The 461,373-nt window shown below is 53.1% G+C and carries 359 protein-coding genes, 4 tRNA genes, 1 other RNA gene and 3 riboswitches (2 of these 367 running past the window's edge); of the genes, 205 read left to right on the top strand and 159 right to left on the bottom strand.

Annotation, left to right across the window (positions count from 1 at the left end; all coding sequences use genetic code 11):
- On the bottom strand, positions 1–726 hold the 5' portion of the coding sequence (locus B5F38_RS02335; RefSeq protein ID WP_087407698.1) for a FecR domain-containing protein. It extends 306 nt beyond the left edge of the window; only the first 726 of its 1,032 coding nucleotides appear in the window; its start codon is at positions 724–726; the stop codon falls past the left edge of the window.
- Between the two features lie 146 nt (positions 727–872).
- On the bottom strand, positions 873–1,451 hold the full coding sequence (locus tag B5F38_RS02330) for an RNA polymerase sigma-70 factor (protein ID WP_087407697.1): 579 nt from the start codon (positions 1,449–1,451) through the stop codon (positions 873–875).
- Between the two features lie 418 nt (positions 1,452–1,869).
- Here B5F38_RS02330 and B5F38_RS02325 point away from each other — a divergent pair, with 418 nt between their 5' ends.
- Genes B5F38_RS02325 through B5F38_RS02310 form a run of 4 tightly spaced genes read left to right on the top strand, consistent with a single transcriptional unit; the run spans position 1,870 to position 9,937 of the window.
- Positions 1,870–5,295 (top strand): TonB-dependent receptor, encoded by a 3,426-nt coding sequence (locus B5F38_RS02325; RefSeq protein WP_241147788.1) that lies wholly within the window; start codon positions 1,870–1,872, stop codon positions 5,293–5,295.
- Between the two features lie 40 nt (positions 5,296–5,335).
- A complete protein-coding gene (locus tag B5F38_RS02320) occupies positions 5,336–7,090 on the top strand; it encodes a RagB/SusD family nutrient uptake outer membrane protein (RefSeq protein WP_087407695.1) in 1,755 nt (584 codons plus the stop codon).
- Positions 7,091–7,102: 12 nt separating this feature from the next.
- A complete protein-coding gene (locus B5F38_RS02315; RefSeq protein ID WP_087407694.1) occupies positions 7,103–8,062 on the top strand; it encodes a phosphodiester glycosidase family protein in 960 nt (319 codons plus the stop codon).
- Between the two features lie 6 nt (positions 8,063–8,068).
- Positions 8,069–9,937 (top strand): choice-of-anchor Q domain-containing protein, encoded by a 1,869-nt coding sequence (locus B5F38_RS02310; protein WP_087407693.1) that lies wholly within the window; start codon positions 8,069–8,071, stop codon positions 9,935–9,937.
- Between the two features lie 181 nt (positions 9,938–10,118).
- Here the strand turns inward: B5F38_RS02310 and B5F38_RS02305 are convergent, their stop codons facing one another.
- The 4 genes from B5F38_RS02305 to B5F38_RS02290 all read right to left on the bottom strand — a co-directional run bounded on the left by B5F38_RS02305 (position 10,119) and on the right by B5F38_RS02290 (position 14,378).
- On the bottom strand, positions 10,119–11,393 hold the full coding sequence (locus B5F38_RS02305; RefSeq protein WP_087407692.1) for an AbiH family protein: 1,275 nt from the start codon (positions 11,391–11,393) through the stop codon (positions 10,119–10,121).
- A 42-nt stretch (positions 11,394–11,435) separates the two neighbouring features.
- Entirely contained in the window at positions 11,436–12,104 is a 669-nt protein-coding gene (locus tag B5F38_RS02300; protein WP_087407772.1) for a hypothetical protein, read from the bottom strand.
- Between the two features lie 186 nt (positions 12,105–12,290).
- Positions 12,291–13,169, bottom strand: a complete 879-nt coding sequence (locus tag B5F38_RS02295) for a carbohydrate kinase (protein WP_087407691.1) — start codon at positions 13,167–13,169, stop codon at positions 12,291–12,293.
- Positions 13,170–13,199: 30 nt separating this feature from the next.
- Positions 13,200–14,378, bottom strand: coding sequence for an MFS transporter (locus B5F38_RS02290; protein ID WP_241147791.1), 1,179 nt, complete (start codon positions 14,376–14,378; stop codon positions 13,200–13,202).
- Between the two features lie 269 nt (positions 14,379–14,647).
- Between B5F38_RS02290 and B5F38_RS02285 the strand changes: the two genes are divergently transcribed.
- From B5F38_RS02285 to B5F38_RS02255, 7 genes are all read left to right on the top strand, one after another.
- Positions 14,648–17,389 carry a substrate-binding domain-containing protein gene (locus B5F38_RS02285; RefSeq protein ID WP_087407690.1) on the top strand — a complete coding sequence of 914 codons (2,742 nt, stop codon included), beginning with the start codon at positions 14,648–14,650 and terminating at the stop codon, positions 17,387–17,389.
- A 224-nt stretch (positions 17,390–17,613) separates the two neighbouring features.
- A complete protein-coding gene (locus tag B5F38_RS02280) occupies positions 17,614–20,652 on the top strand; it encodes a TonB-dependent receptor (protein WP_241147787.1) in 3,039 nt (1,012 codons plus the stop codon).
- An 81-nt stretch (positions 20,653–20,733) separates the two neighbouring features.
- Positions 20,734–22,347 carry a RagB/SusD family nutrient uptake outer membrane protein gene (locus B5F38_RS02275; RefSeq protein ID WP_241147786.1) on the top strand — a complete coding sequence of 538 codons (1,614 nt, stop codon included), beginning with the start codon at positions 20,734–20,736 and terminating at the stop codon, positions 22,345–22,347.
- 21 nt (positions 22,348–22,368) lie between these two features.
- Positions 22,369–23,835, top strand: coding sequence for a DUF4960 domain-containing protein (locus B5F38_RS02270; protein ID WP_087407687.1), 1,467 nt, complete (start codon positions 22,369–22,371; stop codon positions 23,833–23,835).
- A gap of 89 nt (positions 23,836–23,924) precedes the next feature.
- On the top strand, positions 23,925–26,300 hold the full coding sequence (locus tag B5F38_RS02265) for a LamG-like jellyroll fold domain-containing protein (RefSeq protein WP_087407686.1): 2,376 nt from the start codon (positions 23,925–23,927) through the stop codon (positions 26,298–26,300).
- Positions 26,301–26,526: 226 nt separating this feature from the next.
- Positions 26,527–26,723: riboswitch (cobalamin riboswitch) on the top strand.
- Positions 26,724–26,980: 257 nt separating this feature from the next.
- On the top strand, positions 26,981–28,438 hold the full coding sequence (locus B5F38_RS02260; RefSeq protein WP_087407685.1) for a DUF5074 domain-containing protein: 1,458 nt from the start codon (positions 26,981–26,983) through the stop codon (positions 28,436–28,438).
- 24 nt (positions 28,439–28,462) lie between these two features.
- On the top strand, positions 28,463–29,737 hold the full coding sequence (locus tag B5F38_RS02255; RefSeq protein ID WP_087407684.1) for a DUF5074 domain-containing protein: 1,275 nt from the start codon (positions 28,463–28,465) through the stop codon (positions 29,735–29,737).
- A gap of 355 nt (positions 29,738–30,092) precedes the next feature.
- Here the strand turns inward: B5F38_RS02255 and B5F38_RS02250 are convergent.
- The 4 genes from B5F38_RS02250 to B5F38_RS02235 all read right to left on the bottom strand — a co-directional run bounded on the left by B5F38_RS02250 (position 30,093) and on the right by B5F38_RS02235 (position 34,157).
- A tRNA-His gene (locus B5F38_RS02250) sits at positions 30,093–30,169 on the bottom strand.
- A gap of 38 nt (positions 30,170–30,207) precedes the next feature.
- A tRNA-Asp gene (locus B5F38_RS02245) sits at positions 30,208–30,284 on the bottom strand.
- Positions 30,285–30,602: 318 nt separating this feature from the next.
- On the bottom strand, positions 30,603–32,885 hold the full coding sequence (locus tag B5F38_RS02240) for a T9SS type A sorting domain-containing protein (protein ID WP_087407683.1): 2,283 nt from the start codon (positions 32,883–32,885) through the stop codon (positions 30,603–30,605).
- A 381-nt stretch (positions 32,886–33,266) separates the two neighbouring features.
- Positions 33,267–34,157, bottom strand: a complete 891-nt coding sequence (locus B5F38_RS02235) for an AraC family transcriptional regulator (RefSeq protein WP_087407682.1) — start codon at positions 34,155–34,157, stop codon at positions 33,267–33,269.
- 153 nt (positions 34,158–34,310) lie between these two features.
- Here B5F38_RS02235 and B5F38_RS02230 point away from each other — a divergent pair, with 153 nt between their 5' ends.
- Both B5F38_RS02230 and B5F38_RS02225 read left to right on the top strand, forming a co-directional pair.
- Positions 34,311–36,218, top strand: coding sequence for a CocE/NonD family hydrolase (locus tag B5F38_RS02230; protein WP_087407681.1), 1,908 nt, complete (start codon positions 34,311–34,313; stop codon positions 36,216–36,218).
- Positions 36,219–36,466: 248 nt separating this feature from the next.
- Positions 36,467–38,395, top strand: coding sequence for an NAD(+) synthase (locus tag B5F38_RS02225; protein WP_087407680.1), 1,929 nt, complete (start codon positions 36,467–36,469; stop codon positions 38,393–38,395).
- A 53-nt stretch (positions 38,396–38,448) separates the two neighbouring features.
- Here the strand turns inward: B5F38_RS02225 and B5F38_RS02220 are convergent, their stop codons facing one another.
- Positions 38,449–43,131, bottom strand: coding sequence for a translocation/assembly module TamB domain-containing protein (locus B5F38_RS02220; RefSeq protein ID WP_087407679.1), 4,683 nt, complete (start codon positions 43,129–43,131; stop codon positions 38,449–38,451).
- A gap of 170 nt (positions 43,132–43,301) precedes the next feature.
- Here B5F38_RS02220 and tsaD point away from each other — a divergent pair, with 170 nt between their 5' ends.
- The 14 genes from tsaD (at position 43,302) to B5F38_RS02150 (ending at position 59,206) form a co-directional block, all read left to right on the top strand.
- Positions 43,302–44,321 (top strand): tRNA (adenosine(37)-N6)-threonylcarbamoyltransferase complex transferase subunit TsaD, encoded by a 1,020-nt coding sequence (gene tsaD / locus B5F38_RS02215; protein ID WP_087407678.1) that lies wholly within the window; start codon positions 43,302–43,304, stop codon positions 44,319–44,321.
- 11 nt (positions 44,322–44,332) lie between these two features.
- On the top strand, positions 44,333–45,574 hold the full coding sequence (locus B5F38_RS02210) for a competence/damage-inducible protein A (RefSeq protein WP_087407677.1): 1,242 nt from the start codon (positions 44,333–44,335) through the stop codon (positions 45,572–45,574).
- 121 nt (positions 45,575–45,695) lie between these two features.
- Positions 45,696–45,950 carry a 50S ribosomal protein L28 gene (gene rpmB / locus B5F38_RS02205; RefSeq protein WP_087407676.1) on the top strand — a complete coding sequence of 85 codons (255 nt, stop codon included), beginning with the start codon at positions 45,696–45,698 and terminating at the stop codon, positions 45,948–45,950.
- Positions 45,951–45,953: 3 nt separating this feature from the next.
- Positions 45,954–46,142: a 50S ribosomal protein L33 gene (rpmG, locus tag B5F38_RS02200; RefSeq protein ID WP_008861764.1), complete on the top strand. Its 189-nt coding sequence runs from the start codon at positions 45,954–45,956 to the stop codon at positions 46,140–46,142.
- Between the two features lie 14 nt (positions 46,143–46,156).
- Positions 46,157–46,309, top strand: a complete 153-nt coding sequence (locus B5F38_RS02195) for a DUF4295 domain-containing protein (RefSeq protein WP_087407675.1) — start codon at positions 46,157–46,159, stop codon at positions 46,307–46,309.
- 131 nt (positions 46,310–46,440) lie between these two features.
- Complete coding sequence (ftsY, locus tag B5F38_RS02190) at positions 46,441–47,394, top strand: signal recognition particle-docking protein FtsY (protein WP_087407674.1); 954 nt, start codon at positions 46,441–46,443, stop codon at positions 47,392–47,394.
- A gap of 77 nt (positions 47,395–47,471) precedes the next feature.
- Positions 47,472–48,782 (top strand): 30S ribosomal protein S12 methylthiotransferase RimO, encoded by a 1,311-nt coding sequence (rimO, locus tag B5F38_RS02185; RefSeq protein WP_087407673.1) that lies wholly within the window; start codon positions 47,472–47,474, stop codon positions 48,780–48,782.
- Between the two features lie 12 nt (positions 48,783–48,794).
- The gene (locus tag B5F38_RS02180) at positions 48,795–49,895 is read left to right on the top strand and encodes a chorismate-binding protein (protein WP_087407672.1); all 1,101 of its coding nucleotides are present in this window, start codon (positions 48,795–48,797) and stop codon (positions 49,893–49,895) included.
- Between the two features lie 15 nt (positions 49,896–49,910).
- Positions 49,911–51,596, top strand: coding sequence for a 2-succinyl-5-enolpyruvyl-6-hydroxy-3-cyclohexene-1-carboxylic-acid synthase (gene menD, locus B5F38_RS02175; protein ID WP_087407671.1), 1,686 nt, complete (start codon positions 49,911–49,913; stop codon positions 51,594–51,596).
- Between the two features lie 33 nt (positions 51,597–51,629).
- On the top strand, positions 51,630–52,454 hold the full coding sequence (gene menB, locus B5F38_RS02170) for a 1,4-dihydroxy-2-naphthoyl-CoA synthase (protein ID WP_087407670.1): 825 nt from the start codon (positions 51,630–51,632) through the stop codon (positions 52,452–52,454).
- Between the two features lies 1 nt (position 52,455).
- On the top strand, positions 52,456–53,505 hold the full coding sequence (locus B5F38_RS02165) for an o-succinylbenzoate synthase (protein WP_087407669.1): 1,050 nt from the start codon (positions 52,456–52,458) through the stop codon (positions 53,503–53,505).
- Complete coding sequence (locus B5F38_RS02160; RefSeq protein WP_087407668.1) at positions 53,496–54,515, top strand: AMP-binding protein; 1,020 nt, start codon at positions 53,496–53,498, stop codon at positions 54,513–54,515. The genes B5F38_RS02165 and B5F38_RS02160 overlap by 10 nt, the downstream gene beginning before the upstream one ends.
- Positions 54,516–54,703: 188 nt before the next feature.
- Positions 54,704–56,923 carry a glycoside hydrolase family 3 C-terminal domain-containing protein gene (locus tag B5F38_RS02155; protein WP_206422464.1) on the top strand — a complete coding sequence of 740 codons (2,220 nt, stop codon included), beginning with the start codon at positions 54,704–54,706 and terminating at the stop codon, positions 56,921–56,923.
- A gap of 111 nt (positions 56,924–57,034) precedes the next feature.
- Entirely contained in the window at positions 57,035–59,206 is a 2,172-nt protein-coding gene (locus tag B5F38_RS02150) for a glycoside hydrolase family 3 C-terminal domain-containing protein (protein ID WP_241147790.1), read from the top strand.
- Between the two features lie 109 nt (positions 59,207–59,315).
- On the opposite strand, the gene B5F38_RS02145 is transcribed toward B5F38_RS02150, so the two are convergent.
- The 12 genes from B5F38_RS02145 to B5F38_RS02090 form a co-directional block, all read right to left on the bottom strand.
- Positions 59,316–60,017, bottom strand: a complete 702-nt coding sequence (locus tag B5F38_RS02145) for a Crp/Fnr family transcriptional regulator (protein WP_087407665.1) — start codon at positions 60,015–60,017, stop codon at positions 59,316–59,318.
- A 166-nt stretch (positions 60,018–60,183) separates the two neighbouring features.
- The gene (gene trxB / locus B5F38_RS02140) at positions 60,184–61,131 is read right to left on the bottom strand and encodes a thioredoxin-disulfide reductase (protein WP_087407664.1); all 948 of its coding nucleotides are present in this window, start codon (positions 61,129–61,131) and stop codon (positions 60,184–60,186) included.
- 23 nt (positions 61,132–61,154) lie between these two features.
- A complete protein-coding gene (locus B5F38_RS02135; RefSeq protein WP_087407663.1) occupies positions 61,155–61,793 on the bottom strand; it encodes a LolA-like putative outer membrane lipoprotein chaperone in 639 nt (212 codons plus the stop codon).
- The gene (locus B5F38_RS02130; RefSeq protein WP_087407662.1) at positions 61,790–64,357 is read right to left on the bottom strand and encodes a DNA translocase FtsK; all 2,568 of its coding nucleotides are present in this window, start codon (positions 64,355–64,357) and stop codon (positions 61,790–61,792) included. Before B5F38_RS02130 ends, B5F38_RS02135 begins: the two co-directional genes overlap by 4 nt.
- Positions 64,358–64,825: 468 nt before the next feature.
- Positions 64,826–66,289, bottom strand: coding sequence for a TrkH family potassium uptake protein (locus B5F38_RS02125; RefSeq protein WP_087407661.1), 1,464 nt, complete (start codon positions 66,287–66,289; stop codon positions 64,826–64,828).
- Positions 66,290–66,300: 11 nt separating this feature from the next.
- Positions 66,301–67,635 (bottom strand): Trk system potassium transporter TrkA, encoded by a 1,335-nt coding sequence (gene trkA, locus B5F38_RS02120; RefSeq protein WP_087407770.1) that lies wholly within the window; start codon positions 67,633–67,635, stop codon positions 66,301–66,303.
- Between the two features lie 26 nt (positions 67,636–67,661).
- Positions 67,662–69,557, bottom strand: a complete 1,896-nt coding sequence (gene dxs / locus B5F38_RS02115; protein ID WP_087407660.1) for a 1-deoxy-D-xylulose-5-phosphate synthase — start codon at positions 69,555–69,557, stop codon at positions 67,662–67,664.
- A 27-nt stretch (positions 69,558–69,584) separates the two neighbouring features.
- Complete coding sequence (locus B5F38_RS02110; RefSeq protein WP_087407659.1) at positions 69,585–69,764, bottom strand: hypothetical protein; 180 nt, start codon at positions 69,762–69,764, stop codon at positions 69,585–69,587.
- 270 nt (positions 69,765–70,034) lie between these two features.
- A complete protein-coding gene (locus tag B5F38_RS02105) occupies positions 70,035–70,808 on the bottom strand; it encodes a prephenate dehydrogenase/arogenate dehydrogenase family protein (protein ID WP_087407658.1) in 774 nt (257 codons plus the stop codon).
- Positions 70,809–70,855: 47 nt separating this feature from the next.
- The gene (locus B5F38_RS02100; RefSeq protein WP_087407657.1) at positions 70,856–71,920 is read right to left on the bottom strand and encodes a bifunctional 3-deoxy-7-phosphoheptulonate synthase/chorismate mutase type II; all 1,065 of its coding nucleotides are present in this window, start codon (positions 71,918–71,920) and stop codon (positions 70,856–70,858) included.
- Between the two features lie 13 nt (positions 71,921–71,933).
- Positions 71,934–73,118, bottom strand: a complete 1,185-nt coding sequence (locus B5F38_RS02095) for an aminotransferase class I/II-fold pyridoxal phosphate-dependent enzyme (protein WP_087407656.1) — start codon at positions 73,116–73,118, stop codon at positions 71,934–71,936.
- Entirely contained in the window at positions 73,093–73,938 is an 846-nt protein-coding gene (locus B5F38_RS02090) for a prephenate dehydratase (RefSeq protein ID WP_087407769.1), read from the bottom strand. The genes B5F38_RS02095 and B5F38_RS02090 overlap by 26 nt, the downstream gene beginning before the upstream one ends.
- 472 nt (positions 73,939–74,410) lie before the next feature.
- Here B5F38_RS02090 and B5F38_RS02085 point away from each other — a divergent pair, with 472 nt between their 5' ends.
- The 12 genes from B5F38_RS02085 (at position 74,411) to B5F38_RS02030 (ending at position 91,399) form a co-directional block, all read left to right on the top strand.
- Positions 74,411–74,872 carry a hypothetical protein gene (locus tag B5F38_RS02085; RefSeq protein WP_087407655.1) on the top strand — a complete coding sequence of 154 codons (462 nt, stop codon included), beginning with the start codon at positions 74,411–74,413 and terminating at the stop codon, positions 74,870–74,872.
- 203 nt (positions 74,873–75,075) lie between these two features.
- Positions 75,076–76,437, top strand: a complete 1,362-nt coding sequence (tig, locus tag B5F38_RS02080; protein ID WP_087407654.1) for a trigger factor — start codon at positions 75,076–75,078, stop codon at positions 76,435–76,437.
- A gap of 331 nt (positions 76,438–76,768) precedes the next feature.
- Positions 76,769–77,464 (top strand): ATP-dependent Clp endopeptidase proteolytic subunit ClpP, encoded by a 696-nt coding sequence (clpP, locus tag B5F38_RS02075; RefSeq protein WP_087407653.1) that lies wholly within the window; start codon positions 76,769–76,771, stop codon positions 77,462–77,464.
- Positions 77,451–78,683 (top strand): ATP-dependent Clp protease ATP-binding subunit ClpX, encoded by a 1,233-nt coding sequence (gene clpX, locus B5F38_RS02070; protein WP_087407652.1) that lies wholly within the window; start codon positions 77,451–77,453, stop codon positions 78,681–78,683. Before clpP ends, clpX begins: the two co-directional genes overlap by 14 nt.
- A 100-nt stretch (positions 78,684–78,783) precedes the next feature.
- Positions 78,784–80,964, top strand: a complete 2,181-nt coding sequence (recQ, locus tag B5F38_RS02065; RefSeq protein WP_087407651.1) for a DNA helicase RecQ — start codon at positions 78,784–78,786, stop codon at positions 80,962–80,964.
- Positions 80,965–81,185: 221 nt separating this feature from the next.
- Positions 81,186–82,658, top strand: a complete 1,473-nt coding sequence (gene guaB, locus B5F38_RS02060; protein ID WP_087407768.1) for an IMP dehydrogenase — start codon at positions 81,186–81,188, stop codon at positions 82,656–82,658.
- A gap of 149 nt (positions 82,659–82,807) precedes the next feature.
- Positions 82,808–84,748 (top strand): peptidylprolyl isomerase, encoded by a 1,941-nt coding sequence (locus tag B5F38_RS02055; RefSeq protein ID WP_087407650.1) that lies wholly within the window; start codon positions 82,808–82,810, stop codon positions 84,746–84,748.
- Positions 84,749–84,802: 54 nt separating this feature from the next.
- On the top strand, positions 84,803–85,693 hold the full coding sequence (locus tag B5F38_RS02050; RefSeq protein ID WP_087407649.1) for a peptidylprolyl isomerase: 891 nt from the start codon (positions 84,803–84,805) through the stop codon (positions 85,691–85,693).
- Positions 85,694–85,705: 12 nt separating this feature from the next.
- On the top strand, positions 85,706–87,076 hold the full coding sequence (locus B5F38_RS02045; protein ID WP_087407648.1) for a peptidylprolyl isomerase: 1,371 nt from the start codon (positions 85,706–85,708) through the stop codon (positions 87,074–87,076).
- A 30-nt stretch (positions 87,077–87,106) separates the two neighbouring features.
- On the top strand, positions 87,107–88,711 hold the full coding sequence (locus tag B5F38_RS02040; RefSeq protein WP_241147785.1) for an OstA-like protein: 1,605 nt from the start codon (positions 87,107–87,109) through the stop codon (positions 88,709–88,711).
- A gap of 14 nt (positions 88,712–88,725) precedes the next feature.
- On the top strand, positions 88,726–90,624 hold the full coding sequence (mutL, locus tag B5F38_RS02035; RefSeq protein WP_087407646.1) for a DNA mismatch repair endonuclease MutL: 1,899 nt from the start codon (positions 88,726–88,728) through the stop codon (positions 90,622–90,624).
- 16 nt (positions 90,625–90,640) lie between these two features.
- Complete coding sequence (locus B5F38_RS02030; protein ID WP_087407645.1) at positions 90,641–91,399, top strand: YaaA family protein; 759 nt, start codon at positions 90,641–90,643, stop codon at positions 91,397–91,399.
- A gap of 45 nt (positions 91,400–91,444) precedes the next feature.
- Here the strand turns inward: B5F38_RS02030 and B5F38_RS02025 are convergent, their stop codons facing one another.
- The 3 genes from B5F38_RS02025 to B5F38_RS02015 all read right to left on the bottom strand — a co-directional run bounded on the left by B5F38_RS02025 (position 91,445) and on the right by B5F38_RS02015 (position 96,439).
- On the bottom strand, positions 91,445–92,209 hold the full coding sequence (locus B5F38_RS02025; protein ID WP_087407644.1) for an EFR1 family ferrodoxin: 765 nt from the start codon (positions 92,207–92,209) through the stop codon (positions 91,445–91,447).
- A gap of 15 nt (positions 92,210–92,224) precedes the next feature.
- Positions 92,225–94,516: an NADP-dependent malic enzyme gene (locus tag B5F38_RS02020; protein ID WP_087407643.1), complete on the bottom strand. Its 2,292-nt coding sequence runs from the start codon at positions 94,514–94,516 to the stop codon at positions 92,225–92,227.
- A 285-nt stretch (positions 94,517–94,801) separates the two neighbouring features.
- Positions 94,802–96,439: a DUF6377 domain-containing protein gene (locus tag B5F38_RS02015; protein WP_087407642.1), complete on the bottom strand. Its 1,638-nt coding sequence runs from the start codon at positions 96,437–96,439 to the stop codon at positions 94,802–94,804.
- Positions 96,440–96,759: 320 nt separating this feature from the next.
- On the opposite strand from B5F38_RS02015, the gene B5F38_RS02010 reads away from it, so the two are divergent.
- The 18 genes from B5F38_RS02010 to B5F38_RS01925 all read left to right on the top strand — a co-directional run bounded on the left by B5F38_RS02010 (position 96,760) and on the right by B5F38_RS01925 (position 128,234).
- Positions 96,760–98,118, top strand: a complete 1,359-nt coding sequence (locus tag B5F38_RS02010; RefSeq protein ID WP_087407641.1) for a SusF/SusE family outer membrane protein — start codon at positions 96,760–96,762, stop codon at positions 98,116–98,118.
- Positions 98,119–98,193: 75 nt separating this feature from the next.
- Entirely contained in the window at positions 98,194–101,187 is a 2,994-nt protein-coding gene (locus B5F38_RS02005; protein ID WP_087407640.1) for a TonB-dependent receptor, read from the top strand.
- Positions 101,188–101,200: 13 nt separating this feature from the next.
- Complete coding sequence (locus B5F38_RS02000; protein WP_087407639.1) at positions 101,201–102,697, top strand: RagB/SusD family nutrient uptake outer membrane protein; 1,497 nt, start codon at positions 101,201–101,203, stop codon at positions 102,695–102,697.
- Positions 102,698–102,716: 19 nt separating this feature from the next.
- The gene (locus B5F38_RS01995; protein ID WP_087407638.1) at positions 102,717–104,153 is read left to right on the top strand and encodes a SusF/SusE family outer membrane protein; all 1,437 of its coding nucleotides are present in this window, start codon (positions 102,717–102,719) and stop codon (positions 104,151–104,153) included.
- Between the two features lie 12 nt (positions 104,154–104,165).
- Positions 104,166–105,941 (top strand): glycoside hydrolase family 66 protein, encoded by a 1,776-nt coding sequence (locus B5F38_RS01990; RefSeq protein WP_087407637.1) that lies wholly within the window; start codon positions 104,166–104,168, stop codon positions 105,939–105,941.
- Positions 105,942–106,058: 117 nt separating this feature from the next.
- Entirely contained in the window at positions 106,059–109,124 is a 3,066-nt protein-coding gene (locus tag B5F38_RS01985; RefSeq protein ID WP_087407636.1) for a TIM-barrel domain-containing protein, read from the top strand.
- A 29-nt stretch (positions 109,125–109,153) separates the two neighbouring features.
- Positions 109,154–111,313: a glycoside hydrolase family 97 protein gene (locus B5F38_RS01980; RefSeq protein WP_087407635.1), complete on the top strand. Its 2,160-nt coding sequence runs from the start codon at positions 109,154–109,156 to the stop codon at positions 111,311–111,313.
- A 772-nt stretch (positions 111,314–112,085) separates the two neighbouring features.
- Positions 112,086–113,147, top strand: coding sequence for an efflux RND transporter periplasmic adaptor subunit (locus B5F38_RS01975; protein WP_241147784.1), 1,062 nt, complete (start codon positions 112,086–112,088; stop codon positions 113,145–113,147).
- 30 nt (positions 113,148–113,177) lie between these two features.
- Positions 113,178–116,357, top strand: coding sequence for an efflux RND transporter permease subunit (locus B5F38_RS01970; RefSeq protein ID WP_087407634.1), 3,180 nt, complete (start codon positions 113,178–113,180; stop codon positions 116,355–116,357).
- A gap of 29 nt (positions 116,358–116,386) precedes the next feature.
- Positions 116,387–117,796 (top strand): efflux transporter outer membrane subunit, encoded by a 1,410-nt coding sequence (locus B5F38_RS01965; protein ID WP_087407633.1) that lies wholly within the window; start codon positions 116,387–116,389, stop codon positions 117,794–117,796.
- Positions 117,797–117,816: 20 nt separating this feature from the next.
- Entirely contained in the window at positions 117,817–118,602 is a 786-nt protein-coding gene (lpxA, locus tag B5F38_RS01960) for an acyl-ACP--UDP-N-acetylglucosamine O-acyltransferase (RefSeq protein ID WP_087407632.1), read from the top strand.
- 277 nt (positions 118,603–118,879) lie between these two features.
- A complete protein-coding gene (locus B5F38_RS01955) occupies positions 118,880–119,497 on the top strand; it encodes a TetR/AcrR family transcriptional regulator (protein WP_158096822.1) in 618 nt (205 codons plus the stop codon).
- A gap of 66 nt (positions 119,498–119,563) precedes the next feature.
- Positions 119,564–121,042 (top strand): TolC family protein, encoded by a 1,479-nt coding sequence (locus B5F38_RS01950; RefSeq protein ID WP_087407630.1) that lies wholly within the window; start codon positions 119,564–119,566, stop codon positions 121,040–121,042.
- A 36-nt stretch (positions 121,043–121,078) separates the two neighbouring features.
- Entirely contained in the window at positions 121,079–122,095 is a 1,017-nt protein-coding gene (locus tag B5F38_RS01945; protein WP_087407629.1) for an efflux RND transporter periplasmic adaptor subunit, read from the top strand.
- A 53-nt stretch (positions 122,096–122,148) separates the two neighbouring features.
- Positions 122,149–125,277 (top strand): efflux RND transporter permease subunit, encoded by a 3,129-nt coding sequence (locus tag B5F38_RS01940; protein WP_087407628.1) that lies wholly within the window; start codon positions 122,149–122,151, stop codon positions 125,275–125,277.
- A gap of 80 nt (positions 125,278–125,357) precedes the next feature.
- Positions 125,358–125,651 (top strand): PG0541 family transporter-associated protein, encoded by a 294-nt coding sequence (locus B5F38_RS01935; protein ID WP_087407627.1) that lies wholly within the window; start codon positions 125,358–125,360, stop codon positions 125,649–125,651.
- Between the two features lie 175 nt (positions 125,652–125,826).
- Positions 125,827–127,344 (top strand): WG repeat-containing protein, encoded by a 1,518-nt coding sequence (locus B5F38_RS01930; RefSeq protein ID WP_087407626.1) that lies wholly within the window; start codon positions 125,827–125,829, stop codon positions 127,342–127,344.
- A gap of 158 nt (positions 127,345–127,502) precedes the next feature.
- The gene (locus tag B5F38_RS01925) at positions 127,503–128,234 is read left to right on the top strand and encodes a phosphatase (RefSeq protein ID WP_087407625.1); all 732 of its coding nucleotides are present in this window, start codon (positions 127,503–127,505) and stop codon (positions 128,232–128,234) included.
- Here the strand turns inward: B5F38_RS01925 and B5F38_RS01920 are convergent.
- From B5F38_RS01920 to B5F38_RS01895, 6 genes are read right to left on the bottom strand one after another with little or no spacing between them, the layout of a single operon-like run.
- Positions 128,231–129,004: an ABC transporter permease gene (locus tag B5F38_RS01920; protein WP_087407624.1), complete on the bottom strand. Its 774-nt coding sequence runs from the start codon at positions 129,002–129,004 to the stop codon at positions 128,231–128,233. The two genes, B5F38_RS01925 and B5F38_RS01920, sit on opposite strands and share 4 nt — an antisense overlap.
- A 3-nt stretch (positions 129,005–129,007) precedes the next feature.
- Positions 129,008–129,628: an ATP-binding cassette domain-containing protein gene (locus B5F38_RS01915; RefSeq protein ID WP_087407623.1), complete on the bottom strand. Its 621-nt coding sequence runs from the start codon at positions 129,626–129,628 to the stop codon at positions 129,008–129,010.
- Positions 129,625–131,739 carry a S9 family peptidase gene (locus B5F38_RS01910; RefSeq protein ID WP_087407622.1) on the bottom strand — a complete coding sequence of 705 codons (2,115 nt, stop codon included), beginning with the start codon at positions 131,737–131,739 and terminating at the stop codon, positions 129,625–129,627. The genes B5F38_RS01915 and B5F38_RS01910 overlap by 4 nt, the downstream gene beginning before the upstream one ends.
- A gap of 10 nt (positions 131,740–131,749) precedes the next feature.
- Positions 131,750–133,663: a YgiQ family radical SAM protein gene (locus B5F38_RS01905; RefSeq protein ID WP_087407621.1), complete on the bottom strand. Its 1,914-nt coding sequence runs from the start codon at positions 133,661–133,663 to the stop codon at positions 131,750–131,752.
- Positions 133,664–133,687: 24 nt separating this feature from the next.
- Positions 133,688–135,778, bottom strand: a complete 2,091-nt coding sequence (uvrB, locus tag B5F38_RS01900; protein WP_087407620.1) for an excinuclease ABC subunit UvrB — start codon at positions 135,776–135,778, stop codon at positions 133,688–133,690.
- A gap of 13 nt (positions 135,779–135,791) precedes the next feature.
- Positions 135,792–135,977: a PspC domain-containing protein gene (locus B5F38_RS01895; RefSeq protein ID WP_087407619.1), complete on the bottom strand. Its 186-nt coding sequence runs from the start codon at positions 135,975–135,977 to the stop codon at positions 135,792–135,794.
- Between the two features lie 370 nt (positions 135,978–136,347).
- Here B5F38_RS01895 and bamD point away from each other — a divergent pair, with 370 nt between their 5' ends.
- The 7 genes from bamD (at position 136,348) to B5F38_RS01860 (ending at position 141,289) form a co-directional block, all read left to right on the top strand.
- A complete protein-coding gene (gene bamD / locus B5F38_RS01890; protein WP_206422467.1) occupies positions 136,348–137,151 on the top strand; it encodes an outer membrane protein assembly factor BamD in 804 nt (267 codons plus the stop codon).
- An 11-nt stretch (positions 137,152–137,162) separates the two neighbouring features.
- A complete protein-coding gene (locus tag B5F38_RS01885) occupies positions 137,163–137,498 on the top strand; it encodes a DNA-directed RNA polymerase subunit omega (protein WP_025279566.1) in 336 nt (111 codons plus the stop codon).
- A gap of 153 nt (positions 137,499–137,651) precedes the next feature.
- Positions 137,652–138,578 carry a transcription antitermination factor NusB gene (gene nusB / locus B5F38_RS01880; RefSeq protein WP_087407617.1) on the top strand — a complete coding sequence of 309 codons (927 nt, stop codon included), beginning with the start codon at positions 137,652–137,654 and terminating at the stop codon, positions 138,576–138,578.
- Between the two features lie 71 nt (positions 138,579–138,649).
- Positions 138,650–138,976, top strand: coding sequence for a preprotein translocase subunit YajC (gene yajC / locus B5F38_RS01875; RefSeq protein ID WP_087407616.1), 327 nt, complete (start codon positions 138,650–138,652; stop codon positions 138,974–138,976).
- A 122-nt stretch (positions 138,977–139,098) separates the two neighbouring features.
- A complete protein-coding gene (locus tag B5F38_RS01870; RefSeq protein WP_087407615.1) occupies positions 139,099–140,163 on the top strand; it encodes a hypothetical protein in 1,065 nt (354 codons plus the stop codon).
- 1 nt (position 140,164) lies between these two features.
- Positions 140,165–140,740, top strand: coding sequence for a dephospho-CoA kinase (gene coaE, locus B5F38_RS01865; protein WP_087407614.1), 576 nt, complete (start codon positions 140,165–140,167; stop codon positions 140,738–140,740).
- Positions 140,741–140,836: 96 nt separating this feature from the next.
- Complete coding sequence (locus tag B5F38_RS01860; RefSeq protein WP_087407613.1) at positions 140,837–141,289, top strand: DUF5606 domain-containing protein; 453 nt, start codon at positions 140,837–140,839, stop codon at positions 141,287–141,289.
- Positions 141,290–141,473: 184 nt separating this feature from the next.
- Here B5F38_RS01860 and B5F38_RS01855 read toward each other — a convergent pair whose 3' ends face one another.
- The 4 genes from B5F38_RS01855 to B5F38_RS01840 all read right to left on the bottom strand — a co-directional run bounded on the left by B5F38_RS01855 (position 141,474) and on the right by B5F38_RS01840 (position 146,328).
- Positions 141,474–143,582, bottom strand: coding sequence for a ComEC/Rec2 family competence protein (locus B5F38_RS01855; protein WP_087407612.1), 2,109 nt, complete (start codon positions 143,580–143,582; stop codon positions 141,474–141,476).
- 63 nt (positions 143,583–143,645) lie between these two features.
- On the bottom strand, positions 143,646–144,533 hold the full coding sequence (locus B5F38_RS01850) for a LysR family transcriptional regulator (protein ID WP_087407611.1): 888 nt from the start codon (positions 144,531–144,533) through the stop codon (positions 143,646–143,648).
- A 19-nt stretch (positions 144,534–144,552) separates the two neighbouring features.
- Positions 144,553–145,299 carry a shikimate dehydrogenase gene (locus B5F38_RS01845; RefSeq protein ID WP_087407610.1) on the bottom strand — a complete coding sequence of 249 codons (747 nt, stop codon included), beginning with the start codon at positions 145,297–145,299 and terminating at the stop codon, positions 144,553–144,555.
- 15 nt (positions 145,300–145,314) lie between these two features.
- Positions 145,315–146,328 (bottom strand): DUF2268 domain-containing putative Zn-dependent protease, encoded by a 1,014-nt coding sequence (locus B5F38_RS01840; protein ID WP_087407609.1) that lies wholly within the window; start codon positions 146,326–146,328, stop codon positions 145,315–145,317.
- A 248-nt stretch (positions 146,329–146,576) separates the two neighbouring features.
- On the opposite strand from B5F38_RS01840, the gene B5F38_RS01835 reads away from it, so the two are divergent.
- The 3 genes from B5F38_RS01835 to dnaA all read left to right on the top strand — a co-directional run bounded on the left by B5F38_RS01835 (position 146,577) and on the right by dnaA (position 150,405).
- Complete coding sequence (locus tag B5F38_RS01835; RefSeq protein ID WP_087407608.1) at positions 146,577–147,737, top strand: N-acetylmuramoyl-L-alanine amidase; 1,161 nt, start codon at positions 146,577–146,579, stop codon at positions 147,735–147,737.
- A 34-nt stretch (positions 147,738–147,771) separates the two neighbouring features.
- Positions 147,772–148,656, top strand: a complete 885-nt coding sequence (locus B5F38_RS01830; RefSeq protein ID WP_087407607.1) for an MlaD family protein — start codon at positions 147,772–147,774, stop codon at positions 148,654–148,656.
- A 348-nt stretch (positions 148,657–149,004) separates the two neighbouring features.
- Positions 149,005–150,405, top strand: a complete 1,401-nt coding sequence (dnaA, locus tag B5F38_RS01825) for a chromosomal replication initiator protein DnaA (RefSeq protein WP_087407606.1) — start codon at positions 149,005–149,007, stop codon at positions 150,403–150,405.
- 100 nt (positions 150,406–150,505) lie between these two features.
- Here the strand turns inward: dnaA and B5F38_RS01820 are convergent, their stop codons facing one another.
- Positions 150,506–151,255 (bottom strand): nitroreductase family protein, encoded by a 750-nt coding sequence (locus B5F38_RS01820; protein WP_087407605.1) that lies wholly within the window; start codon positions 151,253–151,255, stop codon positions 150,506–150,508.
- A 406-nt stretch (positions 151,256–151,661) separates the two neighbouring features.
- Here B5F38_RS01820 and B5F38_RS01815 point away from each other — a divergent pair, with 406 nt between their 5' ends.
- From B5F38_RS01815 to B5F38_RS01795, 5 genes are all read left to right on the top strand, one after another.
- Positions 151,662–154,193: an adenosylcobalamin-dependent ribonucleoside-diphosphate reductase gene (locus B5F38_RS01815; protein ID WP_087407604.1), complete on the top strand. Its 2,532-nt coding sequence runs from the start codon at positions 151,662–151,664 to the stop codon at positions 154,191–154,193.
- A gap of 283 nt (positions 154,194–154,476) precedes the next feature.
- Positions 154,477–155,040 (top strand): flavin reductase family protein, encoded by a 564-nt coding sequence (locus B5F38_RS01810; protein ID WP_087407603.1) that lies wholly within the window; start codon positions 154,477–154,479, stop codon positions 155,038–155,040.
- A 4-nt stretch (positions 155,041–155,044) separates the two neighbouring features.
- Positions 155,045–156,457: an amidohydrolase family protein gene (locus B5F38_RS01805; RefSeq protein WP_087407602.1), complete on the top strand. Its 1,413-nt coding sequence runs from the start codon at positions 155,045–155,047 to the stop codon at positions 156,455–156,457.
- A 20-nt stretch (positions 156,458–156,477) separates the two neighbouring features.
- Entirely contained in the window at positions 156,478–157,326 is an 849-nt protein-coding gene (locus B5F38_RS01800) for a helix-turn-helix domain-containing protein (RefSeq protein WP_087407601.1), read from the top strand.
- Positions 157,327–157,423: 97 nt separating this feature from the next.
- Entirely contained in the window at positions 157,424–160,105 is a 2,682-nt protein-coding gene (locus tag B5F38_RS01795) for a 4-alpha-glucanotransferase (protein ID WP_087407600.1), read from the top strand.
- Between the two features lie 141 nt (positions 160,106–160,246).
- Here B5F38_RS01795 and cysK read toward each other — a convergent pair whose 3' ends face one another.
- From cysK to B5F38_RS01775, 4 genes are all read right to left on the bottom strand, one after another.
- On the bottom strand, positions 160,247–161,194 hold the full coding sequence (cysK, locus tag B5F38_RS01790) for a cysteine synthase A (RefSeq protein ID WP_087407599.1): 948 nt from the start codon (positions 161,192–161,194) through the stop codon (positions 160,247–160,249).
- 47 nt (positions 161,195–161,241) lie between these two features.
- Entirely contained in the window at positions 161,242–162,090 is an 849-nt protein-coding gene (gene nfo, locus B5F38_RS01785) for a deoxyribonuclease IV (RefSeq protein WP_087407598.1), read from the bottom strand.
- A gap of 312 nt (positions 162,091–162,402) precedes the next feature.
- Positions 162,403–163,980, bottom strand: a complete 1,578-nt coding sequence (locus B5F38_RS01780) for an arylsulfatase (RefSeq protein WP_087407597.1) — start codon at positions 163,978–163,980, stop codon at positions 162,403–162,405.
- Positions 163,981–164,165: 185 nt separating this feature from the next.
- Positions 164,166–164,741 (bottom strand): HdeD family acid-resistance protein, encoded by a 576-nt coding sequence (locus B5F38_RS01775; protein ID WP_158096821.1) that lies wholly within the window; start codon positions 164,739–164,741, stop codon positions 164,166–164,168.
- A gap of 132 nt (positions 164,742–164,873) precedes the next feature.
- On the opposite strand from B5F38_RS01775, the gene B5F38_RS01770 reads away from it, so the two are divergent.
- Positions 164,874–165,710 carry an AraC family transcriptional regulator gene (locus tag B5F38_RS01770; RefSeq protein ID WP_087407595.1) on the top strand — a complete coding sequence of 279 codons (837 nt, stop codon included), beginning with the start codon at positions 164,874–164,876 and terminating at the stop codon, positions 165,708–165,710.
- Between the two features lie 81 nt (positions 165,711–165,791).
- On the opposite strand, the gene ftsH is transcribed toward B5F38_RS01770, so the two are convergent.
- From ftsH to B5F38_RS01685, 16 genes are all read right to left on the bottom strand, one after another.
- A complete protein-coding gene (gene ftsH / locus B5F38_RS01765) occupies positions 165,792–167,648 on the bottom strand; it encodes an ATP-dependent zinc metalloprotease FtsH (RefSeq protein ID WP_087407594.1) in 1,857 nt (618 codons plus the stop codon).
- 373 nt (positions 167,649–168,021) lie between these two features.
- Positions 168,022–170,298, bottom strand: a complete 2,277-nt coding sequence (locus tag B5F38_RS01755) for an outer membrane beta-barrel family protein (RefSeq protein ID WP_087407592.1) — start codon at positions 170,296–170,298, stop codon at positions 168,022–168,024.
- Positions 170,299–170,341: 43 nt separating this feature from the next.
- On the bottom strand, positions 170,342–171,907 hold the full coding sequence (locus B5F38_RS01750; protein WP_087407591.1) for a sulfatase: 1,566 nt from the start codon (positions 171,905–171,907) through the stop codon (positions 170,342–170,344).
- A gap of 169 nt (positions 171,908–172,076) precedes the next feature.
- Complete coding sequence (locus tag B5F38_RS01745) at positions 172,077–172,598, bottom strand: threonine/serine exporter family protein (protein WP_087407590.1); 522 nt, start codon at positions 172,596–172,598, stop codon at positions 172,077–172,079.
- Entirely contained in the window at positions 172,595–173,362 is a 768-nt protein-coding gene (locus tag B5F38_RS01740; protein ID WP_087407589.1) for a threonine/serine exporter family protein, read from the bottom strand. Before B5F38_RS01740 ends, B5F38_RS01745 begins: the two co-directional genes overlap by 4 nt.
- A gap of 215 nt (positions 173,363–173,577) precedes the next feature.
- The gene (locus B5F38_RS01735; RefSeq protein ID WP_087407588.1) at positions 173,578–174,669 is read right to left on the bottom strand and encodes a hypothetical protein; all 1,092 of its coding nucleotides are present in this window, start codon (positions 174,667–174,669) and stop codon (positions 173,578–173,580) included.
- Between the two features lie 140 nt (positions 174,670–174,809).
- Positions 174,810–175,015, bottom strand: a riboswitch (cobalamin riboswitch).
- 91 nt (positions 175,016–175,106) lie between these two features.
- On the bottom strand, positions 175,107–176,483 hold the full coding sequence (locus tag B5F38_RS01730; protein ID WP_087407587.1) for an alkaline phosphatase: 1,377 nt from the start codon (positions 176,481–176,483) through the stop codon (positions 175,107–175,109).
- Between the two features lie 399 nt (positions 176,484–176,882).
- Positions 176,883–179,597 carry a pyruvate, phosphate dikinase gene (ppdK, locus tag B5F38_RS01725; RefSeq protein WP_087407586.1) on the bottom strand — a complete coding sequence of 905 codons (2,715 nt, stop codon included), beginning with the start codon at positions 179,595–179,597 and terminating at the stop codon, positions 176,883–176,885.
- Positions 179,598–179,846: 249 nt separating this feature from the next.
- Positions 179,847–181,091, bottom strand: coding sequence for a DUF418 domain-containing protein (locus B5F38_RS01720; protein WP_087407585.1), 1,245 nt, complete (start codon positions 181,089–181,091; stop codon positions 179,847–179,849).
- A complete protein-coding gene (locus B5F38_RS01715; RefSeq protein ID WP_087407584.1) occupies positions 181,078–182,025 on the bottom strand; it encodes an EamA family transporter in 948 nt (315 codons plus the stop codon). The genes B5F38_RS01720 and B5F38_RS01715 overlap by 14 nt, the downstream gene beginning before the upstream one ends.
- A gap of 4 nt (positions 182,026–182,029) precedes the next feature.
- Positions 182,030–183,205, bottom strand: a complete 1,176-nt coding sequence (locus B5F38_RS01710; protein WP_087407583.1) for a MalY/PatB family protein — start codon at positions 183,203–183,205, stop codon at positions 182,030–182,032.
- Between the two features lie 4 nt (positions 183,206–183,209).
- The gene (locus tag B5F38_RS01705) at positions 183,210–184,076 is read right to left on the bottom strand and encodes a DUF3737 family protein (protein WP_087407582.1); all 867 of its coding nucleotides are present in this window, start codon (positions 184,074–184,076) and stop codon (positions 183,210–183,212) included.
- Between the two features lie 114 nt (positions 184,077–184,190).
- A complete protein-coding gene (locus B5F38_RS01700; protein ID WP_087407581.1) occupies positions 184,191–185,111 on the bottom strand; it encodes a helix-turn-helix transcriptional regulator in 921 nt (306 codons plus the stop codon).
- A 170-nt stretch (positions 185,112–185,281) separates the two neighbouring features.
- A complete protein-coding gene (locus tag B5F38_RS01695; protein WP_087407580.1) occupies positions 185,282–186,193 on the bottom strand; it encodes a helix-turn-helix transcriptional regulator in 912 nt (303 codons plus the stop codon).
- A 182-nt stretch (positions 186,194–186,375) separates the two neighbouring features.
- On the bottom strand, positions 186,376–187,557 hold the full coding sequence (locus tag B5F38_RS01690) for an iron-containing alcohol dehydrogenase (RefSeq protein ID WP_087407579.1): 1,182 nt from the start codon (positions 187,555–187,557) through the stop codon (positions 186,376–186,378).
- A 13-nt stretch (positions 187,558–187,570) separates the two neighbouring features.
- Positions 187,571–188,401 carry a carboxymuconolactone decarboxylase family protein gene (locus tag B5F38_RS01685; protein ID WP_087407578.1) on the bottom strand — a complete coding sequence of 277 codons (831 nt, stop codon included), beginning with the start codon at positions 188,399–188,401 and terminating at the stop codon, positions 187,571–187,573.
- 291 nt (positions 188,402–188,692) lie between these two features.
- Between B5F38_RS01685 and B5F38_RS01680 the strand changes: the two genes are divergently transcribed.
- Together B5F38_RS01680 and rlmD are read left to right on the top strand one after the other, a co-directional pair.
- Positions 188,693–189,589 (top strand): AraC family transcriptional regulator, encoded by an 897-nt coding sequence (locus tag B5F38_RS01680; RefSeq protein ID WP_087407577.1) that lies wholly within the window; start codon positions 188,693–188,695, stop codon positions 189,587–189,589.
- Positions 189,590–190,088: 499 nt separating this feature from the next.
- Positions 190,089–191,504 (top strand): 23S rRNA (uracil(1939)-C(5))-methyltransferase RlmD, encoded by a 1,416-nt coding sequence (rlmD, locus tag B5F38_RS01675; protein ID WP_087407576.1) that lies wholly within the window; start codon positions 190,089–190,091, stop codon positions 191,502–191,504.
- Positions 191,505–191,593: 89 nt separating this feature from the next.
- Here rlmD and B5F38_RS01670 read toward each other — a convergent pair whose 3' ends face one another.
- Complete coding sequence (locus B5F38_RS01670) at positions 191,594–192,841, bottom strand: anaerobic sulfatase-maturation protein (protein ID WP_087407575.1); 1,248 nt, start codon at positions 192,839–192,841, stop codon at positions 191,594–191,596.
- A 106-nt stretch (positions 192,842–192,947) separates the two neighbouring features.
- Positions 192,948–193,382, bottom strand: coding sequence for a DUF1232 domain-containing protein (locus B5F38_RS01665; RefSeq protein WP_087407574.1), 435 nt, complete (start codon positions 193,380–193,382; stop codon positions 192,948–192,950).
- 351 nt (positions 193,383–193,733) lie between these two features.
- Between B5F38_RS01665 and B5F38_RS01660 the strand changes: the two genes are divergently transcribed.
- Positions 193,734–195,248 carry an arylsulfatase gene (locus tag B5F38_RS01660; RefSeq protein WP_087407573.1) on the top strand — a complete coding sequence of 505 codons (1,515 nt, stop codon included), beginning with the start codon at positions 193,734–193,736 and terminating at the stop codon, positions 195,246–195,248.
- A gap of 100 nt (positions 195,249–195,348) precedes the next feature.
- Here B5F38_RS01660 and B5F38_RS01655 read toward each other — a convergent pair whose 3' ends face one another.
- The 10 genes from B5F38_RS01655 to B5F38_RS01610 all read right to left on the bottom strand — a co-directional run bounded on the left by B5F38_RS01655 (position 195,349) and on the right by B5F38_RS01610 (position 203,482).
- On the bottom strand, positions 195,349–197,289 hold the full coding sequence (locus B5F38_RS01655) for a M56 family metallopeptidase (protein ID WP_087407572.1): 1,941 nt from the start codon (positions 197,287–197,289) through the stop codon (positions 195,349–195,351).
- A gap of 12 nt (positions 197,290–197,301) precedes the next feature.
- Positions 197,302–197,667 (bottom strand): BlaI/MecI/CopY family transcriptional regulator, encoded by a 366-nt coding sequence (locus tag B5F38_RS01650; protein ID WP_087407571.1) that lies wholly within the window; start codon positions 197,665–197,667, stop codon positions 197,302–197,304.
- A gap of 200 nt (positions 197,668–197,867) precedes the next feature.
- Positions 197,868–199,304, bottom strand: a complete 1,437-nt coding sequence (locus B5F38_RS01645; RefSeq protein WP_087407570.1) for an MFS transporter — start codon at positions 199,302–199,304, stop codon at positions 197,868–197,870.
- 33 nt (positions 199,305–199,337) lie between these two features.
- Positions 199,338–199,862: a hypothetical protein gene (locus B5F38_RS01640; protein ID WP_087407569.1), complete on the bottom strand. Its 525-nt coding sequence runs from the start codon at positions 199,860–199,862 to the stop codon at positions 199,338–199,340.
- Between the two features lie 23 nt (positions 199,863–199,885).
- Positions 199,886–200,128: a hypothetical protein gene (locus B5F38_RS01635; protein WP_087407568.1), complete on the bottom strand. Its 243-nt coding sequence runs from the start codon at positions 200,126–200,128 to the stop codon at positions 199,886–199,888.
- A 14-nt stretch (positions 200,129–200,142) separates the two neighbouring features.
- Entirely contained in the window at positions 200,143–200,781 is a 639-nt protein-coding gene (locus tag B5F38_RS01630; RefSeq protein WP_087407567.1) for a 3'-5' exonuclease, read from the bottom strand.
- Positions 200,782–200,786: 5 nt separating this feature from the next.
- Positions 200,787–201,440 carry a DUF5063 domain-containing protein gene (locus B5F38_RS01625; protein WP_087407566.1) on the bottom strand — a complete coding sequence of 218 codons (654 nt, stop codon included), beginning with the start codon at positions 201,438–201,440 and terminating at the stop codon, positions 200,787–200,789.
- Complete coding sequence (gene nadD / locus B5F38_RS01620) at positions 201,440–202,030, bottom strand: nicotinate (nicotinamide) nucleotide adenylyltransferase (protein ID WP_087407565.1); 591 nt, start codon at positions 202,028–202,030, stop codon at positions 201,440–201,442. Before nadD ends, B5F38_RS01625 begins: the two co-directional genes overlap by 1 nt.
- Before the next feature lie 4 nt (positions 202,031–202,034).
- Positions 202,035–202,610: a guanylate kinase gene (gmk, locus tag B5F38_RS01615; protein ID WP_087407564.1), complete on the bottom strand. Its 576-nt coding sequence runs from the start codon at positions 202,608–202,610 to the stop codon at positions 202,035–202,037.
- Positions 202,610–203,482, bottom strand: coding sequence for a YicC/YloC family endoribonuclease (locus B5F38_RS01610; protein ID WP_087407563.1), 873 nt, complete (start codon positions 203,480–203,482; stop codon positions 202,610–202,612). Before B5F38_RS01610 ends, gmk begins: the two co-directional genes overlap by 1 nt.
- Before the next feature lie 163 nt (positions 203,483–203,645).
- Here B5F38_RS01610 and tsaB point away from each other — a divergent pair, with 163 nt between their 5' ends.
- Genes tsaB through B5F38_RS01585 form a run of 5 tightly spaced genes read left to right on the top strand, consistent with a single transcriptional unit; the run spans position 203,646 to position 207,526 of the window.
- The gene (gene tsaB, locus B5F38_RS01605) at positions 203,646–204,338 is read left to right on the top strand and encodes a tRNA (adenosine(37)-N6)-threonylcarbamoyltransferase complex dimerization subunit type 1 TsaB (RefSeq protein ID WP_087407766.1); all 693 of its coding nucleotides are present in this window, start codon (positions 203,646–203,648) and stop codon (positions 204,336–204,338) included.
- A 25-nt stretch (positions 204,339–204,363) separates the two neighbouring features.
- Entirely contained in the window at positions 204,364–204,972 is a 609-nt protein-coding gene (locus tag B5F38_RS01600; RefSeq protein ID WP_087407562.1) for a DUF4290 domain-containing protein, read from the top strand.
- Positions 204,973–205,020: 48 nt separating this feature from the next.
- A complete protein-coding gene (gene murA / locus B5F38_RS01595; protein WP_087407561.1) occupies positions 205,021–206,325 on the top strand; it encodes a UDP-N-acetylglucosamine 1-carboxyvinyltransferase in 1,305 nt (434 codons plus the stop codon).
- A gap of 16 nt (positions 206,326–206,341) precedes the next feature.
- Positions 206,342–206,860 carry a ribosome maturation factor RimM gene (rimM, locus tag B5F38_RS01590; protein WP_087407560.1) on the top strand — a complete coding sequence of 173 codons (519 nt, stop codon included), beginning with the start codon at positions 206,342–206,344 and terminating at the stop codon, positions 206,858–206,860.
- A gap of 21 nt (positions 206,861–206,881) precedes the next feature.
- Complete coding sequence (locus B5F38_RS01585; protein ID WP_241147783.1) at positions 206,882–207,526, top strand: nitroreductase family protein; 645 nt, start codon at positions 206,882–206,884, stop codon at positions 207,524–207,526.
- 275 nt (positions 207,527–207,801) lie between these two features.
- On the opposite strand, the gene B5F38_RS01580 is transcribed toward B5F38_RS01585, so the two are convergent.
- From B5F38_RS01580 to thiD, 8 genes are all read right to left on the bottom strand, one after another.
- A complete protein-coding gene (locus tag B5F38_RS01580) occupies positions 207,802–208,491 on the bottom strand; it encodes a HesA/MoeB/ThiF family protein (protein ID WP_087407559.1) in 690 nt (229 codons plus the stop codon).
- Positions 208,491–209,600, bottom strand: a complete 1,110-nt coding sequence (gene thiH, locus B5F38_RS01575; protein WP_087407558.1) for a 2-iminoacetate synthase ThiH — start codon at positions 209,598–209,600, stop codon at positions 208,491–208,493. The genes B5F38_RS01580 and thiH overlap by 1 nt, the downstream gene beginning before the upstream one ends.
- 114 nt (positions 209,601–209,714) lie before the next feature.
- Positions 209,715–211,418, bottom strand: coding sequence for a phosphomethylpyrimidine synthase ThiC (gene thiC / locus B5F38_RS01570; protein ID WP_087407557.1), 1,704 nt, complete (start codon positions 211,416–211,418; stop codon positions 209,715–209,717).
- A gap of 23 nt (positions 211,419–211,441) precedes the next feature.
- The gene (locus tag B5F38_RS01565) at positions 211,442–212,212 is read right to left on the bottom strand and encodes a thiazole synthase (protein WP_087407556.1); all 771 of its coding nucleotides are present in this window, start codon (positions 212,210–212,212) and stop codon (positions 211,442–211,444) included.
- On the bottom strand, positions 212,209–212,844 hold the full coding sequence (locus B5F38_RS01560) for a thiamine phosphate synthase (RefSeq protein WP_087407555.1): 636 nt from the start codon (positions 212,842–212,844) through the stop codon (positions 212,209–212,211). The genes B5F38_RS01565 and B5F38_RS01560 overlap by 4 nt, the downstream gene beginning before the upstream one ends.
- Before the next feature lie 4 nt (positions 212,845–212,848).
- Positions 212,849–213,439: a thiamine phosphate synthase gene (locus B5F38_RS01555; RefSeq protein WP_087407554.1), complete on the bottom strand. Its 591-nt coding sequence runs from the start codon at positions 213,437–213,439 to the stop codon at positions 212,849–212,851.
- A 23-nt stretch (positions 213,440–213,462) separates the two neighbouring features.
- Positions 213,463–213,663 carry a sulfur carrier protein ThiS gene (thiS, locus tag B5F38_RS01550; protein WP_087407553.1) on the bottom strand — a complete coding sequence of 67 codons (201 nt, stop codon included), beginning with the start codon at positions 213,661–213,663 and terminating at the stop codon, positions 213,463–213,465.
- 7 nt (positions 213,664–213,670) lie between these two features.
- Positions 213,671–214,528, bottom strand: a complete 858-nt coding sequence (gene thiD, locus B5F38_RS01545) for a bifunctional hydroxymethylpyrimidine kinase/phosphomethylpyrimidine kinase (protein WP_087407552.1) — start codon at positions 214,526–214,528, stop codon at positions 213,671–213,673.
- A gap of 46 nt (positions 214,529–214,574) precedes the next feature.
- Positions 214,575–214,667: riboswitch (TPP riboswitch) on the bottom strand.
- Positions 214,668–214,902: 235 nt separating this feature from the next.
- On the opposite strand from thiD, the gene gltB reads away from it, so the two are divergent.
- The 5 genes from gltB to B5F38_RS01520 all read left to right on the top strand — a co-directional run bounded on the left by gltB (position 214,903) and on the right by B5F38_RS01520 (position 226,179).
- The gene (gene gltB / locus B5F38_RS01540; RefSeq protein WP_087407764.1) at positions 214,903–219,420 is read left to right on the top strand and encodes a glutamate synthase large subunit; all 4,518 of its coding nucleotides are present in this window, start codon (positions 214,903–214,905) and stop codon (positions 219,418–219,420) included.
- 47 nt (positions 219,421–219,467) lie between these two features.
- Positions 219,468–220,817 carry a glutamate synthase subunit beta gene (locus B5F38_RS01535; protein ID WP_087407551.1) on the top strand — a complete coding sequence of 450 codons (1,350 nt, stop codon included), beginning with the start codon at positions 219,468–219,470 and terminating at the stop codon, positions 220,815–220,817.
- A 37-nt stretch (positions 220,818–220,854) separates the two neighbouring features.
- A complete protein-coding gene (gene asnB, locus B5F38_RS01530; protein ID WP_087407550.1) occupies positions 220,855–222,528 on the top strand; it encodes an asparagine synthase B in 1,674 nt (557 codons plus the stop codon).
- 60 nt (positions 222,529–222,588) lie between these two features.
- Positions 222,589–224,778, top strand: coding sequence for a glutamine synthetase III (locus B5F38_RS01525; protein ID WP_087407549.1), 2,190 nt, complete (start codon positions 222,589–222,591; stop codon positions 224,776–224,778).
- A gap of 447 nt (positions 224,779–225,225) precedes the next feature.
- On the top strand, positions 225,226–226,179 hold the full coding sequence (locus B5F38_RS01520) for a calcium/sodium antiporter (protein WP_087407763.1): 954 nt from the start codon (positions 225,226–225,228) through the stop codon (positions 226,177–226,179).
- A gap of 111 nt (positions 226,180–226,290) precedes the next feature.
- On the opposite strand, the gene B5F38_RS01515 is transcribed toward B5F38_RS01520, so the two are convergent.
- The gene (locus tag B5F38_RS01515; RefSeq protein WP_087407548.1) at positions 226,291–226,776 is read right to left on the bottom strand and encodes a PaaI family thioesterase; all 486 of its coding nucleotides are present in this window, start codon (positions 226,774–226,776) and stop codon (positions 226,291–226,293) included.
- A 796-nt stretch (positions 226,777–227,572) separates the two neighbouring features.
- Between B5F38_RS01515 and B5F38_RS01510 the strand changes: the two genes are divergently transcribed.
- The 20 genes from B5F38_RS01510 (at position 227,573) to B5F38_RS01415 (ending at position 249,678) form a co-directional block, all read left to right on the top strand.
- Positions 227,573–228,694 (top strand): MraY family glycosyltransferase, encoded by a 1,122-nt coding sequence (locus B5F38_RS01510; protein ID WP_087407547.1) that lies wholly within the window; start codon positions 227,573–227,575, stop codon positions 228,692–228,694.
- Positions 228,695–228,749: 55 nt separating this feature from the next.
- Complete coding sequence (locus B5F38_RS01505; protein WP_241147782.1) at positions 228,750–229,523, top strand: polysaccharide biosynthesis/export family protein; 774 nt, start codon at positions 228,750–228,752, stop codon at positions 229,521–229,523.
- An 11-nt stretch (positions 229,524–229,534) separates the two neighbouring features.
- The gene (locus B5F38_RS01500) at positions 229,535–231,952 is read left to right on the top strand and encodes a tyrosine-protein kinase (RefSeq protein ID WP_087407546.1); all 2,418 of its coding nucleotides are present in this window, start codon (positions 229,535–229,537) and stop codon (positions 231,950–231,952) included.
- Between the two features lie 103 nt (positions 231,953–232,055).
- On the top strand, positions 232,056–233,552 hold the full coding sequence (locus tag B5F38_RS01495; protein WP_087407545.1) for a hypothetical protein: 1,497 nt from the start codon (positions 232,056–232,058) through the stop codon (positions 233,550–233,552).
- Positions 233,552–234,505, top strand: coding sequence for a polysaccharide pyruvyl transferase family protein (locus B5F38_RS01490; protein WP_087407544.1), 954 nt, complete (start codon positions 233,552–233,554; stop codon positions 234,503–234,505). The genes B5F38_RS01495 and B5F38_RS01490 overlap by 1 nt, the downstream gene beginning before the upstream one ends.
- Complete coding sequence (locus B5F38_RS01485; RefSeq protein ID WP_087407543.1) at positions 234,502–235,698, top strand: glycosyltransferase; 1,197 nt, start codon at positions 234,502–234,504, stop codon at positions 235,696–235,698. Before B5F38_RS01490 ends, B5F38_RS01485 begins: the two co-directional genes overlap by 4 nt.
- A complete protein-coding gene (locus B5F38_RS01480; RefSeq protein WP_087407542.1) occupies positions 235,699–236,265 on the top strand; it encodes a serine acetyltransferase in 567 nt (188 codons plus the stop codon).
- A gap of 5 nt (positions 236,266–236,270) precedes the next feature.
- Positions 236,271–237,116 (top strand): glycosyltransferase family 2 protein, encoded by an 846-nt coding sequence (locus B5F38_RS01475; RefSeq protein WP_087407541.1) that lies wholly within the window; start codon positions 236,271–236,273, stop codon positions 237,114–237,116.
- On the top strand, positions 237,113–238,240 hold the full coding sequence (locus tag B5F38_RS01470; protein WP_087407540.1) for a glycosyltransferase family 4 protein: 1,128 nt from the start codon (positions 237,113–237,115) through the stop codon (positions 238,238–238,240). Before B5F38_RS01475 ends, B5F38_RS01470 begins: the two co-directional genes overlap by 4 nt.
- A 2-nt stretch (positions 238,241–238,242) precedes the next feature.
- Positions 238,243–239,541, top strand: a complete 1,299-nt coding sequence (locus B5F38_RS01465; protein WP_087407539.1) for an O-antigen ligase family protein — start codon at positions 238,243–238,245, stop codon at positions 239,539–239,541.
- Between the two features lie 4 nt (positions 239,542–239,545).
- The gene (locus B5F38_RS01460) at positions 239,546–240,871 is read left to right on the top strand and encodes an MBOAT family O-acyltransferase (RefSeq protein ID WP_087407761.1); all 1,326 of its coding nucleotides are present in this window, start codon (positions 239,546–239,548) and stop codon (positions 240,869–240,871) included.
- Positions 240,872–240,877: 6 nt separating this feature from the next.
- Positions 240,878–241,777 carry an SGNH/GDSL hydrolase family protein gene (locus tag B5F38_RS01455; protein WP_087407538.1) on the top strand — a complete coding sequence of 300 codons (900 nt, stop codon included), beginning with the start codon at positions 240,878–240,880 and terminating at the stop codon, positions 241,775–241,777.
- Positions 241,774–242,694 (top strand): glycosyltransferase family 2 protein, encoded by a 921-nt coding sequence (locus tag B5F38_RS01450; RefSeq protein WP_087407537.1) that lies wholly within the window; start codon positions 241,774–241,776, stop codon positions 242,692–242,694. The genes B5F38_RS01455 and B5F38_RS01450 overlap by 4 nt, the downstream gene beginning before the upstream one ends.
- A 1-nt stretch (position 242,695) precedes the next feature.
- On the top strand, positions 242,696–243,211 hold the full coding sequence (locus B5F38_RS01445; RefSeq protein WP_087407536.1) for an acyltransferase: 516 nt from the start codon (positions 242,696–242,698) through the stop codon (positions 243,209–243,211).
- Complete coding sequence (locus tag B5F38_RS01440; RefSeq protein WP_087407535.1) at positions 243,208–244,359, top strand: glycosyltransferase family 4 protein; 1,152 nt, start codon at positions 243,208–243,210, stop codon at positions 244,357–244,359. The genes B5F38_RS01445 and B5F38_RS01440 overlap by 4 nt, the downstream gene beginning before the upstream one ends.
- Positions 244,360–244,364: 5 nt before the next feature.
- Complete coding sequence (locus tag B5F38_RS01435) at positions 244,365–245,375, top strand: acyltransferase (protein WP_087407534.1); 1,011 nt, start codon at positions 244,365–244,367, stop codon at positions 245,373–245,375.
- Between the two features lie 46 nt (positions 245,376–245,421).
- On the top strand, positions 245,422–246,420 hold the full coding sequence (locus B5F38_RS01430; RefSeq protein WP_343210768.1) for an acyltransferase family protein: 999 nt from the start codon (positions 245,422–245,424) through the stop codon (positions 246,418–246,420).
- A 200-nt stretch (positions 246,421–246,620) separates the two neighbouring features.
- Positions 246,621–247,382: a WecB/TagA/CpsF family glycosyltransferase gene (locus B5F38_RS01425; protein WP_087407532.1), complete on the top strand. Its 762-nt coding sequence runs from the start codon at positions 246,621–246,623 to the stop codon at positions 247,380–247,382.
- A gap of 106 nt (positions 247,383–247,488) precedes the next feature.
- Complete coding sequence (gene gmd / locus B5F38_RS01420) at positions 247,489–248,577, top strand: GDP-mannose 4,6-dehydratase (protein ID WP_087407531.1); 1,089 nt, start codon at positions 247,489–247,491, stop codon at positions 248,575–248,577.
- Between the two features lie 12 nt (positions 248,578–248,589).
- On the top strand, positions 248,590–249,678 hold the full coding sequence (locus B5F38_RS01415) for a GDP-L-fucose synthase (RefSeq protein WP_087407530.1): 1,089 nt from the start codon (positions 248,590–248,592) through the stop codon (positions 249,676–249,678).
- A gap of 96 nt (positions 249,679–249,774) precedes the next feature.
- Here the strand turns inward: B5F38_RS01415 and B5F38_RS01410 are convergent, their stop codons facing one another.
- From B5F38_RS01410 to B5F38_RS01350, 13 genes are all read right to left on the bottom strand, one after another.
- On the bottom strand, positions 249,775–250,911 hold the full coding sequence (locus B5F38_RS01410) for a hypothetical protein (RefSeq protein WP_143240882.1): 1,137 nt from the start codon (positions 250,909–250,911) through the stop codon (positions 249,775–249,777).
- Positions 250,912–251,327: 416 nt separating this feature from the next.
- The gene (locus B5F38_RS01405) at positions 251,328–252,056 is read right to left on the bottom strand and encodes a hypothetical protein (protein ID WP_087407528.1); all 729 of its coding nucleotides are present in this window, start codon (positions 252,054–252,056) and stop codon (positions 251,328–251,330) included.
- 49 nt (positions 252,057–252,105) lie between these two features.
- Complete coding sequence (locus B5F38_RS01400) at positions 252,106–253,335, bottom strand: porin family protein (RefSeq protein ID WP_087407527.1); 1,230 nt, start codon at positions 253,333–253,335, stop codon at positions 252,106–252,108.
- 12 nt (positions 253,336–253,347) lie between these two features.
- Positions 253,348–253,878, bottom strand: a complete 531-nt coding sequence (locus B5F38_RS01395) for a sigma-70 family RNA polymerase sigma factor (RefSeq protein WP_087407526.1) — start codon at positions 253,876–253,878, stop codon at positions 253,348–253,350.
- Between the two features lie 159 nt (positions 253,879–254,037).
- Positions 254,038–255,282: a DUF1015 domain-containing protein gene (locus B5F38_RS01390; protein ID WP_087407525.1), complete on the bottom strand. Its 1,245-nt coding sequence runs from the start codon at positions 255,280–255,282 to the stop codon at positions 254,038–254,040.
- 17 nt (positions 255,283–255,299) lie between these two features.
- Complete coding sequence (locus B5F38_RS01385) at positions 255,300–256,568, bottom strand: adenylosuccinate synthase (protein ID WP_087407524.1); 1,269 nt, start codon at positions 256,566–256,568, stop codon at positions 255,300–255,302.
- Between the two features lie 34 nt (positions 256,569–256,602).
- On the bottom strand, positions 256,603–257,079 hold the full coding sequence (locus B5F38_RS01380) for a Fur family transcriptional regulator (protein ID WP_087407760.1): 477 nt from the start codon (positions 257,077–257,079) through the stop codon (positions 256,603–256,605).
- A gap of 55 nt (positions 257,080–257,134) precedes the next feature.
- Entirely contained in the window at positions 257,135–257,821 is a 687-nt protein-coding gene (locus B5F38_RS01375; RefSeq protein WP_087407523.1) for a DNA alkylation repair protein, read from the bottom strand.
- Between the two features lie 125 nt (positions 257,822–257,946).
- Positions 257,947–259,995, bottom strand: a complete 2,049-nt coding sequence (locus B5F38_RS01370; RefSeq protein ID WP_087407522.1) for a dihydrofolate reductase — start codon at positions 259,993–259,995, stop codon at positions 257,947–257,949.
- A gap of 22 nt (positions 259,996–260,017) precedes the next feature.
- Complete coding sequence (locus tag B5F38_RS01365) at positions 260,018–261,199, bottom strand: class I SAM-dependent rRNA methyltransferase (RefSeq protein ID WP_087407521.1); 1,182 nt, start codon at positions 261,197–261,199, stop codon at positions 260,018–260,020.
- Positions 261,200–261,205: 6 nt separating this feature from the next.
- The gene (rseP, locus tag B5F38_RS01360; protein ID WP_087407520.1) at positions 261,206–262,528 is read right to left on the bottom strand and encodes an RIP metalloprotease RseP; all 1,323 of its coding nucleotides are present in this window, start codon (positions 262,526–262,528) and stop codon (positions 261,206–261,208) included.
- A 26-nt stretch (positions 262,529–262,554) separates the two neighbouring features.
- Positions 262,555–263,706: a 1-deoxy-D-xylulose-5-phosphate reductoisomerase gene (locus B5F38_RS01355; RefSeq protein ID WP_087407519.1), complete on the bottom strand. Its 1,152-nt coding sequence runs from the start codon at positions 263,704–263,706 to the stop codon at positions 262,555–262,557.
- Between the two features lie 76 nt (positions 263,707–263,782).
- Positions 263,783–264,652 carry a peptidoglycan DD-metalloendopeptidase family protein gene (locus B5F38_RS01350; RefSeq protein WP_087407518.1) on the bottom strand — a complete coding sequence of 290 codons (870 nt, stop codon included), beginning with the start codon at positions 264,650–264,652 and terminating at the stop codon, positions 263,783–263,785.
- Positions 264,653–264,928: 276 nt separating this feature from the next.
- Between B5F38_RS01350 and B5F38_RS01345 the strand changes: the two genes are divergently transcribed.
- A complete protein-coding gene (locus tag B5F38_RS01345; RefSeq protein ID WP_087407759.1) occupies positions 264,929–266,116 on the top strand; it encodes an OmpA family protein in 1,188 nt (395 codons plus the stop codon).
- Between the two features lie 89 nt (positions 266,117–266,205).
- Here B5F38_RS01345 and leuB read toward each other — a convergent pair whose 3' ends face one another.
- The 8 genes from leuB to B5F38_RS01305 all read right to left on the bottom strand — a co-directional run bounded on the left by leuB (position 266,206) and on the right by B5F38_RS01305 (position 276,013).
- Positions 266,206–267,282 (bottom strand): 3-isopropylmalate dehydrogenase, encoded by a 1,077-nt coding sequence (gene leuB, locus B5F38_RS01340; protein ID WP_087407517.1) that lies wholly within the window; start codon positions 267,280–267,282, stop codon positions 266,206–266,208.
- An 11-nt stretch (positions 267,283–267,293) separates the two neighbouring features.
- Positions 267,294–268,841 carry an alpha-isopropylmalate synthase regulatory domain-containing protein gene (locus tag B5F38_RS01335; RefSeq protein ID WP_162611664.1) on the bottom strand — a complete coding sequence of 516 codons (1,548 nt, stop codon included), beginning with the start codon at positions 268,839–268,841 and terminating at the stop codon, positions 267,294–267,296.
- A 10-nt stretch (positions 268,842–268,851) separates the two neighbouring features.
- Positions 268,852–269,442 carry a 3-isopropylmalate dehydratase small subunit gene (leuD, locus tag B5F38_RS01330; RefSeq protein WP_087407516.1) on the bottom strand — a complete coding sequence of 197 codons (591 nt, stop codon included), beginning with the start codon at positions 269,440–269,442 and terminating at the stop codon, positions 268,852–268,854.
- Positions 269,443–269,454: 12 nt separating this feature from the next.
- Positions 269,455–270,849, bottom strand: coding sequence for a 3-isopropylmalate dehydratase large subunit (gene leuC / locus B5F38_RS01325; protein ID WP_087407515.1), 1,395 nt, complete (start codon positions 270,847–270,849; stop codon positions 269,455–269,457).
- Between the two features lie 10 nt (positions 270,850–270,859).
- A complete protein-coding gene (locus B5F38_RS01320) occupies positions 270,860–272,356 on the bottom strand; it encodes a 2-isopropylmalate synthase (RefSeq protein WP_087407514.1) in 1,497 nt (498 codons plus the stop codon).
- Between the two features lie 315 nt (positions 272,357–272,671).
- Positions 272,672–273,286: a hypothetical protein gene (locus B5F38_RS01315; RefSeq protein ID WP_087407513.1), complete on the bottom strand. Its 615-nt coding sequence runs from the start codon at positions 273,284–273,286 to the stop codon at positions 272,672–272,674.
- Positions 273,287–273,419: 133 nt separating this feature from the next.
- Positions 273,420–274,280, bottom strand: a complete 861-nt coding sequence (locus tag B5F38_RS01310; protein ID WP_008862117.1) for an RNA polymerase sigma factor RpoD/SigA — start codon at positions 274,278–274,280, stop codon at positions 273,420–273,422.
- A 233-nt stretch (positions 274,281–274,513) separates the two neighbouring features.
- Positions 274,514–276,013, bottom strand: a complete 1,500-nt coding sequence (locus B5F38_RS01305; protein ID WP_087407512.1) for a Do family serine endopeptidase — start codon at positions 276,011–276,013, stop codon at positions 274,514–274,516.
- 276 nt (positions 276,014–276,289) lie between these two features.
- Between B5F38_RS01305 and rnpB the strand changes: the two genes are divergently transcribed.
- The 3 genes from rnpB to B5F38_RS01290 all read left to right on the top strand — a co-directional run bounded on the left by rnpB (position 276,290) and on the right by B5F38_RS01290 (position 278,435).
- An RNA gene (rnpB, locus tag B5F38_RS01300) (RNase P RNA component class A) lies at positions 276,290–276,638 on the top strand.
- A gap of 34 nt (positions 276,639–276,672) precedes the next feature.
- Positions 276,673–278,046, top strand: a complete 1,374-nt coding sequence (locus B5F38_RS01295) for a YhjD/YihY/BrkB family envelope integrity protein (RefSeq protein ID WP_087407511.1) — start codon at positions 276,673–276,675, stop codon at positions 278,044–278,046.
- Between the two features lie 11 nt (positions 278,047–278,057).
- Positions 278,058–278,435 (top strand): RidA family protein, encoded by a 378-nt coding sequence (locus B5F38_RS01290; RefSeq protein WP_087407510.1) that lies wholly within the window; start codon positions 278,058–278,060, stop codon positions 278,433–278,435.
- Here the strand turns inward: B5F38_RS01290 and B5F38_RS01285 are convergent.
- The 5 genes from B5F38_RS01285 to B5F38_RS01265 all read right to left on the bottom strand — a co-directional run bounded on the left by B5F38_RS01285 (position 278,416) and on the right by B5F38_RS01265 (position 281,823).
- Positions 278,416–279,708, bottom strand: coding sequence for a folylpolyglutamate synthase/dihydrofolate synthase family protein (locus B5F38_RS01285; protein WP_087407509.1), 1,293 nt, complete (start codon positions 279,706–279,708; stop codon positions 278,416–278,418). The genes B5F38_RS01290 and B5F38_RS01285 overlap by 20 nt on opposite strands.
- A gap of 10 nt (positions 279,709–279,718) precedes the next feature.
- Positions 279,719–280,267, bottom strand: a complete 549-nt coding sequence (locus B5F38_RS01280; protein WP_206422465.1) for a chromate transporter — start codon at positions 280,265–280,267, stop codon at positions 279,719–279,721.
- A gap of 9 nt (positions 280,268–280,276) precedes the next feature.
- A complete protein-coding gene (locus B5F38_RS01275; RefSeq protein ID WP_087407507.1) occupies positions 280,277–280,852 on the bottom strand; it encodes a chromate transporter in 576 nt (191 codons plus the stop codon).
- Positions 280,853–281,026: 174 nt separating this feature from the next.
- Complete coding sequence (trxA, locus tag B5F38_RS01270) at positions 281,027–281,323, bottom strand: thioredoxin (protein ID WP_087407506.1); 297 nt, start codon at positions 281,321–281,323, stop codon at positions 281,027–281,029.
- A 71-nt stretch (positions 281,324–281,394) separates the two neighbouring features.
- Positions 281,395–281,823, bottom strand: a complete 429-nt coding sequence (locus tag B5F38_RS01265; protein WP_143240881.1) for a hypothetical protein — start codon at positions 281,821–281,823, stop codon at positions 281,395–281,397.
- Positions 281,824–282,228: 405 nt separating this feature from the next.
- On the opposite strand from B5F38_RS01265, the gene queC reads away from it, so the two are divergent.
- The 5 genes from queC (at position 282,229) to galK (ending at position 286,392) form a co-directional block, all read left to right on the top strand.
- Positions 282,229–282,882: a 7-cyano-7-deazaguanine synthase QueC gene (gene queC, locus B5F38_RS01260; protein WP_087407504.1), complete on the top strand. Its 654-nt coding sequence runs from the start codon at positions 282,229–282,231 to the stop codon at positions 282,880–282,882.
- Positions 282,883–282,902: 20 nt separating this feature from the next.
- Complete coding sequence (locus tag B5F38_RS01255) at positions 282,903–283,262, top strand: 6-carboxytetrahydropterin synthase (RefSeq protein ID WP_087407503.1); 360 nt, start codon at positions 282,903–282,905, stop codon at positions 283,260–283,262.
- Positions 283,259–283,840, top strand: a complete 582-nt coding sequence (locus B5F38_RS01250) for a radical SAM protein (RefSeq protein WP_087407502.1) — start codon at positions 283,259–283,261, stop codon at positions 283,838–283,840. The genes B5F38_RS01255 and B5F38_RS01250 overlap by 4 nt, the downstream gene beginning before the upstream one ends.
- A 286-nt stretch (positions 283,841–284,126) precedes the next feature.
- Complete coding sequence (locus B5F38_RS01245) at positions 284,127–285,203, top strand: aldose epimerase family protein (RefSeq protein WP_087407501.1); 1,077 nt, start codon at positions 284,127–284,129, stop codon at positions 285,201–285,203.
- Between the two features lie 37 nt (positions 285,204–285,240).
- Positions 285,241–286,392 carry a galactokinase gene (gene galK / locus B5F38_RS01240; RefSeq protein WP_087407500.1) on the top strand — a complete coding sequence of 384 codons (1,152 nt, stop codon included), beginning with the start codon at positions 285,241–285,243 and terminating at the stop codon, positions 286,390–286,392.
- 90 nt (positions 286,393–286,482) lie between these two features.
- Here the strand turns inward: galK and B5F38_RS01235 are convergent, their stop codons facing one another.
- The 3 genes from B5F38_RS01235 to B5F38_RS01225 are packed head-to-tail and all read right to left on the bottom strand — an operon-like array spanning position 286,483 to position 292,220.
- Positions 286,483–287,868: a TolC family protein gene (locus B5F38_RS01235; protein WP_087407499.1), complete on the bottom strand. Its 1,386-nt coding sequence runs from the start codon at positions 287,866–287,868 to the stop codon at positions 286,483–286,485.
- The gene (locus B5F38_RS01230) at positions 287,865–290,963 is read right to left on the bottom strand and encodes a multidrug efflux RND transporter permease subunit (protein ID WP_087407498.1); all 3,099 of its coding nucleotides are present in this window, start codon (positions 290,961–290,963) and stop codon (positions 287,865–287,867) included. Before B5F38_RS01230 ends, B5F38_RS01235 begins: the two co-directional genes overlap by 4 nt.
- Before the next feature lie 6 nt (positions 290,964–290,969).
- On the bottom strand, positions 290,970–292,220 hold the full coding sequence (locus tag B5F38_RS01225; RefSeq protein WP_087407497.1) for an efflux RND transporter periplasmic adaptor subunit: 1,251 nt from the start codon (positions 292,218–292,220) through the stop codon (positions 290,970–290,972).
- A 697-nt stretch (positions 292,221–292,917) separates the two neighbouring features.
- Between B5F38_RS01225 and B5F38_RS01220 the strand changes: the two genes are divergently transcribed.
- The 3 genes from B5F38_RS01220 to B5F38_RS01210 all read left to right on the top strand — a co-directional run bounded on the left by B5F38_RS01220 (position 292,918) and on the right by B5F38_RS01210 (position 301,203).
- Complete coding sequence (locus B5F38_RS01220) at positions 292,918–296,235, top strand: SusC/RagA family TonB-linked outer membrane protein (protein ID WP_087407496.1); 3,318 nt, start codon at positions 292,918–292,920, stop codon at positions 296,233–296,235.
- A gap of 28 nt (positions 296,236–296,263) precedes the next feature.
- Positions 296,264–298,048: a SusD/RagB family nutrient-binding outer membrane lipoprotein gene (locus tag B5F38_RS01215; RefSeq protein WP_087407495.1), complete on the top strand. Its 1,785-nt coding sequence runs from the start codon at positions 296,264–296,266 to the stop codon at positions 298,046–298,048.
- 107 nt (positions 298,049–298,155) lie between these two features.
- Positions 298,156–301,203, top strand: a complete 3,048-nt coding sequence (locus B5F38_RS01210) for a T9SS type A sorting domain-containing protein (protein ID WP_087407494.1) — start codon at positions 298,156–298,158, stop codon at positions 301,201–301,203.
- Positions 301,204–301,403: 200 nt separating this feature from the next.
- On the opposite strand, the gene B5F38_RS01205 is transcribed toward B5F38_RS01210, so the two are convergent.
- Positions 301,404–301,478, bottom strand: a tRNA-Pro gene (locus B5F38_RS01205).
- 210 nt (positions 301,479–301,688) lie between these two features.
- On the opposite strand from B5F38_RS01205, the gene aspS reads away from it, so the two are divergent.
- From aspS to B5F38_RS01190, 3 genes are read left to right on the top strand one after another with little or no spacing between them, the layout of a single operon-like run.
- Positions 301,689–303,443: an aspartate--tRNA ligase gene (aspS, locus tag B5F38_RS01200; protein ID WP_087407493.1), complete on the top strand. Its 1,755-nt coding sequence runs from the start codon at positions 301,689–301,691 to the stop codon at positions 303,441–303,443.
- A 6-nt stretch (positions 303,444–303,449) separates the two neighbouring features.
- Positions 303,450–304,547 (top strand): Nif3-like dinuclear metal center hexameric protein, encoded by a 1,098-nt coding sequence (locus B5F38_RS01195; RefSeq protein ID WP_087407492.1) that lies wholly within the window; start codon positions 303,450–303,452, stop codon positions 304,545–304,547.
- A gap of 3 nt (positions 304,548–304,550) precedes the next feature.
- Entirely contained in the window at positions 304,551–305,321 is a 771-nt protein-coding gene (locus tag B5F38_RS01190; RefSeq protein WP_087407491.1) for a C4-type zinc ribbon domain-containing protein, read from the top strand.
- A gap of 81 nt (positions 305,322–305,402) precedes the next feature.
- Here the strand turns inward: B5F38_RS01190 and B5F38_RS01185 are convergent, their stop codons facing one another.
- The 3 genes from B5F38_RS01185 to ppk1 form a co-directional block, all read right to left on the bottom strand.
- Positions 305,403–306,479, bottom strand: a complete 1,077-nt coding sequence (locus tag B5F38_RS01185) for a choloylglycine hydrolase family protein (protein WP_087407490.1) — start codon at positions 306,477–306,479, stop codon at positions 305,403–305,405.
- A 239-nt stretch (positions 306,480–306,718) separates the two neighbouring features.
- Positions 306,719–307,666 carry a hypothetical protein gene (locus tag B5F38_RS01180; protein WP_143240880.1) on the bottom strand — a complete coding sequence of 316 codons (948 nt, stop codon included), beginning with the start codon at positions 307,664–307,666 and terminating at the stop codon, positions 306,719–306,721.
- Between the two features lie 131 nt (positions 307,667–307,797).
- A complete protein-coding gene (ppk1, locus tag B5F38_RS01175) occupies positions 307,798–309,897 on the bottom strand; it encodes a polyphosphate kinase 1 (RefSeq protein WP_087407488.1) in 2,100 nt (699 codons plus the stop codon).
- 200 nt (positions 309,898–310,097) lie between these two features.
- Here ppk1 and B5F38_RS01170 point away from each other — a divergent pair, with 200 nt between their 5' ends.
- The 16 genes from B5F38_RS01170 to B5F38_RS01095 all read left to right on the top strand — a co-directional run bounded on the left by B5F38_RS01170 (position 310,098) and on the right by B5F38_RS01095 (position 325,348).
- Complete coding sequence (locus B5F38_RS01170) at positions 310,098–310,385, top strand: HU family DNA-binding protein (RefSeq protein ID WP_087407487.1); 288 nt, start codon at positions 310,098–310,100, stop codon at positions 310,383–310,385.
- Positions 310,382–311,782 (top strand): HU family DNA-binding protein, encoded by a 1,401-nt coding sequence (locus B5F38_RS01165; RefSeq protein WP_087407486.1) that lies wholly within the window; start codon positions 310,382–310,384, stop codon positions 311,780–311,782. Before B5F38_RS01170 ends, B5F38_RS01165 begins: the two co-directional genes overlap by 4 nt.
- A gap of 166 nt (positions 311,783–311,948) precedes the next feature.
- Entirely contained in the window at positions 311,949–312,944 is a 996-nt protein-coding gene (locus tag B5F38_RS01160) for a MoxR family ATPase (RefSeq protein WP_087407485.1), read from the top strand.
- A gap of 27 nt (positions 312,945–312,971) precedes the next feature.
- Positions 312,972–313,841, top strand: coding sequence for a DUF58 domain-containing protein (locus B5F38_RS01155; RefSeq protein ID WP_087407484.1), 870 nt, complete (start codon positions 312,972–312,974; stop codon positions 313,839–313,841).
- Positions 313,842–313,858: 17 nt separating this feature from the next.
- Positions 313,859–314,845: a DUF4381 family protein gene (locus tag B5F38_RS01150; protein WP_087407483.1), complete on the top strand. Its 987-nt coding sequence runs from the start codon at positions 313,859–313,861 to the stop codon at positions 314,843–314,845.
- A 52-nt stretch (positions 314,846–314,897) separates the two neighbouring features.
- Positions 314,898–315,881, top strand: coding sequence for a VWA domain-containing protein (locus tag B5F38_RS01145; RefSeq protein ID WP_087407482.1), 984 nt, complete (start codon positions 314,898–314,900; stop codon positions 315,879–315,881).
- 13 nt (positions 315,882–315,894) lie between these two features.
- Positions 315,895–316,932: a VWA domain-containing protein gene (locus tag B5F38_RS01140; RefSeq protein ID WP_087407481.1), complete on the top strand. Its 1,038-nt coding sequence runs from the start codon at positions 315,895–315,897 to the stop codon at positions 316,930–316,932.
- Positions 316,933–316,940: 8 nt separating this feature from the next.
- On the top strand, positions 316,941–317,765 hold the full coding sequence (locus B5F38_RS01135) for a tetratricopeptide repeat protein (protein WP_087407480.1): 825 nt from the start codon (positions 316,941–316,943) through the stop codon (positions 317,763–317,765).
- A gap of 31 nt (positions 317,766–317,796) precedes the next feature.
- A complete protein-coding gene (locus tag B5F38_RS01130; protein ID WP_087407479.1) occupies positions 317,797–319,584 on the top strand; it encodes a BatD family protein in 1,788 nt (595 codons plus the stop codon).
- A gap of 12 nt (positions 319,585–319,596) precedes the next feature.
- Positions 319,597–320,346 carry a tetratricopeptide repeat protein gene (locus tag B5F38_RS01125; RefSeq protein ID WP_087407478.1) on the top strand — a complete coding sequence of 250 codons (750 nt, stop codon included), beginning with the start codon at positions 319,597–319,599 and terminating at the stop codon, positions 320,344–320,346.
- A gap of 13 nt (positions 320,347–320,359) precedes the next feature.
- Positions 320,360–321,046, top strand: a complete 687-nt coding sequence (locus B5F38_RS01120) for a phosphatase PAP2 family protein (protein ID WP_087407477.1) — start codon at positions 320,360–320,362, stop codon at positions 321,044–321,046.
- 117 nt (positions 321,047–321,163) lie between these two features.
- Positions 321,164–321,424: a DNA-binding protein gene (locus tag B5F38_RS01115; protein WP_087407476.1), complete on the top strand. Its 261-nt coding sequence runs from the start codon at positions 321,164–321,166 to the stop codon at positions 321,422–321,424.
- Between the two features lie 23 nt (positions 321,425–321,447).
- Entirely contained in the window at positions 321,448–322,557 is a 1,110-nt protein-coding gene (locus B5F38_RS01110) for a universal stress protein (protein ID WP_087407475.1), read from the top strand.
- Between the two features lie 201 nt (positions 322,558–322,758).
- A complete protein-coding gene (locus tag B5F38_RS01105) occupies positions 322,759–323,028 on the top strand; it encodes a co-chaperone GroES (RefSeq protein ID WP_087407474.1) in 270 nt (89 codons plus the stop codon).
- 37 nt (positions 323,029–323,065) lie between these two features.
- Positions 323,066–324,703, top strand: a complete 1,638-nt coding sequence (gene groL / locus B5F38_RS01100) for a chaperonin GroEL (RefSeq protein WP_087407473.1) — start codon at positions 323,066–323,068, stop codon at positions 324,701–324,703.
- A 285-nt stretch (positions 324,704–324,988) separates the two neighbouring features.
- Positions 324,989–325,348 (top strand): YbaN family protein, encoded by a 360-nt coding sequence (locus B5F38_RS01095; RefSeq protein WP_087407757.1) that lies wholly within the window; start codon positions 324,989–324,991, stop codon positions 325,346–325,348.
- A 6-nt stretch (positions 325,349–325,354) separates the two neighbouring features.
- Here the strand turns inward: B5F38_RS01095 and B5F38_RS01090 are convergent, their stop codons facing one another.
- The 3 genes from B5F38_RS01090 to carA all read right to left on the bottom strand — a co-directional run bounded on the left by B5F38_RS01090 (position 325,355) and on the right by carA (position 330,388).
- A complete protein-coding gene (locus B5F38_RS01090) occupies positions 325,355–325,867 on the bottom strand; it encodes a hypothetical protein (RefSeq protein ID WP_087407472.1) in 513 nt (170 codons plus the stop codon).
- Between the two features lie 182 nt (positions 325,868–326,049).
- Positions 326,050–329,298 (bottom strand): carbamoyl-phosphate synthase (glutamine-hydrolyzing) large subunit, encoded by a 3,249-nt coding sequence (carB, locus tag B5F38_RS01085; protein ID WP_087407471.1) that lies wholly within the window; start codon positions 329,296–329,298, stop codon positions 326,050–326,052.
- Positions 329,299–329,317: 19 nt separating this feature from the next.
- Positions 329,318–330,388, bottom strand: coding sequence for a glutamine-hydrolyzing carbamoyl-phosphate synthase small subunit (gene carA, locus B5F38_RS01080; RefSeq protein ID WP_087407470.1), 1,071 nt, complete (start codon positions 330,386–330,388; stop codon positions 329,318–329,320).
- A 319-nt stretch (positions 330,389–330,707) separates the two neighbouring features.
- On the opposite strand from carA, the gene dapF reads away from it, so the two are divergent.
- The 7 genes from dapF to B5F38_RS01040 all read left to right on the top strand — a co-directional run bounded on the left by dapF (position 330,708) and on the right by B5F38_RS01040 (position 340,591).
- The gene (dapF, locus tag B5F38_RS01075; protein ID WP_087407469.1) at positions 330,708–331,565 is read left to right on the top strand and encodes a diaminopimelate epimerase; all 858 of its coding nucleotides are present in this window, start codon (positions 330,708–330,710) and stop codon (positions 331,563–331,565) included.
- Positions 331,556–332,791 carry an LL-diaminopimelate aminotransferase gene (locus tag B5F38_RS01070; RefSeq protein WP_087407468.1) on the top strand — a complete coding sequence of 412 codons (1,236 nt, stop codon included), beginning with the start codon at positions 331,556–331,558 and terminating at the stop codon, positions 332,789–332,791. Before dapF ends, B5F38_RS01070 begins: the two co-directional genes overlap by 10 nt.
- Before the next feature lie 38 nt (positions 332,792–332,829).
- A complete protein-coding gene (locus tag B5F38_RS01065) occupies positions 332,830–335,019 on the top strand; it encodes a glutamine synthetase III (protein ID WP_087407467.1) in 2,190 nt (729 codons plus the stop codon).
- Between the two features lie 135 nt (positions 335,020–335,154).
- On the top strand, positions 335,155–337,047 hold the full coding sequence (locus tag B5F38_RS01060) for an amidophosphoribosyltransferase (protein WP_087407466.1): 1,893 nt from the start codon (positions 335,155–335,157) through the stop codon (positions 337,045–337,047).
- Positions 337,048–337,232: 185 nt separating this feature from the next.
- Positions 337,233–339,638, top strand: coding sequence for a ferrous iron transport protein B (gene feoB, locus B5F38_RS01055; protein ID WP_087407465.1), 2,406 nt, complete (start codon positions 337,233–337,235; stop codon positions 339,636–339,638).
- Positions 339,639–339,644: 6 nt separating this feature from the next.
- Positions 339,645–340,277, top strand: a complete 633-nt coding sequence (locus B5F38_RS01050; RefSeq protein WP_087407464.1) for a DUF3267 domain-containing protein — start codon at positions 339,645–339,647, stop codon at positions 340,275–340,277.
- A 243-nt stretch (positions 340,278–340,520) separates the two neighbouring features.
- Positions 340,521–340,591 (top strand) — tRNA-Cys (locus tag B5F38_RS01040).
- 84 nt (positions 340,592–340,675) lie between these two features.
- Here B5F38_RS01040 and B5F38_RS01035 read toward each other — a convergent pair.
- Entirely contained in the window at positions 340,676–341,125 is a 450-nt protein-coding gene (locus B5F38_RS01035) for a type I restriction enzyme HsdR N-terminal domain-containing protein (protein WP_087407462.1), read from the bottom strand.
- Between the two features lie 63 nt (positions 341,126–341,188).
- Between B5F38_RS01035 and B5F38_RS01030 the strand changes: the two genes are divergently transcribed.
- Together B5F38_RS01030 and holA are read left to right on the top strand one after the other, a co-directional pair.
- Positions 341,189–341,968, top strand: coding sequence for an AMP nucleosidase (locus B5F38_RS01030; RefSeq protein ID WP_087407461.1), 780 nt, complete (start codon positions 341,189–341,191; stop codon positions 341,966–341,968).
- Between the two features lie 5 nt (positions 341,969–341,973).
- Positions 341,974–343,014: a DNA polymerase III subunit delta gene (gene holA / locus B5F38_RS01025; RefSeq protein ID WP_087407460.1), complete on the top strand. Its 1,041-nt coding sequence runs from the start codon at positions 341,974–341,976 to the stop codon at positions 343,012–343,014.
- Here holA and B5F38_RS01020 read toward each other — a convergent pair.
- Positions 343,005–343,682, bottom strand: coding sequence for a porin family protein (locus B5F38_RS01020; RefSeq protein WP_087407459.1), 678 nt, complete (start codon positions 343,680–343,682; stop codon positions 343,005–343,007). The two genes, holA and B5F38_RS01020, sit on opposite strands and share 10 nt — an antisense overlap.
- 3 nt (positions 343,683–343,685) lie before the next feature.
- On the bottom strand, positions 343,686–345,701 hold the full coding sequence (locus tag B5F38_RS01015) for a LysM peptidoglycan-binding domain-containing protein (RefSeq protein WP_158096820.1): 2,016 nt from the start codon (positions 345,699–345,701) through the stop codon (positions 343,686–343,688).
- 255 nt (positions 345,702–345,956) lie between these two features.
- On the opposite strand from B5F38_RS01015, the gene B5F38_RS01005 reads away from it, so the two are divergent.
- The 4 genes from B5F38_RS01005 (at position 345,957) to B5F38_RS00990 (ending at position 352,412) form a co-directional block, all read left to right on the top strand.
- Positions 345,957–347,288 (top strand): gliding motility-associated C-terminal domain-containing protein, encoded by a 1,332-nt coding sequence (locus B5F38_RS01005; protein ID WP_087407456.1) that lies wholly within the window; start codon positions 345,957–345,959, stop codon positions 347,286–347,288.
- Positions 347,289–347,304: 16 nt separating this feature from the next.
- Positions 347,305–348,258 carry a lytic transglycosylase domain-containing protein gene (locus B5F38_RS01000; RefSeq protein ID WP_087407455.1) on the top strand — a complete coding sequence of 318 codons (954 nt, stop codon included), beginning with the start codon at positions 347,305–347,307 and terminating at the stop codon, positions 348,256–348,258.
- Positions 348,255–351,074 (top strand): excinuclease ABC subunit UvrA, encoded by a 2,820-nt coding sequence (gene uvrA, locus B5F38_RS00995; protein ID WP_087407454.1) that lies wholly within the window; start codon positions 348,255–348,257, stop codon positions 351,072–351,074. Before B5F38_RS01000 ends, uvrA begins: the two co-directional genes overlap by 4 nt.
- Positions 351,075–351,830: 756 nt before the next feature.
- Entirely contained in the window at positions 351,831–352,412 is a 582-nt protein-coding gene (locus tag B5F38_RS00990) for a helix-turn-helix transcriptional regulator (protein ID WP_087407453.1), read from the top strand.
- A 1,331-nt stretch (positions 352,413–353,743) separates the two neighbouring features.
- Here B5F38_RS00990 and B5F38_RS00985 read toward each other — a convergent pair.
- Both B5F38_RS00985 and gyrA read right to left on the bottom strand, forming a co-directional pair.
- Positions 353,744–354,964 (bottom strand): tetratricopeptide repeat protein, encoded by a 1,221-nt coding sequence (locus B5F38_RS00985; protein ID WP_158096819.1) that lies wholly within the window; start codon positions 354,962–354,964, stop codon positions 353,744–353,746.
- Positions 354,965–355,058: 94 nt separating this feature from the next.
- Complete coding sequence (gene gyrA, locus B5F38_RS00980; RefSeq protein WP_087407451.1) at positions 355,059–357,557, bottom strand: DNA gyrase subunit A; 2,499 nt, start codon at positions 357,555–357,557, stop codon at positions 355,059–355,061.
- Positions 357,558–357,769: 212 nt separating this feature from the next.
- Here gyrA and B5F38_RS00975 point away from each other — a divergent pair, with 212 nt between their 5' ends.
- Both B5F38_RS00975 and htpG read left to right on the top strand, forming a co-directional pair.
- Positions 357,770–360,334: an ATP-dependent Clp protease ATP-binding subunit gene (locus B5F38_RS00975; RefSeq protein ID WP_087407450.1), complete on the top strand. Its 2,565-nt coding sequence runs from the start codon at positions 357,770–357,772 to the stop codon at positions 360,332–360,334.
- A 102-nt stretch (positions 360,335–360,436) separates the two neighbouring features.
- Positions 360,437–362,491, top strand: a complete 2,055-nt coding sequence (gene htpG / locus B5F38_RS00970) for a molecular chaperone HtpG (protein ID WP_087407449.1) — start codon at positions 360,437–360,439, stop codon at positions 362,489–362,491.
- Between the two features lie 156 nt (positions 362,492–362,647).
- Here htpG and B5F38_RS00965 read toward each other — a convergent pair whose 3' ends face one another.
- On the bottom strand, positions 362,648–363,559 hold the full coding sequence (locus B5F38_RS00965) for a dihydroorotate dehydrogenase (protein WP_087407448.1): 912 nt from the start codon (positions 363,557–363,559) through the stop codon (positions 362,648–362,650).
- A complete protein-coding gene (locus B5F38_RS00960; protein WP_087407447.1) occupies positions 363,547–364,326 on the bottom strand; it encodes a dihydroorotate dehydrogenase electron transfer subunit in 780 nt (259 codons plus the stop codon). The genes B5F38_RS00965 and B5F38_RS00960 overlap by 13 nt, the downstream gene beginning before the upstream one ends.
- A 312-nt stretch (positions 364,327–364,638) precedes the next feature.
- On the opposite strand from B5F38_RS00960, the gene B5F38_RS00950 reads away from it, so the two are divergent.
- Positions 364,639–365,841 (top strand): class I SAM-dependent methyltransferase, encoded by a 1,203-nt coding sequence (locus B5F38_RS00950; RefSeq protein WP_087407445.1) that lies wholly within the window; start codon positions 364,639–364,641, stop codon positions 365,839–365,841.
- Here B5F38_RS00950 and smpB read toward each other — a convergent pair.
- Positions 365,831–366,283, bottom strand: coding sequence for an SsrA-binding protein SmpB (gene smpB, locus B5F38_RS00945; RefSeq protein WP_087407444.1), 453 nt, complete (start codon positions 366,281–366,283; stop codon positions 365,831–365,833). The genes B5F38_RS00950 and smpB overlap by 11 nt on opposite strands.
- A 24-nt stretch (positions 366,284–366,307) precedes the next feature.
- A complete protein-coding gene (locus tag B5F38_RS00940) occupies positions 366,308–366,868 on the bottom strand; it encodes a hypothetical protein (protein ID WP_087407443.1) in 561 nt (186 codons plus the stop codon).
- A 420-nt stretch (positions 366,869–367,288) separates the two neighbouring features.
- Between B5F38_RS00940 and B5F38_RS00935 the strand changes: the two genes are divergently transcribed.
- Positions 367,289–368,497, top strand: coding sequence for a pyridoxal phosphate-dependent aminotransferase (locus tag B5F38_RS00935; RefSeq protein ID WP_087407442.1), 1,209 nt, complete (start codon positions 367,289–367,291; stop codon positions 368,495–368,497).
- Positions 368,490–369,737: an ABC transporter permease gene (locus B5F38_RS00930; protein WP_087407441.1), complete on the top strand. Its 1,248-nt coding sequence runs from the start codon at positions 368,490–368,492 to the stop codon at positions 369,735–369,737. The genes B5F38_RS00935 and B5F38_RS00930 overlap by 8 nt, the downstream gene beginning before the upstream one ends.
- 19 nt (positions 369,738–369,756) lie before the next feature.
- Here B5F38_RS00930 and nhaA read toward each other — a convergent pair whose 3' ends face one another.
- From nhaA to hisH, 11 genes are all read right to left on the bottom strand, one after another.
- Positions 369,757–371,106, bottom strand: coding sequence for a Na+/H+ antiporter NhaA (gene nhaA, locus B5F38_RS00925; RefSeq protein WP_087407440.1), 1,350 nt, complete (start codon positions 371,104–371,106; stop codon positions 369,757–369,759).
- A gap of 80 nt (positions 371,107–371,186) precedes the next feature.
- On the bottom strand, positions 371,187–372,974 hold the full coding sequence (gene lepA / locus B5F38_RS00920) for a translation elongation factor 4 (protein ID WP_087407439.1): 1,788 nt from the start codon (positions 372,972–372,974) through the stop codon (positions 371,187–371,189).
- Positions 372,975–373,153: 179 nt separating this feature from the next.
- The gene (locus B5F38_RS00915; protein ID WP_087407438.1) at positions 373,154–373,702 is read right to left on the bottom strand and encodes an NADH peroxidase; all 549 of its coding nucleotides are present in this window, start codon (positions 373,700–373,702) and stop codon (positions 373,154–373,156) included.
- Positions 373,703–373,739: 37 nt separating this feature from the next.
- The gene (locus tag B5F38_RS00910; RefSeq protein ID WP_087407437.1) at positions 373,740–374,156 is read right to left on the bottom strand and encodes a Fur family transcriptional regulator; all 417 of its coding nucleotides are present in this window, start codon (positions 374,154–374,156) and stop codon (positions 373,740–373,742) included.
- A gap of 89 nt (positions 374,157–374,245) precedes the next feature.
- Positions 374,246–375,382, bottom strand: coding sequence for a diaminopimelate decarboxylase (gene lysA / locus B5F38_RS00905; protein ID WP_087407436.1), 1,137 nt, complete (start codon positions 375,380–375,382; stop codon positions 374,246–374,248).
- 62 nt (positions 375,383–375,444) lie between these two features.
- A complete protein-coding gene (locus tag B5F38_RS00900) occupies positions 375,445–376,770 on the bottom strand; it encodes an aspartate kinase (RefSeq protein ID WP_087407435.1) in 1,326 nt (441 codons plus the stop codon).
- Positions 376,771–376,861: 91 nt separating this feature from the next.
- Positions 376,862–377,533 carry an ATP-binding cassette domain-containing protein gene (locus B5F38_RS00895; protein WP_087407434.1) on the bottom strand — a complete coding sequence of 224 codons (672 nt, stop codon included), beginning with the start codon at positions 377,531–377,533 and terminating at the stop codon, positions 376,862–376,864.
- A 6-nt stretch (positions 377,534–377,539) separates the two neighbouring features.
- The gene (hisIE, locus tag B5F38_RS00890) at positions 377,540–378,133 is read right to left on the bottom strand and encodes a bifunctional phosphoribosyl-AMP cyclohydrolase/phosphoribosyl-ATP diphosphatase HisIE (RefSeq protein ID WP_087407756.1); all 594 of its coding nucleotides are present in this window, start codon (positions 378,131–378,133) and stop codon (positions 377,540–377,542) included.
- Positions 378,134–378,152: 19 nt separating this feature from the next.
- Positions 378,153–378,908, bottom strand: coding sequence for an imidazole glycerol phosphate synthase subunit HisF (gene hisF, locus B5F38_RS00885; RefSeq protein ID WP_087407433.1), 756 nt, complete (start codon positions 378,906–378,908; stop codon positions 378,153–378,155).
- A 6-nt stretch (positions 378,909–378,914) separates the two neighbouring features.
- Entirely contained in the window at positions 378,915–379,646 is a 732-nt protein-coding gene (gene hisA / locus B5F38_RS00880; RefSeq protein ID WP_087407432.1) for a 1-(5-phosphoribosyl)-5-[(5-phosphoribosylamino)methylideneamino]imidazole-4-carboxamide isomerase, read from the bottom strand.
- Complete coding sequence (gene hisH / locus B5F38_RS00875; protein ID WP_087407431.1) at positions 379,643–380,233, bottom strand: imidazole glycerol phosphate synthase subunit HisH; 591 nt, start codon at positions 380,231–380,233, stop codon at positions 379,643–379,645. The genes hisA and hisH overlap by 4 nt, the downstream gene beginning before the upstream one ends.
- 325 nt (positions 380,234–380,558) lie before the next feature.
- On the opposite strand from hisH, the gene B5F38_RS00870 reads away from it, so the two are divergent.
- A complete protein-coding gene (locus tag B5F38_RS00870) occupies positions 380,559–381,449 on the top strand; it encodes a type II CAAX endopeptidase family protein (protein WP_158096818.1) in 891 nt (296 codons plus the stop codon).
- Here the strand turns inward: B5F38_RS00870 and lptB are convergent.
- A complete protein-coding gene (gene lptB, locus B5F38_RS00865; protein WP_087407755.1) occupies positions 381,421–382,158 on the bottom strand; it encodes an LPS export ABC transporter ATP-binding protein in 738 nt (245 codons plus the stop codon). The genes B5F38_RS00870 and lptB overlap by 29 nt on opposite strands.
- Before the next feature lie 325 nt (positions 382,159–382,483).
- On the opposite strand from lptB, the gene B5F38_RS00860 reads away from it, so the two are divergent.
- Positions 382,484–383,224 (top strand): ABC transporter permease, encoded by a 741-nt coding sequence (locus tag B5F38_RS00860; protein WP_162611666.1) that lies wholly within the window; start codon positions 382,484–382,486, stop codon positions 383,222–383,224.
- Positions 383,224–384,051 (top strand): ATP-binding cassette domain-containing protein, encoded by an 828-nt coding sequence (locus B5F38_RS00855; protein ID WP_087407428.1) that lies wholly within the window; start codon positions 383,224–383,226, stop codon positions 384,049–384,051. Before B5F38_RS00860 ends, B5F38_RS00855 begins: the two co-directional genes overlap by 1 nt.
- 94 nt (positions 384,052–384,145) lie before the next feature.
- Here B5F38_RS00855 and B5F38_RS00850 read toward each other — a convergent pair whose 3' ends face one another.
- Positions 384,146–385,207 (bottom strand): hypothetical protein, encoded by a 1,062-nt coding sequence (locus tag B5F38_RS00850; protein ID WP_087407427.1) that lies wholly within the window; start codon positions 385,205–385,207, stop codon positions 384,146–384,148.
- A 130-nt stretch (positions 385,208–385,337) separates the two neighbouring features.
- Positions 385,338–386,177, bottom strand: a complete 840-nt coding sequence (locus B5F38_RS00845; RefSeq protein WP_087407426.1) for a S1-like domain-containing RNA-binding protein — start codon at positions 386,175–386,177, stop codon at positions 385,338–385,340.
- A 222-nt stretch (positions 386,178–386,399) separates the two neighbouring features.
- Here B5F38_RS00845 and B5F38_RS00840 point away from each other — a divergent pair, with 222 nt between their 5' ends.
- From B5F38_RS00840 to B5F38_RS00830, 3 genes are read left to right on the top strand one after another with little or no spacing between them, the layout of a single operon-like run.
- The gene (locus B5F38_RS00840; RefSeq protein ID WP_087407425.1) at positions 386,400–387,245 is read left to right on the top strand and encodes a DUF3298 and DUF4163 domain-containing protein; all 846 of its coding nucleotides are present in this window, start codon (positions 386,400–386,402) and stop codon (positions 387,243–387,245) included.
- Between the two features lie 6 nt (positions 387,246–387,251).
- The gene (rsmG, locus tag B5F38_RS00835; RefSeq protein ID WP_087407424.1) at positions 387,252–387,881 is read left to right on the top strand and encodes a 16S rRNA (guanine(527)-N(7))-methyltransferase RsmG; all 630 of its coding nucleotides are present in this window, start codon (positions 387,252–387,254) and stop codon (positions 387,879–387,881) included.
- 5 nt (positions 387,882–387,886) lie between these two features.
- Positions 387,887–388,525 (top strand): MBL fold metallo-hydrolase, encoded by a 639-nt coding sequence (locus B5F38_RS00830; protein ID WP_087407423.1) that lies wholly within the window; start codon positions 387,887–387,889, stop codon positions 388,523–388,525.
- Here the strand turns inward: B5F38_RS00830 and B5F38_RS00825 are convergent.
- The 3 genes from B5F38_RS00825 to B5F38_RS00815 all read right to left on the bottom strand — a co-directional run bounded on the left by B5F38_RS00825 (position 388,520) and on the right by B5F38_RS00815 (position 392,203).
- Positions 388,520–389,938 carry a tetratricopeptide repeat protein gene (locus B5F38_RS00825; RefSeq protein WP_087407422.1) on the bottom strand — a complete coding sequence of 473 codons (1,419 nt, stop codon included), beginning with the start codon at positions 389,936–389,938 and terminating at the stop codon, positions 388,520–388,522. The two genes, B5F38_RS00830 and B5F38_RS00825, sit on opposite strands and share 6 nt — an antisense overlap.
- A 79-nt stretch (positions 389,939–390,017) precedes the next feature.
- Positions 390,018–391,724 carry a glutamine--tRNA ligase/YqeY domain fusion protein gene (locus B5F38_RS00820; RefSeq protein ID WP_087407421.1) on the bottom strand — a complete coding sequence of 569 codons (1,707 nt, stop codon included), beginning with the start codon at positions 391,722–391,724 and terminating at the stop codon, positions 390,018–390,020.
- 110 nt (positions 391,725–391,834) lie between these two features.
- On the bottom strand, positions 391,835–392,203 hold the full coding sequence (locus tag B5F38_RS00815) for a hypothetical protein (RefSeq protein ID WP_087407420.1): 369 nt from the start codon (positions 392,201–392,203) through the stop codon (positions 391,835–391,837).
- 126 nt (positions 392,204–392,329) lie between these two features.
- On the opposite strand from B5F38_RS00815, the gene B5F38_RS00810 reads away from it, so the two are divergent.
- Complete coding sequence (locus B5F38_RS00810; RefSeq protein ID WP_087407419.1) at positions 392,330–394,810, top strand: endonuclease MutS2; 2,481 nt, start codon at positions 392,330–392,332, stop codon at positions 394,808–394,810.
- Positions 394,811–394,823: 13 nt separating this feature from the next.
- Here B5F38_RS00810 and B5F38_RS00805 read toward each other — a convergent pair whose 3' ends face one another.
- Positions 394,824–395,489 carry a DUF2461 domain-containing protein gene (locus B5F38_RS00805; RefSeq protein WP_087407418.1) on the bottom strand — a complete coding sequence of 222 codons (666 nt, stop codon included), beginning with the start codon at positions 395,487–395,489 and terminating at the stop codon, positions 394,824–394,826.
- Positions 395,490–395,702: 213 nt separating this feature from the next.
- Between B5F38_RS00805 and B5F38_RS00800 the strand changes: the two genes are divergently transcribed.
- Positions 395,703–397,661, top strand: coding sequence for an oligopeptide transporter, OPT family (locus B5F38_RS00800; RefSeq protein ID WP_087407417.1), 1,959 nt, complete (start codon positions 395,703–395,705; stop codon positions 397,659–397,661).
- Between the two features lie 93 nt (positions 397,662–397,754).
- Here the strand turns inward: B5F38_RS00800 and B5F38_RS00795 are convergent, their stop codons facing one another.
- Genes B5F38_RS00795 through B5F38_RS00785 form a run of 3 tightly spaced genes read right to left on the bottom strand, consistent with a single transcriptional unit; the run spans position 397,755 to position 400,473 of the window.
- On the bottom strand, positions 397,755–398,513 hold the full coding sequence (locus B5F38_RS00795; RefSeq protein ID WP_087407754.1) for an MBL fold metallo-hydrolase: 759 nt from the start codon (positions 398,511–398,513) through the stop codon (positions 397,755–397,757).
- A gap of 9 nt (positions 398,514–398,522) precedes the next feature.
- The gene (gene murB, locus B5F38_RS00790; RefSeq protein ID WP_087407753.1) at positions 398,523–399,536 is read right to left on the bottom strand and encodes a UDP-N-acetylmuramate dehydrogenase; all 1,014 of its coding nucleotides are present in this window, start codon (positions 399,534–399,536) and stop codon (positions 398,523–398,525) included.
- 4 nt (positions 399,537–399,540) lie between these two features.
- Positions 399,541–400,473 (bottom strand): hypothetical protein, encoded by a 933-nt coding sequence (locus B5F38_RS00785; protein ID WP_143240879.1) that lies wholly within the window; start codon positions 400,471–400,473, stop codon positions 399,541–399,543.
- 171 nt (positions 400,474–400,644) lie between these two features.
- Between B5F38_RS00785 and B5F38_RS00780 the strand changes: the two genes are divergently transcribed.
- The 8 genes from B5F38_RS00780 to B5F38_RS00745 all read left to right on the top strand — a co-directional run bounded on the left by B5F38_RS00780 (position 400,645) and on the right by B5F38_RS00745 (position 408,902).
- Positions 400,645–401,073: a hypothetical protein gene (locus B5F38_RS00780; protein ID WP_143240878.1), complete on the top strand. Its 429-nt coding sequence runs from the start codon at positions 400,645–400,647 to the stop codon at positions 401,071–401,073.
- Positions 401,060–402,331, top strand: coding sequence for an adenosylmethionine--8-amino-7-oxononanoate transaminase (gene bioA / locus B5F38_RS00775; RefSeq protein ID WP_087407414.1), 1,272 nt, complete (start codon positions 401,060–401,062; stop codon positions 402,329–402,331). Before B5F38_RS00780 ends, bioA begins: the two co-directional genes overlap by 14 nt.
- Positions 402,331–403,494, top strand: a complete 1,164-nt coding sequence (locus tag B5F38_RS00770; RefSeq protein ID WP_087407413.1) for an 8-amino-7-oxononanoate synthase — start codon at positions 402,331–402,333, stop codon at positions 403,492–403,494. Before bioA ends, B5F38_RS00770 begins: the two co-directional genes overlap by 1 nt.
- Positions 403,491–404,876 carry a malonyl-ACP O-methyltransferase BioC gene (gene bioC, locus B5F38_RS00765; RefSeq protein ID WP_087407412.1) on the top strand — a complete coding sequence of 462 codons (1,386 nt, stop codon included), beginning with the start codon at positions 403,491–403,493 and terminating at the stop codon, positions 404,874–404,876. The genes B5F38_RS00770 and bioC overlap by 4 nt, the downstream gene beginning before the upstream one ends.
- 2 nt (positions 404,877–404,878) lie before the next feature.
- Positions 404,879–405,526, top strand: coding sequence for a dethiobiotin synthase (gene bioD, locus B5F38_RS00760; protein ID WP_087407411.1), 648 nt, complete (start codon positions 404,879–404,881; stop codon positions 405,524–405,526).
- A gap of 191 nt (positions 405,527–405,717) precedes the next feature.
- A complete protein-coding gene (locus B5F38_RS00755) occupies positions 405,718–406,887 on the top strand; it encodes an NlpC/P60 family protein (protein WP_241147780.1) in 1,170 nt (389 codons plus the stop codon).
- A gap of 8 nt (positions 406,888–406,895) precedes the next feature.
- A complete protein-coding gene (locus tag B5F38_RS00750) occupies positions 406,896–408,026 on the top strand; it encodes a dipeptide epimerase (protein WP_087407409.1) in 1,131 nt (376 codons plus the stop codon).
- Between the two features lie 90 nt (positions 408,027–408,116).
- Complete coding sequence (locus tag B5F38_RS00745) at positions 408,117–408,902, top strand: formate/nitrite transporter family protein (RefSeq protein ID WP_087407408.1); 786 nt, start codon at positions 408,117–408,119, stop codon at positions 408,900–408,902.
- A gap of 95 nt (positions 408,903–408,997) precedes the next feature.
- On the opposite strand, the gene glmM is transcribed toward B5F38_RS00745, so the two are convergent.
- The 3 genes from glmM to B5F38_RS00730 are packed head-to-tail and all read right to left on the bottom strand — an operon-like array spanning position 408,998 to position 412,035.
- Positions 408,998–410,389: a phosphoglucosamine mutase gene (gene glmM, locus B5F38_RS00740; protein WP_087407407.1), complete on the bottom strand. Its 1,392-nt coding sequence runs from the start codon at positions 410,387–410,389 to the stop codon at positions 408,998–409,000.
- A 9-nt stretch (positions 410,390–410,398) separates the two neighbouring features.
- Positions 410,399–410,983: a DUF4827 family protein gene (locus B5F38_RS00735; RefSeq protein ID WP_087407406.1), complete on the bottom strand. Its 585-nt coding sequence runs from the start codon at positions 410,981–410,983 to the stop codon at positions 410,399–410,401.
- Between the two features lie 14 nt (positions 410,984–410,997).
- Positions 410,998–412,035, bottom strand: coding sequence for a bifunctional oligoribonuclease/PAP phosphatase NrnA (locus B5F38_RS00730; protein ID WP_087407405.1), 1,038 nt, complete (start codon positions 412,033–412,035; stop codon positions 410,998–411,000).
- Between the two features lie 264 nt (positions 412,036–412,299).
- On the opposite strand from B5F38_RS00730, the gene B5F38_RS00725 reads away from it, so the two are divergent.
- From B5F38_RS00725 to B5F38_RS00705, 5 genes are all read left to right on the top strand, one after another.
- A complete protein-coding gene (locus tag B5F38_RS00725) occupies positions 412,300–414,255 on the top strand; it encodes a cytochrome c biogenesis protein CcdA (RefSeq protein ID WP_087407404.1) in 1,956 nt (651 codons plus the stop codon).
- A gap of 9 nt (positions 414,256–414,264) precedes the next feature.
- Positions 414,265–415,053 (top strand): nucleoside triphosphate pyrophosphohydrolase, encoded by a 789-nt coding sequence (gene mazG, locus B5F38_RS00720; RefSeq protein ID WP_087407403.1) that lies wholly within the window; start codon positions 414,265–414,267, stop codon positions 415,051–415,053.
- Positions 415,054–415,121: 68 nt separating this feature from the next.
- The gene (locus tag B5F38_RS00715) at positions 415,122–416,744 is read left to right on the top strand and encodes a hypothetical protein (protein ID WP_087407402.1); all 1,623 of its coding nucleotides are present in this window, start codon (positions 415,122–415,124) and stop codon (positions 416,742–416,744) included.
- An 85-nt stretch (positions 416,745–416,829) separates the two neighbouring features.
- Complete coding sequence (locus B5F38_RS00710) at positions 416,830–418,920, top strand: DNA topoisomerase 3 (RefSeq protein ID WP_087407401.1); 2,091 nt, start codon at positions 416,830–416,832, stop codon at positions 418,918–418,920.
- Complete coding sequence (locus tag B5F38_RS00705) at positions 418,913–419,443, top strand: NUDIX domain-containing protein (RefSeq protein WP_087407400.1); 531 nt, start codon at positions 418,913–418,915, stop codon at positions 419,441–419,443. Before B5F38_RS00710 ends, B5F38_RS00705 begins: the two co-directional genes overlap by 8 nt.
- 8 nt (positions 419,444–419,451) lie before the next feature.
- Here the strand turns inward: B5F38_RS00705 and ybaK are convergent, their stop codons facing one another.
- The 3 genes from ybaK to tilS form a co-directional block, all read right to left on the bottom strand.
- Positions 419,452–419,928: a Cys-tRNA(Pro) deacylase gene (ybaK, locus tag B5F38_RS00700; protein ID WP_087407399.1), complete on the bottom strand. Its 477-nt coding sequence runs from the start codon at positions 419,926–419,928 to the stop codon at positions 419,452–419,454.
- Positions 419,929–420,088: 160 nt separating this feature from the next.
- Positions 420,089–422,188, bottom strand: coding sequence for a transcription termination factor Rho (gene rho, locus B5F38_RS00695; RefSeq protein ID WP_087407398.1), 2,100 nt, complete (start codon positions 422,186–422,188; stop codon positions 420,089–420,091).
- A 192-nt stretch (positions 422,189–422,380) separates the two neighbouring features.
- Complete coding sequence (gene tilS, locus B5F38_RS00690; protein WP_087407397.1) at positions 422,381–423,730, bottom strand: tRNA lysidine(34) synthetase TilS; 1,350 nt, start codon at positions 423,728–423,730, stop codon at positions 422,381–422,383.
- A 165-nt stretch (positions 423,731–423,895) separates the two neighbouring features.
- Between tilS and pheS the strand changes: the two genes are divergently transcribed.
- From pheS to B5F38_RS00675, 3 genes are all read left to right on the top strand, one after another.
- Positions 423,896–424,915 carry a phenylalanine--tRNA ligase subunit alpha gene (pheS, locus tag B5F38_RS00685; protein ID WP_087407396.1) on the top strand — a complete coding sequence of 340 codons (1,020 nt, stop codon included), beginning with the start codon at positions 423,896–423,898 and terminating at the stop codon, positions 424,913–424,915.
- 21 nt (positions 424,916–424,936) lie between these two features.
- Positions 424,937–425,593 (top strand): endonuclease III, encoded by a 657-nt coding sequence (gene nth / locus B5F38_RS00680; protein WP_087407395.1) that lies wholly within the window; start codon positions 424,937–424,939, stop codon positions 425,591–425,593.
- 134 nt (positions 425,594–425,727) lie between these two features.
- On the top strand, positions 425,728–426,579 hold the full coding sequence (locus B5F38_RS00675; protein ID WP_143240877.1) for a toll/interleukin-1 receptor domain-containing protein: 852 nt from the start codon (positions 425,728–425,730) through the stop codon (positions 426,577–426,579).
- Positions 426,580–426,671: 92 nt separating this feature from the next.
- Here the strand turns inward: B5F38_RS00675 and B5F38_RS00670 are convergent, their stop codons facing one another.
- Positions 426,672–427,652 (bottom strand): type I phosphomannose isomerase catalytic subunit, encoded by a 981-nt coding sequence (locus tag B5F38_RS00670; RefSeq protein ID WP_087407393.1) that lies wholly within the window; start codon positions 427,650–427,652, stop codon positions 426,672–426,674.
- A gap of 7 nt (positions 427,653–427,659) precedes the next feature.
- Positions 427,660–429,129: a family 10 glycosylhydrolase gene (locus B5F38_RS00665; RefSeq protein WP_087407392.1), complete on the bottom strand. Its 1,470-nt coding sequence runs from the start codon at positions 429,127–429,129 to the stop codon at positions 427,660–427,662.
- A gap of 148 nt (positions 429,130–429,277) precedes the next feature.
- Here B5F38_RS00665 and B5F38_RS00660 point away from each other — a divergent pair, with 148 nt between their 5' ends.
- The 25 genes from B5F38_RS00660 (at position 429,278) to B5F38_RS00540 (ending at position 451,321) form a co-directional block, all read left to right on the top strand.
- Positions 429,278–429,913 carry a trimeric intracellular cation channel family protein gene (locus tag B5F38_RS00660; protein ID WP_087407391.1) on the top strand — a complete coding sequence of 212 codons (636 nt, stop codon included), beginning with the start codon at positions 429,278–429,280 and terminating at the stop codon, positions 429,911–429,913.
- A 10-nt stretch (positions 429,914–429,923) separates the two neighbouring features.
- Positions 429,924–430,331, top strand: coding sequence for a GtrA family protein (locus B5F38_RS00655; protein WP_087407390.1), 408 nt, complete (start codon positions 429,924–429,926; stop codon positions 430,329–430,331).
- A gap of 12 nt (positions 430,332–430,343) precedes the next feature.
- On the top strand, positions 430,344–431,297 hold the full coding sequence (locus B5F38_RS00650) for a glycosyltransferase family 2 protein (protein ID WP_087407389.1): 954 nt from the start codon (positions 430,344–430,346) through the stop codon (positions 431,295–431,297).
- Positions 431,298–431,309: 12 nt separating this feature from the next.
- On the top strand, positions 431,310–433,034 hold the full coding sequence (locus tag B5F38_RS00645; RefSeq protein ID WP_087407388.1) for a glycosyltransferase family 39 protein: 1,725 nt from the start codon (positions 431,310–431,312) through the stop codon (positions 433,032–433,034).
- Between the two features lie 73 nt (positions 433,035–433,107).
- Positions 433,108–433,788 (top strand): response regulator transcription factor, encoded by a 681-nt coding sequence (locus B5F38_RS00640; RefSeq protein WP_087407387.1) that lies wholly within the window; start codon positions 433,108–433,110, stop codon positions 433,786–433,788.
- Between the two features lie 9 nt (positions 433,789–433,797).
- Entirely contained in the window at positions 433,798–435,573 is a 1,776-nt protein-coding gene (locus B5F38_RS00635) for an ATP-binding protein (protein WP_087407386.1), read from the top strand.
- A 98-nt stretch (positions 435,574–435,671) separates the two neighbouring features.
- Positions 435,672–437,330: an AMP-binding protein gene (locus B5F38_RS00630; protein WP_087407385.1), complete on the top strand. Its 1,659-nt coding sequence runs from the start codon at positions 435,672–435,674 to the stop codon at positions 437,328–437,330.
- Positions 437,331–437,574: 244 nt separating this feature from the next.
- Entirely contained in the window at positions 437,575–439,533 is a 1,959-nt protein-coding gene (locus B5F38_RS00625) for a putative porin (RefSeq protein ID WP_087407384.1), read from the top strand.
- 3 nt (positions 439,534–439,536) lie between these two features.
- The gene (locus tag B5F38_RS00620; RefSeq protein WP_087407383.1) at positions 439,537–440,346 is read left to right on the top strand and encodes a transporter substrate-binding domain-containing protein; all 810 of its coding nucleotides are present in this window, start codon (positions 439,537–439,539) and stop codon (positions 440,344–440,346) included.
- 101 nt (positions 440,347–440,447) lie between these two features.
- Positions 440,448–440,873, top strand: coding sequence for a SoxR reducing system RseC family protein (locus tag B5F38_RS00615; RefSeq protein ID WP_087407382.1), 426 nt, complete (start codon positions 440,448–440,450; stop codon positions 440,871–440,873).
- 3 nt (positions 440,874–440,876) lie between these two features.
- Positions 440,877–441,722: an RnfABCDGE type electron transport complex subunit B gene (locus B5F38_RS00610; protein ID WP_087407381.1), complete on the top strand. Its 846-nt coding sequence runs from the start codon at positions 440,877–440,879 to the stop codon at positions 441,720–441,722.
- Positions 441,716–443,050 carry an electron transport complex subunit RsxC gene (gene rsxC / locus B5F38_RS00605; RefSeq protein ID WP_087407380.1) on the top strand — a complete coding sequence of 445 codons (1,335 nt, stop codon included), beginning with the start codon at positions 441,716–441,718 and terminating at the stop codon, positions 443,048–443,050. Before B5F38_RS00610 ends, rsxC begins: the two co-directional genes overlap by 7 nt.
- Positions 443,051–443,065: 15 nt before the next feature.
- The gene (locus tag B5F38_RS00600; protein WP_087407379.1) at positions 443,066–444,058 is read left to right on the top strand and encodes an RnfABCDGE type electron transport complex subunit D; all 993 of its coding nucleotides are present in this window, start codon (positions 443,066–443,068) and stop codon (positions 444,056–444,058) included.
- Between the two features lie 2 nt (positions 444,059–444,060).
- The gene (locus tag B5F38_RS00595; protein WP_087407378.1) at positions 444,061–444,669 is read left to right on the top strand and encodes an RnfABCDGE type electron transport complex subunit G; all 609 of its coding nucleotides are present in this window, start codon (positions 444,061–444,063) and stop codon (positions 444,667–444,669) included.
- On the top strand, positions 444,662–445,246 hold the full coding sequence (locus tag B5F38_RS00590; protein ID WP_087407377.1) for an electron transport complex subunit E: 585 nt from the start codon (positions 444,662–444,664) through the stop codon (positions 445,244–445,246). The genes B5F38_RS00595 and B5F38_RS00590 overlap by 8 nt, the downstream gene beginning before the upstream one ends.
- 2 nt (positions 445,247–445,248) lie before the next feature.
- Positions 445,249–445,830, top strand: a complete 582-nt coding sequence (gene rsxA, locus B5F38_RS00585; RefSeq protein ID WP_087407376.1) for an electron transport complex subunit RsxA — start codon at positions 445,249–445,251, stop codon at positions 445,828–445,830.
- Between the two features lie 218 nt (positions 445,831–446,048).
- The gene (locus B5F38_RS00580; protein WP_084546950.1) at positions 446,049–446,276 is read left to right on the top strand and encodes a 4Fe-4S binding protein; all 228 of its coding nucleotides are present in this window, start codon (positions 446,049–446,051) and stop codon (positions 446,274–446,276) included.
- A gap of 28 nt (positions 446,277–446,304) precedes the next feature.
- Positions 446,305–447,384, top strand: coding sequence for a 3-methyl-2-oxobutanoate dehydrogenase subunit VorB (locus B5F38_RS00575; RefSeq protein ID WP_087407375.1), 1,080 nt, complete (start codon positions 446,305–446,307; stop codon positions 447,382–447,384).
- 39 nt (positions 447,385–447,423) lie between these two features.
- Positions 447,424–448,185: a thiamine pyrophosphate-dependent enzyme gene (locus B5F38_RS00570; RefSeq protein WP_087407374.1), complete on the top strand. Its 762-nt coding sequence runs from the start codon at positions 447,424–447,426 to the stop codon at positions 448,183–448,185.
- A gap of 18 nt (positions 448,186–448,203) precedes the next feature.
- On the top strand, positions 448,204–448,746 hold the full coding sequence (locus B5F38_RS00565; RefSeq protein WP_087407373.1) for a 2-oxoacid:acceptor oxidoreductase family protein: 543 nt from the start codon (positions 448,204–448,206) through the stop codon (positions 448,744–448,746).
- A 180-nt stretch (positions 448,747–448,926) separates the two neighbouring features.
- Complete coding sequence (locus tag B5F38_RS00560; protein WP_158096817.1) at positions 448,927–449,403, top strand: DUF4252 domain-containing protein; 477 nt, start codon at positions 448,927–448,929, stop codon at positions 449,401–449,403.
- Between the two features lie 11 nt (positions 449,404–449,414).
- Positions 449,415–449,843 (top strand): DUF4252 domain-containing protein, encoded by a 429-nt coding sequence (locus B5F38_RS00555; RefSeq protein ID WP_087407371.1) that lies wholly within the window; start codon positions 449,415–449,417, stop codon positions 449,841–449,843.
- A 9-nt stretch (positions 449,844–449,852) separates the two neighbouring features.
- Positions 449,853–450,350, top strand: a complete 498-nt coding sequence (locus B5F38_RS00550; protein ID WP_087407370.1) for a sigma-70 family RNA polymerase sigma factor — start codon at positions 449,853–449,855, stop codon at positions 450,348–450,350.
- Complete coding sequence (locus B5F38_RS00545; protein ID WP_087407369.1) at positions 450,347–450,838, top strand: hypothetical protein; 492 nt, start codon at positions 450,347–450,349, stop codon at positions 450,836–450,838. The genes B5F38_RS00550 and B5F38_RS00545 overlap by 4 nt, the downstream gene beginning before the upstream one ends.
- Positions 450,839–450,841: 3 nt before the next feature.
- Positions 450,842–451,321 carry a DUF4252 domain-containing protein gene (locus B5F38_RS00540; RefSeq protein ID WP_087407368.1) on the top strand — a complete coding sequence of 160 codons (480 nt, stop codon included), beginning with the start codon at positions 450,842–450,844 and terminating at the stop codon, positions 451,319–451,321.
- A 94-nt stretch (positions 451,322–451,415) separates the two neighbouring features.
- Here the strand turns inward: B5F38_RS00540 and B5F38_RS00535 are convergent, their stop codons facing one another.
- From B5F38_RS00535 to B5F38_RS00525, 3 genes are read right to left on the bottom strand one after another with little or no spacing between them, the layout of a single operon-like run.
- The gene (locus B5F38_RS00535; protein WP_087407367.1) at positions 451,416–452,006 is read right to left on the bottom strand and encodes a hypothetical protein; all 591 of its coding nucleotides are present in this window, start codon (positions 452,004–452,006) and stop codon (positions 451,416–451,418) included.
- Entirely contained in the window at positions 452,003–452,290 is a 288-nt protein-coding gene (locus tag B5F38_RS00530) for a DUF2089 family protein (protein ID WP_087407366.1), read from the bottom strand. The genes B5F38_RS00535 and B5F38_RS00530 overlap by 4 nt, the downstream gene beginning before the upstream one ends.
- Positions 452,287–453,216: an alpha/beta fold hydrolase gene (locus B5F38_RS00525; RefSeq protein ID WP_241147789.1), complete on the bottom strand. Its 930-nt coding sequence runs from the start codon at positions 453,214–453,216 to the stop codon at positions 452,287–452,289. Before B5F38_RS00525 ends, B5F38_RS00530 begins: the two co-directional genes overlap by 4 nt.
- 260 nt (positions 453,217–453,476) lie before the next feature.
- Here B5F38_RS00525 and B5F38_RS00520 point away from each other — a divergent pair, with 260 nt between their 5' ends.
- The gene (locus tag B5F38_RS00520) at positions 453,477–454,595 is read left to right on the top strand and encodes a DUF362 domain-containing protein (protein WP_087407364.1); all 1,119 of its coding nucleotides are present in this window, start codon (positions 453,477–453,479) and stop codon (positions 454,593–454,595) included.
- Positions 454,596–454,652: 57 nt separating this feature from the next.
- Here the strand turns inward: B5F38_RS00520 and B5F38_RS00515 are convergent, their stop codons facing one another.
- The 4 genes from B5F38_RS00515 to B5F38_RS00500 all read right to left on the bottom strand — a co-directional run.
- Positions 454,653–456,281: a DUF3943 domain-containing protein gene (locus B5F38_RS00515; protein ID WP_087407363.1), complete on the bottom strand. Its 1,629-nt coding sequence runs from the start codon at positions 456,279–456,281 to the stop codon at positions 454,653–454,655.
- A gap of 228 nt (positions 456,282–456,509) precedes the next feature.
- Complete coding sequence (locus B5F38_RS00510) at positions 456,510–458,168, bottom strand: hypothetical protein (RefSeq protein WP_087407362.1); 1,659 nt, start codon at positions 458,166–458,168, stop codon at positions 456,510–456,512.
- 29 nt (positions 458,169–458,197) lie between these two features.
- Positions 458,198–459,532 (bottom strand): alpha-L-fucosidase, encoded by a 1,335-nt coding sequence (locus tag B5F38_RS00505; RefSeq protein ID WP_158096816.1) that lies wholly within the window; start codon positions 459,530–459,532, stop codon positions 458,198–458,200.
- A gap of 388 nt (positions 459,533–459,920) precedes the next feature.
- Positions 459,921–461,373, bottom strand: the 3' portion of a protein-coding gene (locus tag B5F38_RS00500) for an AsmA-like C-terminal region-containing protein (RefSeq protein WP_241147779.1). 1,196 nt of this gene lie beyond the right edge of the window; the window shows 1,453 of its 2,649 coding nt (coding positions 1,197–2,649); its start codon lies off the right edge, out of view; the stop codon is at positions 459,921–459,923.

The following is a 461,373-nucleotide window of genomic DNA, read 5'->3' as shown; positions in this document are numbered from 1 at the left end:
GTTGTCGGCCTTGTTGTAGTTCAGTATTTCGCCGGGGCTCATGGCAATGAGCTTTTGGGTGATGTGGTCGGTTATGTTTACCCGGCCTTTGTCGAGCGAGACATAGAGGCTGCTCTCGTTGGGATAGGCGTTGACGTTGAATCGAGTGCCGGTGGCCGTGACACTGATGTGGTTGGTGTTGACGATGAAGGGGTGTTGCGGGTCGGCATTGACCTCGAAGAAGGCTTCGCCCTGAATGAGCTCGACCTGCCGGACGTTGCTGTCGAACTGAACGGGATATTTGAAGGAGGTCCCTGAGTTGAGCCAGACGGTAGAGCCGTCGGGCAGCTCGACCGAAGAGGTAATTCCGTAGGGGACCGAGATGGTCTGCATGGCTGTCGGGCGGCCGGCAGAGGACCGATGTGCGTTCTGGTTGTATAGATAGAGGGTGGCGATGAGCAGGGGAATGAAGAGTATGGCGGCCGCCCGGTACATGAAGTTTGTAAAGGCAGCGATTCGGCTCGAGCATTGCTCTTTGCCGATTTTTTCGAAGAATCGGCTTTCGGCTTTGCGCGTGTCGATTTGAGCCGGATTGAAAGCCGGATGGGTTGCATCCCAAATGTTCTTTAACCGGCGGAACTCGGTCTTGTTTTCTTCACACTCGTTCAGCCATGCCGTAAAGGCCTTTACATCGGCCGGGTCGGCGTTTCCCGAGAGGATTCTGGTTATTATATCTTCGTTTTTCATTTTACCTTCTGCTTTTAGTTGACACTGAAATACCTAAACCTATCGTGAAAATCGTATGTGCGATTTTGAAAAGTCGTCGTTTGAGATTCATCGATTATGTACCATTTGTTTAAGTATGACGATTGAGTAGGGTTCATCCACAATTATCAAATGAGAATAAATAATAAGAAAGGAAAAAAATCATTTAACAACACTTTGAGGTGTTTTATGGATTTGGCGATTCGGACTTCGACGGTCCGTACCGAAACCTGTAACTCCTCGGCTATCTGTTGATATTTCATTTCGTGTATTCTACTCATCTTGAATGTGGTTTTTTCTTCTTCGGGCAGCATCTCTATCGCCTCTTGCAGTTTGGCATTAAGTTCGGAAAACAGGATGTATTCTTCGGTATCGTTGATTTCCAGGGTATTTTGTCTGGTGACAAAATCGGTATGCTCGTTTACTATCTTGTAGTGCTTTATTTCGTCGAAGCAACTGTTCCGGACCGCTCGCAGGAGGTAGGATTTGAGCGATTTGATTTGGATACTCTCCCGGTTGTCCCAGATGTAAAGGAATATATTCTGAACGATGTCTTCGCAGACTTCCTGGTTTTGTATGATTGTTCCACCGTATAGAACAAGGTCGTTGTAATACTTTGAAAATAAATAAGAGTATGCGTCGTGTTCCCCTTTTTTGAGCGCGACGATCAACTCGAATTCGTTATCGTATTGTATTATCCTCTTCATATATCGTTTGTGGATACCGCCTTTTTTTGATTGTTGCAAATATAAAGCGGAGAGATTTATTTATCAATATTTATATTTTAATTGTTTGATAAAAATTATATTCTTTTGAATAATAGCTGTTTAAATGTGGTTCCGAAAAAAACGCATTGGCTCGGAACAAAAAACGATGTTATTTTTGAAGCCTCGTTGTTGTGGTTGCCGGGCCGTTAATCGTCCTATTTATACATTGCAATGGAAAAACCTTTTATGTCTAATAAAAATATAGTTATGTGTATGAAGAAAATAGTTTGAATTTTGAATCTAATACTTGGAACCAAGTCTGTTTGAGTTTTTGAGGAAAGAGTAAAATGTTTTTAGTGTAAATAGTGTTTAACTCTATGTCTTAATCTATATGAATAAAAAATATTTAATATCATGTTTGCTTAGTGCTTTTTTGACGATACCCCTATTCGGCCAGAATGCAAAGCTGACTCTGAATCTGAAGAATGTGAAGGTAGAGAATGTTTTGCAGCGGATGGAGAGCCAAACCGATTATCGATTTTCCTACAATGAAAATCTGGTCGATATCAATAGAAAGGTATCCATATCGGTCAACAATGAGAACATAAACGAGGTACTGAAAAAGATATTTGAAGGTACGAATGTTCAATACTCGATTACGGGAAACCAGATTGTTTTGAAGGTTGTTCCCAAAACGGAAAATAAAAAGGTAGAGGTAAAAGGTCGGGTGCTGGACGAGAATGGCGAGTCTATGCCAGGTGCGACTGTCGCTGTCGAGGGCTCTTCGATAGGGACCTCGACCGATGTCGATGGTAATTTTTCGATTTCGGTGCCGGCAGGTTCTTCTTTGAAGGTTGCTTCGATAGGTTTCAAGACACAATATTTTGCGATAAACAAGCCGACCAACCTGAAGGTCGTGATGCAGGAAGACCGGCAGTTGCTCGATGAGGTGGTGGTCGTGGGCTATGGCACCCAGAAGAAGGTGAACTTGACCGGCGCCGTCTCTACCGCATCGAAGGACCTGCTGGAGAACAGACCTATCGGTAATATCGCCCAGGGATTGCAGGGCCTTGTCCCCAACCTGAACATTACGTTTAACAGCGGTCAGCCGAATGAGGAGGCGAAGATTAACATCCGCGGTAATACGTCGTTGAACGGAGGTGAAGCCTTGATACTGGTCGATGGGGTCGAAATCTCCGACCTGTCGTTGATCAATCCTCAAGATGTGGAAAGCATTTCGATATTGAAGGATGCTTCGTCGGCGGCAATATATGGAGCTCGAGCCGCTTTTGGTGTGATGTTGATAACGACCAAGAAGGGGAGTGCCAAGCAGAAAGCCAGAATATCGTATTCGAACAACTTCTCCTGGAGCACGCCGGCTCGGCTGCCCGAGATGCCTCGAGCCGATGTCTGGGCCGAAATGTGGAACAAGGCCTACGACTATGACAACCCCGGTACGTACTATTTCAACGAGAAGTTTATGGATGCCCTTAGAGCCCATATAGCCGACCCGGCCAACAATCCGCCGATATTGGTCGATACCGAGGGTATTCAGAATGCCATCTACACCCCCGACAATCCCGGTTGGGCCTATGTAGGGAATACCGATTGGCTCGATGCCTTCTATAAAAAGGCGGCTTTTATGCAACAGCACAATGTAAGCATCTCGGGCGGGACCGAGAGAAATAGGTATTATGCCTCGGTCGGCTACAAGGACCAGTCGGGTATATTCCGTTTCGGCAACGACAAGTACAAGCGGTTCAATCTGTCGTTCAATTTCGATACCAAGGTCTTCAAGTGGTTAGACCTGGGAGTCTCTACCCGCATGAACTATATCGAAAGCGACGAGCCCTACATGGACAATCAGGGGTCGGACCAGGTGACCTGGTTTTACGAGGTGTACCGCATGTTCCCCACGTTGTCGATCTATCTGCCGAACGGCGATTTTGCCGGTTTGTATCTGAATAGCGGTAACTACAACGTGGCCGGGCGCATGGCTTTGGCCGGCAGGAATGTCGAGGATACCTGGGACCAGTGGTATACGGGGCGCTTCGACATACACCCGTTGAAGGGACTCTCTATCAAGGGAGACTATTCGTGGAACCGATATTCGATTGGAAATAAGATACATCGCAAAGAGATGACGCAGACTTTCCCCGAAGGCCGGACTCCCTATTTGGTAGAGACCCCCAACTATGTGACAAACAGCAATTCGAACAATATATACAGTGCGTTCAACGTGTGGGCCGAGTACAAGAAGGTCTTTGACGATGCACACGATTTTAACATTATGGTGGGTTATAACCAGGAGGAGAAGACCTATTCGTCCACGTCGTATACAATGACCAACCTCTATCTGAACGATCTGCCGGTGTCCGATCTGGCCATCAACTACAAGACCAATAGCGAGGTAATCGATATATGGAGAATACAAGGTATGTTTTTCAGACTGAACTACAATTACAAGTCGAGATACTTGCTGGAGTTGAACGGCCGTTACGACGGTTCGTCGAAGTATGCCAAGGATGACCGATGGGCCTTCTTCCCCTCGGCATCGGTGGGATGGAGACTTTCGGAGGAACCCTTCTTCAAGCCGTTGACGAAGGTCGTAGATAACTTGAAATTCAGATTTTCAATCGGTTCGCTGGGCAACCAGGTGACCGACAGCAACCACTCCTACATGTCTATACTGACGGGGGTGTCGATGGACAATTACATGATGAACGGTTCGATAATCAATGCCTTGAATATTCCCTCGCTGCCGAGCCTCGTCTCCTGGGAAAAGGTGGAGTCGAAGAACCTGGGTTTGGATTTCACGCTGTTTAAGAATCGGTTGTCGGGCTCGTTCGACTATTACATACGAGATACGAAAGGTATGGTCAGGGAGATTACATTGCCGGCCGTATTGGGAACAAGCGGTGGTAAAAAGAATCTGGCCGACATGAGAACCACCGGTTGGGAACTGGAACTGACCTGGCATGATAAGACGGGTGCTGTCCTGAACAGTCCTATCAGTTATCACGTGACTTTGGGATTATCGGACTATCAGGCCGAGATAACCAAATACGACAACCCCAGCGGCTCTCTGGCCGACGGCATGTACTACAAGGGTCAGAAGTTGGGCGAAATCTGGGGGTATGTGACCGATGGGTATATTATCGACGACTTCGAGGCCGACAAGATGAACTATGTACAGAAATTTATCTCGACGAAGTGGTATCCTGGCGATATCAAGTACAAGGACCTGAACGGCGATGGTGTAATCGATAACGGCAATGTGACCTTGAGCAACCCGGGCGACAAGACAATTATCGGTAATTCCACTCCCCGTTACCGCTACAATATTCAAGGTGGTATCGAGTGGCATGGATTCAGTGTCAGAGTCTTGTTCGAAGGAATAGGAAAAAGAGACATGTGGACGGGCAGCGACCAGTTCTGGGGATTCTCCAGAGGAATATACAACTCGAACGTGACTCAGTATCACATAGACAATACCTGGACGTACGAGAATCCTACCGCCTATTATCCGCGGTTGAATGCCAATGGCAATAAACGCAGCAAGCAGGTTCAGACCAAGTATCTGCAAGATGCTTCGTACATCAGGTTGAAAGATTTGACGATTGCCTATAATTTGCCCAAGAAGTGGGTGAGCCGTATAAAAGCCGAAAATATAAATATCTATTTAAGTGGCTTGAACTTGTGGGAGAAGACACATCTGCCTCCCTTCATGACTCCCGATATTGTCGATCAGATAACAGTCGACAAGAGTCTGCAGAGTGAGAATGCTGGAAAAGAGTATGCCTTTATGAGAAGCTATTCGTTTGGCATAAATATTACGTTTTAGAGTATAGTGAGTAGAATCGATAAAGATAAGAATCATACATATGAAAAAGAATTGTTCATTATTGATTTTGATTATAGCAGCAGCGATGAATAGTTGCGACTATTTGGATACTATTCCAGGCGATGCGATTGACAATAATACCTTTTGGAGTACTGCCAATGCTGCCGCTTTGGAGCAGTATTGCAATTTATATTATCCCAAACTGATCAAAGGTCATGGCGATCCGCAGAGTTGGACAATAGGCGATATGATTAACTCGGAATACCAGTCGGACAATCTGCTGGGCTCGGCTCCGAGCATAATCACATTTGGTCAGAACACGGCGTTGACCAGCAATAGCGACTGGAGCTGGTCGGTGGTTCGTGGCTGTAACGAGTTCTTGACCAATTATGAAAAGTCGCCGGCATCGATAAGCGATAAACGAAGATATGCAGGAGAGATGCTCTTTTTCAAGGCATTCGACTATTTCAATAAAGTGAAGCTGTTTGGCGATGTGCCTTGGTACGATGGGGTGCTGACGGCCGAGTCGCCCGAGTTGTATAAAGGACGCGATTCCAGAATACTCGTGATGGATTCCATACTGAGTACCATCAACCGGGCTATCGAGTTTTTGCCGCGAAAGACGGCTGTCTATCGGGTGAGTCGCGACGCCGCGTTGTTGCTTAAGGCCCGAATCTGTCTGTACGAAGGTACCTATCGTCGATACAGAAATATCGACGACGATGTTCGATTCCTGGAAGAGGCCTATGCAGCCGCCGGTGAGTTGATGGAGTATGGCTATTCGTTGTACGATGCCGCCGGCCCCGAGAACAGCTACTTCGAGTTGTTCATACAGGACGATTACAATGCCAACAGCGAAATCATACTCTCGAGAGAGTACGACCCTTCGATAAACATGGGACACCAGGTTACCAACTCGATACCCTATGGCGAGTTGGGCATGAGCCGGGATTGCTTCGAGGAGTATCTGTGTGCCAACACCGGTCTGCCTATTTCTATCTGTGGGTGTCACAACCCCGATATGGGATATATCGCAGAGATGAAAAATCGCGACGGCCGCCTGTTGCAGACCCTCTGTATCCCCGAAGAGGGAAATCCCAATGCCCGGTATTTGTTTAAGGATGGTTTGGGCGGAGCTCCCAATATATTCTCGATATTACCCTCGTCGGAGACTCGCACGTTTTACGGGGCATCGAGCACCGGTTATGCCATGGCAAAATTCTATAAGAAGGAAGAGCATTTGATTGGAAACTTCAAGGGCGGGACCGATGCCCCGGTGATGAGGTATGCCGAGGTATTGCTTATCAGAGCCGAGGCCGGTGCCGAGTTGGGTAAGGATCCTGAACTCGACAAGACAATCAACAAGTTGAGAGCCCGGGTCGGTTTCCCGTTCCCGCTGACCGAGAATCCGGTCGAAGACCCCAATCTGGTTAAGGAGTATCCCGATATTAAAGGGCCCAACAAGAATCTGATTCGGGAGATTAGACGCGAGCGCCGCATCGAACTCTTTGCCGAAGGGTATCGTTGGGACGATGTGTGCCGCTGGAATGTGGGTACCATCGTTTACAACAAAGTGAGACGAGGTGCCAAAATGGACCCGACGCTGTACACGCAGGATGAGATAAATACCATTAGCGATTTGGTAGGTTTCGATCAGGACGGTTTTATCACACCGTATGCCAAGCGGGCTACTTACAGCATGAATTTCACGGAGAAAAACTATTTGTACAATGTTCCGCTCGATGAAATCTCGTTGAATCCAAATTTATTACCTAATAACCCGGGCTGGGAATAAAACAGAACAGATATGAATACCCATTATTTGAAGACAAGCACTATATTCTTTGTATTGAATTTTATCGGCCTGTTTGCTCTTTGCAGTTGTGCCGAGAACGAGGTAGAGAATCCTCACAAGGGAGCTAAGCTACCTGTTATGCAAAGTATCGCCGACAATGTTCCCTACATACAGTCGGTCGATAAGGAAGAGTCCTACCAGTTGGTCGATGGCATCCATATCGTAGATGTCACCTTTACATACTGCCGCAAACCGACCAGAATGCTTATAGCCGAAATCGACCTTACCAAAGATGTGACAATCAGTGTATCTACACCGGATAATTTGGATGAGGTAGGCTCGAAGTTGCAGACCGTAGCCGAGCAAGCCATGTGTGCCGAGAAGGCTGGGAAGCATGTCTATCTGGCGACAAACGGCGACTATTTTTCGGAGTCTACGACTGCGGCCGGCACCTGGATTCCGGGCGGATTGGTCTATAAGGACGGGAAGGCCCTGTGGACGACTCCGGGATATGAAGCCGACCATGCCTTCTATATCTTGAAAGACGGGACCGCTCATATTTCGACCATCGAAGAGTTTAAGGAGAACGAGGCCAACGTGATGAGTGCCCTGTCGGGTTGGCAACGGATGATGATTGATGGAGAACCGGTCAAGAAATTCAGTGTGAATGACAATGCCATGGATTTTCACCCGAGAACATTCGTGGGTGTATCGAAAGATAATCTGAAGGTTCAGCTGTTTGTGCTGGATGGCCGTCAGCCCAATTATTCCAATGGAATGAGATTGGAGGATATGATTCTCTTGTGCCAGGGTGCCGGCTGTTATCAAGCCTTGAATCTCGATGGAGGAGGCTCGACCACAATGGTCAAGAGAACCGAGATGGGAGGGCAAGTCTCGTTTGAGTTGATGAATACCCCTTCGGATAATCCGGTGAGAGAAGTATTGAATGGATTAGTTGTAATAAAAAAATAAGGGACTATGAAACTGATTTTTAGATTAAGCGCATTTATTCTTTTAGCAACCATGTTGCTGTCGTGCGATGATGATAACATTGAGCAAAAATTGGATCCGGGCATAGAGATAACCGACGAGTTGGTCGTTGGTCCTACGGCGTCGCGAAATGTAATCATGCTGAAGTCTACCTATCCGTGGTATGCCGAGTCTTCGGTGTCGTGGATAAAGATGGTTCGTTACAGAGGGCAGTATCTGAAACCCGATTCCATTGTCATGGAGGTTCAGGAAAATCCGAATATGGATTTGCGTGAAGGCTGGATCGAAGTACGGTTGATGGACCAGATGTCGACCAAGGTGCATGTTATCCAAAACGGTCGGGGCAGTTTGATAACCCTCTCGAAAGAGAAAATCATATTCAATAAAAACGGAGGTGAGGCTGTTATTGATGTGGCCACGAAAGTAGAGTGGGAGCCGGTTACCGAGGGCCTGGAGGGTGTCACTGCAACCAAACTCAGCGAGAGCCAGTTGAAGGTGGCGGTTTCGCCCAATAATACCGGTAATGAAATCACGAGAGAGTTGATTGTTCGCAGTGCCGACGGTACCACCGAGTCGCGATTGACCATCGTTCAGGCCAATGTAGAGAACATTTTGTCGATACCGTTGAATGCCGAGGATAAAGATGTGCTGCTCGAAAAGGCTGGCGAAGAGCTGGTAATTCCCGTTTCGCTCAATGTCAACTATCAATGTACGGCATCTAACGACTGGATTAGCATTCTTGAGGCTCCGACTTTTGAGGGTGATATTGTTCAGGACATCAATATCAAGGTTTCGGTATCTCAGAATGCAGGGATAGAAGAGCGATGGGGTTACGTGTGCGTCAAGAGCTCCGACGAAACGGCTACCGATACTTTGTTTATTTCGCAAAAAGCTCGTAGTCAACGTGTCTATGTGAAAGCTGGAGTCTCTGGTGGCGACGGTACCAGTTGGGAACGAGCCTTTGGAACCGTAGAAGATGGTGTAGCCGCATGTAGTAATTATGGCGACATGGATTTGTGGATTGCCGAAGGTGAATATGTGCTGAAAGACTATCTGACCTTGAAGAGAGGCATCAATGTTTATGGCGGTTTTGCCGGCAATGAAACCAAGTTGAAAGACCGCGATATGAGTAAAAAGTCGGTGTTGAAAGCAGCTCCGGCAAATACGTGGTCGTCGATTTATGCCTATGACCAAACCGACGAGTGCTATGTAGATGGCTTTGTATTTACCGGTTCGGTGAGCTCACAAGGTTTGGGTACTATCGAAGCCTATGACAACTGGGTATTCCGCAACTGCATTATCACCGGTAACAATACTACGCGAGATGCCGGTGGATACTTTAGCAAATGTAAGTTGTACAACTGCTTGATTTATGGAAACAGTACTATCAATAACTCGTCGACCGTAAACTCGCAGGGTTCGAAGATATACAACACGACCATTGTCAACAATACGAGCGGCGGTAGCAGTAGCGGTTTGAGAGCCGGAGCCGGAACCGAAGTATATAATACGGTGATATGGAACAACAAGCACACCAATGGCGAGAATAACAATGGTTATCTCGATGCTCAGGGCTCTTGCTCCTTCAAGAACTGTGCGATAGAAGGATCACTCTCCTTCAATAATGCTCCGTCGAGCACCGATGGCTCCATTATCCTCGGTTCGGAGAATATGGCAGCCGACGGCCCCAACTTTGTATCGCCCGAGAATGGCGATTATTCACTCCATGTTACCTCGCCTTTGATTGACAAGGGTGCCGAATGGACCGACTTTAATCTCTATTTCGACATCCTGGGTCACGATAGAAGTTGGAACGGTCATATAGATATAGGCGCTTATGAATACATAGGTAAATAATGATTATATCCTTCTGAGAGCGAGGGGCTGTATCGGGGCGAAAGCATCGGTACAGCCTCTTGCATGTTATGGGCATTTTAGAAATTGTCGAAAGGTAAAATCGGGATGAGAGGGTGTGTATGGGGTTGAAAGCCATACACTATCGTTTCTACTGTGGGTGAGGTGCGATGGTCGTACGGTTCTAAAGGGTTTCGCAGAGGGTTTTGTTTACCACTCTGTCTCGCATCAGTTTCATATCGGTAAAGTTCCGGCTTATATTCTGAACAATCTCCAGATAGTTGTCACTGCCATCTTCCTGCCGGTGATAAAAAGGCTTTATCGAGATACAGTTCTTGTGCTCGAACAGGGTGTTCAAGAGAGTCCTGTCGGAGTTTCCGCACGAATGCCCCATGATGTAGACCTGGTAGGGTGCCGACTCGATAAAGGCCAGCATGTTGCGATAGTTCTGGGTCTCGAGGTATCGTATCGATTTGATATTCCGCAAATGCTCGTTGTTGTTGAGTTTGACGATATTTCGGTAGTTGTCGTCGAGCTCGTCGCCATAGCCGAAGATGATGCTTTGCGGGTCGTTTAGCTGACCGTGAATGTGGTCGATGGGAAACCAATATGCGAGCTTCTTGTCTTGGGGCAGATAGAGGTCGGCCGTGCGGGTGTAGTTGAAGTTCAGCAACATCAGCCGAATGGGCGATAACAGGGTTTCGGGAATGTCCTGGCTGTCGATTGCAGATTCGATACCGAACTCCTCGATTTTGTCGCCCCACTTCCGAGAGAATCGATTCATGGCCTCGATGTTTTCTGCTCTTTTGTCCCAACCGAGCTGTTCGCCAATGGAAATATATGACCCGTCGGCCTCTCCGAAATACCGCGAACGAATGAAGTCGACCAGTTGCGAGCGGGCACCGATGGCAATCTCGTCGATGCGGATAGGGGCCAATATTTTTTCTTTCAACGCTGGCTTTACAATCGACTCGTCGATATTCGACGATTGAACGAGGGTGAGGTATTTGACCAATTTCGACTTCACGATTTCAAACTCTTTGTTGAGCTTTTCCGGGCATTCGAAGTATTCGTGATTCAAAGCCTGGTAATATTCGTTTTCAATATCGACCCAGCCTTTCGATTCGATAGATTGGCAGATACGATTCATGAACGGCGTTTGTTCTATGGAAACCGTTTCCTTCTGCTCTTTCAGTATTTCATAAATTTCTCGTCCCGACTTGTTTTCGAATGATTTATTATTGTATGGTGATAAGAATTGGTACCATCGGTCCCCATACATAGCTTCCTTTAATGTGAAAGAGCACAATGTGTCAGAATATGTATTTATGAGACAGTCCTTTAATTTAGAGATGTATTGCTCCCAATACCAGTCGATGAAATTTTCGTATCGGGTCGCAAGGCCGTGTGCCAGATCAAAGCCATTACCTACGAGGATAATTCTATGGATTGCACTCATTTCACTGGTATTTATATAGGTCGTTTTCTCTGTCTCTACCCCTTATTTGAGTAGAGCGTCATACACTTTTTCGGGGACGGATGGTAGTATCTGGCGCAGCTGGGCGAGTATCCGCTCGCGCGACTCTTGCGGCGTGCGCTCGGGGTGACACGACACTTTGCCCCAAAGCGTCTCGGGAGTGGTGAGCAGCGACCAGCCCCACCCATATTCGCGCCCGTGACGGTCGCGGGGGTAGACAAAATCTTCGGTGACGATGTAGCCCCCCATCTCGAGGCGGGTGATGTAGGCATCGAACCGGCTGCGCATTTTGGGCCCGTTGAATCCGCATGCCGCGCGTAGTTCGCGGGTGATGAGGCTGCCTTCGCGCCGCAAGGTATCGAGTATCCCCTCTTCGATGGTTCCCTCTGCCGGGTAGGGGAATCGGCTGCGCCGGTAGTTGCAGAAGTCGGGCCACCACGTCCGGCTAACGAATGCCGCCTTACGGTCGAAGAATTTGCCGTAGGCGCAACCGCTCTCCTGCAAGATAGTCCCTTTCCACTGCCAGAGGGGCCACTCCCATCCGCCATCGGGCAGGGGGGCATATTGGCACTCTTCGTCGGTCACCTCCTCGGCCGACCAACCCGCGATACCCATGGGCAGCAAGGGCAAGAAGCCCACTCGATTGATGTAGTCAATCAGTTCGGCACAACTGTGTAACCGCTCGTCCTTCATACGCAAAACCTCCAACTCCCTTATCGTTTCCCGCGCCGTGTTCGGGATTGTGCCACCGGGTGCACAGCCGCAAGCACCATAAACGCTTTGCCGATAAGTAATAACAAAGTTACGATTTTAATCGTATCGAAGGTCATGCTTTGTGAGAAAATGTGTAGTCATTAGCCGCGGGAAGGGATGAAGTAGTTACGCCGTCAGTTGGGCGGGTAGGAGAGGCATGGCGCCATTCTGGGTGCAGACGTAGGCCGAGGTTTGTACGGCGAGGTGGTGTGCCTCGGTTACACTCTTGCCTTTCAGGAGGGAGGCGATGAAGGCGGCAGTGAAGCTGTCGCCGGCCCCTACGGTATCGGCAACCTCGACCTGGGGGGTGGGTTGGAACGACACGTGGCCGGGGGTGAATACGTAACTGCCGTTGATGCCGCAAGTGAGTATGAGCATCTTCAGGTTGTACTTCCCGAGGAGTATCCAACATTTGTCTTGCAGGTCTATGCCGGGGTAGCCGAACATGCGGCTGACCAGAATGAGCTCTTCGTCGTTTATCTTCAGTATGTTGCACCGCTTCATGGAGTTGCACAGAATCTCCTTGTTGTAGAAGCCCTGGCGCAGATTGATGTCGAAGACGATGAGGGTATCGTCGGTTTGCGGCATGGCGTCGAGAAAGCGGTTGATGGTGCTGCGCGATACCACACTGCGTTGGGCCAGGGAGCCGAAGCATACGGCTTTTGTGTTTTCGGCCAAGGCTTCGAGGTGGGCGGTGTAGGGTATGTTGTCCCACGCTACGTTTTCCTTGATTTCGTATTGCGGGATGCCGGCTTGGTCGATATCGACCTGCACGGTGCCGGTGGGATAGGGTACTTGGGCAATGTGGTGGTTGAGCCCTTTGGAGGCGAAGTTTTCTATGATTTCTTTGCCTAACGAGTCGTCGCCTATGGCACTTACTACGCAGCTCGACAGTCCGAACTGGGATACGTGGTAGGCAAAATTGGCCGGGGCTCCGCCTATTTTCTTGCCTTCGGGCAGCATGTCCCACAGGGCTTCGCCCATTCCTACAACTATGTCTTTCATGGGGTTAGATGCGATTGGGGTTAACGGTGATTATATGTTTTTAATTTTCAGCGTATAGTAGAGCAGATAGACGACTCCGACCGTCATCACGGCCACGGCTCCGATTTGGCCGATGGCATCGGCTGCATAACCCATGGCCAGGGGGAAAACCGTACCGCCGAAGAGGCCCATGATCATGAGGCCCGACACTTCGTTTTTCTCTTGTGGTGCATAGACGAGTGCTTGTGAGAATACAATGGAGAATATGTTGGAGTTGCCGAACCCGATGAGGCCGATGCCGATGTATAGCGGTGTGAGGGTGTTGCAGATAAACAGGATGCACATGCCGGCCAGCATCATCAGTACGCTTATGGCAAAAAAGAGTTTCGGCGAGATGGTGCGCAGGATGAATGCGCCGAGGAAACAGCCTATCGTACGGAATATGAAGTAGATGCTGGTGGCGAATCCGGCCTCTTCGAGGGGGAGTCCCAGTCGTTCGATAATGATTTTGGGGGCTGTTGTGTTGGTTCCTACGTCTATTCCCACGTGGCACATGATGCCGATGAAGCAGAGCAGAATGAAGGGGCGGCCGAGCAGTTTCAGGCAATTCCCTATGCTGGATGCCTTGTCGGGCTTGTCTTCGTCGATAGGGGTTGCTGCCAGCAGCGAGATGGCCAGGAAACAGATGACGGCATAGATTACGAACAGAGCTCTCCAGCCCAGGCCGAAGGTGGGGAATATCGTGGTGGCTCCCCAGGCGGCCAGTATGGGGGCCAGGAACGAGGCGATGGCTTTTACAAACTGGCCGAAGGTGAGGGTAGAAGCCAGCTTGTCACTGCTTATTAGGTTGGTTACCAACGGGTTCAGCGAGGTTTGCATGATGGCGTTCCCGATACCGAGCAGTGAGAAGGAGACCAGCATGACTATGTAGCTGTCGCCGAACGGCGGGATGAGCAATGAGGCAGCTGTCACGACGAGGCTGATGAGAACTGTATTTTTCCGACCGATTTTGTTCATCAACATGCCGGTAGGAACCGAGAAGATGAGGAACCAGAAGAATACGAGCGAGGGGAAGAGGTTGGCCTGCGAGTCGGTTAAGCCGAGATCTTTTTGTACATAGTTCGATGCTGTGCCTACGAGGTCGACAAATCCCATGGCAAAGAAGCAGAGCATCACCGGGAGGATCTGCAGCAGGAACGATTTGCGATTGGTGACAAGCGATTGAGTCATAGCCATAATTATTATAGTTTTATTTTTTATGATTAACTCCTTTTGTGGGGCCTATTTTCAATTTTTTTATTTTCTATCGAGATTTATGATAAATCGAGTTATACTTGCTGTTGTTTTGTAATGCAAAGTTAAAGACTAACCTTTGAGGAGGCTATAAAAAATCGTGCACAGTTTATCAAATTTGTTGTTATGCCCGATTTTTAATACCTTATACACGCTTTTTTTTATGAGAATATAGTTTAATTTGCGGATACAAAGCACACATAACGATGTACAGAATCTTATCATACGGTTTTTGGCTGGCAGTATTGATGGCCTTGTTCGGTTGTAACCAGAGCAAAGTATACAGGATAGGTGTTTCGCAGTGCAGCCAGGACGACTGGCGCATGAAGATGAACGACGAGATAAACCGCGAGATTATGTTTCACAAGGAAGCTGTCGTGGAGATTCGGTCGGCCGATGACAGTAGTGAAAAACAGATAAGCGATATAAACTATTTTGTCAAGAACGGGTTCGACATCATCATCGTCTCGCCCAACGAAGCCGAGACTCTTACGCCTATTATAGAAGATGTATACAAGCGGGGGATTCCTGTGGTTATTTTTGACCGGAATATAAACAGCGACTCTTATACGGCCCGCATCGGTGTAGACGACAAGGGGCTTGGGCAGTCGGCGGCCCACTATGCGCAGCACTTGCTCGGGAACCGGGCAAAAGCCATCGAGATATTCGGCTTGAGGGGGTCTACTCCGGCCGAAGACCGGCACGAAGGCTTTGTCAAGGAGTTTGTGGCGTCGGGTGGAACCTTGTTGGCCAGCGTCTCCGGCAACTGGAACAAGGAAGATGCGATACCCGTTGCCGACTCTTTATTGAGGATTTATCCCGATGTAGACCTCATCTATGCCCATAACGACCGTATGGCCATCGGAGCGTCGGAGGTGGCGAGTCGTCTCGGTCTACGCGACCATATCAAGATAATCGGCATCGATGCCGCTCCCAATATAGGCATACAGGCCGTTGCCGATAGTATTATCGACGCAACCTTTTTGTATCCTACCGAGGGGCACCGACTCATTCAAACGGCTCTTGCCATCTTGAAGGACGAACCTTACAAAAAGGAGACTATTTTGCCTGTTTCGTCGGCCGTAGATTTGAGCAATGCCGATATTCTGCTGTTGCAGAACGAGACGTTGAAGGAGGAGACTCATAAGATAGAGTTGTTGAAAGTCCAAATCGATGATTATTGGGCTCAGCACTCCTCGCAGACCTCGCTCTTCTATGCCAGTGTAGCCATTATCGTTCTGTTGTGTGGTGTCGGGTTCCTTCTGCTGCGGGCCTACTGGCAGCGCAGTCGGCACCAGAAAGAGCTCTTGTCGCAGAATAAACTTCTTGAGGAGGAGCGTGATAAGCAAAAGTTGCTGAATGAGCAGCTCGAAAAAGCCACTCAGGCCAAACTGGTGTTCTTCACCAGTGTGTCGCACGATTTGCGTACGCCGCTGACGCTTATTTCGGAACCGGTTGCCCAACTGGCCGCTGCCGAGAACCTCACGCCGCAGCAACATACGCTCATGAAAATAGCCGATAAGAACGTCAGGATACTCCAGCGGCTGATCAACCAGATACTCGACTTCCGTAAATATGAGAACGGGAAACTGGATATTCACTTGTCCGAGGTCGATTTCAATCAATGTATCCGGGACTGGCTGGAGTCGTTCTATGCCATAGCCCGCAAGCGCGATATAAAGTTGTCGTTGGTCGGCCCGTCGGCCGACGAGCGGCTGGCACTGGCTATCGACTTGGAAAAGATAGAGCGGGTGTTTTTCAATCTCCTCTCCAATGCGTTCAAATACACGCCCGACAATGGTTCGATTACTGTCTCGTACGAATGCGATGGTACGGACCTCACGTTCAAGGTCTCCGATACCGGCGAAGGGATAAGCGAGCGAGACCTCGGCAACATATTCGATCGGTTCTATCAGGTCGATCGTGTCCATCCCAAGGGTTCCGGTATAGGATTGTCGCTCGCCAAGGCATTTGTAGAGTTGCATGGGGGGAGCATCACCGTAGACAGTACGTTGAACAAAGGCTCGGTTTTCACGGTGACCTTGCCGGTAAGGCATGTGGCCGAAACTACAATCGATGTCGGTAAGGAAATCGATGAGCAAGATGTCGAGGCCGAATTTGAAGTAATCGATACGCACATTACTTTCGATGAGGACAAGCCCATTATCCTCATTGTCGACGATAACCGGGATATTCAGCTCCTTATCGGTGAGTTGATGGGGGCCGACTACAACATAATTACAGCCTCGAACGGTAAAGAGGGGGTGCGGTTGGCTGTCAAGTATGTGCCCGATCTCGTTATCTGCGATGTGATGATGCCCGTAATGGACGGATTGGAATGTTGCCGGCGCATCAAAAACGAGATTTCGACATCGCATATACCGGTCTTGATGCTGACTGCCTGCTCCATGGACGAGCAGCGGGCTCAGGGATATGACAGCGGAGCCGACGGCTATCTTTCAAAGCCGTTCAACAGTACCGTATTGAAAGCCCGATGTGCCAGTCTCATAGCCAATCGTAAGCGGATAAAGGAGCTGTGGCTCTCGTCGTCTGTCCTGAAAGGCAATCGAAAGGAGGAGGGGAAACCCTTGCCGGCCAAAAGCACACCTGCGGGCGATATCGACAATGAATTTTACAACCGTTTCCTGGATATATTCCAGGAAGAGATGGGCAATGCCAGCTTGAATGTCGATACGATAGCTTCCAGGATGGGGCTTGAACGCTCTCAGTTCTATCGCAAAATCAAGTCGCTCACCAACTACGCTCCGGTTGAGCTGATACGTCGGTTGCGTTTGCAACGGGGCCGCGAGCTCTTGACCACGACCGACAAAACGGTAAGCGAGATTGCCTACGAAATAGGTTTTTCTACCCCGGCCTATTTTACAAAATGCTATCGCGATACCTATGGCGAGACCCCTACCGAGGTTCGAAACAAGCTGACGAAATAATCGAGCACAACAATAGGCATTGCGACTAATCCTGTTGTGGCGCACCTCTATACAACCGTAGAGGTGCGTTTTTTTGTCGTTTGGTCGACTATTAAAATTGGGGCATTTTCTATCAAAAAACGTGCATCGCTTAAATTTTGATAACTTGTACAACATTTTTTATAACGGCAGGGGGCTTTTGTAACCTATTTTTGCGGTAGAAATTCTTATAAAAATAAATAAATATGAAAAGAACAATTCTCAGTGCAACATTGCTGTTTATTATGGCAATCATGGCGCAGGCACAGAATATCACTGTGCATGGGAAGGTCCTTTCAAAGTCCGGCGGAGAGCCTCTCATTGGAGCCTCCGTGCTTTGTGAGTCGACCCAAACCGGAGCCTCTACCGACATTGACGGGAACTTTACCATCTCCGTCCCTGAAGGTGCAACCTTGAAGTTTTCGTACATTGGATTCAATCCGACCGAGGCCAAAGCCACGCCGGAGATGACCATCCATCTGGGCGAAAATTCCGAAGTGCTCGACGACGTGGTGGTCGTGGGCTATCAAATCGTTCGTAAAGCCGACCTTACCGGGGCGGTCTCGGTCATGGACATGAAGGAGCCGTTGAGCGAGAACTCCGGTAACATCATGAGCTCCATGGCCGGCCGGTTGCCGGGTGTGAACGTAGTGCCCGATGCCGCTCCCGGCGGTACCGGTACGATTCGTGTCCGGGGTATGTCTACGGCCAACTCGAGCAACGACCCCCTCTACATCATCGACGGTGTGCCTACCGACAACATCAACTGCATCAACCCGAGCGACATCGAGTCCATGCAGGTGCTGAAGGATGCTGCATCGGCCTCGATCTACGGTTCGCGTGCCGCCAACGGCGTGGTAGTCATCACCACCAAGCAGGGCAAGGGCGACCGCATGACGGTCAACGTAAACTACTCGACCAACATCCAGACGATTGCCAACCGCTACGAAATGCTCGATGCCAACCAATGGGGCATAGCCTACTGGGCTGCTTCGAAAAACTCGAACATCGCCCCCTCGCATGTGCTCTATGGCAACGGCGAGACTCCGGTGCTGCAACCCTACGTGGCCGGCAATACCAACTATCCTACCACCAATACCGACTGGCAGGACCAGGTATACCGCACGGCCTGGACCAACAACCTCACCGCCTCTATCTCGAACAATACCGACAAGAGTTCGGTGATGCTTTCGCTCAACTACATCAACCAGGACGGTAACATCCGGGAGACCTTCTACGAGCGCTACTCGGCCCGTATCAACTCGCGATACGACTTCAACAAGTATATCTCGGTGGGCGAGAACCTCATGCTGGCCCACTGGAAAAACCGGGGTGTCGATGTTGCCGGCGACCGGGGTGTGCCGTTCACGGCCATGAGCCAGCACCCGGCACTGCCCGTGCGCGGTCTTGACGGTTCGTGGGCCCGTCCTCTGGAGCTGATTGCTTCGGACCTGACCAACCCCGTGCAGCTCATCGAGAATGCCAAGGACAACGACTACTCGTCGTGGCGTATCCTGGGTAATGCCTACCTCGAGTTGAAACCCATCGAGGGCCTCTCGCTCAAGACCAATATCGGTATCGAGCACAGCCAATACTTCAACCACACGCTCGGCCGTACGGTGAACCCCGGCGATGTAAACAGCGTGTCGAGTGTATACGGTCAGGGCGATACCTGGACCTGGACCAATACCGCCAACTACAACAAGACCTTTGCCGACAAGCACCACCTGACCGTGCTGCTCGGAACCGAGGCCATCAGCTATACGTTCCGCGACCTGTCGGCTTCGCGCGAAGGGTATGCCTTTGAAGACCCCGACTACATGCAGATAGGCGCCGGTACGGGTACCCGCAGCAACGGCGGCGGCAAGACGCAATGGTCGGTATTTTCGCTCTTCGGTAAAGTCGACTACAACTATGCCGACCGCTATCTGGCATCGTTCACCATCCGTCGTGACGAAAACTCGCGCTTTGCCAAAGGCTATCGCGCCGGCATCTTCCCGGCTTTCTCACTGGCCTGGCGACCCACGCAGGAGGAGTTCTTCTCCCAGAACAACGTGCTCAGCGACCTGAAGGTCCGCTACTCCTGGGGACAGAACGGTAACGCCAATATCCCCTCGCTCTACCCGGCTTACTCGACCTACATCTTCAATACGGGCAACGGTGCCTACGACATCAGCGGAACCAATTCGTCTACCACGTCGGGCATCACCCTCTCGAGCACCGGTAATCCCGAGCTGAAGTGGGAGACTACCTATCAGCACAACATCGGTGCCGACTTCCAGTTCTTCAGCGGAGCCCTGGGTCTGAGTGCCGACTACTACATCAAGAAGACCAAAGACATGCTGACGATACCGCCCGCCCTCGACGTGGCCGGCGAGAATGCGGCCATGTGGCTGAACACCGGTTCGATGGAGAACAAAGGTTGGGAAATCGCCCTCAGCTACAACAGTCCCTCGTATGGCGACTTCTCGTGGAACGGTTCAATCAACGTAGCCCAATACAAGAACAAACTGCTCGAGCTCAACTCGCGGCAAAACTTCATCGGCGGTGACCAACGGCTCATCCCGGGTCAGCCCATGGGTGTCTACTACGGCTATGTGTGCGACGGTATCTTCCAGAACGAGGTCGAGGTGGCCAACCACGCTACCCAGACCGGTGCCGCTCCCGGCCGACTCATCTATCGTGACCTCGACGGCAACGGGGTAATCGACGACAACGACCGTTGCATCATCGGCGACCCGAACCCCGACTTGTCGATGGGCTTGAACCTGACCTTCCGCTACAAGGACTTCTCGCTCGACATGTTCTTTGCCGGCGATTTCGGATTCGACATCCAGAACCACATGAAGCGTCAGTTGCTCTCGATGAACTACGGCAACCTCTCGACCAACCGCGGGGTAGAGATCTTGAATGCCTGGACCCCGACCAATACCGATACCGATATTCCGGCCCTGTCGCTGACCGACGACAACAACGAGAGCCGCTTCTCGTCGTACTACGTGGAGAACGGTTCCTACATGAAGATGAAATACCTGAAACTCTCTTACGCACTGCCCAAGAATCTCATCAAGAAGATAGGTGCTTCGAACCTCGAGGTATACGGGCAGGTAGAGAATGTCTTTACCCTCACCTCCTATACGGGTCTCGACCCCGAAATCCTTCCCGGTGAGTATGGTGCACGCATCGACAATGGTGCATATCCCCGTCCCCGCACCTTTACGGTGGGCGTGAATTTCCAGTTCTAACATTCAAAACGACGAACCATGAACATGATACAAAACATAGCAAAAAAAGCAATATGGGTTGCAGCTATCCTTTCAATGGGCATGACCATGAATTCATGCGAGGATATGCTCGACACCAAACCGCAAGGTACGTTTACCGACGAACAGATTGGCGACGAGGAGGCTCTCGACCTGATGACCTCGGCCTATGCGTCGCTGCTCAACCACTATTTCGGCAATAACGAGTCGTTTGCCGGCCCTATCAACAACTGGGTATTCGACGTGCGGTCCGACGACGCCCTCAAGGGGGGCGACGGTGTGACCATGGAGGGTTACATCCACCAGCTCGAGATTGGCAATGTGCAGAGCGACAACGATGTGGTTACCTTCAAATGGCGCAACAACTACTATTCGATCAGCCGGTGCAACACCGCCATCCGCGGCATCCAGGCTTCTACCTCGATTTCCGACCAGGAGAAAAACTCGTATGTGGCCGAGATGAAGACGTTGCGGGCATACTTCTACTTCGATATGCTGCGCATCTTTGAAAAGTTCCCTTACTTCGACGAAACCGTCGTGAACCCCAGCGAATGCCGGGCCGACCAGTATTCGCGCGAGCAGATTGCCGAGTTTATCAAACAGGATTTGCGCGACAGCTACGAGATACTGCCCCCAACGCAGGCCGAGGTGGGCCGCTTCAACCGCTATGTGGCTGCTGCCCTGCTGGCTCGTGTCGACCTCTTCACCTCCGATTGGGCCGAAGCCGAGACCTATGCCGGCTACGTAATCGACAGCCATCAGTACGAGCTCTATCCCAACTTCCTCGACATGTCGAAACCCGAGTACAACAACCAGTACGAGTCGATACTGGCCATCCAGTTCTCGTCGGCCAACTCGCCCGACCAGTATAACTACAACAACTGTCTGAACTGTACCTGGTCCGAAGGCAACCTCTATGGCAACGGCGACGACTTCTATCTGGCTTCGCAAGATCTGGTCAACGCCTTCCGTACCGACGAAAACGGTCTGCCTTATCTCGATGGTGCTCCCGACGACCAGAATGTAGACCGTGCCGATTTCGAAGGCAACATCGACCCCCGTCTCGACTTTACGGTAGGCCGTATCGGGATGCCGTGGCGTTCGCACCAGTATAACGAGAAGTGGTGCCGCAACCTCGAGCTCTACGGGCAGTATTCGGGCAAAAAGCCCTATCCGGCACCCGAGTCGCCCTATGTCAAACCCGGTATCGTGCCCTGGGGGGCCTCGTCGCTCAACGGTCTGCTCATCCGCTACGCCGACGTGCTGCTGATGAAGGCCGAGGCCCTGATCGAGCAGAACAAGGATCTCGAGGAGGCTCGCACCCTCATCAACGACGTGCGCCGCAAGGCCGCCCGCTCAGTCGACGCTTCGTACGAACCCATCGACTGCAACCCCATGGTGGCCAGTTACAAGGTGAGCGAATATCCGGCTACGGGCTGGAATCAGGACTATGCCCGCAAGGCTGTGCGCATGGAGCGCCGCCTCGAGTTGGCCATGGAGGGTCTGCGCTGGTTCGACCTCGTGCGCTGGGGTACGGTAGTCGAAACGGTAAACAACTACTACGAAACCGAAGGGAAAATCCGGACCTACTACCAGGGAGCCAACCTCTCGAGCGACGAAATCTATTTCCCGATTCCTGTCAACCAGGTAGACAATGCAGGAGACTTGTATAAATAACACATTAAATCAGAAAGTACGATGAAAAAAATATCTTATGGCATTTTCATACTGCTTGCCACGCTGTGCGGTATGTTTGGTGCATGCTCGGAATTTGAACCGACCGGTTATACCGAAATTCCGGATTTGCAAAAGGTGAGTAACCTGAGAGCCGACATCGACGGCTATGTGGTCAATCTTTCGTGGAGTCTGCCCGCAGCCGATGGGGTAGAGGGGGTATTGCTGATTACCAACGGCAACTCGTCGAACCCCACACGCCTCGAGGGGAGCGTAACCTCCTATTCGGTGGAGGGGCAGCCTATGGAAGAGGAGTATCTCTACACGGTGAAAGTCCTCTATAACGGAGGCTATGTATCCGAGGGTGTCTCGGTGACGGCTACGATTCCCTATATCGAGCTGGCCAATGTGACCGACCTCGAGGCTTCGGTGAGCGGCCGTACCGTTACACTCAACTGGACCCTGCCCGACGAAGAGGGCATTACGGCCGTCAAGGTCTTCAGAGCCGACGAGGCCGATGCCGCCGTCGTGCTGGAGGCGTCGGCTACCTCGTGCGAAATGAAGGGCCAGCCGATGGACCAGGAGTTGACCTACACCGTGGCCCTGGTATATGACGAGTATTATACGTCGAAGGGTACTTCGGTACAGGTGACGGTTCCCTATATCACCCCCAAGATGGGTTACCTGATGACTGCCGCCACCATCCAGCAGCTCCCCGATGACGACGAGCGGGCTGCGGCCGCCTGGTTCATGGAGCAGGAGAATGCCGAGCTCATCCAACCCTCGCAGCTTGCCGACCTGGATGCCGACATCTATCCCGTGCTCTGGATCGAGATAGACCGCGTGGGGTTGCCTCTCGGGTGGGAGAACCTGCCGGCCGAGATAACCTCCGACGAGACCATCGCCGCTCTGCGCCAATACTCGGCCAACGGCGGCAGCCTCTACCTCTCGAACATGGCTACGCAGCTCACCGTACCCCTCGGCTTCGTGCCGTCGACCATGCCTCCCACGACCTACGGTAACGGCGAAGGCGGGACAGGTACCGACGTATGGACCATCAATCCCTACCTGGGCTGGGACTTCCGCAACGGCAGCGACCAGGGATTCTACGACCGCACCTCGCACCCCGTATACGAGGGCCTCACGATGGAAGACCCCAACAACTACGGCTACAACAGCCTGCCGCTCATCGGTCCCGGTCAACGCGAAGACCACAACTGCTTGTGGGATTGCAACATCTACGGGAAAGGCAACTATCCCGACGTGATTCGCAACTTCGAGGTGACTACCAACGCCCTCGTGCTGGCCACCTGGGGCCATGTGCGCGACCACTGCGTGGCCGGTCTGGTCGAGTTCTATGCCAATGCCGAGCACGGACGTTGCATCGCCAACGGCTTTGCCGCCTATGAGTGGAACCAGAACTCGGGTACCAATCCCTATCAGCACAACATCGAGCAGTTGACTATGAACATTCTCGATTATCTGAAATAAAACTTATTGAAACACAGATGGCGTAACCCTCTCTGTCGAGGTGCGTCATCTGTGTCGTATCCAGCCAAACCTCAAAAGAATTTGTATCAATGAATCGGATTAAATCATTTTCAGTTATTGCCGCCATGGCGTCGGCGTTGTCGTTAAATGCCGAACTGGTTGCCCATTTTCCTATGAATGTCGATTCCGGGCAGATCGAGGAGCGTATCAGTGGCGACCGCTTTACGGTCGAGGGAAATTTCGCCCCCGAGAATGTCGACGGAGCCGTAGGTGCCGCCTTAAGGTTCGACGGCTATACCTCGCGGGTAGATGCCCGTCTGGACAATATCCTGGCTGCCGATGCCACGCAAATGACCGTCTCGGTATGGGTGGCCCTCCCGTGCTATCCCATTATCCAAATCGATACCGATACGTCGGAGAAGACCCCCATCGTCACCTGTCTCGACCGGGACAGCAAGACGGGCTTCGGTTTCTACCTCGGCTTTAACGGCAAGTACAGTTTCGAGACCTACATCGGCGGTTGGCCGGTAAGTATCGAGGCGAGCACGCCGCTCCCCACGTATAGCTGGAACAACCTGGTGGCCGTAATCGACTGCGACAACCGGTCGATCAAGCTCTACAACAACGGGGTGGAGGTAGGCTCGAGCCGGGCCAACGGTTCTGTCTCGTTTGCCGCCGGTTCGTTTTACATGGGGCAGGGCTCCGAGTCCCGCCTGTCGGGCCCCTTCGAGCTGATGTCGTTCAACGGACTGATTGACGATATTTCGATTTGGAACGAGGCCAAGTCGCTGGACGAGATACAGACCTGGCAACCCGAGCATGAGCCCGACCTCGATATACCGGCCTCGCGCTTTGCCGACGATTTGCTGCGTCCGCGTTTCCACGGTATGCCTGCCGCCGGGTGGACCAACGAATGCCACGGCATGTATTATGCCGACGGCCGCTACCACCTCTTCTTCCAGAAGAATGCCGACGGCCCCTACATGGCCCGCTTGCATTGGGGACATATCTCGAGCGAAAACCTCTACGACTGGCGGGAGGAGAAGATTGCCCTGGCTCCCGGCGACGCCTACGACATCAAGGGCTGCTGGAGCGGCTGTCTCTTTGCCGACGATGAGGTGACGGGCGGAGAGCCCAACATCCTCTATACGGCCGTAGACTATGCCAAGGCCACGATTGCGCAGGCCACGCCTGTCGCCGACAACCTGAACGAGTGGAGCAAGTTGCCCGGCAACCCCATTATCGGTGGTCGCCCCAGCGGACTCTCCGACGATTTCCGCGACCCCTATTTCTTCCGCAACGGCGACAACGCCTACATCATTGTGGGCTCTTCGAAGAATGGGGTAGGCACAACCACTCTGCATCGCTACAACCCGCTCACCGGCATGTGGAGCAACGACGGCGACCTCTTCTTCACGGGCTCGTCGGCTGCCGAAGCCGGTACCTTCTGGGAGATGCCCAACATCACCCCGATGCCCGACGGCCGATGGCTGTTCACCGTCACGCCGCTCAACACATCGCAAGGTGTTCACACCCTGTACTGGACGGGCTCGATTGCCGCCGATGGAAAGTTTGTGCCCGATGCCGATTCTTCGCAACCGCGTCTGGTCGAGCTGAACTCCCGCGACGGCTTCGGTCTCTTGTCGCCCACCATCTATCGGCACAACGACAAGGTGATTGCCCTGGGCATTGTCCCCGACAAGTTGTCGTCGGTCTCCAACTGGAACCTGGGTTGGGCTCACTGCTATTCGTTGCCTCGCGAGTGGTCTATTGCTGAGGACGGCTCGCTGTCGCAGAAACCTTATGAGGGGTTGACCGGGTTACGCACCACGACCACCTTTACCCGCACGGGGTTCGACCTGAACGGTACTCTCGACCTCTCGCCTGTGAGCGGACGCTCGGTCGAGATATGCGGCACATTCGAGGTGGGTGCCTCCGACTTCGGTTTCCACATCTTCAAGAGCGGCAGTGCCGAGGCCGTTGTTTCGTACACTCCGGCAACGGGTGAACTCGTGGCCGACTTCAGCGCCCTGCCTCGGTTGACCAACGACGCCGGCGTATACGACGGTGTCTATCGTTGCATCTTGCCCGAGCGTCCGGCCGTGGGGAGTGAGCTGAAGATAAATATCTTTATCGACCACTCCATCCTCGACATCTTCGTGAACGACAAGTGGGCTACCTCCATCCGTGTCTTCCCCACCGGAGCCGATGCCAACGGCATCGAAGCCTTTGCCTCGGCCACGACCCGGGTAAAGGAGCTGAATGCCTGGATACTCGAGGGGCAATCGGCGAGTTCGGGCATCGAGTCTGTGGTCTCCGACCGTGTGGATTCGGGAAGTGCCCGTGTCGATGTCTTCAATTTGCAAGGCATGAAGGTGCGGGCCAACGTACCTCGGGAGGTTGCTGCCGAGAATCTGCCGAACGGTTTCTACATTATCGGCGGCCAGAAGGTTCTGGTAAGATAAGTTTGGCAGTATAGAAAAAAATGGAGCCGGTGTAGGAGAGAACCGGCAAAACTTCTTCAGAGAAACTCATGAGCGCATACAGCCGCATCTCGGCTATATGCGCTCATGCTTTTTTTGTGGGGGGGAGTGTGTTGTCAAGACCGCTGAGGATAAAGACTATAAGCTGCACCATATACAATCTGTTTGAAGTAGGAAGCAAAAAGTTATCTTTCTCCAGAAAAAAATACTAATTTTGCAGCCGATTGGTTCCAAAAGGTCCGCCGGGCCTCGAGGATTAAAAGGGAATCGGGTGAAAATCCCGGACAGTCCCGCTGCTGTGAAGCTCCGCCAACCGCTCGAATTCTATACGCCACTGATTGCAATATCGGGAAGGCCTCGAGTGGGGAGTCAGTCAGAAGACCTGCCGTCAGTTTTTGTTTTTAATCGAGCCCGTGGACAGGACGGTTAAATGTACGACGTAAATGCTATATACTTTTTTCAGGCTTTTCGAGCCATTCATAACCCGTGTCGGGGTGCTGTGTAAACCTGTTGGGGCATCTGCCCGGGAACAGGCAGGCACGACGCGTTGCCGTCTTGACAATATGGCAACGGCCGGGCTTGCCGTCTCTTCTCCGGCCCGGGACCTTGTTTTGCAAATTTTCAATAACCTGTTAAATAATAGATTTTTATCCAAAAGTAGAATGATGAAAGTAAGAAAGATGTGGGGCGTGCTGCTGGTAGCGGTAGCTCTGATTATGGGCAGTTGCTCGAAAGAGAGTGAAGAACCGATGCCCGACCCGAAGTTTGAGTGGACAACGGCTGTTGCAACCGATGTGCCGGTGTTTGTGGTTCCCGATACCCAAGTAGAGATTGCCTATGCGGCAGAGCATGTGCAGTCGGTCAAGACCGAATCGCTGCCCGCCGGGTGGAGTGCAACGGTCGACCAGGATGCCCGGAAAATCGAAATCTCGGCCACGGCCGATGCCGAAACAAAAGCTACGCTCACCGTCACGGTAGCGGGCGCAGGCGGGAAGAACCTTTCGCAAAAGGTGGAGCTGTATTGTCTGAATGCCTTTGACGACCCGGCCGGGGTCTTTGTGCTCAACGAGGGGAACATGACTACCGAGAACGGCTCGCTCACCTGGATTTCGCCCGAGGGGTATGTGGTGGCCGATGCCTACAAGACAGTCAACGGTACCGAGCTGGGCAACGTGGCACAAGACATGGCATTCTGTAACGGCAAGGTCTATATCATCTCGCAGAACGGCAACAAGAACCCCAACGGCACGGTGTTCGAAAACGACGGCATGCTGGTGGTGGCCGATGCTCACACCTTGAAGCGTACGGCCGCCTACACGACCGACGACCTGCAGGGACTCGACTGGCCCACGCATATCGCCGTGCTCGACGAGCAGCATCTCTATATCCGCGACAACGCCGGTATCTACCGTTTCGACCCCACGGCCAAGTCGCTGACCTTCGTGACCGGTTCGGACGGTGCGCCGAAGAGCCGCTTCGTGACGATGGGAGGCAAGGCCTACACCTTCAAGTCGGGCTATTTGAGCAAGATTCTCGAGCTCTCGACCGAGAGCGATGCCGTGACGTCGATTTCGTTCCCGTACAGCATCCCCTGCATGATCAACCGTGTGCTGGGCATTCAGGGCGCCGACGACGGCCGGATGTGGGTGATGACCTCTACCTCGACGACCGTAGGCTCGGGACAGATTGCCATCGGCAAGTTCAACCTGTCGGACCGCTCGATGATTCAGCGCCGCATAGGCGTTGAACCGGCCGTGGGTTCGTCGGGCGAGGCCTTCGCCGCCTATGGCAACAACCTCTACTATGCCGATGGGGTGACGGTCTACTGTCTGCCTTTCGACGAGAGCGAAGATCTCAAGGCCGACTCGGGTCTCGAGGCCGAGCAATGGATGGTCGACCTCTCTGCTCTGGACAAGAACGCCGGCATCCGTTACAACGGACTGGGCGTGCACCCCAAGTCGGGACGTGTCTACATCAATACCCTCAAGTCGTATGCCCTCTTTGGGCAGAACCAGATCTGGGGATTCGACTTTGCCACCAGCACCGAGGCTCCGGCCGTCAAATACGAAAACTATACCCACTTCCCCGCCGGCTTCTATTTCCCGGCCGGTCGTCAGTAATCTGTAAGAAATATGTTTTGCGCAATGAATAACAGATGGATTGCAGCCCTCGTGCTGACGGGGGCCATGGTTGCGGCGGGCGGTTGCTCGTCCGACCCCGAACTTGTAGGTAACGGTGGTAATACGGGCGGTGGCGGCACTAATCCGCCCACGGCTCTCGGCGGATATGCTTCGCCCGACGGAGTGTTGATTCTCAACCAGGGAGCCCCGCGTCTGGAGAACGGCTCGGTCACCTGGATTTCGCCCGAGGGGCAGGTCGAGCAGAATGTCTACCGTACCGTCAACGGTTCGGCCTGCGGCAATACGTCGCAAGATCTCTACCTCTATGGAAACAAGATTTACATCATGAGCAACAATACCGAGGTGCCCGATTTGGGAAACAGCGAGCCGGGCGACGGGACTATCGTCATTGTCGATGCCGAGACCTTCCGCCGCGATAAGGTATTCCATTTCAAGGACCTGAAGTTTCATAAACCCGAGGGCTCGCTCGAGGTGGTCGACTCGTTGCCGCTGGTCACGCCGCTCGAGAATCTGGCCGTTATCGACGAGCATAACCTCTTTCTGGCCGACGGACAGGGCATGTTCCGCCTCGATACCGAGACCGGCGAGTTGACTCTCGTGGAGGGTGGATACCACTTCGGCAACCAGGGGAATACAATCGAGACCGTTGTGGGCACACGCGGCATGACCGTCATCGGCGATCACCTCTATTGTTCCGGCGGGGGATTCTGGACCAATACCCAGCTCTTCGAGTTCACGAAAGACAGCAACAAGTTGACCCGTTCGCTCGACCTTTCGGGCGAATTTATCAGCGGTATCTGTCGCACGGGCGACCACGAAATCGTGGTGGCTACCTGCGGTCGCTCGGGCAGCCTGAAAAGTTATCTCACCTTTGTCGACACCGAGACCATGAGCGTCATACTCGAGAAACCCATCAGTGCCGACATCTCGGCCGAGTTTATGAACTCGTCGGGCGTGACGCTGGCCGGCGACTACCTCTACTTTGCCGCCGGCACCTTGACGGTGAGCCGCATCTCGCTCAAGACGTGGAAAATCGAGGAGTATATCCAGGTGAAAAACGATGCTCCGCAAGCCGAGTATCTGACCTGCAACGTTGTAGCCGACCCGAACAAGAATCTGCTCTATGTATCGGTATCGAACGACCTGAACGAGGCCCGGATTTCCGACGGGAATATCCTCGTCTACGATTGCAGCGGCGATGAGCCGAAGCTGGTGATGAATCTCGAAAACAAGGGCAGTTATCCGGTGAACATCTATCCGATGTCGAAGTTCTATTGAGCCATCTGTCCGAGATAAAGAGATAAGGTTTATCTAATTGTAGAGTCTGTAAACAGGCCGTTCTCAGAATTTTTGAGGGCGGCCTGTTTTGGTGTTAATCCCTGCTGCGTTCTGACTTTGCGAATCCCACGTTTTTTTACGCCTATTCTCCAAAAGTCCTTTTTTTCAGAATCGTTAAACTGTGTGGTTATCCCCACCGATTTTCTACTGCTCCTAAAATTTATGCTTAATCTTATGAATCCCTCAGGTTTTTACGTTGATCCACGTTGATCCCCCTTATCCCTCTACTGCCCCGGTTTTACAAAGGAGTGGGTAAAACAAAAGGAGCGAGAACAAAAAGTTCTCGCTCCTTTTGTGGGGTGCTAGATGGGACTCGAACCCACGACCCTCGGAACCACAATCCGATGCTCTAACCAACTGAGCTACAGGCACCATGTTCTGTTTTCGTAAAGGAGTCATCCTCGCTTTACTGGCGGTGCGGACGGGACTCGAACCCGCGACCCCATGCGTGACAGGCATGTATTCTAACCAGCTGAACTACCGCACCATTTTGGTTTTGCGACGGCAAAGATAGGGCATTTTTTCTTTCTACACAACATATCGGGCAAGAATTTTTTCAAAAAAAATCGAGTGCCGTTTTATCTTTCAAGGAAACAAATAGTTACCTGTTTGTTGGCCTGGCTGTTTTTTTTGAAAAACTTTTTGCGGGGGTACCTGCGGGGAGGGTAGGGATGGTTGTGATGCTCGTCGAGCCCTTTTAAAAGAGCGGCCCCGGCGTGGAACTGGTCGCGCGCCGGGGCCGGATAGGGTTATCGGGAGCGATACCGGGCTCCTTGGGGGGAGCCGCAGTATCTCCTTTTACACTTTAGCGGAGTACAATCTTGTGGGTCGTTTTACCGGCTGTTGTCGTTACCTGGAGGATATAGACACCCCGGGGCAATTCGGGGGTCTGTATCGTTTCGCCTTCGGCCGCAAATTGGCCTGTCAGTACACCCGCAATCGAATAGAGAGCCGCGTGTTGCAGCCCTTCGGCCTGGATGTGGAGGCGTTGTCCCGTCTGGGCGATGGTGACGGGCTGGCTGTGGGTATCGTCGATACCCGAGGCCGACTTGACGAGAACCGACAGGGGGATATACTTGTCGGCTGCACCACGCGAGGCGAGCTTCACATAGGCTTCGTGCACGCCCAGATTGTTGCTGTTGAACGATACGGTGAACGAGCCGCCCGTAGTGGGGAGCGATTGGGTCGAGAGCTTGAATTTGCTCGGGTTGGCTCCGCCGAGCGACAGCTTGATGGGCTCGGTCAGATTCTTGGTGGAGACGGTGATTTTCCCGCTCACCTGGTCTTTGCCCTGAGCCGCTATCATCGACACGTGGGTCGAGTCGCTGGTCATCTCGGGCAGGTCGGTACGGCCCCAGCCAATATCGTCGATGTAGTAGGTCACGGCGTTTTCATTGCCCCAGCGGCCGGTATATTTGAAGGCCATGAAGAAGACGTCGCTGATGTTCTGTCCCTCCAGATTGACATGGAGCTCGTTCCATTCGCCGTTTTGGTCGGGCGATGCGGGTATGCCTACCTCCAGCGGTTGGAAGAATACGGGCGTGTTGGGTATCGTGTCGATGTAGTAGAGCTCGAGTTTGGTGGGGCAGTTCTCAAAGATGTTTTCGCCCATGACGCGGAAGGTAAAGGTCTTCCCGGCCGTCTTGTAGCTCAGCGGCGGGGTTACAATCCACATCTCTACCTGGTCGTCGCTTTGTTCCTGATATACGTAGCCCGAGGCCTTGGCCATCTTCTCGCCGTCGAGTTCGTATCCCCACCAGGGGCGGTTCCCTTTGCGGGTTACATTCTGCCACCCTTCGAGTTTCAGGTTTTCGTTCTTGACGGCGTTGTCGAAGGTTTCGAACAGTTGTTCGCGCGGGTTGCTCATGTTCCAGTTGAAATTCTTTACGAGAGGCTCTTCGACCGGTGTGTCGCCTGCGGTAGCCGTACCGTTGAGGTCGACAACAAGCTCTTTACCTTCGAGGGTGGTAAAGTGAATCTTCGAGTGGAACTTACCGGCCTGTTTGGGGGCGAAGGTAAAGACTACGGTGTTGGGAATGTTCTTGACAAAGAGGGTGCTCGATATGCTGAAGGCAGCCCCTTCGATGTGTTCGATCGAGGCACGCACATAGTCGATGCAGTTCTGGCTCTTGAGGGTAGCCGTTACGGTGCTCTTCTCGTCGACCTTGGCGGTGAAGGCCGGGATGGTGGCGGGGTCGAGCGAAATCGAGGGCGGATTGTTGGGGTCGATGCAATAGCCCTTCAGTTGGAAGGTCTGCGTGAGCTCGTAGTGACCGGCGCTCTCGATGGTGACCGTGGCCGTGTGGCGGCCGATAACGGTGGGGTTGTAGGTAAAGACTACGGCTTTTGAGGGCTCGGTAATCGATTGTACCGAGGCGCTGAAGTATTTGGCATCCTTACCCGTGAAGGAGATGGTCACCGGCTTGTCGAGGTTGGCCTGGGTAATGGTGACGGTGGGATAGTCGATCGACTTGTTGAGTTGGGTCGACAGCTCGGTAAAGGTGGTGGGCGATACCGTCAGGGTAGGTTCGGTGGGGACGGGGGTGCTGCCTTCGGTCTTCTGGAAGCTGAAGTCGTCGAACAGTACCGAGGCATTCTTGGCCACCATTACGTTGAAGTAAAAGCGGGTAGCCCCTTCGGGGAAGGTTGTTTCGACCGTCTTTTCGGTCCAGGTATCGGCGGTGAAGAAGTCGGTTTTCAGCTTGTCGCTGTCGTGATCGAGCTCACCGTCGCGCGGGGACTCCCAATAGCAGTTCAGCTTAACGTCGCTGCCGCTTTGCGAGGTCAGCACTTTGTATTTGATACGCAGGCGGTAGGTTGCTCCAGCCTCGAAGTTGCCGGCAATCTCTTGGCTCAAATAGCTTTCGTCTCGCGTGGCTTTGGTGACTTTCAGTGCCTGTTCACCCTCGACCTTGTCGGTGGTTTCGACATCCAGGGTAATTCCTGTGGCACTCCATTCGTCGAAGGTGGTTCCAAAGAGGAAGTCGGAAGAGGAGTCTTCGAATCCCGGGTTGGATAACATCTCGTCGGCTGCAAAAGCGCTGGTAGCCAGCAGCCACAGGGAAAGGAGTAATAGTAATTTTTTCATATAAAAAAGTGAGTTAAAGGTAGGGAAGAGCCCGACGTCAAGGCCCCTCCATACGGTTAGAAATTAGAATATGGATGATTTTTATCGGATGGTATGTGTTGAGGTGAAACCGTTGTTTTTTACGGAATACATATCCCCTTGTGTCGAGTAGATTTTTTGCATAAAAAGCGGGTTATACGATTAACTATTCTATATATCTTTTCTCTTGGGGGGATAAATATAGAATACACTTTTACGAAAAACATAAAAGCATATATTCTTTTTATTGTTTTTTAACGGTCTGGTTTAACCTATTTTTAGCAATGTGAAAAAGATTTTCAGAAGGGGCTTCCGCTGTGACATGCTTTGTTAAGTTTCTGTAAAATAGATTGTTGTTTGTGCCTATGATTTTACGCTTCGGTTTCGGTATCGCAGAGGCGACAGTCCGGCATTGGTCTTAAAGAACTTGCCGAAGGCCGATTGGTCCGAAAAATTCAGTTCATCGGCAATGGCTTGTATGGTGCGGTCGGTGTGTCGCAGCAGGCGGCACGCCTCAGCATAGAGCAGCCCGTTGATAAAGTAGCCGGCCGTCTTGTGGGTGGTCTGGCGAATGATGCGCGAGAGGTAAGAGGGCGATATGGAGAGGCTGCGGGCGTAAAAGTCGATGGTGTGCTCGCGCTTGTAGTGGCGGGTGAGCAGCGTGATGAATTGCTGGAACAGCCGCTCGGGGTGGGAGAGTGGAGTAGCCGCATCGGTCCGATGGGCAATCCGCTCGAGCACTTGCAGCATCACGACGTGCAGCAGGTGTTGCAGCCTGTTACCCTGGTAGGGCCCCGGTGTAACGATGTGGCGGGCGAGCTGCCGCAGGTCGTCGGCCAGATTTTGAGCCAGATGGTCGGGCAGGTGAAGGATGGGCGACTGAGCTTGGAAAAAGAAGAGCGAGTATTGCTGGTAGGCCGGGTCGGTAGTCAGTTGCCGTTCGAAGAGGGTGCGCTCGCACAGCAGATGCAGGGCCACGAAGTCGGGGCTCTGCCGGGTGAGCGATACCAGCAGGCTGGGCCAGAAGAGCAGCATGTCGTCCTTGCCCACGGTGTAGTCGCGATAGTTCAGCGAGAAGGTGGCCGACCCCTGCCGAATCAACACTACCGAAAAGATGTCGGCAAATACCGGCGGTATGGTGTCGATGTTTACCAAATGGCTGTTCATCTCGAAGCAGGCCAGGCTGTTTTCGTATACCTCTTTTACCTGGTGGTATTCTGTAAGTTCGCTCAGTCGTATGATTTTTTCGGTCATGGCTCAGGGTGGTAAGATTGATGCGGCTAAAGATAGGAAATGTTCAGTATTTAACCAATTTCGGCTCTTGATTTAACAATGGCAACCGAGAAAGATTGACGAAATTTGCCTCACAAAAGAGCGAAATGTTTAACCGATAAAAAGGATTACGATATGACCAGGCAATGGATGTATACAGGCGCTTTGGCGCTGATGGCCCTTTGCACGCAGTGCGGTGTGCCGGCCCGTCAGGAGGTTACGCTGCACGATGCCCAGGGGCGAGAGATGAAAGTTCCTCTTCGCAAGGCTTTACCGGTAGATGCACCGCGGGTGCGCTATCCGGGGTTCAATCCCGATACTCTGATTTTGAAGGCCGGCAGTGTGCGCCGCGAAGGTGCCATGCCGCTGCCGTGCGATATTTTGCTCGAGCGCGATGTGCCCATCCGGCTGCGCGACGGCGTGACCATCTATGCCGATGTGTTCCGCCCCGTGGGCGACGAGGCTTGCCCCGCCCTGTTGGCGTGGAGTCCCTATGGCAAGGAGATAGGTGGGCAGATGCTCGACGATGTGCCCATGCGTTCGGGGGTGCCCTTGTCGGCCACCTCGGGGTTGGAGAAGTTCGAAGGTCCCGACCCGGCCTATTGGGTGGCTCATGGCTATGCCATTGTCAACCCCGACAAACGGGGTGCCTACATGTCGGAGGGCAATCTGCTCTACTGGGGGCACGAGGATGCTCTTGACGGGTGCGATGTGATTGACTGGATAGCTTCGCAAAAGTGGAGCAACGGCAAGGTGGGCATGACGGGTAACTCGTGGCTCACCGTATCGCAATGGTTCATTGCAGCCGAGCGTCCCGAGCATCTGGCTGCCATCGCTCCCTGGGAGGGATTCTGCGACCACTACCGCGAGTCGGGTACGCGGGGTGGCATACCGGCTCCCGAGTTTCCCGAGATGATTGCCGAGACCTTTGCCTCGGCCCACGGCATGCTCGAGGACCAGCCCCGCATGATTGTCGAGCGCCCCTTCATGTGCGACTATTGGGAAGACAAGGCGGCCCGGGTCGAGAATATCGAGATTCCGGCCTATGTCGTGGCCAGCTATACCAACTCGGTGCACACACACGGCTCCTTTGCCGGGTTCCGCCGCATGGCTTCGAAAGAGAAGTGGCTGCGGGTGCACAACACCAGCGAGTGGTTCGACTATTACACGCCCGAGAATGTGGAGGATCTGCGCCGCTTCTTCGACCACTACCTGAAGGGTATCGACAACGGTTGGGAGCAGACACCGCGGGTACGCCTGTCGGTGTTGAATCCCGGGGGTACCGACATCGTGGGCCGTGCCGAGGAGGATTTCCCGCTGGCCCGTACCCAGTACCACAAACTCTATCTGTCGGCTGCCGACAGTGCCCTGCTCACCTCGTTGCCTGCCGACCAGGCCGTGAGTGAATATCAGTCGGACAGTGCCCGCCACGAGGTGACCTACCGCTATCGCATGGAGCGGCCTACCGAGATTACCGGCTACATGAAGCTGCACCTGTGGGTATCGGCCCCCGACCACGACGACATGGACCTGGCCGTGCGGGTAGAGAAACTCTCGCGCGACGGCCAGCCGCTCCCCGACCGCACGGGCAACCTCATTGCCGCCACGGGCTTGATGCGGGTGTCGATGCGCCAGTTGGACGAGGCTCGCTCGACCGAGGCCGAACCTTATTACACCTTTACCACCGAACAGAAACTGAAACCGGGCGAGATTGTTCCCGTCGAGATTGAGATATGGCCCATGGGGCTCTACTTCGACGAGGGCGAAATACTGCAACTCACCGTGGGGGCCTATCAGCCGGCCAATGCGGCTATTCCCTTCGGCTCGGCTTCGATTTCGGTTCCGCGCGACGGGTTCACCTATATGCCGGGGCAGCCGGTCGAGATGATGACCGTCGGGGGCAACGCCACCCAGTGTGCCGACCCGGCCGAGGTGGTTGTTTCGCCGGCCACGCACAATGCCGGGCGTCATCGCATTTACACCGGTGGCGAGTACGATAGCTACCTCTATGTACCCGTGATACCGGATAATACCATGAAGTAACCAAGCGTGACGGCGGTGCTTTGCCATCGGGATGGCAGCCTGTTTCGCGGGCTGCATCCGCACCGCCGGCGCTTTTTCGAAAAACTTTCTCATATCATCGAAAAGGGGGAATGTCTCAGTTGCATGGGATGTTTCCCTTTTTTTTGTCGACCGGGGCGAGTTGTAAAAAAAGGATGGCGGAATATGCGGGCCGGGAGTTTTGAATCCCGGTTAATTTGTTTACATTTGTCGATATTAACCGTGAAGATATGGGACAAAATTTCGGATTCGTAAAAGTGGCGGCGGCTGTGCCCGGAGTGGAGGTGGCCGATTGCCCGCATAATGTCAAGGAGATAGAAAAACAGATAGCCGAGGCCGAGGGGCTGGGGGTGCAGATTGTCGTTTTTCCCGAGCTGTCGGTGACGGCCTATACCTGTGCCGACCTCTTCGGCCACACCCTGCTGCTCGAGCAGGCACAGCGAGCCCTGGCCGGGTTGCTCGAGGCGACCGCCCGTACCTCGTTGCTGTGTGTGGTAGGCATGCCGGTGGCGTGGGGCAACAGCCTGTACAACTGCGCCGTGGCCTTTCAGCAGGGGCGCATCCTGGGAGTGGTTCCCAAAAGCTATCTGCCCAACTATAAGGAGTTTTACGAGGAGCGTTGGTTCGCTTCGGGCCTGACGGTCACGGGCGAGACTGTGGAGCTGTGTGGCAGCCGGGTACCCTTCGGGGTCGACCTGCTCTTCGAGAGTGCGGGTGCCGTGGTGGGTATCGAGTTGTGCGAAGACCTGTGGGTGCCTATTCCGCCCAGCTCGCATCTGGCCCGGCAGGGGGCCGATATTATTCTCAATCTGTCGGCTACCAACGAACTCATCGGGAAGCACCACTATCTGCTCTCGCTGTTGCAGCAGCAGTCGGCCCGCTGTCTGGCGGGATATGTTTATGCCTCGGCCGGGTTTGGCGAGTCGTCTACCGATCTGGTCTTTGCCGGCAACGGCATCGTGCTGGAGAACGGCTCGATATTGGCGCAGACCGAGCGTTTTGTACAGTCGCCCCGTCTGGCGGTGAGCGAAATCGACGTGGAGCGGCTGCGCACCGAGCGTAGGGTCAAGACCTCGTTTGCCCAGGGCACGGAGTCGATGGAGCGTCCCGTGCGTCGCATCCCCTTCGCATTGGCCGATGTGCCGTTGCGGTTGACCCGACGGGTGTCGCCGCGTCCCTTTGTCCCCTCCGACTCGGCCACGCTGCACGACCGTTGCGAGGAGATTCTCTCCATTCAAGCTGCAGGTCTGGCCAAGCGGCTCATTCACACGCGGGCACAGAGTGCGGTGATAGGTATCTCGGGCGGACTCGATTCGACGTTGGCCTTGCTGGTGGCCGTGAAAGCGCTCGACCGGCTGGGCGAGCCCCGGCAAAAAATCATCGGGGTGACCATGCCGGGCTTCGGCACGACGGGCCGCACCTATCGCAATGCCGTAGCGCTGATGCAGGCCCTGGGGATTACGATTCGCGAAATCTCGATTCGCGAGGCGTGCGAGCTGCACTTCCGCGACATCGGGCACGATGCGACGGTGCAGGATGTCACTTACGAAAACTCTCAGGCGCGCGAGCGCACCCAGATATTGATGGATATTGCCAACCAGACGGGAGGTCTCGTGATAGGTACCGGCGACCTGTCGGAGCTGGCTCTCGGTTGGGCCACCTACAACGGCGACCACATGTCGATGTATGGCGTGTCGACCAGCATTCCCAAGACACTGGTCAAGTATCTGGTGCACTGGGTGGCCGAGAACGAATTGACGGGCGAGGCCCGCGATACGCTGCTCGATATTGTGAACACGCCTATCAGTCCCGAGTTGATTCCGGCCGACGAAAACGGCGAAATCAAGCAGAAGACCGAGGACTTGGTGGGTCCCTACGACCTGCACGACTTCTTCCTCTTCAACATGCTGCGCTATGGATTCTCGCCGGCCAAGCTCTACTGTCTGGCCCGGTATGCCTTCGATGGCGAGTTCGACGACGCGACAATCAAGAAGTGGCTGAAGGTCTTTTGTCGTCGCTTCTTCAACCAGCAGTTCAAACGCTCCTGCCTGCCCGACGGGCCCAAGGTGGGGTCGGTGAGCCTGTCGCCGCGGGGCGACTGGCGCATGCCCAGCGACGCGTCGAGCGCGATGTGGCTGCGCGAGTGCGACGAGCTGTAATTCCTGTACAATATATATAATAAGATAACGGGCGAGCCGGGAGAGGAGTAGAGCTATTTCTCTTTCGGCTCGTCGGGTTTGAGGGCCGGTTGTCGTGAGACAACCCGGGTAGAGTCGGCCGGCAGGGTCGGTGTCTCGGGTCGGACGGTACGAGTCGAATCGGCCGGAGTTTCGGGCTGAGTGCTCGGCGGGGTGGTGCGGACAGAGTCGACAGCCGCCTCGGGCCGGGGGCTCCGCTTGAAGAGGTCGCTCCAGAGGCTGAAGTCGTGACGCAGCATGATGCCCACGCCCTGGGTGGTGAGGGCCGACTTGATGTAGTAGTTCTGGTCGTTGTAGTGGTTGTAGGCCTTGAGCCGTATGGTGCCGCTCTTGTTGAGCAGATACTCCAGGTCGAAGTCGCCGATGAAGGTATTGTTGTTCATCGTGTTGTCGCGGTAACCGAAGTTTCCGTTGAAAATCAACCGGTTGTTGAGCAGTTGGCTCGAGAGGGCCAGGTCTACCTCCATGTCGGAGAAGTCGCCCTTTTCGCTGCGGAAGTTTGGCGAGATGTTCCAGTTGTCGCTCAACTGTCCCAGGATGTTGCCCAGTTGCGACGAGAGGGTCGACGAGGCTACCGACACCAGCTCGTTGTTCCGGCTCTGCCCCATGTTCATGAAGTCGGGGGTATAGAACCGGTTCAGGGCCAGCAGGTAGATAATCTGGCGGTTCATCATGTCGTTGGTGCTGATGATGCTGCGCACCCGGCGGTCCATATCCTGCGTGAGGGTGGGGAAGGCGATGTCGAAGCTGAGGTCGGGACGCCGCACGTCGCCCGATACATTCAGTATCGTCTGCACCGGTACGGTGGTTCGGGTCAGCTCCTTGTCGTTGGCGAAGTTCTCGTCGAGGTCGAGCAGGTTGGCCGTGAGCGAATAGATGGCCGATATGTCGAGGTTGGTCGCCATGGGGTCGCCGTGGAAGGATACGCGGCTCCCCTCCTTGATGGAGAAGTCGCGGGTGATGATGTCCTGCAGGCTGAAGTTGTAGCTACCCTTCTCGAGTACATAAGAGCCGTAGAGCTTGAAGTCGTCGTTTACCGAATTGTATTCCAGTAAGATACTGCCCCGGCCGGTCGCCTTGATCATGTCGCCGGTCGATTTGTCCATCACCAGATTCATTTTGGCCTGGTTGGTCGCTTCGATTTGCAGGTTGAGGGCCAGGATGCTGTTCTCTTGTGCCTGGTTGCTCTCCATCATGCGGGCATTGTTGAGGATAGCCGTGCTGTCGACCTGGCTCTCATCGGCCTCGGCCATCGAGCGAGCCGAGTTGGTGAAGGTGATGAAGTCGTATTCGCCGGCCGCTTCGGAGCCCGACAAGACGAAGGTGAAGTTCGACTGGTCGCCGGTAGCCATGTTCACGTCGATGCGGTTGTAGCCCGGTTCGCCCTTGATGAGGGCCGATCCCGTGCCGTAGATGGTACCGTAGTAGGTGGGGCTTTGTCGTTCGGTCATGTCGTAGGACAGGAAGTCGCGGGCATCGGTGATGGCGATGTCGTAGGCGAGGTCTTTGAAATTGTGGTGCGAGAGCCAGCCCGACCCCTTGGCCGTGTGTCGCAGCTTGTCATAGACGGTGACATTGTCGAACCAGATGCGGGTGGGCGAGAAGTGAATGCTGTCGGTGAGTGTGTAGCGGGTGTTGAGGTAGCCGATGCCGAAGTTGAAGTTTTCGACATAGGCGTCGCCCGTCACGTTCAGCGCCTTGAAGTGGCCGTAGAAGTCGATGTGCCCGCTGGCTACACCCGAAACGTCGGTCATCACCGTTTCGACGAAAGGTTGCAGAAAGGCGATGTTGAGCCGGTCGGGGTCGAACGAGAGGGCGAGCGAGTCGCGCGTGGGGAAGATGTAGCCGTCGATATAGGTCTGTTTCTCCTCCGGGTTCTCGACAAACCCTTTCATCAGGATGCCCTGGTTGTCGTTGTCCCACATGCTGAAGAGGTGCAGGTCGCCGAACACGGCTCCGTTGTAGGCAAAATTCCTGACGTCAAACTGCTCGGTGCTGAGCCGGGGCGCCGGTGTGAAGAGGTGCGAGGCTACCAGATTGCCGGTGGCGTTGCCTCCGAACGACACGTGCTTGATGTTGAGCGTGCCGAATATGTAGTCGAGGTCTACGTCGTTGAGCTGTATGTTCAACAGGTCGTTCTCCTGGTCCGAGGCCACCCCGTCGATGAGAATGTATTGGGGGGCATGCGAAATTTCGAAATTGTGCACCTCGACCCGCTTGTCGGCTACGGTGAGGTCGGCCGGTTTCATCTGCCAGATGGTATCGTTGAAGATGAGCGTCGAGGGGTTGATGTGGGTGTGCATCAGCAGCGCCCCCTCGTCGGCGGTGCGCGAGAAGGCGGTCGAGGTGTTCAGTTCGCCGTAGAAGGTCGACTGGGTGTCGTTGTTCCAGTTGAGCACCACGTCGAGGTTGTCGTGGTGAGCCTTGCTGCGCAGGCTCCAGATGGTGCGCACCTGCTTCTTGTTGTAGGTGCTGGTCTCGACGGAGAGATACATGTCGGCGGTATCTTTACGGGCCGAGATGTAGGCATCTTCGATGTGCTGCTTCTTGTACCACAGGTGTGGAATCTGTCCTGTGACAGTAGCCGTATTCCGAGAGCTGTTCAGCTCGCCCTCGAGGGTGGCCCGGTCGGTGAAGGTGACGGGCAGTGCGAATATCTGCGACATGTGCAGGGTGGGCTCGATGGTGAATCGGAACTTGAAGTTGTTGAGCGGAGCCGGCTCTTCGGCTTTCTTCTTTTTCGTGTTTTTGCGACGGGAGTGCGGTTTCGGCTCTTCGGGTTGGGGCGTCAGCGAGGGGAGTGTCTGGGCGACGAGTCTCTGCAACGACTCCTTCAGGGTAGAGAAGCGGTATTGCCCCTCGATCCAGCCGTTCAGGTAGTCCGAGGTAATGGCGATGCTCTGTGGTGTGTGGCGGTTGTGTGCCTCGAGGCTGAAGCGGTTGAGGGTGAAGCGGTCGTTGGGTGTAGTGAAGGTGAGGCTGTCGATTGTGACTGCTCCCTCGGCGTTGTCGAGGCTGTTGCCGGTAAATTGGGCGGTGACGTTGAATCCCAGTTTGGACCCTTCGAAGCTGGGCATCAACCGCAATTCGGCTACGTGTATGTCGCGGGCCTGGAGGGTGAGGTCGAACTCCGACTCCTGCTGTTTCAGCACGGCCAGACCTTTGACCTCGACGTGGCCGTTAGTGTCGTCGATGCGGGCAACTCCGTTGTAGCGGTTGTCGCCGAACTCACCGTTGAGGGCGATGTTTTCGTAGGGGTAGCCCTTATATTCGAAGTAGTTGACCGTTCCCACTACTTTGCCGGTGGGGGCCTGGTGGCGAGTCTTTCGGCTGTCGAGCTCGACCTTGAAGACAATCTCGCCATAGGGGTTCCCCTCGGCAAACAGTCCGTTGAGGTTGAACTTCTGCGACTCGACGAGGCCGGCATAGTGCATCGTTCCGGCCTGGCCGTTTTGCTTGGCCGAGAGGTCGGAGTGGATGGTGCCCAGGTCGGTCGTGAGGGTACCGCAGGCCGTCAGGTCACGGCCCCGGTTGGCGATGTCGCCGCTGAAGTGCACGTTACCCAGGCGGGCTATGGTGTGGCGTTGCTGGTCGGTAAGTGAGGGGATTTTCTGGAGAATATCGGCCAGCCCCTCGGCCGAGGCATGTAGCGTGATGGGGTCGCACACGATGCTGCGCTGCCGGGCATCGGCTATCTGCTTGACGGCAATCTGGCTGTGGGCGGTGATGCTGCCGTGGCCAAAGTCGAAATCGAAGGCGTGCACGTAGAAGTCGTTGGGGGTACCCGACAGGTGGAGCGACAGGTCGACCGAGGTCTCTATCTCGTCGAGCAGGGGTGCGAACGGGGCCAGGTCGCCGAGGGCGATGCGGGCCTGGGGTATCTGCAGCGAGAGTCGGGTCTCGTCGAGAATCTTCCGGGTCGACAGCGTGTCGGGCAGGGTGGCCACTATGGGTTTTATCTCGATGTGGCTGCTGGGAAGCTGCACCTTGAAATCGCTCAGCGTAGCTTGCCGGCGGTTACCCTCGAGCTTGAATTGCAGGCGGTTGAGCGAAAAGCCCGACCGCTCGTCGAACGAGAGCCGCTTGATCGAGACATTCACCGAGTCGTTGGTGAGCGACTTGATCGAGAGTTTCGACAAGAGGTTTTTCACCCCGATGTGGTTCGGGTCGAACCGTCCCGGCTCGGCCGGTGGGGCCGACAGCAGGTCGTAGCGTATCTTGCCCCGGCGGATGATGGCGTTGTTTATTTTGAACTTGATTTTCTCCTTGGGCTTGTCCGATTTGCTTTTGAAGGCGTCGATGACAAACTGCAGGTTGGTGACCGTATCGGGGCGGGCCTGCGAGATGCGGGCATCGAGTCCGAACAGCTGGATGTTGGTGAAAATAAGTTCTTTGTTGAATACGAGGTCGCCGAGGGCGATGCCTGCCGAGAGCTTGTTGGCATAAACGAGCGTATCGCCCTGCTGGTCGGGCAGGTATACCCCGAAGAGTTCGAGCTTGTTGAAGGGCGAGAACTGTATGCGGTCAATCTCTACCCGGGTGCCCAGCAGGGCCGACAACTCTTCGATACCTATACGACGCGCCCGGTCCTGGATGCCGGGGACCGACAGCAGGATATAGGAGAGCGTGTATATCGCTATGACAGAAATGATAACGATATGGACAAATAGCCGAAATGCCGAATAGAATTTCCTCATATTTAAAACGATACAAAAATAGTGTATCCTTTTGAAAGTTTCGATAGAATCGGCTCTTTTCTTTCGGCGGTGGTTATGAAAAAAAATGTAAAGGCGAACGCTTTTTGGCTATAAATATGTACTTTTGCAAACCTCGAAAGAGGAACGATAACACAGTTAAACGATACGATATGAGTGTAACAATCTTAGGCATAGAGTCGTCGTGCGACGATACCTCGGCTGCGGTCATCCGCGACGAAGTGATGCTGTCGAATGTAATCGCCAGCCAGGCGGTACACGAAGCCTACGGCGGGGTGGTGCCCGAGCTGGCTTCGCGAGCTCATCAGCAAAATATCATCCCCGTGGTTTCCGAGGCCCTGAAGCGGGCCGGGGTCAAACCCGAAGAGTTGAATGCGGTAGCCTTTACGCGCGGGCCCGGTCTGATGGGTTCGTTGCTGGTGGGTACCTCGTTTGCCAAGGGATTCACCACGGCGCTCAACATTCCGCTGGTCGATGTCAATCACCTGCAGGCCCACGTGATGGCTCACTTCATCAAACGCTCGCCCGACGACGATACGCGGCCTCCGTTCCCCTTTCTGTGTCTGCTCGTCTCGGGTGGAAATTCGCAGATTATAAAGGTAGAGGCCTATAACAAGATGTCGGTTATCGGGCAGACTATCGACGATGCGGCCGGCGAAGCCTTCGACAAATGCGCCAAGGTGATGGGGTTGCCCTATCCCGGCGGACCGGTTGTCGACCGCTTGGCCAAGGAGGGAAATCCCAAGGCATTTGCCTTGAACAAGCCGCATATCCCCGGGCTCGACTACAGTTTCAGCGGGTTGAAGACCTCGTTCCTCTATCTGCTGAGAGACCGCGTGAAGGAGGACCCCGATTTCATTGCCAAGAACCAGTGCGACTTGTGTGCCTCGTTGCAGGCGACCATTGTCGACATACTCATGGACAAGCTCTACAAGGCCGTGAAACAGACGGGCATCAAGCATGTGGCCGTGGCCGGCGGCGTGTCGGCCAACTCGGCGGTGCGCGGTGCCTTTGAGGAGTATGCCCGCCGCTATGGATGGACGGTCTATCTGCCTCCCTTCTCCTTCACGACCGACAATGCCGCCATGGTGGCTATTACAGGATATTACAAGTATCTGGACAAAGAGTTTTGCAGCGTCGAGAAGGCACCCTTTGCCCGGGTCGAGTTATAAATGCAAAACGGATGAATGTCGAGATTATTGTCATCGGCGACGAGCTGCTCATCGGGCAGGTCACCGATACCAACTCGGGGTGGATAGCCCGTGAGTTGAACCATATAGGCTGGGAGGTCACCGAAATCACGACCGTGAGGGACCGGGAGCGCGAGATTACCGACGCGCTCGACAGCTCGTTCGGCCGGGTCGACGTGGTGCTGATGACCGGTGGTCTGGGCCCCACGAAAGACGATATTACCAAGCAGACCCTCTGCCGCTACTTCGGAGGCAAGATGATTTTCGACGAGACCGTTTGTGCCCACGTCGAGGAGATTTTCCGCCGCCGTCACCTGCAGATGAACACCTCGACGCACGACCAGGCCTATGTACCCGACGTCTGCACCGTCATCGAGAACCCCGTGGGCACGGCGCCCGTCATGTGGTTCGAGCGGGAGGGCAAGGTGCTGGTTTCGATGCCGGGTGTCCCCATCGAGATGAAGACGGTGATGCAGGCCTCGGTCATCGACCGGCTGCGTCGCCACTTCGGCGACCATTCGGCCATCCTGCACCGCACCTGTCTGGTGAAGGATTTCACCGAGTCGCGCCTCTCCGAGTCGCTCACCGGGTTTGAGGCACAACTGCCCGCCTGCATCAAGCTGGCCTATTTGCCTACACCGGGTGTCATACGCCTGCGGCTGACGGCTCGCGGCGACGACGAGGCGCAGTTGCAACCCCTGATCGACGGGCAGTTCGACAAGTTGAAGGACCTGCTGGGACCGCACCTCTTTTGTGACAGCGATGCCACGCTGGCCGGAGCGCTGGGGCTGCTGTTGGCCCGCCGGGGCGAAACCCTGGCCACGGCCGAGAGTTGCACGGGCGGCAACATAGCCCACGAGATTACGCGGGTGGCCGGCAGCTCGGTCTATTTCAAGGGCAGTGTGGTGGCCTACGCCAACGAGGTGAAGGAGCATGTGCTGCACGTCTCGCCCCAGACACTCGAACAGTGCGGGGCGGTGAGCCGCGAAACCGTGTTGCAGATGACCGCCGGTGTGCAACGCTTGTTCGCGACCGACTGTGCGGTAGCCACCTCGGGCATAGCCGGCCCCGGTGGAGGTACCCCCGAGAAACCGGTGGGCACCGTGTGGATAGCCGCACGCTATGGCAACCGCGACAAAGTAGACTGTTTCCGCTTCGAGGGAGACCGCGAACAGGTGATTGCACGGGCCACTCAGGCGGCTCTGCTCATGCTGGTGCAGCTGATGACCGAGTAGGTCGGAGAGAAAAAGTTTCCATTTTAATCGGCTAAAAATTTGGAAGCTATTCTTAAAATGCTTTACTTTGCACTCTGTTTGCGAAAGCAGTAAGAAAAAACAAATAAAATTATAGATAGCGATGTCAAAGATTTGTCAAATTACAGGGAAAAAAGCAATGGTTGGCAACAACGTTTCGCACTCGAAAAGAAGAACGAAAAGAAGATTCAGTGTCAACCTCTTTACGAAGAAATTTTATTGGGTAGAACAGGATTGCTGGATTACGCTTACACTGTCGGCTGCCGGTCTTCGTACAATCAATAAAATGGGATTAGACGCAGCTCTCAAACAAGCTGCCGGAAATGGGTATTTAACTGAAGTAAAAATGTTGTATTAAGATATGGCAAAGAAAGCAAAAGGTAATCGCGTTCAAGTAATCCTTGAGTGCACGGAGCACAAGGCTAGTGGTATGCCTGGAACATCGCGTTATATTACCACCAAAAACAGAAAAAATACCACAGAGCGTTTGGAGTTGAAAAAATACAACCCCATCCTGAAGAGAGTTACTGTACACAAAGAAATAAAATAAGGAAGGATTGAACCATGGCAAAGAAAACAGTTGCATCGTTGCAAAAAGGCGAAGGCCGTACTTATTCGAAAGTGATTAAAATGGTGAAATCGCCGAAGACGGGAGCTTACACTTTCCAAGAGGAAATGGTTCCCAACGACTCGGTGAAGGACGTACTGAGTAAGTAAGTCATAATTAGCGCAATATAAAGAAAACTTTCTTATACAAAATGTGTAAGGAAGTTTTTTTTTACCATGATAATTTTATAGCTTTGCATAACGTGCGGCGGGACCCGCACGGATACATTAAATATTCACATATGGGATTTTTTGATTTCTTTTCGAGAGAGAAAAAAGAGACGCTCGACAAAGGTCTCTCCAAAACCAAAGAGGGCGTATTCTCCAAATTGGCCCGTATCGTTGCCGGCAAGTCTCAGGTCGACGATGCCATTCTGGACGACTTGGAAGAGGTGCTCATTACCTCGGACGTGGGCGTAGAGACTACGCTGCGTATCATCGAGCGGATAGAGAAGCGGGTGGCTCGCGACAAATATATCAATACCAACGAGTTGAACCGTATTCTTCGCGAAGAGATCACGGCCCTGCTGACCGAAAACAGCGTGGAAGAGTCGGGCGAGTTTACCGTGCCGGCCGACAAGAAACCCTATGTGATTATGGTCGTAGGCGTGAACGGTGTGGGCAAGACGACCACCATCGGGAAACTGGCCTACCAGTACAAGAAGCGCGGCAACAGTGTCTATCTGGGTGCCGCCGATACCTTCCGGGCCGCTGCCGTAGAGCAGCTGATGATTTGGGGCGAGCGGGTAGGTGTGCCTGTCGTGAAGCAGAAGATGGGGGCCGACCCGGCATCGGTGGCTTTCGATACCCTCAGCTCGGCCAAGGCCAACAACGCCGACGTGGTGATAATCGACACCGCCGGCCGTCTGCACAACAAGCTGAATCTGATGAACGAGCTCACCAAAATCAAGAAGGTGATGGAGAAGATCGTGCCCGGGGCTCCGCACGAGGTGCTGCTGGTGCTCGACGGTTCTACGGGACAGAATGCCTTTGAGCAGGCCAAGCAGTTTACGGCGGCTACCGAGGTGAACGAGCTGGCCATTACCAAACTCGACGGTACGGCCAAGGGCGGCGTGGTCATCGGTATCTCCGACCACTTCAAAATCCCCGTCAAGTACATCGGTCTGGGCGAGGGTATGGAAGACTTGCAGGTATTCCGCCGCAAAGAGTTTGTCGACTCTCTGTTTGGCGATTGATTTTTCAGGAATGTATTTACGGCTGGGGAGTCGGGTGCCGACTCTCGTAGCCGTCTTTTTTTTCATGTAGTGTCAAGATGATAAAGAATAGCGTCGATATTATTACGTTGGGCTGTTCCAAGAATCTGGTCGATTCGGAACGGCTGTTGCATCGTTTCTCCGAAGCCGGTTACAAAGTGCGTCACGACCCCGAGAAGGTTTCGAGCGAGTATGTGGTCGTCAATACCTGCGGGTTTATCGGTGACGCCAAGGAAGAGTCTATCGAGATGATTCTGCAGATGGTCGAGGCCAAGAAGGCCCGCAAGATACGCCACCTCTACGTGATGGGTTGCCTCTCGCAACGCTATCGCGAGGAGCTCGAGACCGAGATTCCCGAGGTAGACAAGTTCTACGGGAAGTTCGACTGGGGTAATCTGCTTACCGACCTGGGGGCCCGCAACGACGACGATGATAAGGATTTCGGACGCATCCTTACCACACCCCCGCACTATGCCTATGTGAAGATTGCCGAGGGGTGCAACCGCTTCTGTTCCTACTGCGCGATACCGCTCATCACGGGGCGCTTCGTCTCGTATCCCATGGACGAGCTGCTCGACGAGGTGCGCTCGCTGGTAGCCCGCGGCGTGAAGGAGTTCCAGATTATTGCACAGGACCTCTCGTCCTACGGGCTCGACCTCTATGGCGAGCAGAAGTTGGCCGAGCTCATCGACCGCATGGCTCAGATTCCGGGTGTGAAGTGGATACGCCTGCACTACGCCTATCCCTCGCAATTCCCCTACGACATCCTGCCGGTGATGCGTCGCCATGCCAACGTGTGCAACTACCTCGACATCGCCTTGCAGCACATCAGCGACCACATCCTCACCGATATGCGCCGCCACGTGACCAAGCAGGAGACCTACGATTTGTTGAAACGCATACGGGCCGAGGTGCCCGGTATCCATATACGCACCACCCTCATGGTGGGCTATCCCGGCGAGACCGACGAGGATTTCGAGGAGCTGAAGCAGTTTGTGCGCGATGCCCGTTTCGAGCGCATGGGGGCCTTTGCCTACTCCGAGGAGGAGGGCACCTATGCCGCCAAACACTTCCCCGACTCGATTCCCGAGGAGGTGAAGCAGGCCCGACTCGACGAGCTGATGGCTCTGCAAGAGGAGATTGCCCTCGAGAGCAACCGCTCGAAGGTGGGGCAGGAGCTTGAGGTGATGGTCGACCGCGAGGAGGAAGACTACTACGTGGGGCGTACCGAATACGACTCGCCCGAGGTAGACCCCGAGGTGCTCATTGCCAAAACCCGCACTTTGCCCGTCGGCGAATTTTGTCGCGTGAAGATTGTCGATGCCATGCCCTATGAACTCATGGCCGAGCCACTGCCGTCGGATCGATAATCGTCGCGTGCCATGGGTGAGAATACGACAGCCATATCTTGTCTCAGGCAGGCTTTCGAGCGGAGTCTCGAGAGCCGTTTCCCCGCCTATGCCTTCAGGTTGCCGGGCGACAGTGCCTTTTATTGGGGCGCCTGTCCGGCCCATGAGCTGGAGACCTTGGCGGGTTGTACCCTCCCCGGCGAGGGGCGGGAGGGGTTTCTCTTTGCCCCTTTCGACAGCGGGGCATTCCCTTCACTCTTTTTCCCGGTAAAACCCGTGCGGGCCGAGGCTATCGACCTGGAGGCGTTGAACCGTTGTGCCGACTCTTCTGTTAGAGCCGACGAGGGGCCCATGCCGGTGACCGATTGCGATTACCCGGCCTATGAGCAGCAGGCCCTTACCCTCATCGGGGCCATGCGCCGCGGCGAGTTGCGGAAAGCGGTGCTTTCGCGCACCGTGACGTTGCGGCGGCCGATGCTCTCCGATGTCGAACTTTTCCTGCGGTTGGCCGCGAAATATCCGGCCGCCTTTGTCAGTTGGGTACATCTGCCCGGCCGGGGGCGTTGGATAGGAGCCACCCCCGAAACGCTGCTCGACTACGACGTCCGTAGGCTGTCGACCATGGCATTGGCCGGGACCCGCAAGGCCGGGACTCCGGGCGAGTGGGGCACGAAGGAGCAGGAGGAGCAGCAGATTGTGGCCGATACGATTGTGGCTGCTCTCGAGCGTTGTGGCCTCGACCCGGTGGTGGGGGCCCGTTTTACCAAGGTGGCGGCCCAGGTCGAACATTTGTGTACGCCGGTTACGGTCGAAGGTCGTTTGACCGATAGCCAGCTGAACGATATTTTAGGTGCTTTGCACCCGACACCAGCCGTCGGGGGGTATCCCAAAGAGGCTGCGAAAGTTTGGATTGATCGCGTGGAACCACACCGGCGTCGCTACTATGGCGGCTATCTGGGCCCGGTGCAGGCAGACGGGATGCGCCTGTTTGTCAATCTGCGCTGCATGGAGGTGGACGATGGGTATGTGAGATTGTATGTCGGTGGCGGCCTGACGGCCCAGTCGCAGCCCGCCAGCGAATGGTGCGAGACCGAGGCCAAAGCGCAGACGCTGCTCTCGGTCATAAACGGTTAATCAAACAAGAAACGTATGAAGACAACAGACAAACAGGGGTGTAATGCCCTCGTCGAGATTTTGGTAAAGCAGGGTGTGAAACGGGCGGTTCTCTCGCCCGGGTCGAGAAATGCGCCTGTATTGATGGCATTCTCGCGGTGCGAGGCTATCGAGTCGTATGTGGTGGTCGACGAACGTACCGCCGCCTTCATGGCTCTGGGCATGTCGCAGCGCAGCGGCGAGCCGGTGGCCCTGGTGTGTACCTCGGGAACGGCTCTGCTCAACTACGCTCCGGCCGTGGCCGAGGCCTACTACCAGCACATCCCGCTCGTGGTCATTTCGGGCGACCGGCCCATCGAGTGGATCGACCAGGACGACGGGCAGACCCTGCGTCAATACGGGGCTTTGGCTCCTTTTGTGAAACGGTCGTACGACCTGCGGGCCGAGTGGACCCTGCCGACCGACGGCTGGTATTTCAACCGCAGTGTGAACGATGCCCTGCTCACGGCCCTCTCGGGAGAGAAGGGTCCGGTGCATATCAACCTCTCCATTACCGAGCCGCTCACCGGCGAGACCGAGGTCGCGCCGCGTCCCGAGCGGGTGGTTATGCGGATGGCTCCGGCAAGTCTGCCCGACGAAGAGTCACTCGCGCTCCTGAGCCGCGAGTTCATGTCGGCCCGCAAGGTGCTTGTCGTGGCCGCCTTCATGCAGCCCGACGAGGCGTTGGGCCGGGCTCTGGCCCGACTGGCCGAGTTGCCGCAGGTGGTGGTGCTTACCGAGTCCATCGCCAATGTGCAGGGCGAGCGGTTCATCTCTACCATCGACCGGGTCTATTCGGTTATCGACAAGAGCGAGTGGCCCGACTATGCCCCCGACCTGCTCATCACCCTGGGCGGTTCGCTGGTGTCGCGCATGATCAAGGCCTTCCTGCGGCAGCATAAACCGCAGGCCCACTGGCGCATCTCGCAGGGCGACCGCGTGGTCGACACCATGCAGGCGCTCACCCGCCACATCGACGCCTCGCCGGCCCGTCTGCTCGAGGCTTTGGCCCGTCGGGTAGCCCCCGTCGAGAGCTCCTATGCCGCCCTGTGGCACGACAAGGAGCAGCTGGCTACCCGCCTGCACGACGACTATATAGCCCGCATCGGTTGGTGCGACCTCAAGGCCTTCTCGCTGATTCTGCCGGTTATCCCGGCCGGCACCGCCCTGCAACTCTCCAACGGCACCACGGTGCGCTATGCCCAGCTCTTCAATACTCCGCAGGTGAGCCGGAGCGACTGCAACCGCGGGGTGTGCGGTATCGACGGTTCTACCTCGACGGCGGCCGGCGCCTCGTGTGTGGGCGATGCGACCACGCTCTTCATTACCGGCGACATGAGCTTTTCGTACGATGCCAACGGCCTCTCGTCGGCCTATCTCTCGCCCCGGTTCAAGGTGATTGTCATGTGCAACGGCGGGGGCGGCATCTTCCGCTTCATCAAGCCTACGGCCGGGTTGCCCGAGCTGGAGCGCTACTTCGAGGTGCACCGCGATATTCCCGTCGAGAAGTATGCCGACCTCTTCGGGCTGCGCTACTTCGAAATCGACAGCGAGGCATCGGCTGCCGAGGTATTGCCCCGCTTCTTTGCCGAGAGCGAGCGACCGGCCATTTTGGCGGTGCACACGCCCCACCTCTACAATGCCGAGGTGTTACGGGGATACTTCCGCCGGGCCCGGCAGTAATGTTGAAATTCAGAATCTTAAAAACGACACGATATGAAAAAGTTTGACTGGAAACCCATTAAGGAGTATGAGGACATACTCTTCGATTACTACGACGGTATCGCCAAGATAACGATTAACCGCCCGCAGGTCTACAACGCGTTCCGCCCCCAGACCAATAACGAGATGCTCGACGCCATGGCCATCTGCCGCGAGCGTCCCGACATCGGCGTGGTGGTGCTCACCGGAGCCGGCGACAAAGCCTTCTGCTCGGGTGGCGACCAGAAGGTGAAGGGCATCGGCGGCTATATCGACCAGAACGGTGTACCCCGCCTCAACGTGCTCGACCTGCACAAGGCCATTCGCTCCATACCCAAGCCGGTTATCGCCATGGTCAACGGCTACGCCATCGGCGGTGGCCATGTGCTGCATGTGGTGTGTGACCTGACGATTGCTTCGGAGAATGCCCGTTTCGGGCAGACGGGTCCCAAGGTGGGCAGCTTCGACGGCGGCTTCGGCTCCTCCTATCTGGCCCGCATCGTGGGGCAGAAGAAGGCGCGCGAAATCTGGTTCCTCTGTCGCCAGTATACGGCCCAAGAGGCCGAGGCGATGGGGCTGGTGAACAAGGTGGTGCCTTTCGACCGGCTCGAGGAGGAGACCGTCGAGTGGTGCCAGACCATTTTGAAACGCAGTCCCATGGCCATCCGCATGATCAAGCGGGCCCTGAATGCCGAACTTGACGGCCAGCGCGGTCTCATGGAGTTTGCCGGCGACGCTACGCTGCTCTACTACCTGATGGAGGAGGCACAGGAGGGCAAGAATGCTTTCCTCGAGAAGCGTGACCCCGATTTCCAGAAGTTCCCCAAATTCCCCGGATAAGATGCTGAAGGCCACTTATACCCCGTATACGCTCCATTTCAAGGTGCCGAGCGGAACCTCGCGTGGCATCCTCACCGAGAAGGAGACCTACTTCGTGAAGGTGTGGGACGATGCCGCCCCCGACCGCTACGGGTTGGGCGAGTGTGCCCTCTTCCGGGGGCTCGGTGTCGACGACCGCCCCGAATACGAGAGCGTGTTGCAGCAGGTGTGCCGCGAGATTGACCGCTACGAAAGCCTCGACCTCTCGGCCTGGAGCTCGATACGGTTCGGGGTGGAGACTGCTCTGCTCGACTGGCAGAACGGCGGCCGGCGGGTCGTATACCCCTCCGACTTCGTGACGGGTGGGAGAGGCATCACCATCAACGGGCTGATATGGATGGGCGACAAGCGTACCATGGCGGCCCGCATCGAGGAGAAGCTGGCGGCGGGCTTCTCGTGCATCAAACTGAAAATCGGCGCCATCGACTTCGACGACGAGTGCGACCTGCTCGCCTTTATCCGTAGCCGATACGGCCGCGACACCATCGAGTTGCGGGTCGATGCCAACGGAGCCTTTGCTCCCGACCGGGCGCTGGAGTGCCTGAAACGTCTCTCGGACTACGACCTGCACTCCATCGAGCAGCCCATACGGGCCGGACAGTGGGAGGCGATGGCCCGTCTGTGCGAAGCCTCGCCTCTGCCGGTGGCCCTCGACGAGGAGCTCATCGGGGTGAGCGGTGTGGCCGCAAAGGTCGACTTGCTGGAAGCCATAGCACCGCAGTATGTGGTGCTGAAGCCCTCGCTTATCGGCGGCTTCTCGGGTACGCAAGAGTGGATCGATGCCGCCCGGGCCCGGGGTATCGGGTGGTGGATTACCTCGGCTCTGGAGTCGAACGTGGGGCTGAATGCCATCGCTCAGTTTACGGCTACCCTGCCTGTGAATATGCCGCAGGGGCTGGGTACCGGTGCCCTCTATACCAATAATATACCCTCGCCGCTCGAGCAGGTGGGCGAGGTGTTGCGATACAACCCGGCCGGGGGGTGGAATTTTTCGGAACTGTCATGGAGATAACCCTCAATCATCGCCTGTGCCGCACCCGCGACGAGGTGCTGGCCGCAGCCACCCCGCAGGTGGCCGACTTTCTTGACGAATGGTTTTCGCCGGCCGATTTCGTGTGGGGCCACACCTCGGGCTCGACGGGAGCCCCCAAACCGCTGAAGCTCTCGAAACGGGATATGGAGGAGTCGGCCCGGCTGACGGTCGACTTCTTCGGCATCACCGCGGACACGACCATGCTGCTTTGTCTCTCGCCCGACTACATTGCCGGGAAGATGATGATTGTGCGCACCCTGCTCTCGGGGGCCGACCTGCTGGTGGTACCGCCGTCGAGCCGACCCTTGGCGACGGTCGACGAGCCGGTCGACTTTGCGGCGATGGTTCCGGCGCAGGTGGTTGAGTCGTTAAGTGACGATGCCCAGCGTGCCCGCCTGGCTCGGGTAGGAGCCTTGATTATCGGCGGAGCACCTCTGTCGCCAGAATGCGAAGCCCGGTTGACCCGGTTGCCGGTTCGGGCTTACGCCACCTATGGCATGACCGAAACGGTGTCGCACGTGGCCCTGCGTCGCATTGGCGATGCCACCATGCTCTACCGGGCTTTGGGTAGCATCACCTTTGCGGTCGATTCCCGCGACTGCCTGGTTATCCATACTCCCCATTTTACACACAAGCAGTTTGTGACCAACGATGTGGTGGAGCTTGTCGATGAGCGCACCTTCCGCTGGACAGGTCGTTACGACCATGTGATTAACAGCGGGGGGGTAAAGATATTTCCCGAGCGGGTCGAGCAGAAGATAGCCGGGCTCTTGACCCGCCGCTTCTTCATAGCCGCCGCTCCCGACGAGAAGTGGGGGCAGTGCGTGGCCCTGGCCATCGAGGGCGACCCGTTGTCGCCTGCCGACGAAGCCGCCTTGCTGGCCCGTATCCGCGAGGCGGTCGACCGGTACGAGATGCCGCGCCGGGTGGTCTATCTGCCCGCTTTTGCCGAGACCTCGTCGGGTAAGGTAATCCGACGTTTGCCGTGATTCCCTGTCGGTTGGCAAAGCCGTTTCCGTCGTGAGGCGGATTGTTATCCTTCTATATATGGAGATGGAGGGAATGTTTTAAAGTGTTATTTGAGCATGTTCTGTTGCCGGGAATAGATTTTATATCTACCTTTATTCCCGATTATATTTGTTATTCAGTCACATTTGCTATTTTAAACATGAAGAACATGCGACATGTATTAGGAGTTACGCTCCTATGGGTCGCGGCTGTAACCGTAGCCCAACCCCCTGTTTACCTTGATGATACAAAGCCTGTTGAAGATCGCGTAGAAGATGCCCTTTCGCGTATGACTCTCGAAGAGAAGGTGGCCTTGTGTCATGCTCAATCGAAATTTAGTTCACCGGGAGTTCCCCGTTTGGGCCTGCCCGAAAACTGGATGACCGACGGTCCGCACGGTATTCGTTCCGAACTTTTGTGGGATGAATGGAGTCCGGCCGGTTGGACCAACGACTCGTGCATGGCCTTCCCGGCCTTGACCTGTCTGGCCGCTACGTGGAACCCCGATATGGCTCTGCGCTATGGCCGGGCTTTGGGCGAGGAGGCGCGTTACCGGAACAAGAACGTGCTGTTGGGCCCCGGCGTAAATATCTACCGCACGCCGTTGAACGGGCGCAACTTCGAATATATGGGCGAAGACCCTTACCTGGCCTCCGAGCTGGCAGTCCCCTATATCCAGGGGGTGCAGTCGTGCGGTGTGGCCGCCTGCGTGAAACACTTTGCGCTCAACAATCAGGAGAAAGACCGGCACTATGTCGATGTGGAGGTGAGCGACCGGGCTCTCTACGAAATCTATCTGCCGGCGTTTCAGGCCGCCGTGCAGCGGGGGAAGGTGTGGTCGCTCATGGGGTCGTTCAATCGCTACCAGGGTCAGCACTGCTGCCACAACCAACGTCTGCTCAACGATATTTTGCGGGGCGAATGGGGCTTCGACGGGGTGGTCATCTCCGATTGGGGTGCCGTGCACAATACCCTCGAGGCGGCCTATAACGGACTCGATTTGGAATTTGGTTCTCTCACCGACGGTATGGAGTTCAGTGTCGACAATGCCTACGACGACTACTACCTGTCTCGTCGGTTCCTTGAGTTGTTGAAGTCGGGGAGCATCCCCGAGTCGGTGGTTGACGGGAAGGTTCGTAATATCCTGCGGTTGATGTTCCGTACGACGATGAACCGAAACCGTCCCTACGGCTCGTTCAAGAATCGGGCTCATGGCGAGGTTGCCCGGCAGATAGCCGAGGAGGGAATCGTGTTGTTGCAGAATCGCGACAACGTGTTGCCTATCCAGCTGGAGAAGATCCGCAAGATATTGGTGGTGGGCGAGAATGCCATCAAGATGATGACCGTGGGCGGCGGCAGCTCGTCGCTGAAAGCCTGGTACGAAGTGTCGCCGTTGGAGGGGTTGCGAGCCCGGATAGGCGATGCGGCCGAGGTGACGTATGCCCGGGGCTATGCCAGTCCCGACCCGCCGAAGAGTGTCATGTATACCATCCCTTCGTTGCAGACCGACCGCTCAGCCGACGAACTGCTGGCCGAGGCGGTGGCTTTGGCCCGTGAGTCCGACTACGTGATTTTTGTGGGTGGCCTCAATAAGAACGGGTATCAGGATTGCGAGGGAGGCGACCGAAAGAGCTACAGCCTGCCCTACGACCAGGACCGGGTAATCGAGGCTTTGGCCGAGGTCAATCCCCGCACCGTGGTGGTGCTCGTCTCGGGCAACAGTGTGGCCATGCCCTGGGCCGACCGGGTAGGTGCTATTGTCGAGGGTTGGTATTGCGGCAGCGAGGCCGGCCATGCTCTGGCCGCCGTGTTGGTGGGCGATGTGAATCCGTCGGGCAAACTGCCCTTCACGATGTGTGCCCGTCTCGAAGATTATCACGCCCATGCCTTGCACGACTCGCTGGTCTATCCGGGTGTCAATCATCGCGAGGTGTACAAGGACGATATTTTCGTGGGCTATCGCTGGAGCGACAAGCAGAAGAAAGAGCGCCGTCCGCTCTTCTGTTTTGGCCACGGATTGAGCTATACCACATTCGAGTATGGCAAGGCGGTGCTCGACCGCAAGCAGATGACGGCGGCCGACAGCCTGCGGGTGCGTGTATCGGTGAAGAACACGGGCAGCCGTGCCGGAGCCGAGGTGGTTCAGCTCTACGTGTCGGACCTGAAGTCGTCGCTTCCCCGTCCGATCAAGGAGCTGAAGGGATTCAGTAAAGTGATGCTGCAACCGGGCGAGAGTCGCGAGGTAGAGTTCGTGCTCGACCGTACGAGTCTCTCGTATTTCGACGATGCGAAACATGCGTGGGTAGCCGAGCCGGGACACTTCGAGGTGCTTATCGGCGCCTCGGCCGAGGATATTCGTTCGCGTGCCGGATTTGAATTGAAACCATAGTCTCTGCGACAAGAATATGACTTTTTGTTATTAACCTTCAAAATAATTATCATGAGATCTTTTCTAAAACCCCTGTGGGCTGCCGCGCTGTTATTCCCTTTGCAGGCGGCCATGGCCCAAACACCTGTTTATCTCGATGATTCGAAACCCATCGAAGATCGAGTAGAAGATGCCCTTTCGCGAATGACCCTCGAAGAGAAAGTGGCCTTGTGTCACGCTCAATCGAAGTTCAGTTCGGCGGGAGTCCCCCGTTTGGGTCTGCCCGAGAACTGGATGACCGACGGTCCTCATGGCATACGTCCCGAAGTGGCTTGGGATGAATGGGACCAGGCCGGCTGGACCAACGACTCGTGCATGGCCTTCCCGGCCTTGACCTGTCTGGCCGCTACGTGGAACCCCGACATGTCTCTGCGTTATGGTCGGGCCATAGGCGAGGAGGCCCGGTACCGGAACAAGAATGTACTGTTGGGTCCCGGCGTGAATATCTACCGCACGCCGTTGAACGGGCGCAACTTCGAGTATATGGGCGAAGACCCTTACCTGGCTTCCGAGATGGTGGTTCCCTACATCCAGGGAGTACAGTCGTGCGGAGTAGCCGCCTGTGTGAAACACTTTGCCCTGAACAACCAGGAGGAAGACCGCTATACTGTCGATGTCGAGGTGAGCGACCGGGCCCTCTACGAAATCTATCTGCCGGCTTTCAAGGCGGCGGTACAGCGAGGCAAGGCATGGGCCATCATGGGTTCTTATAATTGCTACAAGGGGCAGCATTGCTGTCACAACCAATATCTGCTTAATGATATTTTGCGGGGCGAATGGGGCTTCGACGGCGTCGTTGTCTCCGACTGGGGTGGCGTTCACAATACCCGGGAGGCTGCCTATAACGGTCTCGACATGGAGTTCGGTACCGGTACCGACGGCTTGTCGGTGAGTGCGAGCGATGCTTATAACCACTACTTCCTGGCACGGCCTTTCCTCGAGCAGATAAAGGCCGGGGTGATACCCGAGTCGGTGGTCGACGGTAAGGTGCGTAATATTCTGCGAATGATGTTCCGCACGACGATGAATCCCAACCGTCCCTATGGTTCGTTCGAGGATCCAGCTCATGGCGAGGCTGCCCGGCAGATAGCCGAGGAGGGAATCGTGCTGTTGCAGAACCGCGACAATACGTTGCCTATCCAGTTGGAGAAGACCCGCAAGATATTGGTCGTAGGCGAGAACGCCATCAAGATGATGACCGTGGGCGGCGGCAGCTCGTCGTTGAAGGCACAGTACGAGGTTTCGCCTCTGGACGGCCTGCGGGCAAGAGTGGGCAGTGCCGCCGAGGTGGTATATGCCCGTGGTTATGTAGGCAATACCGACGGTTCCTATAATGGTGTGGTTTCGAAGGTAGACCTGTCGGAATCGCGCTCGGCCGACGAACTGCTGGCCGAGGCTGTGGCTTTGGCCCGTGAGTCCGACTACGTGATTTTTGTGGGTGGCCTCAATAAGAACAGTCACCAGGATTGCGAGGGAGGCGACCGTTATGACTATGGTTTGCCCTACAATCAGGACCGGGTAATCGAGGCTTTGGCCGAGGTCAATCCCCGCACCGTCGTGGTGCTCGTCTCGGGCAACAGTGTGGCCATGCCCTGGGCCGACCGGGTAGGTGCCATTGTCGAGGGTTGGTATTGCGGCAGCGAGGCCGGCCATGCTCTGGCCGCCGTGTTGGTGGGCGATGTGAATCCGTCGGGCAAACTGCCCTTCACGATGTGTGCCCGCCTCGAAGATTATCACGCGCATGCCCTGAACGACTCGTTGGTTTACCCCGGAGTCGACCATCGTGAGATATACAAGGACGATATTTTCGTGGGCTATCGCTGGAGCGACAAGCAGAAGAAAAGCCATCGTCCGCTCTTCTGTTTCGGCCACGGGTTGAGCTATACCACCTTCGAGTATGGCAAGGCGGAGCTCGACCGCAAGCAGATGACGGCGGCCGACAGCCTGCGGGTGCGTGTATCGGTGAAGAACACGGGTAGCCGTGCCGGAGCCGAGGTGGTACAACTCTACGTGTCGGATCTGAAGTCGTCGCTGCCCCGTCCGATCAAGGAGCTGAAGGGATTCCGCAAGGTGATGCTTCAACCGGGCGAGAGCCGCGAGGTAGAGTTCGTGCTCGACCGTACGAGTCTCTCGTATTTCGACGATGCGAAACATGCGTGGGTAGCCGAGCCGGGACGCTTCGAGGTGCTCATCGGGGCTTCGGCCGAGGATATTCGTTCGCGTGCCGGATTTGAATTGAAATAGTCTCCCGTACCGTATCGCAATACGGAGTGGATATAACGAAAGAAGCTGTCGTCCCGTCCAGGGGTGACAGCTTCTTCTGTATGATAAGGGTAAGATATTGTCGTGGTGTTTATCCGAATTTGCTGATTTTGCGTAACCGCTCTTCGTCGATAATCTGGATGCGGCGGCCGTCGACCGTGATGATTTTTTCGTTGGTGAAACTCGACAAGGTGCGGATGGCATTCGAGGTGGTCATGTTCGAGAGGTTGGCCAGGTCTTCACGGGCCATGTAGATGTTGAGGGTGAGCCCGTCTTCCTCGACACCGTAGTTCTCTTTGAGTACTAGCAGCGATTCGGCCAGCCGGCCCCGAATATGCTTCTGGGTGAGATTCACCGTGCGGGCGTCCGATATGCCCAGATCGTTGGAGAGTTCCTTGATGAAGAACCAGGCCAGCCCGTTGTTCTGGCGGATATATTTCTCGACCAGGGGCATGGGCAGAGAACCGATGGTAGAACTTTCGATGGCGGCAGCGGCGGTCACGTAGGCTTCGCGGGAGAAGTAGGCCCGGTAGCCGAAGTACTGAACCGGACGAATCAACCGGATAATCTGGCTGCGGCCTCCCACGCCGTCCTTATAGATTTTTACTTTTCCCTTCAATAAGCACATGAGTTGCGAGGGAGTTTCGCCTTCGCTGTATATGATTTCGTTTTTTTTGAAATTCTGAATCTTGAAATTTTCGGCAATAATGCGTTTTTCCTCACTTTCGAGCAACGCCCAAAAGTCGGACATCTCTTCTTGTAGTATAGACTCCAGTGTGCTTTTCTTGACCATTTGCCTTATAACTATGTTTTACAGCACAAAAGTAACTAAAAAATTGATATATCGTTTCTTAAAAGAGGAAAAATATCTAATTTTATAAGAAATAGAGCTTTAGAATAAAAAAAATAAGGAAGGAGAATAAATTCTCCCTCCTTTTGAGCCGCTCAGGCAAATCTTGTTACAATTTGTTATTGATGAGGTATCGCTCGGCATCGATGGCGGCTTTGCAACCCGAGGCGGCGGCAGTGATAGCCTGACGATAACGGGGGTCGGCTACGTCGCCAGCGGCAAATACACCGGGCAGATTGGTCTCGGTCGTGAAGGGCTTGGTAACGATATAGCCGTTTTCGTCGAGTTCGATGGCACCTTTGAATATATCGGTGTTGGGTTTGTGCCCGATGGCCAGGAAGAACCCGTCGATAGCCAGGTCGTATCGCTCTTCGTGGTCGGTATCTTTCCCTTTGACCAGATGCACGCCCTCTACACCGTTCTCGCCGAACAATCCTTCGGCCTGGGTCTCGAACAGGATTTCGATGTTGGGGTTTTCGATTACCCGCTGTTGCATGATATTGGAGGCACGCAGGTAGTTCTTGCGCACAATCAGATAGACCTTCGAGGCGAGGTGCGACAGGTATTCGGCCTCTTCGCAGGCGGTATCGCCGCCGCCTACGACGGCCACGATTTTCTTACGGTAGAAAAATCCGTCGCAGGTAGCACAGGCCGATACGCCCATGCCGGCATATTTGGCCTCGTCGGGGAGGCCCAGGTACTTGGCCGAGGCGCCGGTCGAGATGATTACGGCATCGGCCTCGACCACCTTCTCGCCCTCGATGGTGATGCGGTAGGGGCGGGTCGAAAAGTCGGCGGCGGTAGCGATACCGCGGCGAATGTCGGTACCGAATCGGGCAGCCTGTTTTTTCAGGTCTTCCATCATGTCGAATCCCGATATACCTTCGGGGTAACCGGGAAAGTTCTCTATTTCGCTGGTGGTCGTGAGTTGTCCACCGGGTTGCATGCCCTCGTAGAGGACGGGTGCCAGATTGGCCCGCGAGGCATATATGGCGGCGGTATAACCGGCCGGTCCCGACCCGATGATGAGGCAACGGATTCGTTCGTTCTGTTCCATAGTTTTATTTCGTTTTTAAGTGATTAGCGTAAATCGATGACTTCGGCCTTGGGGTATTGTTTCTTGTCGAAAACAAAGGTGGCATCGGAAAAGTTCTGCCCGGTGACCAGTCGCGACAGGGCGATGGTGCTGTGCGTGCGGTCGCTGTAATAGATCTGGAACGACTGGGGCATCCAGTTCGATGCGTTTACGGTGAGTACCACCCGGTCTATCTGGGTTCCCTTCTTCTTGGGGGTAAGCTCGGCCACCCGTTGCTGGCTGTTCTTGGCCTTCAAGGCCTTGACGTTGAAATTCTGCTTGTAGGTGGTGATGAGCGTGTAGGGGTTGATCGAGGCAATTTCGGCCGGGGTGGGTTCGGTAAGGTTCACCTCTTCGGAGGCTTTTACATAGGCCCATTGCAGTTGGCCGTTGTACCAGACGGTCATGGCGGGGGTTGTCCAGTAGAACTTGTCGCCCGACAGTTTTATGGTGCCCGACTGTTTGTCGACCGGTTCGTTCAGGGCGTTGTATACGGTGAGGGTAAACGCAGCCGACAGGTCGCCCGAGCGGCGTATTTTTTCGACCACCCGGTCGAGTGCGGCGGTGCCGTTTTGAGCCTGTGCCACCTGGGCATTGGCCAGGAGCAGAGTAGCGCAGAAAAGAAGGATGCGACTTAGTTTCATTTCATTAGGTCTAATTTGTTTTCAAGAGCCATGATGTCCGAGATTAACACCTGACGGGGTTTGCCGCCTTCGCTCGGGCCCACGATACCGGCGGCTTCGAGTTGGTCCATCAGTCGGCCGGCCCGGTTGTAGCCGATGGAGTATCGCCGTTGCAGCGACGAGGTAGAGGCTTGTCCCGATACGACAATCATCTTGGCGGCCTCTTCGAAGAGGGGGTCGCGGTTGCTCATGTCGGCCCCGCTGCCCGAGTCGCTGTTTTCGTTTTTGTATTCGGGCAGTTCGTAGGCTTCGGGGTATCCCTGTTGATGGCTGATGTATTCGCAGATACGTTTCACCTCGGGGGTGTCGATGAAGGCGCATTGGATACGCTTCAGTTCGCCGCCTTCGGTGAAGAGCATGTCGCCCCGGCCGATAAGCTGATTGGCACCCGGAGCGTCGAGGATGGTGCGCGAGTCGACCATCTGCATCACGCGGAAGGCGATACGGGCCGGGAAGTTGGCCTTGATATTACCCGTGATGACGGTTGTCGAGGGCCGCTGGGTGGCGATGACCATGTGTATACCCACGGCCCGGGCCTTCTGGGCGATACGGGCGATAGGCATCTCGACGTCGCGTCCGGCCATCATGATGAGGTCGGCAAACTCGTCGATGACCACCACGATATAGGGCATGAACTTGTGTCCGTTGTTGGGGTTGAGCCGGCGGTGGATAAACTCGTCGTTATACTCCTTGATGGTTCGCACGTTGGCCTTGGCCAACAGGGCATACCGGTTGTCCATTTCGATGCAGAGCGAGTTGAGGGTGGCGATGACCTTGTCGCTGTCGGTGATGACCGCCTTCTCGGCATCGGGCAGTTTGGCCATGAAGTGTTTCTCGATGACCGAATAGATGCTGAACTCGACCATCTTGGGGTCGACCAGTACGAATTTGAGTTGGGCCGGGTGTTTCTTGTAGAGCAGCGAGGTGATGATGGCGTTGAGGCCTACCGATTTACCTTGTCCTGTCGCACCGGCTACCAGGATGTGGGGCATCTTGCAGAGGTCGGCAATGAACACCTCGTTGGTGATGCTTTTCCCCAGAGCCAGCGGCAGGTCGTATTTGCACTCCTGGAACTTGCGCGAGGCAAGTACCGAGTACATCGATACCATCTTGGGCTCCTTGTTGGGCACCTCGATACCCACGGTACCCTTGCCGGGAATGGGGGCGATGATGCGGATACCCAGTGCCGAGAGGCTGAGGGCAATATCGTTTTCGAGATTCTTGATGCGGGCAATGCGCACGCCGGCCTCGGGCTTGATTTCGTAGAGGGTGACGGTGGGGCCCACGGTGGCGGTGATGGAACTGATGCCGATGTTGTAGTTTTTCAGCGTCTCGGTGATGAGCTTCTTGTTGGCCGCCTGCTCCTCCATGTTTATCTCAACCTCGCTGCTCTCGCGCTTGTCGAGCAGGTCGAAGGTGGGGCGCTTGTAATGCGAGAGGTCTTTGGTGGGGTCGTAGTCCTCGAGGGGCGGAGCCTGGGTGGTCATCTCGTCGGTCTCGGCCGTTTCGATGACAAACGAGGGGTCGCCGGTGTCGATGGTGAGGCGCTTGGTCTCCTCGTGGTCGTGGGGTGCAGGCTCTTCCAGTTCGTCGGGCGAGGGGAGTGGCTCTACCAGATCGTCGGGGTATCCGGCCGTGATGTCGTCCATTTCGGAGGCCGCAAGAGTATCCTCTGGTTTGATGTCCGTTTGGGACATTTCATCGGGCGTTGGTTCCGTTTGAGCAGTTTCGGGTACGGTATCCTCCGGGGTTACGGTTATCTCTTTTTCGTCATCCTCTTTTTCGGGTTTGTCGTGGTCTCCGCTGTTGGCCCACTGGTCGGCTTTCTTCCGAATCGACTGGATGGCCCGGCCGGTAAGGTTGACCGATGAGGCGCGACGTATGTAGTCGATGGTCTTGTAGCTGAGGTGTACCAGCAAGATGATGGCGAGCGCCGCAATAAAGAGCGCGGTACCCCAGGGACCTATCCAGGCGTTGAGCCATTGGGTGGCGTAGTAGCCGTGGTATCCGCCCAGGTAGAGGAAGGTGCCCTGGTAGCTGTGCAGAAAGATAAAGCCGAAGAAGAGCGACAGGACGATGATGGAGAGGGCGCACGTGATGGTGAACCGTATCATGCGGGTGTGCGATACCCGAATGAAGCGGCGCCCTACCACATAGAGCCACAGCGCTACGATGAAGGCCGAGATGCCCATCCAGCGGTTAATCATGAGGTTGGAGAGGTAGGCTCCGAATGCTCCGGTCCAGTTTTGTATGTCGTTGCTTACCGACGAGAGTTCTCCAATCGAGAGATTTTCGATTTTGCTCTGGTCTACACTACCGGTGAACAGAAACGAAATAAACGATATGGTCAGGTAAATCGAGAAGATGATGAGAATCACCCCGATGATGAAGTTGACACGCTCGTTCTTGAACAATCCCTTGTGAGGTTTCTTCTCTTCTTGTGGTGCTTCCTGAGGAGTCTCTTGAGGTGCACTCTCTTCGGGTTGTGTCGGTTTTATTGGGTTTTCTTCTTGGTTCTTGGGCATATTGGGAATAGCTGATATATGATTGAAACAAATTGTTACAAAGGTAGTGAAAGGTGAAAGCAGAGACAAACGAAAATGAAATTTTCAAGTTTGGCTATGCTGAACCGCCTCCTATCTTCTACAAAGGTAGTGAAAGGTGAAAGCAGAGACAAACGAAAATGAAATTTTCAAGTTTGGCTATGCTGAACCGCCTCCTATCTTCTACAAAGGTAGTGAAAGGCGAAGGCAGAGACAAACGAAAATGAAGTTTTCAAGTTTGGCTGTGCTGAACCGCCTCCTATCTTCTACAAAGGTAGTGAAAGGCGAAGGCAGAGACAAACGAAAATGAAGTTTTCAAGTTTGGCTGTGCTGAACCGCCTCCTGTATTCGTGTAGCAAAGATAGGCAAAGTCGTATGTAAAAACAGAGCATGAGCCGATATTTTTACACGGAATCCCCTCTTGGTGGAGCTGACGAGAGTGTGCCGGTCCTACGAGTTTTTCCAGAAATAGGAGGTAAAGAGGATGAGCACGGTGAACAGCTCGAGACGCCCGATGAGCATGATGAAAGAGAGGGTCCATTTGCCTATGTCGGGGATAAAGGCATAGTTCCCGACCGGTCCCGTGGCTCCGGCTCCCGGCCCGATGTTGCTCAGACACGAGAGGGTAGACCCGAAGGCCTCTTCGATCGAGAGCCCCAGTGCCGTCAGCACGATAGAGCCGGCAATGAGTACCATCACATAGACCAGGATGAAGGCCAGAATCTTGGAGACCACCTCGTGCGAAATGGCTTTGCCGTTGACCCGCACGGGCAGAATGGCGTTGGGGTGGATAACCCGGTAGAACTCGTTGCGGGTATTCTTGGCCAGCACTACCAGACGGTCTATCTTGGCACCGCCGCAGGTCGAGCCTGCACAAGCACCGAAGAACATGAGCAGCAGGAATATGGTAGTGAAGAAGGGTCCCCAGGCTACGTAATCGCCCACGGTGTATCCCGTGCTGGTGATGACGGTGACTACCTGGGCCAGCGATACCCGCACGGTCTCTTCGAACGAACTGTTTTGTCCCGTCACATAGAGTCCGGCTACCACTACGACCGTAGCTCCCACGACGATAACGGTATACCATTTGGTCTCTTCGTTGGAGAAGAGTCGCTTCACGTCGCCGGTGACGGCCCGGTATACCAGGGCGAAGTTGATACCGGCCACAAAGGTAAATATCGTGATGACATAGTCGATATAGGCCGAGTGCCAGTGGTTGAGGCTGGCCTGCTTGGTCGAGAATCCACCCGTGGCCATGGTGCTGAAGGCGTGGCAGATGGCGTCGAACGGCTTCATGGGACCTACGCACAGCAACAGGCACAGGATGGCGGTGAGCGATATGTATACGTACCACAGCTTCTTGGAGGTCTCGCCAATCTTCGGTTTCAGTTTCTCGTGTGAAATGCCGGTCACCTCCGAGTTGAACAGAATCAGACCGCCCTGGTGGTTGAGCATGGGCAGTATGGCGACGGTCAAGAGGATGATACCCATACCGCCGATAAGATGGGTGAAGCTGCGCCAGAACAGAATGCCGTGGGGCAGGGCTTCGACGTTGGGAATAATCGAGGCTCCGGTTGTCGTCAGCCCCGAAACGGTTTCGAAAAAGGCATCGGCTACACTCAGAGAGTTGGGCATAAAGCAGAAGGGCAACATGCCGAAGAGGGTGAAGAAGAGCCAGATGGAGGTGACAATCAGGTAACTTTCGCGTTTGCCCACCTCGTTGCGGGCATTCCGGAAGAAGTAGAACAGCGCACCTCCCGTGATGGCCGTTATCCCTATCGACAACAGGAAGGCCATGGCGTCGCCTTCGCCATAGATGAGGGCAACGATATAGGGCGCGAGCATGAGGATGGCCTCCAGACAGAGCAGCATCCCGATAAATTTCAGTATGACACGAACATTGATTTTGGCCATAGTCTCTCTCGTTAATTAAACAGCTTGTCTATTTTGTGCAGGGCCGTGTCGAGACAGAAGATGACGACGTGGTCGTTGGGCTGTATCCAGGTGTTACCGGTCACCACCATACCGTGACCGTTGCGCACCAGACCACCGATGGTCAGGTCCGACGGTAGTTTCAGGTCTTTGACCGGCGCTTTGGTAATCTTGGAGTTCTCTTTGGCGACGAGCTCCATCACTTCGGCATCCGACAGGGCCAGACATTTGGCGTTCGACGAGTCTTCGTCGAGCAGCAACTGGAAGATGCGGCTGGCCGCCAGCAGCTTCTTGTTGATGATGTTGCCGATGTTCAGCCGCTCGGCCGTCGAGATGAATTGCAGGTTCTCGACCTCGGCGATTGTCTTCTGCACTCCCAGCTCTTTGGCGGTGAGGCAGGCCAGAATGTTGGTCTCGGAGCTGTCGGTGAGGGCAATGAAGGCATCCATATCGCGTATGCCCTCCTCTTTGAGCAGGTCCACGTTGCGGCCGTCGCCCTGGATGATGATGACATCGTGCATGCGCTCGGCCAGTTTGTAGCTCTTCTGGCGGTCGCATTCGATGAGCTTGATGTCCATGTCGTCGGGGGCATAGCTCGAGATGCGTATGGCAATGCGACTGCCGCCCATAATCATGATTTTGTGGATTTCGGCTTCGCTTTCGCCTGCGAGCTGTCGTATCTCCCCGATGTGGTTGGGCGTGGTGGTGAAGTAGGCGATGTCGCCCACCTTTATCTCGTCGTTACCACGTGGGATAATGGTTTCGTGTATGCGCTTGATGGCCGCAATGTGAAACTGGCTGTCGGCTGTGGTGACTTCGTAGAGTTTCTTGTTCAGAATCTTGGCGTTGTCGTGCAACTTCACGCTCAAGACGATGAGCTCGCCGTTGCACAGCTCGAACCAGTTGCGGGTCCAGGTGTGTCGCAGGGCGGTGATTACCTCCTCGGCCGCCAGCTTTTCGGGATAGATGAGTTCGTTTACCCCCAGGCTGTCGAAGAAGGCTTTGTTCTCGGGCAGCAGATATTCGTAGTTGTCGACCCGGGCCAGCGTCTTCTTGGCTCCCAGTTTCGAGGCCATGGTGCAAGCCATGATGTTGCGGGTCTCGAACGGCATGACGGCGATAAACAGGTCGGCCTGGTGCACCTTGGCCTGTTTCAGGGTCATAAAGGCGGTGGGGTTTCCCACAATCGTCATCAGGTTGTAGTTGGCGTCGAGTTCTCTTAGCTTTTCTTCGTCGTTGTCGATCAGGATAATGTCCTGTTCTTCCCGGGAGAGCAGTTTGGCCAGGTGGGTTCCCACCTCTCCTGCTCCGGCGATGATGATTTTCATAATGTATACCCTTTGTATCTTTATATTCAATTACCCATGAGGGTCGCGTAAATACTCTCTTCGTCGATGCCGCACAGCTGGTGCAACTCTTTGACGGAGCCCTGAGCGATAAACCGGTCGGGAATGCCCATCCGTTTGATGCGGGGCGTGTAACCGTGGTCGGCCATGAATTCCAGCACGGCACTCCCGAATCCGCCGGTGATGCTCCCGTCTTCCAGGGTGATGACTCTCTTGTATTTCTGGCCTACCTCGTGGAGTATCTCCTCGTCGAGGGGCTTGACAAAAATCATGTCGTAGAGGGCTGCCTTCACGTCCGCTTCGCGTGCCCGTTGCACGGCGTGCAGGGCATCGACCCCGATGGGGCCCACGCAGAGCACGGCTATGTCGTCGCCTTCGCATAGCTGGCGACCTTTGCCGATGGGCAGCTCGTGCATGGGGCAGCGCCAGTCGACCTGGCTGCCGCTGCCGCGCGGATAGCGTATGGCAAAGGGCCCGTTGTTGCGCAGTTGCGCCGTGTACATGAGGTGGCGCAGGTAGTGCTCGTCCATGGGGGCGGCGATGGTCATGTTGGGGATGCAGCGCAGGTAGCACAGGTCGAATACCCCGTGGTGCGTCACCCCGTCTTCACCCACCAGTCCGGCCCGGTCGATGCAGAAGGTGACGGGCAGTTTCTGTATAGCCACGTCGTGTATCACCTCGTCGAAAGCGCGTTGCAGGAAGGTGGAGTAAATGCTGCAGAAGGGTTGCAGCCCCTCTTTGGCCAGTCCGGCGGCGAAGGTGGCGGCATGCTCTTCGGAGATGCCCACATCGAACGACCGCTGGGGAAAGCGCTCCATCATGAAACACGACGAGCTGCCTGTGGGCATGGCCGGTGTGATGACGGTAATCTTGTCGTTCTGCTCGGCCAGCTCGACCAGCGTGTGGCCGAATACGTCCTGAAACTTGGGGGGCTTGTTGCCCTCGGGCTCGCTTTTGCGTTGGCCCGTAGCGGGGTCGAAACAGCCGGGAGCGTGCCAGATGGTAGGCTCTTTTTCGGCCGGAGCATACCCCTTGCCCTTGATGGTGCGCAGGTGCAGTATCTTAGGCCCCGTCATATCCTTGATGTCGTTCAGTTTGTTGACGATATTGATAACGTTGTGGCCGTCGATGGGTCCGAAATAGCGTATGTCGAGCCCCTCGAATATGTTCTGTTGCTTGGTAAGCAGTGCCTTCAGGCTGTTGTTGAAGCGCAGTATCGCGCCGCGGTGCTCCTCGTCGATGAGGTTGAACCGCCGCAGGGTGCGGTAGGCGTCGTAACGCAGCCGGTTGTACCCCCGCGAGGTGGTGATGTTTACCAGATATTCGTTCAATCCGCCCACGTTATGGTCGATGGCCATATCGTTGTCGTTGAGGATGATGAGCAGGTTGTTGGGGTTAATCGAGGCGTTGTTCAGTCCCTCGAAGGCCAGCCCGCCGGCAATGGAGGCATCGCCGATGACGGCAATCACCTTGCGCTCCTTCTCCTCGTGTTTCAGCCGGGTGGCGATGGCCATACCCAGCGCGGCCGATATGGAGTTGGAGGCATGGCCGGCGATGAAGGCGTCGTATTCGCTCTCGGCCGGATTGGGGAAACCGCTCAGCCCGTTCAGTTTGCGGCAGGTGTCGAACCGCTCGCGGCGGCCGGTCAGTATCTTGTGCCCGTAGGCCTGATGCCCCACGTCCCATACGATGCGGTCGTAAGGGGTGTCGAATACGTAGTGCAGGGCTACGGTCAGCTCGACGGCCCCCATGCTCGACCCGAAGTGTCCCGGGTTGTGGGCCAGCGAGCCGATGAGGAAACGGCGTATCTCGGCACACACCTCGGGCAGTTTCTCGACCGGCAGTTTGCGCAGGTCGGCAGGGAAGTTTATCTGTTTGAGTAGTTCTATGTTATCGGGTTCCATTTTCAACTATTTTATCGACTTGGCGGCTCATTGGTTGTTGCTCTCTCGTTTCCATTGTTTGTAGAGAGGCACGAATACGATGATTCCCGAGGCTATGATGGCAAACAGCACTTGCCCATCAATACCTTTCGCCCAAATCAATGTCACGGCACAAAAAAGCCATAGCAGTGCGATACACGAAATGCGGAACACATTATATTTTCTCATATCAAAAAATCCTGTTTTTTCAGTGTATGGGTATCGACCTCCTGAGTCAACCTACAAATATAGATATTCTTTTGCAAGAAAAGAAAATATTATACCAAAATCGCGGAGTAAATAAAAGATGATATTTTATAAATATAAGATAATCAATCGATTGATGACTTTTCTCAAGCGGGCGTCGAAAGGGTGAAAAACAAAAGATAGCGTACCGCCGGGGAGGGTGGCACGCTATCTCGATGGGGGTGTTGCCGGGTGTGGCGGCGACGGGAGTCTTCACTCGATGTTTTTCCGTACCCGGGTGAGGTACTCTTTCATGCGGTCGGTATCTTTCTGTTCGACGATGTCGAGCAGGACCGAGAGTTGCTCCTGTATCTGCCGCACCTGCTGCGGGGTGTTGGGGTTGAAGAGTATCTCGGTGAGCAGGTAGTCGTCTTCCGAGAGCAGGCCGCGGGCAATGTCCATGTGCTTCTTGAAGGTGGTACCCGGGGCATCCTGGTGCTTCATGATCGAGGCGAATACCAGGGTCGAGGTGAAGGGTATCGACAGGGAGTAGGCGATGGTCTCGTCGTGCTCGCGGAACGAATATTCGAAGATGTTGAGCCGCAACCGCTGGTAGATGTCCTTGAAAAAGACTTTGCCCAGGTGGTCGCCCTCGGTGATGATGATGACGTGCTGCGTGCTCAGGTCGCTCAGGTTGGCAAAGGTGGGGCCGAACATGGGGTGGGTCGATACGAACGGGTGTCCCGCCCGGGCGTAGAACTCGGGCAGACCGGTCTTGACCGAGGCGATGTCGGACAGGATGGTGCGGGCCGGCAGGTAGGGGAGCACCGACTCGAACGCCTCGATGGTGTACTTGACCGTGGCGGCGTTGATGACCAGGTCGGGGGCAAACTCGCCTATCTCTTCGGGGCGGGTCATGCGCAGGGTGTTGAAGGCGAATCGAAGCCGTTGCGGGTCGACGTCGTAGAGGGCGACTTCGTGGTCGAAGCTGAGTACGTCGGCAAAGAACGACCCCATTTTGCCGGCTCCGAGAATAACGATTTTCATAGACAATGCGACAACTTGTAATCTTATTGCTAAGTGGTAATCTCCTTTTATTTATTGATAATCTCCATTTGCTGGTGTACCGACTCCTCGTGAATGGCCTGCATGATCTCTTTCATGAAGTCGGCTCCCATGCCCAGCTCCACGGCCTCGGCCATGCGCTTTTGCAGAATCTCGTCATAGCGGCTGGTCTGCAAAACGGGCATGCTGTGCTCCTTTTTGTATTGGCCGATTTCGCGCGAAACCCGCATGCGCTTGGCCAGCAGTTCGAGCAGTTGGTTGTCGAGCTGGTCTATCTGGCTGCGCAGCTCCGAGAGGTTCTCGGTGGTTTGGGTGGTCTCGCGAATCACCAGCATGTTCAGTATATAGTGGAGGGCGTCGGGGGTCACCTGCTGGTTCTTGTCGCTCCAGGCGCAGTCGGGGTCGCAGTGCGACTCGACGATGAGTCCGTCGAAACCCAGGTCCATGGCCTGCTGGCACAACGGGGCCACCAGTTCGCGCTTGCCCCCGATGTGGCTGGGGTCGCAGAAGATGGGCAGGTTGGGCAGGCGGCGGCGCAACTCGATGGGAATGTGCCACTGGGGCAGATTGCGGTAGAGGTGCTTGTCGTAGCTGCTGAAGCCGCGGTGTATAACAGCCAGCCGATGCAGGCCGGCGTTGTAGATGCGCTCGACGGCGCCAATCCACAGCTCGAGGTCGGGGTTCACGGGGTTCTTGATGAGTACGGGAATATCGACCCCCTTCAGGGCGTCGGCAATCTCCTGTACGGCAAAGGGGTTGGCCGTGGTGCGGGCTCCTATCCACAGGATGTCTATGCCGTGCTTGAGGGCTTCGAACACGTGTCGCTCGGTGGCCACCTCGGTGGCGGTGTACATGCCGGTCTCCTCTTTCACCCGTTTGAGCCAGTTCAGGCCCTCTACGCCCACGCCTTCGAATCCTCCCGGTTTGGTGCGGGGTTTCCATATCCCGGCGCGGAATATCTTGATGCCTTGCCCGGCCAGTTGGCGGGCGGTGTTCATTACCTGTTCTTCGGTCTCGGCACTGCAGGGACCGGCTATGATGACGGGACGCTTGAGGTCGACCCCGGGAAGTGTAATCGGTTGTAAGTCGTTCATAACAAATAGTATTTTAGGATTTCATTTTTTCGATACGTTGTAAAGCTTCTTTCATTCGCTCTTCGGGGGCGCAGAGCGAGATGCGCAGGTAGCGGTTGCCCCCGCTGCCGAAGATGAACCCCGGGGTGATGAATACGCGGGCGTCGTAGAGCACGCGGTCGGCCAGCGATTCGGCGTCGCGGGCCTCGTCGGGGATGCGCCCCCACAGGAACAGCCCCACTTGCGAGGGGTCGTAGCTGCAGTCGAGCGCCTGCATGATTTGCTCGGCAACGGTCCGTCGCGAGCGGTAGACCCGGTTTACCTCGGCATACCATTCGGGACCGCACGAGAGTGCCTTGATGGCCGCGCTCTGCAAGGGGCGGAACATGCCCGAGTCGATGTTGCTCTTCACCCGCAATATCCACTCGACAAACTGCGGGTTCGAGGCCAGCATGCCGATGCGCCAGCCGGCCATGTTGTGCGACTTGCTCAGCGAGTTCATCTCGATGCAGCACTCGCGGGCGCCGGGTATCGACAGCAGGCTGAGGGGCCGGTCGTTGAGGATGAAGCTGTAGGGGTTGTCGTTGACGATGACGATGCCGTGACGCCGGCCAAACTCGACCAGACGGGTAAACAGCTCGACCGAGGCGTTGGCGCCGGTAGGCATGTTGGGGTAGTTGACCCACATGAGTTTGATGCGGTCGAGCGGCAGCGACTCGAGCTGATTGAAGTCGGGTTGCCACCCGTTCTGCTCGTCGAGGTCGTAGGTGAAGATTTCGGCCTCGGCCAGCCGGCTCACCGAGCTGTAGGTGGGGTAGCCGGGATTGGGTACCAACACCCCGTCGCCGGGGTTGAGGAAGGCAAGGCTGATGTGCAGGATGCCCTCTTTCGAACCGATGAGCGGCTGTATTTCGCGCTGGGGGTCGAGCTCTACGCCATACCAGCGGGCATACCAGTCGGCAAAGGCCTGCCGCAGTGCGGGAATGCCCACGTAGGGCTGGTAGCTGTGGGTGTCGGGGCGCCGGCTCTCGGAGCAGAGCGCCTCGATGGTATCGGCGTGGGGAGGCCGGTCGGGACCCCCGATGCCCAGGCTGATGATGTCGAGTCCTTGGGCATTGAGCCCGGCAATCTCTTTGAGCTTGCGCGAGAAGTAGTATTCGCTCACCTGGTTTACCCGGTGGGCGGGCCGTATGTCAAAGGGGTTTGTCAAATTCTGCATATTCTCCGAGTATTTTGAAGTTCTTGGTCAACGGCCGTATGGCGTCGAGCGATTGTTTGTAGCGGGTGAAGTTGTCGAACGTGAGGTCGATGTAAAACCGGTATTCCCACTCTCGCCCGATGATGGGCATGGATTGTATTTTCGACAGGTTGATGTCGTAGAAGGAGAGGATGGTGAGCACCTTCGACAGGCTGCCTTGCGTGTGGGGCAGGCTGAAGACGAGCGACGCCTTGTTGATGCGCTTGCCGGCGGTGAGCCAGTCGCTGTAAAGCGGGTCGGCCACGACCAGGAAGCGGGTGAAGTTTCGCTTGTTGGTCTCGATGCCCTCGGCCAGGATGTTCAGACCGTAGATTTGGGCCGCCAGCCGGCCGCAGATGGCGGCATGCCCCGTGAGGTGGTGCTGGGCTATCTCCTGGGCGCTGCCCGCCGTGTCGTCCTTTTCGACGAGTTTCATGCGCGGGTGGGTCTTGAGAAACTCGCCGCACTGCATCAGGGCCATGGGGTGCGAGTTTACCTCGCGTATGTCGTCGAGGGTCTCGCCCGGCAGAGCGGCCAGTACGTGCGAGATGCGCAACTTGTATTCCCCCACGATGTTCAGATTGCTCTTGCGCAGCAACTCGTGGTTTTGCAGCAGGCTGCCGGCGATGGTATTCTCGATGGCGATGATGCCCAGCAGGGAGTGGTCGAGTGCCATGCGGTCGAACATCTCGGCAAAGGTGGCACAAGCGACGGTCTCGATTTCCTCCTCGCCGAAGTAGGCGCGGGCGGCGGCTTCGTGGTAACAGCCGGCTATGCCTTGTATGGTGACTCTCTTCTTCATAGGTCGAAAATAAAAAAATCCCGTTCGGTGGTTGAACGGGATTTTACTATACGTGTCGTTGTTCTGTTTTACATTCTCTTAATTGCATAAAACCCCGTTTTTATTTTGGCGAAAATAAAAATAAAAGTAAAAGTAATATGCAAAATCAAAGTTCTTCATCGTTTCTCTGTTGCGAGTTTGATGTTGCAAATGTAATGAAATCATTTTTGATTCCAAACAAATCGTTATAAATTTTTGAATAAAACGATATTTTTTTTATTCTTTTCGAATCGTAGCCGTCACGATGATTGTGCGGGCATATATAAGAAATAAGAAAAATTTGATATGGAGTCGATGCCGATACTTGCTTTTTTCACTACCTTTGTGTGAAAGATAGAAGGCATTAGGGCCAAATCGGGTGGGGGAGAGTCTCTCTTTCTCTTCGATTCGGAGGGCTGTTGCCGACTGTCGCAACTTAACGAATAGAATGATTATGGACGCTTCGGAAGAAAAACTTTTCTCGACCCTGTGCGATACCCTTTGTGCAGCGGTAGAGAAGGCCCGTGCAGAGGCCCTGTCGCTCACCGACATGTATGTGCAGGTGAAGTATGACGAACAACTCTTTACCGTCTTCGACGACGGTGACGGCGTGCTGGCCCAGTCGACCATCGATGAGCTCGACGAGTGGCGCACGGCTCACGATGGCGACCAGCTGGATGCAGCCTTGATAGCCTTTTTGAGAAAGGTACTGGCCGATGAGCGGGTGAGCCAGGCTATTCACTCGCTGGATGTTATTTCTCCCTTCTCGGTGGTGCTGGTCAATGCCGACATGGAGCCGGTGGCCGACCTCATTACCATCGACGACGAGAATATCTATCTGCACGACGATTTCTGGGAAAAGATGGACAAGGAACTCGACGATTTCTTCGACCAGCTGATGGCCGATACCAAGTAGAACCTCTGTCCCCGACCGACCGGAAGGGGGGAAGGGGCACCCTCGGAGCCCCTCGTTTGTCGGTTCCGAAAAAAGAAAAAATTTAATAATAATTTGATTATCGAAAGATAAGCACTAATTTTGCGCTCTCAAAATTTGCACGCTTTTTGTAGGCAATAGAGAGTAAAAACAGTAAAGAGTCTAATTTAATAAAATTCATAAGAATGAACGTTTCACATCAAAACACCGACAACCTGAACGCTGTGATTTCGATTGAAATATCGAAAGCCGATTATCAGGACAAAGTTGATAAATCTCTTCGCGCCTACGGGCAGAAAGCCAATATCCCCGGTTTCAGAAAGGGGAAAGTACCCTTCAGCATCCTCACGAAGATGTTTGGCAAATCGGTACGGGTAGAGGAGATCAACCGTTTGGTTTCAGAGGCTTTGTACAATTATATCCGCGATAACAAACTCAACATTCTGGGCGAGCCCATGACGGCCGAAGACATGACGGTCGACCTGGATGCTCAGGACGATTTCACCTTCCGTTTTGATGTGGCTCTGGCCCCCGAACTGAATGTGAAGGTAGACAAGTCGATTTCGGTTCCCTACTACACGATTACGGTCGACGACGATATGGTAAAACGTCAGGACGAATCGTTCCGTGCCCGCTTCGGCAAACAGGTTTCGGTAGACGAGTCGACCGACGAGAAAGACCTCATCAAGGGTTCGATGGTCGAGCTCTCGAGCGACGGCACTCCCCTCGAAGGCGGCATCACGGTAGAGAGCACAATCGTTTCGCCCAACTACTTCAAGAGCGACGACGAGAAGGCCAAGTTTGCCGGCGTGAAGAAGGGCGACAAAGTGGTATTCAACCCCTCGAAGAGCTGCAACGCTTCGGTAGCCGAACTGGCTTCGATGCTCAATACCGACAAGGAGAAGGCTGCCAATGTGACATCCGACTTCGAAATGACAGTGACAGATATTACCCACCTGCAACCCGCCGAGTTGAATCAGGAGTTCTTCGACAGCATCTTCGGTAAGGATACCGTGAAGACCGAGGAAGAGTACCTGGCCAAAATCCGCGAGATGATTGCCCACCAGCTGGTTCCCGAGAGCGACTACCGCTTCTCGCTCGATTCGCGTGCTGCCATCGAAAAAGCCGTAGGCGACTTCGAATTGCCCGACGCATTCCTCAAACGCTGGTTGCTCGCTACCGACAAGGAGCGCAAGGCCGAGACCATCGACGACGACTATTCGCGCATGGTACCCGACTTGAAGTGGCAACTGATTAAGGAGCAAATCGTAAAACAATTCGATATTCATGTCGACGACAACGACCTGAAGGCTATGGCCAAACGTGTAGCCGCCAGCCAGTTTGCCCAATACGGCATGACCGGTGTGCCCGACGATGTACTCGAGCGCTACGGCAACGAGATGCTCTCGAACAAGGATACCCGTTCGCGTCTCATCAACCAGGCTACCGAGATGAAGATTCAAACGGCTATCAAGGAATCGGTAACCCTCAACCACAAAGAGGTATCGATGGAGAATTTCCAGAAGCTGTTCGAAACTGCAGAATAAGACCAGTCGATAGTAATTCGATATAAATTCACACGAAGCCCCGGAACCCTCTGTTTTCGGGGCTTTTTGTCACCTCGGCCCGGTAGTTTTGCTGGTTCGAGGGGCAGGCGGGTTGTGATGTATATATTATTTTTTGTGAAAGCAGGTCCTAAAAAACAGGAGGCTCGCCCAAATTTATTTGGGGCATAACTGTTTTTGTTTATATCTTTGTATGAGATAGAATGTGTCTTGACAAAGTCAAACAGTATCTTTGTTTCCCGGTTTGACTTTGGCTATGGCTTTCGCAACCATGGATTGAAAATAGGGATAGAAACAATTAAATACGTATAACATGACCAACGATTTTAGAAATTATGCGGTGAAGCATTTAGGCATGAACGGTCTGGCTCTGGACCAGTATGCACAGTTTACCAGCAGTTACCTCTCTCCGACCATTATGGAGGAGCGTCAGTTGAATGTCACTCAGATGGACGTGTTCTCGCGTTTGATGATGGATCGTGTGATCTTTCTGGGAACACCTATCGACGATTATACCTCGAATGTCATAGAGGCGCAGTTGCTCTACCTCGATGCCGCCGACCCCGGTAAAGACATCTCGATTTATTTCAATACGCCGGGCGGGTCGGTTTATGCCGGGTTGGGTATCTACGACACCATGCAGTTCATCAGCTGCGACGTGTCGACCATCTGCACCGGTATGGCCGCTTCGATGGGTGCCGTGCTGCTGGTAGCCGGTACCAAGGGGAAACGCTTTGCCCTGAAACACTCGCGGGTGATGATTCACCAGCCGATGGGTGGCGCCCAGGGTCAGGCCTCGGATATTGAGATTACCGCTCGCGAAATACAGAAACTTAAGAAAGAACTTTATACTATTATCGCCGACCACTCGGGCAACACCTACGAGCGGGTAGAGAAAGACTCGGACCGCGACTACTGGATGACTGCCATCGAGGCCAAAGAGTATGGCATGATCGATGAGGTATTGGTTAAATCCAAGAAAAACGATTTGAGCAATGGCGAAAGGTGAGAAGTGTAGTTTTTGCGGACGAGGTGAAAACGAGGTGCGGTTGCTGATGCCCGGCCGTGACGGCTGCATCTGTGACGAGTGTGCCGAACAGGCCTACCTCCTTTCCGAAGAGTATCTGCACAAGAAGCGGAAGAAAAATTCGAAATGGTCGATTTCGCGCGAGGAGTTGCCCAAGCCCGAAGAGATAAAGAGCTTTCTCGACCAGTACGTCATCGGGCAGGACGATGCCAAGCGCTACCTGGCCGTGTCGGTCTACAACCACTACAAGCGCATCATGCAGAATGCGACCGACGATGCCGACGATGTGGAGATAGAGAAGTCGAACATCATCATGGTAGGCCCCACGGGTACCGGCAAGACCTTACTGGCCAAGACCATTGCCCGGCTGCTCAAGGTGCCCTTTACCATTGTCGATGCCACGGTGCTCACCGAGGCCGGTTACGTGGGCGAAGATATAGAGAGCATTCTCACCCGCCTGCTTCAAGTGGCCGACTACGACGTGGAGGCTGCCGAGCGGGGTATCGTCTTTATCGACGAGATCGACAAGATAGCCCGCAAGAGCGACAACCCCTCGATTACCCGCGACGTGAGCGGCGAGGGCGTGCAGCAAGGGTTGCTCAAGCTGCTCGAAGGCTCTATCGTGAACGTGCCGCCCCAAGGCGGGCGCAAGCACCCCGAGCAGAAGATGATTCCGGTCAACACCAAGAACATCCTCTACATCTGCGGCGGGGCCTTCGACGGTATCGAGCGCAAGATAGCCATGCGGCTCAATGCCCACGTGGTAGGGTTCAACGGCGGTGGCAGCAACAACCGTATCAACCGCGACAACCTGTTGCAGTACATTGCCCCGCAAGACCTCAAGTCGTATGGCCTCATCCCCGAGATTATCGGGCGTCTGCCCATCCTCATCTACCTGAATCCTCTCGATCGCGACGCTCTGCGCCGTATCCTGGTCGAGCCCAAAAACTCGATTATCAAGCAGTATGTCAAACTGTTCGAGATGGATGGCGTGAAGCTCACCTTCGACGACGACATGCTCGACTATGTGGTCGACAAGGCCATCGAGTTCAAACTGGGAGCCCGCGGCTTGCGCTCGATTGTCGAGACGGTGATGATGGATGCCATGTACGAGACCCCCTCGTCGGCGAAGAAGAAGCTGAACATCACCCGCAGCTATGCCGAGAAAAAATTAGAGAAAGCAAAACTATTGGCCGTATAAAAAAAGCAGCATTAAAATTTGGTAATTACGCAGAGTTGTTTATAAATTTGTTAGACCGATAAGAGATCGGCTAACCAATAACGAGAAAGAGAATAACCGTATGGCAAAAGAAGTAAATTTGACCGAGGAACTGAAAAAGCATTTCGGATTCGATACCTTCAAAGGAAATCAGGAAGCGATTATCAAAAATTTACTCGCCGGGAAAGACACCTTTGTATTGATGCCTACCGGAGGAGGTAAGTCGCTTTGTTATCAACTACCGTCCCTGATTCTCGACGGGACGGCCGTCGTCATTTCGCCTTTGATTGCATTGATGAAAAACCAGGTCGATGCCATGCGCAACTTCAGCGCCGAAGACGGTGTGGCTCACTTTATAAACTCCTCGCTCAACAAAGCGGCAATCGATCAGGTCAAGAGTGATATATTGTCGGGAAAAACCAAATTGCTGTATGTCGCACCCGAGTCGCTTACCAAGGAAGAGAATATCGACTTTTTGCGTCAGGTAAACATCTCGTTCTATGCTGTCGACGAGGCGCACTGTATCTCGGAGTGGGGGCACGACTTCCGTCCCGAGTATCGCCGCATACGACCCATCATCAACGAGATAGGGGTAAAACCAGTTATCGCCCTCACGGCCACTGCCACCCCCAAGGTGCAGCACGATATCCAGAAGAACCTGGGCATGCTCGATGCCACGGTCTTCAAGTCGTCGTTCAACCGGCCCAACCTCTACTACGAGGTGCGCCCCAAGACGGCGAATATCGACAAGGATATAATCAAATATATCAAGTCGCAGGAGGGGAAGTCGGGCATCATCTATTGCCTGAGCCGCAAGAAGGTGGAAGAGCTGGCCGAACTACTGCAGGTGAACGGGATACGGGCGTTGCCCTACCACGCCGGTATGGACTCGGCTACCCGTACGCAAAACCAGGACGCATTCCTGTTGGAAAAGATCGACGTTATCGTCGCCACGATAGCCTTTGGCATGGGCATCGACAAACCCGATGTGCGCTATGTCATACACTACGATATACCCAAGAGCCTCGAGGGCTACTATCAGGAGACGGGACGTGCCGGTCGTGACGGAGGTGAAGGCCAATGTATAACATTTTATATCAACAAAGACTTGCAGAAACTCGAGAAGTTCATGCAGGGTAAACCCCTGGCCGAGCAAGAGATAGGCAAACAGTTGCTGCTGGAAACTGCAGCCTATGCCGAGTCGTCGCTCTGCCGCCGCAAGATTCTGCTGCACTACTTCGGTGAGGAGTATGAAGAAGACAATTGCGGAAATTGTGATAATTGCCTAAATCCTAAAAAACAAGTGGAAGCAAAAGATCAACTTTGTGCGGTTCTTGAAACTATCATTGCACTGAAAGAGAAATTTAAAACCGAATATGTTATCGATGTCCTGCTGGGCAAAGAGACCAGCCAGGTGCTCTCGTATCAGCACGAAGACCTGGAGGTCTTCGGTAGCGGACAGGGCGAAGACGAGCGTACGTGGAATGCCGTAATCCGTCAGGCATTGATAGCCGGTTATATCAGTAAGGATATTGAAAACTATGGATTGTTGAAGGTGACCAAAGCCGGACACGCATTCCTGAAGAATCCGGTATCGTTCAAGATTGTGAAGGATGTCGATTTCGAAGAGATGGAGGAAGAGGTACCCATGAAGGGCGGAGCCGCCTGTGCGGTAGACCCCGAGCTGTACGCCATCCTCAAAGACCTGCGCAAGAAGATTGCCAAGCGGCTCGAGTTGCCGCCCTACGTCATCTTCCAGGACCCGTCGCTCGAAGCCATGGCCACGACCTATCCCATCACCCTCGAGGAGTTGCAGAACATTCCGGGTGTGGGTGCCGGCAAAGCCAAACGATACGGCGAGGAGTTCATCAAGGTCATCAAGGCTCACGTCGAGGAGAACGAAATCGAGCGTCCCGAAGACCTGCGCGTGCGCACCGTTGCCAACAAGTCGAAACTGAAGGTCTCGATTATCCAAGCCATCGACCGCAAGATTGCCCTCGACGAACTGGCCGAGTCGAAGGGGCTCGACTTCAGCGAGCTGCTCGACGAAATCGAGGCCATCGTCTACTCGGGCACGAAGATTAACATCGATTACTTCCTGCGCGAGATTATGGACGACGAGCACATCGACGACATTTTCAACTACTTCAAGGAGAGCGAGAGCGACAGCCTCGAGGATGCCATCGAAGAGTTTGGCATGGAATACAGCGAGGAGGAGATACGGTTGATTCGTATCAAGTTCCTCTCCGAGATGGGAAATTGATATAACCAGCGTTACGATACAAAGGGGCGACTCGACACACGGGCCGCCCCTTTCTGTATCGGTACCGGCTCTGCTCGCGCCGGTCGGTGGGAGCGGTCGGGGCACCCTGTCCGACTCTCTTTGGAGCGAACAATAAATAATAAAAAAATCTGTCGAAGCTCTATAATAGCTTGCAAAAAATTTTTATCTTTGCATGCAATAAAATTCTAATGAACTTCATTATGTCATTTGTTGCAGAAAAAGTGGTGATGGACGGATTAACCTTTGACGATGTATTGTTAATCCCCGCTTACTCCGAAGTCCTCCCTCGTGAAGTCGAGCTCTCGACACAGTTTTCACGAAATATCCGATTAAATATTCCTTTAGTTTCGGCGGCCATGGATACCGTTACCGAAGCACAGTTGGCAATCGCTATCGCTCGCGAAGGCGGCATTGGCGTGATTCATAAAAACATGAGCATCGAGGCCCAGGCCCGGCAGGTACACGCCGTGAAACGTGCCGAGAACGGTATGATTTACGACCCCGTGACCATACGTTGCGGCTCTACGGTGCGCGAAGCATTGGCGATGATGAGCGAATACCACATCGGTGGTATCCCCGTAGTCAACGAAAACAAGATACTGGTGGGTATCGTTACCAACCGCGACTTGCGGTTTGAGCGCGATCTCGACCGTTTGGTCGACGAGGTGATGACCAAGGAAAATCTGGTTACAACCTCGCAGTCGACCGACCTGCAGCAGGCTGCCGACATCCTCCAGAAATACAAGATCGAGAAGCTGCCCGTAGTCGACAAGGAAGGGCATCTCGTAGGACTGGTAACCTACAAGGATATTACCAAAGCCAAGGACAAACCGTTTGCCTGCAAAGACAAGCTGGGCCGTCTGCGCGTAGCTGCCGGAGTGGGCGTTACCGTCGACTCGATGACCCGTGTCGACGCCCTGGTCGAGGCCGGTGCCGATGCTATCGTCATCGATACGGCACACGGTCACTCCAAAGGTGTGATTGGCGTATTGAAAGATATTAAGGCCAAATATCCCGACATCGATGTCGTTGTGGGCAATATTGCCACTGGCGAGGCCGCCCGTTACCTGGTCGATGCCGGAGCCGACGGTGTGAAAGTCGGTATCGGTCCGGGTTCCATCTGTACGACCCGCGTTATTGCCGGTGTGGGTGTGCCTCAGCTGTCGGCCGTATATGATGTGGCCAAGGCTCTGAAAGGTACGGGTGTACCCTTGATTGCCGACGGTGGTATCCGTTACTCGGGTGATATTGTCAAGGCGCTGGCCGCCGGAGCCTACTCGGTGATGCTGGGTGGCATGCTGGCCGGTGTGGAAGAGTCGCCGGGCGAGACTATCATCTTCAACGGCCGTAAGTACAAGTCGTACCGCGGCATGGGTTCGCTCGAAGCCATGGAGAAGGGTTCGAAAGACCGTTATTTCCAGTCCAACGAAACCGATACCAAGAAGCTGGTACCCGAGGGTATCGCCGCCCGTGTCCCCTTCAAAGGCTCGCTCTACGAAGTGGTTTACCAGATGGTAGGCGGTCTGCGTGCCGGTATGGGCTATTGCGGTGCCAAGGACATCGAAGCCCTGCACAACGCTAAATTTACCCGTATCACCAACGCCGGTGTAGCCGAGAGTCACCCCCACGACGTGACCATCACCAGCGAGGCTCCCAATTACAGCCGGGGATAACGGAGTGAAATAGATTTTTGCGAAAAAATGATACACTATTTTAGCGGTTGCCATATAATTTTTCTATCGTTGCAGCGTTAAAATAGTGTATTATTTTTTTGATAACTTGAGCCCGCAAGGGTCTCGATAAAAACATAACGCATAACACAATGAAAAACAAATGGCTTGTAGCGGCTTTGCTTGCCGGTAATTCCTGGGCCTGGGTCTTGGCTGCCGATGTAGACCCGGTCATTATGAGAGTAAACAACAAGGATATTCACAAATCGGAGTTCGAGTATATCTACAACAAGAACAGCCAGCAGCAAATCGACCAGAAGTCGCTCGACGAATACGTTACGCTATTTAAGAACTATAAACTCAAGGTGGCCGAGGCCGAGGCTCTGGGCATCGACACGACCGCCGCTTTCAAAAAAGAGTTGGCCGGGTATCGCGACGAGTTGGCCAAGCCCTATCTCATCGATTCGTCGGTCGACGAGAAGTTGGCCCGCGAGGCTTACGACCGCATGAAAGAGGATGTAGAGGTTAGCCACATCCTTATCGGCCTCAATGCCCGCACTCCCGAGGAGCGTGCAGCCGCACGGCAGAAAGCCGACTCGATATTGAACTGCATCAGAGACGGTCAGGACTTCGGTGCTCTGGCCGAGAAATACAGCGAAGACGGTTCGCGCCAGAACAAAGGCTATTTGGGATTCATCAGTGGCGGCCGCACCGTCTATCCGTTCGAGAAAGCCGCATTTGCCCTGCAGCCGGGCGAGGTGTCGGACGTGGTGGAGACCCAGTTTGGCTACCACATCATCAAGGTACACAGCCGCCGGCCCAACCCCGGTGAGTTTCTCTTTGCACACATCATGGTGCTGGTTCCCCGCAACGCTTCCGACGAGGTGAAGAAACAGAAAGAGGCCGAGATTCGTGCCATCTATGCCGAGTTGAAGGCCGGGGCCGACTTTGCCACGCTGGCCAAGGAGCGCTCGGAGGACAAAGGCACGGCCGTACGCGGCGGTGAGTTGCCCTGGGTAAGCAGCGGTCAGTTTGTCAAAGAGTTTGAAGATGCCGGTTTTGCCCTCAAGAACAAAGGCGACATCTCCGAGCCCGTGCTCTCGCCCTATGGCTGGCACATCATCAAGTTGCTCGACAAGCGGGGTATCAAGCCCTTTGAGCAGATGCGTTCGGAGATTGCCCGCATGATGACTCGCGACGAGCGGGGCGGCATGGCTCGCAATGCCATGGTGGCCAAGTTGAAGACCGAATACAATTTCGCACTGGTCGAGGCTCAGCAGGAGAAACTGATGAAGCTGGCCCAGGAGATGGGTAAGGTCGATTCGTCTTACATCGCAGCCATTCACAACGACCAGAGCCAACTCTTCTCGTTCCAGGGTCACACCTATACCGTAGCCGACTTTGCCAAGTTCTTGCCCAAGGGTCGCGACGTGACTCGCAACGTGTCGGACTACATCTCGGCCATGGTCGGTTTCATGGTCGACCGCGAGATTCTCGATTACGAGAAGAGCCGTCTCGAGGAGAAATATCCCGACTTCCGCAACCTGATGAACGAATACCGCGACGGCATGCTGCTCTTCGAAGTGAGCAACCGTGAGGTATGGGAGAAGGCTTCGCAAGATACCGAAGGCCTGCAGAAGTTCTTCAAGAAAAACAAGAAAAAATACAAATGGGACAAACCGCACTACAAAGGGTTCCTTATCCAATGTAGCGACGATACCACCGCCACGGCCATCAAGAAACAGTTGAAGAAACTCGATGCCGACTCGGTAATCGTGGTACTCACCCGCGAGTTCAACACCGACTCGCTCACCCGGGTGAAGGTAGAGCGCGGCCTCTTTGTCGAGGGCGAGAATGGTTGGGTAGACCAACTGGTATTCAAGGGCGCTCCGGCCAAGGCCGACGAGAAACTGCCGGTAGCCTTCGTGTCGGGCAAGCTGTTGAAGAAATATCCCGAGGCTTATACCGACGTACGCGGTCAGGTGACGGCCGATTATCAGAACTATCTCGAGAAGGTATGGGTCGAAAACCTCAACAAGAAGTACCCGGTAGAAATAAATGAAGATGTTCTAAAAACCGTTAACAAGCAATAGCAAGTGGTTATTTAGTCGTATTTTAGCAGACGATTAACCACGGCGCTCGGCAACATGTATAAAGTATCGACAACACTATTCGCTGCAATCCTTTCGGCATGCCTTTTCACGGCGTGCCGAAGTGGGTTACGGACCGATGAAGATTCGCTGGTGCAGGTGGGCGATGCCATCCTGTCGCGCCACGAGGTTGTCGAGGCCATGCCCGAGGGACTTTCGCCTGCCGATAGTGCCGAGTTTGCCGAGCGTTACATACACCGCTGGATCGACGACGAGCTGCTCTACGAGGTAGCTCGCAAGAATGTGCCCGACCTGGAGCGCATCGACGCACTGGTCGAGCGATACCGTCGCGATCTGGTCATCTTCGAGTACCGCAAGCGGTTGTTGAGCGAGCGGGCCGACAAGGAGATCGACGAGCAGGAGATGCTCGACTATTACGAGAAAAACTCCGATATGTTCCGCTTGCGCGAGGCTATTCTCAAAGGTCTCTTTCTGAAGGTCCCCGAGAATGCTCCCAACATCGGGCAGTTGAAAAAGTGGTATTGTTCGCCCAAGTCCGACGGGGTGGAGAAGATTGAGAAGTATGCCTTGAAAAATGTCGTTATCTACGACTACTTCTACGATCGTTGGGTACCCTTTGAAGAGATTGTGAGCAATATCCCCTACGAGTTCGGCGACCCCGAAACCTTCTTGAAGAGTCACCGCAAGCTCGAGTTCAACAAGAACGGCTACTGGTATCTGCTCAACATTACCGAGTACAAGGCTCCGGGCGAGGTGATGCCCTACGATTTTGCCAAGACTCAGATACAGGAGATTCTGGCCAACAGCAACCGGCTCGACTTCAACCGGGAACTGGAGGAGAATCTCTACAACGACGCCGAGAAATCGGGCGAAATAAAATGGTTATATCCGCGAGAGCAATCTCTGCGAGACGATAGTATAAAATAAGATTTTTGAATTATGCGTAAACTTACTGATTGGCTTTTGTTTTTCGTATTGGCAGTAGCGGTGTCTCTGCCGGTTTTTGCCGATGACGACGACAACGTCATCGACGAGGTCGTATGGGTCGTAGGCGACGAGGCCATCTACAAGTCGGAGGTCGAGGAGCAGTACCGCCAGATGCAATATGACGGGCAGCGTATCGACGGCGATCCCTATTGTGTGATACCCGAGCAGCTCGCCGTGCAGAAACTCTTCCTGCACCAGGCCAAGCTCGACACCATTACGGTGCCCGACGCCACTGTTTTCCAGCAGGTCGAGGCCCGTATCAACTACCTCATTGCCAACATCGGTTCCAAGGAGAAGATGGAGGAGTATTTCAAGAAACCCGTTACCGAGATTCGCGAAGAGCTGGCCAATATCATTCGCGACCAGGGCACGGTGCAGGAGGTACAGCGCACGCTGGTCAAGGATGTGAAGATTACCCCCGCCGAGGTGCGTCGCTTCTACAACCAGTTGCCCTCCGACAGTATCCCCTATATCCCCTTGCAGGTCGAGGTGCAGATTATTACCCTCAACCCCAAGGTTCCCCAGCAGGAGATTGACAACGTGAAGGCCCGGTTGCGCGACTTCAGCGACCAGGTGAACCGCGGCGAACGCGACTTCTCGACCCTGGCCGTGCTCTACTCCGAAGACCGGGGTACAGCCATGATGGGCGGCGAGATGGGCTTTGTGAGCAAGAGTAACCTGGTGCCCGAGTTTGCCGATGTGGCCTTCAACCTGAACGACCCGAAAAAGGTGTCGAAGATTGTCGAGACCGAGTACGGCTACCACATCATCCAGCTCATCGAGAAGCGGGGCGACCGCATCAATGTGCGTCACATTCTGCTGCGTCCGCATGTATCCGAAAAGGATATAACCGATGCGTTGGAACGTCTCGACTCCCTCCGTACCGACTTGGTCGACAACAAGAAGTTTTCGTTCGACGAGATTACCCAATTTGTTTCACAAGACAAGGATACCCGCAACAACAAGGGGTTGATGGTGAATCCCCAGACCGGTAACCCCAAGTTCGAGATGGGGCAGCTCCCCCAGGATGTCGCCAAGGTGGTGGCCGACATGCAGGTGGGCGACATCTCGAAGCCCTTTGTGATGACCGACGAGCGTAAGAACAAAGAGGTGGTGGCTATCGTGAAACTGAAGAGCCGCATCGAGGGACACAAGGCCAACATGTCGGACGACTATCAGACCCTCAAGGCCATCGTGGAGGAGAAGAAGAAAACCGAAATCCTGAACGAGTGGCTGGCCAAGAAGCAGAACGAAACCTACATCCGCATAAAGGACGGGTGGCGAAACTGCGAATTTAAATACGACGGTTGGATTAAGAATTAAGCGCCTATGGGGCACGATAAGAACAGAAATATGGATAACCAAGGTAAGAGGCATAAAACGCTGGCAGGTGTTTTATGCCTGCTTGCTGTTGGTATGTGGGCTGCTACGACTACGCCGCAACGGCCTTTGCCGCCGCGCGACGACCCTAACAAGGTCTATCTGCTCAACAGCGACGAACTCACCTTCGACAAGGAGCAGAGTGCCGACTACCGGGTGTTGCGGGGCAATGTGGTATTCCGCAAGGACAGCATGTACATGTATTGCGACAGTGCCTATTTTTATGAAAAGGACAACTCGCTCGATGCCTTCGGCAACGTGCACATGGAGCAGGGCGACACCCTCTTTATCTACGGCGATGTGCTCTACTACAACGGCAACGAGCAGATAGCCCGCCTGCGCGAGAATGTGCGCATGGAGAACCGCGACGTGACCCTCTTTACCGATAGTCTCAACTACGAGATGATACCCAACATCGGCTACTATTTCGACGGGGGCAAGCTGGTCGACTCGCAAAACGAACTCTCGTCGGTCTACGGCCAATACTCGCCCGACACGAAGCAGTCGGTCTTCAACTTCGACGTGCAGCTGATTAACGAGAAGTACACTCTCTACTCCGATACCCTCGAGTACAATACCCAAACCAAGATAGCCGACATCGTGGGCCCTTCGACCATCGTCTCGGACAGCAACATCATCTATTCGACCGCCGGCTGGTACAACACCGAGACCGACAAGTCCATGTTGCTGAAGCGCTCGCTGGTCACCTCGAAGGGGCAGAGCCTCACGGGTGATACCATCTACTACGACCGCCGGTCGGGCTTCGGCGAGGTCTTCGGCAATATGGTGCTCAACGACTCGGTACGCTCCATCATCATGGAGGGGCAGTATGGCTTCTACAACGAGCGCACCGAATATTCGTTTGCCACCGACTCGGCCCGGGTGCTCGAGTTTTCGCGAGGCGACACCCTCTACCTGCACGCCGATACCCTCAAGTCGCACCTCATTTTGCCCGATTCTACCCGTCTGCTGCAGGCCTATCACGGCGTGCGTTTCTTCCGGGTCGATGCCCAGGGGGTGTGTGACTCGATGGAGTTCACCTCGGCCGACTCGTTGCTGCACATGTACAAACTGCCCATCATCTGGAACGAGAACTACCAGATAACGGGCGACACCATACGCATACACATGAACGACAGTTCGGTCGACTGGGCCTATATCCCGGCTGCCGCCTTCGCTACCCAGCACAAGGATTCGGTCTTCTTCGACCAGGTGTCGGGTAAGACGCTGAAGGCCTGGTTCGACCAGGGGCAGTTGCGTCAGGTCGATGTGAGCGGTAACGCCCAGACCATTTTCTACCCGCAGGAGCGCGACTCTACCCTCACGGGGCTCAACAAGGCCGAGAGCGGATTCCTCACCATGTATCTGAAGAATCAGCAGATGGAGAAGATTATCATCTGGCCACAGCCGCAGGGCAGCATGACGCCCATGGAACAGGTGAAGCCCGACCAGCTCTATCTGCCCGCCTACAAGTGGTACGACGAGCTGAGGCCGACGAGCCCCGACGACATCTTCCGCAAGCCCGAGGTGAAGCCCGAGGTGGTCGAGGAGGAGAAGAAGCATCGGTTCAGTCATTAGCGAGAGGAGGTTTTATGAGTGATATTATACATTTGTTGCCCGATTCCGTGGCCAATCAGATAGCCGCGGGCGAGGTGATACAACGGCCGGCCTCGGTCATCAAGGAGCTGGTCGAGAATGCGGTCGATGCCGGTGCCACTGCGATTCAGATTGTACTGAAGGATGCCGGCCGCACCCTTATTCAGGTAATCGACAACGGCAAGGGCATGTCGCCCACCGACGCCCGGCTCGCTTTCGAGCGCCACTCGACCTCCAAGATACGCAAGGCCGAAGACCTTTTCACCTTGCACACCATGGGTTTCCGCGGCGAGGCGTTGGCCTCGATTGCCGCCATTGCTCAGGTTGAGTTGCGTACCCGCCGCAGCGAGGACGAGGTGGGCACCTGCGTCCGCATGGCTGCCTCGCAATGCGAGGGGCAGGAGTCCGTCTCCACGCCCGTAGGCAGCAACTTTTCCGTGAAGAATATCTTTTTCAACGTGCCGGCCCGTCGCAAGTTCCTCAAGTCGAATCAGGTGGAGCTGAGCAACATCCTGAGCGAGTTTGAGCGTATGGCCCTCATCAATACCCAGGTGGCCTTTACCCTCACGCACAACGATACCGAACTCTTCGACCTGCCGGCCTCCAACCTGCGCCAGCGCATCGTGGCCCTCTTCGGGAAGAGCCTCAACCAACAGTTGCTCTCGCTCGATACCTCGACTTCGCTGGTCAAGATCTCGGGCTATGTAGGCCGGCCCGAGTCGGCCCGCAAGCGGGGAGCCCTGCAATACTTTTTCGTCAACGGGCGTTACATGCGTCACCCCTATTTCCATAAGGCGGTGACCATCTGCTACGAAAATCTGGTACCGGTAGGCGAGATGCCCAACTACTTCATCAACCTCACGGTCGAGCCCGAAACCATCGACGTGAACATTCATCCCACGAAGTCGGAAATCAAGTTCGAGAACGAGCAGCCTATCTGGCAGATTCTTTCGGCTTCGGTCAAGGAGGCGTTGGGCAAATACAGTGCGACACCCACCATCGACTTCGACATGGAGGATGCCCCCGAGATTCCCACCTCGAAACCGGGTGCCCATGTGGTACCTCCCACGGTGCAGGTCGACAAGTCGTACAACCCCTTCCGATCGGGTGGGGGAGGCACGTCGGCCAAGCGGCCCCAATACGACTGGCAGCAGCTGTACAGCAGTTTCAACAGCGCCGGCGGAGGGGAGAGTCTGACTCCCGATACTGATGAGGTGGTGCCTTCGAAGGTCGACTTCTCGGGCGGTTACGTGTCGCGTCTCTCCGACGAAGAGCCTAAAGCCCCTCAGGAGAGCGGTATCTTCCCCGAATTTGAGTCGAAACTGAACCAAAGCGGGCGGCCCGTGTTGCAGTTGAAGGGTCGCTACATTGCCGTGCCTACGGTCGACGGTCTGATGATTGTCGACCAGCATCGGGCTCACGGCGTGATTCTCTTCGAGCGTTTCATGGCGGGCATTTCGTCGCGCGAGATGGCCTCGCAACGTATCCTCTTCCCCGAGATGATGCAGCTCACCGTTTCGCAGGCCGCCGTCCTGCGGGAGATTTGGGACGACTTGACGGCCTTGGGATTCGACCTGGCCGATATGGGGCAGAACAGCTATTCGGTCAATGCCGTACCCGCCGGGATAGAGGGGGGCGATGCCTGCGACCTGATAGGGCAGATGATTGCGACCGCCTCGGAGAAGGAGCATGACGCCAAAACCTCCCTGCAGCAGCGCATCGCCTGGACGCTGGCCGAGGCTGCCGCCGTGCCGGTGGGGCAGACGCTCTCGAAAGAGGAGATGTCGACGATGGTCGACGACCTGCTTTCGCTCAAGACGCCGGCCTATACCCCTGCGGGGAAGACGGTCTTTGTCGTCATTTCGCATGACGAGTTGCAAAAACGATTCAACTGACTAAATAGCCGAACCTATGCTGGTATTGTTGTCACCGGCCAAGACCATGACCGGAAAGTGTAAGATCGAGGTGCCCGCCGTGACGGAGCCCCTCTTTGTGGACGAAGCTACCCGGATAGCCCGGGAGATGGTGGGTTACTCGGTCGACGAACTGGCTGCGATGCTGGGTGTGAGCCGCTCGCTGGCCCTGCAGACCTGGGAACGGTACAACGCCTTCCTCTCGCCCGAGACGTCTGCGGTGCCTTCGCTGCTGGCCTATACGGGCATTGTCTTCCGTTACCTCTCGCCGGCCGATTTCACGGCGGCCGACTTCACCTATGCCCAGGACCACTTGCGCATCGCCTCGGCCTGCTACGGGCTCACCCGTGCTCTCGACGGCATCAAGCCCTACCGCATGGAGTATACCGTGGAGCTCCCCTCGACGGGTTGCCCGCTGGATGCCTACTGGCGCCCCCGCATAACCGACCGGCTCATTGCCGATGTGCAGGCTGCCGGCGGCATTCTGGTCAATCTGGCCAGTCGCGAAATACAACAGTCGCTCGACTGGGCGCGCCTCAACCGCGAGGTGCGGGTGGTTACTCCCGAGTTCAAGGTGAGCAAAGGCGACATCCTCAAGACCATTGTGGTCTATGCCAAAATGATGAGGGGAGCCATGACCCGTTTTATCTTGAAAAACAGACTCACGACTCCCCAGGAGTTGGAGGCCTTTTCGGCCGAAGGTTTTCATTTTTCGCCCCGTCATTCGACGCCCGACAATCCCCTATTTATCGTGTGAGGGGGCCCTTGCGCGTCGCTTCCCGGAGGCGAGGCTATATTCTTTTTAGATAAACAGCTCGGGCTCTTTGCGCACCTCGCATGCCTTTTTCAGCATTCGGGTCGAGAGGGCCACTTTCAGTTTGCTCACTTTGCGGGCCTGGTGCGGACACACCGCGATGCACCTCATGCACGAGATGCACTTCTTGGTGTCGGTCTTCTGCGGATTGTCGAGAGGAATGGCACCCACCGGGCACAAGGCAGCACAGGTGCCGCACCGATTGCAGTCGCGGGTGGCGTGCGGCTTGAGGGGCACGCCGTTGTAGGGCTTGTAGTCGGGGTTGCCCTTTACCTCGATGGGGGCGGGGATTCCACCCTTTATCTGTTTGAGTTTGGCGGCTATCTGCGAAGCAAACCGTTTCAGCACCTCTTCGTCGGAGGCATCGGGGCGGCCGGTGGCGTAGACGTGCATGATGGAGTGCTCGGCAATGCAGGCGATACCGGCAACCGGGCGGAAGCCGTTCGACTCCAGCGCCGACTTCAGTTCGAGCAGGGCATCGTCGTAGTCGCGGTTGCCATACACGACCACGGGAATCGCCGGGGTGTCGTGCCCCGTGATTCCTTTCAGTCGTTCGATGGCAATGGCGGGAACCCGTCCGCCGAATACGGGCACTGCAGCCAGCAGCACCTCGTCATGCCCTAACTCGAGGGGCAGCCCTTCGGCTTGGGTTTTCGAGAGGTCTATCTCGACGGCCTGCGGGTCTATGGCCCTCCCTATGATTTCGGCAGCCTTGCGGGTACCGCCCGTAGGGCTGAATAGTGCGATATACATAATCTGTCTTCTCGCTTACTGTTTGTTTTTGTTCTGACGCTCCTGTACAATGGCATCGAGTACCGCTACCGTGGTGAGGTTGACGATGTCGCGCGTAGAGCTGGCGATGTCGGTAAAGTGGATAGGCTTGTTCAATCCCATCTGAATCGGGCCAATCGACTCGGCTACCCCCATCTCGAGCATCAGTTTGTAGGCCGAGTTGGCCGAGCTCAGGTTGGGGAATACGATGGTGTTTACCTCGCGCCCCTTGAGTTTGTTGAAGGGGTAGGTCTTGTCGCGCAATGCATTGTTGAGGGCGAAGTTCATCTGCATTTCGCCGTCGATAAGCATCTCGGGGTACTGCTCGTGCAGAATCTCGATAGCCTCGTGTATCCGTTGCGGGCTGCCCAGGTTGTCCGACCCGAAGTTGGAGTAGGAGACCATGGCAATGACGGGGTCTTGCGCAAAGAAGCGCACCGAGTCGTAGGCGAGTCGGGCAATGTCGACCAGCGTATCGGTGGTGGGCTTGCGGTTGATGAGGGTATCGGCAATGAAGTAGGTGCCCCGCTTGGTGTTCAGGATGTGCATGGCGCCGAAGTGTTTGTAACCCGGACGGATGCCGATCACATCCTTGGCTATCTGTATGGTCTCGGCATACTTCGAGTAGGTACCGGTGATGAAGGCATCGGCCTCGCCGGCTTCGACCATCATCATACCGAAGTAGTTGCGGTCGAACATCTTTTCGTGAGCCTCGGGGTAGGTCATGCCCTCGCGTTGACGCTTCTCGGTGAGCATGTGGGCATAGCGGCAGCGGCGATCCTCCTCGTCGGGGTGGCGCAGGTTGATAATCTGCATGCCCGTGAGGTCAACGCCTATCGAGGCGGCCAGTTTGCCGATGAGCTCGTCGTTGCCCAGCAGGATGGGGTGGCAGATGCCGTCGCGCATGGCCGTCTCGGCAGCCTTCAGCATGTTGGCGTGGTTGGCCTCGGCGAATACCACCCGTTTGGGCTCCTTGCGGGCCATCTCGGTAAACTCGCGCAACATCTTGTTGTCATAGCCCATGAGCTTCTTCAGCCGGTCGTTGTAGGCATCCCAGTCGGTAATGGGGTGCTGGGCCACGCCCGACTCCATGGCAGCCCGGGCCACGGCCGGAGCTACGGCGGTGAGCAACCGCGGGTCGAGAGCTTTGGGAATGATGTATTGCGGACCGAAGGTGAGGCGCTTGATGCCGTAGGCCGAGTTGACCACGTCGGGCACCGGCTCTTTGGTGAGCTGGGCAATGGCGTAGGTGGCGGCCCGTTTCATCTCTTCGTTGATGGTCGTGGCGCGTACGTCGAGCGCCCCGCGGAAGATATAGGGGAATCCCAGCACGTTGTTGATTTGGTTGGGATAGTCCGACCGGCCGGTGGCGAAAATCAGGTCGTCGCGCGAAGCCATGGCCTTGTCGTAGGCAATCTCGGGATTGGGATTGGCCAGGGCAAAGACGATAGGACGCTCGTTCATCGACTGTACCATCTCGGGGGTAAGTACGTCGGCCACCGAGAGGCCCAGGAAAATATCGGCACCCCGCATGGCCTCTTCCAGCGTGTGGATGTCGGTGCGGTCGGTAGCGAACTGTTGTTTCGAGGGGGGCAGGTTGGGACGGTCGGAGCGGATAACACCTTTGCTGTCGACCATGACAATGTTTTCGCGTCTGATGCCCAGACCCATGTAGAGCTTGGTACACGAGATGGCGGCGGCACCGGCACCGTTGACCACGAGCTTGGCCTCTTCGATTTTCTTGCCCTGTATCTCGAGGGCGTTCAGCAGACCGGCACCCGAGATGATGGCCGTGCCGTGCTGGTCGTCGTGCATGACGGGGATATTCAACTCCTCTTTCAGGCGGGTTTCGATTTCGAAACACTCGGGCGCCTTTATATCCTCGAGGTTGATACCGCCGAAGGTAGGCGATATGGCCTTGACGGCCTCGATAAACTTGTCGGGGTCTTTTTCGTTGACTTCAATATCGAACACGTCGATGCCGGCAAATATCTTGAACAGCAGTCCCTTGCCCTCCATCACCGGCTTGCCGGCCAGGGCACCGATGTCGCCCAGACCCAGCACGGCCGTACCGTTGGAGATGACGGCTACCAGATTTCCCTTGGCCGTATATTCATACGCCGTATCGGGGTTCTTCTCTATCTCGAGACAGGGTTCGGCTACGCCCGGCGTATAGGCCAGGGAGAGGTCGCGCTGTGTACTGTATGGCTTGGTGGGAATGACTTCGATTTTCCCGGCTTTGCCTTCGCTGTGATATTTTAAGGCATCTTCTTTTAATTCGTTTGACATAAATATAGTATTAAGTAGTTTCTTCGTTTAATTTGTATGCTTAAAAGTTAAATAGCTTTTAGACTGTAAGCAAGCCGTATGCAAATGTAGCAAATATATCTCATCTCATGTGTTAAGAAAAATGTTTCTTTAACAATAAAGATTACATAAATAGTCGCTTTCTTTTCCTCTCGATTCGGCAACAGAGCCGATTGGGGGGCAGTTGTCGAGGGTATGAAGTGCCGCCCCTGAGGCGGTGGCAGATACCCCTCCCCCGGGTCGGCTATCGCTTCGGTGTGGTGGATGTTACAGGTGCATGACTCGCTCTTCGAAGTCGTCGCGAGAGCCGATGGCCGAGTTGCGAATCTTTACCCGATAGTTGTATATGGTCGAAACCGAGTAGCACAGGAAGCGGGCTATTTGGTTGCTGTCGGTCGTGCCCAGGCGAACCAGCGCATAAATGCGTAGCTCGGGGGTGAGCGAATTGGGCTTGGGGGTGATGCGAGCCTCGGGCACCAGCAACTCGTTGAATTTCTCGACAAAGTCGGGGTATAGTTTCAGAAACGACTGGTCAAACTCGGCATAGAACATTTTGCGTTCGTTGTTGATACTGTTCTGTGATTTCAAATTTTTAGAGAGTTCTTCCATCTTGCCCATCGAGGCCAGTTTGTTGAGCGAACGTCGATACTCGTCCATCTTGTCGATATATACGGCACACTGGTCCATGTATCGGCTCAGGTACTCCTCCTTGACGTGATTGCTCTCGGTGAGCGAGTTGTTCACGGTCTGCAAGTGTTTGTTGGTCTGGTTGAGTTTCTCTTTGACACTGTTGAGCTTGTGGTTTTGGAAAAACAGAATCACGAAGGTGATTAGCAGAATCACGCAGAAGGCGCAGGTGATGTAGGTAAACGTAATCGAGAGTTCGCGTTGTTTCTGTATCTGAGCCTGATATACCTCTTCGATAATGGTGAATACGGGCATGAATTCGAGGCTGCGCACCCGAGCGTTGCAGGCCCGGGCATCCTCGACCGAGCATTTGATGTAGTTGTAGGCGCGCTCGATGTCGCCCTCGTTGAACAGGAGTTCGGCCAGCCGGTGCAGCGAAACATATTCCCGCACGGCTGCTTTCAGGTCGCATTGAGCCGAGAGGGCGTAGTAGATTTTTGTGCTGTCGTTCTGTTGGGTCTGGGCAAAGACTTCGGCCATGCCGTAATAGATGATGCCCCGGTCGTGCGAGTTGAGTTGGCCTCGATAGAGAGCTTCGCGCAATATTTGCAATGCACTGGCGTAGTTGTGTTGTGCGGTGAGTTCGTCGGCCTTGACTACATAGTAGGTAAACGAGTTGGAGGGGTTGGACTGCAAGATAGAGTCGCGATAGAGGTTCAGGTGCTTGTTGTAGTCGTTGCGAATCTCCGGCTCCAGTGCATAGTCGGCCAGTAGTCCGTAGAGAGTCCGTTTCAAATGGTAGTAATAGGGAATGATGTAATGGGGCAGGGAGCTGCGTTTTATCTGGTTCAGCAGTTCGTCGGCTTCTTTGTACATGCCTGCGTTGTAAAGGCACTCGACCATATTGAGTCGGGCTTGTACCTGCATGTCTCGATTTTTCACCTGGTCGGCCAGATGAATCTGACGTTTTACATATACCGTTTGAGAGTCGATGCTGAATGCCCGATAGGCGTCGACCAGGTAGCCGAGAGCCCGGAATCGTTCGGCCGGTGAGAGTTGTTTCCTCAGGTTTTGTTTGAGAGTCTGTATCTCTCGCTCTTTTTTTTGACTGAAGCGGTAGCGGTAGCCGATGAGTCGGTCGAGCGAGTCGAGTGTTGCTTCGACGGTGAGTTGGGGCGGTTCGCAGCTTGGGGTTGCAGCTTGCGTATGAAAACAGGCAGGGAGCAGGGTGAGCAGGATGCCTATCGACAGGAGGGCAGGTCGATGTGATATGTTCATGGATGAGAAAATAAAGTTTATCGTTTTTTTTCTTGTCTTGTCTTCGATATGGGCAGATATGGGAATCGACGAAACAAAGATAAAAAGAATATTGTAAACAGAGCTGTTTAGGGGTGAAAAATGCTATCATAATGGCTACTTTTATGAATGTTGTATTTTTGTATAAAATATTGATAATAAAATATTTATTTTCATTAAATATCTACTTTTTTACTACACCGAATTGACAAGGCCAAATAACCCTTCTATTTTTGTGTGGAAAATTGAAAACAGGGCGTGTACTCTGTGTAAACAAATTTATTAACCCAATATTAAATAGCATGAAAAGCAGATTCTTACTTTTCTCGGCTTTAGCCTTATGTTCGGCTACGATAGCAGCCGGCAATTATCCCGCCTCGTTATATGTAATAGGTGATGCCACCCCGGCACAATGGGATAGTAATAATGTGATTCGTATGGTAACGGTCGAAGATGGTGTGTATGAATACACCGGCGATTTGACCGAAGGCCGCATGCGTTTTGTAACGACGTATGATTTTGCTCCCGGCTATGGCCCGGCCATGGCCTCTACGGTTGTGGGCGATAATCCCAATGAAACCTATCTGGATTTGACAACCGGTTCTCACGAGTTGGAATATCGTAGCGACTACACGGCTCCCGACAAGTCGTTCAAGGTATCAGCTGCCGGGCGCTATAAATTCAGAGTCGACCTTACCGGCGAAAAACCGCTGGTCGAGGTAATCGACGGTACCGAGTTGCCCGACCAGGCTGCCGCACACTTTGAGGCCGTGTATGCGATAGGCGATGCTACGGATGTGCACTGGGCTATCGAGAGTGCCATCGAGCTGCCCGAGACCTCTTTCGATTCGGGCATCTATAAAGGCACGTTGCAACTGAGCAAGTGCGAGGCTTTCGAAGGCTTGAAGTTTATGATGACCCGGAAGTGGAACGACCGCATGTACGTGTCGGCTCAGCCTGAGCAGACGATTGCCGCTCCCGGTGAGTATGATTTGAAATATACCACAACCAGCAGTGAGGACTGGAAGTTCGGTGTTCTGGTCGAGGGTTTGTACGAGGTGACGGTCGATGTAAACACCATGAAACTGACCATCGCCGAAACCTATCCCGAAAAGTTGTGGGTCATCGGTGATGCCGTTGGCGGCTGGACATTCGAAGACAACCATATTCTGGAAGTCAAGGACCAGGAAGGGGTATACTCCTGGACGGGCGATTTGACCGAGGGCGAATTGAAATTCTACGACGGCAACAGCTTTGACTATACGGCCTATGGCGCCGAGGCTGCCAACACTCCGTTCCAAGAGGGTGAGTCGACAATCACCAAGTTGAGCGATGGCAACGACTTCAAGTTCTACGTCGAGGCTGCTCAAGCCGGCAACTATACGTTGACTGTCGATCTGAAATCGATGAAACTCAATGTCGAGAAAAACGAAGGTCCCTCGACGGCAATCGAAGAGATTGAATCGATCGATTGGGTACAAGAGTCTTATGGAATCGTTTGCGACCGGGCTCAATCCATGGCACTGTATGACATCAGCGGCCGGAAAGTCGTTTCGGTCGACGCCACGCTGTTGTCCTTCGATGGCCTCAATTCAGGTATTTACGTGCTGGTTATCGAGACCTCCAAAGGCCGTATGACTCATAAGATAGCAGTTCGATAAATTATTTCATGGAGGGGCTGCTCTGCGAGTGTGGCAGCCTCTCTTTTTTACTTTCCCCCTAAAGATAAATTATAGATGAAAAACAACCATTTGGGCAGGATCACATGCTGTGTAATCCTCTTATGCCTGTTACCATTCGCCGTATGGGCTCAGAGCAAGGTCGAGGGCACTGTTCTCGACGTCAACCAGGAGCCGCTTATCGGTGTCAATGTATCGGAGAAAGGGACTTCGAACCGAACCGTGACCGATATAGATGGACATTTCAGTCTCAATCTCAGTTCGGCCAATCCCGTATTGCATCTCAGTTATGTAGGCTATGTGGCTCAAGACGCCGATGTGAACGGACAGAGCACGATGCAGATTGTCATGTACGAAAACAACGAGATGCTCGACGAGATTGTAGTCATTGGATATGGTATCCAGAAGAAAAGCGACTTGACGGGAGCTATCTCGCAGGTCTCCTCCAAAGATTTGGCCCGTCAGCCGTCGCCGAGCCTCGGAGCCGCCTTGCAAGGTAGGGCCCCCGGTTTGCAGGTAGTTTCGAGCGGGGCCCCGGGCAGCAACGTGAGTATGAAAATCAGAGGCATCGGTTCCATTAACAACAGCGACCCCCTCTTGGTTATCGACGGTGTACCTACCGATGTACCTTTGAATATGATCAACATGGACGACGTGGAGAGCGTCGACATCCTTAAGGATGCCTCGGCTACGGCCATCTACGGTTCGCGCGGTGCCTATGGCGTGATTATCATCACCACCAAGCGAGGCTCGCAGGAGCGCAACAACCTGAATTTGAAAGTGACCTACGGGTTCGATCAGTTGCAACGCACCCTGCCGTTGCTCAACGCCACGCAGTTTGCCTCGTTACACAACGAGATGATGAGTGCCGGCGGACAACCCCAGTATGCTCTCTTCAACGACCCCACCAAACTGGGCAAGGGTACCGACTGGATGGGCGAGCTTTTCCAGTATGCTCCTACGCAGACCTATTCGGCCAACTATTCGGGGGGTACGCAAAAGAGCCGTTATTACGTATCGGGTACCTACTACGATCAGCAGGGTATCATCAAGACAACCGACTACAAGCGGTTTACACTTCAGTTCAACTCCGATGTCGAACTCTACAAATGGTTGAAGTTGGGGCACAACCTTTCGCTCAACCACGACATTAAGTCGCAGGGCGAGTACAACATCCAGAACACCATGAAGGCGCTGCCTACCCAGGCCATCAAAAACGAAGACGGCTCTTGGGCCGGCCCTGTGGGATTGGCTATGTATGTGGGCGATATTGCCAACCCCATCGGTAAAATGATGGAGAATACCTCGACCACCAAGGGCTACAACCTGCTGGGTAATATCTATGCCGAGATAAAACCGTGGGAGTGGCTCACGTTTAAGAGCACCTTTGGTATCCAGGCCCTCTTCTGGGACAGCAAGAGCTGGACTCCCAAGTACGACTGGGAGCCTATCGAGCAACCCGAGTCGCAGGCTTCGCGCCAGTACAACAAGAGCTTTACCTGGTTGTGGGACAACCTGCTCACCTTCAACAAGACCTTCAACGACAAGCATGCCGTAACCGCCATGATAGGTTCGTCGGCCCAGACCAACACCTACGAGTTTATGAGCGGTAGCATACAAGGCTTCATCAGCGATTCGGCCCAAGAGTTGGCCAACGGTATTCTGGAGCCGACCCTCACCGGTAACGGCAGCGACTGGGCGCTCCTGTCGTTCATGGGCCGTATCAACTACACCTATGACAATCGCTATCTGTTTACCGCCACCATGCGTGCCGACGGTAGCTCGCGTTTCAGCCGGGCCAACCGCTGGGGTGTATTCCCCTCGGTGTCGCTTGCCTGGCGAATGAGCGAAGAGGAGTGGTTCCAGAAGAGTTTTGCGTTGAGCGACCTGAAAATACGTGCCGGATACGGTGTTACCGGTAACCAGGCCAGCGTGGGCAACTACGCCTATGCCTCGGTACTGCAAACCGTGCAATACAATTTCAACGGCAACCAGGTGTCGGGTCTGGCCCCGTGGGTGATGCCCAATCCCAATGTGCGCTGGGAAGAGGTCGAGCAATACAACGTAGGTATCGATGCTTCGATGCTCGACAGCCGGTTGCTGGTAACCCTCGACGGATATATCAAGAATACCAACGATATGCTGGTGCCCATGTCGGTACCCATCTCTTCGGGTTACTCCGACGAGAACGTGTCGCAAATCAATGCCGGCCTGATGCGCAACGTCGGGGTCGAGTTGGCCCTGACCTCGTTCAACTTCCGTGGAGGCGACTTCACCTGGTCGACTACGGCCAACGTGTCGTACAACCACAACGAACTGATTAGCCTGAACAGCGACGTGCCCATGTATTTCGACAACAACGTGCACATGGTAGGCTATCCCATCAGCTCTTTCTATGGTTATGTGACCGACGGTATCTTCCAGACGCAGGAAGAGGTTGACAACCATGCCATACAGACGGTGGGCAGCGATCCTACGTCGAGCACACAGCCGGGCGATATTCGTTTCAAGGACTTGAACAACGACGGTGTCATCAACGACGACGACCGTACCGTATTGGGCAGCCCTACGCCTTCGTGGACTTTTGCCATGAACAACCAGTTTTCCTACAAGGGATTCGACCTGGAAATCTTCTTCCAGGGCGTAGCCGGCAACAAGATTTACAATGGCAACCGCGCGTCGCTCGAGGCCATGAGCGTAGCTCAGAACCAGATGACGACCGTGCTCGACCGCTGGCGTGGACCCGGCACGAGCAATACGATGCCGCGTGCCGTCTTTGGCGACCCCAATAAGAACAACCGGGTATCCGACCGATTCCTCGAGGATGGCAGCTACCTGCGCTTGAAGAACATTTCGCTGGGTTACACCCTGCCCAGTCGCCTGACCAAGAAGGCCGCCATGCAGCAGGTACGCCTCTCGGTATCGGCACAGAACCTCTTTACCCTTACCCGCTATACGGGTCTCGATCCCGAGGTGAGCGGTTCGGGCAACGACAATAATGTGTATCCCGTGACCCGTAATTTTACGTTCGGATTGAACATAACCTTTTAATCCATAACCACCGATGAAACGAACAACTTATATCATATCGATTTTCGGCGCTCTTGCCATGCTGTTGAGCGCTTGCAGTGATTTCTTGGATCGTGAGCCCTGGGACTCGGTCGATACGTCGGAGGGTTTCCAAACCGCCGAGGATGCCGTGGCGGCTGTCAATGCGGCCTACCAGCCTCTGCAATGGGCCAAACTCTACAACATGCGCATCTGGACGCTCGACATCATGGCCGGCAACAGTGTCGTGGGTGCCGGTGGCGGTACCGACGGTATCGAGACGGTCGACCTGGCCAACTTTATCGCTACGGCCGACAACTTTGCCGCCCTCGACTTGTGGCGCGGTCCTTCGCCCGGTATCTTGCGGTGCAACTTCGTGTTGCAGAATGTACCCGGTATGGATATGGACCAGACGCTCAAGAACCGTTGCCTGGGCGAAGCCTATTTCCTGAGAGCTCACTACTACTTTATTCTGGTACGGCTTTTCGGCGGTGTACCCTACATTATCACCCCGCAAACCTCCGAGACCAATCTGTTGGTAGAGCGTGCCCCGGTAAGCAAGATTTACGAACTCATCACATCGGACCTCAAGAATGCCATCTCACTGCTTCCCAAGAAATCGGAGTACTCCACTACCGATCTGGGCCGTGCTACCCGCGAAGCCGCCATGGCCGAACTCATCCGGGTATACATGACCTACGAGCCCAGTAACGACAAGTACGAAGAGGTAGTGCGCATGTGCGACGAGATAGGCTCGATGGGTTACGAGCTGGCCAGCGACTACTCCGACATTTTTGACCCCGCTAAAAAGAACGGCGTGGAGTCTATCTTCGAGGTGCAGTATTATGGCAAGACCAACTACGATTTCTGGAGCAACGAGAACCAATGTTCGTGGACCAGCACCTTCATGGGGCCCCGCAACTCCGACATGGCTGCCGGCTGCTACGGCTGGAACCAGCCTACGGCCGAGTTTGTAAGCCAATACGAAGAGGGCGACTTGCGTAAGGACAAGACCATCTTCTACATGGGGTGCCCCACATTCGACGGCAAACAATACAGCTCGTCCTACTCGACTACGGGGTACAACGTGCGCAAATTCCTGCTTACCAAAGCTCAATCGCCCGACTACAACACGAGCAATGCCGACTGGGTCGTTACCCGTTATGCCGACATCTTGCTGCTCAAGGCCGAGGCGCTGAACGAACTGGGTCGCACCGTACAGGCCGAAGATCCGCTCTACGAGGTACGCAAACGTGCCGGCCTCACCGACCGAAGCACCATTGAGGGGCTTACTCAAGCCCAGATGCGTGAGAAGATTATCCACGAGCGTCGCATCGAACTCGCCTTCGAAGGTCACCGTTGGTTCGACATGATTCGCTACAAGGACAACTATGCCCTCAACTTCCTCCACTCGATAGGGAAGACATCGGCCAGCTCCAAGCATCTGTTGCTCCCGATTCCCCAGCAGGAGATCGAGGCCAATCCGATGTTAACGCAAAATCCGGGTTACTAATCAAAGAGACTGAAAAACAATGAAAGCAAAGACTATAATAGGTATGACATTACTCGCCTCGGTCGGTCTGGTCGGGTGTGAGGAGGAGATTGTGCTCGACAAGGGCGAGTCGCCCCTGATGATAAATCTCTCGGCCGATTCGGTACGTTGCGACCAGCGCAGCGATGCCCAGGAGGCTCTGCAAATTACCTGGACCAGCGGGACCAACCAAGGTACGGGTGCAGCTATCTCGTATTTTTTCGAGATGGATGTGAAGGGCGATAATTTCGAAAACGGTATCAAATACAACATCGGCAAGACCGATTCGCGGGTAATCTCCTTTACCAACAAGGAGCTTACCGATACCTTGCTCCACTATTTCCCCACCATTCCCCTCGAGCAATACACCGATTTTGAAATGCGGGTAACGGCTACCGTCGCAGACCCCACCGTCCCCATGCAGGTATCGCCTGTGAAGGAGGTAAGAATCGCTCCCTATAAATGGCGGGTGCTCAACCTCTATATCATCGGCGATGCTACCCCCAATGGTTGGGACAATCAGTTGGCCACCATCATGTCGAGCGACTACGACAACATTGCGCACTTCACCTGGCAGGGTATGCTCAAGAAGGGCGAAATCAAGTTCAATGCCCAGCTGGGCGACTGGTATCCGTGCTACGTGCGCGACAACGACGACCCCACCAGGATGCACTACCGGGAGAAAGAGGAAGACTATCCCGACAACAAGTGGGTAATCGAAGAGGCCGGCAACTACCTGATCGATGTGAATCTCGACCTGCTTACCGTCAGCTTCACCAACCTCGACGGCGAGGTACCCTTCTCGACCCTTTATCTGGTAGGCGAGGCTGCACCCTCGGCCATCAAACTCGAGCAGTCGAGCGACGACTCCTTTATCTTTATCTACAACGGAGCCTTGTCGGCCGGCAATATGCTCATCTCGAGCACGACCGCGACCTCGGGTTGCGCCGGTTATCAGCCTCTCGACAACAACGGGCTGGGTACCACGACCATCCAACTCGTCGACGATATAGGCACGGCCAGCAAGCAGTGGAACATACCGGCTGCCAACAAGTACAGCGTGACACTCGACTTGCGGGGCAATACTCTGGAGATTGGCAACTACGTAGGATACGAGCATGTATGGATCATGGGCTCGGCTGCTCCCGGCGGTTGGTCGTGGGACAACATCACCGAGATGCAACGCAATTCGTCCAACCCCAACGTGTTCACCTACGAGGGCTATTTGTCGGAAGGCGAACTGAAGTTCCCGCTCGAAATCGACCACAGCTTTGGCGGCGATTTCATACTGGCTCCGCAGGCCAACTGTCCCATCTCGGAAAACGGATCCTACGTCATCGGCAACCAGCCCGACAACAAATGGATTATAAGCGAAGCCGGGAATTACCGCATCACTATCGACGTGGAAAATGAAACCATCTCATTCGTAAAATTATAAAGTTCAAAAGATATGATTAAGAAGCTGTTTTTAGCCTACCTTTCCGTTTCGGCTCTCCTGTCGATTTCGGCCTGCAACCGCTTTGACATAGAGAACGATCCCATCACCTATGGCGATGGTTACATGGAGGTACAACTCAATACCGATAAAGCCTGCTATGCTCCGGGCGAGGCTGTGAATTTCACGCTCAACAAGCTCATTCAAGGGGCTTCCAACGTGATGGTACGTTACCGTCATTTGGGTACCACCCTCGAGGAGGCTCCGCTGAGTAGCTGCAGCTGGAGCTGGCAGCCGCCTGCCACCGACTATCAGGGCTATATGGTCGACCTGTACAGCAAGGATGCCGACGGGGTAGAGACCGTCTATGGCAGCATTGCCGTCGATGTATCGTCGACCCCCGACCGGTTCCCGCGCAACGGTTTCCTCTCGGCCTATGGCAACATGACCGACCAGGATATATCCGACGTCATGTCCGACCTCAATCGCCATCACATCAACTACGTGCAATTCCAGGACTGGCACTACAAGCACCACAAACCCCTGGCCGGTACGCCGTCGGCACCGATGGAGGTGTGGACCGACATCATCAACCGCGACTGCTACAAGAAGACGGTAGAGGGATATATCGAAAAATCGCATCAGTATGGCATGAAGTCGTTGTTCTACAACCTGGCTTACGGTGCCCTTGCCGATGCCGCCGAAGATGGCGTGCAGGAGGAGTGGTATCTCTTCAAGGATGCCAGCCATGTGCGTAAGGATTGCCACGAGCTGGGATCGCCTTTCAAGAGCAGCATCTATATTGTCAATTCGGGCAATGAAGCCTGGATCGACTACATCACCAAGCAGAACAGCGACGTATATGCCGTGTTCGATTTCGACGGCTACCAGATAGACCAGTTGGGCGACCGGGGCGAAACCTATGACTATTATGGCAACCGGGTCTATCTCGACCAGACTTTCAAGCACTTTATCGAGAGCATGAAAGAGGCCAATCCCGACAAGTCGCTCGTGATGAATGCCGTGGGCCAGTATGGCCAGGAGAACCAGATTTCGAAAGCTCCTGTCGACTTCCTCTACACCGAGGTGTGGGACCACAGCGACGACCGCGGATATACCATCTTCTCCGACATCATTACCAACAACGACAAGTGGTCCAATGGCAAGAAGACGGTTCTGGCCGCTTATATGAATTACGAGCACGGACGCAAGGGACGCAGCTATTTCAATACGCCCGGTATCCTCATGGGTAGTGCGGCCGCTTTTGCCTGGGGCGGTTCTATTCTGCAACTGGGCGAGCATCTGCTTTGCAACGAGTATTTCCCCAACAACAACCTCTCGATGCGGGGTGAGTTGAAGATTGCGCTCATTCACTACTACGATTTCCTCACCGCCTACCAGAACCTGTTGCGCGACGGTGGCGAATGGTACGGTATCGATGTCACCTCGACGACCGGCGATGTTGTATTCAACCAGTGGGGACCCGTGAGAGGCCAGATTGCCACCGTGGGCAAACGCTTCGACGACCGCGATGTGATACACCTGTTGAGCTATCGCAATGCCACACACCTCGATTGGTGTGATACCAATGCCAACCAGGGTGAGCCCGATTTGCTGGAAGCCGTGAATGTGAGCTTTGCCGTCAAACAGAATCCCAAAGCCGTATGGGTGGCTTCGCCCGATGTGAAAGACGGTGTGGCCATACCGCTCGAGTATGAATATGCCGGCGGCAAGATAACCACAACCCTCCCGGCCTTGAAATACTGGGACATGATTGTCGTGGAATATTGAGATCTCGGAAGCGGGCTGGGGGAGGAGTCCTGCAGGGGATTGCCTCGGCCCGGCCGGCTCTGCCGCGACGAATAGAAAAGAAGTTACAAGATTGCTTATTTTGAAATATAGTTTTTTATGAAGTACAAATTGCTGTCTGTTTTGATGCTGTGTGCCTCTATCGGCGTGCATGCTCAAGAAGAATTTTTGTGTGGCGATCGAATGGCGGTATTCTATCCGGCCGATTTCGATTCGACACAAACTTTGGCCTCGTTTGCCATACAGAAAGAGTTGACCCGGCAGGGCGATGTGCCGTCCGACTGGGAGATACGTCCGGTTTTCAAAACCGACGATAACGGGAAAACCCTGGTAGAGATTGCTTACAGCGACAATGTCGACCTGTACGGAACGGGGCTTGTAAACGGCAATTTGCGCCGTAACGGTTATGATATTCCTCTGTGGAACAACGACAACTATGGCTATTACAAAGAGGGGCTCTATCAGTCGCACCCCTGGATTATGGGGGTACGTCCCGATGGCAAAACCTTCGGTATCATTGCCGATAACAGTTGGCGCTCGGAGATTAACCTGACGAACCCGATGAAAATCACCAGCGAAGGTCCCTCTTTCCGGGTGGTCGTTATCGAGCGTAACTCTCCGGCCGAGATGATGCAGGCCTTGGGCGAACTGACGGGTACCATCAACCTGCCGCCGCTGTGGGCTATCGGGTACCACCAGTCGCGCTATAACCCTTCGTACAAACCGGCCGATGTCCTGTGGATTACCAGCGAGATGCGTCGTCGCCATCACCCGTGCGACGTCATCTGGTTCGACATCGACTATATGGATGGGAAACGTCTTTTCACCTACGACGATTCCGACTACTTCTCGGCAGCCGGAGTTCCCAATCCGCTGGCCATGAACGACTCGCTTCACAGCCGTAACTTCAAGGCCGGTTACATTACCGACCCGGGTGTGAAAATCGATGATAGCTACATTGTCTATCAGCAAGGACAAGAGGGCGATCACTGGGTGAAAACCGAAGACAAGGTGACCGACTACGAGGGCGAAGTGTGGCCGGGCATGTGCAAGTTCCCCGACTTCACGCGGCCCGAGACTCGCGAATGGTGGGCCGGCCTCTATGGCGAGTTCTACAAGGAAAACAATATGGACGGTGCCTGGAACGACATGAACGAACCGGGCGTGTTCAATACCCCCGAGTGGACCATGCTCACGACCAACTGGCATCGCGGTGGCGGCGATTTGGCTGCCGGGCCTCACATGCGCTATCACAATCTGTACGGGTCGTTGATGACGAAAGCCTCTTTCGAAGGCCTCATGCAGAGCCGCCCCGACAAGCGTCCCTTCCTCCTCTCCCGTGCCAATCACCTGGGTGCACAACGCTATTGCGCTACGTGGACCGGCGACAATCTCGACACGTGGAAACACTTGAAGCTGACGATTCCCGTACTGCTCAACCTCGGCCTCTCGGGACAACCTTTCGGCGGCCCCGACGTTGGCGGATACGGCCGCATCGGCAATGCCGACCTGATGGGCCACTGGTTTGCGTTGGCTCCCTATTACCCCTTCTCGCGTAATCACACGTCGGAACACGCTCAAGAGCCCTGGGCTTTTGGCAGCAAGATAGAGAAGGTGGCCCGCAACGCCGTGAACCGCCGTTACCATCTGTTGCCCTATTTCTATACGCTGTTCCGCGAATCGTCTCAAACGGGCATGCCCGTCATGCGCCCGGTATTCTTTGCCGATTTGACCGACGAAAGTTTGCGCGAAGAGCAACAAGCCTTCCTGTTGGGCGGTGACCTGCTCGTGATTCCGCGCTGGGCTGTCAACCCCACCTTGCCCGGTGGCGACTGGGACGAGCTAACACTGGAAGCCGAGGACGACGGTTATCAAGCCATCGTAGCACTTCGCTCGGGTGCCATTCTGCCTTATCTGGGTCACGACATTCAGAGCACGGCCGAGTACACGTGCGACTCCATTACGCTGTATGTAAATCCGCTTGACAACGGTCAGGCCGAAGGTGCCTTGTACGACGACGAGGGCGAAGGCTTTGAATACCGGAACGGCGACTATGCCCTGTTGCAATTCTCCTGTACGGAGTATAATGCCGATTCGCTGTTGGTAAGCATCACCCAAACCGAAGGCAGTTTTGAACGTCCGGCCCGCTATTTCAGGGTAGCTGTTGTCGGTGGCGAGCAAACTCAATACTCCGACTGGACGAGCAGCAATACGATTCGGGTACCGAAAGTAGCCGATGTTTCCGAGTCGCTCGATTTGAGCAAGATCGGCACCTACTTTATTGCCGGTTCCTTTACCAACTGGTTCAATGGCGACGAAGACAAACGCCTCATGCTCAAAGACCCCTCGAAAGACGGAACACTCACGAGCGACCGCCTCTATTTCGAAGCCGGCACCTATGAAATGAAGTTTGCCAATACCGACAACTGGAGCGATACCGATTGGGGTGCTCCCGACGGGAACAACAGCCTGACGGGTACTGCCGTGAAGGGCCCCGACGAGAGTTGCAAGAACATCAAGTTTACCATCGAGACGAGCGGAAACTATTACATTACCTTTAATCCTCACACCCTGCAGTATGCTGTCGTTCGCACATACGACTCGGTACAAAAGGAGATTTATGTAGGCGGTACCTACAACAACTGGACTCTGGGTGCCGGTTACATGGAACTGGTGGCCGACAACCAATGGGAGGTAACCGACGTGAATATCCCGGCCGGAGAGTGGGAGTTGAAATTTGCCAACACTAACAATTGGAGCGACAAGGACTGGGGTGGTGTAGAAGGCTTGGCCGGAACGGCCGTCGAGACCACAGGCGGCAAGCCCAACCTCAAATTTACCATTGAGACTACCGGCGATTATACGATACGGTTCAACGACCAGACTCTGGTTTACAGCATAAGCAAGGAGAGCACGGGTGTGCAGACTCCGGTTGCAGATCAGAGTTATGTCTATCCCAATCCGACCAAAGATTTGATCAATGTGCATCTGGCCTCAAACGAAGGGGAAATAGAGATTTTTTCGATAAACGGCCAGTGCGTGATGCAACAAAGATTGAACGGTAGTGTATCGACTCTGGATATTGCCCAACTGAACAAGGGTACTTATCTGGTGAGAATCTCGGAAGAAGGGCAAATGACAGTGTGCAAACTGTTGAAAGACTAATGAATAAAATATACAGATAAATATAAATCATGAATCGAAAAGCTTTGAAAATAGGGGTGGCGGCTGTACTTTGCAGCATGGCCGTTTCGGCACAGACCTTGCTGTCGCCCAACAAACAGTTGCAGATGGATTTCTCGATAGAGAAAGGTCGTCCTACGTATACATTGCAATATAAGGGAAAAACGGTAATTGCACCCAGCCATCTGGGTATCGAACTCAAGGGCGAGTCGCAGCGGCGCGACTTCAACGACCTGGACGAGAAGAACGAGGGTACACCCTATTCGCTGATGACCGGGTTTTGCATAGCCGATACGGCCTGTTCCACATTCGACGAAACTTGGACTCCCGTATGGGGTGAAGAGGCTTCGATACGCAACCACTACAACGAGTTGGCGGTGACTCTGCGTCAGAAAAATACCGACCGCGAAATGGTGCTGCGTTTCCGTCTGTTCGACGACGGGTTGGGCTTCCGTTATGAATTTCCGCAACAGAAGAACCTGAACTATTTTGTCATCAAGGAAGAGTGCACCCAGTTTGCCATGACCGGCGACCACACGGCCTACTGGATTCCGGGCGACTACGATACGCAGGAGTATGACTACACCGTATCGCGCCTCTCCGAGATCCGCGGCCTGCAGGCCGGTGCCATCACCGAGAACCTCTCGCAAACCAGCTTCTCGCCCACAGGCGTGCAGACGGCCCTCATGCTCAAGACCGACGATGGCCTCTACATCAACCTGCACGAGGCTGCGCTTATCAATTATGCCTGCATGCACCTCAATCTCGACGACGAGCACATGATTTTCACCTCGTGGCTTACCCCCGATTCGCAAGGCGACAAGGGCTACATGCAGACACCCTGTCACTCGCCCTGGCGCACGGTTATCGTCAGCGACGATGCCCGCGACATCCTCGCCTCGCGCATCACGCTCAACCTGAACGACCCCTGCAAAATCGAGGATACCTCGTGGATTAAACCCTGCAAGTATGTAGGCGTGTGGTGGGAGATGATTACCGGCATGGGCGACTGGTCCTATACGTGGGATTTCCCCTCGGTACAACTGGGGGTAACCGACTATGCCAAGGCCAAGCCCCACGGTCGTCACTCGGCCAACACCCAAAATGTGAAGCGATACATCGACTTTGCGGCTGAAAACGGCTTCGACGCCGTGCTGGTCGAGGGGTGGAACATCGGCTGGGAAGACTGGTTCGGAAACTCCAAAGATTATGTGTTCGATTTCGTAACACCCTATCCCGACTTTAACCTCGAGGAGATACGCGACTATGCCAAGAGCAAAGGGGTGAAGATGATCATGCACCACGAGACCTCGGCCTCGATTCGCAACTACGAGCGCCATCTCGACCAGGCTTACCAGTTTATGGTCGACAACGGTTATCCGGCCGTGAAGAGCGGCTATGTGGGCAATATCATTCCGCGCGGTGAAAATCACTACAGCCAGTGGATTGTCAACCACTACCAGTATGCCGTCGAAAAAGCGGCCCAGTACAAAATCATGGTCAATGCTCACGAGGCCGTGCGTCCCACGGGTATATGCCGTACCTATCCCAACCTTATCGGCAACGAGTCGGCCCGGGGTACCGAGTATCAGGCCTTCGGCGGCAGCAAGCCCTACCACGTGGCCATTTTGCCCTTTACCCGGCTCATCGGTGGCCCCATGGACTACACGCCCGGTATCTTCGAAATGGACATCAGCAAGTACAACCCCAACAACCACTCGCATGCCAACACGACTATCGCCAATCAGCTGGCTCTGTATGTGACCATGTACAGCCCCTTGCAGATGGCGGCCGATCTGCCCGAGACCTACGAGCGGTTTGCCGATGCCTTTCAGTTCATCAAGGATGTAGCCATGGAGTGGGAGAAGAGCGTCTATCTCGAAGCCGAGCCGGCCGAATATATAACCATAGCCCGCAAGGCTAAAAAGACGGGCGAGTGGTTTGTCGGTAGTGTAGGCGGTTACAACGCCCGTGTCTCCGAAATCAGTTTCGATTTCCTGGATAAGGGAAAGAAATACGAGGCAACGGTCTACAGCGATACGAAAGAGACTCACTACCTGACGAATCCTCAGAAGTATGAAATCAGAAAAATCAAGGTTACTTCGAAATCGAAATTGAAACAGTATGTCGCTCCCGGTGGAGGATATGCCATTTCGATAAAGGAGATTTAAGGCGATACCTCGCTCTTTTGGCGGGCGGCCGTTCTCTTCTTCCAAGTTCTCTCTTCTTGCGAACGGGTTGTGTGCGAAAGTGTGCACGACCGGTCAGGAGGACAGGACCGAGGCGAGGAGAGCGGTCGCCTCTGTTTTTGGAGGCTGGCAGGCAATAGGCTCTCTTCCGATTTTGTATTGGTGCATGAGCCGTTGTCGCCCGATTCATTTCCCTTTGTGCCGTTGCATATCGGTTGGTATCCAGTAAAGTATGGTACAAAAATCCGATATATTCGTCGAAAATTCCTCGACCGGTTGACAAAGCGTGTTGATATGGACAGATTTTTGGCCGGAAAGTATTCGAATCGGAAAAATAGAACTAAATATCGGTGATAAAGAACCAGTTCGTACAGGGAGAAGAATTTATCTTTGCAGTCGAATAGGTATAAGAAAGATTGTATGGTGAAATATATAAATTTTATTTTATTTTATTTTTTCATTATTTCCAGCTATTATACAGACTTTATTCCTAAATTTGTGGCATTTGAAAAAGCTGGCAAAAGTCCCTGTTTATTGGGGTAGTAAGTCATTTTATAGGAGCAGAGAGAGTCTATGAATAGGATATTTATTAACATTTGTTAATATAAAGTTTAAACAGAGTACCAACGTCGACAATAATATTTTGTTACTTATGAATATGAAACTGACCAAAAATTTTATTCAACCCATCGCAGGTGCGATGCTTTGTATTTTTTTGTTTTCCTGTGGAGGGAAAAATGCTCAGACAGGTGGAATGGCTCGTGAGTATGCCGTGATGACATTGGAGCCCGACTCAATGGAGTGGTATAGTAACTATCCTGCCGCAATCAAAGGTAAACGGGATATTGAGATACGGCCGAATGTAAGCGGCTTTATTACCGAACTGCGGGTAGACGAGGGTTCGGTCGTGCGTAAAGGCCAGGTGCTCTTCGTAATCGATACGGTGCCTTACAAGGCTGCTCTGAAGGTAGCCGAGACCAATGTCGAGGTGGCTCGCGCCAATGCCGAGACGGCTCGCCTCACGGCCGAGAACAAGCGCGAACTGCAACGCCGCGACATCATCAGCGAGTACGATTTGCAGATGGCCGAGAACTCCTACGCGTCGGCCAAGGCTCAACTGGCTCAGGCCGAGGCTCAGTTGGTGAATGCCCGCAACAACGACTCGTATACCCGCGTGACCAGCCCGCTCGACGGTGTGGTAGGCGAGATTCCCTTCCGGGTAGGTAGCCTGGTATCGCCTTCGTCGGCTACGCCGCTCACCACCGTGTCGGACAACGCCGAGATGTATGTCTACTTCTCGATGACCGAGCGTCAGATTCTGGAACTGGCCGCCCAATACGGTGCCGACAATTTCTTGTCGAAACTTCCGGCCGTATCGCTCAAGCTCTCCGACGGCAGTATCTATCCCCTGAAGGGCGAAATCGAGACCATCAGCGGTATCATCGACACGCAGACCGGTTCGTCGAACATGCGTGCCACCTTTGCCAACCCGCACAAGTTGCTGCGTAGCGGCGGCGCGGGTGTGATTATGATTCCGATGAAGAGCGACAGCGCCCTGCTGGTGCCCCAGAAAGCTACCTATGAGATTCAGGACAAGAAGTTTGTTTACGTAGTCAACGACGACTCTACGGTAAAATCGACCGAAATCACCATCTCGTCGATTGACAACGGTAAAGACTACATGGTGCTCTCGGGCCTCAAGGCTGGCGACCGCATCGTGGTAGAAGGTGTCAATACCCTCAAGGACGGTATGACCATTCAGGTAGCCGGAGCTCAGGCTCAAGGTCAGGCTCAGGCTCAAGCACAAAACAAATAATAACCCTCAACTTCAAAATAGGAAGAAATTATGAAGTTAGACAGATTTATCAATCGCCCGGTATTGTCGACCGTGATATCCATCTTCATGGTTATACTGGGCCTTATCGGACTTGTATTTTTGCCCATCACGCAATACCCCGATATTGCACCGCCTACGATACAGGTCTCTACAACCTATACGGGTGCCAATGCCCAGACTATCTTGAATAGTGTAATCGCTCCCTTGGAGGAGTCGATCAACGGTGTGGAAGACATGATGTACATGACGTCGACCGCCACCAACACAGGTTCGGCCACCATCACCGTATATTTCAAACAGGGTACCGACCCCGATATGGCTGCCGTGAATGTGCAGAACCGGGTGTCGAAAGCCTTGAACCTGCTGCCGGCCGAGGTAACGCAGGTGGGTGTGATTACCCAGAAGCGACAGACCAGTATGCTGATGGTATTCTCGCTTTACAGCCCCGACGACCGGTATAGCCTCGAGTTCCTCGAGAACTACGCCAAAATCAACGTAATCCCTCTGGTACAACGTATCCCGGGTGTGGGCGATGCCAACGTAATGGCTACCGACTACTCGATGCGTATCTGGCTCAAACCCGACGTGATGGCACAATACGGATTGATGCCTACCGATATTGCCGCCGTGCTGGCCGAGCAGAATATCGAGGCCGCCCCCGGTCAGTTTGGCGACCAGGGTAAACAGTCGTTCCAGTATGTGCTCACCTACAAGGGCCGTCTGCAAACCCCCGAGGAGTTTGGCGACATGGTCATTCGGGCCGATGCCGACGGTCAGATTCTCTATCTGAAAGATGTGGCCGACATCGAGCTGGGCCGTTTGACCTACGGGTTTAAGAACTTCCAGAACGGCCACAACGCCGTGAGCTCCATGATTTACCAGACGGCAGGTTCGAATGCTACCGAGATTATCGGCGATATTACCGACCTGCTCGACGATATTCGCAAAGACCTCCCGGCCGGTATGGAAATAGAGACTACGCTGAATGCCAACGACTTCCTGTTCGCTTCGATTCACGAGGTAATCAAGACCCTTATCGAGGCCTTCATTCTGGTGTTCTTCGTGGTATACATCTTCCTGCAAGACTTCCGTTCGACGTTGATTCCCGCCATCGCCATCCCGGTATCGCTTATCGGTACCTTCTTCGCCCTGTATCTGATGGGCTTCAGCCTCAACCTGCTTACCCTTTGCGCCTTGGTATTGGCTATTGCGATTGTGGTCGACGATGCGATCGTGGTCGTCGAGGGTGTCCATGCCAAGTTGGACCAGGGATACAAGTCGCCGCGTAAGGCTTCGATCGATGCCATGCGCGAGCTCTCGGGAGCCATCGTCTCGATTACGCTGGTGATGATGTCGGTGTTTATCCCCGTTAGTTTCATGACCGGTACATCGGGTACCTTCTACCGTCAGTTCGGTCTTACCATGGCCTTCGCCATCGGTTTCTCGGCTATCAACGCCTTGACGTTGAGCCCGGCCCTGTGTGCCATCTTGCTGAAACCGCACGACAAGAGCGGTGAGGGTCATAAGAAGTCGACCTTTATCGACCGTTTCCACACGGCCTTCAATGCCGCTTACGATACCTTGCTGGGTAAATATAAAAACGGTGTAAAACATTTTGTACATCATAAGAAATTCTCCTTTGCCGGTGTTATCGTGGCTATCATTATTCTGGTAGTGCTGATGAACGTGACACCTACGGGTCTGGTGCCCAACGAAGATACGGGTACCATCATGATTACGGCCGACTTGCAGCCGGGTACCTCGCAAGAGCGTACCGAGCAAGTGCTCATGCAGGTCGACAGTATCATCGGGTTGCACCCCGCCGTGAAGAGCCGTACGCAGATTGTGGGCTTCAGCTTCATCGGTGGTCAGGGTAATACTTACGGATCGTTCATCGTCAAACTGAAAGACTGGAGCGAGCGTACCGACAAGGGTATGGATGCCAACTCGGTAATCGGTGCCCTCTACTCGAAGTTCGCTACCGAGATAAAAGATGCCCGTGTGCTCTGCTTCGCACCGCCTATGATTCCGGGTTATAGTATCAGTAACGGTTTCGAGTTGAACTTGCAGGATAAGACCGGTGGTTCGCTCGACCGCTTCTACGAGGTGACCCAGGACTTCCTGGCCGAGTTGATGAAACGACCCGAGATTGCCATGGCCTCGACTACGTTCAACCCCTCGTTCCCGCAATACATGGTCGATGTCGACGTGGCCAAGTGTAAACAGGCCGGCATCAGCCCGAGCGATGTGCTCACGGCCATGCAGGGTTACATCGGAGGTATGTATTCGTCGAACTTCAACCGGTTCGGTAAACTCTACCGGGTGATGATTCAAGCCGAGCCCAGTGCCCGTGTAAGCCCCGAGAGCCTCAACAACATCAAGATTCGCAACGGTTCCGAGATGGCGCCCATTACCAACTTCATTACCCTGCGCAAGGTCTATGGTCCCGATAACATCAACCGTTTCAACATGTTTACCTCGATCAAGATCAACGGTAACCCCGCCGACGGTTACAGCTCGGGTGAGGCCATCAAGGCCCTCGAGGAGGTAGCCGCCGAGACCCTGCCCGTAGGTTACGGCTACGAGTTCTCGGGTATGACCCGTGAGGAACAAAGCTCGAGCAGCGGTACCACGGCCATCATCTTCGTGCTCTGTCTGGTATTCGTTTACCTGTTGTTGAGTGCCCAGTACGAGAGCTACGTGCTGCCTCTGTCGGTAATCCTTTCGATACCGTTCGGTCTGGCCGGTAGCTTCATCTTCGCCCTCATCATGGGAGTCGAGAACAACATCTACCTGCAGATTGCCTTGATCATGCTTATCGGTCTGTTGGCCAAGAATGCGATTCTTATCGTCGAGTTCGCCCTCGACCGCCGTCGTACCGGTATGCCTATCATCAATGCCGCCATCGACGGAGCCGCCGCCCGTTTGCGGCCTATCCTGATGACGTCGTTGGCCATGGTCATCGGTCTGTTGCCTATGATGTTTGCCACGGGTGTAGGTGCCAACGGTAACGGTACCCTGGGTGCCGGTGCTGTGGGCGGTATGCTCATCGGTATGATTTGCCAGATATTCATCGTGCCCGCTTTGTTTGTGGTATTCGAGATTATTCAAGAGAAGATCAAACCGCTCAAATGGGATGATTTGGACAACTCGGAGGTACGCTCGGAGATTGAGCAGTATTCCAAATAAAATAGAACGCGATATAAAACAGAGAATATATGAAACGAATCCTTTTATATACGGTATGTGGTTTGACTATGGCTACCACCTTAAACAGTTGCCACATATACAATAAATACCATCGGCCCGACGATGTAATGGTCGAGGGTTTGTTCCGGGATACGGTCTCCGATACCGACACCCTTGCAGCCGATACGGCCAGCTTCGGCGACCTGCCGTGGGAAGAGGTCTTCACCGACCCCATCCTGCAAGACCTCATTCGCACGGGGTTGGAGAAGAACAGCGACTTGCAGTCGGCCATGCTTCAGGTCGAGGCTGCTCAGGCCAGCTTCACCGCCGCTCAACTGGCATTCCTGCCGTCGCTTAGCCTCACTCCGCAAGGCGGCGTGAGCAGCTTCGACAGCAGCAAGGGTACCTGGACCTACAATGCCCCCGTTTCGGCCAGTTGGGAGATTGACATTTTCGGCCGCCTGCTCAACTCCAAGCGCAATGCCAAGGCCATGCTGATGCAGACCGAGGCTTACAAGCAGGCCGTGCGCACGCAACTCATCGCCACCATTGCCAACGGATACTATACGTTGTTGATGCTCGACGAGCAGCTTGCCATCACCGAGGAGACCGCCAAGACCTGGCAGAAGAGCGTCGAGACCATCCGGGCCATGAAGGTAGGCGGTATGACCAACGAGGCTGCCGTAGCCCAGAGCGAGGCCAACAACTACATGATTGCTGCCTCCATCCCTACGTTGCGCCAGCAAATCCGCGAGACCGAAAACAGCCTTTCGACCCTGTTGTATCAGGCTCCGCAATCGATTAAGCGCGGCAAATTCCAGGACCAGAAGCTCCCCGAGATGTATCAGGTGGGCGTACCCGTACAGTTGCTCGCCAACCGTCCCGACGTGCGTTCGGCCGAACTTTCGCTGGCTGCAGCCTACTATTCGACCAACATTGCCCGCTCGGCCTTCTATCCCAACATCGTGATTTCGGGTTCGGCCGGTTGGACCAACTCGGCCGGTAGCGCCATTGTCAATCCGGGCAAACTGTTGCTCTCGGCTGCCGCTTCGCTGGTTCAGCCCATTTTCAACCGAGGCAGCAACATAGCCAACCTCAAAGCCGCCAAGGCTCAACAGCAGATTGCCGCCATCAACTTCCAGCAGGCCATCCTCAATGCCGGCGAAGAGGTGAGCAACGCCCTCTATCAGATACAGACGACCAAAGAGACGCTGGTCAACCGCGACTTGCAGGTAGCCTCGCTCGAGAAGGCAGTCGAGTCTACCATGTCGTTGATGACCTTGGGCACCTCGACCTACCTCGAGGTATTGACGGCCCAACAGTCGTTGCTCAACGCCCAGTTGTCGCAAGTATCCGATTCGTATCAGTGCATGGTAGCCGTCATCAATCTCTATCATGCTCTGGGCGGTGGCCGTGAGATCGAGGAAAATACAAAGTAAAAACGTAAAACTTAGATACTATGATTAGTCCGTTAGCATACGTCGATCCCAAAGCGGTGATTGGAAACAACGTAACCATACATCCCTTTGCCTATATCGACAAAGATGTTGTCATCGGTGACAACTGTGTGATATATCCATACGCCAGTATATTGGCGGGAACGGTCATGGGAAAAAACAACCGGGTCTTTCAAGGGGCTATCCTCGGTGCCGAGCCGCAAGACTTCCACTACAAGGGTGAACCCACTCGACTGACTGTCGGCAACGACAATACCATTCGCGAGTATGTCATCATCAACCGCGCTACTCATCCCGCGGGCGAGACCGTCATCGGCAACCACATCTGTATGATGAAGGGTACCCGCATCGGTCACGATTGCCGGGTCGACGACGACTGTATCCTGGGCATCGATTGCGACCTCTCGGGCGAATGCCACATCCACAGCAAAGCCATTCTGGCCGGCCGTGTGATTGTAAAGGAGAAGTGTCGTGTGGGTAGCTGGACCCTCGTCAAGAGCGGTTGCCGCACGAGCAAGGATATACCTCCCTATATCCTGGCGGCACACAACCCCATCATGTACAAGGGTATCAATGCCTTTATCCTGCGGCGTCAAGGCTTCAGCGAAGAGACCATCGAGAATATCGCGCTGGCCTACCGTCAGGTATACTCGTCGGGCACCAGCCTCGAGAATGCGATTCTGCGTATCAAGGAGGTTGTGGCTCCCAGTCCCGAAATCGATTATATCCTCAAATTCTTTGCCGAGTCCAAGATGGGCATCATTGCCACCATCGGCGAGGGCAAGTAAGGGAATAGCCGTAATGAACAAGTGTCGGTCCGGTTCGTAAGAATCGGGCCGTGCTTGTTTTAAAGCCGGCCGCTCTTCCCGATTTCGTGACCGGTCGCAGCTTCCTCGTCGCCCGAATCGAGGCGTGCCCTGGGGCAAGGTTGGGTTTGAGCGAGGGCGGGGGAATGTCGCATGCTGTTTATGATTATTAACAGAGAACGGGGATAATATGCCGCAGAAAACTTTCGGAGTTTTCAAAGTTTTCTATACATTTGCTCCGATTTTCAGTAGAGAACTTATGATGAACGAGTTGCAACTGCGCATAATCGAGCAAGCCACTCCCATGTTTTTGCACTATGGAATCAAAGCCGTCACGATGGATATGATTGCCGCAAGGCTGGGCATGTCGAAGCGCACGCTGTACGAGAATTTCAAGGAGAAGAACGAGCTGTTGCTGGCCTGTCTCGAGAAGGCCGAGGACGACCGCAACGTGCGGCTGAAAACCTACTATGCCCAACGGCAGAATGTCATCGAACTGTTGCTGAAGGTGCACGAAGATATACTCTGTTTCATGCGCAATGCCAGCCCGGCCTACTTCATCGACATGGAGCGCTATTATCCCAAGGTTTACGATCGCTATGTCCGGGAGAAGGAGACTCACAAGCATGCCATTCTCGACCTGCTGCGCGAGGGAATAGGCGAGGGGGTGATACGCGACGACATCAATCTCGAGATTGTGGGCACGCTGCTCTCTCTGCAATTTGAACTATTGAAAAACTCAGACCAGATATTCAAGTCGAAATACACCTTTACCGAAATTTTCGAGACCATATTCAAAAGTTTTATCCGGGGTATCGCTACGCCCGAAGGGGTGCGCTATGCCGACGAATTTTTTGCCGGTCGCGAAAACAAATGATACAGTAGAGCAGTATAGATATAGATAGTAGCATACAAATAGAAACCTTTAATAACCGAAGAAACTATGGACAGAAACAAGCTCGTGTCCCGAGTCGCAGCCCTGTTGGCTCTGTCGCTTTGGCCGGCTATCCTGCCGGCTCAAACCCAGCCGACCCAAACGCTGGTCCTCGATTTGAAGACCGCCATCGGCATCGCCCTTAACGAGAATCCTACGATTAAAGTGGCCGATATGGAGATTGAGAAGAAAGACTACTCCAAGAAAGAGACCATCGCCGGACTCTTCCCCCGCATAGACGGGTCGGCCTCATATAGTCGCACCATCGAGAAACAGACCATGTACATGGATACCGAGGCCTTCGACATGAGCGCCATGTTTGCACCTATTTACAATACCATCGGGCAACTGCACCCCGAGTTCCAGGTGCCCCAGTTGGGCGGCGGCTCCTCTTCGTCGGGCGAGACCGGTATGAAGGTGGGCACCGACAACACCTATTCGGTGGGCCTCAGCGCTTCGCTGCCTATCATTGCCCCGCAGTTGTGGAAGAGCGTGCAACTCTCGAGTGCCGATATCGAGCAAGCCGTCGAGTCGGCCCGTTCGTCGCGGCTCAGCATGGTCAATCAGGTAGAGAAGGCCTATTTCAACCTGCTGTTGGCCCAGAACTCCTACGAGGTTATCAAGATGAGCTACGACAATGCCGTGCTCAATGCTCAGGACTACAAGCACAAGTTCGAGCAGGGAACGGCTTCGGAGTACGACGTGTTGCGGGCCGATGTGCAGGTGCGCAACCTCGAGCCCACCCTGCTGCAAACCGAGAACAGCGTGAAGCTGAGCAAGCTGCAGCTGAAGGTGCTGATGGGTGTCGACATGGCTCTGGAGATTACCCCCACCGACCGGCTCGAAGATTATGAAGCCTCGATGTATGAGGAGACGATGAACATCGACACCTCGCTCGAGCAGAATACCGACCTGCGCCAGTTGGACCTCCAGACCGCCTACCTCAAGAAAGCGGTCGACGTGCAGCGCATGGCGTGGTTCCCCACGCTCTCGGCCACGGCCAACTACAACTGGATTTCGATGAGCGACGGCGGCATGTTCAGCGACTTCCGCTGGAGCCCCTATTCGTCGATAGGGCTTTCGCTTTCGCTGCCCATCTTCCAGGGTGGGGCACGCCACTTCCGCATCAAGCAGGCCAAGTCGAACGTCCTGCAACTGGGCTTGCAGCGCGACAACCTGTTGAACACCCTCTCGATGCAGGTGCAGATGTCGATGGATAATATCCAGAAGTCGGTCAAGCAGATAGCCTCGAACAAGGAGGGGGTCCGTCAGGCCGAGAAGGCATACGCCATCATGCAGAAGAGTTTCGAAATCGGGTCGGCTACCTTCATCGAACTCAACGACGCCGACCTGGCCCTCACCAATTCACGCCTCTCGTACAACCAGGCCATCTACGATTTTCTGGCTGCCAAGTCCGACCTGCAGCTGCTCCTGGGCAATGCCGACCTGGAGCAATACCGGCAACCCGACCAGAAGAGCACCAAGTAAATACACGACATCGAATAATATAAGAAACGACACGATATGAAAAAAGAGCATTTGATTGGCATGTTGGCCGCTTGTTCGGCCCTGCTGTTTGTGGCCTGTTCGGGAGAGAAGGAGAATACCGAACAAGCCGAAGAGGAAACGGTTCAACTCGTCAAGGTGGCCCGGGTCACCGAGCAGGCCGTTCCTCAGGTCGTCTCCTACACGGCCACAATCGAACCCTATAAGCGCAACCTCATCAGTTCGTCCCTGCCCAACCGCATCAAGAAAATCTATGTCGAGGTGGGCGACCACGTCAAGGCCGGGCAGAAGCTGGTCGACCTCGACCGTGCCAACCTGGCCCAGCAGAAGCTGCAGCTCGACAACCTCGAGCTCGAGTACAACCGGGTGAAAGAGCTCTTTGCCGTGGGTGGTGCCTCGCAACAACAGGTCGACCAGATGCGCACCCAGTACGAAACGGCCAAGACCTCGTATGAGAACCTCGACGAGAACACCGTGCTGGTGAGTCCCACCAACGGCGTAGTGACGGCCCGCAACTACGACAACGGCGACCTGGCCACCGGTGCCATCCTCACCGTCATGCAGATACAGCCGGTGAAGGTCGAGGTGAACATCTCGGAGAGCGACTTCACCAAGGTGAAGCTGGGTATGCCGGTCGATGTCAACGTCGAGGTCTATGGCGACGAGGTGTTCAAGGGCAAGGTATCGCTCATTCACCCCACCATCGACCCGGCCACCCGCACCTTTGTGACCGAAATCAATATCCCCAATGGCGACAACCGCATCCGTCCGGGCATGTTTGCCCGCGTCAATATCGACTTTGGCAACGTAAACCGCGTGGTGGTGCCCGACCAGGCAGTCGTGAAGCGTTCGGGTTCGGGCGACCGCTTTGTCTATGTCTATAAAGACGGCAAGGTTTCCTTCAACCAGGTGCAGCTGGGCCGCCACATGGATACGAGCTACGAGCTCATCTCGGGCGTCGAGAACGGTTCCGAGGTGGTGATTGCCGGCCAGTCGCGCCTGAAGGACGGCGTCCCCGTGAAAGTGGTCGAATAACCGTGCAGCCTTTTGTCCAATTCCAAAACATTCACCCTTAAAGAAAAATTTCTATGAGTCTATACGAAGGTTCGGTAAAGAAACCCATCATGACCTCGCTCTGTTTCGTAGCGGTGGTTATCCTGGGTATCTTTTCCTACACCAAACTGCCTATCGACCTCTATCCCGACATCGAGACCAATATGATTATGGTGATGACGGCCTATCCCGGTGCCAGTGCAGCCGATGTCGAGAACAACGTGACCCGACCCCTCGAGAATGCCCTCAACGCCGTGAGCGACCTGAAGCACATCACCTCGGAGTCGAAAGAGAACATGTCGCTCATCACCCTCGAGTTTGAGTATGGCGAAGACATCGACGTGCTCACCAACGATGTGCGCGACAAGCTCGATATGGTCAAGTCGGAGCTCCCGGATGATTCGGAGAACCCCATCATCTTCAAGTTCAGCTCCGACATGATTCCTATCGTTATCCTCTCGGTGCAGGCCAACGAGAGCATGCCGGCCCTCTACAAGATACTCGACGACAACGTGGCCAGCCCGCTGGCCCGTATCAGCGGGGTAGGTTCGGTGTCGATCAGCGGTGCGCCCGAGCGCGAGATTCAGGTCTATGTCGACCCCGTGAAGCTCGAGGCCTACAACCTCAGCATCGAGACCATCGCCTCGGTCATCGGGGCCGAGAACCGCAACGTGCCTGGCGGTACGTTTGACGTGGGTTCCGACACCTATTCGCTGCGGGTACAGGGCGAGTTCAACGACGCCTCGCAGATGAACGACATTGTCGTGGGCAACTACGGCGGCAAGTCCATCTATCTGCGCGATGTAGCCGTGGTGCACGACTCGGTCGAGGAGCGTGCCCAGGAGACCTATAACAACGGTGTGCAAGGGGCCATGATTGTGATTCAGAAACAGTCGGGTGCCAACTCGGTCGAAATCTCCAACGAGGTGATGAAGGCCTTGCCCCGCTTGCAGAAGAATCTGCCCAGCGACGTGAAACTGGGGGTAATCATCGATACCTCCGACAACATACGCAACACCATCGATACCCTGTTCGAGACCGTGTTGCTGGCTCTGCTTTTCGTCTCGATAGTCGTCTTCTTCTTCCTGGGACGCTGGCGGGCCACCATCATCATCGTGATTACGATACCTATCTCGCTGGTTGCCTCGTTCATCTACCTGGCGGCCACGGGCAACTCGCTCAACATCATCTCGCTCTCGTCGCTCTCCATCGCCATCGGTATGGTGGTCGACGATGCCATCGTGGTGCTCGAGAACGTGACCAACCACATCGAGCGGGGCAGCTACCCCCGGCAGGCGGCCGTGCACGGTACCAACGAGGTGGGCCTTTCGGTGGTAGCCTCTACGCTCACCCTTATCGCCGTGTTCTTCCCCCTCACGCTGGTTTCGGGCATGTCGGGCGTACTCTTCAAGCAGTTGGGTTGGATGGTTACCATCATCATGGTCATCTCTATCGTGTGTGCCCTCTCGCTTACCCCCATGCTTTGCTCGCGCCTGCTGAAGCTGCAACCCAAGCAATCGCGCGTATTCAAGCTGCTCTACGGACCTATCGAGAAGGGGCTCGATGCCTTCGACAACGGTTACGCCCGTCTGTTGCACTGGGCCGTAGGCCACCGCACCATTGTCATCGTGGGCTGTATGTCGTTCTTCGTACTCAGCCTCGTGCTGGTACGCTTCGTAGGTAACGAGTTCATGCCTACCCAGGACAATGCCCGTATCGGGGTCACCGTCGAGATGCCCATCGGTACCCGCACCGAAATCTCGAAAGATGTGGCCATGCGCCTCTACAAACAGTGGATGGAGCAATACCCCGAAATCGTGATGTGCAACTTTACGGTAGGGCAGGCCAGCACCGACAACGTCTACGCCTCGATGTCCGACAACGGCTCGCACATCATTACCTATAACATCAGTCTCACCGACCCCGACAAGCGCAAACGCACCCTGTCGGAGATTTGCGACCTCATGCGTAAGGACCTGGCCGGATACCCCGAAATCAAGAAGTCGCAGGTGAACCTGGGTGGCGGTATGTCGGTGATGGGTGGTGAGACGACCATCGACTACGAAATCTATGGCTACTCCTTTGCCGAGACCGACAGCGTAGCGGCCCAACTCTCGGCCCTGCTGCGCGAAATCAAGGGCGTGAGCGAGGTGCGTATCAGTCGTGGCGACTACCAGCCCGAATATCAGGTCGACTTCGACCGCGAGAAGCTGGCCCTCAACGGACTCAACCTCACCACGGCGGCTACCTACCTGCGCAACCGCATCAACGGTGCCACCGCCTCGCAGTTCCGCGAGGAGGGCGAGGAGTACGACATCAAGGTGATGTATGCTCCCGAATACCGCACCTCGATCGAGGATATTGAAAACATCATGGTCTACAACGCCCAGGGCAAAGGGGTGCGCATCAAGGAGCTGGGCACCGTGGTCGAGCGGTTCTCGCCGCCTACCATCGAGCGTAAGGACCGCGAGCGTATCAACACCGTATCGGCTATCCTCTCGGGGGCAGCCATGAGCGACGTGGTGGCCGAGGCCCAGAAGAAGATCGACCAGATGTCGATACCCTCGGGCATCTCGATTCAGCTTTCGGGTTCGTATGAAGACCAGCAGGATTCGTTCGGCGACCTGTTCACGCTCATGTACCTCATCGTCATACTCGTGTTTATCGTGATGGCGGCCCAGTTCGAGTCGTTGACCTACCCGTTCATCATCATGTTCTCGTTGCCCTTCGCCTTCTCGGGTGTATTCCTGGCGCTGTGGCTCTCGGGCAATACCCTCAATGTGATGTCGCTCATCGGTGCCATCATGCTTATCGGTATCGTGGTGAAGAACGGTATCGTGCTCATCGACTACATCTCGCTGAACCGCGAGCGGGGCATGGGCATCCGCGAGGCCGTGGTCAAGGGCGGTCACTCCCGTCTGCGCCCGGTAATCATGACGACCCTTACCACCATCTTGGGTATGGTGCCCATGGCCATCGGTACCGGTCAGGGTTCCGAGATGTGGCGACCCATGGGTACGGCGGTAATCGGCGGCCTCACGGTCTCGACCATCCTCACCCTTATCCTCATTCCCGTGCTCTACTGTGTATTTGCTTCGGTGGGTGTGAAACGCCGTCGCCGGAAACACCACGAGCGCTTGGCGGCCAGTAACTCCAATTCATAAATATTACGTTCGGTTCCCTATCTCTCAACGATTAAAAAAGGGGAAATAGGGACCGGACTCTAAAACCAACACCATCGGATATGAAATCGGTATTTATCACTTTCGACCAGGCACACTATGCCCAGATTCTCGAGACCCTCGACAAGCTGTCGTGCCGGGGATATTCCTACTTCGAGCAGATGCGGGGCCGCGGCTCCAAGACCGGCGAGCCTCACTATGGCAGCCACGCGTGGCCCTCGATGTGTTCGGCCATCATCACCATGGTCGACGATGCCAAGGTAGAGCCGCTGCTGAAGCGGCTGCGGCAGATGGACGAGGCGGCCCCCCAGTTGGGTTTGCGGGCCTTCGTCTGGACCATCGAGCAGTCTGTCTGACGGCTCTCTGCCTTGTCCCGTTATAAACATCAGGGGCTGTGTCGATTCGTTCGATGCAGCCCCTGATGGTATCGAGCCGCACAGAAAAACGGGCCGGCCGTTAATTTGTCGGGCGATACCCTTCTCTCATTCGGGCAATTTGTCTATTTTTGTAGAACATAAAAAATTGAGGACTATGAAACATGCGACTGTTTGGACCCGCCTCCTGCTTGGTTCGGTGACCCTCCTGCTGCTTCTGCCGGCCTGTGGCGGAGGTGAAAAGAAACAGGAAAAGATAGAGATTACCCCCTATATTCTCAACCTGCATTTGAAGTATTCGTTCATCGACAATTTTGAGGATGGTCTGGCCCGGGTGATGATGAAGACCAAGACCGAGTCGGGGCGCGAGACGGGAGTCTTCGGCTGTATCGACGAGAAGGGGCACGAGGTGATACCCTGTATCTACGAGTCGGTATATATGGAGCCCGGTGGTGTGTTGGTTTCCCCGAAAGAGGGAGACAACAAGCTCTTTGTCTATCGCGACGGTACGCTGCAGGAGTTCCCGATGCCCGACGGTCTCGAGCCGCAGGGGGGCTTTTACAATGGCCGGGCGAGAGTGCATGACGAGGATTTCAACTATGGCTATATCGATACCGAGGGGAATCTGGTGGTGCCCTGCCGCTACAATTCTGCCGATGATTTCAGCGAAGGATTGGCCGTGGTCGAGCAGAACTGGAGAAAAGGCTATATCGATGTCGACGGCAACGAGGTGACCCCTCTGATTTACTGTAATGCGATGGAGTTCTACAACGGCCTGGGCTGTGTGCAGAACGAAGAGGGTCTCTATGGCTATGTCGATGCGACGGGGCGCGAGGTGATACCCTGCCAGTTCGAATCGGCCGACTTCTTTTACGGCGATGTGGCTCCCGTATGTCTCGATGGGAGCTATGGACTCATCGACAAGACGGGCAGGTTTGTCTCGGCCACGCGATACAAGTCGATGGGCGTTTGTACCTCCAATCTGTTCTATTATGGCGAAGACGGCCTTTATGGTTTTGTCGATGCCCGGCAGAACGTGCTGACTCCGGCCCGATACAACAAAATAGATATTTGTCGGGAGGGGATGGTAGCTGTGGCCCAGCAGGGTAAATATGGTTTCGTAAACGAGAAGGGCGAGGAGGTAATCCCCTGCATATACAGCCGGGTGAACTGGTTCGACCAGGGCTTTGCCCGGGTAGCCCGCAACGGTCGGGTAGGGTATATCGACAAGACGGGGCGCGAAATCTTCCTGCTCCCCTCGAACCGCTTCTCGAGTGCCTCTCGCTCGGGCTTCGGGGTATTCTGTTTCGAGAGCGGCGGCGAACTCTTCATCTTCGACGAAGAGGGCAACCGGCTCGACAGCAACGGACTCGAGACTCCGGATGCGGCTTCGGCTTCGGCCGGGAGCGACGCCTCGGCCGGCAGCAGTGCTGCGGGCGGTTCGGGTGTAGTGGTGGTGCCCTCTGTCTCGGCACCGGCCTCGACCGGCAGCAGCCAGAGCGACCCTGTCCGCCGGGTCGAGTGGGAGATTCGCCGCAACCGGGCTATCGAGGAGCTGGCCCGCCTGCAGGTGAAACTTATCGAAGACCCCAATTCGGCATATATCAAACACAACATACAGACACAGCAAAACATCATCAACACCTGCAACGAGATGATTGCCATCTACCAGTAACGGCCAGGGCTTTTCTATTCTGTGTCGGGATGAAAGGATTTCGGCGGCCTCCTTGCCTTTGACCGGCAAGAGAGGCTGAGTCACAAATTTTCGGGCAAGTGGGGCTGAGGGTTGATGGCTTTCTCGTATCTTTGCAGAACGATTAAAGAGGATTTGTTATGAATATTCTTCTCGATGTACATACGCACACGATAGCCAGCGGGCATGCCTTCAGCACCTTGCAGGAGATGGTACAGGCCGCGGTCGACAAGGGTTTGCAGATATTGGGTATTACCGAACATACGGGGGGAATCCCCGGCACCTGCTCCGACATCTATTTCCGCAACCTGCCGGTAGTGCCTCGCCGGATGTATGGTGTGGAGTTGCTGTTGGGTGCCGAAATCAATATTGTCGATTATGCAGGGCGGCTCGATTTGGAAGAGAAGTATTTCCGGTTTCTCGACCTGCGCATAGCCGGGTTGCATTCGCTCTGTTTCCGGCCGGGCGACATCGACCAGAATACGGCTGCCGTGCTGGGGGCTATCTGTAACCCGCACATCGACATCATCAGCCATCCGGGCGACGGCACGGCCGAGTTGTATTTCGAGCCGCTGGTGCTGGCTGCCAAGGAGAACGGCGTGTTGCTCGAGATTAACAACAGTTCGCTCAATCCCTATCGCCACAAAGAGAAGGCGATGGCCAACAACCTCGAGATTCTGCGCCTGTGCAAGCGCTACGGGCAGCCGGTCATTCTGGGGAGCGACGCCCACATCTCCTTCTCGATAGCCGATTATCACTGGCTCTATCCGCTTCTGGCCGCCACCGAGTTCCCCGAGGAGCTCATCCTCAACGACAAGCCCGACGCCTTCAAGGCCAGGCTGAAACGGAACCGCGAGGATACGGCGCTTTAGAATCGCTTCATGCCGTAACGGTCGAAGGTCTTGCGCCGCGAAATCCACAGCGTGAGCAGTACCGATATGAGTGACGAGGCGAAGATGGTAATCATCAGCATAATCTGATATTTGATGGCCACGCTGGGGCTGCTGCCGCCCAGTATCTGACCCGTCATGGTGCCGGGCAGGGCGATGAGTCCCATGACCGCCATCGAGGCGATGGTGGGGTTGAACGACTTGATGAGGGCCTCGCGCATGAAGGGGGCGAGTGCCTCACCGGGCGTGGCACCGTTGCCCAGCAGGTAGAGGTAGAGTTGCCGCTCGCGGTTGAGCGAGCCGTAGAACGAGTTGAGAGCTATGACGTTGGCCGATAGCATGTTGCCCAGTATCATGCCGCTGATGGGTATGAAGTAGCGGGCCGTGAAAATCTTTTCGGGCCGAACCACCAGCCCCAGAAAGTAGAGGTCGATGATGAGCAGCGACACGAGGAAGGCCACCGCCACGGCCATGAAGAGCATCTTTTGCGGCAGCTTGGTGCGCTTCAGTACCGTCGACGAGGCGATGACAATCATCAATACCACCCACAGCAGGTTTATCCACAGGTTGTCCCACAGGAACAGGTACTCGAGGTAAAACCCGATGAAGAAGAGTTGCACCGTCATGCGCAGGGCGGCCCAAAGGGTATCTTTCACCAGGCCGGTGCGGTAGCGGTAGAGAAAGTAGGTGGGGATAATCAGCAGCAGAAATCCCAGCACCATGTGGCCGTAGCCAATGTTTATCGTTTCCATGAATCAATCTCCGATATAGATTTTACGGTCGAACGAGTCGATGAATCGGGCGTCGTGCGAAACCATCAGTACGGTGGCCTCGTGCAGCGAGTGGATGTAGTTGATGACCCGGGCGATGGAGTCGGGGTCGAGGGCCGAGGTAGGCTCGTCGAGCAGCACAATATCCTTTTGCAGCAGGGCGGCAATCATGAGCATGATGCGTTGCCGCTGGCCGCCCGAAATCTCGATCGACCGTTTGTCGTACAGTTCGTGTTCCAGCCCCAGCCGGTCGAAGTGTTCCAGAACCGTTTCGCGCGAAGGCTTCAGAGCCTGGTTTATCCGCAGCCTGAAGGGGGCCTCGATCAGTTCCTGTATCGTGTCGTAGGGGAGGGTAAACTCCTGAGGCAGCCAGGCGGTGCGCCGCCGTACCTGTTGCACGGTGGTGGCGTCGAGTGTGCGGCCGTCGATGCGGATGCTCCCCTCGTCGGGCAAGACAAAGCCGGGTACCGAAGCAAGAAGGGTGCTTTTACCGTGCCCCGAAGGGCCGTAAAGCACCGCTTTCTCGCCCCGGGCGATGCAACACGTGAAGTGTTGCATCAAGGGCTTGTTGTCATAAATAAAGGTGAGATTGTCAAACTCGATCATTTTGCCGGTTCCGGATTCTCGGTTTGTGCTTGAGGTTTCAGCCAGCGGTCGAGCCAGCGGAAGAAGATCCGTTGCCACAGCACGCCGTTCTGCGGTTTCAGAATCCAGTGGTTCTCGTCGGGGAAGATGAGCATCTCGGCCGGTACGCCGCGCAGTTTGGCGGCATTGAAGGCCGACATGCCTTGCGAGGCGAGGATGCGGAAGTCATATTCGCCGTGAGTGATGAGGATAGGCGTATCCCATTGGTCTACGAATTTGTGGGGCGAAGTGGCAAACGTGCGTTGAGCCGTAGCGTTTGTCTTGTCCCAGGGTGCGCCGCCCATATCCCAGTTGGCAAACCACATCTCTTCGGTCTCGACATACTGTTGCTCGAGGTTGTAGATACCGGCGTGGGCGATGAAGGCCTTGAACCGTTTCTGGTGCTGGCCGGCCAGCCAGTATACCGAGAAGCCGCCGTAGCTGGCACCCACGGCACCCATGTGGTCGCCGTCGACATAGGGCTCTTTCTTCATCTCGTCGGTAGCGCTGAAGTAGTCCTTCATGTTCTGACCGCCGTAATCGCCGCTAATCTGTTCGAGCCACTCCTGTCCGAAGCCGTAGAGACCGCGGCGGTTGGGGGCGATGACGATGTAGCCGTTGGCCGCCATCAGTTGCAGGTTCCAGCGATACGACCAGAACTGGCTGACGGGTTGCTGCGGACCACCCTGGCAGTAGAGAATGGCGGGGTATTTCTTCGAGGGGTCGAAGTGGGGCGGATAGACAATCCAGGTGAGCATCTTCTTGTTGTCGGTGGTCGTGATCCAACGCTCCTCGACCTTGCCCATGGTGAGCTGGTCGAGTATCTCCTTGTTTTCGAACGAGAGCTCTTTCACCTCTTTGCTCTGGGGGTTGACGCTGTAAATCTCGTCGGGTTGCGACAGCGAGTGACGCATGGCGATGAGGCAGCTCTCGCTCACGGGAGCCAGCGAGGCGTAGTCGTAGTAGCCGGTCGTAATCTGCTCGATTTTCTTGTCGAGGCCCACGCGGAAGATGTGAATCTCGCCCTGGTAGGCCGAGCGGATAAAGAGCGACTGTCCGTCGGGAGCCCAGGCCAGTTCGTCGGTGCTGTAGTCGAAGTCGGCTGTGAGGTCTTGTTTCTCGCCGGTAGCCATGTTCATGATGAAGAGGCGGTTCTTGTCCGACTCGTAGCCGTCACGCTCCATGCTGCCCCAAGCCAGGTATTTGCCGTCGGGCGAGAAGGTCGGCGTGGTGTCGTAGCCCATCATGCCCTCGGTGAGGTTGCGGGTCTGCTTGGTAGCCAGGTCGTAGAGGTAGATGTCGGAGTTGGTCGAGATGGAGTATTCCAGACCGGTCTTCTTGCGGCTGGTGTAGGCCACGGCCTTGCTGTCGGGAGTCCAGGCAAACGACTCGATGCCGCCGAAGGGTTTCATGGGCGACTCGTAGGGCTCGCCCTCCATGATGTCGACGATGCCCGAAAGCTCCTTACCGTCGAACGAGGCGATGTAGGGGTGCGGAATCTCCTCGACCCACTCGTCCCAGTGTTTGTACATGAGGTCGTCGATCACGCGGCCGGTAGCCTTGTCGAGGTCGGGGTAGATGTCCGAGGCCTTCTGGCTGTACTTCACGTTGCCGATGAAGAGGATCTGTTTCTCGTCGGGCGAGAAGAGGAAGCCGTTGATGCCCTTCTCGTGGTGGCTTATCTGCCGGGCGTTGCTGCCGTCGGCCTCCATGATCCACAGTTGCGAGTCGCCGCTTTTGCCCGAGAGGTAGGCAATCTGTTTGCCGCCGTTAATCCACACGGCGTTGCCCTCCGACTCGGGGGTGCAGGTAATCTGTTTCTTGTTCTGTCCGTCGATGTCCATCACGAAGAGCTCGCGGTTGCTCTTGTTCTGCTTCACATCTTCGTAGGTAACCCCGAAGAGGATTTTGCTCTTGTCGGGCGAAACCACAGGGTCGCTCACCCGGCCAAAGGCCATGAGCACCTCGGTAGTCAGGATGCCGTTTTCGACTTTCACGGGCTGCTTGCCGATAATGTCGCCGGTCTTTCCAGCTGGCTGACAGGCTGTTACTAATAATGCTCCTGCCATCATCATACAATTTAGTTTGTTCATAAATAAAGGTTTATAGATTGTTTTTGTTCGGTTTCCCTTTCTGTCGCCGGGGCGGCTTGTTCTCGCCCACGAGGTGGGCCGGTTTGCGCCACGGCGTGTTGCCGTAGAGTTTCTCGAGCAGGTCGTTGCGGTGCATGCGCCTGAGCGAGTTCTGTATGTCGTTGCGCTTCTCGGGCAGATACCAGAAGAAGTATTTCCGCTGGTTCAGTTTCTCCTCGGGCTTGCGGGCGGTGTAGACCTTCTCGCCCGTGTAGGGGTGTATGCCGGTGTAGTAAATCTCGGTCGAGAGGGTCATGGGGGTAGGGGTGAAGTCCTGTACCTGTTCCAGCTTGAAGTTCATGTGCTTGGTCAGGGCTGCCAGTTCGGCCATCTCCTCCTCGGTGCATCCGGGGTGGCTCGAGATGAAGTAGGGGATAATCTGCTGGTTGAGCCCCTGCTCGCGGTCTATGCGGTCGAAGGTGCGCTTGAACTGCTCGAAGAGCGAGAACGAGGGCTTGCGCATGATGGCCAGCACGCGGTCCGAGGTGTGCTCGGGGGCCACCTTCAGCCGTCCCGAGACGTGGCGGGCAATCAGCTCCTCGGTGTAGCGGCGGGTGCTGCGGTTCAGCGCGTCGTCTTTGTGGCGGTGCAACAGCAGGTCGTAGCGCACGCCGCTGCCGATGAACGACTTCTTGATACCCGGCAGGGCATCGACGGCGTGGTAGATGTCGAGCAGGTCGCTGTGGTCGGCGTTGAGGTTGGGGCATATCTGGGGGGCCAGGCACGAGGGGCGTTTGCACTTGTGGCACAGCTCCAGGTTCTGGCCGTGCATGTGGTACATGTTGGCCGAGGGGCCGCCCAGGTCGCTCAGGTAGCCCTTGAAGTCGGGCATCGCGATAATCTGCTTCACCTCCTTGAGAATCGACTCCTTGGAACGCGAGGCGATGAATTTGCCCTGATGGGCCGAGATGGTGCAGAAGGCACACCCGCCGAAACAGCCCCGGTGCAGATTGACCGAAAACTTGATCATCTCGTAGGCCGGTATCGTCTTCCCCTTGTAGCGGGGGTGAGGCATGCGGGTGTAGGGCAGGTCGAACGAGGCGTCGATTTCGGCCTCGGTCATGGGCGGGTAGGGCGGATTGACCACGATTACCCGCTCGCCCACGCGCTGCCACAGCCGCTTGGCGTGGTATTTGTTCGACTCCTCCTCGATGTGGCGGAAGTTCTCGGCCTGCTTGCGCTTGTGTTGCAGACACTCCTCGTGCGAAGCCAGCACGATGTTGTGCTCATCCTCGACTGTCGAGGGGGTATTGGCACCCGGTTGTATGGTGGCCGTCTGCGGTATGTCGGTGAGGCGGTCGATGGTCTCGCCCTGTTGCAGCCGGCGGGCAATCTCGACGATGGGCCGCTCGCCCATGCCGTAGATGAGCAGGTCGGCGGGACACTCGGCCAGAATACCCGGCAGCAGTTTGTCTTGCCAGTAGTCGTAGTGGGTGAGGCGTCGCATCGAAGCCTCGATGCCGCCGATGATGACCGGCGTGTCGGGGAATAGCTCCTTGAGTATGCGGCTGTAGACCACGGTGGGGTAGTCGGGGCGCATGCCGTGCCGCCCGTTGGGGGTGTAGGCATCGTCGCTGCGCAGACGCTTGTTGGCCGTGTAGTGGTTCACCATCGAGTCCATGGCTCCGGCCGAGATGCCGAAGAAGAGCCGGGGCGTGCCCAGCTTCTTGAAATCGCGCAGGTCGTCCTGCCAGTTGGGTTGGGGTACGATGGCCACCCGCAGCCCCTCGGCCTCGAGTATGCGCCCGATGACGGCAGCCCCGAACGAGGGGTGGTCGACATAGGCATCGCCCGAGAAGAGAATCACGTCGACATAATCCCAGCCCCGCATCTCCAGCTCTTTGCGGGTCGTGGGCAACCAGTCTTGCAATCGGTATTCTTTCATCACTTTCGTAGCGGTATAGGTTGGTCAGGCAGTAGGCTTGTCGGCCGCTGCCTGTTGTAACAAATCTTCCAGTTTTATCAGTTCGTCGCGATACTGAGCCGCCTCGATGAACTCCATCTTCTTGGCCGCCTCGACCATCTGTCGGCGAGTGCGCTCGATGGCCTTTTGCAGTTGGTCGCGATTCATGTATTTCACAATCGGGTCGGCCGCCACATCTACATGCTCCAGATACTCGTCGCTGTAAGCCCGGGCCGGTTGGCTCGGCTTGGCAGCTTTTGCCGGCTTGGCCGGTTGCGGCTGTTGCGGTTTGGCCTCGGTGTTGGCTCCCAGCAGCGAAGAGTTCTTGGCCTTCTGGATAGCTTTGGGGGTGATGTGGTGAGCCTCGTTGTAGGCCAACTGCTTCTCGCGGCGGCGGTTGGTCTCGTCGATGGTCTTCTGCATGCTCTCGGTAATGCGGTCGGCATACATGATGACCCGTCCGTTAAGGTTTCGCGCGGCCCGGCCCACCGTCTGGGTGAGCGACCGGTGCGAGCGCAGGAATCCCTCCTTATCGGCATCGAGTATGGCCACGAGCGATACCTCGGGCAGGTCGAGCCCCTCGCGCAGCAGGTTCACGCCGATGAGCACATCGTAGACGCCGGCCCGCAGGTCGTCGAGAATGCGGATGCGGTCGAGGGTGTCGACGTCGGAGTGTATGTAGTTGCAGTTGATGTCGAGTTTGGTCAGGTAGCTGTTCAGCTCCTCGGCCATGCGTTTGGTCAGGGTGGTGACCAGCACCCGCTCGTCGCGCTCGATGCGCTGCTGTATCTCCTCGAGCAGGTCGTCTATCTGGTTGAGGCTGGGCCGCACCTCGATGACCGGGTCGAGCAGACCGGTGGGCCGGATGACCTGCTCTACCACCACGCCCTCGCTCTTCTCGAGCTCGTAGTCGGCCGGGGTGGCGCTTACGTAGATAATCTGCCGGGCCAGACTCTCGAACTCGTCGAACTTCAGCGGCCGGTTATCCACGGCAGCTGGCAGGCGGAACCCGTACTCCACTAGGTTCATCTTGCGCGAACGGTCGCCCCCGTACATGGCCCTGATCTGCGGTACGGTCACGTGGCTCTCGTCGATGATGGTAAGGAAATCGTTGGGGAAATAGTCGAGCAGGCAGAAGGGGCGGGTACCCGCTTCGCGGCCATCGAAGTAGCGCGAGTAGTTCTCGATGCCCGAGCAGTGGCCTATCTCGCGAATCATCTCCACGTCGTAGGTCACCCGCTCGTAAAGCCGCTTGGCCTCGAGCTCCTTCCCGATCGATTTGAAAAACTCCACCTGTTTGCCCAGGTCTATCTCTATCTCGCCGATGGCTTTGTCGATGCGCTCTTTGGTCGTCACGAACAGGTTGGCCGGGAATATCTTGTAGGCATCGAAGGTGCCTGTGCTGCTGCCCGTAGCGGGGTCGACGGTGCGTATCGACTCAATCTCCTCGCCCCAGAACTCGATGCGCACGATGGTGTCGTCGTAGGCCAGGTAGATGTCGACCGTGTCGCCCTTCACCCTGAAGTTGCCCCGGTTGAGCTCCACCTCGTTGCGCGAGTAGAGCGAGTCGACCAGATGCCGCAACAGCCGGTTGCGCCCGATGTTGTCGCCCACCTTCACCTCGACCACGTTGCTGTGGAAGTCCTCGGGGTTGCCGATACCGTAGAGGCACGACACCGACGAGACCACAATCACATCCTTGCGCCCCGACAGCAGGGCCGAGGTGGTGGAGAGTCGCAAGCGGTCTATCTCTTCGTTGATGGCAAGGTCTTTCTCGATATAGGTGTCGGTCGAGGGGATATAGGCCTCGGGCTGGTAGTAGTCGTAGTAGGAGACAAAATACTCGACGGCATTCTCGGGGAAGAACCCCTTGAACTCGTTGTAGAGCTGGGCCGCCAGCGTTTTGTTATGGCTCAGGATAAGGGTAGGTTTCTGCACCCGCTCGATTACGTTGGCCATGGTGAACGTCTTTCCCGAGCCCGTCACACCCAGCAACGTCTGGTAGGGAGTGCCGTCGAGCACGCCCCGGCTCAGTTCGTCGATGGCTTCCGGCTGGTCACCGGTAGGCCTATAAGGAGAAACAAGTTTGAAATCCATGACATTCGTTTCGTTAAGATTCGGGAATAATCAAACAGAGAATGATGTATATCACCACCGGGGTGCCTATGGCTCCCAGCGACAGCAGCACATAGATGATGCGAACCACCGTAGGGTCCAGCCCCAGGTATTGGCCGATACCTGCACACACGCCGCCAATCATGCGCCCCTCACGAGGCCGGGTAAGTCGTTTGATCATATTCGTCGCAATTTAGTCGGGGACAGGCTCTCCCGGGCATGCAAGCCCGATTCCGCATCGGCTGTGCCGAAACTTCACCTACCTCCGCAATTTATTGCAAAGATAGAACAAAGCAAGGGTAAAAACAAAATTGCACCCCCTTCGTTTTATAAGAAGAGGGGCTCTCTTTTGTTGCCGGCGAATCGAGAGGTGTTGCCTGTTTCGGCAGGAGAAGGGTCCGCGTCGGGTGCGGTCGGGAGTATGCTGGTCGATACAAACCGGGCGATAGCCGATAAATAGCCCCTAATTGTCGCCGTCACCGTTAAATTTCTATTATTTCTTTTCCATATTCGGCCGAAATCTCTAACTTTGCAACCTGATAAAGAAACGAATAATGCGAAAACTGATCTGTTCTATCGTTTGTGCCTTGCTCCTTGTCTCGTGCGGTGAGTATAACAAGATACTGAAAAGTACTGATTATGAGCTGAAATATGACTATGCCAAGAAGGCATTCGAGCGCAAGAAGTACATGCAGGCCGCTACCTTGCTCGAGGAACTGGTGGCTATCTTCAAGGGCACCGACAGGGCAGAAGAGTCGCTCTATCTGCTGGCTCGCAGTTATTATCTGAATAAGGACTATGTCACCTCGGGCGAGTATTTCCAGGCCTATTACAAAAATTATCCCAAGGGCGAGTATACCGAGTTGGCCCGCTTTTACTGCGGCTATGGCTACTACCTCGACTCTCCCGAGGCCAAACTCGACCAGACCGGTACCTACAAGGCTATCGACGAGATGCAGCGCTTCCTCGACTATTTCCCCAACAGCGAGCGGGCCAAGCAGGCACAGGATATTATCTTTGAACTGCAAGACAAGCTGGTTTACAAAGAGTTGCTTAATGCCCAGCTCTATTACAACTTGGGCAACTACATGGGCAACAACTACCAGTCGGCCATCATCACGGCACAGAATGCCCTGAAAGAGTATCCCTATACCCGCTATAAGGAGACCCTCTCGATGCTTATCCTGAAGTCGAAATATCAGGAGGCCGTGCAGAGTATCGAAGAGAAGAAACCCGAGCGTTTCCGCGATGTCATCGACGAGTATTACTCGTTCATCAACGACTACCCCTCGGGCGAATATACCAAAGAGGCCGAGAATATTTTTAAGGTGGCTAACAAATACGTAAAAGATTAATCTTTAAAATAATGGATTACAAGAAAACAAATGCACCGACAAACACCGTAACACGCGATATGGTGGCTTTGTCTTCCGACACGGGAAACATTTACGAGACTGTATGTATTATTGCCAAAAGAGCCAATCAGATTGCCGTTGAAATGAAGGCCGACCTGGAAAAGAAACTCCAGGAGTTCGCTTCGTGCAACGATAATCTCGAGGAGGTATTCGAGAACCGTGAGCAGATTGAGATCTCGCGTTACTACGAGAAGCTGCCCAAGCCCGTTCTTATTGCTACGCAAGAATACATAGAGGGTAAAATCTATTACAAAAACCCCGAAAAGGAAAAATCGGCTATCGAATAATAGCCTGCCAGGCATACTTGCAAGCCGCACTATCGAAATGGAATAGTGCGGCTTGCAGATTTTTCTCGCACACTCCCCTTGTCGCAGGCGTGGGGTGGGCGACAGGTAGAGAGTGACCGAAAAAAATAAAACGCACAACTAGTTCATTAAAATATGATCAATAGAATACTAATCCGTTCCAAAGTCATACAGATTGCCTACTCCTATTTCTTGACGAAAGACAAGACGGTGATGGATGCCGAGAAGGAACTCTTCTTCAGTTTCGAAAAATCCTACGAGCTGTATCATCTGTTGCTGACCTTGATGGTTGAGTTGACCGATACGCAGGCTGCCCGGGTCGAAGCCGCCCGCATGAAGTTCCTGGCAACTCCCGAGGAGAAGAATCCCAACATGCGCTTTGTCCACAACCGCTTTATCGAGCAGTTGCGGAATTGCAACGATTACAAGGATTATCACGAGAAGAAACCCATCACCTGGACCAACGACCCCGAATTTTTGAGAGACTTCTCGGAGCGGATTGTCAAGAGCGACCTCTACAAAGAGTATATGGAGGCTCCCGAGGATTCGTATGAGAACGATTGCGAGTTCTGGAAAAAGGTGGTCAAGACCATGTTCTGCACCGACGAGGAGCTGCTCGAGCTGCTCGAACAGAAATCGCTCTACTGGAACGACGACCTGGAAATCATCACCACCTTCGTGCTGAAGACCATCAAGCAGTTCAGCGAGGCAAACGGCGAGTCGCAGGCCCTGCTGCCCATGTTCAAGGACGACGACGATGCCGAGTTTGCCAAGGAGCTCTTCCGCAACACCCTGCTGCATGGCGACGAGTATCGCAACTACATCGAGAACTTCATCCGCAATTGGGAAATCGAGCGGGTTGCCTTCATGGATATAGTCATCATGATGGTGGCCATGAGCGAGTTCTACAAATTCCCCTCGATACCTACGCGGGTTACCCTCAACGAGTATATCGAACTGGCCAAGTCGTACAGCACGGCCAAGAGCGGCCAGTTTGTCAACGGGGTGCTCAATGCTATCGCCGATAATCTCAAAAAAGAGGGCGTTCTGACAAAAGAGTAAAAAAATTGTTATATATTTGTGGACTCTCATTTTCGAGGGGACCACATGTAAAAACTATTAAAAGCTAAATTATGACAACACTATCTATTCTTTTACAAAGTGCAGCCAGCAGCGGAATGTCGAGCATCCTGATGATGGTCGCCTTGATTGCCATCTTCTATTTCTTCATGATTCGTCCGCAGACGAAACGTCAGAAAGAGATTCGCAAATTCCGCGAGGGTCTCTCTGCCGGCGATAAAATCGTAACGGCCGGGGGCTTGTTCGGAAAAATAAAAGAGGTTAAATCCGACTCCTTCATCATCGAGATTGCCGAGAATACCCGTGTGCGCATTGCCAAGGATTCGGTATATCCGTCGGTAGCCGATGCCAAAGACAGCGGTGCTCAACAGGCCAAATAATAGAGCCTCGTGCAATAGGCTCCTCTAACGGAGAAATAAAAAGATAAAGTTTTTTATCGGCAGAGACCTACGGTCCCGATAAAAAACTTTATCTTTGTTGTATATAGCCATTGCGTGATAGTATGAAAAAGAAGATTTCGGCCCGCATAGCCACACGATTCAGAGCGATTGCCCGTAAGATAGGCGCAACCTTTCGTCAGGAGCGCACGCGCGAGTTGTTCACTTTTCTGGGTTTCGTGTTGCTGTCGCTGGTATTCTGGTTCATGCAGGGGTTGAATGAGGAGGTCGAGAACTCGTTCCAGATTCCGGTCGAGTTGCAAAACTTGCCCGAGAAGACCACCCTTATCAATGACTTGCCCTCGCATATCGAGGTGCGCATACGCGACAAGGGCCCCGTGATGCTGGGCTATGCCATCGAAGGATTGAGTCCGTTACGCATCAATTTCCAGGAGTACGACAAGGGGGGCAGCTCGTTCCTGTTGTCGCCCTCGCAACTCGAGACCGTCATGCGCAAATCGCTGCGTCCCACCACTACGATTCTGTCGCTTATCCCCGACACGCTGAAGGTGCAGTATACCCACAGTGCCGGCAAACGGGTGAAGCTGGTGGTGAAAGGGCACGCCTCGACTACCCCGCAATGTGTGTTGAGCGGGCCCATGACTGCCAATATCGACTCGGTCATGGTCTATGGCGAGAACTCGTTGTTGAAGCACCTCAAAGAGGTCTACACCACCGAGTTCGAGGCCAAGCGGCTGAGCGATACTTTGCGCACGACCGTGCGCATGGCCCGCATACCCAACCTGCGTATTGTCCCCGAGCAGGTCGAGGTGACGATTCCCGTCGAAGAGATGACCTCGAAACTGCTCGATATACCTGTCGTGACCCAGAGTGTACCCGCCGGATGGTCACTCATCACCTTCCCCTCGTCGGTACAGCTCTCGTGCATGATGCCCTTTAGCCGGTTTGCCTCGGTCAGCGAAGAGAGCTTCCTGCTGGGGGTCGATTACGCCGACCTGTCTGGTCGTTCCGCTCCCGGCAAGTTGGGCATTAAGGTGCTGAAGGCTCCCGATTTTGTGCGCAATATCGTGCTGTCGCAAGACAGTGTCGACTATATTCTGGAACAGAAGAGACCGGTCTTTACCGTATCGTCCGATACGGTTATCGTCTCCATCCCCGATACGATATGATATGAAACGAATAGGAATTACAGGTGGCATAGGCAGCGGCAAGTCGGTTGTCTCGAACTTGCTGCGGGTGATGGGTTACCGAGTGTACGATACCGATTCGGAGGCCCGGCGCCTGATGAACACCTCGCCCGAATTGAAACGGCAGATAGCCGAAGCTTTTGGCGACGATGTCTACACCGACGGTTCCCTGAACCGTCCGTTGCTCGCCTCGCGGGCCTTCGGTCACCCCGACCGGGTAGCCCGGCTCAACGCCATCGTGCACCCTGCCGTGCGGGCCGATTTCGACCGCTGGAGCCACAGTCGTCCCGACGAGCTCTGTTTCGTCGAGTCGGCCATCCTCTACGAGTCGCAGCTCGACCGTCTGGTCGACGAGGTGTGGTTGGTAACCGCTCCCGAAGCGTTGCGCATCGAGCGAGTGCAGCAGCGTAGCGGACTCACGGCCGACGAGGTGCGCCGCCGCATGGCCTCGCAGATGGACGAGGAGGAGCGCCGCCGTCGGGCCACCCACATTCTCTATAACGATGGGCGGCAGTCGCTCATTGCCGCCGTGCTCTCGCTCTTGGAAGAGCCGCGGTGAGAAAAAATTTCGCCCGATAAATCGGTTAAACCCGACAAGTATATTATTTTTGCACGACAAATTGATTAAGTCATTAAATATAAAACACCAATTTTTATGTTGAAAACGATTTTATCTATCTCTGGGAAACCGGGTTTGTATAAGTTGGTATCTCAAGCCAAGAATATGCTGATTGTCGAATCTTTGCAAACCGGTAAACGTCTGCCTGCCTATGCCCATGAAAAAATCATCTCGCTGGGCGACATCGCCATCTTTACCGACGAAGACGATGTGCCTCTGGGCGAAGTATTGGAATCGATCAAGAAGAAAGAAAACGGTGGCAAAGTGTCGCTCGATACGAAGAAAGCCGATGCCGAGGCGCTGCGTGCCTATCTGGCCGACGTGCTCCCCAACTTCGATCGCGAGAGAGTGTATGTAACCGACATCAAGAAACTCATCAGCTGGTACAACCTGCTGGTCGAGACGGGCAACACCGATTTCGTAGAGGAGAAGAAGGCCGATGCCGAACCTGAAAAGGAGGCTGCTGCCGACAAGGCCGAAAGCAAATAAACCAAGGTATCGATCAGGTGCGATTCCATCGCACGGCGAACAGATAAACCAAGGGGCTGTGACTCGTTCGAGTCGCGGCCCCTCTCTTTTTGCCGGGTCGGGAGGCCAGGCTGAATAGGGTTGGGGCGGTTGGATGGCCGGTCGTTTATCTCTCTTTGAGAGAGGTGCTACCCGGGGACTTCGGTCAGCGTGCGGGTCTGTATGTCCAGGCTCCCTCCGTGCGCACGTCGTGGCAGGCGATGCCCTGCTTGTAGCAGTCGTTCAGCCACAGGCGGGCCCGCGACGGATGCACGTTGGCCCCGATGATAACCTGTCCGATGTCGAAGAGCCGGACCACGTCGGCCAGTCGTCCGTCGAATTGCCGGTCGACCACGGCATAGTCGATCGACAGCCGTTCGCCTGGTAGTTGGGTGTCGGAGCCCTTCCGGCCGGGGGTGTCGAGCAGGAGCAGCCGTTTGCCGTGAAAGAGGGCAAAGGGATAGTCGACAAGGAGCTGCGGCCCTTCGACCGGAGTGGTCCCCGGTTGTATCAGGGTGTAGCTTGCGTAGCCGTTTTGTTGGCGATAGGGCTCGCCGGGCAGTGGCCCCTCGACCGGCAAGGTATCGGGTAGTAACAGGTAGCAGTGTCCCCGGTCGCTCAGTTGCACCACGGTCGATTGGGGGTCTTCATAGACTACTATTTCAGGGCATGGAGCCCGATGGGTAGCCAGGTCGGCAGCCAGAAAGAGAATGGCGGCCCCCAGCGTAAGCCCGAGCAGTCGCTTCGAACGCCGCTTCACCGTCAGGTAGATGAGGATTCCCCCGATAAAGTAGCCCCACAGGTAGCGGGGTTCCAGCCACACCCCCTCGAGGTGGCTGCCCGGCAGGTGGTCGATGGCGAGACTCAGCCCTTCGATAAATCGCAGCAGCAGGTCGGTGGCGGTTGCCAGCCAGAGGTAGGGCAGATGCAGGGCGGTGAGCAGCAGCATGAGCAGGGCCAGCCCGAAGATGACGGGCAGGAGCGGCAGTACCACCAGATTGCCAACCAGAAAGAGCAGGGGCAGGGTGTGGAAGTAGTAGATGGCGATGGGCAGGGCGCCCGCTTGTGCGGCTATCGACACGGCCGTACACGAACTCGCCCAGCGCACGAGGCGGTAGGGCGACTTTCCCCCGACGTTTAGTCGGCGGTAGAAGAGCAGGATGGCGGCGACGGCGGCGAAACTCATCTGGAATCCGGCATCGAACACGAGGCGGGTGTCGTAGAGCAGCATGAAGAAGGCGGCGGCAAACAGGGCATTGAGCGAACTGTTACGTCGTTCCAGAAACTCGGCTGTCAACAGGAACGACGCCATGATGCTGGCCCGCACGGCCGAGGGGGACAACCCCGTGATGCAGGCATAAATCCACAACACGAGCAGCGTGAGCAGGGGGCGTAACTTGCGGCCCGTCTCGCTCCAGGCCAGGGGGAAGAGCAGCAGGTAGACCAGCGAGGCAATGACTCCCATGTGCAGCCCGCTTACGGCCAGTATGTGCGAGAGTCCCGAGGCCGAGAACGACTGTCGCAGGTCGGGCGGAAAATCGGCTCGGTCGCCCAGCAGAAGGGTTTTCAGCAGCAGGGCGCTGTGGGGCGCGAGGTGGCAGGTGTCGATGCGGTGGGCGAGTGCGGTTTGCTGCATGGCTGCCCAGGCCCGAAATTCCGAGCGGGGTTCGTGGCCGATGTACCGCCATCGCTCGTCGGCAAGGTATTGGTTGCGGGCGATGCCCTGGTAGCGCATGAAGGTGGCCCGGTCGAAGTCGCCCGGGTTCCCAATCCCGGCAATGGGGCGCAGTCGAAATTCAAAAACTACCCGGTCGCCGTAGTCGAGCCGGCCGGCCGACAGACTCTTTTCGAAGTAGAGAGCCACCTTTTCGCGATAGGGTACCGTGTGGCCCAGGGTATCGACCAACCCGGTAATCGAGGCGGGGCAGTAGTAGGCCCCCTCTTTCTCGACCGCTTTGTGGTCGATGTGGGCGACGGCTATGGGATAGAAGCCCTCGGGCAGCCGGTAGGGGCGTTGTTGCAGGTAGTGCAGGGTGGCTCCTGCCGATAGGAGAATCAGGAAGAGTCCCCACCCGAAGAATTCGCGCTTGCGGTATTGCTCCTCGATGGTGCCCCGCTTGGTCTGCAACCCCCACAGCACGAGTCCGCCCAGCCCCGGCAACAGACAGCCCCACAAGGGGAGATGCAGCAGGGCCTGCCCCACGATTCCCGCCAGCAGCGGGAGCAGCAGTCGAATGAATGGAGTACGGGCAGCCGACAGGGGATTTCGGGTCATGGCAGTATGTTTTTCGGTGTGTCAGACAAGGTAGGCGAGCGGTGTAAAAGCACCCGTGTTCGCTTAGAATCGGCGGGTCATGTAGCGCATGAAGTCCGAGGCGAGGCCGCCGTTCTGTCCGGCATTCTGGACGAAGCAGAACTCCCGCTCGCAGGTGAAATCGGCAATCTCGATTACCTTCAGCCGACCGTCGGCAATCTCGGTCGAAACCGCCTGTATCGACATCATGCCCACACTGTCGGTGTTGTAGAGGAACCGTTTGATGCCCTCGGTCGTGCCCAACTGCATGGCAATGTTGAATTGCGACAGCTTCAGCTGCTTTTGCGCCAGCGCCTTTTCAAAGACCTCGAGGCTGCCCGAGCCGCTCTCGCGAATGACCAGCGGCAGTTGCCGCAGCTGGTCGAGCGAAACCTCGTCGTACCGCGCCAGCTTGCTGCGGGTGCTGGCTATGCACACCAGCTCGTCGCGCATGAACGGGGTGTAGTGCAGGTGGGGCTGGCGGCTCACCCCTTCGATGAGCCCCAGGTCTATGCGGTTCTCTTCGACGGCCCGCTCGATGGCACGGGTGTTCCCGTTGACGAGCGACAGCTTTATCTGCTTGAACTTCTGGCTGAACGTAGCCAGATAGGAGGGTAGCACATACTGGGCGATGGTGGTGCTGGCACCCAGTCGCAGTTCGCCCATGTGGCGCTGGGTGAGCAGGTTCATCTCGAAGTCGAGCTGCTTGTAGTGGGCGAGTATCTTCTCGGCATGCGAGAGCAGCAGTTCACCCTCGGGGGTGAGGGTAATGTGGGTACCCATCCGCTCGAACAGTCGCGTGCTGTACTCGGCCTCGAGCTCCTGGATGTGCTTGCTGATGGCCGGTTGGCTCACATACAGCTCTTTCGAGGCTTTGGTAAAACTGAGGTTGTGGGCTACGCTGCAAAAAACTTTTAGTCTGAAGTCTATCATGGTGGAGGGGCTTATGGCGTTATCGATTCCAAATATCCCAGGCGGCCAGGGCCTGCAGGTGCAGCATCTCGGTACCGTTTTTGATCTTGCACCCCTGGCGGGCCGCCAACTCGAGAAAGCGGGTCACCTCGGGGTTGTAGATGAGGTCGTAGCAGAGGTGCTCGGGGGTAAGGCATTCGTAGGGGATGCGGGGAGCCTCGTCGGTGTGGGGATACATGCCCACCGGCGTGGTGTTGACGATGATGCGGTGGGAAGCCATCCGCTCGGGGGTGAGGTCGTCGTAGGCGATGATGTCGCCGCGCCGTTGCCGCGAGACGAAGGCAGGCTCGATGTGCAGCGACTTCAGTCCGGCATAGACCGCTTTCGAGGCGCCGCCCGTTCCCAGGATGAGTGCCCGTTGCATGCCCTCGTCGATGAGCGGGGCAATCGATTGGGTGAACCCGATGATGTCGCTGTTGTAGCCTTTGAGCCATACGCGGCCGTCGGGTTGCCGGGTTATCTGTATGACGTTGACGGCCCCAATCGCGCGGGCCTGCGGGTCCAGCTCGTCGAGCAGCGCGATAACCTCCGTCTTATAGGGTATCGTTACATTCAGCCCGCAGAGCTCCCGGCGGTCGGCAATGAGTTGCCGCAGAGTCGAGAGGTCGGGCATCTCGAAGTTTTCGTAGGTGGCCGCTATCCCCTCACGTTCGAATTTCGCGTGGAAAAACGAGCGGGAAAACGAGTGTCCCAAGGGATACCCCACCAGTCCGTATACGTGGTTCATAGCTATCGTTTCAGTTTATCCGTTGTATTTCGATTCGGCCAATATCTCGCCGGCATCGTCGGGCGAGGTCAGCAGTTCGGCCGCACTTCTCTTCTTCTCCTGGGCATATCGCTTGACTATCTGGTAGCCGATCCAGCGGCCCAGCCGGCCCGGTGAGTCCTGATGCAGCACGGCCACGAAGGGGGCCGGTTCCACATATTTGTGGATGAGCATCGACTCGGTGTTGAACAAGTGCTTCTTGCTCACCACCTGGTGCCAGATTTCGGCCTCGTTGGTCTGGCACCACTGCGCCTGCTCGTCGGTGTAGCCCAGCAGGCGGTATTCGTCGGCCTCGGGGAATATCGAGGCGAGGGCATAGAGAATCTTCCCCTCGTAGACCATGCGGTCGAGCAGAGCATTGCGTTTCGATTCGTAGGGGTAGCGGGTGCGCAGCCACACCTCCAGAGCGTCGTAGGCTATGCGGCCGCTCTCGTGCAGCCCCCGTTCATATATATAATAGCGTTGTTCGTAGAGCGGGTAGTCGGCCCCCAGGTAGCAGTCGAGCGAGATGGAGAGCAGCGAGTCGACCGTAACAATCGACTGGTTCAGCCCCGACACATGGGTGAGCAGGCGGGGACGCGGTGCCTGCGGAAAGAGCTCGCTGTACCGGTCGAAGCCCTGTTGCAGGGCGGCAATCCAGGCGGTGTCGCTGGCGAAGTGCGACTCGGTATCGGCATAGAGTTGGGCAATGGCTTCGTGGGTGAGAAACAGGTTCAGCCCCTCGCGGAAGTCGGGAGCATCGCCCAGCCCCAGAATCTGCCGGCAGTAGACGGAGAAGAAGGGGGCGTATTTCTCCCTGAAGCCGGCCGCCGCGGCGGTGTCGGTCTGTTGCACGTAGGCCGGGAGTTCGCGGTCGAACCGTTCGATGGTCACGGGGTGTCGGGTTACGGAGCTCCGGGCCTCCGAAGCTTTTCCGTTGCAGGCGATGAAGGCCGCCGTCAGCAGGCATATCGCCATGGCATAGCTGTTTTGTTTCAGGTGTCGTATCATATACACGCTTTTTGTCTCGCTTTTGCAAAAATACTTTTTTCTTTCGAGAAAGCCATCGGTGCGAATCCAGTTTTACGATTTGAGTATAAGGCAATAAATCTCCTTGAAATTGACATCTTTTTCGAGCTTTATTTATACCTTTGCATTTGAAACTGCGAAATAGGCCCGGATGGTACGCCGCCTGTTTGGCAATTTGTCAGGATTCCGGCGGGGCCGGGTCTTGTGTTAATGATAGCAGATACTGGTTTATGAAACATTCATATTGCTTTACGCGGGTGCTCTCCCTCCTTTTTGCATTTGTGCTCGGGCTCTCGGTCGTTTCGGCCAAAGACTTCGTGCTGGTCATCGATGCCGGTCACGGAGGGCGCGACGCGGGTGCCCTTGGCAACAAGGCCAAGGAGAAGGACATCAACCTGGGGGTAGCCCTGAAGCTGGGGCGCATGGTGGCCAACAATGTGCCGGGGGTGAAGGTGGTCTATACCCGCGACAAGGATGTCTACCTCACCTTGCAGGAGCGGGCCGATAAGGCCAACCGGGTGGAGGGCGACCTCTTCATCTCGATACACACCAACTCGATCGACAAGAAATCGCCCAACCGCAAGACCGTGGCCGGTGCCTCTACCTGGACGCTGGGTCTGCACCGCAGCAAAGAGAACCTCGAGGTGGCCAAGCGTGAGAACTCGGTTATCTATCTCGAGAACGATTTCTCTACCCGTTACGAAGGGTTCGACCCCAACTCGACCGAGTCGTACATTATCTTTGAATTCATGCAGTACAAGCATATGGAGCAGAGCATCAACTTTGCCTCGGACATACAGCACGAGTTTGTATCGGTAGCCAACCGCGTGGACCGCGGGGTGCGGCAGGCCGGATTCTGGGTGCTGGCCAAGACCGGCATGCCGGCGGTTCTGGTCGAGCTCGACTTCATCTGCAACCCCACGCAAGAGCGGTTCCTCACCTCGGAGAGCGGGCAGACCAAGATGGCCCAGGCCATTTACAATGCCTTTGTCAAATACAAATCGGATTACGATCGCAAGCAAAACTCGCGCAAGGGTTCGGCCCCTGCGGTCACCTCGTCGACTCCGGCTCCTGCTCCGGCTCCTGCACCTGCCGAAGTAGAGAAACCGGCCCCCGCCAAAACTCAAACCGGCAAGGCCGAACAAGACGACGCCTCGGGTGTTACCTATTACAAGGTGCAGTTTATGGCGCTCCCCCGCAAGTTGCCGGCCAACTCCAAGGAGTTCAAAGGCCTCTCGCCTGTCGAATGCTACAAAGAGGGGAGCATGTATAAATACACCTATGGGAAATCGACCGATCGAAATGGTATACAGCAACAATATAAAAAGGTGAAATCGTTGTTTCGCGATGCCTTTATCATCCAGTTCCGTGACGGAAAGCGTGTAAAGTGAGAAACAAGACGATCGCCCAACTAAAAAGAATAATATGAAAAAGTGGTTTGGAAAAGAAGCAAAGATTGCCCTCTCGGTGCTGATTAGCATCCTCATTCTGTATGTAGGCATCAACTATTTGAAGGGCATCAACGTGATGAAACCCTCTAATTACTATTATGTGCAGTTCCCCAGCGTGGGCGGGTTGGCCCAGTCGGCCCCGGTGATGATCGACGGCTACAAGGTGGGGCTCGTGCAGGAGATTGTGTACGACTACGACACGAATCAGACCATCAAGGTACTGTTGAATCTCGATAAGAAACTGAAGATTCCGGTCGACAGCCGGGTCTACCTCGAGACCGATATGTTGGGAACCTCGTCGGTGGTAATCGACCTGAATCCCCACGTGAGCGAATACTACGAGCACGGAGCCTTGCTGCAGGGCGAAGTGAAGTCGGGGCTGATGCAGAGCCTCCAGAGCGAGCTGCTGCCCCAGGTTGTCGTGTTGTTGCCCAAACTCGACAGCATCTTGTCGGGGTTGCAAACCCTGGTCAACGATCCGGCTCTGGTCTCGTCGGTAAAACGGCTCGATCGCATTACGGCCAATCTGGAACGCTCGTCGGTACAACTCTCGGGCATGATGCAAAACGATGTCCCCGTGATACTCGACAACGTGCAGGGCATTACGGCGCAGATCAACCAATTCTCCGATACCCTCAATGCGCTGCCGTTGCAGTCGACCATGGCATCGGTGCAGAAGACCAGTTACAATCTGCAGCAAATCACCTCGCGGCTTACCTCGCCCGACAACAGTCTGGGGCTGTTGTTGAACGACCGGGGGCTTTACGATCGGGCCAATGGTGTGCTGGGCAGTGTCGATTCGCTCATGATCGACTTGCGGCTTAATCCCAAGCGATATGTACACTTCTCGCTGTTCTGAGAAGAGTAACAGATTTTCCTTATTTAGAATCGATATAAATAAGGAGGAATCTGCAATTTTTTTGTAATATTCCCAAAGCTACCCTTATAGGGGTGTGTTTACCCAATGGGAGAGAGGTGCTGGAAATGTGCCGAAAAACATATAAAGGTTTGTAATCGCTTGAAAGATAAAGTGATGATAGATTGTGAAAACGGAAAAAATATCTCGAGAGACGATATTTTATAAGAACTTTGAAATCAACCGTTTGTAACTGAAATGTAAAAAGCAAATATTTTGCGATTTGTTTTTGCGGAAAAATAATTTGAATTTTGTACACGCAAAAGTTTTTTGATAGAAGATTTACATAAAATGGGTTCAGAACAACATGTTCAGTTGTGGGACCAATGTCTAACAATTATCAAAGACAACATAGCCCCCGAGGCGTTTGAGAGTCTGTTCAAGCCGATTACTTCGTTGGGTGTTGATGGCGATAATGTGTTGACTTTGCTTGTCCCTTCACATTTCGTGATAGAGCAGATCGAGGAGCACTACCTCAACCTGCTGAAAAAGGTTTTGCCTCGCATCTATGGGGCAAACGTCAAGTTGGTGTATCGTGTGCAGATTGTCCGTCAGCCCGAGGCTACGGTCGACCTCTCTGCTACGACCAAGTCGACCGCTGTCAAGAAAATGCAGCAGGCGATGCCCGACCTTTTGGACCCGTTCAAACAACGCGTATACGATGAGCTCGACCCCCGTCTGAACCCGATTTACACTTTTGAAAGTTATTATCAGGGGGCAAGCAACATGTTGGCGCGTGCGGCTGCCGAATCGATTGCCGAGAATCCCGGTCGCAATACCTTCAACCCCTTGTTTCTCTTCGGTGAGTCGGGGGTGGGAAAGACCCACTTGATTCAGGCCATAGGTTTGCGCATCAAAGAGAACATGCCGGCCAAACGGGTGCTTTACCTGTCGGCTCACGACTTTCTGGTGCAGTATACCGATGCCGTGCGCAACAATCGCGTGAACGACTTTATCGGCTTCTATCAAAGCATCGACGTACTGTTGATGGACGATATTCAGGAGTTTGCCGGGAAGACCCAGACCCAGAATACCTTCTTCCACATCTTTAACCATTTGCATCAGAGCAACAAGCAACTGGTACTCACCTGCGACCGTCCGCCGGTCGAGCTGGTGGGCATGGTTTCGCGTCTGTTGACCCGCTTCAAATGGGGTTTGACAGCCGAGGTGGAGCGTCCCGACTACAAGTTGCGCTACGATATTCTCATGAGCAAGGTACACCGCGACGGCTTGACCATCGACGAGTCGGTAATCGACTACATCGCCCGCAACGTGACCGACAACGTGCGCGACCTCGAGGGGGTTATCGTTTCGCTCATGGTACGTTCGAGCGTCTTGAAGAAGGAGATTTCCATCGAAATGGCCGATCAGGTGCTGGCTGCCAGCGTGAAGATGGTGCAGAAGCAGATTACCATCGATACCATCAAAGAGGCGGTTTGCGGCTATTACGGCCTGGATACCTCGCGCCTGCTCGAGCGCACGCGCAAGAGAGAGGTGGTTGTGGCCCGTCAGATGTCCATGTACCTGGCCAAGAAATACACCAGCCTTTCGCTGGCCGGTATCGGCGACGTGCTGGGCAAGAAAGACCACGCTACCGTGCTGCACGCCTGCAAGACCATCACCGAACAGATAGGGGTAGACAAGAAGTTGCGGAGCGATCTCGAGGAGATTGAGCAACGGATACAAGGATAACCTCCATAGGGATACAGAATAACGAAAGAGGCCCGGAACGCTGTTGTTCCGGGCCTCTTTCGTATCGTTGCAGGGGAGGGTGTTGAACTCTCTCCGTCTCTTATTCGGGCATTTTGAAGCCCTGTTTCACAATGAAGTCGAGGAAGATTTTGGAGAACAGTTCGTTGTTCTCGCGCGTGTAGCGCACGTCGGTGAATACCTGAGCCAGAGTCTCCTTGTGGTTCTCGGCTACGAATTGCCGGTTCTCGGGCAGACTCTCTTTTTCGGCATAGAGGCGCTGTATATCCTCGGGCGTGTAGTCGCGGTAGCTCTCGTGGTGAACAATCGCCTCGAGGGGCAGGCGGTCTACCTGGGCGGGCATGTCGGCCGGATAACCTACGGTGAGGGTGGTAATGGGGATCACCAGACGGGGCAGTTGCAGGGCTTCGGCAATCTGGGGAGCGTTGTAGGTGGTAGTGCCCAGATAGCAGCAGCCCAGACCCGAAAGCTCGGCTGCGGTGCAGAACTGCTGAGCCACGAGCAGGGCGTCGATGGCTGCCGTAACGAACGACTGGAAGTTGTCGTAGCCCGGTTGGGCGTGGTTCAGCTCGCACCATTTTACAAACCGGTTAAAGTCGGCGCAGAAGGTCAGTACCACCGGCGCGTGGGTGACGGTAGGTTGGTTGAAGTGGGCCGGAGCCAGTCGCTCTTTGTTCTCCCGAGTGCGGGTAACGACGACGCTGTACACCTGCATGTTGCCCGTTGTGGGGGCACGAAATGCCGTTTCGAGAAGTTCGTTGAGCAGACGGTCATCTATCTCCTTGTCGAGATATTGCCGTATCGTTCTTCTCTCTTTCAAACTCTTTATCATAGGTAATGGGGATTTGAAGTGATAAGTTCGTAGTAGCAAAGATAATGAAAATATTTGACAACGGCGGTATGGTAGTTGAGCTGATTGCCCACGAATTTGTCCTGCAAGTGCTTGAAAGCGGCAATAATTGAGGACTGTCGACGATGTCGATTTTACCTTGTGCTTCTCTCGGTGGATTGCTCGATTTTCAAAAACGGAAAACTTTTTGTTATAGGTGAAAATGTAAATATCTGATAATCAAATATTGTTCGTTTTAAATTGGGAAACTTTGAAAATTGTTGATATTTAAAAATGATATTATTTGTGTATGTAGAATGTTTTTTATAAACTTGCACCGTAAATCTTTCTGCTGAAAAATCTTTGTCTAAAATTAACTAATTAACATAATAGAAAAAATATTTGTCTCGTGGAACCAACTATTTATACTTATGACGAGGCTTATCAGGCGTCGTTGGAGTATTTCAAGGGAGATGAGCTGGCTGCCCGTGTGTGGGTAAACAAATATGCTCTGAAAGATTCGTATGGGAATATCTATGAAAAGACTCCCGACGATATGCACTGGCGTATCGCCAATGAGATTGCTCGTATCGAGCAACGGTATCCTAACCCGCTTTCGTCGCAAGAGCTGTTCGATTTGATGAGATCGTTCCGCTACATCGTGCCGCAGGGAAGCCCCATGAGTGGCATTGGTAACAACTATCAGGTGGGGTCGCTCTCCAACTGTTTTGTGATTGGGCTCGATGGTGCCCCCGACTCGTACGGCGGCATTATCAAAATCGACGAAGAGCAGGTGCAACTGATGAAACGTCGCGGTGGTGTAGGTCACGACCTGTCGCACATCCGCCCCAAAGGTTCGCCCGTCAAGAACTCGGCCCTCACCTCTACGGGGCTGGTACCCTTTATGGAGCGTTACTCCAACTCGACCCGCGAGGTGGCTCAGGATGGCCGTCGCGGTGCGCTGATGCTTTCGGTATCGATCAAACACCCCGACTCCGAGTCGTTCATCGACGCCAAGATGGTCGAGGGACGTGTGACGGGTGCCAACGTGTCGGTGAAGATTCACGACGACTTTATGGAGGCTGCTATCGAAGGCAAGCCCTACATCCAACAGTTCCCCATCGACTCGCCCGATCCCAAGGTGACGAAGGAGATCGACGCGCAAGCCCTTTGGAAAAAGATTGTGCACAATGCCTGGAAATCGGCCGAACCCGGCGTACTCTTTTGGGATACCATCATCAGAGAGTCGGTACCCGACTGCTATGCCGACCTGGGCTTCAAGACCGTATCGACCAACCCTTGCGGCGAGATTCCCCTCTGTCCCTACGACAGCTGCCGTCTGTTGGCCATCAACCTCTACTCCTATGTAGTCAATCCGTTTACCCCGGAGGCCTATTTCGACTTCGACCTCTTCCGTAAACATGTGATGCTGGCACAGCGCATCATGGACGATATTATCGACCTTGAGATGGAGAAGATCGACAAGATTATCGAGAAAATCAAGGCCGACCCCGAGACCGACGAGGTGAAGAGCACCGAGCTCAACCTGTGGTACAAGATACAGAAACGTACCCTGCAAGGCCGTCGTACCGGTGTGGGCACCACGGCCGAGGGCGATATGATTGCCGCCATGGGTTTCCGCTACGGAACCGAAGAGGCTACCGACTTCTCCGAAAAGGTACATCGGGCTTTGGCACTGGCCGCTTACCGTTCGTCGGTGACGATGGCCAAGGAGCGTGGCGCCTTCTCGATTTTCGATGCCGACCGCGAGACCAACAACCCCTTCATCAAACGGTTGAAACACGAAGATGAAGAGCTCTATGCCGACATGTGCAAGTACGGGCGTCGCAACATTGCCTGCCTCACCATTGCACCCACGGGTACTACGAGTCTGATGACCCAGACCACCTCGGGCATCGAGCCGGTATTCATGCCGGTTTATCGCCGTCGCCGCAAGGTGAACCCCAACGATCCCGCCGTACATATCGACTATGTCGACGAGACGGGCGATGCCTTTGAAGAGTATGTGGTTTATCACCATAAATTCATCACCTGGATGCAGGTAAACGGTATCGAGGTGAAAAAGAATTATAGCCAGGAAGAGGTCGATGCCCTGGTGGCTCGCTCTCCTTACTATAAGGCTACGGCCAACGACATCGACTGGTTGCAGAAGGTGCGCATGCAGGGCCGCATCCAGAAGTGGGTCGACCACTCGATTAGCGTTACCATCAACCTTCCCTCCGACGTGAGCGAAGAGATGGTGGGTCAGCTCTATGTCGAGGCTTGGCGCTCGGGTTGCAAAGGCTGTACGGTCTATCGCGACGGCTCTCGCTCGGGTGTGCTCATCTCGGCCAAGAAGGAAGAGAAGAAACCCGTGGTTCCCGCACAAGCCGAAACGCTGGTACGCCCCATCGAGCTCGAGGCCGATGTGGTTCGCTTCCAGAACAACAAGGAGAAGTGGATTGCCTTCGTGGGTCTGAAAGATGGCAAGCCTTACGAAATCTTCACCGGTCTTGCCGACGACGACGACGGTATCTTCTGCCCCAAGAATGTAGTGAAGGGTAAGATTGTGAAGGCCGTAAACCCCGACGGTACGAAGCGTTACGACTTCCAGTTCTCCAACAAGCGCGGTTACAAGACCACCATCGAGGGACTCTCCGACAAGTTCAACCCCGAGTATTGGAACTATGCCAAACTCATCTCGGGAGTACTTCGCTACGGCATGCCCATCCCGCAAGTGCTCAAGCTGGTATCGAGCCTCGAACTCGACAGCCAGTCGATCAACAGCTGGAAGAACGGTGTAGAGCGCGCTCTGAAGAAATACCTGCCCAACGGCACCAAAGCCAGTGGGCAGACCTGTCCGAATTGTGGTAACGAGACCCTCATCTATCAGGAGGGATGCCTCATCTGCACTTCGTGCGGTACTTCGCGTTGCGGATAATTTTGGTTACCTACGATAAGAAATGAAAGCTCCGGGGCGGATTCTGCAAAGGGTCCGCCCCGGTTGTTTTTTCCCGAGGAAGCTCTTTCTCCGGGTGTGGGGGATGGAGATGTCGGTCGGGAGTAGGGCAGGATACCGACCGTGTTCGGGGAGTTACGGTTGTCGTATAGCTCGGTAACGGTAGTATTGAGCTTTTCGATAACGATAAATGAGCCGTAAACTAACGCGCTTTTAATTTCGCTGCTGTAGTTTTGCAACAGAAAACCAACATATATTTATCGTTATGAAAAAGAATATCGGAAATTCAATGGCACTTTATCCCACCCCTGCGGTTGTGGTGGGTGCCCAGGTAGAGGGAAAAGCCACGTGGACTCTGGTAGCCCATGTAGGCATTGTGGCTCACGACAGGCTGCTTGTCAGTCTGCATGCCTCGCACTACATCAACCGGGGCATTAAGGAGAGTGGCCGGCTGTCGGTCAATATCGTTACCGAAGAGTGGCTGCCGAAAGCCGATTACTGCGGTATCGTGTCGGGGCACAAGCAGGACAAAAGCACCCTGTTCGAGTCGACGGCAGGCGAGGAGGGGACACCTATGGTGAACGAATCGCCCTTGACCATGGAGTGTCGGGTCGAGGATGTGTATGTGTGCAACGGTTTCGAAAACTTTATTTGCAGCATTGCCCACACCTATGCCGATGAGAGCATACTCAACGACCGGGATAAAATCGACTACAACCGGCTCAAACCGGTGCTGTTCGAGTTTCCTACCTATCAGTATCTGCGCACGGGCAGTGTCATAGGGCTCTGTACCGAAGCCGGAAAACAGTATGAAGCGAGTCAAGCATAGGCCTATGAAACGGTGGTTGTATCTTGTGATTCTCCTTATGATTGGCAATTTCACCGGCCATGCCCGACAGGTAGTCGATGTGCATAGCCACAACATTCTGCCCGATTATCGGCAGGTGCTTGCCCGGCATCATGCCGAGCTGGAAGAGGGGTTCCCGCTCCCTGCCTGGGATGTCGATTCGCACTTGTCGTTTATGGACAGTGCCGGCATTGCCTGCACGGTGTTGTCGATGCCGGCTCCGCAACCCAGTTTCGGCGACAGCGAGGAGTGCCGGCAGGTGATACGGGCCTGTAACGAATATGGTGCCCGACTGAAAGCGGCCTATCCCGATCGCTTCCGCTTTTGTGCTGCCCTCCCTCTGCCCGATGTGGAGTCGGCCGTGGCCGAGGCCATCTATGCCCTCGATACACTGGGGGCCGATGGGGTGAAACTGGCGACCAACAGCCGGGGGCAATACCTGGGCGACGAGGCTCTCGACCCCCTGATGGAGGTGTTGGATAGCCGGCGGGCCGTCATCCTCATTCATCCGCACAAGCCGGTCCCGGTCAACGAGCCGTTGACCGGGCGGGTTCCTCTGGCCGCCTGTGAGTATTTGGCCGAAACGACCCGGGCTCTGATGAACATGCTGGCACGCAACCTGCTGGTGCGTTATCCTCATGTAAAGGTGGTTGTGCCGCATTGCGGCTCGTTCCTGCCGTTGGCTGTTCCTCGCATGAAGGCGATAATGCCGGCCTTGCAGGCTCGCGGCTCGATGGGCGAGGTCGATATGGAGGCCAACCTCTCCCGGCTCTATTACGATTTGGCCGGTGCCGCTTCTCCGGCCGTTATCCGCACTCTGCTCACCATTACCACGCCCGACCATATCCTGTACGGTTCGGACTATCCCTACCAGCCGGCCGAGGTGCTCACTCGCAACCTGCGGCAGTTGGAGGAGGCTCTGGAAGCCGATGGGGAGCTGTCGGCCTATGCCGATCTCTTCTTGCACGAGAATGCCGCCCGGCTTTTCGATTTGCCGTCGGAGGGCGAGGCGGGTACTGCATTGGCCGAGCGTTCGTCGGTTGTCGAGGCCGAGGTCGATACCGCCATGCTGGTGCGCATCTCCGAGATAGAGATCTATCCCCAATACCGGGATGCCTATCTCGAGGCGGCGTTGGAGGTGGGGGCTACCTCGGTTCGCGAAGAGCCGGGAGTAATAGCCATATTCCCCATGATTCAGCAACGCGACTCCTGCCAGGTGCGCATCCTCGAGATATATGCCAGCCCCGAGGCCTATCGCCATCACATCGGTACCGCCCATTTCCAGACCTACAAGCAGGGTACGCTGCACATGGTCAAGACACTCGACCTGGTCGACATGATACCGATGAACCCGGCTGCCATGCCCGAAATATTTCGCAAGATGCAGCGTGTAAAGTAACTCTGTATTATCTTTGCTACATGAACGAAACGATAGACCATCTGATTAACTACGGCAATATCCTGCTGAGTTGCAGCATCCCCCACGACATGCACCTGGAGCATCGCATGCCTGCACACTCCATTATTTTCGTGCGCTCCGGCAAGCTGGTTATCGAGGGGCGGGAGACGACCGACGAGGTCATGGCCGACAACTTCGTGTTTGTCCGCCGCGACTGCTCGGTCAACGTCACCAAGGAGCCGCTCGACGGGCATCCCTACCGGGGTATCAATTTCTCTCTGCCCCGCAAGGAGCTGAAGGAGTATTACAACCGGGTGGCTGCCACCTGCAAGCGGCTGCATGGCCTCGGCCCGATAGGCAAAACGGTGAATGTGCTGCCCCGGACGGTTGCCTTGAAGAGCCTCTTCGACTCGTTTCTGCCCTATACCGATAGCGGCGAGACACCTTCCGACGAGTGGTTGCGGCTGAAGGTGCACGAGGCCGTGATGTGTCTGCTTGCCATAGACGACCGTTTCTATCCGACTTTGTTCGACTTCAACGAGGCGTGGAAAATCGACCTTCTGGATTTCATGGAGAGCAACTATACCGAAGACCTTACGCTGGACGAGTTTGCCTCCTACACCGGGCGGAGCCTGGCCACCTTCAAGCGCGATTTTGCCAAAATCAGCACCCTGTCGCCGCAACGCTGGATTACGGAGCGGCGGCTCGAGGAGGCCCGGCGGCTGCTTCTCGAAGGGGGCGTATCGGCACAGGATGTCTGTTATCGGGTCGGGTTCAAGAACCGGTCGCACTTCTCACAAGCCTTCAAGAAGCAGTATGGCTATTCGCCCCTGCATTGCCTGAAACAGAATCGGGAAGATTCATTTTAAATCAAAAACTTTTCGCGAAAAAGGGGGACGACGGGTATCGGTTTCTGTATAAAGTTTTCTATCTTTATGACTCCAATTTTTAACAAAGAGGATTGTCATGAAAATAACATTTGAGATATACTACCACACCCGTTGGGGCGAGTCGCTCATGCTTTCGGGCGAGACCGAGCAACTGGGCTCGGGCGACGAGAGCCGGGCCGTGGTGATGGATTGCCGCGGCGGTGACCTGTGGAGCTACACCATCGAGGTGCCCGCGACGATAGCCGCCTTTGAGTATCGCTATCTGGTCAAGTCGGGCGACTCGGTGCGCCGGGAGTGGAACCGTCCGCACCGCTTCGTGCCGGGGCAGAAGGCCACCGAATATCGGTTGCTCGACCGCTGGCGCGACACTCCCGCCGACCTGCCGTTCTACTCTTCGGCATTTACCCAGGGCATCTTTTTCCGTCAGCATCCCCAGCCGCAACCCGGGGTACCGGCGGCCGGTACGGTGACGTTCAAAATCTTCGCTCCGCAGCTGCGCCCCGACGAGCAGTTGCTCCTGGTGGGCAGTGTGCCGGCTCTGGGCAACTGGGAGCCGAGCCAGGCTCCGGCGCTCGACGATACCGACTTTCCCGAATGGCATCTTACCCTCGATGCGGCTCAACTGGGCCCCTCCTTTGAATACAAGTTTGTGGTGGTGCGCACGCAGCAGCGCGAAGTCGTGGCGTGGGAGACGGGTGCGAACAGGGTATATACCGATTCGGAGCTCTCGCCTTCGACGGCAGTCGTCGTGTCGGGGTTGCTCTTCAACGGGCCCGAACGTCCCTGGAAAGGGGCTGGTACGGCCATCCCGGTATTCTCATTGCGTACCGATTACGGTTTCGGTACGGGCGAGTTCCTCGACCTGAAATATCTGGTCGACTGGGCGCTGCGCACGGGGCAATCGTTTATCCAGCTGCTCCCGGTCAACGATACCACCCTGACGGGTAGTTGGTGCGACTCCTATCCCTATAACGCCAACTCGACCTTTGCCCTGCACCCGCAGTATCTGCGCCTCTCGGAGGTGGGCCGGTTGAGCGATGAGGCCCGGCAGGCCCAGTTCGACGCCTTGCAGCGGGAGCTGAACATGCAGCCCGATGTCGACTACGAGCGGGTGAACCGCGCCAAGATGGAGTACCTGAACCTGCTCTTCGACGAGCAGGGCGACGACACCCTGTCGAGCGAGGGGTTCAAGCAGTTTTTCAAGGAGAACAAGTTCTGGTTGCAGCCCTATGCCGCCTTCAGCAGCTTGCGCGACCGTTTCAAGACGGCCGACTTCACCCGTTGGGGCGAGTTTGCCAGCTACGACGAGTCGATGATTGCCGACTACTGTGCCGTGTGGAGCCCGTGGTACCGTTCGGTTGCCCTCTACTACTACATACAGTATCACCTGCACCTGCAGCTCTCCGAGGTGCGCGACTATGCTCACCGGGCCGGAGTGGTGCTGAAGGGCGACATCCCCATCGGCATCAGCCGCACCAGTGTCGACGCGTGGGTCAACCCCGATCTCTTCCGCATGAATTGTCAGGCGGGTGCTCCCCCCGACGACTTCTCGATCGAGGGGCAGAACTGGGGATTCCCCACCTACGACTGGGAGGTGATGGCGCGCGACGGCTATGCCTGGTGGAAAGCCCGCTTGCGTCACATGTCGCGCTATTTCGATGCCTACCGCATCGACCACATCCTGGGTTTCTTCCGCATCTGGGAGATTCCGCTCGATGCCGTTCACGGTCTGCTGGGCCACTTCCACTCGGCCATGCCGCTCTCGCCCGACGAGCTGGCGCAGAAGGGATTCCGGTTCGATGCTTCGTGGCAGACGGTCCCCTATGTGCGGGAAGAGTCGTTGCACGACATCTTCGGGGCCTATACCGACGAGGTGAAGACGCGCTTCCTGGTCGACAAGGGGAACGGCCGCTGGGACCTGAATGTGATGATGGATACCCAGCGCAAGGTGGTCGACTATTTTTCGGGGGCCGACGACGAGATGAACGTACTGATTCGCGATGGCCTGTTGAAGCTGCTCGACGAGGTGCTCTTCCTCGAAGACCCCGACCAGCCGGGATACTATCACCCCCGCATTATGGGCAACCGCACCCAGGCCTACCAGGCTCTCGACGATGAGCAGAAGGCCTGCTTCGACCGCCTTTACGAAGATTTCTTTTACTGGCGTCACAACGATTTCTGGAAAGCCGAAGCCCTGCGCAAACTGCCCGTGCTCGTAGCCTCGACCGATATGCTGGTTTGCGGCGAAGACCTGGGTATGATACCCGGCTGTGTGCCCGAGGTGATGAAGCAGTTGCAGATTCTCTCGCTCGAGATACAGCGCATGCCCAAGGAGTGGAACTGCGAGTTTGGCGACGTGAGCCGCTATCCCGTGCGGTCGGTATGTACCACCTCGACCCACGACATGTCGGGCATCAGAGGGTGGTGGCAGGAGGATCCCGCGCGCACGCAGCGCTACTTCAACGAGGTGCTGGGCGAGTCGGGCCAGGCACCCGCTACCTGCGAGCCTTGGATTTGCGAGCGCATGGTCGAGCTGACGCTCTCGGCTCCCTCGATGCTGGCTATTCTGCCCTTGCAGGACTGGCTCTCGATCGATGGCCGCCTGCGCCGCAAGAACCCCGACGAGGAGCGCATCAACATACCCGCATGCCCGCACTACTATTGGCGTTACCGCATGCATCTCTCGCTCGAGCAACTTTTGGCCGAGGGGGTATTCAACACCCGTTTGCAGGAGATGATTGCCCGTAGCGGGAGATAGCCCGGGGCAGAGCGCTTGCGCAACGATACAGGAAAGAGATAAGAAAAGGCCATGGCAATGCTCGGTAATCGAGTGCGCCATGGCCTCTCTGTTTCTTATGTTCTTATGGGTAGCCCGGGTTGCCCCGGACAACCGCCGGGATTAGAGCTTGTACCCCTCGAAGTCGTAGAGTACGGTCGAGAGGTAGCGTTCGCCCGTGTCGGGCAGCAGCACCACAATCTTCTTGCCTCGGTTCTCGGGGCGTTGGGCCAGTTGGGTAGCGGCCCATGCGGCAGCCCCCGACGAGATACCCACCAGCATCCCCTCGGTCGAGGTGAGCTCGCGGCTGGTGCGGATGGCGTCGTCGTCGGTCACGGCGATAACCTCGTCGACTACCGAAGCGTCGTAGGTCTTGGGCACGAATCCGGCACCGATGCCTTGCAGCTTGTGCGGCCCGGGTTTACCGCCCGACAGAACAGGCGAGCCGGCCGGCTCTACCCCCACGATGCGGATGGCCGGGTTGTGGCTCTTCAGCCCCCGGCCCACGCCGCTCACCGTGCCGCCGGTGCCTACGCCAGCCACGAATATGTCCACCTCGCCGTCGGTATCGCGCCATATCTCTTCGGCCGTCGTCTTTACGTGGGCAGCCGGGTTGGCGGGGTTTTCGAACTGTTGCAGAATCACGCTGCCCTCGATGCGCTCGTTCAGCTCCTGTGCCTTCTTGATGGCACCCGTCATCCCTTCGGCTCCCGGGGTGAGTACCAGTTCGGCCCCCAGGGCTTTGAGCAGATTGCGACGCTCGAGGCTCATGGTCTCGGGCATGGTGAGGATGAGGTGGTACCCCCGGGCCGCAGCCACGAAGGCCAGCCCCACGCCGGTGTTGCCGCTCGTGGGTTCGATGAGGGTGGCATGCGGTTTCAGTATGCCCCGCTGTTCAGCATCGTTGATCATCGAGAGGGCTACCCGGTCTTTCACGCTGCCGGCCGGGTTGAAATACTCCAGTTTGGCAATGACCGTAGCCTCCAACCCGTGTGTGCGGTTGTAGTTCGAGAGCTCCAGCAGCGGAGTGTTCCCAATCAGGTCGGTCAGACTTTTAGCTATCTTTTTCATTGTTCAAGTCGTTTTTGTAGTTCTACAATCAGATAGGGGGCTGCACGTTATCGGGCGGCAGCCAGTTCGTAGAGGCGGGCAATCTCCTGCGGCCAGAGGCTCTCGTCGGGCGTCTCGAGAATGAGGGGGATGTTGTCGAAACGCGGGTCCTGCATCAGCCGCTCGAAGAAGCCGATGCCCAGCACGCCGGCCCCCAGACTGTCGTGGCGGTCGACGCGCGAGTTCAATCCCTTCTTGGCATCGTTCAGGTGCATGCCCCGCAGATAGTTGAATCCGATTATCCGGTCAAACTCTTTCCACGTCTGCTCATACCCCTCGGGCGTAGCCAGGTCGTAGCCGCCGGCAAAGGCGTGGCACGAGTCGATGCACACCCCCACGCGGCTCTTGTCCTCCACCTGGTCGATGATGGCAGCCAGATGTTCGAAGCGGAACCCCACGTTGCTGCCCTGTCCGGCCGTATTCTCGATGACGGCCGTTACCCCCTGCGTCTTTTCGAGCGTCAGGTTTATCGACTCGGCGATGCGCGAGAGGCACTCGTCGATCGAAATCTCCTTCAGGTGGCTGCCCGGGTGGAAGTTCAGCAGCTTCAGCCCCAACTGTTCGCAGCGCTGCATCTCGTCGAGAAAAGCCTTCCGGCTCTTCTCCAGCCCCTCGGCCTGCGGGTGTCCCAGGTTGATGAGGTAGCTGTCGTGAGGCAGGATGTGTTCGGGGGCAAAACCATATTGTGCGCAGTTCTCGCGGAACTGTTGTATACTCTTCTCCGACAAGGGTGCCGACTGCCATTGCCGTTGATTCTTGGTAAAGAGAGCGAAAGCCTTCGCTCCGATGGTGTGTGCGTTTACCGGGGCGTTCTCCACGCCACCCGAAGCACTTACATGAGCTCCAATGTATTTCATATCGTTGTCTGTTTCGTTTTTTTATCTGTACAAATATAGTGAAAGGCGAGAGCAGAGACAAAGGAAAACACAGTTTTCAACTTTGACAGTGCCGAGCCGCCTCCTGTATTCTGGAAATATAGTGAAAGGCGAGAGCAGAGGCAAAGGAAAACACAGTTTTCAACTTTGACAGTGCCGAGCCGCCTCCTGTATTCTGGAAATATAGTGAAAGGCGAGGGCAGAGGCAAAGGAAAATACAGTTTTCAACTTTGACAGTGCCGAGCCGCCTCTCCCCGAAAAAGAAGGAGACCATTCGGAGCAGCCAACTGGAGTCTACTCTTCGCGACCGCTTTGGTCGTCATTTAGATTTTTGTAGAAGTCGATGCGTTCGTGCCACGGTTTATCCTCCAGGGGGAGGACCAGGTGTGCTTCGGCCCAACGATTCCATTCGTTTTCCAGCGACTTTACCTTTTCGGGGAAACGGGTGGAGAGGTCGTGTTGTTCGAACGGATCGGCATCGAGATCAATCAACTCCCAAGGTTCGTTCCGGTTGTTTCGTACCAGTTTCCAATGTCCCGATATGACGGCACACGAACTTTGATGTTCGAAAAACAGGGTGCGCGGTTGTATCTCTTTTCCCTCGATAGCCGGCAGCAGGCTGATACCCGGCAGTTGGGCATGGTCGAATTGTCGGCTGGGATAGATGGCCGAGGCCAAATCCATACAGGTAGGCAGAAGGTCGATGATGTGAGCCGGTTGTCGACAGATGCCACCCTTTACGGGGTTCTTGTCGGTATCGCCAAACGTGAAAATAAAGGGGGTACTTGTCCCTCCCTGATAGCACCATTGCTTGTAACTGCGGTAAGGCGTGTTGGAGAGATCGGCCATCAGCTGTCCCAGATAGCCGCCCTCCAGGGTCGCACCGTTGTCGCTAAGGAACAGGAATATGGTATTTTCCAGGGTCCCTTTTTCACGGAACGCTTCGACAATTTGGCCTATACCGTCGTCCATGATTTCAATCATGGCTGCATAGGTGGCCATATCCTGTACCCATTGTCGGCGTTGATCCTCGCTCAGCTCCTCCCAGGAGGGGCGTTTACCGCCGAACTCTCGGTCGTATTCCGGCAACTCCATATCCGAGGGAACGAGCCCCATGGCCTTTTGTTTCTCGAATCGCTGCCGGCGCAAAACATCGTAGCCTGCCCGGTAGCGCTCCATACACTTCTCTACCCGGTCGGCCGGAGCTTGCAAGGGGAGGTGCGGTGCATAGTAGGCAACATACAGAAACATGGGAATCTGGGCTGGATGCTGGCGGATAAAGCTGGTAGCCGAGTCTGATATGGCTGTGGTATAGTAATAGTCGTCGGGGAAGTCGGTAACTGGAGTCAAGTCGTTATATACCGGCGTGGGAGAGTAGTAACTGCCTCCTCCCGAGAGGCAACCGTAATAGCGGTCGAATCCGCGTTGCACGGGATAGCTGCCGTTGGGGGCATCGAAGGCTCCGTCGACCGTCACATGCCATTTGCCGCTCATGTATGTGCCGTAGCCGTTGGCTTTCATCACCTCGGCTATGGTAGGATACTCTTTCGAGATCTGACCTCTGTATCCGGGACGATGTTCGTCGACGGCTGTCATCCATCCCATGCCGGCCTGATGTTGATAGCGGCCCGTCAGAAGCGAGGCCCGAGAGGGGCAGCTTCGCCCCGTGTTCTTAAATTGGCTGAAATGCATGCCTTGGCTGGCGAGGCTGTCTATGTGCGGTGTTTGTATTTCGCTCCCGTAACAACCTAAATCGGAAAATCCCATATCGTCGCACATGATCAATACGATATTGGGGGCGGTTGTCTCCTGGGCAGTGACAGAAAAGCTGGCCGGGCCCAGCACAAGAGGAACGAAAAGCAGACGTTTCATATACAATTTTATGAGGCGTGAGTAAAACAGGTACTAAAGATAGTACAATTTTCTCATTGCATCGACGAATGTCGGCTATCTTTTTTGTACAAAAAGAGGCTATGACGATGATTTTCGTATCGTCATAACCTCTTTCGTAGAGAGCCGTTGTTGCATAACGGCATATTCAAAGGATGATAGAGAGCCTATTCTTCTTGCAGGGCGCGGTTGAAGCTGTGCATCTTAAATGCCAATACGATACGGAATATTCCATACAGAATGAACGATACCCCGATGTAGACGAGAATAAACAGTCCGCCAAAGATAGGTGTGGTGAGGAAGAGGAACGAGCAGATCAGGCTCAGTATGTTGCAGGCCAGCAGCCACCCCCAACCTTTTATAGGCAGGCGGGCAAGTTCGCACGACTCGCAGATGCCGATAATCGAGTGGAACAGCATCCAGAATCCGAATACGTAGACGATAGTGGTTGTCACAAGTACCAGAGGCAGCATGTAGAGCCATACTCCCAGTAAGAGTTCTATGATACCGCGGGCCAGGTCCCAACCCCAATAGTCGTTCCACTTACGGTTTGTAAAGGCCGATGCAATATTGAAGATACCCCCGACAATAAGGATGGCAACGAAAAAGAGGGTGAGTACGGCCAGCGAATCGATAGGGGTGGAAAAACAAAGGATACCACCGACAATACTCAGTATACCTGCCAGCAGGGATATCCACCAGTATTTGAAGGGCTTTTGATGTAAACGCATTTCATTTAACATAGGACTTTGTTTTTTAGAATTAACGGCGATAAAGATAGACGGGATAGGTTGCATTCTTATTATCATTGTAGTTCTAAAAATGTGCATTATTTCTTATTTTTGTCGTAGAAATTTAGAAACTGGGCGGTCGGTATGGACGAAAGAATATTGAATCACGAGGGCGAATTTGCATTTAAGGAGTTGACCGAGGTGCTTGGACGCGATTTTCAGGGACAGTCGTTTATCTCCGAGGGTTTCATATTTAACCTTTGCACCAGCGGGTCGATGAAGATACGGCTCAATTACAGTGAGTATGAGGTTTCGACCAAAGATCTGTTGGTCGTTACGCCGAAGCAGATATTCTCGGTGTTGCATTATTCGCCCGATTTCGAGGCGAAGGTCCTGTTTATTTCGCTCGATTTTGTCCGTCATATCCCTGTGACCCCCGATTTCGATTGGCTGAAGAATATAAATTCGTGGCCCTACGTATCGCTGAGCGACGAGAAGGTAAAAGACCTGGTCGAGCTCTATGCAATGATCGAGCGGTATAACGATGGAGCAGGGATGTCGGAAAAGATTAGAACTTCGTTGGTCCTGTCGTTGCTGTTGATTGTGGCATCGACATTTGAAAATTCGGCGAGGGTCGACAATCTGTCATGCTCGCGGGCCGAGTCTATCACGAGGCGTTTTTTCGATTTGCTGCTGCAACACTTCGAGCGTGAACGTACCGTTGCGTTCTATGCCGGTGAATTGTGCGTAACCCCCAAATACCTGTCGGGGGCTGTAAAGTCGATTACCCACTATTCGGTACAGACGTGGATTAACGAGGCTGTGCTTTTCGAAGCCAAGCGGGCGTTACGGGCTACCGATTTGACGGTACAGCAGATTTCTGAAAAGTTGCATTTCCCTAATGCTTCTTCCTTTGTCCGGTTTTTCAGGACTCATATCGGCGTCTCTCCGTTGCGCTACCGTCGTATGAAGGAGGAATAAAGAAAAGGCGAAACCGATTCGGAGAAAAATCTCCATACGGTTTCGCCCGGTCGAATATGAAACGCAATAACAGTCTGTCTTTTAATCTTTGGCGGTGCACTCTTCGACAATCTTCATGAACTCGTCGCCGGTGATGGTCTCCCGTTCGGTCAGGTAGGCTGCGGCCCGGTGCATGATTTCGGTGTGGCTCTTGATCATCTCCTTGGCTTTCTCGTGAGCTGAGGTGATGAGGTGCAATACCTCTTTGTCTAGGTCGGCGGCCGTGCTGGGCGAACAGATGAGCGAGTTGTCTCCGCCCAGATAAGCGTTGCTGGTCGTTTCGAGTTCCATCATGTCGTAGCGGTCGCTCATGCCGTAGCGGGTCACCATGGCACGGGCCAGTTTGGTGGCCTGTTCGATGTCGTTCGAGGCTCCGGTAGTGACGATACCGAACATCACCTCCTCGGCCGAGCGTCCGCCCGTGAGGGTGACGATGCGGTTGAAGAGGTCTTCGCGGCTCAAGAGCGACTGCTCCCCGCGGTCGACCTGCATGGTGTAGCCCAAAGCACCCGAGGTACGGGGGATAATGGTGATTTTGTGTATCGGGGCCGAGTGGGTCTGCAAGGCGGCCACCAGAGCGTGCCCTATTTCGTGATAGGCGACAATCTTCTTCTCGTCGTCCGACAGGATTTTGTTTTTCTTTTGAGCACCGGCAATGACGGTTTCGACACTCTCTTCCAGGTCGGCCGTGGTAATTTGCTTGCGTCCCATGCGTACGGCCCGCAGGGCGGCCTCGTTTACGATGTTGGCCAGTTCGGCACCCGACGAGCCGGCGGTGGCACGGGCCACCAGGTCGACGTCGATATTGCCGTGGCGTACTTTTTTCAAATGAACCTCGAGAATGGCTTTCCGTCCCTCCAGATCGGGGAGTTCCATCTGTACCCGGCGGTCGAACCGGCCCGGTCGCAGCAACGCTTTGTCCAAGCTGTCGGGGCGGTTGGTGGCGGCCAGTATCACCACACCTTTGCGGCCGTCGAAGCCATCCATCTCGGTGAGCAGCTGGTTCAGGGTCTGTTCCCGTTCGTCGTTGCCGCCCAGTCCGGTGTCGCGGCGTTTGCCTATGGCATCGATTTCGTCGATGAAGATGATGCAGGGGGCTTTCTCACCGGCCTGTTTGAAGAGGTCGCGCACCTTGGCTGCACCCATACCGACGAACATCTGTACAAACTCCGAACCCGATATGGCGAAGAAGGGCACCTTGGCCTCGCCGGCTACGGCTCGGGCGATAAGGGTTTTGCCGGTTCCCGGAGGGCCTACCAGCAGGGCTCCCTTGGGCAGGGTGGCTCCAATCTCGGCATATTTCCCGGGGTTGTGCAGAAAGTCTACGATTTCGGCCAACATCTCTTTGGCCTCCTCCTGTCCGGCCACATCGGCAAAGGTGGTCTTGATGTCCGACTCGGCATAGATTTTGGCACCGCTATTACCGAATGACATGAAGTTACCGCCCGATTTCATCCGGTTCTGGAGACTCTTTCCGATTTGTCTCCAGAGAATATAGAAGAGCAGACCCGGCAGAATCCACATCAACAGGAAATCGAGCAGGGGTGAGTTTTCGCGAGGAACGATTTGGGTAAATTCTATTTTGCCGTTGTCGTTGGGACTGCTGGCATGCAGCAGTCGGTCTACCAGTTGGGGGTCGTTGGCTTCGCCGGTTTGGTAGGTTATCTCTTTGTCTTTTTCTTGAGTTATGAAGTAGATTTGATTGCTCTTGATAGCGACCTCTTTTACCAGACCGCTGTCTACTTTTTCGACAAAAGTGCCGTAGTCGGTTGTGACAATTCGGTTTCCCGACAGACTGGGCATAATCAATCCGTTCAGCAGTAAGAGGATTAAAATACTCCCTAAAAAACCGGTGTAGGGATTGACCCGTTTGGGGGGTTGATTTTGTTCTTTTTTCATACGATGCTTTTCTTGGGTGCGAAAGTCGTTATTTTTGTTCCATTATTCGTTATCGAATAGTCTGAAAAAGTGTGCAATATTTCCTCAATGCAGATGGTTGCCCCACTTGCATGATTGGGAACTGTATGGAAAAAGAACCGCGAGGAGTCGTTGCCTTGTTTCGAGACGTCGGGGTAGGGGCAGGCCTCGCCCGTATTAGCAGCGAGTCGTTTGTCGATTGTGTTCTTACCCGCATCGAAAAGGTAACCCCGTTTTCGCGATTGACGGGTAGTGGGGTCAATGTCGAACCCGACGGTGTGATGGAATTGCGGGCTCCACAAATTCATGGAATTACACAGATACCGGATATTGGGCCAGACTGTCATAGATACCGCTAATGTCCGAAACGAGAAGAGTCCACCTCTCTCTTTTCCTTGGTGATACTTCCGCCAAAGCGGTACACCAGTTTTACGGAAACCGTGCGGCTGTATTGTCCCATATTCAAGTCGATGTGTTGCCCGGCATAGCGGTTTTTCACCTTCATGCGCATGGTATCGAACAGGTCGGAGCAGTTCAGGCTCAGACTGGCTTTATCCTTCAGGAAGTTCCATTGGGCACCCACATTGACCATAAAGACCGGTTTCGTATCGCTGATACCGGAAATCATGCTTGAGCGGTACATCGCGTCCAAGTCGAAACCCAGTTGGGACCCTACCGAGAAATGGTTCTGCATGGACAGCATGCAGGCCCATTTGTTCCGGTCGAAGGGAATATCCCAGAAGTGGTCACAGCGGTTGCGGTCATTGACCACGGTGGCATTTACCTGCGAGGAGAGCCAGTTCCCGATGCTGAACGGAATGTTGGCACTCATGCCGAAGGACTGGTAGTAGTTCCAGTTTTGCGTGCGGTACACAAGAGCCAGACGGTCTTTCGCCTGATACATCTCCATCGTGAAATAATCGTCGATGCGCTCATAAAACAGCGACAGCATATACTTCTGCAGGAAGAGGTAGTTGGCATTCACGCTATACACATTGGCAGGCCGTAGCCCTTCGATAGTCTGAATCTCTTCGTAGGCATTCATGTAGGTGGTGCTGGTCTGCATGTCCCAATAAGTGGGGTACTCCTTTTCCGACGAAACGCCCAGCATGAAGGTGTGCTTTTCCGACGGCGAATAGCTGAGACTGGCCTGCGGATAGAGCGACCACTTGTGATAGTTCCCGATGGAGTAATATTCGCCGGTTGCCGAGAGCGAAAGGTACAAACCGTTTGCAAACTCCTTGTCGAAGCCGGCATACAAGTTGGCTATCTGCTCGTAAAGGCGCGAGGAGGAGTTGTCCACATTGTCCTTTCCTTCCGTCTGATTGAAGAGCTGACTGTTTCGGTTGTCGGTATAGTCATATCGGACACCGTACTTCAAGGTCCAGTCGTTGGCCAGGCTGTGGCTCTGGTCGGCATATACCGAGACCTTGCGTATCTTCTGGTCCGAAGTATAGTCAAGCAGTTGGCGCGTATGGCCTGTCAGTTCGCTCTCCAGGTGGTTGTAGTCGTTCATCGAATAGTCCGTATAGTCCACGCCGAGGTCCAGCCCGAAGCCCGAGGAGTAGCGGGCAAAGACATTGTGCAGCCAGCTGTCCTGCACCTTGTCGTTGTGGCTGTTCTGAAAATTCCCGTTTACATCGATGGTCCCCTTGCCGTTGCCCGACAGGGCACCGTTGTATCCCACACTCAGCGCATTATCCTCGTTTATCTGATAGCCATACTCGGCATAGATGTTATGCTTCCACCCCTTCGTGTTGATTTTCTGCCGCTGCGTGATGTCATATACTTGCCCGTCATACTGGTGCATGGAGGCCAGATCCATCACGGTCATGATGTGCGAATAGCCGGGGTTGTATGAGACATTCAGCGACGACTTGCCTTTTGTCAACAGAAAGTTTACATTGCCGCTGTAACTGCCGAAATACTGGTTGCTGTAAGTCGCCGAGAGTTCGCTTTGGAGCGTATTGTCGGCAGCCTTGGCCGTCACGATATTGATGGCGGCACCGCGCACATGATATTCGGGCGGCGTGTTATACATCACTTCGGCCGTCTGAACCTGCGAGGCAGAGGTATTCTTCAACATTTCAATCAGCTGTTCCTGGGTCAGGGTACTGGCCTTGCCGTTGAGGATTACCGTCACATCTTTTGCCCCGATCAGTGAGAGCTTGCCGCTCCGGTCCTGTACTCCCGGCAGCTTGCAGATAGCCTCGTAAGCATTGTTGACGATATGCTTTTTTGAGATGGCCGAAATATCATAACTCAGTTTACCCTGTTCCACGGTTACCAAAGGGCGTTCTCCCTCGACAACCACTTCGGCCAGGCTATGCTCTTTCGGCTCCAGTACGATGATGCCGGCGTCACGCGTCTGACCCTTTACCACCTGGGACTGATAAAACAGATGCTGGACGATGAGCAGATAGCGGTCTGCCATGGGTTCAAGGCTGAATGTACCGTCGGCTGCAGAGATGGCTGCGCCCAGGTAGGTCGAATCGGGCAGCTGCATGACGACGGTTGCACCCTCCACCGGCTGCCGGTCGGTATCTACTATTTTTCCTGTTGTTTGACTCCAGACAGGGATTGAACTGCAAATGAGAATAATCAGGCAGAATGCTGTCTTTATGAGATTCATAATGTCCTATTGTATCGTATGTAATCACATGTCACCAAGTGATTTATTTCGAGCCGTCGGGGTAGGGGCAGGCTTCGCCCGTAGCGATGTAGGTCGGGCGTTGGGCGTCGGTCGATTTCAGGTAGTCGGTCAGTTCCCGGGCCAGAGCTTCGGCAATCGCGGGTTGCTCGAGAGCCAGGTCGTGCTGCTCGCCTATATCTGCACGCACGTTGTAGAGGCGGCGTTGCTGCGTTTCCCAATGGTAGATGAGGTGATAGTCGCCTTTCAGAATCGACGAGTAGGCTCCGTAGCCCTCCTCGGTATTCTGGGTTTCGCCCCACAGGTTGGGGAAGTGCCACACGATGCTGCGCTCGTGACGGGTCGAAGGGTTGCGCAACACGTCGGCAAAGCTCACGCCGTCGGTCGTCTGTACGGTCGAGTACTCCTTCACACCGGCCATCTCGAGAATCGTGGGGAAGAAGTCCTCGATCATTACCCGTTGGTCGCACACGCTGCCGGCCTTGGTCACGCCGGGCCAGTAGACCATCATCGGCTCGCGCACGCCACCCATGAAGGCCGACCCCTTGCCGGCACGTGCCGGGTAGTTCTGGTCGCGGTTTTCACGGCCCTGGCGTACGTTGTTCAGCCCCTGTCCACCGTTGTCCGACATGAAGAGGACGATGGTATTGGCAGCCACCTCGGGCTGGCTTTCGAGAAAGTCGAGCAGGTCGCCCAGGCTCTTGTCCATGCCCTCGACCAGTGCGGCATACCGGGCTTCGTTTTCGTTGAGCGGCGCATCGAGTTGGATATCGTAGCGGTTGCGGTAGTAGTCGCTGAATCGGGCATCGTCGTCGTAGGGCGAGTGCACGGCATAGTGCGACATGTAGAGGTAGAAAGGTTGCTGCCGGCTTATCGGCTGTTTCAGGGCCTCGATGGCTTCGCGTGTGAGTGCTTCGGTGAGGAATATATTCTGCCCGTGGTATTTCTCCAGGCCCAACACTTCGAAGGGCGAGCCTTGGCCGAAGTTACGCGTGCCCAGATAGCTGCCCGGTGCCCCGTTGGCCCCGCCGCCGATGTTCACGTCGAAACCCATGGTCGAGGGGTCGGCCCCCGATGTACCCTTGGCGCCGAAGTGCGCCTTGCCGCAGTGTATCGTGTAGTAGCCGTTCTGGTGCAGAATCTGGGGGAACGAGGTGATACGGGTCGAGTTTTTCAGGTCGGCGGTCAGGGTCGTGTGTGCCGGTTGTATGCCGTTGTAGTTCCACTCGGGCAGTTGAATCACGTCGCTCGAGGCGTCGGTCTTCTGGTCGTAGTTCAGGGTCCAGTTGGTCACCCGGTGACGGGCCGCATTCATGCCCGACATCAGGCTGCACCGCGTGGGCGACGAGATGGCACAGGCGTAAGCCTCGGTAAACTTCACCCCCATGTGGGCCAACCGCTCCATGTTGGGGGTACGGTAGCGGTTGTTCAGGGGAGTTGACTCGGAGTAAAACGGAACCGATGTATCTTGCCAGCCCATATCGTCGACCAGAAACAGAACGATGTTGGGCTGTTGTTGTGCTTGTATGAGACCGGTGCCGGCAAGCGAAGCCAGCAGCAGGGTGCTTTTCAGGGAAAAATTCTTTTTCATGTTGTGCTTGGTATTATATGAGTTTTCTCGGGAAGACCGAAAATGATTACAATGATAACGAAAATCTCGATTATTCAGGACTCTCGCTCCATAAAACATGTTAATGCCCACTCCTCGAGCGGTGGACCGAAGGGGGAGCGGGCATTTGTATCGTGTCGTATCGGGCGGGTCAGGCTTGCCGCTTCGGGCGGTTGGCTGCGCGGGTCATGCTGAAGGCCCGTTTGTAAAATATGAATATGGGTATGGTGGCACCAACACCCAGCGAGAAGAGTACCGAGGCTGTGGTGATACCGTTCTTGAAAATCTCGAGCAGGTAGTGTATGGCCTCGTTGTCGTTCCCGCTGCTTTGCAGGAATCGAATGAGCGAGAATACCGTGCGGTAGGCATACATACCGGGAATCATCGGGAGCAGGGCCGGTATGTACAGTACCGTGGCCGGGCAGAAGATGCGGTATCCGGCAGCCAGGCTGAGCATACCTATCGAGAAGGCGGCGACAAACGAAGCCGAGGCCAGGTCGAGGCCTGCATATTTCAGCAGTACGAACCGGATGCTGTGACCTACGGCAGCCAGTAATGCGGCATACAGAATGGCCCGGCGGGGCGGGTTGGAGATAACGGCGAAGCCTATGGCTGCAATGGCAGCTCCGATGGCGTCGGCAATGACCGAGCCTAATATTTGCCAGTCGATCATAACAGTTTCCCTCCCATCATTAAAAGTGTAATACCCATACCGAAGGCAATGCAGACAATCAGCAGCAGGGCGTTGATGAGGCGGGCGGTACCGGCCAGCACATGACCTTCGATAATGTCGATAATCCCGTTAATCAAGGGCACGCCCGGTATGAGGTAGAGCACGCTGGCACCGATAGCGATGTCGGGGGTGGTACCCCAGTGCTGCCACATGGTAATCGAGGCGATGAGCGATGCGACAAATGCCGATATGGTGAATACGAAATAGTGGTTGAAGTGCAATATTTGTTTGATGCGGAATCCCACGAGCGTAGCCACAAATACGGCGGCTACCGCTATCCAGTCGCCGTTGAAGAGCCGGCAGAACGAGGCATTGGCAAAGCCCACCAGAATCCACACCGCCCACGGGTTCATGCGAGGTTTGCTTGTGATGGCGTGGAACTTCTCCCACAGCGTGTCGAGCGGGAGATGGTTGTCGTAGGCTTCCCAACTGAGAGCACTCAACTCGGAGTTGAACTCAAAATTGATAGCCCCCGATTTTGCGGTACTCACCGTGCTGTATACGTGGGCGTTGTCCTTGCTTCGCAAGGTCATGCTGATGGTTTTGTGAAAGAGGGTCATGTGGGCTTCGAACCCAAACGACTCGGCTATACGGGCCGTGTTGCGCACGATACGCGAGGTATGTACGCCCGATGCCATCAAACAAGTCGCATATTCCGTAAGAAATTGCGATACCGATTTCAGTTCTTCGTGTACGTTGTTCACCTTATTGTAGTATTGACCAATGTTTCAGCGTGCAAAGATAACAAAAGGCGAGAGCAGTGGCAAATGGAAAACGAAGTTTTCGACATTTGGCAGAGCCGGGCCGCCCATTCTCTTCTTTCAAGATAGAGATTGGAAAGAGAGAACCGATAGCCGGTGCATGTTGACCGCATCGACTATCGGCTCACAGGTCGGGAGTAGTCGTTCAGGCGAACGATTTATTCGCCCCAAACGCTCTTCGCAATATTTTTCATCGTTACGATTTTGCTCCACATCATCTGTTCCGAGACGATGCTGTTGCCCTCGTTGTCGCGGAAGTCGCCCTGGCTGCTCAGGTGGAGCGACTCGAGCGGGAGCAGACGAGCTGCATTCTCGATGTGCAGCGTGATGCTGCTGGTCGATATGGGTTGCAGGCTCGAGGTCGAAATCAATCCCAGAATCACCTCTTTGCCCTGGCAGTAGTTGAGCATGGAGAGGTCGATGTTCTCGTTTTCGCGGTCGCCAAAGTCGAGTGCAATGGCATCGGCCCGGGTCGAGAGCAGCAGCTCGGCCGTCTTCTCCTTGTCGCCCACGCGCCACCACTTCTCGTGGAACTGCAGCGAGATGCACATGTCGTCGGGTTTCTGAGCCAGACAAGCCTCGGTGAGTTTGGCCGAGGTAGCCACCAGCGAAAGCAGGTCGATGTGTGCGGCCTGGGCCACCTGCTCGAGGTCGCTGTTGCCGGCCAGGTTCCAGGCGTAGTCGCTCAGTTGCAGGAATCGGCACCCCATGTCGTAAAACTCGCTGATGACCGTCTGGTAAGTTTGGGCGATGTCGTGCACGAGCAAATCCATATCGGGGTAGTAGCGCCCGGTATTGTAGCGGTTCTCGGGGCGGAGCAGCTCGGCCAGCAGTGTAGCAGGCGAGGGGAGCAGCACCTTGGCATACATGTCGCCCCCGATGATACCCGTCAGGTAGGTGAAGCGCTGGGTCACCTTCGGCGTGGAGGGGTAGGCGTTGTCAAATCCGATTTTGCCCGAGATAACCGACTCCTTCACCTCTTCGGGTTGAGCCGGTTCCTGTTTCGTGATATTCTCCAAGTGGTGGAAAAAGTCGAGATAGTTGGTCGACTTGTAGTCGCCGTCGGTTACACACTTCAGCCCTATCTCTTTGCACTTCTCGACAATGCGATAAATCTCTTTATCTTCGATTTCGTGCAGCTTGGCCGAACTCCACACCCCGTCGTGATACAGTTTGCGGGCTTCGACGAGGGGCTCGGAGTATACGAAGCTCCCCGTTATATCTACACTAAAAGGAATTTTTCTTGCCATAATCTTTTCTTTTTTAGTTAAATACTGAATGGCGGAATAGAGTCGCCCACGCGACGCCTACTCCTATTGCTCAAGCAAAAAATCTCTTTTTTCCGAAAAATTTTCTTTCGACCGGCGGCTCGGTCCACGGAGCCGGCAACAGTTGTTTCTACGCAATCGGCAGGTCTTCTGACTTGTCTCCCTCTCAGACGCCTTCCCAATCGAGTCTGGATTAGTGGCATTGCAGTATTTGTCTGAAAACTCATACGAAACTCACAGCAGCGGGCCTGTTCGGGATTTGCACCCGATTCCCTTTTCATTGCCTCGGCCGATTCGGACGGGGCAAACCGATTACGGGGGACAAAGTTATATCCTTTGTCCTAATTTCACAATGTTTTTCTAAAAAAATCTTACACAAAAGAGACTGTGTCTTTTGTATTCCGCTGAAGATTAGCTATTTATTTATATCTGAAAATCTCGGAAACGATTCGGGGAATATCGGTGTTGTCGATGGTTCCGCCAAACTTTTCGGCACCCGCTCCTATGGCATAGAGGGGCACATAGCCGGCCGTGTGCGAGCCGCAGGTCCAGGCGATGCGGGCTATCTCGTTGATGATTTGTTTGGCCGTTTCGGTCATCGGTTCGTTGGCCTCGTAGAGCGACTGTACCAATGTGTCCGAGGGGTTGAGCAAGGTCTCCTCGTATACCCGTTTGAGGCGGGCCTCCTGTTCGGCCGTAAGGGTGAGGTGCGACCAGAAGCCGAAGGCCTGCGACAGAGCCGTTTTCACCCTCTCCCACGAAACCGGTTCTCCAGCCCGTCGCCAGTCGGCAATCTGCCGGGTGAAGGTCGAGCCGCTCATCGTCTGGTACTGGAGCGCCTGCAGGTTGAGGGCATATTCGCCCGTGCCCAGTACCACACCGCCCGTTTCGTGGTCGGCCGTAACGACGATAAGGGTCTCGTCGGGGTGAGCCCGGTAAAAGTCACAGGCAATCTGTACCGACTCCTCCAGGTCCTTCACCTCGCGCAGGTCGGTCGCTCCGTCGCGCGTGTGTCCCGCCCAATCTATCTGGGCGCCCTCGATCATCAGGAAGAAGCCCCGCTCGTTGCGCGACAGGAAATCCACGGCGCAGCGGGTGAGGTCGGCCAGCCGCATGTCGCCGGGCTGGCGGTCTATGGCATAGGTGATGCTTCGCTCGGGAAACAGCACCATCTTCCCGGCCTTCTGGGCCTTGCGTTGGTAATCGTCTACACTGGTAGCCAGCACATATCCCCGCTTGGGCAGCAGGTCGTAGAGCGACTCCCTGCCGGGGAGCGACGGTTGCTTGAATCGGTTGCCGGCGTAGAAGTCGAACCCCGTCGCCAGCAGGTCGAGCCCCACCTCGTAGCGGTTGTTGCGGTTCACCTGGTGGGCATAGAAGGCCCCCGGCGTGGCATCGTCGATTTCGCTGCTGGTCACGATACCCACAGCTGCCCCCTGCTGTTGAGCCTTCACCGCTATGCTGTATACCGGTACACTGTCGGCATCGACCCCCACCATCTTGTTCCGGGTCTTCACTCCGCAAGCCAGAGCCGTGCCCGCCGCAGCCGAGTCGGTAATGTCGCTGCTGGCCGAGCCGGTATTCACGAAAGCCGAGTGGGGAAATTGCGAGAAGAGCAGCCGTTCCGGTCCTTGCCGGCCGGCCAGCTCGCCATAAAAGAGTTCGGTAGCATTCACCTCGTTCACACCCATGCCGTCGCCGATGATGTAAAACACATACTTGGGCCCGGCAGCCTGTGCCGCCCAGACGGTGGCCATCGCCAGCCCCAAGAGCAGGGGAAACCATCTTCTTGTCATACCTGTCGCGTTTATGGATGGAGGTTGCAGATACCCCCGCCCGTTTCACTCCAGCAAAAGTAGCGAAAGCCCCCGTCTCCCGCTTGGCCGATTCTGTGAAATCTCTGTGACAATGGTGTTTCAAATTCTTGTACCTGCCGTGGCATTCAAGTGTCGTTGGTAGCTCGTGTCATTCCGCACTCGATGTGGAATCCAGTTTGTCGTGAATTACCCTTTGTTCCTGGTTCAGTGGACCCCGCATCGGGGTGCGGGGTGACTCGTTTGTCATACCGTGCTGCGACGCGGTTATCCAGAAGTCATCGGAGGCGGGGAGGGGGGGACGAGCCGTCTGCCGAATACAGAAAGAGCCATGCCGGCACCGGCATGGCTCTTTTATTAAGGAATAGAATTTACAATCGCTTAATCCTCGATGGCAGCTTGGGCGGCAGCTACGCGGGCGATGGGCACGCGGTAGGGGCTGCACGATACGTAGTTCATGCCCAGTTTGGCGCAGAACTTAACCGACGAGGGTTCGCCACCGTGCTCACCGCAGATACCTACCTTGAGGGTCGGTTTGGTCGAACGGCCTTTCTCTACACCCATGCGAACGAGTTGGCCCACGCCTTTCTGGTCGAGCACTTCGAACGGGTCGGTTTTGAGGATACCTTTCTCTTTGTAGATCTTGAGGAACTTGCCGGCATCGTCGCGCGAGTAACCGAAGGTCATCTGCGTGAGGTCGTTCGTACCGAACGAGAAGAAGTCGGCTACCTCGGCAATCTGGTCGGCCGTAACGGCGGCACGGGGTACCTCGATCATCGTACCTACCTTGTAGGCTACCGTATCGCCGCGCTCTTCGAATACCTGAGCGGCTACGCGGTTGATGACATCGGCCTGCATTCTCAACTCCTCAACCACACCTACGAGGGGTACCATGATTTCGGGGTGAACGTCGATACCGCGGGCTTTCACGTTGAGGGCGGCCTCGATGATGGCGCGGGCCTGCATCTCGGTAATTTCGGGATAGGTGCAACCCAGACGGCAGCCACGGTGTCCCAGCATGGGGTTGAACTCGGCCAGCGAGTCGCAGGCGAGTTTTACCTCTTCGATGCTCATGCCCATCTCTTCGGCCAGTTCTTTCTGCGTAGCGAGTTGATGGGGTACGAACTCGTGCAAGGGGGGATCGAGCAGACGGATCGTTACGCCCAGACCGTCCATGGCTTCGAAGATGCCTTCGAAGTCGCCGCGTTGCATGGGCAACAGTTTGTCGAGGGCGTGACGACGGCCTTCTTCATCTTTCGAAAGAATCATTTCGCGCATGGCTTTGATGCGGTCGCCTTCGAAGAACATGTGCTCGGTACGGCACAGACCGATACCGCGGGCACCGAACTTGCGGGCTACGGCTGCATCGCGCGGCGTATCGGCGTTGGTGCGAACGTCTACTTTGGTATATTTGTCGGCCAGGTTCATGATGGCAGCAAAGTCGCCGCTCATGTCGGCATCGACGGTGGGAACTTGTCCGTCGTATACTTCGCCGGTCGAACCGTTCAACGAAATCCAGTCGCCCTCTTTGTATACCTTGCCGGCCATCTCTACAGTGCGGGCCTTGTAGTCGACCTTGATTTCGCCGGCACCCGATACGCAGCATTTACCCATACCGCGGGCCACAACGGCAGCGTGCGAGGTCATACCACCGCGGGCGGTGAGGATACCTTGAGCCACGTTCATACCGCGCAGGTCTTCGGGCGAGGTTTCGATACGGACCATAATCACTTTTTTACGTTTCTCGGCCCAGGCTTCGGCGTCGTCGGCAAAGAATACGATTTGGCCGGTAGCGGCACCCGGCGATGCGGGCAGACCTTTAGCCACGACTTTCACGCGTTTTACGGCGTCTTTGTCGAATACAGGGTGCAGCAGCTCGTCGAGCTTCTGAGCTTCCATACGTTTCAGAGCGGTCTTCTCGTCGATGATGCCGGCACGCAGCATGTCCATGGCGATTTTTACCATGGCGGCACCGGTGCGTTTGCCGTTACGGGTTTGGAGCAACCACAGTTTGCCATCCTGGATGGTAAACTCGAGGTCTTGCATATCCTTGAAGTAGTCTTCGAGTTTCTGTTGGGTCTCGATGAGGTCTTTGGCGCACTCGGGCATCGACTCCTCGAGCGAGGGGTATTTGCTGGCACGCTCCTCTTCGCTGATGCCTTGCAGGGCAGCCCAGCGGCGAGAGCCTTCGAGGGTGATTTGCTGGGGTGTGCGTACACCGGCAACCACATCCTCGCCTTGTGCGTTGATGAGGTATTCGCCGTTGAAGATGTCTTCGCCGGTAGCGGCGTCGCGGGTGAAGGCTACACCGGTAGCCGACGTGTTGCCCATGTTGCCGAATACCATGGCCTGTACGTTCACGGCCGTACCCCACTCTTCGGGGATCTGGTTCATGCGGCGGTAGAGGATGGCGCGTTCGTTCATCCAGCTATCGAATACGGCGCAGATGGCACCCCACAGTTGCTCCCAGGGCGAGGTGGGGAAGTCTTTGCCGGTGTTTTCCTTGACAGCGGCTTTGAAGAGGCGAACCAGCTCTTTGAGGTCTTCGACCTGCAGCTCGGTGTCGCTCTTGATGCCTTTGGCCTCTTTCACCTTGTCCATCACCTCTTCGAAGGGGTCGATGTCTTCTTTGGTCTTGGGTTTCATGCCCAATACCACGTCGCCATACATCTGTACGAAACGACGGTACGAGTCCCAAGCGAAACGGGGATTGCCCGATTTCTTGGCGATGGCTTCTACGGCCTCGTCGTTCATACCCAGGTTGAGCACGGTATCCATCATACCCGGCATGGAGACGCGGGCACCCGAACGAACCGATACCAACAGCGGGTTGGTGGCGTCGCCGAACTTCGTGCCGGTGAGGCTTTCGATGTGGGCGATGGCTTGCTCTACGTCGTTTTGGATCTCCTTAACGACGGCTTCACGCCCTTGTTGAGTATATGTTGTACAAACCTCGGTGGTGATGGTGAATCCCGGGGGTACAGGAACACCGATGAGATTCATCTCTGCCAAGTTGGCGCCTTTGCCTCCCAGCAGGTTTTTCATGTCGGCACGGCCTTCTGCTTTACCGTTGCCAAAAGTATAAACTCTTTTCATAGATAAATAAGTATATGATATTTATATAATTGTTTTCGTGTCCGGCTTCATGACCCGATTGGTAAACCGGCATAAAACATTATGCAAAAATATAGGATTCGCGCAAACAACAAAAATATTTTGCTACAAATTTTAACGCTATGTATTTTTTATTTGTATTACGGTCTCGGGCAGAAGGTCCGAGGGGTGGAATCGATGCGGTATATCCTGTTTTTTAACAGTCTGGCTCATTCGGATAGCGTGGAGCTTCTAAGGTTCCACGCCCGACCGGGGTTTGCGGCAGGCTATCCAGTGGCCATAGGTGAGCATGCGCCAGATCCACTCGAGCGGCCCGAACCGGAAGGTGTTCAGCCACATGCGGCTGAAGGCCTGCTGCACGACAAACACGACCAGTACAATCAGCTCGGTCGTGGCCAGACTGATGGTGGAGCCCAGTCCCAGCCCGATGCCGTAGAAGATGAACATGCCCGCCAGCGACTGCCCTATGTAGTTGCTCAAGGCCATGCGTCCCGGTGCGGCCAGCCAGGTGAATGCCTTCAGACGGGGGCGTGCGAGATAGAGCAGACCAAACCCCGAGGCGTAGGCAAATGCCATGGGATAGACGCTCACGAAGTAGAGCAGGCTGTGGATGGAGAGCCCCCAGGGATGGGCGTTCATCGAACTCCAGGCGTAGAGCAGCGAGAGGGGGAGTCCGACCATCAGACCACCGGCAAAGAGCCGTTTCAGCCATGGCTTATTCTCTTCCAGTCGGGCATAGAGTCGTTGCCGCCCGATGTAGTAGCCTATGAGAAAGAGCCCCAGTACCTTGAAGTAGCGGTTGCCGTCGATAAACTCCTGCATCCGCACCAGGGCTCCCTGAATCAGGAATTGAAACACCTCGTTGTAGCCGGTGGCATCGTGCAGCCAATAGGCAAAGTTGGCATCGGTGATGCCGAACCGGGCACAATATATCTGCTGCAGCTCTACCACCCGGGCCGAGGGGTTGGTGTGGGTAAGTTCGCACACGGTATCGATGCACACGGGGATGAAGAGCAGTGCCAGAGCCGCGGCCAGCAGCCGGCGGTCGGAGAGGTGGCGAAACAGCGGGAGCAGCATGCCCAGCAGCGCATAGAGCAGTAGGATGTCGCCGCTCCAGAGAAATATCAGGTGCAGCCCGCCGATGAGAGCCAGCAGGACCATACGCCGGTAAAACACGCGCAGGGCATTCCCGCCCTTGCGGGTCACGTTGCTCAGGATGATGGAAAAGCCGATGCCGAACAGCAGGGAGAAGAGGGTGTAGAATTTGCCGTCGACCAGGAGATAGAGCAGGTAGCGAAGGCCGCGGTCGCCACCCGAGGCGGGCAACTGGGCCGCATCGTCGGCCGGGAGGAAGGTGTAGAGCGAAAACTCGGGAAAGTTGGCCAGTGCGATGCCCAGGATGGCGAAGCCGCGCAGGGCGTCGAGTATCACATACCGTTCGGACGAACGTATGGGGGAGAGGTTATTGTTTGTCATGTCGTTTCGGAGATTGTGGAGTTCGCATTTCGACCAGTATCACGCTGGCGAGGATAATGGCCAGTCCGGCCAGTTGCAGCAGGCTCACCTCTTCGTGGCCGATATATACCCCGATGATTACCGCTACCACCGGATTGACATAGGCGTGGGTGGCCACCTCGGTGGCGGGCCGCACCTTCAGCAGCCACACATAGGCGGTATAGGCCAGCAGCGAGCCGAAGAGTATGAGGTAGAGCAACGACAGCCACGAGCCGGTCGAGACCGCTGCCCAGTCGACCCGCGTCGTGTCGCCAGCAGCCCAGGCACAGAGCCAGAACAGGATGCTGGCAAAAATCATCTGCCACGCCGCCCCCGCAAAGGCGTTTACCGCCTCGGCTTCAGCCGACCGGTATTTGGCATAGAGCGTGCCGAGTGCCCACGATATGCAGCCGGCCACCAGAATCAGGATGCCGTACTCGTGGTGCATGGAGGTGTGGGAGTCGGCAGCCAGCTGTTCCAGGTAGAGCAGCCCCACGCCGGCAAATCCGGCCAGCAGGCTTGCAATCGTGCGTAGGCTGCGAAAGTTTCTTTTCCACATGGGCACGTCGAGCAGCATGATCCAGATGGCTGTCGACGAGGCGACAATCGCCACGAGGCTGCTGCTCACGTAGCGTTGGGCCAGCATGATGACGGCCATGTCGACAAACAGCAGCACGATACCGCTCACGGCCGACCGCCTGATGAGCTGCGGGCGCATCACCCGCTCGCCCCGCCAGCCACAGAGCGCCAGCAGCAGGAGCCCCGCTGCTGAGAAGCGCAGGGCCCCCAGCAGAAAGGTGGGGATGTCGTGCAGAGCCACACCGATGAAGTAGTAGGTCGAGCCCCACACTACATAGATGAGGAAGTAGGCCAGCACAACGGCCGCTCCGTGTCGTGTATGTGTCGTGCGCCCCATGCGGTTAACGGTTTGCAGACAACGATTCGACAAACGAGCGGAAGCGCATCAGGGCTTCGTGCAGTACCGAGCGGGGGCAGGCGATATTCCAGCGCACGAACCCTTCGCCCTCGGCGCCATACATCGTGCCGCTGTTGAGCCACAGTCCGGCTTGCTCCAGCAGGCGGGCCTGCAGCGTGTCCGAGTCGAGGCGCAGGGCCCGGCAGTCGGTCCACACCAGATAGGTGCCCTCGAGTTTCGTGACGGGAATCTGGGGCAGGAAGGTGCGGAAAAACCGGCACATGAAGTTGTAGTTGCCCTTCAGGTAGTCGAGCAACTGGGTCAGCCACTCTTCGCCCTCGTTGTAGGCGGCTATGGTGGCCTCGATGCCGAAGGGGTTGACGTCGCACACCTCGTTGATGTTGATGGCCCGGTCGATGGCCTGGCGCACCGCTTCGTCGCACGAGACGATGTTGGCAATCTGCAGGCCGGCCAGGTTGAAGGCTTTGCTGGGCGACAGGCAGGTGATGGAGTTTTGCAGGAGGCTCTCGTCGATGGATGCGAAGGGGGTATAGGTGTGACCCGGGTATACCAGTTCGCAGTGAATTTCGTCGGCGACTACCTTCACGCCGTTGTGCCGGCATATCTCGCCGATGCGGCGCAACTCATCGCGGCTCCACACCCGGCCAGCCGGGTTGTGTGGATTGCAGAGGAGCATGAGCTTGACGCTCGGGTCGGCCGTTTTGCGCTCCAGGTCGTTGAAGTCGATGCGGTAGGTATTCGCCTCGTACAGGAGCGGGTTGGTCACCACGCGGCAACCGTTGTTGCGAATCGAAGAGAAGAAGCAGTTGTATACCGGGGTCTGCACCACCACGCCGTCGCCCGGACGGGTCAGTGCCTTGATGATGACCGAGAGGGCCGGGACTACCCCCGAGGTGTAGACAATCCACTCGCGCTCGATGTGCCAGCCGTGGCGACGGGCGAACCACCCGGTCACTGCCGCATAGTATTCGTCGGGCACACGCACATACCCGAATATGCCGTGTTGCACGCGTCGGGCCAGGGCATCGACAACGGGCTGTGCCGTGCGGAAGTCCATGTCGGCCACCCAGAGGGGGAGCACCCGGTCGTCGTCCGTGCTGTCCCACTTGTACGACCGGGTATTCCGCCGAGGTATTATTTCATCGAAATCGTAGTACATAGGCTTACAGGTTGGAATCGGCTGTCGTCTCCCGGGCCGTGAGTTTGCAGTCGCCGGGAGCCTTGATGTTCTCGTCCAGGATAATCTCGTCGAAGCGGTCGGCCGTGATGCTGCCCGTGCGGGGGTTCTTCACGCTGCGGATGGCTCCGTTCAGGGTCGCCTGCACGCTGCTGTATTCGAAGGCCAGGTCGCAGTCGGGGGCCATGGTGCAGTTTTCCATCACCAGGTCGTGGGCATAGCACAGCGGTTGGGTACCCGATATTTTGCAGTTGACCAGACGCAGGTGGTGGGAGTGCCAGCCCAGATACTCGCCGTTTATCTCCGAGTCGTAGACGGTCACGTTTTCGGTATTCCAGAAGGCATCCTTCGAGTTGATGACCGCGTTGCGGATAACCACATTCCTGCAGTATTGGAACGAGTAGTTACCGTTCTGCACGTAGTCTTCGATTTCGATATTCCCGCTGTGCATGAACAGGTAGTCGGCATGGTCTACCCGTACGTTTTTCAGGTGCACGTTGTTGCAGTGCCACAGCGTCTCCTGCGCATCGGGTATCTCCACGTTCTCGAGCTTGATGCCCTCCATCTCGCGAAACATCTTGGGGGCTTCGACCCGGGTGTCGGTCATCTCCAGATTGCGCGAGTACCACAGGGCGGCGCGGGCCCCCTCGGTGAACAGACAGTTCTTTATGGTAAATCCGTCGACATGCCAGAACGGATACTTGCCTTCGAAGCGGCAGTTTTCGGCCACGATGTGGCTGCACTCTTTCAGAGCCGATTCACCGGCGTGGATGGTGACATGGTCGAGTTGTAAATCGTGCGAAGCGAACAACGGGCGCTCGCCACCGAATTCGGTATTTTGGATGCGTTTCATAGGTTATATGTTTTTAGAGTTGTTTAGTCGCTAAGATTACGGGTTCTCCAACTGTGGGGATGTTGAATCCCGATATTCATCTCGGTAATTTGTCTCTCCTGTTTTTACGATGAATCAGTTGTTGAGGTTCAAAGGTCCTGAGCCCGGGCAGAGCCTGAAATCTTCGGGTGTCTGCCCTTTGAGTTTCTTGAACAGGGTACAGAAGGCCTGCCCCGTGGGGAAGCCAAGTTCTCGAGCTATGTCGGTTACACTTCGGGTATCCTGTTTCAATAGCTGTTCGGCCCGGGCAATCTGTTTCAGCCTGATGTAGTCGGCGGTACATTTGCCGGTTTCGTGGCACAACATGTCGTTGAGGTAGTCGGGCGAGCAACCGAGTTGGCTGGCCAGCGTGGCCGTGGTGGGCAACGGATGGCAGCGGGCCCGGCCCGACCTGAAAAAGTCGTCGACATACCGGTCGGTCCATTCGACCAGCCGCAGGTTGGCATCGTGCCGCAAGATAAACTGGCGGTGGTAGAAGCGGGTAATGTAGTCGAGCAGTAACTTGATTCTTTCGGCCAGAATCGTGTAGCTGTATTCGTCGATGCCCCAGTTCAATTCTTCCTCGATTTCGTCTATCTCCCGCTCCAGGAGGAGTCGCTCCCGTCGAGAGAGGTGCAGGCACTCATCGGTATTGTAGTTGAAAAAGGTATAATGACCATCACCTTTCGCCCGCAGCGGGTCTAAGACCGATGCGTGAAAGCAGAGCAGTCGTCCTTCGGCCTTACCGGCATCGCACTGCCACAGCTCCCGAGCCATGGGGCGTCCCGGCTGCAGGGCAAAGAGTATCCCGTCGCTGAAATCGCACGCCCGCCATCCGAGAGTCGACGGACAACAGCCGCACCACGCTTTCAGCCATATGGTATAGAACCCGAATTGAAACAGGTCGGGCCGGTCGGTTGTCTCGGACAACCGAATGACACTCACCAGCGGGTTGGACGTTTGGGTCGACAACAGCTGGTTGCATCGGGCAATCGTTTTTACAGTTAGTGGTTTCATCTTCACAACAGCCTTGCAGCCTCATGGTCTCCCTGAGTGCCCGGTGACTTCCGGGGCCGACAGGAATCACGATACAAAAGTAGAGCTTGCAAAGAGGGTGTGCGGTATACAAATCCTCGCATTATGTACCCCGATTACGGATTTGCTGCGATGAGGTCGATACAGGTCTGTTATGATAATCGTGAGGCCAAGAACTCGCCAATGGTCTGCCCGGTCATCTGTTTGAAAAATCGCATCAGGTGGTTCGGTTCCGAGAAGTGCAGCCTGAAGGCAATCTCTTTCACCGAGCGGCCCGAGAAGAGCAATTCGTTCTTCACCTCTTGCAGCAGACGCTGTTTCAGCAGGTGGACGGCCGACAGCCCGAACTCGCGTTTGACCGCCTTGTTGAGCGATATGCGGCTGATGTTCATCGCATCGGCGTAGTCGCTCACGTGAGTCATCTCGGCGATGTGTTTTTCGAGCAGCTCTTTGTACTGGTAGGCATAGTTGTTGAGCGGTGCATCGAACGGCAGGCCGAATAACCCGGCATACAGCCGGTTGAGGAGCAACAGAAACTGATAGAGGTAGGCCACGATCATGTGGTAGCTGTCGGCAACGGGTTCGTGCAGCTCGTGCTTCATCTTCGAGAGCAGGTCGAGGTAGGGAGCCATGGCCGTCACCTCCAGGTCGAAGTGGGTAGGGTAGTCGTGCTGGTAGCAGTACAGCAAGCGGTACATGAAGTATTTGTCGGAGAGGAAGTTGTTGATAAACTCCTCTTGAAATATCAGGAAGGTATAGTCCAGCTTGTCGAGGTCGACATGCCACTCTTGCCACTGAAAAGGCGAGATAATCAGCACCATGCCGGGGTGCAGTTCTATCTTTTCGCCCGTCAGGAACAGGTAGCCCTCGGCCTGCCGGAAGAAATAGAACTCGAAGAAATCGGTCTTGTATCGTTTGTCGGCATCGAACCAGCCCCGTTTCTCGCTACTCTCGGCCGTGTTGAGCAGGAAGTCCACGCCACACGAACTCTTGGAGTATTTCAGCAAAGAGATCTGTTTCTCCGTTTGGTCGGTATATATGCCGAATTTCTCGTTGTGATTCATAGCCGATTCGTTTATTCGGTTACAAAAGTAGCGAAAGGTGAGCGCAGAGGCAAAGGAAAACGCAGTTTTCAACTTTGACTTGGCCGTGACGTCTTCTTCCGGTAAAAAAAAGCGGGACTGTACCCACCCCTCGTGTATCGAGTTCGGGTACAGTCCCTGTATTCAAAAGAAACGATGGGTCGTTATCGCCAGGACTCCTCGTAGATGGCTACGATGTCGGCATCGCTCATGGCAATGCGGTCGCTGGTAAACATGATGCCCATGACCTCGCGGGCGTTGAGCATGAACTTCTCGGCCTCGTCGCGCGTGATGCCGTAGTCCGACATCTTCAGGTCGGCCACGCCGCAAGCCTCTTGCAGGCGGGTGAGAGCCGTCAGGAAGTCTTCGGGCTTGTCGGCCTCGGGCATGCCCAGGGCGCGGGCCATGCGGATGAAGCGCTCGTCGCAAGCGTGGTTGCGCACGAAGTAGGCATAGTAGGCCCGGCTGATCATGATGAGGCCGGCACCGTGCGGCAGGTTGGGGTGGTAGGCCGAGAGGGCGTGCTCCATGCCGTGCTCGCTGGTGAGGAGGGTCAGACACATCACTACCCCCGACAGCGTGTTGGCGAAGGCCACGTGGGTACGGGCCTCGAGGTCGTTGCCGTCTTTCACGGCGCGGGGCAGGTATTGGGCCAGATTCTCGATGGCGGTCAAGGCATACATGTCGCTCATCAGGTTGGCCCCTTTGGCTATGTAGCCTTCGACACTGTGGAAGAGGGCATCGAATCCCTGGAAGGCAGTGAATCCGGCCGGCACGCTCAGCATCAGTTCCGGGTCAACGATAGCCAGGTGGGGATACAGAGAGGGGTCGCCGATGAAGGCCTTTTCGAACGTATCCTCTTTGGTGATGACTCCGGCGTTGTCGGTCTCCGACCCGGTACCGGCCGTCGTGGTGATGGCGACGATGGGCAGCGGGGTGTGGGCGATGGGATGTCCTTTGCCCGAGCCTACGGCTACGTAGTCCCACAGCACGCCGTCGTTGGTAGCCATCACGGCGATGGCTTTGGCGCAATCCATCACGCTGCCGCCGCCCAGAGCTACCAGAAAGTCGCACCCGTTGTCGCGGGCAGCCTGTGCTCCGGCATCGACGTTGGCCACTGTGGGGTTGGGGGCTACGCCGTCGAAGAGGGCGGTTTCGATACCGGCCCGTTTCAGCTGCTCTTCGGTGCGGGCCAGGTATCCGTTGGCCCGGGTCGATTTACCGTTCGAGATGATGATCAGTGCCTTTTTACCGGGCATGGGTTGGTCGCCCAGTTTATTCAGTGCTCCTGCCCCGAACATGACGCGGGTAGGAACAAACATGTTGTATTTCAGTCTGGTTTCCATTGTAGGGTTAGGTTTATTGGTTCAGTTTGTTATATTCGTCGTCGGTGACGGGCTCGAGCCATTCGTTCGAGGCCGACTCGCCCGGGATTTCAAAAGCCAGGTGGGCAAACCAGCTGTCGGCGGCTGCTCCGTGCCAGTGTTTGACGTTGGCCGGGATGTGGATAACCGTGCCGGGCCGAATCTCTACGGCCGGTTTACCTTCCTCTTGATACCAACCGCGGCCGGCTACGCCGATAAGCATCTGACCGCCGCCGCTGGTGGCCCGGTGGATGTGCCAGTTGTTGCGGCAGCCGGGCTCGAAGGTGACGTTCGACACAATCACCTGTTCGCGCGAGATGGGGGCGAGGTAGCTGTTCCCGACGAAATATCGGGCATAGGCCGTGTTGGGCTCGCCGATGGGGAAAATCATCTCTTTCTGGAATGCGGCTTTGGCATCCTCGCCGGTCGTGTCGTCGGCCCATACCTCTTTGGCCAGACGGAAAGCGGCCCAGGCTTTGGGCCATCCGGCATAGAAGCTGATGTGGGTGATGATTTCGGCTATCTCGGTGCGGGTGATTCCGTTCTTTCGGGCCGTTTGCAGGTGGTACGTGAGCGAGCTGTCGGTAATACCCTGGCTGATGAGCGAGGTGATGGTAACCAGGCTGCGGTCGCGCAGTCCCAGACGGTCGGTGCGGCTCCAGACCTCGCCGAAGAGTACGTCGTCGTTAAGTTCCGCGAATTTGGGGGCAAACTCCCCGAGCTGGTCGCGGCCAGCCGTTTGTTTTGTGTTTTCTTGTGCCATAATTGTTATACCATTATTAAATACCCATAGTGCGACAAGCGCAAAGATTACTCTTTTTTTCATACCTTATCTGTTTTTATGGTTTCGATTTTTTTCCGGTACAAAATTAGCAGGGGTGTACCTGAATTTCTGTATACGATTTACGGATGTTTCTACCCGAACCGTGGATTTTGGCGGTTGGCTTTACTTGACGTGAGATGCTATATTTGTAATAGAAAGAGAGTTAGGAGCTTCTCGGACAAAATCTTGTATACCGATTACGGATAGTTGTACCCGAATCATGGATACGACGGCCGAGTCGAGGATATATCGAATTATAATAGTATATTTGCCGTAACGATTAAATTTTGTGTTATGGAAGAGTGGATCAAATTGGATAGTGTAGATCAGTATAACAAGATTTTTGGCTTGGAAACCTTGCACCCGATGGTGGCGGTAATCGACTTGTCGCAAGCTACTCAATGGCCCGAACACCTTAAAATCAGTTATGGCGTATATGCGCTGTTCTTGAAAGAGACGAAATGTGGCGATATTACCTACGGCCGTCAGCCCTACGATTATGGCGAGGGTACAATTGTCTGCTTTGCTCCCGGTCAGGTGGCCGAGGTAGATATGGCGAAGGATGCTCGTCCCAAGGCTCACGGGTTGCTCTTCCATCCCGATTTCATTCGGGGCACCATGCTGGGGCAGGAGATTAAGAAGTATTCGTTCTTCTCGTACGAGACGCGCGAGGCGCTGCACCTCTCCGAGAGCGAGCGCGATACCATCATGGATTGCCTGCAGAAGATCGATGCCGAGTTGCGGCACAATATCGACAAACACAGCCGTCGGCTCATTACGGCCAACATAGGGCTGTTGCTCGATTACTGCATGCGTTTCTATGAGCGGCAGTTTACTACCCGCGAACTCCCCAACAAAGATATTATCGTGCGTTTCGAGCGCTTGCTCGACGAGTATTTCGACAGCAAGGCTCCGCAGGAGATAGGGCTGCCTACCGTGAAGTATTTTGCCGAACAGGTATATCTGTCGCCCAACTACTTCGGCGATATGATTCGGAAACAGACGGGAATGACCGTATCGGAACACATCCAGAAGAAACTGATTGCCCGTGCCAAGGAGCTGCTGCTCTCAACCTCGAAGTCGATGAGCGAGATTGCATACAGCCTGGGGTTCCAGTATCCCCAGCACATGAGCCGCATGTTCAAGCGGGTGGTGGGTTGCACCCCCAACGAGTTCCGTCTGCGCGAGTAACCCCCGTGCATGGTCAGCTGAAAAGGGTGCGTTTTCCTTTGCCTCTGCGCTCACCTTTCGCTATCTTTTCAGAAGACAGGATGCGGTTCGGCAGAGTCAAAATTGAAAACTGCGTTTTCTTTTGCCTCTACTCTCACCTTTCGCTATCTTTTCAGAAGACAGGATGCGGTTCGGCCAAGCAAATAATGCAAGCCTCTTTGCTTGTCGCTCACCTTTCACTATCTTTGGATAAGACAGGATGCGGTTCGGCAGAGTCAAAATTGAAAACTGCGTTTTCTTTTGCCTCTACTCTCACCTTTCATTATCTTTGCTACACGAAGATAGGATGCGTCTCAGTATAAAAATCAAGCAAGCTTGCTTTTCTACCTTCGACTTTCACTATCTTTTCAGAAGATAGATGGCGGTTCGGCAGAGTCAAAGTTGAAAACTGCGTTTTCCTTTGCCTCTACTCTTACCTTTCACTATCTTTGCACCATTATTATTCTTATACTTATTTGTTTTGGCACGAAAGAAGAAAGAGCTCCCCTTGCTGGAGCAGATTGAGATAACCGGTGTGGCTGCCGAAGGAAAGGCTTTGGCACGAGTGAACGACCTGGTGGTGTTTGTACCCTTTGCCGCTCCGGGCGATGTAGTCGATTTACAGGTGACGCGCAAGAAGCACAGCTACGCCGAGGCGCGTATCGTGAAATTTCACAGCTATTCGCCGCTGCGGGTGCAGCCTTTTTGCGAACACTTCGGGGTGTGCGGCGGCTGCAAGTGGCAGCATGTGACCTACGACTTCCAGTTGCAGTTCAAACGGCAGCAGGTCGAGGACAACCTCACCCGCATCGGCAAGATTCCCTTGCCCGAGGTGTTGCCCACGAAGGGGTCGGCCAAGCAGCAGTTCTACCGCAACAAGCTCGAGTTCTCGTTCTCGAATCGGTCGTGGCTCACCTACGAGCAGTTGCAGTCGGCTCAGGAGTTCGACAGCCGCAATGCGTTGGGGTTCCACATACCGGGCATGTTCGACAAGGTGCTCGACATCAAGAAGTGCTGGCTCCAGGACGACATCTCCAACCTCATACGCCTCTCGATACGGCAGTTTGCCATCGACCACAATTACCCCTTCTTCGACCTGCGCGAGCAGACGGGACTCATGCGCAATATCATCGTGCGCACCGCCTCGACGGGCGAAATCATGCTTATCGTCGTTTTCTTCGAGCCCGACCGGGAGCGTATAGAGGCGATGATGCAGCACGTGGCCGACGAGTTCCCCCAGATTACCTCGCTCCTCTATATAGTCAACCAGAAACCCAACGATACCATCACCGACCAGGAGGTGCACCTCTATCGCGGGCGCGACTACATCTGGGAGAGCATGGAGGGGCTGCGCTTCAAGATTGGCCCCAAGTCGTTCTACCAGACCAACTCGGAGCAGGCCTACGAACTCTACAAGGTGGCCCGCGAGTTTGCCGGCCTCACCGGCGACGAACTGGTCTACGACCTCTACACCGGCACGGGTACCATTGCCAACTTCGTGGCCCGGCAGTCGCGCAAGGTCATCGGCATCGAGTATGTGCCCGAGGCTATCGAGGATGCCAAGGAGAATGCCCGTATCAACGGCCTCGACAACACGCTGTTCTATGCCGGCGATATGAAAGATATTCTTACCGAAGAGTTTATCGGTGAACACGGTCGCCCCGATGTCATCATCACCGACCCGCCTCGCGCCGGCATGCACGACGATGTAATCAAGACCATCCTCTTTGCCGAGCCGCGTCGCATCGTCTATGTCAGTTGCAATCCCGCCACGCAGGCGCGCGACCTGTCGCTGCTCGATGCCAAGTATCGCGTGGCGCGCGTGCAGCCGGTCGACATGTTCCCCCATACTCACCATGTAGAGAATGTGGTGTTGCTGGAGCGCAAGGAAGAGTAGGAGAGTATCGCGAAACAGAATCAAGAAAATAGAACAAGCCCCGGAGTCTGGTCTTCAGCACTTCGGGGCTTGTCGTTATGGCAGGAGCGTTAGCGTCGCTTTTCGTTCTTCTCGTTTTCGCGAATCCACTGCATCACGTTGGCTGGCGGCCGCTTGTTGTCGAGCTCGTGTTTCATAAAATCCATGTAGGGAGCCACATGCTCGAAAAAGCGGTGATACCCGGCACACAGGTAGTTCAGCCCCGGCTCACCGGTAGCGGTGCGGGCAAACCGGTTTTTGGGACACTCGCCGTGGCAGGCAAACAGGTAGTCGCACGCTTTGCACTGGGCCGGCAGGCCGTCGCGCTTGTTCTGCCCGAAGGCAATCTGTTGCGGGCTGTTCATCATCTCGATGAGCGACTTGGAGTAGATATTCCCCAGCTTGTATTCGGGGAAGACGAAGTGGTCGCAACTGTACACGTCGCCATTAAACTCCATCACGCCGGCATGGCCGCAAGTTTCGGCCATGGTGCAGATGCCCGGCATCACCCCCGCCCAATTGGCCAGGGTGGCATCGAACAGCTGCACGAAGTACTCGCCCACGTCGTTGCGCACCCATTCGTCGAAGAGGGTGCAGAGAAATTCGCCCCACTGTTCGGGCGAGACCGAGAAGTCGGTCACCCCGTCGCGCGTCTCCTCGTCGGGAGCCGCCAGATGGCGACCGTCGGCGTGCGGATTGATGCGCTCGACGATAGGGGTAAACTGGATATACTTGCAGTGAATATCCTTGAAAAAGTGATAGAAGTCGAGCGGATAATCGGCGTTGAAGTCGTTGACCACGGCCAGGGCGTTCCACTCCACCCCGTGCTTGTTGAGCAGGTTGATACCCTGCATCACCTTCACGAAAGTAGGCCGTCCCTGTTTCGTAAGGCGGTATTCGTCGTGAAACTCCTGCGGGCCGTCGATACTCACCCCCACCAGCCAGTTGTTCTCTTTGAAGAAGCGGCACCAGCTGTCGGTCAGCAGTGTACCGTTGGTCTGTATGCTGTTCTCGATGACACGGCCCCGGCCATACTGAGCCTGCAGCTTCACCACCTTTTGGTAGAAGTCGAGCGGGCGCATCAGCGTCTCGCCGCCATGCCAGGTGAAGAGGATATGGTCGCTCGCCTGGCTCTCGATATACTCCTTGATAAACTTCTCGAGCAAACTCTCGCTCATGATATGGCGAGGCGTATCGTGGTAGAGCTTAGCCTTTTCGGTGTAGTAGCAATAGGTACAAGCCAGGTTGCAAATCGATCCCACCGGCTTGGCCATGATATACATGATTCGGTCGAATGGGGTATAGAGTGTCTTTTCCATAATCGAGTCTCTGTGACGTTTTTCTTATCATCTGTAAAGATACAGAAAAGCGAGAATAGAAAAACTATCCTCGCTCGAAATATTTTTATAATATCTTACAAGCGGATTACTCCCTCACCATTTCGTAGCGGGTGCCGAACCATTGGTCGAGGGTTTCATCGACCTGGGCGTTGATTTCGGGGGTGATTTTGCCCTTTATCTTTTTGTAGACATAGAGCACGGCGGCCCCTTCGTCGAGTACCCCGATGAACTTGAACACGGCACTGGGGATGAGGCTTACCGGCGAAATGGTGTAGATGATGGCGGCATAGATGAGAATGCGGTCGAGGGCCGAGGTCTTCTCGTCCTTCATCACGTAGTAGAACTGGAGCAACGGGCGAGCCGCCACACGGCCTACCTTGAGGGCATAGGGCTGCAACTTGATGTATATGCGGTTTATCTTGTCGCGCCAATCGACATTTTTTACTCGGGCCAGAAGCCGTTTGATATCTTTGCCCATAATCATATAGGCTAAAATGGTGATGCAAATGATCGTGAACATATTCTTTTTCGTTTCGTGTTTGTGTATAGAGAGTGTGTTCCGTCTCACAATCTATCGTCGCAAAGATAATTTTTTTACGGAAAAGTTCCGAATCCTGCCAAAAAACTCAAACAAGTTTGGCTTTATTGCGCTCTCCTTTCACTATCTTTTCAGAAGACAGGATGCGGTTCGGCATAGTCAAAAATGAAAACTTTGTTTTCTCTTTGTCTCTGCGCTCTCCTTTCACTATCTTTGTTACACGAAGATAGGAGTCGGCTCGGGATGATCAAACTCGAAATTTCATTTCGGTTTGCTTCTCCTCTCGCCTTTCACTATCTTTATCCCATTCTAACACACACATATCGGAAACAGATGAAATACGGCAGACTTTTATTCCTGGGCGGTGGATTGTTGACCGCCGTTTCCCCGGCATTAGCGCAGAAGAGCGACAAGCCTAATATTATTTTTATCCTGTGCGACGACATGGGATATGGCGATTTGGGGTGTTACGGGCAGCGATATATCGATACGCCCAACCTCGACCGCATGGCTTCGGAGGGTATGCGTTTCACGCAGGCCTATTCGGGCAGTCCCGTGAGTGCTCCGTCACGAGCCAGCATTATGACGGGGCAGCACTCGGGCCACGGCGAGGTGCGTGGCAACAAGGAGTATTGGCCCGAGAGCGGCGAGGTGCGCTATGGCATCAATACCGACTATGCCGTGGTGGGGCAGCACCCGTATGACCCCGACCACGTAATCCTCACCGAGGTGATGAAGGACAACGGCTACACGACTGGCATGTTCGGCAAATGGGCCGGTGGTTACGAGGGCTCGGTCTCTACGCCCGACAAGCGGGGTGTCGACGAGTTCTTCGGTTACATCTGCCAGTTTCAGGCGCATCTGTACTATCCCAATTTCTTGAATCGCTACAACCCGGCTCTGGGCGATACGGCTACGGTGCGCGTTACGCTCGACGAGAATATACGGTATCCCATGTGGGGCGCCGGTTATGGCCAGCGCAAACAATACTCGGCCGACCTCATTCATCGGGCGGCACTCGATTGGCTCGACCGGCAGTCGGCCGACCAACCCTTCTTCGGCTTCTTCACCTATACCTTGCCGCATGCCGAGCTGGTACAGCCCGAAGACTCTTTGCTCAACAAATACCGCGAGCGGTTGGGCGACAAGGGGATATACAACGGCAGCTACTGGAGCCGCTACAATCCTGTGACTCACACGCATGCGCAGTTTGCGGCCATGATCGAGCGGCTCGACCGGTATGTGGGTGAGATTTTGGCTAAGCTCAAAGCCAAGGGATTGGACGAAAATACGATGGTCATCTTCTCGTCGGACAACGGCCCGCACGAGGAGGGTGGGGCCGACCCTACCTTCTTCGGACGTGACGGCAAGCTGAAGGGGCTGAAGCGTTCGTGCCACGAGGGGGGCATCCGCATTCCGTTCATTGTGCGCTGGCCGGGCCATGTGCCGGTGTCGGTCAACGACCATCAACTGGCGTTTTACGATATTTTGCCCACCTTCTGCGACCTCTCGGGGGTGAAGAATTATGAGAAACGGTATGCCCAGGGGCGCCCCAACTATTTCGACGGCCTCACTTTTGCACCTACCTTGTTGGGGAAGGATAAAAAACAGAAACAGCACGACTTCCTCTATTGGGAGTTTTGCGAGACCGACCAGATAGCCGTACGCCAGGGCGACTGGAAACTCTTTGTCGAGAAGGGCGAGTGCCATCTCTACAATCTGGCCGACGATATTCACGAAGACCACGACCTGGCCGCACAGTATCCCGAGCGGGTCGAGGCCATGAAACGAATCATATTCGAGCAGCACATTGATAACCCCTACTTCAAGGTGACGTTGCCGCAATAGGGCGGGGCATTGCCGTCTGGAGGGACAGGAACAAAAACAATCAGGGCTGTGTTCTCACGAGCACAGCCCTGGTCTTTTTTCAGTCGGGGGTATCGTTTATTTATTTCTTCTTTCGAGTCGTGATGATGAGAACATTATCATTCTCTTTAGCTCCGTACTTCTTATTAGCCTCTCCGCCTTTCAGCACTGTAATACTGGCAATGTCGTTGGGGCTTAACTTGTTGAACTTCTTTTCCGAAACCTTTTTGCCGTCGACAACATAGATGATATTGGGTATCTGTTTGACGTAAGCCGCCACCGAATCGGTGTGGTGGTTGAGGGTAGAGAGGGCATTGATGCCTTTCTCGTCGATGGCTCGGGTGATGGAGTCGGCATTGGCGCTTATCCGGGCCGAGAGGGCCTCGATGCGAGCCATGGCTTCAGGCGAGAGTTCTTTCCCCTCTTTGGTGACGGCCACCTCTGCACGAATGGAGTCGGACAGGGCTTTTACCTGTTGCTGCCAATTATTCAGCGACGACTTTTTCGAATGGATAATGATTGTATTCTCTCCGTTGTCGTTGAGTATCGAGATGTTTCCGACCTGGCCCGACAGGTTGAGTTTTTCCATATCTTCGGCCGATACTTCCTTGCCGTTGATGATATAGGAGAACTTGCCTGACGAGAGATTGTCTATCACTTCGGCCGGGACTTTCTTCCCGTTGATGACATAGTAGCTCGTTTGGAAGCCCTGTTTCCCGTCGTTCGAGAGGGTTATCTTCATCGGTTGGGTATCGTCCGACTCTTTCGTACTGATGAGCAGGGCTCCACCTTTGGCTTCGTCGCCATACTTCTCGACAGCCATTTTCCCTTTGAGCACCGTGACACTCTTTATCTGGTCGGGTGAGAGTTTGTCGATCTCTTCGCGCGAGACTTTCTTCCCGTCTACGATGCAGAGTGCACTATCCATCGAGGCCGGTTTCCCGTTCTCGGTGATATTGATTTTCAGTTTGTTCCCCTGGCTCGAGTCGCCCGATTCGTCGATGTTGACGTTCAGGGTGTTTGTCTGGTTCGAGTTGCTGGCAGCGGTGATGACCATTTGGCTCTGGTCGGTGGCCGATTGCGAATCGTCCTGGTCGAGCATGGCCAGCAGGTCGGTCGATGCGATTTCGTCGAGGCGTTCCGATACTTCGGGGCGGGCGAATACCGTGACGGTACAGAGTGCGACGGGTATCACATAGAGATACTTCCAGGTCGCTTTGCGGTTGGATTTCTTTTTGAGCATCATAGTAATACGTTTATTAAGTTTGTTGTGATTGAAGTGATTGGTCACGCAGTAGAATTTCGAGCCCACCGATCGCTTGATGAGCAGCAGTTGGTATTGCCGGGCATCGATGCCCTGGTCGATTACCTCGGCATCGGCCTCGTATTCGTGCACGGTTTGCAACTCGCGTTTCAGCAGCCAGGCGGCAGGATTGAACCATTGCAGCCAGGTACAGAGGTCGGCCACCAGCAGGTCAAGGGAGTGGCGCTTGCGTATGTGGGCCGACTCGTGCAGCAGTATCTCTCGGCTGTGGGCGGCATAGTCCTCCTCGGAGAGGACAATCCGGCCGAACCAGCTGAAGGGTGCAATAGACCGGGGCAGGACGATAATCTGCCGACCTTCGTCGTCGGTCACCCGGCGGCCGCTACTCATGAGTCGCAGCAGGCGCACGATGGTAACGATGTAGCGGGCAACGAAAAACACTACACCGGTCCAGTAGAGGACTATCGCCGCCACGAGGGCCACGGGCACCGGGGCGGCTGTGGCTTCGACATCGTCGGTCACGTAGCTGAAGGCCGACAGGTTGTCGAGTATCACGACGGGGACGGGGGCTGCACTTTCGCTCTCGGTAAACAGCGGCAAGTGGCACAGCGGCAGCACAAACGAGAGGGGGATGAGGCAGAGCAGTGCCACCCGGTTGTAGCGGTAGAAGGTCTCCCGGCTCAGCAGAATGCTGTAGAAGAGAAACAGTATCGCCAGGCAGACGGCCGACTGGAGTATGTAGACAAAAAATGCACTCATGGCTGGGCGGTTTTATTTTTCACTTCCTCGTTCCACTTTCTCGATAAGTTCCTTCAGCTCCTTCAGCGAGATGTCCTCCTCCTCGATGAGCGACGAGACCACGCCCAGGTAGGAGCTGTTGAAATACTTGCGCACCACCTGACGGAGGGTCCCCCGACGGAACGACTCTTCGCTCACGGCGGCGTAGTACTGGTAGGTTTTGCCGAATGCCTTGTGGGCCAGGTAACCCTTCTCTTCGAGACCCCGCACGATGGTCGACAGGGTATTGAAGTGGGGTTTGGGCTCGTCGTAGAAATCGAGCAACTCTTTCACGAACAGGGGGCCTTTTTGCCAGAAGTAGTTCATGATTTCTTCTTCTTTTGCGGTAAGTCCTTTCATAGGTTTTCGTTTTTCTCTTTGCAAATAAACTAAAAGTTTTAGTTATTCAACTAATTTTTGTAGTTAATAAAACTAAATGGGGTAGTTTTATAACTATATTTTTTAGTTGAATAAAAAAGAAAACAAGATGCGGCAGCCGGTTTCGATGCCGACTGCCGCATGTATGGGGTTTGGAATGAGCCGATTGAATAGGCTTTATGTTACTTTTGGATGTTAGGCTCTTCGAGACCGTATCCCCGTTTCTTGTCCTCGACCTTCAGCCACAACCCGAAGATGAGCGCCAAGACTCCCAGGCTGGCAAAGATGAGCATCGGCACGGTGTAGTTGTATTGCAGCGGGTCGGTGATACCGGGGTTCGACATGCGCAGTGTGGCACCGATAATCATGGGGAAGGAGTAGAGACCGATGTTCTGAATCCAGAAGATAACGGCGTAGGCCGAGCCCAGCAGCTTGTTGTCGACCAGCTTGGGTACCGAGGGCCACAGCGAGGCCGGTACCAGCGAGAACGAGATACCCAGCAGGATGATGGAGAGGTAGGCCACAATCACGGCGGTGACGGTACCTTTCAAGGCGGGCAGCACCAGGGCGAATACCAGGTGGCAGGCAATCATGAGCACGGCACCGAAGATGAGCATGGTGGCACCTTTGCCTTTATGGTCGAGGAAGTTGCCCAGGATGGGGGTGATGGCTGCGGCTCCCAGCGGGAAGACGAAGAACACCCAGCCGGCCTGTTCGGCCGTATAGCCCAGGTTGCATTGCAGCATGTTGATGGCATACTTCTGGAAGGGGAAGATGGCCGAGTAGTAGAGCACGCACAGCAGCGCTACCAGCCAGAACACCTTGCTCGAGAAGATATATTTGAGGTCCGAGATTTTGAAGGGATCGTCTTTCTCTTCGCCGCTTTCGCCCATCTGTTGCTCGAGTTTCTTGTCCATGAAGGCGTAGGTGATGAAACAGATGAGGCCGATGGCCAGCAGAATCACGGCCACGAGTACGGGGCGCGATACGTCGACCGGGGCAAACTTGTTGGCCAGTACCGGCGAACCCAGTACCACCACGGCTACACCCACACGGGCGATAGCCATCTCTACACCCATGGCCAGAGCCATCTCTTTACCCTTGAACCATTTGACGATACCGCGCGAAACGGTGATACCTGCCATCTCGACACCGCATCCGAAGAACATGAAGCCGATGGCCGACATTTTGGCCGAGGCGGGCATCCCTTCGTAGAACGGGGTGACGTTCCACCACTCCAGCGGCAGGTTCATAAAGCGGTTCATAAAGGCCTCGGCCCCACTGCCGATGAAGGCATTGCTCACGGCGTAGTAGTTGATCGAGGCACCTACCAGCATGACGGCACCCGAGAGTATGGCCGTGAAACGCACACCCATCTTGTCGAGTATGATACCGGCAAAAATCAGGAAGAATACAAATACGTTCAGAAAAGTTTCGGAACCGGCGTAGTGGCCGTAAGCATCGGGCGACCAGCCTCTCGTGTTCTGTAACAATTCTTGTAGAGGCGAGAGTATATCCATGAAGATATAGCCGAAAAACATGGCGCTCGCCAGCAGGACAAGAGCCGTCCATCGTACGGCCGGGATGTCCTTCATCAGTTGAGTCATTTTTTCTGTCATTGTGTTATGTGTTTTGATTTATCGATTCGCTGTTTAGAAATAGACCGAGAGGCCCACCTTCAATCCATACTGGTCGAGTTGGTCGGTGAAGCTGTGTTTCCAGTAGAGAGCCGGGTCGAGCGATATGTTGTGGCTCACGAAGATGGCGTAACCCAGTTCGGCGCCCACATAGAGATAGTCGTCGCAGGCCGACGATTCGTCCTTGGGTTTGTACCAGGCGTGGGTATATCCCGTATTCACTCCGATGAATAGGGTGGTGAGGGTATAGTATCGGATACCCACATTCAGATCTATGTTGTTGTCTCGGTACTCCTTGTTCCACGAAAAGTTGCCGCCGACTCCTACATAGAACAGCAGGTTGTTGGCGATGAAATTACCCGTTTCGACCTGCAGTCCCAGGTCGAAAGTTTCGTTACCCGTCTCGCGGGTGTGGGTGCTGCCCAGGTTGAATCCGCTGATTTGGGGGTTGACAATCCAGGTATTTTTCAGAATCTGGGCCGATGCGGTGCCCGATAACGCTGTGATAACCGACAGGATAAGAAGAACTTTTTTTACCATAGTCGTGGAGATAAATGAGTTTTTTATGAGTGGTGGTCGTCGCGCATGGTACGGCGATCCATGACATCTTGCTTTTGGCGGCGCTCGTTACGAATCTTCTCGCGGTGTTTCAAGGCCCATCGCAAGGCCAGAATAATCAGGAGCGTAAAGCCGATGATGCCGAAGTATTCCCAATAGTTGCCGCTCAGCAACATACCTCGACCGAAGTAGGCCATGACGGCCAGATAGATAACCAGGAGCAATGCAATAATGTCGTACCGTTTCATTTGTAATAAAATAGTTAGAGTGTTGTAGGGGGTTGTTGTAATATCGAGGAAAATTGGAAATCTTTCGATTTGAGGGCCTCGTAGATTTTGATGCAGCTCCAGGCGTCGGTAGCGGCATAGAGTTGTTGGCTGTCGGTCAGGTGGTCGGCCTCCCAGTTGGAGAGGCGTTGTCCTTTCGAAATCTTTTTCCCGATGACGATGGCATAGATTTTTTGCAAACTCTGGTCTTCGATGCCGTATCGTTTGACAAATTTCTGCAACTCGACAAAGTTGCGCGGAGTGAATGGCCCGCTGTTGAGTCGCCCCAGCATGCAGAAGTCGTCCTTGAGCGAGATACCCACCTTGAGCAGGGTTTCGTCTTCGAGCAACCGTTTCAAGGCCGGGGTGAACCCGATGCGGTTAAGCCGGAACAGGTAGCAGGTATCGTGGGTCGAGAGTTGCATGAGGGCCACGTGGTTGCTCTGTCCCTTCTTGAATGTCGGTCGGGTTTCGGTATCAAACCCGATAATCGACTCGTGGCTCAGACATTTGGTAGCTTCGGTTACCTGGGCTTCGTTGTCGACCACGACGATTCGTCCGGGGAATGATTCGATAGGTAAAGTTGCAATGATTTCTTTACTAATTTTTATTTTGTCAGAAGTCTCGTTATCCATAAGCGTTAATCCACATCATCGTTGAGTTTGTCGAAAATATCGTCGTCCCCTTGTTGATGTCCGAATATATCGGTGTAGCGGTCGTCGGCCGATGACCGGTGGTGGTGATGATGACCGCAGTCGCATGTGTCGTCGTCATCGTCATCGTCGTCGTGCGTCGAATACCTTACATTGTGTAGAGCCCGCAGTACATTGACCAGCTGTTGCCCCCAGTAGGAGACAAAGTTCTCGTAGCAGATGTAGAGCGATTCGAGCATTTGCGGCTCGTTGCCCAGGCGATAGACCGAAATGAAGTCTTTCAAGTCTTGATAGATGTCGGCAAGTCCTTCCGAGATGCTGGCCGCCAACGGGCCTTCGCTGTATTCCATGCCCGACTGGAACACCTCCAGGTAGTTGTCGTCTTCGCCCAGGAGGCTCTCGATGCTCATGCGCACACTCTCGTACATGCTTTCGGTCACGAAACGTTCGGTATAGGCCTCCTCTTCGGGTTCTTCGGGCGAGAGCAGGGTAGCTTTGAGGTAGAGCAGCGGAAGTATTTTTATGATTTTATCGATAAATTCATCTTTTTCCAGTTCGGGAGTACGTTCGAGGAAAGCGCAATATTCGGCACCTACGGTGACAAATTCGATAATATCTTTGGAATAGATGCGTTCGTCCATTACTCGTTGTTTTTATAAAGTCTGTGGTTGATAATGTATGTATATACCGACTGGGGTACAAAATAGTTCATGTTTTTGCCGGCGGCGATTCCCTGCCGTACCTGGGTCGACGAAATCTCGATGAGGGGAGCCCGGCAGTACCGCACGGTAGGGGGGAGCTTCGCCTCGTCGATGTCGTAGCCCCGGCGGGGATAGATGCATACCCGATACTCGTCGACGATGCGCCGGCTCTCGCGCCACCGGTCGAAGAGCAGCCAGTTGTCGGCCCCGATGACGAGGGTGAACTCGCGGTCGGGGTAGAGGCTCCTGAGGTGGTCGAGCGTGCGAATCGTGTAGGAGGGCAGGGGGAGCGAAAACTCGATGTCGGTCGCTACGATTTTGGGGTTGCCGGTCACGGCCAGCCGCAGCATTTCGAGGCGCTGGCGGTCGGCCTCGGGCGACAGCTTTTCCCGCAAGGGGTTCTGGGGCGTTACCGACATCCACACCTCGTCGAACCCCTCGAACTCGCACAAGTAGTTGGCCAGTATGAGGTGCCCCGTGTGGACGGGGTTGAACGTGCCTGAAAAGAAAGCTGTCTGGATAGGTTGCATGGGTTTAGGGTTTGTCGAGGAATTGCCGTATGGTCTGGTAGGCCTCTTCCTGGGCTTTTTCTAAAATGTCGTTGACGATGATGTGGTCGAACCGCGGGGCAAACGAGAGTTCGTATTCGGCCTTGGCCACTCGGCTGGCAATCACCTCGGGGGCATCGGTAGCCCGGTGTTTGAGCCGCTTCTCCAACTCCTCGATGCTGGGCGGTTGGATGAAGAGGGCCAGTGCCTGGTCGCCGTAATACTTCTTGATGTTGAGCCCGCCTACCACGTCGACGTCGAAGATGACGTTGCGGCCACTGTCGAGTATGCGCTCGACCTCGCTCTTGAGCGTGCCGTAGAACTTGCCGGCATACACCTCTTCATACTCCAGAAACTCGCCGTTGGCGATGCGTTGTCTGAACTCTTCGGGCGAGATGAAGTAGTATTCTACGCCGTTCTTCTCGGTGCCTCGCGGGGCACGGCTGGTGGCCGAGATCGAGAACGACAGGTTCAGGTCGCGATTCAGCAGCGATTGTATGATGGTCGATTTGCCCGACCCCGAGGGTGCCGAGAATATAACCAGTTTGCCTCTCTTTTCCATTACATTACGTTTAATACTTGCTCTTTGATCTGTTCCAACTCGTCTTTCATGCGTACGACGATGCGTTGCATTTCGGCCTGGTTCGACTTGGAACCGAGCGTGTTGATTTCGCGACCCATCTCTTGGCTGATGAAGCCCAGCTTCTTGCCCTGGCCCTTGCCGGCCTGCATGGTCTCGAGAAAATATTTCAAGTGGTTGTCGAGCCTGTGCTTCTCTTCGTTGATGTCGAGTTTCTCGATATAGAAAATCATCTCCTGCTCGAACCGGTTTTTGTCGTAGTCGAAGTTGTCGATTTTGGTCAGGGCATCGATGATGCGTCCCTTGATTTTTTCGATGCGCTCCTTCTCGTAGGGCTCCACCTCCTTCAGCAGCTGGGCAATGTTGGCAATCTTCTCTTCAAAGAGGTGTTGCAGCATGGCCCCCTCCTGGATACGGAACTCCTCGAGGTGGGTGATGGCCTCGTCGACCGCCTTCTTCAGCGCGTTGATTTCGGTTTCGTCGATTTCCTGGCTATCGGTACTCAGGGCGTCGGGCAGGCGCAGCAAAATCGAGAAACAGTCTTCGGGCATGGCAATGCCCAGTTTTTCCGAAGCCTCTTTCACCTGCTGGTAGTAGCCCTCCAGCACCGGCACGTTTATCTGGGCCGAGGTTCCTTTGCCTATCGACTCGCTGTATACCAGAAAGTCGACTTTACCCCGCTCCAGCCGCCGGGCAATCTCCGAGCGAATCTCCATCTCCAGCTCTCTGTATTGTTGGGGAATGCGGGTCGACAAATCGAGCTGCTTGCTGTTCAACGATTTTATTTCAACGGTTATTTTTTTGTGCGGCAGTTCCACCACGGACTTACCGAAACCGGTCATCGATTGTATCATGTCTGTAAATGTTTTTGCAAATTTAATCTTATTTCCGATGCCAAAGCAATATTATTGAAAAAAAAGAGCTATTTTTGTACACTCATTAACGCGATTGTAATACGTTTGTTTACCTTTTTGCCCGGGGAAAGGGCAGAGAGGCAGTATGTTTACCGATAAAATTATGCCGAATATTCTACATATAGAGACCTCTACGTCGGTCTGCTCGGCCGCGCTCTCTTCCGACGGAGTGGTACAATGCCATTTCGAGAACTTCGACGGCCCCTCGCACGCTTCGCTGCTGGGAGCCTATGTAAAAGAGTTGATGACCTTTGCCCGCGACAAGTCGATAAAGGTCGATGCCGTAGCGGTGAGCAGCGGCCCGGGCTCCTACACGGGGCTGCGCATCGGGGTCTCCGAGGCCAAGGGGCTTTGCTTCGGGCTGAAGGTGCCCCTTATTGCCGTGCACACCCTCGAACTGCTGGCTTGCGCCACCATGTTTAAAACCTATTTCGACGAAGATGTGTTATATTGTCCCATGATCGACGCCCGTCGCATGGAGGTCTATACCGCCGTCTACGACAATGCGCTCAACGCCGTGCGTCCCGTGCAGGCCTGTGTGGTCGACGAAAACTCCTTTGCCGACTTGTTGGCCGACCGTCGCGTCGTCTTCTCGGGCAACGGAGCCGCCAAGTGCAAGGAGGTCATCCGCCACGAGAATGCCATCTTTGTCGACGACATCGTACCCCTGGCTACCGATATGCTGGCACTTGCCGAGCGGGCTTACCGGCAAGGTCAGTTTGAGGATGTGGCCTATTTCGAGCCCTTCTACCTGAAAGAGTTCATCGCCACCACTCCCAAAAACAAAGTATTGTAAATAAAGAAAATCATATAGAGAGATTATGCAATATACCTCGGACTTAAAGAAACTGATACTGCCTGAGTATGGGCGTAACGTGCAACAGATGGTCGACCACTGCATGACTATCGAGGATCGTGCCGAACGTACCCGTTGCGCCAATACCATTATCAATATTATGGGTAACCTCTTTCCTCACTTGCGCGACATCGACGACTTCAAGCACAAGTTGTGGGACCACCTGGCCATCATGTCCGACTTCAAGCTCGACATCGACTATCCCTACGAGATTGTCAAAAAGGAGAATCTGCATACGCACCCCGATGCTATACCTTACCACACGACCCCCATCAAATACCGTCATTACGGTAAAATCATGGAGGGGATGTTGAAGAAGGCCGAGGAGATGCCTGCCGGACCCGAGCGCGATGCCCTCGTGTCGATGCTGGCCAACCACATGAAGAAACTCTACTACCAGTGGAATAAGGACTCGGTCGAGGACGAAAAGATTTTGAAGGATTTGCGGGAGTATACCCACGGGGTAATCGACCTCGATCCCGCCACCTATCACCTGCGCGATGTGAGGGAACCCGTCGTGCAGCCGCAGCGAAACAACAAGTCGAAAAATAATTCGAAAAAAGCGGGTAAATAACCGCTTTTTTTTGTATCTTTCCCTCATTAACCTTAATAGAGAAAGAGTATGGCATCTTTTATTATTGAAGGCGGGCATCGTCTGAATGGAGAGTTGATACCGCAAGGAGCTAAGAATGAGGCATTGGAAGTCCTTTGTGCTACGTTGCTCACCCCCGAAGAGGTGAAGATATACAATATCCCCGATATTCTCGATGTAAACAACCTCATACAACTGTTGCGCGACCTGGGTGTGACGGTGAAGCATATCGGGTTGAATGCGTACAGTTTCAAGGCCGATAAAATCAATCTCGACTATCTCGACACCGACGAGTTCCTGCAGAAGGGAGCTGCCCTGCGGGGGTCGGTGATGATTATCGGGCCGCTCATTGCCCGCTTCGGCTATGCCGTATTGCCCAAGCCGGGGGGCGACAAGATTGGCCGCCGGCGTCTCGATACGCACTTTCTGGGTATCCAGAAACTGGGGGCCACGTTCACCTATTGCCCCAAGGCACAACGCTACGAAATCAAGGCCGACAAACTCACCGGCAGCTACATGCTGCTCGACGAGGCGTCGGTGACGGGTACGGCCAACATCCTCATGGCTGCCGTCATGGCCGAGGGCGACACTACCATCTACAACGCGGCCTGCGAACCCTACCTGCAACAGCTCTCGAAGATGCTCAACCGCATGGGTGCCCGCATCGAGGGCATCGGCTCCAACCTGCTCACGATTCACGGCGTGTCGTCGCTCAAGGGGTGCGAGCACACCATTCTGCCCGATATGATTGAGGTGGGCAGTTTCATCGGCATGGCTGCCATGACCCGGTCGGACATCACCATCAAAAACGTGTCGTACAACGACCTGGGCATTATCCCCGACAGCTTCCGCCGGATGGGTATCACCGTCGAGCAAAACGGCGACGACATCCACATCCCCGAGCACGACGGGTACGAGATAGAGACCTTTATCGACGGCTCTATCATGACCTTCGCCGATGCGCCGTGGCCGGGACTTACCCCCGACCTCCTGAGTGTCTTCCTCGTGGTGGCTACCCAGGCCAAGGGCAGCGTGCTCATCCACCAGAAGATGTTCGAGAGCCGACTCTTCTTCGTCGACAAGCTCATCGACATGGGGGCCCAGATTATCCTGTGCGACCCGCACCGCGCCGCCGTCATCGGTCAGGCTCACGCCCATACGCTGCGGGCTGCCAACATGGTATCGCCCGATATCCGGGCCGGTATCGCGCTGCTCATCGCCGCCATGAGTGCCGACGGTACGAGCCGCATCCACAACATCGACCAGATAGACCGGGGCTATCAGGACATCGACAAGCGGCTCAATGCCATAGGGGCGCGCATCACCCGGCTGTAAAACAAGAGAAACAATCATGATAGAACGTGAAGAATTGATCAAGATAGGGCGGTTCAACAAACCGCACGGGGTGAAGGGGGAGCTCTCCTTCACCTTTACCGACGATGTGTTCGACCGCACCGACTGTCCCTATATCGTCTGCGAAATCGACGGTATCTTCGTCCCCTTTTTCATCGAGGAGTATCGCTTCAAGAGCGACACTACGGCCTTGATAAAGCTCGAGGATGTCGACAATGAGACCGAGGCCCGGGCTTTCTCGCTGCTCGATGTCTACTTCCCCAAATCCTACTACGACACGGAGGCCGAAGAGGAGGCCCCGAGCGACTACTTCATCGGGTTTACCGTCGTCGACAGCGAGCTGGGCGAGTTGGGCAAGATTGTGGCCGTCGACGACTCGACCGAGAATGTGCTCTTCGAGATAGACCACGCCGGCCGCGAGCTGCTGGTGCCGGCCGTCGACGAGTTTGTGAGCGAAATCGACGAGGAGAACCGCCGGCTCTACATGAGTATTCCCGAGGGACTGCTGACGCTGTAAACTTAAAAAAACAGACAAGATATGATGAAACGAGTTTTATTTATTTTTCTGGCCGTGTGGTTCATCTTCACGGTAGTCGTGTTCGTGATGTTCTTCTCGACCACCAAGAGCGATTCGAAGAGCAGCGGCGAGGGTATGCCGGTACTCGAGGCTATCGAAACCCGGGCCAGTGTGCGGGCCTATACCGACCAGGCCGTGGAGCCCGAGAAAATCGAGCAGATTCTGCGTGCCGGCATGGCGGCACCTACCGCCCGCAATCAACAGCCGTGGGCCTTTGTGGTTATCGACGACAAGGCGCTGATGACCCAGTTGGCCGACTCGCTGCCCAATGCCAAGATGCTGGCATCGGCTCCGGTGGCCATCGTAGTGTGCGGCGACTTGAGCAAAGCCATCGAGGGCGAGGGGGCTACCTATTGGATACAGGATGCCTCGGCCGCTACCGAGAATATCCTGTTGGCTGCTCACGGTCTGGGGCTGGGAGCCGTATGGACGGGTGCCTATCCTATGATGAGCCGGGTAAAAGCCATTCGCTCGGTACTCGGTTTGCCGGCACAGATTATTCCGCTCAACGTCATCCCCATGGGTTATCCGCAGGGCGAGACTGCTCCCAAGGATAAGTGGAAACGCGAGAACATTCGCAAGAACAACTGGGCGAATGCCTATTGATAGAATAAAAGTATGTAATCAAGAAAATTTCTTAGCCATAATGAGTAAAATCATCGAAAAATTGCGCAAATACAGAGTGCTGCGATTGTTTTTTATTAGATTCCGGCTTTTTAATTTTGGTGGTAAGCAACGATGAAGATCGAATATCGAATTGACTTATAAACGACAGCCTCGGCAGAAAATCGCCGAGGCTGTCGTTTTTGTTTCTATGTCAACGCTCTATTGGTTTTGGAAAACCTCTTTTGAGCCATACAACAGACTATGAGCCGAAGAACTCATAGTTCGATAATCTGGTGCTGCAGGGTGAGCAGGTTGGTCCAGTAGAGTTTGCCGCTCAACACCTCGCCGCACCCGGCAATTATCTTGATGGCTTCGGAGGCTTGCAGGCAACCGATGAGGCCGGGAATGGACCCGACCACGCCGCCCGGTTGCGGCACAGGCATTACTGCCGGGCGCGGGTAGAGGTCGCTGTACCGGGGGCCTCCCCGGTAGTTGAATACCGACACCTGTCCCTCGAAGGCGGCGATGGAGCCGTAGACGTAGGGCTTGCCTTGGCGGGCGCACTCCTCGTCGATGAGGTAGCGGGTGGCCGCGTTGTCGCAGCCGTCGACCACCAGGTCGTAGTTGGCCACGAGTTCGGCGGCATTTTCGGGGGTAAACCGCGTGGGGTAGGTCTCGATGCGGGTCGTGCTGTTCAGCTCCGACAGCCGCCGGCGGGCACACTCCACCTTGGGGGCTCCCACCTCGGCTTCGGTATAGAGCACCTGCCGTTGCAGGTTGCTCACCGACACCACATCGTCGTCGACCAGCCCCAGGCAGCCCACGCCGGCCGCCGTCAGGTAGAGGGCGACGGGCGAACCCAGGCCGCCCACCCCCACAATCAGCACTCGCGCCTGGCGCAGCCGCTCCTGGCCCGCTTCGCCTATTTCGGGGAGCATCGTCTGTCTGCTGTATCGCTCGTTCATCAATCGAAGATTTTATCCCAGTCTTTCCATACTACCTCGTAGCCCATGGCCTTGATGGCCTGCTCTACCTCGGCCGGGGTGCGTTCGTCGCTCACGGCAAATTGCTCCAGTGCCTGCGGATAGGTGGCGTAGCCTCCCGGGTCGGTCTTCGAGCCGGCACTCATCGAGGTGGCTCCCAGCGTGGCAATGTGGTTGCGGAAGTTGGGGTTCTCGCGGGTCGATACCGAAATATCCACGTCGTGGTCGAAGATACGGAAGGCAAAAATCAGCTGGGCCAGCTCCCGGTCGCTCATCACCACGTTGGGTTGGAAGTGCCCCTCCGACGGCCGCATGCGGGGGAAGTTGACGCTGTATTTCGTCTGCCAGTAGTGCTTGCGCAGGTATTGCAGGTGAATGGCCATCATGGTCACATCGGTGCGCCAGGGCTCCAGCCCGATGAGCACGCCCATGCCTATCTTGTGCACGCCGGCCTGACCCATGCGGTCGAAGCCGTTGACACGCCATTCGAAAATCGATTTCATCCCCTTGGGGTGATAGGTCTTGTAGCGATCCTTGTGGTAGGTCTCCTGGAAGCAAACCACACCGTTGAGACCCGACTTGGTGAGCCGGTAGTAATCTTCGCTCTTGAGCGGCATCACCTCGATCGAGAGGTTGGCAAAGTAGGGGCGGGCTACATGCAGAGCCCGCTCCAGATAGTCTACACCGGCATCGCGCGGATTCTCGCCGGTGACGATGAGCAGGTTCTCAAAGGGGCCCAGCTTGCGTATGGCGCGGCATTCGTTCTCGATCTCCTCTTCGGTGAGGATGATGCGAGAGATGGGGTTGTTGTGGTTGAACCCGCAATAGACGCAAAAGTTGTTGCACGAGTTGGTGATATAAAGCGGTACATACATCTGTATCGTTTTACCGAAACGCTCCTGGGTATAGCGCCGGCTCAGGGCGGCCATGGGCTCCAGATAGGGAGCTGCGGCCGGCGAAACGAGGGCCATGAAGTCGTCGATGGTCAAGTGCTCCTTGCCCAAGGCAATCTCCACGTCGCGGCTCTGTTTCGAGTTGATGCAGGCGGTTATGTCGTCCCAGGAATATTTTTCTAATTCTTCGGAAAACATCTTTCTTCTTTTTCTTTATTCAATCGTTGGTAGTTGGTCGATTTCTTTTCTATTCTCTCTTGTGGCGAGGCCGATGGCACTGCGCCACCGGCACTCGCGGGTACACCGGGCGGGTTACTCCTTCTCGATGCAGTTGGTGATGTCTTGCGACAGCCGCATGGCGCAGAAGTTGGGGCCGCACATGGTGCAGTAGTTGCCGTCGTGGAACGAGCCCTGCTTGTAATACTCGAGAGCCCGGTCGGGGTCGAGGGCCAGGTTGAACTGGTCTTTCCAGCGGAACTCGTAGCGGGCCTTGCTCATGGCATCGTCGCGCACCTGGGCGCCGGGGAATCCCTTGGCCAGGTCGGCGGCGTGGGCCGCAATCTTGTAGGCGATGACACCGTTGCGCACATCCTCGCGATCGGGCAGTCCCAGATGTTCCTTGGGGGTGACGTAGCAAATCATGGCCGTGCCCAGCCAGGCAATCTGTGCGGCACCGATGGCCGAAGTGATGTGGTCGTAACCCGGGGCGATGTCGGTAGTCAACGGGCCCAGCGTGTAGAAGGGGGCTCCGTGGCAACTGCTCAACTGGCGGTCCATGTTCTCCTTGATCTTCTGCATGGGAATATGGCCGGGACCTTCGATAATCACCTGCACGTCGTGTGCCCAGGCCTTCTCGGTGAGTTCGCCCAGCACGTCGAGTTCGAGGAACTGCGAGCGGTCGTTGGCGTCGTGTATCGAGCCGGGCCGCATGCCGTCGCCCAGCGATATGGCCACGTCGTACTGCTTGAGTATCTCGCAGATTTCGTCGAAGTGGGTGTAGAGGAAACTCTCCTGGTTGTGGATAACGCACCACTTGGTCATAATCGAACCGCCGCGCGACACGATGCCCGTGAGCCGTTCGCCCACCAGATCGGCGTGTGCCTTGAGCACTCCGGCGTGAATGGTGAAGTAGTCCACACCCTGCTCGCACTGCTCGATGAGCGTATCGCGGTAAATCTCCCAGGTGAGGTCTTCGACCTTGCCGTTTACCTTCTCGAGGGCTTGGTAGATGGGCACGGTACCCATGGGCACGGGGCAGTTGCGGATAATCCATTCGCGCGTCTCGTGTATGTGGTCGCCCGTCGAGAGGTCCATGAGCGTATCACCGCCCCAGTGGCAGCTCCATACGGCCTTGTCCACCTCCTCTTCGATACCCGACGAGAGGGCCGAGTTGCCGATGTTGGTATTGAGTTTCACCAGGAAGTTGCGGCCGATAATCATCGGCTCGGCCTCGGGGTGGTTGATGTTGGCCGGGATGATGGCACGGCCGGCAGCCACCTCGTCGCGCACAAACTCGGGGGTGATGTGGCTCTTGATGCCCAATTGCTCGTTCATTATATTCTCGCGTATGGCCACATACTCCATCTCGGCGGTGACGATACCCTGGCGGGCATAGTACATCTGCGTGATGGCATGTCCCGGTTTGGCCCGGTAGGGGAGCGGTGTGTTTTTGAACCGTATCGGGTCGAGCGACGGGTCGTCGCGGCGGGCACGCCCGTATTGCGAGGTGATGTCGTCGAGCCGTTCCACATCGCCGCGGTCGAGAATCCACGACTCGCGCAGGCGGGGGATACCCCGGTTGATGTCTACCTCTACGGCTGGGTCGGTATAGGGACCGCTGGTGTCATACACATAGACCGGCGGGTTGGGGGTATGTACCCGTTTCCCGTTCTCGATGGTCACGGTGTCGGTCAGGTTGATCTTGCGCATGCCCACTTGAATGGGAAAGAGTTTACCCGGTACATATACCTTCTCGGAACCGGGGTAGGAGTCTTTGATGATTTTTTGTGTATCCATAAATGTGTGAAGTTTCGAAGTGGTTAGTCCAGGAATGAGGTCAACGGGCTGCTGGCCTGGGCAAAGTGGTATTGGGCACCCAGTCCGGCTTCGTAGGCACGGCGGCCGGCTCGAACAGCCTCTTTGAAGGCGATGGCCATCTCTACGGGATTACCGGCCACGGCAATGGCGGTGTTCACCAGTACGGCGTCGGCACCCAGCTCCATGGCTTCGGCAGCATGCGACGGAGCCCCGATACCGGCATCGACGATGACGGGCACGTTGCTCTCCTCGATGATAATCTGCAGGAAGTCACGCGTGCGCAACCCCTTGTTCGTGCCGATGGGAGCCCCCAGCGGCATCACCGTAGCGGCACCGGCCTCTTCGAGGCGTTTGCACAGCACGGGGTCGGCCTGGATGTAGGGCAGCACTACGAACCCCATCTTGGCCAGCTGTTCGGTAGCCTTCAGGGTCTCTACCGGGTCGGGCAGAAGGTATTTGGGGTCGGGGTGGATTTCGAGTTTGATGAAGTCGGTCCCGAAGCAGTCGCGGGAGAGCTGGGCGGCAAGCACGGCCTCCTCGGCATTCCGCACGCCCGAGGTATTGGGCAGGAACTGCACCTTGGTGCGGTCGATGTGTGCGAGCATATCGTCGGTAGCTTCGTGGGTCATGTTGAGACGTTTCATGGCAACGGTAATCATTTCGGATTCCGAAGCCTCGATGGCTTTTTCCATCAATTCGTTCGAGCTGAATTTGCCGGTTCCGACAAACAGTCGGGAGGAGAATTCCCGTCCTCCAATCACTAATTTTTTCATGCTTTACGATATTGGTTGAGTAAATCTATAATCTTTCGGGTTTCGGCCTCGGGGTCTTCGGCCTGCAGGATGGTGCCCGACAGGGCGATGCCGGCCACACCCGTTTCCATAATGGCCGGAATGTCGTCGGCCGTGATGCCGCCGATGGCCACCACGGGAATCTTCAGCCCGTTGTCGCGGCACTGCTGCATGATGCGGGCATAGCCCTCGAGCCCGAGTATGGGACTCAGGTTCTTTTTGGTCTCGGTGTAGCGGAAGGGGCCGAGACCCACATAGTCGGCATCCTGACGTACGAGGTTCTGGATGTCGTCGAAGGTGTTGGCCGTACCGCCGATGATGTACTTTTCGCCGATGAGCAGGCGGGCCTCCGATACGGGCATGTCGAGTTTGCCCAGGTGCACGCCGTCTACGTCGAGGTCGGCCGCCAGTTGAGGATAGTCGTCGAGAACGAGTATCGCCTCGTGCTCCTTGCAGAGCGAAATCAGTTGCCGGGCCGTCTTCTCGACCTCTTCGAGGGGAGCCTCTTTCATGCGCAGCTGTATCCATTTGCAGCCTCCGTTCAGGGCGGCGACAGCGCCTTCGACAATGCCGAAGCGCAGGGTTTGGTGTGTAATGAATTGTAACATGACTATGGTGTTAAACAGTTCGTATTCGTTTCAGTCGGGCCACCACACCCTCGGGGGTGGGGTCCTGCCACAAGTAGCCCAGCAGGGCTACTCCGCCGAAGTGCCAGGCCCGCACGGCAGCCATCCGTTCGGGGGTGATGCCGCCCAGGGCGATTACCCGCTCGCCGATGATGCCTTGGCTGGCGGCCTCCGTCAGCTCGTCGGGGATGAAGCCCGCGGTATATCCCTGCTTCGAGATGCTGTCGAAGAGAGGGCTCAGGAACTGATAGGCATACCCTTCGCCGTGGGCCAGCTCGGCGATGGTGTGGCACGAGCGCGATAGGGCGGGGGTGTAGCCGTCAGCCGGTGCGGGCGGCTCGGGGTTGCGACGGTTGAGGTGTACCCCGGCCAGCCTGTACGTTGCGGCCAGCTCGAAGTGGTCGTGCAGTACGATGCGGCTGTAGCAGCGGTCGGGAATCGTGCGCAACAGTTGCTCCACCTCGTGGTGCGAGGCCCCGGGTTTGCGCAGGTGCAGGCGGTCCAGACCGTGGTCGAGCAGAGCGGCTATCAAGCACTCCTCGCCGGGCAAGAAACCTTCGGGTGTGATACCTATGTATTTCATCGCGTTACGTTCGGTTTTGCCGGTTATCCGCCGAAGGTGGCGCGAATGAGGGTAATCTTGTCGCCGTCGGCCAGTGTGCGGTTGCTCCATTCGCTCTTGGGTACCAGTTTGTTGTCGATGGCAATGGCGGTACCCTCGGCGGCAATCTGCTGCCGGTCGAGCCACTCTTTTACGGTGATGCCCTCGGGTACCTCGGTTTCGTTTTGGTTGATATATACTTTCATTGTTGTATCAATGAGTGGGTTTCTCTTTTTCGTTCAGTGCTTCGTTGTCCCGTGAGGTTAAAACACAGGGGGCGAACAGATGGTTTACGGCACCGTGGCCGTGGCCTATCGTCACGTCGGCCCCGGCTTGCAGAGCCTGGGTCAGGTAGTGCTTGGCGGCGGCAACGGCGTCGGGCAGCGTGCGGCCCAGGGCCAGGTACGAGGCAATGGCCGACGAGAAGGTGCAGCCCGTGCCGTGGGTGTTGCGCGTGGCAACCCGCGGCGAGGTGTAGCGCACCGGGTCGGCATGCGGGGTGAAGAGCAGGTCGTACGACTCGGCCCCCTCCAGATGCCCTCCCTTGATGAGTACGGCCCGGCATCCGATGCGGAAGAGCCGTTGGGCCGCCAGCTCCATATCCCGCTCGTTGGTGACGGGCAGGCCGCTCAGAATTTCGGTCTCGGGAATGTTGGGGGTGACGAGTGTAGCCCGGGGCAACAGCAGCGATTTGACCGCCTCGATGGCCTCCTCTTCGATGAGCCGGCAGCCCGAGGTCGATACCATTACCGGGTCGAGCACGATGTGGTCGAGGGGATAGTGCGCCAGACAGTCGGCAATGGCTTCGATGGTGGGACGGGCGTAGAGCATGCCCAACTTCACCGTGCGGCAGGGCAGGTCGTCGAGCACCGCCTCGATTTGCTGGCGCACGATGGACGGGTCGATGCCCTGGATGGCCCGCACTTCGCAGGTGTTTTGCGCCGTAATGGCGGTGATGGCCGAGGTGCCGAACACACCGATGGCCGACATGGTCTTCAGGTCGGCTTGTATCCCGGCTCCTCCGCTGCTGTCCGAGCCGGCTATGGTCAATACGACGGGATAAGTCTTCATACGGTTCGCTTTATCTTCGGGGGTAGCTTAAAACCGTATCGAAACAGATAGGACTATGAACAATTCCTGCGCCGGCATTATCCGTATCAGGTTCATAGGGTATGATCTCAGCCGCTTTTAGGCACCCCTTTGTTACACCACAAAGTTAGCTATTATTTTTTTCCCGAGGGATATACCCCAGGGTTTTAATAAAAATTAAGAGCTCTATATCTTGCTATTATATAGTGTAGTAAAAAGTAAGAGGTTTTACTGTAAATAGATTATTTTGCAAATAAATCTACAATATGTTTGTGTTTTTGAAAGCTGTTATTTATTTTTGCAAGCAAATTGAAATGCTTATTTTGAACGACGAAATAAAAAGAAACTGTAAACCGATGAAGGGTACTACATTTGTCAAAGGTAAAGAGATAAAGGAGAAAGCAGCGCAGAGGGGATTGACCGGTCTGTATGACCCGGCCAACGAACACGATGCGTGCGGAGTAGGTATGATTGTCAACATCCACGGCAACAAGTCGCACGAGTTGGTCGATTCGGCCCTGAAGGTGCTCGAGAACATGAAGCACCGGGGAGCCGAGGGCGCCGACAACAAGACCGGCGACGGTGCCGGTATCCTGTTGCAGATTCCGCACGAGTTCATTTTGTTGCAAGGTATCCCGGTCCCCGAGAAGGGAAAATATGGCACGGGGCTGGTGTTTCTGCCCAAGAGCCTGAAGGATCAGACCGAGATACTCGACATCATGGCCGAGGAGATCGAGCGCGAGAAGCTCTCGCTCATGCACGTGCGTTCGGTGCCGGTCAATTCGTCGATTCTGGGAAAGAGCGCCGCCGAGACCGAGCCCGACATCAAGCAGATTTTTATCACCGGCGAGGCCGACGACCTGGAGCGCAAGCTCTACCTCATTCGTAAAAAGATAGAGCGTCGGGTTTCGCACAAGGATTTTTACATCGTCTCGCTTTCGAGCAAGACCATCATCTATAAAGGCATGCTGTCGTCGGTGCAGGTGCGCGAATACTTCTGCGACCTCACGCAGCCCTATTTCACCAGCGGTCTGGCCATTGTCCACTCCCGTTTCAGCACCAACACCTTCCCCACTTGGGGGTTGGCCCAGCCCTTCCGGCTGTTGGCGCACAACGGCGAAATCAATACCATCCGTGGCAACCGGGGTTGGATGGAGGCCCGCGAGAGTGTGCTCTCCACACCGTTGTTGGGACCGGTAAAGGACATCCGTCCCATTCTGCAACCCGACATGAGCGACAGTGCGTCGCTCGACAACGTGCTCGAGTTTTTCGTGCAGTCGGGGTTGAGCCTGCCGCACGCCATGGCCATGCTCGTGCCCGAGTCGTTCAACGACAAGAACCCCATCAGCGAAGACCTGAAGGCCTTCTACGAATACCATTCGATTTTGATGGAGCCGTGGGACGGCCCGGCCGCCCTGCTCTTCAGCGACGGCCGCTATGCCGGCGGAATGCTCGACCGTAACGGTCTGCGCCCGGCCCGCTACCTGATTACCCGTAACGACATGATGGTGGTGGCCAGCGAGGCGGGAGTCATCAGCTTCGCCCCCGAGACCATCCGCGAGAAGGGTCGCCTGCAACCGGGTAAGATTCTGCTGGTCGATACGCAGGAGGGTCGCATCTATTACGACGAGGAGCTGAAGCAGCAACTCGCCTCGGCCCGGCCTTACCGTCAGTGGCTGGCCGAGAACCGCATCGAGCTCGATACCCTCAAGAGCGGCCGCAAGGTGGTGAATACCGTCGACGATTACGAACGCAAGTTGCGCGCCTTCGGTTTCACCCGCGAGGATGTGGAGCGCACCATCACGCCCATGTGTACCACCGGGTCGGAGCCTACCGCCTCGATGGGTAACGATACGCCGCTGGCCGTTCTCTCCGAACGTCCGCAATCGCTTTTCAACTATTTCAGACAGCAGTTTGCCCAGGTGACCAACCCGCCCATCGACCCCATTCGCGAGGAGCTGGTCATGTCGCTCACCGAGTATATCGGCGCTGTGGGCAACAACATTCTGTTGCCCGACGAGAGCCACTGCAAGATGGTGCGGTTGCCGCATCCCATCCTCAACAACACCCAACTGGATATTCTCTGCAACATCCGCTATAAGGGATTCAAGACGGTGAAACTGCCCATGCTCTTCGAGGCCGGGCGGGGAAAAACCGGACTGGAAGAGGCGCTCGTTGCCCTCTGCCGCAAGGCCGAGGAGTCGGTCGACGAGGGGGTAAACTACATCGTCCTCACCGACCGCGACATCGATGCCGACCACGCCGCCATACCGGCCCTGCTGGCCGTGAGTGCCGTGCACCATCACCTCATTTCGGTGCAGAAGCGCGTGCAGACGGCTCTGGTGGTCGAGAGCGGCGAGATACGCGAGGTGATGCACGCCGCCCTGTTGCTGGGCTACGGTGCCAGCGCCATCAATCCCTACATGGTCTTTGCCGTGCTCGACGATCTGGTAAAGCGTGGCGACGTGCAGATGAACTACGAGACGGCCGAGAAGAACTACATCAAGGCCGTGTGCAAGGGGCTCTACAAAATCATGAGCAAGATGGGTATCAGCACCATACGTTCGTACCGCGGTGCCAAGATTTTCGAGGCCGTGGGGTTGAGCGAAGAGCTGCTGAACCGCTGGTTCGGTACCCGTTGTTCGTCGGTGGGCGGTATCCGTCTCGATGAGATTGCCCGTGACTACGAGGCATTCCACGATGCCGGCTATCGGCTCGACGACGAGGACGAGCCCTTGCCCTACATCGGGCAGTTCTCCTATCGCAAGGATGGCGAGAAACATGCCTGGAATCCCGAGACCATCAGCCTGCTGCAACTGGCTACCCGGTTGGGCAGTTACGATAAATTCAAACAGTTTACCCAGGCGGTAGACCACAAGGAGAGCCCCATCTTCCTGCGCGACTTCTTCCGCTTCAAACGCAACCCGATTTCCATCGACCAGGTAGAGCCGGTCGAGTCGATCGTAAAACATTTCGTGACGGGGGCCATCTCGTTCGGAGCCATCAGCAAGGAGGCCCACGAGGCGCTTGCCTTGGCCATGAACAAACTGGGAACCCGCAGCAACACGGGCGAGGGTGGCGAAGATTCGGTCCGCTTCCACGAGACCTACGACGGCATTTCGCTCTGCAGCAAGACCAAGCAGGTGGCTTCGGGTCGTTTCGGGGTCACTACCGAATATCTGGTCAATGCCGAAGAGATACAGATCAAGGTGGCACAGGGCGCCAAGCCGGGCGAGGGTGGACAGTTGCCGGGCTTCAAGGTCGACGAAGTGATTGCCCGCACCCGCCATTCGATACCGGGCATTTCGCTCATTTCGCCGCCGCCCCATCACGATATTTACTCCATCGAAGATTTGGCCCAACTCATCTTCGACCTGAAGAATGTCAATCCCCGGGCCCAAATCAGCGTCAAGCTGGTGGCCGAGAGCGGGGTGGGCACCATCGCTGCCGGTGTGGCCAAGGCCAAGGCCGACCTGATTGTCATCTCGGGAGCCGAGGGAGGCACGGGTGCTTCGCCCGCCTCGTCGATGCGCTACGCCGGTATCCCGCCCGAAATCGGGTTGAGCGACACGCAGCAGACGCTGGTGCTGAACGGCCTTCGCGGCAAGGTGCGCCTGCAGACCGACGGGCAGCTCAAAACCGGGCGCGACATCATCAGCATGGCGTTGCTCGGGGCCGAAGAGTTTGCCTTTGGTACCGCCGCCCTCATTGTGCTGGGTTGCGTGATGATGCGCAAGTGCCATGCCAATACCTGTCCGGTGGGCGTGGCCACGCAAGACCCCAAGTTGCGCGAGCGTTTCAGAGGTCACTACCAGTACGTGGTTAACTACTTCCAGTTCCTGGCCCAAGAGGTGCGCGAGTATCTGGCCGAGATGGGCTTCACCCGGTTGAACGACATCGTGGGTCGCACCGACCTGATTGAGATAGCTCCCGCCGAACCGGGTACCAAAGCCTCGCTGCTCGACTTCAGCCGCATGTTGCACCGGGTCGACAACGGTACGGCCCTGCATCGGGTCATGCCCCAACAGCACGACATCGACGGGGTACTCGACGTAACCATGATTGCAGCCGCTCGCGAAGCCATCGAGAACCGACGCGAGGTTTCGCTCGAATATACCATCGGCAATACCGACCGTTCGGTAGGTGCCATGCTCTCGGGGGCCATTGCCTCGCGGTATGGCGAGGCCGGTTTGCCCGACGATACGATTCAGGTCAAGTTCAGAGGTTCGGCCGGACAGAGTTTCGGAGCCTTCCTCACCCGGGGTATCAACTTCCGGCTCGAGGGCGAGGCCAACGACTATCTGGGCAAGGGGTTGAGCGGCGGCCGCATTGCGGTACACCCGCCGGTGCGCAGCACCTTTGCTGCCGAAGACAATACGATAGCCGGCAACACGCTGCTCTATGGAGCCACCTCGGGCGAGGTCTACATCAACGGCCGGGCCGGTGAGCGTTTTGCCGTGCGCAACTCGGGTGCCATTGCCGTAGTCGAAGGGGTGGGCGACCACTGCTGCGAGTACATGACCGGCGGTCGGGTAGTCGTTCTGGGCGAGACGGGCCGCAACTTCGCTGCCGGTATGAGCGGCGGCGTGGCCTACGTGTGGGACAAGAACCGCAAGTTCGACTACTTCTGCAACATGGATATGGTCGAGCTCTCGCTGCTGGAAGATGCGGCTGCCCGCAAGGAGCTGCACGAACTCATCCGCCAGCACTACTTCTACACCAGCTCGTCGCTGGCCCGCACGATGCTCGACAACTGGAACCGCTATGTCGACGAGTTTATCCAGGTAACCCCCATCGAGTTCAAGAAGGTTCTGGCCGAAGAGCAGATGCGCAAGCTCCAGGAGAAGATTGCCGAAGTACAGAGAGATTATTAACCCTATCGAAAAAAACGAACGATTAGATATAGCAAGATAAAAGCATTATGGGAAACCCGAAAGCATTCTTAACCATACCCCGGCAGGAGGCCGGATATCGCCCCGTACACGACCGTATTTCGGACTACGGCGAGGTGGAGCAGACCCTCAACACCAGCGAACGCAAGCTGCAGGCTTCGCGTTGCATGGATTGCGGGGTGCCTTTCTGCCACTGGGCCTGCCCGCTGGGCAACCGCCCGCCCGAATTTCAAGATGCCCTCTATCGGGGCCGATGGGACGAGGCCTACAGGCTGCTCACCCAGACCAACGATTTCCCCGAGTTTACGGGGCGCATCTGTCCGGCGCTGTGCGAGAAGAGCTGTGTGCTCAACCTGAGCATGGAGGCGCCGGTGACCATTCGCGAAAACGAGGCTGCCATCATCGAGGCCGCCTTCCGCGAGGGGCTCGTCAAGCCTCACCACTACAAGCGTAACGGCAGGCGTGTGGCTGTCATCGGGTCGGGCCCGGCCGGGCTCTCGGTGGCCAATCGGCTCAACCGGCTGGGCTACGACGTGACCGTATTCGAGAAGCTGGAGTATGTGGGCGGTCTGTTGCGTTTCGGTATTCCCAACTTCAAACTGCACAAGCCCATCATCGACCGTCGGGTGCGGGTGATGGAGGCCGAGGGCATCACCTTCGAGGTGAACCATGTCGTCGAGCTCGACCATCTGCCCGAGGGTTTCGATGCCTACTGTCTCTGCACGGGTACGCCCCAGGCCCGCGACCTCAATATTCCGGGGCGCGACTTGGCCGGTATCCATTTTGCCATGGAGATGCTGGCCCAGCAAAACCGGGTGTTGGCCGGGCAGACCTTCAGCGACGAAGAGCGCATCACGGCACGCGGCAAGGATGTGCTGGTAATCGGTGGCGGCGATACGGGCAGCGACTGCATAGGCACGAGCAACCGGCAGGGTGCGGCCAGCGTGACCCAGATAGAAATCATGCCGAAGCCGCCCGTAGGATACAACCCCGCGACACCCTGGCCCCAGTGGCCTGTTGTGCTGAAGACCAGCAGCAGCCACGAGGAGGGATGCGTACGTCGCTGGAGCCTCTCGTCCACCCGCTTTATCGGTGAGAACGGGCGGGTGTGCGGCGTCGAGGTCGAGGAGGTCGACTGGTTGCCGGCTCCCGACGGCGGTCGCCCGCAGATGCGGCCTACGGGACGGAAAGAGATTTTGAAGGCCGACCTGGTGTTGCTGGCGATGGGATTCCTCAAGCCTCAGTTGCCCGACCTGCCGGAGAATGTATTCGTGGCCGGCGATGCCGCCTCGGGTGCCAGTCTGGTAGTCAAATGTATCGCTTCGGGACATCGTGCCGCGCAGGAGATAGACCGGTATTGCACTACCGGCCAACGATAGAAACAGGAGTATAGAACAGCATAAAACAACCCTTGTCATGTGTGGAATAGCAGCCATATTCAATATTAAGAGCCAATCGCCCGAGTGGCGTAAGAAAGCCTTGGCCATGGCCAAGAAGATTCGTCATCGGGGCCCCGACTGGAGCGGCATCTATTGCGGAAGCTCGGCCATCCTGGCCCACGAGCGACTCTCGATTGTCGACCCTCAGAGCGGAGGCCAGCCCCTCTACTCGCCCGACCGCAAGCAGGTGCTTGCCGTCAATGGCGAGATTTACAACCACCGCGAAATCCGGCAACGGTATGCGGGTCAATACGAGTTTCAGACGGGTAGCGACTGCGAGGTGATACTGGCACTCTACCGCGACAAGGGTATCGACTTTCTGGAGGAGTTGAACGGCATTTTTGCCTTTGCCCTCTACGACGAAGAGCGCGACGAGTTTCTCATCGCCCGCGACCCCATAGGTGTCATTCCGTTGTATATCGGATACGACAGCGACGGCACCCTCTATTGTGCCAGCGAACTGAAGGCGCTCGAGGGTTTCTGCGAGCGCTACGAACCCTTCCTGCCCGGCCACTACTATTCGAGCCGCGAGAAGAAGATGGTCCGTTGGTACAAACGCGAATGGACCCGCTACGATGCCGTCAAGGACAATCCCGCTTCGGTATTCGAGTTGCGCGAAGCGCTCGAGGAGGCCGTGCGTCGGCAACTGATGAGCGACGTGCCCTACGGGGTGTTGCTCTCGGGCGGGCTCGACAGTTCGGTAATCTCGGCCATAGCCAAGCGATTCGCTGCCCGACGGGTCGAAACCGACGGACAGAAGGAGGCCTGGTGGCCCCAGCTCCACTCCTTTGCCATCGGGTTGCGCGGAGCTCCCGACCTGGCCAAGGCTCGCGAGGTGGCCGACTATATAGGCACCGTACATCACGAGATAAACTACACCATACAGGAGGGGCTCGACGCCGTGCGCGACGTCATCTATTACATCGAGACCTACGACGTCACTACCGTGCGCGCCTCTACGCCCATGTATCTGCTGGCTCGGGTCATCAAGAGCATGGGTATCAAGATGGTGCTGAGCGGCGAGGGGGCCGACGAGGTATTCGGCGGTTACCTCTACTTCCACAAGGCACCCGATGCGCGGGCATTCCACGAGGAGACCGTGCGGAAGCTGTCGAAGCTCTACCTCTATGACTGCCTGCGGGCCAACAAGGCCCTCTCGGCCTGGGGGGTGGAGGGACGTGTACCGTTCCTCGACAAGGAGTTCCTCGACGTGGCCATGCGGCTCAATCCGCAGGCCAAGATGTGCCCCGGCAAGACCATCGAGAAGCGCATCGTGCGCGAAGCCTTTGCCGACATGCTGCCCGACACGGTGGCCTGGCGACAGAAGGAGCAGTTCAGCGACGGGGTGGGGTACAGTTGGATCGATACCCTGAAGACCGTCACCGCACAGGCCGTGAGCGACGAGCAGATGCAGCACGCCGCCGAGCGTTTCCCCATCAATCCGCCGCAAAACAAGGAGGAGTATTACTACCGCTCGATTTTCGAGGAGTATTTCCCCAGCGAAAGTGCAGCCCGCAGTGTGCCCAGTGTACCCAGCGTAGCCTGCTCTACGGCCGAAGCCCTGGCCTGGGATGCCTCGTTTGCCCACATGAACGAGCCGAGCGGCCGGGCCGTGACCGGTGTGCACGAAGAGGCCTACGGGAAAAAGTAAAAACCGGAGAATCGTAAAACGAAAGCTATATAAATAACCAACCATAAAATTTAAGACAGTATGTCAACGTTGAGATTTAGAGTAGTAGAGAAAGCCTTTCAGGCAAAACCGGTAGAGGTATCGGTACCCAACGAACGCCCGAGCGACTATTTCGCCAAGTATGTGTTCAATCGGGAGAAGATGTTCAAGTATCTGCCTACATCGACCTACAACCGCTTGGTCGATGTGATAGACCACGGTGCCACCCTCGACCGCGATATGGCCGACGAGGTAGCACGCGGAATGAAAAAGTGGGCGATGGAACTGGGTGCAACCCACTATACCCACTGGTTCCAGCCTTTGACCGAAGGCACGGCAGAGAAACACGATGCCTTTGTCGAACATGACGGCAAAGGGGGTATGATGGAAGAATTTTCGGGCAAGTTGCTCGTGCAGCAGGAGCCCGACGCCTCGTCGTTCCCCAACGGTGGTATCCGCAACACGTTCGAAGCCCGCGGTTACAGCGCCTGGGATCCCTCGTCGCCCGTCTTTGTGGTAGACGATACCCTCTGTATCCCCACCGTATTTATCGCCTATACGGGCGAATCGCTCGATTACAAGGCCCCGTTGCTCAAAGCGTTGCGCGCTGTCGACAAGGCTGCGGTCGACGTATGTCACTATTTCAATCCCGACGTGAAGAAGGTGATGGCCTACCTGGGTTGGGAACAGGAGTATTTCCTGGTCGACGAGGGTCTGTATGCTGCCCGTCCCGACCTGCTCTTGACCGGTCGCACGCTGATGGGACACGAAGCTTCGAAAAACCAGCAGCTCGAGGATCACTATTTCGGTGCCATTCCTACGCGGGTAGCCGCCTTTATGAAAGACCTCGAGATACAGGCTCTGGAGCTGGGTATCCCGGTTAAGACCCGTCACAACGAGGTAGCCCCCAACCAGTTCGAGCTGGCTCCTATCTTCGAGGAGTGCAATCTGGCCGTCGACCACAACATGCTGGTGATGTCGCTCATGCGTAAGGTAGCCCGCACGCACGGCTTCAGAGTGCTGCTGCACGAGAAACCTTTCAAGGGTGTCAACGGTTCGGGCAAGCACAACAACTGGTCGCTGGGTACCGATACGGGCATCTTGCTGATGTCGCCGGGCAAGACGCCTGAAGAGAACCTGCGCTTCATCACCTTCGTGGTGAATACGCTGATGGCGGTTTATCGTCACAACGGTTTGCTGAAGGCCTCGATCATGAGTGCCACCAACGCCCATCGTCTGGGTGCGAACGAGGCACCGCCCGCCATTATCTCGTCGTTCCTGGGTACGCAGTTGAGTCGGGTACTCGACCACATGGAAGAGAGTTCCGCCGACGATTTGGTAGTGCTCTCGGGCAAACATGGCATGAAACTCGATATTCCGCAAATCCCCGAATTGCTTATCGATAACACCGACCGTAACCGTACGTCGCCCTTTGCCTTCACCGGCAACCGCTTCGAATTCCGTGCCGTAGGTTCCGAGGCCAACTGTGCCAGCGCTATGATAGCGTTGAACTCCGCCGTGGCCGAGCAGCTCGTCATCTTCAAAAACGAGGTAGACGAACTGATTGGAAAAGGCGAGGAGAAGATTCCGGCTATCATTCAAGTGTTGCGTAAGTATATCAAACTGAGCAAACCTATCCGCTTCGACGGCAACGGTTACAGCGATGAGTGGAAGGCCGAGGCCGAACGTCGTGGGCTCGATTGCGAGACGAGTGTTCCACTAATCTTCGACAACTACCTCTCGATGTCGAGCATCAAGATGTTTGAGTCGACCGGAGTAATGACCCGCAAGGAGCTCGAGGCTCGTAACGAAGTGAAGTGGGAGACCTACACGAAGAAGATTCAGATCGAGGCTCGTGTATTGGGCGACCTGGTGATGAACCACATTGTACCGGTTGCTACCGAGTATCAGACCAAGTTGATTGACAACGTGTATAAGATGCGCGGACTCTTCTCGGAAGAGGAGACTCGAGAACTCTCGGCCGAGAATCTGGCTATTATCCGCAAGATTGCCGAGCATACCAGCTACATCAAGGAGCATGTCGACTCGATGATCGATGCCCGCAAGGTGGCCAACAAGATTGCCGATGAGCGTGAGAAGGCCATAGCCTACCACGACACGATTGCCCCGATGTTGGAACAGATACGTTACCATATCGACAAACTGGAATTGATTGTCGATGATCAGATGTGGACGTTGCCTAAATACCGCGAACTGCTTTTTATCAGATAAATAAGTTAAGTTTGGTTAGATGGACGAAGGCCGGAGCCTCCCTTTCTGCGGGGAGGGCCGGCCTTTTTCAGTATCGGGAGAGGGGAGAATGGTAATGCCGGACACGGAAAGCTCTCGTTTTCTTTTTGCCTCTCTGCTTTATGTATATAAGATAGGAGGCGGTTTGGAATAATCAAACTCGAAATTTCATTTTGGTTTGCTTCTCCTCTCACCTCCTCTCACCTTTTGCTATCTTTTTTACATAAGATAGGATGCGGCTCGGCATAGTCAAATGTTGAAAACTTCGTTTTCCATTTGTCTCTGCTCTCGCCTTTCGCTATCTTTACATAAGATAAGATGCGGCTTGGCATAGTCAAATGTTGAAAACTTCGTTTTCCATTTGCCTCTGCTCTCGCCTTTCGCTATCTTTGTTCCCATATAAAACATAAAAAAAGAATAGGTATGATAATACATGTGATACTCCTGCTTGTGGGGTTGGTTTTGATTCTGTCGGGGGCCAATTTTTTGACGGACGGGGCTGCCGCTTTGGCCAAGCGTTTCAACATATCGTCGCTGGTGATAGGTCTCACGATTGTAGCCTTCGGGACATCGGCTCCCGAGTTGACGGTGAGCGTGGTTTCGGCCATCAATGGCAGTGCCGAACTGGCAATTGGTAATGTGGTGGGAAGCAACATTTTCAATATCCTGATGATTGTGGGGGTGACGGCCGTAGTGGCACCGATTCGCATTACCCGGGGTACGCTGACGAAAGAGATACCGCTGGCGATACTTTCGTCGGTAGTCGTGCTCATTTGTGCCAATGACCTGTTTTTGGGTACCGGCACCGAGAATGTCATCAACCGGGCCGACGGGTTACTTATGCTCTGCTTCTTCTTGATTTTCCTGGGCTATACGTTTGCTATTGCCCATAACCATAGCGACGAGGAGTCGGCCGAAATCAAATCGTTGCCCGTGTGGCGTTGTGTGGTTTACATCATAGGCGGACTTGCGGCTCTGATATTCGGCGGCCGGCTGTTTGTCGACGGGTCGAGCGAGATAGCCCGTTCGCTGGGAGTAGGCGAGTCGATTATCGGTCTGACGCTGGTGGCCATGGGAACCTCGCTGCCCGAGTTGGCAACCTCGGTGGTCGCGGCTTTGAAGAAAAATCCCGAGATTGCCATCGGTAATGTGATAGGTTCCAACCTGTTCAATGTCTTTTTTGTGTTGGGGGCCAGTGCCGCTATCTCGCCGCTGCCTCTGGGTGGCATCACCAACTTCGACCTGCTCTATCTGTTGGGAGCTTCGGTATTGATGTTCTTCGTAGGAAAGTACCACAAGGAGCGCATGATTACTCGTGCCGAGGGTATTGTAATGATTCTTGCCTATGTGATCTATACCGGTTATTTGATTTATCAACTGTAAGAGTTCGCTTAATCTCTCTCGGAAATGGGAGAGGAGTGACTGCATCGAGAATATGACACACGGCCTCCGCGAGAATTTCAACTCGTGGGGGCCGTGTGCTTTCAAAGGGGATTATTCAATCTCGTCGATCGTGGGGCAATGGGTAAAGTGGAACTCCGACTGGGCTTTCTCTTTCGAAAAGCAGAAGTAGGTCAGTTCGCCCTGTGTACAAACCTGGCCGTTGCAACTGATTTGGGCGGCTATAAAGGCAAAGTTGTGTTTGATTTCGGTGAGATGCGCCCGTATCTCCAGAGTAATATCGCTCCCCGTGGGGATAGACTTTTTGAATTTGACATCCAGGTGGGTAGTCATGCCCGAGGTTTGGAGTTTTCGAGCTACGAGCCAGCCGGCAATCTCGTCGATGAGTAGCGATTGAATGCCACCGTGCAGCGTGTGCAGCCAACCTTGGTAGTTGTCGGTCGGAGTCCAGAACGAAACGATGTCGTCGCCATCCTCGTAAAACTCCATTCTCAATCCGTAGGGATTGTGAGGGGCACAGCCGAAGCAGTTGTATCCCTCGTTTTCGAGTCGAATCCAGGGGTTTATAATCTTTTTCATCGTAGTGAATGTGTTTATTCGGTAAAACTTGAGATCAAAGATAATAGTTTGTCGGGCTATTGTAGCCTTCACAGAGAAAGAATTGGGACAAGAGAGGAAAAGAGAGATGTTTCGGGAAGAAAACATATAAATAATATTAACAAAATTAAACTAAATAAATTGCATATGGAGCCTGCCGATTTTGTGAATTAGGTGTATGTTGGTGCTTTGCAAGAAATGGGGGGATTATATAATCTACTATAAATAAGATATTTATGAGAAAAGTGTAAAATAATAATATTTTTATAAGTTTTTTTATGGTGGTTTTTAGAATTGTCCTTACCTTTGCAGCTGTTGGAAATAGGGGAATTAGATGAGATAATTAGTCCTAATTGTTTCACTGTTTGCATCCCTGTTTTGGAGAATAAAGTTCTTATACATCGGTAGATTTGATTGATTTGTCAATCATCAATTGGGTAGATGAAAGAACATACTGCAAAACCCAAATTGCCTCCTCTCTTCTGCGATAGGGAAAGGAGAATTTGGCTGGTGTTGGATTTGTTAGAAGACCGGGAAATTCTCTTCTCGGTGTCCCCAGAGAATGTAAAAGTGTTTAACTAGGTTCTTAGAACTAACCATTTGTTTGAGAATAACATAATGGATGTTTGTAATGCTTTTTATCAGATGAAGCTGATTTTATGAAGGGAGAATAGGGGATGATAATAAGCTTGTAAATTCAATAGAATATTTCTGCATGGAAATTGGGTCAATGTGTTGAAAATATATTGTAAAATGAGGAATTAAATCTAATATTTTTATGGGTTATATTTCGATTTTGTTGTTGTCTTTTTTTATCAGTTTGGGATTTTCCATATTTATTATTCCAAGAATTTTATTGATTTCGTTTAAAAAGCATCTGTTCGATATACCGGATGAGCGTAAAGTGCACCAAGGCGTGATTCCTCGCTTGGGAGGCGTTTCGTTTTTCCCGGCCGTAGTTTTTACATTGGCGCTGATGACTGGCCTGAATCGAATTTACGGTCCGGAAGTATTCCCATCGATAATTAGCGGCAGTGATACAGCCGTACTCTCGTTTGGTTTGAGTAGCTTGTTGCTTCTGTATTTGACCGGTATTACCGACGATCTGATAGGCGTTCGCTATTATCAAAAGTTCATTGTTCAGATATTCTGTGCCATATTGCTGGTTACCTCGGGATTGTGGATAAACAATCTGTATGGTATTTTCGGAATTTATGAGTTGCCAGCTTCGGTGGGTATTCCCTTTACCGTTTTTGCAATTGTATTTATTACCAATGCCATTAACCTGATTGATGGAATCGATGGCTTGGCTTCGGGATTGAGTGGTATAGCTTTTCTCTTCTTTACCGTACTCTTTGCCTATCAGCGAGAGTGGTTGTATGCTTCGCTTGCGATTGTGACACTGGGTACACTTATTCCGTTTTTTTACTACAATGTGTTCGGCAACCCTGCTCGGGGTCGTAAAATCTTCATGGGCGATACCGGTTCTTTGACGATTGGCTTTGTGTTGAGTATCCTGGCTATTCGTTTCAGTATGTCCGATGTCACGGTGTTGCATCGTGTTCCTGATGCGATTGTCATTGCCTTTTCGGTATTGATTACTCCCGTATTCGATGTGGTTCGGGTCATTTTGCACCGGGCCCGTTTTCATAAAAATATCTTCAGTCCCGACAAAAATCATATCCATCATAAGTTCTTGGCATTAGGTTTTACACACCGGGCAGCCATGATTACGATTCTGCTCATCTCTGCCGGATTTGCCGCCATGAACTTGTTGTTGCTTACTCATGTAAATATCAACGTCCTGTTGTTCCTGGATATCTTTATTTGGACCGTGATGCAGCTTTATCTGTCCCATCGGATAAAACAGGTAAAGGAAGCTTCCGATTCGAAACACTGATTTGCTAACAGTTATTTTTTATCTGATGAAATATATTTCAAGAGTTTTCATGTGCATGATACTTGTAGGACTGGTATCGTGTGTCCCTTCCAAGAAAATGATTTATCTGCAAGGAGCCGATGAGTTGTCAGAAACTCCTCAAGCTATTGCACAGAATTATGAGTTGAAGATAGTTCCCGATGACCAGTTGCTGATTACGGTCAGCAGCAAAGATGAAGAGTTGTTGGAGCTCTTTGCCAATAGTCAGGTGTTGGGAAGTTCGGGCTCTTCGTCAAATATTCAGGAGGCAATAGGCCTTCGGGTCGACAAGCAAGGGAAAATCGAGGTTCCTATTTTGGGCGAGATGCAGGCTGCCGGATTGACTCGCGGTGAACTGGCCAAGGCTATTGAAGCCAAATTGATTGAAGGTGAGTATCTGAATGATCCGACGGTAACAGTTCAACTTAAAGATTTCAAGGTGACGGTAATGGGTGAGGTAAACAGTCCGGGAGTTCAAGCTATATCAGGCGATCGGGTGACGATTCTCGAAGCTTTGACAATGGCGGGCGACCTTACTCCGTCGGGAAAACGTGATAATATTCTGGTTGTCCGCGAGGAGGGTGACCAGCGAGTAAGCTATGTTGTCGATTTGACTTCGAGCGAAAAGGTACTGACTTCGCCCTGTTACTATTTGAAGCAAAACGATGTTGTGTATGTACAGCCCAACAAGTCGATAGGGGTGAAGGGTAGTGCTACCCTGTCGTTCGTTTCGGCAAGTAGCAGTATCTTGTCGGTTATCGCTTCGGTATTATCTATCGTATCAATGATTATAGTATTAAAAGACAAGTAATTTCTCTATATATGGAGCTCATTCAAGAAAATAAAAACGAGAAGAAGAATGAAGGGGGTATAACCCTGCGTGATATCGTCGAGTTGATATTCGACAACTGGTATTGGATTGTATTGTCGGTTGCCGTGTGTGTCTCGGTTGCTTGGTTCTATTTGGCCATGCAGACACCGCTGTACAAGCGGAGTGCCGTAATGCTGGTCAAGGCCGAAAATAAATCGAATAACGATATGTCGGCTCTCCTGGAGTTGAATGGCGGTATATCGGGTAGCGGAGTAGAAAACGAAATCTATATTTTGCAATCGCGTCAACTGATGCGCGAGGTTGTGGAGCGTCTGAATCTTGACGTAACCTATCAGGTAAAAGATTTCTTACATAACAAGCAGTTATATGCCGAGTCCCCCCTTCGGGCCCATTTCCTCGATGCCTATACGTTGCCGGTTTCGATGAAAGTATCGCCGATTGATGAGAATCACTATGCGTTGAAGGAGTTGAATGTAGGAGGAAAGAAAACCAACGAAGGCAACCAGCAGATTGCTTTTGGCGATACCCTTGTTTCGGATGCAGGTCGCATTGTAGTTGAGTCGGTTCCCGAGTTCCTCCCGGCATATTACAATGTCCCGGTCGAGGTTTCCCGTATGGATTTGAATACGGCAGCCGATATTTATCACTCGTTGATTTCGGCTGCCTTGGCTGGTGAGCGTACGACATTGGTCCAGATTAACTGTGTCGACTCCAATATTTCTCGTGCCGAAGCTATTCTGATGGCCTTAATCGATGTGTATCGTGAAACCATTATCGAAGATAAAAACCGCATAGCTACCAGTACGGCCAAGTTTATCAACGAGCGGGTTGAGATTATCAGCCGGGAGTTGGGCGATGTCGAGAATGAATTGACCGATTTCAAACAGAAAAATCGTATTGTCAGTATCGATGCTTCAGCCAATCAGTTTATGAGTGAGAACAGCCAGATGCGTACTGAACTGGTACAACTCGAAACCGAGTATGCCATCGCACAAGCCGTACATCGGGCATTCACCAATGATAAAGACAATAAACAGCTGATACCGAATGTGTCGGGGGTGGGCGATGCTGGTTTGCAAAGCCAGATAGAAGCCTACAATGAGATGCTGCTGCAACGTGAGCGCCTGGCTGCCAATTCGGGAGAGAACAACCCCTTGGTACGCGATCTTGACAAGAACTTGGCTTCGGTTAGAATCAACTTGGCCTCTTCGTTGAGCAACTACATCTCTACGTTGAAACTGAAGCTGGAGAAGGCCCGCAAGGTCGAGGAACAAACTTTGAATTATATCGAGTCGGTACCCCAACAGGAAAAGCAGGCCTTGGGTATCATGCGTCAACAAAACATAAAAGAGGCTCTCTATACCTTCTTGCTGAACAAACGGGAAGAGAATGCCATGCAGTTGGCTATTACCGAAGCCAATATTCGAGTGATAGAAACTCCGTTTGGTTCGTCGGCACCCGTAGCTCCGGCTCGTAGAATGTTCTTGATGGGTGCATTTATCATAGGTCTCATTATTCCCTTGGCTATCCAGTTGCTGCGCCTGATGTGGAATACGAGCGTAAGAGGTCGTAAGGATGTGGAAGACTATACGTCGATGCCTATCTTGGGCGAGATTCCATCAATGAAAGAGGAGAAGGGAGAGCGAGCTATTGTCGTGGCCGAGAACAAGACCAGCAGTGTAGCTGAGTCGTTCCGTCTGTTGCGTTCCAATATGGATTTTGTGGCGCCCAAAGCCCGTGTGATTATGTTCACTTCGACCATTCCCGGTGAGGGTAAGAGCTTTGTCTCTCGTAACTTTGCGGTAACACTGGCCATGACCAACAAGAAAGTTATCCTGCTCGATATGGACTTGCGTAAACGGACCTTGAGCAAGACGTTGGACTTGACTACGAAAAATGGCGTATCTACTTGGCTGTCGGGCAAAAACAACAACGTAGCCGAGCTGATACAACCCAGTAATATTCACAAACAGTTCGATATGATTTCGGCCGGAATTATGCCGCCCAATCCTTCAGAACTGCTTATGAGCGACCGTTTCCCGGCCTTGATCGAAGAGTTGAAGAAATTGTACGATTATGTCATCCTCGACTGTGTACCCGCCATGGTTGTTGCCGATGCTGGTATCATTGGTCGTGTAGCCGACCTGACAATATATGTCATTCGCTCCGGAGTCTTGGATCGTCGTTACCTGCCCGAATTGGAAAAACTCTATCAAGATAACAAATTCAAAAATCTCACCGTCGTCCTCAACGGCATTGAAATGGAGAGCAAGAAATACGGTTATGGATACGGCTACGGTTATGGCTATGGCTATGGCTACAGTTATGGAGCCGATCAGGGTCGAAAGAAAAAACGTAATGTTGTCTATAAATGGGCGCATAAGATAGCGCGTATTTTTAGAGGATAATTTTGGTAGTAGTATCACTTTAATCGTAGTATGTAAGAGAGTAGTAGTCTATGCCTCAACAAGAGTCGCGGGTCAAAAAGCCTTTGTAATCTTTCAAAAAGCGATGAATAATAAAAGAATTGTAAAGAATACCTTGTTTTTGTATATAAGAATGTTTCTGTTAATGGGGATTTCTTTATATACATCAAGACTTGTTCTTAATACATTGGGGTTTGAAGATTATGGTATATATAATATAGTAGGAGGTGTTATTGTTTTATTTGGCTTCATCAGTAGTGCCCTAACAGGGGCAACTCGTCGATTCTTAAATTTTAGTTTAGGAAAACAGAACGAGTTAGAAACAAGAAATACATTTTCTGTTTGTTTCTCTATTCATGTATTGATTGCTATATTGATTTTTATATTAAGCGAAACGATAGGGCTTTGGTTCCTTAATACATATTTGAATATTCCTGAGAATCGTTTATATGCAGCGAACTGGGTATACCAGTTGAGTATAGTATCAACGTGTATAGGTATTATAGGAATTCCATTTGATTCTACTATTGTTGCTTATGAAAAAATGTCTATTTATGCATACATTTCAATAATAGAGGGATTCTTAAAGCTTCTAATTGTTTTTTTGCTGATTGCTTCTCCCTTTGATAAATTGATTTATTATGCAAGTTTAATATTGGTTATTAGTATATTAATAAGTGGAGTTAAATGGTTCTATTGTATTAAGGAGTTTCCTATATGTCAGATAAAATTAAATTTTGAAGGTAAAGCGTTTAAAGAAATATTATCTTTTTCTGGCTGGAGTTTATTTGGGCAAATAGCATATATAGGTTCTACGACGGGGCTAAATATGATTATAAATATATTTTTTGGTGTCATTTTGAATGCGGCAATGGGAATTGCTCAGCAAGTAAATAGTGCAGTTTATAATTTCGTTTCGAATTTTCAAGTTGCATTTAATCCTCAATTAGTGCAATCGTATTCCTCTGGAGATATGGAAGCCCATAGAAGATTAATATCAAGATCTTCAAGATTATCATATTATTTATTATTTATTATTGCTCTTCCTATACTGGTTAATACGAATTTCATTTTACAGATATGGTTGACAGATGTTCCTGATAAGACGACTATTTTCACCCAATTAATAATAATATTCTCATTAATAGAGGCTATAGGAGCTCCTTTATGGATGTCTATGCAGGCAATAGGCCGAATTAAAATATATCAAATAATAATTAGTTCTATAAATATACTAAACCTTCCGTTTGCATATTTGAGTCTTAAATATCAATCATCGGCAGAATCCATATTTTATATAAAGATTGTATTGGGTATAATAATGTATATTTTTAGAATTTTATATGTCCTACCTAAGATTCAATATTCAATTGTAAAATATATAAGAGGCGTTTTATTCCCTTCTTTGTCTGTTACGATTATTTCGGGATTAGGAGTATATATTGTTTCTTTATATACAGTAGAATTATATAAATTTATTTTTACTACAATAACATCTATTTTATTTTGTGTATTGGCAATCTATTTTATAGGGATTAATAAAGAGGAAAGGAATACAATTTTTAATATATTGATGAAGTGATGAATAATATTATATCTATATTTGATACAAGTATTGCTGCCTATAATTCAGGTAATCAAGTGATTATGGAGTCTGTTGATCGAGCAATAGAGACTTTGTTTCCTGAAGATTTTTTGATAAAACTCCCGGTGGAGGATATAAAGGCTAATACTCGACGATACAATTCAATGAGTAAGATTTCGTTTATTGGGGGAACAAATATACTGAATTCTGATATTAGAAAGTATAGACAAATGGATTTCTCTTTGCACAATATATTGTTGCTGAAAAATATAGTACTTCTTGGGTGTGGTTGGTTTCAATATGAAGAGAGGGTGGTTAGTAAATATACTCAATGGGCTTTCAATAGGATACTTTCTCATAGATATATTCATTCAGTAAGGGATTATTATACTCAACAGAAATTGGAGTCAATAGGAATAAAGTCAATAAATACAGGTTGTCCTACATTGTGGAATTTAACAAATGAGTTTGTAAAAGATATTCCTAAGGTGAAGCCTAATCGAGTGGTGCTTACATTGACTGATTATAATCGGAATAAAGAACGGGATCAATTGATAATAGAAAGTTGTTTGAGTACATATAATGAAATATATTATTTCCCTCAGGGAACAGGTGATATTAATTATTTAAAAGAATTGGGCTATTTCAATAAGGTAGTATTACTATCTCCACAATTGTTGTATTTCAATAAAATATTGCAGCAAAAAGATATTGATTATGTGGGTACTCGGCTTCATACAGGAATTAGGGCTTTACAGATGGGAATGCGTAGTTTTATAGTTGGTATTGATAATCGAGCTGTCGAGATGGGAAGAGATTTTTCTCTTCCTGTTGTCCAGATAGATGAAATTCGGAATCTACCTGCAATATTGAATCAACCATATATATTAAAGTTGAATATCCCGTTTGAGAATATAGATATTTGGAAATCTCAATTTAGATCTATATGAGAGTTGTTCATATTTCATTTTCAGATAGTGGAGGAGCAGGTTTAGCCGCTTTAAGGTTGCATGAGGCTTTATTGGAGTTTGGGGTAGAATCATATTTACTTTGCTTTCATAAACAAAGTCGTAGTGTTCCTAACGTCATTTGCATTAGAAAGCCTCTCTATATAAAATTTTTAGAGAAATTGCCCATTCGATTTAGAAATAATAAATATATAAGATTTATAGATTTACATGGAAAGGATTATGAATGCCTTTCGTTCCCTGAAGCGTACGATTGTATTAGTCAGCATCCCATGATAAAGAAAGCAGATGTCATAAATTTACATTGGGTAGGGAGTACTTTGAATTATAAGTCTTTTTTCCAGAAGGTTCAGAAGCCTATCATTTGGACTCTACATGATATGAATCCATTTTTAGGATTTGCTCATTATATGGGTGATATCCAGAGAAATCCATTAGATCTAAATTTAGAACAAAGAATTGCTCAAAAAAAAGCAAAATGGATTTCTCATTCTTCTCATTTAGAGATTGTTTGTCTTTGTAATTGGATGAAACATTATTCGATGCAGTCAGATTCATTTAGACAGTATCCGCAGCATATTATACGAAATAGTGTAAATACACAGATATATAAATTATACAATAAAAATTACATTCGCTCTATTTTTAATATTCCTAATGATAAATATATTTTTCTATTCGTGAGTCAGAGCGTTTCAAATCCAAGGAAAGGCTTTGATATTTTATTGGAAGCTATAAAAGATTTGGATAATTCCTGTTATCTGATGGTGGTTGGAAAAACTGTTGATATTGATACGAAAGCTAATATCCGCTTCTTTCAAACTATACATGATGAGCAATTAATGGCTTTAATTTATTCTGCTGCAGATGCTTTTATTTTACCTAGTAGAGAAGATAATTTGCCGAATACCATGTTGGAGTCTTTATGTTGTGGAACGCCTGTAATAACAATGCCGACGGGTGGGATGGTGGATATTATAGAGGATGGGATAAATGGGATAATGGCAAAATCTATAGATACAGAATCTTTAAAAGATGCTATACATCAGTTTATTGAACAATTTTATAATTTTGATAATGAGAAGATATCCCGAATTGCACATAAATTTTTCTCTCCAGAAAGACAAGCAAAAGAGTATTATATGTTATATCAAAGTATAATAAAAAATAAGTAAATGAGAGTTCTTAATTGGATTCTATCTATGAGATATCTTCCTCATGTGATAGTGTATTATTTGCAGTCTAAGAAGAATTTAGAACTTCTTAATTATGAGAGAGACTTATGGCTTGAAAGGAATCGATTTAAGAAATATGGAGTCCGAGGCTTTTTGTTTCTTCTGAATATATTCCCAGAGTACCGTAGTTTGTTTTATTATAGAACAAATTGTAAGATCCTCTCTCTCTTTGCTAAAGGGCAAACAAATTTATATTTTCATACGCCCTCATCAAAAATAGGGAAAGGGTTAGTTATATGGCATGGGTATTCAACCGTGATTAATGCAGAGTCAATAGGAGAGAATTGTCAAATATGGCATTTAACAACGATTGGAAAAAAAACAACATTACCGCAGAATGATAAACCTGTTATTGAAGATAATGTATCTATTTCTACAGGAGCTATTGTTATTGGAAATATTAGGATAGGATCTAATTCCGTTATTGGAGCTGGGAGTACAGTTGTACATGATGTGCCTGAGAATAGTGTTGTTATAGGGGTTGCGGCTTCTGTTTATAAAAAATAGCATTTATGAAATTATCGATTATAACAATAAATTATAATAATGGTCAAGGGTTAGAAGAAACGATTGTCAGTGTAATCAATCAAACATATCGAGATTTTCAATATATAGTCATTGACGGGAACTCAACAGATGGTAGTCGGGATGTCCTTGAAAAGTATGATAAATATATTGATAAATGGATCTCGGAACCTGATTCGGGAATATATAATGCAATGAATAAAGGAGCTTATTTTGCGAATGGCGAATATTTGTTGTTTCTAAATTCAGGAGATTATCTGTATAATAAAAATTCACTTGAGAATTTGTTTAAAAATAACTTCCATGAGGACATTGTAAGCTGTTCATTGTATACATATTCTAAGAAAAATATATGTGTACAAACTCCTCCTCGGAAGATATCTCTGTATACATTCATAGATGGTTCGTCTTTAGCTCATCCTTCTACGTTAATATCAAAGAAGATCTTTTTACAGGTTGGCGGATATAATGAAGATTCTAAAATTGTATCAGATTGGATATTCTTTATAGAGGCATTAATCATAAATAATTGTAGTTATATCTCATTCCCTAAAATCATTTTGTCTTCATTTAATTGTTTTGGTGTTAGTTCTACATCAACAGAGCAAAGATTATTGGAGGTCCAAAAATATTTGGGGGGTAAATTCCCACGCATTATAGAAGATTACATGTCGTTAAAAGAGGAATTCATTAGCAATAGTATATATTGGATTGTTTCAAGGTCCAATTTCTTTAAATTCTTATTGATTGTACCATTTAAAATAATAAATAGAGTTTTGAGATTAAGAAATTATTTAGGGAAAAGAGTAGGAATTTATTTTATAAAGTCATGACCATTCTTGTTTGCATACCTTGCTTATTGACGGGAGGGACAGAGATACAGACGTTGAATCTCGTTCAGGCACTGGTAGCCGGAGGGCATCGGGTGGTGACTGTTTGCTATTTTGAGTATAGCGATGATATGGTCGCCCGGTTTCGTTGGTCGGGCAGTGATGTCGTATGCCTCAGCTCGACCGGTGTGCGGGTTGGGGGCTGGCGAGGAATCGTGTTTCTTTATAAAGGTCTGCGAAAGGTATTGAAACGATATAAGCCCGATGTAGCTCATGTGCAATATATGGCGCCTGGGGCTATTCCTATTTTGCTTTTGCGATTATTGGGGCTTCGGCAAATTATAGCTACGGCCCACACGGCAGCTGATATATATCCCAATCTGCGATTGGTCCATTTCATTCAGCGATATTGCGTGAGAGCATTTACTTGCATTACCGAGTTGGCTGAGCAATCGTTCTTCGGTTCTTCGCAGCTATATAGTGAGGATACTCCATTGAAACGGCGTAATCACTTTACGATTTACAATGCTCTCCCTGCTGGATTTTCGATTCGGCGGGAGACTCGTAGTTTTAGTCAACCTATAACATTAGGTGTTGTCAGTCGATTGGAAGAGATTAAGGGTATGGATTTAGTGGTTCCGGCTTTGGCGCGGGTAAGAGCAAAATATCCCGATACTTGCTTGATTGTAGTGGGTGATGGTTCATTACGAACACGAATGCTGCAGCAGGCGCAAGAGTTTGGTTGTGTTGATGGCATTGAATGGGCCGGACGACAGCCTCAGGAGAAACTGTCTGATTGGTACGGTCGTATGGATATTGTGCTGATGCCTTCGCGCAGTGAAGGATTTGGACTCACTGCTATCGAAGCGATGGCTAACGGGTGTGTGGTGGTGGCATCTCGCACAGGTGGTCTTCCCGAAGTTGTACGCGATCAAGAAGTGGGGCTGCTGCATGCTCCTGAATCTATCGACGATATGGCCGATAAAATAGGTTCGTTGGAGGGTGATATAACCCTTTTGCAGCACTATTCAGAGGCGGCTATGGCGTATGTGGGGCAATATAGCTTCGAACGATATTCTCAGTTGTTTAACGATTTGTATAAGCGGTTGATACCGTTGAATAGATAAATATGTATCTACTCAATTATCTATATTTCTTGATAATCACCTTGGTCGGGTTAAAGTTCCTGACAATGAAGCAGGGCGTGATGACCAACCCGTTGAATCGGGAGCAGAAGATGGTGATGGATGGACCCGAGATGTTTTGGGTACTGACCTTTTCGACCGGATTGTTGGCTTTTTCTGCGCCTGGGGCATTGGATTTGATGGCCATTCGCCTGATGGTTTTGGAGGTGTTTTGCTTAGTAGGGCTGTTCATTTGTAAACGATCTCCTCAATGGAGCCCAGCCATTATATTTTATCTGATTTATATTATCTGGTTAGTGATAGGTTTGAGTTATACCCCAGCTCCCGGATATGGATTCCGGGTTATTCTGAAGTATCTCTATCCGCTACTTATTATGTTGTTTGCTTCGACTGCAGTGCGTGATAAGGAGGTATTCCTTAAGGCTGGGATAGGGGCTCGTATAGTGGCTTTAATATCTATCGGTGTATTTTTTATTCCATATGTAGGCCGTCTTTTCCCGGGAGTATTCTGGTATGGTACAGCTAGTGCTATCAATTATATATCCATGTGTGTGTTCTCTTTAGCTCTGTTTTATTATACACGGGAGAAGAGAAAGAATCTTTTGCTTTGTATTCTATTTATGCTCCCTTGTATATTGTGGGTATTCCGTACCAGTATTATGGGAACGACATTGGCTCTGATGACCTTCTTCTTTTTTAAGTATAGATTGAAATCTTTGCCTGTAATATTTTCGGTATTTATCTTGTTTATTGTGGCTGTATTTGCTATCCCTTCTGTGCGAGAGAAAATGTTTTATGATGATAGTGGAAAGGGGATAGAGCAACTGAATTCGGGACAAATATCGATGGATGATATTAATAGTAATGGGCGTTTTGCTATGTGGAAATGGACTTTAGATAAGTTTTTCTATAATCAGGAACTTACAGGTGCAGGCACGGGAAATTTGCAAGAAGTATTTTACTCATTGCGACATCCATTCGGAACTATAAAAATTTGTCATAACGATTATGTACAGATTTTGTGTGATAATGGTTTGATTGGGATTGTACTTTTCGGAGGAAGTTTTTTAGCTCTGATTTTTCACTGCTTTATTGTTTTTCAAAATCGACGTTACGATACGGCGATACATCTTTGTGCTATTGTGGCGGGAGCATCAGCGGCGGGTACATTATTGACCATGTACACCGATAATGTAGTTAACTATACTATGGCCACACTATCTTACCCTTGTGGCTTTTATGGAATGATGTTGGGCTTGATTGCCGGATATAAACGAGGTTAGAAATATGTTGTTTAATACGTTTGAATATTTATTCTTTTTTTGTATTGTATTTTTGTTATTTGTAAGTACTAACAACAAGAATACCTTGAAGTTAAGGAATTTGTTTCTCTTAACAGCATCATATTATTTTTATGCTCAGTTACATAGCTGGTTTGTTATATTGCTGATATATACAACTGTAGTCAATTACTTTTGCGGGTCGTGGATTGCACGAGATCAGCAACAAGGGAAAAGCGGAAAGAGATTTGTAACTACAGCCATTGTACTGTCCATAGCTCAGTTGGTATTTTTCAAATATGCCTATTTGGCCAATCCGACTATTTTATTACCCGTAGGATTGTCCTTTTTTACGTTTCAAGCATTGTCATACAGTATAGATATATATCGGAAGAAAATAGAACCAGAAAAGAATGTGGTAGATATAGCCTTATTTATTGCATTTTTCCCCACATTACTATCTGGTCCCATAGAGAGAGCTCGTAATTTAATTCCTCAACTGAAAGAAAAAACTTCTGTTAGTTGGGATAACTTTAAGGGAGGTGCAGGCCTTTTTATTTGGGGGGTATTCAAAAAAGTGGTTATAGCAGATCGTTTGGCTGAATATGTCAATGCGGTTTATTTTTCTCCAGAATCTCACTCGGGCAGTACATTGGCTCTTGCTGCCTTGTTTTACAGTTTCCAGATATATTGCGATTTTAGTGGATACGCCGATATGGCTATTGGTTCTGGCCGTGTTATGGGATTTAAGATTATGCAGAATTTCAATTTTCCGTATTGTGTCAATACGTTCAAGGAGTTTTGGCGTCGGTGGCATATCTCGTTGACATCTTGGTTCACAGAATATGTATATATATCATTGGGCGGAAATCGTGTTAGTCAAGCTCGATGGATATTGAATATTTCGTTGGTTTTCCTGTTGAGTGGAATTTGGCATGGCGCGACTTGGTCTTTTGTTCTATGGGGCGCAATGCACGCAGTTTTTTATTTGGTTGAGCGTTTTTGGGGCCCAAAGAGACCGAATATCCTATATCACTTGTTGGTGTTTGTGATGATTACATTTGCATGGATATTTTTCCGGATAGAAAACAGTGTAGAGGCGTGGCACGTAGTAACGCGTATTTGTAGCGACATCATTTCGCCTGTCTATTGGGGTAGTTCTACATTTAGTACATTACTTACCATGCTTTTATTGGGGATATTCATGTTGCGAGAATATTTAATGTACAGAAATATACTTCCTCAAAAATCTGCTTGGGAATATCTTTTCCTTTTACTCGCAATAGGTCTGTTTGGTGTTTCAAGTGATCAATTTGTCTATTTCCAATTTTAATTATTCATGAAGCGAAGAATATTATCCATATTGCTCTTTGTGCTTGTGTTCATAGGTCTTGACCGAGGAATAGGGTGGCTATTGAATAATGGATTGAATCGTTATTTTGGGCTTAATCAACATTCTGAAGTTTTATTGATAGGCCATTCTCATTTAATGTTAGCCGTCGATAAATCCAATTTTGAGAGAGGCATAGGACTTTCGGTCTCGAAGTATTGCCGGGAGGGTGTAAATGTTGCCGATCGTTACGAAATGGTAAAACAATATTTATCTTCTCCATATAGCGATTCGTTACAGGTTGTGCTTTATGGGGTAGATCAATTTATGTTTACGGGGGCTGGATTAAGTAAAAATTCATACAAATTGTTCTATCCATTTATTGATGAAGAGAATATGAATGAATATATAAAAGAGTCGGCTGATTTTTCAGATTATTGGGTTCATAAACTTATTTGTACTTCTCGATATTCCGATGCTCTTATCAATAGTGCTATACGAGGGTATCGATATGATTGGCGCAATTATAAAGTAGGATATCTTGATGTGGAAGTTTTGAAAGAACAAATTAGAAAAGGACAACAGCGACATATTCACTTTGAGCAAGATTTGATAGATTACTTTGAGAAAACATTGGAACTTATTACACGAAAAGGGATTAAGGTGATATTGGTTAATACGCCGATTGCTGCTCCATTGAATGAATATGAACCGGAACAGTATCAGAAAATTATTTCATATTTTCGTGAGAAAGCCGCTTCATCACCATTGATTTATTATTGGGATTTTAATCCTCAATTTTCTACGCAATATGAATTATTCTTTGACCCGATACATCTTAATTCTGGAGGACAAAAGGTAATCAATGCTGAAATTACAAAAAAGTTCAATAAAGAAATAGAACAATGATATCAGTAGTTATTCCTTTATACAACAAAGAGAAACAGATTGCTCATACTTTACAATCTGTTTTTAAGCAGACTTTTCAGGATTTTGAAGTCGTGGTAGTCGACGATGGATCTACTGATAGTAGTGTAGCTGAGGTGGAGAAATTCAGCGATTCTCGCATTCGACTGATTCACCAAAAGAATGCAGGCGTAGCGGCTGCTCGAAACCGGGGTATTGAGGAGGCTAAAGGTGATTTGATAGCATTTTTGGATGCTGATGATGAGTGGAAGCCGGAGTATTTGGTTACCCAGTATCTCCTTTCTCAAAAATATCCTCATTGTCTTATCTATGCTTGTAATTATGAGTTCCAAAATCTGGAGGGGAAAGTGACTCCAACGATTATTCGGAAGCTACCATTTACGGGAGAAGATGGAATCCTTTCTAATTATTTTGAGATGGCCAGTTGCTCACATCCTCCTTTATGGACTTCTGCAGTTATGGTGAAAACACAGGCTATACAGGCAATAGGTGGATTCCCGTTAGGAATTAAATCGGGAGAGGATTTATTGACTTGGGCAAGATTGGCTGTGAAAGGAGAAATTGCCTATTCAAAAGAAGTAGAAGCTATCTATAATTTAGGAGAAGGTTATGTGTTGACAAATTTACCACCTCGTCGGCAAGATAAAGGTGATCCGGTAGGAAAAGAATTGGTAAAATTGTTATCTGTTTATCCGGGAAAAATGGCGTTGAAAAGGTATATTTCTCATTGGCATAAGATGAGAGCTTCTGTAGCTATTCGTTATGGGGAGAAAATAGAAACAATGAAAGAGGTCTTAAGATCATTGTTTTACTATCCATTTAATATGAAGGTGATACCTTTTTTCTTTTTGGCAATGCTCCCTAAGATGGTTCGATTATTTATTATTCGGCAGTATTGATATGAATAGAATTCTTTTTTATCTATTGCGATTATTAGCCTTTATAAGTCGTAGTATTTGTGCTAAGTGGTATATGCCTTTGATTATGAAGGCACATAAAAGAGTTGGTGTTGAATTTATAGGGGCTCCAGAATATATACATTATGATGCTTTCCTAGATGCTAATCCTGGAAACGGAGGCCGTTTGGTTATAGGAAATGGTTGTGTTATATCAACAAAGACAGTAATCTTAACTCATGATTGGTCTTTTTTAATTGGAATGCGAGCTATTAACGCTGAAGATATTGGTTTTAATGATATGGCATTCAAATCGGTAACTATTGGAGAGCATAGTTTTATTGGTGCCGGTGCTATTGTATTGCCAGGGACAAAGATCGGCAAATATTGTATAATAGGAGCAGGAGCTGTGATTAAAGGAAATATAGAAGATTATTCTATTATGATTGGAAATCCAGCGAAGAAATATGCAGATGTTCGAGAATGGGGAGAACATTTGATAAGCAAATATGACAGATGAAGATTCTTCTGGTACATAACAATTACGGGAAATATAGTGGTGAGGAGGCTGTTGTTGATAAGATGGCGGCGATGCTTTCTACTCATGGTCATGAGGTGGCGTTTTATCGTCGAACGACCGAGGGGGTGAGAGAGTCGGCGGGCGGCAAGGTGGCCGGCTTTCTGTCAGGTATCTATTCTCCTTCAGGGGTGCGGGGGATGCGAGAGGTTTTGCGCCAGGAGCGCCCTGATGTGGTGAATGTGCATAATCTTTATCCCTTTATTAGTCCGGCGGCTCTCTTTGAGTGTAAAAAGGCTGGGGTACCGGTGGTGATGACGATTCACAACTTTCGATTGATTTGTCCTACGGGCTTGTTCATGCGCGATGGTATGCCTTGTGAGACTTGTTTGGAACGGGGGAATGAGTGGAGCTGTGTGCGATATAACTGCGAACATAGTCGGTTGAAATCGCTGGGATATACCCTTCGCAATGTCTATGCCCGTTGGACGGGGGCTTATCAGAAGAATGTCGATGCGTATGCCTGTATTACCGATTTTCAAAGGCAGAAATTGATTGCAGCCGGGTATGATGCGCAGAAGATACGAGTGATACCTAATAGTGTAGATGCTCCTGTATCTTATGAGTCGACCGAGGGTGCGTATGTCGCTTATATTGGTCGGTTGAGTTACGAAAAAGGATATGATCTGTTGGTAGAGGTGGCCCGTCGGAATCCGACGATCCAGTTCCGATTCGCTGGAGCCAAACGTGAACAAACCGATATTGAGATTCCCGATAATGTGCAATTTATGGGGTATCTACAAAAAGCGGAGTTGGCAGATTTTATTCATCAAGCTCGTTTTGTGGTGATGCCCAGTCGTTGCTACGAAGGCTTTCCCATGGCCATTCTCGAGGCTGCCTGCTATGGTAAGCCTACAATCGGACCAGCTCATGGGGGATTTACCGAAATTATTGGTCGAGGAGATTCGGCTATTGGTAAATTGTTCGAGCCTAATAATCTCGACGATTTGGAACGGCAAATCGTTTCGTTGTGGCATGCTCCCGATGAAATAGCTCGGTTAGGTCAGATGGCTTTCGAAAAGTTACAATGTGAATACTCATCGGAGGTAATTTATAAGAAGTGGGATAGATTATTTCAAGAATTGATATAATTATTATGTCGGATTTTAATCAAAATATTCAACCAAAACGGAGATTGCTTATTATAGATCTGATGCAAGGCATTGCCATGCTTTGGGTTGTAGTAGGCCATCACTTATTGGCATTTATGCCTCCAGTATATGGTTCTATCCACTACTATATCTATTCATTCCATATGCCATTTTTTATATTTATATCGAGTTTTTTGATTGCATATTCGTATAAATCACAGGCATATAGTACATATACATATCGAAAGTTCCATAAATTTTTTATTCCTTATGTGTTAATTGGTGTAGTGGTTACTTTGTTGTCTGCCATGCAAAAAGGATGGAATACTGTATCGATGAATCTTCTTGATCTATTGGTTTCTCCCAAACAATCGGATGCGACATTTTTATGGTATATCTATTTGTTATTCTTTTTATATGCTCTTTATCCTTTATGTTTTAAAATAAGAATGAAATATAAGGGCTATTTTGAACTGTTGATGTTATTGGTAAGTGGGTATTTTTATTTGAATCCAGTGTCGACACCGATATTTTGTTTGGACTATTTGACTGGGTATTTGTTGTTTTATATCTTAGGGATAATGGCGGCTTGGTATTTCCCATTTTTAGAAAAACAATTATCCTTGTTGAAAGTATTAGGATTATTTAGTTTGATAGCATTTATTGTGCTAACAATTTTTGCTTTTGTTTATCCGGACCGATTTATTTATATTGGGTTGTGCTTTGTGGCTATTCCAGCGATGTATGGTTTATCTTTTATCTTGAGACAGATAAGATTTGCCGCAAATGCATTGGTAAGTATTTCAAAAAATTGTTTTCATATTTATTTGCTGCATATGTTCTTTATTCAAGGCATAGCTATGATATTTATGAAATTATATACACATCGAATAGAGAGTTTAGGATTGATGTTTGTATATTTAGTATTTTCTACTGTTTTTTCGATGGTTGGATCAATAGTAGTTTTTAGAGGATATAATAAACTTAAATTGACTATAACAAGGGAAAAAGTATAATTATGATACAACAAATTAGGGGGAGCAAAAATCGTGCCAAACTCGAATTATAGGACTGGATTTAATTCGTAGTTTTGCCATTCTGTTTGTGATATCTGGGCACTTTTGGTTGAATACCCCATTTAAGAATACAATTTTTGAAGGAACAGCATTGTTTATCCAGTCAATCTTTCGTATGTTTTTTGGAATTGGTGTTCCTCTTTTCCTTTTGTTGACAGGTTATTTGAATACGAATAAGATCGTATCGAAGCGATATTACAAGGGTTGTATACGGGTATTGGTTGCCTACCTCTTCTTTTCGATCATAACGATTCTGTTTCGTAAGTATTATTTGCACGAAGATTTGTCGTGGTTGAAGTGGATTCTAAAGATATTCGATTTTTCGGCAATACCTTATGCCTGGTACATCGAGATGTGGATAGGGTTGTTTTTGTTGATCCCTTTCTTGAATATGATGTACAAGGCGATACCTACTCAGCGACAAAAACAGATTTTGATATTGACTCTATATGTGATGACCGCCTTGCCCGATTTGTTTAATCGATATGGATTGCATCTGGTTCCTGGCTTTTGGGCATCGTGCTATCCGTTGACATTCTTCTTTGCTGGTTCGTATATTCACGAGTATAGACCTCGGGTAGATAGTTGGAAGTTGTGGCTGATAATGTTATTGTTGTGTATGATCAATCCGGTATTTAATGTGTTGTTTGTTCACAATCATACACTTATTCAAATAGCCGGTGGCCCTTGGGGAGTATTCGGGACAGTTGTGGCAATAGCCTTTTTCTTGTTGTTCTATCAGACCGATTTCAAGTCGCTGGTGTTGCGTAAAAGTTTGACTAAGATTTCGCTGTTGTCGCTCGATATGTATCTTTGTTGTTATATATTCGATGCGTTGGTCTATCCCTATTTCATGGATCGCTATTTTGTCAGTCAGTCGCAGTTTGGAATCTATTTCTTTATAATAGTGCCTATCCTTTTCGCCGGCTCCTTTGTGATGGCATGGGCAAAGGATATACTGTTCCGTTGGTTGAAGATTGCGTGAACGAGAGATAAGGGACATAAGGATATAAGTTCGGATTATTATCTTGGTAATTAAATAGATATTTTTAAGAAATAAGGTATAATTCACTTGAATATCGAGTGGAGCGAATATCTGTTCACTCGATTTCATCCAAAAGAGACGAGATTGTTTTGTAGTCGGGATTAGGGGAGTCTCGACGGTAACTTTACACATCATTTTTTATGGAGAAGTATTTCAACATCAGGTACGAGTTCGACAAGCATGCAGTTTTTCGGGCTATCGACGAGGCGTTGTTAATGAAGAAGCCAGGGTATATTTGTGTATCCGACGGTGTGATTCTGGCCACGGTAAATCGCGACCCGGCTTATTGTCAGGTGGTAGACGGGTCGATGTTCTCGATTTGCGACAGCGGTTATGTGCCGTTGTATTTGCGATGGATCTATGGTATCGAGCGCAAGCAATACTGCGGTAGCGAGATTTTCATGGATATCATTCATCAGCGGCGCTATCGCATGGCCTTTCTGGGTACTACACAGCAGACACTGGACGGGCTGAAACGTCATTTGTCAGAGATTGACCCGCGCATCAACGACATGTGGTTCTACTCATTGCCCTACAAGGCGGTTGACGATTTTGACTATCCGGCCATTGCCCAGATGCTGGAGAAAGATCGTGCCGAGATTATCTGGATAGCACTGGGGGCTCCCAAGCAAGAGATTTTTATGAGCAAGCTGAAGCCTTACCTGAAGAGTGGGGTGATGATTGCCGTGGGAGCTGCTTTTAAATTTTACAGCGGTACCGATGTGAACCGGGCGCCCTATTGGATGGTGCGGGTCCACCTCGAGTTCCTGCATCGCATCTATTGCGAGCCCAAGAAGCAGTTGCGTCGTTGCTGGCTGATTATCGAGTCGTTGCCCAAGTTGCTCGTTCAGGAGTGGAATCGTAAGCGCCGGCGCAAGAAGTTGCCGGGCAAGGTCGAATAATTCATATATTTATTTGATTATAGAATTGACGAAAGTTGTTGTTATATTTGGAATTGAATATTTTTGTAAAATTGTATAAAAAGGTAATTTAGGAATTAAAACTGTTATGAAAAAAGCATTGATTACCGGTATTACCGGTCAAGACGGATCGTTCTTGGCAGAGTTCCTGCTGGAAAAGGGTTATGACGTGCACGGAACCATTCGTCGCTCGTCGGTCGATTATCGTGAGCGTATCGCCCACCTGGAGGGCCGTCCGCATTTCCACCTGCATTATGCCGACTTGGGCGACTCGATGAGTCTGATTCAGGTCGTAGGCAAAGTGCGCCCCGACGAGATTTACAATCTGGCCGCCCAGAGCCATGTACAGGTGTCGTTTGATGCTCCCGAGTTCACGGCCGATGTCGACGCTACAGGCGTATTGCGTATTCTGGAGGCCGTTCGCCAATGCGGATTGGCCGAGACCTGTCGCATCTATCAGGCTTCGACTTCCGAGTTGTATGGCAAGGTAGAGCAGGTGCCTCAGAACGAGCAGACTCCGTTCCACCCGTATAGCCCGTATGCCGTAGCCAAGCTGTATGGATACTGGATTGTGAAGGAGTATCGCGAGGCTTACAACATGTTCTGCTGCTCGGGTATCCTCTTCAATCACGAGTCGGAGCGTCGTGGCGAGACCTTCGTAACCCGTAAGATTACGCTGGCTGCCGCTCGTATTGCTCAGGGTAAACAGGACAAGCTCTACCTGGGTAATCTCTCGTCGTTGCGCGACTGGGGTTATGCCAAGGATTATGTCGAGTGCATGTGGCTCATTCTGCAAAACGACAAGCCCGAAGATTTTGTGATTGCTACCGGTGTGCAGCACTCCGTTCGTGAGTTCTGTCAGTTGGCTTTCCATCACGTAGGTATCGAACTCGATTTCGTAGGCGAGGGAGAGAACGAGAAGGGCATCGACCGGGCTACCGGCCGTGTGCTCGTAGAAGTTTCGCCCGATTTCTATCGCCCGACCGACGTGGTGAACCTGTGGGGCGATCCCTCGAAGGCCAAGCGCGAGTTGGGTTGGGACCCGATGAAGACTTCGTTCGAAGAGCTCGTGAAGATTATGGTCGATGCCGATATGGCCAAGGTGGCTGTCGAGCGTGCCGGCGACGAGATTCGCATGAACCTGGCCGAATATTTGGAAAAAGGTATTGTTAAATAGGAGATATTTATCATGGAAAAAGATGCCAAGATTTATGTAGCCGGTCACCACGGTCTGGTGGGTTCGGCTATATGGAAAAACTTGCAGGACAAAGGGTATACCCATCTCATCGGCCGTTCGCACAAAGAGCTCGACCTGCTCGACGGGGTAGCCGTGAAACGCTTCTTCGACGAGGAGCAACCCGAATATGTGATTCTGGCCGCCGCTCATGTGGGGGGTATCATGGCCAACAGCATCTATCGGGCCGATTTCATCTATCAGAATTTGCAGATTCAGCAAAACGTCATCGGCGAGAGCTTCCGTCATGGCGTGAAGAAGCTGCTCTTCCTGGGCAGTACCTGCATCTATCCGCGCGATGCCCAGCAGCCGATGAAGGAGGATGCGCTGCTCACCTCGCCGCTGGAGTATACCAACGAGCCCTATGCCATTGCCAAGATTGCCGGACTGAAGATGTGCGAGAGCTTCAACCTGCAATATGGTACCAACTATATCGCCGTGATGCCCACCAACCTTTACGGGCCCAACGACAACTTCGACCTCGAGCGCAGCCATGTGCTCCCGGCTATGATTCGTAAAATACATTTGGCCAAGTGTCTGATGGAAAACGATTGGGAGGCTGTGCGCAAAGACCTCTCGTTGCGACCTGTCGAGGGCGTAGACGGTAAAGTTACCAACGAGGCTATCCTTGCCGTGCTGGCCAAGTATGGCATCTATCCCGACCGGGTAGAGCTGTGGGGTACGGGCAAACCGCTGCGTGAGTTTCTGTGGAGCGAGGAGATGGCCGACGCTTCGGTCTATATTCTCGAGCATGTCGATTTTGCCGATGTTAAGGGCGACAATCCCGAGGTGCGCAACTGCCACATCAACATCGGTACCGGCAAGGAGATTACCATCGCCGCTCTGGCTCATCGCATCCAGGAGGTTATCGGGTACAAGGGCGAGGTTCGCTTCAACCCTGAGAAACCCGACGGTACCATGCGCAAGCTCACCGATGTGACCAAACTGCACAACCTGGGCTGGCACCACAAAATCGAAATCGAGGAGGGCGTACAGAAGATGTACGACTGGTACACGGCCGATCATGCCGAGATGTATCGGTAATCCGTAATTCCTTTACAGTCATATAGCGACAGCCAATCGGTTCTTTCTGAATCGGTTGGCTGTCGTTGTTTTCCTGTGGCTTCCCAGTGATGGACGTCAATCGTAAGATTGCTCGTAAATCAGATTGTTCTGAGGATTATAGATACACAACTTGTTGACGACTTTACCTTGAATATCTCCCATGTGATATTCATATCGAAAGCCCTGGTTATAAAATAGATATATTTTTCCGGCAGGCTTGGCTTGAAAATTTTCACAAAAAGCATTGTAATCAAAGACTTCTCCGTCTTGGTCCCAACATTTTCTAATGCCGTTTTCAATTTGCAAGTCGGGTTTGTCATCGATTTTGCGTCCCTTATTCCAACACCTATATCGGTAATTGCCATTGGCCTGTATATCGATGATAATATGGAAGTCGTCACTATGCAAATCGAACAGGGGAGCAACCCCTTTGTCTACAAAATATTTTCCATTCCACCGGTATACCCGATGTGCTTCTGTAGCTATGGAATATTCGCCATGTGTTACGATATAAGGAAGATGTAATTCGTTCGAAACGGTATCATAAGCTATTTCATACGGCTCGGACAACTCGGCCGAGAAGATGATTTGGTCGGTTTCGTCATTGTAACCATATTCGTCCCATCTCCAATCGAGATGTGTCAATAGATGTGTCTCCTTCTTAAATATCGGAGCCGGAGCAATAGTTCCTTGGTCGGTTATCTGCAGGCCCCACAGATTCATGTAAACATGAGACCCTTGCGTGTTAAACTCTTCGCAGTCGGCAAGCATATATAGCGATTTCGAAGGCTCTATTCGGATTATCTGGGATACATATCCTTGAATGCTGTCCAGTTCCAAACAAACGACCGAATCGTTGGCCCGATATTGAAGCAAGGTGCGAGTCTCGAATCCATACGAAGGTATTCCGCCAAAGCCATATAGTTCGATGCTGTATGTTCGCATATTGCCATCGGGCGAGGTGGCTATCTCCATGGACTCTATGTTATGGTTCCTATCGGTTAATTGAGAATCCAAGGATTGAGGATTCTCTCGAATCCAATCAAAAAATTGGTCTATCGCCGTATCGGGTATGATACCTTCGTCATTCAGGGTCAATAACTGTTGAGTCTTATCGATAAACTGAGTTTCTGATTGCTGTTCCGGACGGCAGGAATTCCCGAGAATTGCCATGCAGAGCAATAGGTATACGATTTTTCTGTGATTCTTCATCAGGTATAATTTTATACTGAAAGTTTTTTTATGTCCCCGTTCTGCTTTTGATGGTACAAAGTTAGAAGTTTTTTCGGGCTGTTAAAAGAATAAGGTACTTTTCGTTGCGATCGTGTTGGCGGGCAATTCGTGAGGAAACCGGCCTAACTCCAATATAAGTAGGTTGAGCTTTTATTTCGAGGTGTTGATGTAGTGTGTGCTTATATTGATGCAGACCGCATCTGGGATATGGCGCAATCAATTCTTTCGCCGGGTCGAGCCGGCAATTCTGAAGACAGACTTGTGCTGATAGGCTTAAAGATTGCTCTATTTCATGGCATCCCGGGTCGCGAGAGGGTATAAAAAAAGAGGTATCCTCACGGACACCCCCGTCTGAAATTATAAACATCAAAAATAAAAGTTGCTTTTTTTCGATTTTATTCCAAGGTCTCGGGCCGGTTGTAGGTGAACGAGAAGTATCTGCTGGTCTTGTCGTTGCCACCGGTCGAGAAGTTCGAGCTGGCTGCCTGGTATCTCACAACCACGTTGATGTCGGTATTGACCGGATATTGCGGCAGCTTGAACGAGATGTAGTCCGAGCTTTTCGACTCCTTGATATTTCCTTTGTTGTAGACGAGATAGAGAGTATCGGTCTTGGTCTCGAAGTCGAACATCTTGGGCTGAATCAGTTCCAGCGAACCGGCTTCACCGCTTTCAACCTCGTATTTCACATAGGCAAAGGTGAGGATAGTATCGTCTTTGCGATAGTTGATAAAGGGCTCTATCGAGTAGAGCGAGGGGAGGGTATCGCTCTGGAATGCACCGAAGGCACCATTGTACAGATAGTCTTTGCAATCGAATTGATGAATACCCGAGATGGTGGCGTTATAGATGTAGTTCGACACTTGGGTACCTTGGTTGTCGAAGTCGATAGTCGTTGTGGCCAACAGGCGGTCGCCCTCTTCCCAATCTTCGCTTTGCAATTCGCTACTTGTGACCGACAGTCCGGTACGGTCGAGGTACATATACGAGGTGCCCGTATTGGTTTTGTAGATGCTGCCGGTGGTGTATACCGACAAGGTATTGCCACCTTCGCCCAGACAGCTTGAGAGGGTTAAGACGCCGCAAAGCAACGATAGAGCCGATACAAATTTCAATGCTTTCATTGTTTTCTTGTAGATTGTTTGGTTTGCTATTTTGGTAGTTAGGTTATGATTAAAATCCGGTTCTTATGCCAAAGGTCAAGCCGAAGTTGAAAGGCTTGTCCTTCCAGATATTATGTATTTCCGATTTGTTTTCGAAGTAGTAGGCCATGTAGGGTTCCAGATAGAGCTCGGTCTGCTTGTACAGCGTGAGGGCTGCGCCCAGATTGGCTTGTACTGAGAATTGCACGTTTTCGTGTTTCAGCTCCTTGTATCCCGAACCCGATATGCCCTCGTCGTATCCCTCGTCTTTCTGTCTCCCCGCCAGGTAGAAATCTACCTGTCCGCCGGCTGCCGCGTAGAACGACAGGCGCTTGATGCGGGCAAAGCGGTAGACTGCGTTGAGGGGGATACCCAGATAGTGCAGCTCTTGGCTGCCGTTGCCGTTGGTCGAACTGTATTTCGAATAGAGGTAGGTGTAGACCAATCCCGATTCCAGTTCCCAGTTTTTAGGTAAGGTCTTCGATACGGTGATACCCGCCGATATGGGCATTCTGTGCTCGAAGTGGTAGACGGGATTGCGTCGCGACAACAGCATGGGTGTCTTGGTGCGGATTGCCGTTGCCGTATTCTGGCTTTTGTCGGTAGTGGCATTAGCTGCCATCACGCCTATCTGAATGCCGGAGCCTTTTCTCTTCGTCGACTCGTCGGCCGTGAGTCCGCTCTCTTTCAGTTCCCGACCGTCGTTTTCAAACTGGTCCAGCTTGCGGCGATAGTCTGCGTCGGTGTTGTTCGATTTTTGTGCAGCGGTAGAGGAGGTAGCTGCTTCGGGTTGAGCGACAACCTGGGTTGGAGTCGTCGGATTAGCCGGTTGGGCAAGAGCTTCGTGACCCAACAACGATTGAGTTTCGGGAGCTGTTACCCTTTTGCTGTGGGCAACCCGGGGTGCCGGGTGTGTGGTTTGCGGTTGAGTAGCTGCTGCAATGAGGGGTTGCTCGCTGTCGTTTGTTGCCGGTTGTACCATCTCCACACCCTCAGTCGATAGCTGGTTGGCTATCGGGGTAACCAAAGGCTTCTCGGGCGTCTGCCACCATACGACAGCGACGACTATACCCACAGCCGCAGCGGCTGCCGAGTAGGCGATGATACGTCGGTAGAGCGGAACTCTACGGGTCGCAATCTGCGGAGCGTTCTGGGGTAACTTCGACTCGATAGCCGCCCACAAATCGCCTCTGACATCGGCTTCGTGTCCTGCCAGTTTCGATTGTATCGTCTTTTCAAATTGTCGGTCGTCTATCTGCATAGTCGTTAATACCTATTGTTCCAGTTCTTGAATCCATTTTTGAAGCAGCCTTTTGGCCCGGGTATATTGCGATCGCGAGGTGCTTTCGGTAATGTGCAGCGCCTGGGCAATCTCCCGGTGGGAGTAACCCTCGACAGCAAACATATTGAATACGGTGCGGAATCCCGGCGGTAGCTGGGCGATAAGCTCCATCAACTCGTCGGCCGATATACGGTCTACGGCCGAGTAGTCGGCCTCTTGCTGAGGTTCGAGTGCCTCCAGCTCTACTCCGTTGCGCAGCAAGTCGTTTCGGCGCAGCGCTTCCAAAGCCGTGTTCACGAAAATACGTCGCATCCAACCTTCAAAAGAACCCTCGTAGTTGTAACTCTGTATCGACGAGAAGACACGGATAAAGCCCTCTTGCAGAAAGTCTTCGGCGGTTTCTCGATTGCCGGCATAGCGCAAACATACCGACATCATTTTACGCGCAAAGGTTTCATAGAGTTGCCTTTGCGCTCGAGAGTCGTTATTTTTGCAAGCTTCTATCAACTTTTTCTCGTCCATACCGATTTTACTCGGCCCGAATAACAACTACTATTAGGTAGACGTAATTCGAGCTCTTTTTGCTGCATGAGGGTAAAAAAATAAATAGCGGTTCTTTGTTAAAGAATATTATACAAAGAACCGCTATTTCTATATTTCAGGAAATCAGGGTCTTTGGCGTCAATCCAGTTTGTGGATGATGAGACCCGATCTCAACTTCGGTTCGAACCACGTTGTTTTGGGCGGCATGATGTTGCCCGTGTCGGCGATGTCCATCAGCTGTTTCATCGAAACGGGGTAGAGAGCCAGGGCCATCTTCATCTCGCCGCTGTCGACCCGGCGTTTCAACTCTTCGAGGCCACGGATACCGCCCACGAAATCGATGCGTTTGTCGGTGCGCAGGTCGGTAATGCCCAGGATGTCGCGCAAGATGAGGTTCGACGAGATGGTGACGTCGAGTACCCCGATGGGGTCGTTGTCGTCATAGGTGCCCTCTTTGGCCGTGAGGGAGTACCATTTACCTTCGAGGTAGAGTGCAAAGTTGTGCAGTTTGGCGGGGTGATAAATCTGTTCGCCTTTCTCCTCGACGGTGAAGTGCTCTTTCAATTTCTCGATAAACTCTTGCGGAGTGAGCCCGTTCAGGTCTTTTACCACGCGGTTGTAGTCGATGATTTTCAGTTGCGAGGCCGGGAAACATACGGCCAGGAAGTAGTTGTACTCCTCGTCGCCGCGATGCTCGGGGTTCTGCTGGGCCTTCTCGTTGCCTACCAGAGCCGCTGCAGCCGTACGGTGGTGACCGTCGGCAATGTAGAGGCTGGGAATATGGGCAAAGATTTCGGTGATGCGGCCTATCGTCTTGTCGTCGTCGATGACCCAGAAGTGGTGGCCGAATCCGTCGGGGGCAATAAAGTCGTACTCGGGCGCGCGCGACGTCTCGCGTTTGATGATGGCGTCGAGCTCGTCGTTGTCGGGGTAGGCGAAGAATACCGGCTCGACGTTGGCGTTGTTGATGCGCACGTGTTTCATGCGGTCTTCCTCCTTGTCGCGGCGGGTAAGTTCGTGTTTCTTGATGACGCCCGACATGTAGTCGTCGACGTTAGCCCCCACGACCAGTCCGTACTGGGTGTGACCGTTCATCGTCTGGGCATAGATGTAGTAGTGCTCCTTGTTGTCTTGTACCAGCCACCCTTTCTGCTGGAACATGTTGAAGTTGTCTACTGCCTTGTGGTATACCTCGGGGCTGTGTTCGTCGGTACCGGGGGCAAAATCGATCTCGGGTTTGATGATGTGGTAGAGCGATTTTTCATTTCCTTGAGCCTCTTGGCGAGCCTCTTCGGAGTTTAACACATCGTAAGGGCGCGAGGCCACTTGCTCGACCAGTTCTTTCGGCGGACGTAATCCTTTGAACGGTTTAATCTTTGCCATAGTAATAAGTTTATAGGTTATTTATTGGAGAGGACAATCGTCTGCTCGCGGTCGGGACCTACCGATACGATGTAGATAGGTACCTGCAACTCTTTTTCGAGGAAGGCGATGTACTCTTTGAATCTTTGCGGAAATTCGGCTTCGCTGTGAATCTTGGTCATGTCGGTTTTCCAGCCCGGCAGTTCTACGTATACGGGTTCGATGCCCTCTTCGATCGAGTAGGGGAATTCGGTCACCTCCTTGCCGTCGATGCGGTAGGCCACGCAGGCCTTGATGGTGTCGAAGTTGTCGAGCACGTCGCTCTTCATCATGATCAGTTTGGTCACACCGTCGATCATGATGGCATACTTCAGAGCTACCAGGTCTATCCAGCCGCAGCGACGCTCGCGACCCGTCACGGCTCCATATTCGTGACCGATGGCCCGGATGGTCTTACCGGTCTCGTCGAACAGTTCGGTGGGGAACGGGCCGCTGCCTACGCGGGTGCAGTAGGCTTTGAAGATACCGTATACCTCGCCTATCTTGCTGGGAGCTACGCCCAGACCCGTGCAGGCGCCGGCGCAGATGGTGTTTGACGAGGTGACAAAGGGATAGGAGCCGAAATCGACATCGAGCATCGTGCCTTGTGCTCCTTCGGCCAGAATCGACTTGCCCTCTTTCAGGTAGTTGTTGATGACGTGTTCGCTGTCGATGATGCGGAAGCGTTTGAGGTATTCGATGGCTTCGAACCACTTGGCCTCCAGCTCGTCGATGTTGTATTCGTAGTTGAGCGAACGCAGTATGTTCTCATGTTTGGCTTTGGCCGTGGCATAAATCTCCTTGAAGTTGAGGAAGATGTCGCCAACCCGCACGCCGTTGCGGCTTATCTTGTCGGAGTAGGTGGGACCGATGCCTTTGCCCGTAGTGCCGATTTTCGATTTACCCTTGGCGGCCTCGTAGGCTGCATCGAGTATGCGGTGTGTGGGCAGAATGAGGTGTGCCTTTTTCGAGATGCACAGGCATTGGGTCAGGTCGTGACCGCTGGCAGCCAGGCTCTCGGCCTCCTCTTTGAAGAGGACGGGGTCCAATACGACACCGTTGCCGATGATGTTGATTTTCCCACCCTGGAAGATACCCGAGGGAATGGAACGCAATACATATTTTTCGCCCTTGAATTCCAATGTGTGACCCGCATTGGGACCTCCCTGGAAACGGGTGATAATATCATATCTGGGCGTCAATACATCGACGACTTTGCCTTTGCCTTCGTCGCCCCACTGCAATCCTAAGAGAACATCTACTTTCATAACTTAGTGTGTTTCGTGAATGTTTAAATTGGGTTTATTTTTTTTCGTTTTTGTCTTTCTCTTTTTTGCTCTTCTGGTTACACCGGCTGCAGATGCCATAGACATAGAGGGTGTAGTACGATGTGGTGAATTTGTTGAATTTACGGGTGTTCAGGCTCGACATCAGGTCCAGGTCTTTCACTTCGCGCACCTTGCCGCACTTGATGCAGATAAGGTGATGGTGGTTGGTATTGTATACCCGCTCGTATTGGGCCAGGTTGCCGCCGAACTGATGCTTGCGCACCAGGTTGGCCTCGAGCAGCAGATCTATCGTGTTGTAGACGGTTGCTTTGCTCACCCGGTATCCGTTCTCGATCATGGCTTCGTACAGTGTCTCTACATCGAAGTGCTGGGTAGTGGTATATATTTTTTCCAATATGGCAAACCGCTCGGGAGTCTTACGCAATTTTCGGGCTTCCAAGAATTGTATAAACAACTGTTTTACAGTTTCTTTCGATTTTTCTTCTGGCATGATCAAAAACCTATGTTACAAATTTAGCGATTTTTGCATTACAAGCAAAACAAAATCAGCGGGAATCGCGGCCCGAAAATTCGCGGTACAGCGTCTGCTCTTCGGTCAGCGTGTCGAGCAGTGGTTGGGCCGCTGTGTCGGCCTTGGCCTTGGTCTGTAACAGGGGCAGAATGTGGGCAGCCAACGCGTCGTTGTGCATGGCTTGTTTCAGCAGGTTGACGGCAGCAAAAGCCCGGTTGTCGCGCTGCCCCGTGGCCTGGGCAATGGCGGCATCGATGACCGGCCCGAGGTTCGAGGCTTCGGTGTTTTCGGGGTGAGCGACGAGCCAGGCGGTAGCCAGTTGGAAGGCGGTGTATTGGGTCAGCGGCCGGTCGCTGCAACTCCATTCGCAAGCCTTTTGCCGTGCGAAAGGAAGCCGGCTGAAGAGGAATTTGCAACAGATGTCGGCCACCTCGGTGTTGGGCATGGTCTCCACCCAACGATTGGCCTCGGCCTCGGTGAACTCGTCGATCGGATAGACCAGCGGGGCCAGCATCATCGACTCGCGCACGGCTGTGTCGGCCCACAAGGCGTTGGCCAGTTGGGCATCGGTCGGGGTTTCGGCGGCAATCCGTTTCAGCAGGGGCAGGGTGAGCCCGAAGTTTATTTTGTAGTCGGCACCTTGGCTTCTCATGTTGTGCGACACGATGCCGTTCATGGCATGCCGGAATTTGATTTTTATCTCTTTGAGTTTTTGTTGCATGACGATTTCAGAATTTTTCCGCAAGATACGAATTAAAAACAAGGGAGCACACAAGATAGTTGGCAAAAAAAACTCGGCCCGGCATTTTGGAAATGTCGGGCCGAGCGGGTTATCGGGATAAGAACTTATTTCTTAACCGGGAAGGGTGTGCAGATGGGCAGCGGCGAGTAATCTTTCGAGTATCTCAGCATCTGCTCGGCATAACCTTCGTTGTACGAAATCTTGATGTCGGTAATGTTGCCGTTGGCATCGGTAACCGGCGTGTATACGGGGTTGACAAATCCCTTGTAGGGAGCGATGTGCAGGTTCTCGTAACGGGCCAGAACCTCTTTGTGCAGTTCGGGGTCGACGATGACACCATATTGTTCAACCAGATTTTTACCGCTCTCGTAGTCGCCTTCCGATTTGATGCGTTGTACTTCGGCCAACAGTTGTCCGAGGAGCGTGCGCAGTTTCTCGTAGTCGTTCACTACCACGTAGGTCTTGCCGTCGCGTTTGGCAAACTCGATTACCTTGTCGGCTTTGCCGTGCTCATAGGCCCAGCGGGCGATGAGCTGACGGTTGCGCATGTGCGATTCTTCGATATTCTTGCCCGGCTCGATGCGGGTGAGCTGAGTCATCAGACCGTTCATCATGTATTGATAGTAAGCAGCTTTGTAAGCATCGGGCGAGGGGAGCAGACCCAGTTCCAGAATTTTGGAATCGGCCATGTAGTAGAGAGCGAAGAGGTCGGCACGAGCCTCCTCGAGCGTAGAGCTGTAAGCCTTCAGGGCATCGGGGTCTACACCGGGGAGCAGCTTGCCCGAACCGTGACCCAGGCACTCGTGCAGGTCGGTGTGCAGGTTGTCGGCCTGGAGCAGATATTTGTTGATAAGGTCGCGCTCGGTGTCGCTCCATACGAACTCGTCGTTGAATCCGTTACCCTGGGCAGCCTTCTCGTAAGCCTCGGTAATGTTTTCGATGGTTACCGACTTGGAGCCGTGCAGGTGGCGAATCCAGTTGGAGTTGGGCAGGTTGATACCGATCGGTGTCGAGGGGTAGCAGTCGCCGGCCAGCATGGCAGCGGTGATGACCTTGGCCGATACACCCTTTACCTCCTCTTTCTTGAAGCGGGCATCTACCGGCGAGTGGTCTTCGAACCATTGGGCGTTTTCGCTGATGGTGTGGGTGCGTTTCGAGGCTTCGAGGTTCTTGAAGTTGACAATCGACTCCCAGCTGGCTTTCATGCCCAGCGGGTCGCCGTAGGTCTCGGTAAAGCCGTTTACGAAGTCGACTTGCGAATCGAGGTCTTTTACCCACAGGATAGCGTACTCGTCAAAGTCTTTCAGGTCGCCTGTCTGGTAATATTCGATGAGTTTCTCGATGACCTGTTTCTGTTGGTCGTTCTCGGCTACGCCGGCTGCTTTCTGCAACCAGAATACGATCTTTTCGATAGCTTCGGTGTAGAGGCCGCCTACTTTGTAGGTCTCTTCCATAATCTTGCCGTCGCGTTTTACCAGACGGCTGTTCAGTCCGTAAGAGATGGGAGTCTCGTCTTTGGGGTCCTTCATGTTGCTGTAGAAGGCCTCGGCTTCGGCTTGGGTTACCCCGTCGTAATAGTTGCAGGCCGAGGTGGCGATGAGGTCTTCGCCGGCAGCCTGGTTCACCCGTTTAGGCATGACCGTAGGGTCGAAGATAACGGGCACCAGCGTATTGAGGAGGTCGTCGACCGTAGCACCTTCGGTGAGCGGCAGTTTCTTCGGGTCGAGCGATTTCACGGCATCGACAAAGAACTCTTGCGAGAAACCGGGCACGAATTTATCGCATCCGTAGTGGTGGTGGATACCGTTGGAGAACCATACCCGTTTCAGGTATACTTCGAAGTTCTTGAAGTCTTCGCTTTGGCGGTCGCCGGTATAGTCCTGATAGATTGCTTCGAGGGTACGGCGGATAGCCAGGTTCCATTTTCCGTTCTGGTCATAGAGAATGTCCCGACCGTAGGCGGCAGCCTCGGAGAGGTAGTAGACCAGCTCTTTCTGTTGAAGTGTCAACTCTTCGAATCCCGGTACTTTGTAGCGCAGGATTTCCAGATCGGCAAACGACTCTACGGTGTAGTCGAAGTCGTCTTTCTTTTCTTGGGTAGCACACGAGGCCAAGATTAGCAATGAAGCCATGGTACAAACGATTTTTTTCATATAATGTGATTTTGAAATTGGTTTATTCTACATAGAGAACCAGCCCTTTCAGGTATTCGCCTTCGGGGTGGTAGATGTTTACGGGGTGGTCGGCCGGCTGGGTGAGCTGGTGCAGGATGCGCACGTTGCGCCCCGTCTGTGCCGCCGCGCTGAAGACCGCCAGCCTGAAATTCTCCTTGCTTACCACCTGCGAACAGGAGAAGGTGAAGAGGATGCCGCCCGGGCGAATCTTCTCGATGGCCTTGGCATTGAGCTTGCGGTAGCCTTGCAGGGCGTTGTTCAGCACCTTCTTGTGTTTGGCGAAGGCCGGTGGGTCGAGTATGATGAGGTCGTACTGGTCGCCCATGGAGTCGAGAAACTTGAACGCATCCTCGGCAAAGGCCTGGTGACGGCTGTCGCCGGGGAAGTTCAGCTCCACGTTCCGGCAGGTGAGGTCGATGGCTTTCGACGAACTGTCGACCGAGTGCACCAGCTTGGCATTGCCTCGCATGGCATAGAACGAGAATCCACCCGTGTAGCAGAACATGTTCAACACCGAACGGCCGCGGGCATACCGCTCGAGCAGGGCACGGTTCTCGCGTTGGTCTACAAAGAAGCCGGTTTTTTGTCCGCGCACCCAGTCGACATAGAATTTCAGTCCGTTTTCGGTGGCGATGTTGGGGGCGTCGCCTCCCAGCAGATATTCGTTCTCGGCATCGAGTTCGGCCTTGTAGGGGAGGGTCGTCTCCGACTTGTAGTAGATGTTGTCGATGCGGTCGCCCAGGACGGTTTTCAACGCTTCGGCAATCTGGTGACGGGCATAGTGCATGCCCGGCGTGTGGGCCTGCATGACGGCCGTGCGGTCATAGAGGTCGACGATGAGGCCCGGCAGGTTGTCGCCCTCGCCGTGTACCAGGCGGCAGGTGTTGTTGTGCTCGTTGAGCAGTGCCAGACTGAGCCGCACGTTGTAGGCCTCTTGCAGGCGCTTCACATAGAAAGCCTCGTCGATGGTCTCGGGTTTGAACGACAGGATGCGCACGGCGATGCTGCCGATCTGATATTGCCCGACACCGATAAAGTTGCCCTGGTGGTCGGTCACTTCGACAATTTCTCCCTCTTCCGGCTGTTTCTCAAAGCGGTATATGGCGCCGGAAAATACCCACGGGTGGAAGCGGTGGAACGAATCTTCCTTACCCGGTTTCAATGTTATTTTCGTATAGTTCATAATCGGTTATTTGAAAAAGAAGCGGACGATGTCGTTTCCGTTGGCATAGATGAGCAGGGCCAGCAGGAAAATCATGCCGCACATTTGGGCATACTCCATGAATTTTTCGTTGGGCTTGCGGCGGGTTATCACCTCGTAGAGCAGGAAGAGCACATGGCCGCCGTCGAGGGCCGGTATGGGCAGGATGTTCATGAAGGCCAGGATGACCGACAGGAAGGCCGTCATGCTCCAGAACGACTCCCAGTCCCACCGCTCGGGGAAGATGCTGCCAATGGCTCCGAAGCCCCCCAGGCTTTGCGCTCCCTCTTTGGTGAAGACATATTTCATGCTGTTGACGTAGCTTGTCAGTTTGCTCACACCCAGTTCGATACCTTTGGGGAATGACTCCCAGAAGCCGTAGTGCTCGGTTACCACTTCGTAGCTTTCGACCAGGGGCGAGATGAGAATGCCCAGGTTGCCTACCGAGTCGGTGGCTACGGCCGTGGTCTGCAACGCACCGTTGCGCAGGTAGGCTACGGTCACGGTGGTGTCGCGGCGAGTCGAGAGTACCTGGTGCAGCTCGTCGAGCGACGGGGTGGCTACGCTGTCGATGGAGAGGATGCGGTCGCCCTTCAGCAATCCGGCCCGTTGGGCACCCGTATTGGCCGAGGCTTCATAAACGACCGGCGGAATGCGGTACATGGCAAACTGCTCCTCCTTGTCGATAAGGCGCAGCATGAAGTCCTTGGGTATGGCAATCGTCACCGTGTCGTTGTTGCGCAGCACCTGTACCTGCTTGGCCTCTACGATTTGCTGCAGGGTCTCGCTCGACATGAATCCGAGCTCTGCCCCGTCGGCCGTCAAGGGTATGTCGCCGTCGCGGAATCCTATCTCTTTGGCCGACTGGCAATACTCCATGCCGGCGTAGGCATTTTTGAACGGGATGTAGGTGGTGCCCCACGTATAGGCAATCATCGAGTAGATGAAGATGGCCAGGATGAAGTTGAAGACCACGCCGGCCACCATGATGAGCAGCCGTTGCCAGGCCGGTTTCGAGCGGAACTCCCACGGTTTGGGGGGCTGTTTCATCTGCTCGCGGTCCATCGACTCGTCTATCATGCCGGCAATCTTCACATATCCGCCCAGCGGCAGCCAGCCCACGCCATACTCGGTGTGGCTGTTTTTGGGCTTGAACTTGAAGAGCGAGAACCAGGGGTCGAAAAAGAGGTAGAACTTCTCGACTCGAACCTTGAACAGGCGGGCAAAGATGAAGTGTCCGAACTCGTGTACGATGACCAGTATCGAGAGGCTCAACAGGAGTTGTACGGTTTTTATGAGGAATGTTTCCATCGGCGTATACAAATTGTTTTAGCGGGTTATTGAAGCAGCGTGGTCGCATAGTCGCGAGCCAGCTGGTTGGTGTGTACGTAATCTTCGTATCGGGGCGAGGCGATGAACTCGATGTGAGCCATCGTTTCGGCCACGATGCGGGCAATGCTGGGGTAGTCGATGGCATCGTGGAGGAAGGCAGCCACGGCTATTTCGTTGGCGGCATTCATGATGCAGGGCATGTTGCCCCCCTCGGCTACGGCGTCGAAGGCATAGCGAAGCAGGGGGAACCGCTCGAGGTCGGGACGCTCGAAGGTGAGGTGGGCATACTGCTCGAGAGTGAGTTTCGAGTTGGGGCTCTCGAGTCGTGCCGGGTAGGAGAGGGCGTAGCGTATGGGCAGCCTCATGTCCTGCACGCCCAGCTGAGCCTTCACCGTACCGTCTTTGAACTGTACCATCGAGTGCACGATCGATTGCGGGTGCACGGCTATCTCTATGTCTTTGGGGTCGACGTCGAAAAGCCATTTGGCCTCAATCATCTCGAATCCCTTGTTCATCAGAGTGGCCGAGTCGATGGTGATTTTATGCCCCATGTTCCACTTGGGATGCTTGAGGGCGTCGTTTTTGGTGACGTGTTTCATCTGTTCGGCTGTCAACTCTCTGAAGGGGCCGCCCGAAGCGGTGAGGATAATCTTGTCGATGGGGTTGTCCCACTCGCCTACCAGGCATTGGAAGATGGCCGAGTGCTCCGAGTCGACGGGAATAATGGGGGCGTGGTATTCGAGCGCGAGCTGTTTGATGAGGTCGCCCGCCACAACCAGGGTCTCCTTGTTGGCCAAGGCTATGGTCTTGTGAGCCTCGATGGCGCGGATGGTCGGTCTCAGCCCCGCGTAGCCCACCATGGCGGTAACCACGATGTCGATGGGGGCAGCCTCGACGATTTGGGCTATGGCCTCGTCGCCGGCATAGACCTTGATGGGATACTCCTTCAAGGCCTCTTTCAACCGGGGGTAGTGGGCCTCGTTGGCAATGACTACCGAGTCGGGGTTGAATCGTTTGGCTTGTTCGATAAGCAGCTCTACGTTGTTGTTGGCTGTCAGGGTATATACTTCGAACAGGTCGGGATATTCGGCAACCACGTCCAGAGTCTGGGTGCCGATCGAGCCTGTCGAACCTAATATGGCTAATTGTTTTTTCATTCGGGTTAAGATGTCAGAATCCTCGGGTTAAACTATGCAAAGGTATAAAATAAAGTCCATCTTCTGCGAATCGAGGTCAGAAAGTAATATATTTTTCGGGGTCGAGCGATTGTCCCATGTGCCATAACTGAAATTCGGCTGTGCACGATTGTTTCGACGATTTGCCCTTTCCCCAGCCGGTAACGGCAATTTTCTCGCCGCCCAGCACCTTTTCGCCGATAGCTTTCAGGATGCCCGAGTTGTATTTGTAGATAGACAGATAGTTGTTGCTGTGCTGTATGGCCACCACATAGCCATAGTCGGGAGTGTATCCGGCCGAAACGATGGTCCCGTCGAGCACCGACGATACAGCCGTATTGCGCGGGCACTGCACCTCTACGCCGAAGTGTCCCGCATGCGGGTCGTAGCCCTGCACGATTTCGCCCTTCAGCGGCGTGTAGAAGAGTTTGCCGTCGATAGGGGTGGTGGGGGTAAAGACGTTGAGGGTATATTTCTCTTCCTGTTCGTACTGCTTTACATACTCTTTCATCCGTTGCGACTGGGGCAGCAGGGTATCTCTGCGGGTCGAGAGCAGACTGTCGGCCTGCTGGCCGATGGAGTCGATTTTGATTTCGCCCGTGAGTATGGCCGCGAGGTTCTCGATGTAGGCATCGCGCCGTTGCACCTCGGCAGCCAGCGAGTCGACCCGCAGGATTTTGTCGACCATCTCGATACGCTCTTCGGTCTTCAGGTAGCCGGGCAGCAGATTCCTCACCGGGGTACCTACGATAATCGAGAGTATGGCTATGACGATAAGGGCAACGAGTAGTATGGCGGTTATGATGGCTCCCGTCCGCGAGAAACAGATGGTCCACACATCCTCCAGCGAACTCTCGTTGAAGAAGGTCAGTTTGTATTTGGAGCGTTTCCGGGGAAAGAAATCGGAACTCTTTTTATTTCGTTTCATAGATTCTATGACTCTGTTTGCTACTATAAAGGTATGATATTCATCGGCTACGTGCAAATTTAGTAATTTATTACCAACCGCTATATGCTGTTTTCATTTTTTATGAGACGCTTACAAGGGCTAAATAGTATGGATTTTTCCTATTCTTTTCTCTTCGGCCGGTGAACACATTCTTTTATCCGGTTGTTTTAGGTTACAAAAACAGATAGTAGCGACGACCGGCTGCTCTCTTTTTGAACTGTAAACAGCAAAATTGTATAACTAAAACGCATGAAGATGAAAACAAAATTCTTTTTTTTAGCAGTAGCTGCGGCTACAACATCGCTTTGCGGATATGTCGAATCGGCTTCGGCACAAGCGATTATCGTCGAAGAAGATGTTTCGGTGACCGAGGTTCTGCCCGGCAAGCCTCGATACTACTCCGATAGCCATAAAAACAACTGGTTCATTTCGTTGGGTGCCGGTGGTCAGACTTTCTTGACCGAGCACACGGGCGATGCTCAATATACCTTGGCCATGAACTTTGCCGTAGGCAAGTGGATAAGCCCTTATCTGGGATTCCGTCTGTCGGCTATGGGTGGAGCCCTGCATACCAATTGGCCATTCTCCGAAGGGGTGATGACGCACATGCGTTACGCTGCAGTCTATGGCGATTTGATGTGGGATATGTTCAACACCTTCCACGGCTATAACGAGCGTCGTGTCTTCTCGATTATTCCTTTTGCCGGTGCCGGTGGTATCTATTCGTTCCACAATACGCCGTATGGCAGCAAGACCTATGCTTTCCCCATTACGGCCGGTATCAAGTTGAATTTCAGATTGTCGCACTATGTCGACTTCTTCCTCGAAGGTCGTGGCAACCTCATTGGCGACCACTTCAACGGTATTGTCGAGGGAAAAGAGGTTGAGAGTGTCGTTTCGGCTGTCGGCGGTTTCTCGATCAAGTTCGGTAAAGAGCGCTTCAAAGCTTATGATGCGTATGCCGACCAGATGATGATTAACCAGCTGAACAACAAAGTGAACCGGTTGAGAGGCCAGCTCGAGGAGTGTGAGTCGCAAGAGGTAGAGTGCCCGCCCTGTCCCGAACCGGTTGTCGAGGAGGTAACGGTTGTTGAGCCGGCCGGCTGCAACCAGGAGTTGACCGGTGTGGTACGCTTCACCATCAACAGTGCCGTGGTCTCCGACGAAGAGATGGTCAACGTCTACAACATCGCCCAGTGGCTCAAGAGCAACCCCTCGTGCAATATCTCGGTGATAGGGTATGCCGACAAGGATACGGGTACTCCCGAGTATAACAAGCAACTGAGCCAACGCCGTGCCGAATCGGTGGTAAAGCTGCTCACCGGGAAATACAACATCGATAAAAAACGGATACAAATCGTAGCTAACGGCAGCGACTCGCAACTGTATCCGAAGAACAATAACTGGAATCGCATCGTCGTCTTTGCCGGTTCGGCCCAGTGATAACAGAGTCTGTTTTTAATGCGAAAGCGGATGACCTTGTGTGCAGGTCACCCGCTTTTTGTATGTCGGTAGTGCGACTCGGTTCTGTCTTAATGTTGCTCAATCCATTTTACAATCCACTCGCCTACCTCGTGGGTGTGGCAGGTGGGGGCTCCCGGGTCGGCAATATCCTCGGTCACGATGCCGGCTTTCATCGACTCGGCTACGGCTTGCCTGATGAGGTCGGCCTCGGCTTTCAGATCGAAGGCGTATTCGAACATCATGGCGGTCGACAGAATCGTGGCCAGCGGGTTGGCTATGTCTTTGCCGGCGGCTTGCGGGTAGGAGCCGTGTATGGGCTCGAATACCGAGGTGTGCAGCCCGATCGAGGCCGAGGGCAGCATGCCCAGCGAGCCGGTGATGACCGACCCCTCGTCGGTGAGGATGTCGCCGAACATGTTTTCGGTCACGATGACGTCGAAGCTCTTGGGCCATTGAATCATGCGCATGGCGGCGTTGTCGACGAAGAGAAACTCGGTCTCTACTTCGGGATATTCGGCGGCAATCTCTTGTGTCACTTCGCGCCAGAGCCGCGAGGTGGCCAGGATGTTGGCCTTGTCGACCATCGTCACCTTCTTGCGTCGGCGCATGGCATAGTCGTAGGCGAGCTGTACGATGCGGGTAATCTCTTCGCGGCTGTACATGCAGGTGTCGTAGGCCACGCTGCCGTCTTCGCTGCGGCCTTGCGGACGGCCGAAGTAGAGGCCGCCGGTGAGTTCGCGGATGCACATGAAGTCGGCCCCGTCAATCAGTTCGGCCCGCAGGGGCGACTTGTGAATCAGCCCCGGGAAGGTGGTGATGGGGCGGATGTTGGCAAAGAGCCCCAGCTTCTTGCGCATGGCGAGCAATCCCTGCTCGGGGCGAACCTTGGCGTTGGGGTTGTTGTCGTATTTGGGCGAGCCTATGGCACCGAACAGTACGGCGTCGGAGCGCATGCACAACTCGTGGGTCGAGTCGGGGTAGGGCGAGCCGGTCTCTTCGATGGCGCAGGCTCCCACCGGGGCCGTTTCGTGCAAGATGGTGTGACCGAATTTCTTACCGACGGCCAGAGTCACGTTCAAGGCCTGTTCCACTACCTCCGGGCCTATGCCGTCGCCCGGTAATACTGCGATATGTAATTCCTTCATGCGGTTGTGTTTTAAGAGTTTGCTATGATGTGTTCCTTGTGTTCTTTATCTTCGATGAGGTTGAGCATTTTGATGGTGGCCTGTATGGCAGCCTCCATCTGGTCGGCATCGAGGCCCTGGGTTTTCAGCACGCCGCCGTTGTAGTCCCACGAGATGACGGTCTGCACGAGGGCGTCGGTGCGACCGCCCGGCGGAATGTTCACCGTGTAGTTGGTGAGCAGGGGCAGGGTGCGGCCCAGCTGCTCCTTGTAGATTTTGCGGATGGCCTTTACAAAGGCATCGTACTGACCGTCGCCGGTCGATGCCCCCTCGTACACCTGGCCGTTGATGTCGATGGCGATAATGGCTACCGGCTTGAGCCCCTGCGAGAGGTTGAGGGTGTAGTTGACCACCTTCACGTGCTGGGCGATGGTCTGGTGCTTCAGCACGTCGGAGATGATGTAGGGGAGGTCTTCGGGGGTGACCATCTCTTTTTTGTCGCTCAGCTCGACCACCCGTTGGGTAACCCGCTGTATCGATTCTTCGTCGAGCTCGATGCCCAGCGATTCGAGATTCTTGCGGATGTTGGCCCGCCCCGAGGTCTTGCCCAGGGCATACTCGCGTTTGCGTCCGAAGCGCTCGGGCAGCAGGTCGTTGTAGTAGAGGTTGTTCTTGTTGTCGCCGTCGGCATGGACGCCGGCACATTGGGTGAAGACCGACTCGCCGATAATGGGCTTGTTGGCGGCTACCCGCACACCCGAGTAGGATTCGACGATGCGGCTCACCTTGTTGAGCATGTTTTCGGTGACACCCGTCGTGGCCTTCACCTGGTCGTGCAGCACGGCCAATACACTGGTAAGAGGCGCGTTCCCGGCCCGTTCGCCCAGTCCGTTGACGGTACAGTGCACCCCCTGTATGCCGGTAAGGGCGGCTGCGAAGGTGTTGGCCGTGGCCAGGTCGTAGTCGTTGTGGGCGTGGAAGTCGAACCGCAGGTTGGGGTAGCGGCGACGCATGGCCCGGCAATACTTCAGGGTCTGGAGCGGGTTGAGAATGCCCAGCGTGTCGGGCAGCATGAACCGCTCTACGGCTTCGTTCTTCAGTGCGTCGACCAGTTGGTAGACATATTGCGGCGAGTGCTGTATGCCGTTCGACCAGTCCTCGAGGTAGAGGTTGATTTTCAGTCCGGCTTCCCGAGCCTTTCTTATGGCTGCCTTGATGTCGGCGATATGCTCCTGTACCGTCTTTTTGAGCTGGAAGGTGCAGTGCTTTTCCGAGCCCTTGCAGAGCAGGTTCATCACCCGGGCCCCGCACGAGCGTATCCACTCGATCGAGGCTCCGTTGTCGAGGAATCCCAGAATCTCTATTTTGTCGATGTGTCCTCGTTTCCGGGCCCATTCGCACAGTTGGGTGGCAGTTTCGTATTCGCCCGACGAGACTCGGGCCGAAGCTATTTCGATGCGGGGGATCTTCAACTCCTCGAGGAGCAGCCGGGCAATGCTCAATTTTTCTTGCCGGGCAAAAGATACCCCCGAGGTCTGTTCGCCGTCCCGCAGCGTTGTATCCATGATTTCTATAAACATAGGCAATCGTTTACTGGTGTGTGGCTTCCCACGCTTCGATTTGCGGCTTTTTGCTGAGCAGATAGTCGATGTCGTCGTAACCGTTGAGCAGGCAGCTCTTTTTATAGGGATTGATTTCGAAATGTTCCGACACGCCGCTGGTGTTGTCGGTGATGGTCTGCGCCTCGAGATTGACCGTCACGGTCGCTTTCGGGTTGGCTTGGATATGGCGGAAGAGGTCGGCCAGGAACTCTTCGGAGACTACGACCGGCAACACCCCGTTGTTGAGGGCGTTGTTCTTGAAGATGTCGGCAAAGAAGCTCGATACCACCACCCGGAATCCATACCCGGCGATGGCCCAGGCGGCATGCTCGCGGCTCGAGCCGCTGCCGAAGTTTTTGCCGGCTACCAGTATCTGGCCCGAGTAGGCGGGGTTGTTGAGCACGAAGTCGGCCACGGGTTTCCCCTCCTTGTCGTAGCGCCAGTCGCGGAAGAGGTTTTCGCCGAATCCCTCGCGCGATACGGCTTTGAGGAATCGGGCCGGAATGATTTGGTCGGTGTCGACATTTTCCTGGGGAAGGGGAATGCACGACGAGGTTATGATATTTATTTTTTCAATCATGGCAGTGTAAAGTTATAAAAATTTTCGTGGATCGGTTATCTCACCCGTGATGGCTGCGGCTGCCGCTACTAGCGGCCCGGCCAGGATGGTGCGGGCTCCGGGGCCCTGACGCCCTTCGAAGTTGCGGTTCGAGGTCGATACCGCATATTTGCCGGCCGGCACTTTGTCGTCGTTCATGGCCAGGCAGGCCGAGCAGCCCGGCTGACGTATCTCGAACCCGGCTTCGGCCAGCGTGCGGTCGAGCCCTTCGGCCTTGATCTGGCGGGCTACCGCTTGCGAACCGGGCACGAGCCAGGCGGTCACGTGGTCGGCTTTCCGATGCCCCTTCACCAGTCGGGCAAAGGCTCTGAAGTCTTCGATGCGACCGTTGGTGCAACTGCCCAAGAAGACGTAGTCGATTTTTTTGCCCAGCAGCTTCTCTCCGGCCTCGAAGCCCATGTAGCGAAGCGCCTGGCGGAACGACAGCTTGCCGCTCTCGTCGATACTCTCTTCCGTAGGGATGGCCTCGTCGATGGCAATACCCATGCCGGGGTTGGTCCCGTAGGTGATGCGAGGCGCGATGTCGGCGGCCTGGAAGGTCACCTCGCGGTCGAAGGTGGCATCGGCATCGCTGTGCAACGTCTTCCAGTAGGCGAGGGCCCGGTCCCAGGCTTCGCCTTTGGGGGCAAACTCGCGCTCCTTGACGTAGGCAAAGGTGGTTTCGTCGGGGGCAATCAGTCCGCCGCGGGCTCCCATCTCGATACTGAGGTTGCATACGGTCATGCGCTCCTCCATGCTGAGGGCGCGGATGGCCTCGCCGGCATACTCGACAAAGTAGCCGGTGGCCCCGCCCGTAGTCATCCGGGCGATGATATAGAGGGCTATATCTTTGGCGGTGACACCGGGGGCGAGTTGTCCCTCGATGTTGATACGCATGGTTTTGGGTTTGGGCTGCAAGATGCACTGCGAGGCCAGTACCATGGCTACCTCGCTGGTACCGATACCGAAGGCGATGGCGCCGAAGGCTCCGTGGGTAGAGGTGTGGCTGTCGCCGCATACGATAGTCATGCCCGGCAGGGTGAGCCCGTACTCGGGACCGATTACGTGGATGATGCCGTTCTTCTCGTTGCCCAGACCGTAGTAGGTGAGGCCGAACTCCCGGGCGTTGCGGGCGAGCGTGTCGACCTGGTTGCGCGATACGGGGTCGGCAATGGGCTGGTCCTGGTGGAGCGTGGGTATGTTGTGGTCGGGCGAGCAGACGGTCTTCTGCGGGCGGAATACCTTCAACTTACGTTCGCGCAACTCGTTGAAAGCCTGCGGACTGGTCACTTCGTGGCAGTAGTGCCGGTCGATGTAGAGCTGATCGGGACCACCGGCTACCGAGGTAACTACGTGGGCGTCCCATATCTTGTCGAATAACGTGTTCATGTCGTGTGATTTATATGATAAATTTGTTGATTGCGTCGATAAAGGCTTCGGCCGAGGCGGCTACGATGTCGGTATTGGCCGAGAAGCCGTAGTAGGAGGCGTTGTTGTGGACGACGGTCATGTGCACCTTGCCTACGTCGTCGCTGCCTCGGGTGATGGCCTGGATGAGAAATTCGCTCACCACCATCTTGCGGTGGATGATGCAGCGGATGGCATTGATGGCGGCATCGACGGGTCCGTTGCCCGAAGCGGCAGCCTCGAACTTTTCGCCAGCAATGTCGAGCCCGATGCTGGCTACCGACTTGATGCCTACGCCTGCCGTTACTTGCAGGAAGTCGAGGCGGATGCGGGCATTGGCCGTGCGCTCTTTACCCACGAGCATCAGTATATCGTCGTCGTTGATGTCTTTTTTGCGGTCGGCCAGTTTGAGGAACGCCTCATAGGCTTTGTCGAGCGCCTCTTTGTCGAGCTCGATGCCCAGCAGGTGAAGGCGGTGCTTGAGGGCGGCTCGTCCGCTGCGGGCGGTCAATACAATCGAGGTTTCGTCGATACCCACCTCTTTGGGGTCGATAATCTCGTAGCTCTCGCGGTTCTTCAGCACGCCGTCCTGATGGATGCCCGACGAGTGGGCAAAGGCGTTGCGTCCCACGATGGCCTTGTTGGGCTGTACCGGCATATTCATCAGATTCGATACGAGGCGGCTCGTGCTGTAAATCTTCTGGGTGTTGATGTTGGTTTCGACTTGCAGGTCGTGGTGGCACTTGCAAATCATGGCTACCTCCTCGAGCGAGGTGTTGCCGGCCCGTTCGCCGATGCCGTTGATGGTCACCTCGGCCTGCCGGGCTCCGTTCTGGATGCCGGCCATGGTGTTGGCCGTAGCCATACCCAGGTCGTTGTGGCAGTGGGTAGCGATGACCACGCGGTCTATCCCCTCGACGTGCTCCATGAGGTAGCGAATCTTCTGGCCGAACTCGTCGGGCAGGCAGTAGCCGGTGGTGTCGGGTATGTTGATGACGGTGGCCCCGGCCTTGATGACGGCCTCGACGACGCGAGCCAGATATTCGTTGTCGGTACGGCCTGCATCTTCGGCGTAGAATTGTACATCCTCGACATATCGTTTGGCATACTTGACGGCAGCGACAGCCCGCTCGACAATCTCTTCGCGAGTCGAGTTGAACTTGTATTTGATGTGGTAGTCCGAGGTGCCTATACCGGTGTGTATGCGTTTGTGCTTGGCATATTGCAGGGCCTCGGCCGCTACCTTGATGTCGTTCTCGACTGCCCGGGTGAGGGCACAGATGGTGGGCCAGGTCACGGCCTTGGATATGGCTACGACAGATGCAAAGTCGCCGGGACTGGATACCGGGAATCCGGCTTCGATGACGTCGACCCCGAGGGCTTCGAGCGCTTTGGCCACTTGTATTTTTTCTACGGTGTTGAGCTGACAGCCGGGCACTTGCTCGCCGTCTCGTAGGGTAGTGTCGAAAATGTACAATCTGTCTGACATACTTTTACACATATATGAGGTTAATAAAAAAAGCCTTTCCCAACATATTCGTGAGAAAGGCTATATACGTTTCTTTATCGGTTTACTGCGCAACACTGATTCTCACTTCTCGTCGGGACTGTTCGATAGAAGATCAATAATAATAATCAGGTTATTTAGCAGCGATATAGTCATGTCGTATTGGCTTGATGCGATTGCAAAGGTAATTATTATTTCGAGAAAACAAAATAAAAAGACTGTTTTTATTGAGATAGGTTGGTTTTTTGCAATCGATTCCCGCTAAAACGTATCTATTTGCAACTCGAGACCGGGCTCTTAGAAACTGAGCCCCAACCGTACCGATACCAAGTGATTCCCGTTGATGTCCTGGAAGGCTCCCTTTTCGTCGGTGAAGGGTGATACCTGGTAAAAGTTGTAACCGATGAGCAGATGCGACCCGAATCGTTTGCTTACCGAGAGGTTGATACCCAGTCCGGCCGATCCGAAAAATCCGCCCTGATTCTCGCCCTTGCACATCTGATTGCTTGAGTAACCGGCCCGAAAGTCGACAAAGAAGAGAGATTTGTTTTTGAGCAGGTTGCTACGGAACAGCAGATAGATGGGGAGGTACTGGCGATTGCTCGAGAAGGAGTTGTGCAGACCAACACCCAGCCCCAGACACTTGATCATCGACGAGCGATAGCCGGCAAAGATGTCGACATCGAAGGTCGAGAGGTCGTTACCTGCCATGTCGATCGAGGCGCCTACCTCGGCTCCGAAGGTAAAGGGTTTTATCTTTTTGGCCTCACCGAGGTCGGCCAGGTTGCTTTCCCGCATGACATACTGGTTGTTGCCGTCTTCAAAACCTGTGGTCGACTCTTGTGCTGTTGCATTTTGTACCGAAACGAACAGGATAACCGGAAATAAGATACGATATAGGTATTTGTTCATAATGATATGCTTTGTGAAAACGAAGATAGAGGATTTCTGGCGATTAAGCAATCGAAGCGCAAGAAAAAAATTTAAAATAAAAAAACCGACTTGCATGCAGGTCGGTTTTTTTACTGTCTTTACGGGCAGGCAGTTAACCCAAATAAGTTTTTAACAATTTGCTTCTCGAGGCGGTGCGGAGCCGTCTGATGGCCTTCTCTTTGATTTGGCGTACACGCTCACGGGTCAAACCGAATTTATCGCCAATCTCTTCGAGGGTCATCTCTTGACAACCGATGCCGAAGAACATTTTGATAATTTCGCTTTCACGCGGTGTGAGTTGTTTCAGTGCCCGGTCTATCTCTTTCGAGAGCGACTCGTTGATAAGCGAGCGGTCGGCAATGGGGGAGTCGTCGTTGACCAGCACGTCGAGCAGACTGTTGTCTTCACCCTCGACAAACGGGGCATCGACCGAGATGTGACGGCCCGATACCTTCAGCGTATCGGAGATTTTGTCGACGGGTATATCCAACTCTTCGGCCAACTCTTCGGGCGACGGGCGACGTTCGTTCTCCTGTTCGAATTTCGACAGCGCCTTGCTTATCTTGTTGAGCGAGCCTACCTGGTTGAGCGGCAAGCGTACGATACGCGATTGCTCGGCCAAGGCTTGCAGAATGGACTGACGAATCCACCATACGGCATAAGAGATGAATTTGAAACCTCGGGTTTCATCGAATTTCTCGGCGGCTTTGATCAATCCTAAGTTTCCTTCGTTGATTAAGTCGGGGAGGCTCAATCCCTGATTTTGATATTGTTTGGCAACCGAAACAACGAAACGCAAGTTGGCTCTCGTCAACTTCTCCAAAGCTGCATGGTCGCCTTTTTTGATGCGTTGGGCGAGCTCTACCTCTTCTTCTACCGTAATTAAGTCCTCGCGTCCGATTTCTTGCAGGTATTTATCCAGAGATGCACTCTCCCGGTTGGTAATCGATTTTGTAATTTTTAATTGTCTCATCTTGCAATATAGAGATTTGGGATTGCAAATATAGTATATTTGTTGTTAATAACGTAACAAAAAATGTTTAATTTTGAACGCGTGTCGGTAAAATCCTCGATTTGAGAACCGAGGCTTTATCATCCGCATCAATACAACGCTCGATGGTTCGTTCTGTTTCCCTCGTTAATGATATTTGGAATTTGGATACAGAAACAGGGATAAGGCCCTCGCGAGCCTTATCCCCGGTATGATTAGTCAGCCAAATCTACGGCGTAGTACATCATCTTTCCATTGGGGTATACACCCGTGATGAACATTACTTTCTGGGGTTGGTTCGACTTCACAATCGAGTCGTACATGCTCTCCAGATCGCTTACCGATTTCATGGGGGTGTTGTTGATTTCGAGGATGACAAACCCGTCTCTGATACCGGCCGATTTGAATTTGCCGTTCTTCAGGCCGATAACCTGTACACCGTAGCGGATATTCATCTCTCTCAGGCTCTTGGCGTCGAGCTCCTTGAATCCGGCGCCCAGCGAGTCCATACCGGCGATTTTGGTGATCTCGGTATTACCCTGGCTGTTCTTGAGGGTGAGCGATACGGTCTTCGACTCTTTGCCTCTCAGCAACCCGATTTTGATTTTGTCGCCGGGACGGTATTTGCTCAACTGCTCGGAGAGCATGGCGCCGTTCTTGATTTTCACATCGTTGATCGAGGTGATTACATCGCCCTCTTTGATACCGGCCTCCATGGCAGCGCTGCGGTTATAGACCTCCCCTACATAGATACCCTCCTGAACCTCGAGGTTCTTGGCCTTGGCTACGTCGGAGTTGATTTCGACATATCCGATACCCAGCACGGCACGTTGTACGGTTCCGTACTCCTTGAGGTCGGCGATGACCTTGCTCACGATCGAGGTAGGAATGGCAAACGAGTAGCCGGCATAGCTACCGGTCTCGGAGTAGATGGCGGTATTGATACCTACCAGCTCGCCGGCCGTGTTGACCAGGGCACCTCCACTGTTGCCGGGGTTCACGGCAGCATCGGTCTGGATGAAGGCCTCGATACCCATCTTCTGGCTGTGGGGGTTGAGTGCGCTGATGCTACGGGCTTTGGCGCTGACGATACCGGCCGTCACGGTCGAGGTAAGTCCCAGCGGGTTACCTACGGCCAATACCCATTCGCCCACTTTCAGATTGTCCGAATCGCCGAATTTGACGATAGGCAGGTCTTTGGCATCGATTTTAATCAGGGCCAAGTCGGTCGAGGGGTCGGTGCCGATTACCCGGCCGTTGAAGGTGCGGTTGTCGTTCAGGGTGATGTCGAGCTTGTCGGCCCCTTCGACCACGTGGTTGTTGGTCACGATATATCCGTCGGGGGTGATGATTACACCCGAACCCAGACCCGTACGGGGTTGAGGCTCGATGTTACGGCCGCCCTGTCCGAAGAAGTATTCGAAGAAGGGGTCGGTAAATCCGCCCATCTGGCTTTGCTTGGGGGTAGAGGTCGACTTGATGCTCACCACGGCATTGACCGTGTTTTCGGCCGCTATGGTAAAGTCGGTCTCGACAGCCGGATGGTTGGCAACTCGTGTGAAGCGGGTGGGCTGTGCATAACCGCTTTCGAGTGGTTGATCCTCGATTTTTGAATTGGCGGATCTATTGATTAAACTGAATGCTCCGATGGTAACCCCGGAACTTAGGATTGCCACTAAAGCAATACCCATCAATTTTTTTCCGTAAGAATTCATAATCTATTTGTTTTAAGTGTTAATATTCTGTTGTATTTAAGTTTTTGTGACGTTAAATTTAATACATTTCTCGTGCCATTATAATCGTGCCAACCTCTTTTTAAGCTCTTTTAATAAGCGGGATAGCGGCTTAACAGGGGTTAACGCGGCGCACAAGTAAAAAACGAACTTGAGGGGGTGATTGGTATGTCAGATTGACTGTTAAATTATCTATTTGTCAAAAATCGGCTGACACTTTTGCCTTCTTTGCCATTTTTATGCTTATCTTTGTCTCGTACAGCAGGACGGTCTGTCGCTCGCCTTGTGCGGGAGGAAAGTCCGGGCAACACAGAGCACCATATTTCCTAACGGGAAGCTATTCGTGAGGGTAGAGTCGCGTAACAGAAAATAACCGCTGCGCAAGCAGTAAGGGTGAAAAGGTGAGGTAAGAGCTCACCGGGCTTTACAGCAATGTAGAGTGCCGTACGTCTTATGGGTTGTAAGGTTATGTATACCGGCGTTGTAGGGTTGCTCGCCCGATGCCGGGGGGTAAACCGCTAGAGCCCTGTGGTGACACAGGGTCGAGATAAATGACAGACGCTCCCGCAAGGGAGTACATAACCCGGCTTACAGGCCTGCTGTATTTTTTTTGTGAAATATGTTCCGAGCAATATAAATATATGGCTAAGCGTAAGAAGAAACCCTCGTTTTTTGCTCGAGTCAGTTCGTGGGTGAGGTGGTTTTGGCAATTTGTCTCGGTCGATATATGGCATATTACCGAGTATAAACTGCACATCCATATACTCAAAACCCTGAACCTGTCGGTCCGCTGCTTCCTGAACGAGAAGTTGCAGGAGAAGGCTTCGGCTTTGACCTTCAGTTCCATTCTGGCTATTGTGCCGGCGCTGGCCATGCTCTTTGCCATCTGCAAGGGTTTCGGCTTTCAACACATCATGCAGAGCCAGCTCTTTGATTATTTCCCGGCCCAGCGTCAGGCGCTGGAGTATATGTTGAGTTTTGTCGACCAATATCTCGACCAGATGAAGGGTGGGGTATTTGTGGGGATAGGCCTCTGTTTTCTGCTGTGGACGCTTATCAGTCTGTTGTCGAACATCGAGAAGGCATTCAACGATATTTGGCAGGTGCAGGGCGGTCGCTCGTTCTATCGCAAGGTGACCGACTACACCTCGATGTTTCTGATTCTGCCCATCCTTATGGTGGCCTCGAGCGGTTTTTCCCTCTTCATGTCTACCATGCTCAACTCGTCGGTGGTGTTTGAGTTCATGACGCCGTTGCTGCGCTGGGTCTTCCGGTTGGCTCCCTACATCCTTACGGCCCTCTTTTTTACCGCCATTTATATCTTCATCCCCAACACGAAGGTAAAGTTCAAGTATGCCTTTATCTCGGGGCTCATTTGCGGAACGGCTTTCCAGATATTTCAATACATATATATATCGGGACAGATATGGGTGTCGAAGTACAATGCCATCTACGGTAGCTTCGCATTTCTGCCGCTGTTGCTTATCTGGATGCAGTTCTCGTGGCTCATCTGTCTGTTCGGGGCGGTGCTTACCTATTCGTCTCAGAATGTAGTCAATTTCAATTTCGAGAAGGAGACCAACCAGATTTCGCGCCGCTACTCCGACTACATCGTGCTGGTTATTGCTACGGTCATCGTGCATCGTTTCAGAGACGGGCTGCCGCCCCTGACCAAGGGGCAGATTTCGCGCCGTTATGCCATACCCATACAGTTGGTGGAGCGGACAGTCGAGACGTTGGAAGAGGCCGGTGTCGTGTCGCAAACCCTCTCGGAGGAGGAGCGGGTGCCTGCCTACCAGCCGGCTATCGACATCAATAAACTGTCGGTAGGCTATCTGTTGCGGGCTATCGATCGCGAGGGCGATGAAGACTTCATCAATAATTTGAAGGACGACTTTCCCCGCGAGTGGCGGGTTATCGTCGATACCCGTCGGCTCATGGAAGAGGCCGGCGACAAGGTTGGTTTGAAAGATTTAGAAATCGAGGAGAGCCGTGTGGAACTCCCGCAAAAATAAACTACGGACATATGAAAAAAGTAATTTCCACGACTGCAGCACCCAAGGCCATCGGGCCTTACAGCCAGGCTATCGAAGCCGGCGGTATGATTTTCCTTTCGGGACAACTCCCCATCGACCCGGCTACGGGCACCATGCCCGAGGGCATCGAGGCGCAAACCCGCCAATCGTTCGCAAACATCAAGGCCATACTGGACGAGGCCGGTTGTACGGTCGATCACATCGTCAAGACCACGGTCTACCTGGCCGACATGTCGCTCTTCGCCCCCATGAACGAGGTCTATGCCCAACAGTTCTCGGGAGCCTTCCCGGCCCGTTCGGCTTTCGCCGTCAAAGAGTTGCCCAAGCAGGCACTGGTCGAAATCGAAGTTATTGCGGTAAAGGCATAAACTGCAACAAATCGGCCACGATAAAGGTACTGCCGCCTACGAAGATAAGGTCTTCGGGGCGGCTCTCTTTTTGTGCGGCCGTTACCGCCTCTTTTACCGTGGGGAAGCTCCGCCCCTTCAGCCCGGCCTGGGTAGCCAGCGCTTCGAGTTTGTCTTGCGGCAGGGCTCGGGGAACCGAGGCCCGGGTAAAGTAGTAGGTAGCCTCCTTGGGCAGCATGGCCAGTACCCCCGAAATATCCTTGTCGTTGACCATACCGATGACGATGCGCAGCGTGTCGTAGTGCTCGTTGCGTAGTTGGCGGGCAATATACTGCATGCCGCCGGTGTTGTGGCCGGTGTCGCAGATGAGTCGGGGCGATGCCTGCAACTGCTGCCAGCGGCCCATCAATCCGGTGAGCCGGGTGACGTGGGCAAAGGCTTCGTAGACCGATTGGTCGGTGATGCGATAGCCCAGCTCGCGCAGACGAGCCACAGCTGTGAGCACGGTGGCGGCATTCTTCTCCTGGCAGAGGCCGCCCAGTTCGCCAAAGAGGTGGGGATATGCCGGCGAGTCGAATTCCCATCCGCGGGCACTCTGCCGGGCCGAGTCGAAGCGCACGCACTCCTCGGCAAAGAAGATAGGGGCACCCACCTCGCTGGCCTTGTCGATGAATACCTGTTTGACCTCGCCCTGTGCCTCACCGATGACTACGGGGATGCCGTGTTTGATGATGCCGGCCTTCTCGCGGGCAATCTGGGGCAGGGTGTGCCCCAGCATCTGCACATGGTCGTAGCTGATGTTGGTAATCACGCACAAGTCGGGAGTGATGATGTTGGTACTGTCGAGACGTCCGCCCAATCCTACCTCGATGACGGCTGCGTCGACCGCCTGGCGGGCAAAATAGTCGAAGGCCATCATCATGGTCAACTCGAAAAACGAGGGGTGAATGTGGAGCGTGGGAGCCAGATGCTTCTCGGCAAAGTCGATGACCTCCTGGCGGGGAATCATTTGGCCGTCGATGCGTATGCGCTCTCTGAAGTCCACCAGGTGGGGCGATGTATACAGCCCCGTTTTATAGCCGTTGAGCTGCAGTATCGAGGCCAGCAGATGCGATACAGAACCTTTTCCGTTGGTGCCGGCGATGTGCAGGGTGTGGAATTTGCGGTGGGGATGCCCGAAGTACTCGTCGAGTGCTTCGCTGTTTTGCAATCCCGGTTTGTAAGCTGCGCTCCCTACTTGCTGAAACACCGGGAGCTGCCGGTATAGATATTCCAAAGTCTCTTCGTAGTTCATGACCGTCTGTTTAATAGAGAGCATATCCCGCCACACCGGCCAGAACAATCACCAGTATGGGGTGTAGCCGGGTGTAGTGCACCAGCACGAACGAGACGACCGCGATGGCGATACTCAGCGTGTAGTCGGGGAAATTCTCCTTGTTCATAAGCAGCAGGGCTGCCGAGGCAATCAACCCCACGACTACGGGACGTAAACCGGCAAATATGCTTTTGATAATAGGATTTTCTTTGTGCTTGAGGATAAAGTGGCTGATCATCAGTACCAGAATGAACGAGGGCAGACACACGGCAAAGGTGGCTACCAGCGAGCCCCACACGCTGTTGCCCGTGGCTACATAGCCTACATAGGTGGCACTGTTGATACCGATGGGGCCGGGGGTCATTTGCGAAATGGCCACGATGTCGGTGAACTCGGTAGGGGTGAGCCACGGTTGGCTTTCGCCATAGTGGATGACCTCGACAGCTTCGTGCTGAATGAGGGAGAGCATGGCGTATCCGCCGCCGAATCCGAACAGGCCAATCTTCAAATAGGCCCAGAACAAGTTAAGATAGACAATCCACATGGCTTATTTCTTTTTCTCGTTATACCGCTTTTTGATGCGACTGATGATGTGATTGTAATAAATGACGCCGCCGATACCACCCAGCAGGACGAACCAGATAGGAGAGATGCCTCCCATCCAGATACCCAGGGCTACGACGATAGGGATGATTACGTTTTTGAGGTTGATGCGGGCTGTCTTGGCGGTCGAGAGTACGGGCGACACGATGAGTGCGACTACGGCCGGTCGTATACCCTTGAAGATGCTTTCGATTACCGGGTTGTCGTAGACCTGTACGAACCAGATGGCGATGGCCAGGATAATCAGGAACGAGGGGAGTATCGTGCCCAGCGTAGCGGTCAGGCTGCCCTTCAGGCCCCGTAACCGGTTGCCCACCAGAATCGAGATGTTTACGGCCAGGATACCCGGCAGCGATTGGGCGATGGCCAGAGCGTCGATGAAGTCTTCGCGCTTGATCCACTGCTGCTTGTCTACAACCTCCCGTTCGATAATGGGTATCATGGCCCAGCCGCCTCCGAAGGTAAAGGCTCCTATCTTCAGGAACGACGTAAATAGTTTCAGATATATACCTGCTTTCATAGGCTTTTGCTCTGTTCGATATGAGTACAAAACAGGGGCAGGCTATGGGTCACAATCGCCTGGCCCCTCTTTTTTAGGCGCTGCAAAGGTACGAAATAATATGGTACACGCGATAAAAAGCTACTCTTCCGTGATGGAAAACTTGGTAACTCTCTCTCGCCGTGGACTCTCTTCTCAGAGATAGGCCGATAGAATTTGCTCCAGCTCGTACAGGGGAAGCGCCCCCGACTGCCGCCAGGCAATCTGCCCGTTTTTCCAAAGGATGAGTGTGGGTACCGATTGAATCTGGTAGGCCATGGCCATCGGCTGGTTTTTGTCGATGTCGATTTTAAGGACAATGAGTCTGTCGCCCATCTTGTGTTTCAACTCTTCGAGTACCGGCTTCATCATTTTGCAGGGGCCGCACCATTCGGCAAAGAAGTCGACCAATACCGGCGTGTTGCCGGCAATAATTTCCTGAAATTTTCCCATTGCAATAAGTATTAAACAATCGATATATAATCGTGCAAGTAACGGCTGTGCGAGTCGTTTGGTTCGTTGTACTAAAAGATGTTGTTGTCGTGACAGTCGACCAACCAACGTCCTTCGCGATAGACCAGAACGAGACTGATGCGCCGTATGATTTTATGCTTGTTCGAAAAGAATAGTTTCCCATCGATAAAGAGGGTGTCTTGTGTCGCATTCATCTCCGAACGCGATACGGTGAAGTGAGTGGGTTCGCTCTTCAATTCGTCGCTTTGGCTTCCCACCAGAGTCTCGAACAGGTGTACGGTCTCGACCGATTCGGGTGTGACCAGTTTGCGGGCTTCGTCGAAATTGGCGTTGGTGAGGTTCTCGACAAACGAGATGGCAATCACCTCGGGTCCCACCGGATGCGGGACAGGCGGCGCCGTGAGAAACAGCAGCGGAAAACCGACGGCCAGTGCGGTGAGGGTAAGGAATATGATGCGAACGCGTGTCTTGGCTTTCATTGCGGGTTTGAATTTGATGGTAAATGAAGCAAAAGGGGGGGAAGTCGTCGGTCGGGTGACCCGTCTGTCGGTACCCTTTTGCCGAAAGTATCCCCCTTCTTTTGTAACGATGTCTGCAGCCGACGGCAAAAGTCTGACGAGCCTGTGATGCTTTGCCTTGGCCGCTTTATCTTTTCTACAAAGATAACTATTTTTTGAAAGGCTTATGAGCTATTTGCCGGGAGTATTGCAATTTTTAGTTTATCTTTGCACATAACGAAGGTTGACAGCCGTTCGGCAAGGTTTGAAGTGAGCCGTTTGGGTATGTAGAAGAGGCCCGGTTGTCGCTCGCCGCGAGTTCCTGATTATATCCGGGTTGTGGGGACAGGCAGTTTTTACCCGGGAGAATTTAATGAAAAGAAGAGTATGAAAGATTCGTTGATAGTCGTTTCGGGCGGCATGGACAGCATCACACTGCTGCACGAGTATGCCGACCGCATAGCGTTGGGGGTATCGTTCGATTACGGGGCCAATCACAACGCCAGAGAGATACCGTTTGCCCGGCTCCATTGCGAGCGGTTGGGCATCAAACACATTGTCATACCGCTCGCCTTTATGAAGGAGTATTTCAAAAGTTCGTTGCTGAGCGGGGGCGAGGCGATACCCGAGGGCCATTATGCCGACGAGAACATGAAGAGCACCGTCGTGCCGTTTCGCAACGGTATCATGCTGTCGATTGCCTGCGGCATAGCCGAGAGCAACGGGCTCAAGCGGGTACTCATCGCCAATCACGGTGGTGACCATGCCATCTATCCCGACTGCCGCTCCTCCTTCATCCGGGTCATGAACGAAGCCATGCGCGAGGGAACCTACGAGCATATCGAGATATTGGCACCCTATACCGAGATTACCAAAACCGACATCGCCCGCCGGGGCAAGCAGTTGCACGTCGACTATGCCGCGACCTGGTCGTGCTACAAGGGCGGCGAGAAGCATTGCGGCAAGTGTGGTACTTGTGTCGAGCGCAAAGAGGCCCTGCGCGATGCCGGAATCGACGACCCTACCGAATACGAAGAATAACAAAAGAACAGAGCATCGATATGTATTACGTTGCAAAGACTATGGAGATTGCGGGAGCGCACGCATTGACGCTCTCATACGAAAGCAAGTGCGAGCAGTTGCACGGCCACAACTGGATTGTTACCGTCTATTGCAAGGCCCGGGAGCTCAATGCCGACGGCATGGTGTGCGACTTCAAGCACATCAAGGACAAGATTCACGGCTATCTCGACCACGGTAACCTCAACGAGTTGTTGCCCTTCAACCCCACGGCCGAGAACATAGCCCGCTGGATAACCGAGCAGATACCCGAATGTTATAAGACCAAGGTACAGGAGAGCGGCGGAAACATTGCCGTCTATCGGGTAGACGACTGTGCCGATGACGATTTTGCCCTATGAGAGTCAACGAAATTTTCTATTCCCTGCAGGGCGAGGGTCGGTTCACCGGCACGGCGGCCATCTTTATCCGGTTGTCGGGGTGTAACCTGCGTTGCAGTTTTTGCGATACCCGCCACGACGATTATACTCTTTATACCGAAAACGATATTGTGGCAGCCATTGCTTCGTATCCGGCCCGGCATGTGGTGATTACCGGCGGTGAGCCTACCTTGCAACTTACTCGCCTGCTGGTCGATAAACTGCATGAGGCGGGGAAATTCGTACAAATCGAGACCAATGGCTCGATAGCTTTGGAGCCCGATGTGGTCGCCGCAATCGACTGGATTACCTGTTCGCCCAAGGCTCTGCCCGTGAAAATCGGGCGGGTCGATGAGCTCAAGGTGGTTTATGAGGGGCAGGATATGGCTCCCTACGAGGCGATGGCCTGCTCGTACGGTGCCTGTCGCAGTTTGCAGCCCTGCGATACCGGCGATGCAGACCGCAATGCCTCTCTGCTCGATGGAGCAGTGGCCTATATCAAGGAGCATCCCGAGTGGCGACTTTCGCTCCAGACACACAAACTCATCCATATTCCGTGAAGAACAATCTCTGCCGAGTCAGGAGGGTGGGAGAGTACCGGGCATGGCCATGGGCCCGGAGAAAAGCTTTTCATATAAGCTGTTTAGATAGAGCCGTTTGACCGAGAAGCTCTATCGGTGTTGTGAGGGAACTAAGTTCCTTCAAGATTTGGTGTATAAAATTTTGTTAAATATTAACAATCGGAATAATTTTAAGTAAAAGCCGCCCAAAATTTTTGCAAGAAAAAAAGATAACATTAACTTTACACAATCAATCAATAATTCAGTTAACCTTAAAAAGAAGAATATGGATATGACTCTTTCAGGCTTGAATCCGACACATTTCCAAGGAGTTGTCGATGGAAAGAAAACAGCCCTCTATGTATTGGTGAACAAGAACGGATGCGAACTGGCCTTGACGAATTACGGGGCTCGTATCGTTTCGCTTATGGTTCCCGACAAAACGGGGAAAATGACAGATGTAGTTACCGGTCACAACAATATACAGGAATACCTCTCTTCGGAAGAACCTTATTTTGGTGCTACGTGCGGCCGATATGCCAATCGTATTGCCAAAGGTAAGTTTACAATCGACGGTGTGCTGTACGACAAGCTGGCCATCAACAACGGCCCCAACACGCTGCACGGCGGTATCAAGGGCTTTAACTTCCAGGTATGGGATGCCCGCCAGATCGATGGCCAGACCATCGAGTTCTCGCGCTTGTCGCCCGACGGCGAAGAGGGATTCCCCGGCAACCTGCGGGTAAAGGTCACCTTCAAACTCACCGACGAAAACGCCGTGGATATTACCTATCTGGCCGAGACCGACAAGGCTACGATTCTCAACTTGACCAACCACTCTTACTTCAACCTTTCGGGAGCGGGCGATCCCTACATCGGCGACCATCTGCTGTGCATCGATGCCGATTACTATCTGCCTACCGACGATACAGCCATTCCCTATGGCGAGAAATCGTCCGTAGAGGGAACCCCGATGGATTTCAGAAAACTCTACGAGGTGGGGAGCCGCATCGACGAGCCTTTCATTCAGCTCATCTACGGCAAGGGCTATGACCACACCTACGTACTGAACAAGAAACACCCGGGCGAGTTTGCCTTCTGTGCCGAGTGCATATCGCCCAAGACGGGCATCGTGCTCGATGTGTATACGACCGAACCCGGCGTGCAGCTCTATACCGGCAACTGGATGACGGGCAATTTCATCGGCAAGAACGGCCAGCGCTATCCCATGCGGGCCGCTCTCTGTCTCGAGACCCAACACTTCCCCGACAGTCCCAACCATGAGAACTATCCGTCGGTCATTTTACGTCCGCACGAGAAATTCGAAAGTCACACCCAGTTCAAGTTTTCGATTCAAAAATAATCAGTTATATAAATTACAATCATTTTAATTTAGTATTATGGATATAGAATTTGTAAGAAGTCGTTTTATCAAACACTTCGATGGCTCTACGGGGTCGGTATATGCTTCTCCCGGACGTATTAACCTGATTGGCGAGCACACCGATTACAACGGTGGATTCGTATTTCCCGGCGCAATCGACAAAGGCATGGTAGCTGAGCTCAAAATAAACGGAACCAACAAAGTGCGGGCTTACTCGATAGATTTGAAAGATTATGTAGAGTTCGGTTTGAACGAGGAGGATGCTCCCCGGGCAAGCTGGGCACGCTATATCTTTGGTGTATGCCGCGAGATTATCAAACGCGGCGGAAAGATTGCCGGCTTCAACACGGCATTTGCCGGCGATGTGCCTCTGGGTGCCGGCATGTCTTCGTCGGCCGCTTTGGAGAGCACCTATGCCTATGCCTTGAACGATATGTTCGACTGTGGTATCGACAAGTTCGAGTTGGCCAAGATTGGGCAGGCTACCGAGCACAACTATTGCGGAGTAAACTGTGGCATCATGGACCAGTTTGCCTCGGTATTCGGTAAAGCCGGCCACCTTATCCGTCTCGACTGCCGTTCGCTCGAGTATCAATATTTCCCCTTCAATCCCGAGGGCTACCGTCTGGTATTGCTCGACTCGGTAGTGAAACACGAGTTGGCTTCGTCGGCCTACAACGACCGTCGTAAATCGTGCGAGAATGTAGTGGCTGCCATCCAGAAGAGACACCCCCATGTAGAGTTCCTGCGCGATGCCAACATGGATATGCTCAACGAGGTGAAGGGTGAGATTACGGCCGAGGATTACATGCGTGCCGAGTATGTAATCGGTGAGGTTCAACGGGTACTCGACGTGTGCGACGCCCTCGAGTGCGGCGACTACGAGACCGTGGGCAAGAAGATGTACGAGACTCACTATGGCATGAGCAAACTCTATGAGGTGAGCTGTGAAGAACTCGACTTCTTGAACGAAATAGCCAAAGAATGTGGCGTGACCGGTTCGCGCGTGATGGGTGGCGGCTTCGGCGGTTGCACCATCAATCTGGTGAAAAACGAACTCTACGATCACTTTATCGAAACGGCCAAAGCCCGCTATAAAGAGACCTATGGCCGTATGCCCAAGGTATACGACGTTGTCATCTCTGACGGAGCCCGCAAGCTCTGCTAAGTGGTAGAAGAGATAACTCGATAGAAAAAATCCCCGGCGTGTCATGCACACCGGGGATTTTCTTTATACTATATTGGTCTCGGCCTGTGTTTAATAGGCTTGTGTGCTCCAGCCTCCGCCCAATACCTTGTAGAGATTGACCATGGCCAGATATTCGTCGCGTATGGCATTGCTCAGCCCGATTTGAGCGTCGAAGAAGTTACGATGAGCATCCAGTACGTCGATGTAGCGGATTACCCCGTTGAGGTATTGCAGTTGAGCCAGGTCGACATATTTTTGGGCCGCTTCGTAGAGGTTGAGTTGCAACTCCGAAGTGCGCCGCTTCTTCTGGTAGGTGATGACGGCATCGTTGACCTCGCGAAAGACCTCGAGCACCTTCTGCTCATAGGCATAGCGCTTTTCGTCGTATGCCGCCAGGGCAGCCTTGTATTGCGCCTTCTTCTTCCCGAAGGTAAAGAGCGGGGCTACCAGATTGCCTGCCACGTAGGAGAAGGGCGATTGGAAGTAGCCTCTCAGTTCGTCGTTCTCGAAACCACCCACCAGATTGATGGTCAGTCTGGGAAAACGGTCGGCATAGGCAATGCCTACCGAAGCCATGGCCGATTTGAGCTGCTGTTCGGCCTGTCGCACGTCGGGGCGTCGTTGCAGCAGAGTAGAGGGGAGACCTATGGGAATCTCTTCGGGAAGCGAGGCGTTGAGGTCAAATTTTTTCCGTTCTATCTTTGAAGGATATTCTCCCGACAGAACGGCTATTTGATTCTCTTTCAAGGCTATTTTCTGTTCCAGATTCGGGATGAGGGCCGATGCGTTGGCCAATTCCACCTGAGCTTGTTGGTAGGCCGTCTCGGAGGTGAGACCACCCTCGAACCGCAGGCGGGCCTGGTTGACGCTCTCCTCGCGGGTCTCGACCGTCTGCAACACAATTTCGAGCTCTTGGTCCAGTGCAACCAGTTCGAAGTAGGCGGTGGCCGTTTCGGCAATCAGAGTCATCTGCATGGCCCGTGCAGCTTCGACCGAATTGAGGTATTCGGCTGCTCCTTTTTTCTTGCTCCAGCGCAGGCTGCCCCACAGGTCTACTTCCCAGCTCAGCGAGGCTTTCAGGCTGAGTTCGGGTTCGATGCTGGTCTTTTCGCCGTAGTAGGCATTGGTCTCGCGGTCGGCAAATACCTGGCCTCCGATCGAGGGCCACAGCGACGCCTTGCTCACGCGGTACAACTCCTCCATTTGTCGGATATGCGCTTCGGCTGCCCGCATGTTGCGGTTGTTGTTCAGCGTTTTGTCGATGAGTTTGCTCAGGGTCGAGTCGGAGTAGAGCTCCCACCAGGCCATATCGGCCAGCGTGAGGGTATCGTTTCCTCCCGCGATGATTTCGTCCGGCAGATTGAGCTCGGGCGCCTGGCAGCGCTTCTGGATGGAGCAACCGTTCAGAAGCAACGCGGCCAGCAGTATGAATAGAACTATTTTTGTCTCTTTCATCGTTTCATCAGTTTAAATTTCAGCTTGTATACCCATACAAAGAGCAGGGGAACAAAGATAATACCTATCGTGATGGCCACAATCATACCGAAGAATACGCCGGTACCGATGCCTTGTCGGCTGGCCGAACCCGGACCGCTGGCAAAGACGAGCGGCAACATACCGAGGATGAAGGCCAACGAGGTCATTACGATGGGGCGGAACCGCAGGTGTGCGGCTTTGATTACCGCATTGACTACGTTGTTGCCTTTCTCCACCTCCTCTTTGGCAAATTCGACGATAAGGATGGCGTTCTTGGCCACCAAACCGATGAGCATGACCAAACCGATTTGGAAGTAGATGTTGTTTTCGAGCCCGCATATCCAGTTGCCCAGATAGGCTCCCACACCGGCAATCGGCAGGGACAGAATCACGGCTACCGGGATAGACCAACTCTCGTACTGGGCTGCCAGGAACAGGAAGACGAAGAGCAGGGCCAGTGCCAGCACATAGCCGGTTTGTCCGCTTACATGCTTCTCCTGATAGGAGAGGCCGCTCCATTCCACACCGATGTTGGAGGGGAGGTGCTTCTTGGCAATATCCTCGAGGATGGTCATCACCTGGCCCGAGCTGTAGCCCGGAGCCGCTTCGCCCGATATGGTAGTCGAGGTGAACATGTTGAACCGTCGTATCGTACCCGGGCCGGTCGTGTACGAAGTAGTGCCGAGGGCCGTGATGGGTATCATGGCGTTGTTGCTGCCCTTGACGAAGAATAGGCCCAGATTCTCCTTGTGAGCCCGGTAGGGGGCTTCGGCCTGGATGTAAACCCGATAGATGCGGTTGAACATGTTGAAGTCGTTGACATAAATCGACCCCGTAAAGGTTTTGAGAGTCGAGAATATATCGGAGATTTTCACGCCCAACATCTGAGCCTTGTCGCGGTCGACATCGAAATAGAGCTGGGGAATATCGTTCTGAATCGATGAGGAGAGGCCGCTGATTTCCTTACGTTGCGAAGCGTAGTAGAGCAGGGTATCGGCCGCCTGTTGCAGGTTTTCGTAGGTAGCGTCGCCACGGGCCTCGAGTACCATCTCGAAACCTCCCGAACTACCCAGACCCGGGATAACGGGCGGTGTGCTCAGGTAGGCTTTGCTTTCGGGATATGTGTTCAGTTCTTCACGAATCTCTTCCATGATTTCGCGCAGGTTCGACGACTTGCGCTCTTCCCAGGGCTTGAGAATGACGGTCAACTGGCTGCGCGACTGGTTGGTACCCACACGAGGGCTCGAGCCGGTCACGTTGAGCACATAGTCTACATCCTTGCGCGACATCAGATAGTTCATGGCCCGGTCGGTCACGGTCCGGGTACGCTCGAGGGTAGCCCCCTCGGGCAGCTCCAGCTCGACAGTGAAGTATCCCTGGTCTTCCTGCGGCATGAAACTTTGCGGTACTACCTTGTTGAGCAGCCAGATGGCAATCAGGGAGAGCCCGAAGGCTACCAGCACCCGGCGCGGATTTTTCAGGCCCTTGCGAATGAGTCGCTCGTAAAGCCGGTTTCCGAGTCCCAGCCACAGATTGATATAGCGGAATACCTTGTTTTTCTTTTTACCTGAGGCCGGACGGAGCAGCAGGGCACACATGGCCGGACTCAGCGTGAGGGCGACCACGGTCGAGATGAGCACCGATACGGCAATGGTGATGGTAAATTGGCGATAGAGCTGACCCGTGATTCCGGCCAGAAAGCTCACAGGCACAAACACGGCGCACAATACCAGCGAGGTGGCAATAATGGCACTGCCCAGTCCCCGCATTGCCTTTTTGGTGGCGGTATAGGGGTCGAGGTGCTCTTCATTCATGATACGCTCGACATTCTCGACTACCACAATGGCGTCGTCGACCACGATACCGATAGCCAGAATGAGACCCAACAGAGTCATCATGTTGAGCGAAAACCCGAATGCCAGCATGATACCGAAGGTACCGATCAGCGAGATAGGTACGGCAATCACGGGGATAAGGGTAGCCCGCCAGTTCTGCAGGGAGAGGAATACCACCAGAATAACCAGAACAAGAGCCTCGAACAAGGTGTGATACACCTCGCTGATCGATTGCGAGATGTAGGAGGTCATATCGAACGGAATCTCGTAGGAAATGCCTTCGGGGAAGTTGCGGCTGATAGCCTCCATCTCTTTCTTCACCGATTTGGCTACCTCCATGGCGTTGGCTCCCGGCAACATGTTGATGTTCAGCACGGCAGCATTACCGCCGTTGATACCGCTCTCGGTGTTGTACGACTGGGCTTCGAGCGAGATGCGGGCCACGTCGCGCAAGCGGGTCAGCGACCCGTCGGGGTTGGCCCGAATCACAATCTCTTCAAACTCGGCTACCGACGACAATCGCCCTTGTGCGATGATAGGGGTGGTCACGTCGATGTTTTCGATGGGTTGTTGACCCAGCACACCGGCAGCTGATTCCCGGTTCTGGTCTTTCAGGGCCTTTTGCAGGTCTTCGACCGTGAGTCCGAGGTTGGCCAGTCGGTCGGGTTGAACCCATATTTGCATGGCGTAGTAGCGACTGCCGACATTCGACACGCTACCTACGCCCTTGACACGTCGCAGCACATCTACTACGTTGAGTGTCGCGTAGTTACTCAGATAAATCTCGTCGAATTTCGGGTCGTTCGACAGCAGCGTAACGGTCATCAGCTTGCTCGATGCCTGCTTCTCTACCGAGATGCCGTTTTGTACCACCTCGGCCGGCAGACGGGCTTCGGCCTGCTTGACCCGGTTTTGTATTTCTACGGCCGCCAGGTCGGGGTCGGTCGATATGTCGAAGGTGATGGTTGCCGAAAAACTACCCGAGTTGCTGTTGGTCGACTCCATGTAGAGCATACCGGGGGTACCGTTCAACTCCTGCTCGATAGGTGTGGCTACGGCTTGGGTAACGGTTTGGGCACTCGCTCCCGGATAGGAGGCCGAGACCTTGACTACCGGGGGAACAATCTGGGGATATTGGTCTATGGGGAGGAGGATAAGGCCCAATACACCCACAATTACGATCACGATTGAAATGACAATCGAGAATATGGGCCTGTCAATAAAGAAGTCCGATTTCATAATGCACTAATTTTTGGGACTTTCTTCTTTTTTGGACTCTTCTCGATAAATGGCCGGTATCACCTTGTCGCCGTGGGTAAGTTTGTGGTATCCCTCTACAACGATGTTTTCGTTGGGGACAAGGCCACGCTCTATGATTACGTTGTTACCCACTTCGGGACCGAGTTCGACCATCCGGCGTTCGGCTACGCTGTCGGTTCTTACGACAAAGATGTAGGCGCCGCCCTTTTCGATAATGATTGCCTTGGTAGGTACTACGACCGCTTTTTCCCGTACATCGAGCAGAAGTCGCACTTTGGTAAACTGTCCCGGCAGCAGGATGTGCTCGGGGTTAGGCATCTCGGCACGAACCGAGAAGGTACCGGTTTGCGGGTCGACCTGCGGGTCGGCAAAGTCGACGATACCCCGTTGCGGGTAGGCCGAGTTGTCGGGCAGGGTGATGGTGATATAGGGTTCCCACGTGCGGGTTGTATCTTTCTGTCCCAGATTCACGTTGCGGGCTTTACTTTTCAGGTAGTCTAGCCCCGTCATGCTGAAGTCTACGCGCACCGTGTCGCTCTTGACCACCGTAGCCAGCAGCGACTGTCCACCCGGGCTCACGAGGGTACCTATGTCGACATTACGTTCCGATATGTAACCCGAGATGGGCGAGCTTACGGTTGTATACCCCAATGCTGTTTCGGCTTGGGTGAGGTCGGCTTCGCTCATCTCCACCTCGGCCTTGGCGCTCTCGTACGAGGCGATGGCGTTGTCGAGGTCGAGTTGACTGGCAGCATTCTGCTGGTAGAGGGGGCGTATACGCTCCAGGTCACGCTCGGCTTTCAGGGCCAGAGCCTTGTTCTTGTTCAACTGAGCTTTGGCTTTGTTGGCTCGGGCCTGGTACAGTTTAGGGTCGATAATGAAAAGTGGCTGACCCTTTTTTACATAGGTGCCTTCGTCGAAAAGCATTTTCTCGAGGAAGCCCTCGACCCGGGCCCGTATTTCGACAAACTGCTGGGCTCTGATGCGACCCACATATTCGCCATAAATCTCTACATCGTCGGTCTTCACGGGCTCTACTTCTACAATCGGCAGGTTGGGAGCCGGAGGTGCCGGTCGCAAGAACCAGTATAAGCCACCGCATATCAGAAGCAGGGCTATACCTATATATATCCACGAGCGTAACGAAATGCGGCGAAGTTGCTCTCGTAGCAGCAAAATGTAACCACCGATTCTTCGGGCCGTGCGCCGAATATTCTCAAAAGAAAGTTTTGTCATAAAATTTAATTCGTTGTTTTTTAGTGTCGAAACACAGTAATCCTAATTTAATGAAGAATGGAATGGTTTGCAAAAATACACTTTTTCCCTTTTATATGCGTTATTCTATTGCAATATTTAGAAAAAGAATCGCGAAAAATGGAGTTTTTTTTGTTTTATTCCAACTTAAATCGGATATTTGCAGCGGCTAAAATTTGATAAAGGCCCTTTTTTTGTAAAAAATCAATTTACAAAAAAGAACATATTTTATTTTACTTAAAAAAAATGCTTCTGTTGAGTGATTAAATTACTGAATATAAATGAATTTAAATTTTAACAAATTGACTCTTCGTACCATGATTACACAAAATAGAAAAAAAATATTTTTTTTTACTAGGGGAAAATCGGGAAATGGAGTTATTTAATATATCGTGAGAAAAAATAGCAAACTATATATAATGTATAATATGCCAGAAGAACGAATCATGAAAAAAACATCCCTTTTTTTGCAATGAAATCAAAAATTTATTTATATATTGCAACCGTTTTATTTTTGAAACGTGTAGAAATCGTATGATAAGGTTTCATTTGAGACAGTTTTTCCGTGGAAAACAGCATAACATTATAAATTATAAAAAGCCTATGGAGATAAAGTAACAGTTTTTTAATGAGAGAGGTAAATTTTTTTTTTAGTATTCGAATACCTATAAATGCACGTATGTATAGAAGAAATCTAAAAGCAATTATTGTAGCTTTTGTACTGGTTTCAGGTTTTGGAATCGGTACCGCTGCGCATGCCAGTGCAGCCCCGGCTTTGGCGTCGAGTACGACACAAGCCCAGAGTGTAAATCAGAATGTGGCCGCAGGTACGAAAGTGGTTACGGGTACGGTTACCGACCCCTCGGGCGAGACTCTTATCGGTCTTACCGTAAAGGTTGTGGGTACCAACGTAGTCGTAGCTACCGACATCGACGGTAACTATTCGATTAAAGTTCCCGCAGGGAGCAACGAGTTGGAGTTTTCGTATATCGGCTATGAGACGATAAAGAAAGCTATCAACGGACAGAGCAAGATTGATGTAGTGATGGACAGCAACGACAAGCTGCTCGACGAAGTGGTGGTAACCGCCATGGGTATTACCCGTAAGGAGTCGTCGCTGACCTATGCTACTCAAGAGATCAAAGGCGACGAGCTGATGAAAGTACAGGATGCCAACTTTGTAAACTCGTTGCAAGGTAAAGCTGCCGGTGTGACGATTACCCAGAGTGCCGGTGGTGCCGGTGGTACCTCGAAAATCCTGTTGCGTGGTAACAAATCGGTTATGGGTAACAACAGCCCGCTGATTGTGGTCGACGGTATCCCTATGACCAACCAGATCGGTGGTGCCGCTTCGTCGTGGAGCAGCGACGGTAACTCGCTTACCTATTCGAGCACGGCCGAAGGTGGTGACGCCCTTTCGCTCATCAACCCCGACGACATCGAGAGCATCAACATTCTGAAAGGTGCCAATGCCGCCGCCCTTTACGGTAGTGCTGCTGCCAACGGTGTGTTGATGATTACCACCAAACGCGGTAAAGAGGGTAGTGTCACAGTGAGCGTGAACTCCAATGTAACTTTCGAGACTCCGCTGGTTCTCCCCCAAATCCAAAACACCTACGGTGCCGATGTCAACGTGGCTGCCAATCAGCTCTCTACCACGAGCTGGGGTAAGAAGGTGTCGGATATGACGGCCGACGAGCTCGCCTACTCGGGCGCTCATCTGCGTAATTATACCCAAAACGATATCGCCGATTTCTTCGAGACGGGTGCTACCTACAACAACTCGGTTTCGATAAGCGGTGGTACCGAGAAGGTTCGTTCCTATTTCTCGTATGCCAACTCCTATTCCGATGGTATGGTGCCACACAACTCGTATCAGCGTAATACCTTCTCGTTCCGTCAGAACTACTCGTTGTTCAACAAGAAATTGAATGTAGACCTGTCGTTGAACTATGTACACGCCAATACCAAGAACCGTCCCGGTGGTGGTACGGTCATGAACCCCTTGTACGACTTGTATCGCATGCCGCGTAACATCGACATGGACTACTATCGCAAGAACTATCGGGGCGAAGGTACCTGGACCTCCAATATCTATGGCTACTACAACGACAAGAGAGAGTGGATACCCAACGGTACCACCCAGTTGTCGGGTCCCATGCAACAATGGGCTTATTTCTCGGCCGGCAACAACAACCCCTACTGGATTACCGGCATGAACCGGAGCGAAAACACCGAAGAGCGTGCCTACGGATCTATTTCGGCCAGCTATGAGATTATTCCCGGCTTGAAGGTTCAAGGCCGTTTGAACATGGACCGTGCCAAATACAAAGGCTTCACCAACCGCTACGCCACCACTTGGAATGTGGTCACGATGGAAGACTACGGTATGTATGGCCAAGACCTCTATTGGAGCAACGACGTATATGTAGATGCCATGTTGAGCTACAACAAGGAGTTCAAAGATTTCTCGGTATCGGCGTCGGCCGGTTGGGTAGGGCACACCGTGAAGGGCGAAACCCAAAAGATGTGGACCCGTGCCACCTATTTCTCTTATGCCGATATGAATGCGTTGCCCACCCGCATCAACTTCTTCGAGCCGTTGGCTTCGTGGGGAGGCAACAGCCTGAATACCTACACTCTCTCGTCCAACTGGGACAAGGGCCTCTTCTTCACCGGTCAGGTAGGTTATAAAGACTATGTATATTTGGAGGGTAGCTACCGTCAAGACTGGTACCGCGCTTTCAAGCAATTCGAGTACCGCGGTACCCCCGACAACTACGGCTATTTCTCGGTAGGTGCCAACACCTTGATGCACAAATACATCACCATGCCCGAGTTCATCACTCACCTGAAGCTGCGCGCATCGTATAGTGAGGTAGGTAACTCGATTCCCAACGAGGTATTCAGCATGGGTTCCGAGAACTTGGCTACCGGTGCCATCGCATCGTCGACCTACGGCTATTTCGACAACCCGCTGCCCGAAACTTCCAAATCGTTCGAGGCCGGTTTCGATGTATCGCTCTTCGAGAGTGCCCTCAACTGGGATTTGACCTACTACCACACCCAGCTGTGCAACAGCTATTTCCTGCAAACCACTACGGGCGGTAAGATGAAACCGGTCAACACCGGTCTCATTCGCAACCAAGGTGTCGAGACCACCCTCTCTTACTCGCTCAATTTCTCGAAAGACTGGATGTGGAGAACCTCGGTCAATTTCTCGTACAACGACAACAAGATTGTGAAAACCTTCAAGGACGATCAGGGCAATTCAGCCAGACTCGAGCAGAAGATTGCCGGTGGTAATATCTTGGTTCGTTATGACGAAGGTGGTTCGTATGGCGACATGTACGCCCTCGACTTCCGTCGCAATGCTGACGGCAGCATCTGGCTCAGCTCCGAAGGTGCTCCTCAGGTAAGTACGACCGACTTTGTCTATCTGGGCAACATGAACTCCAAGTTCCAGTTGGGTTGGGGTAACACCTTCAGCTGGAAAGACCTTTCGCTCTACTTCCTGATCAACGGCCGCATCGGTGGTAAAGTCATTTCGCTCACCGAGGCTTACCTCGATTATCAAGGCGTTTCGAAACGGGTAGGCGATGCTCGCGACTACGCGGCTGCTCACAACCTCGTGTGGACGTCGTCCGACGGTTCGGTTACGAAACCGGGTATGATCATGCCCGACGGCAATGTGGCTCCTATCCAAGAGTACTATCAGACCGTAGGTGGTAACTACATGGGGTCGCAATATGTTTACGACGCCACCAATTTCCGTCTGGCCGAACTCTCGCTGGGCTATACCTTCCGCAATCTGTTCGGCGGTGTTATCCGCAACCTGTCGCTCTCGGTTATCGGCCGCAACCTCTTCTTCATCTACAAGGATGCTCCGATCGATCCCAATATCGCTCTTTCGACCAAAAACGGTTTGGGTGCATTCGACATCTTCAATATGCCGGCAACCCGTTCGATCGGTGTGAATTTGAAAATTGATTTTTAAGTAAGTAGCCAATAATTAAGATAGAAATATGAAAAAAACCATTTTAACGGCATTTTGTGCCATGCTTGCGGCTGCAAGCCTGCACTCGTGTTTGGATTTCGATATGCCTACCGATACCTTTACCGGCGGTCAGACCGATTTGGATCCGGTCGTGTACAGAGGTAAAGCCGATAGCATCGACTATCGGAAAGTGATTTCGGAGCAGGGCTTCAACGATGCTATGTCCGATTTGCAGCAATACTTTGCTCAGATGAAGACAGCCCAATACTACCTGCGTGGTGGTAAAGATGGTCAGACCCCGGGTCCGCACCAATACCAGTATGTCTACAACATCACGGTCGATAACTATGCCGGTTATCTGGTAGTACCCCACAATTTTGCAACTGGTCTGGGTGGCTCGCTCAAGTCGACCTATGCCTACAACCAGGACTATTGCGATGGCCCTTATGGTGCATTCCTCAGCATCAAGAACAACATCGCCAACATGATCAACCACCCCACAATCGATTCGATTCCCGAATTGAAAGCTATCGGTCTGTTGATCTTCGACTATTCGGCACAAGAGATGGTCGACCTCTACGGTTCTATTCCTTATGTAGACCATAAGTCCAATAAGGAGAGCAACCCCTTTACCTTCAACAAGATGGCCGATATCTACGCTTCTATCGTAGATAACCTCGATACCATCAACGCCTGCTTGAAGCACTTCGACAGTCGTCCCGACTGGTACAAAGCCGGTGTACAATCTATTTTGGGTCAATACGATGTGATGACTCAAGACAAGAGCGTAGCATCGTGGTGCCGCCTGGCCAACTCGTTGAAACTGCGTATGGCCATGCACACCGTGAAGGTTCAACCCAGTGTAGCTCAGAAATGGGCCGAAGAGGCTGTTCAAGCCGGTGTTGTAGAGACTACTGCCCAAGAGTTGCTGCTCGACCCCATGATGATGGGTTATACCAACCCCTTGTTCGAGATTGCCAACAACTGGGGTGATACCCGTCTGAACGCTTCGTTCGAGAGCCTGCTCGCCAGCCTCAAGCACCCCTATCTGGAGTATGTGTTCGACAAGAACAGCAATATCGTTGTCAACTCGTCCGACCCCAATGACATCATGCAAGCCAATACCCGCATCATGGGTCTGCGTGCCGGTATCCGTATGATTCAGGGTCAGGCCTACAAGGACAACTTCCGCATTGCTTACTCGTCCATTAAAAACAATGGTGAGATGGCTAATGCTCCGCTCTATCTGATGAAGGTTTCGGAGGTTGAGTTCCTGCGTGCCGAAGGTGCTCTGCGTGGTTGGAACATGGGCGGTAGCGCTCAACAGTTCTACGAGCAAGGTATCCGCAACGCTCAGGTAGAACACCGTCTGATGTCTACTTATTATCCCAATGCTGTCGACGAGTACATGAGCCTCGAAGCTCCTGTGGCCTATAAATATGTAGATCAGTACGATCACAGCTACGATGCCGAGAGCGTGACCACCATCGGTGTGAAGTGGAACGAAGGTGACTCGCAAGAGACGAAACTCGAGAAAATCATTACCCAGAAGTACATTGCCGCTTTCCCGTACTCTTATGAGTCTTGGAACGACATGCGCCGCACCGGCTATCCCAAACAGTTCGAGGTGCTGAACGTAGAGGATGGCGACGGTAGCCTGGTACAGGGCGATATTATCCGCAAGATACCTCTGCCCGGTCGTGATACGTCGGTAGGTATGTCCGATATCACCGCCTCGGGTATCGAAGCATTGGGCGGTAGCGATACGCAAGGTACTCGTGTATGGTGGGACGTAGCCGGTTCCAATTTCTAATTTTCAACCAGTATAGTCACAGAGCGGGGGAGAACCCCCTCGGGTCGCTTCCCCGCTCCTCGCTATAACAAAAAACACAATCTTTTTTTTAATTTAATGTTTTTATCATGAAGAAGTTTACCGTATTCGGTGCGGCTCTGCTCTTAGGCACAGCCGTAAACGTGCAGGCACAGGACGTAACCTACCCCGCGTCTGCATCGACTGAGATTTTTGACTTTGCTCCATGGGACGACGATCAGCTGCTCGTGCTCTTTGCCAAGGCAGCCGACGAGGGCCGCAAGTATCCTACCAAGGAGGAGTTTGAGGCTGCCGGTTTCAATCTCGACCTGGAGTTCTCGCGTTCGCACGTGCGTCCTGCCGCCATCATGGAGGATGCCGACAAAAACATCGTTCCCGATGTGTATCCTACCCGTCGGTTGTGGATGAACATTCCTACCGGTCAAGGTGACCTGATTGGCGGTTATCCCAGCGCCGAGTTCCACAACGACGTTTACTCCATGTGGAACTACACCAACCTCTATGGTGCCTGGAACCACAGCATTCTGCAAGCTCCCGGTTCGTGGGCCGATGCCGCTCACAAAAACGGTACCCACATGTTCTCGGGTATCAAGTTCTTCGAGTCTTGGACTCCTGGAGGAACATCGAGTGAGTATGTTAAGTTTATTACGACCAAGAACGAAGACGGCTCGTTCCGTTATGTCGATGCCCTGTTGAATGCCTTGATTTATCTGGGTCTCGATGGTATCAACTACAATTTCGAGGACGAAGGCTATAAAAATGCCGATGTAATGGCTTTCCACAAAGCTCTTTACAAAAGAGCTGAGGAGATTGGTTTCGACAGCTTCCACATCGGTATCTATACGAGCAGCTCGTCGTTGACCAACTACAACTTGGATGCTGTATTTGGTACAAAAGAGACCGGTAAGACGGCCGACCTGATGCTGAACTATGCTGCCAATGACTTCTCGTGGAGTATTGCTTCGTCTGTAACGACTGCCGAGCAGGCCATGGGTTCTGCCGACGGTCTCTACGCCGGTGTATGGATGGTAACCTTGAACCGTCGTTGGACCGCTCTGAACCAAGATGAGCAATCCAAGAAGTGTGGTGTATGTCTGTGGGGCGAGCACAAAGTAAGCCGTATCTTCCAATATACGGTAGGTAACTCGCTGATGGAGTTGCAATCCAACTATCAGACGCTGTTGGAGAAGGTATTCTCGGGTGCTAACCGCACGCCGCTGAATCGTCCGGTTGTCTCGAACTCGGCCGGTAACTTCCAAGTATCTCCCTCTGTTGGTATCGACCAACAGTTGACCTCGTTCTGCGGTCTGGCTTCGTTCATTCCCGAGCGTACGGCTATCCAAGGCGACCTGCCTTTCAACACCAACTTCACGCTGGGTAACGGTGATTTCTATGCCTACAAAGGTAAAAAGACACTGGGTAGCTGGTACAATATGGGTCAGCAAGACTATGTACCTACCTATCGTTGGGTCATCTACAACACGGGTACCGAAACCCTCTCTAACGACATCAAGGCCGAGTTTACTCACGAAGATGCTTACATCGGTGGTTCTTCGTTGCGCCTGAAAGGTACTCCCACTTCGACGGGTGCCGACGTATGGTTGTATCGTGCCAAACTGAATGTTTCGGCTGGTAATCCTAAAGCTAAAATTGCTGTGAAGACGGGTGTTGAGGGTACCAACGCTTCGAACCTCTACCTCATCTTGAGAAAATTCGACGATTCGAACTGGATGGAATTCCCCGTAGGCGACCTGGCTGGTGCAACCTGGGAAGAGAAAGAGATTGCTCTTACAGGTCTTAACGCCGGCGATGTAATCGAATACATCGGTTTCCGTGTAAAAGGTTCGGCTGCCAATGACGACTATAAGATCATGATTGGTCAACTCATGCTGAGCGACGACCGTGCTTCTTCGGCTCCGGCCAGCATCGATGGCGAAAGCATCATCGCCGAAGTAAAAGAAGAGACTACCTCTTCGTTGTCGGTGAAACTGACTTGGAAAGTTGATCCCACCGGTTTCTCGCCTGCACGTAAAGACTACGGCATGATTTACAACGACGAAGTAAACGTAGATCACTTCGAACTCTTCTACAAGAATGGCGAAGACGGCCGTGTATCGGAAGTAGGTCGTACCTCTACCTGGTCGGCTTATATTGGTAACATCCAATTCGCAAACGAAAACGACGATCCTTATGTAGGTATCCGTTCGGTATCGAAAGACATGAAGACCTACTCGCCCATCGAATGGGTTCACATCGCACGTTCTACCGAAACTTTGCCCGAGGCTTCCAACTCGCAATATCCTCCGACGTACATCAACTCGGCTGCCGATGGTTACGAGACCGCTTTGAGAACTCGTTACATTGCCGAAGTGAAGACGACCGGTGCTACTCAAAACCTCGACTACTCGAGAAGCGACTCTGTAGGTGGTGAAAACTACCTCTTCGCCGAGGAGTATGTACTGAAAGTTGAGCAAGGTCAGAAAGTAACCTTGACTCTCAAAGGTGCCAACTTGGACGATAACCTCAAGTACTGCTTCGGTGTTGCTTATATGGACTGGGATATCAACTACGAGTTCGATGCTACGACCGACGAAAAACTCTTCGAGGTTGGTCAGCTGAATGCCGGTACCGACTCGATCGTATCGGGTTCGACCTTCATCATCAATGTTCCCGAGGATGCTGCAGTGGGTACGACTCGTCTGCGTATGGTATTCTCCGATGCATGGTTCCCGCACCCCGGTCCCACGGGCGGCACGCAAAAAGGTTTCTCGATCGACTTCCCGGTTGAAGTTTCTGGCTCGAATGCTGGTCGTGAACCGGCTGCCGGTTATGCCGACTTCCGTGATACCGGTGTTGCCGACGAACCCGAAATGAACGAAGTATCGGGTATCGAGAACGTAGTCAACGAAAACGGTGGTCTCTCTGCTGTTTCGTCGATGTATCCCACGGTTACGAGCGATATGATCTACTTCAACAACGTAGAAAAGGCTTGGATATACACTGCCGACGGTCAATTCGTTAAGTTCTTGAAGAACAACCCCGAATCGGCTAATGTATCTGACCTCTCTGCCGGTGTTTATGTAGTGAAGATGCAAAACGGTCGCGTAATTCGCAACCAAAAGATGATCAAAAAATAATCTAAGATTGTTTTAGATTATAATCAGTCTGAAAAAGACTGCCTCTCTCGAAAGGTTATCCGATGTGAATCGGATAACCTTTCTTTTTTTTCCCGCCAGGGAAGAATACAAATGGAGTGGGGTAGAGTGAGGAGATGGGTGAAACAGAAAAGGCATTGGCAACCGCATGAACAACGATTGCCAATGCCTTTATTGTTTTGTCGGGGTAGCGGGATTCGAACCCACGACCCCCTGCTCCCAAAGCAGGTGCGCTAACCGGACTGCGCTACACCCCGAAACAAGCAATGGCCCTCTCTTTTTGGGCAGGGCAAATTTACTGCTTTTTTTCGTATCGCCAACTATGCGCCCATATTTTTATCAAATTCTTCGGTAAAAGATACCTGTTTACCGATGTTTTATTTTAATTTTGCAAGGACATTCGGGCTGTTCCGAATGCCGTTGAGTAACCGAAATCAATAACAACAAAACATATAAATCCTATAACAATGTATAGAACGAATACATGTGGAGAGCTGCGATTGAGCCATGTGGGCCAACAGGTAACCCTGGCCGGTTGGGTGCAACGCAGCCGTAAGATGGGTGGTATGACTTTTGTCGATCTGCGCGATCGCTACGGTATCACTCAGTTGGTATTTAACCAGGAGACCAACGCCGGTTTGTGCGACCAGGCCAATAAACTGGGGCGCGAATATGTGATACAGGTGACGGGTACCGTGACCGAGCGCTCGAACAAGAACGCCAATCTGCCGACGGGCGACATCGAAATCATAGCCGAGAAACTGGTCATTCTCCATACGGCCGAGACTCCGCCCTTTACCATCGAAGACGAATCGGATGGTGGCGACGACATTCGCATGCAATACCGTTATCTCGATTTGCGCCGTCCCATTGTACGCCGCAATCTCGAGTTGCGTCACAAGATGGCTTTCGAGGTGCGCCGTTATCTCGACGAGTTGAACTTCCTCGAGGTAGAGACGCCTGTGCTGATAAAATCGACTCCCGAGGGAGCCCGCGACTTTGTGGTACCGTCGAGAATGAATCCGGGCGAGTTCTATGCGTTGCCGCAGTCGCCGCAAACCCTCAAGCAGTTGCTGATGGTGTCGGGCTTCGACCGCTATTTCCAGATTGTAAAGTGTTTCCGCGACGAAGACCTGCGGGCCGACCGTCAGCCCGAGTTTACGCAAATCGACTGCGAAATGTCGTTTGTGGAGCAAGAGGATATTCTCAATATCTTCGAGGGCATGATCAAGCATCTGTTCAAGAAAATCCGCGGTATCGAGTTCAACGAGCCGTTCTTGCGCATGACGTGGGCCGATGCCATGAAATACTACGGTAGCGACAAACCCGATATGCGTTTCGGCATGCGCTTTGTCGAACTGAAGGATTTGACCGAGGGCCACAACTTCGGGGTGTTCGACAGTGCCGAGTATGTAGGCGGTATCTGCGCCGAAGGGTGTGCTACCTATTCGCGCAAACAGCTCGACGAGTTGACCGACTTTGTGAAACGTCCGCAAATCGGAGCCAAGGGCTTGATTTATGTACGTTTCGACGAGAACGGAAATCCCAAGTCGTCGGTCGACAAATTCTATTCGCCCGACGACCTGAAGAAGTGGGGCGAACGTTTCGGAGCCAAACCGGGCGACCTGCTGCTGATTCTGGCCGGTCCTGCGATGAAGACCCGCAAGGCACTGTGCGAACTGCGTCTGGAGATGGGTTCGCGTCTGGGCTTGCGCGATAAGAATACCTTTGCTCCGCTGTGGGTTATCGACTTCCCCTTGTTCGAGTGGGACGACGAGACACAACGCTTCTATGCGATGCACCACCCCTTCACCTCGCCCAAGGCCGAAGATATTCCCCTGCTCGATACCGATACGGGAACCGTGCGGGCCAATGCCTACGACATGGTAATCAATGGCGTAGAGCTGGGCGGCGGTTCTATCCGTATTCACGACAGCGAGTTGCAAGACCACATGTTCCGCCTGCTGGGATTCACCGAAGAGCAGGCCGAGGCTCAATTCGGCTTCCTGATGAATGCCTTCAAATACGGAGCTCCTCCTCACGGAGGTCTGGCATTCGGTCTCGACCGCCTGGTATCGATGTTTGCCGGTCTTGATTCGATTCGCGACTGCATCGCATTCCCCAAGAACAACTCGGGTCGCGATGTCATGCTCAATGCACCGTCGCCGCTGGACGACTCGCAATTGAACGAATTGTGTATCAAAGTAGATTTGAAGGATTAACAGCACGTGGTAATTCTAAATGATATTATAGAGACCATCGAGTCGGTAGCACCTGTCGCCTGGCAAGAGTCGTACGACAATGCCGGGTTGCAGGTGGGCAACCGGTTTCAGCCGGTTTCGGGAGCGGTTGTGTGTCTCGATGTGACCGAAGGGGTTGTCGACGAAGCTATCGCCTTGGGCTATAACTTGATTGTGTCGCATCACCCCCTGCTCTTCAAGGGGCTGAAATCGATTACGGGGAGGAGCTATGTCGAGCGTATTGTCATCAAGGCAATCCAACACAACATAGCCATCTATGCCGCCCATACCAATCTCGATAATGCTCCGGGCGGTGTCTCGTTCAGAATGGCCCGCAAGTTGGGCTTGACTGAGGTGCGGGTGCTCGACCCCATGCCCGGGTTGCTGATGAAACTGGTTACCTATGTGCCTGTTTCTCATGTCGAAGCGGTGAGAACCGCTCTGTTCGAGGCCGGGGCTGGACATATCGGCAATTACGACCAGTGCAGTTTCGGTCAGGAGGGCGAGGGTACCTATCGTCCCGGGGTGCAGGCTCATCCCTATTGCGGTACGATAGGCGAGCAGCATCGCGAGTCCGAGACTCGACTCGAAGTAATCGTGCCCGTCTACATGCAGGGTGCCGTCGAGACCGCCTTGAAGCGGAGCCATCCCTACGAAGAACCGGCTTTCGACTGGATACCTCTGGCCAATCGCTGGGAGCAGGTGGGGGCCGGAGTGGTGGGCAATTTGCCTGAACCGGCCGACGAACTGCTGGTGCTGGAGAAGCTGAAAGATACCTTTGCGGTAGGTTGTGTGAAGCATTCGCCTCTGCACGGGCGCAAGATTTCGCGTGTGGCCCTGTGTGGCGGTGCCGGAGCATCGCTCATGTCGAGAGCCGTTGCCGTCGGAGCCGATATGTTTGTGACGGGTGAGATACGGTATCACGATTATTTCGAATATGAGTCGCGTATCCTGCTGGCCGAAATCGGTCACTATGAGAGTGAACAATATACAAAAGAGATTTTTTGTGAGATTATTCAAAAAAATTTCCCTACCTTTGCAATCCGTTCTACACAAGTAGATACAAATCCGATAAATTATTTGTAACGTATGGCTACTGACAAAACAAAAGCTGAAAAAGAATATACAGTGGAAGAGAAGTTGAAAACACTGTACGATTTGCAAACCATTCTCTCGGAGATCGATAGAATAAAGACGCTGAGAGGCGAACTGCCCCTCGAAGTTCAGGACCTCGAAGACGAAATTGCCGGTCTTGAAACGCGTATCAAAAACTATCATACCGAGATAGAAGACCTGAAAGCTGCCGTAGCGGCCAAAAAAGTAGAAATACAAAACGCCCAAACGCTTATCGACAAATATACCAAGCAGCAAGACAATGTGCGCAACAATCGCGAATTTGACTTCCTCTCGAAAGAGATAGAGTATCAGACTCTCGAAATTCAGTTGTGCGAGAAACGTATCAACGAATACATTGCCGCACAAGAGGCCAAGAGCAAAGAGGTGGCTGCTTCGGAAGAGACGCTGCAGGATCGTCAGCATATCCTGGCCGAGAAGAAGAGCGAACTCGACGAAATCGTTTCGGAGACGAAACAGGACGAGGAGAAGTTGAGAGAGAAGGCCAAGAAACTCGAGAACAAGGTAGAGCCCCGTTTGCTCGCTGCCTTCAAGCGCATCCGCAAGAATGCCCGCAACGGTCTGGCTGTGGTTTACATCCAACGCGACTCTTGCGGTGGTTGCTTCAACCGCATTCCGCCTCAAAGACAGCTCGACATCAAGATGCGTAAAAAGATTATCGTTTGCGAATACTGCGGACGTATCATGATTGACCCGGAACTTGCCGGTGTAAAGGAAGAGCATTAAATCGATTGAAACGATATGGAAACAGCCGGTCACCCGAGTGGTGACCGGCTGTTTTGTTTTCTGCAACTTGCAGCTCGCAGGTTATTTGATTCGAATAGTCTGTATGGGTTGTTGCTTGACGGCGTCGAGCGGTTGTACCTGATATTTGACTCGACCGAAGTCGATGCTCTTCAGATCGAAGCAGCGGATGGCGCTGTTGTACATGGTGCGGTAGTAGAGCAGGCGGTTGGCCATGTCGGCAGCCGAAGTCCATTGCGTAGCGCTGGGGATGTCGGTAGGAGTCTGACCGGTCGTAAACTCAGCTCCTATGGGGATGTCGAAGTTGTTGAGAATGTGGAAACTCTCGGTAACGGCTTCGATTGCAGACTGGGACTGTGGAGCGGTGGTCTGGTAAAAGGCCGCACGCACAAAGCGGGAGGGCGGTGTGATGTCGCCGGGAAGACCCAGAAATCCGCTGCCGGCACCGAACGAGGATAGCTTGATGTCGCCGAACGACTTGGGTTCGGTCGTTCCCGGATAGAGGTTGATGTAGTTGTTGAGATTGGTCATTTGCCAATCGAAGCCCGGCGAGTTGGTGAGTACCCCCAGCTTGTTTTCATAAAATTGCATCTTGCCGGCAATAATCTCCAGCACCACTTGGCGGCCTGTTACGTCGGTCATGCGCCAGTGGACCGTCGAGGCCCGCGGGTCTATCGATACGACGTGCACCGTTTTCAGTCCTTCGATGGCTTCGTCGACAGTGGCGAAGTTGCCCAGAATCCAGGCAACCAGTTGCAGGTCGGCCATGCTCGAGGCTTGTTGTGCCGGGTTATAGGCTTCGTATTGTCCGTAATTGGGAAAGTAGAAGAGCCCGGCCGACAATCCGGCCTCGTTCATCCCTTCGGCTACAAACTCTTTTTGCTCTACGGCCAATCCCACATAGCCATATTTGGCTGTAAATTTCATGCCGGTTTGTTGCCCGCCCGGTACATAGGAGCGTTGTTCGTATCCGCGGGGAACAATCACATATTGGCTGTTCAAGTCGCTGCCGCCCCATTCGATGGTACGGGCTACGATTTTGGAACCGTCTTTTACCGTGAGGGTAATTCCCGTGCACGCCCATAGCTGTGGGGTAGCAATAGCGGCAGCCGCAATCAGTAAGGAAAATAATCGTTTCATCGTTGCTGTATATTAAGTTAGAACATGTGCGATAGTCTGGCCGATTCAAAGGTATGAAAATATTTACGAACCCCATGGGGGTGAATGTATTTCTCGTCACTGAGCCTGTTGCCGGCCTTTTTATAAACGCTCGATGGTTGTGAAAAGTTTGGGAACGGAGCTGAAGAAAAGAATGGGTAAAAAAATACCGACCGAAGGGAGACTTCAGTCGGTATGATATGATTTTTTCTCCGATGAATTTAGAACCGGAAACTGATGTAGAAGTAGTTACCCGACGTTTTCCAGGTCTGGTTCTCGTCGTCGATTTTATATGAAGTAGAGCCCCAACGGTATTCATAGCCCAGCGAGATAACTTTGTATGAAGCAGCCAAACCGGTATTGAAGTAAGAGCCGTAGTTGCCTTTGAACTCGTTGCCGTTGGTATTGAACATCATCGAGTAGGTGGGGTCGTAGCGGAAATAGAGATTGACCTTCAGGAAGTCGATAGGGTTGACGGTAATCGAGGGGCCGAACTGCATGGAGATTTCTCCTTTGTAAATATCACTGTCGTCCCGGGTATAGAGTCCGTCTTCCTCTTCGTATTGAGCTACGGCAATGTCGAAGAAGGTCCAGTCCAAACCGAATTTGATCATACCCAGAAGCGGTTTTTTGTGCAGGTAATAGGTTTTGCCACGTCCGATAGAGAATGCAAAATCGCTGTTCAATTTCGGTTGTCCGTTACCTCGGTCGAGCGAGGTCATACCATAGGCGATATAAAAGTATTTGCTGCGTTTCCAAATCTTTTCCTGACGAGCCAGATATTCGAGTTTGGCGTTCATCTCGTTGGTGAGGTTTACCAGCGAAGTGTTAAGGCTGTCTACCTGATTACGCAATGCTTTGTTCTGGTTGCGATAGACAAAGAGCGAATCTTTCAGTTGGTCGTTCTCGACCGACAGCTCCTTGTATTTGCCCAACAAGTTTTTCTGTGCTCCGTCAAGCGAGTCTTTAGTAGCCAGGAGTAGTGCGTGTTTGCTTTTGAGGGTCGAGTTTTCCTGCGACAGTGTCTGATTGGCGGTTGTCTTTTCGTCGATGACTTTTTGCATGACACCGATCGAATCCTTCAACATTTGGTTCTGCTTTTTCAGAGTCTGAGCCGACAGAGGTATTATCGACATTCCGATAAGACATAAGAGTACAATTCGTTTCATAATTTTAGATCTTTGTTTCAGGACAAAAGTATATAAAAAGAATAATATACGTATAATAATCTTTATTCTTTTGTTCGGAATTATTGGAGCCTTGTACCTGTTCTTTAACTTAATATCGACAAGAGCAGTAGCTAGCTGATAAATATCTCGGGCATGCCCGCAGCAGAGTCGGGGGTAGAGTACTGCTCCAGCAGGTGGAAGCACATCCGTTGCGAGCGTATGGGTGGGCCTGGGGTGCGGACATATTGGTTACCCAGATATTCGTCTATGCGGCAGGCTTTTACATTGTCTCGCAACTGCAGGTCTATGACCGACAGGATTTCGTTTTTGATATGCTGGTCGAAAATGGGTACGGCGGTCTCGATGCGGCGGTTCAGGTTGCGGCGCATCCAGTCGGCCGATGACAGATATACCTCTTCGCGTCCCCCGGCATAGAAGTACCAGATGCGGGCATGCTCGAGGTACGAGTCGATGATGCGCGTCATGTGTATGTTGCGGCTGTAAGGCTGGTTGGGTACCAGGCAGTTGATGCCGCGCACCAGCAGGTCGATGTGTACGCCTGCCTCGCTGGCATCGTAGAGGGCATCAATCATGCCCGTGTCGTGCAGGCCGTTCATTTTCAGAATGATGTGTGCCTTCCGTCCCTGACGGGCCTCTTCCATCTCGAAACGTATTTTCCGTTTCAACTCGTCGACCATGTTGAACTGGGCCACGAGCAACGTCTTGAAATCGCGGTCTTTTGAAGAACCGTCGAGTATGGAGAAGAGCTTGTCGAGTTCGCTCGTAATGGCGCGGTTGACGGTAAACAGCCCCATGTCGGAGTAGATGCGGGCTGTGTCTTCGTTGAAGTTGCCGGTACTCATGAAAGCATAGGCTTGGGGGTGAGAGCTGTCGGTAGGGGCACACTTGACCAATAAGGCCTTGGCATGGACCTTCAATCCCGGGGTGCTGTATACGACACGAACACCCGACTCCTGCATCAGTTCCGAGGTGATGATGTTGTTCTCCTCGTCGAACCGGGCTTTGATTTCGACATATACCGTCACCTGTTTCCCCTGTTTGGCGGCGTAGAGCAACTGGTCTATCACTTCGGAGTTTTCGGCTACCCGATATTGTGTGAGTTTTATTTCAGTCACGGCCGGGTTCTCGGCAGCCTCGGTCAGGAACCGGGTGAGGTAGTCGAACGACTGATAGGGGAAATGTATCAGAAAGTCGCGATGGCGAATCACCTCGAACATCGACGGGGCGTTGTCGAAGATGGGCAGCCGCATGGGCGAGGGGAGAGTTTCGCTCAACACCTTGCCGGTGAGGTTGGGCAGTTTGGTCAGGTCCTCCAGATTCAGATACCGGCTCGAGCGGATGCACTGTCCGTGCGGAATGTCGTAGGCTTCGCAGATATACTCCAGCATGTCGCGAGGCATGCAGCCGTCGTAGACCAACCGGTTGGCGTTGCCGATCTTGCGTTTCTTGACCCGCTTGCGCACGGCATCGACAATGTTGGCCCCCTCTTTGGGCTCGATGGAAAAGTCGGCATCGCGCGAGACCCGTATCGCATAGTGCGAGTCGATGTCGAATCCCGGGAAGACGATGTCGAGGTTCAAGGCAATCATGTCGTCGATAAACATCACGTAGTTCTTTCCGTTGTGCGGAGTGAGCTTGATAAACCGCGGCACTTTGCTGAACGGAATCTTTATCTGGGCATAGAACGGTTGTCGGTCGGGGTTGTTGCGTTCGCTCTTCCGATACATTTTGATGGCCAGGTAGAGCCGGTTGTCGCGCAGGAAAGAGACGATGTCGTCTTTCAATATCAACACCGGCTGCAAGAAAGGGAATACCTCTTCTTTAAAGAAGTTTCGCACCTCGTCCCGGTGGCACTCCTCGATTTTCTCCTGATGGTACAGCACCATACCCTCGCGCTCGAGTTCGGGGATGATGTCGTTGAAAAAGAATTTGTTGAAGTCGTCGACCTGCTGGTTGACTTCCCGGTTAATCGACTCCAAGGTACGCTCGGCCTGCTCCTTCTCCTCGTCGCTTTTCGCAGAGTCCGACAGAATCTGGTGATACTCCGAAACCCTCACGCGATAAAATTCCTCTTGATTCGACTGGTATATCGACAGAAACCTGATGCGGTCGAACAACGGCACCGTCTTGTCCATGGCCTCCATCAATACCCGGTAATTGAAAGATAACCAACTGATATCACGTTTGAAATACTTCCGAACATTTTCCATAGTTGTCACCGTAAGGATTAAGTAACGGTAAATATACGAATAATGTTCGGGCGCACAAATTTTTTCTCGCAAATCTGCATCTCCCGTTTCTCCATATCTTGTCGTACTAATCTGTTGTTTTGTGCAATTATTCCACAGAATTTTTTTAATTTTGCAGATAGCGAATTATGGCCCTGGCAGGGGCTTGAAAAACAATGGTCATGGATCACAAAACTTTTTTGACGCAGTTGCAGACCCGTTTGGGCAAAGATAAAGGGGAGGTCGAGGAGTATATGTCGGCCTTTCTCCAAATCATGAAAGAGCGTTGTGCACAGATGGACTCGGTAGCTATTCAGGGGTTCGGCACGTTCGAACCGAAGAAGAAGCTGGAACGGGTTGTCGTGAATCCTGCTACGGGCAAACGCATGCTCGTGCCCCCCAAAATGATTCTGTCGTTTAAGCCGGGCAGCGCTATTAAAATGAAACTTAAAATGCTCTCGTCGAAATGAATGAAAAAATATCTTTCCCCGATTTGGTTACCTTGCTCGCCACAAAACTGAATGTGACGAAAAAGGAGGCCGAGGCTTTTCTCAAGGAGTTCTTCACGATTTCGACAGAGGTTATCTCGTCGGGCGAGGAGCTGAGAATCAACGAGCTGGGTGTATTCAAGCCCATTTGGGTAGAACCTCGTGCCAGCGTGAACGTGCAGACGGGCGAGCCGGTGGAGATACCGGGCCATTACAAGGTGTCGTTTGTTCCCGACAAGGTGCTGCGCGAGGCGGTGAATGCTCCCTTTTCGAGCTTTTCAGTCGAGATTCTCAATGACCACGTGTCGACCGAGGCCATGATGGCCGTAGGCGATGAAGGAATGGCCGAAAGTCGTGAGGGCGATGGATCCGAAGAGGAGCCGGTGGCGGCCGACGAACCGGCAGCCCCGGAGGCGATGCCCCTTCAAGAAGAGGTTGAAGACGCCATTATGCCCGAAACAGATAAGCCTGAAGCGCCGGAGATCGAAGACCTGCCGGGCGAAAAGGAGGAGCAACCGGTTGTTCCCGAATCGGGCGTGATACCTGAACCGGCCTCTGACCCGGATGCCGAAACAGAGCCGGAGCCCGATGTGGTTTCATTGGAGCAAGATGAGCCAGCCGAAACCTCGGAAGAGCAACCGCTCGAGACCGAGATCCAACCCGCCGTAGAGCCTGTGGCTGAAACCCATGCGGAGCCTGTTGCGGACGAACCGAAAGCCGACGTTCCGGCACTTGTCCCCGTAGAAACCGACACTGACTATACCGACTATTTACAGAAGTCGGCCTCGCGCCGGGCCTTCTGGTGGGGAGCTCTCTCGGCACTGGGTGTAATCGTGGTTATCGGGGTGGCCGTGTGGTTCTTCTTGCGAGGCGATGAAGGTATACGAATAGGCGAATATACACTTTCACTAACCAATGAAGAGGTATTCGCGCCTCAGCTGCAAGCGAACCAAGTGGCCGATACGGTTGTTGTATCGGAGCCGGTCGATACGACGGCTATGGTCGATGTGGCCGAACGGGATTCCGTAGCTGAAAAGCCGGTTGCCCAGTCAGAGAAAACCGAGCGTGTGGAGAAAACAGAAAAAACGAGCCAGTCGGCAACAACACCCACAACGGCTGTAGAGGCCGAGCCGGTGGTCGAGACCATCCGATCGGGGGTATTTCTCACGACGTTGGCCCGTAAATACTTCGGACACAAGACCTTCTGGGTATATATCTACGAAGAGAATAAAAAGGTGATTAAGAATCCCAATCAGGTACCCATCGGAACACGGGTGGTTATTCCCGAAGCTTCGAAGTATCATATCGATGCCAAAGACAGACGTTCGGTCGAAGCTGCCAAGGCTCTGGCCGTGAAGATTCTGAGCCAGTATGAGTGACCGATAGCTGAGTCGTTGACCGAAGGGGTTGGCGACTTAGTCTTTTTTAAGTGAATGGTTAGCCATTTTTAACGCGATAGGGGAGATATAGAGCCTCTCTATCGCTAATTTTGCGAGAGATAAAGTGAAAAAACGTATAAATTGAAAATATAAAAAGAGAAAACGTATGAGTGAAACAGTTGATATTCGGGAGTTGAACGACCTGATTGCCAGCAAGAGTTCGTTCGTGAATATGATTACACAGGGCATGGACCAGGTGATTGTAGGCCAGAAGCATCTGATCGATTCGTTGATGATTGGTTTGCTTTCCAACGGTCACATCTTGCTCGAAGGTGTTCCGGGTTTGGCCAAGACGTTGGCCATCAAGACGCTGGCTTCGCTGATCGACTCGAAATACAGCCGTATCCAGTTTACCCCCGACCTGTTGCCTGCCGACGTGGTAGGTACCATGGTATACAGCCAGGCCAAGGAGCAGTTCCAAATCAAGAAGGGCCCCATCTTCGCCAACTTCGTGCTGGCCGATGAAATCAACCGTGCCCCGGCCAAGGTACAGAGTGCCTTGCTCGAGGCCATGCAGGAGCGCCAGGTGACCATCGGCGAGCAGACGTTCCGTCTCGACGATCCTTTCCTGGTAATGGCTACACAGAACCCCATCGAGCAGGAGGGTACCTATCCGCTGCCCGAGGCGCAAGTCGACCGTTTCATGCTCAAGGTGATTATAAGCTATCCCAAGAAAGAGGAGGAGAAGCAGATTATCCGCCAGAACATCAGCGGACGTAAGGTCGAAATTAAACCGGTGCTGAAACCCTCTGAAATTATCGAGGCTCGCGATATTGTACAAAAGGTATACATCGACGAGAAGATCGAGCGCTATATCGTCGACATCGTGTTTGCTACCCGTTTCCCGCAAGATCACGGTCTGGCCGACTTGAAAGAGATGATTTCGTTCGGTGCTTCGCCTCGTGCCTCTATCAGTCTGGCCATGGCAGCTCGCGCCTATGCCTTCTTGAAACAACGCGGCTATGTGATTCCCGAGGATGTGCGTGCCGTATGCCACGACGTGCTGCGTCACCGTATCGGGCTCAGCTACGAAGCCGAGGCCAACAACATGACGGCCGAGGAGATTATCAGCGAGATACTCAACAAGGTAGAAGTACCCTAAATAACCGGTTAGGGAGAGCTGCTGTTTATGGAAACCAGTGAACTGTTAAAGAAAGTCCGTCATATCGAGATAAAGACGAGGGGCCTCTCCCGCAACATCTTTGCGGGTCAGTACCACTCGGCCTTCAAGGGGAGGGGTATGGCCTTCTCCGAAGTGAGGGAGTATCAGTATGGCGACGATGTGAGAGATATAGACTGGAATGTGACAGCCCGCTACAACAAGCCCTTTGTGAAGGTTTTCGAAGAGGAACGTGAACTGACGGTGATGTTGTTGGTCGATGTCTCTGCCAGCCGTAACTTCGGTGCCGTGGGAGAGGCCAAGCGTGAAATGATGGCCGAGGTCGCTGCCACGATAGCCTTTTCGGCCATACAGAACAACGACAAGATCGGCATGATTTTCTTCTCGGACAAAATCGAGAAGTTTATCCCGCCGAAGAAGGGGCGCAAGCATATCCTCTATATCATACGCGAACTGATCGATTTCACCCCCGACAATACGGGAACCAACATAGGTCTGGCCTTGGAGTACATGACCAACGCCATCAAGAAACGGTGTACGACGTTTTTAATCTCCGACTTCATCGATAACGGCGATTACAAAAACGCCCTCTCCATTGCCAACCGCCGGCACGACCTGGTAGCCATACAGGTCTACGACCGTCGGGAGTCGCAGCTGCCCAACGTGGGGCTCATCAAGTTGCAAGACTCCGAGCGGGGTGTCGAGCAGTGGGTCGACTCGTCGTCGGCCGCCGTGCGGGCCCGGTATGCCGAGTGGTGGAATGCCCGGCAAGACAAGATGCTGACCACCTTGCGCAAGAGCCGTGTCGACCTGGCGACCATCGCCACCGACGACGACTTTGTGGTGGCCCTGATGAATCTCTTCCAGCGAAGAGGGTAATAAAAATTTGAGATTCTATGAAAATACGATCTATCTTATTGCGAGTGTTTGGCGGATGTCTGCTCGTGTCGATGAGTGCCGCAACGGTGTCGGCCCAGAATCAGATAGTGGTGCGGGCCCAGATGGACTCGGCCGCCATCATGATGGGCGACCAGACGACGGTGCGCCTCGAGGTGTCGCAAGACAAAGGCAAGTTTGTGCGGCTGCCTATCATACAAGACACGCTGGTAGCCGGCGTAGAGGTGCTGAAGATTTCGAAACCCGATACGGTCGATTTGAAAAACAACCGTATACAGGTCAACAACGAGGTACTTATCACCTCGTTTGACTCGGGCCTCTACTATCTGCCTCCTTTCAAATATGTTATCGACAACGATACTTTCGAGACCCAGTCGTTGAGCCTCAAGGTGGTTCCGGTGCCGGTCGATACGACGCATGCCGAGTTTGACATCAAGGGGGTCGATGCTCCTCCCTTCGTCCTCTGGGACTATGTGCCGGCATGGGTCATCTATCTGCTCATCGCTCTCGTTGTCATAGCCGCCGGTATCTATGCCTACTGGCGCTGGGGTCGCAAGGCCAAGGGTGGCGAGGCTGCTGCCGAAGAGAAGGCCATACCGCCCTACGAACGAGCCATACAGGCTTTGCACGAGTTGAAAGACTCGAAGCTCTGGCAGCAAGGTCAGGAGAAGGCCTACTATACCAACCTGACCGAAATCCTGCGGGTATACATCGACCAGCGATTCCACATCAACGCCATGGAGATGACCTCGACCCAGATTATCGACACGCTGCGGCGTAACGAGGAGACCAAAGCGGTGAACCAGCAGTTGCGCGATATTCTCGAGATGGCCGACTTCGTGAAGTTTGCCAAGATGCGGCCGCTCCCCGACGACAACGAGCAGGTGATGCGGTATGCCGAGAACTTTGTCGAAGAGACCAAGCCCGAAGAGAAGGCACCCGAACAACCTGCTGCCGACGGTACGGCTCCCGAGAAACCGGAATAAACCCATTGTTGAACAAAGGCTCATGTGGCTTTTTAAATAGATTTTTTGAAAAATGGTATTTGCGAATCCTTTATATCTGCTGCTGTTGTTGCTGATTATACCGGCCGTCGTGTGGTATATCCTCAAACAGAAGCACATGCAGGCCCCTTTGCAGGTCTCGACTACGCAGCCGTTCGACAAGATGCCGCGCACCTACAAGATATACTTGCGCCACTTCAACTTTGCCTTGCGGATACTGGCCGTTGCCTTCCTGATTATTGCTCTGGCCCGGCCGCAGTCGACCGACAACTGGCAAAACTCATCGACCGAAGGGGTCGACATCGTACTGGCGCTCGATATTTCGGGCAGTATGTTGGCCCGCGACTTTACCCCCGACCGGGTCGAAGCTGCCAAAGACGTAGCTGCCCAGTTCGTTTCGGGGCGTGAGCACGACAATATCGGTCTGGTCATCTTTGCCGGCGAGAGCTTCACCATGTGCCCGATGACAACCGACCACGCCGTGCTGCTCAACCTGATGAAAGATGTACATTGCGGTATGGTCGACGACGGTACGGCAATCGGCGACGGTCTGGCTACGGCCATCAACCGCATCAAGGACGGTCCCGCCAAGTCGAAGACCATCATCCTGCTGACCGACGGTACCAACAATGCGGGCGATATAGCCCCGGCCACGGCGGCACAAATAGCCAAGTCGTTCGGCATACACGTCTACACGATTGGAGTAGGTACCAAAGGGTTGGCCCCCACGCCGGTACAGACCCCCTACGGCATTACCTACCAGAACATGCCGGTCGAGATGGACGAGGCAGCCCTGCAGCAAATTGCGGCTACGGCCGACGGCAAATACTTCAGAGCTACCAACAAGAACGTATTGAAAGGTATCTTCGAAGAGATTGACAAGTTGGAGAAGACCAAGCTCACCGTCAAGGAATTCAGTGTAAAAGAAGAGGAATATACCCGATGGGCTCTCTTGGCACTCTTGTGCCTGGGGCTGGAGATACTCCTGCGTCAGACGTTGTTGAAAAATATTCCTTAAAAAGAAGTTGATTATGTTTCGATTTGCACAACCCGAATATTTATATCTGCTGATTCTCGTCCCTGTGCTGTGGGGGCTCTTTATCTACGGGCGATACCGCTCGCGCCGCAATCTGGCCAAGTATGGCAATCCGTCGGTGCTGGCACCGCTGATGACCGATGTGTCGAAGTACAAGCCCTGGATCAAGTTTATCTTTCAGCAACTGGCATTTATTGTTATCATATTCATGTTGGCACGGCCTCAGTTCGGTTCGAAACTCGAGACGGTCAAGAAGCAGGGGGTAGAAATCATGATTGCCCTCGACGTCTCCAACTCGATGATGGCCAAGGATATAGCGCCCAACCGTCTCGAGAAGGCCAAGATGATGCTCTCGAAACTGGTCGACGAACTCGACAACGACAAGATAGGTCTTATCGTCTTTGCCGGCGATGCCTATACGCAGTTGCCCATCACCTCCGACTTCGTGTCGGCCAAGATGTTCCTGAACACCATCAACCCCTCGATGGTACCTACACAAGGTACGGCTATCGGGCGGGCCATCTCTACCGCCATGAACTCCTTCTCGCCCAACGAGAGTGTAGATAAGGCCATTATCGTCATTACCGATGCCGAGAACCACGAGGACGATGCCGCCCAGATGGCTCAGGCTGCAGCCGAGAAAAACATCAAGGTCGATGTCATCGGTATCGGTTCGCTCGAGGGTGTACCCATCCCCATCGGTGATAGCGAGACCAACTTTATCAAGGACAGCAATGGCAATGTGGTCATCTCGAAACTCAACGAGGCCCTCGGGCAGGAGATTGCCAAAGCCGGTGCCGGTATCTACGTGAGAGCCGATAATACCAATGCGGCTCTGCGGGCCCTGACGGCCGAGGTAAAGAAGATGAAGAAGGCCGATATAGAGAGCAAGGTCTATTCGCAATACGACGAGCAGTTCCAGGGTCTGGCCTGGATTGCCCTGGTGCTGTTGCTGATCGACCTCTTTATTATCGACCGCAAGAACAGTTGGCTGAAGAAGATAACTTTCTTCTCCGAAAATTCAGAAAAGTAATTTGCACTATGAAAGCAATCAACTATATACTATGTTTGATATTGGCCAGTGGGGCATGGACTGCCTCGGCTCAGGGACAGGCAGTTCCTGCGGCTCCTGCTGCCAACGAGGCCCCGGCCAAGGTCGTACCACCCAAAGAGAAAAAAATCGACGAGAAGAGCGAGCGCAACTCGATACGGAAAGGAAACGACCTGTTTAACGACAAGAAATATACCGAGGCCGAAATCGAATACCGCAAGGCGCTGGAGGCCAACCCTTCGTCCGAGATAGCTACCTACAACCTGGGTGCCGCCCTGTACAAGCAGCAGAAGTGGAACGATTCGCGCAACGAGTATAAGAAGATAGTGCAGGCCTCGTCCGACACGCTGCGCACGGCTCACGCCTGGCACAACCTGGGAAATATCTCGTTCCAGGAGAAAAACTACGCCCAGAGTATCGAAGAGTATAAAAATGCGCTGCGTCGTAATCCCAAAGATGACGAGACCCGCTACAACCTGCGGTTGGCTCAACTGTTGCTGAAGAAACAACAGCAAGATCAGAATCAAGACCAGAACAAAGATCAGCAGGACCAGAACAAGGACCAGCAGAAGGATCAGAAGCAACAGAATCAGGACCAGAACAAGAACAACCAGAATAAACAGAATCAAGACCAGAAAGATAACCAACAACAGAATAATCCCCAGCAACAGCAACCCCAGCAGTCTCAGATGTCGCGGGAGAATGCCCAACAGATTCTCGATGCCATCCAGCAAGACGAGCGCGACACCCAGGAGAAAGTGCAACGGGCTTTGATGCAGCAGCAAAAACGCAAGAAGACCGACAAGGAGTGGTAATCGGGGTGTCTAACTTATATACAACAGAGCGATGAAAAGATATTTGATTTTGTTCTTTACGCTGGTCTGTGTTACTGGACTGTGGGCCAACAATGTGCGTTTTGCGGTCGATGGGCCCCGGCAGGTGATACAGGGACAGCAGTTTCAACTGGAATACACGTTGTACAACGCTTCGGGTAAGGATTTGAAATTGCCCGAATTCAAAGGTTGCAAGGTGTTGTATCAGGGTACGAGCTCGGGTACGAGCGTGTCGGTGGTCAACGGCAAAGTCGATCGCCAGACTACCGAGACCCACGTCATCACCCTGCGGGCCGAGAAAGAGGGTAGCTACACCTTTGCACCGGCCACCATCTCGGCCGACGGGCGCACCCTGTCGACCAATACCTGGAAACTGACCGTATTACCGCCCGACAAGGCCAGCGCTTCGTCGGGTCGCTCGGGTGGGCAGAGCAGCGACAACACGACGCTGTTTGCCCGTTTGATACTCTCCAAGAGCCGGATATATGAGCAGGAGGCCGTGTTGGCCACCATCAAGCTGTATACGCAGGCTTCGGGCGTACAAGCCGAGAATTACAGTTTCCCCTCGTTCGAAGGCTTTGTAGTACAAGATATTGACCTGCCGCAAAATACCTCGTTCAGTCTGGAGAACTACAACGGCGTAAACTACAAGGTAGCCGTGCTGAAACAGTGCCTGCTCTTCCCGCAACGTACGGGCAAGATTACCATCACGCCCGGCAAGTTCGACTTTCAGGTAGAAACCTATCAACTGGTCAACGGTCCCTTTGGTCCCATGCGGGTGCCTCAGGGAGTAAGCCGGTCGGTAAGCACCAATACCACTTCGGTCGAGGTGATGCCTTTGCCCAGCGGTAAACCGGCCTCGTTCATGGGTGGGGTAGGCGACTTCTCGCTGAGCAGTTCCATCAGCTCGACCCACGTCAAGGCCAACGAGGCCATTACCTTGAAACTGACCATCAAGGGATCGGGCAACTTGAAATACCTGAAGAACCCCGAGTTGCAGTTGCCCAACGATTTCGACACCTACGACCCCAAGGTCGATGTGAATGTGAAGGCTTCGGCCGGTGGGGTGAGCGGAACCCGCACGGTAGAGTACACCACCATTCCCCGCTTTGCCGGTACGTTCAAAATCCCGGCCGTAGAGTTCTCGTACTTCGACATCAAGAGCAAGAGTTACAAAACCCTGCGTACCGAAGCGTATGAGATTACGGTCGACAAGGGTGCTCCCGGCAGCGGAGGAAAGACCGTCACCAACTTCTCCAACAAAGAGGATTTGAAGCTGCTCAACCAGGATATTCACTATATCAAGCTGGACAAGATGAATCTGGTACAGACCCCGACCCTCTATATCGACAACTGGGTTTACTGGTTGTGGTACATCGTCCCGGCTCTGGCATTCATTGTCTTTGTCATCATCAACCGCAAGCAGGCCAAGGCTAACGCCAATGTGGCTCTGATGAAGAATCGGAAAGCCAACAAGGTAGCCTCGAAACGGTTGAAGGTAGCCGGCAAATACCTGAAGAACCACGACCGGGAGCACTTCTACGACGAGGTACTCAAGGCCGTATGGGGATACCTGAGCGATAAACTCGGGTTGCCCAATTCGGAGCTGACCAAAGACAACGTGGCTGCCGAGCTGGAGAAATACGGTGCCAGTGCCGAACTGATAGCCGAGTTCAACGACATACTGGGCCGTTGCGAGTTTGCCCAATATGCACCCTCGCAGACCGACGAGGCTATGGACGAGCTCTATACTCAGACGGTCGAGGCCATCGGTAAAATGGAAAATACGGTGAAAAAGTAAAACACAACGAAGATGAAAAAGATAATCATATACATGCTCTTTGTCGTCGCCGGCGTGACGACGATGTTTGGCCAGGAGACCCTGCAACAGGCCAACGAAGCCTATGCTCAGGAGGACTACATCAAGGCTATCGAACTCTATGAGCAGACGGCCCGGGAGCAGGGCGTGTCGTCCGACCTCTACTACAACCTGGGCAATGCTTACTACAAGCACAACGAGTTTGCCAAGGCCATCCTGAACTACGAGCGGGCGCTGTTGCTGAACCCCGGTAACGAGGATGCCCGTTTCAACCTCGATATGGCCAACACGCACATTGTCGACAAGATAGACCCCGTGGGGCGTTTCTTCCTCGCGGTGTGGATCGACTCGATGCGCAGCTTCCTGTCGTCCAACACGTGGGCTGTCATCGGTATCGTCGCCTTCTTCCTCTTCCTGGGCGGTTGCTATCTCTACCTCTTCACGCGGTCGGTGCGGTTGAAGAAGATAGGTTTCTTCGGCGGCATCGTCATACTGCTTGTCGCCATCATGGCCAACTGGTTTGCCTGGGGCTTGAGCGACAAGATGGAACGCCGCAGCGAAGCTATCGTGTTTGCTGCTACGGTACCGGCCAAGAGTTCGCCATCGGAGAGCGGTACCGACCTCTTTGTCCTGCACGAAGGAACCAAGGTGGTGATTTTGGACAAGGTGAGCGACTGGTACGAGGTGAAGATAAGCGATGGCAACCGCGGGTGGCTGCCGTCGTCGTCCATAGAAATCATTTAAACGAAAGACAGAAGTGCTGGAACAGTTAATCGAGTGGGATAAAACGGTCTTCCTGTTTTTGAACCATACCCACACACCCTTTTGGGATCATTTCATGTGGATATACACGGGGCGTCTCACATGGGCACCCCTCATAGTCGCCCTGCTCTTTGTGCTGTTCCGGAAGAACTGGAAAGAGGCTACCCTCGTCGTGGTTGCCCTGGCGCTCACCATCACCCTCTGCGACCAGTTTGCCTCGACCCTGTGCAAGCCCTATTTCGCCCGGTTCAGGCCGGCACAAGACCCCGACTTCTCACCTCTTGTACAGATTGTAAACGGGTACAGAGGAGGGCGCTACGGCTTCATCTCGAGCCATGCCGCCAACAGTTTCGGAGCCGTGGTGTTGCTGGCGCTGATATTCCGCAACCGGCTTTTTACCATAACCGGCCTTGCGTGGGCAGCCGTCAACTGCTACTCGCGCATCTATCTGGGGGTACACTATCCAGGCGACATTCTGGCCGGTACGATAGCCGGTGTCGTCATTGCCTTACTCATATATATAATGTGGAAGAGAGTCCGCTACATGCTGTGGCAGCGGCACCGCTTGCCACAACGGCAGTCGCCTTACTGTAAAGACCCCGGTATTGCGATTGCGACTACGGTCATCTATTTGAGCGTGGTAGCTATCTCGGTCTATGCACTCGTCGCAATCTATTTTTGAAAGCCCGCAAAATTTTGGCTGCAAAATTTGGAAATAAAGAAAATAGAACTTAAATTTATTGCGTATTCAAAAGAGTACAATTAACCGAATAATTAACCATAAAAAACCATTACCCTTATGACTAAGACAATCACATTTAACGAACTTCGTCGCATCAAAGACAGTTTGCCCGATGGTTCCATGCATAGAATAGCCGACGAGTTGAATGTTACCACCCAAACCGTGCGTAACTATTTTGGAGGAACCAATTATTCATTTGGGAAAAATTGTGGTCTTCATATCGAACCGGGACCCGACGGCGGTATCGTTGTGCTCGACAATACACAAATCTACGATATGGCTATTCGTATTTTGGAAGAAGAAAACAATAAGAAATAAATCATAGTTAAAACAGATCGACCATGAAGAAAGACCGCTTAATCACACTGGCCATTCACACCTATCCGAAGGCTCTCATCTTAAAGGGCATTTTGGAGAGCCAGGGTATAGCCGTCGCCATTCAGAATGTCAATCTGTTGAAACCAGTCATTTCTCCGGGGGTGCGAGTGCGAATCCACGAAAAAGATTTGCCTCACGCCCTCGAGATTTTAGAGACCGATCCGGTTTTCGGTAAATCGGAAGTCTCGGAAAAACCGCAGAAAAACCGAATCCTTATCCCGATTGATTTCTCCGACTATTCGTTGTTGGCCTGTCGGCTGGGGTTTGATTTTGCGGAGGCCCATCAGGCCGAAGTCGTATTGCTTCATACCTTCTTGTCTCCTTTCTCCATGGGGTCTCTCTCGTTGGCCGAGACGATCAGTCATGAATTGAAAGAAAGTGAAGAACATAAACTATTATTTGCAAAGGCCAATCGTGAGATGACATCCTTTTGTGAAAAGTTGCACCAGTTGATGGTCGAGGGCGCCATCCCTCAGGTCCCCTTTATATATAGGGTATGTGAAGGGGTGCCTGAAGATACGATCATCCTGATGGCAAAAGAGTTGAACCCGTCGCTCATTGTTATGGGGTCAAGGGGAAAGACCCGAAAGGAGATAGACCTGATAGGAAGCGTTACGGCCGAAGTGGTAGACAATGGCAATTTCCCGGTGTTTGCCATACCCGAGGGATTCACGCATACCCATGTGAGCGATATTAAGAATGTGGCCTTCTTTACCAACTTCGACCAGCAGGATTTAATCTCGCTCGACACCTTCATGCGCCTGTTCCAGAACTATTCGTTCGGGATACGGTTCTTCCATTTGACCGAGAAAAGCGATGCCTGGACCGAGATAAAGCTGGCCGGCATACGCGACTACTGTCAGTCGCATTATCCCGGTCGGGAAATCGACTACAAGATACTCGGCGAGGAGAATTTCCTCGACAACGTAGAGCGCCTGTTCCAGGAGGCATCGATCGATGTCATGGTGGTGCCCAACCGCAAGCGCAACATCTTTGCCCGCCTCTTCAACCCCAGTATCGCCCATAAGATGCTGTTCCACACCGATACTCCGCTTATCGCCATACCCTCTTGATTCGGGTTGTAGCCTCGAGGTAATCCGGGCCGACAGGAATCTTTGTCAGTTTTCATTCACTTCGAGTTATACGCAAAGGTGACGTTTTGTCATATTTCGAGCCAATATATCGTTTGGCATGAAATTGGCTGTATCACCAGTGTCTGCACTTCTTGTACAGATAAAAATACAAAAATAAAAGTATAACTAAAATAAATAACCATGACAATTAAACCGTTAGCAGACAGAGTATTGGTGCTTCCAGCTCCTGCAGAAGAGAAAACAATCGGCGGTATTATTATCCCTGATTCGGCCAAAGAAAAACCCCTCAAAGGTGAAGTAATAGCCATCGGCAATGGTACCAAAGACGAGGAAATGGTAGTTAAACCCGGTGATACCGTTTTGTACGGCAAATATGCGGGCACCGAAATCGAACTGGACGGCGAGAAATATCTGATTATGAGACAGTCGGATATTTTGGCTATCCTTTAATGCGTTTCATGTTTAATTTTTAGAAGGAAAAAGAACTATGGCTAAAGAAATTAAATTCAATATTCAGGCTCGCGAAGAGCTGAAAAAAGGTGTAGACGAGTTGGCTAATGCCGTTAAAGTCACCCTGGGTCCTAAAGGCCGCAACGTCATCATCGAGAAAAAATTCGGTGCTCCCCACATCACGAAAGATGGTGTGACGGTTGCCAAAGAGGTTGAACTGGAAGACCCGTTCCAGAACATGGGTGCCCAGTTGGTTAAAGAGGTTGCCTCGAAGACGGGCGACGATGCCGGCGACGGTACGACTACGGCTACCGTATTGGCTCAGGCTATCGTAAACGTAGGTCTTAAGAACGTGGCTGCCGGTGCCAACCCCATGGATTTGAAACGTGGTATCGACAAAGCCGTGGCCAAAGTGGTAGAAGGCATCAGAGAGCAGGCTCAAGAGGTTGGCGACGACTTCGAGAAAATCGAATCGGTTGCCCGCATCTCGGCCAACAACGATAGCGAAATAGGCCAACTCATCGCCGAGGCCATGAAGAAGGTTAAGAAAGAGGGTGTCATCACCGTCGAAGAGGCCAAAGGTACCGACACGACTGTCGATATTGTAGAAGGCATGCAGTTCGACCGCGGTTACATTTCGCCCTATTTCGTAACCAACACCGAGAAGATGGAGTGCGAAATGGATACGCCTTACATCTTGATTTACGACAAGAAGATTTCGGTTCTGAAAGATATGCTTCCCGTACTCGAAGCTACCGCACAGACGGGTCGTCCTCTGCTCATCATTGCCGAGGATGTAGACAGCGAGGCTCTGGCTACGCTGGTTGTAAACCGCTTGCGTGGTTCGCTCAAGGTATGTGCCGTGAAGGCTCCTGGCTTTGGCGACCGTCGTAAAGAGATGCTCGAAGATATTGCCGTATTGACCGGTGGTGTCGTTATCTCCGAAGAGAAAGGTTTGAAACTCGAATCGACCACTATCGAAATGTTGGGTCGTGCCGAGAAGGTTACCGTAAACAAAGAGAACACGACTATCGTCAATGGTATGGGCAGCAAAGAGTCTATCGCCGCTCGTGTAGCTCAAATCAAGGCTCAAATCGAAACGACTACCTCCGACTACGATCGTGAGAAACTGCAAGAGCGTCTGGCCAAATTGGCTGGTGGTGTTGCCGTTCTCTATATCGGTGCCGCTTCTGAAGTAGAAATGAAAGAGAAGAAAGACCGTGTAGACGATGCCTTGAGCGCAACGAGAGCCGCTATCGCCGAAGGTATCGTACCGGGTGGTGGTGTTGCCTACATCCGTTGTATTCCCGCCTTGGATGGCTTGAAAGGTGCCAACGAAGACGAGACTACTGGTATCGAAATCGTAAAACGCGCCATCGAAGAGCCGTTGCGTCAAATCACCGCTAATGCCGGTGTAGAAGGTGCCGTAGTAGTACAACGCGTAAAAGACGGTAAAGGCGACTTCGGTTACAACGCCCGCACCGATTCTTACGAAAACTTCTTCGCAGCCGGTGTAATCGACCCTGCCAAAGTAACTCGTGTAGCTCTTGAGAACGCCGCTTCTATCGCCGGTATGTTCTTGACTACCGAATGTGTAATCGCCGATAAGAAGGAAGAGAATCCTGCTCCTGCCATGCCGGCTGCCGGTATGGGTGGAATGGGTGGCATGATGTAATCCTGCGATTCTTCCTACATCCTATAACAGGGAGTGCTCTAAGTGAGTGCTCCCTTTTTTTGTGTCTCTTATTCGAGTATAAAGCTGAATCTTGTTATAAAAAGGAGGAGAGCCTGAGACAGTGAAGTCAACAGATTCTCCTTCGCTTTTGTTTTTAAAGCTGTGGAGCAGGGGAGGAGTATCCTGTTTTGAGGGATGCTGCACTCCAAGCAATCGGTTATCGGCTCGCGCAGGTTTTCTCCCGGCTATTCTTTCCGGCTTCGGGTTTTGTTGTATTTTTGCACCGTGAAAGCTATCTATATCTTTTTAGGCGGACTCTCTCTCGGCTTGGGTGTAGCCGGTATCTTCCTGCCACTGTTGCCTACCACGCCCTTTCTGTTGCTGTCGGCCGCGCTGTGGCTGCGCAGTTCGCCACGGCTTTACCGGTGGCTTTTGAATCATAAGCGGCTGGGACCCTATATCAGCGACTTCCTCGAGCACAAGGCCATACCGCTGCGGGTGAAGGTCATCTCGGTATCGCTGGTGTGGATTACGCTGCTCTACTGTGCCCTGTTTGTGGCCCGGGTGTGGTGGCTCGCTTTGCTCTTCGTGCTGTTGGCCGTGGCCCTGTCGTGGCATATCCTCTCGTACAAGACCCGCAAATAACCGTTATCAGTATCTGAATCCGATGGAAAGGAAGACATTTCCGCAATTGTCGAGTCCCGAGGTGTGCGAATCGATAAACCGGTAACCCAACTCGACGACAGGCGAGAACCTGTACGACTTGAGATACCAGGCCAACGATACATCGTAGCTCGAGCGTTTCCACGAGGGGCAGCCCACACTGCTCAATGCCTTGGCCCGTATATCGAGGGCATGGATGCTTTTCACGCTGTCAAGCAGTTTTACACCCAGGCCACCGCCTATGCCGACTCCATTATAATAGGTTTTTACCCCTCCATGTTTATACAGGGAAATGTTGTCTTCTGCGGTAACGAAGAGATAGGCGATAGAGACAAACTCTACCTGAGATTTGAAGGAAAAGTCAACAGGCCTTATCCCTTTATTCTCCATTCCTGTTCCGGTAGAGAATTCGAAGTGCACCCGGTCCATGAAATCTTGTGCATTCACCTTGACTGTTACGAAGGCGAGCAACAGTGTCGCGGCATAAATAAACTTTCTCATTTTGTTACCGTGTTGTATTTGATTAAGGTATTGACTCTTCAAGGAATCGTGTGAAACGATTCCTCTGAATCATGAGCATAAAGATAAGAATTTATTCGTTTTATACAAAAAAAGGGATAATAAAAAAGCGTGGCCTTCCCGATCGAAGGCCACGCTTTTATGCGGTTCAGAGTTTTCTTATATTACTTGTATTCGTCCCAGCTCTTGATTTGAATATCGTCGATATTCAGGCTGCAGAAGGCTTCGATAAAGGCCGAAGCCAACCGGGCATTGGTGATGAGCGGGATGTTGAAGTCGATGGCGGCACGGCGTATCTTGTAGCCGTTGTCGAGCTCTTTCTGCGTCAGGTTCTTGGGAATGTTCACTACCAGGTCTATCTGCTTGTTGTGCAGCATCTCCAGGGCCTGCGGCTCGTGGTCGCTCTCGCTGGGCCAGTATACCTTCACGGCCGGAATACCGTTGTCGGTGAGGAACTGATGGGTTCCGCCCGTGGCAAAGAGGCTGTATCCCTTCTCGTGCAAGAGTTGGGCCGCCTCGAGCATGTCGGCTTTCTGTTTGGCGCTACCGGTCGAGAGCAGGATGTTCTTCTTCGGAATCTGGTAACCGACCGAGAGCATGGCTTTCAAGATGGCTTCGCTGGTATCGAGTCCCAGACAGCCTACCTCGCCGGTCGATGCCATGTCGACACCCAGTACGGGGTCGGCTTTCTGCAGACGGGAGAAGGAGAACTGCGAGGCCTTGATGCCTACGTAGTCGAGGTCGAACTCGTTTTTGCCCGGTTTCTCTACCGGCAATCCCATCATCACCTTCGTGGCCAGCTCGATGAAGTTGATTTTCAAAACCTTCGATACGAACGGGAAGCTACGCGAGGCACGCAGGTTGCACTCGATTACCTTGATGTCGTTGTTTTTGGCCAGGAACTGGATGTTGAAGGGACCCGATATATTGAGCGCCTGGGCTATCTGCCCGGCCACCTTCTTGATGCGTCGCACGGTCTCGACATAGAGCTTTTGCGGCGGGAACTGTATGGTGGCGTCGCCCGAGTGTACACCGGCAAACTCGATGTGCTCCGAGATGGCGTAGATGATGATTTCGCCATTGCGGGCCACGGCATCCATCTCGATCTCTTTGGCGTGCTGGATAAACTCGCTCACTACGACCGGGTGTTTCTTCGATACGTTGGCGGCCAGTTGCAGAAACTGTTCCAGCTCGGCGTTGTTCGAGCAGACGTTCATCGCAGCACCCGAGAGCACATACGAGGGCCGAACCAGCACGGGGTAACCCACCTCTTTCACGAAGTCGTAGATGTCGGCCAGCGAGGTCAGCTCGCGCCAGCGCGGCTGGTCGATACCCAGCGAGTCGAGCATCGACGAGAATTTGTGTCGGTCTTCGGCGTGGTCTATGCTGTCGGCCGTCGTGCCCAATATGCTCACGTGCTGCTCGTCGAGGCGCGTGGCCAGGTTGTTGGGAATCTGTCCGCCGGTCGAGAGAATTACGCCGTGAGGATTCTCGAGTTCGAGAATATCCATCACCCTCTCGAAGGTCAGCTCGTCGAAGTAGAGGCGGTCGCACATGTCGTAGTCGGTCGATACCGTTTCGGGGTTGTAGTTGATCATTACACTGCGGTAGCCCTCTTTGCGAATGGTATTCAGGGCCTGTACGCCGCACCAGTCGAACTCAACCGAAGAGCCTATGCGGTAAGCACCCGAACCCAGTACCACAATCGACTTGTGGTCGCCCAGATATTTCACATCGTTGGCGATGCCACTGTAGGTCAGGTACAGATAGTTGGTCTGTGCCGGATACTCGGCGGCCAGCGTGTCGATCTGTTTCACCACGGGGACGATGCCGAGCGATTTACGGAACTGGCGCACCCACTGCATGTGGCAGTCTTCCATCTTTTCCTTCCAGATGGCGCGGGCAATCTGGAAATCGGAGAAGCCCTGTATCTTGGCCCGACGCATGAGGTCGTAGTATTCCTGGGGATTCTCGGCGCGGGTAATCGACTCGTCGAGCTCTTCCAAGTCGTGAGCCGTGCGTACGATATTCATCAGTTTTTGCAGGAACCAGCAGTCTATTTTGGTTAGTTCGTGTATCTGGTCTACCGTATAACCGGCGCGCATAGCCTTGCTGATGACAAAGATACGTTTGTCGGTAGGTTCGTGCAGCGACTTGTCGATATTGGGAATAACCAGTTCCTTGTTCTCCACGAAGCCGTGCATGCCCTGACCAATCATGCGCAGACCTTTCTGGATAGCCTCCTCGAAGGTGCGGCCGATGGCCATTACCTCGCCGACCGATTTCATGCTGGAGCCCAGCTCGCGGTCTACGCCCTGGAATTTGCCCAGGTCCCAACGGGGTATTTTGCAGACAATGTAGTCGAGAGCCGGCTCGAAGAAGGCGCTGGTCTCTTTGGTGACCGAGTTTTTCAGGTCGAACAGGCCATAGCCCAAACCCAGTTTGGCAGCCACGAAGGCCAACGGATAACCCGTAGCTTTCGAGGCGAGGGCCGACGAGCGGCTCAGACGGGCATTCACCTCGATTACCCGGTAGTCTTCCGACTTGGGGTCGAAGGCATACTGCACGTTACACTCGCCCACGATGCCGATGTGGCGGATAATGCGGATAGCCAGTTCGCGCAATTTGTGATATTCGCTGTTGGTGAGTGTTTGCGACGGAGCCACCACGATACTTTCGCCCGTGTGGATACCCAGCGGGTCGAAGTTCTCCATGTTACATACCGTGATGCAGTTGTCGTAGCGGTCGCGCACCACCTCGTATTCAATCTCTTTCCAGCCTTTAAGTGATTTCTCTACCAGAATCTGGGGCGAGAACGACAGCGCCTTTTCGGCTTTCAACCGCAGCTCCTCTTCGTTGTCGCAGAAACCGCTGCCCAATCCACCCAGCGCATAGGCAGCCCGGATGATGATGGGATAGCCCAGCTCGGCGGCAGCCTGAACTGCATCTTCTATCGAGTTGACGGCCTCGCTCTTGATGGTCTTGACATCGATTTCGTCGAGTTTTTTGACGAAGAGTTCGCGGTCTTCGGTATCCATGATGGCCTGTACCGGCGTACCCAATACCTTCACGTTATATTTCTCGAGCGTGCCGGCCTGATAGAGCTGTACACCGCAGTTGAGAGCCGTTTGCCCGCCGAAGGCCAGCAGGATGCCGTCGGGTTGCTCCTTTTGGATAACCCGCTCGACGAAGTAGGGGGTAACCGGCAGGAAGTAAATCTTGTCGGCCACACCCTCCGAGGTTTGTACCGTGGCGATGTTGGGGTTGATCAAAACCGTCGTGATGCCTTCCTCTTTGAGGGCTTTCAAGGCCTGCGACCCGGAATAGTCAAATTCACCGGCTTCACCTATTTTCAAGGCTCCGGAGCCTAACAGCAATACTTTCTTTATTTTTTTAATCTCTTCTTGGTTCATAGGTATGGTATTTCCGGGTTTACAACAGTTTTACAAATTCGTCGAACAAGAACTCGGTGTCGGTAGGACCGCTGGCAGCCTCGGGGTGGAACTGGGCCGAGAAGTAGGGTTTCGATTTGTGACGTATCCCTTCGTTGGTACCGTCGTTCATGTTGATGAAGAGCGGTTCCCAGTCGGCTCCCAGAGTCGAGTTGTCTACGGCAAAGCCATGGTTCTGCGAGGTAATGAAGCAGCGGTTTGTGCCCACCTGGCGCACCGGTTGGTTGTGGCTGCGGTGTCCATATTTGAGTTTGTAGGTGCGGGCCCCTCCGGCTTTCGACAGCAGTTGGTTGCCCATGCAGATGCCGAAAATGGGTTTCGTGCCGTTCATGGCCTGGCGTATGTGGTCTACGGTAATGCCGCACATGTCGGGGTCGCCCGGGCCGTTCGAGATGAACAGGCCGTCGTACTCGAGCGTGTTGAAGTCGTAGTCCCAGGGCACGCGAATGACGGTCACGTTGCGCTTGAGCAGGCAGCGGATGATGTTGTGCTTCACGCCGCAGTCGACCAGCACCACTTTCTTATCGCCGTTTCCATAGCGAATCACCTCTTTGCAGCTCACCTTGGCTACCAGATTGGTAAGGTTGGGGTCTACGAACTCGATGTCGTCGCCGCCTTCGATTACGATTTTGCCTTTCATGGAGCCGTGCTCTCTCAATCGCTTGGTCAACTCGCGGGTGTCGATGTCGTAGATACCCACAATCTCTTCTTCCTTCAGCCAGTCGGCCAAACTCTTGGCGGCATTCCAGTGGCTGTATTCAAACGAGTAGTCCGATACGACCAGTGCTTCGACGTGGATTTTTTCCGATTCGTAGAATCGTGACAATCCATTTACCTCTTCACGTCGAGGCACTCCGTAATTTCCGATAAGCGGGTAGGTGGTCACTAAGATTTGTCCGGAGTAGGAGGGGTCGGTCAGGCTTTCGGGATAGCCCATCATTGCGGTGTTGAAGACGACCTCGCCGGCAACAGGTTTTTCGTAGCCAAATGATTTCCCGACGAATACGGTACCATCATCCAGGATTAGAGAAGCCTTTTTTGTTGTTTGCATTACGATAGAATTATATATGTATTAGTAATTAGCTTAAGTAAGTAGGGTGGATTTCTATCGTGAAAACCATGCAAAGATAGGAAAAAAATCCCTATTCCGCAGGTTTTACCGCCAGATTGTAAAAATAAATTTTCGAACTGTGCATCGGCTGTACGGGAGGGTAGTTAAATGTGTTGCTGTTTTTATAATATATAAATGTATTTATACAATATTTATACTTTCAATCTGTAAGTATGTTTGTCAAAAAGGGTAATTTTGCAACGAAATAATTGCATTTAGTTTTCGAAAACCGAAATGTTGTATCAAAAAGAGTGTTCTTATGAGATTCACGAAAATGCAAGGTGCAGGCAATGACTATATTTACCTGAATGGATTTGAACCGTTGCCTGCCGACTTGGGCGAGTTGGCCCGACAGATGAGCGACCGGCATTTTGGGGTGGGCTCCGACGGATTGGTGATTATCATGCCCTCGGAGAGTTGTGACTTCAGAATGCGGATGTTTAACTCGGACGGCAGTGAAGCCGAGATGTGCGGAAATGCTTCGCGCTGCGTAGGCAAATATGTATATGACAAGGGGATGACCACCAAAAAGGAGTTGACTCTCGAGACGCTTGCCGGCGTCAAACACCTCACACTGCATATTCAAGACAATAAGGTCGAACAGGTTACGGTCGATATGGGTGAGCCCATATTGTCGGCTCCCGATATACCGGTAAATCTTTCGGAGAGTCCTGTCGTATCGCAACCTCTCGAGATTGAGGGGAATCGTTTTGCCATCACCTGCGTGTCGATGGGTAACCCGCATGCGGTTATCTTTCTCGACGACATGGACCGCTACGACCTGCATCACATCGGGTCGCTGATCGAGCATCACGAACTCTTCCCGCGGCGCACCAATGTCGAGTTTGTCGAGGTGCAGTCGCCACAACACCTGAGAATGCGCGTGTGGGAACGCGGGGCCGGCGAGACTCTGGCGTGCGGAACCGGCGCTTGTGCTACGCTGGTGGCTGCCGTACTGAATGGCAAGTCTGACCGCCGGGCCAAGTTGCATCTGCTGGGTGGAGATTTGTCGATCGAGTGGAACGAACAAAACAATCGAATTTACATGACTGGCGGTGCCGTCACCGTATTTGAGGGTGAATGGCCCGACGATAATAATAGAAGTATATGGTATTGATTAATGAAAATTATTTGAAGCTCGCAGAGAGCTATCTGTTTTCAGATATAAAGAAGAAAGTAAACGCCTATAAGGAGCAGAACCCCGAAGCCCGCATCATCAGCCTGGGCATAGGCGATGTGACGCGGCCCATCGTCCCGGCCATCATCGAGGCGCTGCACAAGGCAGTCGACGAGATGGGTCGTGCCGAGACCTTCAGGGGGTATGGTCCCGAGCAGGGATACCGTTTCCTGCAGGAGCGCATTATCGAACACGACTTCAGAACGCGAGGCGTTGAACTCGATCCCGACGAAATTTTTGTCGGCGACGGTGCCAAGAGCGACCTGGGTAACATCGGCGATATTCTGAGTGTGAAGAATCGGGTGGCCGTGACCGACCCGGTTTATCCCGTCTATGTCGATACCAACGTGATGGCCGGTCGAGCCGGCGAGTTGGCCGGCGATGGGGAGCACTGGAGCCAAATCGTGTATATTCCCTGTACGGCCGAGAACAATTTCGTACCCGCTTTGCCTGCCGAACGCCCCGACATTATCTACCTGTGCTACCCCAATAATCCCACGGGAACCGCTCTGTCGAAAGCCGAGTTGCAAAAGTGGGTCGACTATGCCCGTGAAAACGAGTCGCTCATTCTCTTCGATGCGGCTTACGAGGCTTTCATTCACGACGAAGATATTCCGCACAGCATCTACGAGATGGAGGGTGCCAAAGAGGTAGCCATCGAGTTCCGCAGCTTTTCCAAGACAGCCGGTTTCACCGGTCTGCGTTGCGGCTATACCGTAGTGCCCAAGGCATTGAAACTCTACGACGCAGCCGGCAAAAAGGTGATGGTGAACCCGCTGTGGAACCGCCGGCAGACAACCAAATTCAATGGCACTTCCTATATTGTGCAACGAGCTGCCGAAGCTGCATATAGTCCGCTGGGTAACAAGCAGATAAAAGAGTCTATCGAGTACTATATGCGCAATGCCCGGCTCTTGAAAGAGTCGCTTCAGAATGTCGGGTTGAAAATATTTGGAGGAGATAATGCTCCATATATTTGGGTAAAGACTCCCGATGGATTATCTTCGTGGAAGTTTTTCGATCGTCTGTTGCACGAGTGTCATATCGTAGGTACTCCCGGAGTCGGGTTCGGCCCCTCGGGCGAAGGATATTTCCGCTTGACGGCCTTCGGACGATACGAGGATACGGTAGAGGCTATTTCGCGTATTCAAAACTGGAAGCTGTAAACAAGAAATAACACAAACTAAACCTAATACATTCAACTATGTCAATGCTAAGATTCAAAGTGACGAAAGAAGCTTTTAGTCGGAAAGCAGTCCCCGTCAATTATCCGAAGGAGAGACCGTCTGAGTATTACGGACGATATGTCTTCAACCGGGAGAAGATGTTCAAGTATCTGCCCAAAAAGACCTACGAAGCCGTAATCGAGGCGATCGACAACAGCACTCCGCTGAGCCGCGAGGTAGCCGATAGCGTCGCTGCCGGCATGCGCAAATGGGCCCTCGAAATGGGTGCTACGCACTATACCCACTGGTTTCACCCGCTCACCGACGGTACGGCCGAAAAGCACGATGCCTTTATCGAGCACGACGGCAAAGGCGGTGTAGTCGAGGAGTTCTCGGGCAAACTGCTCATCCAGCAGGAGCCCGATGCGTCGAGTTTCCCCAATGGCGGTATCCGCAATACCTTCGAGGCTCGGGGATACTCGGCCTGGGATATCTCTTCGCCTGCATTTATACTTGACAAAACGCTGTGTATTCCCACGATATTCATATCGTATACCGGCGAATCGCTCGACTATAAAGCTCCGTTGCTGAAAGCATTGAACAGTGTAAACAAAGCGGCGACTGCCGTTTGCAAATATTTCGACGAGCATGTCAACCACGTTTACTCCTATCTGGGATGGGAGCAGGAGTATTTTCTGGTCGACGAGAGCCTCTATGCCGCTCGTCCCGACCTGGTGCTTACGGGTCGCACCCTTATGGGACACGAGAGTGCCAAGAACCAGCAGCTCGAAGATCACTATTTCGGAGCCATTCCCTCTCGCGTCGAAGCCTTCATGCAAGACCTCGAAATCGAGTGCCACATGTTGGGTATCCCGGTAAAGACCTGTCACAACGAAGTTGCTCCCAACCAGTTCGAGGTTGCTCCTATCTTCGAAGAGACCAACCTGGCCAACGACCACAACCTGCTGCTCATGTCGGTTATGCGCGAAGTGGCCCGTCGGCACAACTTCAGAGTGTTGCTGCATGAGAAGCCTTTCAAGGGCGTAAACGGTTCGGGCAAGCACAACAACTGGTCGCTGGGCACCGATACCGGCGTGTTGCTCTTTGCCCCCGGTAAGACACACAAAGAGAATCTGCAGTTCATTACGTTTATTGTCAATGTAATGGCTGCCGTCTATAAATACAATGGTTTGTTGAAAGCCAGCATCTCGTCGGCTACCAACGGTCACCGTCTGGGTGCCAATGAGGCTCCCCCGGCCATCATCTCCATCTTCATGGGCAAACAGATTAGCGAAATCCTCGCCAAACTGGCCAAGAGCACTTCGGAAGATGTGTTGAACATGAGCGGCAAGTCGGGCTTGAAACTGGATATTGCCCAGATTCCCGAAATCTTGATGGACAATACCGACCGCAACCGTACATCGCCCTTCGCCTTTACCGGCAACCGATTCGAGTTCCGGGCCGTAGGTTCGTCGGCCAACTGTGCCAGCGCCATGATTGCCTTGAATGCTGCCGTGGCCTCTCAGTTGCAGGAGTTCAAACAACGGGTCGATGCCCTCATTGCCGAAGGCAAGGAGAAAGAACAGGCCATCCTCACGGTTCTCAAGGAGCTTATCAACGAGAGCAAAGACATTTGCTTCGACGGCAACGGATACAGCGACGAGTGGAAGGCCGAGGCCGAGCGTCGCGGACTCGATTGCGAAACGAGTGTGCCGCTTATCTTTGACAACTACCTGAAAGACGATGTGGTGAAGATGTTCGAGCGTACCCACGTATTTACCCGCGTCGAACTGCAGGCCCGCAATGAAGTGAAGTGGGAAATCTACACCAAGAAGATACAGATCGAGGCCCGTGTGCTGGGCGACCTGGCCATCAATCACATCGTGCCGGTAGCCACACGGTATCAGTCGCTCCTGCTCGACAACGTGTTCAAAATCAAGAGTCTGTTCCCGGCCGAGAAGAGCGAGCAGATAGCTACGCAAGACATGGAGGTAATCGAGAAGATAGCCTACCACTTGCTCACCATCAAGGAGAAGGTTCACACCATGGTCGAGGCCCGCAAGGTGGCCAACAAGATTGAGAACGAGCGCGAAAAAGCCATTGCCTATCACGACACCGTGGCTCCGCACCTCGACGAGATTCGCTACCACATCGACAAGCTCGAACTGATGATCGACAACGAGATGTGGCCGCTTCCCAAGTACAGAGAACTGTTGTTTATCCGTTAATGAATATTGAGTGAATAACCTATCGGATAGATGACCCCATGATACAGAAACGAGCTATAACAGACCTGAAAAATCTTGTTGTGGCTCGTTTTGCGTTATGACACTTGCATATCGTTTTTATAAGGATTCGATTTTATGACAGAAGTTATCAAACACGAGTGTGGCATCGCCATGGTGCGGTTGTTGAAACCACTCGCTTATTATCAGCAAAAGTATGGCTCGTACATGTATGGGTTGAACAAGCTCTACCTGCTCATGGAGAAGCAACACAATCGGGGGCAGGAGGGGGCCGGGTTGGCTTGCGTGAAGTTGCACGCACGTCCGGCCGAGGAGTTTATCTACCGGGAACGCGCTTTGGGGACCGGTGCCATACAAGAGATTTTTGCCAATGTAAAGGCCCAAATTCAGAATACGCCCCACGATACGACCGATGCCGAGTGGGCGGCCCTGCACCTGCCTTTTGCCGGCGAAGTCTATATGGGCCACCTGCGCTACAGCACCACCGGCCGCTCGGGACTGTCGTATGTACACCCGTTTTTGCGCCGGGGCAACTGGCGTTCGCGCAACCTGTTGTTGTGTGGCAACTTCAACATGACCAACGTCGACGAGATATTTGAGAGCATTGTGGCCAAGGGGCAACACCCCCGCAGCTATGCCGATACCTTTGTCTTGCTGGAACAACTGGGGCATGCCCTTGATATGGAGAACCAGCGGTTGTACGACCTCTACAAGAAGGAGGGGCTCGACGACATCGAAATTACCGAGTCGATTGAAAACAACCTGAATCTGGCCGAGATACTCAAGAAACCTTCGCGCATCTGGGACGGTGGTTACGTCATCTGCGGCATGACCGGCAGCGGCGATATGTTCTCCTTCCGCGACCCGCGGGGCATACGCCCGGCTTTCTATTATGCCGACGACGAAATTGTGGTCGTGGCATCGGAGCGTCCGGTCATACAAACCACCATGAACCTCTCGGTCGAGCAGGTGAAAGAGCTGCAGCCTGGTGAATGTCTGGTGGTGAACCGTCGGGGCAACATGCACATCGAGCAGATTCTCCCGCCGGCCAATTACAGTGCCTGTTCGTTCGAACGCATCTATTTCTCGCGGGGTAGCGACGTCGACATCTATCGCGAGCGCAAGGAGTTGGGGCGCCACCTGGCCCCCCAGATTCTCAAGAGTGTCGACTACGACCTGGCGCACAGTGTCTTTTCGTTTATACCCAACACGGCCGAGGTGGCCTTTTACGGTATGCTCGAGGGGTTGGACAGCTATCTGAGCGAACAGAAGCTGGCCCGCATCCGGCAGGCCGGCGACAGCCTTACCGACGACGAACTGAGGCAGATACTTTCGCTCAAGGTCCGCTCGGAGAAGGTGGCCATCAAGGACATTAAACTGCGTACCTTCATCGCCGAGGGCGATACCCGCGACGATCTGGCCGCCCACGTCTACGACATCACCTACGGCACGGTAGAACCGGGGGTAGATAATCTGGTGGTTATCGACGACAGTATTGTGCGTGGTACCACGTTGCGGCAAAGTATCATCAAGATACTGGACCGGCTTCACCCGAAAAAAATCATCATCGTTTCGTCGTCGCCGCAAGTGCGTTTTCCCGACTGTTATGGTATAGACATGTCGCGCATGGGCGAGTTTATTGCCTTCAAGGCTGCCATGGAACTGCTGAAAGAGCGGGGCATGCAGTCGGTAATCGACGAGGTATACCGCAAATCCAAAGCACAGCAAAACAGACCCAAAGAGGAGATTGTCAACTATGTAAAGGAGATTTACGCCCCCTTTACCCAGGAGGAGGTGTCGGAGAAGATAGCCCAAATGCTTACCTCCGACGATATTTCGGCCCAAGTCGAGATTATCTATCAGACTCTGGAGGGATTGCATGAGGCTATTCCCAGCCATCCGGGCGACTGGTATTTCTCGGGCGATTATCCTACGCCTGGCGGTAACCGATTGGTAAACAATGCCTTTATAAATTTTGTAGAGGGCGCTGTCAGCAAACGACAACTGTAAGCATACGCTACGAATAGGAACAGAGCGGACCGGTGAGAATAATCGCCGGTCCGCTTTTGTTTTGTAAAATAGTGAAAATATGTTATTATTTATACGGATTATAAATAATATAGGGGTGATATATAGCAATAAATCGGAACAAATTGCGAACTTTGCATTTGGAAACAAAGTTAAACAGATAGAATATGCGGTTGTCCGATTTGAAAACAGGCGATAAAGCCGTTGTTGTTAAAGTGTTAGGTCACGGGGCATTCCGAAAACGGATTATCGAAATGGGGTTTGTCAGAGGACAAACAGTCCTTGTCGAGTTGAATGCTCCGTTGAAAGACCCTATCAAATATAAGATCATGGATTATGAAATCTCGCTGCGGCGCAGCGAGGCTTCGCTGGTCGAAGTGATTACTCCCGAAGAGGCCGAGGCCGTATTTGGTGATGCCAACAAAGCCAGCGGAGAGTCGAAGTTGACTCCTTCGGAGGAGGACGAATGTATAAAACGGGCTCTCTCGAAAAGTACCAAGACCATCAATATCGCCCTGGTGGGAAATCCCAACTGCGGCAAGACCTCGTTGTTCAATATCGCTTCGGGTGCTCACGAGCATGTGGGCAATTACAGTGGTGTGACAGTCGATGCCAAGAAGGGTTTCTTCGAGTATAAAGGCTACCACTTCAATATCTATGACCTGCCGGGTACCTATTCGCTGTCGGCCTATTCGCCCGAAGAGCTGTATGTGCGCCGCTATCTGAAAGACGAGACACCCGATGTGCTGGTGAACGTAGTGGTGGCTTCGAATCTGGAGCGGAATCTCTACCTCACTACCGAGTTAATCGATATGGACTATCGCATGGTCATCGCCCTGAATATGTTCGACGAGCTGGAGCAGAGCGGTGGCAAAATCGACTACAAGTACTTGGGCAACATGATAGGTGTGCCCATTGTTCCCACGGTATCCCGGTCGGGCAAGGGGGTAAACCAGCTGTTCGACACGGTTATCGACGTGTATGAGGGGCGTAACGAATCGGTGCGTCACGTTCACGTCAATCTGGGGAATGTGATTGAAAACGGTATCACTCCGCTGAAAAACCTGCTGAAACAGGACCCCACCTGCACGCGGGAGTTCTCGCCCCGTTATCTGGCCATCAAGACTCTCGAAGGCGATGCCGAGGTGAAAAAAATTCTGGAGGGGGCAGACTCCTATCCCGAACTGATGAAGTTGCGTGACCAGGAGGTGAAAGAGATAGAAGCTACCCTGAACGAAGACATAGAGTCGGCTATTGCCAATGAAAAATATGGCTTCATTTCAGGAGCTTTGGCCGAGACCTATACGCCGGGCGATAAGGAAGAGGCCCGCTCGACACGCATTATCGACTCGTTTGTCACCAACAAGCTGTTCGGATTCCCTATCTTTATTCTCCTCATGTGGCTCATGTTCGAAGCCACTTTCTCGTTGGGAGCCTATCCGATGGAGTGGATTGAGAGCTTTGTGGCGTGGCTGTCGGGGCTGGTAGGTACTTATATGCCGGCCGGGCCGCTGAAAGATTTACTCATCGACGGTGTTCTTGGCGGAGTAGGAGGTGTCATTGTGTTTCTGCCCAACATCTTGATACTCTATCTTTTCATTTCGTTTATGGAAGACTCGGGATATATGGCCCGAGCGGCCTTCATCATGGATAAGATCATGCACAAGATAGGGCTGCACGGAAAATCGTTCATTCCTCTGGTCATGGGCTTCGGTTGCAACGTACCGGCCATTATGGCTACCCGCACCATCGAGAGCCGGAGCAGTAGACTGATAACCATACTTATCGACCCGTTTATCTCATGCAGCGCACGCATTCCTATTTATATCCTGCTGGTGGGTACATTTTTCCCACGCTATGCCAGTTTGGTTTTTGTCGGTCTTTATGTGTTGGGCATCGTTGTAGCAGTCGTTACGGCCAAGTTGATGCGCCGCTTTCTCTTTAAGGTCGACGAGACTCCCTTTGTTATGGAACTGCCACCCTATCGTATGCCTACGGCCAAAGCCACTATCCGCCACATGTGGAGTAAAGCCGAGCAATATTTGCGCAAAATGGGAGGGGTGATATTGGTAGCCTCGGTCATTATCTGGTTCCTGAGCTATTTCCCTCGTCCCGAAGCTTCGTATGAGCGGGAGCTTACCCCGCACGAACAGATGGAGCAGCAAAGCAATTCTTACCTCGGCCGGATAGGGCAGGCGATGACACCGCTTGTCGAGCCATTGGGCTTTAACTGGAAAGTAACCACTTCATTACTTTCGGGAACAGCAGCCAAAGAGTTGGTGGTGAGTACTCTCGGGGTGTTGTACTCCGAGAACGATTCGGACGAAACTCTCACGTTGTCACAACGCATCTCGCAACCCAACCCGGCAACGGGTACTCCCGATTTTACGCCGCTGGTTGCTCTCACGTTCATGGTATTCGTGCTGCTCTATTTCCCTTGTATCGCTTCGGTCGTGGCTGTCATCAAAGAGTCGGGCAGCTGGAAATGGGGAGCCTTTACTGTTATATATAATACTTGTGTGGCGTGGATTGTTGCATTTATCGTTTATCAGATTGGATCATTATTTATATAGTAAACTATGGATAAAGAAACCTTTTTGTCCTTTTATGAAAAGGCTGGCTATCGGGTAATCGACTCGTTTACGTATAGCGACATTAAACTATTCTTGATGCGCAACCTCCCCAAAACGACATTCCGCGCCATCTATATTGGAGTTCTGCTGCTGGTGCTTTTCGGTGTCGGGTTTATGATAGCTCTGTGGCAAGAATCCCAATCGGCGAGCCAATTCTTTCTCGAAATAGGGGCGAGTCTTGTGTGGGTAGTGGTGGGCTATGCCCTTATGATACCTCTGCATGAATTTATACACTGGCTCGTATATCGTTCCGAAGGGGCAGCCGATGTGCGTTTCGGGGCTATCTGGCGCTCGTTTGTCTTCTTTGCTGCGGCACACAATTTCCTGGCCGACTACAAAACGTTCAAACGCATAGCTTTGGCTCCTTTCCGTTTTTTATCGGGTTTGCTCATTGTGCTGTTGCTTTTCCCGATGCCGTTGTGGGGCAAGATTGCAGTCGCTGTTCTTTTGCTGCTGCACCTGCTCTCGTGCTCGGGCGACTTGATGATGCTCGCCTATATGAGCCGGTACAAGGGGCGCGAGGTCTATACCGTCGACGATATTGACAACCGTTACACCTATTTTCTGGAGAAAAAGTGATGAGTGCCTCGATTCAATCCTGGATAGTCACAGGCATCGTAGCGATGGCCTTTGCATACGCTATTTACAAGATAGTCAAGATGGTGCAGAATCGTAACGAACCGCCATCGTCTTGCTGCGGCTGTGATGTGGATTGCAAGTTGCGAGAAATAAAATCGAAGAGAGTAAAAAAATAGGGCAAGAGTGTTGCATAATCGGAAAATATACTCTATCTTTGCACTCGCAATCGCTCGAAAGACATATGGTTCCTTGGCCGAGTGGTTAGGCGCCGGTCTGCAAAACCGTTTACAGCAGTTCGATTCTGCTAGGAACCTCACAAAAAAAAGACTCGCTTACGTAGCGGGTCTTTTTTTGTATAGGGTTATATATAGCTTGTCGAGCCGGGCGAGGCGGAGCTGCTACAAGTCGGTATAGGTCGGGATGTCGGGCAGGAAGGCGTAGCTGCCGGAGGCATAGTCGATGCGGCAGCAGTAGTGCGTGAGCCCGTTGGAGACCAGCAGGTAGTTTACCTGAAGCACCTGGTTGTAGCGTACAATCTGGTCAAAGGTCTTTTGGGTAATCTCGATGTGCGGGGCCTTGTATTCGACGATGCAGAGGGGGCGACCATTGCGGTCGTAGACCACCGTATCGCACCGTCGGCTGCATTTGTTGAGCGTGAGCGAAATTTCGTTACCCATCAGTCCGCGAGGAAATCCTTTTTCGTTGGCCAGGAAGGCCACGAAATGTTGCCGCACCCACTCCTCGGGAGTAAGCGTTACATATCGCCGGCGCAACTCGTCGAAGATAAGGATTTTATCCTTTTCCTGTTTCAGCTTGCAGGGATAGGGGGGCAGGTTCAGTTCAATCATCTCGCAGTAGAAAATTTGTGCTTTCTAATTATTTCTGTAAATTTACTCCAAAAATATCGATTTATGAAAACAAAGCAAGAGATTGTCGAAAATTGGTTACCCCGATATACGCAACGTCCGGTCGAGGAGTTTACGAAGCATATCCTGCTGACCAACTTCTCGAAGTATGTCGAGATATTTGCCTCCCATTTCAACGTGCCAATCTTGGGCGAAGACAGCAATATGCCCAGTGCATCGGCCGAGGGGATAACGATTATCAACTTTGGCATGGGTAGCGCAAACGCCGCTACCATCATGGACCTGTTGAGTGCCGTGGCTCCCGAGGCAGTTCTGTTTTTGGGGAAATGCGGCGGTATCAAGAAGGTGAACAAGTTGGGCGACTACATCTTGCCGATTGCCGCCATACGGGGCGAGGGTACCTCGAACGACTATTTCCCGCCCGAGGTGCCAGCTCTGCCGGCCTTCATGTTGCAGCGGGCCGTATCGACAGCCGTGCGGAACCATCACCGCGATTACTGGACGGGGACCGTGTATACGACCAACCGACGGGTATGGGAGTTTGACGACAACTTCAAGGAGTATTTGCGCCGCATTCGCTGTATGGCAGTCGATATGGAGACGGCCACCCTCTTTTCGGTGGGTTTTGCCAATCGCATTCCGGTGGGGGCTCTGTTGCTTATTTCGGACCAACCCATGATTTCAAGCGGTGTGAAGACAGCCGAGAGCGACAAGAAAATCACTCAAGACTTCGTAGAGGAGCATGTCTTGATCGGGGTCGAGGCGCTGAAATTGATTATCGACAAACGGACAACCGTGAAGCATCTGCGATTTGACGAGGATTAACCGCTATGGCCAAGAAAGATTCCAACCAGCATATTGCCATCTTGCAGGATATTCGCAAGAAGTTGTTCAAGCCTGTCTACCTGCTCATGGGCGATGAGTCGTATTACATCGACCTGATTTGTGATGCCATCATTGCCAATGCCTTGAGGGAGGAGGAGCGGGATTTCAACCAGACCATTCTGTATGGAGCCGATGTCGACGACTTTGCTCTGGTGGTGAATGCGGCCAAACGATTCCCGATGATGGCCGAACATCAGCTGATTGTTGTCAAGGAGGCTCAGAATATCAAGGGGATAGACAATCTATCGTACTATCTGCAGAAGCCTCAGATGCGCACGATTCTGGTTATCTGCTACAAAAACGGCTCGCTCAAGAATAAAAAGATTATAGCCGGTATCGAGAAAATAGGACTGGTATACGAGTCGAAAAAATTGTACGACAGCCAGCTGCCGGCGTTTATCAATACCTATGTGACTGCGAAAAAACTGTCGATCGACCCCAAAGCGGTGTCGATGCTGGCCGATTTCGTGGGGAATGACCTGAGCCGGTTGAGCGGCGAGCTCGACAAGCTGGCCATTTCGCTGCCCGAGGGGAGCATGCGCATCACTCCCGAGGCGGTAGAGCAGAATGTGGGTATCAGTAAAGATTACAACAACTACGAACTGCTCAATGCCATCGTCGCGCACAATGTGCCGAAGGCGGCCCGAATTGTAAACCATTTCGAGCAGAATCCCAAGAACAACCCGCTGGTGGTGACCATAAGTGTGCTGTTCAACTTCTTTGCCAATCTGTTACTTTGTTTCTTTTCGGCCGATCGGTCGGACAATGGCATAGCCAAGGAACTCAACTTACGTTACCCCTCTCAGGCACGCGACTATCTGACGGCCATGCGGATCTACAACGCGTTCAAGTGTATCGACATCATTGCCCTTATCCGGCAGTACGATGCCCGGTCGAAAGGTATCGGGTCGGGAGCTTCGAGCAACGATGGAGACCTGTTGCGCGAACTGGTTTTCAAAATTCTGTACAGCCCGTATCAGAAGTGATAGAGATACCCCAGCGAGATAGTGATAATCTGGTTATGTGAAGCCGAGAAAACATCTTTCTTTCGGTTTCTGAAGATGTCGCCCAATCCGTAGTAGTAGCGACCCTCGAGTACGATACCGTGCGAGCGGGCTATGCGGAACTCGATACCGGCACCGGCCATGATACCGTAGTCTATCTTGTGGGCGATGTCCATGGTATATATCTCTTTCACCTTGCTTTTCTGGCTGAATTCGGGCAGATTGTGGATGTCGAAATTGCTCTTGTAGCTGTCGCCCAGAAGAAATCCAATCTGTGGCCCGGCATTGATAAAACCGCGCACCACCCGGTTCCCGAAAAAGAAGTGGGTGAGGAAGGGTACCGTCACATAATTGAGGGTATGCGAGTAGGTATAGGGGTCGGTATCGAAGGTCTCGTTCCAACCGCATTGGGTGAAGTTGACCTCGGCAATGAGTCCGAAAAATTTCTCTTCGATATAGCGCACCGAGACTCCACCCGTGTATCCCAACAGCAGCGACTGGGTGACGGTAGGGGTGAACGATACACTCGACAAGGTGGTCCCCCCCTTTATGCCCACGGTAAATTCGGGCTCGTAATCGCTACGCTGTGCCCAACCCGTCTGCAGGGTGACGAGGGCGGCAAGCAAACAGATATATCGCAACAGTCTCATGAATTATTCTCTAATTTTTTTGATCGTGAAATCGGGAGCAAAGTTGACAAAATAGAACGACTTGTTGATGAATCCGCTCCAGTTGTTGATGCGCTGGAACGAGAAATCGGTCTGGATACGGTCGCTCGAAGAGGTCAACTGCTGGGTGGCGAAATTCTTGCCGTTGGCCCGTATGGCCGTGAGGAAGTAGATGCCGGTATCGAAACCGAGCAGTGCATATTGCGGGCTGGCATTGATCATGTCTTTGTTGTACCAATAGAGGAACCGCTTGTGGAACGCCTTGGTATTTTCGTCGAAGGGGTTGGCATAGAAGCGGGAGTAGAGATAGGTGTTCAACTTATAGAACTCGTTCAGATATTCGGGTACCTGCGTGAGCCACTCGGGATAACCGAAGAGGGCGATGTCGAGGTCGGTCCGGTTCTCTTTGAGGGTCTCGATAGGGGCAACAATCAACGACAGCTCTTTTTTCTTGGCCGATGTAGGAACGAATACGATTCCGCTTGCTCCGGTTAGAATGGAATCCTGATTCAACAGGTTCAGTTCGTTGTCGAATCGAATCTCGCTGTATGCGATATGGGCACGTGAAAGCTCCTCTTTCAGTCCGGCAATAAAGTCGCGCTTGTCGTTCTCTTCGCCCGTGTGGGTGAGGAATATCACCTTGCGGTTGCCCAGATAACGGATGAACCGGTCGGCGGCTTCGGCGTAGAGGTACGAGTGAGGAATATTGGTCTGGAAGATTTTGGCATTGTGCGAAACCTCTTCGTTCTTGAGGGAGAAGGTGTTGACCACATTGATGTCGTTGGCCAGGCCGAAGTCTGCAATCAGTTTGATGTGATTGTCGCTTTCGGGAGCGATAATCAAGTCCATCTCCTTCATCTCGGGATTGGTCAGGATGCGGCGTACCGTAGCGTCCGACTCTTCGGAATCGTAGGCGTACACGTTGATCGAGGCTCCTTGGCGTTTCAGGCTGTCTACGGCCATCAGGAAACCTTGGTAGTATTCGGTATACAGGCTGGCTTTGGTGTCGGGGTGTGTTTGTTGCAACATGAACGGCAGTATCACGGCTACGTTGATTACTCCCCGTTTGTCGCTCTTGTACAGCTTGTTGTATATGTTGTTGATTTCGGCGCTGGTGATGGGGTTTTCGGCCGTCACGGTATTGTATTCGATACCGGCCGGGATATTGATGATGTCGTCCTGACGAATTTGCTTGAGGTCGGGATTGCACTTTTTAATCTCCTCGACTGTGGTCCCGAATTTTTTGGAGATGCTGTACAAGGTCTCTTTCTTGCGCACCTTGTACTGTGTGTAGAGTTGTTTTTGCTCGATAGTCACGTTTATCTCTTTGGTATCGGGGGTAAGTCGAATGACCGACCCCTTCTTGAGGTGGTTGGGAGAGATGCCGGGGTTAAGTTTGAGAATGGTTTCTATGTCGATATCGTACTTTTTCGATATGGAGAAGAGCGTTTCGCCTTCGCCGATAGTATGATATACATACTCTCCGTTTCCGTTGTCGGTCGTAGCGGTTGTATTTTCGGGAGTAGGGGTGGATGTTGCCGTTACGGCTGTACCTTGCGATTTGGCTGTTGCCGTAGTGACAGTCTTGTTTTGGGCTTTCGAGGTCGTTTTTTTATAGCGTTGTGGAATTTTCAGTGTGGCTCCCGCCTTGATACCCCGCTCGGAACCGGGGTTCAGGTCGATGATGCTCTGAATAGTCACTTTGTACATCTTCGAGATGGAGTAGAGCGATTCGCCTCGCACGATGGTATGCTCGAAGGTGCTTTCTATTTCAGAGCCTTCGGGCTCGCCCTGAGCTGTTCTGTGAGTCGGGATCATCAGTAGTTGTCCCCGTTTCAGCCCGTTTTTGGCAGCTGGATTGTAGCGGATAATCTCCTCTTGAGAAATGCCGAATTTCTGGCTGAGCACATAGAACCCTTCCGAGGGTTTTACCTTGTAGATATAAAATTCTTTTCCGTCGATAACCTTGGTTTGTAAATTTTCGGTTTGAGCCGAAAGCATAAAGAGTGCAGTAAAACAGAATAGCAAAACTATCGTTATTCGTGTATATCTCATATTGTTAATGGTTTGCGTTTTGTGTCTGATGGTAATATACAAGAAACAAAAGTATATAAAAATATTGTCAGATGCAAGTCAAAAACGTATGGGTAGGGCCTTTGTCTCAATTATTCTTATCGAAGCGGCTTTATTGGGAAATTTTAAATTGCGGATAGAAATGCGATTGGTCGAAAAGTTGTAACTTTGTCATTCACATTTATGATTCGGATTGATATGTACAGATTCCTCTTGTTTTTGACAGCTCTCTTTACATTTGGCGGCTTGTGTGCCCAACAGATAACCGTGACGGGTGGGGGGAAACCGGCATACAGCTATACTCCCGAGGCCAGTACCGGTCTGAATGGGGGAGTCTTTGTCGTCTACTCGCTCGACCAGGCGACAGTCGAATTTTCGGGTGCCGACGATTCGCTCATCTCGTGGAGCAAGTTTGGCCCGTCGGGGGCAGCTACATCCACACCGGTCACCGGTGCGGTGCAGAACGGGTACCTCTCGACACTCACCCTGACCGAAGCCGATTGCGGATATATAATCGAACAGAACGGACGCAGCTACTACCTGTGGATAATCGACTATTCGCAGGCTCCTCTCGTGCTGAACGGGGCATCGGTCTCGAACGACTCGGGGCAGTGCGAACTCACCACGCTGCTGCTCGACGGGAGCGGCTCGCGGCTCAACTACTACTCGATAAACGGTGCACCCAAGGTGCTGAATCGTGAACTTTCTGTCAGTTACATGAGTCTGGTGTGGAATGCCGAAGCGCTCACCTATGTGCAGACCGCCCAGTCGGAGACGATTGACAATTTCACGTCGACCGTCCAAGTGACGGCACCGCTATGCAATACCGACTTTGTCATCTCGGGCGACCAATTGCTCAACTATTGGGGTATGGAGCAGACTGTATCGACAGGAGAGTATGTAACTACGGCGATAGGGGTGACGGCTGTCGCCGAGCAGAGCTATCGGGAGGATGCGCTCAACGAAGACGACCGGCATCCGACCGAATACCTGGGCGGTTCGGCTCCGGCCGAAATCGAGTTTCAGGCCTATACGACCGATGCCGTGACTCACATCGAATGGGAGTTTTCGGACAAGGAGGATTTCTCGACCACGATTGCCCGTTACAACGACCAGACCCTGCGCTACACTTTCCGCGACGAAGGGGTCACGTATGTGCGCCTGGTAGGTAGCAACAGTACGGCCGAGTGTCAGGCTTACAGCGAGACCTTTACCGTCAACATCGGCGAGCCCCGCCTCGAGGCTCCCAATGCCTTCTCGCCGGGTACAAGTCCGGGCGTGAACGACGAATGGAAGGTGGCCTACAAGTCGATTGTGAGCTTCAAATGCTGGATATTCAACAAATGGGGGGTACAGATGTGCTATCTCGACAACCCCGAAAATGGTTGGGACGGGAAGTATCATGGCAAGTATGTCGACCCCGGAGTCTATTATTATGTGATCGAGGCAAAAGGCTCCAACGGCCAAAAGATTAAACTGAAGGGACACATCAACATCATGCGTTCCAAAGATTGAAAAAACGCTGTAACCGATGAGATTGAACAAATATTTTATGGTTGCGCTGTCGGTTGTTTCGCCCCTTTTTGTACAACAGGTACAGGGCGAGGAGATGGCGCAAAAGGAGTTTTCGGATGTAGTGATTCCCGAATTTCCGTTGCAAGTGAAATTCGCCGGAGAGGTGGTAGACCTGGACCGGCTCGACATGTACGAACGCTTCGACCGCGAGTTGACCACGCTGTGCTACATGCACTCCTCGACCTCGCTGGCCATCAAGCGGGCCAACCGCTATTTCCCCATCATGGCACCTATCCTGAAAGAGGAGGGCATCCCGAGCGATTTCCTCTATCTGGCCGTTATCGAGAGCACCCTCAACCCGCGGGCTGTCTCTCCGGCCAAGGCCATGGGCATCTGGCAGATTATGCCACGCACGGGGCGTGAATACGGCCTGGAGGTCAACGACGACATCGACGAGCGGTGCCATGTGGAGAAGTCGACCCGGGCCGCATGCCGTTACCTGAAAGAGGCTTATGCCAAGTATGGAAGTTGGACCACCGTAGCGGCATCGTACAATGCCGGCATGGGGCGCATCTCTTCGGAGCTCAAAAAGCAGTTGGCCGACCATTCGTTCGACTTGTGGCTGAACGAAGAGACCTCGCGCTATGTGTTCCGCATCCTGGCCATGAAAGAGATTTTCTCTTCACCGGCCAAATACGGGTACAAGCTGAAGACCCGTCAGCTGTACCAACCTATTCGCTATACCGAGATACGGGTCGACACGACCATCGAAAACCTGGCACTTTTTGCTCAGGAGCATGGCGTATCCTATGCCCAGCTCAAAGAGGCCAACCCTTGGTTACGTGCTCGCACCATGCCCGACAAGTCGAGAAGAGTCTATTACATCAAGATACCACAAAAAGAGGATTTGTATTACACGAAACGTAAGTTTACAGCTTACAGAAAAGAGTGGGTAATCGATAAGAAATGAAAGCAGAAGATCAAATCGAGGTATATGGCGCTCGTGTGCATAACCTCAAAAACATAGATGTCACCATCCCGCGCAACAGCCTGACGGTGATTACCGGATTGAGCGGCAGCGGCAAATCGTCGTTGGCGTTCGATACCATCTTTGCCGAGGGGCAGCGACGCTATATCGAGACATTTTCGGCCTATGCCCGCAACATGCTCGGCAATATGGAGCGTCCCGATGTGGACAAGATTACCGGGTTGAGCCCCGTGATCTCTATCGAGCAGAAGACAACCAACAAGAATCCGCGTTCGACGGTAGGAACGACGACCGAGATTTTCGATTTTCTGCGGTTGCTCTTTGCCCGGGCCGGCGAGGCTTACTCTTACTTGTCGGGCGAGAAAATGGTGCGATATACCGAGGAGAAGATTATCGAACTTATTCTGGAGAAGTACCAGGGCCGCCGTACCTACATACTGGCACCGCTGGTGCGTAACCGGAAGGGGCACTACAAGGAGCTGTTCGAACAGGTGCGCCGCAAGGGATACCTGACCGTACGTATCGACGGTGAATTGCGCGAGATTACACACGGCATGAAGCTCGACCGATACAAGAATCACAGCATCGAGCTGGTGGTCGACAAGCTGGTGGTCGACAAGGACGACGAACGCCGGCTGCAAGAGAGTGTAAAGACAGCCATGAAACAGGGCGACGGCCAGTTGATGATTCTTGATGCCGACACGCAGGAATTGCGCCATTACAGCCGCACGCTTATGGACCCCCAAACGGGTTTGTCGTATAGCGAACCGGCCCCGCACAACTTCTCGTTCAACTCGCCGCAAGGTGCCTGCCCCCGATGCAAGGGGTTGGGCTATGTCAATATCATAGACCGTGAAAAGATTATCCCCAACGACGAGAAGTCGATTTACGAAGGAGGCATCGTCCCATTGGGTAAATATAAAAATACCTTGATATTTTGGCAGATTGCCGCTATCTGCGAGAAGTATGGCAACACGCTGAAGACTCCCATCAAAGACCTAGCCGAGGAGGCGCTCGACGATATTCTGAACGGGACGGACGAACGATTGCAAATCAAAAACGAGTCGTTGGGTACATCGAACTACTTTCTCTCGTTCGATGGCTTGATCAAATATATCGAGGTACAACAGCAGAGCGATGCCTCGTCGCAGGCCCAGAAGTGGGCGGGACAGTTTGTCACGACGACCGTATGCCCCAGTTGCGAAGGCCGACGGCTGAACCGCGAGGCCCTGCATTACCGGATAGCCGGGAAGAACATTGCCGAATTGGCTGAGATGGATATTTCGGAACTGTACGAGTGGGTCAATCAGGTCGAATACGAACTCTCACCGCAGCAACGCAAAATTGCCGTGGAGATATTGAAAGAGATACGCAGCCGGTTGCACTTCCTGGTCGATGTGGGGCTGGACTATCTGTGTCTCAACCGGGCCTCGGCCACCTTGTCGGGCGGCGAGAGCCAACGCATACGGCTGGCTACGCAGATAGGCTCGCAACTGGTCAATGTGCTCTATATTCTCGACGAGCCCAGTATCGGGTTGCACCAGCGCGACAATACCCGGCTCATCAATTCGCTGAAGGAGCTGCGCGATATGGGCAACTCGGTTATCGTCGTGGAGCACGACAAAGAGATGATGCTGGCCGCCGACTATGTGGTAGATCTGGGCCCTCGGGCCGGGCGCCTCGGTGGCAACATCGTCTTTGCCGGTACCCCCGAAGAGATGCTCAAGACCAACACGCTCACAGCGCAATATCTGAACGGCGAGAAGAAAATCGAGTATTCGCACCAGCGTCGGCCAGGCAATGGTAAGAAGATTGTGCTGTCGGGGGCTACGGGCAATAACCTCAAAAACGTAACGGTCGAGTTTCCTCTGGGTAAATTTATCTGTGTGACCGGCGTATCGGGCAGCGGCAAGTCGAGCCTGATTAACGGAACACTGCAGCCGATTCTCAGCCAGAAGTTCTATCGCTCGTTGCAAGCTCCGTTGCCCTACGAAAAAATCGAGGGGCTGGAGAATATCGACAAGGTGGTGACCGTAGACCAGTCGCCGCTGGGGCGCACGCCGCGCTCCAATCCGGCTACCTATACCGGGGTGTTTGCCGACATCCGAAATGTGTTTGTCGAGTTGCCCGAGGCAAAGATCCGCGGCTACAAGCCGGGACGCTTCTCGTTCAACATAGCCGGCGGGCGCTGCGAGGTGTGTGGTGGCAACGGCTACAAGACTATCGAGATGAATTTCCTGCCCGATGTACTGGTGCCGTGCGAAGCATGCCATGGCAAACGCTACAACCGTGAGACTCTAGAGGTGCGCTTCAAAGGAAAATCGATTGCCGATGTGCTGGACATGACCATCAACCAGGCTGTCGAGTTTTTCGAAAATATTCCGGCCATCATCTCCAAAATCAAAGTGCTGCAAGAGGTGGGGCTGGGCTACATCAAACTGGGGCAACCCTCAACCACGCTGTCGGGTGGAGAGAGCCAGCGGGTGAAGCTGGCTGCCGAACTTTCCAAACGCGATACCGGCAAAACGCTCTACATACTCGATGAACCAACCACCGGTTTGCACTTCGAGGATATACGTGTATTGCTGTCGGTGCTGAACCGACTGGTCGAGAAAGGAAATACCGTGATTGTTATTGAGCATAACCTCGACATCATCAAGTGTGCCGACCACATTATCGACATGGGGCCGGAGGGTGGACGCAACGGCGGTTACGTGTTAGCTACGGGAACCCCCGAGAAGGTTAGTCAATGCGATACATTTACGGCTCGTTACCTGCGTGAAGAGTTGAAAGATTAAGTAACATCGATAAACGCCGATAAAACGGTTATAGAGGCTCAAGGCTTAGGCTTTGGGCCTCTTTTTTTCTATTTCGTATTGGTTTGTATAGCTGTTTGTATTTGTATAATTGATTGTATATAAAAACAGTAGATTCGAAATTGTGCCGTTTTGATGCAAAATCCTTGAGCTATTTACGAAACGATTTACATCGGTACATCAAAAATAAATCGTAGGCGAGATAAGCCTCCAAAAAAGTAGGAGCGATGCAATTATTATTAAAATTACATTTGCAAATCAATAATTTACAAATACAACTCAGTGAAAATTTACTGTTGTATTTATTCTTTTAATTTAAATGTAAATAGAGTAGGGGGTAGGAGATAATTTTGTAAATACAGCATACACAAGCCAATAAATATTAGTTATCTGTAATATTTTATGCTATATATACTTATATATCAATATATTGTATGTCTATATGTGTAGTTTTTATTTATAATAAAATATCATCATCGATCAAAATCCTTATCAAATCGGCATATATGCTATTTTTATATACTTATTATCAATAACTTAAGATATATTTTATAAAGTATAAATTTAATATATGTGATACCCGAATTACAAATGTGACATCTACCTCGCATATTCAATTTGCAAATTTGCGGGTACTGCTGTTTACATCTGTTATTTACGAAAACTACTCATAGGATTTTGATTTTTAAATTGTATTGATTACATTTGTAACGTTTTTCAGGCTTAAAAATCTGCTTTATGGGAAATGATAAAACTGTGGCACTTGCCGTGGCCGATCGTATCAAACAATTTATCGACTACCTGGGAATTACCATTACACAATTTGCCGACAACACCGGGATACAACGTCCGTCGATGTCGCAGATGCTAAGTGGTCGCAACCAGAAAATCAGTATCACGACTATCGGTAAGATACATGAGAGGTACCCCGACCTCTCTATTTATTGGCTGCTGTATGGTAATGGCCCGATGCTCCTGTCAGAGTCGAATGGCGCCTTTTCCGCAGCAATCGAATCGTCGACTATCATCCCGACCGAAGATGATTCGGGTTTACCTGCTGGTGGCTCTCCGTTCATGTCGCTATTCGATGACGAGAGTGGTAAAAATACGGCCGAGGATACGAGCAAACCCGAATATGCGAAGGAAAATAGCTCAAATAGGGCTATAAATTTTGCAAATCCTGCTGAAAATGAGAGTGAAAGATCGAAAAATATCCCGTATATTCCAACTCGTGAAGCCGATGCTAAAAATAGACGAATCGTCAAAATCATGATTTTCTACTCCGACAACACTTTCGAGAGCTTCTCTCCCGAGTCTTAGATTCAAGAGTTTCAATTACGCTCGATTTTTTTGCTTTCAGGTTCTCCCTAACATCTGTTGGACCCCGTAAATCCAGTCTGGGCAAATTTTAAGCTAAACCGAACCCTCGAGTTCGAGTGTAGTATGCCTATACACATGATATGCTGATGTAGAGTGTGACCAAGGCACCTTCCTCTACCTGAGCGGATACTACGACTACTACGCCACCCAATGGCTCAATGCCTGGATAAGGTTCCTGGGGTACCGCTCTCTTTATTGCGGCGCTCGCCATTATCCTGCTGGTAACCTCAGCTACAAGACCATCGACTACATACGTCGGCCTCCATCGGTCAACCTTTCCGGTCAATCTATCCTGTCGATTCGGAAGATGCCGACCAGTGGGGACTATTTTATGAATAGGACGGTCGCAGTGTGAGGCTTAAAGAATGAGTCCTCGGCACGAGCTGGGATAATTTTCAGTGGGTGCATATCTCTTATAAACGAGAGTAGAATTGTAAAAAATAAAATGTTCTATAATTTATATTATGATAAATAGACAATCGAGAGAAATATACGAAGATGAATATTTGTTGGAAACCGAGAGATGAATAGATGATACCTGACCAACAATGGATATCTCTGTTATAGCAGAAACGGCTTAATGGTGATTGCAGGTCTTCAAACCTAATCTACATTTGTGGCATTTGAGCCTCCTTTAAGCCGTTTTTATCGTAGTTATTTATTGCTGGTGATACCTTTCCCAAGCATGGAATAACGAGCGGTTATACGCGTATTTTCAATGGTTGCATATAATCTTTATACGTGAAGTGCAGAATTGTAAAAACGAAATGTTTTATGTTTTGTGGGTTTCAAGTGCTGCTTTGCGAGCTTTTATATGTTGCATGCGAGCCCTAAAATATTGCGGATTAGGTTTGTTTTTATCCTCTCCTTTCATATCTTTGGATGGATGTAATTTATTCTCGCTTTCTCGATTTATGGTATACTAAAAAGGAGGATTAAATGGAAAATATCGATTTGAAGAAACTGAGTGCTGAGCAGCTTTGCGACCTATTCAACGATGAAACTGCCTAGGTTAAGCATTGGGACATTATTCAGGAGTTTATCGATCGGAAAATATCCACAGTCAATATTCAACGAGCTTCGGGTAGTATGAATGGTCGCCCTATGCGCATCTGGTATAATGAAGGCCGGAATTGTATAGAGGTTCGTGGGCGTGTATTTTTCGAGGGCACAGATCTTTTACAATGGTAGCAAGTCGCTCCATCGGTATAAAAAAACAGCCACTCTCCGAAAGAATGGCTGTTTTTTTTATGGTTTTTACCGATTGACTATTATTGGCCTTCGATAGCTTTCAGTTTCTCGGCATCGTTCAAGTTGTAATAGATGTTGCGCAACGCATACTTATAGTCCGGTTCATCGGGTTTCAGTTCGTATGCTTTTTCGTAGTACGGACGCGATTTTTCGAACAGAGGAATTACCTCTTTTTCACGAGCTTCGGTATATTTTACGTTGTCGGTAATCGAGCTGATTTCGTTGTTTTTCTGTACGGCGAGGTTGAAGTAGATACGACCCATGTTGCCCAGAGCATCGGCATAGGTAGGATTGATTTCGATAGCCTTCTCGAAGCACTCGATCGATTGGTCGTATTTCTTTTGCGACTCGTACAGATTACCTTTTACATTCCAATACTCGGCTTTGTCGGGTTCTTCGGCCAAGATGGCATCGAGCGTGGCGATAGCCTCGTCGTACTTACCGCTGTAGATATAGAGGTTAATCAGTTTCAGCGTGTAGGTATTTTCTTTTTGCATTTTGGGCTGGCCGTTCTCGTCCATCACCGTGTTGCCCATTTCGTCTTTAACCTCTACCATTTCGTTTTTGAACAGCTTCTCGCCTTCCTGGAGGGTTTGAATCAGGTTGACCGTGTCTTGAGTTTGCTCATATTCGTAAACGAGGTATTTGTAGATGTCGTTCTGGTTGTAGCCGTTGCCTTTAGCGTCGTTCAGTGCGCTGATAGCCAGAGCGTGATCTTGTGTCTGCAAGGCAGCCAAAGCCCGGTTGAACTCCAGAATGGCGATAGTCGAGTCGGCAGGAAGACCGCTTTTCTCACCCTTCATAATCGAGAGTTTGGGAATGTCCAGGTAGATACCCCACACATCGTAGGCTTTCTTGTAGTCTTTCTGTGTGAAATAGTATACGCCGGCATTGGCAAATCCATCGATGTTTTGTTTCAGTGTTTTACGAATGTCTTTTACATATTTGGGCTTTACTTTGCCTTTTTCGTTAGGCAGCGTATCGAGCGCGATAGATTTCAGGAAATACTCGTAGCTTTTTACCAGAGCGTCGTACATGGGACCGTCGCCGTCTTTCAACGTCATACCCAATGTTTTTTGAACATTGTCTTTTTCGAAATAGGTGTTTTCGATGAAACCGGCTACATACCAAGTCTTGGCATCGTCTTTCGATTCGGGATCGGTCAGTGCACCCTGAATGGTGGTACGGGCCTCCTGGAAGTTAGGATTCTCCATCTTGGCTTCGCTGAAAGCTCGGTTCACCGCTTTCTTTTGGCCAAATGCGCAAATGACTGAAAGCAGTAATACTGCGGTTAATGTTGTTTTTTTCATTGCGTGTTTATTTTAGGATTAACAATTATTCTGTGATTTCGGTGACGTTGTCGTCCTGCATGTTCTCATCGACACTGTCCGACAAGACTTTGCAGACCGAAGCAATTTCGTCGTTCCGTTTTTCGAGGTTGATTAACCGAACACCTTGCGTAGCTCGGCCCATGACACGCACGTCGGCTACCTTCATGCGCAACGTGATACCCGACTTGTTGATGATGACCAGGTCGTTCTCGTCGGTTACACACTTGATGGCAACCAGATAACCGGTCTTGTCGGTGATGTTCAAGGTCTTCACACCCTTACCACCGCGGTTGGTTATGCGGTAGTCTTCGATGAGCGAGCGTTTGCCGTATCCCTGCTCCGAAACCACCATGATGGTCTCTTTCTCGGGGTCGTTTACGCAAATCATTCCTACTACGGCATCGTCGTCGTTGTCGAGGGTCATACCCTTTACACCGGTAGCATTACGTCCCATTTCACGTACGGCGCTCTCGTGGAAGCGGATGGCCCGGCCGTGACGGTTGGCAATGACAATCTGGCTGTCGCCCGTGGTGAGCCGCACTTGTATCACCTGGTCGTCTTCGCGAATGGTGATGGCATTCACACCGTTCTGGCGAGGACGCGAATAGGCTTCGAGTTTGGTCTTCTTGATGATACCCTTGCGCGTACAGAAGAGCAGGTTGTGCGACATGTTGTATTCGGGGTCTTGCAACCGTTTCACGCGGATAAAGGCATTTACCTTGTCGTCCGAGTCGATATTGAGCATATTCTGTATGGCCCTACCCTTCGAGCTCTTGGAGCCTTCGGGTATCTCGTATACCTTGAGCCAGTAGCATTTACCTTTCTGCGTGAAGAAGAGCATGTAGTTGTGCATCGAAGCGGGATAGATATATTCGATGAAGTCTTCTTCGCGGGTGTTGCTGCCCTTGGCCCCTACTCCACCCCGGTTTTGTGCACGGAATTCGGAGAGCGGCGTACGTTTGATATAGCCCATGTGCGAGATGGTGATAATCATCTCGTCGTCGGCATAGAAGTCTTCGGCATTGAACTCTTCGGACGAGTAGACGATTTCGGTCTTGCGCTCGTCGCCATATTTCTCTTTGATTTCGATAAGCTCGTCTTTTATCACCTTCATGCAGACCGCTTCGTCGGCCAAAATCTGGTGATAATAGGCAATCATCTTTTCGATTTCGGCATACTCGTTTCTCAGTTTGTCCTGGTCGAGACCGGTCAACTGACCGATACGCATATCGACAATGGCCTGAGCCTGCTTGTCGCTGAGCGAGAAGCGCTCCATCAGGCGCGTGCGGGCCTCTTCGCGAGTCTGCGAAGCTCTTACAATCTTGATAACCTCGTCGATGTGGTCCGATGCAATAATCAGACCTTCGAGTATATGGGCCCGCTCCTCGGCTTTGGCCAGGTCGAATCGAGTCCGGCGCAAAACCACTTCGTGACGGTGGTCAACGAAAGATTCGAGCAGTTGTTTCAGGTTCAAGGTTTGAGGACGACCATGTACCAGTGCAATGTTGTTGACGCTGAACGACGACTGCAGGTCGGTCATTTTGAACAGCTTGTTCAGCACCACGCTGGCGTTGGCATCTTTTTTGACTTCGATAACGATGCGCATGCCGGCACGGTCGGACTCGTCGTTGATGTTCGAGATTCCGTCCAGACGTTTCTCTTCGACCAGGTCGGCGATTTTCTTAATCAATTCCGACTTGTTGACGGCATAGGGAATTTCCGATACGATAATCGATTCGCGACCCGTCGAGCTGTCTACCTCGATTTCGGCTTTGGCACGGATGACGATACGACCGCGGCCTGTTTCGAAAGCATCCTTTACACCGGCATAGCCGTAGATGATGCCCCCTGTGGGGAAGTCGGGAGCCTTGATATATTGCATCAACTCCTCGATGGTGATGTCGCGGTTGTCGATCAGAGCAACCGAAGCATCGATACACTCCGACAGGTTGTGAGGCGGCATGTTGGTCGCCATACCTACGGCAATACCCGAGGCCCCGTTTACCAGCAGTTGCGGTATGCGGGTGGGCAATACGGTAGGCTCTTCGAGCGTGTTATCGAAGTTGGGGGTAAAATCGACCGTATCCTTTTCAATATCGCGAAGCGTCTCTTCGGCAATGCGCGAGAGTCGCGCCTCGGTATAACGCATGGCGGCAGGGCTGTCGCCGTCGACCGAACCAAAGTTACCCTGGCCGTCGACCAGCGGGTAACGCAAGGACCACGGTTGGGCCATACGTACCAGTGCATAGTATACCGACGAATCGCCGTGCGGGTGATACTTACCTAATACGTCACCGACGATTCTCGCAGATTTCTTGTAAGGTTTATCCGATGTGTTTCCCAGTTTGTCCATACCGAACAACACCCGGCGGTGTACCGGCTTGAAACCGTCGCGCACATCGGGCAAGGCTCGAGCTACAATCACCGACATGGAGTAATCGATGTAGGCCGATTGCATCTCTTGATTGATGTCTATCTTTAGAATTCTATCCTGGTCAATCATTTATTAGTGAAAATTGGTTATACATTGATTCTTTAGCGTACAAAGATACCAATTTTTTGAAAAAACCGAGGTATCTCCCTCAATAAATAATCTTCGGCAAATGGGAAAATTCGGCATGTTATTTGTTATACACAAGAAATAATATTTACCTGCCAATATTTGGCGTAAAGGTGGTATATTTGCTAAATCAATATAAGGAGACAGATTTGTTTATGGAAAGAAACTTTTCACAACATGTAAAGGAAATTCTCGGTTACAGCCGGGAGGAAGCCGAACGCCTTCAAAATTCCAACATCGTTCCCGAGCATTTGTTGCTGGGAATTATACGCGATGGGGCCAATCGGGCTGTCGATGCCTTAGTGGGGCTGGGTGCTTCTCTTCGCACGATAAAGAGTTCGCTGGAAAATGAACTATCCGCTTCCAACAATCACATGGAACAGCAGTCGAGCGAGCTGACTATCAGTAAAAGCACAGACAGAGTGTTGAAAATGAGTATGCTCGAGGCTCGATTTATGAAGAGCCAAGAGACCGACTCGGAGCACTTGTTGCTGGCCATTTTGAAAGAATCGGATTCTCCGGCTGCGAAAATACTCCATACGAACGACATCACCTACGACGAAGTGTCGGCCTTTTTAAAAGGTGAAGCGACTGGCGAAGCAGAGGCCGAACAACACCCCTCCCCTCGCGGCATGGGAGCCGGTTTTACCGACGACGATGACGACGAACTGGAGGATGAGCGCAACTATCGCCGCGAACAACAGCAAGGCGGCAGTGGCAGCAGCGCTTCGACACAGCGCAGCAATAACGATACACCCGTGCTCGACAACTTCGGTACCGATATGACCAAGGCGGCCGAAGAGGGTCGTCTCGACCCCGTCGTAGGCCGTGACAACGAGATAGAGCGGCTGGCCCAGGTATTGAGCCGCCGGAAGAAGAACAACCCGGTACTCATCGGTGAGCCGGGTGTGGGCAAATCGGCTATTGTCGAGGGGCTTGCTCTGCGCATCGTGCAGCGTAAGGTATCGCGTGTGTTGTTCGACAAACGGCTCATTTCGCTCGACATGGCTTCGATTGTAGCCGGCACCAAGTATCGCGGACAGTTCGAAGAGCGCATCAAGGCTATCTTGAACGAACTCTCGAAAAACCCCAATATCATCTTGTTTATCGACGAGATTCACACCATCGTGGGGGCCGGTGGCGCTACCGGTTCGCTCGATGCGGCCAACATGCTGAAGCCGGCACTTTCGCGGGGCGAGATACAGTGTATCGGTGCCACCACGCTCGACGAGTATCGCAAGAATATCGAGAAAGACGGAGCCTTGGAGCGTCGGTTCCAGAAGATTATGGTCGAGCCTACGACACCCGAAGAGACCCTGCAGATTCTCAACAACATCAAGGGCCGTTACGAAGACCATCACAACGTAACCTATACCGACGCTGCGCTGGAGGCTTGTGTCAAATTGACAGACCGCTATATCAGCGACCGGAATTTCCCCGACAAGGCCATCGATGCCTTGGACGAAGCGGGAGCCCGGGTACATGTGTCGAACATTACGGTACCTAAGGAGATCGAGAGTCTGGAGGCTCAAATCGAGACTTGCCGCGAGGACAAGATAAACGCCGTGAAATCGCAGAATTACGAATTGGCAGCCAGCTTCCGCGACAAGGAGAAGGAGTTGCAGCTCTCTCTGGAGACGGCCAAAGACAACTGGGAGAAACAGATGCAGCAACACCGCGAGATTGTCGACGAAGAGAAAGTGGCCGAGGTGGTAGCCATGATGACCGGCGTGCCCGTGCAGCGTATTGCTCAGGCCGAAGGCAACAAACTGCTGGCCATGGCTGGAGAACTGAAGCGCGAAATTATCGGTCAGGACGAGGCTGTAGACAAAGTGGTGAAGGCCATACAGCGCAATCGGGTGGGATTGAAAGACCCCGACAAGCCTATCGGTACCTTTATGTTCCTGGGTCCGACGGGCGTAGGTAAAACGCATCTGGCCAAGAAGTTGGCCGAGTATCTGTTCGACTCGAAAGATGCCCTTATCCGCATCGACATGAGTGAATATATGGAGAAGTTCACCGTGTCGCGGCTCGTTGGTGCCCCTCCGGGATACGTGGGTTACGAAGAGGGTGGCCAGCTCACCGAGAAGGTACGCCGCAAACCCTATTCGGTCGTACTGCTCGACGAGATAGAGAAGGCTCACCCCGATGTATTCAATCTGCTGTTGCAGGTCTTGGACGAAGGCCGGTTGACCGACAGTCTGGGCCGTCGTATCGACTTCAAGAATACCATCCTGATTATGACTTCGAACATCGGTACCCGCCAGTTGAAGGATTTCGGCCAGGGCGTAGGTTTCTCGACCAATACCGTTTCGGAGAAAGACTACTCGCGGGGTGTCATCCAAAAGGCTCTGAACCGTGCCTTTTCGCCCGAGTTCCTGAACCGTATCGACGACATCGTCATGTTCGACCAGCTCGACAAGAAAGCCATCTTCCAGATTATAGACTTGGAATTGAGCGGCTTCTACAAACGGGTAGAGACGTTGGGGTATCACCTCGAAATCACCGATGCTGCCAAAAACTTCATTGCCGAGAAGGGGTACGATGTGCAGTTCGGTGCCCGACCCTTGAAACGGGCCATCCAGAAATATCTCGAGGATGAGTTGGCCGAGATGATTATCCGGGCTACCGTTCAGGAGGGTGATACGATACGGGTCGACTTCGACCAGGAAAATCACAAAATCGTTTCGTCGATTATCGACTCGAAGAAAGAGGCGTGACACGACAGAAAGAGAATAAGCCAAAATGTCAGACTTTTTGAGTCTGGCATTTTTTTTGAAAAAATTTCGAGTAGAAAATTGTAACAATAAAAACATATAACCATGCAAAAAGGTACTATCGGGGTTACAACCGACAACATCTTCCCCGTTATCAAAAAGTTTTTGTACAGCGATCACGAAATATTCTTGAGAGAGCTGGTATCCAATGCCGTCGATGCTACGCAGAAACTGAAGACTCTGGCATCTTTTGGCGACTTCAAAGGCGAGCTGGGTGCGATGAACGTATCGGTTTCGATCGACAAGAAGGCCGGCACGCTTACCATCTCCGACCACGGTATAGGCATGACGGCCGAAGAGATAGACAAATATATCAACCAGATTGCCTTTTCGGGTGCTGAAGAGTTTCTGGAGAAATATAAAAACGATGCCAACGCCATCATCGGCCACTTCGGCTTGGGCTTCTACTCCTCCTTCATGGTTTCGAAGAAGGTCGAGATTCGCACCTTGTCCTATAAAGAGGGGGCAAAAGGTGTCATGTGGAGCTGCGACGGTTCGCCTGCCTACGAGATGACCGACATCGACAAGAGCGAACGCGGTACCGATATTGTGTTGTATATCGACGATGAGAACAAGGAGTTCCTCGAAGAGCAACGCATCGAGACGCTGCTGAAGAAGTATTGCCGCTTCTTGCCCGTACCCGTTGTATTCGGTAAAGAGCAAGAGTGGAAAGACGGCAAATATGTCGATACCGACAAAGACAAAGTCATCAACGACTTGGAGCCGGCCTGGACTCGCAAACCGACCGACCTGACCGACGAGGATTACAGGAAATTCTATTCCGACCTCTATCCCGGCATCGACGAACCGCTCTTCTGGATTCACCTGAATATCGACTACCCCTTCAAGTTGACGGGTATTCTTTACTTCCCGAAAATCAAGAACAACATCGACATCAACCGGTATAAGATACAGCTGTACTGCAACCAGGTATTTGTAACCGATTCGGTCGAAGGTATCGTCCCCGACTTCCTGATGTTGCTGCAAGGTGTCATCGACTCGCCCGACATCCCGCTGAACGTATCGCGTTCGTACCTGCAAAGCGACTCGAATGTGAAGAAGATTTCGGGTTACATCACCAAGAAGGTGGCCGAACGTTTGCAAGAGATTTTCAACAGCGACCGCAAACAGTTCGAAGAGAAATGGGACGACCTGAAGATCTTCATCGAGTACGGTATGCTCTCGGACGAGAAGTTCTACGAACGGGCTCAGAAATTCGTTCTGCTGAAAGATACCGAAGAGAAATACTACACCCTCGACGAGTACAAGACGCTGATTGAAGGCAACCAGACCGACAAGGACGGACAACTCATCTACCTGTATGCCACCGACAAGGAGGCCCAATACAGCTACATCGAGACCGCTACCGCGAAGGGTTACGATGTGTTGCTGATGAACGGTCAGTTAGACCCCCACTTCATCGGTATGTTGGAGCAGAAGTTGGGTAAATGTCGTTTCGTACGGGTCGACAGCGACTTGATAGACCGATTGATTCAGAAGAGCGACAACAAGTCGTCGGTTGCCCTCAATGAGCAACAGCGCGAAGTGATGACTACGGTATTCAAATCGCAGATTCCTGTCATCGAGAAGAGCGACTTCCTGGTTATGTTCGAGCCCGTAGGTGCTACGGCACAACCTATTGTGATTACGCAGAACGAGTTCATGCGTCGTATGAAGGATATGGCTGCCATACAACCGGGTATGGCCATCTATGGCGAACTGCCCGACAGCTACAACCTCATTGTCAACACCGAGCACCCCTTGACGCAACGGATTATCGCCGACACCGAGTCGTCGTGCAAAGAGCAGTTGACCCCGATACTCGACGAGTTGAACACGATCAATGCCGAAATCACCCGTCTGCAAGAGGCCAAGAAAGACAAGAAGGACGAAGAGGTACCCGTAGCCGACAAAGAGGCTTTGAAAAGTGCCGAAGAGAAGGCCAAGGAATTGCGTGCCAAAGAGTCGGACGTACTGAAGAGCTATGCCGACAAGAACCCGCTGGTTCGTCAGTTGGTCGACCTGGCTCTCCTTTCCAACAACATGCTGAAGGGCGAGGCTTTGAGCAACTTCATCAAACGCTCTGTCGAGATTCTTTAATGACTTGTTGATGCCGGTGAGGGGAACAGATATGAAGTAATACTTTATATCACCCTCTCACCCAGCATATAAAGCAATACTCAAATAGCGAATATAGATTTGCTGCATTACTGCAATCTATATTCGCTATTTTTTATTTATCTGTTAATAAACAGCTTATAGAATAAGTCCGCCTATCAACTCTTTTACCGACGAGATATGATTTTTTTCGAGATATTCGTCGATTCCGTCGACGATTTTCTCCGAAATCTGAGGGTCTATGAAGTTGGCGGTACCTACCTCGATGGCCGAAGCTCCGGCCAACAGGAATTCAATGGCATCGGTGGCATTCATAATACCCCCCAGCCCCACAATAGGAATCTTCACGGCATGATAGGTCTGCCAAACCATACGCAGGGCAATGGGTTTGACACAGGCTCCAGACAGTCCGCCAGTGACGGTCGAGAGTACCGGGCGACGCCGCTGCGCATCGATAGCCATACCCAGCAAGGTGTTGATTAACGACACGGCATCGGCCCCTTCGGCCTCGACGGCTCGGGCTATTTCGGTAATGTCGGTCACGTTGGGCGACAGTTTCACGATCAGTGTCTTCGGGTAGGCAGCCCGCACGGCCCGCACAACGGCAGCCGCACTCTGGCACGAGGTACCGAAAGCCATTCCGCCCTCCTTTACATTGGGGCACGAGATATTCAACTCGATGGCCGGGATACGGTCCAAGGCTGCAATCTTCTCGGCGGTAGCCACATAGTCCTCGACCGAGGCTCCCGACACATTCACCAGAAAGTGGGTATCGATCTCCTGGATACGGGGATAGATGTGCTCGATGAAATAGTCTACGCCCTTGTTCTGGAGACCTACGGCGTTGAGCATACCCGCAGGCGTCTCGGCCATACGGGGATACGGATTGCCCTCGCGATGATGCAGCGTGGTACCTTTGACTATGATACCGCCCAGACGAGACAGGTCGATGAAATCGGCAAACTCTTCGCCATAACCAAACGTCCCCGAAGCGGTCATCACCGGATTTTTCAGGGACAGTGCACCTATATTAACTTTTAAATCTGCCATTTGAGTTTTTCTATATTAAAGATAGGACCTTCTTTACATACACACACATGGCCTTCGACCGTGTCTTCTACACAGCAGAGGCAGGCACCCACGCCGCATGCCATCGTATTCTCGAGCGATACCTCGCAAAAGATATTCCGCTCACGGGCATACCGGGCCACGGCTACCATCATGGGCTTGGGGCCACACACATAGAGCCGGTCGAACGGTTGCTCAAGCACCGAGTGCTGGGTTACGAAACCTTTTTCACCCAGTGAACCGTCTTCGGTCGATAGATAAACTTCGCCCCACTGCTTGAACTGCTCGTATTGCAGCAGGTCTTTGTCGCTGCGGAAACCCAGCAGGAACCGGGGCGTATAACCCTTTTCCTTCAGGTATTTACCCCAGTAGAGCATAGGAGCTATACCCACACCGCCACCTACGAGCAGAATCTTCTCGTTCGGGTTCTCGGGGGGTGTAAAGGTATTACCCAGCGGCAGAACCAGGTTCAAGGTTTCGCCGGCCGGCAGAGCACACAGGGTACGGGTTCCCTCACCGGCTTTACGGATGAGCAACCACAACTCGTTGCGGTCATAATCGACAAAATTGATGGAGATAGGACGCCTCAAAAAGGTGGCGGGAGAGCGATCGACCCGCACCTCGACAAACTGCCCCGGCAGCATGGGGGGCAACGGTTGCCCGTTGGCAGGTGTCAATTTCAAGAGTGCATAGTTGTCATGCAACTGTACATTTTCGGCTATTCGAAAATCGAGAATGTATTTTTTCATAAATCTGTTTTACTGGCAAAATCCGGTGGTGAGACTCTTGCCTGACACCATGCCGGCAAGCATCCGCAACCTTGTTTTGCATTTCTTTGCAAAGATAGTGAAAGGCGAGAGCAGAGACAAATGGAAAGCACAGTTTTCGACATTTGACTCTGCCGAGCCGCCTCCTTTCTTCTGGAAAGATAGTGAAAGGCGAGAGCAGAGACAAATGGAAAGCACAGTTTTCGACATTTGACTTTGCCGAGCGTCTATATGGATATGGAAAGGTGGAAACAAAAAAGCCAAACTTGCAGGAGTTTTTTCTATCTTTGCTCCATGAAATACCAGCGAACCATCCAAGATTTCATCTCCGAATATGCCGATGCCGATACCAATCGGTTGCGGCTGATGAATATACAGGCCGACTTCGATGTGGCGTGGGCCATTCTGCAAATCGAGGCCCGCAAAAAAATTCGCCACAAATTGCCGGACTGGGCAGCTAACCCGAATCTGGTATTTCCCTCACTCCTCTCGACCGAGCAATGCTCTTCCGAACAGACGGCCCGGTATAAGCAACGACTCATCCAATCGGGCGATTTGGCCGACCTGACCGGAGGCTTGGGCATAGATACCTGTTACCTGGCGCAAAAGGCCACGCAGGTCGTTTACGTGGAGCGCATGGCCGAATATTGCCAGGCTGCCCGCTCCAACTTCAAATGGCTGGGGGCCGACAACATCACGGTGGTCGAGGATGACAGTACCCACTTCATACAGTATTGTAACCGCTGTTTCGATACGCTCTATATCGATCCAGCCCGGAGGGGAAGCGGCAACAAACGGATTTTTGCCCTCGACGAATGCGAGCCTAATGTGGTGGCACTGATGCCCCAACTGTTGCGCCATGGCCGACGTATTGTCGTGAAGGTTTCGCCTATGGCTGATATTTCGGCTATTCTGACGCTTTTGCCCGAGGTCGGCGAGGTACATGTCGTATCGGTACGAAACGAGTGCAAGGAGCTGCTTCTGGTCATAAACTCAGATACTTCAACCCAAGAGATGGCCACGACGATTCACTGTGTCGATATGGATGCTGCGGGTCGGGAATCTACGTTCACTTTCCGTCTCGATGAAGAGAGGCAACTTCCCCACTCTGCCCCTTGCGATACAGTGGCCCGATACCTGTACGAGCCCAACTCGTCTATTCTCAAAGCGGGGGCCTATAAATCGGTAGCGGCTGCGTATGGAGTCGACAAGGTGCAAATAAACAGCCATCTATATACATCGGATTGTTACCTGCCCGATTTTCCGGGACGGAAATTCGAGGTGGTCGAAGTCATCGATTTCAACGCCAAGAGTTTGAAGACGGTTGGGAAACAATATCCCCGCATCAACCTCTCGACGCGAAACTTTCCGCTCACGGCAAACGAGTTGCAAAAACGACTCAAGTGCAAAGACGGCAGCGAATTTTATCTCTTTGCCACCACACTTGCCGACAATCGAAAGGTGTTGATTATTACCCGTAAAGCTATCAATGCTTGAACATGCGGTCCATCTGCCGCTTGTCTTCCCGCTCTTTAATCGAGTCACGCTTGTCGTACTCTTTCTTCCCTTTGGCTATGGCTATGGTCACCTTGGCCAGCCCCTTGTCGTTGATGAAGACCCGGGTGGGAATGATGGAGAAACCCGACTCGCGCGAGGCCCGTTCGATTTTCGCAATCTCCTTGCGGTTGAGCAGCAACTTGCGGTCGCGGCGCGACGAATGGTTGTTGTACGAGCCGTAGAAATATTCGGCGATATACATGTTCTTAATCCATACCTCGCCGTTGTTGACGTAGCAGAAAGAGTCGTTCAACCCCGCTTTGCCCAGCCTGATCGATTTGATTTCGGTCCCCGACAATACGATGCCGGCATTGAACGTATCGAGCAACTCGTAGTCGAAAGAGGCCCGTTTGTTGCGAATATTTATTTGTGGTAGTTTCATCGTTTAATCTTCATCTTTTAATGGTTACATGACACCGGGCATGAAAAAGTAGAGCAGTTTCTGTATGGCCATCGGGATAGCCAGAAACAACACTGTGGTAGTCACCACATACAAGATGCTTTTTTGCTCGGGTATTTCCATATATTTTTGACTGTTCCAAATGACATACGCCAGCAGCAGCGGCAGAAAATCGACTATGGCCGGTACTTCGCAGAAGTAGCGCACCACCAGAATGCAGATGTCGAACAACATGTACAACCCCAGGTTGTACCCTACGAATCGTTTGATTCGCGACTCGGGCTGTACCACCTCCAACAGGTGCGTCGATAAAACTTTCATCACATACACCAGCGCATAGAATCCCCCGAAAAATTTTACAAATTCGATGATGGCCAGTTGCAGAGCCCGCGACAGCGAAATGTCGTGGAAGAAATATCCCAGAAAACAGACCACAGCCGTAACCCCCATCAGCGGGTAAAGAAACTGATTCAGAAATAGCTGTGTAGCACAAGGTGCCTTGTCTGTCTTTTGCCAGGTCTTTTCGGGAAAAACCAGGAGCAAAAAGAGATGTTTCAATTCATCCATAGAACTCGCTTTATTCAGATTCGTGTAACAAAGATAGTGAAAGATGAGAGTAGAGGCAAAGGAAAACGCAGTTTTCAACTTTGACTCTGCCGAACCGACTCCTATCTTATTCAAAGATAGCGAAAGGTGAGCGGAGAATAAAATATCGAAACTTGTTTCGGTATTTTTTATTCCGAATCACCCCCTATCTTCTACAAAGATAGTGAAAGATGAGCGTAGAGACAAACGAAAGGGGCGCTTTCTTATCCTGATGATACGGGACAGCCCCTCTATAACTTTCTGTAAATGGTCATATTTGTTCTATTTAACCCCTTGTCATGCACATTCTCTCTTTTTTATGGACGGATAGAAAAGTAAAATTTTTATCTTTGCATTTCAAAAAATTTCAGTTTAGTCTATTTATACATTAAAGAAGAAGATATGCCAACTATTTCCCATCGAGGTGAAATTATGCCGGCCTCACCCATACGTAAACTGGTCCCTCTGGCCAATAAGGCGAAAGAAAGAGGTATAAAAGTTTACCACCTGAACATTGGTCAACCCGACCTCCCTACCCCTCAAATCGGTCTGGATGCGCTCAAGCACATCGACCGCCGCACGCTGGAGTATAGCCCCAGCGAAGGGATAAAGAGCTTGCGGGAGAAACTGGTTCAATACTATGCCAAGTTCAACATACACGTAACCCCCGACGATATTATCATCACCACCGGCGGGTCCGAGGCGGTATTGTTCTCGTTCATGGCCTGCCTCGACCCGGGCGACGAAATCATCGTACCCGAACCGGCCTATGCCAACTATATGGCCTTTGCCATCTCGGCCGGAGCGGTTATCAAGACTCTGCCCTCCTCGATCGACGAAGGGTTTGCGCTGCCTTCGGTCGAAAAGTTCGAAGCCCTCATTACCCCGAAAACCAAGGCGATACTGATTTGTAACCCCAACAATCCCACGGGCTATCTCTATACGCAAAAAGAGATGAACCAGATACGCGACCTGGTGAAGAAATACGACTTGTTCCTCTTCTCCGACGAGGTCTATCGTGAGTTCTGTTACACCGGAGCTCCCTACATTTCGGCATTCCACCTCGAAGGTATCGAAGAGCAAGTGGTGCTTATCGACTCGGTATCGAAGCGGTACAGCGAGTGCGGTATCCGCATCGGTGCCTTGATTACCCGTCACAAGGAGTTGAAGAAGAATGTGATGAAGTTCTGTCAGGCACGACTCAGCCCACCGCTTATCGGTCAACTCATTGCCGAGGCGTCGATCGATGCCCCCGAGAGCTATATGCTTGCCACGTACAACGAGTATGTAGAGCGTCGCAAGTTCCTGATCGACGGTCTGAACCGCATCCCAGGCTGCTACTCTCCCATCCCCATGGGCGCCTTCTACACGGTGGCCAAGTTGCCGGTCGACGATGCCGACAAGTTCTGTGAGTGGTGCCTCTCCGAATTCGAGTATGAAGGCCAGACGGTATTCATGGCTCCGGCCTCGGGCTTCTACACTACCCCCGGGTTGGGAAAGAACGAGGTGCGTATGGCCTATGTACTGGAAAAAGAAGAGTTGGCCAAAGCCCTGATTGTATTGAAAAAGGCATTGGAGGCCTATCCCGGTCGTGTAGCCGTACATGAATAACTGGAAACTATATATTGCCAATCGCATTCATTTCGACAAAAGCTATCGGAAGAAGGCAACACCTCCGGCCATACGGGTAGCCGTGGCCGGGGTTGCATTGGGTTTGGCCGTTATGATACTCTCGGTAGCGATTGTCATTGGCTTCAAACAGGAGATTCGCGACAAGGTGGTAGGCTTCGGCTCTCACATACAGATAACCTCGTTCGACAGCAATACGACCTACGAAAAGCAGCCGGTACAATATACCGACAGCCTGCGTCAGGTTTTGATGGCTCACGAAGGGGTAGCCAAAGTCGAGCCCGTAGGTACGAAACTGGGAATGATCAAGACCGACAGCGACTTTATGGGTGTGGTCCTGAAAGGGGTGATGCCCGACTACGACTGGTCGTTTTTCAAGAAATATCTGGTTGAGGGTAATCTACCCCTCATAACCGATTCGGCAACCTCCAACGAGGTGATTGTCTCCAAGACTATCGCCGACAAAATGAACCTGCATGTGGGCGATAAAATCTACTGTTATTTTGTGCAAGATCAGGTACGGGCCCGCCGGTTTCTGGTGTCGGGTATCTATCAAACCGACTTCTCGGACTATGATAAACTGCTGATGATTGGCGATGTGCGCCAGGTGCAACGGCTCAACGGCTGGCCCCCCGACCAGTATAGCGAAATCGAGTTACTGGTCAACGACTTCGACCAGGCTGACAATATCGCTTACGACCTATATACGCAGTTAATCGACCGCCCCGACGATTACGGCACCCACTACTACCCGCAATCTATCCGCACGCTGAACCCTATCTTTTTCGGGTGGCTCGACCTGCTGGACATGAACGTGTGGATTATTCTCATTCTCATGGCTGCCGTATCGGGCTTTACCATGATTTCAGGCCTGCTGATTATCATTCTGGAGCGGGCCAACATGATTGGTATTCTCAAGGCGCTGGGCGCAAACAATACCTCGATACGCGAGATATTCCTCTATGTTTCGACCTTCCTCGTGGGGAAAGGTATGATTTGGGGCAATGTCATCGGTCTGGCCTTGTGTTTCCTGCAACAGCAGTTCCACATTATCAAACTCAACCCCGAGGCCTACTACGTGCCTTATGTGCCCATCGAACTCAATTTCTGGTACATCCTCTGGCTGAACATCGGCTGTATGGCCATCTCGGTGCTGATGCTGATTGCCCCCTCGTATTTAGTTTCGCTTATTCGTCCGGCCAAGTCCATCAAGTTTGAGTAAACCCGGCTTCCCGGTCGGGTCAATCCTCCTCTTCTACCTGTCGGGGCAATGTCATATTCAAGAAAATATATCCCAGTATTCCTGCCGCCAACGAACCGGCTACAATACCCAGTTTGGCCCGCTCGAGCAGTGCAGCTCCTTCGGGCCCCATGTCGCCAAACGAGAGGTTGGCGATGAAGAGCGACACGGTGAATCCGATACCACCCAATACCGATACGGCTGCCAGTGACTTCCAGGTGGTGCGGGTGGGCATCGGCACGATTTTCAGTTTGATGACCAGCCACGACGAGAGGAAGATACCCAGGAATTTTCCTACCAACAGACCCACGAAAACAGCCAGACTGATACCCGAGAAGAGCGAGGAGAACTCGAGACCCGAGAGCACAATGCCGGCATTGGCAAAGGCAAAGAGCGGAATGATAAGATAGTTGATGACGGGGTGCAGCGTATCTTCCAAATCCTGCAGCGGACTGATGACCTTATCCGAGGCCGACTCGATGCTCTTCAGGCAGTTGATTTGCTCTTTCGAGAGCATAATCGAGCGGTCGCTGTCTTCGAATTGTTCTTGCGGGAAATTGGCAATCTCCTGGCGTATCGTGCAGATAAAGTGCGAGGTTGCCAACACCGGCTTGGCCGGAATACAGAAGGCGACCAATACCCCCGCAATGGTGGGGTGAATGCCCGAATTGAGGAACAGGAACCACACGACACCGCCCAATGCAAAGTAGAAGAGTTTGCTGTTTACGCCGGCCCGTCCGCCTATCCATAGCACCAGGAATACCCCCACGGCATAGAGCAGACAGGTTACCTCGATGTGTGTCGAGTAGAAGAAGGCAATCACCAGAATGCCGCCTATGTCGTCGACAACCGCCAGCGTAGTGAGGAATATCTTCAGGGCTATGGGTACCCGCTTGCCCAGCATCGCCAGTACTCCCAGCGAAAAGGCTATATCGGTAGCCATCGGTATGGCACTGCCCCGCAGGAAATCACTCCCCCGCCCTACATACATGAAGAGCAGCACCGGTACCACCATACCGCCGATAGCTGCGACAATGGGCAGCAGGGCCTGCTTCAGAGAGGTCAACTCGCCCACCAGCACCTCGCGTTTGATTTCGAGGCCGATAGAGAAAAAGAAGATGGCCATGAGTGCATCGTTAATGAATGTCATGACCGTCATCGGTTCGCCACCGTGACTGAAGAGGTTGAACCCGCCCACCTGAAGGGATATGGGTTGTGCCCACCACGAAAAATAGAGATTGGCGAGCGGAGAATTGGCTATGATAAAAGCCAAAAGCGTAGCTACGATCAACACGTTACCGCCGCTGGCGTAGTTCTTGATCGATTTCTTTATGGCATACAAGCTGTCCATATGGGTTGTTTTTGTAGTTTAAACAAAAAAAAGCTCGTTACAGTTTTTCTGCCTCGGAATCAAAAAAGGGATAACCCCGCTTAGTCGAGTTTCAGCACCGCCAGGAAAGCCTTTTGAGGCACCTCGACCGAACCGATTTGCTTCATCCGTTTCTTTCCTTTTTTCTGTTTCTCCAACAGTTTGCGCTTACGGCTTATATCGCCGCCGTAACATTTGGCCGTTACATCCTTGCGTACCGGCTTGATGGTCTCGCGGGCGATAATCTTGGCACCGATGGCGGCCTGGATGGCAATCTCGAACTGCTGACGCGGAATGAGCTCCTTCAACTTCTCGCACATGCGCCGGCCAAAGGTGACGGCATTGTCTACGTGGGTCAAGGTCGACAGGGCATCGACCGACTCTCCGTTGAGCAGAATATCGAGTTTCACCAGCTTCGACTCTCTGAAGTCGTGAATGTGGTAATCAAACGAGGCATACCCCTTCGATATACTTTTCAGCTTGTCGTAGAAGTCGATAACGATTTCGCCCAGCGGCATGTCGTAGATGATTTCTACCCGGTTGCCCGAGATGTACTCCTGCTTTACCAGTTCGCCCCGTTTGCCCAGGCAGAGGGTCATAATGGGGCCTATGTAGTCGGTAGCCGTGATGACCGAAGCCCGGATGTAGGGCTCCTCGATGTGGTCGATCAAGGTTGGGTCGGGCAATCCCGACGGGTTGTGAACCTCGATCATTCCGCCCTTCTTGTCATAGACTTTGTACGATACGTTGGGCACGGTCGTAATCACGTCCATATTGAACTCACGGTCGAGACGCTCCTGCACAATCTCCATGTGGAGCAGCCCCAGAAATCCGCAACGGAATCCGAAGCCCAGCGCAGCCGACGACTCGGGCTGGAACGTAAGCGAAGCATCGTTCAACTGCAGTTTCTCCAGTGACGAGCGCAGGTTCTCGAAGTCCTCGGTCTCGATGGGATAAACACCGGCAAAGACCATGGGCTTCACCTCTTCGAACCCGTCGATTGCTGCCGCACACGGGCGGTCTATGTGGGTAATGGTGTCGCCCACCTTCACCTCACGCGAGGTTTTGATACCCGAAATGATATAGCCTACATCGCCGGCCAGCAATTCGTTGCGCGGCACCATGTCCAGTTTGAGCACCCCGATTTCGTCGGCCTCATACTCTTTGCCCGTAGCTACGAATTTCACCTTGTCGCCGGTCCGTATACGGCCGTTGCATATCTTGAAGTAAGCGATAATTCCGCGGAACGAGTTAAACACCGAGTCGAAGATAAGACACTGCAGCGGGGCATCTACGTCACCCTTGGGCGGCTCTACCCGCTCGATAATGGCGGCGAGAATCTCCTCGACACCCTGCCCCGTCTTACCGCTGGCCCGGATAATCTCTTCGCGTTTGCAACCCAGCAACTCGACAATCTGGTCTTCCACCTCGTCGGGACGGGCGCTCTCCAGGTCGATTTTATTGATTACCGGAATAATCTCCAAATCGTGCTCGATAGCCATATAGAGGTTCGAAATCGTTTGTGCCTGAATGCCTTGCGAAGCATCTACAATGAGTAGAGCTCCTTCGCAGGCGGCGATGGAGCGAGAAACCTCGTACGAGAAATCGACGTGCCCTGGAGTATCTATCAGGTTCAAAATGTATTTTTCACCTTGGTAGAGATACTCCATCTGTATGGCATGGCTCTTGATGGTGATGCCGCGTTCGCGCTCCAAATCCATATTGTCGAGTACCTGGTCTTGCAGGTCTTTCTCGGCAATGGTTTTGGTGTACTCCAACAAGCGGTCGGCCAAGGTACTTTTACCATGGTCTATATGGGCTATGATACAAAAGTTGCGTATATTCTTCATTGAGATTAGTCTGATAATTGCGACAAATATACAAAAAGATGAGTGGAGAATAAAATATCGAAACATCGTTTCAGATATTTTTCATTCCGGTCGGTCTGTATTTTATTGCGACACAGCAGACAAAAAAGAGAGGGCAACTCTTTCGGGCCGCCCTCTCTCTGTAAACTAATGGCAATTTTTTATTTCTTGAAATAGCGGTTGTACAGACCTTCGAAGCCTTTGCCGTGACGAGCTTCGTCTTTGGCCATTTCGTGTACCGTGTCGTGGATTGCATCGTAACCCAGTTCTTTGGCACGTTTGGCGATACGCATCTTGTCGGCGCAAGCACCGCTTTCAGCCTCCATACGGGCTTTTACGTTCTTCTCGGTGTTCCAAACTACTTCACCCAGCAATTCGGCAAATTTCGAAGCGTGTTCAGCCTCTTCGAAAGCGTAGCGTTTGAAAGCCTCGGCAATTTCGGGATAGCCTTCACGATCGGCCTGACGGCTCATAGCCAAGTACATACCTACTTCGGTGCATTCGCCAGCGAAGTGAGCTTTAAGACCTTCCATAACCTCGGCGTCTTCTACAACACCGTCGCCAATATGGTGTTCGGTTACGAAATCGAGTTTGTCCGACTCAACCAGTTCTTTGAACTTCGAACGGGGTTGGTGGCATTGGGGGCAAAATTCAGGAGCTTCTTCACCTTCGTATACGTAACCGCATACAGTACAAATAAACTTTTTCATGATTGGTTATTTTTAGTTGTTAATGCTGTGTTATTGATTAGTTGATGTTCTCTTTCTTTTTCTGGCACGACGGACATACGCCCTTGCAATACATCTGAATGTCGGTAACTTCGAACTCCTTGAGTGCATCCATCGCAAAAGGAGGCAAATCGAAATCGAATATTTCGCCGCATTCATTGCACCTGAAATGCAAGTGAGGTGTTTCACGGGCATCGAAACGGGCATTCTTTTCGTCGATTGTAATCATTTGAATGACGCCTTGTTCGGTCAGCAAATTCAACGTGTTGTAAACGGTTGCCTTCGACAGTGTGGGAATAGACGGATACAAAGCATTGAATATTGTATCGGCCGTCGGATGTGTATGATGAGTCATCAGATAATCCAACACGGCCATGCGCTGTACCGAGGGCTTTATGTTGTAACGACGTAGTTTGTTTTGAGCCGATTCTTTCATCTTTCTTTATTTGTAATGATTACAATTTTGTAATCGCAAAAATACTATATTTCTAAATACGAATACATAAATTATTGTTAATAATTATTTTATTCTATCAAATGTCCGGGCAATGGGCGGCAGTTGTATTGCGAAGCCATGATTTCGCCGTAGGCTCCGGCCGACCGAATAGCAATCAAATCGCCTCGCTCGGTTGCATTCAGCATGACATTCTTTCCGAAGCAATCTGACGATTCGCAGATAGGGCCTACTACATCGTAGGGCTGCATGGCCATATCGGAGGTAATGTTCTCGATATGATGATGGGCCTGATACAGAGCCGGACGAATAAGGTCGGTCATACCGGCATCGACGATGACAAATTGCTTTTTGAGCGATTTCTTCACATAGAGCACCCGAGTGATGAGCGAACCGCACTGGCATACGATAGCACGTCCCAGCTCGAAGTGCAACTGTTGGCCGCTGCGCAGGTCGAGCGTGTCGCGGAATACATTGAAGTAGGTTTCAAAATCGGGGATGGGGTTTTTATCCGGATTGTCGTAATCGACACCCAGGCCGCCTCCTACATTGATGTGCTTTACCTGGATATTCCGTTTCACCAGGTCGTCTTGCAGGCGGTTGATGCGTTCGCAGAGTACCCGGAAAGCCTCCATGTTCAAGATTTGAGATCCGATATGAAAGTGGAAGCCGATAAGCTGTACATGCGTATAGCCTTGCAATTGGGCAAGTACGCCATCGAGCATCTCGATGGGAATACCGAATTTGTTTTCACTCAGGCCCGTCGTGATGTACTCGTGGGTATGTGCGTCGATATTGGGGTTCAGCCGCAAGGCAATCGAGGCTACCGTCTCTTTTTTGCGGGCCAGCTCTTCGATGACGGCCAACTCTTCGGCCGACTCTACATTGAAGCAGAATATTTTGTTATCGAGCGCGTACTCGATTTCCCAGTCGGCCTTTCCTACGCCGGCGAATACAATCTTTCGGGCCGGGAATCCAGCCTCCAGAGCGGCCTTTATCTCGCCGCCGCTTACGCAGTCGGCCCCTACTCCCGAAGCGGCAATCAGTCGCAATACCTCGGGATTGGCATTGGCTTTGATGGCATAGTGTACCTGAAAATTCCGTTCTTCGGCCAGGCGGGTAAGTGTAGAGAGTGTATTGTTCAACAGCGTCTTATCGTAATAATAAAACGGAGTTTTTTCTTGATTGAAATGAGTAATAGGAAACATGTGTCACAAAAAGTAAAGTGTCATGCAGAACACATTCTGCATGACACTGTGTTATAATTTATTTATTTGTTTTCAAAAAGGTACTGGCTGAGCGATCGTAGCGCTTTCACCTTGTCTTGCCGGCGAACCAGGAAAGATATATTGTAGTTGCTGCCTCCGTAAGAGATCATGCGCACGGGTATATCTTTCATGGCCTGGACGGCTGCCGATTCAAACCCTACATTGTTCCACTCCAAATCGCCTACAACACAGATAATCACCATGTCTTCGTCGACCGTAACCGTACCGAACTTACGCAAGTCGTCGAGAATCTCCTGCAAATGTTTCGTGTTGTCGATAGTCAGCGACACCCCTACCTCCGAGGTGGTAACCATATCGATCGAGGTCTGGTAGCTCTCGAATATCTCGAATACCTTGCGCAGGAAACCGTAGGCCAGCAGCATGCGGCCCGATTTTATCTTGATGGCCGTGATGTTCTCTTTGGCGGCGATAGCCTTGATCTGGCCGTTGGTATTTTCGTGAGTATCGCAAATCAGGGTACCAGGAGCATCGGGCTGCATCGTGTTGAGCAACCGTACCGGTATATTGTTCAACTTGGCCGGGAGCACACAGGTAGGATGCAGAATCTTGGCACCGAAGTAGGCCAGCTCGGCAGCCTCTTCGAATTGCAGGTGACGAACCGGTTTCGTATTCTCCACGAATCGGGGGTCATTGTTGTGCATGCCGTCTATGTCGGTCCAGATTTGTATCTCCTCGGCATTGATAGCAGCACCTATCAGCGAAGCCGAATAATCACTGCCACCGCGTTGCAGGTTGTCAATCTCGCCGTAGGCATTGCGGCAGATATAGCCTTGAGTGATATAGATTTCGGCATCGGAGTTCTCTTGCAACAATGCCGTAAGTTTGGTTTTGATAAACTGGTTGTCGGGTTCCGAATTCTTGTCGGTACGCATATAGTCGAGAGCCGGGATAAGGACCGACTTCACCCCTTGTTCCAACAGGTAGTTGTGCATCATGGCCGTCGACATCAATTCGCCCTGTGCCAAAATAACCTTCTCTTCAAACAGCGTGAAGAGGTCTTTGGTAAACGAGCGTATATGGTCGAAGCAACCCTTCACTACATCGAGGGCCTTTTGCTTATATTCGTCGGTGCTGTACAGTTCATCGATGACTTTGATGTACTTTCGTTCAAGACTTCCAATCGTTTCCCGGGCTCCATCGGTATTCTTCTTATACAGATAGTCCGATATTTCCACCAAGGTGTTCGTTGTCCCGGCCATGGCCGACAACACTACGATTTTTTGATTCCCGTCACAAATTAATTTGGCAACATCTTTCATACATTGGGCGCTACCAACAGAAGTTCCACCAAATTTGAGTACTTTCATTTCTATTCTACTTGTTTTAAAATGTAAATTTATACTTATCGCTGGGCAAAAATAATTTTTTTTCGCCGGATTATCAACTATTCGGGCCAAATTAAACTTCGACAAGACTCTTGTCTTCGCATTTCAAGATGCGCCCGGGGAACTCCTCGACCAGATTCAGGTTGTGCGTTGTCATGATTACAGCCGTTCCCGTTTCGCAGATGCGGTGAAGCAGCGAGACAATCTGCTGCCCGGTCTGGGGGTCGAGGTTTCCGGTAGGCTCGTCGGCCAGGATAATCTTGGGCGAGTTCAACAGAGCCCGTGCGATGACGATACGCTGCTGTTCGCCGCCCGACAGCTCGTGCGGCATCTTGTACGACTTCTTGCGCATGCCCACCTGGTCGAGCACCTCGGCTACCCGGGTATCAATCTCCTCTTTATCCTTCCAGCCGGTGGCCTTCAGTACAAAAGCCAGATTCTCATAGACCGAGCGGTCGGTAAGCAGTTGGAAATCCTGGAAGACTATACCCAGTTTCCGACGCAACAGGGGTATCTCCTTGTTGCGGATATGGCGCACGTCGAAGTCGAGCACCGAAGCCTCTCCTTCGCTGATGGGCAAATCGGCATACATGGTCTTTAACAGCGAACTCTTACCGCTGCCCACGCGCCCGATGAAATAGACAAACTCGCCGCTGTACAACTCGAAGTTTACATGATCGAGTATGGTCAACTCCTCCCGGCAAATCTGCACATCGGTATATTTGACAAGCAATTTCTTTTCCATAGTGTCTTATTTATGCCTCTTTTTTAATTCACGAGCTAAATCTTCTATACGATACCCCTTCGAGGTAAGCAGCACAATCAGGTGATACAGCAGGTCCGAAGCCTCGTAGATGAGCCGTTCGTCGCTCCCGTTGGTGGCCTCGATGACCGTCTCGACCGCTTCCTCGCCTACCTTTTGAGCCATGCGGTTGACTCCCGAATTGAAGAGCGAGGTGGTGTACGACCCCTCGGGCATCTCGGCCTTGCGCTGTTCGATGAAGTCTTGCAGATAGGTGATAAAGGCCATATCGTCGCGGTTGGTCTCGCCGAAACAGGTATCGGCCCCCGTATGGCACACCGGTCCACAAGGGTGGGCCTTGATCAGCAACGTGTCGTTGTCGCAATCCTTCTGTATCGATTTCACCAGCAGGAAGTGGCCGCTCTCCTCGCCCTTGGTCCACAATCGGCCCTTGGTCCGGCTGAAAAAGGTTACCCGTCCCGTATCGATGGTTTTACGCACCGCCTCGGGATTCATAAAGCCGAGCATGAGCACCTTTTGTGTCACGTCGTCTTGAACGATGGCCGGCACCAGGCCGCCCATCTTGTCGAAATCCAGTTGCATCGTCTCTTCGTTCATATCGTCATAATCTTATGGGAATGCCACATCCCGATAAATATTTTTTCAGTTCCGGGATGGCAATCTCCCCGAAATGGAATACGCCGGCAGCCAGTGCGGCATCGGCTTCGCCCTCCACAAAAGCCTCCTTGAAGTGGGCCATCGTCCCTGCTCCACCCGAGGCAATTACCGGTACAGACAACTGCCGGTGCAACTCACGCAAGGCGTCGCAGGCATAGCCGCCGTGTGTGCCGTCGTGAGCGATACTGGTAAACAATATTTCGCCTGCCCCCCGGTCGGTCGCCTCGGCGGCCCACTCGAAAAGCGTGCGACGGGTCGGCACACGACCGCCGTTCAGGTAGCATATCCAATTTCCGTCCTCAAAGTTAGCATCTATTGCGATAACACATACTTGCGAACCGAAATTTTTTGCAACCTCTTCGATAATTTGGGGATTTTTCAGGGCCGCAGAGTTGAGCGACACCTTGTCGGCCCCCGCATTCAGCAGCCGGTCCACATCGGCCAGCGAGTGGATGCCGCCCCCCACCGTAAACGGAATGTTGATGCGAGCCGCGATGCGCTTCACCAGATCGGTAAAGGTGGTACGCCCCTCGTACGAAGCCGTAATGTCGAGGTAGACCAACTCGTCGGCCCCCTGTCGGCTGTAATATTCGCCCAACTCGACCGGGTCGCCGGCCTCTCTGAAGTTCACGAAACGGGTTCCCTTCACAGTCATACCCTCTTTTACATCGAGGCAAGGTATAATTCGTTTTGCCAACATGATACGTCAGTTGTTATGTATGATGAATCGGGCTATTTCGTCGAGCGAAATGCGCCCTTCGTAAATGGCTTTTCCCAAAATGACGGCCGGGACACCCAGCGACTGCAGTGCCTCGATGTCGGCCCACGAGCCCACGCCACCGCTGGCAATCAGGTAAATACCCGGCAATTCGGCCAGCATCTTGCGATACAACTCTACGGAGCACCCCTGCAACATGCCGTCGCGGGCAATGTCGGTCGTAATTACCTGCTCGATGCCCGCCTGCATGTAGTCGCGCACAAAGGGTATCAACTCCACATCCGAGTCGTCGAGCCAGCCGCCGGTCGAGATTTTCTCGTCCCGTACGTCGGCACCCAGGATGATGCGCTCTTTGCCATACCGCTCGATCCACCCGACAAACCGGTCGCGGTCGCGCACGGCAATGCTGCCGCCCGTCACCAGATGGGCCCCGCTTTCAAAGGCGATATGCAGGTCTTCGTCGCTTTTCACACCGCCCCCGAAGTCGATTGTCAGACTCGTGTGGCCGGCAATCTGCTCGAGTGTCTTGTAATTGACCACGTGGCTGGCCTTGGCCCCGTCCAGGTCGACCAGGTGCAGGCGGGTCACCCCGCTGTCTTCAAACGCCTTGGCCACCTCGAGCGGATTCTCGTTGTAGACCTGCTGCCGGGCATAATCGCCCTGCGACAACCGCACGCAGCGTCCTCCAATAATATCGATAGCCGGAATCAGTTGAATCATAGGGCCAGGAAGTTTTCAAGGATGCGCACCCCCACTGCCCCACTTTTCTCGACGTGGAACTGAGTGGCATAGAAATTGTTCTTGTTCATAGCCGCACAAAACGGGTTTATATAGTCACATGCTGCTATGCAATCGGCCGAAACCGGGGCGTAGTAGCTGTGCACGAAATAGACATGGCTACCCTCGTCGATGCCGTGAAAGAGAGGGCCACGCAGACCGCGCAAGGTATTCCATCCCATGTGGGGCACCTTTTGCTCGCTGGTCTGCGAAACAAAGCGTCGCACTTCGGTATCGAAGAGGCCGAGACAATCGACATCACCCTCCTCGGAGTGCGAGCAGAGCAGTTGCATGCCTATGCAGATGGCCAACACCGGCTGGGTGAGACCCACAATCACCCGGTCGAGCCCATGCTCACGCAAATACGCCATGGCCGATGATGCCTCTCCCACCCCGGGGAACAGCACCTTATCGGCACGCGAGAGCACCTCGGGCGAATCGCTCACCACCGGTTCGATACCCAGGTGGCGCAAAGCGCACAAAACCGAATAAATATTCCCTGCATTGTATTTTACAATGGCAACCTCCATAAAACTGTTATTTTGTCATATTTTAAAGTGCAAATATAGACATTTATCCAACTCTTCAAAACAACAAGTTGACAAAATAATAAATTTATGCAATTTTATTTGCTTTTTGTTATATGTGATTTGTTCACGGTTTACCGTTTGCCTATTGTATATTCTTTTATTTATACATTCCAATAAATCAACCGGACAGACACTTTGCGCTTTTTAGATTAAAGGCTTATACAAAGAAGCACAAAAATAATCTTATGCACCAACTAAAACGACGTTTTTCTCTGGGCCGCCTTTTATTTTTGTACTATCTTTACCCACGAAAAAAATGAGCACTATGAAGATTACCGAATACATTCGCCATTCGTCGGTGGGCGTAAAGCTCATCGTGTTGCTGCTTTTGATTTTGTGCGGCGTGTTTGTCATTGCCATACCCATGCTTTTCGTGCGGGGTGAATATGCCCTGTTGATTGGCATGTATCTGCAAAACATAGGCATGTTCATCTTGCCGGCCTTGTTTGCCGCCATGCTCTTTTGGGGCGATGCCAGCCAGGGTCTGCACTTGAACAAGGCGCCCCGACTGGTCGAGTTGCTGTGTATCGTGGTGCTCTATTTCGTGGCCACCCCCATGTTCAACCGGCTGGTGGAGTGGAACGAGTCTATCAGCCTGCCCGCAGCATTCAGCGGCATCGAGGCGTGGATGCGACAACAGGAGGAGGCGGCCGCCGCAGTGACCGAACAGATGCTGCAAATCAAATCGTTTGCCCATTTCCTGGCCGTGGTATTGGGTATAGGATTACTCACCGGCATGGGCGAAGAGATGGTTTTCAGAGGGGTACTCCAGCAAGTGGTACAGGGAGAAAGTCGCCGGGCACACTGGGCCATCTGGACCTGCGCTTTCTTGTTCAGTGCCATACACCTGCAATTCTACGGATTCTTCCCCCGGTTGCTGCTGGGTGCGTTTTTCGGCTATCTGCTTGTGTGGAGCCGCAACCTGTGGCTGCCCATCTTCGGACATTTCCTTAACAACAGCATGGTGGTCTGCATCGCCTACGTCACCGGCAACGCATCGGACAATACGCTGGAAGCACTGGGCACGACACAGTCGTCCACGGGGTGGCTGGCCTGGGTAAGTCTCGTAGCCACCGCCCTCCTGCTCTATCTCTTTTATAAGAAAGTGTTCGTAGCCGATCGCGAGGTTAAAGGAATTTCTTCCGATGGAAGATAAAGTTACGGCCTAAGTATTTTTCGCGCACGATAGGATTCTCGGCCAACTCCTCCGAGGTACCCTGGAAGAGGATTTTCCCCTCGAACAACAGGTAGGCACGGTCGGTGATACTCAAGGTTTCGGGCGCGTTGTGGTCGGTAATGAGGATACCGATATTCTTCTCTTTCAGTTTGTAGACAATCGACTGAATATCTTCTACGGCAATGGGGTCGACACCGGCAAAGGGTTCGTCGAGCATGATGAACTTGGGGCTGATGGCCAGACAGCGGGCTATCTCGGTACGCCGCCGCTCGCCACCCGACAGTTGGTCGCCCAGGTTCTTGCGCACTTTTTGCAGACGGAATTCGGCAATGAGGCTCTCCAGCTTCTCGCGCTGGTACTCCTTGGTGGTAGGGGTCATCTCGAGTACACAGCGTATGTTGTCCTCGACCGACAGCTTGCGGAATACCGAAGCCTCCTGGGCCAGGTAGCCGATACCGATTTGAGCCCGCTTGTAGACGGGATAGTCGGTAATATCGAGATCGTTGAGATAAATATGTCCCTGATTGGGTGTAATCAGACCCGTAGTCATGTAGAAAGTGGTCGTTTTACCGGCGCCGTTCGGGCCCAGCAGACCTACGATTTCGCCCTGTGTCACATCGATTGACACATGGTTGACCACCGTGCGCTGGCGATACTTCTTCACCAAATCCTCGGTACGCAGCACCATGTTGTTGCCCGTGGGTTCCGAGGCCGGCTGTTGTACTTCGGCCGTCGCCTTGGGTGCGGCATCGGCAGCTTCGGCCCGATGTTTGAATAGTTTGGAGAACATATTTTATCTATTAGCGTTTTACTCAACAAGAGAGGTGTATGCCTTCGGTCGACCGCATACGGTCCTGCTCTATCTCGTGCAAAGATACGGAAATAGAGATATTCATGCGCCACTTTTACAAAATAAAATAATGTCAAGTTCATTTCAAGGGGCAAAGCATTGCCGTACATCAATCTTTTTCACTACTTTTGTTCCTTGATATTCCAAAACGACGGATATGATTATAGACGATTCACTACGAAAATTCGGAGATTACGTCCTGCTGATGAGGCGGGTCTTCACCCGACCCGACCGCTGGCGGGAGTTTTTCAAACGATACATTGCCGAAATCTACAAACTGGGCATCGACTCCATTCCCATCGTCATCACCATCTCGGTCTTCATCGGTGCGGTTATCGCCATTCAGATGCAGAAGAATGTGGTGTCGCCCCTCATACCGGCATACGCCGTGGGGTTGGCTACCCGCGACGTGATTCTGCTGGAGTTCTCCTCGTCGATACTCTGCTTGATTCTGGCCGGCAAGGTGGGTTCGAACATTGCTTCGGAGATAGGTACCATGCGGGTAACCGAGCAGATCGATGCCCTCGAAATCATGGGTGTCAACTCGGCCAACCTGCTCATCCTGCCCAAGATTGCCGCCATGGTTTCGTTCATCCCGGTGCTGGTTGTCTTCAGTATGGCCAGCGGTATCGTGGGCGGCTACCTCATAGCCCAGTTTACCGACATCATTTCGGTCTCGAAATATATCTACGGTCTGCAAAGTTTTTTTGTCGAATACTACATTTGGCAAGCCATATTCAAAGCCCTCTTCTTTGCTTTTGTCATCAGTAGCGTAGCCTCGTATTACGGCTATCGGGTCAAAGGTGGCGCCTTGCAGGTGGGTCAGGCCAGTACCGATTCGGTTGTGGTCAGCAGTGTAATCGTGTTGCTCCTCGATGTAGTGCTCACTCAAATCTTGTTCTGATGATAACGGTAACCAACATATACAAGCAATTCGACGGAAAAGAGATTCTGCACGACGTTTCCGCCAAGTTCTATTCCGGAAAAACCAATCTGATTATCGGGCAGAGCGGCTCGGGTAAAACCGTATTGATGAAATGTCTCGTAGGTCTGTTGCGACCCGACCAGGGGAAGATTCTCTACGACGGCCGCGACGTGATGGCCATGACACCGGCCCAGACCAAAGTGCTGCGTACCGAGATAGGCATGCTGTTCCAGGGGTCGGCCCTGTTCGACTCGGAGACGGTGCTGGGAAATGTGATGTTTCCCTTGCGCATGTTCACCCGCGACAACTATGCCACCTGCAAGAAGAGGGCCGAGTTCTGTCTCGAGCGTGTAAACCTGAAAGGGGTGAATGACCTCTACCCCTCGGAGATAAGCGGCGGTATGCAGAAACGGGTGGCCATTGCACGAGCCATTGCCCTGAACCCCAAATACCTGTTTTGCGACGAGCCCAACTCGGGCCTCGACCCCAAGACCTCGATTCTTATCGACGAACTGTTGAGCGACATCACCCACGAATACAACATGACGACCATCATCAACACCCACGACATGAACTCGGTTATCGGTATCGGTGAAAATATCGTTTTCATCAACAAGGGCCATCGGGAGTGGGTCGGCAACAAAAACAAGATATTCACCTCGTCGAACGAAGCCCTGAACGACTTCGTATTTGCCACCCGACTCTTCAAGGAGGTCAAGGGGTATATGATCGAGGAGTATCGCAAGCAAGAGGCTGCCGAAGAGCAATCGGCCCAATCGCCGGTCCACGACAGCAAACACCAGTAAAAGCCCCAACACCCCTATACGACAAGAGCGATTGCACGGCCCGGCATGCGGGCAAGCAATCGCTCTTTCGGTCAAGATAAGGGGATATGGTTGGTTAGTAGTTCCACTGGCAGGCAATCATGCGCAGGTTGCTGTCGCCCATGGTGCGCAGGTCGATAATCTGGTTGTACCGGCAGTTGATATAGACCAGATTGGGACAAAACGAAACGTCGAGCGTATTCAGCTGGTTGTTGTTGCAGATGAGCCGTTGCAGCATGGTGCGGTTGCTCAAGTCGAGATTGGTCAGGTCGTTGTACGAGCAATCGACAAAATAGAGGTTGTTGCTCCCGTCGAGACTCAACGTCGTGAGGTCGTTGTACGAGCAGACTAGGTCGGACAAGGCGGTACAGTCGAGCAGACCCAGTGTCTTCATGTTGTTGTCGCTGCAAACAAACGAAGTGAGCGAAGGCAGTTTCGAGATAACCATATTGGCAATTTCGTTGTCGTCGATATTCAAGTTCGAGAGGCTCACCGTACCGAAGAGGTTGAGGCTGGTCAGTTTGTTGTATCCGCAATAGAGGTTTTTCAAGTTCTCGCAACTGTCGACCATCAGCGATTCGAGGTGGCACCCCTGTACGTTCAGACTTTGCAGTTGCTGGGCTCCGTTCACATTAAGTTCGACAAACAGATTGTTCGAGCAGTTCAGATTTTTCAATCCCGGCAGCTCCGCGAGCGACAGGTCGGTAAGCCGATTCTTATAGCAATCGAGCTTGATCAGGGCCGGACAGTTGTCGATATTCAACGTCGAGAGTTTGTTGCGGCTTACGTTCAAGGTATTGAGTGCCGTACAGCCCGACACCTCGATACCGGTAAGCTGGTTGCGCGAGCAATCGACCTTTTGCAGGGCGGTAAAGCCGGCCAGGTCGAGCTCTCCGGCCAGATTCTTGTCCGACCACTCAATCGAGATTACCCGACCTCCGCTCCAGGTCACCCCCTTCCAAGAGGTCGGATTATTGATATTGGTGATTTCCAAGCGCACATAATTGGCATCGCCTTTGGCCGAGGTCTGCTGCAAGAAACTCTGCAGTTGTTTTACCTCCTTTTGGTTGCTTTTTTGAGCGAATAGCAGTCCCGCGCTTCCCAGCACGACGACCAACATAACGAAAACTCTTTTCATAACTGTTTTTGTTGTTTAGTACCTATTAAAAGTTGTTTGATTTCCTCAAGGGGAAACTTTACAACTCTTAAACAACAGTTGTAGAAAAAAGTTCTTTTAACTTGTCGAAAGATAATGGAACCGATACGAATCAGGCCTTGCGTATCTCCCGCTCGTCGATAACGATGCGGCGAGCCTTGTAGAGAGCCCCTATCGCCTTCTTGAAACTCTTCTTGCTGCACTGGAAGTAGCGGGCTATCTCCTCGGCCGGCGATTTGTCGGAGAGGGGCAGACAGCCACCGGCTTCGTCCAACCGTTTCAAAATGGTTTCGCTCAACGGGTCGATGCGCTGCTCATAACCGATCGGTTGCAGCGACACGTCTATTCGCTCGTCGTCGCGCACCTGCTTGATGTAGGCTTGCAGATGTTCGCCGATGGCAACGGGGCGGAAAATCTCGTTGTGATAGATTACACCCCAATGCAGGTTGTTGATGATGACCTTGTAGCCGAGTTGGGTCTCTTGCACCACCAGAATCTCGACCGGCTGGTTGGGGGTATACTCGGGCGGGACATTATCGAGAAACTTGTCGAGCTTGGCCGATGCGACAATACGGCCGGTAGCAAAGTCGAGATAGACATACACGATATAATATCGGTCGGGCTGCATTTCGCCATGCTGTTCGCGAAACGGCACCAACAGGTCTTTGGCCTCTACGCCCCAATCGAGAAAGGCTCCCACCTTCGTGACCGACTTTACCTGCAAGCGGGCAAACTGCCCCACCTGCACGTACGGCTTGCGGGTAGTTGCAATCAGTCGGTCCTCCGAATCGTAATAGACAAAGACCGACAGCTCGTCGCCCTCGGCACACGGCTTCTCGGGGAGGAATTTGCGGGGTAACAAGATTTCGCCTTTCTCGCCACCGTCGAGATAGAGCCCAAAATCGACCGTCTTAACGACCTTGAGTGTATTGAATTTTCCGATTTGTAACATACCGATTCTATTTGCAATACCCGTTTCATTATGGGATTCGTGGGCAAAGGTACACAATTCTTTCGACTCTGCTCGCAGCTGTTTGCAGAAAAACATCGTGCCTGTTCTGGGTACAGTTTGCTTTCATATCGGCGACCCCATCACCCACATCAATTTGCTTTTTTTGCACTTTTCCCTTGCCGAGCCCGGTAAAAGGCGTATTTTTGTAAAAAACTTGTAGCTATGAAAAAGGTATCGTTACTGAGTATAATCGCCTTGGTAGGCTGTTTATATTCCTGCAATTTCAAGAGCAACAACTCGACCGACGACGCAACGGCCGATACGGTCGCCGTGAAAGAGGTCGTCATCAAAGAGAGCTATCATCTCGCTGGCGATACGGCCATGCCGGCCTGTAAAGTTTCGGTAACTATCGACGTTCCTACGAAATATCGGCAGGAGGGCGACGGCATTCGGTTGCAAAAGATGCTGGCCCCTCTGGTATTCGGCGACGATTATGCCAGCGACTCCCTCTTCGAAAGTTCGGCTCAGAAAGCCGTGGCGTCGCACATAGCCGCCTACAAGGAGCTCGAACCCGAGTTTGAAAAAGAGATGAAAGAGAACGGTCCCTCCTACTCGTGCGAGTGGGAGTTCGATTACAACCTCTCCACGGTCTATAACCGCAACGACTTTTTCTGCTACAGCCTCTCCACCTCGGAGTACACGGGTGGAGCCCACGGCATGTATTCCGACCTGTTCTACACAATAGACCTCTCGAACTGGCATCGTATCGTTCTCGAAGATATTTTCCTGCCCGAATTGACCGACCAGGTAAATCGCGTATTGCTGGACCAGTTGCTTAAGAGTCTGAACCTGGCTTCGCCCGATTCCTTGCTGGAGTTGGGATTTTTCGATACCGAAAACATTGCGGCCAACGAGAACTTCTACCTCACCGACGACAGCATCTGCTGGGTATTCAACCCCTACGAGATTGCCTGCTATGCTACCGGTCAGGTGCAGATAGCGGTCCCGTTCAAGGAAATCGAGATGTACATGCTCCCCGAGAGCCCTGTTAGACGACTGATTAAATAAAATCTCATGCAATATATCAAAACCTATTTCCCCAATCTGACCCCGACCCAGGAGAGCCAATTCGAGGCTCTGGGCCCCTTGTATACCGACTGGAATGCGAAGATTAACGTAATCTCGCGCAAAGATATAGACAACCTCTATCTGCACCACATACTCCACTCGCTGGGTATCGCCAAGGCCATCGACTTTACTGACGGCACCACGATACTCGACGTGGGTACCGGCGGCGGATTCCCGGGTATTCCTCTGGCCATTCTCTTTCCCCAGTGTCATTTCCACCTGATCGACCGGGTGGGCAAGAAAATTAAGGTAGCCCAGAGTGTGGCCGAAGCCATCGGGTTGCAAAACGTCACCTTCCAGCACGGCAGTGTAGAGGAGCTCAAGACCGAGTATGATTTCGTGGTGAGCCGGGCCGTCATGACCCTGCCCGACCTGCTGAAACTGATTCGAAAGAACATCCGGCGCGAGCAGCAGAACGCGTTGCCCAACGGATTGCTCTGCCTCAAGGGTGGTGGCTTGCAGAGCGAACTCGCCCCGGTGAAGAAGACGTCGATTCTCTTCAACCTGAGCGACTACTTCAAAGAGGAGTATTTCGAGACGAAGAAGGTCATCTATGTACAGATTGTAAAAAAATAGAAACCATGAAGATAAACCGTTTCTACTTCAACATGCTCCCCGTGAACAGCTACGTGCTGTGGGACGACGAGAGCCGGGAGTGTGCCATTGTCGATGCCGGGTGCTACTATCCCAAGGAAGAGGAGACTCTGGCCCGATTTATCGCCGACAACCGGTTGACGGTAAAATATCTGCTGGCTACCCACCTGCATTTCGACCACTGCTTCGGCAACGCCTTTGTGGCCCAGCGGTACGGAGTCGCCCTCAGTGCCTCGCAAGCCGACGAGTTTCTGTTGCAGCACATGCCCCAGCAGTGCCAGGCATTCGGTATCCCGTTCAAAGGAGAAATCGAGCCCATCGGCCACTACATCGACCACGGCGACATCTTCACGCTCGGGACGGAAGAGATTCGAGCCATTGCCGTGCCGGGACATTCGCCGGGCAGTCTGGCCTTCTATGCCCCCGAATCGGGTTTTGTCCTTTCGGGCGACGCCCTCTTTCAGTTGAGTATCGGACGCACCGATTTCCCCGGCGGAAATCACCGCCAGCTAATCGAGTCGATTCATAAAAATCTATTGACATTACCCCCCGAAACGGTGGTCTATCCCGGGCACGGACCCGAGACCGAAATAGGCATCGAACGCAACGAGAACCCCTTTCTATGAGAGGGGTTCTTTGTTTTCATCGGGTTTGATATTCCCCAGCAAAAACTCTTTGAGCGACTGGATGGCCGTCTGTACGTTTTTCCATTGCTGCTGCTCCTCGGCCGGCAATTCGCTGAAGTCGAAGGTGTGGGCCATCTTGTCAATCAGTTCGACCTGATGCTCGGCAGCGGCCTCGTTGTGGTTGCGGGCATAGGCCAACACCAGATTGAAACGGGTCTGCAAGTCGTACATGTCGCCCTGAAGCACCTCTTCGAAAGCCTCGATGGCCTCTTTGTAATTTTCCAGATGCAGACAGGCCACCCCCTTCAGCCGCAAGGTCTCCCGATCGTTGGCATTCAGCGCCAGCGAACGGGACAAATGGCGATAAGCCTTTTCGTAATCGCCCACCTGCAAAAATATTTCGCCCAGAAACGAATGGGCCTCGTCGTCCCGTTCGTCGAGACTAATTGTGTCCTGCAGATAGATGATGGCTTCCCGAATCTTCCCCAGGTCGTAATAGCACGTAGCCAGCTGGTAACAGATATTCGAGTTTGCGGGATCGGCTTCGAGAGCCTTGTGAAAATAGGTCAAGGCGTTGTTGTAATCCTCCCGCTTGATGTAACACTCCCCTATCAGTTCATAGGCTACCGACTTGTCTTTGGTCACCTCGGCATACTCCTTGAACTGCTCGATGGCCTTGTCGTATTGGCCCGAGTCGTAGTAACAATACCCTTTGAACGAAAGCACCGCCTCGTCGTCCTCCTTCACAGCCAGGGCAAAATCGCAAGCCTCGATAGCCTTGTCGTAGTGCTTGAGCAGAGCCTCGACCTTGGCCAAAGAAAACCAGTCGGTCACCGAATAGGGATCTTTGTCAATCAGCTTGTTGTAAATCACGATGGCCCGGTCGTACTCCGACCGGTCTTCGCAAAGGGCAGCCATCTCGCGCAACAGCTCACGACTGTCGGGCAACACCTTCTCGGCCTTGTGTACGAACTCGACCAACCCGTCGAAGCAATTATAGTCGGCATAGATGTCGATGGCTTCGAAACAAATATCCTCCTGCAACTCATCACTGTCGAGCAACGTGAGCATCAACCGGTGAGCCTGTTTCACCTGCCCGTCAAGGAAGAGGAGCTCGGCCCGTATGAGGGTGGCATCGGGACTGTAATCGGCCAACTCCGACATAATCTTTCTGGCTTCGGTAGTCCGGTCGAGATAGAGCAGATAGCGGGCCTGTTTGAGGCGCAGGTCCACATCGTCGGGGTGCAGCTTCAACCCGAACTCGATGGCATGCAGAGCCTTGGGCATCTGCCCTTTGGACTCGTAATGGTCGGCAATCTCGTCGATTTCGTCGGAATCGAAATAGCAACTGCCCGCCCCCGACACCATCTGTTCGTACCGTTCTATGAGTTCATTGGATTTTTTAGACGACATTCTTGCTTGGCTTTCAGATAAAAACTGCCGGACTCCTTGCCTGGCAAGGAATCCGACAGTATAGTGATGGAATGGTATCTTATTTCGATTTCAGTTTTTCCCAGCTATCTTTCAACGACACGGTGCGGTTGAAGACCAGATGACCTTCGGTCGAATCGGGGTCGACACAGAAGTATCCCGTGCGTTGGAACTGGAAGCGGTCGCCCGGTTTGGCATTTTCGGCCAGATAAGGCTCGATGCGGCAGTTGTCAATTACCTTCAGCGAATCGGGGTTCAACAGCTCTCTGAAGTCGACATCCTTCTCTTCCGAGGGGTTCTCCACGTTGAAGAGCCGGTCGTAAAGTCGTACCTCGGCCGTAGAGCTGTATTGGGCCGATACCCAGTGCAACGTGCCTTTCACCTTGCGCATGCTGCCCGGCATGCCGCTGCGGGTCTCGGGGTCGTATTCGCAATAAATCTCCTCGATGTTCCCGTCGGCATCTTTCTTCACACCGGTACATTTGATGATGTAGGCGGCTTTCAGGCGCACCTCCTGGTCGGGAGCCAGACGGAAGAACTTCTTCGGCGGGTTCTCCATGAAGTCGTCGCGCTCGATGTACAACTCGCGCGTAAAGGGAATCTTGTGAGTTCCGGCTTCGGGGTCCTCGGGGTTATTCTCGATGTCGAGGTATTCGACTTGACCTTCGGGATAGTTGGTAATAATCAGTTTCACCGGATTGAGCACGGCCGATACGCGGGTAGCGGTCTTGTTCAGGTCTTCGCGAATGCTGTGTTCGAGCAGCGATACGCTGATGATGCCGTCGTATTTGGTGTAACCGATTTTCTGGATAAAGTTCTTGATGGATTCGGGCGTATATCCGCGACGACGCAAACCGCAGAGAGTCGGCATACGCGGGTCGTCCCAACCGGCTACCAACCCCTCCTTGACCAGTTGCAGCAGTTTGCGCTTGCTCATCACCGTGTAGGTGAGGTTCAACCGGTTGAACTCGATTTGTCGCGGACAGTAGCTGTCGTCGGCCAGCTCCTTCACGAAATACTCGTACAAGGGGCGGTGCACCTCAAACTCCAGCGTACAGATCGAGTGCGTCACACCCTCGAAGTAGTCGGACTGTCCGTGGGCAAAATCGTACATGGGATATACGTTCCACTTCGTGCCCGTACGGTGGTGCGGGTGCTTGATGATACGGTACATGATGGGGTCTCTGAAGTGCATGTTGGGCGACGCCATATCGATTTTTGCCCGCAACACGAAGCGGCCCTCCTCGAATTCGCCTTTGTTCATGCGCTCAAACAGGTCGAGGTTCTCTTCGACGCTGCGGTTGCGGTAAGGGCTCTCGATACCCGGTTGCGTGGGGGTACCCTTCTGGCGGGCAATCTCCTCCGACGACTGTTCGTCGACATAGGCTTTGCCCTCCTTAATCATGCGGATGGCCAAATCCCACAGTTTGGGGAAGTAGTCCGACGCATAGTACAACCGGTCGCCCCAGTCGAAACCCAGCCAGTGAATGTCTTCCTTGATCGAGTCGACATATTCGACATCCTCCTTGACAGGGTTGGTATCGTCGAAACGCAAGTTGCAGGTACCGCCGAACTTCTCGGCAATACCGAAGTCGATGCAAATGGCTTTGGCATGACCTATATGCAGGTAGCCGTTCGGTTCGGGCGGAAAACGGGTGCTCAAACGACCTCCATTCTTACCCGCCTTCAAGTCGGCCTCTACAATCTGTTCTATGAAATTGAGACTTTTCTTGTCTTCTCCTTCGTTATTGGTTTCAATCTGTGTCATAAATGCGCTTATTTATAGGGCGCAAATATAACAATAAATATCCAAAAACAGTTTTATTAAGCAAAAAATAGCAGATAGTCGGTAATAGTTTGCAAAAGTACAGCCCCCGATTATATCCAGTTCATCTCGCTGTAATAGCGCATCAGGTTGGCAATGGCCTCTTGCAAATCGGCATGCAACTGGTGAGTCATGCGATGAATGGAGATTCGACCGTGACCATTCATCTTGGTCAGCAACAGGGCCGAAAAGAGACGTTTTCGAGCCTCCTCGCCCAACTTGTTGTTGAAGCCTACGGTCACACTGTCGTCGTGTTTGGCTACATATCCCAGCAACTCCTCCGAGCTTTGCGATTGACCAGCCTGTTGTTTGATAGCCCACACTTCGTAGTGGTAGTCGTCGTTGATTGTAGCTACATAAGGCGGAACTGCCGACTGGAACATCCGCCGAATATCTTTGTAAATCGAGCTTATTGAATCCATCTCTTTTTTCAATTAACGGTTATACGCGCTTTATTACACCTAACCGCTGTGTTTTGTTCAGAGACAAATATCGATTATCCCCACGCTTTTTATTACTTTTGCATACGTTTTTCTAAATTATAAAGTGTGATATATCCGCAGAATTTCGAGCAGAAGATAGGTTTCGACCAGATACGGTCGCTCATTAAAGAGAAGTGTCTCAGCAACCTGGGAACGGACTATACCGATAGAATGCAATTCTCTACCGACTACGACGCCATACGCAAGCAGCTGAACTGCACATGGGAGTTTGTACACATTATCGAACAGGCCGACGATTTCCCGGCCGATTTCTTTTTCGACGTACGAGCTTCGCTGAAACGGGTTCGCATCGAAGGAACCTTTCTGGAAGAGAGCGAACTGTTCGACCTGCGGCGTTCGCTCGACACGATTCAGGCCATCGTGCGCTTTCTTCGTCCCGGCGAAGAGGAGGAGATTCGCTATCCCTACCTGCACGAACTGACCCAAGAGGTAGAGGCATTCCCCCAGCTGGTCAAACAGATCGATGCGATTCTCGACAAATTCGGCCATATCAAGGATAACGCTTCGCCCGCCCTGGCCCAGATTCGCAGCAGCATCGCCTCGACCCTCTCGAGCATATCGCGCAACCTGAACTCCATCCTGCGGGCGGCACAGAGCGAGGGGTTCGTCGACAAAGAGGTGAGCCCCACCATGCGCGACGGCCGGCTGGTGATACCGGTGGCCCCTTCGTACAAACGGAAAATCAAGGGTATCGTGCACGATGAGTCGGCCAGCGGCAAGACCATATTCATCGAACCGGCCGAGGTAGTCGAGGCTAACAACCGGGTACGTGAACTCGAGAACGAGGAGCGACGCGAAATCGTGCGCATACTCACCGCCTTTACCGACACCCTGCGTCCCTATATCGACGAAATCATCTACTCCTATGAATTTCTGGCCGAGATAGATTTCATCCGGGCCAAGGCCCTCCTGGCACTGGAGACCGGCGGGACATTGCCTCGCTTTGAGAACAAACGGCAAATCGAATGGTACCACGCCGTGCATCCCCTGCTCTACCTCTCGCTCAAGCGACAGGGCAAGACTGTTGTTCCCCTCGACCTGACTCTCGACGAGAAAAACCGCATCCTGCTCATCTCGGGTCCCAACGCCGGCGGTAAATCGGTCTGCCTCAAAACGGCCGGACTGCTGCAATACATGTTGCAGTGTGGTCTGCTGGTGCCCATGTACGACAACTCCCGCACCGGCATCTTCAAGGACATATTCATCGACATCGGCGACGAGCAGTCTATCGAGGACGACCTGAGTACATACAGTTCGCACCTCACGCACATGAAATTTTTCGTGCGGAATGCCAACGAGAACAGTCTCCTGCTCATCGATGAGTTCGGTGGCGGCACCGAGCCTCAAATCGGTGGGGCCATTGCCGAAGCCCTGCTCGACCGTTTCAACCAGAAGCGGGCCTACGGAGTCATCACGACCCACTACCAGAACCTGAAACATTTTGCCGAAGATACCGACGGCATCGTCAACGGCGCCATGCTCTACGACCGTCACCTCATGCAGCCGCTCTTCAAGCTATCCATCGGTAACCCCGGCAGCTCGTTTGCCATCGAGATAGCCCGCAAGATAGGTTTGCCCGAAGATGTCATCGCCTCGGCCTCCGAGAAGGTGGGTTCGGCCTACATCGATATGGACAAGTATCTGCAAGACATCGTGCGCGACAAACGCTACTGGGAGAGCAAACGCCAGAACATACGCCAGCGCGAGAAGAAGCTCGAGGAGCTCACCGCCCGCTACGAGGCCGACCTCACCGCTCTGGAAAAGCAACGCAAGGAGTTGCTGAAACAGGCCAAAGGCGATGCCGCCCAGATTCTGGCCGAGGCCAATGCCCGCATCGAGAACACGATACGCGAAATCAAGGAGGCGCAGGCCGAGAAGGAGAAGACCCGTGCCGCCCGCCAAAAGTTCGAGCAGTTCAAAGCCGGGCTGAGCGAAGAGTCCGAACCCGCAGCCGACGACCTGGTGAGCCGCAAGCTCAAACAGATAGCCGAGCGGAAGAAACGCAAGCAACAGCGCAAGAAGAGTGAAGAGCCCCAACCGCAGGCCGCAACCGCCTCACCCCTCGCCGCAGGCGATGCCGTGCGGCTGAAGGGCCAAACCTCGGTGGGCGAAGTGCTCGAAGTGAATGGCAACAACGTAACCGTGGCTTTCGGCATGCTCAAGTCGACCGTCAAGGCCGACCGGCTGGAGCGGGTAAGCAAAAGCCAGATCAAAAAGGAGAATGCCAAGGCTACCTTCCTGGGGGTACAGACTACCGAAGATATGAGGGAGAAGCAGCTCAACTTCAAACAAGAGATTGATGTGCGGGGCATGCGGGCTGACGAGGCGTTGCAGGCAGTCACCTACTTCATCGACGATGCCATACAAGTGGGCTGTACCCGCGTGCGCATTCTGCACGGTACGGGCACTGGTGTGCTGCGGCAGGTCATCCGGCAATACCTCAAGACCGTGCCGGGCGTAGCCCACTTTCAGGACGAGCACGTGCAGTTGGGCGGCGCCGGCATTACGGTAGTTGAGCTGAACTAAATACCTCGGACGGTTACAGGTTATATACCTCGTCGACCGTATAGTTGAAGAAATCGTTTACCGGTTTCATTATCTCGAAAGCGTGAGCCGTCTGTTCCACCCAGTCGGGGGCATCGAAAAAGTTGTCGGGGGCGAAATGGACCATCACATAATCTTTCCGTTTGAGCCACTCGGCCTGCTCGCAATCGCGGGGGAACGGCCGGGGTACTACCTTGAGGGTCTCACCCTCCCAATCGGGATAAAGCGTCTTGAACTGCGGGCGGCCGATGAGTTCCTGAAACTCGTCGTAGTTGTCGTAAATCGCCTGTCGCAAAGCCTTCAGCAGTTTCGGCTCGGGGCACCATACCCCGCCGCTAATCATACAGTTGCCCGGCTCGAGATGGAAATAGTAACCGGCCCGCAGGCTCTTGCGGCCGCCCTTGGCCATGTAGGCCGACATATAGGTTTTATAAGGTGTCTTGTCGGGCGAGAAACGAATATCGCGATAGATGCGGTACATGCACGATTTCGCCTCCAGCCCCGCAATCTCGTCGTCGAACTGTGCGATGCGGTCGATCAGTTGCTGCACCTTGTCGATAAAGATCGGGCGCAACCGGTCATACTCCTCTTTGTGGGTTTGGAACCACTCCCGATTATTGTTTTCTCTCAGTCGAGTCAAATAAGTCAATATATCTTTCATATTCTTTAGCATTATATCGGTTCTATATCGAGTAATTACACTTCTTATTTGTGAAGCAAATATAGATTTTTTTGTTCGTTCTGTCACGTAAAAACGCATTTTATGCTCCCCCGTGGCAAAAAACAAGCGCAAGAATACCCGCTATGTTTCCATTTTTTACTAACTTGCCACGATTTTGTAAAAAGCAATACACAAAAACAGAATAAAAATAAGATGGAAACAAACGAAAAACAACCTGTCGACTTGCCCGAAAACGCGTTTCGGGAGTTGAAACCGGGTGAAGAATACCGTCCTATTCTCTCGCCCGACAAAGTCTATCCCGAGGCGAATGCCTGGTCGGTGACCTGGGGTATCGTCATGGCGATTATCTTCTCGGCCGCCGCTGCTTACCTGGGATTGCGGGTAGGACAAGTGTTCGAGGCCGCCATACCTATCGCCATCATTGCCGTAGGTCTGTCGGGAGCCGCCAAGCGCAAGAATGCCCTGGGCGAAAATGTGATTATCCAATCGATCGGAGCCTGCTCGGGCGTCATCGTGGCCGGTGCTATCTTCACCCTGCCTGCCCTCTATATCCTGCAGGCCAAGTATCCCGAACTGACCGTCAACTTCATGGAGGTATTCCTCAGCTCGCTGCTGGGCGGTATTCTGGGTATCCTGTTCCTGATACCTTTCCGTAAATATTTTGTATCCGACATGCACGGCAAATACCCCTTCCCCGAAGCTACGGCTACGGCTCAGGTACTCGTGTCGGGCGAGAAGGGCGGCAGTCAGGCCAAACCCCTGATTCTGGCCGGTCTCGTGGGCGGTATCTACGACTTCTGCCTCTCGACCTTCGGCTGGTGGAGCGATGTGCTCACGACCCGTGTAATACCCTGGGGCACCGAGTTGGCCAACAACGTGAAGATGGTGTTCAAGGTCAATACCGGCGCCGCCGTGTTGGGCCTCGGCTACATCGTGGGTTTGAAATACAGTCTCATTATCTGCTCGGGCTCTCTCTTCGTGTGGTTCATCATTATCCCGCTGCTGGGCAGTGTGCCCGGCAGTGAACTGGCTGCCGCTGCTCCCGAAGAGATTTTCACCAACTACGGCCGCTACATCGGTATCGGCGGTATCGCCATGGCCGGTGTCATCGGCATTATCCGCTCGTGGGGCATCATCAAAGGTGCGCTGGGACTGGCCACGAAAGAGTTTTCGAGCAAGAAGGATAACGACGACAACAAGGCACCGCGCACCCAGCGCGACCTCTCGATGAAATTCATCGTCGGGGCCATCGTCATAGCGCTGATTGTGACCTTCCTCTTCTTCTACCTGGGTGTCATCAACAACCTGCTGCAAGCCGTCGTTGCCTTTGTCGTGGTAGCCGGCATCGCCTTCCTCTTCACCACGGTAGCCGCCAATGCCATCGCTATCGTAGGTACCAACCCGGTTTCGGGCATGACGCTGATGACCCTGATTCTGGCCTCGGTTATTCTCGTGGCCGTAGGCCTGAAAGGTACCAGCGGAATGGTAGCCGCCCTCGTGATTGGCGGTGTGGTTTGTACGGCTCTCTCGATGGCCGGTGGCTTCGTGACCGACTTGAAAATCGGTTACTGGATAGGTTCTACGCCCCGCAAGCAGGAGTCTTGGAAATTCCTCGGTACCTTGGTTTCGGCTGCTACCGTAGGCGGTGTGATTCTGCTGCTGAACAAGGCTTACGGATTCTCGGGCGAAGATGCTCTCGTAGCTCCTCAGGCCAATGCCATGGCTGCCGTTATCGAACCCCTGATGATGGGACAAGGTGCCCCCTGGCTGCTCTACGGGATCGGTGCCATTCTGGCCGTGATACTTACCTGGCTGGGCGTTCCTGCCTTGGCTTTTGCCCTGGGTATGTTCATCCCCATCGAGTTGAATACCCCGCTGGTAGTCGGCGGTCTTATCAGCTGGTATGTGGGTAGCCGCTCGAAAGATGCTGCTCTCAACAAAGCTCGTGTAGACCGCGGTACCTTGCTTGCCTCGGGATTCATTGCCGGTGGTGCCCTGATGGGTGTAGTCAGCACCGGATTGAGCCTGACCAGCTTCAAATATCAACACACGTTGAGCGAAAGCACGATGCAGATTGCCGGATTGGTGATGTATCTGTTGCTGATTGCCTTCCTCACGGCGATGAGTATGAGAGCTAAAAAGACGAACTAAAACAGGTTCGAACCCATAAACGAAGAGCGGGGTTGAAATGTACAAGTTTCAACCCCGCTCTCGTTTTATTACTTATTATACTATCGACATAACTTACCTGCTCTCGACCACCAGCCCGTCGTAGGCAAAGTGAACATGAGGCGGCAACTCCTTTTCGACATCGGCCGTGAGCCCCATGTGGTGACTCATGTGCACCAGATAGGCTTCGCGCGGCTGTACCCGCTCGATTACCCGCAACGCCTCGGCCAAGGTCTGGTGCGAGAGGTGCGGCTGTTTGCGCAGCGCGTTGATGACCAGTACATCTACCTGCTTCATCTTTTCGTATTCCGTCTCGGGAATCGTGAGGGCATCGGTAATGTAGACCAGGTCGTCTATGCGGTAGCCCAGAATAGGCAACTTGTAATGCATCACCCGTATGGGAGTAATCTCGATTCCCTTGATCGAGAAGGGCTCGACGCCTATCTCCTGCAACATGATGTTGGGCACCCCGGGATAAAGGTGGTCGCCAAAGCAGTACGGTAACCGCGTGCGAATGCCCTCGGCCACCGGGTGCTCCAGATAGATGGGCAACGTGTGCGAACCGCCGAAGGGGCGCAGATCGTCGATACCGCCCGTGTGGTCGTAGTGAATGTGTGTAATGAGTACCGCATCGATTCGCCCCAGATGTGCACGGAGCATCTGCTGCCTGAAGTCGGGACCGCAGTCGATGAGTATGTTTTTACCGCCTACCGTAACGACGGCCGAAGTTCTCAGCCGGTTATCGTGTGGGTCTTTCGACGTACAAACCGGACAGGTACAACCGATTTGCGGTATTCCGGTCGAAGTGCCTGTCCCCAAAAATGTGATCTGCATCATATCTATTTATCCAATATAATTCACTTCGGGATTGATGGTAATGCCATAGGTCTCCTGTACCGACCGTCTTATTTTCTCGGCCAGTCTCACCACGTCGTCCGGGCGGGCATTGTGTTTGTTGATGAGCACCAGGCACTGCTTTTCATACACGGCAGCACCGCCCTCCTCCTTGCCCTTCCAGCCGCAACGGTCAATGAGCCAGCCGGCAGGCACCTTCACATGCGCCTCGTCTACGGCATAGTGCGGCATATCGGGGAATCGTACTTTCAGCTGTTCGTACTGCTCGACCGGGATGACCGGGTTCATAAAGAAACTGCCGGCACTGCCGTATTCGTCGGGCTCGGGTAACTTGGAGCGACGGATGTCGATTACCGCCCGGCGTACATCGGCGATGGTGATGTGGTCGCCGGATAGCGAACTGCGCAGATTGCCGTAATCGAGATGCAGTTGCGGATGCTTCTGCAACCGATAGGTCACCGCCGTAACGATATATTTCCCCTTCAAGGCGTGTTTGAAGATACTGCTGCGGTAGCCATACTCGCACTCGGCATTCTGGAATACCCGAGGCTGCCCGGTAGCGATTTCGATGGTCTCGACCTCGGCGATAATATCCTTTACCTCCACGCCATAGGCCCCGATGTTCTGCACGGCACTGGCCCCTACCTCGCCCGGGATATACGACAGATTCTCGGCTCCGCCCCACCCTTGGGCTACACAATGGGCCACGAAGTCGTCCCACACGACACCTGCACCCACCTTGATGAAGACCTCCGAGTCGGTCTCGCTCAGCAGTTCGACCGTGCGGATGGCCGAGTGCAACAGTACCCCGTTGTAGTGTTCGTGAACAAACAGCAGATTGCTCCCCCCGCCCATCGGCAGGAAGGGGTGATGCTGCAACAAATCGGAGTGCAGCAACGAGACCAGGTCGTCTACCCGGTCGTATTCGACAAACCAACGGGCATACACCGGCATACGGAAGGTATGCAAGGCCTGTATAAAATAGTTTTCTTCGATTCGTATCATACTATAATCTATATTCGGTCAGCAAGCCATCGACAAAAAAGAGATAGGCCCCCGAGTTATATATCCATTGTTCTCTCAATCCGCTGTAAGTGGGTATCTTCTTCACCTCGTCGGGGTTGCCCAGCGACAGCTTGCACTCGGCCTTGGTCATGCCGGCCTTTACCCGGCTCAAGGTGATTTGCTCCCAAGCCTCGTCCTGTATCTCCTTGTATTGCAACCGGGGATTCTCGAAGGAGAAGAGCCGGTCGAACGTAATGTATTGCGAGCGTGCCGAAGTCAACAGCGACATGAATACCCCGGCCTCGTTGCCTTTGTCGTCCTTGAACCACACCTCGACCGGCAGCACGTTGTTGCCCGGGCGGATGTCGAGCACCTCGACCGGTATCAGCTTGCGGCCGTCTATCGCATCGCCGTTGCGGTCGTACCACATGGGGGTCTTGATATAGAGGGTGCGCCCTTTCAACAACGAGCGGGCCATGTTCAGGTCGTCGAGGTCGATAAAGGGCGGTATCAGCGGCGTGTATTTCATTCGTGCGATTTCGGCCCGAGTCTTGTCGGTATCGTAGCGGAATTTGTACCCTTCGCACTCAAACAGGAGCACCACCTTCTTCTCCCCACCGAAAGGGCTCTCTTCGACACTCCCCGTGTAAGTGAAGATTTTACCTTTCAGCGATACGCTGTCGGGGAAGGTAGGTCGCTCGGCCTGAAAGACAAACGAAAGTTTTTCGTCGGTATAGTAAAACGCCTTCCCCACGCGCCACGAGTCGCACCCCTGCGGTACGAAATACGATTCGATAAAGGCATCTTCGGGGCTCTGTTTCTCGGCCCGATTCTCTTCGGGCAAGGTGATTTTACCGGTACTCTCGACCCCCGTAAAGCACGAAGTCATCGACAGCAGGCTTAATATCGTTATATAAATCAGATTTATCCTCATATTTCATTTCTCTTATTCCGCCTTGCTCCATCGCAAGGCGAGATACATCAGATTTCATAGCTGTGCATGAGCAAAGATACGAAGAAACTGCCAATGTAAAGAAGAAAGATTTATGAAATTCTCTCTTCACAACCAATAAACGAAGATTATTTTTTGTACTTTTGCCCACGTATGAAAACCGTCACTCCCATTTTGATTCGCCGTGTGCGATTCCGCCGATGGAACCGCCACAGCTATTCGACCTTTTGCAGCATAGGCCGCTGCATCAACATCGGGAGTGTGCGCAAGGAGATAGCCGACCAGTCGCTCAAGAAGGGACTAGTCTCACTCGATGCTTGCAACCGGAAAGATACCGTATGGACCGAACACGATGAGGGTCTGCCCGACGACTCCTCGCCCGAGTTGTCCGAACTGCAACCCCAGGCCATGGAGGCCCTGGCTCTTCGTTCGGTGTCGCCCCTTGCGGTCGATGCCCCTGCCCGGTCTGTATCTGCTTCTATGGTATATACTCGATTCCGACATAACGGTCCGACGACCGCCTTATGCCGGATTTTCTATTTTTGTCACCCCTTAAAATCGTATGCTTATGGACAATTTTGATGCCGAACATTTGTGGCACCCCTATACCTCGACCATCAATCCGCTGCCTTGTTATCCGGTAAAACGGGTCGAGGGGGTTTATATCGAACTCGAAACCGGCGAGCGGCTCATCGACGGTATGTCGTCGTGGTGGGCTGCCGTCCACGGATACAACAACCCGGTATTGAATCGGGCGGCCGAAGAGCAACTCAAGGCCATGTCGCACGTGATGTTCGGCGGGCTTACCCACCGCCCGGCCATCGAGTTGGGCAAACTGCTCCTGCAGATCGTACCCTCGACCATGCAACACATCTTCTACTGCGACTCGGGGTCGGTATCGGTCGAAGTGGCTCTGAAAATGGCGGTACAATACTGGTACTCGCGCGGCGAATCGAAAAAGTGCAATTTCATCACCATACGGTCAGGATACCACGGCGACACGTGGAATGCCATGTCGGTATGCGACCCGGTGACGGGCATGCACTCCATCTTCGGCAGCGCACTGCCGGTGCGCTATTTCGTGCCCTCCCCCTCCTGCCGATACGACGGTGAGTGGGACCCCGCCTGCATCGAACCCCTCAAAGAGGCTATCGAAGCCCATCACGACGAACTGGCCGCCCTTATCCTCGAACCCATCGTGCAAGGGGCCGGCGGCATGTGGTTCTATCACCCCCAATACCTGCGCGAGGCCCGTGCCTTGTGCGACCGCTACGGCCTGCTGCTTATCTTCGACGAGATTGCCACCGGATTCGGCCGCACCGGCAAACTCTTTGCCTGGGAACACGCCGGCGTTACCCCCGACATCATGTGTATAGGCAAGGCACTCACCGGCGGCTACCTGACCATGGCGGCTACCCTCACCACACACGAGGTGGCCGACACCATATCGCGCGGCACACCGGGCGTATTCATGCACGGTCCTACCTTCATGGGCAACCCGCTGGCTTGTGCCATTGCCCGGGCTTCGGTCTCGCTGCTGCTCTCGTCGGGCTGGCAGGAGAAAGTGGCTGCCATCGAGGCCCAGTTGATACGCGAACTGGCCCCTGCCGCCACCCTGCCCCAGGTGGCCGATGTGCGCGTATTGGGAGCCATCGGTGTCATCGAGACGAAGAAGCCGGTCGACATGGCCTCCATTCAACGGCAGTTTGTCGAGCATCGGGTGTGGGTACGACCTTTCGGCAAGCTGGTCTACATCATGCCTCCGTTTATCATCACGAGCGAACAGCTCACCTTCCTCACATCGGCTCTGGTCGATGTGGTTAAAAATCTGGAATCATGATGGATAGCTACGCTTCTCAACTCGATGCGCTGTCCCGGAAAGGGAACTTGCGCAAACTGCCCGAGATGGAGCCGCAAGGGCTCTATCTGGTGCGCGACGGGCAGGAAATGCTGAACCTCTCGTCGAACGACTATCTGGGATTGGCCGACAACGTGGCGCTGAAGAGCGAATTTCTGCAAACGCTCGACCCACGGAAGTGTCGCTTCTCCTCCACCTCGTCGCGTCTGCTCACGGGCAACTATCCCGTATACACCCGGCTCGAGGAACGGTTGGCCCAACTCTACGGGGCCGAGAGCTCCCTCGTATTCAACAGCGGCTACCACGCCAACAGCGGCATCCTGCCGGCCGTGACCGACAGCCGGTCGCTCATTCTGGCCGACAAGCTGGTCCATGCGAGTATCGTCGACGGCATCGGTCTCTCCAAGGCCCGCTGCATACGCTACCGTCACAACAACTACGAACAGCTGGAGCGGCTGGTGGCCGAGAATGCCGGGGAGTACGACCGCCTGTTTGTCGTTACTGAAAGTATCTTCAGCATGGATGGCGACGAGAGTGACCTGCCCCGGCTCGTGGCGTTGAAACACCGCTACCCCAACCTCTATCTCTACCTCGACGAGGCGCATGCCTTCGGGGTGCGCGGCCCGCACGGACTGGGTTGTGCCGAAGAGCATGGGGTTATCGGCGACATCGACTTTCTGGTAGGTACATTCGGCAAGGCCGCCGCCTCGGTAGGAGCCTTTGTCATCTGCTCCGAAGAGATGAAGCAGTACCTGGTCAACACCATGCGTACTCTCATTTTCACCACAGCACTCCCCCCGATCAACCTCGAGTGGACCCTCTTTATTGTCAACAAGATATGCGACATGACGGAACGTCGGGAGCACTTGGCCCGGATAGGCCGCCGCGTGCGCGAAGTACTCAACCCGTTGAACGGCGGCATCCTCAGCAGCAGCCACATCATACCCTATGTACTGGGCGAATCGGAACGGGCCGTCGACGTGGCCCTGCGGCTGCAACGCGAAGGGTTTTACCTGCTGCCGGTGCGTCCGCCCACGGTTCCCGCGGGCACGTCGCGCCTGCGCATTTCACTCACCGCCGAGTGTAGCGAAGCCGACATCGAGCGGCTTGTCTCGACCATACAACAGATACAATCGAGCCTATGATACAGCATTTCATTTCACGCCGAGGCAGCGACGACCTGATTCTCTTCTTTGCCGGCTGGGGCATGGATACCCGCCCTTTTGCCGAACTCGAGCACATCGGGTGCGACTGCTGCATCTGCTACGACTATACGACGCTCGACTTCGACACGAGCCTGCTTGCCGGATACAAAAATATCGAGCTCTATGCCTGGTCGTTCGGGGTATGGGCCGCCTCGGTGGTCTTGCCCGATACGGACCTGCCCATCCGGCATGCGACGGCCATCAACGGCACCCCCTGCGGCATCGACCCGGAGCGGGGCATATCGCCCGAGATATTCCAGGCTACCCTCGACCACCTCGATGCCGCAAGCCTGAACAAGTTTTACCGCCGCATGTGCAACGACCGCGACTCCCTGAGCCGCTTCCTCGAGGTGCTCCCCGACCGCAGCATCGACAGTCTGCGCAGCGAACTGATGGCTATCAGTAGCGGTATAGCCCGGCATCCGGCCCCCCGATTCCACTGGGACCGGGCCATCGTCGGGACCAAAGACCGTATATTCCCGCCCGAGAACCAGTTGAAGTCCTGGAAGGAAAACACCCCGGTCACAACTGTCGAAGCGGCTCACTACCTGCCATTCCGCCCTATCGTGCTCGAACACCGATTCGACAAGGCGGTTATCCGGAGCCGGTTCGAAAGCGCCGCCTCTACCTACGAGCAAGAGGGACTTATCCAAGACCGGATAGCCCGCCGCTTGAACGAGATGATACCCGACCGCCCGGCCGACGAATGCCGTCGCATTCTGGAAATCGGGTGCGGTACCGGCAAACTGACCCGTCTGCTGGTCGAGCGTTTCCCGCAGGCCCGGTTCACCTTGAACGACCTCTCGCCCGAGATGAAACGCCATGTCGAAGGGCTCCCCTTCGAACAGCTCGATTTCGTAGCCGGCGATGCCGAGCGAATCGACTTCGCAGGACCATACGACCTGATAGTATCGGCCTCGACCATCCAATGGTTTACCGATTTGGAGAGCTTCCTGAAACGCATTTCGGCCCGTCTCTCCGACTCGGGAACGATTGCTTTCAGCTCGTTTGTCGCCGGCAACTTGCCCGAGATTCGCACCCTGGCCTCCGTCGAGATGCCCTATTGGGAATACGACGACCTGCAACGGCTCTTCGGTCGCTACTTCCAACTCGACACCTTCGAACGCGAGAGCTACACGCTGCGTTTCGATACTCCGGTCGACCTGCTGCGCCACCTGCGCAATACCGGTGTAACGGGGACTCCGGGCAACCGACACAAAGGATTCAACTTTATCAAACGCTACCGCGAGACATTCGGCGAAGCTCACTCGTGCACGCTCACCTATTGTCCCGTCTATATCATTGCACACAAAAAGAGATAACTATGAAAGAAACTTTTTTCATTACCGGCATCGATACCAACATCGGTAAAAGTTATGCCACCGGCTGGCTGGCCCGCGAATGGAACCGCCAGGGCATCAAGACCATAACCCAAAAGATGATTCAGACCGGCAACGTGGGCCACTCCGAAGACATAGACCTGCACCGCGAAATCATGGGCATACCCATGACCGAGGAGGATAGGCAGCACATCACCTTCCCCATCGTCTACTCCTACCCGGCCTCACCGCATCTGGCTGCCGAGATAGACCACCAGACAATCCCCATCGACCGGATCGGCGAGTCGACTCGCATCCTGCGCGACCGCTACGACGTGGTTCTGCTCGAGGGTGCCGGCGGTCTCATGGTCCCCATTACCCGCGACTACCTCACCATCGACTATGTGGCCGACCAACATCTGCCGGTTATTCTGGTCACGTCGGGCCGGCTGGGCAGCATCAACCACACGTTGCTCTCTATCGAGGCACTGGAGAAGCGGGCGATTTCCCTCTACGGACTCGTATACAATACCTACCCCAAAGCCGACGAACTGATCGATGCCGACACCGAGGCGTACCTCCGGGACTATCTGGAGAAACACCACCCCGAGAGCCGGTTCTGGGTATTACCGCAGATTGATCTGACCCGCTAAATTCGACAAAAAGGTAACGGGCTATACATTTTGCAGGACAAAAAGACAGGATTTTTAAGATTTCTTGTTACCTTTGGAGGAGATAAGATGCGGTTTGGTATAAAAATCAAATGAACTTGTTTTTTTACTTTCGACGTTTGCATCTTTATCATACAATTTGTATCGTGCTAATTACCTTGAAATTCGACTTTATGCTCAGAACTCTATTCAAAACAATCTGCTGTGTGCTGCTCATTCTTCCCGCTATGGCGCAAGCTCAAACCGATTTTGTAAAAACAGCTATCGACGAGACGAAACGGCAATATGCCCCCGACTCACGTACCGCAATCTTTGCCGTAGAGGGCGAACTGCTGAACAACTCGCTGTGTGTACTGAAAGGCCGTTGCAACAACCGGCTGGCTGTCGAAGCCCTGCTGCACCGGCTCGATTCGGCAGGCATCGCCTGTGTCGACGGTATCAAGATGCTGCCCGATAAGAATCTGGGCTCGCTCACCCGCGGACTTGTCACCGTGTGCTGTGCCAGCCTGAGAGGTGGCCCCCGGCATGCGGCCGAGATGATGACCCAGGCCATCATGGGCACTCCGCTTCTCGTCCTGGAACGCGACAAGGCCTGGCTTCTGGTACAGACCCCCGACCACTACATTAGTTGGGTACCGGCCAACTCGGTAACCCTGCAGGACGAAGCCGGCTGGAAGGCCTGGCGAGAGTCTGCCCGGTATGTCTACACCGGCTACCAGGGCTTTGTGTATGATGCGCCCGACCGCAACGCCGGCATCGTGTCGGACATCGTGGCCGGTGCCATTCTGCAAGCCGACGGGAAAGCCCGCAAGGGGTTCGTTCCCGTTCGCTTCCCCGACGGCCGCAAAGGTTTCCTGAAGAGCGACGAGTGCTGCGACCTGGCCCAATGGGCTGCACGTCCCCTCGACATGAAGGTGGTGGTGCGGACGGCCCGGCAGATGATGGGCTCGACCTATCTCTGGGGCGGGACTTCGGTCAAAGGGGCCGACTGCTCGGGCTTCGTCAAGACCGCCTACTTCTGCAGTGGTGTGATTCTCTCGCGCGACGCTTCGCAGCAGGCACTTACCGGCGACATCATCCCGGCCGACCAATGGCAATCGTGCCAGACAGGCGACCTGCTCTTCTTCGGCGATGAGCGGGGCCGTGTAGACCATGTGGCTCTCTATCTGAACGACGGCGAGTACATCCACTGCTCGGGACAGGTAAAGCTCAACAACCTCGACCCGGCGGCGCCCGATTACCGGGAATCGAATTTCGTGAGCATCAGTCGTATGAAAACCAAAATAGGAACACCCGGAATCACGGCCGTAAAGGCTCACCCGTGGTATTTCGACCAAAAATAATCGTGACGATGGACCGACGGAATTTTTTACTGAAAAGTGCCATGGGCACTCTGGGGTTGAGCCTGGCGCCTACCCTTTTCAGCGGTTGCGGCAGCTCCGCACCCCAAGCGACCGGACGCGACCGGCTGGAACTTTCGTTCAAGCCCTATGACTTGAAGTTGAAACACGCCTTCAACCTGGCCAAGAACTCGCGCACGCATACCCCCGACGTGCAGGTGCAACTGCGCTATGGCAACTACATCGGTTACGGCGAGGCCTCCATGCCGCCCTATCTGGGCGAGACGCAAGAGTCGGTATGCCGGTTTCTCGGACAGCTCGATCTGTCGCAATTTACCGACCCCTTCCGTATCGAAGAGATTCTCGACTATGTCGACTCGGTAGCCCCCGACAACCGGGCGGCCAAAGCCTCGGTCGATATTGCCCTGCACGACCTGCTGGGAAAAATCATGGGGCAACCCTGGTATAAAATCTGGGGGCTCTCGCCCGAGAAGGCCCCGGCCACCTCGTTTACTATCGGCATCGATACCGAAGAGGTGGTGCGGCAGAAGTTGAAAGAGGCCGCCCCCTACCGCATCCTGAAGATAAAGATGGGGCTCGACAACGACAAGGAGTTGGTGCGCATCATTCGCTCCGAGACCGACCGGCCCATCTGCGTCGATGCCAACCAGGGGTGGAGCTCCAAGGAGTATGCCCTCGAGATGGTCGAGTGGCTCAAGGAGCAGAACTGCCTGTTTGTGGAGCAACCCATGCCCAAAGAGATGATCGACGAGCAGGCCTGGCTGCACGAGCGTGCCTCGCTGCCCCTCATTGCCGACGAGTTCCTGCAACGGCTGCCCGATGTGCGCCGGGCCTACGGCCTCTACGACGGCATCAACATCAAGCTGATGAAGAGCACGGGCATGCGCGAAGCCTACCAGATGGCCATATTGGCCCGAGCCCTCGACATGAAGGTAATGGTGGGCTGCATGACCGAAACCTCGTGTGCCGTGTCGGCCGCCGCGCAGCTGTCGCCGATGGTCGACTGGGCCGACCTCGACGGGAACCTGCTCATATCGAACGACCTCTTCGACGGCATGAAGATTGTCGACGGCATGATTTCGCTTCCCGACCGTCCCGGTATCGGCGTCGTTCCCCTCTAAGGGGCTATGAACCTATCGAGCTGCACCCTTCACGATGCAGTTTTTTTTAGGCTTTGTACATTCTGTAAAACGTATAATTCAAATTTTTCCATGTCATTCTCCACACCCTCCGAAATCGTTGCCCAAGTCGAACGGGCATCACTCAGTAAAGTAACCCTCTCTACCCCGCGCACTCTCGTCGCCGCCATGCTGGCCGGCATCTACATTGCCATGGGCGGCCTGCTGTCGCTGCTCATTGGCTACGGCTTTCCCGAGTGGACCGCCGGCAATCCGGGACTGCAACGCCTCCTCTCGGGCTGCATGTTCCCCCTGGGCCTCATTCTGGTGGTATTGGCCGGGGCCGAACTCTTCACCGGCAACAATGCCGTGTTAATTCCGGGACTGATGAACCGGAAATACGGCATCGCCCCCGTGTTGCGCAACTGGGCGCTGGTCTATGTCGGCAATTTTGTCGGAGCCCTTTTCTTCGTCTACATAATGATTTGGTGTGCCGGCATCGTCGATGCCGACCCGTGGAAGAGCGCCATCGTGCAGATAGCCCAGACCAAGACGAGCCTGCCGTGGGGCGTGGTATTCGTGAAGGGCATCGGAGCCAACTGGCTGGTATGTCTGGCTGTCTGGCTGGGATTCAGCGCCCACTCTACCGCCGGAAAGATGATGGGTCTCTGGTTCCCCGTGATGTGTTTCGTGGCCATCGGTTACGAGCACAGCATCGCCAACATGTTTTTCATTCCGCTGGGCATGTTGCAGGGGGCCTCGGTCACCTGGGGGCAATTCCTGCTCGACAATCTCGTACCGGCCACACTCGGCAATATCGTGGGTGGCGCCCTCTTCGTCGGGTGCGTCTATACCTACCTCTATCTCTCCCACAAATAACCCGTTCACAAACCCACCATACCAATCGAGGGGCACCCCTGTTGCAGGAGTGCCCCTCGGCTATATCGGTGAGTTGCGGTCTCTCGACCCGCAGCTTATTTTTTGGTCATCTCGGCAATTACGGCCATCACGCCGGCAGCAGCCTCTTCGGCCAATTCGGGTGTGCGGGCCTCGGAATAAACCCGGATAATCGGCTCGGTATTCGACTTGCGCAGGTGTACCCAGCTGTCGGGAAAGTCTATCTTCACACCGTCGATGTCGGTGATGTCGTACTGGGCATACTTGCTCTTCACGGCAGCCAGCAGGGCGTCCACGTCGATGTCGGGGGTAAGCTGTATCTTCTGTTTAGCAATGCTGTAAGCCGGATAGGTAGCTTTCAACTGGCTGACGGTTTTGCCCGATTTGGCCAGGTGCGAAAGGAACAGGGCAATACCTACCAACGCATCGCGACCGTAGTGGCTGGCGGGATAGATGACTCCACCGTTGCCCTCGCCGCCGATAACGGCTCCGGTCTGTTTCATCAGGGTAACTACATTCACCTCGCCCACGGCCGAGGCGTTGTATTGCTGTCCGTACGAACGGGTCACGTCGCGGAGAGCTCTCGACGAGCTGAGGTTCGACACCGTATTGCCGGGCGTGTGTTTCAGTACATAGTCGGCCACGGCAACCAGCGTATACTCCTCGACAAACATGTCGCCATTCTCGCAAACGATAGCCAGACGGTCTACATCGGGGTCAACCACGAAACCGACATCGGCACGACCCTCTTTCATCACCCCGGCTATCTGGGTGAGGTTCTCGGGCAGCGGCTCGGGATTGTGGGGGAATTTGCCATCGGGCGTGCAGTTCAGTTCGATGATATTCTTCACGCCCAGAGCCTTCAGCAAAGCGGGGATAACGATACCGCCCACCGAGTTGACGCAGTCGATGCCCACGGTAAAGTTGGCCTTGCGGATAGCATCGACATCGACCAGGTCGAGAGCCAGTACGCTCTCGATATGTTTCTGGGTGTAGGTATTGTTCACATACAGTTGGCCCAACTCGTCGACTTCGGCAAACTCGAAGTCCTCGGCCTCGGCGATGCGCAGCACCTCCTGTCCCTCGGCAGCATTCAGAAACTCGCCCTTCTCGTTAAGCAGCTTCAAGGCATTCCACTGCTTGGGGTTATGGCTGGCCGTCAGGATAATACCGCCGCAAGCCTTCTCCATGGTAACCGCAATTTCGGTGGTAGGCGTGGTGGCCAACCCGATGTTTACCACATCGAAGCCCATACCCATGAGGGTACCGATTACGGTGTGTTTTACCATTTCGCCGGAAATACGGGCATCGCGTCCTACTACAATCTTATTGGTCTTTACCGGTGAATTTTTACGAATAAAGGTAGCATAAGCTGCCGTAAACTTGACGATATCGAGCGGATTGAGCCCTTCGCCGGCTTTCCCTCCGATCGTACCGCGTATTCCTGAAATAGATTTAATAAGAGACATATAGCTTTATTATTTTGATTTATTGTATTGTACATAGTATAGATAAGGCATCACGGTCGAGGTCTCGGCAGTAAATCCGGCTTTGGCCCGGATGAGCAGATTGACCCGGCATTCATTCCCCAGGAAGTACATGGGGTACTGTATGCCCGTACCGTATTGAGTGGTCGACGACAGGGTAGTTTCGCCGAAGCGAATCGTAATGTAGTCGGAGGGGTTGGTATTCCCTACCGGCGAAGGATTGCTGCCGGCCACCAGCGCTTTCAGGTCGTAACGCAGGAAGCGCAGATTCACGTCGTTGCCCTTCTCGAAACGGTCGTTCATATCGCCCGGCTCGAGCACCTGCATGTAGACATTGCCGTCGGTATCGAGTTTGTAGTATGGTACCGCCAACGTGTCGTTGTTGGGGACATCCTGCAAGGAGATGAATACCGAGTCGGCCGGTATCTCGTTGATGACTATCTTGTCGGCCAGAAACGTTTTCACGGCCTTGTCTTCTTCTTTCAACAAGTCGGCATACGACTTGCCATCGTTACACGACGACAAAAGGGTTACGCCTGCGAACAAAACAATTAAAACTTGTGCTAACTTATTCATAATTTATCAATCGATTATTCTTTGTCTTTTGCCATATATTTGTCATAGAGGGGCAAGATGCTGCGCAGCAGAGCCTGAGCCTCTTCCATCGTTCCGTGAAATTCGCCGCCGGCCGCATTCAGGTGACCGCCGCCGTTGAAGTGTTCGGCTGCTACCTTGTTGACCGGGTAGAATCCCTTGGAGCGCATCGATACCTTGATATACTCCTTGTCTTCCCGCAGAAAGGTCGAGAAGCGGATACCCTCGATGCCCAGCGGCACATTGACCAGCCCCTCGCTGTCGCCCTTGTGGTAGTCGTATTTTTTCAACTCCTCACGAGTGAGCGAAATCAGAGCCGCCTTGTATTCGGGAAATATCTCCATCTTCTCACTCACGGCATAGCCGTTCAACCGTATCTTGTCGACCGTATTGGTATTGTAGACCAAGGCATAGATGCGGTCTTTGTTGATACCCAGTTTCACCAGTTCGGCAATGATGTAGTAAATTTCGGGAGTATTGGAGTTGTAGGTAAAGTTGCCGGTATCGGTCATCATGCCCGTATAGATGGCTTCGGCCGAGTAGAGGCTCATGCGGTCGAACATGCCCATGCGACAGATAAGGCGGAATATCAGCTCGCTGGTCGATGCCACCTCGGGATGCGAGATGGTGATGTCGCAAAACTCCTCGGGATTGAGGTGATGGTCGATGAGCACCTTCTTGGCTTCGGAGAGCGATACCGACTTTTGCAGGCGGTCGATGCGGTTGAGCGCATTGAAGTCGAGACAGAAAATGAGCTCGGCCTCGGTTATCAGTTTTTCGGCAAACTCGGGATAGCGCGTATAGACGACAATCTCTTTCGAACCCTTCAGAAAAAGCAGGTTCCTCGGCAACAGATCGGGAACGACCACGTTCACCTCCTTGCCCAGCCCATCGAGAAAATGATACAACCCCAACGAAGCTCCTATGGCATCGCCATCGGGAGAAACGTGGCAAGTAATGACGATCTTTTCTTTCTTCTCTATCAGTTTGCGTACTTGCTGTATTTTTTCTTCCGCAATTATTTTGTTAATCATCTATCGTTTTTAACGGGTTCTTACTCTTTTTATTTTGCACAAAGATAGCGCAAACGCCGACAATACCCAATAAAAAAACAGGCTATTCTGCCGGGTTCAGCTACATCTTTTCATTCAAGGCAAAGGTAAAAATTATTATCCACATATCGAATACTATTTTTGTTCATCTACATATTTTATCTATTATTACCCAAATCATATCGGTCAATCGGTTTTTCATTTGGCAGATAAAAGTTATCTTTGCCCCACTAAAACAGAGTTGTTATGAGAAAAAATTTGCTCCTATCGATTGTGAGCCTATTCCTCTGCATAGGCGTTCAGGCACAGATACTGGAACCGGTCAAATGGAAAGTCTCCCTGCAAGGCGAAGGCCAAGAGAAAGAAATCGTTTTTCACGCCTTTATCGAGGACGGATGGCATCTCTATGCCACCGACATTCCCCAGGGCGGACCTATCCCCACGTCGTTTTCGTTCGACGAACTGTCGCAGGTATCGCTGAAGGGTGAGGTGACACCGGCTCAACGTCCGCACGAAGAGTACAGTTCGCTGTTCGACATGAAGCTGGGATGGTACAACTCCAAAATCGATTTCAAACAGGCCCTTACCATCGACGACCCCGACAACTTCAAGATTACCGGCTATATCACCTACCAGGCCTGTAACGACGTGACCTGTCTGCCACCGACCAAATATGAATTTTCGTTTGGCGAAAGCCAGGCCGAGGCCGCTCCGGCCCCGGTCATGACGCCGGTCGCCTTCAACACCAAATCATCGTCGAGTCTGACCGACCAGCCGGGCTGGCAACCGGTTATCGAGCAGATTCAATCCATGGACAGCGACGGCGTACATCACTCCGACTCCCTCTGGTTCATCTTCCTGTCGGGTTTCGTAGGCGGTCTGCTGGCGCTGCTCACGCCCTGCGTATGGCCCATGATTCCGCTCACGGTGAGCTTCTTCCTCAAGAAACAGCAAAGCCGTCGTAAAGCCATCGGCGAGGCCATTCTCTACGGGCTCTCCATCATTGTCATCTACGTGGGTGTAGGGTTGCTCATCACCTTGTTGTTCGGAGCCAGCGCCTTGAACGACCTGGCCACCAACGCCCTCTTCAACATACTCTTCTTTGCCCTGCTGGTACTCTTTGCCGTCTCCTTCTTCGGAGCCTTCGAGATTACTCTGCCGGCATCGTGGAGCAACAAGCTCGACCGTAAGGCCGACACCGCTACCGGCATCATCGCCATCTTCTTCATGGCCTTTACGCTGGTTCTGGTCTCCTTCTCCTGCACGGGTCCCATCATCGGCACCCTGTTGGTCGAGGCTGCCTCGTGGGGTGGCAAGCTGGCCCCGGCTGTGGGTATGGGTGGTTTTGCCATCGCCCTGGCCATACCGTTTGCTCTCTTCGCCATGTTCCCCTCACTGATGAAACAGATGCCCAAATCGGGCGGCTGGTTGAATATGGTCAAAGTGGTGCTGGGTTTTCTGGAACTGGCCCTGTCGCTCAAATTCCTCTCGGTGGCCGACCTGGCCTATGGCTGGCACATCCTCGACCGTGAGACCTTCCTGGTACTCTGGATTGTCATCTTCGCCCTGCTGGGATTCTATCTGCTGGGCAAAATCAGTTTCTCGCACGACTCACCGGTAAAATATGTGTCGGTACCCCGGTTGTTCCTGGCTATCGTATCGCTGTCGTTCTCCATCTACATGATTCCCGGCCTGTGGGGTGCTCCGCTGAAAGCCATCAGCGCATTCGCTCCTCCCTTGTATACTCAGGACTTCAACCTCTACGATCAGGAGGTGCACGCCGCCTTCAACGATTACAACGAGGGTTTGGCTTATGCCCGCAAAGAGAAGAAACCGATTCTGATCGACTTCTCGGGCTATGGTTGCGTCAACTGCCGCAAGATGGAGGCTTCGGTCTGGACCGACCCGAAAGTAAAAGGGATTCTCGAAAAGCAGTATGTACTCATCACCCTCATGGTCGACGATAAGGAGAAACTGAGCAAACCTATCACCGTGACCGAAAACGGCAAGCAGGTGAAGCTGACCACCGTGGGCGAAAAATGGAGCTTCCTGCAACGCTACAAGTTCGGGGCTAATGCCCAACCCTACTACGTGATTATCGACGACAAGGGCGAACCGTTGGCAGCTCCTTACGGATATGACGAAAGCGTGCCTCGCTTCGTCAAATTCCTGCAAAGCGGATTGAAAGCATTCAATAAATAAAAAACGATTATGTCACACACCAGAGAAGAAAAGACAGAAGCATTCGGTCGCCTTATCGACATACTCGACATTTTACGCGAGAAATGCCCCTGGGACCACAAGCAGACCAACGAGAGTCTGCGACCCAACACCATAGAAGAGACCTACGAGTTGTGCGATGCCCTCATTCGTCACGACAACGAGGCTACCAAAAAAGAGCTGGGCGACGTGTTGCTGCACATTGCATTCTATGCCAAGATTGGCGAAGAGAACGGCACATTCGACATTGCCGACGTGTGCAATGCTCTTTGCGACAAACTCATCTACCGCCACCCGCATGTGTTCGGGACTACCCACGTCGAAGGTTCGAACGAGGTGGAGCAGAACTGGGAACAGTTGAAGCTGAAAGAGAAAGGCGGCAACAAAACGGTGCTCGAAGGGGTACCTTCGGCTCTGCCGGCCCTGATCAAGGCCTACCGCATACAAGACAAGGCCCGCAACGTGGGGTTCGACTGGGAAGAGCGGTCGCAGGTCTGGAACAAGGTCCACGAGGAGTTCGACGAGTTGAAAGAGGAAATCGACCACATGAATCCCGAGAATATGGAGAGTGAGTTCGGCGACCTCTTCTTCAGCCTGATTAACGCGGCCCGACTCTACGGCATCAACCCCGAGAATGCTCTGGAGCACACCAACCAGAAATTTATCCGCCGGTTCAACTACCTCGAGCACGAAACACTGCAAAAGGGACGAAACCTCAAGGATATGACACTTGCCGAGATGGATGCCATCTGGGACGAAGCCAAACAAAAAGGGCTCTAATCGGCCCCACGGGTGAACCTGTAAAGGCTCTCGTTTGTTTACTCGATACACACTTGTACGAATAAACGATGAGAGCTTTTTTATTACTCCTCCTCTCGCTGGGCTCGGCCTGGCTCCAGGCCGCCGAACATACCTGGATAGCCCCGGCGTGGACAGCCCGCAATACGCCGGTAGTTACCGTCGACAGTATCTTGCTGCGCGACACGTTGAGCCGACTCTACATCACCCTGAAACAACCCCCTCACACCACGCTTACCCTGCACGACGACTGGGAGATACAAGACAGTCTGGGCAACTTCACGGTCCGGATAAAAGATGTGGACGGGGTCGACTTCAACCGCATATTCCAGTTCGACGACGACAGTACCGTCGCTGTCGAGATGGATTTTCCACCCCTGCCGGCTTCGTGTAGCGAATTCGACCTGATAGGCAACAAACCATCGGGCGAGATACGAGTCATCGGCCTCTCACTCAATCGGCAGCAATCGCCCGTCGCCCTGTCGCCGCAACCGGCCACACGCCCCAGCCCACCACTGCCGGTCATCACCTTCGAACCCGACACCGCCTGGCTGCAAGGTCGCTTCATCGGGTACCACCGGCGGCTGAATTTGCCCGCCGGAAAGATTGTACTGACCAACCTGCTCACCCGGCAGCAAACTACCATCGAGGTTCCTGTTGCCGACGATGGCACTTTCGCCGTCCAGCTGCCCCTCTGCCATCCTGTGCAGCAAAAGTTGATTTTGGGCGACCGATACATCCCCTTCTATATCGAGCCAGACGACACGCTTTCTCTGCAAATCCCGCTTGATGAGCTGTTAGCCCCTTATCGAAATATCCGTGAAATAGAACAGAACTGTACCCACTTGATTTATCAGGGACGAAATGCACAAGCCAACTACGAGTTGCGGCAGATACGCCTGCAAGAGGCCGAGACAGACGACAATTGGATGCAGGCACTACGTACGCTATCGCCCTCGCTCTACTACCGGTCTGAAGAGAATAAACTTAAAGTAAAACTTGAACGATTGAATCGTGACTGGCAGGCACAAAAACTCTCGAGTAAGGCCTACCTCCTCTCCATTCTCAACAATTACTATCTATTTATTTCGCATTTGATTGTATATAATACAATTAAAAATATAAATACAGATAGCGAATACTCAAAATACAGAAAAATAGACATCCCATTCGCTACTATTTATCCCCTGAAAGAGCCTCTCTCTGTGGTTTCGGAATGCTATCTTCCTTTCATCACCCTGTTGGAAAGCCAAGCCAACAGCGCCACACCCCTCGACTGGACGAGCGTCGAATTTATCGAAGCCCTCAAGACCCGGAACGTCGACCTCTTGCCCGAGGAAAAAGAGGCGTTACGGCTTGCTTTAGATGGAAATACCGCTATCACCCCACAGACCCAAGCGGTAATTCAGCAACTGAACAACAGGTGTGAAAAGGAACAAATATCGATGCGGGAAGAGAAACTGAGGCAATGGAGCGAAGAGAGTTATCGGAACCGTTTCGGCTCGCCGGACGACTTCACCCGGCAACTGCTCGATGCTCGCCGAGTCGTCAGGCTCTGGCAATCGCTGCATCGGGCATTGACCATCCGGGAACAGTCGGAGTTTACGATTACAATCATCGACCCGCCGTTGAGGTTTGCCGTCAAACGCATCACCTCTCGACCCGACCGATAAAGGGAGGCGTGGAAAAGTCGAGGCCGAATGAAAATAAAAACGTACCTTTGCACTCGTTAAACTTCAAAAAGAAACGAGACCCATTATGAAAGTGTGCGTTGCCGAAAAGCCCAGTGTTGCCAAAGAGATTGCCGATATTGTAGGCGCCAAAAGCCGACACGACGGCTACTTCGAAGGCAATGGCTACCAGGTGACCTGGACCTACGGACACCTCTGCACCTTGAAAGAACCCCACGAATATACCGACCAGTGGAAGCAGTGGACCCTGCGGTCGCTCCCCATGATACCGGCCCGTTTCGGCATCAAGCTGATACCCGACCGGGGCATCGAAAAACAGTTCGGCATCATCGAGTCGCTCATGTCGAAAGCCGATGCCGTGATAAACTGCGGCGATGCCGGCCAGGAGGGAGAGCTCATTCAACGGTGGGTCATGCAGAAAGCGGCCTGCAAATGCCCCGTATACCGGCTCTGGATTTCGTCGTTGACCGAAGAGTCCATCCGGGAGGGATTCCAGAATCTCAAACCGCAGGCCGAGTTCGACTCTCTCTACTATGCCGGCTTGTCACGGGCCATCGGCGACTGGCTGCTGGGCATGAATGCCACCCGGCTTTATACCCTCAAATACGGGCAGAACCGGCAGGTACTCTCCATCGGTCGGGTACAGACCCCTACGCTGGCCCTGATTGTCAACCGGCAACTCGAGATAGAGCACTTTGTTCCCCAGCCTTACTGGGAGTTGAAAACCGTCTACCGCGACACCACCTTCTCGGTGACCAAAGGTCGGTTCCAAAGCGAGGAGGAGGGAAAAGATTTCCTGCAGAAAATCGAGGGCTTCCCCTTTACCGTGACCGATGTCACCACCAAACAGGGGAAAGAGGCCCCACCGAGACTCTTCGACCTGACCAGCCTGCAGGTCGAGTGCAACAAGAAATTCTCCTATTCGGCCGAGAATACCCTGAAGATTATCCAGTCGCTCTACGAGAAGAAGGTAACCACCTATCCGCGTGTCGACACCACCTTCCTGAGCGACGACATCTACCCCAAAGTACCGGGCATACTGGCAGCCCTGGTCGACTACCAACCGTTGACAGCTCCTTTCCAGACCGGGAAGATCCCCAAGAGCAAGAAGGTGTTCGACAACTCCAAGGTGACCGACCACCACGCCATCATTCCCACCAACGTAAAGGCCGTGAACCTCACCACCGAAGAGCGTAAGGTCTACGATCTGGTGGCCCGCCGTTTTATTGCGGCATTCTACCCCGATTGCCTCATTGCCAATACCACCGTGCTGGGCGAAGTCAATCAGATTGAATTTAAGGCGACCGGCAAACAGATTCTTTCACCGGGTTGGCGCATCGTATTCGGGAAAGAGGAGGAGAACAGCGACGAGAACGAAAGCACCCTGCCCGCCTTCACCAAGGGCGAGACGGGGCCGCACACCCCTTCGCTGGCCGAGAAGTGGACACAACCGCCCAAGCTCTACACCGAGGCTACGCTGTTGCGGGCCATGGAGACTGCCGGAAAGCTGGTCGAGGACGAGGAGCTGCGCGATGCCCTCAAGGAGAACGGTATCGGACGTCCCTCGACCCGAGCCGCCATTATCGAGACGCTCTTCAAACGGCACTATATCCGCAAGGAGCGGAAGAACCTCATTGCCACACAAACGGGGATAGAGCTTATCGGGACCATCCGCGACGAACTGCTCAAGTCGGCCGAACTGACAGGGATCTGGGAAAACAAGTTGCGGAAAATCGAGCGCAACGAGTACCGGGCCGCCGACTTTCTGGAAGAGCTGAAAAAGATGGTCGGCGAAATCGTGCTGCATGTGCTCAGCGACAATTCGGGGCGCATCACGGCAGCCACTCCTCCGGTAGAGCCCCCCAAGAAAGAGGCCAAGAAAAAAGCGGCCGCACCCGCCAAACCTCGCAAAAAGAAAGCAACAAAAGGCGACGAGGCTCAAGCCCCGGCCCCGACCGACAAACAGCCCCTGATATGCCCGCTATGCCACAAGGGCGAAGTGATACAGGGCAAGGCGGCTTACGGTTGTAGCCGATGGCGCGAGGGTTGCGGCTTTAGACTGCCTTTCGGCGAAAATGGTCAACCGCTCGACGAAGCGACCTTGCAGCAACGGATTCAAGAGTACAAACCCAACCCCAATACAGAGAATCATGAGTAACGAAGAGTGGTTTCCCCTGATCGACGAACAGGGGAAGGTCATCGGGAAGGCTACCCGACGGGAGTGTCACAACGGCTCCAAACTGCTGCACCCGGTCGTGCATCTGCACATACTCAACCCCGACGGAGAGCTGTACCTGCAAAAGCGCTCGATGAGCAAGGACATACAACCGGGCAAATGGGATACGGCCGTGGGCGGACACGTAGACTACGGCGAATCGATTGAGGAGGCGTTGACCCGCGAAGTGCGCGAAGAGCTGGGCATCACCCGCTTCACACCCCACCCGCTCATTACCTATATCTTCGAATCGGCTCGTGAGCGCGAGATGGTGAATGCCTTCTGCACCTGCTACGACGGCCCCATCACCATCGACCCCGTCGAGATAGACGACGGTCGCTACTGGCCGCTCGACGAGATACACCGCACCCTGGGCCAAGGCATCTTCACCCCCAACTTCGAACAGGAGTTCCGGCGCATCGAGCCGCAACTACTCCAGTTTCTCGGCGAAATCCAGAAGCGATAGTTCGGCGCTTAATCAATCATATCGCCCACCTGAGCCGAAACAAAGCCAATCAGGTCGGCAGGAGCGATTTTAATTTGCAAGCCTCGCTGCCCGGCACTGATGTAGATATAGTCGTGTGAGAGGCAGCTCTCCTGGATATAGACGGGGAAATTCTTCTTCATGCCGATAGGCGAACAGCCGCCCCGAATATAGCCCGTAGTAGGCAACAACTCTTTCATGGCTATCATCTCGGCACTCTTGTTGCCCGACATCTTGGCCGCCTTTTTCAAATCGACCTCCTTGTCGCCCGGAATCACACAGACGAATATGCCATGTTTGTCGCCCCGCAATACCAGCGTCTTGAATACCTGGGCAATATCCTCGCCCAACTGCTCGGCTACATGCGTAGCCGCCAGATTATTCTCGTCAACCTCATACGGTACCAGTTCGTAAGCAATCTTTCCCCGGTCGAGCAGCCGGGCCGCATTGGTCTTGTTTATCTTCATAAGTCATTTCCTCCTAACGGGTGGCAAAGGTAACTATTTTATTCCTCGGGTTGAACCGCGCAAACCTTTAATAAAAATAAACCCCGGGAGTTTTTTTCGACTCCCGGGGTCTTGTATCGGTTTTCTGAGGAGCATCTCCTCCCCTCTTTCAAATTCAGATTTAGTCGTTCATCGACAGCAGCAGCTCTTCGTTCGACGAGGTACGCTCCATGCGGTCGCGCATGAACTCCATGGCCTCGATCGAATTCATATCGGAGAGGTAACGGCGCAGAATCCACATGCGGTTGAGGGTATCTTTAGGCAACAGCAGGTCGTCGCGACGCGTACTCGATGCCGTAATATCGACAGCCGGGAAGATGCGTTTGTTCGAGAGTTTCCGGTCGAGTTGCAACTCCATGTTGCCGGTACCTTTGAACTCCTCGAAAATCACCTCGTCCATCTTCGAGCCCGTCTCGGTCAGAGCCGTGGCGATGATGGTGAGACTACCGCCGTTCTCGATGTTACGGGCGGCACCGAAGAAGCGTTTGGGTTTGTGCAGGGCGTTGGCATCGACACCACCCGAGAGCACCTTGCCCGACGCCGGCGATACGGTGTTGTAGGCGCGAGCCAGGCGGGTGATGGAGTCGAGCAGTATCACTACGTCGTGACCGCACTCGACCATGCGTTTGGCCTTCTCCAGTACAATGCTGGCCACCTTCACGTGACGCTCGGCCGGCTCGTCGAAGGTCGACGAAATAACCTCGGCCTTTACACTGCGGGCCATGTCGGTCACCTCCTCGGGACGTTCGTCGATCAGGAGGATAATCATGTACACCTCGGGGTGATTCTCCGAGATGGCATTGGCTATATCTTTCAGCAATACGGTTTTACCGGTTTTCGGGGGAGCCACAATCAAACCGCGCTGTCCTTTGCCGATGGGCGAGAACATATCGACTACACGGGTCGACAGGTTGCAATATTTGCCGCTGGTCAAGTCGAATTTCTCGTCGGGGAAGAGCGGCGTCAAGTGGTCGAACGGAACCCGGTCACGCACATATTCGGGGGTGCGGCCGTTGATTTTCTCGACCTTTACCAGCGGGAAATATTTTTCTCCATCCTTGGGCGGCCGGATGGGACCCTCGACCACGTCGCCTGTTTTCAGACCGAAGAGCTTGATTTGCGACTGCGATACATACACGTCGTCGGGCGACGTGAGGTAGTTGTAGTCCGACGAGCGCAGGAACCCATAGCCGTCGGGCATCATCTCGAGTACACCTACACCAGTGAGGATACCGTCGAAATCGTAGGCCTTCTCTACCGGTTTCGGTTCGGGAACCGGTTGCTGAGACTGGTTCTGTCCGTTGTTATTTTGATTGTTGGCGTTGTTTCGGTTTTGCGGTACAAAGGTACGCTGTCCGCGGGGAACGAAGCGTTGTTTTTCGCTATGCGGGAAGAAGGTTTGCAAGGTCGAAGGCTGCAACGGAGGTAATTGTTGTTGCTGGTGAGGTTGTGCCGACTGTTGAGCCGGTTGCGGTTGGAATTGCTGCAGCTGGGCAGGCTGTTGCGGTTGAGTCTCGGCGGGTTTGCTTTCGGCTGTGGTCTGCGGAGCCGGCTGTTGTGTCAAAGGAAGCGCAGGCTGCTGAGGCTGAGATTCGTTGGCCGATTCCAATACGGGGATAGCCTTTTTCTGAATCCGCTTGCGTTGCTTGGGCTGTCCGCCCATCGGCTGATTGGGTTGAGCCTGCGGCTCGGTTGATTCCGCATCCGGTTTCTGTTCCGAGGGAGTAGCGGTACTCTCCTTCAAATTCTCGAACAACTCGGCAACCGGTTCTTTCAAGGCCGGGTGCGAAGCCAGGCCCGTCTCTTCGATAATGGCCGATATCTCTTTCACCTCTGGCATCTCTGCCGGTTCGGCTACCTTATCATCCGCATTGTTTCCTTTGGTGTCGTTTTTCTTCTTCCGACCCCTCTTTTTCGGTTCATTTGCATCGTCCGAGTCGGCCGGAGCGGCAGCTTTCGGCTCTGCATTGGATTTATTTTCTGCCTCCTTCGAGTTTTCGGAGGCCGATTTCTCTTTGTTCTTTTTAGGTTTAGGCCCTCTTTTCTTAGGAGCAGACGGACTGGCTGCAGCTTTGCTGGCCATATCGATAGCCTGCTGGTCCAAGATTTTATAGACAAGATCTTCCTTCTCGGTGCTGTCGATCTTCTCGATGCCCATCTCGGTGGCTATCGCTTTTAACTGGTCAAGAGTTTTAGCGCTTAATTCTAAAATATTATACATGTAGATATAAATATGATTTACACTTTTCAAGGCTCCTGTATGCCTGATACATACCGGCCGAAAAAACAAATATAACTATTGGATTTGGTTGAAATACGCTGCGTACAGAATTTCATTACGCAATTCAGTGAACAAATATACGGCCGATTTACCAAACAAAACAAAGATTGTAAAATTAAGTTTGGATTTTAACTATTTTTTATAATTAAATTCGATGACTCTTCTTGTTTCAGAGGTTACCCGATAGCCATCGGCTGCACGCTCGCCCAGAATCCATAGAATCGTATCGCCCGAGCACAGCAGCAACGCATGGGATTTGTCGACCAACGAATACTTTCGATCACGGAAGTAGTCGCTCAACTTGCGACTCCCCTTCATTCCGAAAGGCCGAAAGCGATCGCCTATGCGCCACCGGCGAATAGTCAGCGGAAACTCGAGTTTATCCAAATCGAAACAAGCATGTGTCTTGTCGCGCGGCAATTCATATCCCTCTCCCTCGACACATCTGTACGACAAACAACCGTCGAGCAGCACCTCGCCCTCGCAAGGCGATGCAATCGTTGCCACAACATCCGACTGCGATTCGTCGACCTCCTGCCGTACCCATATCAATGTATCTCTATCCTTGACTACGCGGTGCCCGGGTGCCAGAAATACCCGACCCGATTCCCCACTGCATGCAGCCAGTATCTCGTCAATCTGGTCGGGTACAAAGCCACAGGGCGAAAGCAATTCGAAGAGGAAAGCCCGCGGCGAAGGGAGCGCCATCAGCCGCTCGATAGAGATACGAGTCTCGCCCGCCTCACTCGTCAACACCTCGCTCCGTTGGCGCTCGATGGCATCGCGATAGACCCGTTCCACCTCGCGCAAATTCTGCATGGTGGTGTAGATGGAACGGTCGGCCGACGGGTTGATGGTGCGCAGCAACGGCAGCACCTCGAGCCGGATTTTATTTCGAACAAAAACAGTTTCGAGGTTGGTGTGGTCGACCACATGCGACAAATGCTGATCCTCGAGATAAGCCTCTATCTCCTGCCTCGAGACCGGCAGGAAGGGACGCACCACAAAACCGTTGCGGGGACGCATCGAGGTAAGGCCGGCAATGCCCGTGCCCCGCACCAGATTCAACAACAGGGTCTCCACACTGTCGTCGCGGTGATGCGCCACGGCTATCGCCTGGGCTCCGTATTCCCTGCGCTTCGTTTCGAACCAGTCGTAGCGCAGTTGGCGACAAGCCATCTCGATAGAGAGGCTTTGTTTGCGGGCATAGCGTTGCGTATCGAACGATATTTCATCGAACGGTACCCCGAATGCCCGAGCCGTCTCACAGGTAAAATTGCGGTCTCGCAGAGATTCGTCGCCCCGCAAATTGAAATTGCAATGACAGGCGATACACGAATAGCCCAACCGCGTAAGCACATGCAGCAACGCCACCGAATCGGCACCGCCACTTATCCCCACTACGACGGGGGCCGACTTGTCCAACAGGCGGTTATCGGCGATAAAGGCCTCTACTTGCTGTAAAAATGTGAATGCAGACATGGGGAACTCTTCTTGAAATCTTGAAACAAAAGTAATAATAAAGCGAGATTTTCCCCCGCCGCTCCCCTCTTTTTTTACGGGCCGACAAAAATATTTCGTTCAAATCCACACGGCGAGCCACCTTTTATTATTAAATTTGCATTTTGAATCTAAGAAGTTACAGGTATGATTGAAAAAATCCAACGTATCAGAGAAGAAATCGAAGCATTAAAGGTCTCCAAATCAGAAGATTTAGAGGCTATTCGTATAAAATACCTCAGTAAAAAAGGTGAAATTTCCCAACTTTTCAACGACTTCAGAAGCGTGGCTGCCGACCAGAAGCGCGAGGTGGGCAAACAGCTGAACGAGTTGAAAGAGCGGGCTGTCGAAAAGCTCAACGAACTGAAAAGCGAGTTCGAAGAGACTCACAGCGACGAGCAGAATATCGACCTCACCCGTACGGCCTACCCCATCCCGATGGGAACGAGACACCCGCTTTCGCTGGTGAAGAACGAAATTTGCGACATCTTCGCCCGGTTGGGTTTCTCGATTGCCGAAGGTCCCGAAATCGAGGACGACTGGCACGTGTTCTCGGCCCTGAACTTTGCCGAAGACCACCCCGCCCGCGACATGCAGGACACCTTCTTCATCCAACGCTCGCCCGACATCCTGCTGCGTACCCACACCTCGTCGGTACAGACCCGCACGATGGAGCATGCGCAGCCCCCTATCCGCATCATCTGCCCGGGACGTGTGTATCGTAACGAGGCTATCTCGTATCGGGCCCACTGCTTCTTCCACCAGGTAGAGGCTCTCTACATCGACAAGAACGTATCGTTTGCCGACCTGAAACAGGCTCTGCTCTACTTTGCCAAAGAGATGTTCGGCAGCGAGACTCAGATACGGTTGCGTCCCTCCTACTTCCCCTTCACCGAGCCTTCGGCCGAGATGGACATCTCGTGCAACATCTGTGGCGGCAAAGGGTGTGCCTTCTGCAAGCACACCGGTTGGGTAGAGATTTTGGGCTGTGGTATGGTCGACCCCAACGTACTCGACGCCTGCGGCATCGACAGCAAGGTATACAGCGGTTATGCCTTGGGTATGGGTATCGAGCGAATCACCAACCTCAAATACAAAGTGAAAGACCTGCGCATGTTCTCGGAGAACGACGTACGGTTCCTCGAAGAGTTCAAGTCGGCTCACTAAACACGGACTGCCGGTAACGCCATGACAACCAAGGAACGATACGCAGGGGTAATCCGGTGGTTTCAGGAAAACCGCCCGGTAGCCGAGACCGAGTTGCACTACCACGACCCGTTCCAGTTGCTCGTGGCCGTAATCCTTTCGGCCCAATGCACCGACAAGCGGGTGAACATGGTCACCCCGGCCCTTTTCGAGGCTTACCCCACCCCACAGGCCATGGCCCTGGCTACCCCCGACGAGGTTTTCGCCTACATCAAGAGCGTGTCGTACCCCAACAACAAGTCGAAGCATCTGGTGGGCATGGCCCGCACGCTTGTCGAGGAGTTCAACGGCGTAGTCCCCTCGGAGGTCGACGAGCTGCAAAAGCTGCCCGGCGTAGGTCGCAAGACAGCCAACGTCGTAGCTTCGGTGGTTTTCCACAAAGAGGCCATGGCCGTCGACACCCACGTCTTCCGCGTATCGAACCGCATCGGGCTCACCAACAACTCCAAGACTCCGCTCGAGACCGAGAAGACCCTGGTCAAAAACATACCGGGCCACCTGCTGCCCATTGCCCACCACTGGCTCATCCTGCACGGCCGCTACGTCTGCACGGCCCGCAAGCCCAACTGCCTGGAGTGCGGCATACGCGAGTATTGCAAGTTCTACACCCGCGCCGGAAAGAAGAAAAGCGAAGAATAAAAGAGCTACAACAAAAGAGAACTGCTACACATAGATTCAATAAGATATAAAACGAACAATTCTTGTTGTCTGCTTCATTTGTGTAAAACAATTCATTATTTTTGTATTTGATAATAGCCTATAACAAAACACAAATGGCAATGAAATATGATGTCTTTATCAGCTATTCTTCACTCGACCAAAAGGTAGCAGAGGGTGTATGTGCCTATCTGGAACAACATCGCATAAGATGTTTTATCGCCTATCGCGATATTCCCAAAGGGGTAGTATGGGCTAAATACATTGTCGAAGCATTGGATGAAAGCCGCATGATGGTTGTCGTCTTCTCAGGGAATTTAAACTGTTCCGAGCAAGTAGATCGGGAAATCGAATTAGCTTCGGAAAGTCGTAAACCGATTCTTACATTCCGCATTTCAAATGAAAATTTCAAAGGAGCAAAAAAATATTATCTAAAAAACTTAAACTGGATCGATGCCTTTCCCCAACCAGAAAAATGTTTTGGAACTTTATGCGAAAATGTTAAACGATTGTTGGATAATAGACAAGAAACTATCGAAAAGAACAACGAAGTAATTATACACGATTACGCAAAAGAGTTTGATAAAAATCCAACCGAAGCCAAGGCTCAAGCTGATTTGGCTTGGCACTACTATGAAGGGAATGGGGTAAAAAAAGATTTTTCAATGGCTTTTTATTGGTGCCACAAAGCAGCCGAACAAGGATACCTACATGCACAGTGCAATTTGGGAACTTTCTATATGTCCGGAATCGGCGTAGAAAAAGACTTGTCAAAAGCTGTTTATTGGCTTCGCAAAGCAGCCGAACAAGGGTATGCTCTTTCTCAATACAATCTGGCCACTTTCTATCAATCGGGGAACGGCATAGGACAAGATTTAACACAGGCTATTTATTGGTACAAAAAAGCAGCTAAACAAGGATATGCCGATGCGCAAAAGGAATTGAGAAATTTAGGAGAGACTTGGTAGAATCCAATTAGTTCCACACAACGAAAAGGGTGTGACCATTTGTGCTATATCAAATGGTCACACCCTTTTCTGTTATACTCAAGTTCCACAGCTTATTTCTGAACCGGGATATAGCATTCAAGCAATTTGGCAGGCGACTCGGCCTCGATGGTCACACTCTCGAGCGAGGCGGGAACCAATGAGGTTTGGCCCTGATGCAGCGTGATGGTGTAACCGTTGTTGTCGGTCAGGCGCACTTTGCCGCCCATGCACATGTAGATGACGAACGAGTCGTGTGCGGCTACGGGACGTTTCACGCTCTGGTCTACCTCGATGAGATTGGTCTCGAAGAAGGGGCACTCGACCAGCGTAACGGCGTCGTTGTCGCGGGCCTCATACCGGGTGCGCAGGTTATCGTACATCTTGAAGTCGACAGCTGCAATCGACTGCTCTACGTGCAGCTCGCGCGGATTGCCCTGGGCATCGCGACGGTCGTAATCGTAGATGCGATAGGTGATGTCGGAGCTCTGTTGAATCTCGGCAATCAGGATACCCTTGCAGATGGCGTGGATACGGCCGGCCGGCAAGAAGAAGACATCGCCGCTCTTTACCTGGTGGAATTGCAACACGTCGGTGATGGTATTGTTTTTGATACGCTCTACATACTCCTCGGGAGTAATCTGCTGCGAAAAGCCCGAATAGAGACCGGCTCCCGGTTTGGCATCGATGACATACCACATCTCGGTTTTACCGAACGAATTGTGACGGGCCATGGCCACCTCGTCGTTGGGGTGTACCTGAATCGAAAGGTTGTCGTGGGCATCGATAAACTTGATGAGCAACGGGAATTTCTCGCCGTAGCGTTCGGCCACATGCTTGCCCAGCAGAGCGGCACCGTCGCGTTTAATAAGTTCGGTCAGGTTCTTGCCCTTGTCGGCACCTTCGCTTACAACCGATACGCGGTCGCCTACCTGGGATATCTCCCAGCTCTCACCCACCCCGGGATGAATCTCGGGCAACTGTTTGAATCGGCTAATCTCTTCTCCTCCCCAAATGATCGGACGGAGGATGTCTTCAAATTTCAAAGGATACATAGCTTCTTTATTTTTTATGTGAATACAGTTTTATCTCATACTTTCCCGGCTCGACCGTCGGGCAACGCCACACGGCCGGAGCGCTCTCGTTGCCATAGCGGTCGCGAGCCACTACGGCATAGCAACGATACGAGCCCGGCAACATCCACTCACTCGCCGTGCGGGGTAACACAACGGCTATCTGCTCGCCCGCCTCGACCTGCAACGAGTCGTCGGTGACGTAGACTACATAGGTGAATGCCCCATCGACCGGCTGCCACGACAACCGGGTACTCCCAGCCATCGTCTCGACCCGAAGGCCTTCGGGCACCGCAACCGTCTGCGCGGGAGCCCCTACCGGGCGAGGGGTCAAAGCCGGATAGCGGTAGAACCACGCCGTGAGCCACTGCTCCAACGCGGTGTGCCTGTGCAGATTGCCGTAACGGAAATAGGCTTGCCCTACCCCCACCTGCCGGGTCGTTTCAATCTGACGTTTTATCTCGTCGAGACTCCAGTTTCCATTCTCCCGGTCGAGCCGGTAGACGCCGATACCACTGGCCACGCTCCCGGCCGGACAGCTCTCGGCCCAATCGTGCAGAAACGGGAAATAGTTCTCTTCCTTGAAATACATCATCGGGGCGATAAAATCGTGCTTCCCCTCCTGCAACCACCGTTTAGGGTCTTGATGCACCGCCTCCCGACAGCTCCACCAGGCCGGGAATCCCGGTAACGAGGCGTAACGGCCCAGCGGCGAACTGCTCACCTTGACCCACGGCTTCAACTGCTTCACCTTGTCGTAGATGACCGAAACGGTAGCCGTGATATTGTCCTCGCGCCAGTTCATCAGCGAGGAGGCCCCCCGCCCCCATTTCCGATACGAATCGGCATCGGGAAACCGACGGGCATCGTCGGGGTAGCGCACATAGTCGAGGTGAATGCCATCGACATCGTATTTCGTCACAATCTCGTCGACCACCCCGACCAGATAGTCTCGCACCTCGGGATTTCCCGGGTCGAGATACCATTCGCCCGCAAGCTGCTTGCACCACGACCGGTGACGGGCTACAACCGACCGGCTGCCCTGCCGCTTCACCTGCCGGTTGGAACCGACCGGAAAGGTGACCAGCCACGCGTGGCACTCCATGGCCCGCTTGTGACACTCGTCGACAATCAGAGCCAACGGGTCGTAGCCGGGATTGCGACCGCCGCTCAACACGGCAGCCCACGGCTCGTACTGCGAGGGATAAAAAACCTCGCCACGGATACGTGCCTGGAAAAAGACAGTATTGATACCCAATGCCTGCAGACGGTCGAGTATCTCGACAAGCTCCTGTTGCTGCCGACGGGCATTGACCGGCGTGTGCATCGGGCGTGACGGCCAGTCCAGCCCCCAGTTTGTCGTGAGCCACACGGCTCGCATCTCGTATTTGGGAGACGAAGCCAGAAGTGTGAGACCAGCAAAGCAAACGGAGAAGAACAGTAGCAGCCGCTTTTTCATTCCAAACGATTTATGGAGACAAAGGTACACTTTTATTCTTATAAAAATTCTTCACAATACTTATTTCATGCGACAAAAACATAGAGCCGACAAAAAGCATTGAATCTCACAAAAAATAGTAACTTTGCATTCTTATAGGGAAAATGTTATGAATACGACCTTTGCCACCATACTGGAGATTGTAGGAACACTGGCCTTTGCCATCAGCGGCATCCGTCTGGCCGCTGCCAAGCGTTTCGACTGGTTCGGCGCCTATGCCGTAGGATTGGTTACCGCCATCGGCGGCGGTACCACCCGCGATGTACTGCTCAATGCCACCCCCTTCTGGATGATCAACGGCAGCTACCTCACTGTCACCGCCATAGCCCTCATATTCGTGATTATTTTCAAACAGTATCTGGTGAAACTCGAGAATACTTTCTTTATTTTCGATACCATCGGATTGGCCCTGTTTGTGGTGGTGGGCGTAGAGAAGACCCTCATGTTCGGCTTCCCCTTCTGGGTCGCCATCGTCATGGGTACGATTACCGGCTCGGTGGGCAGCATCATACGCGACATACTCATCAACGAAGAGCCGCTCCTGTTCCGCAAGGATATTTATGCCCTGGCCTGTGTGGCGGGTGGCATTATGTTCTATCTGGGGCAGAAGATGGGTTTCAACAGTATTACCAATCAGTCGATTTGCGGTATTTCGGTCGTAGCGGTCAGACTGCTGGCGGTAAAATTCCACTGGTCTCTGCCCGCCTTGAAAGACGAAAACGACAACCCGACTAAAAAAGAATAACCTTGCTCCCATGTTGGATTCTCTGAAGAAATACGATAAAAATACCCTGTGGCAGCTCATCCGGTTCGGCATCGTCGGGGTCATCAACACGCTCATTACCCTGATTGTCATCTATGTATTGCAAGAGTTGCTGCACATCAAATATACGATTGCCAATCTGGCTGGCTATATAGCCGGCGTCATCAACAGTTTCTTTTGGAGCAAACTGTGGGTATTTAAGAAATTAAATAGTAACTTTATGCGCGAAGCCGTGCTGTTTCTCGTCAGCTTTGGGATCTGTTACGGCATACAGTTCGTAGCGCTGCTTGTTCTGGTAGAGGTGTTGCACCTGGCCGACACCTGGGCCCAACTGGTGAGCATGGTGGTATACACGCTGTGCAACTTTACTCTGAACAAGTGTATTACGTTTAAAAAATAAGAGAGATAGGCCATGAAAGTATCTGTCATCATTCCCTGCTATAACGAAGAGGAGGTACTCCCTTTGTCGCACAGGCGCTTCTCCCAGGTCATGGGCAGTATACCCTACGACTATGAGCTTATTTTCATCAACGACGGCAGCAAGGACCGCACCGAGGAGCTGTTGATGGGCTTTGCCCAGAACGACCCGCACACCAAGGTGCTGTCGTTCTCGCGCAACTTCGGCCACCAGAATGCCGTAAGTGCCGGTCTGCACAACTGCACGGGCGATGTGGCCGTCATCATCGACGTCGACCTGCAAGACCCGCCCGAGGTAATACCCCAAATGATCGAGACCCACCTGCGGGAGGGCAGCAACGTAGTCTATGCCGTGCGCAACAAGCGCGAAGGCGAAACCTTTATGAAAAAGTTTACGGCCAAGCTCTACTACCGCATGCTCAATTCGCTGTCGGACTATACCTTTCCCGTCGATACAGGCGACTTCAGGCTCGTCGACCGCAAGGTGCTCGAGGCCTTCAAGCAATTCCCCGAGAAACACAAGTACCTGCGGGGGCTCTTCAGTTGGATGGGATTCAAACAGACCCCCTTCTATTACGACCGCAACGAACGAGCTGCCGGAAAGACCAAATACTCGGTGCGCAAGATGTTTGCCCTCGCCTCGGCCGGTATCTTCGGCTTCTCCAAGAAGCCCCTCAAACTGGCCATTTCGCTGGGTACGCTATCGATTTTCATCGCCCTGGCCTTTGCCATCTGGGTCTTCGTCATGTACCTGTCGGGCAAAGAGTCTATCGTGCCCGGGTGGTCTTCGACCATCATCACCATCGTATTTCTGGGCGGTGTACAGCTGTTTACGATAGGTATTCTCGGCGAATATATAGGCAATATCTTCGACGAGACCAAGAACCGCCCCGAATATATCATCGACAAAAAAATCAATTTCGACTCCTCCAACTCACAAACGCTTTAAGACTGCTCGATTATGAACATGCCTAAGATGAGTTCACGATTCTCATTGTTCTTGTTATTGCTGATTATCAGCTCGCTCACCATCGTGCCCTACCTGGGGTTGACCAACTTCCACACCAAGGGCGAACCCCGCGAAGCCATCGTGGCCGTGAGCATGCTGCAAAACGACAACTGGATATTGCCCGTCAACAACGGGAGCGACATAGCCTACAAGCCCCCCTTTTTCCACTGGTGCATTGCCGCACTCTCCCTGCCCACAGGCGAGGTGACCGAGTTTACCTCGCGGCTGCCGTCGGCTCTGGCCTTAATCGTCATGTCGGCCATGTGCTTCCTCTTCTTTGCCAAGCGCAGTCGCAACGACCTGGCCTTTCTGGCCTCGCTGCTACTGCTCTCGGGCTTCGAAGTACACCGGGCGGCCATGGCCTCGCGGGTAGACATGGTGCTCACCTGCTTTATCGTGCTGGCCCTGCTGCAACTCTACCGGTGGTGGGAACACCACTTGCGGGGTATCCCCGTTTGGGCCGTTCTCTTTATGAGCATCGCCACCCTCACCAAAGGCCCGGTGGGCATCATTCTGCCGTGCGCCGTCATCGGGGTATTCCTGTTGCTCCAAAAGGTATCGCTCTGGCGTACCATCTATAAAGTCCTGCCGCTGGCTCTGCTGGCCTGCATTCTGCCCCTGCTGTGGTACTTTGCCGCCTATCAGCAGGGAGGCGACACCTTCTTGCAACTGGTATTGGAAGAGAACTTCGGCCGATTCCTGGGCAAGATGTCGTACGAGTCGCACGAACAGCCCGTCATCTACTACTTCTACATCACCCTGGCCGGCTGGCTGCCGTGGTCGTTGCTGGTCATCATGTCGCTGTTTGTGCTGAAATACAAACGACCGCACGGTACGGTGAAAACATACTGGGAACGGTTCAAAGCGTACATCGCCCACATGGACCGCATGCGGCTCTTCAGCCTCCTGGCTATCGTCATCATCTTTGTATTCTACTGCATACCCAAGAGCAAACGGTCGGTATACATCCTGCCCATCTACCCCTTCATCGCCTACTTCCTGGCCGAGTACATGCTCTATCTGCTCAAACAGAAGCCCAAGGTGTGGCGGGTATTTTCGATATTCATCGCTTCGGTAGGAACCTTGCTGCTGATTATTCTGCTCCTTGTCAAGAGCGGAGTCGGCGACCACTATCGGGCAATATTGCCCGACGACCTTGGTTACTATATGACCGCCCTGGCCGAGTCGTGGAACATCGTGTCGATTATCTCGGGCATATTCATCGTCTTCCTCATTTACGACATCTACAAGAGTAAGCGCTACCTGACCTACAACAACCGGTATGTCTACTCGGTCGTGGCGCTCTTCTTCGGTATACAACTCATGCTCGACGCCTCTACGCTGCCGGTCATACTCAATGCCAAGTCGATGAAACCCTTTGCCGATAAAGTCATAGCCGAAGTACCCGAGGGGAAGATATACTCTTACGTATCGGTACCCATGCTTCACTTCTTCATCATCAACTTCTACACGCAAGACCGGGTAGTCGAGTTTGAAAAAGAGAACCCCGAAGCAGGCTACCTGCTCGTGGGCGAACGCGATTTCCAGTACATACAGGAGAAATATGGCCGGCAATACGACTTCTCTCCTGTCATGCGAAGCGATCGCAAAGGCAACGATGTGAAGGATTTTGTCCTGTTGCTCGATTTCCAGAAGCGCGATTCGGATGCAGATTGAAAATAGGGCTCGATTGTCACACCGTTGAAATATCTATTTCTCAATTTTGCAGCATCAAAAAAAACCGAGAACTATGACCAATTACAAGATTTTAGTTGTAGACGACGAAGAGGATTTGTGCGAAATTCTGAAATTCAACCTCGAAGTAGAAGGGTATGAAGTCGACACGGCCAACTCGGCCGAAGAGGCTCTGCAAATGAACCTGAGCGATTACAACCTGCTGCTGCTCGATGTGATGATGGGCGAAATGAACGGCTTCAAAATGGCCTCGCTGCTGCGTAAGAACGAAAAGCTCAAACACATTCCCATCATCTTCCTCACAGCCAAGGATACCGAAGACGACAAACTGATGGGCTTCAATATCGGAGCCGATGACTACATATCCAAACCCTTCTCCATCCGTGAGGTCATTGCCCGTGTCAAGGCCGTGCTTCGCCGCAGCTCCGAAAAGGAGACCCCCGAAATCCTGCAATTCGAAAATCTATATATCGACCCGACCAAAAAGCGGGCCTTCATCGACCAGAACGAGTTGCCGCTCACCAAAAAAGAGTTTGAGATCCTTTCGCTCCTGCTCTCCCACCCGGGTCAGGTCTTTTCGCGTGAAGAGATTCTTTCGAAAATCTGGACCGACGAGGTATATGTGCTCGATCGCACAATCGACGTAAACATCACCCGCCTGCGGAAAAAAATCGGAGAGTACGGGAAACACATCGTCACCCGGCTTGGATACGGATATTGTTTCGAAACTGCCTGATTTTGACCTATGACTATCGAAAAGCGTGCTCAGTTTATGACCTTCGACCGAAAACTGTTCTTTTCCATCGGGTCGCTGTTTGTCGTCTTTATTGCCATCATCCTGCTCTTCGAATACCAGCTCGAAAAGGAGAACCGGCAACAGTCGTTGAATGCCCTTTTGCAAGACTATAACGGACTCTTGTATGCCCAAATCAAAAACCAGGACATCGACCACATCTCTATCGACTCGATTATCCGCAACATGACCAGCCGCGACTTGAGGGTAACCGTCATCTCGGCCCAAAACGGCGATGTGATACTCGAGAGCCAGTCGGGAAAAGAGAGCGACACGGTTGCCGACAATCACCTGACCCGGCCCGAAATACAACAGGCCCTGAAGGGAAAAGAGGGCTATGCCATTCGATACTCGCAAACGCATAAGAAAAACTACTTCTATTCGGCCCGACGGTACGGCGACTGGGTGGTACGCTCGTCGATTCCCTTCGAGCGGGAGAGCCTCTCCATACTCAATCCCAACAAAGAGTTTATCTACTTCATGGTGGGCATATCGATTTTCGCAATCCTGTTGCTATACTATTTCTGCCGTAGCCTGGGCAAATCGATTGCCGCCCTTAGCCAACTGGCCCAACAAGCCGAACAAGAGAAGCCCATACACATCACCATCAAATCGGGCGTCGACGACATCGGCAATATTACCCAGAGTCTTACCCATATCTACGACAACCTGTTGCGTACCAAAGAGAAATTGTCGATCGAACAGGAAAAGCTGTTCAAACACCTGCAATTCTCCAAAGAGGGCCTGGCCTTCTTCTCCAAAGACAAACGGATAATCATGGCCAACAACCTCTTTATCCAGTATCTCAGCCTCATTACCGACAATACGGTGTCTCCGGCCGACTATCTGTTCAAAGAGGAAAATCTGAAAAAAATCAACGATTTCATATCGCAGAAACTCTACGAGCCCAATGTGCGCGAAGAGTTCATCTCCGAGTCGATGACCCTCGACAAAGGGAGCCGCACCTTCCTTGTCGAGTGCATCATCTTCCAGGACCACACCTTCGAAATCGCCATCAACGACATCACCCAACAGGAGCAGGAGAGCCGGTTGAAACGGCAATTGACCCAGAATATCGCCCACGAGCTGAAGACCCCGGTGAGCAGCATCAGGGGATATATGGAGACCATCCTCTCTACCCAGATGGACGAAGCGCGCAAAAAGATGTTCATGGAGCGTTGCTATGCCCAATCGAAACGGCTCACCGACCTGTTGCGCGACATCTCTATGCTCAACCGCCTCGACGAGTCGAAAGACCTCTACGACACCGACAACACCGACTTGCAGAAGATTATCACCGAGGTCATCAACGAATCGCAAGCCGCACTTACCGAGCGTAATATGACCGTAGAGATGCGAAACCTCCACGACAAGATGACGTTGAACGGCAACTACTCGCTGCTCTACTCGATATTCCGAAATCTCACCGACAACGCCATCGCGTACGCCGGACAAGGTACCCGAATCACCATCGACTGCTATCTCGAAGACGACAAGTATTACTACTTCTCCTTCTCCGACAACGGCGTGGGGGTACCCGAAGAGCATCTGAACCGCCTCTTCGAGCGTTTCTATCGGGTAGACAAAGGACGCTCCCGCAAACTCGGCGGCACCGGTCTGGGACTGGCCATCGTCAAAAACGCTGTTCTCTTCCACAAAGGTGAAATATGGGTTAAAAACGAACCCTCGGGTGGCCTGAATATCCTTTTTTCTCTGAGAAAAAACTAAATAAACTTTCAACTGCCCCCGAAATGGGGTGGCGAAATTAGGATTTCTCGCGGAATCTTGTAACTTTGTAAAATCATGACCCGTAAAATTTTGATTTTATGAATTACGAGAGCTTTAATAAATACATCGAACGAGCCATTAAAGAGAACTGGGAACGTATCGCTTTGAGCGACTTCGACGGTGTCTCTTACCACTACAAAGACATTGCCCGCAAAATTGCCAAAATACACCTGCTGCTCGAGAGCGCGGGCATCGAACACGGCGACAAGGTGGCCATCTGCGGCAAGAATTCGGCACACTGGGCCGTGGCCTTCTTTGCCACCATCACCTACGGGGCCGTGCCCGTCCCTATCCTGCACGAGTTCAAGGCCGACAACATCCACCACATCGTCAACCACTCCGAAGCCAAACTGCTCTTTGTGGGCGACGGGGTATGGGAAAACCTGAACGAGAACCTGATGAAGGATTTGCGGGGCATTCTCCTGCTCAACGACTTCTCTCTGCTCAAGTCGAACAGCGAGCGGCTCATCGATACCCGCAACCGGCTGAACGAATACTTCGGCCGTAAATACCCCTCGCGCTTTACCCCCGAAGCGGTGAGTTACTACGAGGATTCGCCCGAAGAGATGGCCGTCATCAACTACACCTCAGGCTCTACCGGATTCTCCAAAGGAGTCATGCTCCCCTACCGCAGCCTGTGGTCCAATGTCGAGTTCTGCCTCGAGCACCTGCCCTTCCTCACGGCCGGCGACGGCATCGTGTGCATGCTGCCCATGGCCCACATGTATGGCATGGTCATCGAGATGATACACCCCTTTACCAAGGGGTGCCATCTGCACTTCCTCACCCGGGTGCCCTCGCCCAAGATCATTATGGATGCCTTTGCCACCGTAAAGCCCAAACTGATTATTGCCGTCCCGCTCATTATCGAGAAGATTATCAAAACCAAGGTATTCCCCTTGCTCGAAAAGCCCTTGATGAAGGTGATGCTGAAGGTGCCCTTCCTCGACAGCCAGCTGCTGGCCAAAATCAACGACCGTCTCTACGAAACCTTTGGCGGCAATCTGGTGCAGATGATTATCGGCGGGGCCGCCCTCAACCGAGAGGTCGAGCTCTTTTTGCGTCGTATCGGCTTCCCCTTCACCGTAGGCTATGGCATGACCGAGTGCGGCCCGCTCATCTCGTATGCGCCCTGGGACGAGACCCGCATAGGCTCCTGCGGACGAATTGTCGACCGCATGGAGGGTCGCGTCGACTCACCCGACCCCGAGCACACCGTGGGCGAACTGCAGGTAAAGGGAGCCAACACCATGCTCGGCTATTACAAAAACGAAGAGGCCACCCAAGCCATATTCACTCCCGATGGTTGGATGAAAACCGGCGACCTATGCACCATCGATGCCGATGGATTCGTCTACTTGAGAGGACGCAACAAGAATATGATTCTGGGCCCCTCGGGACAAAACATCTACCCCGAAGAGATTGAAGACCGCCTGAACAACATGCCCTATGTGTGCGAGTCGCTCATCGTCGAGCAGGAGGGAAAACTGGTGGCTCTCGTCTACCCCGACATCGAGAATGCCCAACGCTCCAACCTGACGGGACATGCCCTCGAAGCACAGATGGAGGAGGACATCGCCTCACTCAACAAGGAGCTGCCCGCTTACAGCCAGATAAGCCGGTTGAAAATCTATTACGAGGAGTTTGAGAAGACTCCCAAACGCAGCATCAAGCGCTACCTCTACCAGAGCAACTAACAGACCGATATAGATAAACTATCTCTGAAAGCCGGCAGGCCGAACGTAAGCAAACGACCGCTTGGAACTGTCGGTTTTCAGAGTTTTGCAAGAGAGCATCGTCCCGTATCGACGACGACTTCAATTTGGAATGCTTGATATTTATCCACTTTCATCAAGAGAAATTACGGGCAGACTCGGCGCTATTTAAAAACTCTGTTTTTCATTTGCCTTTGCGCTCTCCTTTTCCTAACTTTGCAACCCCATGAGAAAGGTCGGCCTATTCATATTACTCGTGTTTTTCTGCGTACTCGCATCGGAGGGCAAGAAAAAACAGAACATACCTGCACCTTATGCCTGGAGCATCACCCAACCGTTAGGGTTGCGTTACGATGTTCCCATGGATACGCTCATGCACAATTTTTACAGCACCGACATCCCCTCGAGCTACTCGACCGCCTACGGTACGACGGGCAATCTGGGAGGTGCCGCCTTCTCCAAGATATTTTTCGACCGAGGCATTCCCTCGGAGTTTTTCTTCAAGGACCCCTTCAGCCACTGGATACAAACGGCATCGACCTGGAAATTCTACAACACGCATATCCCCTTCACCCAGCTCTCCTACCTCACCGGCGGTTCGAAGCAGACAGCTCAAGACGACTTGAAGGCCGTATTTTCGGGAAACATAAACCCTCGGTTGGCTCTGGGCGGTAGCGTGAACTACATCCTGTCGCGAGGTAATTACCAGCATCAGGCTACCAAAGATTTGGCATACAGCATCTTCGGCAGTTATCTGGGCGACCGGTACGACATCCAGTTCTTCCTCAATACCTACAACTTTGTCAATCAAGAGAATGGCGGTATTACCGACGATACCTACATACTCAATCCCGAAGAGGTGCAGGGCGGACAAGCGAGCGTCGATACCCGTACCATCCCTACCAACCTGAGCGATGCCTACAACCGCATACGAGGCAAAGAATACTATGCCACCCAACGCTACAAATTCGGATTTTACCAGGAAGAGCAGCAAGACACCACAGTCATACGCACCTTTGTCCCGGTAACCAGCATTATCCATACTATCGAATATAACGAAAACAAGCACCGGTTTGTCAACCAGTCGGCCACCGAAGATACCACGTTCTTTGCCAATACCTACATGGGACTGGGGGGTACCAACGAAGAGACCACCTACCAGTCGCTGCGAAACACGGTGGGCATATCGTTGCTCGAGGGCTTCAACAAATACGCCAAGATGGGGCTGGCCGCTTACCTTACCTATGAATACCGTCACTACTCCATGCCGCGCGATACCCTCTCGGCAGGAACCGTCATCGAAGGCCTCACGCCGCGACCCGACTTCTCCATACCACGCAACCACAGCGAGAACCTGTTGTGGGTAGGCGGAGAACTGTCGAAACAAAAGGGCGAACTGCTCACCTACAACGTAAACGGCAAATTCGGTCTGGCGGGGTCTGTCATCGGTGACATCGATGTGACGGCCGACGTACGCAGCCGATTCCGCCTGTGGAAAGACACCGTGCAGCTCCAAGCCTACGGATTCTTCAAGAACATAGAACCCTCCTATTTTTATAAACGATATGCTTCGAACCACTTCATGTGGAACAACAGTTTCGGGAAGACCCGGCGCATGCGCGTGGGCGGCGAACTCAGCGTGAAGCGATGGGGTACCAAGCTGAACGTAGGGGTCGAGAACATACAGAACTACATCTACTTCGACAACAATTGCCTGCCCCAACAAGAGGGCTCCATCATACAGGTGTTTCAGGCCCGTCTCGACCAGAACTTCCGGCTCGGTATTCTCAACTGGGAAAACGAGGTAGTCTATCAAAAGACCAGCAAACCCTCGATTATCCCCTTGCCCGAGTTGAGTGTATACAGCAACCTCTATCTGCTCTTCCGCATTGCCAAGGTATTGCACGTGCAACTGGGCGTCGACTGCCGCTACTACACCAAGTACAAAAGCGAGACCTTCCAGCCGGCCACACTCACCTTCCACACCCAAGACCAAATCGAGGTGGGGAACTATCCCTTTATGAATGCCTACATCAACATGAAGCTGAAGCAGACCCGCTTCTTCGTGATGATGTCGCACGTAAACCAAGGTCTGTTTGGCGGGAACAACTACTTCTCGCTGCCACATTATCCGTTAAACCCGAGAATGTTCCAAATGGGACTCTCCATCGATTTTTCCAATTAGCCTATGAAACTCAAGCATCACCTGTATATATACATTGCCCTGCTGGTGATTGTGGTAGGAGTCATGGCATGGCTGCGGACAAAAAGTTCGGAAGTTCATCCCCGCAGTTTCGAGGAGATTCGCACCGACGGTGTGCTGCGCATCGTAACCGACTATACCCCCCTCTCCTATTATCTGCAAGGCGACAGCCTCTCGGGCTTCGACTATGAACTGGCCCGTATGATAGGCGAGCGGAGTGGACTCTCGATAGAGATTACTCCCGAAGTAAACCTGAGCAAAAGTATCGAAGGACTGGAGTCGGGGCAATACGACATCATCGCCCGGCAGCTGCCCGTCACCTCGGAGATTAAGGAAGAACTCGCCTTCACCGTTCCCCTCCAGCTCAACAAGCAGGTACTTGTACAGCGGAAGCCTGCCGAGGAGGGCAAGAAGCTTATTCGCAACCAGCTCGACCTGGCCGGCAAAACCCTCTACATCGTGAGCGATGCCCCCACCCGACTGCGCATCAACAACCTGGCCCGCGAGATAGGCGACACCATCTACATCCAGGAAGAGAAGACCTACGGAGCCGAACAGCTCATCATGATGGTGGCTACCGGCGAAATCGAATTTGCCGTGTGCGACAAGGCAATCGCCCAGCAAATGAGCAAAGACTATCCCCAACTCGACTGTAATACCGACATCAGTTTCACCCAGTTTCAATCGTGGGCACTCCGGAAAAACGACTCGACATTACTCGACAGTCTGAATAAATGGATTACCGATATTCAGCAAGAGGATAGATATAAAAAACTGTACGACTCCTATTTCTGACGAAATACCGTAGCCGCAAGAAAAAGAGGCCGCTGCCCTGCCCGCTTGACCGCCGGACAGAGACCCCGTGAAAAACAAAGAAAGAGGATTGGATAGCGAACATGAAAGAGCCTGACATAGAACACGAAGGTATTGTGACGGGAGTGACCGATTCGCACATACTGGTGCGCATCCTGCAACAGTCGGCCTGTGCCGGTTGCCATGCCGCCGGCGTGTGCTCGACAGCCGACCAGAAAGAGAAAATCATCGAGGTAAAACGCGACCGTACCCCGGTACAGATTGGCGACAAGGTGGTGGTAACCCTCGCCGCCAAGGCTGGACACAAGGCCCTGTGGCTCACGGCCGTACTGCCGCTTCTGCTCATCATCCTCTCATTGGTAGCTACGACTCTGGCTCACGCGAGCGAACTCGTCACCGGGCTCTGTGCGCTGGCTGTACCGGCAGTCTACTACACAATACTCTATGGCTATCGCGACCGGCTGAAAAAACAGTTTACATTCTTTTTGAAAAAAACATTTGTCTCATAACTTATGGTAACATCGATCATCATATTAAGTATTATCGGATTGGTCAGTGCGACCCTGCTTTATGTCATCTCCCGCAAATTCCACGTCGAGGAAGACCCGCGTATCGACGAAATCGAGGCGGTGCTCCCGGGAGCCAACTGCGGCGGCTGCGGCTTTGCCGGCTGTCGCAACTTTGCGGAACAATGTGCCAAAGCAACCTCGCTCGACAATCTGCTGTGTCCCGTGGGAGGCAATGCAGTCATGCAAAAGATTGCCCCCATCGTGGGAATGGAAGCCGTGGAACAGGCACCTCGCATTGCGGTAGTGCGCTGCAACGGCTCGTGTGAAAACCGGCCCCGAACCAGCCACTACGAGGGAGCCCACAGCTGTGCGGTAGAAGCCGCCCTCTACTCGGGCGAAAGCAACTGCAACTACGGCTGTCTGGGCGAAGGCGACTGTGCCGCCGCTTGCGACTTCGGGGGCATCACCATGGACCCCGTCACCCGGCTGCCCATCGTCGACCCCAATATCTGTATTGCCTGCGGGTCGTGCGTGAAAGCCTGCCCCCGCAACATCATCGAGTTGCGCAAGCGGCAGGAGCCTCGCGTCTACGTAGCCTGCAACAACCGCGACAAGGGCATCATCGCCCGCAAAGTCTGCTCGGTAGCCTGCATCGGCTGCGGCAAATGCGCCAAGAGCTGCCCCAACGGAGCCATCGCCATTACCGACAACCTGGCCTACATCGACGACACGCTTTGCCTCTCGTGCCAGGCCTGCGTCGAAGGGTGCCCCACCCACGCCATACATGTGGTTTGTGAAACTGAAAAAGAGAAAGTATCAACCAACGAAAAGGAATCTGCTATATGTTAAAGACATTTCGCATAGGAGGCATACATCCGAATGAACACAAACTGACGGCCCACTGCCCCGTGACACCGGTAGCCGTACCCCGGCAAGTTGCCATCATGCTCAACCAGCACATAGGCGCACCGGCCAACTGCATCGTGAAGAAGGGCGACACCGTAAAGGTGGGTACACTCATTGCCGAAGCCGGCGGATTCGTTTCGGCCAATATTCACTCGCCCGTATCGGGCACGGTCTCCAAGGTAGACAAGGCGGCCAATGCCTTTGGCCAATATGGCACCACCATCATCATCGACACCGAGGGCGACGAGTGGGAGGAGAGCATCGACCGCTCGCCCGAACTGAAGGAGGAGATTACCCTCACCTCGCAAGAGATTATCAAAAAGATAGCCGAGGCCGGCATCGTGGGTCTGGGAGGTGCCACCTTCCCCACCCACGTCAAGCTGATGCCGCCCAAGGAGTTCAAGCCCACAGTGCTTATCGTCAACGCCACCGAGTGCGAACCCTACCTGACCGACGACCACGCCCTCATGCTCGAGTCGCCCGACCAGATTCTCGTCGGCTGCCGCATTCTGATGAAGGCCATCAACGTGGAGCAGGCCTATATTGGCATCGAAAACAACAAGCCCGATGCCATTGCCCTGCTGCAGCAACACGCCACCCGCTATCCCGGCATCACCATCGTACCGCTGCGTACCCGCTATCCGCAAGGGGGCGAAAAACAGCTCATCGACGCTATCCTGCACAAGCAGGTGGCCAACGGTGCCCTGCCCGTGTCGACCGGTGCCATCGTGCAGAACGTGGGTACGGCCTTCGCCGTCTACGAGGCGGTGCAGAAGAACAAACCGCTCGTCGACCGCGTGGTCACCGTCACGGGCGACCACATAGCCAAGCCGGGCAATTACCGGATAAGGCTGGGCATGTCGATGCACGAACTGATTGACATGGCCGGCGGCCTGCCCGACGACTGTGCCAAAGTGATACTGGGCGGCCCCATGATGGGCAAAGCGGTGTCGAACATCGACTCGCCCATATCCAAAGGCTGTTCGGGCATTGTGATACTGGACGAGAAGCATGCACACCGCGGAACCATAGAGCCCTGCATACGGTGTGGCAAATGCGTATCGGCCTGCCCCATGGGACTCGAACCCTTCCTGCTGGCCAAGCTGTCGCAGAACCATCTGTTCGACCGGGCCGAGCGGGAGCTCATCACCTCGTGCCTCGAGTGTGGTTGCTGCTCATACAGCTGCCCGTCGAACCGCCCGATTCTCGACTATATACGAGTCGGCAAAAATGCCGTAAACCGAATTATACGATCCAGAAAACAATCCTAATCTACGCTTTTCGAAATGGAACTAACCGTATCACCTGCTCCTCACATACACGGTCGCCTGTCGGCCTCGCAGTGTATGTACAGCGTCATCATTGCCCTGTTGCCGGCATTCGCTGTATCGCTCTATTTCTTTGGAGTCGGAGCCTTAATCGTCACCCTCACGTCGATACTTTCGTGTGTCGTCGTCGAATACCTCATACAAAAATTTCTGCTGAAAGTGAAACCCACCATCGGCGACGGCTCGGCCATTCTCACCGGGTTGCTGCTGGGTTTCAACCTGCCCTCCAACCTGCCGGTCTGGATTGTCATCATCGGCTCGATTGCGGCGATAGGCATCACCAAGATGGCTTTCGGCGGACTGGGCAACAACCTCTTCAACCCCGCGCTGGTCGGTCGGGTATTCCTGCTTATCTCCTTCCCCACCTACATGACACAATGGCCTGTGCCGAGTGCTTCGCGCTGGAGCTATACCGACGCCGAGACCGGTGCCACGCTGCTCTCTAAACTGAAAGAGGAAGGGAGCCAATGGGTAAGCCAGGTCAATATCTCGGACCTGTGGATAGGCAACCAGGGCGGAAGCCTGGGCGAAGTGGGCGCCATCGCCCTGCTCATCGGGTTTGCCTTTTTGCTCTACCGCCGCATCATCAGCTGGCACATCCCCGTGTCGATACTGGCCACGGTATTCGTGTTCAGCTTTGCCTTGGGTCTGGGCGAAGAGTTGAGCGCACAAGCCTCGGGTGCCTGGCAACATGCCTTCGACTTTGCCCTCATCCAACTGCTTTCGGGCGGACTTCTGCTGGGTGCCATCTACATGGCTACCGACTATGTGACCTCGCCCATGACCTCGCGGGGCATGATCATCTACGGCATCGGCATCGGCATCCTCACCGTCGTTATCCGCCAGTGGGGCGGCTACCCCGAGGGGGTGTCGTTCGCTATCCTCATTATGAACGCGTTTACTCCGCTCATCAACAACTATGTGAAACCTAAACGATTCGGGAGGGCATAACCATGAAGAAGAAAGAATCTACATTGTGGAACATGCTTTGGTCGCTCACTCTCATTACGGCCATTGCCGGTGGTCTGCTGGGCTACACCTACCAACTCACCGAAGAACCGATAGCCCGGGCCTCCAAAGCCAGTCGGGAGAAAGCCATACAACAGGTGATACCGACCTATGACAACTCGCCGCTGGACGAGCAGATGACCTACACCGTACATAACGAATACGGCGAAACCACCGCCACCATATATCCCGCCAAACTGGGCGGCAAGCTCGCAGGGGCTGCCGTCGAGTGCAGCAACAACACCGGCTACGGCGGCGAGATTCGCATTATCGTAGGGTTCGAAGCCGACGGTACCATCAAAGACTATCAGGTGTTGAAACATCAGGAGACCCCCGGCCTGGGAGCCAAGATGGGCGACTGGTTCCGCACCGACAAAAACAACCAGAGCATCATCGGGAAATCGCCCGAAGAGTGCAATTTTCACGTAACGAAAGACTCGGGCGACATCGACGCCATCACCGCCGCCACCATCACCTCGCGGGCGTTCCTGGCTGCCGTGCGTACGGCATACGCTGCCTACACCGAATCGCTGAAAGGAGGCAACCATGAATAAGACGAAAATCCTTTTGAACGGGCTCATCAAAGAGAACCCCACCTTTGTACTGCTGCTGGGCATGTGCCCCACGCTGGGAACCACCACCTCGGCCATGGGCGGCCTGGGCATGGGACTCTCTACCCTGTTTGTGCTCATCTGCTCCAACGTCGTCATCTCGATGGTCAAGAGCATTATTCCCGACAAGGTGCGCATCCCCGCCTTCATCGTCATCATCGCCACATTCGTGACCATTCTGCAACTCTGCATGCAGGCCTACCTGCCCGAGCTCTATGCCACGCTGGGACTCTTCATCCCGCTCATCGTGGTCAACTGCATCCTGCTGGGTCGTGCCGAGGCATTTGCCGCCAAGCATACACCGGGCGAATCGTTCTTCGACGGACTGGGCATCGGGCTGGGATTTACCGTAGCCCTTACCCTGCTGGGTTGTGTGCGCGAATTTTTGGGCACGGGTCACATCTTCGGGCGGCCCATCTATCCCGAGGAGTATGGCTCGCTCATCTTCATTTTGGCCCCCGGTGCCTTCATTGTTCTGGGATTCTTAATTGCCATTATCCACTCCATTAAAACCCGATAATCATGCTCACCTATATATCTATATTTATTACTGCGATATTCGTCAACAATATCGTGCTCTCGCAGTTCCTGGGTATCTGCCCCTTCCTGGGCGTATCCAAACGCATCGACTCGGCGCTGGGTATGGGTGCGGCCGTCACCTTCGTCATGACGCTGTCGACCATCGTCACCTACCTGCTGCAAACCTATCTGCTCATGCCGCTGGGGCTCGACTACATGCAGACCATCGTCTTCATCCTGGTCATTGCCGCTCTGGTGCAACTGCTCGAAATCATCATCAAGAAAATTGCCCCTGCACTCTACCAGGCACTGGGCGTATTCCTGCCGCTTATCACAACCAACTGTACCATATTGGGTGTGGCCCTGATTGTGATTCAAAAAAACATGACCCTGCTCGAGTCTACCGTCTATGCCATATCGACGGCGCTGGGCTTCACGCTGGCCCTCGTGCTCTTTGCCGGCATGCGCGAACAGATGAGTCTTTCGAGCATCCCCAAGGCCATGCAGGGTACTCCCATCGCACTCGTAGCCGCCGGACTGTTGGCCATGGCTTTCATGGGATTTTCGGGCATAAAAATAGGCTAACTTTCAAATCGTAAGTCATATAACAATCTATTCTATGTTATAAAACATATTTCAAAGAAATTATAACGATTTATTATATTTTAGTTGATTTTCGTATCAATCCATTAGTTTGAAAGTCAACCTTTTATACAGATAGGTAGTTTTGAGAAAAAACTACCTATTTTGCTATCAATTTAAAAATATATTTTTTATATTTGTGAAACTAAAAACAATAACATATGGCTAAAATCAAAGGCGCTGTCGTCGTTAACAAAGAACGTTGCAAAGGCTGCGAACTATGCGTGGTCGCCTGTCCCAGTCAGGTTCTCGCATTACAGCCTACCGAAGTTAATGATCGAGGTTATCATTATGCTTTCATGCAAAATCCCGACGCATGTATCGGGTGTGCAAGTTGCGGACTCGTATGTCCCGACGGGTGTATCACCGTATATAAAGTAAAATTGTAACCGGTTCATTCCGATAAATCCGTTAATTATGAAAGAAGAGATAAAACTGATGAAGGGTAACGAAGCCATAGCCCATGCAGCTATACGCTATGGAGCCGATGGTTATTTCGGATACCCCATTACTCCCCAGTCGGAGGTGATGGAAACGCTCATGGAAGAGCAACCGTGGGAAACGACCGGTATGGTTGTATTGCAAGCCGAGAGCGAAGTGGCTGCCATCAACATGGTGTATGGCGGTGCCAGTTGCGGCAAGGCCGTGATGACGACCTCGTCGAGCCCCGGTGTAAGTTTGATGCAGGAGGGTGTCTCCTACCTGGCAGGTGCCGAGTTGCCCTGCTTGATTGTCAACGTCATGCGAGGAGGCCCGGGTCTGGGTACCATCCAGCCAAGTCAGGCCGACTACTTCCAGGCTACCAAAGGCGGCGGTCACGGCGACTACCACCTCATTACGCTGGCTCCCGCATCGGTACAGGAGATGGCCGATTTCGTGGCACTGGGTTTCGACCTGGCCTTCAAATACCGTAACCCTGCTATTCTGCTGGCCGACGGTGTTATCGGGCAGATGATGGAAAAGGTGGTTTTGCCTCCCTTCCGCAAACGCCGCACCGAAGAAGAGATACGCCAGCAAAATCCGTGGGCTACACTGGGAAAACCCAAAGACCGCAAACGGAACGTAGTTACCTCGCTCGAACTCGACCCCGCCATCATGGAGCAGAACAACATCCGCTTCCAGGCCACCTACAAACGCATTGCCGAAAACGAGGTCCGCTACGAAGAGATCAACTGTGAAAACGCCGACTACCTGATAGTTGCCTTCGGTTCCATGTCGCGTATCTGCCAGAAGACCATCGAACTGGCTGCCGAAGAGGGTATCAAGATAGGTCTGTTGCGACCCATCACGCTGTGGCCCTTCCCCACGGAAGCCATCGCCCGCCAGGCCGATCATGTGAAAGGCATCCTTTCGGCCGAGCTCAATGCCGGACAAATGGTAGAAGATGTTCGTCTGGCCGTCAACGGAAAAGTACGGGTAGAACACTTCGGCCGTCTGGGAGGTATCGTTCCCACGCCCGACGAAGTTCTGACCGCACTGAAAGAAAAACTAATGTAAATACCCGAACCTGAAGGTGGTTCATAACTCATACGCATTATGGATATCAACGAAATTATAAAGCCCGAGAACCTGGTTTACACGAAACCTCGGCTCATGAACGATAATCCCATGCACTACTGCCCGGGTTGTAGCCATGGCGTAGTACATAAACTCATTGCCGAAGTCATCGACGAAATGGGTATTGAAGAAGAGACAATAGGTGTAGCCCCCGTAGGGTGTGCCGTATTTGCCTACAACTATATCGACGTCGACTGGATCGAAGCCGCTCACGGTCGTGCACCGGCCATCGCCACTGCCGTAAAACGACTCAACCCCAAGAAGATGGTATTCACCTACCAAGGCGACGGCGACCTGGCTGCCATCGGTACGGCCGAGACCATCCACGCCTGCAACCGTGGCGAAAACATTGCCATCATATTCATCAATAACGGTATATATGGTATGACCGGTGGTCAGATGGCCCCCACGACCCTCGAGGGCATGAAGACCTCGACCTGCCCCTATGGCCGTAACGTAGCCTTGAACGGATACCCCCTGCGCATTGCCGAACTGGTAGAACGCGTCGACGGTACCTGCTATGTAACCCGCCAGAGCGTACACACTCCCGCCGCCATACGCAAAGCCAAGAAAGCCATCCGTCTGGCCTTCGAAAACTCGATGGCCGGCAAAGGCACCTCGATGGTCGAAATCGTATCGACCTGTAACTCGGGTTGGAAAATGTCTCCCGTCAAATCCAACCAATGGATGGAGGAACACATGTTTGCCAAATACCCGCTGGGAGACCTCAAAAACGTATAATCAAAAAACACGACCGACATGAAAGAAGAAATTATCATAGCTGGATTCGGCGGACAAGGCGTGCTCTCGATGGGTAAGATACTCGCCTACTCCGGACTGATGGAAGGCAAAGAGGTTACCTGGATGCCTTCGTACGGACCCGAACAACGAGGCGGTACGGCCAACGTGACGGTAATCCTCAGCGACGAGCGCATCAGCTCGCCGGTATTGAACTCGTTCGACGTGGCTGTCATCCTGAACCAACCCTCGCTCGAGAAGTTTGAAAACAAGGTAAAACCGGGCGGTATTCTCATTTACGACGGTTACGGAATACACCACCCCCCTACGCGTACCGACATCAACGTCTATCGCATCAACGCCATGGAGGCTGCTATCGAGATGAACAACACCAAGGCCCTGAACATGATTGTATTGGGAGGTTTGCTCAAGTTGAAACCGATGGTGAGCATGGAGAATGTATTGAAGGGGCTTAAGAAATCGCTTCCCGAACGTCACCACAACCTCATTCCGCTGAACGAGAAAGCCATCTTGAAAGGCATGGAAATTATTCAAAAGGCTTAAACAAGCTCTTGAAAATAAGTATACCATAGAGAACGAGAGAAAAGAATCACACTTTTCTCTCGTTTTTTTTTATTTTCTTTGTAACATATTCCCGGATTGTTCGTCCTCTATATGAAAACCGAAGATAAAGCGCTTATCACCCGGAATCAGAATGAAGGACCTAATAAAAAAATGAATAAGATGAAAACCCGAATCTTCCTCACCGCATTGCTCCTGCTGGGCTGCTCATTGCTCCTGCTGGGCTGCTCGTCGGCCATCGTAGCCGGGAACTGTATCGACAACCTGTCACGCTCGATTGCCCGACTGCCCGAAGCACAAACCGTCAACATAAACCCGTTTGTCATGAACTTGATCAAACCCTTCTCGTCCGAAATGAAAGGGGTGAAATCGATGAACATAGTCAGTGCCGAAGATATTTCGACTGCCGACTATACCCGGCTGAAAAAGCTGATAGAGGATTGCCAGAGCGAAGGCTACGAGACGATTATCTCGTCGAATGAAGATGGAGAGATAGCCCGCATACTGATGAAGATGGAGAAAGACAAGATCAGAGAAATCGTCATTCTCTCTCTCGAAGAGGACGAGGCAAACCTCATACGCATCAAAGGCGCAATAGATCCTAAACAACTGAACGAAATTATCGAAAACAACAAATAATACCTCCAGCCATGAAAACAAGAATCTTTACACTCTCCATCTTGCTGCTCTCGGCCTTGACAGTCTTGGCCGGGAACAAGATAGACAAACTGTTCGACCAGGTAAAGGACCTGCCCAACGCCGAGTATACCCACGAAAAGATAAGCAAAACAGAGAAAAAGGGAGTAATCGATGGCATCAAGAACCTGGAAGCCGTCGAAGCTGCCATCGACGAAAGCACTTACCAAACTCTGCGAAAGACGATTGTGAAGGGGGATTACAAGCCCTACGAAATGCTCATCGATACCCATGACGATGACGAAGTGGTGAAAATCCTTATGAAACGCAATAAGAAGAAAATTACCGAAGTCGTCATCATCGACCTCGAAAAAGATGAAATCAATCTGGTAAGATTCAAAGGGAATCTGAAATCGGAGCTCCTGAACAAAACGATAGAATAGTCGATCGATATGACTCACGCGGAGTTTAAAGCGAGATTCCTGCCCTACTACCAAAAGCTCTACCGCATCGCCTACCGATACGTGGGCAATGCGTGCGACGCCGAGGATATGGTACAGAGCACCTACCTGAAGCTGTGGGAGAAGCAGGATTTTCTCGAGCATGTCGAAAGCGACGAAGCCTATGCCGTCACCACCTTGAAGCACATGTGCCTCGACAAGTTGAAGGCTCCGCTCGTCCAGACCGACGACGAATCGGGACTGGTTGGCGAGAGTTCGCCGGAGCCTCCACCCGACCAGGCACTCGAGCAGAAAGAAGAGATGAAGATAGTGCTGCACATCATCTCCGAGTTGCCCGAACAGCAACGGCAGGTTGTACTGCTGAGGCATTTCGAAGAGAAGAGCACAGAAGAAATAGAACGCGAAACCGGCCTGAGCAACGTCAACATACGGGTGTTGCTCTCGCGGGCCCGAAAAACGATTAAAGAACTATTTACACAAACGATATGACCACACAAGAGTTACGAAAACAAATAGACTCCTTCTTTGAAGGCAATCTGTCGGAGGCCGACGAACAAGCGTTGAGAGACTATTTGGCCACTCACGAGGTTCCACAGGAATTTCTCGCCGAGAAGCGCATCGTCCTCGCACTCGTGCCCCACACGGTCGAAATCCCCGAGGGGCTGGAAGAGCGGCTGTCGTCATTTATCGACCGGCTGCCGGCCCGCAAAAAAGCGATGCGCATCGCTCCCGTCTGGCGATGGGTAAGCGGTATTGCCGCTATCGTGGTTCTGGCCTCGGCTGCCGCACTCTATTTCACCCGACAACCGGCCTCGCCCCAACTTAACGCCCAAGAGATGTATGCCTGCGCCGAGGCTCAACGAGCCTTGCTGCTCGTCTCTCAGAAACTGAACAAAGGTACCCAGCAGTGGCAACAGGCCCAGCAGGAGATTATCAAGACCAACCGAATCATCAACAAACATTTCAAATACGAATAAACTATGAAACGACTTATTTATACGCTGTTATGGATGGCTCTCGGGCTGTTCTCGGCCCAGGCTCAAAACTCCTCCATATTCGACCAATTCTCCAACGAGAAAAACGTCACCTATGTCAACATATCCAAAGCACTGCTGAACATGATGCCCGCGGGGCAGCTGGAGGTCGATGCCCTCGACCTGAAAAGCGTCATCAACGACCTCGACCGCATCCAGATTCTTACTTGTGAAGAGGATGCCAACCTGATCAAGCGCATTCGCAAGGCCAGCTCGGCCTACTTCAAGAAAGCCCCCTATGAGGAGTTGATGCAGGTAAAGGACGACGAAGAGTCGGTTGTCATCTACATCTATCCCAAGCCTCAGAAAAAAATCAAGGAACTGGTGATGCTGGTCGACGACGGCAGCGAAGAGTTTGTGCTCATACAGCTCACCGGCGATATCTCCATCAGTCAGCTCCAGAGTCTGACCAAAAACATACAATAACGAACAGCACACGATTTTCTCATACGAACGAAGCGGCTACCGGGCATTCATCCCCGATAGCCGCTTCACTTTTTCTTGAGTCATATCTCTCCGCTCAATAGCAGAGCCCTATCAAATAGCGGCAGAGTATATCACCGCCAAAGATACCGATGATAAAGACCAGCCACAGGTTTCGCCCCTTCAGATTACAAGCGACCGATATGGCCCTAAACATCCAGTACAATACCCATATCGTAAGCAACAGGCTCACGGCACCGAGCCACACAACTGCCAGCAGCCAAGTCGTGTCGGAGAGCAGCCGGTCGGCCGCCTGCAACGACTGTATTTTCACGATCTCGTGCATCGGGGGTAATGCCATGAAGAGCGAGAGCAGCACAAAGGGCAGTTGGGCAAAGGCGACGGTTCCCAACACATCGACGGGCCGCACATGCGAACGGCTGCAAAACAAGGCCAAAAGATAAATCAACACCGAGGGTACCAGCCAAACGGCCAAATGCTCGACCACAAAGCACCACCACGCCCCGTTGGGAGCACCGCCATAGTGCAGCAGGCCATGAAAATGAACTCCGCCCACAAATGCGATAGCCGTAGCCACCACGATACCTGCCACACCCCACACGAGCGAGGTGTAACCGGCTACCCTGTAAAAGGGATTTTTCAAAAATGCCAAAACCGTTTTCATCATGCCTCCATATTATTCAGTTTCTCAATCAAATCGTCCAGATAGTTGCGCACCGTAGGGTAGCTCACCCCCATCTGCTTGGCCATATCCTTCAGGCTTCCGCTCGCTTTTACAAACTCGAGCATGAAGCGTTGCTCCTCTTCGGTCAGCCGGGTCAGAACCGGCAGGTCAAACACGCCCGACACTTCGGTGCCACACTGGTCGCAAACCATCTTGGCGACCTTCAACGGAGCCTCACACGCCGGGCAGCGCAGCGGCAATCGTTTTTTCGTTTCGTTTTGATTCATGGCTTTATAAATTTTTCGATTACGTTCAACAACTCCTCTACGACCGGCAGGTCGGGATTGGTATAGGTAGCCTGCTGCACTCCGGCATCGACCGTGTCGCACGACTTCAATACGTGATTCATGTTCTCGATGAGATGCAACTCGGCCTGAGGCTGAGCCGCCTTCAACGCTTCGGCATCCCCTACCGATACCTGTATATCCTTATCGCCCTGGACCAACAGCACCGGCTGCTCCAAACGGGCCACTACCTCCCGCGGATCGTACCGATACCACGACATCAGATAGGGTTGCACCGAGGGGCGATACAGCGCCATCAATCCCACAGGTACGTCGTTCACAGCCTTTCCGGCCCGCAACGAGTCGTTAATGTTCTTCACCAACTGGCGCACCTCGGCCGGCTGGTTGCTCATCTGAGTCTCGATAATCTCATAAGCCGGATGTCCCGCACCAGCTATGGAGACGAAACCTTTTACTTTCGCATTCCCTTCACTGGCCAGCATGCCTATCAACGACCCCTCGCTATGCCCCACGACAAAGATACCCGAAAAACGGCTATCCTCACTCAACAGCTCTATCCACCCCCGGGCATCGGCCACATAATCGTCGAATCGCAAATCCTTCTCCTCCTTACCGGCCGCGGCACTCGAGGCAATGCCCCGCTTGTCGTAACGCAGCGAGGCGATACCCCGCCGGGCCAACCCTTCGGCCAGCAGTTTCAACGAATTGTTTTTAAGGGTGACGGCTCCCAGCAGCGAATTGCCATCCATATCGGTAGGACCCGACCCGGCAATAATCAGAACTACCGGCGGACGTTCGACATCGGGCAGCATCACCCTTCCCTGGATTTCACCCGTAGGAGTACCGAGCGAAATCGGTTGCTCCCCGGCAGCCCAGCAGAGCATCGGGAACAAGGCTGCCAGCATCATCAGTTTTACGTTTTTCCGTTTCATCGCTATACTTTTATCGGTTAAATTTCTTCTACAAATATAGTATTACTTTTCCATAAATAAAATAAAAGTTCAATTTTATTTATATAGAAATAAATTTTATTCAATTCTTGCTCTACAAATAGCAGTTGTATTCCGATATTTTTTTTCGTACATTTGTTTCAGAAAAGAGAGGGAGGCCCACTACCAATCAGAGGGTCTTCTATACAGTACACGACATTCAACTAAAACAAGCTGTTATGGAAAAGTCAAAGGTATTTTTCACCAATCTGCACACCACCCCCTCGAGCAACCTGCTCGACAAGATGGAGCGGTTAATCAAACGGGGCGGTATCGAGACCATCGATTTCAAGGACCAGTTTGTAGCTATAAAAATCCACTTCGGGGAGCCGGGCAACCTGGCCTACCTGCGGCCCAACTATGCCGCCCGACTGGCCAATCTGCTCCGTTCGTGGGGTGCCAAACCCTTCCTCACCGACTGCAATACGCTCTACTCGGGCCGACGTGCCAATGCCGTAGACCACCTGCAAAGCGCCATGGAAAACGGCTATAACCCCATCTCGGCCCAATGCCAGGTAATCATTGCCGATGGTCTGAAAGGGACCGAATACCGCGAAATACCCCTGAATGGCGAATATTGCAAAGCGCCTAAAATCGGGGCTGCCTTGGCCGATGCCGACATCATTATCTCGATGACCCATTTCAAGGGGCACGAGCAGGCCGGATTTGGCGGAGCCTTGAAAAACCTGGGTATGGGTGGTGCCAGCGTGGGCGGCAAACTGGAGCTGCACTGCAACTCGCAACCCCGTATCGATATTGACAACTGCAAGGGCTGCAACGTATGCGTGAAACACTGTGCCCACGACGCCATACACCTCAATGCCGACCACAAGGCCGTAATCGACTACGACAAATGCGTAGGTTGCGGACAGTGCGTAGCCTTGTGCCAACACGATGCAGCCGTCATGGGCGAAAGCGATACCTCGGAACGGCTCAATTACAAGATTGCCGAATACACGCAAGCCATCTTGAAAGATAAACCCAACTTCCACATCAGTTTCATCATGAACGTGTCGCCCGAGTGCGACTGCTGGAATCACAACGATGCCGCCATCGTGCCCGACCTGGGTATCCTGGCCTCGTTCGACCCCGTAGCTCTCGACAAGGCTTGTGCCGATCTGGTGATTGCCGCTCCGGCCATCGACGGCAGCCGTCTGGTCGAGAAGCATCCTCACGAACATCTCGAAGGTGCCGACAAGTTCCACCTGATGCACCCAGACACCAACTGGCAAGCCGGTCTCGAACATGCCGAAAAGATAGGATTAGGTACCATGCAATATGAACTGATTACCGTCTGACCGACGGCAACCGGTTCATCATCTTTCCCCGACTGCACTCCCGATGCGACGATGCGCTCAAATATGATACGAGAGCATCAGTCGAAATTCAAACGTATCGGAACGCACGTCGGGGAAATATTTATAATGGGTTTTACGTCGATACCAGGCCGTCTCGGCTGCAATAGAGAGCTGAGGAGCTATGGCAAACGAGGCTCTGAAGTTCAAACGCTGTAACCGGGCATTGCCCACATCGCCCTGCGCATTGAGGTAGTTCTGGTCTATATGCTCATAATCTTTCTGTTCATAGCCTTTCCAGGTGAAAATGTGGTAATTCTCAAAAGCCAGATAGAGCCCCAGCTTTTGCCGCAGCGAAAAGAGCCCGTTGACCCGCACGCTATACCCGCTGCCCATATTGTAGTCCCGGTCGTGAAACTGAAAGTAGTCACTCAACGAACCACCTAACACAATGCCCGACAGAAAGCCATTCAGCGACAGGCTATTGTTGCCTTGAAACCGGGCCCGATACAACAAACCGGGGCCGTATGAGACCGTCTCGGCTATGCGGAACGGTGTGTATGACGATTCATCCGAAAAGCTCTCACTGTCGTAATAGTTATAATTCTGGAAGATACCGGCAAACAGCTCGTTGCCATTGGCATAGTCGTGTGCCCTACCCCATATCGAGGCACAGATACTGGCCTCACCGATAGCCGGCTGACGAGAAAAGAGATTCAACAACATACGTGCCGTAAAATGCTCGAACGGCTCATTCCCCTCGATCTCGAACGGATCGTTATAAAACATATTAAATCCAATGAACCCGATATGTCGGCTGCGATTGGGCTGTGAGTCAAAACAGTTGAGCACCCGATAGCCGGCATCGAACTGAAAATAAAACGGCACGGTAGCCGTACGGTCGACATATCGTGGTCCCACGCGCCAGGCCTCGCCGGTCATCAATCGATTGACTCCACGCACCGGGTTGAGTATCAAGCCCACCGCCTCGTGTGCAAAGCGATTCCACCCCCGAGCCTGCCCGTTGAGCGCAAGCGACGACAAGCGATAGCTCACCTCGCCCAGCGCCATACCGCCCAGGGTAGTAGAGATAATATCGTTGGTCGAAGGTGGCTGCAACTCCAGAAACAACTCCCAGATGGAGCTGCCAAACAAGGCATAGGGAGCCGATTCCCAGAAGTTCAAACCGTTGGAGCGTGCACAGTTGAAATACAATCCGCCCTGATATGGATGGAAAAAGAGGTTGGTGTTGAACTTGTCGTTATCCCACAAGAACCCCGTCTTAAAATTGTTTTTAATCGACGACCAGGTAATCTGTGCATAGTCTTCGTGAATGATATAACGGGTAATAATGTGAAACAACGCATTGGTTCCCACCACCTCTACCCCCGACAACCATGGCCGTTTGCGAGGAGGGGCTGCTATATCCCAATCGGGATTACTTATCTCTTGGGGTACCTGAAAAGCGGTATCGACACGACTGCTGTCGACTCGGGCCTCCATACCCGACGAATCGATTGTAACGGCATGCTGAGAAGACATGGCTCTGTTCACGATACAGCTGTCCATGCCGACTTCCATAATCTCTCTCCTATATATCGAATCGGGCTCTGCAGCCGAAACGTACGAGACGAAAAAAGGGAGGTTCACACCTACCCATATCCCTAAAATCTTTTTACCTGCTTTCATTCTTTCTTATTAACAGAGTGCCAAGATAAGGAATAAACCAATACGAAAATCGGCTATGCGAGTTATCGAAAAACGATACCGCATTTTGGAACAATCATTCCCAGGCTTCACCTCCGAGAGACATCTACACCGCACCCATATATAAACCGGCCGGGCGATACGGAAAGAGGCCACCCCGTAACCCGAGGCGGCCTCTTCTTTAATCTATGTTCGTACGAATCGACCCGATTAACGTACAATACACTTTTGACCATTTACAAAATAGACACCGGCCGGCAACTCGATTACTTCACGTCCGGCAAATTTGCCCGTAGCATAGCAAGCGCCGTTGGCATGAACTACCGAATAGTCAACCTCTTCGTTGCTGAGCAGCTCGATTTGGTTTTCACCGGCAATCACTCTCAAGCCGTCGTTCTCCGACTCCTGGATACCTACCGATTTGTTTTCGAACAAGATTGTGATGGCAACATCGCCGTCGATATATTCGGCCGGGATTGTAATCAAACCATCTTCGCTAAGCTCCATATTATCGACTTTCCACTGACGGTTACCGAACAGATACTCTTCGCCCTCGTGGTTGTAGCCGTGCTTGATTTCGAGACCGGTAATGTCGTAGTTGTCGTCCATGGCAATGTTGAACGAGAAGTCTTCGCCAAAGGGAATCTCAGCAGGCAGAGCCGAACCGTCGGCGGCAGTCACTTCGCACATTCTGGCTACTACATTCAAAGCCACATTGTCGCGGTGTACATTGGCCAGGTAATCGACAATACCACCACCATTGGCTACAACCGAGTTGTCGGAAGCCGGGTTACCGGCAGCCACCGAGCTATCCCAGTCGACCTTGCAACGGATGCGGTAGAAGCCCGGCGCCATGTCGGAAGCAAGCGTAAATGCAGGAGGATCGAGGCTTGTATCGTTCGAAGCCGATGCACCGGTACTGTTATAGCCCGACAAATAAGAATAGGCGACCAAATCGCTGCTGGCGGTAGGAACATTGTTCTGAATATCTACATCGAAACGTCCGTCGTTACCCTTATCGATATAGACATACCGGTGCATCCAGCTACCGGTGTAGGTAAATGCCACATTGACGGTCTCGCCCACTTTCAACTCAATGGGATCGGCCGAGGTCTTGTCGACATATACGGTCTTCTCGCTTGCTATGTTCGACTGATACGAAGCCCCCATATTGCCCGAGAAAGCAAGGCCCTCGAGAGCACGGTCATTACGGGTTTTCTCTTGCGTAGCCTCGAAGTTCAAGGGATAGGGATCGAATGTAAAGCGCTGTTGCGAATCGTCGTTGATGAGAATCTCGTCGAAATAGGCCACGTAATCGGTTTCGGTAGCCAGGTGCGAGTCTACATCGGGCACAATGACAATGCTGTGCAGTTCGGCAGCGTCGTTGCCATACACACTGAATACGGCATCGACCCATTTGTTGGCGTCGAGCTCCTTGGTTGCAGCCGTCACAAACTGTACGGTCGTAGCCGGCTGGTCGGCCCAGTCGTTACGTTTACCGAGTCCGACAAGAGCTACACGACCGGCCACAGGTTTATACATCAGTACATGGATGTATTGCGGTGTGGGCGACAAAGCAATAGGCGAAGTCAAATCGATGCGGGCACCGTACAAGTGGCTGCCATATCGCGAACGCTGGAAAGCCAGCACCTTGGCCGACCCGTTTATATCGTCGGATACCGGGTTGTCTACCACCTTAATCTGACCGGTCAGCAAGCCGGTATTGAACGGAGACTTGTCCCAATAATCATAGGTGGAGATTGCGCTGTAATCAACTTCCTCAAACTGGCACAAAGTAGTTTCGGCATATCCACCAAATGCCCAAAGCAACGAAACGGCACCAATGAGGTTCTTATATATTCTTTTCATCTTTTACAATTTTAGATAGGATTGATTTGTTAGAAAACCGAAACGGTACTGATGAGCGGACAGGCTTTGCTGTCGGTTATCTTCACACGGATATAACGGGCCTGCGTACCACTGCCATACGAGGTAGTGTCGTCGTTCTTGGCCATGATGCGTTTGTAACCGATTGTGGTACCGGTAGCAAACGAATCCCACGAACCGTTGTCCTGGCTGGTTTCAATAGTAAAGCCCTTTACGCGTTGTCCCAGCGCGATATACTCTTGCAGGGTAACGTAGTGAATCGTTTTCAGCTCGCCCAAATCTATAACGAAAGTACCCGTAGTTTCGTCGTCGTTGGTAGCCCAGTAGGTAGTCTTGTCGCCATCGGTCATGTTCGAAGCGGCAAAATTACCCGGGGTACGGGTCTGCTCGGCCGTTACATTGGCGTGCAAGGCCATGTCGTTGCTCAAACGCTCGGTGAGCAATGTACCCAGACCGCTGAGGCTCGTGCGTACGTTGTCGGGCATTTTCCCGTCGCTGTTGGGGGCACAGTTCATAATCAGCGTAGCATTGCGGCCTACACTCTCGAGATAGATTTTGAAGAGTTGCTCGGCCGACTTGGCTTGTTCCGACGAGGTCCAGAACCACTTTGACGTCGTTCTTACATCGACCTCAGAGGGCATGAACAGCAGACCGTCTTCGGCACCTACATTATTGGTGGTTTCGCTATTGACTGCGTTTACGTCGAAATTGGACCAGCAGGTCTTGCCCGAATAACCGTCTTCGTTACCGCACCAGCGGAACTCACGTCCCCATACGACACAATTGGGCTGCATTTCGTGAATACGTTGCGTGAGGTTATCCCAATCGTAATAGGTCTTTTTGTCGATTGTACGGGTTGTCAGGTAAGATCCGCCATAGTAACCGCTACCGCCGTTGGCACCGTCGAACCAGATTTCGAACAATTCACCGTAATTGGTACAAAGCTCGGTAATCTGTTTCAAGAACACGTCGGTCACATAGGTGCTCGAGGCATAGTATTCGTTGCTGGCATCCCACGGCGACAGATATACACCGAATTTCATACCATATTTTTTACAGGCTTCGGAGAAGAGTTTGGGAATATCGACCTGCGCACTTACCCCGCCACCGTTCGTCACACAGAAATCGGTGCTCTCGGTAGGCCACAGACAGAAACCATCGTGGTGCTTGCAGATAACCACGGCCCCTTTCATACCGGCAGCGTGCATCGATTCTACCCATTGGTCGCAATCGGGAATCGTCTGCGGTGCATACTCTTTAGGATTGGGCCGGCGATCATTTCCCCACTCGGTACCCACAAAGGTATTGGGTCCATAATGCGAGAATCCATAAAACTCGGTCTCCATCCAGTTTAATTGTCTCTCGGTAGGTACCGGAAAAACAGGAGCCGGAATATTATCGGGATTCGGGAGGTTTTGCTCCGTAAAATCTTGCGATTTCACAGAAAAAGTCATACTTGTCATTCCTATGACAAGCGAGGCTAATGTTAATCTTTTACAGATATGTCTCATAATATTATATATTTAACCTTACAAAGATAAAATCCACATCAGAATAAAGCAAATACAATTTATATTTTATATAGCATTGTTAATTCATAATCACTTCACTCCTCCTTGGCCGGGTATAGATACAGCGAAGAGGGGAAACCGTCGGTATAACCGATCGGGTTCCCCTCCTCTGAATATCAGCTACGGGTACATTGTACCTCTGTATTCTCTGCTACAACATCGATTACTTGCCGCTTCCGTACTGTTTCTCGATTAGCTTCTCGGCCTCTTCCTTCAAGTTCTGGGCCTGCTTCTCGGCCTCCTCGACCAGCTTCTTGCCGGCTGCCTGAGCAGCTATCTTGGCCAACGGATTCGAGGCTTTTTCCACCAGTTTCTCACTCTCGGACTGGGCGGTTGCAATCAGTTTGTTGCCGGCATCTTCGGCCTGTTTGCGAATGGCTGCCTTCTGGGCCTCCACATCTTCGGCATCGACACCCAGCACTTTCGAAGCGACCGTACTGGTCACCACATTCTTCACCACCTCCTCGGTATTCAGCTTGATCGAAGGCTTCGTAAAGGTTCCCCCGATGGTAGCCGATACGTTGCTCAAGGCGCCGGCTCCAGGAATATTGATTTTGGCCGTGTAGTCGATAGTCTGGTCGAGCCCGGTGACACCCGAGAGGTTCATGGTGATGTTGCCCATCTTGATGTCGAAAGGCGAAGTCTTCACCTTGCCGTCGGCTATGGCAAAGGAGATTTTCAAATCCTTGGCCTCGATGTTGCGCAACTTGTCGTTCTTCAACAGGGTTGCCAACTGGCTGAACACCTCGATATTCTGCAACTGTATATCGTTCGACTGGATAACACCTTGAGCCGTCAAAGTATTCAGGTCGGGCGACATCTGGCTGTCGAGGGCCGACTTCAAATCGAATTGAACCGAATAGGTTCCGCCCGTTTTGGCAAATATGGGAACAATCTGCTTCACCATATCGAGTTGATCGAACGTCTTCTCGAACGAGGCTTTCTGTATATCGAGGTCGAAGTTGACTTGCGGCTGCAATGCGTTCTGGGCCGTCGAATAGGTACCGTTGGCCACCATCGTACCGCCGAAGGCTTTCAAGCTGAGCGGAGTCATGCGCACGGCCCCGTCGGCTACGACCAGTTTGCCCTTCACCTGCTCGAGCACCATCTTCTGGAACAGAATCTTGTTGAACGAAGCGTTCAGGGTCATGTCGATATTCTTGGGCACCTCGATGGCCGAGAGGGCTGTCGTATCGGCCTCGGCCGTCGGCTCTTCGGTCGTTTCGCTCTCGCCCATCAGTTCGTTCAAATCGAGCAGCGACGAGGTAACCGTTAGGGTACCCTTTATCGTCTCGTCCTTCAATACATAAGCCAGATAGTTGGTGAGTGAGCCCTGGGCCTGCAGGTCGCTCTGCCCTACCTTCACATCGAGTTGCGAGAGCGACATGGCCTTGGCCGAAATCGAGGCCTGAGCCTTCTTCACCGCTACGGCGGGCATTCCCTTCATGGTCAGGTCCATGTCGGCAATCGAGAAGGTACCTTCGCCCTGTATCTTTTCGTAGTTCTCTTTTTCAATATCCGACATGCGTCCGGCCAGGCGCAAATCGGCGGTAACGATACCACTCAGGCTAATCGAGTCGCCCAGCGGATAAATATCCTTGACTTTACCCAGATGT

This window comes from Barnesiella sp. An22 (assembly GCF_002159975.1).
Taxonomy (GTDB): Bacteria; Bacteroidota; Bacteroidia; order Bacteroidales; family Barnesiellaceae; genus Barnesiella; species Barnesiella merdigallinarum.
The sequence above is the reverse complement of the archived record's forward strand: the minus strand, read 5'-3'. Positions and strand labels throughout refer to the sequence as shown.

Coding starts and splice junctions, on each gene's coding strand:
- B5F38_RS01190 (WP_087407491.1), top strand. CDS start 304,551: ATGGCTACTGACAAAACAAAAGCTGAAAAAGAATATACAGTGGAAGAG.
- B5F38_RS00570 (WP_087407374.1), top strand. CDS start 447,424: ATGGATATCAACGAAATTATAAAGCCCGAGAACCTGGTTTACACGAAA.
- B5F38_RS02260 (WP_087407685.1), top strand. CDS start 26,981: ATGATGAAAGTAAGAAAGATGTGGGGCGTGCTGCTGGTAGCGGTAGCT.
- B5F38_RS00550 (WP_087407370.1), top strand. CDS start 449,853: ATGACTCACGCGGAGTTTAAAGCGAGATTCCTGCCCTACTACCAAAAG.
- B5F38_RS01135 (WP_087407480.1), top strand. CDS start 316,941: ATGAAAGCAATCAACTATATACTATGTTTGATATTGGCCAGTGGGGCA.
- ftsH (WP_087407594.1), bottom strand. CDS start 167,648: ATGAAAAAAGAACAAAATCAACCCCCCAAACGGGTCAATCCCTACACC.
- B5F38_RS02025 (WP_087407644.1), bottom strand. CDS start 92,209: ATGTATATCGCACTATTCAGCCCTACGGGCGGTACCCGCAAGGCTGCC.
- uvrA (WP_087407454.1), top strand. CDS start 348,255: ATGAAAGCAGAAGATCAAATCGAGGTATATGGCGCTCGTGTGCATAAC.
- lepA (WP_087407439.1), bottom strand. CDS start 372,974: ATGAAGAATATACGCAACTTTTGTATCATAGCCCATATAGACCATGGT.
- B5F38_RS00565 (WP_087407373.1), top strand. CDS start 448,204: ATGAAAGAAGAAATTATCATAGCTGGATTCGGCGGACAAGGCGTGCTC.
- B5F38_RS01610 (WP_087407563.1), bottom strand. CDS start 203,482: ATGATACAATCGATGACCGGTTTCGGTAAGTCCGTGGTGGAACTGCCG.
- B5F38_RS02010 (WP_087407641.1), top strand. CDS start 96,760: ATGAAAAGCAGATTCTTACTTTTCTCGGCTTTAGCCTTATGTTCGGCT.
- B5F38_RS00800 (WP_087407417.1), top strand. CDS start 395,703: ATGGAAACAAACGAAAAACAACCTGTCGACTTGCCCGAAAACGCGTTT.
- tilS (WP_087407397.1), bottom strand. CDS start 423,730: ATGTCTGCATTCACATTTTTACAGCAAGTAGAGGCCTTTATCGCCGAT.
- tig (WP_087407654.1), top strand. CDS start 75,076: ATGAACGTTTCACATCAAAACACCGACAACCTGAACGCTGTGATTTCG.
- rsmG (WP_087407424.1), top strand. CDS start 387,252: ATGCAATATATCAAAACCTATTTCCCCAATCTGACCCCGACCCAGGAG.
- ybaK (WP_087407399.1), bottom strand. CDS start 419,928: ATGAAGATAAACAAGACCAATGCGGCCCGGCTGCTCGACCGGGGAAAG.
- B5F38_RS00630 (WP_087407385.1), top strand. CDS start 435,672: ATGAATTACGAGAGCTTTAATAAATACATCGAACGAGCCATTAAAGAG.
- B5F38_RS01565 (WP_087407556.1), bottom strand. CDS start 212,212: ATGAAAAAATTAGTGATTGGAGGACGGGAATTCTCCTCCCGACTGTTT.
- rsxC (WP_087407380.1), top strand. CDS start 441,716: ATGTTAAAGACATTTCGCATAGGAGGCATACATCCGAATGAACACAAA.
- B5F38_RS01105 (WP_087407474.1), top strand. CDS start 322,759: ATGACAATTAAACCGTTAGCAGACAGAGTATTGGTGCTTCCAGCTCCT.
- B5F38_RS00830 (WP_087407423.1), top strand. CDS start 387,887: ATGAAGATAAACCGTTTCTACTTCAACATGCTCCCCGTGAACAGCTAC.
- B5F38_RS02320 (WP_087407695.1), top strand. CDS start 5,336: ATGAAAAAGAATTGTTCATTATTGATTTTGATTATAGCAGCAGCGATG.
- B5F38_RS01000 (WP_087407455.1), top strand. CDS start 347,305: ATGAGATTGAACAAATATTTTATGGTTGCGCTGTCGGTTGTTTCGCCC.
- B5F38_RS01600 (WP_087407562.1), top strand. CDS start 204,364: ATGCAATATACCTCGGACTTAAAGAAACTGATACTGCCTGAGTATGGG.
- B5F38_RS02255 (WP_087407684.1), top strand. CDS start 28,463: ATGAATAACAGATGGATTGCAGCCCTCGTGCTGACGGGGGCCATGGTT.
- trxA (WP_087407506.1), bottom strand. CDS start 281,323: ATGGGAAAATTTCAGGAAATTATTGCCGGCAACACGCCGGTATTGGTC.
- B5F38_RS00850 (WP_087407427.1), bottom strand. CDS start 385,207: ATGAAAAGAGTTTTCGTTATGTTGGTCGTCGTGCTGGGAAGCGCGGGA.
- rpmG (WP_008861764.1), top strand. CDS start 45,954: ATGGCAAAGAAAGCAAAAGGTAATCGCGTTCAAGTAATCCTTGAGTGC.
- B5F38_RS00965 (WP_087407448.1), bottom strand. CDS start 363,559: ATGGCAGATTTAAAAGTTAATATAGGTGCACTGTCCCTGAAAAATCCG.
- B5F38_RS00610 (WP_087407381.1), top strand. CDS start 440,877: ATGGTAACATCGATCATCATATTAAGTATTATCGGATTGGTCAGTGCG.
- B5F38_RS01225 (WP_087407497.1), bottom strand. CDS start 292,220: ATGACAAAACTTTCTTTTGAGAATATTCGGCGCACGGCCCGAAGAATC.
- B5F38_RS01355 (WP_087407519.1), bottom strand. CDS start 263,706: ATGAAAAAACAATTAGCCATATTAGGTTCGACAGGCTCGATCGGCACC.
- B5F38_RS00670 (WP_087407393.1), bottom strand. CDS start 427,652: ATGTATCCTTTGAAATTTGAAGACATCCTCCGTCCGATCATTTGGGGA.
- hisA (WP_087407432.1), bottom strand. CDS start 379,646: ATGATTCAACTGATTCCGGCTATCGATATTATTGGAGGACGCTGCGTG.
- B5F38_RS01745 (WP_087407590.1), bottom strand. CDS start 172,598: ATGATCGACTGGCAAATATTAGGCTCGGTCATTGCCGACGCCATCGGA.
- B5F38_RS02220 (WP_087407679.1), bottom strand. CDS start 43,131: ATGAGGAAATTCTATTCGGCATTTCGGCTATTTGTCCATATCGTTATC.
- B5F38_RS01965 (WP_087407633.1), top strand. CDS start 116,387: ATGAAACGAATCCTTTTATATACGGTATGTGGTTTGACTATGGCTACC.
- B5F38_RS02100 (WP_087407657.1), bottom strand. CDS start 71,920: ATGAACGACTTACAACCGATTACACTTCCCGGGGTCGACCTCAAGCGT.
- B5F38_RS01475 (WP_087407541.1), top strand. CDS start 236,271: ATGAAATTATCGATTATAACAATAAATTATAATAATGGTCAAGGGTTA.
- dapF (WP_087407469.1), top strand. CDS start 330,708: ATGAGATTCACGAAAATGCAAGGTGCAGGCAATGACTATATTTACCTG.
- B5F38_RS00660 (WP_087407391.1), top strand. CDS start 429,278: ATGAATACGACCTTTGCCACCATACTGGAGATTGTAGGAACACTGGCC.
- B5F38_RS01305 (WP_087407512.1), bottom strand. CDS start 276,013: ATGAATTCTTACGGAAAAAAATTGATGGGTATTGCTTTAGTGGCAATC.
- B5F38_RS01005 (WP_087407456.1), top strand. CDS start 345,957: ATGATTCGGATTGATATGTACAGATTCCTCTTGTTTTTGACAGCTCTC.
- B5F38_RS01210 (WP_087407494.1), top strand. CDS start 298,156: ATGAAGAAGTTTACCGTATTCGGTGCGGCTCTGCTCTTAGGCACAGCC.
- B5F38_RS01485 (WP_087407543.1), top strand. CDS start 234,502: ATGAGAGTTGTTCATATTTCATTTTCAGATAGTGGAGGAGCAGGTTTA.
- B5F38_RS01685 (WP_087407578.1), bottom strand. CDS start 188,401: ATGAAAAAAAGAGTAATCTTTGCGCTTGTCGCACTATGGGTATTTAAT.
- dxs (WP_087407660.1), bottom strand. CDS start 69,557: ATGGAACCCGATAACATAGAACTACTCAAACAGATAAACTTCCCTGCC.
- B5F38_RS02125 (WP_087407661.1), bottom strand. CDS start 66,289: ATGGCCAAAATCAATGTTCGTGTCATACTGAAATTTATCGGGATGCTG.
- B5F38_RS00930 (WP_087407441.1), top strand. CDS start 368,490: ATGAATAACTGGAAACTATATATTGCCAATCGCATTCATTTCGACAAA.
- B5F38_RS00960 (WP_087407447.1), bottom strand. CDS start 364,326: ATGAAAAAATACATTCTCGATTTTCGAATAGCCGAAAATGTACAGTTG.
- B5F38_RS01410 (WP_143240882.1), bottom strand. CDS start 250,911: ATGAAGAATCACAGAAAAATCGTATACCTATTGCTCTGCATGGCAATT.
- menD (WP_087407671.1), top strand. CDS start 49,911: ATGAAGACAACAGACAAACAGGGGTGTAATGCCCTCGTCGAGATTTTG.
- B5F38_RS00650 (WP_087407389.1), top strand. CDS start 430,344: ATGAAAGTATCTGTCATCATTCCCTGCTATAACGAAGAGGAGGTACTC.
- B5F38_RS00675 (WP_143240877.1), top strand. CDS start 425,728: ATGGCAATGAAATATGATGTCTTTATCAGCTATTCTTCACTCGACCAA.
- B5F38_RS02235 (WP_087407682.1), bottom strand. CDS start 34,157: ATGACCGAAAAAATCATACGACTGAGCGAACTTACAGAATACCACCAG.
- leuC (WP_087407515.1), bottom strand. CDS start 270,849: ATGAACACGTTATTCGACAAGATATGGGACGCCCACGTAGTTACCTCG.
- B5F38_RS00730 (WP_087407405.1), bottom strand. CDS start 412,035: ATGATTAACAAAATAATTGCGGAAGAAAAAATACAGCAAGTACGCAAA.
- B5F38_RS00725 (WP_087407404.1), top strand. CDS start 412,300: ATGAGAAAAAATTTGCTCCTATCGATTGTGAGCCTATTCCTCTGCATA.
- B5F38_RS02210 (WP_087407677.1), top strand. CDS start 44,333: ATGAATGTCGAGATTATTGTCATCGGCGACGAGCTGCTCATCGGGCAG.
- B5F38_RS01905 (WP_087407621.1), bottom strand. CDS start 133,663: ATGAAAGAATACCGATTGCAAGACTGGTTGCCCACGACCCGCAAAGAG.
- B5F38_RS00825 (WP_087407422.1), bottom strand. CDS start 389,938: ATGTCGTCTAAAAAATCCAATGAACTCATAGAACGGTACGAACAGATG.
- B5F38_RS01390 (WP_087407525.1), bottom strand. CDS start 255,282: ATGGCAAAGATTAAACCGTTCAAAGGATTACGTCCGCCGAAAGAACTG.
- B5F38_RS00780 (WP_143240878.1), top strand. CDS start 400,645: ATGAAAACCGTCACTCCCATTTTGATTCGCCGTGTGCGATTCCGCCGA.
- B5F38_RS01980 (WP_087407635.1), top strand. CDS start 109,154: ATGAATCGAAAAGCTTTGAAAATAGGGGTGGCGGCTGTACTTTGCAGC.
- B5F38_RS01585 (WP_241147783.1), top strand. CDS start 206,882: ATGATGAAACGAGTTTTATTTATTTTTCTGGCCGTGTGGTTCATCTTC.
- B5F38_RS02315 (WP_087407694.1), top strand. CDS start 7,103: ATGAATACCCATTATTTGAAGACAAGCACTATATTCTTTGTATTGAAT.
- B5F38_RS01255 (WP_087407503.1), top strand. CDS start 282,903: ATGTATTACGTTGCAAAGACTATGGAGATTGCGGGAGCGCACGCATTG.
- B5F38_RS01780 (WP_087407597.1), bottom strand. CDS start 163,980: ATGAAACGTCTGCTTTTCGTTCCTCTTGTGCTGGGCCCGGCCAGCTTT.
- B5F38_RS00540 (WP_087407368.1), top strand. CDS start 450,842: ATGAAACGACTTATTTATACGCTGTTATGGATGGCTCTCGGGCTGTTC.
- gmk (WP_087407564.1), bottom strand. CDS start 202,610: ATGGAAAAGAGAGGCAAACTGGTTATATTCTCGGCACCCTCGGGGTCG.
- B5F38_RS02135 (WP_087407663.1), bottom strand. CDS start 61,793: ATGAAACTAAGTCGCATCCTTCTTTTCTGCGCTACTCTGCTCCTGGCC.
- galK (WP_087407500.1), top strand. CDS start 285,241: ATGGATATAGAATTTGTAAGAAGTCGTTTTATCAAACACTTCGATGGC.
- B5F38_RS01035 (WP_087407462.1), bottom strand. CDS start 341,125: ATGATTGAACTGAACCTGCCCCCCTATCCCTGCAAGCTGAAACAGGAA.
- B5F38_RS01800 (WP_087407601.1), top strand. CDS start 156,478: ATGAACGAAACGATAGACCATCTGATTAACTACGGCAATATCCTGCTG.
- B5F38_RS01110 (WP_087407475.1), top strand. CDS start 321,448: ATGAAGAAAGACCGCTTAATCACACTGGCCATTCACACCTATCCGAAG.
- nfo (WP_087407598.1), bottom strand. CDS start 162,090: ATGAAATACATTGGAGCTCATGTAAGTGCTTCGGGTGGCGTGGAGAAC.
- B5F38_RS01940 (WP_087407628.1), top strand. CDS start 122,149: ATGAGTCTATACGAAGGTTCGGTAAAGAAACCCATCATGACCTCGCTC.
- B5F38_RS01705 (WP_087407582.1), bottom strand. CDS start 184,076: ATGAAACGCATCCAAAATACCGAATTCGGTGGCGAGCGCCCGTTGTTC.
- rpmB (WP_087407676.1), top strand. CDS start 45,696: ATGTCAAAGATTTGTCAAATTACAGGGAAAAAAGCAATGGTTGGCAAC.
- B5F38_RS01660 (WP_087407573.1), top strand. CDS start 193,734: ATGAAATACGGCAGACTTTTATTCCTGGGCGGTGGATTGTTGACCGCC.
- B5F38_RS02280 (WP_241147787.1), top strand. CDS start 17,614: ATGAAAAGAACAATTCTCAGTGCAACATTGCTGTTTATTATGGCAATC.
- B5F38_RS00620 (WP_087407383.1), top strand. CDS start 439,537: ATGAAACTCAAGCATCACCTGTATATATACATTGCCCTGCTGGTGATT.
- murA (WP_087407561.1), top strand. CDS start 205,021: ATGGCATCTTTTATTATTGAAGGCGGGCATCGTCTGAATGGAGAGTTG.
- B5F38_RS00895 (WP_087407434.1), bottom strand. CDS start 377,533: ATGGAAAAGAAATTGCTTGTCAAATATACCGATGTGCAGATTTGCCGG.
- B5F38_RS02145 (WP_087407665.1), bottom strand. CDS start 60,017: ATGGTCAAGAAAAGCACACTGGAGTCTATACTACAAGAAGAGATGTCC.
- B5F38_RS00525 (WP_241147789.1), bottom strand. CDS start 453,216: ATGATGCTGGCAGCCTTGTTCCCGATGCTCTGCTGGGCTGCCGGGGAG.
- B5F38_RS01065 (WP_087407467.1), top strand. CDS start 332,830: ATGTCAATGCTAAGATTCAAAGTGACGAAAGAAGCTTTTAGTCGGAAA.
- B5F38_RS02265 (WP_087407686.1), top strand. CDS start 23,925: ATGAATCGGATTAAATCATTTTCAGTTATTGCCGCCATGGCGTCGGCG.
- clpX (WP_087407652.1), top strand. CDS start 77,451: ATGGCGAAAGGTGAGAAGTGTAGTTTTTGCGGACGAGGTGAAAACGAG.
- B5F38_RS01665 (WP_087407574.1), bottom strand. CDS start 193,382: ATGTTCACGATCATTTGCATCACCATTTTAGCCTATATGATTATGGGC.
- B5F38_RS01775 (WP_158096821.1), bottom strand. CDS start 164,741: ATGTTAAATGAAATGCGTTTACATCAAAAGCCCTTCAAATACTGGTGG.
- B5F38_RS01870 (WP_087407615.1), top strand. CDS start 139,099: ATGAAAAAGAAGATTTCGGCCCGCATAGCCACACGATTCAGAGCGATT.
- B5F38_RS00530 (WP_087407366.1), bottom strand. CDS start 452,290: ATGAATCAAAACGAAACGAAAAAACGATTGCCGCTGCGCTGCCCGGCG.
- B5F38_RS00785 (WP_143240879.1), bottom strand. CDS start 400,473: ATGAGGATAAATCTGATTTATATAACGATATTAAGCCTGCTGTCGATG.
- clpP (WP_087407653.1), top strand. CDS start 76,769: ATGACCAACGATTTTAGAAATTATGCGGTGAAGCATTTAGGCATGAAC.
- B5F38_RS00515 (WP_087407363.1), bottom strand. CDS start 456,281: ATGAAAGCAGGTAAAAAGATTTTAGGGATATGGGTAGGTGTGAACCTC.
- B5F38_RS02020 (WP_087407643.1), bottom strand. CDS start 94,516: ATGTCAAACGAATTAAAAGAAGATGCCTTAAAATATCACAGCGAAGGC.
- B5F38_RS00710 (WP_087407401.1), top strand. CDS start 416,830: ATGAAAGTGTGCGTTGCCGAAAAGCCCAGTGTTGCCAAAGAGATTGCC.
- B5F38_RS01480 (WP_087407542.1), top strand. CDS start 235,699: ATGAGAGTTCTTAATTGGATTCTATCTATGAGATATCTTCCTCATGTG.
- B5F38_RS01250 (WP_087407502.1), top strand. CDS start 283,259: ATGAGAGTCAACGAAATTTTCTATTCCCTGCAGGGCGAGGGTCGGTTC.
- B5F38_RS01850 (WP_087407611.1), bottom strand. CDS start 144,533: ATGATAGACTTCAGACTAAAAGTTTTTTGCAGCGTAGCCCACAACCTC.
- B5F38_RS01470 (WP_087407540.1), top strand. CDS start 237,113: ATGACCATTCTTGTTTGCATACCTTGCTTATTGACGGGAGGGACAGAG.
- B5F38_RS00795 (WP_087407754.1), bottom strand. CDS start 398,513: ATGCAGATCACATTTTTGGGGACAGGCACTTCGACCGGAATACCGCAA.
- B5F38_RS01515 (WP_087407548.1), bottom strand. CDS start 226,776: ATGAAAAAGATTATAAACCCCTGGATTCGACTCGAAAACGAGGGATAC.
- B5F38_RS01395 (WP_087407526.1), bottom strand. CDS start 253,878: ATGGACGAGAAAAAGTTGATAGAAGCTTGCAAAAATAACGACTCTCGA.
- thiS (WP_087407553.1), bottom strand. CDS start 213,663: ATGAAAGTATATATCAACCAAAACGAAACCGAGGTACCCGAGGGCATC.
- B5F38_RS01635 (WP_087407568.1), bottom strand. CDS start 200,128: ATGAAACGGTACGACATTATTGCATTGCTCCTGGTTATCTATCTGGCC.
- trkA (WP_087407770.1), bottom strand. CDS start 67,635: ATGAAAATCATCATCGCCGGAGCAGGAGAGGTGGGAACCCACCTGGCC.
- bioA (WP_087407414.1), top strand. CDS start 401,060: ATGGACAATTTTGATGCCGAACATTTGTGGCACCCCTATACCTCGACC.
- B5F38_RS01160 (WP_087407485.1), top strand. CDS start 311,949: ATGAGTGAAACAGTTGATATTCGGGAGTTGAACGACCTGATTGCCAGC.
- nth (WP_087407395.1), top strand. CDS start 424,937: ATGACAACCAAGGAACGATACGCAGGGGTAATCCGGTGGTTTCAGGAA.
- B5F38_RS00715 (WP_087407402.1), top strand. CDS start 415,122: ATGAGAGCTTTTTTATTACTCCTCCTCTCGCTGGGCTCGGCCTGGCTC.
- B5F38_RS01820 (WP_087407605.1), bottom strand. CDS start 151,255: ATGATAAAGAGTTTGAAAGAGAGAAGAACGATACGGCAATATCTCGAC.
- B5F38_RS02130 (WP_087407662.1), bottom strand. CDS start 64,357: ATGCCCAAGAACCAAGAAGAAAACCCAATAAAACCGACACAACCCGAA.
- B5F38_RS00600 (WP_087407379.1), top strand. CDS start 443,066: ATGGAACTAACCGTATCACCTGCTCCTCACATACACGGTCGCCTGTCG.
- holA (WP_087407460.1), top strand. CDS start 341,974: ATGGCCAAGAAAGATTCCAACCAGCATATTGCCATCTTGCAGGATATT.
- B5F38_RS00555 (WP_087407371.1), top strand. CDS start 449,415: ATGAAAACAAGAATCTTTACACTCTCCATCTTGCTGCTCTCGGCCTTG.
- carA (WP_087407470.1), bottom strand. CDS start 330,388: ATGCAAACAACAAAAAAGGCTTCTCTAATCCTGGATGATGGTACCGTA.
- B5F38_RS01495 (WP_087407545.1), top strand. CDS start 232,056: ATGAATAATAAAAGAATTGTAAAGAATACCTTGTTTTTGTATATAAGA.
- B5F38_RS01335 (WP_162611664.1), bottom strand. CDS start 268,841: ATGTTTATAGAAATCATGGATACAACGCTGCGGGACGGCGAACAGACC.
- B5F38_RS01445 (WP_087407536.1), top strand. CDS start 242,696: ATGAATAGAATTCTTTTTTATCTATTGCGATTATTAGCCTTTATAAGT.
- rimO (WP_087407673.1), top strand. CDS start 47,472: ATGATAAAGAATAGCGTCGATATTATTACGTTGGGCTGTTCCAAGAAT.
- B5F38_RS00545 (WP_087407369.1), top strand. CDS start 450,347: ATGACCACACAAGAGTTACGAAAACAAATAGACTCCTTCTTTGAAGGC.
- B5F38_RS01440 (WP_087407535.1), top strand. CDS start 243,208: ATGAAGATTCTTCTGGTACATAACAATTACGGGAAATATAGTGGTGAG.
- B5F38_RS01285 (WP_087407509.1), bottom strand. CDS start 279,708: ATGAACTACGAAGAGACTTTGGAATATCTATACCGGCAGCTCCCGGTG.
- B5F38_RS01715 (WP_087407584.1), bottom strand. CDS start 182,025: ATGGGGCGCACGACACATACACGACACGGAGCGGCCGTTGTGCTGGCC.
- B5F38_RS01950 (WP_087407630.1), top strand. CDS start 119,564: ATGGACAGAAACAAGCTCGTGTCCCGAGTCGCAGCCCTGTTGGCTCTG.
- B5F38_RS01125 (WP_087407478.1), top strand. CDS start 319,597: ATGAAAAAGATAATCATATACATGCTCTTTGTCGTCGCCGGCGTGACG.
- B5F38_RS01115 (WP_087407476.1), top strand. CDS start 321,164: ATGACTAAGACAATCACATTTAACGAACTTCGTCGCATCAAAGACAGT.
- rho (WP_087407398.1), bottom strand. CDS start 422,188: ATGTATAATATTTTAGAATTAAGCGCTAAAACTCTTGACCAGTTAAAA.
- B5F38_RS01680 (WP_087407577.1), top strand. CDS start 188,693: ATGGAAGAGTGGATCAAATTGGATAGTGTAGATCAGTATAACAAGATT.
- lptB (WP_087407755.1), bottom strand. CDS start 382,158: ATGGTGCTGCGTACCGAGGATTTGGTGAAGAAGTATCGCCAGCGCACG.
- B5F38_RS01720 (WP_087407585.1), bottom strand. CDS start 181,091: ATGACAAACAATAACCTCTCCCCCATACGTTCGTCCGAACGGTATGTG.
- B5F38_RS00665 (WP_087407392.1), bottom strand. CDS start 429,129: ATGAAAAAGCGGCTGCTACTGTTCTTCTCCGTTTGCTTTGCTGGTCTC.
- B5F38_RS00975 (WP_087407450.1), top strand. CDS start 357,770: ATGGAAAGAAACTTTTCACAACATGTAAAGGAAATTCTCGGTTACAGC.
- B5F38_RS01970 (WP_087407634.1), top strand. CDS start 113,178: ATGAAGTTAGACAGATTTATCAATCGCCCGGTATTGTCGACCGTGATA.
- B5F38_RS00855 (WP_087407428.1), top strand. CDS start 383,224: ATGATAACGGTAACCAACATATACAAGCAATTCGACGGAAAAGAGATT.
- recQ (WP_087407651.1), top strand. CDS start 78,784: ATGGCAAAAGAAGTAAATTTGACCGAGGAACTGAAAAAGCATTTCGGA.
- glmM (WP_087407407.1), bottom strand. CDS start 410,389: ATGTCTCTTATTAAATCTATTTCAGGAATACGCGGTACGATCGGAGGG.
- coaE (WP_087407614.1), top strand. CDS start 140,165: ATGAAACGAATAGGAATTACAGGTGGCATAGGCAGCGGCAAGTCGGTT.
- B5F38_RS01855 (WP_087407612.1), bottom strand. CDS start 143,582: ATGACCCGAAATCCCCTGTCGGCTGCCCGTACTCCATTCATTCGACTG.
- B5F38_RS01155 (WP_087407484.1), top strand. CDS start 312,972: ATGGAAACCAGTGAACTGTTAAAGAAAGTCCGTCATATCGAGATAAAG.
- B5F38_RS00815 (WP_087407420.1), bottom strand. CDS start 392,203: ATGGATTCAATAAGCTCGATTTACAAAGATATTCGGCGGATGTTCCAG.
- B5F38_RS01700 (WP_087407581.1), bottom strand. CDS start 185,111: ATGAAACCACTAACTGTAAAAACGATTGCCCGATGCAACCAGCTGTTG.
- thiC (WP_087407557.1), bottom strand. CDS start 211,418: ATGGATACACAAAAAATCATCAAAGACTCCTACCCCGGTTCCGAGAAG.
- B5F38_RS01580 (WP_087407559.1), bottom strand. CDS start 208,491: ATGAACGAGCGATACAGCAGACAGACGATGCTCCCCGAAATAGGCGAA.
- B5F38_RS01920 (WP_087407624.1), bottom strand. CDS start 129,004: ATGGAAACGATAAACATTGGCTACGGCCACATGGTGCTGGGATTTCTG.
- B5F38_RS01230 (WP_087407498.1), bottom strand. CDS start 290,963: ATGAAATCGGACTTCTTTATTGACAGGCCCATATTCTCGATTGTCATT.
- tsaD (WP_087407678.1), top strand. CDS start 43,302: ATGAGTGTAACAATCTTAGGCATAGAGTCGTCGTGCGACGATACCTCG.
- B5F38_RS02295 (WP_087407691.1), bottom strand. CDS start 13,169: ATGAAAGACATAGTTGTAGGAATGGGCGAAGCCCTGTGGGACATGCTG.
- B5F38_RS02055 (WP_087407650.1), top strand. CDS start 82,808: ATGAAAAACAAATGGCTTGTAGCGGCTTTGCTTGCCGGTAATTCCTGG.
- B5F38_RS01650 (WP_087407571.1), bottom strand. CDS start 197,667: ATGAAAGGACTTACCGCAAAAGAAGAAGAAATCATGAACTACTTCTGG.
- B5F38_RS02045 (WP_087407648.1), top strand. CDS start 85,706: ATGCGTAAACTTACTGATTGGCTTTTGTTTTTCGTATTGGCAGTAGCG.
- B5F38_RS01220 (WP_087407496.1), top strand. CDS start 292,918: ATGTATAGAAGAAATCTAAAAGCAATTATTGTAGCTTTTGTACTGGTT.
- B5F38_RS02330 (WP_087407697.1), bottom strand. CDS start 1,451: ATGAAGAGGATAATACAATACGATAACGAATTCGAGTTGATCGTCGCG.
- gmd (WP_087407531.1), top strand. CDS start 247,489: ATGAAAAAAGCATTGATTACCGGTATTACCGGTCAAGACGGATCGTTC.
- B5F38_RS01490 (WP_087407544.1), top strand. CDS start 233,552: ATGAATAATATTATATCTATATTTGATACAAGTATTGCTGCCTATAAT.
- B5F38_RS02155 (WP_206422464.1), top strand. CDS start 54,704: ATGCGACATGTATTAGGAGTTACGCTCCTATGGGTCGCGGCTGTAACC.
- yajC (WP_087407616.1), top strand. CDS start 138,650: ATGACAACACTATCTATTCTTTTACAAAGTGCAGCCAGCAGCGGAATG.
- B5F38_RS02275 (WP_241147786.1), top strand. CDS start 20,734: ATGACCATGAATTCATGCGAGGATATGCTCGACACCAAACCGCAAGGT.
- B5F38_RS02040 (WP_241147785.1), top strand. CDS start 87,107: ATGGATAACCAAGGTAAGAGGCATAAAACGCTGGCAGGTGTTTTATGC.
- B5F38_RS01860 (WP_087407613.1), top strand. CDS start 140,837: ATGTTGAAAACGATTTTATCTATCTCTGGGAAACCGGGTTTGTATAAG.
- B5F38_RS01690 (WP_087407579.1), bottom strand. CDS start 187,557: ATGGAAACCAGACTGAAATACAACATGTTTGTTCCTACCCGCGTCATG.
- pheS (WP_087407396.1), top strand. CDS start 423,896: ATGATTGAAAAAATCCAACGTATCAGAGAAGAAATCGAAGCATTAAAG.
- B5F38_RS02165 (WP_087407669.1), top strand. CDS start 52,456: ATGCTGAAGGCCACTTATACCCCGTATACGCTCCATTTCAAGGTGCCG.
- B5F38_RS01895 (WP_087407619.1), bottom strand. CDS start 135,977: ATGATCAAACGACTTACCCGGCCTCGTGAGGGGCGCATGATTGGCGGC.
- B5F38_RS02000 (WP_087407639.1), top strand. CDS start 101,201: ATGAAACGAACAACTTATATCATATCGATTTTCGGCGCTCTTGCCATG.
- B5F38_RS00575 (WP_087407375.1), top strand. CDS start 446,305: ATGAAAGAAGAGATAAAACTGATGAAGGGTAACGAAGCCATAGCCCAT.
- B5F38_RS01380 (WP_087407760.1), bottom strand. CDS start 257,079: ATGCCAGAAGAAAAATCGAAAGAAACTGTAAAACAGTTGTTTATACAA.
- B5F38_RS00755 (WP_241147780.1), top strand. CDS start 405,718: ATGCTCAGAACTCTATTCAAAACAATCTGCTGTGTGCTGCTCATTCTT.
- B5F38_RS01375 (WP_087407523.1), bottom strand. CDS start 257,821: ATGCAACAAAAACTCAAAGAGATAAAAATCAAATTCCGGCATGCCATG.
- B5F38_RS01140 (WP_087407481.1), top strand. CDS start 315,895: ATGTTTCGATTTGCACAACCCGAATATTTATATCTGCTGATTCTCGTC.
- B5F38_RS01465 (WP_087407539.1), top strand. CDS start 238,243: ATGTATCTACTCAATTATCTATATTTCTTGATAATCACCTTGGTCGGG.
- B5F38_RS00615 (WP_087407382.1), top strand. CDS start 440,448: ATGAAAGAGCCTGACATAGAACACGAAGGTATTGTGACGGGAGTGACC.
- B5F38_RS01070 (WP_087407468.1), top strand. CDS start 331,556: ATGGTATTGATTAATGAAAATTATTTGAAGCTCGCAGAGAGCTATCTG.
- queC (WP_087407504.1), top strand. CDS start 282,229: ATGAAAGATTCGTTGATAGTCGTTTCGGGCGGCATGGACAGCATCACA.
- B5F38_RS01215 (WP_087407495.1), top strand. CDS start 296,264: ATGAAAAAAACCATTTTAACGGCATTTTGTGCCATGCTTGCGGCTGCA.
- B5F38_RS00900 (WP_087407435.1), bottom strand. CDS start 376,770: ATGAAAGTACTCAAATTTGGTGGAACTTCTGTTGGTAGCGCCCAATGT.
- B5F38_RS01770 (WP_087407595.1), top strand. CDS start 164,874: ATGGACGAAAGAATATTGAATCACGAGGGCGAATTTGCATTTAAGGAG.
- hisH (WP_087407431.1), bottom strand. CDS start 380,233: ATGGAGGTTGCCATTGTAAAATACAATGCAGGGAATATTTATTCGGTT.
- B5F38_RS01235 (WP_087407499.1), bottom strand. CDS start 287,868: ATGAAAGAGACAAAAATAGTTCTATTCATACTGCTGGCCGCGTTGCTT.
- B5F38_RS01555 (WP_087407554.1), bottom strand. CDS start 213,439: ATGAAATACATAGGTATCACACCCGAAGGTTTCTTGCCCGGCGAGGAG.
- B5F38_RS01345 (WP_087407759.1), top strand. CDS start 264,929: ATGAAAACAAAATTCTTTTTTTTAGCAGTAGCTGCGGCTACAACATCG.
- gltB (WP_087407764.1), top strand. CDS start 214,903: ATGAAGGGTACTACATTTGTCAAAGGTAAAGAGATAAAGGAGAAAGCA.
- B5F38_RS01535 (WP_087407551.1), top strand. CDS start 219,468: ATGGGAAACCCGAAAGCATTCTTAACCATACCCCGGCAGGAGGCCGGA.
- B5F38_RS01915 (WP_087407623.1), bottom strand. CDS start 129,628: ATGATCGAGTTTGACAATCTCACCTTTATTTATGACAACAAGCCCTTG.
- B5F38_RS01670 (WP_087407575.1), bottom strand. CDS start 192,841: ATGGAAAAGACACTCTATACCCCATTCGACCGAATCATGTATATCATG.
- B5F38_RS01640 (WP_087407569.1), bottom strand. CDS start 199,862: ATGGTAAAAAAAGTTCTTCTTATCCTGTCGGTTATCACAGCGTTATCG.
- B5F38_RS01350 (WP_087407518.1), bottom strand. CDS start 264,652: ATGAAACGAAATAAAAAGAGTTCCGATTTCTTTCCCCGGAAACGCTCC.
- B5F38_RS00735 (WP_087407406.1), bottom strand. CDS start 410,983: ATGAATAAGTTAGCACAAGTTTTAATTGTTTTGTTCGCAGGCGTAACC.
- B5F38_RS00935 (WP_087407442.1), top strand. CDS start 367,289: ATGCCAACTATTTCCCATCGAGGTGAAATTATGCCGGCCTCACCCATA.
- B5F38_RS01315 (WP_087407513.1), bottom strand. CDS start 273,286: ATGAACAAATACCTATATCGTATCTTATTTCCGGTTATCCTGTTCGTT.
- B5F38_RS01245 (WP_087407501.1), top strand. CDS start 284,127: ATGGATATGACTCTTTCAGGCTTGAATCCGACACATTTCCAAGGAGTT.
- B5F38_RS02160 (WP_087407668.1), top strand. CDS start 53,496: ATGGAGATAACCCTCAATCATCGCCTGTGCCGCACCCGCGACGAGGTG.
- B5F38_RS00915 (WP_087407438.1), bottom strand. CDS start 373,702: ATGAAAAAGTTTATTTGTACTGTATGCGGTTACGTATACGAAGGTGAA.
- B5F38_RS01450 (WP_087407537.1), top strand. CDS start 241,774: ATGATATCAGTAGTTATTCCTTTATACAACAAAGAGAAACAGATTGCT.
- rseP (WP_087407520.1), bottom strand. CDS start 262,528: ATGGAAACATTCCTCATAAAAACCGTACAACTCCTGTTGAGCCTCTCG.
- B5F38_RS01400 (WP_087407527.1), bottom strand. CDS start 253,335: ATGCAGATAGACGACCGACAATTTGAAAAGACGATACAATCGAAACTG.
- B5F38_RS02240 (WP_087407683.1), bottom strand. CDS start 32,885: ATGAAAAAATTACTATTACTCCTTTCCCTGTGGCTGCTGGCTACCAGC.
- B5F38_RS00655 (WP_087407390.1), top strand. CDS start 429,924: ATGTTGGATTCTCTGAAGAAATACGATAAAAATACCCTGTGGCAGCTC.
- B5F38_RS01955 (WP_158096822.1), top strand. CDS start 118,880: ATGATGAACGAGTTGCAACTGCGCATAATCGAGCAAGCCACTCCCATG.
- B5F38_RS00820 (WP_087407421.1), bottom strand. CDS start 391,724: ATGACACAGATTGAAACCAATAACGAAGGAGAAGACAAGAAAAGTCTC.
- nadD (WP_087407565.1), bottom strand. CDS start 202,030: ATGCAACCTATCCAGACAGCTTTCTTTTCAGGCACGTTCAACCCCGTC.
- B5F38_RS01365 (WP_087407521.1), bottom strand. CDS start 261,199: ATGAACTATACGAAAATAACATTGAAACCGGGTAAGGAAGATTCGTTC.
- B5F38_RS01625 (WP_087407566.1), bottom strand. CDS start 201,440: ATGGACGAACGCATCTATTCCAAAGATATTATCGAATTTGTCACCGTA.
- B5F38_RS01755 (WP_087407592.1), bottom strand. CDS start 170,298: ATGAATCTCATAAAGACAGCATTCTGCCTGATTATTCTCATTTGCAGT.
- menB (WP_087407670.1), top strand. CDS start 51,630: ATGAAAAAGTTTGACTGGAAACCCATTAAGGAGTATGAGGACATACTC.
- B5F38_RS01710 (WP_087407583.1), bottom strand. CDS start 183,205: ATGTACTACGATTTCGATGAAATAATACCTCGGCGGAATACCCGGTCG.
- B5F38_RS01030 (WP_087407461.1), top strand. CDS start 341,189: ATGAAAACAAAGCAAGAGATTGTCGAAAATTGGTTACCCCGATATACG.
- B5F38_RS01320 (WP_087407514.1), bottom strand. CDS start 272,356: ATGTCAGACAGATTGTACATTTTCGACACTACCCTACGAGACGGCGAG.
- B5F38_RS02110 (WP_087407659.1), bottom strand. CDS start 69,764: ATGAGAAAATATAATGTGTTCCGCATTTCGTGTATCGCACTGCTATGG.
- rimM (WP_087407560.1), top strand. CDS start 206,342: ATGATAGAACGTGAAGAATTGATCAAGATAGGGCGGTTCAACAAACCG.
- B5F38_RS01295 (WP_087407511.1), top strand. CDS start 276,673: ATGGCTAAGCGTAAGAAGAAACCCTCGTTTTTTGCTCGAGTCAGTTCG.
- B5F38_RS00510 (WP_087407362.1), bottom strand. CDS start 458,168: ATGAAAAGAATATATAAGAACCTCATTGGTGCCGTTTCGTTGCTTTGG.
- B5F38_RS01265 (WP_143240881.1), bottom strand. CDS start 281,823: ATGAAAGCCAAGACACGCGTTCGCATCATATTCCTTACCCTCACCGCA.
- B5F38_RS01090 (WP_087407472.1), bottom strand. CDS start 325,867: ATGAGAAAGTTTATTTATGCCGCGACACTGTTGCTCGCCTTCGTAACA.
- B5F38_RS01460 (WP_087407761.1), top strand. CDS start 239,546: ATGTTGTTTAATACGTTTGAATATTTATTCTTTTTTTGTATTGTATTT.
- nusB (WP_087407617.1), top strand. CDS start 137,652: ATGATCAATAGAATACTAATCCGTTCCAAAGTCATACAGATTGCCTAC.
- B5F38_RS01985 (WP_087407636.1), top strand. CDS start 106,059: ATGAAGTACAAATTGCTGTCTGTTTTGATGCTGTGTGCCTCTATCGGC.
- B5F38_RS01805 (WP_087407602.1), top strand. CDS start 155,045: ATGAAACGGTGGTTGTATCTTGTGATTCTCCTTATGATTGGCAATTTC.
- thiH (WP_087407558.1), bottom strand. CDS start 209,600: ATGTTTTCCGAAGAATTAGAAAAATATTCCTGGGACGACATAACCGCC.
- B5F38_RS01505 (WP_241147782.1), top strand. CDS start 228,750: ATGATACTTGTAGGACTGGTATCGTGTGTCCCTTCCAAGAAAATGATT.
- B5F38_RS00625 (WP_087407384.1), top strand. CDS start 437,575: ATGAGAAAGGTCGGCCTATTCATATTACTCGTGTTTTTCTGCGTACTC.
- B5F38_RS01695 (WP_087407580.1), bottom strand. CDS start 186,193: ATGAATCACAACGAGAAATTCGGCATATATACCGACCAAACGGAGAAA.
- mazG (WP_087407403.1), top strand. CDS start 414,265: ATGTCACACACCAGAGAAGAAAAGACAGAAGCATTCGGTCGCCTTATC.
- B5F38_RS00640 (WP_087407387.1), top strand. CDS start 433,108: ATGACCAATTACAAGATTTTAGTTGTAGACGACGAAGAGGATTTGTGC.
- B5F38_RS01845 (WP_087407610.1), bottom strand. CDS start 145,299: ATGAACCACGTATACGGACTGGTGGGGTATCCCTTGGGACACTCGTTT.
- B5F38_RS00505 (WP_158096816.1), bottom strand. CDS start 459,532: ATGGAGACCGAGTTTTATGGATTCTCGCATTATGGACCCAATACCTTT.
- B5F38_RS01945 (WP_087407629.1), top strand. CDS start 121,079: ATGAAAAAAGAGCATTTGATTGGCATGTTGGCCGCTTGTTCGGCCCTG.
- B5F38_RS00950 (WP_087407445.1), top strand. CDS start 364,639: ATGAAATACCAGCGAACCATCCAAGATTTCATCTCCGAATATGCCGAT.
- B5F38_RS00580 (WP_084546950.1), top strand. CDS start 446,049: ATGGCTAAAATCAAAGGCGCTGTCGTCGTTAACAAAGAACGTTGCAAA.
- B5F38_RS02095 (WP_087407656.1), bottom strand. CDS start 73,118: ATGCAGAATTTGACAAACCCCTTTGACATACGGCCCGCCCACCGGGTA.
- B5F38_RS02195 (WP_087407675.1), top strand. CDS start 46,157: ATGGCAAAGAAAACAGTTGCATCGTTGCAAAAAGGCGAAGGCCGTACT.
- B5F38_RS01060 (WP_087407466.1), top strand. CDS start 335,155: ATGACAGAAGTTATCAAACACGAGTGTGGCATCGCCATGGTGCGGTTG.
- B5F38_RS02105 (WP_087407658.1), bottom strand. CDS start 70,808: ATGAAAATCGTTATTCTCGGAGCCGGCAAAATGGGGTCGTTCTTTGCC.
- B5F38_RS01655 (WP_087407572.1), bottom strand. CDS start 197,289: ATGAGTGCATTTTTTGTCTACATACTCCAGTCGGCCGTCTGCCTGGCG.
- B5F38_RS02300 (WP_087407772.1), bottom strand. CDS start 12,104: ATGAAGGACGAGCGGTTACACAGTTGTGCCGAACTGATTGACTACATC.
- B5F38_RS02285 (WP_087407690.1), top strand. CDS start 14,648: ATGTACAGAATCTTATCATACGGTTTTTGGCTGGCAGTATTGATGGCC.
- B5F38_RS00990 (WP_087407453.1), top strand. CDS start 351,831: ATGGGAAATGATAAAACTGTGGCACTTGCCGTGGCCGATCGTATCAAA.
- B5F38_RS01525 (WP_087407549.1), top strand. CDS start 222,589: ATGTCAACGTTGAGATTTAGAGTAGTAGAGAAAGCCTTTCAGGCAAAA.
- bioC (WP_087407412.1), top strand. CDS start 403,491: ATGATACAGCATTTCATTTCACGCCGAGGCAGCGACGACCTGATTCTC.
- B5F38_RS01910 (WP_087407622.1), bottom strand. CDS start 131,739: ATGAACAAACTAAATTGTATGATGATGGCAGGAGCATTATTAGTAACA.
- hisF (WP_087407433.1), bottom strand. CDS start 378,908: ATGTTGGCAAAACGAATTATACCTTGCCTCGATGTAAAAGAGGGTATG.
- B5F38_RS01830 (WP_087407607.1), top strand. CDS start 147,772: ATGAAAAAGTGGTTTGGAAAAGAAGCAAAGATTGCCCTCTCGGTGCTG.
- B5F38_RS01170 (WP_087407487.1), top strand. CDS start 310,098: ATGGATCACAAAACTTTTTTGACGCAGTTGCAGACCCGTTTGGGCAAA.
- nhaA (WP_087407440.1), bottom strand. CDS start 371,106: ATGGACAGCTTGTATGCCATAAAGAAATCGATCAAGAACTACGCCAGC.
- uvrB (WP_087407620.1), bottom strand. CDS start 135,778: ATGGATTTCAAACTTGTTTCTCCTTATAGGCCTACCGGTGACCAGCCG.
- B5F38_RS00595 (WP_087407378.1), top strand. CDS start 444,061: ATGAAGAAGAAAGAATCTACATTGTGGAACATGCTTTGGTCGCTCACT.
- B5F38_RS01020 (WP_087407459.1), bottom strand. CDS start 343,682: ATGAGACTGTTGCGATATATCTGTTTGCTTGCCGCCCTCGTCACCCTG.
- gyrA (WP_087407451.1), bottom strand. CDS start 357,557: ATGATTGACCAGGATAGAATTCTAAAGATAGACATCAATCAAGAGATG.
- B5F38_RS01150 (WP_087407483.1), top strand. CDS start 313,859: ATGAAAATACGATCTATCTTATTGCGAGTGTTTGGCGGATGTCTGCTC.
- B5F38_RS01310 (WP_008862117.1), bottom strand. CDS start 274,280: ATGAGACAATTAAAAATTACAAAATCGATTACCAACCGGGAGAGTGCA.
- feoB (WP_087407465.1), top strand. CDS start 337,233: ATGCGGTTGTCCGATTTGAAAACAGGCGATAAAGCCGTTGTTGTTAAA.
- B5F38_RS02305 (WP_087407692.1), bottom strand. CDS start 11,393: ATGAGTGCAATCCATAGAATTATCCTCGTAGGTAATGGCTTTGATCTG.
- B5F38_RS01275 (WP_087407507.1), bottom strand. CDS start 280,852: ATGAAAGCAGGTATATATCTGAAACTATTTACGTCGTTCCTGAAGATA.
- B5F38_RS00940 (WP_087407443.1), bottom strand. CDS start 366,868: ATGGATGAATTGAAACATCTCTTTTTGCTCCTGGTTTTTCCCGAAAAG.
- B5F38_RS00705 (WP_087407400.1), top strand. CDS start 418,913: ATGAGTAACGAAGAGTGGTTTCCCCTGATCGACGAACAGGGGAAGGTC.
- B5F38_RS01290 (WP_087407510.1), top strand. CDS start 278,058: ATGAAAAAAGTAATTTCCACGACTGCAGCACCCAAGGCCATCGGGCCT.
- B5F38_RS01145 (WP_087407482.1), top strand. CDS start 314,898: ATGGTATTTGCGAATCCTTTATATCTGCTGCTGTTGTTGCTGATTATA.
- B5F38_RS02225 (WP_087407680.1), top strand. CDS start 36,467: ATGGGACAAAATTTCGGATTCGTAAAAGTGGCGGCGGCTGTGCCCGGA.
- bioD (WP_087407411.1), top strand. CDS start 404,879: ATGAAAGAAACTTTTTTCATTACCGGCATCGATACCAACATCGGTAAA.
- B5F38_RS01185 (WP_087407490.1), bottom strand. CDS start 306,479: ATGAAACGATTATTTTCCTTACTGATTGCGGCTGCCGCTATTGCTACC.
- B5F38_RS01510 (WP_087407547.1), top strand. CDS start 227,573: ATGGGTTATATTTCGATTTTGTTGTTGTCTTTTTTTATCAGTTTGGGA.
- groL (WP_087407473.1), top strand. CDS start 323,066: ATGGCTAAAGAAATTAAATTCAATATTCAGGCTCGCGAAGAGCTGAAA.
- trxB (WP_087407664.1), bottom strand. CDS start 61,131: ATGGAACAGAACGAACGAATCCGTTGCCTCATCATCGGGTCGGGACCG.
- B5F38_RS02085 (WP_087407655.1), top strand. CDS start 74,411: ATGGACGCTTCGGAAGAAAAACTTTTCTCGACCCTGTGCGATACCCTT.
- B5F38_RS00770 (WP_087407413.1), top strand. CDS start 402,331: ATGGATAGCTACGCTTCTCAACTCGATGCGCTGTCCCGGAAAGGGAAC.
- ftsY (WP_087407674.1), top strand. CDS start 46,441: ATGGGATTTTTTGATTTCTTTTCGAGAGAGAAAAAAGAGACGCTCGAC.
- thiD (WP_087407552.1), bottom strand. CDS start 214,528: ATGAAGACTTATCCCGTCGTATTGACCATAGCCGGCTCGGACAGCAGC.
- B5F38_RS02090 (WP_087407769.1), bottom strand. CDS start 73,938: ATGAAGAAGAGAGTCACCATACAAGGCATAGCCGGCTGTTACCACGAA.
- B5F38_RS01885 (WP_025279566.1), top strand. CDS start 137,163: ATGGATTACAAGAAAACAAATGCACCGACAAACACCGTAACACGCGAT.
- B5F38_RS02050 (WP_087407649.1), top strand. CDS start 84,803: ATGTATAAAGTATCGACAACACTATTCGCTGCAATCCTTTCGGCATGC.
- B5F38_RS01405 (WP_087407528.1), bottom strand. CDS start 252,056: ATGAAAGCATTGAAATTTGTATCGGCTCTATCGTTGCTTTGCGGCGTC.
- B5F38_RS01795 (WP_087407600.1), top strand. CDS start 157,424: ATGAAAATAACATTTGAGATATACTACCACACCCGTTGGGGCGAGTCG.
- B5F38_RS00520 (WP_087407364.1), top strand. CDS start 453,477: ATGGAAAAGTCAAAGGTATTTTTCACCAATCTGCACACCACCCCCTCG.
- B5F38_RS02005 (WP_087407640.1), top strand. CDS start 98,194: ATGAAAAACAACCATTTGGGCAGGATCACATGCTGTGTAATCCTCTTA.
- B5F38_RS01130 (WP_087407479.1), top strand. CDS start 317,797: ATGAAAAGATATTTGATTTTGTTCTTTACGCTGGTCTGTGTTACTGGA.
- B5F38_RS02150 (WP_241147790.1), top strand. CDS start 57,035: ATGGCCCAAACACCTGTTTATCTCGATGATTCGAAACCCATCGAAGAT.
- B5F38_RS00745 (WP_087407408.1), top strand. CDS start 408,117: ATGTCATTCTCCACACCCTCCGAAATCGTTGCCCAAGTCGAACGGGCA.
- ppdK (WP_087407586.1), bottom strand. CDS start 179,597: ATGAAAAGAGTTTATACTTTTGGCAACGGTAAAGCAGAAGGCCGTGCC.
- htpG (WP_087407449.1), top strand. CDS start 360,437: ATGCAAAAAGGTACTATCGGGGTTACAACCGACAACATCTTCCCCGTT.
- leuB (WP_087407517.1), bottom strand. CDS start 267,282: ATGAAGGAATTACATATCGCAGTATTACCGGGCGACGGCATAGGCCCG.
- B5F38_RS01015 (WP_158096820.1), bottom strand. CDS start 345,701: ATGCTTTCGGCTCAAACCGAAAATTTACAAACCAAGGTTATCGACGGA.
- carB (WP_087407471.1), bottom strand. CDS start 329,298: ATGAACCAAGAAGAGATTAAAAAAATAAAGAAAGTATTGCTGTTAGGC.
- dnaA (WP_087407606.1), top strand. CDS start 149,005: ATGGGTTCAGAACAACATGTTCAGTTGTGGGACCAATGTCTAACAATT.
- B5F38_RS01455 (WP_087407538.1), top strand. CDS start 240,878: ATGAAGCGAAGAATATTATCCATATTGCTCTTTGTGCTTGTGTTCATA.
- B5F38_RS00870 (WP_158096818.1), top strand. CDS start 380,559: ATGAAGATTACCGAATACATTCGCCATTCGTCGGTGGGCGTAAAGCTC.
- B5F38_RS00805 (WP_087407418.1), bottom strand. CDS start 395,489: ATGAAAGATATATTGACTTATTTGACTCGACTGAGAGAAAACAATAAT.
- B5F38_RS01975 (WP_241147784.1), top strand. CDS start 112,086: ATGGCTCGTGAGTATGCCGTGATGACATTGGAGCCCGACTCAATGGAG.
- B5F38_RS01425 (WP_087407532.1), top strand. CDS start 246,621: ATGGAGAAGTATTTCAACATCAGGTACGAGTTCGACAAGCATGCAGTT.
- smpB (WP_087407444.1), bottom strand. CDS start 366,283: ATGAAACTACCACAAATAAATATTCGCAACAAACGGGCCTCTTTCGAC.
- B5F38_RS02230 (WP_087407681.1), top strand. CDS start 34,311: ATGACCAGGCAATGGATGTATACAGGCGCTTTGGCGCTGATGGCCCTT.
- rsxA (WP_087407376.1), top strand. CDS start 445,249: ATGCTCACCTATATATCTATATTTATTACTGCGATATTCGTCAACAAT.
- lysA (WP_087407436.1), bottom strand. CDS start 375,382: ATGTTTCCTATTACTCATTTCAATCAAGAAAAAACTCCGTTTTATTAT.
- ppk1 (WP_087407488.1), bottom strand. CDS start 309,897: ATGGAAAATGTTCGGAAGTATTTCAAACGTGATATCAGTTGGTTATCT.
- B5F38_RS00750 (WP_087407409.1), top strand. CDS start 406,896: ATGGACCGACGGAATTTTTTACTGAAAAGTGCCATGGGCACTCTGGGG.
- B5F38_RS00840 (WP_087407425.1), top strand. CDS start 386,400: ATGAAAAAGGTATCGTTACTGAGTATAATCGCCTTGGTAGGCTGTTTA.
- B5F38_RS01835 (WP_087407608.1), top strand. CDS start 146,577: ATGAAACATTCATATTGCTTTACGCGGGTGCTCTCCCTCCTTTTTGCA.
- B5F38_RS01500 (WP_087407546.1), top strand. CDS start 229,535: ATGGAGCTCATTCAAGAAAATAAAAACGAGAAGAAGAATGAAGGGGGT.
- B5F38_RS02310 (WP_087407693.1), top strand. CDS start 8,069: ATGAAACTGATTTTTAGATTAAGCGCATTTATTCTTTTAGCAACCATG.
- B5F38_RS00645 (WP_087407388.1), top strand. CDS start 431,310: ATGAACATGCCTAAGATGAGTTCACGATTCTCATTGTTCTTGTTATTG.
- B5F38_RS02270 (WP_087407687.1), top strand. CDS start 22,369: ATGAAAAAAATATCTTATGGCATTTTCATACTGCTTGCCACGCTGTGC.
- B5F38_RS01435 (WP_087407534.1), top strand. CDS start 244,365: ATGTCGGATTTTAATCAAAATATTCAACCAAAACGGAGATTGCTTATT.
- B5F38_RS02180 (WP_087407672.1), top strand. CDS start 48,795: ATGGGTGAGAATACGACAGCCATATCTTGTCTCAGGCAGGCTTTCGAG.
- B5F38_RS01735 (WP_087407588.1), bottom strand. CDS start 174,669: ATGGCAAGAAAAATTCCTTTTAGTGTAGATATAACGGGGAGCTTCGTA.
- B5F38_RS01630 (WP_087407567.1), bottom strand. CDS start 200,781: ATGGATAACGAGACTTCTGACAAAATAAAAATTAGTAAAGAAATCATT.
- tsaB (WP_087407766.1), top strand. CDS start 203,646: ATGCCGAATATTCTACATATAGAGACCTCTACGTCGGTCTGCTCGGCC.
- B5F38_RS00910 (WP_087407437.1), bottom strand. CDS start 374,156: ATGAAAGAATCGGCTCAAAACAAACTACGTCGTTACAACATAAAGCCC.
- lpxA (WP_087407632.1), top strand. CDS start 117,817: ATGATTAGTCCGTTAGCATACGTCGATCCCAAAGCGGTGATTGGAAAC.
- B5F38_RS00635 (WP_087407386.1), top strand. CDS start 433,798: ATGACTATCGAAAAGCGTGCTCAGTTTATGACCTTCGACCGAAAACTG.
- mutL (WP_087407646.1), top strand. CDS start 88,726: ATGAGTGATATTATACATTTGTTGCCCGATTCCGTGGCCAATCAGATA.
- hisIE (WP_087407756.1), bottom strand. CDS start 378,133: ATGCAACTGGATTTCGACAAGATGGGCGGCCTGGTGCCGGCCATCGTT.
- B5F38_RS01810 (WP_087407603.1), top strand. CDS start 154,477: ATGAAAAAGAATATCGGAAATTCAATGGCACTTTATCCCACCCCTGCG.
- B5F38_RS00590 (WP_087407377.1), top strand. CDS start 444,662: ATGAATAAGACGAAAATCCTTTTGAACGGGCTCATCAAAGAGAACCCC.
- B5F38_RS01925 (WP_087407625.1), top strand. CDS start 127,503: ATGAATATTCTTCTCGATGTACATACGCACACGATAGCCAGCGGGCAT.
- B5F38_RS01385 (WP_087407524.1), bottom strand. CDS start 256,568: ATGAAAGTAGATGTTCTCTTAGGATTGCAGTGGGGCGACGAAGGCAAA.
- B5F38_RS01730 (WP_087407587.1), bottom strand. CDS start 176,483: ATGACAAGAAGATGGTTTCCCCTGCTCTTGGGGCTGGCGATGGCCACC.
- asnB (WP_087407550.1), top strand. CDS start 220,855: ATGTGTGGAATAGCAGCCATATTCAATATTAAGAGCCAATCGCCCGAG.
- B5F38_RS01165 (WP_087407486.1), top strand. CDS start 310,382: ATGAATGAAAAAATATCTTTCCCCGATTTGGTTACCTTGCTCGCCACA.
- B5F38_RS01930 (WP_087407626.1), top strand. CDS start 125,827: ATGAAACATGCGACTGTTTGGACCCGCCTCCTGCTTGGTTCGGTGACC.
- B5F38_RS02290 (WP_241147791.1), bottom strand. CDS start 14,378: ATGACTCAATCGCTTGTCACCAATCGCAAATCGTTCCTGCTGCAGATC.
- guaB (WP_087407768.1), top strand. CDS start 81,186: ATGTCATTTGTTGCAGAAAAAGTGGTGATGGACGGATTAACCTTTGAC.
- B5F38_RS01415 (WP_087407530.1), top strand. CDS start 248,590: ATGGAAAAAGATGCCAAGATTTATGTAGCCGGTCACCACGGTCTGGTG.
- B5F38_RS02030 (WP_087407645.1), top strand. CDS start 90,641: ATGCTGGTATTGTTGTCACCGGCCAAGACCATGACCGGAAAGTGTAAG.
- B5F38_RS01990 (WP_087407637.1), top strand. CDS start 104,166: ATGATTAAGAAGCTGTTTTTAGCCTACCTTTCCGTTTCGGCTCTCCTG.
- B5F38_RS01935 (WP_087407627.1), top strand. CDS start 125,358: ATGAAATCGGTATTTATCACTTTCGACCAGGCACACTATGCCCAGATT.
- B5F38_RS00845 (WP_087407426.1), bottom strand. CDS start 386,177: ATGTTACAAATCGGAAAATTCAATACACTCAAGGTCGTTAAGACGGTC.
- B5F38_RS02015 (WP_087407642.1), bottom strand. CDS start 96,439: ATGAACATATCACATCGACCTGCCCTCCTGTCGATAGGCATCCTGCTC.
- leuD (WP_087407516.1), bottom strand. CDS start 269,442: ATGATTGAAAAAATAAATATCATAACCTCGTCGTGCATTCCCCTTCCC.
- B5F38_RS01750 (WP_087407591.1), bottom strand. CDS start 171,907: ATGAAAAAGAATTTTTCCCTGAAAAGCACCCTGCTGCTGGCTTCGCTT.
- B5F38_RS00535 (WP_087407367.1), bottom strand. CDS start 452,006: ATGATGAAAACGGTTTTGGCATTTTTGAAAAATCCCTTTTACAGGGTA.
- B5F38_RS01840 (WP_087407609.1), bottom strand. CDS start 146,328: ATGATACGACACCTGAAACAAAACAGCTATGCCATGGCGATATGCCTG.
- B5F38_RS01370 (WP_087407522.1), bottom strand. CDS start 259,995: ATGAAAAAAATCGTTTGTACCATGGCTTCATTGCTAATCTTGGCCTCG.
- B5F38_RS01180 (WP_143240880.1), bottom strand. CDS start 307,666: ATGAAACGAATTGTACTCTTATGTCTTATCGGAATGTCGATAATACCT.
- cysK (WP_087407599.1), bottom strand. CDS start 161,194: ATGAAAAAGATAGCTAAAAGTCTGACCGACCTGATTGGGAACACTCCG.
- aspS (WP_087407493.1), top strand. CDS start 301,689: ATGTATAGAACGAATACATGTGGAGAGCTGCGATTGAGCCATGTGGGC.
- B5F38_RS01050 (WP_087407464.1), top strand. CDS start 339,645: ATGGATAAAGAAACCTTTTTGTCCTTTTATGAAAAGGCTGGCTATCGG.
- B5F38_RS01995 (WP_087407638.1), top strand. CDS start 102,717: ATGAAAGCAAAGACTATAATAGGTATGACATTACTCGCCTCGGTCGGT.
- B5F38_RS01645 (WP_087407570.1), bottom strand. CDS start 199,304: ATGACAGAAAAAATGACTCAACTGATGAAGGACATCCCGGCCGTACGA.
- B5F38_RS00560 (WP_158096817.1), top strand. CDS start 448,927: ATGAAAACCCGAATCTTCCTCACCGCATTGCTCCTGCTGGGCTGCTCA.